The 448175-nt window shown below is 71.9% G+C and carries 428 protein-coding genes, 8 tRNA genes, 5 pseudogenes and 2 riboswitches (1 of these 443 running past the window's edge); of the genes and pseudogenes, 211 read left to right on the top strand and 230 right to left on the bottom strand.

Translation table 11 applies throughout. The features are described 5' to 3' along the window. From B0I28_RS28220 to B0I28_RS06635, 3 genes are all read right to left on the bottom strand, one after another. Positions 1-1244: the 5' portion of a hypothetical protein gene (locus B0I28_RS28220; RefSeq protein WP_181245666.1), read on the bottom strand. Its footprint begins 376 nt before the window's first position; only the first 1244 of its 1620 coding nucleotides appear in the window; the start codon lies at positions 1242-1244; the stop codon falls past the left edge of the window. Between the two features lie 5 nt (positions 1245-1249). Next, entirely contained in the window at positions 1250-1567 is a 318-nt protein-coding gene (locus B0I28_RS06640; protein WP_106363004.1) for a hypothetical protein, read from the bottom strand. Between the two features lie 345 nt (positions 1568-1912). Then, on the bottom strand, positions 1913-2635 hold the full coding sequence (locus B0I28_RS06635; protein WP_106363003.1) for a winged helix-turn-helix transcriptional regulator: 723 nt from the start codon (positions 2633-2635) through the stop codon (positions 1913-1915). 318 nt (positions 2636-2953) lie between these two features. Between B0I28_RS06635 and B0I28_RS06630 the strand changes: the two genes are divergently transcribed. The 4 genes from B0I28_RS06630 to B0I28_RS06615 all read left to right on the top strand — a co-directional run bounded on the left by B0I28_RS06630 (position 2954) and on the right by B0I28_RS06615 (position 6415). After that, the gene (locus B0I28_RS06630; RefSeq protein ID WP_146147989.1) at positions 2954-4012 is read left to right on the top strand and encodes a hypothetical protein; all 1059 of its coding nucleotides are present in this window, start codon (positions 2954-2956) and stop codon (positions 4010-4012) included. Positions 4013-4061: 49 nt separating this feature from the next. After that, positions 4062-4784 (top strand): LmeA family phospholipid-binding protein, encoded by a 723-nt coding sequence (locus B0I28_RS06625; protein ID WP_181245665.1) that lies wholly within the window; start codon positions 4062-4064, stop codon positions 4782-4784. A gap of 440 nt (positions 4785-5224) precedes the next feature. After that, complete coding sequence (locus B0I28_RS06620) at positions 5225-6076, top strand: sulfurtransferase (RefSeq protein ID WP_106363000.1); 852 nt, start codon at positions 5225-5227, stop codon at positions 6074-6076. Positions 6077-6103: 27 nt separating this feature from the next. Then, positions 6104-6415, top strand: coding sequence for a DUF1416 domain-containing protein (locus tag B0I28_RS06615; RefSeq protein WP_106362999.1), 312 nt, complete (start codon positions 6104-6106; stop codon positions 6413-6415). Positions 6416-6503: 88 nt separating this feature from the next. Here B0I28_RS06615 and B0I28_RS06610 read toward each other — a convergent pair whose 3' ends face one another. Together B0I28_RS06610 and B0I28_RS06605 are read right to left on the bottom strand one after the other, a co-directional pair. Further along, the gene (locus tag B0I28_RS06610; protein WP_219926600.1) at positions 6504-7004 is read right to left on the bottom strand and encodes a carboxymuconolactone decarboxylase family protein; all 501 of its coding nucleotides are present in this window, start codon (positions 7002-7004) and stop codon (positions 6504-6506) included. Between the two features lie 20 nt (positions 7005-7024). Then, positions 7025-7906 (bottom strand): sigma-70 family RNA polymerase sigma factor, encoded by an 882-nt coding sequence (locus B0I28_RS06605; RefSeq protein ID WP_106362998.1) that lies wholly within the window; start codon positions 7904-7906, stop codon positions 7025-7027. Between the two features lie 91 nt (positions 7907-7997). Between B0I28_RS06605 and B0I28_RS06600 the strand changes: the two genes are divergently transcribed. Then, positions 7998-8642 (top strand): hypothetical protein, encoded by a 645-nt coding sequence (locus tag B0I28_RS06600; RefSeq protein WP_106362997.1) that lies wholly within the window; start codon positions 7998-8000, stop codon positions 8640-8642. Positions 8643-8646: 4 nt separating this feature from the next. Here B0I28_RS06600 and B0I28_RS06595 read toward each other — a convergent pair whose 3' ends face one another. Then, positions 8647-9732, bottom strand: coding sequence for an NADH-quinone oxidoreductase subunit D-related protein (locus B0I28_RS06595; protein ID WP_106363424.1), 1086 nt, complete (start codon positions 9730-9732; stop codon positions 8647-8649). 205 nt (positions 9733-9937) lie between these two features. Between B0I28_RS06595 and B0I28_RS06590 the strand changes: the two genes are divergently transcribed. Together B0I28_RS06590 and B0I28_RS27135 are read left to right on the top strand one after the other, a co-directional pair. Next, entirely contained in the window at positions 9938-10381 is a 444-nt protein-coding gene (locus tag B0I28_RS06590; RefSeq protein WP_181245664.1) for a DUF1707 SHOCT-like domain-containing protein, read from the top strand. A gap of 134 nt (positions 10382-10515) precedes the next feature. Next, positions 10516-10668 (top strand): hypothetical protein, encoded by a 153-nt coding sequence (locus B0I28_RS27135; protein ID WP_181245663.1) that lies wholly within the window; start codon positions 10516-10518, stop codon positions 10666-10668. 78 nt (positions 10669-10746) lie between these two features. Here the strand turns inward: B0I28_RS27135 and B0I28_RS27615 are convergent, their stop codons facing one another. From B0I28_RS27615 to deoC, 8 genes are all read right to left on the bottom strand, one after another. Continuing rightward, positions 10747-11337 carry a DUF805 domain-containing protein gene (locus B0I28_RS27615; protein ID WP_219926599.1) on the bottom strand — a complete coding sequence of 197 codons (591 nt, stop codon included), beginning with the start codon at positions 11335-11337 and terminating at the stop codon, positions 10747-10749. A gap of 154 nt (positions 11338-11491) precedes the next feature. Further along, positions 11492-11914, bottom strand: a complete 423-nt coding sequence (locus B0I28_RS06580) for a hypothetical protein (protein WP_106362996.1) — start codon at positions 11912-11914, stop codon at positions 11492-11494. A gap of 14 nt (positions 11915-11928) precedes the next feature. Then, positions 11929-12426 (bottom strand): hypothetical protein, encoded by a 498-nt coding sequence (locus B0I28_RS06575; RefSeq protein ID WP_106362995.1) that lies wholly within the window; start codon positions 12424-12426, stop codon positions 11929-11931. A gap of 1 nt (position 12427) precedes the next feature. Next, complete coding sequence (locus B0I28_RS06570; protein WP_106362994.1) at positions 12428-12922, bottom strand: WXG100-like domain-containing protein; 495 nt, start codon at positions 12920-12922, stop codon at positions 12428-12430. 164 nt (positions 12923-13086) lie between these two features. After that, positions 13087-13413, bottom strand: coding sequence for a WXG100 family type VII secretion target (locus tag B0I28_RS06565; RefSeq protein WP_106362993.1), 327 nt, complete (start codon positions 13411-13413; stop codon positions 13087-13089). A 1-nt stretch (position 13414) separates the two neighbouring features. Continuing rightward, the gene (locus B0I28_RS06560) at positions 13415-13876 is read right to left on the bottom strand and encodes a hypothetical protein (RefSeq protein WP_146147988.1); all 462 of its coding nucleotides are present in this window, start codon (positions 13874-13876) and stop codon (positions 13415-13417) included. A gap of 115 nt (positions 13877-13991) precedes the next feature. Then, a complete protein-coding gene (locus B0I28_RS06555; protein ID WP_106362991.1) occupies positions 13992-14948 on the bottom strand; it encodes a family 43 glycosylhydrolase in 957 nt (318 codons plus the stop codon). A 185-nt stretch (positions 14949-15133) separates the two neighbouring features. Next, positions 15134-15889, bottom strand: a complete 756-nt coding sequence (deoC, locus tag B0I28_RS06550) for a deoxyribose-phosphate aldolase (RefSeq protein ID WP_106362990.1) — start codon at positions 15887-15889, stop codon at positions 15134-15136. Between the two features lie 124 nt (positions 15890-16013). Here deoC and B0I28_RS06545 point away from each other — a divergent pair, with 124 nt between their 5' ends. The 4 genes from B0I28_RS06545 (at position 16014) to B0I28_RS06530 (ending at position 19186) form a co-directional block, all read left to right on the top strand. Then, a complete protein-coding gene (locus tag B0I28_RS06545) occupies positions 16014-16745 on the top strand; it encodes a GntR family transcriptional regulator (protein WP_106362989.1) in 732 nt (243 codons plus the stop codon). Positions 16746-16911: 166 nt separating this feature from the next. Next, positions 16912-17655 (top strand): LamB/YcsF family protein, encoded by a 744-nt coding sequence (locus B0I28_RS06540; protein ID WP_106362988.1) that lies wholly within the window; start codon positions 16912-16914, stop codon positions 17653-17655. Then, positions 17652-18299: a 5-oxoprolinase subunit B family protein gene (locus tag B0I28_RS06535; protein ID WP_106362987.1), complete on the top strand. Its 648-nt coding sequence runs from the start codon at positions 17652-17654 to the stop codon at positions 18297-18299. The genes B0I28_RS06540 and B0I28_RS06535 overlap by 4 nt, the downstream gene beginning before the upstream one ends. After that, complete coding sequence (locus tag B0I28_RS06530; RefSeq protein WP_106362986.1) at positions 18296-19186, top strand: 5-oxoprolinase subunit C family protein; 891 nt, start codon at positions 18296-18298, stop codon at positions 19184-19186. The genes B0I28_RS06535 and B0I28_RS06530 overlap by 4 nt, the downstream gene beginning before the upstream one ends. Before the next feature lie 7 nt (positions 19187-19193). On the opposite strand, the gene B0I28_RS06525 is transcribed toward B0I28_RS06530, so the two are convergent. The 4 genes from B0I28_RS06525 to B0I28_RS06510 all read right to left on the bottom strand — a co-directional run bounded on the left by B0I28_RS06525 (position 19194) and on the right by B0I28_RS06510 (position 24413). After that, positions 19194-19958 carry an SDR family NAD(P)-dependent oxidoreductase gene (locus tag B0I28_RS06525; protein ID WP_106362985.1) on the bottom strand — a complete coding sequence of 255 codons (765 nt, stop codon included), beginning with the start codon at positions 19956-19958 and terminating at the stop codon, positions 19194-19196. 213 nt (positions 19959-20171) lie between these two features. Beyond that, positions 20172-20975 carry a class I SAM-dependent methyltransferase gene (locus tag B0I28_RS06520; protein ID WP_106362984.1) on the bottom strand — a complete coding sequence of 268 codons (804 nt, stop codon included), beginning with the start codon at positions 20973-20975 and terminating at the stop codon, positions 20172-20174. A gap of 105 nt (positions 20976-21080) precedes the next feature. After that, positions 21081-22253, bottom strand: a complete 1173-nt coding sequence (locus B0I28_RS06515; protein ID WP_106362983.1) for a trans-sulfuration enzyme family protein — start codon at positions 22251-22253, stop codon at positions 21081-21083. 102 nt (positions 22254-22355) lie between these two features. Then, complete coding sequence (locus tag B0I28_RS06510; RefSeq protein ID WP_146147987.1) at positions 22356-24413, bottom strand: bifunctional copper resistance protein CopD/cytochrome c oxidase assembly protein; 2058 nt, start codon at positions 24411-24413, stop codon at positions 22356-22358. A 227-nt stretch (positions 24414-24640) separates the two neighbouring features. On the opposite strand from B0I28_RS06510, the gene B0I28_RS06505 reads away from it, so the two are divergent. Beyond that, the gene (locus B0I28_RS06505) at positions 24641-25768 is read left to right on the top strand and encodes a DUF5925 domain-containing protein (protein WP_425433433.1); all 1128 of its coding nucleotides are present in this window, start codon (positions 24641-24643) and stop codon (positions 25766-25768) included. Here B0I28_RS06505 and B0I28_RS06500 read toward each other — a convergent pair. Beyond that, positions 25765-27258 (bottom strand): hypothetical protein, encoded by a 1494-nt coding sequence (locus B0I28_RS06500; RefSeq protein WP_106362981.1) that lies wholly within the window; start codon positions 27256-27258, stop codon positions 25765-25767. The genes B0I28_RS06505 and B0I28_RS06500 overlap by 4 nt on opposite strands. A gap of 86 nt (positions 27259-27344) precedes the next feature. On the opposite strand from B0I28_RS06500, the gene B0I28_RS06495 reads away from it, so the two are divergent. Beyond that, positions 27345-27854 carry a hypothetical protein gene (locus B0I28_RS06495; RefSeq protein ID WP_106362980.1) on the top strand — a complete coding sequence of 170 codons (510 nt, stop codon included), beginning with the start codon at positions 27345-27347 and terminating at the stop codon, positions 27852-27854. 44 nt (positions 27855-27898) lie between these two features. On the opposite strand, the gene B0I28_RS06490 is transcribed toward B0I28_RS06495, so the two are convergent. Continuing rightward, positions 27899-28279, bottom strand: coding sequence for a carboxymuconolactone decarboxylase family protein (locus B0I28_RS06490; protein WP_106362979.1), 381 nt, complete (start codon positions 28277-28279; stop codon positions 27899-27901). Between the two features lie 28 nt (positions 28280-28307). Then, a complete protein-coding gene (locus B0I28_RS06485) occupies positions 28308-29531 on the bottom strand; it encodes an MFS transporter (RefSeq protein ID WP_106362978.1) in 1224 nt (407 codons plus the stop codon). A gap of 74 nt (positions 29532-29605) precedes the next feature. On the opposite strand from B0I28_RS06485, the gene B0I28_RS06480 reads away from it, so the two are divergent. The 3 genes from B0I28_RS06480 (at position 29606) to B0I28_RS06470 (ending at position 32688) form a co-directional block, all read left to right on the top strand. Continuing rightward, positions 29606-30460 (top strand): TetR/AcrR family transcriptional regulator, encoded by an 855-nt coding sequence (locus B0I28_RS06480; protein ID WP_106362977.1) that lies wholly within the window; start codon positions 29606-29608, stop codon positions 30458-30460. A gap of 109 nt (positions 30461-30569) precedes the next feature. Then, complete coding sequence (locus tag B0I28_RS06475) at positions 30570-31976, top strand: choice-of-anchor A family protein (RefSeq protein ID WP_106362976.1); 1407 nt, start codon at positions 30570-30572, stop codon at positions 31974-31976. A gap of 46 nt (positions 31977-32022) precedes the next feature. Beyond that, positions 32023-32688 (top strand): YoaK family protein, encoded by a 666-nt coding sequence (locus tag B0I28_RS06470; protein WP_106362975.1) that lies wholly within the window; start codon positions 32023-32025, stop codon positions 32686-32688. Here B0I28_RS06470 and B0I28_RS06465 read toward each other — a convergent pair. Further along, the gene (locus B0I28_RS06465; protein ID WP_106362974.1) at positions 32685-33647 is read right to left on the bottom strand and encodes a TIGR01777 family oxidoreductase; all 963 of its coding nucleotides are present in this window, start codon (positions 33645-33647) and stop codon (positions 32685-32687) included. The genes B0I28_RS06470 and B0I28_RS06465 overlap by 4 nt on opposite strands. A 156-nt stretch (positions 33648-33803) precedes the next feature. On the opposite strand from B0I28_RS06465, the gene B0I28_RS06460 reads away from it, so the two are divergent. Next, positions 33804-34715 (top strand): lytic transglycosylase domain-containing protein, encoded by a 912-nt coding sequence (locus B0I28_RS06460; RefSeq protein WP_106362973.1) that lies wholly within the window; start codon positions 33804-33806, stop codon positions 34713-34715. A gap of 168 nt (positions 34716-34883) precedes the next feature. After that, positions 34884-35576, top strand: a complete 693-nt coding sequence (locus tag B0I28_RS06455; protein WP_106362972.1) for an EF-hand domain-containing protein — start codon at positions 34884-34886, stop codon at positions 35574-35576. A 197-nt stretch (positions 35577-35773) separates the two neighbouring features. Here the strand turns inward: B0I28_RS06455 and B0I28_RS06450 are convergent, their stop codons facing one another. Both B0I28_RS06450 and B0I28_RS06445 read right to left on the bottom strand, forming a co-directional pair. Next, positions 35774-36064, bottom strand: a complete 291-nt coding sequence (locus tag B0I28_RS06450; RefSeq protein WP_146147986.1) for a hypothetical protein — start codon at positions 36062-36064, stop codon at positions 35774-35776. After that, complete coding sequence (locus B0I28_RS06445; protein ID WP_106362970.1) at positions 36054-36362, bottom strand: hypothetical protein; 309 nt, start codon at positions 36360-36362, stop codon at positions 36054-36056. The genes B0I28_RS06450 and B0I28_RS06445 overlap by 11 nt, the downstream gene beginning before the upstream one ends. A 266-nt stretch (positions 36363-36628) precedes the next feature. On the opposite strand from B0I28_RS06445, the gene B0I28_RS06440 reads away from it, so the two are divergent. The 4 genes from B0I28_RS06440 to B0I28_RS06425 all read left to right on the top strand — a co-directional run bounded on the left by B0I28_RS06440 (position 36629) and on the right by B0I28_RS06425 (position 40276). After that, positions 36629-37429, top strand: a complete 801-nt coding sequence (locus B0I28_RS06440) for a Scr1 family TA system antitoxin-like transcriptional regulator (RefSeq protein ID WP_181245662.1) — start codon at positions 36629-36631, stop codon at positions 37427-37429. After that, a complete protein-coding gene (locus B0I28_RS06435) occupies positions 37392-37643 on the top strand; it encodes a DUF397 domain-containing protein (RefSeq protein ID WP_106362968.1) in 252 nt (83 codons plus the stop codon). Before B0I28_RS06440 ends, B0I28_RS06435 begins: the two co-directional genes overlap by 38 nt. A 594-nt stretch (positions 37644-38237) precedes the next feature. Further along, the gene (locus B0I28_RS06430; RefSeq protein WP_106362967.1) at positions 38238-39515 is read left to right on the top strand and encodes a hypothetical protein; all 1278 of its coding nucleotides are present in this window, start codon (positions 38238-38240) and stop codon (positions 39513-39515) included. 98 nt (positions 39516-39613) lie between these two features. After that, positions 39614-40276, top strand: a complete 663-nt coding sequence (locus B0I28_RS06425) for a pentapeptide repeat-containing protein (protein ID WP_106362966.1) — start codon at positions 39614-39616, stop codon at positions 40274-40276. On the opposite strand, the gene B0I28_RS06420 is transcribed toward B0I28_RS06425, so the two are convergent. The 5 genes from B0I28_RS06420 to B0I28_RS06400 form a co-directional block, all read right to left on the bottom strand. Next, positions 40263-40880 (bottom strand): GNAT family N-acetyltransferase, encoded by a 618-nt coding sequence (locus B0I28_RS06420; RefSeq protein WP_106362965.1) that lies wholly within the window; start codon positions 40878-40880, stop codon positions 40263-40265. The two genes, B0I28_RS06425 and B0I28_RS06420, sit on opposite strands and share 14 nt — an antisense overlap. 82 nt (positions 40881-40962) lie before the next feature. Next, positions 40963-41301, bottom strand: coding sequence for a hypothetical protein (locus B0I28_RS06415; RefSeq protein WP_106362964.1), 339 nt, complete (start codon positions 41299-41301; stop codon positions 40963-40965). Between the two features lie 47 nt (positions 41302-41348). Further along, positions 41349-41675 carry a MoaF-related domain-containing protein gene (locus B0I28_RS06410; protein ID WP_106362963.1) on the bottom strand — a complete coding sequence of 109 codons (327 nt, stop codon included), beginning with the start codon at positions 41673-41675 and terminating at the stop codon, positions 41349-41351. A gap of 138 nt (positions 41676-41813) precedes the next feature. Next, entirely contained in the window at positions 41814-42167 is a 354-nt protein-coding gene (locus tag B0I28_RS06405) for a hypothetical protein (RefSeq protein WP_106362962.1), read from the bottom strand. Between the two features lie 226 nt (positions 42168-42393). After that, positions 42394-43308 carry a hypothetical protein gene (locus B0I28_RS06400; RefSeq protein ID WP_146147985.1) on the bottom strand — a complete coding sequence of 305 codons (915 nt, stop codon included), beginning with the start codon at positions 43306-43308 and terminating at the stop codon, positions 42394-42396. Positions 43309-43527: 219 nt separating this feature from the next. On the opposite strand from B0I28_RS06400, the gene B0I28_RS06395 reads away from it, so the two are divergent. Then, the gene (locus B0I28_RS06395; RefSeq protein ID WP_181245661.1) at positions 43528-46575 is read left to right on the top strand and encodes an AfsR/SARP family transcriptional regulator; all 3048 of its coding nucleotides are present in this window, start codon (positions 43528-43530) and stop codon (positions 46573-46575) included. A 208-nt stretch (positions 46576-46783) separates the two neighbouring features. Here B0I28_RS06395 and B0I28_RS06390 read toward each other — a convergent pair whose 3' ends face one another. The 4 genes and pseudogenes from B0I28_RS06390 to B0I28_RS28430 all read right to left on the bottom strand — a co-directional run. Continuing rightward, entirely contained in the window at positions 46784-47590 is an 807-nt protein-coding gene (locus B0I28_RS06390) for a DUF4097 family beta strand repeat-containing protein (RefSeq protein WP_106362959.1), read from the bottom strand. Further along, a complete protein-coding gene (locus B0I28_RS06385) occupies positions 47587-48246 on the bottom strand; it encodes a response regulator transcription factor (RefSeq protein WP_106362958.1) in 660 nt (219 codons plus the stop codon). Before B0I28_RS06385 ends, B0I28_RS06390 begins: the two co-directional genes overlap by 4 nt. Further along, positions 48234-49493, bottom strand: a complete 1260-nt coding sequence (locus B0I28_RS06380) for a sensor histidine kinase (protein WP_219926597.1) — start codon at positions 49491-49493, stop codon at positions 48234-48236. The genes B0I28_RS06385 and B0I28_RS06380 overlap by 13 nt, the downstream gene beginning before the upstream one ends. A gap of 87 nt (positions 49494-49580) precedes the next feature. Next, positions 49581-49705 (bottom strand): annotated as a pseudogene (locus B0I28_RS28430) (excalibur calcium-binding domain-containing protein); the annotation flags it as partial. A gap of 704 nt (positions 49706-50409) precedes the next feature. On the opposite strand from B0I28_RS28430, the gene B0I28_RS06370 reads away from it, so the two are divergent. From B0I28_RS06370 to B0I28_RS06360, 3 genes are read left to right on the top strand one after another with little or no spacing between them, the layout of a single operon-like run. Continuing rightward, entirely contained in the window at positions 50410-52644 is a 2235-nt protein-coding gene (locus tag B0I28_RS06370; protein WP_106362956.1) for an MMPL family transporter, read from the top strand. A gap of 19 nt (positions 52645-52663) precedes the next feature. Next, complete coding sequence (locus tag B0I28_RS06365) at positions 52664-54013, top strand: sensor histidine kinase (RefSeq protein ID WP_106362955.1); 1350 nt, start codon at positions 52664-52666, stop codon at positions 54011-54013. Next, positions 54010-54681, top strand: a complete 672-nt coding sequence (locus B0I28_RS06360; RefSeq protein WP_106362954.1) for a response regulator — start codon at positions 54010-54012, stop codon at positions 54679-54681. The genes B0I28_RS06365 and B0I28_RS06360 overlap by 4 nt, the downstream gene beginning before the upstream one ends. A 114-nt stretch (positions 54682-54795) precedes the next feature. Here the strand turns inward: B0I28_RS06360 and B0I28_RS06355 are convergent. Further along, a tRNA-Pro gene (locus tag B0I28_RS06355) sits at positions 54796-54872 on the bottom strand. Between the two features lie 125 nt (positions 54873-54997). Continuing rightward, positions 54998-55894: a metallophosphoesterase gene (locus B0I28_RS06350; protein ID WP_106362953.1), complete on the bottom strand. Its 897-nt coding sequence runs from the start codon at positions 55892-55894 to the stop codon at positions 54998-55000. Positions 55895-55919: 25 nt separating this feature from the next. Here B0I28_RS06350 and B0I28_RS06345 point away from each other — a divergent pair, with 25 nt between their 5' ends. The 7 genes from B0I28_RS06345 to B0I28_RS06310 all read left to right on the top strand — a co-directional run bounded on the left by B0I28_RS06345 (position 55920) and on the right by B0I28_RS06310 (position 62065). Further along, positions 55920-56375, top strand: coding sequence for a GatB/YqeY domain-containing protein (locus B0I28_RS06345; RefSeq protein ID WP_106362952.1), 456 nt, complete (start codon positions 55920-55922; stop codon positions 56373-56375). 186 nt (positions 56376-56561) lie between these two features. After that, entirely contained in the window at positions 56562-58193 is a 1632-nt protein-coding gene (locus B0I28_RS06340) for a peptide chain release factor 3 (RefSeq protein ID WP_106362951.1), read from the top strand. Further along, positions 58193-59050: a 16S rRNA (adenine(1518)-N(6)/adenine(1519)-N(6))-dimethyltransferase RsmA gene (rsmA, locus tag B0I28_RS06335; protein WP_106362950.1), complete on the top strand. Its 858-nt coding sequence runs from the start codon at positions 58193-58195 to the stop codon at positions 59048-59050. The genes B0I28_RS06340 and rsmA overlap by 1 nt, the downstream gene beginning before the upstream one ends. Positions 59051-59060: 10 nt before the next feature. Further along, positions 59061-59993 carry a 4-(cytidine 5'-diphospho)-2-C-methyl-D-erythritol kinase gene (locus tag B0I28_RS06330; protein WP_106362949.1) on the top strand — a complete coding sequence of 311 codons (933 nt, stop codon included), beginning with the start codon at positions 59061-59063 and terminating at the stop codon, positions 59991-59993. Between the two features lie 247 nt (positions 59994-60240). Next, positions 60241-60588, top strand: a complete 348-nt coding sequence (locus B0I28_RS06320; protein WP_181245660.1) for a YbaB/EbfC family nucleoid-associated protein — start codon at positions 60241-60243, stop codon at positions 60586-60588. Between the two features lie 5 nt (positions 60589-60593). Further along, positions 60594-60926, top strand: coding sequence for a type VII secretion target (locus B0I28_RS06315; RefSeq protein ID WP_106362947.1), 333 nt, complete (start codon positions 60594-60596; stop codon positions 60924-60926). Further along, entirely contained in the window at positions 60923-62065 is a 1143-nt protein-coding gene (locus B0I28_RS06310) for a hypothetical protein (protein ID WP_106362946.1), read from the top strand. The genes B0I28_RS06315 and B0I28_RS06310 overlap by 4 nt, the downstream gene beginning before the upstream one ends. 27 nt (positions 62066-62092) lie before the next feature. Here B0I28_RS06310 and B0I28_RS06305 read toward each other — a convergent pair whose 3' ends face one another. From B0I28_RS06305 to B0I28_RS06275, 7 genes are all read right to left on the bottom strand, one after another. Next, a complete protein-coding gene (locus tag B0I28_RS06305; protein WP_106362945.1) occupies positions 62093-62854 on the bottom strand; it encodes a type III pantothenate kinase in 762 nt (253 codons plus the stop codon). A 2-nt stretch (positions 62855-62856) separates the two neighbouring features. Next, a complete protein-coding gene (nadC, locus tag B0I28_RS06300; RefSeq protein WP_106362944.1) occupies positions 62857-63756 on the bottom strand; it encodes a carboxylating nicotinate-nucleotide diphosphorylase in 900 nt (299 codons plus the stop codon). Continuing rightward, complete coding sequence (locus B0I28_RS27830; protein WP_245888901.1) at positions 63753-65546, bottom strand: L-aspartate oxidase; 1794 nt, start codon at positions 65544-65546, stop codon at positions 63753-63755. Before B0I28_RS27830 ends, nadC begins: the two co-directional genes overlap by 4 nt. 379 nt (positions 65547-65925) lie before the next feature. Beyond that, positions 65926-67410 carry a S10 family peptidase gene (locus tag B0I28_RS06290; protein ID WP_106362943.1) on the bottom strand — a complete coding sequence of 495 codons (1485 nt, stop codon included), beginning with the start codon at positions 67408-67410 and terminating at the stop codon, positions 65926-65928. 11 nt (positions 67411-67421) lie between these two features. Further along, positions 67422-67844 (bottom strand): aspartate 1-decarboxylase, encoded by a 423-nt coding sequence (gene panD, locus B0I28_RS06285; protein WP_106362942.1) that lies wholly within the window; start codon positions 67842-67844, stop codon positions 67422-67424. Continuing rightward, entirely contained in the window at positions 67841-68668 is an 828-nt protein-coding gene (gene panC, locus B0I28_RS06280; RefSeq protein ID WP_106362941.1) for a pantoate--beta-alanine ligase, read from the bottom strand. Before panC ends, panD begins: the two co-directional genes overlap by 4 nt. Beyond that, the gene (locus tag B0I28_RS06275; protein WP_106362940.1) at positions 68665-69567 is read right to left on the bottom strand and encodes a Rossmann-like and DUF2520 domain-containing protein; all 903 of its coding nucleotides are present in this window, start codon (positions 69565-69567) and stop codon (positions 68665-68667) included. Before B0I28_RS06275 ends, panC begins: the two co-directional genes overlap by 4 nt. A gap of 126 nt (positions 69568-69693) precedes the next feature. Here B0I28_RS06275 and B0I28_RS06270 point away from each other — a divergent pair, with 126 nt between their 5' ends. Further along, entirely contained in the window at positions 69694-70623 is a 930-nt protein-coding gene (locus B0I28_RS06270) for an SAM-dependent methyltransferase (RefSeq protein ID WP_106362939.1), read from the top strand. Positions 70624-70687: 64 nt separating this feature from the next. On the opposite strand, the gene B0I28_RS06265 is transcribed toward B0I28_RS06270, so the two are convergent. Then, positions 70688-71605 (bottom strand): AraC family transcriptional regulator, encoded by a 918-nt coding sequence (locus B0I28_RS06265; protein WP_106362938.1) that lies wholly within the window; start codon positions 71603-71605, stop codon positions 70688-70690. A gap of 30 nt (positions 71606-71635) precedes the next feature. After that, complete coding sequence (locus B0I28_RS27130; protein WP_181245659.1) at positions 71636-71791, bottom strand: hypothetical protein; 156 nt, start codon at positions 71789-71791, stop codon at positions 71636-71638. Between the two features lie 85 nt (positions 71792-71876). Here B0I28_RS27130 and B0I28_RS06260 point away from each other — a divergent pair, with 85 nt between their 5' ends. Beyond that, a complete protein-coding gene (locus B0I28_RS06260; RefSeq protein WP_106362937.1) occupies positions 71877-73514 on the top strand; it encodes an ABC-F family ATP-binding cassette domain-containing protein in 1638 nt (545 codons plus the stop codon). A gap of 87 nt (positions 73515-73601) precedes the next feature. On the opposite strand, the gene B0I28_RS06255 is transcribed toward B0I28_RS06260, so the two are convergent. From B0I28_RS06255 to B0I28_RS06245, 3 genes are all read right to left on the bottom strand, one after another. After that, positions 73602-74804, bottom strand: a complete 1203-nt coding sequence (locus tag B0I28_RS06255; protein WP_181245658.1) for a cytochrome P450 — start codon at positions 74802-74804, stop codon at positions 73602-73604. Positions 74805-74931: 127 nt separating this feature from the next. After that, positions 74932-75759: an HAD family hydrolase gene (locus tag B0I28_RS06250; RefSeq protein ID WP_106362936.1), complete on the bottom strand. Its 828-nt coding sequence runs from the start codon at positions 75757-75759 to the stop codon at positions 74932-74934. 64 nt (positions 75760-75823) lie between these two features. Then, the gene (locus B0I28_RS06245; protein WP_106362935.1) at positions 75824-76678 is read right to left on the bottom strand and encodes an HAD family hydrolase; all 855 of its coding nucleotides are present in this window, start codon (positions 76676-76678) and stop codon (positions 75824-75826) included. A gap of 129 nt (positions 76679-76807) precedes the next feature. On the opposite strand from B0I28_RS06245, the gene B0I28_RS06240 reads away from it, so the two are divergent. Continuing rightward, positions 76808-77173, top strand: a complete 366-nt coding sequence (locus B0I28_RS06240; RefSeq protein WP_106362934.1) for a DUF488 domain-containing protein — start codon at positions 76808-76810, stop codon at positions 77171-77173. Between the two features lie 185 nt (positions 77174-77358). Here the strand turns inward: B0I28_RS06240 and serS are convergent, their stop codons facing one another. After that, a complete protein-coding gene (serS, locus tag B0I28_RS06235) occupies positions 77359-78618 on the bottom strand; it encodes a serine--tRNA ligase (RefSeq protein WP_106363419.1) in 1260 nt (419 codons plus the stop codon). Between the two features lie 65 nt (positions 78619-78683). Between serS and B0I28_RS06230 the strand changes: the two genes are divergently transcribed. The 5 genes from B0I28_RS06230 (at position 78684) to B0I28_RS06210 (ending at position 82324) form a co-directional block, all read left to right on the top strand. Then, a complete protein-coding gene (locus B0I28_RS06230; protein ID WP_106362933.1) occupies positions 78684-79025 on the top strand; it encodes a metallopeptidase family protein in 342 nt (113 codons plus the stop codon). 219 nt (positions 79026-79244) lie between these two features. Next, a complete protein-coding gene (locus B0I28_RS06225; protein WP_106362932.1) occupies positions 79245-79628 on the top strand; it encodes a TOBE domain-containing protein in 384 nt (127 codons plus the stop codon). A gap of 27 nt (positions 79629-79655) precedes the next feature. Continuing rightward, a complete protein-coding gene (gene modA / locus B0I28_RS06220) occupies positions 79656-80429 on the top strand; it encodes a molybdate ABC transporter substrate-binding protein (RefSeq protein ID WP_106362931.1) in 774 nt (257 codons plus the stop codon). A gap of 24 nt (positions 80430-80453) precedes the next feature. Further along, positions 80454-81254 (top strand): ABC transporter permease, encoded by an 801-nt coding sequence (locus tag B0I28_RS06215; protein ID WP_106362930.1) that lies wholly within the window; start codon positions 80454-80456, stop codon positions 81252-81254. Next, the gene (locus B0I28_RS06210; RefSeq protein ID WP_106362929.1) at positions 81251-82324 is read left to right on the top strand and encodes an ABC transporter ATP-binding protein; all 1074 of its coding nucleotides are present in this window, start codon (positions 81251-81253) and stop codon (positions 82322-82324) included. The genes B0I28_RS06215 and B0I28_RS06210 overlap by 4 nt, the downstream gene beginning before the upstream one ends. 73 nt (positions 82325-82397) lie before the next feature. On the opposite strand, the gene B0I28_RS06205 is transcribed toward B0I28_RS06210, so the two are convergent. The 4 genes from B0I28_RS06205 to pheA all read right to left on the bottom strand — a co-directional run bounded on the left by B0I28_RS06205 (position 82398) and on the right by pheA (position 86226). After that, positions 82398-83699 carry an MFS transporter gene (locus B0I28_RS06205; RefSeq protein ID WP_106362928.1) on the bottom strand — a complete coding sequence of 434 codons (1302 nt, stop codon included), beginning with the start codon at positions 83697-83699 and terminating at the stop codon, positions 82398-82400. A 121-nt stretch (positions 83700-83820) separates the two neighbouring features. Further along, the gene (locus tag B0I28_RS06200; RefSeq protein ID WP_146147983.1) at positions 83821-84549 is read right to left on the bottom strand and encodes a winged helix-turn-helix domain-containing protein; all 729 of its coding nucleotides are present in this window, start codon (positions 84547-84549) and stop codon (positions 83821-83823) included. Between the two features lie 58 nt (positions 84550-84607). Next, on the bottom strand, positions 84608-85246 hold the full coding sequence (locus B0I28_RS06195) for a GOLPH3/VPS74 family protein (protein WP_106362927.1): 639 nt from the start codon (positions 85244-85246) through the stop codon (positions 84608-84610). A 62-nt stretch (positions 85247-85308) separates the two neighbouring features. Beyond that, positions 85309-86226 (bottom strand): prephenate dehydratase, encoded by a 918-nt coding sequence (gene pheA, locus B0I28_RS06190; protein ID WP_106362926.1) that lies wholly within the window; start codon positions 86224-86226, stop codon positions 85309-85311. A 225-nt stretch (positions 86227-86451) separates the two neighbouring features. Between pheA and B0I28_RS06185 the strand changes: the two genes are divergently transcribed. After that, positions 86452-86524: transfer RNA gene (locus tag B0I28_RS06185), tRNA-Glu, on the top strand. Between the two features lie 88 nt (positions 86525-86612). Further along, positions 86613-86687: transfer RNA gene (locus B0I28_RS06180), tRNA-Asp, on the top strand. Between the two features lie 56 nt (positions 86688-86743). Here the strand turns inward: B0I28_RS06180 and B0I28_RS06175 are convergent. Continuing rightward, entirely contained in the window at positions 86744-87010 is a 267-nt protein-coding gene (locus tag B0I28_RS06175; RefSeq protein ID WP_106362925.1) for a hypothetical protein, read from the bottom strand. A gap of 201 nt (positions 87011-87211) precedes the next feature. On the opposite strand from B0I28_RS06175, the gene B0I28_RS06170 reads away from it, so the two are divergent. Both B0I28_RS06170 and B0I28_RS06165 read left to right on the top strand, forming a co-directional pair. Continuing rightward, on the top strand, positions 87212-89260 hold the full coding sequence (locus B0I28_RS06170; protein ID WP_106362924.1) for an RNA degradosome polyphosphate kinase: 2049 nt from the start codon (positions 87212-87214) through the stop codon (positions 89258-89260). Further along, positions 89260-90144 carry an NUDIX hydrolase gene (locus B0I28_RS06165; protein WP_106362923.1) on the top strand — a complete coding sequence of 295 codons (885 nt, stop codon included), beginning with the start codon at positions 89260-89262 and terminating at the stop codon, positions 90142-90144. The genes B0I28_RS06170 and B0I28_RS06165 overlap by 1 nt, the downstream gene beginning before the upstream one ends. A 60-nt stretch (positions 90145-90204) precedes the next feature. Here the strand turns inward: B0I28_RS06165 and B0I28_RS06160 are convergent, their stop codons facing one another. Beyond that, positions 90205-93294: a glycoside hydrolase family 3 C-terminal domain-containing protein gene (locus tag B0I28_RS06160; RefSeq protein WP_106362922.1), complete on the bottom strand. Its 3090-nt coding sequence runs from the start codon at positions 93292-93294 to the stop codon at positions 90205-90207. Between the two features lie 231 nt (positions 93295-93525). Between B0I28_RS06160 and B0I28_RS27125 the strand changes: the two genes are divergently transcribed. Together B0I28_RS27125 and B0I28_RS06150 are read left to right on the top strand one after the other, a co-directional pair. After that, positions 93526-96021 (top strand): Hsp70 family protein, encoded by a 2496-nt coding sequence (locus B0I28_RS27125; protein WP_181245657.1) that lies wholly within the window; start codon positions 93526-93528, stop codon positions 96019-96021. Next, positions 96018-96527, top strand: coding sequence for an SRPBCC domain-containing protein (locus tag B0I28_RS06150; RefSeq protein ID WP_219926596.1), 510 nt, complete (start codon positions 96018-96020; stop codon positions 96525-96527). The genes B0I28_RS27125 and B0I28_RS06150 overlap by 4 nt, the downstream gene beginning before the upstream one ends. Before the next feature lie 115 nt (positions 96528-96642). On the opposite strand, the gene B0I28_RS06145 is transcribed toward B0I28_RS06150, so the two are convergent. The 3 genes from B0I28_RS06145 to B0I28_RS06135 all read right to left on the bottom strand — a co-directional run bounded on the left by B0I28_RS06145 (position 96643) and on the right by B0I28_RS06135 (position 99566). Then, the gene (locus tag B0I28_RS06145) at positions 96643-97638 is read right to left on the bottom strand and encodes a chaplin family protein (protein WP_106362921.1); all 996 of its coding nucleotides are present in this window, start codon (positions 97636-97638) and stop codon (positions 96643-96645) included. 315 nt (positions 97639-97953) lie between these two features. Further along, on the bottom strand, positions 97954-98376 hold the full coding sequence (locus B0I28_RS06140; protein WP_146147982.1) for a hypothetical protein: 423 nt from the start codon (positions 98374-98376) through the stop codon (positions 97954-97956). 440 nt (positions 98377-98816) lie between these two features. Further along, the gene (locus tag B0I28_RS06135; protein WP_181245710.1) at positions 98817-99566 is read right to left on the bottom strand and encodes a DedA family protein; all 750 of its coding nucleotides are present in this window, start codon (positions 99564-99566) and stop codon (positions 98817-98819) included. Positions 99567-99790: 224 nt separating this feature from the next. On the opposite strand from B0I28_RS06135, the gene B0I28_RS06130 reads away from it, so the two are divergent. Next, positions 99791-100936, top strand: a complete 1146-nt coding sequence (locus B0I28_RS06130; protein WP_106362919.1) for a flagellar basal body-associated FliL family protein — start codon at positions 99791-99793, stop codon at positions 100934-100936. Between the two features lie 19 nt (positions 100937-100955). Here the strand turns inward: B0I28_RS06130 and B0I28_RS06125 are convergent, their stop codons facing one another. The 4 genes from B0I28_RS06125 to B0I28_RS06110 all read right to left on the bottom strand — a co-directional run bounded on the left by B0I28_RS06125 (position 100956) and on the right by B0I28_RS06110 (position 104741). Further along, positions 100956-101798, bottom strand: a complete 843-nt coding sequence (locus B0I28_RS06125) for a hypothetical protein (RefSeq protein ID WP_146147981.1) — start codon at positions 101796-101798, stop codon at positions 100956-100958. 136 nt (positions 101799-101934) lie between these two features. Continuing rightward, on the bottom strand, positions 101935-102294 hold the full coding sequence (locus tag B0I28_RS06120) for an ArsR/SmtB family transcription factor (RefSeq protein WP_091033022.1): 360 nt from the start codon (positions 102292-102294) through the stop codon (positions 101935-101937). Positions 102295-102820: 526 nt separating this feature from the next. Further along, positions 102821-103840, bottom strand: a complete 1020-nt coding sequence (locus B0I28_RS06115) for a LacI family DNA-binding transcriptional regulator (RefSeq protein ID WP_106362917.1) — start codon at positions 103838-103840, stop codon at positions 102821-102823. Positions 103841-103874: 34 nt separating this feature from the next. Further along, positions 103875-104741 carry an HAD family hydrolase gene (locus B0I28_RS06110; RefSeq protein ID WP_106362916.1) on the bottom strand — a complete coding sequence of 289 codons (867 nt, stop codon included), beginning with the start codon at positions 104739-104741 and terminating at the stop codon, positions 103875-103877. A gap of 330 nt (positions 104742-105071) precedes the next feature. Between B0I28_RS06110 and radA the strand changes: the two genes are divergently transcribed. Beyond that, positions 105072-106472: a DNA repair protein RadA gene (radA, locus tag B0I28_RS06105; protein WP_106363415.1), complete on the top strand. Its 1401-nt coding sequence runs from the start codon at positions 105072-105074 to the stop codon at positions 106470-106472. Here radA and B0I28_RS06100 read toward each other — a convergent pair. Beyond that, positions 106469-106858 carry a MerR family transcriptional regulator gene (locus tag B0I28_RS06100; RefSeq protein ID WP_219926594.1) on the bottom strand — a complete coding sequence of 130 codons (390 nt, stop codon included), beginning with the start codon at positions 106856-106858 and terminating at the stop codon, positions 106469-106471. The genes radA and B0I28_RS06100 overlap by 4 nt on opposite strands. A gap of 39 nt (positions 106859-106897) precedes the next feature. Between B0I28_RS06100 and B0I28_RS06095 the strand changes: the two genes are divergently transcribed. Continuing rightward, positions 106898-107665 (top strand): alpha/beta fold hydrolase, encoded by a 768-nt coding sequence (locus B0I28_RS06095; RefSeq protein WP_106362915.1) that lies wholly within the window; start codon positions 106898-106900, stop codon positions 107663-107665. A gap of 10 nt (positions 107666-107675) precedes the next feature. Here B0I28_RS06095 and B0I28_RS06090 read toward each other — a convergent pair whose 3' ends face one another. Beyond that, positions 107676-110414, bottom strand: a complete 2739-nt coding sequence (locus B0I28_RS06090) for an ATP-binding protein (RefSeq protein ID WP_181245656.1) — start codon at positions 110412-110414, stop codon at positions 107676-107678. Positions 110415-110483: 69 nt separating this feature from the next. Further along, entirely contained in the window at positions 110484-111086 is a 603-nt protein-coding gene (locus tag B0I28_RS06085; RefSeq protein ID WP_106362913.1) for an NADPH-dependent FMN reductase, read from the bottom strand. A 237-nt stretch (positions 111087-111323) separates the two neighbouring features. Between B0I28_RS06085 and B0I28_RS06080 the strand changes: the two genes are divergently transcribed. Then, a complete protein-coding gene (locus B0I28_RS06080) occupies positions 111324-112694 on the top strand; it encodes an MFS transporter (protein ID WP_146147980.1) in 1371 nt (456 codons plus the stop codon). Here B0I28_RS06080 and B0I28_RS06075 read toward each other — a convergent pair. Then, the gene (locus B0I28_RS06075) at positions 112691-115498 is read right to left on the bottom strand and encodes a helix-turn-helix transcriptional regulator (RefSeq protein WP_181245655.1); all 2808 of its coding nucleotides are present in this window, start codon (positions 115496-115498) and stop codon (positions 112691-112693) included. The genes B0I28_RS06080 and B0I28_RS06075 overlap by 4 nt on opposite strands. Positions 115499-115676: 178 nt before the next feature. Here B0I28_RS06075 and B0I28_RS06070 point away from each other — a divergent pair, with 178 nt between their 5' ends. Beyond that, on the top strand, positions 115677-116276 hold the full coding sequence (locus B0I28_RS06070; protein WP_146147979.1) for a hypothetical protein: 600 nt from the start codon (positions 115677-115679) through the stop codon (positions 116274-116276). Positions 116277-116490: 214 nt separating this feature from the next. Here B0I28_RS06070 and B0I28_RS06065 read toward each other — a convergent pair whose 3' ends face one another. The 6 genes from B0I28_RS06065 to B0I28_RS06040 all read right to left on the bottom strand — a co-directional run bounded on the left by B0I28_RS06065 (position 116491) and on the right by B0I28_RS06040 (position 122433). Then, positions 116491-116916, bottom strand: coding sequence for a hypothetical protein (locus tag B0I28_RS06065; RefSeq protein WP_106362909.1), 426 nt, complete (start codon positions 116914-116916; stop codon positions 116491-116493). 112 nt (positions 116917-117028) lie between these two features. Further along, entirely contained in the window at positions 117029-117934 is a 906-nt protein-coding gene (locus tag B0I28_RS06060) for a hydroxymethylglutaryl-CoA lyase (RefSeq protein ID WP_106362908.1), read from the bottom strand. A 59-nt stretch (positions 117935-117993) separates the two neighbouring features. Continuing rightward, entirely contained in the window at positions 117994-118584 is a 591-nt protein-coding gene (locus B0I28_RS06055; RefSeq protein WP_106362907.1) for a TetR/AcrR family transcriptional regulator, read from the bottom strand. A 196-nt stretch (positions 118585-118780) separates the two neighbouring features. Beyond that, entirely contained in the window at positions 118781-119632 is an 852-nt protein-coding gene (locus B0I28_RS06050; RefSeq protein WP_106362906.1) for a mechanosensitive ion channel family protein, read from the bottom strand. Between the two features lie 75 nt (positions 119633-119707). After that, complete coding sequence (dcd, locus tag B0I28_RS06045) at positions 119708-120283, bottom strand: dCTP deaminase (protein WP_106362905.1); 576 nt, start codon at positions 120281-120283, stop codon at positions 119708-119710. 32 nt (positions 120284-120315) lie between these two features. Beyond that, complete coding sequence (locus B0I28_RS06040; RefSeq protein WP_106362904.1) at positions 120316-122433, bottom strand: hypothetical protein; 2118 nt, start codon at positions 122431-122433, stop codon at positions 120316-120318. Between the two features lie 98 nt (positions 122434-122531). Here B0I28_RS06040 and B0I28_RS06035 point away from each other — a divergent pair, with 98 nt between their 5' ends. After that, positions 122532-123242, top strand: a complete 711-nt coding sequence (locus B0I28_RS06035; RefSeq protein ID WP_106362903.1) for a glycosyltransferase family 2 protein — start codon at positions 122532-122534, stop codon at positions 123240-123242. Between the two features lie 24 nt (positions 123243-123266). Here B0I28_RS06035 and B0I28_RS06030 read toward each other — a convergent pair whose 3' ends face one another. The 4 genes from B0I28_RS06030 to B0I28_RS06015 form a co-directional block, all read right to left on the bottom strand. Beyond that, the gene (locus tag B0I28_RS06030; RefSeq protein ID WP_219926593.1) at positions 123267-123857 is read right to left on the bottom strand and encodes a LutC/YkgG family protein; all 591 of its coding nucleotides are present in this window, start codon (positions 123855-123857) and stop codon (positions 123267-123269) included. Further along, positions 123854-125272 carry a LutB/LldF family L-lactate oxidation iron-sulfur protein gene (locus B0I28_RS06025; protein ID WP_106362902.1) on the bottom strand — a complete coding sequence of 473 codons (1419 nt, stop codon included), beginning with the start codon at positions 125270-125272 and terminating at the stop codon, positions 123854-123856. The genes B0I28_RS06030 and B0I28_RS06025 overlap by 4 nt, the downstream gene beginning before the upstream one ends. Beyond that, positions 125269-126000 carry a (Fe-S)-binding protein gene (locus tag B0I28_RS06020; protein ID WP_106362901.1) on the bottom strand — a complete coding sequence of 244 codons (732 nt, stop codon included), beginning with the start codon at positions 125998-126000 and terminating at the stop codon, positions 125269-125271. The genes B0I28_RS06025 and B0I28_RS06020 overlap by 4 nt, the downstream gene beginning before the upstream one ends. 68 nt (positions 126001-126068) lie before the next feature. Further along, the gene (locus tag B0I28_RS06015) at positions 126069-126794 is read right to left on the bottom strand and encodes a GntR family transcriptional regulator (RefSeq protein ID WP_181245654.1); all 726 of its coding nucleotides are present in this window, start codon (positions 126792-126794) and stop codon (positions 126069-126071) included. Positions 126795-126898: 104 nt separating this feature from the next. Here B0I28_RS06015 and B0I28_RS06010 point away from each other — a divergent pair, with 104 nt between their 5' ends. The 7 genes from B0I28_RS06010 to B0I28_RS05980 all read left to right on the top strand — a co-directional run bounded on the left by B0I28_RS06010 (position 126899) and on the right by B0I28_RS05980 (position 132986). Further along, positions 126899-127885, top strand: coding sequence for an aldo/keto reductase (locus B0I28_RS06010; RefSeq protein ID WP_219926592.1), 987 nt, complete (start codon positions 126899-126901; stop codon positions 127883-127885). Further along, a complete protein-coding gene (locus B0I28_RS06005) occupies positions 127882-128733 on the top strand; it encodes an amidohydrolase family protein (RefSeq protein WP_106362898.1) in 852 nt (283 codons plus the stop codon). Before B0I28_RS06010 ends, B0I28_RS06005 begins: the two co-directional genes overlap by 4 nt. Further along, entirely contained in the window at positions 128730-129560 is an 831-nt protein-coding gene (locus tag B0I28_RS06000) for a fumarylacetoacetate hydrolase family protein (protein WP_106362897.1), read from the top strand. The genes B0I28_RS06005 and B0I28_RS06000 overlap by 4 nt, the downstream gene beginning before the upstream one ends. Further along, positions 129557-130846: an enolase C-terminal domain-like protein gene (locus tag B0I28_RS05995; protein ID WP_245888898.1), complete on the top strand. Its 1290-nt coding sequence runs from the start codon at positions 129557-129559 to the stop codon at positions 130844-130846. The genes B0I28_RS06000 and B0I28_RS05995 overlap by 4 nt, the downstream gene beginning before the upstream one ends. After that, positions 130843-131583, top strand: coding sequence for an SDR family NAD(P)-dependent oxidoreductase (locus B0I28_RS05990; protein ID WP_106362896.1), 741 nt, complete (start codon positions 130843-130845; stop codon positions 131581-131583). Before B0I28_RS05995 ends, B0I28_RS05990 begins: the two co-directional genes overlap by 4 nt. A 66-nt stretch (positions 131584-131649) precedes the next feature. After that, positions 131650-132213 carry an EF-hand domain-containing protein gene (locus B0I28_RS05985; RefSeq protein ID WP_106362895.1) on the top strand — a complete coding sequence of 188 codons (564 nt, stop codon included), beginning with the start codon at positions 131650-131652 and terminating at the stop codon, positions 132211-132213. Between the two features lie 50 nt (positions 132214-132263). Beyond that, complete coding sequence (locus tag B0I28_RS05980) at positions 132264-132986, top strand: maleylpyruvate isomerase family mycothiol-dependent enzyme (protein WP_106362894.1); 723 nt, start codon at positions 132264-132266, stop codon at positions 132984-132986. On the opposite strand, the gene B0I28_RS05975 is transcribed toward B0I28_RS05980, so the two are convergent. Continuing rightward, positions 132964-133545, bottom strand: a complete 582-nt coding sequence (locus B0I28_RS05975; RefSeq protein ID WP_106362893.1) for a TetR/AcrR family transcriptional regulator — start codon at positions 133543-133545, stop codon at positions 132964-132966. The two genes, B0I28_RS05980 and B0I28_RS05975, sit on opposite strands and share 23 nt — an antisense overlap. Before the next feature lie 116 nt (positions 133546-133661). Between B0I28_RS05975 and B0I28_RS05970 the strand changes: the two genes are divergently transcribed. Together B0I28_RS05970 and B0I28_RS05965 are read left to right on the top strand one after the other, a co-directional pair. Then, positions 133662-134576, top strand: coding sequence for an oxidoreductase (locus tag B0I28_RS05970; protein ID WP_106362892.1), 915 nt, complete (start codon positions 133662-133664; stop codon positions 134574-134576). Between the two features lie 165 nt (positions 134577-134741). Beyond that, entirely contained in the window at positions 134742-135842 is a 1101-nt protein-coding gene (locus tag B0I28_RS05965; protein WP_106362891.1) for a phosphatase PAP2 family protein, read from the top strand. Here the strand turns inward: B0I28_RS05965 and purM are convergent. The 3 genes from purM to B0I28_RS05950 all read right to left on the bottom strand — a co-directional run bounded on the left by purM (position 135808) and on the right by B0I28_RS05950 (position 140914). Then, positions 135808-136899 (bottom strand): phosphoribosylformylglycinamidine cyclo-ligase, encoded by a 1092-nt coding sequence (gene purM, locus B0I28_RS05960; protein WP_106362890.1) that lies wholly within the window; start codon positions 136897-136899, stop codon positions 135808-135810. The two genes, B0I28_RS05965 and purM, sit on opposite strands and share 35 nt — an antisense overlap. Continuing rightward, positions 136896-138431 (bottom strand): amidophosphoribosyltransferase, encoded by a 1536-nt coding sequence (gene purF / locus B0I28_RS05955; RefSeq protein WP_106362889.1) that lies wholly within the window; start codon positions 138429-138431, stop codon positions 136896-136898. The genes purM and purF overlap by 4 nt, the downstream gene beginning before the upstream one ends. A gap of 422 nt (positions 138432-138853) precedes the next feature. After that, complete coding sequence (locus tag B0I28_RS05950) at positions 138854-140914, bottom strand: carboxypeptidase-like regulatory domain-containing protein (RefSeq protein ID WP_106362888.1); 2061 nt, start codon at positions 140912-140914, stop codon at positions 138854-138856. Between the two features lie 233 nt (positions 140915-141147). Here B0I28_RS05950 and B0I28_RS05945 point away from each other — a divergent pair, with 233 nt between their 5' ends. Continuing rightward, entirely contained in the window at positions 141148-141522 is a 375-nt protein-coding gene (locus B0I28_RS05945) for a sterol carrier family protein (RefSeq protein WP_106362887.1), read from the top strand. Positions 141523-141567: 45 nt separating this feature from the next. Here the strand turns inward: B0I28_RS05945 and purL are convergent, their stop codons facing one another. From purL to purB, 4 genes are all read right to left on the bottom strand, one after another. After that, positions 141568-143841 (bottom strand): phosphoribosylformylglycinamidine synthase subunit PurL, encoded by a 2274-nt coding sequence (gene purL / locus B0I28_RS05940; RefSeq protein ID WP_106362886.1) that lies wholly within the window; start codon positions 143839-143841, stop codon positions 141568-141570. Further along, positions 143838-144521 carry a phosphoribosylformylglycinamidine synthase subunit PurQ gene (gene purQ / locus B0I28_RS05935; RefSeq protein WP_106362885.1) on the bottom strand — a complete coding sequence of 228 codons (684 nt, stop codon included), beginning with the start codon at positions 144519-144521 and terminating at the stop codon, positions 143838-143840. Before purQ ends, purL begins: the two co-directional genes overlap by 4 nt. After that, on the bottom strand, positions 144518-144763 hold the full coding sequence (purS, locus tag B0I28_RS05930; protein ID WP_106362884.1) for a phosphoribosylformylglycinamidine synthase subunit PurS: 246 nt from the start codon (positions 144761-144763) through the stop codon (positions 144518-144520). The genes purQ and purS overlap by 4 nt, the downstream gene beginning before the upstream one ends. Before the next feature lie 104 nt (positions 144764-144867). Next, positions 144868-146286, bottom strand: coding sequence for an adenylosuccinate lyase (gene purB / locus B0I28_RS05925; protein ID WP_106362883.1), 1419 nt, complete (start codon positions 146284-146286; stop codon positions 144868-144870). Between the two features lie 122 nt (positions 146287-146408). Between purB and purD the strand changes: the two genes are divergently transcribed. After that, entirely contained in the window at positions 146409-147629 is a 1221-nt protein-coding gene (purD, locus tag B0I28_RS05920; protein ID WP_106362882.1) for a phosphoribosylamine--glycine ligase, read from the top strand. Positions 147630-147780: 151 nt separating this feature from the next. On the opposite strand, the gene B0I28_RS05915 is transcribed toward purD, so the two are convergent. Further along, positions 147781-148995, bottom strand: a complete 1215-nt coding sequence (locus tag B0I28_RS05915) for an arginine deiminase (protein ID WP_106362881.1) — start codon at positions 148993-148995, stop codon at positions 147781-147783. Between the two features lie 91 nt (positions 148996-149086). On the opposite strand from B0I28_RS05915, the gene B0I28_RS05910 reads away from it, so the two are divergent. Next, complete coding sequence (locus B0I28_RS05910; RefSeq protein ID WP_106362880.1) at positions 149087-149548, top strand: hypothetical protein; 462 nt, start codon at positions 149087-149089, stop codon at positions 149546-149548. Positions 149549-149571: 23 nt separating this feature from the next. Here B0I28_RS05910 and B0I28_RS05905 read toward each other — a convergent pair whose 3' ends face one another. Next, the gene (locus tag B0I28_RS05905) at positions 149572-151455 is read right to left on the bottom strand and encodes a hypothetical protein (RefSeq protein WP_106362879.1); all 1884 of its coding nucleotides are present in this window, start codon (positions 151453-151455) and stop codon (positions 149572-149574) included. 212 nt (positions 151456-151667) lie between these two features. On the opposite strand from B0I28_RS05905, the gene B0I28_RS05900 reads away from it, so the two are divergent. The 3 genes from B0I28_RS05900 to B0I28_RS05890 all read left to right on the top strand — a co-directional run bounded on the left by B0I28_RS05900 (position 151668) and on the right by B0I28_RS05890 (position 155642). Continuing rightward, on the top strand, positions 151668-152576 hold the full coding sequence (locus B0I28_RS05900; RefSeq protein ID WP_106362878.1) for a hypothetical protein: 909 nt from the start codon (positions 151668-151670) through the stop codon (positions 152574-152576). Positions 152577-153228: 652 nt separating this feature from the next. Further along, positions 153229-154200, top strand: coding sequence for a serine hydrolase (locus B0I28_RS05895; RefSeq protein WP_106362877.1), 972 nt, complete (start codon positions 153229-153231; stop codon positions 154198-154200). Positions 154201-154283: 83 nt separating this feature from the next. Beyond that, complete coding sequence (locus tag B0I28_RS05890; protein WP_106362876.1) at positions 154284-155642, top strand: FAD-binding oxidoreductase; 1359 nt, start codon at positions 154284-154286, stop codon at positions 155640-155642. A 380-nt stretch (positions 155643-156022) separates the two neighbouring features. On the opposite strand, the gene B0I28_RS05885 is transcribed toward B0I28_RS05890, so the two are convergent. Next, on the bottom strand, positions 156023-156877 hold the full coding sequence (locus B0I28_RS05885) for an aminotransferase class IV (protein ID WP_181245653.1): 855 nt from the start codon (positions 156875-156877) through the stop codon (positions 156023-156025). A 63-nt stretch (positions 156878-156940) separates the two neighbouring features. Here B0I28_RS05885 and B0I28_RS05880 point away from each other — a divergent pair, with 63 nt between their 5' ends. The 6 genes from B0I28_RS05880 to B0I28_RS05855 all read left to right on the top strand — a co-directional run bounded on the left by B0I28_RS05880 (position 156941) and on the right by B0I28_RS05855 (position 161225). Beyond that, positions 156941-157381 (top strand): Fur family transcriptional regulator, encoded by a 441-nt coding sequence (locus B0I28_RS05880; protein WP_106362874.1) that lies wholly within the window; start codon positions 156941-156943, stop codon positions 157379-157381. Beyond that, a complete protein-coding gene (ygfZ, locus tag B0I28_RS05875; protein ID WP_106362873.1) occupies positions 157378-158433 on the top strand; it encodes a CAF17-like 4Fe-4S cluster assembly/insertion protein YgfZ in 1056 nt (351 codons plus the stop codon). Before B0I28_RS05880 ends, ygfZ begins: the two co-directional genes overlap by 4 nt. A gap of 21 nt (positions 158434-158454) precedes the next feature. Then, positions 158455-159435: an asparaginase gene (locus B0I28_RS05870; protein ID WP_106362872.1), complete on the top strand. Its 981-nt coding sequence runs from the start codon at positions 158455-158457 to the stop codon at positions 159433-159435. Between the two features lie 84 nt (positions 159436-159519). After that, positions 159520-159602, top strand: a tRNA-Leu gene (locus tag B0I28_RS05865). 150 nt (positions 159603-159752) lie between these two features. After that, the gene (locus B0I28_RS05860; protein ID WP_106362871.1) at positions 159753-160373 is read left to right on the top strand and encodes a bacterial proteasome activator family protein; all 621 of its coding nucleotides are present in this window, start codon (positions 159753-159755) and stop codon (positions 160371-160373) included. Positions 160374-160541: 168 nt separating this feature from the next. Continuing rightward, positions 160542-161225 (top strand): lysophospholipid acyltransferase family protein, encoded by a 684-nt coding sequence (locus B0I28_RS05855; RefSeq protein ID WP_219926590.1) that lies wholly within the window; start codon positions 160542-160544, stop codon positions 161223-161225. A gap of 6 nt (positions 161226-161231) precedes the next feature. Here the strand turns inward: B0I28_RS05855 and B0I28_RS05850 are convergent, their stop codons facing one another. The 4 genes from B0I28_RS05850 to B0I28_RS05835 form a co-directional block, all read right to left on the bottom strand. Continuing rightward, on the bottom strand, positions 161232-162158 hold the full coding sequence (locus B0I28_RS05850; RefSeq protein WP_106362870.1) for a peptidylprolyl isomerase: 927 nt from the start codon (positions 162156-162158) through the stop codon (positions 161232-161234). After that, positions 162107-163462 (bottom strand): MFS transporter, encoded by a 1356-nt coding sequence (locus B0I28_RS05845; RefSeq protein ID WP_106362869.1) that lies wholly within the window; start codon positions 163460-163462, stop codon positions 162107-162109. Before B0I28_RS05845 ends, B0I28_RS05850 begins: the two co-directional genes overlap by 52 nt. Before the next feature lie 141 nt (positions 163463-163603). Next, positions 163604-164674: an inositol-3-phosphate synthase gene (locus B0I28_RS05840; protein ID WP_106362868.1), complete on the bottom strand. Its 1071-nt coding sequence runs from the start codon at positions 164672-164674 to the stop codon at positions 163604-163606. After that, positions 164667-165380, bottom strand: a complete 714-nt coding sequence (locus tag B0I28_RS05835; RefSeq protein WP_106362867.1) for a PadR family transcriptional regulator — start codon at positions 165378-165380, stop codon at positions 164667-164669. The genes B0I28_RS05840 and B0I28_RS05835 overlap by 8 nt, the downstream gene beginning before the upstream one ends. 334 nt (positions 165381-165714) lie before the next feature. Here B0I28_RS05835 and B0I28_RS05830 point away from each other — a divergent pair, with 334 nt between their 5' ends. Then, positions 165715-168990, top strand: a complete 3276-nt coding sequence (locus tag B0I28_RS05830; RefSeq protein WP_106362866.1) for a transglycosylase domain-containing protein — start codon at positions 165715-165717, stop codon at positions 168988-168990. A gap of 65 nt (positions 168991-169055) precedes the next feature. Beyond that, positions 169056-170627 (top strand): glycosyltransferase family 87 protein, encoded by a 1572-nt coding sequence (locus B0I28_RS05825; RefSeq protein WP_106362865.1) that lies wholly within the window; start codon positions 169056-169058, stop codon positions 170625-170627. Here the strand turns inward: B0I28_RS05825 and B0I28_RS05820 are convergent. Further along, positions 170518-171951 carry a CCA tRNA nucleotidyltransferase gene (locus B0I28_RS05820; protein WP_106362864.1) on the bottom strand — a complete coding sequence of 478 codons (1434 nt, stop codon included), beginning with the start codon at positions 171949-171951 and terminating at the stop codon, positions 170518-170520. The two genes, B0I28_RS05825 and B0I28_RS05820, sit on opposite strands and share 110 nt — an antisense overlap. Before the next feature lie 30 nt (positions 171952-171981). On the opposite strand from B0I28_RS05820, the gene murJ reads away from it, so the two are divergent. From murJ to trxA, 6 genes are all read left to right on the top strand, one after another. Beyond that, the gene (murJ, locus tag B0I28_RS05815; protein ID WP_181245652.1) at positions 171982-173814 is read left to right on the top strand and encodes a murein biosynthesis integral membrane protein MurJ; all 1833 of its coding nucleotides are present in this window, start codon (positions 171982-171984) and stop codon (positions 173812-173814) included. A gap of 158 nt (positions 173815-173972) precedes the next feature. After that, a complete protein-coding gene (locus B0I28_RS05810) occupies positions 173973-175466 on the top strand; it encodes a protein kinase domain-containing protein (RefSeq protein WP_106362862.1) in 1494 nt (497 codons plus the stop codon). A 5-nt stretch (positions 175467-175471) separates the two neighbouring features. Continuing rightward, complete coding sequence (sigM, locus tag B0I28_RS05805) at positions 175472-176161, top strand: RNA polymerase sigma factor SigM (protein WP_245888897.1); 690 nt, start codon at positions 175472-175474, stop codon at positions 176159-176161. Continuing rightward, positions 176158-176964, top strand: a complete 807-nt coding sequence (locus tag B0I28_RS05800; RefSeq protein WP_106362861.1) for a hypothetical protein — start codon at positions 176158-176160, stop codon at positions 176962-176964. Before sigM ends, B0I28_RS05800 begins: the two co-directional genes overlap by 4 nt. Positions 176965-177180: 216 nt before the next feature. After that, the gene (gene trxB, locus B0I28_RS05795; RefSeq protein ID WP_106362860.1) at positions 177181-178128 is read left to right on the top strand and encodes a thioredoxin-disulfide reductase; all 948 of its coding nucleotides are present in this window, start codon (positions 177181-177183) and stop codon (positions 178126-178128) included. A gap of 41 nt (positions 178129-178169) precedes the next feature. Next, positions 178170-178484: a thioredoxin gene (trxA, locus tag B0I28_RS05790; protein WP_106362859.1), complete on the top strand. Its 315-nt coding sequence runs from the start codon at positions 178170-178172 to the stop codon at positions 178482-178484. A gap of 367 nt (positions 178485-178851) precedes the next feature. Here the strand turns inward: trxA and B0I28_RS05785 are convergent. After that, positions 178852-179409: pseudogene (locus B0I28_RS05785) on the bottom strand (N-acetyltransferase family protein); the annotation flags it as partial. A 201-nt stretch (positions 179410-179610) separates the two neighbouring features. Here B0I28_RS05785 and B0I28_RS05780 point away from each other — a divergent pair. Both B0I28_RS05780 and B0I28_RS05775 read left to right on the top strand, forming a co-directional pair. Then, a pseudogene (locus B0I28_RS05780) lies at positions 179611-180895 on the top strand (aminotransferase-like domain-containing protein); the annotation flags it as partial. Between the two features lie 13 nt (positions 180896-180908). Then, on the top strand, positions 180909-181820 hold the full coding sequence (locus tag B0I28_RS05775; protein ID WP_425433432.1) for a D-alanine--D-alanine ligase family protein: 912 nt from the start codon (positions 180909-180911) through the stop codon (positions 181818-181820). Positions 181821-181930: 110 nt separating this feature from the next. On the opposite strand, the gene B0I28_RS05770 is transcribed toward B0I28_RS05775, so the two are convergent. Further along, complete coding sequence (locus B0I28_RS05770; RefSeq protein ID WP_106362855.1) at positions 181931-182506, bottom strand: hypothetical protein; 576 nt, start codon at positions 182504-182506, stop codon at positions 181931-181933. A gap of 288 nt (positions 182507-182794) precedes the next feature. On the opposite strand from B0I28_RS05770, the gene B0I28_RS05765 reads away from it, so the two are divergent. Next, positions 182795-183358 (top strand): GNAT family N-acetyltransferase, encoded by a 564-nt coding sequence (locus B0I28_RS05765; protein ID WP_181245651.1) that lies wholly within the window; start codon positions 182795-182797, stop codon positions 183356-183358. A gap of 89 nt (positions 183359-183447) precedes the next feature. Here the strand turns inward: B0I28_RS05765 and B0I28_RS05760 are convergent, their stop codons facing one another. The 8 genes from B0I28_RS05760 to rpmH all read right to left on the bottom strand — a co-directional run bounded on the left by B0I28_RS05760 (position 183448) and on the right by rpmH (position 189371). After that, positions 183448-184296 carry a ParB/RepB/Spo0J family partition protein gene (locus B0I28_RS05760; protein WP_245888895.1) on the bottom strand — a complete coding sequence of 283 codons (849 nt, stop codon included), beginning with the start codon at positions 184294-184296 and terminating at the stop codon, positions 183448-183450. Positions 184297-184539: 243 nt separating this feature from the next. Beyond that, positions 184540-185565: a ParA family protein gene (locus B0I28_RS05755; RefSeq protein WP_106362852.1), complete on the bottom strand. Its 1026-nt coding sequence runs from the start codon at positions 185563-185565 to the stop codon at positions 184540-184542. Between the two features lie 466 nt (positions 185566-186031). Continuing rightward, entirely contained in the window at positions 186032-186619 is a 588-nt protein-coding gene (gene rsmG / locus B0I28_RS05750; RefSeq protein ID WP_245888894.1) for a 16S rRNA (guanine(527)-N(7))-methyltransferase RsmG, read from the bottom strand. 114 nt (positions 186620-186733) lie between these two features. Next, entirely contained in the window at positions 186734-187234 is a 501-nt protein-coding gene (locus tag B0I28_RS05745; RefSeq protein ID WP_106362850.1) for a Jag family protein, read from the bottom strand. Between the two features lie 89 nt (positions 187235-187323). Beyond that, positions 187324-188421, bottom strand: a complete 1098-nt coding sequence (gene yidC, locus B0I28_RS05740) for a membrane protein insertase YidC (protein ID WP_106362849.1) — start codon at positions 188419-188421, stop codon at positions 187324-187326. A gap of 42 nt (positions 188422-188463) precedes the next feature. Next, positions 188464-188676, bottom strand: coding sequence for a membrane protein insertion efficiency factor YidD (gene yidD / locus B0I28_RS05735; protein ID WP_342761196.1), 213 nt, complete (start codon positions 188674-188676; stop codon positions 188464-188466). Between the two features lie 80 nt (positions 188677-188756). After that, complete coding sequence (gene rnpA / locus B0I28_RS05730; protein WP_106363409.1) at positions 188757-189164, bottom strand: ribonuclease P protein component; 408 nt, start codon at positions 189162-189164, stop codon at positions 188757-188759. Between the two features lie 69 nt (positions 189165-189233). Further along, on the bottom strand, positions 189234-189371 hold the full coding sequence (gene rpmH, locus B0I28_RS05725; protein WP_106362847.1) for a 50S ribosomal protein L34: 138 nt from the start codon (positions 189369-189371) through the stop codon (positions 189234-189236). A 729-nt stretch (positions 189372-190100) separates the two neighbouring features. Between rpmH and dnaA the strand changes: the two genes are divergently transcribed. From dnaA to B0I28_RS05665, 13 genes are all read left to right on the top strand, one after another. Then, positions 190101-191957 carry a chromosomal replication initiator protein DnaA gene (gene dnaA, locus B0I28_RS05720; protein WP_106362846.1) on the top strand — a complete coding sequence of 619 codons (1857 nt, stop codon included), beginning with the start codon at positions 190101-190103 and terminating at the stop codon, positions 191955-191957. A 391-nt stretch (positions 191958-192348) separates the two neighbouring features. Continuing rightward, positions 192349-193497, top strand: coding sequence for a DNA polymerase III subunit beta (gene dnaN, locus B0I28_RS05715; RefSeq protein ID WP_106362845.1), 1149 nt, complete (start codon positions 192349-192351; stop codon positions 193495-193497). Positions 193498-193546: 49 nt separating this feature from the next. Next, the gene (gnd, locus tag B0I28_RS05710; RefSeq protein WP_281260916.1) at positions 193547-194443 is read left to right on the top strand and encodes a phosphogluconate dehydrogenase (NAD(+)-dependent, decarboxylating); all 897 of its coding nucleotides are present in this window, start codon (positions 193547-193549) and stop codon (positions 194441-194443) included. Positions 194444-194554: 111 nt separating this feature from the next. Continuing rightward, positions 194555-195634: a DNA replication/repair protein RecF gene (recF, locus tag B0I28_RS05705; RefSeq protein ID WP_425433431.1), complete on the top strand. Its 1080-nt coding sequence runs from the start codon at positions 194555-194557 to the stop codon at positions 195632-195634. Further along, a complete protein-coding gene (locus B0I28_RS05700; RefSeq protein ID WP_106362842.1) occupies positions 195624-196079 on the top strand; it encodes a DciA family protein in 456 nt (151 codons plus the stop codon). Before recF ends, B0I28_RS05700 begins: the two co-directional genes overlap by 11 nt. A 297-nt stretch (positions 196080-196376) precedes the next feature. Further along, the gene (gene gyrB / locus B0I28_RS05695) at positions 196377-198341 is read left to right on the top strand and encodes a DNA topoisomerase (ATP-hydrolyzing) subunit B (protein ID WP_106362841.1); all 1965 of its coding nucleotides are present in this window, start codon (positions 196377-196379) and stop codon (positions 198339-198341) included. 46 nt (positions 198342-198387) lie between these two features. Beyond that, positions 198388-200892 (top strand): DNA gyrase subunit A, encoded by a 2505-nt coding sequence (gene gyrA, locus B0I28_RS05690; protein WP_106362840.1) that lies wholly within the window; start codon positions 198388-198390, stop codon positions 200890-200892. Continuing rightward, positions 200893-201594 carry a DUF3566 domain-containing protein gene (locus tag B0I28_RS05685; RefSeq protein WP_106362839.1) on the top strand — a complete coding sequence of 234 codons (702 nt, stop codon included), beginning with the start codon at positions 200893-200895 and terminating at the stop codon, positions 201592-201594. Between the two features lie 157 nt (positions 201595-201751). Next, positions 201752-201825 (top strand) — tRNA-Ile (locus tag B0I28_RS05680). Positions 201826-201929: 104 nt separating this feature from the next. Then, on the top strand, positions 201930-202514 hold the full coding sequence (locus B0I28_RS05675; RefSeq protein ID WP_106362838.1) for a flavodoxin family protein: 585 nt from the start codon (positions 201930-201932) through the stop codon (positions 202512-202514). A 120-nt stretch (positions 202515-202634) separates the two neighbouring features. Continuing rightward, on the top strand, positions 202635-202766 hold the full coding sequence (locus B0I28_RS27600) for a DLW-39 family protein (protein WP_219926587.1): 132 nt from the start codon (positions 202635-202637) through the stop codon (positions 202764-202766). A gap of 100 nt (positions 202767-202866) precedes the next feature. Next, positions 202867-202939: transfer RNA gene (locus tag B0I28_RS05670), tRNA-Ala, on the top strand. Positions 202940-203029: 90 nt separating this feature from the next. Then, complete coding sequence (locus tag B0I28_RS05665; protein WP_106362837.1) at positions 203030-204049, top strand: phosphotransferase; 1020 nt, start codon at positions 203030-203032, stop codon at positions 204047-204049. On the opposite strand, the gene B0I28_RS05660 is transcribed toward B0I28_RS05665, so the two are convergent. After that, complete coding sequence (locus B0I28_RS05660; RefSeq protein WP_106362836.1) at positions 204034-204693, bottom strand: response regulator; 660 nt, start codon at positions 204691-204693, stop codon at positions 204034-204036. The genes B0I28_RS05665 and B0I28_RS05660 overlap by 16 nt on opposite strands. Continuing rightward, the gene (locus B0I28_RS05655; protein ID WP_219926586.1) at positions 204690-206369 is read right to left on the bottom strand and encodes a sensor histidine kinase; all 1680 of its coding nucleotides are present in this window, start codon (positions 206367-206369) and stop codon (positions 204690-204692) included. The genes B0I28_RS05660 and B0I28_RS05655 overlap by 4 nt, the downstream gene beginning before the upstream one ends. 100 nt (positions 206370-206469) lie before the next feature. Between B0I28_RS05655 and B0I28_RS05650 the strand changes: the two genes are divergently transcribed. The 3 genes from B0I28_RS05650 to B0I28_RS05640 are packed head-to-tail and all read left to right on the top strand — an operon-like array spanning position 206470 to position 209576. Then, a complete protein-coding gene (locus B0I28_RS05650) occupies positions 206470-207465 on the top strand; it encodes a Bug family tripartite tricarboxylate transporter substrate binding protein (RefSeq protein ID WP_106362835.1) in 996 nt (331 codons plus the stop codon). After that, positions 207462-208043 carry a tripartite tricarboxylate transporter TctB family protein gene (locus B0I28_RS05645; protein WP_106362834.1) on the top strand — a complete coding sequence of 194 codons (582 nt, stop codon included), beginning with the start codon at positions 207462-207464 and terminating at the stop codon, positions 208041-208043. Before B0I28_RS05650 ends, B0I28_RS05645 begins: the two co-directional genes overlap by 4 nt. A 12-nt stretch (positions 208044-208055) precedes the next feature. After that, entirely contained in the window at positions 208056-209576 is a 1521-nt protein-coding gene (locus B0I28_RS05640) for a tripartite tricarboxylate transporter permease (protein WP_106362833.1), read from the top strand. Positions 209577-209639: 63 nt separating this feature from the next. On the opposite strand, the gene B0I28_RS05635 is transcribed toward B0I28_RS05640, so the two are convergent. Both B0I28_RS05635 and B0I28_RS05630 read right to left on the bottom strand, forming a co-directional pair. Further along, on the bottom strand, positions 209640-210791 hold the full coding sequence (locus tag B0I28_RS05635; protein ID WP_106363407.1) for a DUF418 domain-containing protein: 1152 nt from the start codon (positions 210789-210791) through the stop codon (positions 209640-209642). A gap of 116 nt (positions 210792-210907) precedes the next feature. Beyond that, entirely contained in the window at positions 210908-211645 is a 738-nt protein-coding gene (locus B0I28_RS05630; RefSeq protein WP_106362832.1) for a DUF2306 domain-containing protein, read from the bottom strand. A gap of 142 nt (positions 211646-211787) precedes the next feature. On the opposite strand from B0I28_RS05630, the gene B0I28_RS05625 reads away from it, so the two are divergent. Beyond that, positions 211788-212474, top strand: a complete 687-nt coding sequence (locus B0I28_RS05625; RefSeq protein WP_106362831.1) for a TetR/AcrR family transcriptional regulator — start codon at positions 211788-211790, stop codon at positions 212472-212474. A gap of 69 nt (positions 212475-212543) precedes the next feature. On the opposite strand, the gene B0I28_RS05620 is transcribed toward B0I28_RS05625, so the two are convergent. Then, positions 212544-213920: a dicarboxylate/amino acid:cation symporter gene (locus B0I28_RS05620; protein WP_106362830.1), complete on the bottom strand. Its 1377-nt coding sequence runs from the start codon at positions 213918-213920 to the stop codon at positions 212544-212546. A gap of 314 nt (positions 213921-214234) precedes the next feature. Between B0I28_RS05620 and B0I28_RS05615 the strand changes: the two genes are divergently transcribed. The 3 genes from B0I28_RS05615 (at position 214235) to B0I28_RS05600 (ending at position 217713) form a co-directional block, all read left to right on the top strand. Continuing rightward, positions 214235-214675 (top strand): fluoride efflux transporter FluC, encoded by a 441-nt coding sequence (locus B0I28_RS05615; protein WP_245888892.1) that lies wholly within the window; start codon positions 214235-214237, stop codon positions 214673-214675. After that, entirely contained in the window at positions 214672-215034 is a 363-nt protein-coding gene (locus B0I28_RS05610) for a fluoride efflux transporter FluC (protein ID WP_106362829.1), read from the top strand. Before B0I28_RS05615 ends, B0I28_RS05610 begins: the two co-directional genes overlap by 4 nt. A gap of 159 nt (positions 215035-215193) precedes the next feature. After that, on the top strand, positions 215194-217713 hold the full coding sequence (locus tag B0I28_RS05600) for a S8 family serine peptidase (RefSeq protein WP_181245649.1): 2520 nt from the start codon (positions 215194-215196) through the stop codon (positions 217711-217713). A 272-nt stretch (positions 217714-217985) separates the two neighbouring features. Here B0I28_RS05600 and B0I28_RS05595 read toward each other — a convergent pair whose 3' ends face one another. Then, entirely contained in the window at positions 217986-218720 is a 735-nt protein-coding gene (locus B0I28_RS05595; RefSeq protein WP_106362827.1) for an SDR family NAD(P)-dependent oxidoreductase, read from the bottom strand. Between the two features lie 128 nt (positions 218721-218848). Further along, positions 218849-219058: riboswitch (cobalamin riboswitch) on the top strand. A 41-nt stretch (positions 219059-219099) separates the two neighbouring features. On the opposite strand from B0I28_RS05595, the gene metE reads away from it, so the two are divergent. The 11 genes from metE to B0I28_RS05540 all read left to right on the top strand — a co-directional run bounded on the left by metE (position 219100) and on the right by B0I28_RS05540 (position 229790). Then, positions 219100-221331: a 5-methyltetrahydropteroyltriglutamate--homocysteine S-methyltransferase gene (metE, locus tag B0I28_RS05590; protein ID WP_106362826.1), complete on the top strand. Its 2232-nt coding sequence runs from the start codon at positions 219100-219102 to the stop codon at positions 221329-221331. 113 nt (positions 221332-221444) lie between these two features. Next, positions 221445-222611 (top strand): alanine racemase, encoded by a 1167-nt coding sequence (gene alr, locus B0I28_RS05585; protein WP_106362825.1) that lies wholly within the window; start codon positions 221445-221447, stop codon positions 222609-222611. A 65-nt stretch (positions 222612-222676) separates the two neighbouring features. Next, complete coding sequence (locus B0I28_RS05580) at positions 222677-223876, top strand: alpha/beta fold hydrolase (protein WP_106362824.1); 1200 nt, start codon at positions 222677-222679, stop codon at positions 223874-223876. A 38-nt stretch (positions 223877-223914) separates the two neighbouring features. Next, positions 223915-224391, top strand: a complete 477-nt coding sequence (tsaE, locus tag B0I28_RS05575) for a tRNA (adenosine(37)-N6)-threonylcarbamoyltransferase complex ATPase subunit type 1 TsaE (protein ID WP_245888891.1) — start codon at positions 223915-223917, stop codon at positions 224389-224391. After that, positions 224388-225074, top strand: coding sequence for a tRNA (adenosine(37)-N6)-threonylcarbamoyltransferase complex dimerization subunit type 1 TsaB (tsaB, locus tag B0I28_RS05570; RefSeq protein ID WP_106362823.1), 687 nt, complete (start codon positions 224388-224390; stop codon positions 225072-225074). The genes tsaE and tsaB overlap by 4 nt, the downstream gene beginning before the upstream one ends. A 31-nt stretch (positions 225075-225105) precedes the next feature. Then, entirely contained in the window at positions 225106-225570 is a 465-nt protein-coding gene (gene rimI / locus B0I28_RS05565) for a ribosomal protein S18-alanine N-acetyltransferase (RefSeq protein ID WP_181245648.1), read from the top strand. After that, positions 225567-226625: a tRNA (adenosine(37)-N6)-threonylcarbamoyltransferase complex transferase subunit TsaD gene (gene tsaD / locus B0I28_RS05560; protein ID WP_106362822.1), complete on the top strand. Its 1059-nt coding sequence runs from the start codon at positions 225567-225569 to the stop codon at positions 226623-226625. Before rimI ends, tsaD begins: the two co-directional genes overlap by 4 nt. Positions 226626-226663: 38 nt before the next feature. After that, on the top strand, positions 226664-227227 hold the full coding sequence (locus B0I28_RS05555; protein WP_106362821.1) for a mycothiol transferase: 564 nt from the start codon (positions 226664-226666) through the stop codon (positions 227225-227227). A gap of 43 nt (positions 227228-227270) precedes the next feature. Beyond that, positions 227271-228035, top strand: a complete 765-nt coding sequence (locus B0I28_RS05550) for a hypothetical protein (RefSeq protein ID WP_106362820.1) — start codon at positions 227271-227273, stop codon at positions 228033-228035. 41 nt (positions 228036-228076) lie between these two features. After that, positions 228077-229099, top strand: coding sequence for an endonuclease/exonuclease/phosphatase family protein (locus tag B0I28_RS05545; RefSeq protein WP_106362819.1), 1023 nt, complete (start codon positions 228077-228079; stop codon positions 229097-229099). Between the two features lie 124 nt (positions 229100-229223). Beyond that, complete coding sequence (locus tag B0I28_RS05540) at positions 229224-229790, top strand: dihydrofolate reductase family protein (protein WP_106362818.1); 567 nt, start codon at positions 229224-229226, stop codon at positions 229788-229790. Between the two features lie 46 nt (positions 229791-229836). Here the strand turns inward: B0I28_RS05540 and B0I28_RS05535 are convergent, their stop codons facing one another. The 3 genes from B0I28_RS05535 to B0I28_RS05525 form a co-directional block, all read right to left on the bottom strand. Continuing rightward, positions 229837-230361 carry a GNAT family N-acetyltransferase gene (locus B0I28_RS05535; RefSeq protein ID WP_106362817.1) on the bottom strand — a complete coding sequence of 175 codons (525 nt, stop codon included), beginning with the start codon at positions 230359-230361 and terminating at the stop codon, positions 229837-229839. An 87-nt stretch (positions 230362-230448) separates the two neighbouring features. Next, entirely contained in the window at positions 230449-231429 is a 981-nt protein-coding gene (locus tag B0I28_RS05530) for a S66 peptidase family protein (protein ID WP_106362816.1), read from the bottom strand. Positions 231430-231512: 83 nt separating this feature from the next. Then, on the bottom strand, positions 231513-232550 hold the full coding sequence (locus B0I28_RS05525; RefSeq protein WP_219926585.1) for a hypothetical protein: 1038 nt from the start codon (positions 232548-232550) through the stop codon (positions 231513-231515). Between the two features lie 350 nt (positions 232551-232900). Here B0I28_RS05525 and B0I28_RS05520 point away from each other — a divergent pair, with 350 nt between their 5' ends. The 4 genes from B0I28_RS05520 to B0I28_RS05505 all read left to right on the top strand — a co-directional run bounded on the left by B0I28_RS05520 (position 232901) and on the right by B0I28_RS05505 (position 238111). After that, the gene (locus tag B0I28_RS05520; RefSeq protein ID WP_106362815.1) at positions 232901-235174 is read left to right on the top strand and encodes a glycoside hydrolase domain-containing protein; all 2274 of its coding nucleotides are present in this window, start codon (positions 232901-232903) and stop codon (positions 235172-235174) included. Next, entirely contained in the window at positions 235171-236454 is a 1284-nt protein-coding gene (locus B0I28_RS05515; RefSeq protein ID WP_106362814.1) for a glycosyltransferase, read from the top strand. Before B0I28_RS05520 ends, B0I28_RS05515 begins: the two co-directional genes overlap by 4 nt. Positions 236455-236798: 344 nt before the next feature. Beyond that, positions 236799-237344, top strand: a complete 546-nt coding sequence (locus tag B0I28_RS05510) for a SigE family RNA polymerase sigma factor (protein WP_106362813.1) — start codon at positions 236799-236801, stop codon at positions 237342-237344. Continuing rightward, complete coding sequence (locus tag B0I28_RS05505; protein WP_106362812.1) at positions 237341-238111, top strand: hypothetical protein; 771 nt, start codon at positions 237341-237343, stop codon at positions 238109-238111. Before B0I28_RS05510 ends, B0I28_RS05505 begins: the two co-directional genes overlap by 4 nt. A 119-nt stretch (positions 238112-238230) precedes the next feature. Here the strand turns inward: B0I28_RS05505 and B0I28_RS05500 are convergent, their stop codons facing one another. The 3 genes from B0I28_RS05500 to B0I28_RS05490 form a co-directional block, all read right to left on the bottom strand. After that, complete coding sequence (locus B0I28_RS05500) at positions 238231-238608, bottom strand: type II toxin-antitoxin system VapC family toxin (protein ID WP_106362811.1); 378 nt, start codon at positions 238606-238608, stop codon at positions 238231-238233. 3 nt (positions 238609-238611) lie between these two features. Next, entirely contained in the window at positions 238612-238860 is a 249-nt protein-coding gene (locus B0I28_RS05495) for a type II toxin-antitoxin system Phd/YefM family antitoxin (RefSeq protein ID WP_425433428.1), read from the bottom strand. Between the two features lie 64 nt (positions 238861-238924). After that, positions 238925-239395, bottom strand: a complete 471-nt coding sequence (locus tag B0I28_RS05490; protein ID WP_106362810.1) for a rhodanese-like domain-containing protein — start codon at positions 239393-239395, stop codon at positions 238925-238927. 163 nt (positions 239396-239558) lie between these two features. On the opposite strand from B0I28_RS05490, the gene B0I28_RS05485 reads away from it, so the two are divergent. Continuing rightward, a complete protein-coding gene (locus B0I28_RS05485; protein ID WP_106363401.1) occupies positions 239559-240350 on the top strand; it encodes an aldo/keto reductase in 792 nt (263 codons plus the stop codon). On the opposite strand, the gene B0I28_RS05480 is transcribed toward B0I28_RS05485, so the two are convergent. The 5 genes from B0I28_RS05480 to B0I28_RS05460 all read right to left on the bottom strand — a co-directional run bounded on the left by B0I28_RS05480 (position 240347) and on the right by B0I28_RS05460 (position 244885). Beyond that, positions 240347-240613 carry a helix-turn-helix domain-containing protein gene (locus B0I28_RS05480; RefSeq protein WP_106362809.1) on the bottom strand — a complete coding sequence of 89 codons (267 nt, stop codon included), beginning with the start codon at positions 240611-240613 and terminating at the stop codon, positions 240347-240349. The two genes, B0I28_RS05485 and B0I28_RS05480, sit on opposite strands and share 4 nt — an antisense overlap. Next, a complete protein-coding gene (locus B0I28_RS05475) occupies positions 240613-241101 on the bottom strand; it encodes a DUF2975 domain-containing protein (RefSeq protein ID WP_106362808.1) in 489 nt (162 codons plus the stop codon). The genes B0I28_RS05480 and B0I28_RS05475 overlap by 1 nt, the downstream gene beginning before the upstream one ends. Positions 241102-241191: 90 nt before the next feature. Next, entirely contained in the window at positions 241192-242073 is an 882-nt protein-coding gene (locus tag B0I28_RS05470) for a sigma-70 family RNA polymerase sigma factor (RefSeq protein WP_106362807.1), read from the bottom strand. Positions 242074-242176: 103 nt separating this feature from the next. Next, entirely contained in the window at positions 242177-243418 is a 1242-nt protein-coding gene (locus B0I28_RS05465; protein ID WP_106362806.1) for an arginine deiminase, read from the bottom strand. A gap of 12 nt (positions 243419-243430) precedes the next feature. Further along, on the bottom strand, positions 243431-244885 hold the full coding sequence (locus tag B0I28_RS05460; protein WP_106362805.1) for a basic amino acid/polyamine antiporter: 1455 nt from the start codon (positions 244883-244885) through the stop codon (positions 243431-243433). Positions 244886-245037: 152 nt separating this feature from the next. On the opposite strand from B0I28_RS05460, the gene B0I28_RS05455 reads away from it, so the two are divergent. After that, on the top strand, positions 245038-245496 hold the full coding sequence (locus B0I28_RS05455) for a universal stress protein (protein WP_106362804.1): 459 nt from the start codon (positions 245038-245040) through the stop codon (positions 245494-245496). A gap of 61 nt (positions 245497-245557) precedes the next feature. On the opposite strand, the gene B0I28_RS05450 is transcribed toward B0I28_RS05455, so the two are convergent. Both B0I28_RS05450 and B0I28_RS05445 read right to left on the bottom strand, forming a co-directional pair. Beyond that, on the bottom strand, positions 245558-247060 hold the full coding sequence (locus B0I28_RS05450; protein ID WP_106362803.1) for a glycoside hydrolase family 43 protein: 1503 nt from the start codon (positions 247058-247060) through the stop codon (positions 245558-245560). Between the two features lie 116 nt (positions 247061-247176). Beyond that, positions 247177-248928: an ABC transporter ATP-binding protein gene (locus B0I28_RS05445; protein ID WP_106362802.1), complete on the bottom strand. Its 1752-nt coding sequence runs from the start codon at positions 248926-248928 to the stop codon at positions 247177-247179. A 373-nt stretch (positions 248929-249301) separates the two neighbouring features. Between B0I28_RS05445 and B0I28_RS05440 the strand changes: the two genes are divergently transcribed. From B0I28_RS05440 to B0I28_RS05430, 3 genes are all read left to right on the top strand, one after another. Then, a complete protein-coding gene (locus B0I28_RS05440) occupies positions 249302-251266 on the top strand; it encodes a potassium transporter Kup (protein WP_106362801.1) in 1965 nt (654 codons plus the stop codon). Between the two features lie 80 nt (positions 251267-251346). Beyond that, positions 251347-251931: a TetR/AcrR family transcriptional regulator gene (locus tag B0I28_RS05435; RefSeq protein WP_181245647.1), complete on the top strand. Its 585-nt coding sequence runs from the start codon at positions 251347-251349 to the stop codon at positions 251929-251931. After that, positions 251921-253459, top strand: coding sequence for an MDR family MFS transporter (locus tag B0I28_RS05430; RefSeq protein ID WP_219926582.1), 1539 nt, complete (start codon positions 251921-251923; stop codon positions 253457-253459). The genes B0I28_RS05435 and B0I28_RS05430 overlap by 11 nt, the downstream gene beginning before the upstream one ends. On the opposite strand, the gene B0I28_RS05425 is transcribed toward B0I28_RS05430, so the two are convergent. After that, a complete protein-coding gene (locus B0I28_RS05425; protein ID WP_106363399.1) occupies positions 253456-254880 on the bottom strand; it encodes a short-chain fatty acyl-CoA regulator family protein in 1425 nt (474 codons plus the stop codon). The two genes, B0I28_RS05430 and B0I28_RS05425, sit on opposite strands and share 4 nt — an antisense overlap. Positions 254881-255022: 142 nt before the next feature. On the opposite strand from B0I28_RS05425, the gene B0I28_RS05420 reads away from it, so the two are divergent. From B0I28_RS05420 to B0I28_RS05410, 3 genes are read left to right on the top strand one after another with little or no spacing between them, the layout of a single operon-like run. Beyond that, a complete protein-coding gene (locus B0I28_RS05420; protein ID WP_106362799.1) occupies positions 255023-256522 on the top strand; it encodes an MmgE/PrpD family protein in 1500 nt (499 codons plus the stop codon). Beyond that, positions 256522-257418 carry a methylisocitrate lyase gene (prpB, locus tag B0I28_RS05415; protein WP_106362798.1) on the top strand — a complete coding sequence of 299 codons (897 nt, stop codon included), beginning with the start codon at positions 256522-256524 and terminating at the stop codon, positions 257416-257418. The genes B0I28_RS05420 and prpB overlap by 1 nt, the downstream gene beginning before the upstream one ends. Beyond that, complete coding sequence (locus tag B0I28_RS05410; RefSeq protein WP_106362797.1) at positions 257415-258545, top strand: bifunctional 2-methylcitrate synthase/citrate synthase; 1131 nt, start codon at positions 257415-257417, stop codon at positions 258543-258545. The genes prpB and B0I28_RS05410 overlap by 4 nt, the downstream gene beginning before the upstream one ends. Before the next feature lie 308 nt (positions 258546-258853). On the opposite strand, the gene B0I28_RS05405 is transcribed toward B0I28_RS05410, so the two are convergent. The 5 genes from B0I28_RS05405 to B0I28_RS05385 all read right to left on the bottom strand — a co-directional run bounded on the left by B0I28_RS05405 (position 258854) and on the right by B0I28_RS05385 (position 265877). Further along, complete coding sequence (locus B0I28_RS05405) at positions 258854-260455, bottom strand: HNH endonuclease signature motif containing protein (protein WP_106362796.1); 1602 nt, start codon at positions 260453-260455, stop codon at positions 258854-258856. A 364-nt stretch (positions 260456-260819) separates the two neighbouring features. Continuing rightward, on the bottom strand, positions 260820-262688 hold the full coding sequence (locus tag B0I28_RS05400; protein ID WP_106362795.1) for a glycogen debranching N-terminal domain-containing protein: 1869 nt from the start codon (positions 262686-262688) through the stop codon (positions 260820-260822). Continuing rightward, on the bottom strand, positions 262685-263539 hold the full coding sequence (locus B0I28_RS05395; protein ID WP_106362794.1) for a carbohydrate ABC transporter permease: 855 nt from the start codon (positions 263537-263539) through the stop codon (positions 262685-262687). Before B0I28_RS05395 ends, B0I28_RS05400 begins: the two co-directional genes overlap by 4 nt. Next, entirely contained in the window at positions 263536-264600 is a 1065-nt protein-coding gene (locus tag B0I28_RS05390) for a carbohydrate ABC transporter permease (protein WP_106362793.1), read from the bottom strand. Before B0I28_RS05390 ends, B0I28_RS05395 begins: the two co-directional genes overlap by 4 nt. A gap of 2 nt (positions 264601-264602) precedes the next feature. Then, on the bottom strand, positions 264603-265877 hold the full coding sequence (locus B0I28_RS05385) for a sugar ABC transporter substrate-binding protein (protein ID WP_106362792.1): 1275 nt from the start codon (positions 265875-265877) through the stop codon (positions 264603-264605). Positions 265878-265972: 95 nt separating this feature from the next. Between B0I28_RS05385 and B0I28_RS05380 the strand changes: the two genes are divergently transcribed. The 5 genes from B0I28_RS05380 to B0I28_RS05360 all read left to right on the top strand — a co-directional run bounded on the left by B0I28_RS05380 (position 265973) and on the right by B0I28_RS05360 (position 270471). Continuing rightward, positions 265973-266956 carry a LacI family DNA-binding transcriptional regulator gene (locus B0I28_RS05380; RefSeq protein WP_106362791.1) on the top strand — a complete coding sequence of 328 codons (984 nt, stop codon included), beginning with the start codon at positions 265973-265975 and terminating at the stop codon, positions 266954-266956. 53 nt (positions 266957-267009) lie between these two features. After that, a complete protein-coding gene (locus B0I28_RS05375) occupies positions 267010-267360 on the top strand; it encodes an ArsR/SmtB family transcription factor (RefSeq protein ID WP_106362790.1) in 351 nt (116 codons plus the stop codon). Beyond that, entirely contained in the window at positions 267357-267827 is a 471-nt protein-coding gene (locus B0I28_RS05370) for an SRPBCC domain-containing protein (protein WP_106362789.1), read from the top strand. The genes B0I28_RS05375 and B0I28_RS05370 overlap by 4 nt, the downstream gene beginning before the upstream one ends. Before the next feature lie 60 nt (positions 267828-267887). Continuing rightward, a complete protein-coding gene (ligD, locus tag B0I28_RS05365; RefSeq protein ID WP_219926578.1) occupies positions 267888-268799 on the top strand; it encodes a non-homologous end-joining DNA ligase in 912 nt (303 codons plus the stop codon). 133 nt (positions 268800-268932) lie between these two features. Beyond that, complete coding sequence (locus B0I28_RS05360; RefSeq protein WP_106362788.1) at positions 268933-270471, top strand: pectate lyase family protein; 1539 nt, start codon at positions 268933-268935, stop codon at positions 270469-270471. A 65-nt stretch (positions 270472-270536) separates the two neighbouring features. Here B0I28_RS05360 and B0I28_RS05355 read toward each other — a convergent pair whose 3' ends face one another. After that, positions 270537-271397, bottom strand: a complete 861-nt coding sequence (locus tag B0I28_RS05355) for an alpha/beta fold hydrolase (protein WP_106362787.1) — start codon at positions 271395-271397, stop codon at positions 270537-270539. Between the two features lie 12 nt (positions 271398-271409). Beyond that, on the bottom strand, positions 271410-271979 hold the full coding sequence (locus B0I28_RS05350; protein WP_106362786.1) for a GNAT family N-acetyltransferase: 570 nt from the start codon (positions 271977-271979) through the stop codon (positions 271410-271412). Between the two features lie 94 nt (positions 271980-272073). On the opposite strand from B0I28_RS05350, the gene B0I28_RS05345 reads away from it, so the two are divergent. After that, positions 272074-273015 (top strand): GntR family transcriptional regulator, encoded by a 942-nt coding sequence (locus B0I28_RS05345; protein WP_106362785.1) that lies wholly within the window; start codon positions 272074-272076, stop codon positions 273013-273015. 12 nt (positions 273016-273027) lie between these two features. On the opposite strand, the gene B0I28_RS05340 is transcribed toward B0I28_RS05345, so the two are convergent. Then, a complete protein-coding gene (locus B0I28_RS05340; RefSeq protein ID WP_106362784.1) occupies positions 273028-273483 on the bottom strand; it encodes a pyridoxamine 5'-phosphate oxidase family protein in 456 nt (151 codons plus the stop codon). 106 nt (positions 273484-273589) lie between these two features. Here B0I28_RS05340 and B0I28_RS05335 point away from each other — a divergent pair, with 106 nt between their 5' ends. Next, entirely contained in the window at positions 273590-274033 is a 444-nt protein-coding gene (locus B0I28_RS05335) for an Rrf2 family transcriptional regulator (RefSeq protein ID WP_106362783.1), read from the top strand. 86 nt (positions 274034-274119) lie between these two features. Next, on the top strand, positions 274120-275529 hold the full coding sequence (locus B0I28_RS05330; RefSeq protein WP_106362782.1) for an MFS transporter: 1410 nt from the start codon (positions 274120-274122) through the stop codon (positions 275527-275529). Between the two features lie 53 nt (positions 275530-275582). Here B0I28_RS05330 and B0I28_RS05325 read toward each other — a convergent pair whose 3' ends face one another. The 6 genes from B0I28_RS05325 to B0I28_RS05305 form a co-directional block, all read right to left on the bottom strand. Then, the gene (locus B0I28_RS05325) at positions 275583-275855 is read right to left on the bottom strand and encodes a hypothetical protein (RefSeq protein ID WP_146147976.1); all 273 of its coding nucleotides are present in this window, start codon (positions 275853-275855) and stop codon (positions 275583-275585) included. Continuing rightward, the gene (locus B0I28_RS05320; RefSeq protein ID WP_106362780.1) at positions 275842-276651 is read right to left on the bottom strand and encodes an ATP nucleotide 3'-pyrophosphokinase; all 810 of its coding nucleotides are present in this window, start codon (positions 276649-276651) and stop codon (positions 275842-275844) included. The genes B0I28_RS05325 and B0I28_RS05320 overlap by 14 nt, the downstream gene beginning before the upstream one ends. Positions 276652-276664: 13 nt before the next feature. Then, a complete protein-coding gene (locus B0I28_RS05315) occupies positions 276665-277159 on the bottom strand; it encodes a WXG100-like domain-containing protein (RefSeq protein ID WP_106362779.1) in 495 nt (164 codons plus the stop codon). 73 nt (positions 277160-277232) lie between these two features. Further along, positions 277233-277559 (bottom strand): WXG100 family type VII secretion target, encoded by a 327-nt coding sequence (locus tag B0I28_RS05310; protein WP_146147975.1) that lies wholly within the window; start codon positions 277557-277559, stop codon positions 277233-277235. 157 nt (positions 277560-277716) lie between these two features. Then, positions 277717-277857: a hypothetical protein gene (locus tag B0I28_RS27120; RefSeq protein ID WP_181245646.1), complete on the bottom strand. Its 141-nt coding sequence runs from the start codon at positions 277855-277857 to the stop codon at positions 277717-277719. A gap of 115 nt (positions 277858-277972) precedes the next feature. Further along, positions 277973-278827, bottom strand: a complete 855-nt coding sequence (locus tag B0I28_RS05305) for an oxidoreductase (protein ID WP_106362777.1) — start codon at positions 278825-278827, stop codon at positions 277973-277975. A gap of 104 nt (positions 278828-278931) precedes the next feature. On the opposite strand from B0I28_RS05305, the gene B0I28_RS05300 reads away from it, so the two are divergent. Continuing rightward, positions 278932-279795: a LysR family transcriptional regulator gene (locus B0I28_RS05300; protein WP_106362776.1), complete on the top strand. Its 864-nt coding sequence runs from the start codon at positions 278932-278934 to the stop codon at positions 279793-279795. Between the two features lie 116 nt (positions 279796-279911). On the opposite strand, the gene B0I28_RS05295 is transcribed toward B0I28_RS05300, so the two are convergent. Further along, positions 279912-280703, bottom strand: coding sequence for an SDR family NAD(P)-dependent oxidoreductase (locus B0I28_RS05295; RefSeq protein WP_106362775.1), 792 nt, complete (start codon positions 280701-280703; stop codon positions 279912-279914). Between the two features lie 79 nt (positions 280704-280782). On the opposite strand from B0I28_RS05295, the gene B0I28_RS05290 reads away from it, so the two are divergent. Together B0I28_RS05290 and B0I28_RS05285 are read left to right on the top strand one after the other, a co-directional pair. After that, complete coding sequence (locus tag B0I28_RS05290; protein ID WP_181245645.1) at positions 280783-281370, top strand: TetR/AcrR family transcriptional regulator; 588 nt, start codon at positions 280783-280785, stop codon at positions 281368-281370. A gap of 175 nt (positions 281371-281545) precedes the next feature. Then, complete coding sequence (locus tag B0I28_RS05285; protein ID WP_106362773.1) at positions 281546-282487, top strand: hypothetical protein; 942 nt, start codon at positions 281546-281548, stop codon at positions 282485-282487. Here B0I28_RS05285 and B0I28_RS05280 read toward each other — a convergent pair. Next, positions 282484-283047: a TetR/AcrR family transcriptional regulator gene (locus B0I28_RS05280; protein WP_106362772.1), complete on the bottom strand. Its 564-nt coding sequence runs from the start codon at positions 283045-283047 to the stop codon at positions 282484-282486. The genes B0I28_RS05285 and B0I28_RS05280 overlap by 4 nt on opposite strands. A 96-nt stretch (positions 283048-283143) precedes the next feature. Between B0I28_RS05280 and B0I28_RS05275 the strand changes: the two genes are divergently transcribed. Further along, positions 283144-284019 (top strand): SDR family NAD(P)-dependent oxidoreductase, encoded by an 876-nt coding sequence (locus B0I28_RS05275; RefSeq protein WP_106362771.1) that lies wholly within the window; start codon positions 283144-283146, stop codon positions 284017-284019. Between the two features lie 30 nt (positions 284020-284049). Here the strand turns inward: B0I28_RS05275 and B0I28_RS27115 are convergent, their stop codons facing one another. Continuing rightward, positions 284050-284208 (bottom strand): hypothetical protein, encoded by a 159-nt coding sequence (locus tag B0I28_RS27115; RefSeq protein ID WP_181245644.1) that lies wholly within the window; start codon positions 284206-284208, stop codon positions 284050-284052. Between the two features lie 122 nt (positions 284209-284330). Here B0I28_RS27115 and B0I28_RS05270 point away from each other — a divergent pair, with 122 nt between their 5' ends. Further along, positions 284331-284627: a hypothetical protein gene (locus B0I28_RS05270; protein WP_106362770.1), complete on the top strand. Its 297-nt coding sequence runs from the start codon at positions 284331-284333 to the stop codon at positions 284625-284627. A gap of 621 nt (positions 284628-285248) precedes the next feature. Here the strand turns inward: B0I28_RS05270 and B0I28_RS05265 are convergent. The 8 genes and pseudogenes from B0I28_RS05265 to B0I28_RS05230 all read right to left on the bottom strand — a co-directional run bounded on the left by B0I28_RS05265 (position 285249) and on the right by B0I28_RS05230 (position 290607). Continuing rightward, entirely contained in the window at positions 285249-285839 is a 591-nt protein-coding gene (locus tag B0I28_RS05265) for a hypothetical protein (protein WP_106362769.1), read from the bottom strand. Further along, the gene (locus B0I28_RS28605) at positions 285836-286165 is read right to left on the bottom strand and encodes a transposase (protein WP_425433427.1); all 330 of its coding nucleotides are present in this window, start codon (positions 286163-286165) and stop codon (positions 285836-285838) included. Before B0I28_RS28605 ends, B0I28_RS05265 begins: the two co-directional genes overlap by 4 nt. 58 nt (positions 286166-286223) lie before the next feature. Beyond that, positions 286224-286355, bottom strand: a pseudogene (locus tag B0I28_RS28600) (IS701 family transposase); the annotation flags it as partial. Positions 286356-286594: 239 nt separating this feature from the next. After that, complete coding sequence (locus B0I28_RS05255) at positions 286595-286981, bottom strand: DoxX family protein (RefSeq protein WP_106362768.1); 387 nt, start codon at positions 286979-286981, stop codon at positions 286595-286597. 85 nt (positions 286982-287066) lie between these two features. Beyond that, the gene (locus B0I28_RS05250; RefSeq protein WP_106362767.1) at positions 287067-287537 is read right to left on the bottom strand and encodes a carboxymuconolactone decarboxylase family protein; all 471 of its coding nucleotides are present in this window, start codon (positions 287535-287537) and stop codon (positions 287067-287069) included. Positions 287538-287617: 80 nt separating this feature from the next. Further along, positions 287618-288499 (bottom strand): sigma-70 family RNA polymerase sigma factor, encoded by an 882-nt coding sequence (locus B0I28_RS05245; protein WP_106362766.1) that lies wholly within the window; start codon positions 288497-288499, stop codon positions 287618-287620. A gap of 449 nt (positions 288500-288948) precedes the next feature. Beyond that, positions 288949-289024: transfer RNA gene (locus B0I28_RS05235), tRNA-Ala, on the bottom strand. A 113-nt stretch (positions 289025-289137) separates the two neighbouring features. Continuing rightward, the gene (locus B0I28_RS05230; RefSeq protein WP_106362764.1) at positions 289138-290607 is read right to left on the bottom strand and encodes an aldehyde dehydrogenase family protein; all 1470 of its coding nucleotides are present in this window, start codon (positions 290605-290607) and stop codon (positions 289138-289140) included. A gap of 215 nt (positions 290608-290822) precedes the next feature. Here B0I28_RS05230 and B0I28_RS05225 point away from each other — a divergent pair, with 215 nt between their 5' ends. From B0I28_RS05225 to B0I28_RS05190, 8 genes are read left to right on the top strand one after another with little or no spacing between them, the layout of a single operon-like run. Continuing rightward, complete coding sequence (locus tag B0I28_RS05225) at positions 290823-291632, top strand: CoA transferase subunit A (protein WP_106362763.1); 810 nt, start codon at positions 290823-290825, stop codon at positions 291630-291632. Positions 291633-291661: 29 nt separating this feature from the next. Beyond that, a complete protein-coding gene (locus B0I28_RS05220; RefSeq protein WP_106363397.1) occupies positions 291662-292381 on the top strand; it encodes a CoA-transferase in 720 nt (239 codons plus the stop codon). A gap of 20 nt (positions 292382-292401) precedes the next feature. Further along, positions 292402-293124: a protocatechuate 3,4-dioxygenase subunit beta gene (pcaH, locus tag B0I28_RS05215; RefSeq protein WP_106362762.1), complete on the top strand. Its 723-nt coding sequence runs from the start codon at positions 292402-292404 to the stop codon at positions 293122-293124. After that, positions 293124-293660 (top strand): protocatechuate 3,4-dioxygenase subunit alpha, encoded by a 537-nt coding sequence (gene pcaG, locus B0I28_RS05210; RefSeq protein WP_106362761.1) that lies wholly within the window; start codon positions 293124-293126, stop codon positions 293658-293660. The genes pcaH and pcaG overlap by 1 nt, the downstream gene beginning before the upstream one ends. Before the next feature lie 12 nt (positions 293661-293672). After that, a complete protein-coding gene (locus tag B0I28_RS05205; protein ID WP_106362760.1) occupies positions 293673-294746 on the top strand; it encodes a lyase family protein in 1074 nt (357 codons plus the stop codon). Beyond that, positions 294743-295603, top strand: a complete 861-nt coding sequence (pcaD, locus tag B0I28_RS05200) for a 3-oxoadipate enol-lactonase (protein WP_106362759.1) — start codon at positions 294743-294745, stop codon at positions 295601-295603. The genes B0I28_RS05205 and pcaD overlap by 4 nt, the downstream gene beginning before the upstream one ends. Next, positions 295600-296031 carry a 4-carboxymuconolactone decarboxylase gene (gene pcaC / locus B0I28_RS05195; protein WP_245888889.1) on the top strand — a complete coding sequence of 144 codons (432 nt, stop codon included), beginning with the start codon at positions 295600-295602 and terminating at the stop codon, positions 296029-296031. Before pcaD ends, pcaC begins: the two co-directional genes overlap by 4 nt. A gap of 34 nt (positions 296032-296065) precedes the next feature. Continuing rightward, complete coding sequence (locus B0I28_RS05190; RefSeq protein ID WP_106362757.1) at positions 296066-296875, top strand: IclR family transcriptional regulator; 810 nt, start codon at positions 296066-296068, stop codon at positions 296873-296875. Positions 296876-296894: 19 nt separating this feature from the next. On the opposite strand, the gene B0I28_RS05185 is transcribed toward B0I28_RS05190, so the two are convergent. From B0I28_RS05185 to B0I28_RS05175, 3 genes are all read right to left on the bottom strand, one after another. Beyond that, entirely contained in the window at positions 296895-298067 is a 1173-nt protein-coding gene (locus B0I28_RS05185; RefSeq protein WP_106362756.1) for a thiolase family protein, read from the bottom strand. Positions 298068-298226: 159 nt separating this feature from the next. Continuing rightward, a complete protein-coding gene (locus tag B0I28_RS05180; RefSeq protein WP_106362755.1) occupies positions 298227-299594 on the bottom strand; it encodes an amidase in 1368 nt (455 codons plus the stop codon). Positions 299595-299645: 51 nt separating this feature from the next. Next, the gene (locus B0I28_RS05175) at positions 299646-300791 is read right to left on the bottom strand and encodes a cystathionine gamma-synthase (RefSeq protein ID WP_106362754.1); all 1146 of its coding nucleotides are present in this window, start codon (positions 300789-300791) and stop codon (positions 299646-299648) included. A 94-nt stretch (positions 300792-300885) separates the two neighbouring features. Here B0I28_RS05175 and B0I28_RS05170 point away from each other — a divergent pair, with 94 nt between their 5' ends. Further along, positions 300886-301149, top strand: a complete 264-nt coding sequence (locus B0I28_RS05170; protein WP_106362753.1) for a hypothetical protein — start codon at positions 300886-300888, stop codon at positions 301147-301149. Positions 301150-301254: 105 nt separating this feature from the next. Here the strand turns inward: B0I28_RS05170 and B0I28_RS05165 are convergent, their stop codons facing one another. Beyond that, complete coding sequence (locus B0I28_RS05165; RefSeq protein ID WP_106362752.1) at positions 301255-301641, bottom strand: VOC family protein; 387 nt, start codon at positions 301639-301641, stop codon at positions 301255-301257. 65 nt (positions 301642-301706) lie between these two features. Here B0I28_RS05165 and msrA point away from each other — a divergent pair, with 65 nt between their 5' ends. Further along, complete coding sequence (gene msrA / locus B0I28_RS05160; protein WP_106362751.1) at positions 301707-302306, top strand: peptide-methionine (S)-S-oxide reductase MsrA; 600 nt, start codon at positions 301707-301709, stop codon at positions 302304-302306. 82 nt (positions 302307-302388) lie between these two features. After that, positions 302389-303567: a cryptochrome/photolyase family protein gene (locus B0I28_RS05155; RefSeq protein ID WP_106362750.1), complete on the top strand. Its 1179-nt coding sequence runs from the start codon at positions 302389-302391 to the stop codon at positions 303565-303567. Here B0I28_RS05155 and B0I28_RS05150 read toward each other — a convergent pair. Next, positions 303540-304043 carry a MarR family winged helix-turn-helix transcriptional regulator gene (locus B0I28_RS05150; RefSeq protein ID WP_106362749.1) on the bottom strand — a complete coding sequence of 168 codons (504 nt, stop codon included), beginning with the start codon at positions 304041-304043 and terminating at the stop codon, positions 303540-303542. The two genes, B0I28_RS05155 and B0I28_RS05150, sit on opposite strands and share 28 nt — an antisense overlap. A 108-nt stretch (positions 304044-304151) precedes the next feature. Between B0I28_RS05150 and B0I28_RS05145 the strand changes: the two genes are divergently transcribed. The 4 genes from B0I28_RS05145 (at position 304152) to B0I28_RS05130 (ending at position 311424) form a co-directional block, all read left to right on the top strand. After that, positions 304152-306233 carry an MMPL family transporter gene (locus tag B0I28_RS05145; protein WP_106362748.1) on the top strand — a complete coding sequence of 694 codons (2082 nt, stop codon included), beginning with the start codon at positions 304152-304154 and terminating at the stop codon, positions 306231-306233. A 140-nt stretch (positions 306234-306373) separates the two neighbouring features. Next, complete coding sequence (locus B0I28_RS05140) at positions 306374-306619, top strand: hypothetical protein (RefSeq protein ID WP_106362747.1); 246 nt, start codon at positions 306374-306376, stop codon at positions 306617-306619. A gap of 21 nt (positions 306620-306640) precedes the next feature. Beyond that, positions 306641-309772 carry an AAA family ATPase gene (locus B0I28_RS28210; RefSeq protein WP_181245643.1) on the top strand — a complete coding sequence of 1044 codons (3132 nt, stop codon included), beginning with the start codon at positions 306641-306643 and terminating at the stop codon, positions 309770-309772. A 122-nt stretch (positions 309773-309894) separates the two neighbouring features. Next, the gene (locus B0I28_RS05130; RefSeq protein ID WP_106362745.1) at positions 309895-311424 is read left to right on the top strand and encodes a multicopper oxidase family protein; all 1530 of its coding nucleotides are present in this window, start codon (positions 309895-309897) and stop codon (positions 311422-311424) included. A gap of 73 nt (positions 311425-311497) precedes the next feature. Here the strand turns inward: B0I28_RS05130 and B0I28_RS05125 are convergent, their stop codons facing one another. The 3 genes from B0I28_RS05125 to larB are packed head-to-tail and all read right to left on the bottom strand — an operon-like array spanning position 311498 to position 313936. Continuing rightward, a complete protein-coding gene (locus B0I28_RS05125; protein ID WP_106362744.1) occupies positions 311498-311872 on the bottom strand; it encodes a PH domain-containing protein in 375 nt (124 codons plus the stop codon). 34 nt (positions 311873-311906) lie between these two features. Beyond that, a complete protein-coding gene (gene larC / locus B0I28_RS05120; protein ID WP_106362743.1) occupies positions 311907-313250 on the bottom strand; it encodes a nickel pincer cofactor biosynthesis protein LarC in 1344 nt (447 codons plus the stop codon). Beyond that, on the bottom strand, positions 313247-313936 hold the full coding sequence (gene larB / locus B0I28_RS05115; RefSeq protein WP_245888888.1) for a nickel pincer cofactor biosynthesis protein LarB: 690 nt from the start codon (positions 313934-313936) through the stop codon (positions 313247-313249). The genes larC and larB overlap by 4 nt, the downstream gene beginning before the upstream one ends. Positions 313937-314134: 198 nt before the next feature. Between larB and B0I28_RS05110 the strand changes: the two genes are divergently transcribed. From B0I28_RS05110 to B0I28_RS05100, 3 genes are all read left to right on the top strand, one after another. Beyond that, positions 314135-314866: a glycerophosphodiester phosphodiesterase gene (locus tag B0I28_RS05110; protein ID WP_181245642.1), complete on the top strand. Its 732-nt coding sequence runs from the start codon at positions 314135-314137 to the stop codon at positions 314864-314866. Between the two features lie 115 nt (positions 314867-314981). Continuing rightward, positions 314982-315383 carry an ATP-binding protein gene (locus tag B0I28_RS05105; RefSeq protein WP_106362741.1) on the top strand — a complete coding sequence of 134 codons (402 nt, stop codon included), beginning with the start codon at positions 314982-314984 and terminating at the stop codon, positions 315381-315383. 128 nt (positions 315384-315511) lie between these two features. Beyond that, positions 315512-316819 (top strand): glycosyltransferase 87 family protein, encoded by a 1308-nt coding sequence (locus tag B0I28_RS05100; protein ID WP_106362740.1) that lies wholly within the window; start codon positions 315512-315514, stop codon positions 316817-316819. A gap of 28 nt (positions 316820-316847) precedes the next feature. Here B0I28_RS05100 and dnaB read toward each other — a convergent pair whose 3' ends face one another. Continuing rightward, positions 316848-318332 carry a replicative DNA helicase gene (dnaB, locus tag B0I28_RS05095; RefSeq protein ID WP_245888887.1) on the bottom strand — a complete coding sequence of 495 codons (1485 nt, stop codon included), beginning with the start codon at positions 318330-318332 and terminating at the stop codon, positions 316848-316850. Between the two features lie 301 nt (positions 318333-318633). On the opposite strand from dnaB, the gene B0I28_RS05090 reads away from it, so the two are divergent. Then, entirely contained in the window at positions 318634-319023 is a 390-nt protein-coding gene (locus B0I28_RS05090; protein ID WP_106362739.1) for a hypothetical protein, read from the top strand. A 130-nt stretch (positions 319024-319153) separates the two neighbouring features. Here B0I28_RS05090 and rplI read toward each other — a convergent pair whose 3' ends face one another. From rplI to rpsF, 4 genes are read right to left on the bottom strand one after another with little or no spacing between them, the layout of a single operon-like run. Then, positions 319154-319615 (bottom strand): 50S ribosomal protein L9, encoded by a 462-nt coding sequence (rplI, locus tag B0I28_RS05085; RefSeq protein ID WP_106362738.1) that lies wholly within the window; start codon positions 319613-319615, stop codon positions 319154-319156. 13 nt (positions 319616-319628) lie between these two features. Next, on the bottom strand, positions 319629-319874 hold the full coding sequence (rpsR, locus tag B0I28_RS05080; RefSeq protein ID WP_106362737.1) for a 30S ribosomal protein S18: 246 nt from the start codon (positions 319872-319874) through the stop codon (positions 319629-319631). Positions 319875-319922: 48 nt separating this feature from the next. Further along, positions 319923-320438 (bottom strand): single-stranded DNA-binding protein, encoded by a 516-nt coding sequence (locus B0I28_RS05075; RefSeq protein WP_106362736.1) that lies wholly within the window; start codon positions 320436-320438, stop codon positions 319923-319925. Positions 320439-320477: 39 nt separating this feature from the next. Then, on the bottom strand, positions 320478-320768 hold the full coding sequence (rpsF, locus tag B0I28_RS05070; RefSeq protein WP_106362735.1) for a 30S ribosomal protein S6: 291 nt from the start codon (positions 320766-320768) through the stop codon (positions 320478-320480). A gap of 270 nt (positions 320769-321038) precedes the next feature. On the opposite strand from rpsF, the gene B0I28_RS05065 reads away from it, so the two are divergent. Then, positions 321039-322700: a fumarate hydratase gene (locus tag B0I28_RS05065; protein ID WP_106362734.1), complete on the top strand. Its 1662-nt coding sequence runs from the start codon at positions 321039-321041 to the stop codon at positions 322698-322700. Between the two features lie 327 nt (positions 322701-323027). After that, positions 323028-323831 carry an MHYT domain-containing protein gene (locus B0I28_RS05060; RefSeq protein ID WP_106362733.1) on the top strand — a complete coding sequence of 268 codons (804 nt, stop codon included), beginning with the start codon at positions 323028-323030 and terminating at the stop codon, positions 323829-323831. Between the two features lie 65 nt (positions 323832-323896). Here the strand turns inward: B0I28_RS05060 and B0I28_RS05055 are convergent, their stop codons facing one another. The 5 genes from B0I28_RS05055 to B0I28_RS28205 all read right to left on the bottom strand — a co-directional run bounded on the left by B0I28_RS05055 (position 323897) and on the right by B0I28_RS28205 (position 329980). After that, positions 323897-325090: a glycosyl hydrolase family 18 protein gene (locus tag B0I28_RS05055; RefSeq protein WP_106362732.1), complete on the bottom strand. Its 1194-nt coding sequence runs from the start codon at positions 325088-325090 to the stop codon at positions 323897-323899. Between the two features lie 165 nt (positions 325091-325255). After that, entirely contained in the window at positions 325256-325627 is a 372-nt protein-coding gene (locus tag B0I28_RS05050) for an ArsR/SmtB family transcription factor (RefSeq protein WP_106362731.1), read from the bottom strand. 55 nt (positions 325628-325682) lie between these two features. Further along, positions 325683-326330: an SRPBCC family protein gene (locus B0I28_RS05045; protein ID WP_106362730.1), complete on the bottom strand. Its 648-nt coding sequence runs from the start codon at positions 326328-326330 to the stop codon at positions 325683-325685. A 71-nt stretch (positions 326331-326401) separates the two neighbouring features. Continuing rightward, complete coding sequence (locus tag B0I28_RS05040; protein ID WP_106363394.1) at positions 326402-327766, bottom strand: cystathionine beta-synthase; 1365 nt, start codon at positions 327764-327766, stop codon at positions 326402-326404. A gap of 9 nt (positions 327767-327775) precedes the next feature. After that, positions 327776-329980 carry an HNH endonuclease signature motif containing protein gene (locus B0I28_RS28205; protein ID WP_106362729.1) on the bottom strand — a complete coding sequence of 735 codons (2205 nt, stop codon included), beginning with the start codon at positions 329978-329980 and terminating at the stop codon, positions 327776-327778. Between the two features lie 403 nt (positions 329981-330383). Here B0I28_RS28205 and gndA point away from each other — a divergent pair, with 403 nt between their 5' ends. Then, entirely contained in the window at positions 330384-331814 is a 1431-nt protein-coding gene (gene gndA, locus B0I28_RS05030) for an NADP-dependent phosphogluconate dehydrogenase (protein WP_106362728.1), read from the top strand. Positions 331815-331863: 49 nt separating this feature from the next. On the opposite strand, the gene B0I28_RS05025 is transcribed toward gndA, so the two are convergent. The 5 genes from B0I28_RS05025 to B0I28_RS26825 all read right to left on the bottom strand — a co-directional run bounded on the left by B0I28_RS05025 (position 331864) and on the right by B0I28_RS26825 (position 334971). Continuing rightward, positions 331864-332382 (bottom strand): NUDIX domain-containing protein, encoded by a 519-nt coding sequence (locus B0I28_RS05025; RefSeq protein ID WP_106362727.1) that lies wholly within the window; start codon positions 332380-332382, stop codon positions 331864-331866. Further along, positions 332379-332909: an NUDIX hydrolase gene (locus B0I28_RS05020; protein ID WP_106362726.1), complete on the bottom strand. Its 531-nt coding sequence runs from the start codon at positions 332907-332909 to the stop codon at positions 332379-332381. Before B0I28_RS05020 ends, B0I28_RS05025 begins: the two co-directional genes overlap by 4 nt. Next, the gene (locus tag B0I28_RS05015; RefSeq protein WP_181245641.1) at positions 332906-333460 is read right to left on the bottom strand and encodes an NUDIX hydrolase; all 555 of its coding nucleotides are present in this window, start codon (positions 333458-333460) and stop codon (positions 332906-332908) included. The genes B0I28_RS05020 and B0I28_RS05015 overlap by 4 nt, the downstream gene beginning before the upstream one ends. An 88-nt stretch (positions 333461-333548) precedes the next feature. Next, positions 333549-333974 (bottom strand): DUF6220 domain-containing protein, encoded by a 426-nt coding sequence (locus tag B0I28_RS05010; protein WP_146147973.1) that lies wholly within the window; start codon positions 333972-333974, stop codon positions 333549-333551. Beyond that, the gene (locus tag B0I28_RS26825; protein WP_181245640.1) at positions 333967-334971 is read right to left on the bottom strand and encodes a carboxymuconolactone decarboxylase family protein; all 1005 of its coding nucleotides are present in this window, start codon (positions 334969-334971) and stop codon (positions 333967-333969) included. The genes B0I28_RS05010 and B0I28_RS26825 overlap by 8 nt, the downstream gene beginning before the upstream one ends. Positions 334972-335185: 214 nt before the next feature. Between B0I28_RS26825 and B0I28_RS05000 the strand changes: the two genes are divergently transcribed. Then, entirely contained in the window at positions 335186-336403 is a 1218-nt protein-coding gene (locus B0I28_RS05000) for a sensor histidine kinase (RefSeq protein WP_106362723.1), read from the top strand. Further along, on the top strand, positions 336400-337062 hold the full coding sequence (locus B0I28_RS04995; protein ID WP_106362722.1) for a response regulator: 663 nt from the start codon (positions 336400-336402) through the stop codon (positions 337060-337062). Before B0I28_RS05000 ends, B0I28_RS04995 begins: the two co-directional genes overlap by 4 nt. On the opposite strand, the gene B0I28_RS04990 is transcribed toward B0I28_RS04995, so the two are convergent. The 5 genes from B0I28_RS04990 to B0I28_RS28200 form a co-directional block, all read right to left on the bottom strand. Next, entirely contained in the window at positions 337059-337934 is an 876-nt protein-coding gene (locus tag B0I28_RS04990) for a YihY/virulence factor BrkB family protein (RefSeq protein WP_106362721.1), read from the bottom strand. The two genes, B0I28_RS04995 and B0I28_RS04990, sit on opposite strands and share 4 nt — an antisense overlap. 48 nt (positions 337935-337982) lie before the next feature. Further along, positions 337983-338408, bottom strand: coding sequence for a DUF7144 family membrane protein (locus B0I28_RS04985; protein WP_106362720.1), 426 nt, complete (start codon positions 338406-338408; stop codon positions 337983-337985). Between the two features lie 154 nt (positions 338409-338562). Then, on the bottom strand, positions 338563-339165 hold the full coding sequence (locus tag B0I28_RS04980) for an anthranilate synthase component II (protein WP_245888886.1): 603 nt from the start codon (positions 339163-339165) through the stop codon (positions 338563-338565). A 16-nt stretch (positions 339166-339181) separates the two neighbouring features. After that, positions 339182-339484, bottom strand: coding sequence for a hypothetical protein (locus B0I28_RS04975; protein WP_106362719.1), 303 nt, complete (start codon positions 339482-339484; stop codon positions 339182-339184). 1 nt (position 339485) lies between these two features. Further along, positions 339486-340643: a class E sortase gene (locus B0I28_RS28200; protein ID WP_106362718.1), complete on the bottom strand. Its 1158-nt coding sequence runs from the start codon at positions 340641-340643 to the stop codon at positions 339486-339488. Between the two features lie 313 nt (positions 340644-340956). On the opposite strand from B0I28_RS28200, the gene B0I28_RS04965 reads away from it, so the two are divergent. After that, a complete protein-coding gene (locus tag B0I28_RS04965) occupies positions 340957-341217 on the top strand; it encodes a cell division protein CrgA (protein ID WP_106362717.1) in 261 nt (86 codons plus the stop codon). A 166-nt stretch (positions 341218-341383) separates the two neighbouring features. On the opposite strand, the gene B0I28_RS04960 is transcribed toward B0I28_RS04965, so the two are convergent. Both B0I28_RS04960 and B0I28_RS04955 read right to left on the bottom strand, forming a co-directional pair. Next, positions 341384-342541 (bottom strand): thiolase family protein, encoded by a 1158-nt coding sequence (locus B0I28_RS04960; protein ID WP_106362716.1) that lies wholly within the window; start codon positions 342539-342541, stop codon positions 341384-341386. Then, positions 342534-343052, bottom strand: a complete 519-nt coding sequence (locus B0I28_RS04955; protein ID WP_106362715.1) for a YbhB/YbcL family Raf kinase inhibitor-like protein — start codon at positions 343050-343052, stop codon at positions 342534-342536. Before B0I28_RS04955 ends, B0I28_RS04960 begins: the two co-directional genes overlap by 8 nt. Positions 343053-343320: 268 nt before the next feature. On the opposite strand from B0I28_RS04955, the gene B0I28_RS04950 reads away from it, so the two are divergent. Next, positions 343321-344493, top strand: a complete 1173-nt coding sequence (locus tag B0I28_RS04950) for an aminotransferase-like domain-containing protein (RefSeq protein WP_483866757.1) — start codon at positions 343321-343323, stop codon at positions 344491-344493. A gap of 398 nt (positions 344494-344891) precedes the next feature. On the opposite strand, the gene B0I28_RS04945 is transcribed toward B0I28_RS04950, so the two are convergent. Continuing rightward, positions 344892-345191: a hypothetical protein gene (locus B0I28_RS04945; protein ID WP_106362713.1), complete on the bottom strand. Its 300-nt coding sequence runs from the start codon at positions 345189-345191 to the stop codon at positions 344892-344894. Between the two features lie 179 nt (positions 345192-345370). Between B0I28_RS04945 and B0I28_RS04940 the strand changes: the two genes are divergently transcribed. Both B0I28_RS04940 and B0I28_RS04935 read left to right on the top strand, forming a co-directional pair. Further along, the gene (locus B0I28_RS04940) at positions 345371-345883 is read left to right on the top strand and encodes a peptidylprolyl isomerase (RefSeq protein ID WP_106362712.1); all 513 of its coding nucleotides are present in this window, start codon (positions 345371-345373) and stop codon (positions 345881-345883) included. Positions 345884-345893: 10 nt separating this feature from the next. Next, positions 345894-346820: a rhomboid family intramembrane serine protease gene (locus B0I28_RS04935; RefSeq protein ID WP_106362711.1), complete on the top strand. Its 927-nt coding sequence runs from the start codon at positions 345894-345896 to the stop codon at positions 346818-346820. 327 nt (positions 346821-347147) lie between these two features. On the opposite strand, the gene mobA is transcribed toward B0I28_RS04935, so the two are convergent. The 3 genes from mobA to B0I28_RS04920 all read right to left on the bottom strand — a co-directional run bounded on the left by mobA (position 347148) and on the right by B0I28_RS04920 (position 349448). After that, positions 347148-347762 (bottom strand): molybdenum cofactor guanylyltransferase, encoded by a 615-nt coding sequence (gene mobA, locus B0I28_RS04930; protein WP_106362710.1) that lies wholly within the window; start codon positions 347760-347762, stop codon positions 347148-347150. Positions 347763-347912: 150 nt separating this feature from the next. Then, positions 347913-348893, bottom strand: coding sequence for a DUF4192 domain-containing protein (locus B0I28_RS04925; RefSeq protein ID WP_106362709.1), 981 nt, complete (start codon positions 348891-348893; stop codon positions 347913-347915). Positions 348894-349049: 156 nt separating this feature from the next. Continuing rightward, positions 349050-349448 carry a hypothetical protein gene (locus B0I28_RS04920; RefSeq protein ID WP_106362708.1) on the bottom strand — a complete coding sequence of 133 codons (399 nt, stop codon included), beginning with the start codon at positions 349446-349448 and terminating at the stop codon, positions 349050-349052. 126 nt (positions 349449-349574) lie between these two features. Between B0I28_RS04920 and B0I28_RS04915 the strand changes: the two genes are divergently transcribed. The 3 genes from B0I28_RS04915 to B0I28_RS04905 all read left to right on the top strand — a co-directional run bounded on the left by B0I28_RS04915 (position 349575) and on the right by B0I28_RS04905 (position 354524). Further along, positions 349575-350369, top strand: coding sequence for a helix-turn-helix domain-containing protein (locus B0I28_RS04915; RefSeq protein WP_219926576.1), 795 nt, complete (start codon positions 349575-349577; stop codon positions 350367-350369). Between the two features lie 149 nt (positions 350370-350518). Continuing rightward, the gene (dnaE, locus tag B0I28_RS04910; RefSeq protein WP_106362706.1) at positions 350519-354061 is read left to right on the top strand and encodes a DNA polymerase III subunit alpha; all 3543 of its coding nucleotides are present in this window, start codon (positions 350519-350521) and stop codon (positions 354059-354061) included. A gap of 82 nt (positions 354062-354143) precedes the next feature. Continuing rightward, complete coding sequence (locus tag B0I28_RS04905; protein ID WP_106362705.1) at positions 354144-354524, top strand: DUF2568 domain-containing protein; 381 nt, start codon at positions 354144-354146, stop codon at positions 354522-354524. On the opposite strand, the gene B0I28_RS04900 is transcribed toward B0I28_RS04905, so the two are convergent. Beyond that, complete coding sequence (locus B0I28_RS04900) at positions 354518-355369, bottom strand: oxidoreductase (protein WP_106362704.1); 852 nt, start codon at positions 355367-355369, stop codon at positions 354518-354520. The two genes, B0I28_RS04905 and B0I28_RS04900, sit on opposite strands and share 7 nt — an antisense overlap. A gap of 154 nt (positions 355370-355523) precedes the next feature. Here B0I28_RS04900 and B0I28_RS04895 point away from each other — a divergent pair, with 154 nt between their 5' ends. Continuing rightward, positions 355524-355994, top strand: coding sequence for a carboxymuconolactone decarboxylase family protein (locus B0I28_RS04895; protein ID WP_106362703.1), 471 nt, complete (start codon positions 355524-355526; stop codon positions 355992-355994). Positions 355995-356059: 65 nt separating this feature from the next. Here the strand turns inward: B0I28_RS04895 and B0I28_RS04890 are convergent, their stop codons facing one another. Further along, positions 356060-356407 (bottom strand): DoxX family protein, encoded by a 348-nt coding sequence (locus tag B0I28_RS04890; RefSeq protein ID WP_106362702.1) that lies wholly within the window; start codon positions 356405-356407, stop codon positions 356060-356062. A 124-nt stretch (positions 356408-356531) separates the two neighbouring features. Here B0I28_RS04890 and B0I28_RS04885 point away from each other — a divergent pair, with 124 nt between their 5' ends. Beyond that, positions 356532-357170, top strand: a complete 639-nt coding sequence (locus B0I28_RS04885) for a formylglycine-generating enzyme family protein (RefSeq protein ID WP_106362701.1) — start codon at positions 356532-356534, stop codon at positions 357168-357170. Positions 357171-357200: 30 nt separating this feature from the next. Here B0I28_RS04885 and B0I28_RS04880 read toward each other — a convergent pair whose 3' ends face one another. The 5 genes from B0I28_RS04880 to B0I28_RS04860 are packed head-to-tail and all read right to left on the bottom strand — an operon-like array spanning position 357201 to position 362877. Then, entirely contained in the window at positions 357201-357944 is a 744-nt protein-coding gene (locus B0I28_RS04880) for an ECF transporter S component family protein (RefSeq protein ID WP_245888885.1), read from the bottom strand. A gap of 55 nt (positions 357945-357999) precedes the next feature. Further along, complete coding sequence (locus B0I28_RS04875) at positions 358000-359664, bottom strand: ABC transporter ATP-binding protein (protein ID WP_106362700.1); 1665 nt, start codon at positions 359662-359664, stop codon at positions 358000-358002. Continuing rightward, the gene (locus B0I28_RS04870) at positions 359661-361007 is read right to left on the bottom strand and encodes a CbiQ family ECF transporter T component (protein ID WP_245888884.1); all 1347 of its coding nucleotides are present in this window, start codon (positions 361005-361007) and stop codon (positions 359661-359663) included. The genes B0I28_RS04875 and B0I28_RS04870 overlap by 4 nt, the downstream gene beginning before the upstream one ends. After that, positions 360980-361597 carry a hypothetical protein gene (locus tag B0I28_RS04865; protein WP_146147971.1) on the bottom strand — a complete coding sequence of 206 codons (618 nt, stop codon included), beginning with the start codon at positions 361595-361597 and terminating at the stop codon, positions 360980-360982. The genes B0I28_RS04870 and B0I28_RS04865 overlap by 28 nt, the downstream gene beginning before the upstream one ends. Positions 361598-361605: 8 nt before the next feature. Continuing rightward, complete coding sequence (locus B0I28_RS04860) at positions 361606-362877, bottom strand: prenyltransferase/squalene oxidase repeat-containing protein (protein WP_106362698.1); 1272 nt, start codon at positions 362875-362877, stop codon at positions 361606-361608. Between the two features lie 79 nt (positions 362878-362956). Then, positions 362957-363113, bottom strand: a riboswitch (cobalamin riboswitch). Positions 363114-363273: 160 nt separating this feature from the next. On the opposite strand from B0I28_RS04860, the gene B0I28_RS04855 reads away from it, so the two are divergent. After that, the gene (locus B0I28_RS04855; RefSeq protein ID WP_219926574.1) at positions 363274-363915 is read left to right on the top strand and encodes a TetR/AcrR family transcriptional regulator; all 642 of its coding nucleotides are present in this window, start codon (positions 363274-363276) and stop codon (positions 363913-363915) included. Here B0I28_RS04855 and B0I28_RS04850 read toward each other — a convergent pair. From B0I28_RS04850 to B0I28_RS04815, 8 genes and pseudogenes are all read right to left on the bottom strand, one after another. Continuing rightward, positions 363843-365117: pseudogene (locus tag B0I28_RS04850) on the bottom strand (MinD/ParA family ATP-binding protein); the annotation flags it as partial. The gene B0I28_RS04855 and the pseudogene B0I28_RS04850 sit on opposite strands and share 73 nt — an antisense overlap. A 71-nt stretch (positions 365118-365188) precedes the next feature. Further along, the gene (locus B0I28_RS27595) at positions 365189-366352 is read right to left on the bottom strand and encodes a UvrD-helicase domain-containing protein (RefSeq protein WP_219926572.1); all 1164 of its coding nucleotides are present in this window, start codon (positions 366350-366352) and stop codon (positions 365189-365191) included. Between the two features lie 268 nt (positions 366353-366620). Then, on the bottom strand, positions 366621-366851 hold the full coding sequence (locus tag B0I28_RS04840) for a MoaD/ThiS family protein (RefSeq protein WP_245888883.1): 231 nt from the start codon (positions 366849-366851) through the stop codon (positions 366621-366623). An 11-nt stretch (positions 366852-366862) separates the two neighbouring features. Next, positions 366863-367909, bottom strand: a complete 1047-nt coding sequence (gene moaA / locus B0I28_RS04835; RefSeq protein ID WP_106362696.1) for a GTP 3',8-cyclase MoaA — start codon at positions 367907-367909, stop codon at positions 366863-366865. 20 nt (positions 367910-367929) lie between these two features. Beyond that, positions 367930-368838 carry a fructosamine kinase family protein gene (locus tag B0I28_RS04830; RefSeq protein ID WP_219926571.1) on the bottom strand — a complete coding sequence of 303 codons (909 nt, stop codon included), beginning with the start codon at positions 368836-368838 and terminating at the stop codon, positions 367930-367932. Positions 368839-369048: 210 nt separating this feature from the next. Continuing rightward, the gene (gene serC, locus B0I28_RS04825) at positions 369049-370164 is read right to left on the bottom strand and encodes a phosphoserine transaminase (RefSeq protein ID WP_219926570.1); all 1116 of its coding nucleotides are present in this window, start codon (positions 370162-370164) and stop codon (positions 369049-369051) included. Positions 370165-370274: 110 nt separating this feature from the next. Continuing rightward, positions 370275-372296 carry a PIG-L family deacetylase gene (locus tag B0I28_RS28195; RefSeq protein WP_106362695.1) on the bottom strand — a complete coding sequence of 674 codons (2022 nt, stop codon included), beginning with the start codon at positions 372294-372296 and terminating at the stop codon, positions 370275-370277. 129 nt (positions 372297-372425) lie between these two features. After that, on the bottom strand, positions 372426-373514 hold the full coding sequence (locus tag B0I28_RS04815; protein ID WP_106362694.1) for a citrate synthase 2: 1089 nt from the start codon (positions 373512-373514) through the stop codon (positions 372426-372428). A gap of 341 nt (positions 373515-373855) precedes the next feature. Here B0I28_RS04815 and B0I28_RS04810 point away from each other — a divergent pair, with 341 nt between their 5' ends. The 9 genes from B0I28_RS04810 to ddaH all read left to right on the top strand — a co-directional run bounded on the left by B0I28_RS04810 (position 373856) and on the right by ddaH (position 381042). After that, the gene (locus B0I28_RS04810; RefSeq protein ID WP_245888882.1) at positions 373856-374767 is read left to right on the top strand and encodes an aldose 1-epimerase family protein; all 912 of its coding nucleotides are present in this window, start codon (positions 373856-373858) and stop codon (positions 374765-374767) included. A 210-nt stretch (positions 374768-374977) separates the two neighbouring features. Beyond that, a complete protein-coding gene (gene ssd, locus B0I28_RS04805; RefSeq protein ID WP_106362692.1) occupies positions 374978-376129 on the top strand; it encodes a septum site-determining protein Ssd in 1152 nt (383 codons plus the stop codon). Continuing rightward, positions 376126-377274, top strand: a complete 1149-nt coding sequence (locus B0I28_RS04800) for a TadA family conjugal transfer-associated ATPase (RefSeq protein ID WP_106362691.1) — start codon at positions 376126-376128, stop codon at positions 377272-377274. Before ssd ends, B0I28_RS04800 begins: the two co-directional genes overlap by 4 nt. Then, the gene (locus B0I28_RS04795; RefSeq protein WP_106362690.1) at positions 377271-377951 is read left to right on the top strand and encodes a type II secretion system F family protein; all 681 of its coding nucleotides are present in this window, start codon (positions 377271-377273) and stop codon (positions 377949-377951) included. The genes B0I28_RS04800 and B0I28_RS04795 overlap by 4 nt, the downstream gene beginning before the upstream one ends. Beyond that, positions 377948-378547: a type II secretion system F family protein gene (locus tag B0I28_RS04790; protein ID WP_106362689.1), complete on the top strand. Its 600-nt coding sequence runs from the start codon at positions 377948-377950 to the stop codon at positions 378545-378547. The genes B0I28_RS04795 and B0I28_RS04790 overlap by 4 nt, the downstream gene beginning before the upstream one ends. A 417-nt stretch (positions 378548-378964) precedes the next feature. After that, on the top strand, positions 378965-379111 hold the full coding sequence (locus tag B0I28_RS28420; protein WP_425433430.1) for a DUF4244 domain-containing protein: 147 nt from the start codon (positions 378965-378967) through the stop codon (positions 379109-379111). Next, entirely contained in the window at positions 379108-379512 is a 405-nt protein-coding gene (locus B0I28_RS04780; RefSeq protein ID WP_219926569.1) for a TadE family type IV pilus minor pilin, read from the top strand. Before B0I28_RS28420 ends, B0I28_RS04780 begins: the two co-directional genes overlap by 4 nt. After that, positions 379509-379922, top strand: coding sequence for an Rv3654c family TadE-like protein (locus tag B0I28_RS04775; protein WP_106362688.1), 414 nt, complete (start codon positions 379509-379511; stop codon positions 379920-379922). The genes B0I28_RS04780 and B0I28_RS04775 overlap by 4 nt, the downstream gene beginning before the upstream one ends. Positions 379923-380193: 271 nt before the next feature. Then, complete coding sequence (ddaH, locus tag B0I28_RS04770) at positions 380194-381042, top strand: dimethylargininase (protein ID WP_181245638.1); 849 nt, start codon at positions 380194-380196, stop codon at positions 381040-381042. 188 nt (positions 381043-381230) lie between these two features. Here ddaH and B0I28_RS27100 read toward each other — a convergent pair whose 3' ends face one another. Beyond that, entirely contained in the window at positions 381231-382019 is a 789-nt protein-coding gene (locus B0I28_RS27100; protein WP_181245637.1) for a hypothetical protein, read from the bottom strand. Between the two features lie 196 nt (positions 382020-382215). Further along, a complete protein-coding gene (locus B0I28_RS26820; RefSeq protein ID WP_146147970.1) occupies positions 382216-383022 on the bottom strand; it encodes a hypothetical protein in 807 nt (268 codons plus the stop codon). 192 nt (positions 383023-383214) lie between these two features. On the opposite strand from B0I28_RS26820, the gene B0I28_RS04755 reads away from it, so the two are divergent. From B0I28_RS04755 to pstB, 8 genes are all read left to right on the top strand, one after another. Further along, complete coding sequence (locus tag B0I28_RS04755) at positions 383215-384384, top strand: thiamine pyrophosphate-dependent dehydrogenase E1 component subunit alpha (protein ID WP_106362686.1); 1170 nt, start codon at positions 383215-383217, stop codon at positions 384382-384384. Continuing rightward, positions 384381-385355 (top strand): alpha-ketoacid dehydrogenase subunit beta, encoded by a 975-nt coding sequence (locus tag B0I28_RS04750; protein ID WP_106362685.1) that lies wholly within the window; start codon positions 384381-384383, stop codon positions 385353-385355. Before B0I28_RS04755 ends, B0I28_RS04750 begins: the two co-directional genes overlap by 4 nt. Before the next feature lie 10 nt (positions 385356-385365). Further along, positions 385366-386739, top strand: coding sequence for a dihydrolipoamide acetyltransferase family protein (locus B0I28_RS04745; RefSeq protein ID WP_106362684.1), 1374 nt, complete (start codon positions 385366-385368; stop codon positions 386737-386739). A 448-nt stretch (positions 386740-387187) separates the two neighbouring features. Beyond that, on the top strand, positions 387188-388570 hold the full coding sequence (locus B0I28_RS04740) for a hypothetical protein (RefSeq protein ID WP_106362683.1): 1383 nt from the start codon (positions 387188-387190) through the stop codon (positions 388568-388570). A 332-nt stretch (positions 388571-388902) separates the two neighbouring features. After that, complete coding sequence (locus B0I28_RS04735; protein WP_106362682.1) at positions 388903-390675, top strand: thioredoxin-like domain-containing protein; 1773 nt, start codon at positions 388903-388905, stop codon at positions 390673-390675. 127 nt (positions 390676-390802) lie between these two features. Next, on the top strand, positions 390803-390994 hold the full coding sequence (locus B0I28_RS04730) for a hypothetical protein (RefSeq protein WP_106362681.1): 192 nt from the start codon (positions 390803-390805) through the stop codon (positions 390992-390994). Between the two features lie 330 nt (positions 390995-391324). Continuing rightward, the gene (locus B0I28_RS04725; protein ID WP_106362680.1) at positions 391325-392176 is read left to right on the top strand and encodes a DUF6042 family protein; all 852 of its coding nucleotides are present in this window, start codon (positions 391325-391327) and stop codon (positions 392174-392176) included. Between the two features lie 151 nt (positions 392177-392327). After that, positions 392328-393188 (top strand): phosphate ABC transporter ATP-binding protein PstB, encoded by an 861-nt coding sequence (pstB, locus tag B0I28_RS04720; RefSeq protein WP_106362679.1) that lies wholly within the window; start codon positions 392328-392330, stop codon positions 393186-393188. A 147-nt stretch (positions 393189-393335) separates the two neighbouring features. On the opposite strand, the gene B0I28_RS04715 is transcribed toward pstB, so the two are convergent. Both B0I28_RS04715 and B0I28_RS04710 read right to left on the bottom strand, forming a co-directional pair. After that, positions 393336-394325 carry a resistance to Congo red protein gene (locus tag B0I28_RS04715; RefSeq protein WP_106362678.1) on the bottom strand — a complete coding sequence of 330 codons (990 nt, stop codon included), beginning with the start codon at positions 394323-394325 and terminating at the stop codon, positions 393336-393338. Positions 394326-394484: 159 nt separating this feature from the next. Beyond that, the gene (locus tag B0I28_RS04710) at positions 394485-395930 is read right to left on the bottom strand and encodes an aldehyde dehydrogenase family protein (RefSeq protein WP_106362677.1); all 1446 of its coding nucleotides are present in this window, start codon (positions 395928-395930) and stop codon (positions 394485-394487) included. A gap of 133 nt (positions 395931-396063) precedes the next feature. On the opposite strand from B0I28_RS04710, the gene B0I28_RS04705 reads away from it, so the two are divergent. Next, entirely contained in the window at positions 396064-396735 is a 672-nt protein-coding gene (locus tag B0I28_RS04705; RefSeq protein WP_106362676.1) for a hypothetical protein, read from the top strand. 244 nt (positions 396736-396979) lie between these two features. Here the strand turns inward: B0I28_RS04705 and B0I28_RS04700 are convergent, their stop codons facing one another. Together B0I28_RS04700 and B0I28_RS04695 are read right to left on the bottom strand one after the other, a co-directional pair. Further along, positions 396980-397279 carry a DUF3073 domain-containing protein gene (locus tag B0I28_RS04700; RefSeq protein ID WP_106362675.1) on the bottom strand — a complete coding sequence of 100 codons (300 nt, stop codon included), beginning with the start codon at positions 397277-397279 and terminating at the stop codon, positions 396980-396982. 298 nt (positions 397280-397577) lie between these two features. Beyond that, positions 397578-398648: a Glu/Leu/Phe/Val dehydrogenase dimerization domain-containing protein gene (locus B0I28_RS04695; RefSeq protein WP_106362674.1), complete on the bottom strand. Its 1071-nt coding sequence runs from the start codon at positions 398646-398648 to the stop codon at positions 397578-397580. Positions 398649-398857: 209 nt separating this feature from the next. Here B0I28_RS04695 and B0I28_RS04690 point away from each other — a divergent pair, with 209 nt between their 5' ends. The 5 genes from B0I28_RS04690 to B0I28_RS27090 all read left to right on the top strand — a co-directional run bounded on the left by B0I28_RS04690 (position 398858) and on the right by B0I28_RS27090 (position 403172). Continuing rightward, positions 398858-400063 carry an RNA-guided endonuclease InsQ/TnpB family protein gene (locus B0I28_RS04690; protein ID WP_219926566.1) on the top strand — a complete coding sequence of 402 codons (1206 nt, stop codon included), beginning with the start codon at positions 398858-398860 and terminating at the stop codon, positions 400061-400063. A gap of 106 nt (positions 400064-400169) precedes the next feature. After that, entirely contained in the window at positions 400170-401003 is an 834-nt protein-coding gene (locus tag B0I28_RS04685) for a DUF8083 family protein (RefSeq protein ID WP_106362673.1), read from the top strand. A 208-nt stretch (positions 401004-401211) separates the two neighbouring features. Beyond that, complete coding sequence (locus B0I28_RS04680) at positions 401212-401433, top strand: BldC family transcriptional regulator (protein ID WP_106362672.1); 222 nt, start codon at positions 401212-401214, stop codon at positions 401431-401433. 342 nt (positions 401434-401775) lie between these two features. Then, entirely contained in the window at positions 401776-402303 is a 528-nt protein-coding gene (locus B0I28_RS27095) for a hypothetical protein (protein ID WP_181245636.1), read from the top strand. After that, a complete protein-coding gene (locus B0I28_RS27090; RefSeq protein ID WP_181245635.1) occupies positions 402303-403172 on the top strand; it encodes a PrsW family glutamic-type intramembrane protease in 870 nt (289 codons plus the stop codon). The genes B0I28_RS27095 and B0I28_RS27090 overlap by 1 nt, the downstream gene beginning before the upstream one ends. A 357-nt stretch (positions 403173-403529) precedes the next feature. Here the strand turns inward: B0I28_RS27090 and B0I28_RS04670 are convergent, their stop codons facing one another. Further along, positions 403530-404441, bottom strand: coding sequence for an HhH-GPD family protein (locus B0I28_RS04670; RefSeq protein ID WP_106362671.1), 912 nt, complete (start codon positions 404439-404441; stop codon positions 403530-403532). 301 nt (positions 404442-404742) lie between these two features. Between B0I28_RS04670 and B0I28_RS04665 the strand changes: the two genes are divergently transcribed. Beyond that, a complete protein-coding gene (locus tag B0I28_RS04665; RefSeq protein ID WP_146147969.1) occupies positions 404743-405411 on the top strand; it encodes a hypothetical protein in 669 nt (222 codons plus the stop codon). A 6-nt stretch (positions 405412-405417) separates the two neighbouring features. On the opposite strand, the gene disA is transcribed toward B0I28_RS04665, so the two are convergent. From disA to B0I28_RS04605, 12 genes are all read right to left on the bottom strand, one after another. Then, positions 405418-406485, bottom strand: a complete 1068-nt coding sequence (disA, locus tag B0I28_RS04660) for a DNA integrity scanning diadenylate cyclase DisA (protein ID WP_245888879.1) — start codon at positions 406483-406485, stop codon at positions 405418-405420. Between the two features lie 259 nt (positions 406486-406744). Beyond that, entirely contained in the window at positions 406745-407338 is a 594-nt protein-coding gene (locus B0I28_RS04655; protein WP_106362669.1) for a hypothetical protein, read from the bottom strand. Between the two features lie 171 nt (positions 407339-407509). Continuing rightward, positions 407510-409147, bottom strand: a complete 1638-nt coding sequence (locus B0I28_RS04650) for a glycoside hydrolase family 13 protein (protein ID WP_245888878.1) — start codon at positions 409145-409147, stop codon at positions 407510-407512. Continuing rightward, positions 409144-410484, bottom strand: a complete 1341-nt coding sequence (locus B0I28_RS04645; RefSeq protein ID WP_106362667.1) for a Gfo/Idh/MocA family protein — start codon at positions 410482-410484, stop codon at positions 409144-409146. The genes B0I28_RS04650 and B0I28_RS04645 overlap by 4 nt, the downstream gene beginning before the upstream one ends. 5 nt (positions 410485-410489) lie before the next feature. Continuing rightward, on the bottom strand, positions 410490-411332 hold the full coding sequence (locus tag B0I28_RS04640; RefSeq protein ID WP_106362666.1) for a carbohydrate ABC transporter permease: 843 nt from the start codon (positions 411330-411332) through the stop codon (positions 410490-410492). Further along, positions 411329-412237, bottom strand: a complete 909-nt coding sequence (locus B0I28_RS04635; protein WP_106362665.1) for a carbohydrate ABC transporter permease — start codon at positions 412235-412237, stop codon at positions 411329-411331. The genes B0I28_RS04640 and B0I28_RS04635 overlap by 4 nt, the downstream gene beginning before the upstream one ends. A gap of 278 nt (positions 412238-412515) precedes the next feature. Continuing rightward, positions 412516-413889, bottom strand: a complete 1374-nt coding sequence (locus tag B0I28_RS04630; protein ID WP_106362664.1) for an ABC transporter substrate-binding protein — start codon at positions 413887-413889, stop codon at positions 412516-412518. Between the two features lie 224 nt (positions 413890-414113). Continuing rightward, a complete protein-coding gene (locus B0I28_RS04625) occupies positions 414114-414584 on the bottom strand; it encodes a hypothetical protein (protein ID WP_146147968.1) in 471 nt (156 codons plus the stop codon). 15 nt (positions 414585-414599) lie between these two features. Then, on the bottom strand, positions 414600-415340 hold the full coding sequence (locus tag B0I28_RS04620) for a YwqJ-related putative deaminase (protein ID WP_106362662.1): 741 nt from the start codon (positions 415338-415340) through the stop codon (positions 414600-414602). After that, a complete protein-coding gene (locus B0I28_RS04615; protein WP_106362661.1) occupies positions 415333-415827 on the bottom strand; it encodes a WXG100-like domain-containing protein in 495 nt (164 codons plus the stop codon). The genes B0I28_RS04620 and B0I28_RS04615 overlap by 8 nt, the downstream gene beginning before the upstream one ends. Positions 415828-415872: 45 nt before the next feature. Continuing rightward, on the bottom strand, positions 415873-416208 hold the full coding sequence (locus tag B0I28_RS04610) for a WXG100 family type VII secretion target (protein ID WP_106362660.1): 336 nt from the start codon (positions 416206-416208) through the stop codon (positions 415873-415875). A gap of 206 nt (positions 416209-416414) precedes the next feature. Continuing rightward, positions 416415-417434 carry a glycoside hydrolase family 43 protein gene (locus B0I28_RS04605; protein WP_106362659.1) on the bottom strand — a complete coding sequence of 340 codons (1020 nt, stop codon included), beginning with the start codon at positions 417432-417434 and terminating at the stop codon, positions 416415-416417. A 145-nt stretch (positions 417435-417579) separates the two neighbouring features. Between B0I28_RS04605 and B0I28_RS04600 the strand changes: the two genes are divergently transcribed. Beyond that, a complete protein-coding gene (locus B0I28_RS04600) occupies positions 417580-418314 on the top strand; it encodes an SDR family oxidoreductase (RefSeq protein ID WP_106362658.1) in 735 nt (244 codons plus the stop codon). 289 nt (positions 418315-418603) lie between these two features. Here B0I28_RS04600 and B0I28_RS04595 read toward each other — a convergent pair whose 3' ends face one another. Then, positions 418604-419446, bottom strand: coding sequence for an RNA polymerase sigma-70 factor (locus B0I28_RS04595; RefSeq protein WP_106362657.1), 843 nt, complete (start codon positions 419444-419446; stop codon positions 418604-418606). A 163-nt stretch (positions 419447-419609) separates the two neighbouring features. Next, entirely contained in the window at positions 419610-420536 is a 927-nt protein-coding gene (locus B0I28_RS04590; RefSeq protein WP_106362656.1) for an NADP-dependent oxidoreductase, read from the bottom strand. A 138-nt stretch (positions 420537-420674) separates the two neighbouring features. On the opposite strand from B0I28_RS04590, the gene B0I28_RS04585 reads away from it, so the two are divergent. Beyond that, positions 420675-421193 (top strand): MarR family winged helix-turn-helix transcriptional regulator, encoded by a 519-nt coding sequence (locus tag B0I28_RS04585; protein ID WP_219926565.1) that lies wholly within the window; start codon positions 420675-420677, stop codon positions 421191-421193. 6 nt (positions 421194-421199) lie between these two features. Here the strand turns inward: B0I28_RS04585 and B0I28_RS26815 are convergent, their stop codons facing one another. Both B0I28_RS26815 and B0I28_RS04575 read right to left on the bottom strand, forming a co-directional pair. After that, on the bottom strand, positions 421200-422642 hold the full coding sequence (locus tag B0I28_RS26815; RefSeq protein WP_146147967.1) for a DUF7779 domain-containing protein: 1443 nt from the start codon (positions 422640-422642) through the stop codon (positions 421200-421202). An 81-nt stretch (positions 422643-422723) separates the two neighbouring features. After that, positions 422724-424010 carry an adenylosuccinate synthase gene (locus B0I28_RS04575; protein ID WP_106362655.1) on the bottom strand — a complete coding sequence of 429 codons (1287 nt, stop codon included), beginning with the start codon at positions 424008-424010 and terminating at the stop codon, positions 422724-422726. 128 nt (positions 424011-424138) lie between these two features. Here B0I28_RS04575 and B0I28_RS04570 point away from each other — a divergent pair, with 128 nt between their 5' ends. The 3 genes from B0I28_RS04570 (at position 424139) to B0I28_RS04560 (ending at position 427254) form a co-directional block, all read left to right on the top strand. Continuing rightward, on the top strand, positions 424139-424966 hold the full coding sequence (locus B0I28_RS04570; RefSeq protein ID WP_106362654.1) for a diacylglycerol kinase family protein: 828 nt from the start codon (positions 424139-424141) through the stop codon (positions 424964-424966). Between the two features lie 227 nt (positions 424967-425193). Then, positions 425194-425931, top strand: a complete 738-nt coding sequence (locus B0I28_RS04565; RefSeq protein WP_106362653.1) for an SGNH/GDSL hydrolase family protein — start codon at positions 425194-425196, stop codon at positions 425929-425931. Between the two features lie 234 nt (positions 425932-426165). Beyond that, complete coding sequence (locus tag B0I28_RS04560; protein WP_106362652.1) at positions 426166-427254, top strand: DUF4253 domain-containing protein; 1089 nt, start codon at positions 426166-426168, stop codon at positions 427252-427254. Here the strand turns inward: B0I28_RS04560 and B0I28_RS04555 are convergent. Further along, the gene (locus tag B0I28_RS04555) at positions 427251-428024 is read right to left on the bottom strand and encodes a TetR/AcrR family transcriptional regulator C-terminal domain-containing protein (RefSeq protein WP_106362651.1); all 774 of its coding nucleotides are present in this window, start codon (positions 428022-428024) and stop codon (positions 427251-427253) included. The two genes, B0I28_RS04560 and B0I28_RS04555, sit on opposite strands and share 4 nt — an antisense overlap. Positions 428025-428110: 86 nt before the next feature. On the opposite strand from B0I28_RS04555, the gene B0I28_RS04550 reads away from it, so the two are divergent. The 3 genes from B0I28_RS04550 (at position 428111) to B0I28_RS04540 (ending at position 432073) form a co-directional block, all read left to right on the top strand. Further along, entirely contained in the window at positions 428111-429052 is a 942-nt protein-coding gene (locus B0I28_RS04550) for an ATP-binding cassette domain-containing protein (RefSeq protein ID WP_106362650.1), read from the top strand. Then, complete coding sequence (locus tag B0I28_RS04545; RefSeq protein WP_106362649.1) at positions 429049-429888, top strand: ABC transporter permease; 840 nt, start codon at positions 429049-429051, stop codon at positions 429886-429888. Before B0I28_RS04550 ends, B0I28_RS04545 begins: the two co-directional genes overlap by 4 nt. A 301-nt stretch (positions 429889-430189) precedes the next feature. Then, entirely contained in the window at positions 430190-432073 is a 1884-nt protein-coding gene (locus B0I28_RS04540; RefSeq protein ID WP_106362648.1) for an ABC transporter substrate-binding protein, read from the top strand. Here the strand turns inward: B0I28_RS04540 and B0I28_RS04535 are convergent. The 8 genes from B0I28_RS04535 to B0I28_RS04500 all read right to left on the bottom strand — a co-directional run bounded on the left by B0I28_RS04535 (position 431979) and on the right by B0I28_RS04500 (position 440055). Beyond that, positions 431979-433907: a beta-propeller domain-containing protein gene (locus B0I28_RS04535; protein ID WP_106362647.1), complete on the bottom strand. Its 1929-nt coding sequence runs from the start codon at positions 433905-433907 to the stop codon at positions 431979-431981. The two genes, B0I28_RS04540 and B0I28_RS04535, sit on opposite strands and share 95 nt — an antisense overlap. Before the next feature lie 97 nt (positions 433908-434004). Then, a complete protein-coding gene (locus B0I28_RS04530; RefSeq protein ID WP_106362646.1) occupies positions 434005-434847 on the bottom strand; it encodes a carbohydrate ABC transporter permease in 843 nt (280 codons plus the stop codon). After that, positions 434844-435824: a carbohydrate ABC transporter permease gene (locus tag B0I28_RS04525; RefSeq protein WP_106362645.1), complete on the bottom strand. Its 981-nt coding sequence runs from the start codon at positions 435822-435824 to the stop codon at positions 434844-434846. Before B0I28_RS04525 ends, B0I28_RS04530 begins: the two co-directional genes overlap by 4 nt. Next, complete coding sequence (locus tag B0I28_RS04520; protein WP_181245634.1) at positions 435821-437101, bottom strand: extracellular solute-binding protein; 1281 nt, start codon at positions 437099-437101, stop codon at positions 435821-435823. The genes B0I28_RS04525 and B0I28_RS04520 overlap by 4 nt, the downstream gene beginning before the upstream one ends. A gap of 321 nt (positions 437102-437422) precedes the next feature. After that, positions 437423-437493, bottom strand: a tRNA-Gly gene (locus B0I28_RS04515). A gap of 79 nt (positions 437494-437572) precedes the next feature. Beyond that, positions 437573-438385: a S1 family serine peptidase gene (locus B0I28_RS04510; protein ID WP_181245633.1), complete on the bottom strand. Its 813-nt coding sequence runs from the start codon at positions 438383-438385 to the stop codon at positions 437573-437575. A 238-nt stretch (positions 438386-438623) separates the two neighbouring features. Then, complete coding sequence (locus B0I28_RS04505) at positions 438624-439460, bottom strand: S1 family serine peptidase (protein WP_106362642.1); 837 nt, start codon at positions 439458-439460, stop codon at positions 438624-438626. A gap of 121 nt (positions 439461-439581) precedes the next feature. After that, positions 439582-440055 carry a GNAT family N-acetyltransferase gene (locus B0I28_RS04500; protein WP_219926563.1) on the bottom strand — a complete coding sequence of 158 codons (474 nt, stop codon included), beginning with the start codon at positions 440053-440055 and terminating at the stop codon, positions 439582-439584. Between the two features lie 482 nt (positions 440056-440537). Here B0I28_RS04500 and B0I28_RS04495 point away from each other — a divergent pair, with 482 nt between their 5' ends. Further along, entirely contained in the window at positions 440538-441641 is a 1104-nt protein-coding gene (locus B0I28_RS04495; RefSeq protein WP_219926562.1) for a PP2C family protein-serine/threonine phosphatase, read from the top strand. A gap of 79 nt (positions 441642-441720) precedes the next feature. Here the strand turns inward: B0I28_RS04495 and B0I28_RS27085 are convergent, their stop codons facing one another. Continuing rightward, complete coding sequence (locus tag B0I28_RS27085; RefSeq protein WP_181245632.1) at positions 441721-441867, bottom strand: hypothetical protein; 147 nt, start codon at positions 441865-441867, stop codon at positions 441721-441723. Positions 441868-442165: 298 nt separating this feature from the next. On the opposite strand from B0I28_RS27085, the gene B0I28_RS04490 reads away from it, so the two are divergent. Beyond that, positions 442166-444004 carry an acyl-CoA dehydrogenase gene (locus B0I28_RS04490; protein ID WP_106362641.1) on the top strand — a complete coding sequence of 613 codons (1839 nt, stop codon included), beginning with the start codon at positions 442166-442168 and terminating at the stop codon, positions 444002-444004. A gap of 81 nt (positions 444005-444085) precedes the next feature. Here the strand turns inward: B0I28_RS04490 and B0I28_RS27080 are convergent, their stop codons facing one another. Further along, complete coding sequence (locus B0I28_RS27080) at positions 444086-444382, bottom strand: hypothetical protein (protein WP_181245631.1); 297 nt, start codon at positions 444380-444382, stop codon at positions 444086-444088. A gap of 26 nt (positions 444383-444408) precedes the next feature. Then, a complete protein-coding gene (locus B0I28_RS04485; protein WP_106362640.1) occupies positions 444409-445920 on the bottom strand; it encodes a hypothetical protein in 1512 nt (503 codons plus the stop codon). A 199-nt stretch (positions 445921-446119) separates the two neighbouring features. Between B0I28_RS04485 and B0I28_RS04480 the strand changes: the two genes are divergently transcribed. Both B0I28_RS04480 and B0I28_RS04475 read left to right on the top strand, forming a co-directional pair. Further along, entirely contained in the window at positions 446120-446443 is a 324-nt protein-coding gene (locus tag B0I28_RS04480; RefSeq protein ID WP_106362639.1) for a hypothetical protein, read from the top strand. An 8-nt stretch (positions 446444-446451) separates the two neighbouring features. Next, positions 446452-447585 carry a hypothetical protein gene (locus tag B0I28_RS04475; RefSeq protein ID WP_106362638.1) on the top strand — a complete coding sequence of 378 codons (1134 nt, stop codon included), beginning with the start codon at positions 446452-446454 and terminating at the stop codon, positions 447583-447585. Positions 447586-448175: the final 590 nt, after the last annotated feature.

Raw genomic sequence — 448175 nt, 5'->3', positions numbered from 1 at the left:
CCGGCGTCGAGGCCCCCGTAGGAGTCGGCGAGCATGTCGGAGGAGTCGCGGAACGTCGAGGGGCTCGACGGGTACGCCTCGGGCTGGAAGGTCGACGCCGATTCCTCGGCGTTCTCCCAGCGGTTCACGACGTCCTCGTTGGCGATCTGCGAGCGCGAGTTGTAGTCGTCGATCCCGGCGTTGACGTCGGCGGTGATGTTGCTGTTCGCGTCGGCCTGCGCCCAGGAGCGCGCCTGCTCCTCGGTGATCGGCGGCTCGTCGTTCTTGTGCTTGCGCATGTAGTAGTCGGTCTGGTTCTCGACGTAGTCCTGGACTTCGGAGACGTAGTCCTTCTCGAATCCGCCGAGTTCCAGGAGCGCGCCGATGAGGCCGCCGTCGTTGTCGCATCCGGCGGTGACGTCGCACCATCCGGAGCGGAACGGCGGGCGCACGTGCACGAGCGGGTCGGTGAACATCGACTCCATGTCGGAGATCCAGTAGAGCGGCGCCGGGTACGGCAGCTCTCCGGAGTCGCCGCCCTGGAGGCCGAAGAACTCGTCGGCCTTCTGCTCCAGGAGCCCGACGGCGCCGGTGGTGGCGTCGCCGATGTCGTCGCACACCGAGGCGCAGTTGGCGAGCACGATCTCGACCTGCTCGGCGAACGCGTCGAAGTCGGTGCCCTTCCAGGTCTCCGAGAGCGTGCGCAGGGCGGACTTCAGGGTCGGGCCGATCCCGGTGGCCGGGTCGGTGTCGAAGTCGGTCTTGAACTGCTGCCAGTGCTCGCTGACGGAGCGGAGCGCGTACTTGTCGGGGTCGTCGGGGCGGACCTCGGCGACCAGGTTGCGGATGGACTGCTGGCTCGGCGCGGGCGTGCCCTTGGTCTCGACGGTCAGCATCTGGACCTGCCCGGCGATGGGGATGGCGGAGACGAGCTTGATCCAGGCGGCCTCGGCCTCGTTGTAGAGGTTCTGGCAGTTGGCGTAGCCGCACGGCTCGCCGGAGAGGAACAGCGCGTCGGCGTCGCGCCGCTGGTATTCGACGACGGTGGAGTCGTCGGGCGCGTTGTTCTCGTACTCCTCGCGGGGTCCGCGCGGGTGCTCGTCGCGGTCCCGGCTGGCGTGGTCGCCGTCGTCATCGTCGTCGCGGTCGTCGTCTTCACGGTCGTCGTCGCGGTCGTCCTGGTCGTCGTCGTCGCGCTCGTCGAACTCTTCGTCGGTGCGGTCGTCGTCGCGGCCGGTGTCGCCGCTGGTCTGGGTGTCTGGCATGGTGGTCAGTCCTCGCTTCGCGACAGGTCGGCGGCCGAGTTCGCGTCGGTGTCGGCGGCGCGCTCGGCGACGCCGTCGACGGTGGCGATGATGCCGGCCAGGTCGGATCGGAGGTCCTGCAGGTTGGACCAGGTCTGTCGGTGGAAGTCGCGGTACATCTCGCGGGCGGTCTGGCCGGAGTCGAGGAGCCCGAAGCCGGGCTCCACGCCGAGTTCGTTGCCGTGCCGCAGCCGTTCGATCAGTGTTTCGAGGAAATCCAAGCGGCCCTGCGCGGCCTCGCGGAACTCGGCGAGGGCGTCGGGGTCGACGGAGCGATCGGACACGGGGTCACACTCCAAGGGGGACGAGGGTTTGAGTCCAAAGCGAACTCAATTCTATCCACCGAGTGCCACGCCACGGGTACGCTCCGTTGCCGGAATTGTCCGTTAAGGACGGATCTCTGCCGGACTTTTCTTCAGTTAATATTCCTGTTTGGCACGACTCCGGGAGAGTGTTCACCCGGAAGGGGCGAATGCGCAACGCGGCAAGGAATTCCGGAAGCAACTCCTGGACCGGTGACAACTCCAGACCCACTGTCAACTGTGGAAACTAAAGCAAAAGGCGGCCCCGCGCTGCGGGGCCGCCCCTCCCGCCACCTGAGTGAACGGGGAACGAATGCCAAGCGGCTCTTAGGCGTCGACCCGCTCGGGGAGCGGCTCGGACTCGCGGAGGTTCTCCGGCGGCGGCGCCACGAACTTGTAGCCGACCTGCCGCACCGTGCCGATCATCGACTCGTACTCCGAGCCGAGCTTCGCGCGCAGGCGCCGCACGTGGACGTCGACGGTGCGGGTGCCGCCGAAGTAGTCGTAGCCCCACACCTCCCGCAGCAGCTGCTCGCGGGTGAACACGCGCCCGGGGTGCTGGGCGAGGAACCGCAGCAGCTCGAACTCCTTGTACGTCAGGTCGAGCGGGGCGCCCTTGAGCTTCGCGGCGTACGTGTCCGGGTCGACCGTGAGGTCCCCGGCGCGGATCACCGCGGGCCCGGCGGCCGTGGCCGCGTTGGGCTTCCCGGTGGTCAGCCGCAGGCGCGCCTCGACCTCCGCCGGGCCGGCCGAGGCGAGCAGGAAGTCGTCGACGCCCCAGTCGGCCTGGAGCGCGGCCAGGCCCGCCTCGGTGACGATCGCGAGGAGCGGCACGGTCAGGCCGGTGGCCTGGAGGACGCGGCAGGTGGCGCGGGCGTCGGCGAGGTCGGACCGGGCGTCGACCATGACGGCGTCGGGGCTCGGCCCGCTCAGCAGCGCCCGCACGTCCCGGCCCGCGTACCGCGCGCGGTGCGGCAGCAGCTCCAGGGACGGCAGGATGGACTCTGGGGACTCCGGCACGGGGTTGGAAGTGAGGATCAGGATTTCCAAGGCAGTCCTCCGCTGGTAGGTGAGCACACGCGAATATCGCTCTTCCCGGCTTCGGCGACGGGTGGGCTTACATGCGGTAGGTGGAGTCCTGTCCGAGTGTAAACGGTCACCGGCCGAATGACCAGCGTCACGACTGTGTGACTTCACTATTCGGGACGCATTGCGGCGAGGAGCCGGCAAACCGCCGTTCACCGCGCCGACACGCGCTGCTCACGGCCCGCCCCGCACCCGTCACCCGCGCGGGTGGCGCGCGGGACACCGGACGGACCGCCCATCGAAGGTGAACGGTGCACAAGGGCCTTGCCGTAGGCTGTGTCCGTGTCGTACAGCCGACCCGACGAGACCTGGGGCCACGAACCCCCCGAGGCGGCCCGGCCCGCCGAGGGCCCCGCCTGGGGCGAGACGTACCCCGAGGAGCCGCGGGCCCCCCGCGGGACGGGCTCGGGCCCCGCCGCGTCCCGCAAGGCGGCCTCCCGCCGCCCCGCGCCCCGCCGCTCCTCCGCGGACACCGGCGCCTACCGGGCCGCCGGGGCCGACGGCCGCGAGGACCACACGCTCCCGCCGCCCACCCCGCCGCTGCTGCACCGCCTCCCCGCGGTCGCCGTGGTCGTCGTCGTCGCGGCCGGGCTCGTCCTCGGCGCGCAGATGGAGCGGCCCGTCTACGCCGCCGGGATCGCGGTCCTCCAGATCGCCACCGTCGCCCTCGTCACGTGGGTCCGCAAGATCGACGGCGCGTGGGTGACGATCGCCGTCGCGTCGCTCCTCGCCGTGGCCGCCGACTGGGTCGCCGTCACCTGGACGCCCGTGTCGCTCCTGCCGGTCACCGTGCTCCTCGCGCTCGCGTTCGGCGCGGCCGTCGCCGGGCAGCTCGTGCGCCGCACCCACGAAGGGGTCACCGAGAGCCTCGGCTTCACGATGGTCCTGTGCGTCGCCGTCTGCGGGTACGCCTGCTACATCGCCCTGTCCCGCCTGGGCTCCGCGCCGCCCGCCATGTACTCCGCGGTCGTCGCCGCCGGGACCGCGGTCCTCGCCGCCCGCGCCGTCGACCTCGTCATGCCCGACCCGCGCATCAACCGCCAGGTCACCCGCGGCGCGTTCGGGATCGTCATCGGCACCATGTGCGGCACCGCCTCGGCCGCGTACGCCGGGCTCGTCATCGAGGGCCCCGACCCGAAGCACGCCGCGATCGGCGGGCTCCTCGTCGCGCTCATCGCGGTCCTGTCGGACCTCGCGTGCGGGTACCTGTCGGCGTCGCGGCGCATCGACGGCGCCGGGACCGCCCCGAACCCGGTGGTCAGCGCCGCGGGCCCGCTCCTGGCGTTCGCCGTCACGGGCCCCGTGGTGTACCTCCTCAGCGCCTACTACATGATCGACTGACGCACACCCCTCGCGCCGCACGCACCCCGAGACTCCCTGGAGCCCCCTGGTGAAGATCCTCCGCCGCCTCCTGATCACCCTCGTCATCGTCGCCGCGCTCGTCGCCCTCGGCGACCGGGTCGCGAACGCCGTCGCCGAACGCCGCATCGCCACCGAGGTCGCGGCCACCGCCGCCGACCACGGCGCCTACTCCGAGCAGCGCCCCGACGTGACGATCCACGGCTGGCCCTTCGCGACCCAGGCGTGGACCGGCGACTTCGAGCAGATCGACATCACCCTCAAGGACGTCGGCGCGAACGGGCTCATCTTCCCCGAGCTGGCGATGACCGCCCGCGACGTCGAGGCGGACTGGCGCGAGCTCGCCGACGGCGGCGACGCGGTCGCCGGGACCCTCGACGTCGACGGCACCATCTCCATCGACTCGATCGAGGCGCTCCTGGCCGAGCAGACCGGCTGGGACCTGGAGATCGACCGCGACGGCAACGCCACCCTCACTGCGACCGAGGAGCTCGGCGGCATGAGCGTCGACCTCCAGGCGACCGGCACCGTCGAAGTGAGCGACGACGCCATCTCCTTCACGCCCGACGCCGTGGAGTCGCTCACGCAGGGCCTCCCGCAGTCGGTGCAGCCGCTCGTCGACCAGTTCGCGTCCCAGCTCACCTCCACCGTCGAGCTCCCCGAGCTGCCGTACGGGATCACGCTCGCGGAGATCGCGTTCGAGGGCGACGCCGTCGCCATCGCCGCGTCCGCCGAGGACGTCGTCCTCACCTGACCGGTGACCGCCCGCTCGCTTTTCGTGCCGTCCGCGGTCCGCATCGCGAGAACGGCGGTGGATTCGGCCCGGCAAGTCTGCTAGCGTTCTGCCCATGCGCAAGCCGATGCTCACGAAGCGGCGCGCGATCGACTACTGCATGATCGCGGCCACGCTCTGTCGAATGCCTTAGGCGACTCGCCCGGCCCCGGAGGCCGACGGCAGTCGCCGCATTGCGGCCCAGCGTGCGTGACATCCAAGAGCAAGGCTTGCATCCCAAGGTTCCATGACCCGCGCCTTCCGCGCGGCCGGAACCGGTCTCGATCCCAGGACTGACGATCCCCTGGATCACCCTGCTCGCCGTCGCGAACGGCTTCTCAGCACCGCCCGCCGGGCCCTCTCGAACTCGGAAACAGTCGGATACCGAAACCATTCCTTTCTACGTTCAGGAGAGAACAGCCATGGCCCGTGAAGACGTGCTGGTGACCGCCGATTGGGCGGAAGCGAACCTCGACACCCCCGGAGTGGTGTTCGTCGAAGTCGACGAGGACACCTCCGCCTACGACAGCGGCCACATCAAGGGCGCCGTCAAGATCGACTGGAAGGACGACCTCCAGGACCCGGTCCGCCGCGACTTCGTCAACCAGGAGCAGTTCTCGCAGCTCCTCTCGGAGCGCGGCATCGCCAACGACGACACCGTCGTCCTCTACGGCGGCAACAACAACTGGTTCGCGGCCTACGCGTACTGGTACTTCAAGCTCTACGGCCACGAGTCCGTGAAGCTCCTCGACGGCGGCCGCAAGAAGTGGGAGCTCGACGCCCGCGACGTCGTCACCGAGGTGCCCAAGCGCGAGGCCACCGAGTACGTCGCCAAGCCGCTCGACTGGGGCCTGCGCGCCAAGCGCGACGAGGTCGAGGCCGCCATCGGCGTCAAGAACCTCATCGACGTCCGCTCCCCCGACGAGTACGCCGGCCGCCTCCTGGCCCCGGCCCACCTCCCGCAGGAGCAGTCCCAGCGCGCCGGCCACATCCCGACCGCACTGAGCGTCCCGTGGTCCAAGGCCGCGAACGAGGACGGCACCTTCAAGTCCGAGGACGAGCTCCGCGAGCTCTACGTCGGCGAGGCCGGCCTCGACGAGTCCAAGTCGACGATCGCCTACTGCCGCATCGGCGAGCGCTCCAGCCACACCTGGTTCGCGCTCCGCGAGCTCCTCGGCTACACCGACGTCAAGAACTACGACGGCTCCTGGACCGAGTACGGCTCCCTCGTGGGCGTCCCGATCGCGCTGGGCGACGAGCCCGGCACCAAGTAGCCGGCGACGGCACGGAAAGGAAGATCCATGTCTGACAGCTGCGCTGCACCCGACCAGGACCTGGCCCTGCCGGCGTCCGTGGACCTCGAAAAGGAGACCGTGCTCAGCGGCACGGTCGTGAACGACGAGGGCGAACTCGTCCAGGGCGCGTACGTGCGCCTCCTCGACGGCACCGGCGAGTTCACCGCCGAGGTCGTCACCGGCGAGGGCGGCCAGTTCCGCTTCTTCGCCGCCCCCGGCAAGTGGACGCTCCGCGCGCTCTCGCGCTACGGCGACGCCACCGGCGAGATCGAGGCCGCCCGCGGCGTCAACGAGACGAAGCTCGCCGTCAGCCGCTAGTACCGACCGGGGCGATTCAGCTCGTATCCCAGTCAGGAAGGGCCCGGACACGTTCGTGTCCGGGCCCTTTTCACGTCCCGGCGGGGCGCTACTTCTGGAGTTCCCTGTAGCGGGCGGTCTTCGTCGCCGGGTCGTAGAACCCGGCGGGGGTGCGGAGGATGACGTTGACGCGGTTCCAGGCGTTGATCTGCGCGCACATCGCGACGAGGGCCGCGATCTGCTCGTCGTCGTAGTGCTTGCGCACCGCCTCCCAGGTCTCGTCGCTGACGCCGTGCGGGTTGTCGGCGAGGCGCGCCGACTCCTCCGCGAGGGCCAGCGCGGCCCGCTCGGCGTCGTCGAAGGCGGGCGCTTCGCGCCAGACGGGGACGAGGTTGAGGCGCTCGGGGTCGTCTCCGGCGTGCACGGCGTCCTTGAAGTGCATGTCGGTGCAGAAGCCGCAGCCGTTGATCTGGCTGGCGCGCAGCTTCACGAGCTCCATGGTGCGGTGCGGGACGGTGGAGGCGGTGTGGAACAGCTTCTCGTTGGCGAGCATGTTCTTGTAGTAGGCCTTGGCGAACTCGGTGTCGGTGAAGGCGAGTCGGGCTTCCATGGTGTTCCTTCCTGCGGGGCCTATCGGGGCCGGTGGACTTCGTGGATTCCGGTGAGCTTGTCGGGGTTGCGGACCATGTCGACGGCGACGATGCGGCCGTCGGCGATGCCGAGGAGGGTGATGCCGCCGACTTCGCCGCCGACGACGGTGAGGAGGGCGGGGCCGCCGTTGACGGTGGTGACGCGATGGTGGAAGTCGTCGTAGCGCAGGGTGACGCCGGTGAGGAAGCGGGCGATCTTGTCGGCGCCGCGGACAGGGTTGCGGGCGGCGCGGACGACGCCGCCGCCGTCGGAGGTGAGGACCGCGTCGGGGTCGAGGAGGGCGGTGAGGCCCTCGATGTCGCCGGAGGTGACGGCGCGGGAGAACGCCTCGACGACGTGGCGGTGCTCGTCGGGGTCGACGTCGAAGCGGGGCTGGCGGCGCTCGACGTGCTCGCGGGCGCGGCTGGCGAGCTTGCGGCAGCCGGCGGGGGTGCGGCCGAGGGTCTCGGCGACCTCGTCGAAGGTGAGGCCGAAGACGTCGTGGAGGACGAATGCGGCGCGCTCGGCGGGGCTGAGCGTTTCGAGGACGACGAGCATCGCCCAGGACAGGGAGTCGGCGAGGCTGACGCTGTCGGCGGGGTCGGGGGCGGTCTCGACGGGTTCGGGCAGCCACGGGCCCACGTAGGCTTCGCGGCGGACGCGTGCGGAGCGCAGGACGTCGAGGGCGAGGCGGGAGGTGGTGGTGACGAGCCAGCCGGTGAGGTCGTCGATGGCGTCGGCGTCGGTGCGCTGCAATCGCATCCAGGCGTCCTGGACGACGTCCTCGGCTTCGCTGACGGAGCCGAGGAGTCCGTACGCGACGCCGACGAGGCGCGGTCGCAGTTCTTGGAAGATCGCTGCGGCGGATTCCGGTCGGTTCATGTCGGGAGGACGGGGCATGGTTCAAGAGTGTGACACCGGATCGCTGATTGTGACGGTTGTCTCGCGGATCGGGTAGGGCAGACTGTGTCCCGTGTTCTCGAACGTCTCGGCGCGCTGGCGCCGCCGCCTGCGCGTCGCGGTCATGGTGTGGGCGCTGCTGCTGTTCGCGGCCGCGTTCGCGGGGACTCGGGCGACGGTCCGCGAGCAGGTGGACGCCGCGCAGGCCCGCGCGGTCATGGACGCGGCCCTGGGCGAGGCGGCCGCTTCGGTGACGGGCGCGGCGGTCCTCGCGGCGGGGCCGCTGGGCGTGGAGGACTGCGAGGTGACGCCGGTGCGCCCGGGGGCGTCGCTGTCGCGGACGCTCCAGATCTCGGGGGCGACGGTCGACCAGGTCGAGGCGCTCGCCGACCGGTTCGGCCTCGAACCGTCCTCGGATTCGGATGCGGCCGTGTGGTTCGGCGACGCCGACGGCTACATCAGCCTCCGCGTGACCGCGGAGGTCCCCGACCCTCCGGGCGGCCGCTGGTCCGAGCCGGTCACCGTGCAGGCGACCACGGGCTGCCGCCCCCTCGACGGCGGCGTCCCGGACTTCACTCCGGACCCGCCCGCGAGCGCGACCCCCGAATGGGAGTACGGCGCGGTCCCCTGCCCGGGCGGCGGGGAGCTCGCCAGTTGGACCGAGGCGGTCGAGGCCGAGCCGCTCCGCGTCCACGAGACGACGGGCGGCTGCGCGTAGGCGGCTATTTGTCGATGTCGCCGACGACGAAGAACATGGAGCCGAGGATGGCGATCATGTCGGGGATGAGGCAGCCGGTCATGAGGGTGGCGAGGGCCTGCACGTTCGCGTAGGACGCGGTGCGGAGCTTGAGCCGGTAGGGGGTCTTCTCGCCGCGGCTGACGAGGTAGTAGCCGTTGGCGCCCAGCGGGTTCTCGGTCCACACGTAGGTCTCGCCCGCCGGGGGCTTGAAGATCTTCGGGAGCTTCGTGTTGACGGGCCCGGGCACGGCGGCGGCGCGGTCGAGGCAGGTCCGGGCGAGTTCGATCGAGGCGTACACCTGGTCCATGAGGCAGAGGAAGCGGGCGTGGCAGTCGCCTTCGGTGCGGGTCACGACGGGCACGTCGAGGTCGCCGTACGCGAGGTAGGGCTCGTCGCGGCGCAGGTCGAAGTCGAGGCCGGAGGCGCGGGCGACGGGCCCGGTGACGCCGAACGCGGCCGCGGCGGCGGCGTCGAGGACGCCGACGCCCTTGGTCCGGGCGGCGAAGATCTCGTTGTGGCGCAGGAGCTTGTCGAGTCGGGCCATGCCGGTCTCGACGTCGTCGACGGCGCGGCGGGCACGGTCCTCCCAGCCGTCGGGCACGTCCTGCTTGAGGCCGCCGACGCAGTTGTACATGTAGTGGATCCGGCCGCCGCTGGCCTCCTCCATGACCGCCTGGATGCGCTCGCGTTCGGTGAACGCGTAGAACATCGGGGTGATCGCGCCGATCTCCAGGGGGTAGGACCCGAGGAACATGAGGTGGTTGAGGATCCGGTTCATCTCCGCGAGCGCCATGCGCAGCCACACGGCGCGCTCGGGGACCTCGATCCCGGCGAGGCGCTCGGCGGCGAGGGCGACCCCGAGTTCGGAGGAGAACGCGGACAGCCAGTCGTGCCGGTTGGCGAGCAGCATGATCTGCCGGAAGTCGCGCACCTCGTAGAGCTTCTCGGCGCCGCGGTGCATGTAGCCGACGATCGGCTCGCATTCGGTGACGCGTTCGCCGTCCACCCGCAGCTTGAGCCGGAGCACCCCGTGCGTGGAGGGGTGCTGCGGGCCGATGTTGAGCACCATGTCGGCCGCTTCGGTCGATGCACCGACGCCGACGATCAGCTGTTCGCTCACCCCCTCATCGTCGCAGTTTCCTCCCGGTTCGGGAAGAGGAGCCGCGGCGTGGCCGCGATGCCATAGGTTGGCAGGGCGCCGCCACTCGGCGTGGCAGCGTGTTGCCGGGCCCTGGCATCCTAGACGGAGCATCCGACATTGGAGGTGTGGCCGAATGGACCGCGATCAGATGCGCGCCTCGGAGAGCGACCGGCAGGTCGTCATGGAGCGCCTGCGTCAGGCGGTGGAGGAGGGCCGCCTGGACGTACCGGAGTACCAGGACCGCGTCGACGCCGCGATGCGCGCCCGCGTCTACTCCGAGCTCGACGTCCTCATCTCCGACCTCCGCCAGCTCCCGCCCCCCGGGTTCGAGGAGGCGTCGATGGAGCCGACCCGCGTGATGCGCCCCGAGTCCCTCTCGAAGGCCAACCAGCAGCTCCGCGACGGCGCCGACGAGCGCTCCAGCAAGTGGAAGATCGCGGGCGTCGCCATCGCCATCGCCGCCGCGGCCTGCCTCGTGATCTTCATCATCTCCCCGGAGCTGTTCCTCTACATCGCGATCGGCGTCCTGGTCGTCCTCGTCCTCTTCGTCGTGGCGGCCTTCTCCGGCATGTTCTGACCCCCGCCTCCCCCGCGGGTCCGGAGCCATCCGGCCCCGCAGATCCCCTTGCGCCCCAAAGCAGCGCATCGGTCACCGCGCCGTACCCCGCCACGTCCGGAATCGCTCTATAGTCCGGAATGACCCGTCCTCCGATGCCGGCACCCCCGGCAGCCGCCGCAGCCCCCTCCCCGGACGCGGAGATCGGCGCGGACCTGGTCAAGGCGGCGCTGGCGGCCCTGTGGGAGCTCGACGGCGCCCTGCCCGCGAACGTCCGCTGGCAGCAGTGGACCGACACGGAGCACTGAGGGAGGCGCGCCCGCCGCGGACATGCAAGGCGCGCATGCGAAAGGGGCGGCCGGTGCGACCGGCCGCCCCTGCGTCGTCTAGACGCGGGGTCCGGGCGGCTGCTGCGGGGGCGGGTAGGCGCCGGGCTGCTGCGGGTGCGGCGCGGGCGGGTGGCCCGGCTGCTGGAACCCCTGCTGCGGGTACCCCGGCTGGGCCGGGGCGGGCTGCTGCGGCGGGTACCCGGGCTGCCCGTACGGCTGGTAGCCGTACGCGTAGCCGGGTTGGGGCGGCGGCATCTCCTGGCGGCCTTTGGGATCGGGGCCGAAGCGGTTCTGGAACGGGTTCCCGTCGGAGCACATGTAGATCATCATGAAGACCGCGCCGACCCCGAAGGGGATGAACGCCATGAAGAACCAGGCGCCCTCGCGGCCGGTGTCGTGGAGGCGCCGGATGGTCAGCGCGAGCGCGGGCACGAACGAGGCGAGGACGTAGAGGAAGAACGGGATGATGAGCGCCACGGCCACCGGGTCGGGGACCCTCCCGTCGAGGACGAATCCGGAGAACAGCCCCAGCCCGTACAGCACCAGGAAGGCGATGAAGTGGAAGAGCGCGAACATCCAGTACTCCTGGCGCCGGGCCCGCCCGGCGAACACGGCGTACTGCTTGAACGCGTTGAGGTAGTAGTGCAAGGGGTGCGGTCCTTCCGCGTTGCGGCGCATGCGTACTGCGCATACGCCGCGATTCAGTCGTTACCAGGTCATCATAGGCGCCGGCTGCTCCGAGCTGGGGACGCAGCAGGGGCGGAGGAACCGCAGTCCCTCCGCCCCTTCGCGATCCGGTCCGCTACAGCGGTTCGACGTCGCAGTTGTTCAGGGCGCCCTGGCGCAGCACGTCGAGGGCCCGCTGGGAGACCACGAGGCTGCCGTTCGAGGACGCCCCGAAGTCGTCGGCCCCGGCGGTGCCGGTGAGCTGGAGCCACTGCCACTTGGGCAGGTCGACGGGGCCGCCCGCGAGCTCCTCGGCGTCCTCGCCGAGGACCACTTCGGCGTCGGCGAGGCGGTACCCGGACAGGCCCGCCGCGCCGATGAGGCCGGCCAGGTGCTCCGTGACGACGAAGCAGGGGGTCGACTCCAGGATCTCGTCGCCGAGCCAGTCCTGGATCACGTACTGGAGCCTGGTCACGACGGGCGGCTGCGCGTCGAGGTCCATGACCGTGTCCTCGCCGAGTTCCCCGGCGACCTCGGGCTCCAGAAGGTAGTAGCTCATTGGCGCATCCTAACTTAGGGGACGGACGGATTGAAGTTCGTGCCGAGCTTGAGGTCGACCTTCGTCGCATGGTCGAGGATCTGCTGGCGGGTGGCGTTCGGGTAGTCCTTGTAGAACTGGTTCCATTCCTTGCGGATCTGGCTCAGGTGGACTCGGCTGTTCACCTGCCCCTTGGGAATGCCGCGCAGGTTCTGGAGCGAGTGCATTTCCGCGGCGCTGAACCGGCCGGGGTAGCGGCGCAGGACCTGCTGCTCGATGGCGTGGTGGACGACCACTTTGCCTTTGAGATTGGGGTGCTGCTTGAAGAACGTGCCCTTGTAGTCGTTGTTGAGCGCGTGCCCGACTTTCGCGCGCCAGCGCGACCGGGTCGTCTTCTTCGCGGCGCTGGAGACGGTCTTCTTGACCCAGCTGCCGCCGCCTTTCCCCGTGCGGAAGAAATGCGTGTTGCTGATGAGTCCGGAGATGATCTTGGCGCCTTTGGCGGTGGTCTTCCGCGCGGCGCGGGTGCGCATCCTAACCATTGAGCACCGACTCGATGGCCATGTCGATGAGCATGTCGATGAGCTTGGAGGTGATCATCTTGAAGATGGGGATCTCCAGCAGGGACGCCCCGAACGTCGCCACGGCGGTGGCGATGGCCTGCGCGATCTGGATCGCGAGCGTCACGAGCTGGACGATCATCTGCATCTTGAGGGCGAGCACGACGCCCGCGGCGATCATGATGCCGATGCTGATGATGTTGGACGGCTCGCCGATGTCCGCGATGTTGCGGACCGCGGACTCGCCGTCCTCCCATTCGGACTTGAACGCGGCGATGTCGTCGCTGACGTTGTTGTCGATGACGGTCTTCGCGGCGGCTTCGAGCTTGTCGATCGCGCCGCCGATCTGGTCGGCGAGGTCGGTCCAGGTGTTGCCGAGGTTGAAGAGCTTCTCCTCGTCTGGCTCGGGCCAGTCGTAGCCGAGCATGCTGAGGAGGCTTCTCAGCTCGGAGGGCAGTTGCAAACCCACTGAGGGCTCCTTCGAAGGGAGGGGACACTGCGCAGTGCCCGAGGTACGGAGCGTTATGAAGGAGTTGATGCGGGCCGGTGCGGCGGCCGTTGGGAGAGAAGGGAAGAGAGAGTGAAAGGGTCAGGGGGGGATAGAGGGAGCGGGTCGGGTCGCGGCCCGGGGGGTCAGCCCCGGCCGAGCTCGGCGAGGATCGCCCGGAACAGGCGCTCGATCTCCGCGTCGTTCTCCTCGTGGGTGTCGGCGATCTGCCGCAAGTTCTCGGCGTAGTCGCCGAGGTCCTCGATGTTCGTCGTGATGCACTCGGTGATGGCCTCCATGACGGCCTGGTGGGCCAGGTCGAGCAGGCTGCCGATCATGTCGCCGCCGAACGAGTCCGCCAGTCCGTCCACAGAGGATTTGAACTGGTCGAACAGGCCCTGCACGGCCTCGGTCGCGGAGTCGAGCTGCTGCGCGCCTTCGCGGATCGAGTCGAGGTTGAGCTTGACGGCCATGTCAGGCCCCTCCCTGGAGCTTCTGCATGACCGCGCTGATCTGCGCGGTCATCTCGCGCATCTGGCGCACGCCCTGCTCCTGGATCTGGGCGACGGCGTCGCCGATCGCCTCCAGGTCCGGGGGCGGGACGTCGGCCGTCAGGGCCTCCGCGCGGGCGTCGAGTGCGGCGTTGACGACCTTGGCGATCTCGACTTCGAGGAACTCGGTGCCCTCCTTGAGGACCCGCTCTTCCAGGAAGCGGAACTTCTCGACGCGGCCGTTCGCGCCGAGGGTCACTTGAATGCGCCCGGCAGCCGCCTCGGCGGTGACGGGCTGGACCGGTTGGCCCTGCTGCTGTCTGACTTCGTCGAGCGCCGAGCGGGCTTCCGCCAGCTGCTGGGCGATCGCGTCCTCACCGAACATGCCGCCTCCGGGGGTCTCAGTGGACTCGGTGTGGCCTTCAGCATAGACCGGGCGCGCCACAAACGGGTCCCCGAGAAGTGCCGCCCTACCAGGGGATTCGACAAGCTTGTTTGCCGTGTGTCAGGAGTTCGCTTCGCCCCTGTTAGGACGGTTTCGGGCGTCCCGCATGCCCCTTTCAGGACGCGCCGCCGCGCAGCGCGGCGGTCTTCGCGGGGTCGGGGAGGTAGTCGAAGTGCTCGTCGCGGTCGCAGCGCAGCCATCCCTCGCGCACGTGCAGCCGGGCGACCTGGACGGTGGAGCGGCGCCCGCCGCCGGGGTGCGTGAAGTAGTAGAGGAACGCCTCGTCGGGGCCCTGCGTCAGGGCCATCGCGTGGTGGCCGAGCGCCTCGTCGAACGCGCGGCGGCCGGGCCCGGCCAGGAGCGGCACGGGCTGGCGGTGCCAGTGCTCCAGGTCGGTGGAGCGGTGGACGAGGAGGCCCGACCAGCCGTCGGTGACCATCCAGTAGACGCCGCCGAGCGCGAACACCGTGGGGCCCTCCTGGGCCTGGCCGGTGACGGCGGGACCCGCTGGGGCCCAGGTGAAGAGGTCGTCGGAGTCGGCAGTGTAGACATGGCTCCCGCGCCGCTCGTCCTTGAACCACATGCGCCACCGCCCGTCGGGGAGCCGGTGGACCGTCGCGTCGATGACGCGCTCGGAGTCGAGGTCGAGCGTGGACTCGTACTTCCAGGTGTCCAGGTCCTCGGAGGTGTAGTGGCGGATCTCGGCGGGGCCGGTCCAGTCCTCGCGCACCCCTTCGAGGTAGGTGACGTACATGTGCCAGCGGCCCTCGTGGCGCAGGACCTCCGGGGCCCACCAGGTGTCGCGGTTGTCGCAGTCGGGCCCGGCGGCGGTGCCGACGTAGGTCCATTCGCGACCGTCGGGGCTCGTGGCGTGGCCGATGTCGGTGCCGTGGACCCAGGCCGCGCCCGCATCGGGCTGGTTGGCGCGGCGCTGGGTGTAGAACAGGTGCCACAGGCCGGTCGCGGGGTCGTGGACGACGGTGGGGTCGGTGGGCCCGTCGAAGACCGGGTCGGTGAACAGCGGCGCAGGGGCGCGCAGGTCGTCGGGGTTCGAGGCAGGACCGGTCGTCATGGTTCCTCCGGGAGAATCGGCGGCCGCTCGGCCGGACCTGGCTGACTGCTTGAAACATAGCCAGAGAAAGCGTTTGCCGCAACCCGCTTCCGCTGCGCGGCTTGCGGCTCGCGCCGGAGTCGCCGAATCGGCTCCGCGGACCGGCGGGCCGCCGGTCCGCGGCCCGCCGGTGGGGACGGCGGCGCTCAGTAGCCGTGGCCTGCGTCCGAGGAGGCGCGCGGTGCGGCGCCTTGCAGGCGGCCCGCGAGGTCGTCGAGGATGGCCGCGGTGGCGGTCGCGCCGAAGCGGGTGGCGCCCAGGCGGTGCAGGTGCAGGAGGGCGTCGAGGGTGCGCACGCCGCCGGCGGCCTTGACCTGTACGCCGGGGGCGACGGTGCGGCGCATGAGCGCGATGTCGTGAGCGGTGGCCCCGCCGGGCGCGAACCCGGTGCTGGTCTTCACGAACGCGGCCCCCGCGGCCTCGGCGGCGAGGCACCCGGCGGTCTTCTGCTCGTCGTCGAGGTAGGCGTTCTCGAAGATCACCTTCACTGCCCGACCCTGCGCGGCGGCGACGACCGCGGCGATCTCATCGCGGACGAAGGCGGTCTCCCCGGACCTGAGGCGGCCGATGTTGACGACCATGTCCACCTCCTGCGCCCCCGCGCCGATCGACTCGGTCGTCTCGAACACCTTCGCGGCGACCGTCGAGGAGCCGTGGGGGAACCCGACGACGGTCCCCACCAGGACCCCGCTCCCGGCCAGTGCCGCCGCGGCGGCGGGGACGTCGGCCGGGCGCACGCACGCCGACGCCGTTCGGTACGCCAGCGCGGTGTCCAGGCCCGCGTCGACCTCGGCCCGGGTCAGTTCCGGCCGCAGCAGCGAGTGGTCGATCATCTTCGCCACCGCCGCCAGCGCCGGCAGGGGCCCGGTCCAGGGCTCGGTGGCGGCCGTGTCGTTCGACATGGCGGTTCTCCTCTCAGATTCAAGCTGTCTAGACAGCCTATACAACTGAGACGCCGATGTCGACCGGCCGCCGACCGAGCATGATTGACCTTCCACACACGCCGTGATCCGGAGGACTGACGCCATGGCCGCCACGCAGCCGTTGTACGAGCGCATTGAACGGCAGCTGCGCCGCCGCCTGGCAGGCGCCGAAGCGGGCGCGCCCTTCCCCTCCGAACCGCAGCTGGCGACCGAGTTCGGCGTCTCCCGGATGACGGTCCGCGCCGCCCTCGCCGGACTGGAGCGCGACGGACTGATCGAGCGCATCCCCGGCAGAGGCAGCTTCGTCCGCCGCAGCACCGCCGCCCGCCCGGTCGGCATGCTCCTCAGTTTCCACGACCAGGCCCGCGCCGAAGGCCGAACGCCGCGCTCCAGGGTCCTCGATGCGGGGCTGCGCCCTGCGACCGCCGCTGAAGCCGAGGCGCTGCGCCTCCCCCTGGACGCGCCCGTGGTCGCGATCAGCCGCATCCGCATGTTCGACGACCTCCCGGTGGCGATCGAACACGCCGTGTTCCCCGAAGCGCTCGCGCCGCTGCTGTCGGCCGATCTGGAGACCGGATCGCTCCACAGCGCGCTGCGGGACCTGGGGCACGACCCGGTCGGAGGGTCCTCGGTCCTCACCGCCCAGGTCGCCGGCAAGGACGCGCCCGCCCTCGGCATCGACCCCGAGACGCCCCTGCTGACCGAGACCCGGACCATCACCGACCATCGCGGCGTCCCGCTCGAACACACGACGAGCGCATATGTCGCCGGACGCTACGCACTGCGCGTCGACTTCACCATCACCCGGCCCGGTCCGACCGGCCGCCGCGACTGACCCGGTTCATCCGGAACCCTTGCGGGGCAGCGCTTGGTCCCCGCCCGCGCAGCGGGGATCGCCGGTCTGCGGCCGATGATCGCCGAAGGGTCCGACAGCAATCGGCCCCGGAACCACCTGTGTGCGCAAAATGCGCCCGAAAGAGTGATCCGGTACCGTTGATCGCATGGACCTCAACGCGGACCTGGGGGAAGGTTTCGGCCGCTGGGAGCTCACCGACGACACCGCGCTGCTGCGGATCGTCACGAGCGCGAACGTCGCCTGCGGCTTCCACGCCGGCGACCCGGCCACGCTCCGGCGGGTCTGCGAGCTGGCCGCCGCCGCGGGCGTGCGGATCGGGGCGCAGGTCTCCTACCGCGACCTCGCCGGGTTCGGGCGCCGCGAGATGGACGTCCCGCCCACCGAGCTCGCCGCCGAGGTCGCCTACCAGATCGGGGCGCTGCGGGTCTTCGCCGAGGCCGCCGGGTCGCACGTCGCTTACGTCAAACCCCATGGGGCCCTGTACCACCGGGCCGGCCGCGACCCGGCCCAGGCCGCGGCCGTCGCCGAAGGCGCGCGCCTCGCCGGGATCGGGCTCGTCCTGACCCAGCGGGGCGGCGAACTCGACCGCGCCGCCGCCGCGGCGGGCCTGCGGGTCGCGGGCGAGGCGTTCGCCGACCGCGGCTACCTGAGCGACGGCCGCCTGGTCCCGCGCGGCGCGCCCGGCGCGCTCCTCGCCCCGGCCGCCGCCGTGCTCCAAGCGCTCGACCTGGCCGCGCACGGCGAGGTCACCGCGGTCGACGGGACCCGCACCCCCGTTGCGGCCGAATCGATCTGCGTGCACGGCGACGGTCCCGACGCGGTCGCGGTCGCCGCAGCAATCCGGGCCGCACTGGACGAACGAGGCATCGACGTGGAGGCATTCTCGTGAGCACACCGCCCGCCGCCCACCGGCTCAGGCCCCTCCCGGCCGGGCCGAGGGGCATCCTGATCGACTGCGGCACCACAGCCGCCGCCCGCGCCTGCTACCGCTCGCTCCAGAGCCGCCGCATGTCGGGCCTCCTGGAGGCCTCCGACCTCGTCCCGGGGGCGACCACCGTCCTCGTCGACGGCGTCGACGAACCCGAGCTCCTCGCCGCCGAACTCCCCGGCTGGCCGCTCGCCGACGAGCCCGACACCGCGGGCGAAGCCGTCGAGATCCCCGTCTGCTACGACGGCCCCGACCTCGAAGCCGTTGCGGCCCTGTGGGGGGTGCGCCCCGACGACGTCGCCGACATCCACTCCGGGATCGAGTACGAGGCGGCGTTCTGCGGCTTCTCCCCCGGCTTCGCCTACCTCGAAGGGCTCCCCGAGCGCTACCGCGTGCCGCGCCGCGACAGCCCGCGCACGCGCGTCCCCGCGGGCTCGCTCGGCATCGCCGGGCCCTACACGGGCGTCTACCCGCGCACCAGCCCCGGCGGCTGGCAGCTCATCGCGACCATGACGAACCCGGGCCGCCTGTGGAACGAGCACCGCGAACCCGCGGCGCTCCTGGTCCCCGGCACCCGCGTGCGATTCGCGGCGGTGCGGGTATGAGCCACATCGAGATCCTCCGCACCGGCGTCCTCACGACCTGCCAGGACGCGGGCAGGCCCGGCTGGGGCCACCTTGCGGTGCCGCCCTCCGGCGCCGCTGACCGTCCTTCCTGGAGGCTCGCGAACCAGCTGGCGGGCAACCCGACCGGGGCATGCGCCCTGGAGACGACCTTGAACGGCTGCACGGTGAGGGCCCACCGCGACGTCACCGTCGTCGTCGGCGGCGCCCCCTGCGCGGTCACGGTCGACGGCCGCCCCGAGTCCTGGGGCCAGCCCGTGAAGCTCCAGGCCGGGTCGGTCCTCGACGCCGGGCCCGCCGAGGTCGGCGTCCGGTCCTACCTCGCGTTCTCCGGTGGCCTGCACCCGAAGTCGAGCCTCGGCTCGCACTCCACGTGCCTGCTCTCCGGGCTCGGCCCGGCCCCCCTGAAGGACGGCGACACGATCCCCCTCGGCCCGGCACCGGCCCACCCGCCGCTGCCGACCCAGTGGCCCGCACCGTGGGCGGGCATCGGCGACGAGTTCGTCATGAAGCTCCACTTGGGACCGCGACTGGAGTGGTTCCGCCCCGAGGCGGTCGCGGAGCTGACCCGCGGCGTCTGGACGGTCTCGGAGCACTCCAACCGCATCGGCCTGCGCCTGGAGGGCCCGGCCCTCGCCCGCACCGACGCGTCCCTGGAGCTCCCGAGCGAGGGCATCGCCGCGGGCGCGCTCCAGGTCCCGCCGAACGGCCAGCCGATCCTCTTCGGCGCCGACCACCCCACGACCGGCGGCTACCCGGTCATCGGCGTCGTCGGCCCCGAAGCCCAGGCCGCGGCCGCCCAGGCCCGCCCGGGCTCCCGCATCCGGTTCGTCCCGATCCCCATGCCCCACTGGAGTAAACGGGCCTGAACGCCGGCTACCAGGGCAGCGGGCCGTCGGCGCTGGTGAACGCGCCGGTCGGCCCGTCCGCCTCCAGCAGCGCCAGGTCCGCCAGGTACTCGGCCGCCTGCGCCGGGGCGAGGAGGCCGGTGTTGCCGTTGATCTCGGTGTCCACATAGCCTGGTGCGGCGGCGTTCACCGGGATGCCCTCGGCCCGCAGCTCGTTGGCGTACTGGACAGTGATCGCGTTGAGCGCGGTCTTCGACGGCGAGTACGCCGCCGACGGCAGGGCGGTGAACGGGCCCTCGGGGTCCGCGTACAGCGCCAGCGACGCCGCATGGCTCGTGAGGTTCACGATGCGGGCCCGCGGCGAGCGGCGCAGCAGCGGCAGCATCGCGTTGGTCACCGCGATCACGCCGAACACGTTGACCTCGAACACCTCCCGCACCACCGCGAGGTCGACGGCGCTGGGGACGCGGTCCACCGCATCCTGCGGCGCCGCGTTCCCCGACCCGGAGATCCCGGCGTTGTTCACGAGCACGTCGAGGCGGCCGTACCGCTCCTCGATCTCCTTGGCGGCCCGGTCGATCGACGCCTGGTCGGTGACGTCGAGCGCGACCGCGCGGGCGTCCCCGCCGTCCGCCCGGATCGCCGCCGCGGCCTGCTCGCCGCGGCCCGGGTCCCGCGACCCGACGAGCACCGTCGCGCCCCTGGCGGCGAGCCGCGCGGCGGTCGCCCGCCCGATCCCCTTGTTCGCGCCGGTGACCAGCGCGATCGTGCGCGATGCGTTGTCCGTGTTCATATTCGGTCCTCCAGTGGTTCCGGTTCCTCGCACTCATGACGTACGGGCGCCGGAACATGTGACCCCCGGACGGCAGGATGCTTCAGGAGCGAGGACGCCACCGGACCGGCCTGACGGGACCGGACTCACCGCGGGCCGGACCCAGGTCCGCTCGGCGAGACCGGGCCCGACCCGGACTTCCGTCGGACCCGGGTTCATCCGACGGGACCGGACTCAGCCCTCGTCGGTCTCCGGAGTGCGGCGCAGCAGCAGCGTTCCCCGCTCGTGGGGAAGGTGCTCGGCGGTGAAGTCGGGGTGGGCGTCGGACCAGCGGGCGGCGATGGCGCGCTCGTCGGGGCGGTCGGCGTCGTCGAGGACGACGAGGGCGTCCTTGGCGAGGCGCTCGGCGAGGACCGGCAGGGCCGGGAAGCGGGCCTGCGGCCCGGTCGGGCCGGGAGGGCCGTCCACCAGGAGGATGTCGATCTCGCTGTGCGGCACGAGGTCCGGGTCGTACCAGCGCCAGCGCTCGCCGTCGAGGTCGACGTCGGTCAGGGGCGCGTCGACGACCTTGCCCCAGCCGCCGAGGTGGCGCGCGTCGAGTTCGGCCCGGGTCTGGGCGGCGTAGTGCGGGTCGTGTTCGAGCGCGGTGACCTGCCCGGTGCCGAGTGCGCGCGCGACGAGGGCGAGGACCACGGTGGTGGTGCCGGAGCCGCATTCGAGGACGCGGGCGCCGCCGCGGGCGGTGAACTCCTCGGCGAGGAACCGCGTCAGTTCGGGTCCGGCGGCCCAGCCGCGCATGCGCGGGAGCGGTCCGGCGGGCCCGGCGAGACGGTAGAGCGCCATGAGGTCCTCGACCTGGGCGTACGAGGTGCGCGCGCTCGCCTTGAGGGCCTTGCGGTTCGCGGCCGCTTCGGCTTCGAGGGCGTCGAGGCGCCGTTCGATGCCCGTTTGGGTCTCGCGGACGCCGTCGACGGCGCCGCCGAGGCGTTTGAGCCGTTCGGTGATCTCGACGAGCAGCATCCGGTCGGACGGTCCCATGGCACGGCCCCTTTCGCGGGCATTCGGCGCATTGGCCCCACCCTAATGAAGTTCTGTTCCCTGCGCCAGCGACCACCCCCTTCGTGTTCGTGCGGTTCCCCGGTGTCAGTCGCCGAGGGCGCGGCGGAAGTCGGCGATGAGGTCCTCGGCGGCTTCGATGCCGGTGGAGAAGCGGATGAGGTCGTCGTGGATGCCTTCGGCGGCGCGCTCCTCGGGGCTCATGCCGGCGTGGCTGGTGATCGCGGGCCGGGTGATGAGGGATTCGACGCCGCCGAGGCTGGGGGCGACGTAGGGGAGGCGCAGCGCTTTGAGGATCGCTTCGGCGGCCTCGACGCCGCCTGCGGGGCGGAAGGAGAGCACGGAGCCGTAGCCGTCGAAGAGCGCGGCGGCGCGGGCGTGGTCGGGGTGGGTGTCGAGGCCGGGGTAGTTGACTTCGGCGACGGCGTTGTGGCCGTTGAGGAACTGCGCGAGTGCGAGTGCGGTGGCGCCTTGCTGGCGCACGCGCAGGGCGAGGGTCTTGAGGCCGCGGGCGAGGAGGAATCCGGCGTGGGGGTCGAGGCTGCCGCCGTAGAGGTTGAGGACGTGGCGGACGACGGCGACCTGTTCGTGCGAGCCGGTGACGACTCCGGCGACGAGGTCGGAGTGGCCGTTGAGGGCTTTGGTCGCGGAGTGGCAGACGAGGTCGAATCCGATGGCGTGGGGCCGGAAGACGACGGGTGTGGCGAAGGTGTTGTCGATGATGCTGGTGAGGCGGTGCTCGCGGCTGAACGCGGCGATGCCTTCGAGGTCGGCGACGCGGGCGAGCGGGTTGCTGATGGTCTCGACGATGAACGCCTTGGTCTGGGGCCGGAGGGCTTCGGTCCAGGCGTCGTGGTCGTCGGGGTCGACGAAGTCCACGGTCCAGCCGAGGCGCGGGGCCTGCTCGGTGAGGAAGTGGTGGGTGCCGCCGTAGAAGGCGCCCGCGGCGATGAGGTGGTCTCCGGCGCCGAGCGTGGCGAGGAGGGTGGTGGTGATGGCGGCCATGCCGGAGGCGGTGGCGAGCGCGGTCTCGGCGCCTTCGAGGGCGGCGAGTTTGCGGTGGAGGTACTCCTGGGAGGGGTTGGTGTTGAGGCGGATGTACTGGAGGTCGTCGTAGGCCTGGCCGGGGACGGTCTCGAAGACGGTGCCCTGGTAGAGGGGGTGGACGACGGATCCGCCGTGTGCGGGCCGGGGTTCGGCGGCGTGGACGGCGAGGGTCTCGAAGGCGGCGGTCTCGCTGGTGTGGCTGGTGTCGCTCATGCCGCAACGGTATGGCGGCCAGGGGCGGGCCGCATCTGTCTTTCGACCGGAATCGGGGGCCGGAATCCCTGACGTCGGTCGGGGGTGGTTCCGGACGTTCGTCTAGCGCCGTTCCTGGTCGAGGCTGGCAAGGTAGGCGTTGTACACCTCGTGGGGGTCGTCCTCCGGATGGCCCGAGGCGGCGGCGCGTTCGGCCATCCGGTCGAGGCGGCGTCCCTCCCGCTCCTCCGAGCGGGCCCACTGTCCGATGAGGACCACGATGATGATGAGGGAGGGGATTTCTCCGAAGCCCCAGGCGATCCCGCCTCCGGCGCGCTGGTCGGCGAGGAGGTCGGCGACCCAGGGGACGGCGATCTGGGTGTACCAGCCGTCGGCGATGAGCGTGGTCCCCATCATGAGGGTCACGCCGAAGATGGCGTGGAAGACGATCGACACGAAGTAGAGGAGGACCTTGGCGGGGTAGGAGAGCGGCCGGGGCTTCGGGTCGGGGCCGATGACGACCCAGAAGAAGAGGCTTCCGGCGGCGAGGAAGTGCGCGGTCATGAACAGGTGCCCGAAGTGGGACCGCATGGCCCACTCGAACATCCCGGTGAAGTACATGAGGTAGAGGCTCGTCAAATAGATGAGGAGCGCGATGAGCGGCCGCGAGATGAAGCTCGACCACTTGCTGTGGAGCGCGGCGAGGAGCCATTCGCGCGGTCCCCCGGCGCGATCGGGCTTGAGGGCGCGCAGCGCGAGGGTCACGGGCGCGGCGAGGACGAGCAGGATCGGCGCGAGCATGTTGAGCGCCATGTGCTGCACCATGTGGGCGCTGAACAGGACCATGCCGTACTTGCCGAGGCCGGTGGAGGTGGTGAGCACGATGACCGCCCAGCCGCCGATCCACAGCGCGGTGCGGTACCAGGCCCAGGTGTCGCCGCGGCGGCGCAGGCGCACGACACCGGCGATGTAGAAGCCGGTCGCGGCGAGGGCCGCGGTGCAGAACAGGACCGACGGGTACCAGTCGGTGAGGAGGCGCGCGAGCGTGATCGGCTCGGGCGTGGGGAATCCGAGGAGGGCCGTGTTCGGGTCGGGGAGCTCCTCGGCCGGGGGCGGGGTGACCGACAGGGAGGAGGCGAGGCCGAACGCGACCGCCATGAGCGCGAGCTCGACGGCGGCGAGCTGGTTGAACGCGCGGCGGCTCCCGGCCGCGACGGCGGGGAGGGTGCGGCGCCGGTGCGCCCACCCGAGGACGCCGCCGACGGCGAGGACCGCGAGCTTCGCGAGGGCGATGCGCCCGTACGCGGACGCCCACAGGTCGCTGAACGCGACGTTCGCGACGAACACGATGAGCCCGGAGGCGGCCACGGCCGGGTACGCGAACGCGGCGGCCGCGGAGTACCGGCGGGCGGCGACCGCGGGGTCCTTGCGGGCGATGAACAGCGCGAACAGGCCCCCGGCCCAGAACGCGGCGGCCACGATGTGGATGAGGAGCCCGTCGACGGCGATCTGGTGGTTGCCGTTGGACGCCGAGTGCCCGGTGAACACCGGCGGCACCGCGGCCGCGAGTGCCAGGACCGCGGCGAGGGCCGCGCCCGGGATCGTGAACGCGCGCGCCGCAGCGACGGCGGCCGCGCCCGCGAGGAGCACCGTGAGCCCGAGCGCCCGGCCCTGCTCGTACTGCGCGATGTAGGACCACAGCCCCGGAAGGGTGACGCCCGAAAGGGGCCGCGCGAACGTGTTCGCGAAGTCCACCGGGAGGCTCACGAGCGCCACGGCCGCCCACAGTCCGGAGGCCGCGGCGCCCACGCGCAGCCACCGCCACGACTGGGCCGACAGGCGCACCCGCGCGTCAGCCCTCCCGGGCAGGAAGCACGCGGCCGCGATGGTGCAGCCGACGGCGGCGAGCATCGCCAGGTCGTACGCGTACTTGAGGAGCCCGGCGGCCCACGTGACCGCGGGGTCCGCGGCCGAGAGCCCGGGGACGGCCTCGACGTCGACGGCGCCGCCGAGGTCGAGGGCGATCACCGCGGCGAGCAGCCCGGCGAGCCCCGCGGCGGCGACGGCGAGGACGCGCAGCCCCCGGCCGCGCTTCGCCGCGCGCAGCCCGCTTCGGGGACCGCCGCCGCCAACAGGTATGGTGTCGGCGGTGTTTTGGCTGGTCTCGGTCGATGCGGTCACGTAACCCAGCATGGCTGATTGTTCCAGCTCACGCCCCACCGGGTGGGGTCAGATATCTCCGGCAACTCCCCCGGCCCAACCCCGCGGGCGCCGATCCGCGCTGTCGGGGTCATAAGGCACGATCACGGGGCGCCGTCCGAAGAGCATTGCCAGTCGCAGCGACGCGGGCGGAGCCGTATTTTCTATGGTGGATCGCGATGGGAATCATCGAAAGACGCGGTGAGATCATGAACCTGCTCCAGGGAGGCGGCGGCGTGCTGGGCAACATGCACTTCACGTTGGACGGCTCGGACGACCCGTCCAACGTGCTGAACCTCATGGCACTGGACGCGTACGTGACCGGCGCGCAGCCGCACGCGGTCGTCCGGGCGCTCGACATGGTCGCGGACGACGTCGACCTGATCCCCGAGGGCGGGTCCCTCATCCGGTCGATCTCGGGGACCTCGTTCCTCCAGCTCGTCACCGGCGACGGCTGGACGCTGCGCACGCAGCGCTGGCGCGACGGCTCCGGCCAGGCCGTGGTCACGGCCGTCACCCGCGAGCGGGCTGAGGAGATCGCCGCGTACATCACCGACCGGACCGGCTCGGTCGAGGAGGTCGGCGAGGACAAGGTCGACATGGGCTTCTGGTACCGCTCGGCCCGCGGCCCGTTCCGCTCGACCCGCTCGATCAGCGCCCCGCGCTGGCCGGAGATCGAGCGCAACTACTCCTCAAGCGCCGGTTCGGCGCTCGGGAAGCTCATGGCGACCCAGTCGTCGGACGTGACGGGCCGCCTCGTGCTCTTCCACGGCCCGCCCGGCACCGGCAAGACCACCGCGCTGCGGGCCCTCGCCCGCGAGTGGGCGCCGTGGTGCCAGGTCGACACGGTCCTCGACCCGGAGGCGTTCTTCGCGGACCCGTCCTACCTGATGGAGGTCATCATCGGGTCGGAGATGGACCTCGCGATCGAGACGGACCTCGCCCCGGGCGAGACGCGCCGCGAGCACTGGCGCCTCATGGTCCTGGAGGACTGCGACGAGCTCATCCGCGGCGAGGCGAAGGAGGCGTCGGGCCAGTCGCTCGCGCGCCTGCTGAACCTGACGGACGGCCTCCTCGGCCAGGGCCGCGAGATCATGGTGGCGATCACCACGAACGAGCGCCTCGACCGCCTCCACCCGGCCGTGGTCCGCCCCGGCCGCTGCCTCGCGCAGATCGAGGTCGGCGAGCTGTCGCCGCTCGAATCCAGCGACTGGCTCGGCGGCGCCCAGGTCCGCGAGCCCATGACGCTCGCGGAGCTGTACGCCCGCCGCGGCGGCACCGACCCGCACCGCACCGAGCGCCAGGTCCCCCACCAGCAGGTCGGACAGTACCTCTAGGCTCCGACAATTCCGGAGAACATGCCGCGGAACTCCGCGTCGGTGTACTCGGACGCGAGCGACATGAAGTCGCCGGAGTACGAGAAGTAGACCGTCGAGTACGTGTTGTCCATGGTGTCCGGGCAGGCTTTGCCGATCTGCCGGGAGTACGCGGCGACCTCTTCCCCCGTGCGCAGCTCGTACGCGGTGATGTCGAACCGGTGCGCGTAGAAGGTGGCCCACAGGGTGCTCCCGTCGGACCGCTGGTACCGGCACGAGTCCTGGTAGTCGCCGACCTCGGCGGTGACGCACACGACGAGCTCGGTCCCGGCCGCGTCCTCGCCGAGCCATTCGGCGGGGAAGCCGCGGTCCTCCGACGTGGTGCCCTGCAACCGCATCGGGTGCGGCCCGCGGCCGCTGTACGCGGGCGCCCCGGGGTACGCGACGGGGTCGGCGCAGTACGAGCCGGTGTCGAGCACCCCGTCCGCGGCCTCCGCGGCGAGCTCGTGCTCGGGATACTCGGTCAAGAACTCGCGGTAGAGGGCCGCGGCCGTCTCCAGGTCGCCGCCGTCGGCCCACTCCTGGCCGCAGCGGAGCGTCCGCACGGGCGCGTCCGCCGCCGCGGCGGCGGCGGGTTCGGCGAGTTCCGGTGCGTCCCAGTCCTGTTCGGCGAGCCATTGGTCGGCGGCGTACCCGTGGCAGGGCGGCATGTCGACGAGGCCGGCCGTGAACGCCTCCACGACGCCGCGCACCGCCCCCGCCTGCCCGGGGTGCTCGTCGAGCGTGGTCTCCAACTGCGCGAACGCGTTCTCGACGTCGGTCAGGTCGAGCGCCCCGCCTTCGGCGGCCGCTTCGAGCAGCAGCGCGGCCCGCTCGGGCCCCGCGCCGTCCCACAGCGCCCCGGGGTGCTCCAGGTACTCCCCGAGGCCCTCCGCGGCCTCCGACGGCGCTTCCTCAAGGGCCGCAAGGAGGATTCCACACGCCTCCCGCTCCTCGTCCCCGCGCGTCGTGACCGGCCCGAACGCGACCCGGTGCACGGCGTCGAGCGTGCCGAGCGCCGCCACCACGTCCTCGCAGTCCCCGGCGGCCTGCGCGGCCTCGGCGTCGTGCACGATCCACCACGCGTCGATCCTGAACCAGCCCAAGGAGAGCAGCACCAGGGCCGCGGCAGTGCCCGCGAAGAACCGGAGCCGCCGCACGGCCCCGGCCGGGTCCACCAGCACGGACGGAACGGTCCGCCGCGTCAGCCACCACGCGTGCAGGATCATCGCGAGCCCCCACGCCGGAAGCAGGAACCTCCACAAGGGATTCTCGACTTGCACGGCCGCCGACCAGGTCAGGAACCCGGTGCCGCACAGCGCCACCACGGCCAGGATCGGCCGCCGCAGCAGCATGTACCCGATCCCCAGCATCGTCGCGTTGCCGGCGACCGCCGCGATCGGATCGGCATCGCCGCGGAGCGGCTGCGGCTGCGGCGGGATGGCCTGCGGCGCTATCGGAAAGGGGTACATGGCGGCACTCCTCGGGCCCTCGGGAACCCCAGTGCAGCACGGCCCGCCCGGGACCGGTCCCGCCCGCGCGCGCCTACCGTCGGCGCATGCGCCACATCACTGCCCGCACCGCGCTCGCCCTCCTCGCCGCCGCAGCCCTGTCCGCCTGCGGCGCGGAGCCCGGCGCCGACCCGTCAGGGGACGCCGCGACCGAACCCGAGACCACCGCCGCCGAGACCTCGCAGGCCGAGCCCACCGAGGCCGAACCCACCGGCCCCCTCGCCGCCGACGGCACCGACTACGCCGCCTGCGAAGACGGCGCCTGCGAAGTGGCCGTTGCCGAACCGGTGGACATCGAGGTCGGCGACGCGCTCCCGTTCTCGGTCACCGCCGTCACCGACGAGGGCATCGAGTTCGCGATCGTCGACGGCGGCGCCTCCGTCGGCGGCTCGGTCAACGGGATCTGCGAGATCCGCGCCGTCGGCGCCTCGTTCCAGTCGCAGTGCCCTGGCGACGTCAGCGGGCTCGACGACGAGCCCGCCGCAGGCGAACTGCTCGTCCAGCTCCTCGGCATCGACGCCGACGGCGCCGCGGTTCTGCGCTTCACCCTCGGCTGACCCGGTGCGGGGCGGGCGGTGTGGGGTCGCCCGCCCCGCCCCGGTCAGTCCTCGGCGTCGCGCGCCGCGAACACTTCACGGGCGGCGGTCATCGCGTTGATCGCCGCGGGGAACCCGGCATAGACCGCGATCTGCGTGAGCGCCTCGACGACCTCCTCGCGGGTGCACCCCGCGTTGAGCGCGCCGTTGATGTGGAACCGCAGCTGCGGCGCCGCGTTGCCCAGCGCCGCAAGGGCCCCGAGCGTCACGAGCTGCCGGTCCCGCGGTTCGAGGACGGGATTGGAGTAGATCTCGCCGTACCCGAACTCGACGATGTGCCGACCGAGTTCGGGGGCGATGTCGGCGAGGGAGGTGACGACCGACGGTTCGGCTTCGCCCGAGACGAACTGAAGCGCCTTCAGTCCGCGCTCGTATTGCTGCTCCATCAGAGTTGGCCTCCTCTGTCTGAAATGTTCAGTCGCGTGAGGCTTTCCTCTTGCCCCACAAGGCCAATCCTGCTGCAACGAACAGCGCGGCCGCAAGCGTCCAAGCGAGGGCGGAGAACCCGTGCGGCGCGACGGCCCGCGCCGCCAGCGGCCCGACGGTGGCGCCCACGTAGAAGCTGAACATCGCCACCGACGTCGCGGCGGCCCGGTGCTCCCCGCCCGCCTCCGCGGCGGTCTGGTTCATGGCCGGGCCCACGATCCCGATGCCGAGCACGAGCACGGCCAGCAGGAACGCGAGCGCCACGACCTCCCCGCCCGCGAACGCCGCCCCGACCATCGCGACCCCGGCGACGCCCGTCCCGGCCAGCAGGTGCGTCGTCCGGTCCAGCCGCGCGAGCGGCACGGCGAGGAACGGCAGCGCGATCATCACCGGCAGGGCGCTGGCGCGCAGCGCGAGCAGCCCGGCACTGCCGGTGACGACGCCGGTCAGCTCGATCCCGGTGTACGCGGCGACCATGGAGCCCATGGCGAGTGCGGCCGCGGCGAACATCGGCACGAGCCGCCCGATCCGCAGCACCCGCGGGATCGCCGCGTAGCTGCGCGCGAGGTTCGCATCGGGTCGCACCTGGTCGGGCGCCATGATCCGCAGGGCCGCGAGCGCCGCGACCCCGAAGAGCACCGCGGACCCGCCGAACACCCACCGCCAGTCCGCGAAGCCGACGACGGCCTGCGCCGCGAGCTGGCCGATCACGGTGGCCGAGAGGAACGCGGTGACGATCGCGGTCACGGCGACCGCGCGCCGGGCCGGGTCGATCCTGGTGGTGGCGTAGGCGGTCATGGCCGGCGGGATCGCGCCGACGGCGAGGCCCTGGAGGACCCGCAGCGGGATCGCGACCGCCAGCGTCGGCGCCAGACCGGTCAAGAGTGTGACCACCCCGGCGGCGATCAATCCGGTGACCAGCACGCGGCGCTGCCCGAACCGGTCGGCCATGGGCCCGAAGAGCACGAACCCGCCGGCGTAGCCGAACGCGAAGGCGGAGATGATCCAGGTCATCGCGCCGATCCCGGCGTCCCATGACGCCTCCATCTGCGCGAACATGGGTATGGGGGTGTACATCTGGCCGGTCGCGAGGAGCGCGGCGAAGGCGAAGACCGGGACGGCGACGCGCGCCGGGGTGTACTCGGTCCTGGGTCGCCCGGCAGGTCCCGCGGACACATACCGGACGGATGACGCGGTGGTGGATGCTGTCATGCGGCCAAATGTAGGCCCGTCCGCGGCCCCATGTCAACCAAATAGTTGGTTGTGAATCTGGTAACCTGGGACTCATGCCGACCGCACCCGCCAAACCCGGGGCCGCCCGAGGGGCCGAGCCGGAGCCCAAGCACGAGGCCAAGCGCTCCGACGCCACCAGGACCGCCCTCCTGTGCGCCGCCCGCGAGGAGTTCGCCGAGCGCGGCCTGGCGGGCGCCCGCGTCGACCGCATCGCCGAGGCCGCGGGCGTCAACAAGGAGCGCATCTACGGGATCTTCGGCTCCAAGGACAAGCTCTTCGACGCCGTCCTCATCGACGCGCTCAAAGAGTTCACCGACATGGTCGACCCCCTCTGGAACGACGGCCGGGTCGGCCCGTTCGTCCTCCGCCTCTACGACTACCACCGCGAGCACCCGCAGCTCCTGCGCCTGCTCACTTGGGAGGGCCTGCACCGCGGCGAGGACGCCCACGACATCGACGGCTGGCGCCGCGCCCACTACGATCGCAAGCTCGACGCCGCGATGGACCGGTTCGCCACCGACGACGCCTTCCGCGCGGGCCTCATCACCCTCCTCATCTGCGGCATCCCCAACTGGCTCAACCTGGTCCCGCAGCTGCGCAGCCTCATGCTCGGCGACCGCATGAACGACGTCGACGCCATCAAGGCCCTCCTCGTGCCCTTCGCCGAGAACGCCGCGAACGCCTTCACCCCCGAGACCGCGCCCGCCCCGCCCGAGGACCCGGAGGACGAGGTCGCCGCCGCCGCCGAGCACCTGCGCCGCGCCCAGGCCGAGGCCGACGCCGCCCGCGACGAGCTCGGCGCCGCCCTCCGCCGCGCCAACGCCGCGGGCGCCAGCGCGAACCACCTCGCGAAACAGGTCGCGGGCACCGTGTCCCGCCCAGTGGTACTGCGTCTCCTGAACGAGTGAACATCCGCCGGGCCGCCGCGCGTTTCACTCGCCGCCCCGGCCCGCCCCCGCCGTTAGGCTCAGGCCCGGCTCCCCCGGCCGACGACCATCGAGCACCCAAGGGGGACACGTGCATTTGAAGACCCGGGGCCGCAGGGCCCGCCGCCTCTCACTCGCGGGGGCGGCGACGCTCACCGCGGCCGCCGCCGCGACAGCCATCGCCTTCAACGCCGCGGGCACCGCCCCGACCGCCCAGGCCGCGACGGTCACCTACGACCCGCTCGCGCCCGCCCTCGACTTCAACTCGTTCGTGGAGAACGAGACCACCCTCGTCTCGACCGAGTCGGAGGGCCCGGTCGCCACGGGCGGGAACCTGGTCGTCAAGGGCTCGTACAACGTGAACATCCACGAGGCCGGCACCTTCATCGCGCCCGGGGACGCCGAGCAGTCGGGCCTGGTCGTCGGCGGCCGCGTCGACTGGACGCAGGACCCGGCGACCTCGGTCGTGCAGGTCCACAACTATGTGAAGATCGGCGACCTCACCGGCTCCGACGCCCTGAACACCGACAGCAACAACGCCTCGGTGAACACGCACGTCGTCGCCGACGGCGCCGGGTACAACTCCACGCCGCGGATCGAACTCGACACGCAGGAGCCGCTCTCGTCGGTCGAGTCCTCGCCGATCGACTTCGCTGCGGCGTTCGCCCAACTCCGGGCCAACGCCAGCGATCTGTACGCCTGCGATGCGCACGAGGTCGAGATGAAGAACGACCGCATGACCGTGATCCCGAAGGGCGAGGTCCAGCCGGGCACGCAGATCCGCATCACACTCGAACCCGGTGTCACCAACGTCCTGAACGTGACGGGTGAGGATCTGAACAACATGACCGAGCTCGTCTTCGCGAACCAGCCCACCGCGGACACGCCCCTGCTCATCAACGTCGACACCTCCGGCACCGGCGGCGAGATGGACTGGTTCGTCAAGAACCAGCCGGGCGCGGGCGGCGGGAACGGCGCCCCCTACATGCTGTGGAACTTCAACGACACCTCGCACCTGACCCTCACCGGCGGCGACACGGTCGAGGGCAGCATCCTCGCCCCCGACGCCGACTACACGGACCTGAGCGCTTCGAACGTCGAGGGCCAGATCATCGCGAAGAACGCCGTCCACGGCGACATCGGCTTCAGCGGCGGCGAGATCCACCAGTTCCCGTTCGCGGCGGAGCTGGCCTGCGAGGACGACGTGCCGCCTTCGACGAACGCGACCACCGACGCGCCGACCACGGACACCCCGTCCAGCGACGCGCCCACCTCCGACGGGCCCACCAGCGGCGGCCCGACGACCGGCGACGCCACGAGCGACACCGGCTCCCCGTCCGGCGGCACGGACTCGACCACCAGCGGCGGCGGCTTCTCGCCGCTCGCGACGACCGGCTCCTCCTTGGGCCCCATCGCGTTCGGCGCGGCGGCGCTCATCCTCCTCGGCACGGGCGCGGTGGTCGCGGCGTCGATGCGCCGCAAGCGCAGGGAGAGCTGAGGGCCGTCGATCGCCATGCACCAGTGAGGAAGGCTGAGGAACACCGATGACGTCCGCCCCGATCGACCGCGCCGGAGCCCACGCGTGGACGGCGCTCGTGCTGACCGCGCTCGCCGGTGCGGTCGACGGGGCGGGGTTCCTCAGCCTCGGCCAGCAGTTCGTCGCGAACCAGACCGGGAACGCCGTGCTCCTGGCGGTCGCGGTCTCCGGGGAGCTGACCGGCCGCGGCGACTCCCTCTCCGCGATCGGCCCGCTGTGCTCGCTCGGCGGGTTCGCGGCCGGCACGGTGGCCGCGTCGCTCGCGACCCGCAGGCACGTCCTCACCAGCTTCGGCGTTCCGGCTCTTCTCGTCGCAGAGGTCGTGTTCCTCGCCCTGGCCGGGCTCTCCGGCAACTTCAACGTCGCGATCGCCTTGGCGGCGTTCGCGATGGGCGTGCAGAGCATTCACGCCGCGCGGATCGGCCTCGCCGGGGTGACGACCACGGTTCTCACCGGCACCCTGATCGCCTTGTCGGTCAACCTGTCCGGCACCCGCGACGACCTCCGCTCGGCCCGCCTCCAAGCGGGCGTGTGGGCGGTCTACCTCGTCGGCGCCGGGCTCGGCTCCGTGCTCGCCCACGCCGTCTCGTTCAGCGCCGTCTGCTGGACCGCCGCCGCGGTCGCCGCCCTCATGGCGGTCGCCGGGTTCATCGAGGACCGCCTCCAGGGCTAGGCGGCGAGCGTACGCTCCGTGACCGACACATTCCCCGACGCGAGGTTCCCGGCCGCGGCCTCCCAGGCCGGGTACTCGAACTGGAACCCGGCGGCCTCCAGCCGCGCGGGCACCACCCGGCGGCTCTTGAGGAGCAGCTCGGTGTCGGTGCGCAGCGCGAACACGCCCAGCTCGGCCATCCACCGCGTCGCCGGGATCCCGAACCGCACACCCTTTGCGCGCCGCAGGATCCGCATGAAGTCCTTGTGCCGCAGCGGATGCGGGGCGCACACGTTCACCGCGCCAGCGAGATCGCCGCGCTCCAGCAGGAACTCCACGGCCCGCACGAAGTCGGCTTCGTGAATCCACGACACGAACTGCCGCCCGCCCGCCACGGCCCCGCCGAGCCCGCACCGCACCATCCGCGACAGCACGTCGAACACCGACCCGCGGTCCGGGCTCATCACCATCGCCGTCCGCATCGCGACCTTCCGCGTCCCGGGCGTGTCTGCCTCGGCGAGGGCCGCTTCCCAGGCCCGTGCGATGGCGATGCTCTCGGCCCAGTACGCGGGCGCATCGGGCTCGCCGCCGCCGATGACCCCGGTCGCCTCGTCGTTGGGCCGCCCCTGGGTGTGCGCGTAGATCGTCGCGGTGCCGGCCTGGAGCCACACCGCGGGCGGACGCGCCGAGGCTGCGATCGCCTGCCCCACAACCCGGGTCGAGTCGACCCGCGAAGCGGTCATCTCGTCGAGGTGCTCGCGCGTGTACCGGCAGCTCACGCTGCGCCCGGCCAGGTTGATGACCGCGTCGGCGCCGTCGAGGGCGTCGGCCCAGGGCCCGAGCGTCCGCCCGTCCCAGTGCAGATGATTGGGCCGCATCGGGTTCCGGGTGAGGATCGTGATGCGGTGGCCTGCTGCGAGGAGGCCGCGTTCAAGGACGGCGCCGAGGTTGCCGGTGCCTCCGGGGATGACGATCTTCATGGGGGTTCCTCCTTATGGCACAACCATACCCCGATTCTTGAACACGTTCAATTATGATCTCGGCGCTAGCGTGATCCGCCCGTTCGGAGTACCCTGCCGCCCGCCCGTGGTCGGTACGCTTCATGGAGTAGTCACAAGTGCAGACAGGACCCCTCCATGAGCGACCCCTCCCCCGAGCCCGAGGAGATCGGCCTCGACCTCGAACCCGACTCCGACCCCGACCCGGGCCACGACCCCGACGGCGGCGCGGGCACCTGGCTCGTGGCCTTCGTCCTGCTCCTGGGCGCCGCGGCGGTCGCCGTGTTCCTGTTCCTCCCCGACGGCTCGGGGAACGACCCGGTCGCCGCCACCACGACCGACGACGCCGTCACCGAGTCCCCCACCCCCGCTTGGGAACCCCGCACCACCGACCCCGCGCCCACCACCGACCCCGAGCCGAACCCCCCGATCGGCACCGAGACCGAGGAGGAGGCCACCGAGCACGCCCTCCCGACCGTCCCGCCCTCCGAGCACCCGCCCTGCACCACCTACCTCGACGGCGGCCGCGACTCGGCCGCCGACGTCGAAGCCGCCCTCGCCGACGCCGCCGGCACCCAGTTCTGGACGAACTCCAGCGTCGACCTCTCCGCCGACCTGGTCAAAGCCATCGCCTGGATGGAGTCCGGCTGGCAGTCCGACATCGTCGCCTGCGACGGCGGCACCGGCCTCATGCAGATCCAGCCGGACACCGAGGAGTTCGTCAACACCCGCTTCGAGACCGACTTCGACCGCACCGATACTCACGACAACGCCATGCTCGGCAGCGCCCAGATCCAATGGCTCGCCAAGTACTTCGCGGTCAACTACTTCGACGCCCCCGACCCCGGCGCCTACTCCCTCGCCGACGACTGCTCCCGCGACGACGCGATCCCCGACCACCAGGAGACCTGCCTGCTCAACTCCGTCATCTCGGCCTACCAGGCCGGGTTCGGCACGGTCGAGACCGCGCTCGACTCGGGCTCGGGGTACACGAACCTCCAGTACATCGAGACCGTCCGCGCCCTGCTCGACCTGCGCCCCTGGGAATGACTCCGGCCGTACCGAATCACATATCCTATAGGATATAGGATCTACGATTTCCGGGCGCGCTCCGGCCGCCGCCCGGATCGGCCGTTTCAGTCCCCGGCCCCTCCCGCCATGGCACGATCCGACCTGGACAGGGAACGCGAAAGGGAACAGCAACGGGAGGCCGAATCCATGCCGCGAAACTCGAACACCAAGAAAGCACTGGTCGCGGGCGCCGTCGCCGCAGGCACGATCGCGGCAGGGGCCGCGGTCGTCGCCACGGTCAGGCGCCGCCGCCGCCCGATCGTAGGCAGCGTGAGCCGGAACAAGTTCGACCGCTGGTTCGACACCCTCGACGTCGACGGCAACGACTACATCGCCGAGGAGAACCTGCGCCAGGCCGCCGACCGCGTGCTCGGTGCGCGCGGCGTCCCGGTCGAGAGCCCGATGGGCCTGGAGCTGCGCGAGGCCACGCAGCGCCTGTGGACGGAGTTCATCGCCCCGGCCGCGGATGGCGATGACGCCCGCGTCACCCGTCGCCAGCTTCGCAACGCGCTCGCCGAGCACATGCTCGCTGACCGCATCACGGCTGCCGCCAAGCTCGCCTCTATCGCCGACGCTTATTTCGCGATCGCCGACGAGGACGGCGACGGCCTCATCAGCTCCGGCGAGTTCGTTCACCTCCTTCGCAATTGGAACGGGGTCGACTATATAGAGAGCCACCGACTCTTCGAGTTCCTCGACGCCGACCACGACAACCGCATCTCGCCCGACGAATGGCGCCGAACGATCTTCAGCTTCTTCCTCGGCAGCGAGCGCAACCACCCGACGAACGACCTGATGGGCAAGGTCGGCAGCCCGATCCTCGCCCCGGCCGACTTCTGACCGGCGATCCTACATCCTATAGGAAATAGGATGTAGGATTCGAGCAGAGGATCCTATTTCCTATAGGATGTAGGATTCGCGCAGACGAACGGGCCGGCCGATGCTCCACCAAGCATCGGCCGGCCCTTCTCATGCCCGAGTCAGGGGCCCTAGGGCTACTCCTGCACCTCGGGCGGCCTATGAAGCCGAACGGCCCCTTACCGGTTCCGCGGCCGCTTGATCAGGCCGAGGGCCTGCTTCAGGATCCACTCGCACCACTCGTCGCCCTCCCACGCGCCGAGCCATTCCGGCGCCGGATCGGAACCGTCGGGAATCCGACAGATCACCCGCGGCCCGGCCCCGTCGTTGCACTCGATCCGGTACTCCGGAGGCGACAGCGGATGCGCCGCCTCCATCTCCCGGTAGACCGCGAACACCGCTGGCCCCCTGGAGAAGTCGCCGAGCCAGCCGTCGTCGCCGGAGTGCACTTCCCCGGTCTCAGCCGTCACAGAACCGCACCCCGATCCCGCGCCCGGTGTAGAACACCTTGAACGCGGCGTCCTCCAGCCACACCTTCCATTCAGGCGTGGCGGCCCGCCACTTCGCACCCCAGGTCGCATGCAGGTGTCCGGTGTTCAGCCCCGAAACGATCAGCACGATATCGACCGGGTTCCCCTCCGTGTACACCTGAAACGATTCCGGCGCAACGGAACTCGACGCCCGGACCTTGAACTCCGTCCGGCCGTCGCTGAACTCCCCGCGCTCCAACGCCTCTCGCCCCGACTCATCGGGCTTCGGTCCACCCATCGCCATCCTCCATTTCGGACTCGGTTTCGATGCGCTCTTCCCACCACCAACATAAGCGCATCGCAAGCCCCTGAACAGGGCCTTCATTTGCCGAGTTCTGAGTGACGAAAACTGACCCAATCAGAATTCGTCATCGACCCCACTCTGACAGGGGATGACTCATCCACAACGCAATGTCATCATCGGAGGTTGGACAGTGCGAGCACTTCATGGAGAGGCAGCACCGCATGGCGCAATCACATCTCGCAAAGTGGTTCCCGGGCAGGGTGACCCACCACTACCGCGAGCTGCGCGGGAGAACGCAGGCGTACATCGGCGCTCTCCTGGGAGTCAACTACCAGACCGTCGCGCGATGGGAGAAGTCGAAGAAGTGCCCGGATGTGGGCGAGGTGCTAGGGCTTGCGAAGTACCTGAAGATCCCGCAAGAACTGAGCAACTACATGGAGGACATCGCCCGCAACGAGGCGCAGAAGAACTTCCAGGCCGACCGGCGGTTCAACGCCCTGTGCCTCCAGTTCGCCGAGATGTACAACGGCGTGATCTGCAAGTGGGACCCGTACCTGATCCCGGGCATCGCCCAAACCCGCGCCTACCATTTCGGCGTCGTGCCCATGACCCAGAACTACACCGCCGCGCAGCTCAAACGAGGCTGGAAGTTCAAGCTGGAGCGTTCCAGAGCACTCCTCGCCCGCACGGACGAACCCAAGGTCGTGCTCATCATCAGCGATGTGGCGCTCAGGAACCTGCGGTTCCTCAGCGAGCCCGATCGTCTCGCCCAACTCAAACGACTTCAGTATCTCGACTCGCTCCCGAATTGGGAGATCCGGATCGTGGCCACGCTGTACCCCGAAGGGGCCACCGCCTTCTCGATCTACCGCGCTGGCGAAGCAGAGCATGGCGGCCCTGACTTCGTGTACACCGAGGTATGGGACAACAGCTGGTGCATCGAGGAAGACACTCGCATCAAGCGATACGATGACCTCTGGAACATCCTCCTGGGTAAATCGATCGCGTTGAAGGAGTACCTCGATGACCGACGTGACGGCTTGGCGGAAGAGCACCCGTAGCGGCGGCGACAACAACTCCGACTGTGTCGAGCTCCGTCGGGCCTGGCGCAAGAGCTCGCACAGCGGCGGCGACAACAACTCCAGTTGCGTGGAACTGGCCGCCTGCAACGACTCTGACGGAATGCACGTGCGGGATTCCAAGCTGGGCAACGAGTCTCCGGTCTTCGACCTCGCGCTCGCCGACTTCAAGAGCCTCCTGCGGGCCGCGCGCTAACCCAGCCGCGCCAACAAAATCCATATAAGACTTCGCGACACACCGTCACATGGGGTTGACAATCCCGTGGGCGGTGTTCATTCTTTACACCGTCCATAAAAAACGCCGCCCAGTGGCTCGTAGCTACCAACTTTGACCACCGGGCGGCTTGCAACAAGAAAGGCAGAGCCTTCTATGTCGTGTTCGACGATACCGCAGCCGACTGCGCCCAAAAACCGTCCGACACAGCTCACGACCCACCCATCCGGGTACATTCTCCGCACCACCCCTTACGACGCCTTTGACCCCGGCCCCTGGCCCTGGCGCCCCGACAACACCTACCGCCGCGACCACCGCACCGGCCGCCACCGCCGCTACGAAGCTCCCGACTCCTTCCCCCACTTCCGAGAACTCGCCTGGGACCGCTTCCTCCAAGCCTCAGAACCCCTCGCAGAAGCCCACCACCCCCGCCCCCGCCCCCAACCCCGAGGCCCGATCACCGCAGCAATCCGCCGCCTCGCCGACCGCCTCCGCGGGTCTCGGTGATCCCCCGCTTCGCGCTCAGTCGCAGTATCATCTTTGGGCCCTGTCTCCCCCTCCAGGAGTGCCCTTCGCATGTACGCACTCGAATTCGCTGCGACCGTCCTCTTTGCCACTGTCAGCCTGTTCCTGCTGCAGCTGTTGCTGTTCGGATTCCTCGGCTGGATCTTCTGCATCCTGATCCGCGCGCTCGAAGAGCGATGGGCGCAGCTCCTCGGAGAGCGCGGGCCGCTCGTCGCGACCAAGTACATGTTCCGCGCGTACCGAATGCGTCAGACCAGAGGCGGGCGGTGGTTCAAGACCGCGATGGCGCTGATCGACGGCGTCTTCGGCATACCGTTCCTGTTCGCATTGTCGCTCGCGATCACCGCGGCGGGCGTGTACCTCATCCTGCTCGTGGTTCAGGCGTACACCGACACGTCGCCGCTCCAGGGCGACCTGGGCGTCTTCACGGTGCTCGTCTGCCTCTATTTCGCGTATCTGCTGAGCCCCTTGGGGTTCATGCGGCCGTTCAAGTGGATGTACTCAGACGGGAAGTCCTGGTACGTCTGGGCCCCGAAGCTCCCGCTGCCCGAAGCGCACACAGATGCGCAGAGCCGATTCGAGGCGGCGAAGGAGGTCTACCGCCTCCACCTCTTCTCACGGATCGGGCTGCTTTCCGCAGCCCTGACGGTCCTGCTCCTCTGGAGCCAGTTCGTGCTGTCTCCCGAACCGCGCGAAGAGAATCGGCACGCCTTCCTCATCGCTCTGCTCGGCACCGCGGCGGCCGCCGGTTGCCTCTGGGCGTTCGAACGGCTGCTCCGCTCGCGGCTGCGGCGCTGGCATGCGCTCGACCAGGTGTCGGAGTTCCTGGCGTCCCTGCCGGAGAAGCCGGCGAAGCGCCCCGTGGCCGACGCTTCCGGCAAGCGGCGCAGGGTATTGCAGGCCGTCGCCTTCGCAGCCGAACGTCAGGCCCGCCACCTCCGGGCCGGGGCGGGCCCGGGCGTCGAACACCCCACTGCACTCCTGCTCTCCTTGAGCGTGGCGCACCTGCGCGAGCACCTGTCCGGCCACGATTCAATGCTCGTCTCGGTGCCGCCCGAAGTCGAGGAGACCTTGTCCCGCATGGCGATCGTCCTTGCAGGCACGGCCGACACGGCGTACCTCGCCGAGACCGAACAGCGCCTCCACCGCTTCCAGGAAGACGCCCGCCCCGAAGACGCCCCGGCGCGCGTCCCCCGCCTCTCCGCCGGAATCGACCTCACCGAACGCGCCACCGGCCTATTCGTCAAGGTCGCCCTGGTCGCCCTCCTCCTGTGGCTCCTGGTCTCCCAGCAGGTCGCGGTCAAGGACCTGGTGCAGATGCTCCCTTGACCACCGCAAGCACAGGTAATGAAGCGGCCAGCTCTTCCCTCGCCGGGATTGTCGGTGGGGTGGCGTAGCCTGCCGGGGGTCGAGCGAGGAGGCACCGGGTGAAGTTCAGGAAGATCGACGACAAGCTGTCGATGCGGAGGCCGCTGGTCGAGGCGGAGCGGCTGCGTCCTCTGGAGGAGGGGCCGGACTACGACTTCGAGTGGAGCGAGCGGGTCGTCGAGGGCGCGGACTGGACTGAGGCCCAGGGGGACGGGAGCCTGGAGGGCTCGCTGATCCGCAACAGCGACCTGTCGGGGGCGGTGCTGTCGCCGTTCGAGGTGGTCGATGTGGCGGTGGACCACTCGGTGCTGTCCAATGCGCGCTGGGAGCAGGTGACTGCTCGCCGACTGGAGATCACCGAGAGCCAGCTCGTGGGCTGGCAGGCGCAGTTCTCGCTGGTGCAGGACCTCTACGTCGCGGACTCGCGGGCGGACTTCGCGGGCATCTCGATCGGCACGGCGAAGGGGCCGGTGGTGTTCGAGCGGTGCCGGTTCACGAACGCGACGTTCCTCGGGGACCTCTCCAAGGCGGTGTTCATCGAGTGCTCGTTCCCGGGGGCGGACTTCTCGCGGGTCGCGAACGCGAAGGGCTGCGACCTGCGCCGGTCCGAACTCGGCGGCATCACCGGTCTCATGAGTCTGAAGGGAGCGTTGATAACAGCGGATCAAGCAGTGGAGATCGCCGGGGAGCTGGCGACGGCGGCGGGTTTCAAACTCGCCTGAGCCTGGCCTGCAAACGGGACTTGGTCTCGGGCCACTCCGGCGCGATGATCGAGTACATGGCCGAGTCGCGCAGCCTGCCGTCCTCGCCGGGCGCCCAGGACTTCGACCAGTTGCGGAGCACGCCTTCGAACTGCGCGCCGGTCGCCTCGATCGCGGCCCGGGACCGGAGGTTCCGCGCGTCGGTCTTGAGGTCGACCCTTTCCACCTTCCACGTCTCGAACGCATGCGTGAACAGCAGCAGCTTCGCTTCGGCGTTGATCCCGGTCCCCTGCGCCGAGGCCGCGAGCCAGGTGAACCCGACTTCGATGGCGAACAGCTCGCCGCTGTCGGGATGCAGGCGCGGGTCCCAGAACGCGGTCGCTCCGACCGCCAGCCCGGTCTGGCGGGACACCTGGGCATACGGAGCGAGCCGCCCCGAATCGCGCCGCTCCAACTGGGCCTCGACGTAACCGGCGACCTCGGAGGTGCGGGGAACCCAGGTGTGCCCGTAAGACTCCCGGCCCTCCTCGGCGGCTACTGCCAGCTCGGCGGCATGCCGCTGCTCCAGCGGTTCGAGCCGCACCAGCGACCCGTCCAACGTCGGCCCGTCAAGCACGAATCCCATTGCGGCCCTCCTTGATCGACCAGGAGCATAAGCCGCCTCGGACCCGCCGGGCCGCCGCGATTCCACTATGCGAGCGCGGCGGTCAGTCCCCGGAGAGGGTGCTGTAGAGATCGTCGGGGTCGATCTGGGCCCGGTACTTGAACATGAGGGAGACCGGGCCGCCGAACGATCCGAGGGTGTCGGACGGGTCGACGGCGAACTTGGGCTCGGGCCACTGCTGCGCGATCACGGCCGCGGGCCTGCCGTTCACTTCGAGGAGCCAGGTGGCGCGCCCGCCCGCGATGGTCGGCAGGTACCCGCGCACGCGCAGGGAGGCGACGGCCTCGGCGATCGTGCTCGACTCGGACAGGTCGACTGCCTCGTCGTGGGGGTAGATGTCGTCGCCCATCGCGACGCTCGACCTGTCCACGTTCACGATCATGAGGTCCTCCTCGGTTCGGACTGATCTTCTCCCAGCTGCGGCTGCCGCTAGTCCAGGTCCTCGAAGGTCCCGGAGTGGACCTCGCCGGTCCGGCCGCCGTTCTCGTCGAAGGACCAGAAGCCGGTGATCGTGCGGTCGTGAAAGTTCATGACGTGAGTGACCGCGGTGCCGGTGACCTCGTTCCATCCGAGCAGGTAGACCTTCGGCGAGACCTCGGCGACGTGCAGGTCGACGGTCCCGGAGGCGCCCTCCGAGGCGCCGTCGATCTCGGCGTACTGGAGCTTGTTGCCCTCGGCTCCGAAGATGTTGTGCAGTACGACGCCGTTGTCCAGCCGGATCACGAACGTCTTGCCCGCGAACGCGAAATCACTCATCACGATCCCCCTTGTCGATTCCCCGCGAACCGACCTCCAACCTAAGATCCGGCCCGCCCTGAAACCTCCGTTTTCCCGATTCCCCCGCTCCCCAATCCCGCCGGGGCCTCGCGGCCCCGGCGGGGTCCGGGGCGGGTTCTACGGCTCCGCTTGGGCCGCGAATCCGCCGAAGATGTACAGCACCTGGTCGAGGAACTTGATGCCGGTCTCGGGGGTGTCGACGACTTCAGTGCACGCCATCGCATTGCCGCTCACCTCGCCGGGGAGGTCGGTGGTGGAGATGTTCCATGCGACGAGACCGAGCACGGCGCACACCAGGACGATGCCGACCCAGCGGGGGACCAGGTGCTTCCCGGCCAGGACGACCAGGAGGAAGGCCGTGACGACCATCAGCGTCCCGGAGGTGATCTTGCCGCCTCCGAGCAGCACGATGCCGCATGCGCCGATGAGGACGATTCCGGTCCACTTCGCGATCTTCTTGAGGGTGTTCATCAGGGGTTGCTCCTTGTGGACGACCGGATCGCGCGTGGATCCGGCCAGAGAAGGGGAGGATTTCTCTATTTAACTAGGATGTTAGCACTATAGGACTCACGGCATCGTGCCGTCAATCGCGCCGCGGCCGTGCGCCCGTCCCCTGGCTCTCCCTCGGCCCTCCCCGGTGATCGCGCCGCCGCCGACCGCTTGCGCCCTCGTCAGCAGGCAGCGGCGGCGCGAGCGCTCACATGGCGGGCCCCAGGGATTCGAGGAGAGTCGGTGGGACGAGGCTGTCCTTGATGGCCTGGTCGGCGAGTTCGAGGCGGGTGCGGAACTCCTGGTCCGGGGAGTCGGCCAGGGCCGCGAGGGTGGTCTGCCGCCGCTGGAGCGAGCGTTCGAGCCAGGCCCGCCATTTCGGGTCGGACTCGGCCTTGGCGACCGTGGCGGGCCGCCACACCGGCATCGGCGCGCCCGACACCGCGAACCGCGGATTCGGCTTCAGCGCTTCAGGACCCGGCAGGAAGTCGCGGATGGCCGACTCGGTCCACCCCCGCGCCCGCAGCATCGGCTTCGTCAGCCACACCGACTTGTCCCCCATCCGCACATACTGCGGCCGAGCCGAGGACGCCGATGCCTCGATCGACAGGTCGGTCGAGGCCGGAGCGGCGATCCGCGAGACGGTCAGGACGCCGACCGGCGAGTTGGCGAGGCCCGAAGCCGCGACCGGCGACTGGACCTGCGCCAGGTCGGCCGGAGGCGCCATACGCGCGGCGGACGTCGATTCGATCAGCGCGGCAGTCGGTGTGAATCGCGGCGATTCCGGCTGCTGTGGCGGGAGTGCTGCGTCGGTGAGCGGACCTTCGCGTTTTCGGGTCGGCGGGCGGTTCGCCGCCTTGGCGCGCTTCGGCTTCGGCTCTGTCGGGAAGTGAGCCTGGATGAGGGTTTCGATCAGCCATTTCGTGAAGTGCTCGCGGAGGAGCTCGATGGGGATCGTCTCGAAGCTGAGGGCCTCTGCGACCGCCGCCGGGCCGGGCGGCCCCGCCGCTGCCGGCGTCGCGGCCTCCGCAAGCCCCGCGGCCGGGCGGGCCGCCGGTTCCGGCGGGTAGGGGTCGAGGGTGGTCGCGGTGTGGATCTGGGAGCTGCTGGATGAAGTCGTCATGGTCATCTCACCGTCCGATCGTCTGTCGCACCGGGCCCGGAGATCCGATGCGGTATTCAGTTGCTCACCCGAAGTTATCGACGGGGTACGACGCTTTTCGACCCGTCGTCCCCGATCGGGTGATATGTGATGGCGTTCACGGGGGAGGCGTCAAGGGAGCGTCAAGACAGGCCGGGCCGAGTCCTGATGTGGTCAGTGGGGCAGGGCAGACTTGCCCGCATGCGCGTACTCCTTCTAGGTCCGTTCGACATCCGCGACGACAAGGACCAGCCCCTCGACCTCGCCGGAGCACGACTCCGCGCGCTCGTGGCGCGGCTCGCATTCGAAGCCGGACGGGAGGTCTCCGCCGACACGCTGATCGACGCGATCTGGGAGGACGACGCGACCTCCGCGAACGCCCTCCAGGCCCTCGTGTCGCGCGTGCGCCGCGCCATCGGCGCCGACAAGGTCGTGCGCGGCGCCGCCGGGTACAAGCTCGCCGTCGAACCCGGCGACGTCGACCTCGTCAGGTTCGAGCGGCTCGCCGAGACCGGAAGGCGCGGAGGCGATCTCACCGCGCTCCGCGAAGCCGACGGGCTCTGGCGCGGCCCCGCGCTCGCCGACCTCCTCGACTACCGGTTCGCCCAGAACGAAGCCCTCAGACTGGAGCGCCTGCGCACCGAGACCACCCGCGAGCGGCTCGCCCTCGAAGTCGCCACCGGCACCGACGTGCTCGCCGAACTCGAACCCCTCGCCGCCGCCCACGCCCTCGACGAGCGCTGGCAGGCCCTCCACATGCGCGCGCTCTACGCGACCGGCCGCCCCGCCGAGGCCCTCGACGTGTACGAGCAGACCCGCGAGCGCCTCGCCGACGAGCTCGGCGCCGACCCGTCCTCCGAGCTCGCCGACCTGCACCTCCAGATCCTGCGCCAGTCCTCCGCGCCCGCGCCGAAGCCCGCGCGGCGCTCGAACCTGAAGTCGCTGCTGACGAGCTTCGTCGGGCGCGAAGACGACCTCGCGTCGCTCGCCGACGCCGTCGCCGCCGCGCGGCTGGTCACCGTCACCGGGCCCGGCGGGGCCGGGAAGACCCGGCTGTCGGTCGAGACCGCCGCGGCCATCGCCGCGAAAGGCGGTGCGCCCGACGGGGTCTGGCTCGTGGAGCTCGCTTCGACCACCGACGGGTCCGACGTCGCCCCGGCCGTGCTCCGCGCCATCGGCGCCCGCGAGTCGGGCCTGCTGGAGCCCTCGGCGCACGGCGCCGCCGCCCGCCTGGAGGAGTACTTCGGCGGGCAGGACGCGCTGATCGTCCTCGACAACTGCGAGCACCAGCTCGACGCGGTCGCCGACCTCGCCTCGCGCCTCCTCGGCGCGTGCCCGCGGCTGCGCATCCTCGCGACCAGCCGCGAGGCGCTCGCGATCGGCGGGGAGCGGCTGTTCCCGATCCCGCCCCTGCCGCTGTCCACTGAAGACCCCGAGTCGAGTCCGGCCGTGCGGCTGTTCTGCGAGCGGGCCGCGGCCGTCAGGCCCGATTTCAAGCTCGACGACTCGAACATCGACGCGGTCGTGGAGATCTGCCGCCGACTCGACGGCCTGCCGCTCGCCGTCGAACTCGCCGCCGCGCGCATGCGGGCGCTCGACGCGGCGCAGATCGCGTCCAGACTGGACGACCGGTTCGCGCTCCTCGCCGGATCCGACCGGACCGCGCCCGCCAGGCACCGCACCCTCAGCGCGGTCATCGCCTGGAGCTGGGACCTGTTGTCCGAAACCGAACGGGCCCTTGCCATGCGGCTGTGCGTCTACCCCGCCGGGGTCGCGCTGGAGCGGGTCGACGACCTCGACGCGCTCGCCGGACTCGTCGAAAAATCCCTTGTGGACCGCGACGGCGAGCGGTACCGGATGCTGGAGACGATCCGCTCCTACGCCGTTGCGCGCCTGGAAGAGAGCGGCGACGCCGAAGCGATGGCCGACGAGATGGCCGAGCGCTGCATCGAACTCGCCGAGCGCTCCGACCAGGAGCTGCGCACCGCCGCCCAGATCACCGCCATGGCCCGCCTGACCGCCGAGCACGGCAACCTCGTCACCGTCATCGGCCGCGCCGCGGCCACCGCCGACGTCGAGACCGGGCTGCGGATGCTCGCGGCCCTGTTCTGGTACTGGCAGCTGCGCGGGAGCTACTCCGAGTTCCGGCACTGGGCCGAAGCGGTGCTCGCCGTCCCGGCCGAGATCCCCGAGCACCTCCAGTCGGCGGCGCTCATCGTCTCCGGCGTCGCCGCGACCGCGAAGGGCGGATTCCTTGCGGGACAAGACGACATCAGGGCGGGGATCGCGAAGGGCGAAGCGCTCGAACCGGGTGCGCCGGGCCAGTTCCTGGTGACGATGGCGCCCGCGTTCCTCCCGGACGCCGGGCCCGCCGACGGGCGCGGCCTGGAGGGCTGGGAGCTCGGCACCGCGCTGATCATCGAGGCCGCCGGGGAGAGCCAGACGCGCGGCCTCGAAGGCGCCGCGCCCGCCGACCGCGCCGAAGCCGTGTTCGCGGAGATCGGCGAGCGGTGGGGCCTCGCGTCCTCGCTGCGCATCAAGGCCGAGCGTCTCGGATGGGAAGGGCGCCTTGAAGAAGGAGTGCAGGCGGCCGACGAAGCGGCCCGGCTGCTCGACGAACTCGGCACCTACGGTGACGCCAGCGAGGCGTACGCGGAACTCGCGCTGTGGCGGGCCCGCAACGGCGACGTCGAGGGGTCTCACGAGGCGTTGGAACGGGCGATCGCGCTCGCCGACACGGTCCGGGAGCCCAACTCGATGGCGTACGCGCGGTGGTTCCAGCTGCCGGTGCTCATCAGCGAGGGCCGCTACCGCGACGCGATCGCCGTGATCCCCGACATCGAAGGGGCCCTTGACGGGGCGACCGGCCTCGGCGAGCGGATCAAAGTCCTCACCTCCTCGTTCAAGGACCTCGTGGTGCTGCTCCAGGGCGAGGGCCGCCCGGAGGCCGTCGCGGCCATCTCCGCCGCGAACATCGAGGGCGCGGCGGTCGCGGACCTCGCGATGGCCTGCCGCGTGTCCGCCGCGGCGGCGCTCTTGGACGACGACGCCGCCCGTGCCGCCCGCCTGCTGGGCTTCGCTCGGGCGCTGCTCGGGATCGACGACGGCCGCGGATACGACACGGAGCTGCGCACCGAGGAGCGGGCCCGTGAAGCGCTGGGCGACAAAGCGTTCGAGGAGGCGTACGACGCCGGAGCGAAGCTCGGGCGCGACAGCGCGGTCGCCGAGCTGACCGGCGCGGCGCAATAGCGGAGGGAGCGCCGTCGCCGCGCCTTGCGCGGCGCTGACGTGCCCTGCGGCCGGAGCGGCACGGCCGCGCCGGAGCGACCCGCGCTTTTCGCGGGACCGCCCGAGGCCGTCCCCGGCCGGAGCGGTCAAGCTTGAGCGGCCCCGCGCATCGCGCGGGGCCGCTCCGGTTTCCTGCTGCGGTCTCGCCTTTCGCTCCCGGTGGGGGCGTTCAGATCCCGTACTTCACGGTGACGGTGCCGACGCCGCTGGCCACCTCGATGACGTAGTCGGCGTCGGCGGTCGGGTCGGTCGCGACCCGGATGTCCTGGTCGCCGACGCCGCCGTCGACCCGCACGTCGTAGGTGGTGCCGTCGTCGGGGACGGTGATGACCACGTCTCCGGCTCCAGCGTCGACCGCGATGTCGCCGAGGACCGCGTCGAATTCGAGGTCCACGTCTCCGACGCCGCTCTCCACGGTCACGCCGGTCGTGCGCAGGTTCGTGCCGGTGATCGAGCCGATGCCGGTGATGACGTCGACGTCTCCGTCGAGGCCGTCGAGGCGGATGTCGCCCACCCCGGCGTCGCCCGAGGCGTCGGCGCCCGCGGGCAGGCCGAGGGTGTAGTTCGTCTGGCACTGGTCGATGTCGATGCCTAGGAGGCGGCCGTCGTCGCATTCGCCGCTGACGGAGAGCAGGTCGCCGCTCCATTCCTCCGAGGTCTCGGGTTCGCGTCCGCGCCAGGTCGATTCGAGGCGGAAGTCGAGGGCGGTGCCGCGGGCGGCGTCGAACTCGATGTCGCCGATGTCGGCGGTGACGTCGACGGCGCTCACGGCGCGGTCGAACTCCTCTGTGCGCGTGATGCTGTCGTCCTCGTTGGAGACGGCCCAGGCCCAGGCGCCGAAGATCGTGAAGCCGGTGACGAGGGCGGCGCCGGTGATGGAGCCGCCGACGATCCACCACACCTTGCGGGCGGGGTAGGCGGGCTGGCCGGGGGCGTCGGGCGAGTCGGCCGCGGGCTTGGTCGGGGTGTCGATCATGACCGGTCCTTTGCGTTGCCTTGCAGGAACTTGAGAATGGCGAGCACGCGGCGGTTGCCGCTGTCGGTGGGCGGGAGTCCGAGCTTCGAGAAGATCGAGTTGATGTGCTTGCTCACGGCCCCTTCGGAGAGGAACAGGACCGCCGCGATCCCGGCGTTCGAGCGGCCTTCCGCCATGTGCGACAGGACTTCCCGCTCGCGCGGCGTCAGGCGGTCGAGCTCGTCGCCGTCGCGGCGGACCAGGAGCTGCGAGATCACCTCCGGGTCGAGCGCGGTGCCGCCGTCGGCGACCCGGCGCAGCGAGTCCAGGAACTCCTCGACGTCGGCGACGCGGTCTTTCAACAGGTAGCCGATGCCGCGCATCTGCCCGGTGAGCAGCTCGACCGCGTACCGCTCCTCCACGTACTGGGAGAGCATGAGGATCGCCAGGTCGGGGTAGCTGCGGCGCAGGACCAGCGCGGCCCGCACGCCCTCGTCGCTCTGGTCGGGCGGCATCCGCACGTCGGCCACGACCAGGTCGGGGCAGTCGCGCTCGACCGAGCGGAGCAGGGCCTCGGCGTCGCCGACGGTGTCGATGACCTCCATCCCGCCGATCTCCAGGAGCCGGGCGAGGCCCTCCCGGAGGAGGACAGAGTCTTCGGCGATCACGACGCGCATGGCAGCTCCGCTTCGATGGTGGTGGGCCCGCCGAGCGGGCTGGTCAGCTTGAACGTCCCGTCGACGGACCTGACGCGATCGGACAGTCCCTTGAGGCCGGTGCCGTTCTCGGCGTCGGCGCCGCCGCGTCCGTCGTCGATCACCTTCAGCCGCAGCACGTCCCCGGTGAGGGTCACCTCGACGGCGGCGTGCTCGGCGCCCGCGTGGCGGGCGGTGTTCGTGAGCGCCTCGGAGACCACGAAGTACGCCACGGCCTCCACGTCGCGGGCGACGCGCCGGTCCATGTCGACCTTGAGCCGCACCGGGATCGGCGACCTCGCGGCGACCGCCGACAGCGCGGCGTCAAGGCCCCGGTCCTCCAGGACGGCGGGGTGCAGGCCGCGCACCAGGTCGCGCAGGTCGGTGAGGACCTGCTTCGACTCCTCGTGGGCTTCGGCGAGGGCGCGCTTGGCCTCCTCGGGGAGGTCGGTGAGGGTGGCGCGGGCGATGCCGAGGTTCATGGCGAGGGAGGTGAGGCGCTGCTGCGCGCCGTCGTGGAGGTTCCGCTCGATGCGGCGCCGCTCCGCGTCCGCGGCGTCGACTGTGGAGTGACGGCTCTCGGTGAGGTCCGTGACGCGCAGTTCGAGCTGCTGGGCGCGGGTGGTGCCCACGAGGAGCTGGCGGGCGAACAGCGCGTCGAGCTCCGAGAGGCCGCGCGTGATCCACGGGGCCGCGAGCAGGAGGACCACGCCGCCGAGGAACAGCACGAAGTGCCGGAGCCCGAGGCCCGAGCGGATGCCGAGGATCGGCGAGGCGATCATGGCGGGCGCGATCGTCCACGCGGTCAAGGCGATGAGCCCTGCGAAGAACCCGTACACGCCCGCGATCACGTGGTAGGCGAACTGGCGCCAGGTCTTCGCGGCCCGGACGACGCCGAGGAGGGAGCGGGGCGTGAACGTCACGGGCGCCGACTGGTCCTCGGGCCACTCCATCCCGAGATAGGCGGTGTGGCGGGCGCGCTGGACGATCGTGAGCGCGGCGCTGACGAGCAGGATCGCGGCCAGCGCGATCGCCGGGAGGACGAGGGTGACGAAACCCGCCGCGCCCATGGCGAACAGCACGCCGATGACGATCCCGCCGAGCGTGCCGATCACCGACCCGGCCACCAGGTGTACGAGGGCGAGCCAGGTCCGGCCGTCCCACAGCCCCCGCACGATCACGCGGGGCGCTCGACGCCACGGGAGCGCCTGCGGCATTGCTATGTCCATGCCTAGAACATTAAGCAGATCCGCAGCTCCCGCCATTGCCGCAGGCGCCCGACTTCGGGGTGAAGTTTCCTCTACCCCGCCCCGACCTCACTCGCAGCCGACGCCGTCCCCGTCCCGGTCGAGATGCGACGCGTAGCCGGGTCGCCGCGGTGGATGGGATCGGCGCCCGCGGCGCGGACGGCGTCGCAGTTCTCGTAGTAGACGGAACCGGAGTCGTCGCCGTCATCGCTGCCCTCGCCGGGGTCGCCTGGATCCGCCCGATTCGCCGACCCACTTCTACCTGCGGTTTCGTCGAGTTATCCACAAGTAGGTTCTTCGTGTTCGACAGTTCGATGCCGTACCTGTTGTAGTAGATGGCAAAAACGTCATCCGCTATCGGCGGGATGGCGGCGACAGAGGGGATTCGCGAACGTCGCCATACCGAGGCCCGAGCGCGGGAAGCCACCCGCGCCGGGTCCCCGCCGATAGCTCAGCTCCGCGGGGCACGCGGGCGGCCGACCTGACGAGGTCGGCCGCCCGCGATACACCGCGCTCGATCCCGCGCCCTCGCCCCGGACTCATCCGAGAACCAGGCCCTCAGAGACCGGTCGGAGCGGCGCCCGGCGTCGGGGATTGGGGCGGGGGTGGAGGGATGTAGGACATGTTGCCTCCCAGGGGATCGGAGGGTTGCCGGGGTAGGAAGAGGCTATGCCCGTTGATGCTCCGACAGAATCCGCTGAGCGGTTGAGCGACTACCAACCGTAAGGACTCCCTCGTTCGTGTGAGCGGGGCCCGGGCGGGGACTGGTACCTGGGGCCCACTGGGGGCGGGAAGACTCCACTGCGGGCCCAGTGGATCGGGCCCGGGCGCTCGTAGGTTCGGTCGCGGATGCCGCGGAAGGGGTGCGGCACCGTCTTCCGATTGGAGCAACCCGTCCATGGCCACCTTCCTCTACCGGCTCGGCAGGGGGTCCCTGCGGCTGCGATGGCTCGTCATCGCCGTGTGGGTCCTGATCGCCGCGGGCGTCGGCGCGGCCGCCGTCGCCTTTCAAGAAGAGACCGAAGCCGAGTTCGTCCTCCCGGGCACCGAGTCCCAGGAGGCGTTCGACCTGCTCGCAGAGCGCTTCCCGCAGATGAGCGCCGACGGCGCCTCCGCCAAGATCGTCTTCGCCTCCGAGGACGGGCGGCCGCTCACCGACGCGGACCACGCCGCCGTGGTCGACGGCCTGGCCGCGGTCATGGAGGAGTCGCCGCAGGTCGCGATGGTCGCCAGCCCGTTCGCTACCGGTCCGAACGGGGAACCGGTCGGCATGCTGTCGGCCGAGGACCAGACCATCGGGGTCCTCCAGGTGTCGTACACGGCCCCGCAGAAGGACCTCGACCAGGCGACGATCGACTACCTCGAAGACGCGATCGACGACGTCGAGGGGCAGGGCCTCCAGGTGGAGGTCGGCGGCGACGTGCTCGAAGAGTCCGGCGGGCCGCCCGCGACCGAGGCGATCGGCATCGGCGTCGCGCTGGTGGTCCTGGTCCTGACGTTCGGGGCGTTCCTGAGCGCCGGGCTGCCGATCCTCACCGCGCTCATCGGGATCGCGGTGACCACGTTCGGGATCACGGCCTCGACCGCGTTCCTGGAGGTCAACGACTCCACGAGCATCCTGGCGATCATGATCGGCCTCGCGGTAGGCATCGACTACGCGCTGTTCATCCTCTCGCGCTACCGGAGCGAGCTCGCCCAGGACGGCCGCGTCGACGACCCCGACGCCCGCGCCGAGGCGATGGGCCGCGCCGTCGGCACCGCCGGGTCCGCGGTGGTCTTCGCGGGCCTGACCGTGGTCATCGCGCTGCTCGGCCTCGCGGTCGTGGACATCCCGTTCCTGACGCAGATGGCCGCCGCCGCGGCCGTCGCCGTCTCGCTCGCGGTGGTCATCGCCGTGACGATGCTGCCGGCCCTCGGCGGCCTGCTCGGCGCGAAGGTGTTCTCGCGCCGCCAGCGCCGCCGCATCGCCGCGGGCTTCAAGGAGACGAAGCCGAACGGCGGGAGGCGCTGGGCCGGGTTCGTCACCCGCCGCCCCGTCCTCGTGGGCCTCATCGGGATCGCGGGCCTCGGCCTCATCTCGATTCCGGCCGCCGACCTCGAACTGAGCCTGACGACCGGGCCGTCCGCGGAGACCTCCGCGGGCCGCGCCTCCGCGCTCATCGCCGAGGGCTTCGGCGAGGGCTACAACGGGCAGCTCCTCGTCGTCGGCGACCTCGGCGACGGCACCGACCCGGCCGCGGCCGTCAAGGCCGTCACCGAGGAGCTCGGCGGCGTCGACGGGGTCGCGTCCATCGGCCGGTCCGTCCCCAACGAGGCGGGCGACACGGTCCTGATCTCGGTGATCCCCGAGACCGGGCCCTCCGACGCCGCGACCACCGACCTCGTCCACGCCATCCGCGACGCGCTCGCCGGGGACCCGGACGCGGCCTGGTCGGTCACCGGCCAGACCGCGATGAGCATCGACATCTCCGACACGCTCAGCGACGCGCTCGTCCCGTACCTGGCGCTCGTGGTCGTCCTCGCGGCGCTCATCCTCATGCTGGTGTTCCGCTCGATCCTGGTGCCGCTCATGGCGACCCTCGGGTTCGTGCTCAGCGTGTGCGCGGCGCTCGGCGCGCTCGTCGCGGTCTTCCAGTGGGGCTGGGGCGCAGGGCTGTTCGGCGTCGAGGAACCCGGCCCGATCATGTCGATGATGCCGATCCTCATGATCGGCCTCGTGTTCGGCCTCGCCATGGACTACCAGATCTTCCTGGTGACGCGCGTGCGCGAGGCGTATGTGAACGGCACGGACCCGAAGGAGGCGATCGTGGACGGCTACGGGCACTCCTCGCGCGTGGTGGTCGCCGCCGCGCTCATCATGATGAGCGTGTTCGCCGCGTTCATCCTCGCCGAGCAGTCGTTCATCGCCTCGATGGGCTTCGGCCTGACCATGGCCGTGGTGTTCGACGCGGTCGTCGTCCGGATGGCGGTCATCCCCGCGGTCATGGCCCTCATCGGCCGCGGCTCGTGGTGGATGCCGAAGGGGCTGGACCGGGTCCTCCCGAACGTCGACGTCGAGGGCGAGCGGCTCCACCAGCGCCTCGCCGAGGACGGCGCGGAGGAGAACGCGAAGCTCATCGACGCGGCGAAGTGAATCGCGGACAATGAGGGCCATGAGTTCAGCGCCCGCGGCCGGTCCCGGGGAGCGGGCGGCGCCGCTCCCCGGGGACGACCCGCTGCCGGCGCATCCGCCGCTGGACCGCGTCATGCGGCTGCGGCGGCGGATGCGCGGGTTCGACGAGCGGCACCCGCGGGTGCTGGACGCGGCCGTGGTGGCGTTCGTGGCCCTGGCCGCCCTGGCGGAGCTGCTGTTCGGCGAGGGCGGCTCGGTGCCGGGCTCCGACGCGGGCGACACCGTCCCGGCGGTCATGCCGTACGTGCTGTCGGCCGCGATGGCGGCGGCCCTGTGGTGGCGGCGGCGCCGTCCCGCGCTGGTGTTCTTCATCGTCTCGACGATCGTCGTCGCGCAGTCGGCGATCGGCCTGTGGCTGCCGCCGCGCGTCAGCGTCCTGTTCGCCCTCTGCGTCCTCTTCGCGCTCTATTCGCTCGCCTCGCGCGGCTCGCTGCGGCTGTTCACGTGGGCGGGCGTCGTCATCACCGTGGAGCTGCTGCTCATGGTGCTGGTGTTCGAGGACATCGACCGGCCGCTGCTGAGCCTGTTCTTCATCCTCCCCGCGGTGACCGCCGCGGGCGCGATCGGCCTGGCGGTGCGCATCCGCCGCATGTACACCGCGGCGCTGGAGGATCGCGCGAGGCGGCTCGAAATCGAACGCGACCAGCGCGAGCGGCTCATCGCCGCGGCCGAGCGCTCGCGCATCGCCCGGGAGATGCACGACATCCTCGGCCACAACCTGTCCGTGATGGTCACCCTGGCGGACGGGGCGGCGACCCTCGCCGACAAGCGCGGCGAGGAGGCGGCGGGGACGCTGCGGATGCTCGGCGAGACCGGCCGCGAGGCGATGGACGAGCTGCGGCGCGTCCTCGGCGTCCTGCACGCCGAAGACCGCGACGAGCGCCGGCTGAGTCCGCAGCCGGGAGTTGCCGACCTCGACGCGCTGTTCGACCGCGTGCGCGCAGCGGGCCTGATCGTCAACTGCCGCACGTCGGGGCGCCTCGACCTGCTCGGGTCCGGCGTCCAGCTCACGGTCTACCGGATCATCCAGGAGGCCTTGACGAACACGATCAAGCACGCGGGCGGCCCGGCGGCCGCCGCCGTGACGCTGTCGGTCGACCACAGCCGGGTCCACATCAGAGTGATGGACTCCGGGGGCGGGGCTGCGCGACCGCCGGCCGGGCGCAGCGAACCGGGGCGGGGCCTCATCGGCATCCGCGAGCGGGCCGCCCTCTACGGCGGCACGGTCATCATCGGCCCCAACGGCAGCGGCACCGGCTGGCTCGTCGACGTGGAGCTGGAGCAGACGGCCGCCAGCACCGTGCCCGAACCGGAGGAGGAGACCTCGTGATCACCGTGCTCGTCGCCGACGACCAGCCGATGCAGCGCCTCGGCCTGTCGATGCTCATGCAGGGCACCGAGGGGCTGGAGCTGGTCGGCGAGGCCGCGAACGGCGTCGAGGCCGTGCGCATGGCCGCGCACCTGCGGCCCGACGTGGCGCTCATGGACGTGCGCATGCCCGGCATGGACGGCCTCGAAGCGACCCGCCGCATCGTCGCCTCCGGCGGCCGCACCAGGGTCATCATCCTCACCACGTTCGACCTCGACGAGTACGCCCACGACGGCCTGCGCGCGGGCGCGAGCGGGTTCCTCCTCAAGGACGCCCGCCCCGACGAGCTCGTGTCGGGCATCCGCGCCGTCGCCTCCGGCGACGCCGTCGTCGCCCCGAGGCTCACCAGGCGCCTCCTCGACGCCTATGCGCACCAAGTGCTCTCGCCGCCAGCCGACTCCCCCGCCGCGGCCGACCCGCGCCTGCGGGACCTGAGCGACCGCGAGCTCGAAGTGCTCGTCCTCATCGGCCAGGGCCTGTCGAACACGGAGATCACCGAGCGGCTCGTGCTCACCGAGTCGACGGTGAAGAAGCACGTCGGCAAGGTCCTCGCGAAGCTCGGCGCCCGCGACCGCGTCCAGGCCGTCATCGCCGCCTACGACGCGGGCCTGGTGAAGCCGAAACCCTGACCTTGTTCGGAAAACAGGAGATGCTCCAGGCCGAGGGCTTCGCCCTTGGCCTGGAGTGTCGAGCGAGAAACCAGTCAGGCCCCGTCGAAGACGGGGCCTGAGCCGGACTTGCTGTGGTCGGGTTGACAGGATTTGAACCTGCGACCCCCTCGTCCCGAACGAGGTGCGCTACCAAGCTGCGCCACAACCCGATGTTCTGTTTTCGCGCACACGCTGGGCGGATGCGTCGTTGGGAAATGCTACCCGAACCCGGGCAGGCCCGTCGAACGGGGTCGGGGGCGCGGGGCCCGGTCACATCCGGGCCCCGGCGCCGCGACTAGAAGACCTTCGGGACGAACGTCAGGAGGCTCGCCTCCGGGGCGCACGCGAACCGCACGGGCGCGTACGGGCTGGTGCCCAGGCCCGCCGACACGTGCAGCCACATGTCCTCCCACGGGTGGAGGCCCTTGACGCGCTCGCGGTCGATGCCGCAGTTGGTGACGAGCGCCCCGTAGCCGGGTACGCAGACCTGCCCGCCGTGGGTGTGGCCGGCGGCCACGAAGTCGTAGCCGTCGGACTCGAAGGAGTCGAGGACGCGCGGCTCGGGCGAGTGCGTGAGGCCGATCGAGAGGTCGGCGCTGGAGGGGACGGGCCCGGCGACGAGCTCGTAGTCGTCGAGGTCGAAGTGCGGGTCGTCGACGCCCGCGAAGTGGACGTTCATGCCGGAGACGACCTTGTCGGCGGCGGCGTTGTTGAGGTCGAGCCACCCGCCGTCGACGAGGACCTTCCGCAGCTCCTCGGTGGGCAGCGGCTCGCCGTACCGGTGCTCGTGGTTCCTGTTGAAGTACTGGAGCGGGTTCTTGAACACCGGCGCGTAGTAGTCGTTCGAGCCGAACACGAACGCGCCCGGCGCCTTGAACAGCGGCCGGAGGGTCTTGGCGACCAGGTCGACCGCGTCCGGGTGGGCGAGGTTGTCGCCGGTGAGGAGCACCAGGTCCGGGTCGAGCGCGGACAGGGACGCGACCCAGTGGGCCTTGCGGACCTGCCCGGGCGTCATGTGGAGGTCGGAGATGTGCAGGACCCGGATAGGCTCGGCACCTTCGGGAAGCGCGGGCACCGCGAAGTGCCTGAGCGTGTACTGGACGCGTTCGTATAGGGACGCGTAGGCGAGCGCCAGCGCCCCCGCGCCGACCCCGATCCCGGCTGCTGCGGCAAGTCCACGGCTGATCTTCATACCCCCAACGGTAGATTGTCGAGTTATGAGCGAGCTAAAGACCCAGCTGGAAACGGATATGCGAGCCGCCCTCAAGGCCAAGGACAAGGTGACACTGGGCACGCTCCGCATGATCATCACGGCAATTCGGAACGAAGAGGTCGCCGGGAAGAGCAAGCGCGAACTCGACGACGCCGAGATCGTGAAAGTCCTGGTCAAGCAGGCGAAGCAGCGGCGTGAGGCGGCCGAGGCGTTCCGCGCCGGGGGCCGCGAGGAGTCCGCGGAGAACGAGCTCGCGGAGGAGGCCGTCATCAAGCGGTACCTGCCGACGGAGCTCACTGAGGCAGAAGTCACTGAACTGGTGCGGGCTGCGATCGCCGAGGGCGGGTTCTCCGGGCCGAAGGACATGGGCAAGGTCATGAAGGCGATCGGCCCGAAGACCGCGGGCCGCGCCGACGGGAAGGTCGTCGCCGGGATCGTCAAGGCCGAGCTCGCCGGTTAGTCGCGTGAAAAGCTGAAGGCAGTAGGCCGTCCCAAACCCCCACCCACCCGGAAGGGGAACGTAGCGTCCAGGTTTGCGCGGGGGTCCGACAGGAAACCGCCCCGCAGCGGGCTGCGCGGCCGTGTCGTTCACCACGGCTATCGTTGAGGGTCGGGCCCGCACGCAATTCAGAAGCTTGAGGAATCCATGTCCAGCCACATCTCGGCGGAGGCCGCGCGCCGCCGCACGTTCGCGGTGATCTCCCACCCCGACGCCGGCAAGTCGACGATCACCGAGGCCCTGGCGCTGCACGGCCGCGCCATCTCGACCGCGGGCGCCGTCCACGGCAAGGGCGACCGCAAGGGCGTGGTGTCCGACTGGATGTCGATGGAGCAGGACCGCGGCATCTCGATCACGTCGGCGGCCCTCCAGTTCGAGTACCGCGGCTGCGTCGTCAACCTCCTCGACACCCCCGGCCACGCCGACTTCTCCGAGGACACCTACCGGGTCCTCACCGCCGTCGACGCCGCGGTGATGCTCCTCGACGCCGCGAAGGGCCTCGAACCGCAGACGCTGAAGCTGTTCGAGGTGTGCCGGGCGCGGCGCATCCCCGTGATCACGTTCATCAACAAGTGGGACCGGCCCGCGAAGGACGCCCTCGAACTCATCGAGGAGATCGAGACGCGCATCGGCATCAAGCCCACGCCCGTGACCTGGCCCGTCGGCGTCGGCGGCGAGTTCCGCGGCGTCATCGAGCGGATCGGGTTCGGCGAATGGCGCGACGGCCGCCGCGAGGCCGGACCCCAGGTTCCCGGCATGGTCCGCTACGAGCGTTCCCCCGGCGGGGAGCGGTCGGCGATCGCCGAGCAGCTCGGCGCCGCCGAGGCGGCCGCGATGTTCGGAGCCGACTACGAACGCGCGCAAGAGGAGTCGGAGCTGCTGAGCGAGGTCGAGGCGGACTTCGACCAGAAGACGTTCGAGGCCGGGCAGACCACGCCGACGCTGTTCGGCGCCGCGCTCGTCCACTTCGGCGTCGGGCAGCTGCTCGACCTGCTCGTGGACATCGCGCCGTCGCCGTTCGCGCGCGACGACGCGAAGGGCGAGCCGCGGGAGCTGGAGACCGGGTTCTCCGGGTTCGTGTTCAAGTCGCAGGCGAACATGAACGCCTCGCACCGCGACCAGCTCGCGTTCATCCGCGTCTGCTCGGGCCGGTTCGAGCGCGGCATGCAGGTGACGCAGGCCCAGGGCGGGCGCACCATGTCCACGAAGTACGCGCAGACCCTGTTCGGGTCGGCGCGCGACACCGTCGACGAGGCGTGGCCCGGCGACATCGTGGGCCTCGTCAACGCCACCGGCCTGTCGGTGGGCGACACGATCTACCAGGGGAAGGCCGTCGAGTACCCGCCGCTGCCGGCGTTCGCGCCCGAGCACTTCGGGGCGCTCCAGATGCACGACACGTCGAAGGCCAAGCGGTTCCGGCGCGGCATCGCGCAGCTCGACGCCGAAGGGGTCGTGCAGGTCCTGTACTCCGAGCGGCGCGGCGAGGCCACGCCCGTGCTCGCCGCCGTCGGGCCCCTCCAGTTCGAGGTGACCACGGCGCGGCTCCAGGCCGAGTTCGACGTCCCCGCCACGATCAGCAACCTGCCGTACCAGCTCGCGCGGCTCACCGACGCCGAAGGCGCGGCGCGGCTGCGCACCGCACCGGGCGTCGAGGTGTTCTCGCGGCCCCGCGACGGCGCGTTCCTGGTGGCGCTGCCGAACAAGTACCGCATCCAGACCATCCAGAACGACTACCCGGGGATCGTCCTGGAGCCGCTCCTGGCCGGGGGCCAGGGCTGATGGCGCGCCTGCTGACCTCGGGCGACATCCGCACGCTCTCGCGCGGCCTGAACATCACCCCCACCAAGAAGTGGGGCCAGAACTTCGTCGTCGACGCGAACACGGTGCGGCGCATCGCCGCCGCCGCGAAGCTCGACGCCGATGACGTCGTCATGGAGGTCGGCCCCGGCCTCGGCTCGCTCACCTTGGCGCTCATCGAGATCGCCCGCAAGGTGATCGCCGTCGAGATCGACCCGAAGCTCGCGCTCGCGCTGCCCACGACGGTGGCGCACCGGGCGCCCGAGGAGCACGAGCGGCTCGCGGTCGTCGAGACCGACGCCGCCCGCGTCGCGCCCGAGCAGCTGCCGGAGCCGCCGACGGCGCTGGTCGCGAACCTGCCGTACAACGTCGCGGTGCCGGTGGTGCTGCACGCGCTGGAGACGTTCCCGACGCTGCGCAAGGGCCTCGTCATGGTCCAGGCGGAGGTCGGCGACCGGCTCACCGCGCAGCCCGGGTCGAAGATCTACGGCTCGCCGAGCGTGAAGATGGCCTGGTACGCCAAGGCGAAGCGGGCCGGGTCGGTGTCGGCGAACGTGTTCTGGCCGGTGCCGAACGTCGCGAGCGCGCTCGTCGCGTTCGAGCGCATCCAGAGCCCCGACGCGAACCGCGTCGAGGTGTTCGGCGCGGTCGACGCCGCGTTCGGGCAGCGGCGCAAGATGCTGCGCCAGTCCCTGAAGGCGTGGGCGGGCGAGGACGTGGACGCGGTGCTGGAGCGGTCCGGGATCGAACCCACCAGGCGGGGTGAATCGTTGGACATAGCGGAGTTCATCGCCCTCGCCGACGCCAAGGAGGCGCTGGGCGGGACCAGTCGGACCTGAGGAGGCCTGAATGACCGGACAGACCGCGCCGGCCGCACCGCCGGTCGGCGTTTCCGTCGACGTCCCCGCCAAGATCAACCCGCACTTGGGCGTCGGGGACGCCCGCGCCGACGGCTACCATGCACTGTCCACGGTGTACCAGGCGATCTCGCTGCACGACACCGTGACCGCGGAGCGGCGCGGCGAGCCGGGCATCGAGGTCACCATCTCCGGGGAGGGCGCCGGGGAGCTGCCCACCGGCGAGGCGAACCTCGCGCACAAGGCCGCGAAGCTCGTCGCCCTGTACGCCGGGATCGAACCTGACGTCAAGCTGCACTTGAACAAGCGCATCCCCGTCGCCGGGGGCCTCGCGGGGGGCTCCGCGGACGCGGCCGGCGCGCTCATCGCCTGCTCGCGGCTGTGGGACGTGGAGATCGGGGACGCCGAGCTGCACCGGCTCGCCGCGGGGCTCGGCTCCGACGTGCCGTTCTGCCTCAAGGGCGGCACCGCGATCGGCACCGGCCGCGGCGAGGAGCTGACCCCGGTGGACGCCAAGGGGACCTGGCACTGGGTCGTGGCGACCACGGACACGCAGATCTCGACCCCCGAGTGCTACAAGGAGGTCGACCGGCTCCGCGAGGACGGCATCGGCCGCTACTCCTCCGATGTGGACCAGATCGTGCGGGCCTTCGAGTCCGGCGCCGACGCCGACTCGCTCGCGCGCCTCCTCGTCAACGACATGGAGGCCGCGGCCGTGAGCTTGCGCCCGCAGCTCGCCTCGCTCATGCACGGCGGCCTCGAAGAGGGCGCCCTCACCGCGCACGTCTCCGGCTCGGGGCCGACGATCCTGTTCCTCGCCAACGACGTCAAGCACGCCGTGGCCCTCGCCCGGCGCATCCGGATGCGCGGCGGCGCCAGAAGCGTCCACCTCGCCCACGGCCCCGTCCCCGGCCCCGCCGCCTGAAACACGGCCGCCCGAGACCCGTTCCGCGCGTGCGGGGCCGCCCCGAAATCGGGGCGGCCCCGCACGCGCGTCAGCGGAGATTGCATTTCCATAAAGAAATCTTGCAGAAGCGTTCCAGGCCAACCCCGACCGCGCCCCGCCCTCGCCCGCCCGAAGCCCCGCGAAGCGCACCGGCCCGTAACCCGCGGCCGCTACGTTCACGCCGTCACCAGCCTGCTTCGAGAAAGGTGCGGGGAACATGCCCTCCGTGTTCGAAGACCCAGAAGGATTCCTGCGGGATTTCGAGGCCCGCATAACCGCCATGGCGCAGAAGGCGTCCAGCCTCGACGAGGCCCTTGAGGCCGCCACCGCCACCGCCAAGTCCGAGAACGGCGAAGTGCGCATCAAGGTCGGCGCGGGCGGCGCCCTCCAGGAGATCCACCTCAGCAGCCAAGCCTCCACCCTCACCCCCCGGACCCTCGCCGCCATGATCAAAGAGGTCTACGACCAGGCCGCGATCCAGGCCGGGGACAACTCCACCCGGGCTCTCGCCGATGTCTTCGGCGAGGACAGCGAGATCGTCAGCCAGGTCAGAGCGAACCGCCCCGAGGTGTAGCCGCCGTGCAGAACAGCAATCAGATCCCGTCGGCCGAGGCGTTCGAGAACCACGCCGCAGGCATCAAGTCCAAAGTGGTCGACCGGGTGGCGCAGGCCGCCGACGCCGCGCAGCAGAAGGGCTACGGCGACCTCCTCGACTTCGGCATCGTCAACCTGCCGTTCGCGGGCGGCGCCGCCGACCTCAAGAACAAGGCCGTCGAAGCCCTCGGCCTCGCCGTCGACGGCACCGAGGAACTCGCCGCGCAGATCAAGGAGACCGGCCAGGCGTACCACGACAACGACGACGCGGTCGCCCAGACGTTCAACGAGTTCACCAGCGAGACGGAGCAGCCATGAACGACCTCATCGTCAACCCCGACAAGTCCGTCCCCGGCGCCGGGACCTTCACCGGCGCGAAGGCCCTCCACAGCGCCCAGCTCCTCGCGAACTCCGAGACCGACCTCGAAAAGGGCCTCAACGGCACCGTGATGGCCCTCGACATCATCGGCATGGTCCTCAACCCGCTCATGGGGTTCGCGAAAGCGGGCGTCGGGTTCCTCATCGAGCACGTCGGGCCGCTGCGCGACTTCCTGGAGATCCTCGCGGGCGACCCCACGTCCATCAACGCCACCAAGGACACCTGGAAGAACATCGAGGCCGCCCTCGACCAGGCCGCCACCGACCTCGTCGGCGACGCGGGCACCGTCGCCGACTGGACCGGCGACGCCGCCGACGCCTACCGCGACCGCCTCGCCGACTTCGAGGCCGCGATCCGCGCCGCGGGCTCGGCCTCCGGGAGCATCGCGAAGTACATGGAGGTCATGGGGATCTGGACCGCGGTCACCCGCGCGATCATCCTGGAGGTCATCTGCGAGTTCGTGGCCCGCGCCGTCATGTACGCACTCGCGGCGCTGGCGGCCTCGTGGTTCACCTTCGGCGGGTCGTTCGCGGCCATGATCTCCGGCGTCATCGCCGACGCGCTCGTCCAGATCGCGAAGATCATGACGCACCTCGCGAAGCTCGGCAACGCGATGTCGAAGCTCGCGGGCCGCTTCCCGAAGGTCGCCGGGTCGCTCGACGACGCGGGCAAGGCCGTGTCGAACCTCGGCATGAAGGGGTACGTCAAGACCGGCTACAAGAACATCGCCTACAACCGCAAGGCCCTCGACCAGCAGGAGGCCGCGATCGCGGCCGGCAAGAACACCAAGGGCTTCGGCAAGATGACGGGGACGCAGGGCGACAACGGCGCCGAGATCTACAAGACGCTGCGCAGCCCGTGGGGCTCGGGCAACATCCCCGGCACCGGCGGCCTCAAGCCGATCTACGACAGCAAGGTCATCCCGCAGATGACCTTCAAGGGGCACGAGATCACCGAAGGCAAGAGCATCGCGAAGATCATCGGCGGCTACCCGATGACCGGCGCGAAGGGCGGCATGAAGGGCGCCCCCGCGGCGACCCAGGACCCCGCGCCGCCGGAGAGCCAGCAGCAGCAGTGACGCCCGGGACCGCAGCGCCCTTGGCGGTCAGGCGTTGCGGTCCCAGATCATCCTGAGCCCGTGCAGGGTCAGGTTCGGCTCGTAGTGGGTGATGGTCTCGCACTGCTCGATGACCACGGGCGCGAGGCCGCCGGTGGCGACGACCGCCCTGACCTCGCCGCCCAGCTCGGCGGTGATGCGGCGGACCAGGCCGTCCACTTGCGCCGCAGTGCCGTAGACCATGCCGGACTGGAGGCACTCCACGGTGTTCTTGCCGATGACGCTGCGCGGCTTCACGAGCGGGATCTTCAGCAGGTTCGCGGCCCGCGAGGCGAGCGCGTCGATGGAGATCTCGATGCCCGGAGCGAACGCGCCGCCGAGGAAGTCGCCCGCATCGGAGATCACGTCGATGTTCGTCGACGTTCCGAAGTCGACGGTGATGCACGGCCCGCCGTAGAGGTGGAACGCCGCGTATGTGTTCGCGATGCGGTCGGGCCCGGCCTCGCGCGGGTTGTCGATGCTCAGGCGCACACCGGTCTTCACGCCCGGCGCGATCTGGACGAGGCGCGCGTGCGGGTAGTACCGCTGCGCCATCTTCGCGACCTCGGCGCCCTGCTGCGGCACCGTGGACGACAGCGCTATCCCCGAGAGGTCGACGCCGTCGCCGTCGAGGAGGGCCCGGAACGTCAGGCCCAGCTCGTCGGCGGTGGCGTGCGGGTCGGTGCGGATCCGCCACGAGTGCTTGAGGGTCTCGCCGTCGAACACGGCCAGGACCGTGTTCGTGTTCCCGATGTCGACGCACAGCAGCACGGCTACTCCTCGAAGTCCAGGCCGATGTCCAGAATGGGCGAAGAGTGCGTCAGCGCGCCCACGGAGATGTAGTCGACGCCGGTGGCGGCGTAGTCGACCGCGCTGTCGAGGGTGATGGTGCCGGTGGCCTCCAGCTCGGCGCGCTCGCCGACCGCTTCGACGACCTCGGCGAGCTCCTTGGGGCTCATGTTGTCGCACAGGAGGAACACGGCTCCGGCGGCGACCGCTTCGAGGGCCTCCTCGATGGTCTCGACCTCGACCTGGACGTCCACATCGGGCTCGGCGGAGCGGACCGCGTTGAACGCCTCGGTGATCGAGCCCGCAGCCTCCTTGTGGTTGTCCTTGATCATGGCGACGTCGTACAGGCCCATGCGCTTGTTGTCGCCGCCTCCGGCGCGGACCGCGTACTTCTCGAAGGCGCGCAGGCCCGGCGTGGTCTTGCGGGTGTCGAGGACGGTGGTGTGCCAGTCGGCGAGGACGTCGGCGAAGCGGCGGGTGTGGGTGGCGACGCCGCTGATGCGGCACAGCAGGTTCAGGGCGGTGCGCTCGGCCGCGAGGAGCGAGCGGGTGGGGCCGGTGACGCGGGCGAGGACCTGCCCGGCGCGGATGCGCGCGCCTTCCTTTGCGAGGTAGGTGAACTCGACGTCCCCGGGCATGGCGTGGAAGACCGCGTGGGCGACCGGGAGGCCCGCGAGGAGCCCGTCGGCGCGGGCGGTGACGGCCACGGTGGAGGTGTGCTCGGGGCCGAAGATCGACTCTGAGGTCACGTCGCGGCGCGCGTGGGAGAGGTCCTCGTCCAGGTAGTCCTGGACGGCGACGTACACGTCCTCGGGGTCGAGGCGGCAGGCGAGCAGCCGCTCGTCCAGTCCGGCCCCGCCGGGGACTTCGGCGAATCTGCTCATCTGATGGGCTCCCAGGTGGTTTCGAGCTCCCCGTCGGAGCTGATGGACAGGCACAGGTGGCCGAGCCAGGCGTCGGCGGCGTCGGGGTGGTCCTCGCGCCAGTGGCTGCCTCGGGTCTCGCGGCGGCGGTGTGCCGCGGCAGTGACGGCGGCCGCCACGGTCAGCAGGTTGGTTGCCTCCCATGTGGCCGGTCGCGGACGTCCGGACACATTGTCCCCCAATGCCGTGAGCGATGCCGCGGTGGCCTCCAGTGACGATTCGGAGCGGAGCACGCCCGCGCCTTTCGTCATCGCCTCCTGGAGGGGCGCGCGGGAGGTCGTGGAGCAGACGGTGCCCTCGCCCTCGGGGAGCTCGGGGACGCCGGGGCTCGGCTTGCGCTCGGCGAGGTCGTCGGCGATGCGCTGCGCGAACACGAGCGCTTCGAGCAGCGAGTTGGAGGCGAGCCGGTTGGCGCCGTGCAGGCCGGTGCAGGCGGCCTCCCCGGCGGCGTAGAGGCCGGGGACGCTGGTGCGCCCGTGCAGGTCGGTGCGCACGCCGCCGGAGGAGTAGTGGGCGGCGGGGGCGACGGGGATCATGTCGCTCACGGGGTCGACGCCGATGGCGCGGCACGACGCGGTGATCGTCGGGAACCGGTGCTCCAGCATGTCGCGGCCGAGGTGGCGGGCGTCGAGCCACATGTGCGGCTTGCCTTCGGCGATCATGCGGTTGGTGATGGCCTTGGCGACGACGTCGCGGGGCGCGAGCTCGGCGAGCTCGTGGCGGCCGACCATGAACCGGTCGCCGGTGAAGTCGCGGAGGTACGCGCCTTCGCCGCGGAGCGCCTCGGAGATGAGCGGCTGCTGGTCGACGCGGACCGCGTGCGCGTCCTGGAAGTGTCGGTCCCCGGGGATACCGTCGGGACCGAGTTCGGGGCTTCCGGCCTTGGTGCCGCCGCCGGGGCCGGAGGCGCCGGGCCGACCGCGCAGGCCTTGGACGCCTGCGACGTACAGGGACGTCGGGTGGAACTGGACGAACTCCAGGTCGGTCACGGTCGCACCGGCCCGCAGCGCCAGCGCCACGCCGTCGCCGATGGACACGGAGGGGTTGGTGGTCGACTGGAAGATCTGACCGAGGCCGCCGGTGGCGAGCACGACCGCGCGGGCCTCGACGCCGCCGACGCCGTGCTCGACGCCCTCGCCGAGGACGTGGAGGCTCACCCCGGCCGCGTGGCCGCGGGCGTCGGTGAGCAGGTCGAGGACCATGGCGTTCTCGATGATGCGGATCCACGGGTCGCGCAGGACCGCGGCGTGGAGTGCGCGCTGGATCTCGGCGCCGGTGGCGTCGCCGCCGGCGTGGACGATCCTTCGGGCGCGGTGGCCGCCTTCGCGGGTGAGCTGGAGTGATCCGTCGGGGTCGCGGTCGAACTCGGTGCCGAGGTGGATGAGGTCGGCGATGCGTTCGGGGCCCTCGGTGACGGTGACGTCGACGGCCGCGGGGTCGCAGAGGCCGACGCCGGCGATCTGGGTGTCGCGGGCGTGCGCCTCGGGGGTGTCGTGCGGGTCGAGCACGGCGGCGACGCCGCCCTGCGCCCAGCGGGTGGAGCCGTCGTCGATGTGGACCTTGGTGACGACGGTGACGTGGAATCCGGCCTGCCGCAGGTTGAGCGCGCAGGTGAGCCCGGCGACGCCGGAGCCGATGACGCACACGTCGGTCGTCTCGGTCCATGACGGCGCGGCGGCGCGCAGCCGCCGCGGCAGGCGGGGCAGGTGCGGGAGCGCCCCGGCCTCCGGCCCAGTGAACACGGGTGGCACGTGCCGTCGCCCTTCTAGCCGGGTCGGCCCGGTCGCCCGGGGACCCGCTCGGTGTGCGCGCCGACGGGCGCGCGGTTCGGATCAACTGTGCCCTCACGGGGCGCCTCCGCGCCAGCGGACGTGACGATCGCGTCACACAGACGGGCGGGAATGCGAAGGATTCGCGGGTTCGCTGGCGCCCCCGCTTTCAAAGGTGCCTTGGGGGTGTGACAGCGGTGTTGTAGCCAGGCCCCGCAGTCGGGAATGTGAGTGATTCGCCGGTTCGCAGGCGCCCCCGCTTTCAAGCGTGCCCGAGGGGTGCGACAGGAGCGCCGGGCCCGGCCTGTGCCGCTGGTGGCGGTGCAGGCCGGGCCCGGGTTCGCGGTGGTCACGGGTGGGGTCAGCCTCGGACGGAGGCGCGCTGGACGAAGTCGGCGAGGTCCGCGGACTGGGCCAGGCGGGACGGCTCGTGGACGTACATCATGTGGCCGGCCGGGTAGGTCTTGGTCTCGATGCTGGCGCGCGCTTCGAGGGGGATCTCCAGGTGGTCGAGGGTGTACTCGATGGCCTCGACGGGGACGCCGCCGTCGTAGCGGCCCATGGCGACGTGGACCTTCATGTGCGGGTTGAGGCGCATGGCGTTGCCGAGCCTGCCGATGACGTCGACGGCCTCGCCCTCGAACTCCTTGTACGACCACGGGTGCACGGCGCGCGAGAGCCGCTCGTAGACGTGCTCGTTCTCGTATTCGAGCTCGGTGCGCACGTAGTGCTGGAGCGCGGCCGTGTACGGCCCGTCGGTGCCGATGAGGAACGGGTCGTACGGCATCCGCTCGTACGTGTAGTGGTCGGCGGGCCCGGTGAAGCGGGTGTCGAGGCGGCCGGTGACGAGTCGCTTGTGGCGCAGCAGCTCCGCGTAGAAGCGGGTGTGCTCCAGGCGCAGGTTCGCGGCGTCGACGTAGTCCTCGGAGACGCCGGTGAGGGAGGCGATCTTGGCGACGGCGGCGGCGCGCTCTTCGGGCGCGAGGTTCTGGCCCTTGGCGAGGACCGCGCGGTACTCGTCGGCGTAGGCGCGGGCCTCGGCGACGAGGTCGTCGAGGTCGCGGTCGGGATGGAGCCCGTGGTAGTGCGCGGTGGCCGCGTACATGGGGAGGAACAGCGGGCCGGGCAGGTCGGAGCGGCTGGTGTGGAACAGCGTCTCCATGTTGAACGCCGGGGCGATGAACATGACGCCGTTGAGGGCCAGGCCGAACCGGGTGAGGAGGTACTCGGCGATGCCGGCGCCGCGAGTGCCGCCGTAGGACTCGCCGATGAGGAACTTCGGCGACAGCCAGCGGTTGTTCCGCGTGGTCCACAGGCGGATGATCTCGCTGACGGACTCGATGTCCTTGGTGAACCCGTGGTAGTCGCGGGGGTTGCCGCCCTCGACGGCGCGCGACCAGCCGGTGGAGATCGGGTCGATGAACACCAGGTCGGTGTGGCGCAGGAGGGTCTCCTCGTTGTCGAGGAGGCCGTACGGGGGCGGGGTGAGGTTCCCGGCGTCGCCGGAGTCGACGCGGCGCGGGCCGAGCAGGCCCATGTGCAGCCAGATCGAGGACGAACCGGGGCCGCCGTTGAAGGCGAAGGTGACCGGCCGCTCGGTGACGTCGGCGTCGTCGAGGGTGTAGTACGTGATGGAGACCTCGGCCTTGGGCTTGCGGCCGTTGAACTTCTCGTCCTCGGTGACCTCCTCGTGGAACACGATGCGCCCGGTGGTGGCCGTGTACGCGAGGTCGCCCAGGGTGTGGCGGGTGGTCTTCAGGTCGTCGACGGGGTCGGGCTTGTCGGCCTTCTTGGCCTCGTCGGCGGTCGCTTTGTCGGCGGTCTCGTTCTTCGGTTCTTCGCTCATGAGTCTGTAACTTACCGCCCGGCTAGTGGCGACGCCACCACGTTGCCCGCCGTTCCGGGCGCGGGGTGCGCCTTGTCGGCGTTGACCTCGATGATCTCGTTGCGCTCGTTGACGTGAACGACGGTGGGCGTGAACGCCCGCGCCTCCGCGTCCTCCATCTGCGCGTACGAGATGAGGATCACAAGGTCCCCGGGGGCGACGAGGCGGGCGGCCGCGCCGTTGATGCCGATCACGCCCGTGCCGCGCTCCCCGGCGATCGTGTACGTCTCCAGGCGCGCGCCGTTGGTGATGTCGACGATGGCGACCATCTCGCCGTCGAGGATGTCGGCGGCGTCGAGCAGGTCCGCGTCCACGGTGACGGACCCGACGTAGTGCAGGTCGGCCTGGGTGACGGTGGCGCGGTGGATCTTCGACTTGAACATGGTGCGGATCATCGGGCGTCTCCTACTTTCACGGGGGCGTTGTCGATCAGGCGGGTCGTGCCCGCCTTCGCGGCGATGAGGATCCTCGCCGGACCCCGGTCGGGGGCCTCGCCGAGGTCGTTCGCCCGGACGGCGACGTAGTCGACGTCCAGGCCGGGCTCGGCCGCCAGGACCTTCTGGGCGGCGGCGAGCGGGTCGGGGGAGGCCTGGGCGGCCTCGATCGCGCGGGGGATCGCGAGCGCGGCGGCCCGCTCGGCCGCCGACAGGAACACGTTGCGGCTCGACCGGGCCAGGCCGTCGCCTTCGCGGTCGGTGGGGACGGCGACGATCTCGATCCCCATGTCGAGGTCGCGCACCATGCGCCGGACCATCGCGAGCTGCTGGAAGTCCTTCTCGCCGAACATCGCGACGTCAGGGCGGGTCAGGTGGAACAGCTTCGAGACGACGGTGAGCACTCCGGTGAAGAACCCGGGCCGCGACGCGCCTTCGAGGAGCTCCCCGTCCGGTCCCGCGTGCACCGTCGTCAGGCCCTCGCGCCCGTCCGGGTACATCTCGGCGACGCTCGGCGCGAACACGAGGTCCACGCCGTCGGCCTCGCAGATCGCCAGGTCCGCGTCGAGGGTCCGCGGGTACTTGTCGAGGTCCTCGTTCGGGCGGAACTGGAGCGGGTTCACGAACACCGTGACGATCACCGAATCGGCGACCTCCTTGGCGCGCTTGAAGTTCGCGCGGTGGCCCGCGTGGAGCGCCCCCATGGTCGGGACGACCGCGACGCGCCCGGGCAGGGCGGCGCGGGCCTTCGCCAGGTCGGCCTTGGTGTGAACGAGCGCCGTCATGGCGTCTCCTCCTTGTCGGGGCGGGCGAGCACGTCGAGCAGGCCCTCGGCGTCGGCGCTCCTCAGGCGCCCCGAGTCGAGGGCGCGCTCGGCGGTGCGCCGGGCCATGGCCCGGTAGGTCTCGGCGATGTCGGTGCCCGCGAGGGCCTCCAGGTGCCGGGCGACCGTGCCCGCGTCGCCGCGGGACACCGGCCCCGTCAGGGCCGCGTCGCCGTGCCGCAGGGCGTTGTCGAGCGACGCCGACACCAGCGGCGCCATGAGCCGCTCCGGTTTCGCGATGCCGATGGCGCGCAACTGGTCCGCGGCGTCGTTCACGAGCGTCATGAGGTGGTTCGCGGCGTACACGAGCGCCGCGTGGTACCGGGCCCGGTCGGCCTCGTCCACGTGCTCGGGCTCCCCGCCCATCTCCAGGACCAGCGCCTCCCCGACGAAGCGGGCCTCGGCCTCGCCGGTGACGGCCCACGAGATGCCGTTCAGGCGCTCCAGGTCCTCGTCGCGGCCCGTGAACGTCATCGCCGGAGCCAGCGCGATCGTCAGCGCCCCCGCGTCGCGCGCCGGGCGCAGCGCCTCGACGCCGAGCGCGCCGGAGGTGTGGACCCAGATCTGGCCGGGCCGCACGGGCAGCGAGGCCACGAGCGGGCCGATCGCGTCGTCGGGGACGGCCACGAGCACCAGGTCCGCGGCGGCGGCCACGTCAGGGGGAGGGAGGATCTCGGCGCCCGGGAGGTGCCGGGCGGCGCGCTTGCGGGAGTCGTCGGATACGGCGGAGGCGGCCACCACGCGGTGGCCGGCGCGGGTGAGAGCCGCCCCGACGACGGAGCCGACCCGGCCCGCGGAGACGACGCCGACCGCGAGCCGTGAGGCCGGTCGCTGCGACGCGCCGCTGCGCTGCTGATCCATGATGCTGATCCAGTCCTTCGGAAGGTACCGGTCATTGCTTACGCGTTAATTGTGCGTCTCCACCGCGGCAACGCCAGCCCGGGAGCCCCCGAGTGGCGATTCTCACTGCACGCCTAGGGTCGGTGCATGGCCGGATTCGAGCGGTGGGGCGAGGCGATGCGCCGCGCCCTCTACGGCCCCGGCGGGTTCTACCGGCGCGAACTCCCCGCGAACCACTTCGCGACCAGCGCCCAGACCAGGGCCTTCGCCGCCGCCGTCGCACGGCTCGCGGCCGAGACCGACGAGCGTCTCGGGCGGCCCGACGGATTCACCGTTGTCGACGTCGGCGCGGGCGGCGGCGACCTCCTCGCCCACCTCGCCGCGCTCCTGCCCGACCGCATCGCCCTCACCGCCGTCGAGCTCCGCCCCCGACCGAGAGGCCTCCCCGAGCGCGTCGCGTGGACTCCTGAGCCGCCCGAGCACTTCACCGGACTCCTGATCGCGTGCGAACTGCTCGACAACGTCCCCTGCGACGTCGCCGTGGTCGACGCCGAGGGCGTCCGCCGCTACGAGGAAGTCGACCCTCGCGGAGCGGTCCGGCCCGGCACGCGGATCGACGAAGCCGACGAACGCTGGCTCGACCGGTGGTGGCCGGTCAAGGCCCCGGGCGAGCGCGCCGAGATCGGCCGCCCGCGCGACGAGGCCTGGCGCGCCCTGACCGCCCGCCTCGACCGGGGCACGGCCCTCGCCGTCGACTACGGCCACACCGCCGACGCCCGGCCCGAAGGCGGCACCCTCACCGGCTTCAAGGACGGCCGCCTCGCCGCTCCGGTCCCGGACGGCACCTGCGACCTGACCGCCCACGTCGCCGTCGACGCGGTCGGCGCCGACCGCGTCGTGCGCCAGCGGGACGCCTTGCGGGCCTTGAGGATGCGCGGCGAGCGGCCGCCGCTCAGCCTGGCGCGCACGTCGCCCGTGGAGTACGCGCTGGCGCTCGCCGAGTCGGGCGAAGCGGCCCGGCTCGCCGACCCGGCGGGGCTGGGCGCGCACTGGTGGATGCGCACCGACAAGGACTGACGCGGCGCCGCGGCGTCCCGGGCGGCGCGTTCGGCCAGGTCCGCGGCATCGCATCAGGCTCGGCTCAGACGGCGGCCTTCGCTCGATACGCCGTGGGGCTCGTGCCTTTGCGGCGCTTGAACGCGTTGCTGAACCCGAACTGGTCGGCGTAGCCGACGGTGCGCGCGATCTGGGCGACAGTGAGGTCGGGGTCGGCGAGGAGCTCTTCGGCGAGCTCCATGCGCCGCGCCGTCAGGTACGTGAGCGGCGGTTCGCCCATGACCTCGGTGAAGCGCTTGGCGAGCAGCGCCCGGGACACGCCCGCCTGCAAGGCGAGCCCGGCGACGGTCCAGGGCGCGGCCGGGCGGGTGTGGATGGCCTCCAGGGCGGGCCCGGCGACGGGGTCGGCGAAACCGCGGTACCAGCTCGGGGCCGCCTCGGCCTGCTCGTCGAACCAGGTGCGGAGGGTGCAGACCAGGCCCCAGTCGAAGAGGCGGTCGATGTACGCCTGCGTGCCGGGCTTGCGCGAGGCGAGGTCGTCGGCGCACACGGCGAGGAGCGCGGAGGTCTCGGCGTCGTCGTCGACGACGACCACCGGCGGGAGGGCGCGCAGGAGCCGCTCGTGGCGGCGCCCGGTGGCCCGGTAGGCGCCCACGAACAGGTCCGTGGCGGGCCCGTCGCCGCCGGGCGGCGCGGCCTCGTAGGCGCATGCCTCGGGGTCGAAGCAGGTGAGCCAGTAGTCGAGGTGCGGGCGCTCCACGGACGCCGCGTCGTCGGCCATGCGGAACGGCTCGTGGCCGCGCACGACCGCGGTCTGGCCCTCCTTCACGGGGACGGCGGTGCCGTCGGCGAGGAGGATCACGCCGCCGCCGCGGGCGACGGTGACCATGGTGAGCGGGGCCCGGTCGTCGAACCGGACCACCCAGGGGGCCTTGAGGAGCGCGTCGCCGAGGATCGCGCCTTCGGCGCGGATGCCGCCGAGGAGTTCGCTGAGCGGGTCCATGCCGCAATGGTAAGGAGGGGTCCGGGGGGATCACACCCGCGCGAGCAGCCATCCGATCCCGGCGATGAGCGCGATCAGTCCGAACGCGACGTAGATGGCCAGCTCGACCCAGTCGCTGGCGGACAATCGCCGCCAGAAGCCCTTGGGGGTCCGCTCGGGACCGCTGGAGTCGGGGGTGTCGTTCATCGCTCCAGCGTATTCAGGTCCCCGGGGCCGCGGCCACCGCCGCAAACGCTTTGACGGGCGGAGCACGTCCGACCACAATCGCGGGATGGGATTCGCAGACCTCTCAGGCGTGGGGTACGTGCTCGGCGACGGGCGGACGCTGTTCTCGGACGTGTCGTTCCGTGTCGGCGAGGGCGCGAAGGTCGCGCTCGTCGGCGCGAACGGGACGGGCAAGACGACGCTGCTCCGGATCGTCACGGGGGACCTGAAAGCCGACTCCGGGACGGTCGCGCACGGCGGCGGCCTGGGCGTGATGCGCCAGCTCGTGGGCATGCGCGAGGGCGAGCGGCCGCTCGGGGACCTCGCCGCCGAACTGGGCCCGCCGCGGCTGCGCGACGTCTGGAAGCGCAGGCGGAAGGCCGAGGCGCGCATGGCTGGCGGGAACGAGCGCGACCAGCTCGCGTACGCGCAGGCGCTCGCCGACTGGGGCGAGGAGGGCGGGTACGAGTTCGAGGTCGTGTGCGACACGGTCGCGGTGTCGGTGCTGGGTCTGCCGTGGACGGAGGTCGAGTCGCGGCCGCTGCGCACGCTCTCGGGCGGCGAGCAGAAGCGGTTCGCGCTGCATCTGCTGCTCCGGGGCCGCGACGAGGTGCTCGTGCTCGACGAGCCGGACAACTTCCTCGACGTGCCCGCGAAACGCGAACTGGAGCAGGCGATCCGGGAGTCGGACAAGTCGATCCTGTTCGTCTCGCACGACCGGGAGGTCCTCGCGAACACCGCCGACCGGGTGGTGACGCTCGAAGCGGGCACGGCGTGGACGCACGGCGGCGGGTTCGCGACCTGGCACGAGGCGCGCACCAACCGCCACGAGCGGTTCGAGGAGCTGCGGCGCCGCTGGGACGAGGAGCACCACAAGCTGCGCGAGCTGATGCTCATGTACAAGAACAAGGCGGCGTTCAACTCCGACATGGCCTCCCGGTACCGGGCGGCGCAGACGCGGCTGCGGAAGTTCGAGGAGGCCGGGCCGCCGCCGGAGCCGCCGCGCGACCAGGACATCCGCGTGAGGCTCGAAGGCGGGCGCACCGGCAGGCGGGCGGTCGTGTGCGAGCAGCTGGAGCTGGAGGACCTGACGTTCCCGTTCGACCTGGAGGTCTGGTACGGCGACCGCGTCGCGGTCCTGGGCGCCAACGGGACCGGCAAGAGCCACTTCCTGCGCCTGCTCGCCCGCGGCGGCACCGACCCCGAGCAGGGCGTGGTCGCCGAGCTGGAGCCGGTGCGGCACACCGGGACCGCGCGCCTGGGCGCCCGCGTCCATCCGGGGCACTTCTCGCAGACGCACGAGCATCCGGAGTTCGCGGGCCGCACGCTGCGGGAGATCCTGTGGGACGGCGACCGGGACCGGCCGTCGCTGGAGCGGTCGAAGGCGATGAGCGCCCTGTCGCGCTACGAGCTCGCGCTCCAGTCCGAACAGGACTTCGGGACGCTCTCGGGCGGGCAGCAGGCCCGGTTCATGGTGCTGCTGCTGGAGCTGTCGGGCGCGACGTGCCTGCTCCTCGACGAGCCGACCGACAACCTCGACCTGGCGAGCGCCGAGGCGCTCGAAGAGGGCCTGAAGTCGTTCGAGGGCACCGTCATCGCGGTGACGCACGACCGCTGGTTCGCGCGCGGCTTCGACCGGTTCGTGGTGTTCCAGCGCGACGGCAAGGTCGTCGAGTCCGACGAACCGGTCTGGGACGTTCGCTGAACGCGTTGCGCCGCAAGGAGAAGGCGCGACCGGGATCGCCACTGGTGGACGACGGTCCCGGCCGCGCCGGTCAGGGGCGGCGGGCGCTCACCAGGCGACGGGCAGCGTGTGGACGCCGTAGACGTTCATCTCGCTGCGCATGGGGATGTCCGCGGAGGGCACGGCGAGGCGCAGGCCCGGGAATGCCGCGAAGAGCCTCGCGAAGCCGATGCGCATCTCGACGCGGGCGAGCTGCTGGCCCACGCACTGGTGGATGCCGTGGCCGAACGCGAGGTGCCCCTTGGCGTCCCGTTCGACGTCGAGGTCGCCGGGGCGCTCGTACCTGCCGGGGTCGCGGTTGGCGGCCTGGAGGGCGACGGTGACGTGGTCGCCCGCGCTGATGCGGCGCCCTTCGATCTCGGCGTCCTCCTTGGCGATGCGCATGACGCCGTTGTGGGCGACGGTGAGGTACCGCAGGAGCTCCTCGACGGCCGCGGACCACAGCCCGGGGTCGGCGGTGAGGCGGGCGAGCTGGGCCGGGTGCTCCAGGAGCGCGATCGTGCCCAGGCCCAGCATGTTCGCGGTGGTCTCATGGCCCGCGACGAGGAGGATGAGGCCGATCCCGGCGGTCTCGACGTCGTGGAGGTCCCCGTCGGCGGCGAGCACGGAGAGCATGTCGTCGCCGGGGTCGGCGCGCTTGGCGGGCACGAGCTGCACGAGGTACCCGAACAGCTCGGCCATGGCCTTGTTGCGGTCCTCCACTGACAGCGAGAGGTCGAGCATGTCGGTCGAGTTGCGCTGGAACGCGTCCCGGTCGGCGTAGGGGACGCCGAGCATCTCGCAGATCACCAGGGACGGGACGGGGAGCGCGAACTCGCGCACCAGGTCCGCGCCCGGCCCGGCGGCCCGGAGCGCGGCGAGGCACCCGTCGACGATGTCGGCGATGCGCGGCTCCAGGTCCTTCATGCGCTTGACGGTGAACACGCCGGTGACCTTGCGGCGCAGGCGGGTGTGCTCGGGCGGGTCGAAGAACAGGAAGAACCCGGGCGGCACCTGCTCCGATATGGACACGAACACGTGCGGGAGGTCGGTGGGCGAGTGCACGAACCGCTCGGCGGTGGAGAACCGCGGGTCGGCGAGGATCCGCCGCGACAGGGCGTGCCCGGTGGCGAGCCACCCTTCGGCGCCGTCGGGGTAGTACCTGATGCGCCGCAGCGGCTCGTCCTGGAGCTCCAGAAGGGCCGCGGGCGGGTCGTAGCGGGTCTCCCTGCGGTAGGGCATCCCGTGCGGCGGGTCGTCGGATGGGGGCATGCGGTGTCTCCCTGTGCGCGAACGTGCTCGGCCAGTGATCCCACCAGGGAGGAGCCTATGGCCGTTCGCGCCGGGGCGCAACGGATCTGCGCCGCCTGTCCTTGATCCGACAGTGCCGCGGGCGGGCCTACGGCAGTTCGAGGAGCGCCTCGACGTACTGGGCGACGCCGTCGTCGTTGTTGCCCGCGGGGGCGATCTCGCTGGCCGCGGCCTGCACCCACGGGTGCCCGTTGGGCATCGCGACCGAGTGCCCGGCGGCGCGCATCATCGACAGGTCGTTGGTGGCGTCGCCGAAGACGAGCACGTCGGACCAGTCGATGCCGAACTTGTCGAGCACGACCTGGATCCCGGCGGCCTTCGTCACCCCCACGGGGCACACTTCGAGCATCCCGACGCCCGATTCGGTGACGGTGACCAGGTTCTCGTCGATGACGTCCTGCGCGGCGACGAGCAGCTCGGGGCCCGAGTAGTTGTCGGACACGAAGTAGCCCTTGACCATCGGGCCGGTGAATGCGACGTCGCGGGGCGCGGTCTCCAAGCGCACCGCGGGCCACGGCCAGTCGGGCATCTCGTCGCCGGTGAGCGGCCGGTCCGGGTCGGCGGGCTCGGCGAGCGCGCGCACCGGGCCGACCTCGGCTTCGATGAGCCGCAACGCCTCGTGCAGGACCTCGCCGTCCACGGACCGGTCGGCGAGCTGCACGACCGTGTCGTCGTAGCGGCACTCGTACACGAACGCGCCCTGGCCGAGGACCAGGAAGTCCGCCGAGGGGACGTCGTTGCGGCACATGTCGAGCAGCCGCGGGCCGCGGCCGGTGGCGCCCACCAGGATCACCCCGGAGGCGGCGAGCCGCTTGAGCGCCGACATCGTTCTGGGGGAGACGGACTCGTCCGAGCGGACGACCGTCCCGTCGAGGTCCGTCGCGACGAGCTTCGGGAGCCGGGCCAGTTGGATCATGCGTCCTCCTCGGTAGTCTCGACCCGCTGCCGCGAATCGCTCGTTCGTCGAACCTCCGCCGGGATCAGGGGAACCAGCGGGCCAGCACCTTCGCGACGCCGTCCTCCCACACCGAGGGCGCGACCTCGTCCGCGGCGGCCCGCACGTCGGGGTCCGCCTGCGCCATCGCGACGGCGTGTCCGGCCCACGCGAACATGGTCAGGTCGTTGTGGGCGTCGCCGAAGACCACGGTGTCGGCCGATGATACGCCGTAGCGCTCGGCGATGCGGGCGATGCCGGTCGCCTTCGTCACCCCGGGCGGTCCGATGTCGACCCAGCCGTTATAGCCGACCTCCACGTGGTACGCGAGCGGGTCGAGGGCCGCGCCCTCGGCGAGCCGCATCGCGTGCGGGCAGCGCGTGGCGCTCCCGTACTTGTTGTCGGAGGCCACGCGCGCGACGATCCGGGCCGCCGGGCGGTCCAGGAGGTCGTCGAGGCCGATGACCCCGGCCCACTTCGCGTGGAAGTCCCGCTTGAAGCCCTTCGTGTGCCACCAGCCGTCGAGGCCGTGCGCGACGGCGAACTCCACGGCCCCGTCCGCCGCGAGGAACGCCTCGACCGCCGACCGCACGTCCACCACGGCCTCGTAGGAGACCTCGCCGCGGCCCAGGTCGAACTCGGCGGCGCCGTGGTTCGCCGACGCGAACCCCTCGTCGAGCCCCAGGTCGGTGGCGGTGCGGATCGTGCCCCACAGGGCCCGGCCGGTGACGACCGCGACCGGCACGCCCGCCTCCCTGACCCGCCCGATCGCGTCGATCACGGCGCGGCTGGGGGTCGTGAGCTGCTCGTCGTGGTAGTCGACGACCGTGCCGTCGAGGTCCACGGCGACGAGCTTCGGGGGCTGCTCTCTGCTCAACGGGGCCGGGGCGATGTCTGACACGCCTCAACGGTAGCCCGGCGCGGGTGAACGGCAGGGTGTCGAGCGGCTGAACTCACGTGGCCGGCCTCATGAAAGCTGCAATCACACCAAACACCCTCATCACTGGCCGAAGGGGCATACCGTGCGTACATGTCCGACATCACGATCGAACGCGTCTACGACTACCGCCGGGACCCGCAGCGGGCCGGGACGGTGTTCCTGGTCGACCGGCTGTGGCCGCGCGGGGTCAGCAAGGAGGACCTCGACGGCGTCGAGTGGGCCCAGGACGCGGCGCCCTCCCCGAACCTCCGCATCTGGTTCGGCCACATGGCCGACCGCTTCGAGGAGTTCACCGGCCGCTACCGCAGCGAACTCGACGGCCACCCCGAACGCGCCCAGCCGCTCCTCGACGCCGCCCGCCAGGGCCCCGTCACGCTCCTCTACGCCGCCAAGGACCCCGAGGTCAACCACGCCCTCGTCCTCAAAGCCTGGCTCGACGAGCAACTCTCGGATTAGCGCCGCCCACCGGAATGTCGGACCCCTGTGGCACGGTCTTTGAACCGGGGGCCCGCAGATTGGGCGGGACGCGCGACCGAACAGCGGCTTGGGCTGCCCGCGAAACGGACCGGCCCATCAGCGACGACAACGGCCCGCCGACCGGAAGGTCGGCGGGCCGCTCCATGCTCTGAAACGCGTCCGGGCTACTTCTTCGGCTCGATGACGTCCTTGCCCAGGAACGGGCGCAGCGCCTTCGGCACCGACACCGACCCGTCGGGCAGCTGGTGGTTCTCCAGGATCGCCACGATCCAGCGCGTCGTCGCGAGCGTCCCGTTCAGCGTCGCCGCGACCGCGTTGCGGCCCTGCTCGTCCCGGTACTTCACGTTCAAGCGCCGCGCCTGGAACGTCGTGCAGTTCGACGTCGACGTCAGCTCCCGGTAGCGCCCCTGCGTCGGCACCCACGCCTCGCAGTCGAACTTCCGCGACGCCGACGTCCCCAGGTCGCCCGCGGCCACGTCGATGACCCGGTACGGCAGCTCCATCTTCTGGAGCATCTGCTCCTCATAGGACAGAAGCTTCTCGTGCTCCGCCGCCGCGTCCTCGGGCCGGCAGTACGAGAACATCTCGACCTTGTCGAACTGGTGCACCCGGATGATCCCCCGCGTGTCCTTCCCGTACGAGCCCGCCTCGCGCCGGAAGCACGACGACCAGCCGGCGTACCGCACCGGCCGCGTCAGCTCGCCCAGGTTCTCCCCCGAGTGGTACGCCGCGAGCGGCACCTCAGAGGTCCCGACCAGGTACTGCTCGTCGCGCTCCAGGTAGTAGATCTCGTCGGAGTGCTCGCCGAGGAAACCCGTGCCCTCCATGGCGTCCGGGCGCACCAGCACCGGCGGGATCATCGGCGTGAAGCCCGTCTCCACCGCCTGCGCCATCGCCAGGTTCAGCATCGCCAGCTGGAGCAGCGCCCCGTCGCCGGTCAGGTAGTAGAACCGCGAGCCCGAGACCTTCGCGCCCCGCTCGGTGTCGAGCAGGCCCAGCGCGGTGCCGATCTCCAGGTGGTCCTTCGGGTCCTCGATCTCGGTGCGCTCGCCGACCTCGCGGAGCACCACGTAGTCGTCTTCGCCGCCGGGCGGCGCGGCCTCGGCGACCAGGTTCGGGATGGCCTTCCCGGCCGCGTCGAACGCCGCGGCCGTCTCGGTCACGCGCGCCTCGGCCTCCTTGACCTCGGCGGCCAGGGTCTTCGTGCGTTCGAGCAGCGCCTGCTTCTCGTCAGCCGCGGCGCCCGCGATCCGCTTCCCCAGGCCCTTCTGGTCGGCGCGGAGCGTCTCGAAGGCCTGGAGCGCACTGCGGTGCTCGGAGTCGGCGGAGAGCAGGGCGTCGACGGCGTCCGGGGACGCGCCCCGCTTGCGCTGGCTGTCGCGGTAGGCGTCAGGGTGCTCTCGCAGTGCTCGCAGATCAATCACGTCCACAGATTACCGGCCGGGCCGCGGGCCTCCCCAGCGCATATTGTGGGCGTGTGGCGGTAGATATGGACGAGGCGGACTTCGAGGCGGCGGTGTCGGACGCGCTCGACGCGGTGCCCGCCGAACTGATGGCGATGCTCGACAACGTGGTGATCCTGGTCGACGAGGAACCCGAGGGCGCCGACAAGGAGCTCCTGGGCCTCTACCAGGGCACGGCCCTCACCGACCGCGGCTGGGAGTACGGCGGGGTCCTCCCTGACACCATCACGATCTACCGCGGCCCGACCCTGCGCATGTGCTCCACGCCCGAGGAGGTCGTGGAGGAGGTCGCGGTCACGGTCGTCCACGAGATCGCCCACCACTTCGGTATCGAGGAGGAGCGGCTCCACGAACTCGGCTGGGGCTGACGGGGCCGCTTGCGGGCGGCGGGGCTGCGCTTCGAGGGCAGCACAAGCCGCTGTTCGGCCGCGCGTCCCGACCAACCAGCGGGCCCCCGGTTCAAAAACCGTGCCACAGGGGTCCGACATTCTGCCGGAGCCGCAAACACGAGGGTTTCACGCTAACGAGTTTGCAAATGCGAGCAGTTGCCAGCACTGGCGTCGCATCCGCGAGGTTATGCTCGTACGGTGACGACGTTTCGCATCGGGGAGGCCGCCGAGCTGCTCGGGGTCTCCGCCGACACCCTCCGCCGCTGGATCGACGCCGGGCGGCTCGACGCCGAGCGCGACGAGCACGGGCACCGGGCGATCACCGGCGCCGACCTGGCCGCGTTCGCCCGCGACCGGGCCGCCGCGCCCGACGGCAACGGGACCTCCTCGGCGCGCAACCGGCTGCGCGGCATCGTCACCGCGATCGTCAAGGACCAGGTCATGGCCCAGGTCGACCTCCAGGTCGGCCCCTTCCGGGTCGTGTCGCTCATGAGCCGGGAAGCCGTCGACGACCTCGGCCTCGAAGTCGGCTCGCTCGCGACCGCGGTCGTCAAGTCCACCAACGTCGTCGTCGAAGCCTGACGGCCAGCGCCGAACCGGGAGCCCCGCATGCGCCGCACCACACCCGCCCTCGCCCTCACCGCCGCCCTCGCGCTCGCCGCCCTCACCGCGTGCAGCGGCGGCGACGACCTCGACCAGACCGACCCCGACATCAAGCCGGCCACCCTCACCGTCCTCGCCGCCGCCTCCCTCACCGAGGCGTTCACCGAGATCGGCGACCAATTCGAAGCCGAGCACCCCGGCGTCACCGTCGAGTTCGGCTTCGCCGCCTCCTCCGACCTCGCCGCGCAGATCACCGAAGGCGCCCCCGCCGACGTGTTCGCCTCCGCCGACCAGAAGAACATGGACAAGGTGACCGACGCCGGCGCCGCGGTCGACCCGCAGGTGTTCGCCCTCAACCAGCTCGTCATCGCCGTCCCCGAAGGCAACCCCGACGGCGTCACCGGCCTCGCCGACCTCGCGGGCCTCGACTTCGCCGCCTGCGCCGCGGAAGTCCCCTGCGGCGCCGCCGCCGAGACCGCCGTCGCCGCCTCCGGTGCCGACCTCGCGCCCGTCACCTACGAGGCCGACGTCAAGTCCACCCTCCAGAAGCTCACCCTCGGCGAAGTGGACGCCGCGCTCGTCTACCGCACCGACGCCATCGCCGCGGACGACGAGGTCGACGCCGTCGAGTTCCCCGAGTCCGCCGAGGCCGTGAACGCCTACCCGATCTCCGCGCTCGCCGACGCCCGCGAAACCTACCTGGCCGCCGAGTTCACCGAGTACGTCCTCGGCGACGACGCCTGGTCGGTCCTCGAAGCCGCCGGATTCCAGCGGCCCTAACCGGAGACGGAGGAGGGGAACGCCATGCCCGCCAAGCGAACCCGGCGCCGCCGCGTCCCGGCCGCGCTGCTCGCGCCCGCCGCGGTCGGCCTGGCGTTCCTCATCCTCCCCCTCGCGGGCCTCCTCGCCCGCGCCCCGTGGACCGAGCTGCCCGCGCGCCTCGCCGAGCCCGCGATGCTCGACGCCCTGCGCCTGTCCCTCGTCACCGCCACGCTCGCCACCGCGCTGTCGCTCCTGTTCGGCGTCCCCATCGCGTGGCTCCTCGCCCGCGGCGACTTCCCCGGCCGCAGCCTCCTGCGCGCGCTCGTGACGGTGCCGCTGGTGCTCCCGCCCGTGGTCGGCGGCGTCGCGCTGCTCCTCGTGTTCGGGCGCAGCGGCTTCGTCGGCTCGTGGCTCCACGAGCGGTTCGACGTCACGATCCCGTTCTCCACCACCGCGGTCGTCCTCGCGATGACGTTCGTGTCGATGCCGTTCCTCGTCGTCTCCGTCGAAGGCGCGCTGCGCGGCGCCGACGTGCGCTTCGAGGAGGCCGCCGCGACCCTCGGCGCGGGCCGGTGGACCGTCTTCTCCCGCGTGACGCTCCCGATGATCGCCCCGGGCGTCCTCGCCGGGGCGGTCCTGTGCTGGGCGCGGGCGCTCGGCGAGTTCGGCGCGACCATCACGTTCGCCGGGAACTTCCCCGGCCGCACGCAGACCATGCCGCTCGCGGTCTACCTTGCGCTGCAATCGGACCTGGAGGCCGCGATCGTGCTCAGCCTGATCCTCCTCGCCGTCTCCGTGGCGGTGCTCGCGTCGCTGCGCGACCGCTGGACGGCCGTCGCATGAGCGGCCTCGACGCGCACCTGGTGGTGGACCGCGGGTCCTTCCGCCTCGACCTGCGCCTGACGGCCGCGCCCGGCGAGACCGTGGCCCTCCTGGGCCCCAACGGCGCCGGGAAGACCACCGCACTGCGGGCCCTCGCGGGCCTGGAGGCGCTCTCGGGCGGGCACATCGACCTCGACGGGACCCTCCTCGACGGTGCCGGTCTCGAACACCCCTCCGGGACCGCGCGCTGGGTGCCGCCCGAGCACCGCCGCATCGGCGTCGTCTTCCAGGACTACCTGCTGTTCCCGCACCTGAGCGCGGTCGACAACGTCGCGTTCGGGCCGCGGCGCCGCGGCCGAGGCCGCGCCGAGGCGCGGGCCCTCGCGGCCGACTGGCTGGGCCGGGTCGGCCTGGGGGACTTCGGGAAGCGCCGCCCCGGGCAGCTCTCGGGCGGGCAGGCGCAGCGCGTGGCGCTCGCGCGGGCGCTCGCCACCGACCCGGCGCTGCTGCTCCTCGACGAGCCGCTCGCGGCCCTCGACGCGCGCACCCGCCTCGACATGCGCGCCGAACTCCACCGGCACCTCGCCGGGCTCGCGGGCCCGGCGGTGCTCGTGACGCACGATCCGGTGGACGCGCTCATGCTCGCCGACCGCCTCGTGGTCGTCGAGGACGGCCGCGCGGTCCAGGAGGGCGACGCCGAGTCGATCACGGCCCGGCCGCGCACCGACTACATCGCGCGGCTCGTGGGCCTGAACCTGTACCGCGGCAACGCCTCCGGGCGGACCGTGGCGCTCGCCTCGGGCGAGTCGCTCGCGACCGCCGAGCCCCTGGAGGGCGACGCGTTCGCGGCGTTCCCGCCGAGCGCGGTGGCGCTGTTCCGGTCCCGGCCCGACGGGAGCCCGCGCAACACGTGGCGCGCGGTCGTCGCCGGGGTCCACCGCCACGGCGACCACCTGCGCGTCCAGCTCGACGGCCCCCTCCGCGCGGCGGCCGACATCACCCCGGCCGCCGCCGCCCAGCTCGGCCTCGAACCCGGCCAGGAGGTCTGGGCCGCGGTCAAGGCCGCGGAGATCCGCGCCTACCCGGCTTGACGTACAGCGAGGGCCGGAGGCACGCACTGCCTCCGGCCCTCTGTTCTCCTGTTTCCTGTCGGCGGGCCTGCTTTCACCATCCCCGCGGCGGGCGCGGGGCTAAGGCGGCGGCGCCCGCGAGGGCGCGCTCCGGGGCGGGCCGGGCGGCGGGGGTGCCGCCGGCGCCGTCCGCTCGGGCGGCGCGGCGGATGAGGGGGAGGCAGGCGAGGACGATCGCGATCGAGACGAGGCCGACCGCGATGAACGCGGCCTGCACGTCCATGACCGTGGACATCGCGCCGCCGAGGAGGAACCCGATGAGCTGGGCCGCGTTGACGCGGCCGTTCACCGCGGCGTTCGCGCGGCCCCGGAACGCCTCCGGCACGCGGCGGGCCACCGCGATGCCCAGCGCCGAGTTCTCGCCCGCGTTGAACATGCCGCCGATCAGGTTGAGCGGCACCATGAGCAGCACCGACGCGAGCGGCACGCCCTGCCCGATGCACACCAGGCCGACCCCGGCGAGGCACGCCATGAGCATCCACGCGAGCTGCACGTCCCGGTCGAGGCGGCGGATCAGCGCCGCGGCGAGCCACGCCCCCGCGACCATGCCCACGGTCCAGCAGGACTTGATGAGGCCGTACATCGACTCGGTCGCGTCGTAGACCTCGCGAACGAGGAACACGCTGAGGACGTTCACGGCGCACATCGCGGCGATGACGGCGCTGAGGCCGAAGACCATCGCGGTGAGCAGCCGGTCGCCGCCGAGCCGCCACGGGGCCGCGTCCGTCGCGGCCTGCGCGGCGGGGTCGCGGCGCACGCCGCCGCGGCGGGTGCGGATGTCGAGGCAGCACAGCACGCGCAGGAGCGCGAACCCGGCGGCGAGCATGAGGGCCGCGGCGGCGGAGTGGGCGCCGATGACGACCCCGGCGAGGGCCGGTCCGGCGGCGAGGCCGGTGAGGGTGCCGGTCTGGACCATCGCCACGGCGTGCGGGAGGTCCTTCGGCTCGGCCATGACCGGGACGAGCGCGCTCACGACCGGCATGTTGACCGCGGTGCCGCAGGCGTTCAGGATCACCAGCGCGTACAGGGCGATCAGGTTGTCGGTGAACGCCATCGCGACGATCGAGGCGGCCTGGAGGAGGCCCGAGCAGGCCATGAGGGTGCGGCTGTCGAAGCGGTCGGCGAGGCGGCCGGTGACCGGGGAGAGGACGACGAGGGGGAGGGTCGCGCAGATGATGAGCGCGGCGATGGCGATGCCGCCGTAGCCGTCGGTCTGGAGGCGGAGGGTGAGGGCGAAGTCGGCCGTGAACATGGCCGTGCCGGCGAGGAACGCGCAGGCCGCGGCGGTGTAGACGTCGGACCAGCGGGTCCCGTCGAGGAAGGATGTGAAAGACATATTTCGAAGATACGCTTTCACATCGGGTTGCGAAAGAGGTTTTTCAGATTTTTCCGAAGTAGTTCTTTCACGACTTTCCGTGAGGTCGGCGGAGCGGGCGGCGCGGGGCCGCCCGGCCCGCTCAGGACTGCGGGAAGACGCGGAAGAGGTAGTTGAAGACGACCGTGCCGTCCTCGTCGTCGGGCCCCTGCTCCGAGCGCCGCCGCGACCGCTCCGCGTACTCGCCTTCGAGGTCGTGGAACCGCTGGATGAACTCCTTCGACTCCTCGACGGTGAGCCGCAGCCGCCCCTGCGAGGCCACCGAGGCGTCGCGCAGCTCCCGGCTCGCGTCGAGGCGCCGGTCCAGCCAGCGCTCGTAGTTCTGCTCCTGCCGCTCGGTGAACATCTGGCCCATGGTCCGCTCGACGACGCGGTCGGCGGGCGAGGCGTCGTCCTCGGCGGAGATCGAGAAGCTGTCGAGCGCGAGCCGCCAGACGCGCTCGCGGGCGTCGCCGCGGCTGGGGGCCTCCTCGATGAACCCGGCCTTCGCGAGGGTCCGCAGGTGGTAGCTCATGGCGCTCGGGGTCATCCCGGCGACTTCGGCGATCTCGGTGGCGGTGGCGCCGTCGAAGCCCTGGACGCGGCGGGTGCCGAGGAAGTCGAACACGGCCATGCGGGCGGGGTGGGCGAGGGCCTTCATGCGCTCGGGGTCGCTGATCTTGACCTGGTTCGGGAACCGCTTCCCCCGCTCCGGGCCCGGTGGCGTCGGCGGCGCCGGCGGCACCGGGATCCCGGGCGGGACGGGGATCGCCGGAGGCGTCGGGACCAGCGGCGGCACTCCGTTCCGATGCGAAGGAGACGTTTCAGACATGCCTCAAGTCAACCACGCCGCGGCGGCGGCCGCACCCAGGACCGCTCACGGGTCCCGCTCAGGCGCCGCCGCCGGAGCTCGCGGCGGCCGCCGACGCGGCGTCCTTGTGGCTGACGGCCTTGCGCACGGCCTCGCCGACCCACGAGTCGCCGCCCATGGCCTTGAGCTCCTTGCGGGAGGGCCGGGACGCGCGGTCGGGGAACGCGACCGCGTCGATGCGGATGGCGCTGACCAGGGACAGGAGGGCCTTGGTGCGGTCGTCGAAGGCGCGGCCGGTGCGGGCGGCGGCGCTCAGGCGGGCGCGGGCGTCGGCCTTCGGGTCGGGGATCTGCGGGAGGTACCGGTTGAGGGGGAACAGGCCGAGGGCCTTGCCGCGCTCGTGGCGCAGGGCGCCGCGGGCGACGAGCGCGTCGAGGACGGTCCGCTTGAGGCCCTTGGCGGTCCGTTCGACCGCGACGCGGGCGATGCGGGGCTTGTCGGCGCCGATCGCGGCGAGCCCGGCGTCCACGACCGCGTCGCCCGTGGGGGCGGGGTCGAGGACGCGGACCTTCCCGGACTCGACGCCGACGCGTCCGGCGAGCGCGAGCTCGTAGAGGACCGCGCCGGCGAGTCCGAGTTCGAGGTGGCCGCCGGACCGGTCGCGGCCGGTGGTGTCGTCGTGGGCGAGGAGCGCGAGCTCCTCGGGCAGTGAGGCCATGGCCCCAGACTAGGCGGGGGAGGCGCGGCGCGGGGTCCGCGCGCCCGGGGACCCCGGGGCCGTCAGGCGGCGCCGCCGGTGCGCAGGCGCTCCAGCCAGGCCGCGGCGTCGGCGAAGTCGGCGTCGCTGAGGCCCTCGGGGTGCGGGACGGGCCGGTCGGAGTGGTCGCGCGGGTAGGACCCGAGGTACCTGACGTCGGCGCAGATGCGGCGCAGCCCGGTGAGGGCCTCGCCCATGCGGGCGTCGGCGAGGTGGCCGGTGCAGTCGAGGAGGAACGCGTACCGGCCCAGGCCCTCGCCGGTGGGGCGCGACTCGATGCGGGTGAGGTTGATCCCGCGGATCGCCAGCTCGGTGAGGACGGCCAGGAGCGCGCCGACCCGGTCGTGGTCGATGTAGACGACGAGGGAGGTGATGTCGTTGCCGGTGGGCTCGGGCGGGGCGGCGGGCCGCACGACGTGCACGAAGCGGGTCTCGGCCCCGGAGCTGTCGCCGATGTCGAAGGCCTGCACGGGGAGTCCGGCGGCCTCGGCGGTGAAGGGCGCGCACACGCAGGCGTCGAACTCGCCGTCGGCGACGCGCTGGGCGGCCTGGGCGGTCGAGAGCGCCTGGTGGACGGCGGCGTTCGGCAGCTCGCGGCGCAGGTACCCGCGGGTCTGCGCGATGGCGTGCGGGTGGGAGGCGACGGTGGCGATCTCGGCGAGGGGCTTCGCGGAGGCGAGCACGAACGTGACGGGGAGGACGACCTCCCCGGCGATGACGAGCGGATCGCCGCCGACGAGCTCGTCGACGGTGAGGGTGACGGTGCCCTCCTGGGAGTTCTCGATCGGCACGAACCCGGCGCCGACGTCGCCGCGGCGGACCGCGTCGAGGATCTCGGGGATCGAGGGCATCGGCACGGTGGCCGCGCCCTTGGCGGCGGGCAGCCGGCGGAGCGCGGCTTCGGTGAAGGTCCCGCGCGGTCCCAGATAGGCGAACTCCATGGACCAACGCTAGCAAGGCGGTCGGCGCGGGGCCGCGAGCAGCGCCTCCGGCGCCGCGGCGGGCCGCCTTGAGACCGTGCCTTGAGACCGCGGTCTCAACGGCCACCCTCCTTCGGAGGGCCCTCCGTGGTCACGTATGCTTGTCGAGCCCAAGCGGAATTCCGCGGTGGTGAGCCGGAGAAAACGGAATGCGACACTCGTTGCCGCGTGCCAGGATCAACGTGCGCCCCCATCGTCTAGTGGCCTAGGACGCCGCCCTTTCAAGGCGGTAACACGGGTTCGAATCCCGTTGGGGGTACAGCCCAGACGCGGCGCCGGTCACACGGACGCGGATGGTATAAATGAAGAGGTCTTGCGACCTTGAGGACTCGGCAGAGTTCAGTCAAGGTCCCGTAGAGCAGCTAGGAGTGCTCGCCACCCTGTCAAGGTGGAGGTCGCGGGTTCAAATCCCGTCGGGACCGCAGCAGGGAAAGGCCCGCTGGTTCGCCAGCGGGCCTTTTCCGTGTGTTCACTTCGCTCAATAGGACGGCGGGTCCTCCGGGAGGTACTCGTCCGGGACCGGGTCGCCGGGGCGCGGGCGGTCGTCGCCCACGGCCGTGTCGGGCTCCTCGGCGGCCAGCTCCTCGGCGAGCGGGGCGCCGCGGCGCTCCTCGTCGGCGGTCATGCCCCACCGGTCGGCCTCGCTGTAGTCGCGGGCGTCGAGGATGTCCTCCTCGACGTCCTCGCCCTCCTCCTCGCCGTCGTCGATGTAGCCGTACGGGTCGCCGTCGTTGTCGTCGCTCACGGCGCCTCCTCTCCGCTCTGGTTTCGGCTCCGGCGCCCAGTGTTCCCCGACCGGGCCGTCCCCGCACGCGTTCGCCGCAGACCGGCGCGGACGCGCTGCCAGCGGGACTCCCCTGTGGTCACGGAACGTGATCCGGCGATCATGAGCGGATTTCAAAGCGCGTTCACCACGAGTTCATTTTCTTCGTTAACCTTGTGATGTATGACGAATAGTGACCCTGTTCCCCTCGTTGACGCCGGTTTGCCACCCGACCGGTTCCTCGATCGCGAGGAGAGCTGGCTGCGGTTCAACGGGCGCGTCCTGCGCCTGGCGCAGTCGCCCGAGCTGCCCCTGCTCGAACGGGTCCGGTTCCTCTCGATCTTCTCCAACAACCTCGACGAGTTCTTCATGGTCCGCGTCGCCGGGCTCATGCGGCGCCTCGCCACCGGTCTGCCCGTGCGCACCTCCACGGGCCGCTCCCCGCACGCGCTGCTGGGCCGGATCGCCGGGCTCGCGCACCAGCTGAGCATCGAGCACGCCGAGTACTTCCGCGACGAGATCGCGCCGCTCCTCGCCAAGGAGGACATCGCGATCGTCCGCTGGGCCGACCTGGAGGACGTCGAGCGCGCCCGCATGCAGGAGCTGTTCCGCACCCGCGTGTACCCGGTGCTCACGCCCCTCGTCGTCGACCCCGCGCACCCGTTCCCGTACATCTCCGGGCAGTCCCTCAACCTCGCCGTGCAGGTCCGCGACCCCCGCAACGGCACCACCCGGTTCGCGCGCGTGAAGGTCCCGCCGCTGCTGCCGCGGTTCATCGCCGTCGCCCCCGGCCGGTTCACGCCCCTTGAGGACGTCATCGCCGCGAACCTCGCGCAGCTGTTCCCCGGCATGGACGTGCTCGCCCACCACACGTTCCGCGTCACCCGCAACCAGGACCTGGAGATCGACGAGGACATCACCGAGAACCTCCTCCAGACCCTGGAGCGGGAGCTGCTGCGCCGCCGCTTCGGGCCCGTCGTGCGCCTCGAAGTCGAGGACACCATCGACCCGCGCGTCCTCGACCGCCTCACCGCGGAGCTCGGCGTCGACGACGAGGTCGTCTACCGCCTCCCCGGGCCGCTCGACCTCGCCGGGCTCGACGCCATCGCGAACATCGACCGCGCCGACCTGAAGTACCCGCGGTTCCGGCCCTCCGAGCAGGTCCTGCCGCCCGAGTCGGACCTGTTCGCCGTCATGCGCGACCGCGACGTGCTCGTCCACCACCCCTACGACTCGTTCACCGCCTCGGTGGAGCGGCTCATCGAGGAGGCCGCCGCGGACCCGAAGGTCCTCGCGATCAAGCAGACCCTGTACCGCACCTCCGGCAAGTCCCCCATCGTCGACGCGCTCATCAACGCCGCCGACGCCGGGAAGCAGGTCGTGGTCGTCGTGGAGATCAAGGCCCGCTTCGACGAGCAGGCGAACATCGACTGGGCGCAGAAGCTGGAGCAGGCCGGCTGCCACGTCATGTACGGGATAGTGGGCCTCAAGACGCACTGCAAGCTCTCGCTCGTGGTGCGGCAGGAGGCCGACGGGACGCTCCTGCGGTACACGCACGTGGGCACCGGCAACTACCACCCCACGACCGCGCGCCTCTACGAGGACTTCGGGCTCCTCACCACCGACCCCGAGGTCGGCGAGGACGTCAACGCCGTGTTCAACCACCTCACCGGCTACTCCCGGGACGTCGACTACCACCGGCTCCTCGCCGCCCCGCACTCCCTGCGCCCCGGCCTCATCGAGCGCATCGAGCGCGAGATCGACAACCACAAGGCGGGCCTGCCCGCGCGGCTGCGGTTCAAGTGCAACTCGCTCACCGACGAGGGCATCGTGGACGCCCTGTACCGCGCCTCCCAGGCGGGCGTCCAGGTCGACCTGCTCCTGCGCGGCATCTGCGTGCTCCGGCCCGGCGTGCCCGGCTTGTCCGAGAACATCCGCGTCCGCAGCGTGCTCGGCCGTTTCCTCGAACACTCCCGGGTGTACGTGTTCGAGAACGGCGGCGACCCGGAAGTATGGTTGGGCAGCGCGGACCTCATGCACCGCAACCTCGACCGCCGGGTCGAGGTCCTGGTGCGGGTCCTCGGCGACGCCCATCGCGCGCAGCTGACCTCGCTTCTGGACCGCGGCATGGACGACGGCACGCGGACCTGGCGGCTCGGCCCGCTCGGGCTGTGGTCCCGCCCGAGGGGCGGCGCGGACCTCCAGGAACAACTCATGCAGGAGCACCGTTGATGCAACCCGAGATCCTCGCCGCAGGCGCCGTGCTCTGGCGCCCGGGCGAGGACGGCCGCCCCGAGCTGGCCCTCATCCACCGTCCCAAGTACGGCGACTGGACGTTCCCGAAGGGCAAGCTCAAGCGCGGCGAGCACCTCCTCGCCGCCGCCCAGCGCGAGGTCTTCGAGGAGACCGGCATCCGCCCCGTCCTCGGCCGCCCGCTCGCGCCCTCCTTCTACGACAAGGAGGGGAAGCTCAAGCGCGTCGACTACTGGTGCGCGACACCGGCAGCCGACGGCGAGGCCGTCGACGAGGCCGTGGACCCGCGCGAAGTGGACGACCTGGAGTGGATCCCGCTCGACCGGGTCGCCGACCGGCTCACCTACGAGCGCGACCAGCCCGTGCTGGAGGACTTCTCGCGCGAGATCGCCCGCGAGACCGTCCCGATCGTGTTCGTGCGCCACGCGATCGCGATGTCGAAGGCCGACTGGTTCGACCAGGACGAGCTGCGGCCCTTGAACCAGCGGGGCCGCGAGCGCGCCCAGCAGCTCGAAGTGCTGCTCGCCGCGTTCCCCGCGGGCGCCGCGTACTCCTCGTCGAGCGCCCGCTGCCTGGAGACGCTCCTGCCGTACTGCGCCGCCGAGGGCGTCGCCGTGACCGGCCTGCCCGAGTTTACCATCGGGACCCTCAAGCCCGCCAAGGCCACCGCGCGCCTCGACGAGATCATCGAGTCGGGGAGGCCCGCGGTCGTGTGCGGGCACGGCGAGCACATCGACGAGATGATCGCCTACACCAGCGGCCGCCTCGGCACCACGGTGCCGGTGGGGCCCTTGGAGAAGGGCGAGTTCGTGGTCTTCCACACCGCGGGCGGGCGGATCGTCGCCACCGAGCACCACGACTAGAGCGCAGCATGAAGGGGGCGGGACCGTTCGGTCCCGCCCCCTTGCTTCTATGCGATTCGCTTAGCGGGCCAGGCGGATCGTGTCGATGTAAACGCCCCCGGAGCGGAAGACCAGGTACAGGTCCTGGGTGCCCTCAGCGCCGGTGAGGGGCGCGCTGACCTCGGCGAAGGACTGGAGGCCCGCGGTCTTCGGGACCTCGACCTCGGCGAGGAGCGGTCCGTCGGGGGCCGCGGCGCGGACCTCGATGACCGGGTCGGAAAGGTCGGCCCAGTCGGCGGTGGTCGTGGCGGTGCGCAGCTCGATCGCCTTGGCGCCGTCCAGGACGGCCTTGGTGAAGCCGACGTGGCTGCCCGCCCGGCGCGAGCCGGTCGAGTGGTAGCCGCCCTCGCGCGCGAGGGTGTTCAGCTTCGCGACCTCCCAGTAGGTGAGGCCCTCGGCGATCGTGGCCTTCTCCCAGACGTTCGCGGTCTGGGAGAGGTCGAGCGGCGCGATCGTCTCGCCCTGGATGCGGACCTCGGCCTCCGGGCCCTCGCTGTCGGCGCCGATACCGAACAGGTAGTCGCCGGTCTCCACGATCCGCTTGCCGCTCACCACGTCCCACACGAACAGGTGCTGCGGGTCGACCTCGATCTCGACGCGGCGGGTCTCGCCGGGGGCGATGTCGCGGGCGCGGGTGAACCCGGCGAGCCGCGTCCCGGGGACGCGGTCGCCGTACGCCGACTCGCCGATGCTCGCGAACAGGAGCACGACCTCGTCGGAGGTCCGGTCGCCGGTGTTGGTGACGTCGACCGCCGCGGTGAACCGCTCGGCGGCGTCCACCGTGGACGGCGCCTGGAGGTCGCCGTACCGGAACGCGGTGTAGCTCAGGCCGTGCCCGAACCCGTAGACCGGCTCGGCCTTCGAGTACTGGTAGGTGAGCCCGGCGCTGATGACGTCGTATTCGAGCATGTCGACGTCGCCGACGCGGAAGGCCTCGGCGCGCGGGCCCGCCTTCGGGAGCGAGGACGTGTCGGCGAGCCAGGTCGAGGTGAGCCGCCCGGCCGGCGAGTAGTCGCCGCTGATCGCGTCGGCCAGTGCGGCGCCGAGGGCCTGCCCGGCGTGGGAGGTGTAGAGGATCGCGGCCACGTTCGGGTCGGCGGCGATGTCGCCGATCGCCAAGGGGTAGGCCGAGACCACGACCACGACGGTGCGGCCGGGCTTGGCGGCGGCGACCTCGCGGACGAGGTCGGCCTGGCGCGGCGCGAGGTCGAGGCCGGGGCGGTCGAAGCATTCGCGGGCGTTGACCATCGGGTGGTTCCCGACGAGCACGACGGCCCAGTCCGCTTCGGCCGCGACGGCCGCGGCGGCTCCGGGTCCGCTCTCGACGATCGTCTCGGTGAGGACCGGCTCGGCCGGGCCCTTCACGAGCGGCAGCGTGCCGTCCGCGGCGAGGCGCAGGTGGAAGGGGCCGTCGGCCTCGGCGGGCACGTGGTTGACGCCGAAGAGCTCGACCGCTCCTCCGTCCGCACCGCCGTCGCGGCGGTAGTGGAGGTTCTGGTGGGTGAACCAGGCGTCGCCGTCCTCCATGACGTCGGTGACGGCTTCGAGGCGCGGCCCGCCGCCGCCGGAGGCGCCGGCCTGGTTCTCGAAGGTGGCCGGGCCGTCGCTGCGCTGCAACAGGTTCGCCTGGACGAACTTGCCGGTGGCGTTGTGGCGGAACATGTGCTGCTCGTGCGCCCAGTCCCAGACCTCGAACGTCTCGGTCGCGCCGAGGTCGTCGGACCGGGCGGCGACGGCGCCGTCCTCGGCCACGGTGACGTACTTGCCGCCCGCCTGCCAGGCGACGGTGTCGTTGCCGCTGTGGTGGGTCACGTTTCTGAAGCGCTCGCGCAGGGCCTGGAGGGGGCTCGGGCGGCGGTCGGCGGGGACGGTGGGGCTGTAGAAGTCGCGGAGGTTGAGGTCGGCGAGGGGGCCGACGACGGCGATGCTCGCGGCCTCGGGGAGGGGCAGCGCGTGCTGCTCGTTCTTGAGGAGCACGAGCTGCTCGCGGGCGGCGCGGTGCGCGAGCGCGATGTGCTCGGGCCTGTCCTGCGGGTGCGGGTCGGCCGGGACGAGGTTGTACTCGCAGGCGTCGCCGTCGAGCTTTCCGGTGCGGACGAGGAAGCGGAGCCAGTCGCGCACTGCGCGGTCCACATGGGACATGTCGACGCCGAGGACGCCGCGCTCGACGGCCTCGCCCGCGTTCGGCACGAACGGGAGCTCGGAGCCGTCGGCGAAGTGGCTGACCCCGGCGAGGAGCATGAGCGCGGAGGCGTAGACGCCGTTCTCGTCAGCGTCGATCGCGAGGCCCTGCTCGGCCGCGAGGGCGGTCGGGTAGGGCACGTCGCCGCGCGGGTCGACCTGCCAGGTGTCCCACGGCTCGGCCTTGGTGGTGTGCAGGTTGACGCCGTCCCAGCCGTCGGGGAGGAAGAAGAACTCGCCGTCCGCGGCCCATTCGCCGCGGAGGGTCTGCATGAGCGGCGAGATGATCGAGGGCACGCCGTTGACGTTGTTGTAGGCGGTCATCGCGCCCATGACCGCGCCCGCCTCGACCGGCATCCGGTAGGGCACGGCCTGGTACTCGTGGAGGGCGCGCACGCTCATGGACGACGAGCTCTGCGAGCGGTGCCATTCGTGGTTGTAGCCGAGGAAGTGCTTCATCTGCGTGAAGGTCTTGACGTACACGGGGTGGCGCCCGCGCAGGCCCCACGCGTAGGCGGTGGCCATGGCGCCGACGTGGAGCGGGTCCTCGCCGAAGCCCTCCTCGAAGCGGCCGGCGAGCGGGTTGGAGCGGATGTCGGCGACGGGGCCGAAGGAGGCGTACACGTCGGTGTCGCGGGCGCGCACCTCGTGGGCGACGGCTTCGCCGACGGCCTCCAGCAGCTCGGTGTCCCAGGTCGCGCCGAGGCCGATGGCCTGCGGGAAGAACGTGGCGTCGGGCTTCTTGCCGGAGCTGTGCAGCACCTCGTTGAAGGCGTTGCCGAAAGCCGGGAGGGTGCTGCCGTCGGCGAGGACGGTCTCGGGGATGCCGTTGAGGCAGGCGAGCTTCTGCTCGTCGCTCATGAGGGCGAGCAGGGCTTCGACGCGCTCGGCGACGGGCCTGGTCGGGTCGAGGTGGGCGGGAGCGCTCATGCGGGTCCGATCGGTCGGCGTCAGTACCCCACGACATTACGACGGACGACCGAACAAATTCAAGCGGGTTAGGAGTGACGAACGTGAACGGAGCGCCCGGGGCAAACCGGACACGGGGTGGCCCCCCGTTTTCAACGATGCCACCGGGTGCCGACAGGGCCCGGGGGCGAGGACCGGGCGGCCGCCCGCGCGGGCCGTTCCGTGTTCGTTCGGTTCGTTACGATTCCTGTCATGAGCCCCGGCCCCCAAGGAACCTCGCTCGGCGTCGACTTCGGCACCTCGCACACGATCGCGGTCGTGCGCCGCGCCGACGGGAGCGTGCGGCCGCTGCTGTTCGACGGCGCCCCGCTGATGCCCTCGGCGGTGTGCGCCGACGGCGACGGCGGGCTGCTCGTCGGCAAGGACGCGGTCCACGCGGGCCGCAGGCACCCCGAGCGGTTCGAGCCGAACCCGAAGCGGCTCATCGACCTGCCCTCGACCCTCCTCGGCGAGCGCGAGTTCGCCGTGGCCGACCTCATCGCCGCCGTCCTCGACGCGGTCGCCGACGAGTGCCGCCGCGTCGTCGGCCGCCCCGCGCAGACGACCCTGACGTTCCCCGCCGAGTGGGGCCCGGCCCGCCGCCGCGTCCTGGAGGACGCCGCCGCGCGCTCCGGGCTCGGCGCGGTCCGCATGGTGCCCGAGCCGGTCGCCGCGGCGACCTACTACGCGGAGACCCTGAAGCACCGGGCCGCGGTCGGCTCCTCGATCGTCGTCTACGACCTCGGCGCGGGCACGTTCGACGCGAGCGTGGTGCGCCGCACCGAGACCGGATTCGAGACCGTCGCCCTCGACGGCCGCGGCGACCTCGGGGGCCTCGACATCGACGCGGCCCTCATCGAGCACCTCGGGTCCGTCTACGGCGACCGCGACGGCTGGAAGCGCCTGGTCAACCCCACCACGATCGAGGAGCGCCGCTCCTTCCGGGAGTTCCAGGAGGAGGTGCGCGGCGCGAAGGAGCGCCTCTCGCGCCACCAGCAGTCGGACATCGCGATCCCCCTCCTCGACGTCGAGGCGCACCTGACGCGCACCGAGCTGGAACAGCTCGCCCGCCCGCACCTGGAGCAGACGATCCGCGTCACCCAGGCCGTCATCCGCGCCGCGGACCTGAACCTCGCCGACTCCGCGGGCGTCTTCCTCGTCGGCGGCGCGAGCCGCATGCCCCTGGTCGCGACCCTGCTCCACCGCGAACTCGGCGTCGCCCCCACGGTCCTCGACCAGCCGGAGGTCGTCGTCGCCGAGGGCTCGGTCCTGTGGTCGGGCCCCGACACCTCGACCCTGTCGCTCCAGCGCCCCTACACGCCGCCCGCGCAGCCCGCCCCGTCGCCGCTGACGCCCCAGACCGCCGTCTCCCTCGCCCCGCACACCCCCCACGCCCCGCGCACCTCCTACCGCCAGGACAGCCCCCCGCGGACGGCCCCCCTCCCGCAGTCCCCGCCCGCGCCCTCGGCGCAGGCGCTCCCGCCGCGCACCGCCCAGCCCGTGACGCCCCCGATGTCGGTGTCCGGCAGCGACCCCGAGCCGCCCGAGACCGACGCGGACCGGCTGCGCCGCAAGAAGGTCGGCCGCCGCCTCCTCGCCGGGTTCATCGCCGTCGACCTGCTCATCATCGCCGGGCTCGCCTGGTACTTCAACCGCGACGAAGGCGAGGACGTCGACCCCTTCGACTCCGGCGTCATCGCCACCGCGTTCGAGCCGAACTGGACGACCGCCGAGGCCGGCACGCTCCTCTCCGAGATCACCGGCGCCCACACCGACCGGGTCCAGTCCCTCGCCGCCGCCGAGAACGAGGGCGGCACGACGCTGTTCTCCGCGGGCGACGACGGCGTGATCCGCCAGTGGGACATGGCCTCCGGCGAGATGGTCGACCAGTTCGACATCGGCACCGGCGTCCAGGCCCTGTGGCCCGTGCCCGCCTCGAACGGCGACGAACTCGTGGTCGCGCTGGGCACCGGCACCGTCCCCTACGTGTGGTCGCCCGAGACCGGGGACTTCACCGAGACCCTCCTCCCGGAGATGGTCGCCGAGGGCGCCGACAACCTGTACAACCGCGTCGGGACCGTCGAGTTCTACGCCACGCTCGGCATGCTCAACGACGACGAGTACGAGCTGTTCGACCTCCAGAACCAGATCACGCGCTCGCGCTTCGACCTGCCCGACGGGTACGGCTACCCGCGGTTCTACTCCACGATCGACGGCGCCTCGATGAACATCGTCGCGGTCACCGGCGACCAGACCGTCGACGTCATCGACGGCCGCACCGGCGAGCCCATGGGGCTCAACATGTCCGACGACCAGATGGACGGCGTCGTCACCGAGGCGTTCGGCGTCGTCTACGACTTCCACACCCCGTACGCGATGCTCTACGGCGACGACGGCCTCCTCCACTTCTGGGACCTCGAAGGCCAGACGCCCGCGCTCTCGCCGCTCGCGTACGAGAGCCTCGACGACGAGTTCCACTACGAGATGGTGGACATGTCGCTCGACGGGGACGTCGAGCAGTCGCTGCTCTACATCAACGAGCACGACGAGGCCCGCGCCGTGGCGATCGGCACCGGCGAGACCGTCGACTTCGCCTCCGACGGCGGCGGCTCGCCCCTCAAACTCGTGGACGTCACCGTCGACGGCGTGCAGTACGCCGTCACCGGCGACGACCAAGGCAATATTCGATTCTGGAGTCTGGGACAGTGATCATCCTGGTCGTCGCGGCCGTCATCGTCGCCGCCATCACCGCGTACGCCATCTGGGCCGGGGGCAAGGAGCACCGGATCGAGACGACCGCGCACCTCGAAGCCCGCGCGAACGAGGTGTGGGCGGTCCTGACCGACTTCCCCGCCTACGGCGAGTGGAACCCGTTCATCAGGGAGATCTCCGGTCTCCTCGCCGAGGACGAGCGGCTCGAAGCGATCTTCATGCAGGGCAACGGGAAGTCGGCGACGTTCCGACCGCGCGTGCTGCGCGTCTCGCCCGCCCGGCAGATCCGCTGGCTCGGGAAACTCGGCCCCGGCGGCCTGTTCGACGGCGAGCACTACTTCGTGCTCGAACCGCAGCAGGACGGGACCACGGTCCTCACCCACGGCGAGCGGTTCACCGGCATCCTCGTGCCGCTCATGGCGAGGACCCTCGGCGACACCGAGCGCGCCCTCGCGTCGATGAACGAGGCGCTCGCCGCCCGCCTCCACGAGAAGCCCGAATAGCTGACGCGACTTCGCGCCGCGGCCCGTCGGGCCGCGGCGCGATTCGTTGTTCTCCTGCGGGGCCGCTCCTGGCCGGTGCGGTCCCCTTGCCGTGCAGGTCGTTCGGAACGGGGTCCTAGAGGACGCCCGCGCCGGCCAGCTCGGTCACGCCGGAGACCGCGTCGGAGGCCGTGTCCGCAACACCTTCGGAGGTGGTGTTGCCGACCAGGCCGCCGGTGAGGCCGCCGACGACCGGGGCGCCGCTGACGACGCCGCCGACCGTGTCGAGACCGGGGACGGGCAGGGCCTCTTCGTTGAGATCCACGTCCGCGGCCTCCATGTCGCCCTGGTCCAGGCCCTTGTGGCTGTCGTGGCCCTCGTGGCCGCCGGGGATCTCCGCGTCGGAGCCGCCGTCGCAGGAGGCGGTGGCGACGCCGAGGATCGCGATGGCGTTGCCGCACACGTTGACCGGCGCCTGGATCGGCGCGAAGATCTGGTTCCCGTTGCCGAGGCCCACGTTGTCCTGGGTGGTCAGGTGGCCCGCGCCGGAGTAGTCGGCGTCGGCGCCGCCCTCGCAGCCCGCGTCGGACACCCCGCCGATGGCGATCGCGTTGCCGCAGGCGTTGATCGGGGCCTGGATGGGCGCGAGCAGCTGGTTGCCCGAGAGCGCGCCCCAGTTGCGCTGGGTCGTGGTGTTGCCCGACTCGGTCACGTGCCCCGACTCGGCGACGGTGGCGCTGGAGCCGCCGTCGGACCCGGCGCCCGAGTGCCCGCCGACCGCGGCGGCGATGCCGCTGACGTCGACCGGGACCTGGACGGGGGCGAACGCCTGGTTGCCGTTCGCCAGACCGGTGTTGTTCTGGGTGGTCAGGTGGCCGGCGCCGCCGAAGTCGGCGTCCGCGCCGCCCTCGCAGCCGGCGTCGGCGGTGCCGAGGACGGCCGCGGCGACGCCGCAGATGTTGACGGGCACCTGGATCGGGGCCACGACCTGGTTGCCGGAGACGGCCCCGACGTTGCCTTGCGTGGTCGTGTCAGGCCCGGTGGCGTGCGCGGTGCCGGCGCCGGCGACGAGGACCGCCCCGACGGCGACGAGTCCGGTCTGCGCGGTCTTGCGAGCCCATGAGTTAGTCACGAAGTCTCACCTTTCAGGGAAATGGTTGTTGCTGTTCCATCACGTCCCCCGTGAAGCTCCGTGGCTCCGATGGCTTGTGCGCGTTCGGAGGCGGGCTGGGTCCCACCTCGTCACAGGGTGCTATCGAAACCGGGAGAGTTGTGGTGCGCGGGCGGCGGGCCGTCCGGTGCGGCGGTTCGCGGGCAGGCTCGCGCGGCCTCGGCGGTGCACCGCCTCAGCGCGTTCGCTCGTCCTGCGGACCGCCGCGGGCCGGACGGGCCCGTCGTCCGTGTCGGGCCGGGCGCGGCGGGCGCCTGGCCGTCGTATGGGGCCGCCCTAGAAGGGCAGCGGGACCGGGAGGCCGCCGCCGAGGCCGCCGAGCAGGTCGTCGACCGGCAGGGCGTCGAGCGGGCCGCCCTGCGGCTCCTCGTCCTTCTGGTCCTGGCCGCCCTTGGCCGGGTTCTCGGCGGGCTTGTCGGTCTTCGCCTCGGCGTCGGGACCCGAGGGCACCAGCATGTTGAGGCCGGGGACCGCGGAGACCGCGTCGAGCCCGGGGACCTGCTGGGTCAGACCGCCGGCCATGCCGGTGACCTGGTCCGGAGCGACCGGGAGCCCCCCGAGGGCCTCCGGAGTCGCCGCGACGAGGTCGCCCGCGGACTCCTCGACGCCGTTGTCGGCGGCCTGAGCGGCCGTCCCCGCGAGCAGCAGAGCCCCCGTGGCGAGGCCCCCGACGAGGCCCGCCGTACGCACAGTGCGCATCTTCATCTGCTTGTTTTGCCTTTCTTCGTACCGTCCGGGTCCGGCGACTGGGGAAGCAGCACGGACGGACCGCGGAGCGGTGCAAGATCGCTGAATTGTCGGTTCACCAGCGGCTGATGGCGGCGGCGCCGGTTGCGGCGCCCGCTCATGCGACCCCCAGCCGCGACCGCACCGGCTGGATCGCCGGCGGATCGGGGACCGCGCTCGCTGTCCAAGGACCGGTGACACTCCGGTCCGGCCGCATCGCGTGCGGCCACCCTGACTAACTGGAGAGGCGGGGGCGCGGTTACGCCCAGACGCGAAGAAATTCGAAAATGATGCGACGTTGCGCACCCGAAATGTGAGGATGCCGCATATGCCCGAGTCGGGGGCGTTCGGGGGACGCGGAACGGCCCTTCACGCGAACGCGAAGGGCCGCAAAGAAAACGGAGTGATTCCGGCTACTGCACGCGGCGCAGGATCATCGTGTCCGAGTGCCCCGCACCGCCGTTCTGGTCCTCGCCGCCGCCGTTCCGCCTGTTGCGGATGATCTTCATAGTGCGCTGCACCACGAACCACAGGAACAGGACGCCGATGATGCCGACGACGATCTTGCTCAGCAGCCCCGAGTACTCGTTGAGGATCGGCTCGATCGCGGGGCCGAACGCGAAGCCCAGGCCGATCCAGATCCCGTTCCACACCACGGAGCCGACGAGGGTGTAGCCGGTGAACTTCCAGAACGGCATCTTCTCGATCCCCGCCGGGACGGAGATCGCGCTGCGCACCAGGGGAAGGCAGCGGCCCGCGAGCACCGCGACGCCGCCCCATCTGGCGAAGACCTTCTCCGAGCGCTCGAAGTCCTTGAGCTCCAGGAGGGGCAGCTTCTCGAACAGCCACCGCGTGCGCTCGCGCCCGAAGAAGTAGCCGACGTAGTAGAGGATGTACGCGCCGGCCATCGAGCCGAGCGCGGCGAAGAACATCGCGAGCCAGAAGTTCATGTGCCCCTGGTAGGACAGGAACCCCGCCACGGGCAGGATGAGCTCGGAGGGGATCGGGGGGAAGACGGACTCGATCGCGAGCGCGAGGCCCACGCCCACCTCACCGAATCTGGTGATCAGGTCGAGCACCCACCCGATGATGCCGTCGTATTCGTCGGCGTGGGTGACGTCTCCCGTGGAGGCGGCCGCCAGTGCCAGTGTTCCGCTGAGCATGTTGGTCACGCGGCCAGCGTAACCGGCTCGCGTTCGAGCCCGCCTCGGTCATCGGACCGACCCTCCGGGGCCGCGCGGCCGACCCTCGCGGCGCGCGGCGCGGGAGGCGTTCGGCCAGGTGTCGCGCGGCGTGCGGGGCCGGGCCATACTTAGTGGTAATTCCGCGCTTCTAACGGCTCGCACGGCCGAACAGCGCTCGGCTATCGCAGGTTGAGGGGGCTTCGATGAGTCGCACGGTCGGGCCGTACAACGATGTCGCGACCGCGCGCGTCGAAGGGGCCTACGAGCTGTGCGAGGGCAGCGACGAGGGCGGGCGCCCCGTCCAGATCCTCACCCTCGGCTCCACCTCCTCCAAGGACCCGGCCCGCCGCGGCCTCCTGTCCGACACCGTGGCCTGGGCGTACGCGACCGCCGGGCCCGAGGACGCCCCGATCCTCGTCGCCGACCTCGAAGCCGAGCAGCCGTACGTGGTGGTCCTGAAGGACCCGCGGCTGCGCGGCGCCGACCGGATCATGGACCGCCTCCTCGCGCTCGGGCCCGCCACCGGGCCGCTGCCCGTGGGGCCCGCGGCCGCGGCCCAGCGCGCCGCGCACCAGATGGCGGCCGCGCAGCGCTCCGCGGCCCCGGCCTCGCCGGTCGGGCCGCCGTCCCCGCCGCCGATCTCCCCGCCCGTGGTCATCATCGCGCCGCCGAAGAAGCGCTCGCAGCTCGTGCCGATCCTCGTGGGGATCGGCTCGGTCGTGGTGATCCTCGCGCTCGTCGTGGGCGTGTGGGTCCTCCTGTCGGGCGGCGACGACCCGGCCGGGTCGTCGGCCGAGCCCTCGGACACGACCGAGGCGGGCGCGACCACCGAGGCGCCGTCGGAGGCGGCCGAGGAGGGCGAGCCGGAGAACGAGGTGCCGCAGTGGGACGCCGACGCCCCGGAGGAGCGGGTCGGCGGGACGCTGTTCGCGGAGGGCGACGCGACCCGGACCGTGGCGTACGCGGGCTGGCCGTTCGCGTTCCGCGTGCCGGAGGCGTTCTCGTGCAGCGAGTCCGGGCAGACCGCGGTGTGCACCGCCGACGCCGGGGACTCGAAGATCACCGTCGGCTGGGAGCCGTGCGCGGGGCGCTGCTCGACCTCGGACCGGGACGCGATGCGCGGGGAGCTGCCGTACCAGCCGCTCCAGATCTTCCAGAACGGCGACATCGGGGTGTCCGAGCGGACGCAGGTGTCGGGCCGCTGGCGCGGGGCCTTGAGCGTGTTCACCGAGGCCGAGGACGGCGTGTTCCACGCGTGGTCGAGCGTCGACGTGGCGGACTTCCGGTCCGAGGAATGCTGGCAGGTCTTCAACGACGTGCTCAACCAGGCGATGGCGAAGGCCGTCTAGGTCCCCCGCAAGGGCCGGTCTAGCGCCGGTCCCAGGCGTCGAGGGCCGCGGTGATGATCTCCGTGGAGGACGGCGAGGGCTGCGGGATGCCGGGCGTGAGCCCGTGCTGCGCAAGGAGTTCGGAGTACTGGTCGCTGCCGTAGGACCGCAGGAGGTTCTGGGCGGCCTCGCGCTCGTCGTCGCCGATCCCGGCGGCCACGTACATGGGGTATTCGAACTGGGCGACCTGGGTCGCGCCCGTGGGGGCCTGGAGCTGCTCGGCGCCGCCCGCGTTGTGGGCGGCGACCTCGGGGGCGGACATGACGGCCGCGCCGTCGCCGCCTTCGGCGGTGTACTCGTCGACGCCGAAGATGACAATCCACATGAGGCTCGCGGCGTGCTGCCGCGGATCCTGAAGGGCCACTTCGGTCTCGTCGGGCAGGACCTGGTCGGTGCTCTCGCCTTCGGGGAGGGCGAGGCCGACCGCGCTGGCGGCGGTGGACTCCTGGAGGACCTCCCACTGCTCCGCGAGACCTGCATCGGGGAGGTTGCGCCACAGGCCGGTCTCGGGGATCCACACGTCGGCGCCGGTGTCGGCGACCGCGTTCCCCGCGACGGAGGTGACGGTGATGTCGGCGCACACGTCGGAGCCGCGCGAAGGGGCGCCGCCGCCCGCGGCGATGAAGTCGTCGAGGACCGCGGCGATCTCGGGCGCGGCCGCGACCTGGAGCTCCACCTCCGTCCCGCAGGACTGGACGTGGGCGATGGCGGCGTTGAGCGTGTAGGCGGTCACCGGCGCGAAGACGGCGAGCAGCGCCGCGCCTCCGAGGAGGCGGCGGCCCTCTTTCGAGAGGCGCCCTCGCTTGCGGTGCACACCTGCCATGTGACGAGTGTATGACCTGGGGCAAACGCCGTCGAGGTCACGTTTTTCAGTTATCCCAAGGGGACCGAGCGTTACCGCACGTCACCGGACGTCCTGGGCCGGGCCGAGAACGGCCCGGCCCCGGCGTCCGCTGGGGTCACCGGCGGCGCGGGCGCCGCTTCGGCGGCGTCAGCAGGTCGGCGACGATCCGCATCGTCTCGGGGACGAGGCGGAAGTAGGCCCACACCCCGCGCTTGTCGCGCTGGACGACCCCCGCCTCGGCGAGGATGCGCAGGTGGTGGGAGACGGTGGGCTGCGAGAGCCCGAGCGGTTCGGTCAGCTCGGCGACGCACGCCTCCTGCTCGGGAGCCGCTTGGATGAGGCTGATGAGCTGGAGGCGGTTCGGATCGGCGAGTGCTTTGAGGACACCCGCGATGCGCTCCGCGTCGGACTTGGAGAGCGTTTCGCCGCTGACCGGCGAGACTGGCGTCTCGGCCTCGACGGTGACTCGCACCATGATCGTGTTCCTTCCGGATTGGTTCCAGTCGGGACCGGATTCGGCCGCACTGCCATTAATCCAGTTCCAACCCTGAATATGCCTCCGCGGTGTGGCCGGGCGGTAACGACGACGCTTCCGGCTCGCAAAGGCTTTCGGTTCCGTTGGACCGCGAATCGGGCTGCACCAGGGCCCGGTCCGGATCCACCGCCGAGATTACGCCTGCACTGCCAGCGGGGCCACCGCCGACACTTGATCATTTCGCAGGCCGCAGGACCGGCTATTGAGTTGAAGCCGCACTACCAGGAGTTATATTGAAATCTCCCTATGTTTAAGCGGTTGCCGATTTCACGGTGAGAGCGGATTCACCCACGTCGATCGATCGACATCCCAACATATAGAACAGCTCTGATTCTTGATGTTAGCGCGCACCGGGCGGAAATGCGGCCCGCCTGCGTTTCCACTCGGTTACATCGACTTGAGAAAAACCACATTTTCGGACAAGACGAACGGCGGGGCCGCCCGGCCCCGCCCTGCTCGAAGCGATTCAGGCGCGCGGTGGCGCCGTCGAGTCGCGCTCGATGAGCTCGGCGTCGACCGACAGCTCCTCGGGGTAGTCCTCCTCGTCGACGAGCGCGGCCTCCAGGGCCCGCACACCCATGTCGTGGAGGGGCAGCGCCACGGTCGTCAGCGACGGCGTGAGGTCGCGCACGATCGGGATGTCGTCGAACCCGGCCACCGACACCTGCCCGGGGATGTCCACGCCGCCCTCGCGCAGGGCCGTGCACAGGCCCGTGGCCTGCACGTCGGAGGTCACGAACACCGCGGTGGGCAGCTGCGGGCCGTCGAGGAGCCGCCGCCCCGCCTGGTAGCCGCCGTCGCGGGTGAACTCGGCCGGGACGTGCACGACCTCGGCGTCCGCGGGCAGCGCCGACAGGAACCCCTCGCGCCGCTCGCGCACCACCTGGAGCTGCTCGGGCCCGGCGACGACCGCGAACCGGCGGTGGCCCAGCTCCGACAGGTGCCGCGCCAGGCCGGCCGCGCCCTCGCGGTTCGCGGGCCGCACGACCCGCCCCGGCAGGCCCGGCTGGCCCACCGACACCACGGTCGCGCCCAGTTCCAGCAGGTCCGACAGGTGCTCGGAGAGGCGCTGCTCAGCGGCCTTGTCGGTGGTCCGCGACCCGGCGACGATCACCGCGCGCGGGCGGTAGCCGCGCAGCGAGTCGAGGTGCTGCACCTCGGAGTCGGGGTCGATGCCGGTGTCGGCGATGAGGACGCGCACGTTCCGGCGGGCCGCCTCGGCGAGCACGCCGCCCGCGATTTGCCCGAAGTACGGGTCGGTGACGTCGTGGAGCAGCAGTGCCACCGTCTGCGAGGTGGCGCGGGCGAGCACCTGCGCGCCGACGTTGGGGGCGTAGCGCAACCGTCGCGCCGCCTCGCGGACCCGCTCGCTGAGCTGGTCGCTCACCCGGTGCGGGGAGCCGTTGAGCACGCGGGAGGCGGTGGCCACCGAGACGCCGGCGGCTCGGGCGACGTCGGCCAGACGGGCCGGTTGTTTGCGTTCCATCTCGCTGAGGCTACTCATCTGCGGAAAGCGCTGCTCAAGCGGTCCGGAGGCGCCGATCCCTCCACACTCGCCAGACCACGTACGCAACTGCGGCAACACCGAGGCCCGCGGCCGCGACCTTGAGCGGGCTGGGCCCGGACAGCTGCGGGCGCAGGGCCACGGGGCGCCGGAACGTCAGCTGCGGCCACCCCTCCTCCTGGGCGAGGCGCCGCAGCCCGCGGTCGGGGTTGACGGCGCGCGGGAAGCCGACGGCGCGGAGCATCGGCTCGTCGGTGATGGAGTCGGAGTACGCGAACGACGCGTCCAGGTCGATGCCGCGCTCGGCCGCGAACAGGCGCATGGCCTCGGCCTTCGCCGGGCCCGCGGCGTAGAAGTCGATCTCGCCGGTGTACCGGCCGTCGGGGCCGACGACCATGCGCGAGGCGATGACGTCGGTCGCGCCGAGCATCCGCCCGATCGGGGCGACCATCTCCTCGCCGGAGGCGCTGACGAGGACCACGGCGCGGCCCGCGGAGCGGTGCGCCTCGATGAGCGCGGCGGCCTCGGCATACACGGCGGGGGCGATGAGCTCGTCGAGCGTCTCCTCGACGATGGCCTTGACCTCCTCGGCGGGCCAGCCGCGGGAGAGCTCGGCGACGGAGTCGCGGGTGCGCGCCATCTGGACCTCGTCGGCGGAGCCGCCGAGGCGGAAGAGGAGGTGCGAGTAGGCGACCTTGAGGACGTCGCGGCGCGCGAGGAGCCCGCCCTGGTAGAGCGGGCGCGAGAACGCGAGGCTGCTCGCCTTCGCGATGATCGTCTTGTCGAGGTCGAAGAAGACCGCGCCGCCCTGCGACCGGGCCGGCGCCGGGGCCGCCTCCAGCGCGAGTGCCCGTGAGCCGTCGCGGTGCTCCGCTGCGTTCATGCCGCAAGTGTAAACAGCGCGGCAAACCCCTTTCGGCCACTTGTCGCACCGCGGAAGGGACGTGTCGGGGCAGGGACGAGGGCGCCCCGCCGCCGGGCACGGCGAGAGCCGCCGCGGCCCGCGGGGTGGGCCCCGGTTCGCAATGGTGCCCGAGGGGTCCGACATCGGCGCCGCTCCGATCGCGGCGCCCGGATTTCCGGGCACCCGAACGGCCCGATCAGGCCCTGGGGATGGGCCCCCGGTCGGCAATCGTGCCAGGCGGGTCCGACAATCCGCGCCGCCGGTGCTTCGAACAGCCGGTTGTCGGTCGCGGGCCGTAAGCTGGGCGCCATGTCGAAGAGCCAGCGGATCGCCTACGCCTGCGGGGCATGCGGGGCGCGCGTCCCGAAATGGGTCGGGCAGTGCCCCGAGTGCGGCGAGTGGGGGTCCATGGAGGAGTCCGCGGCGCCGCCGCGGCAGGCCTCCGGCCCGTCGGGGGGCGGGAGCGCGGTGCGGCGCCCGGCGATGCCCGCGCTGAAGATCGGCACCGTCTCCGCCGAGCAGGCCGCGAGCCTGCCGACCGGGGTCGGCGAGTTCGACCGCGTCATGGGCGGCGGGATCGTCCCCGGCGGCGTCACGCTCATCTCCGGGGAGCCGGGCGTCGGCAAGTCGACGCTGCTCCTCGAAGTAGCGCACCGCTTCGGCGAGGCCGGGTACGGGCGCGCGCTCGTCGCCACGGGCGAGGAGTCCGCGGCCCAGGTGCGCCGCCGCGCCGACCGCACCGGGTGCCTCTCCGAAGAGCTGTACCTGGCCGCCGAGACCGACCTCGGCGCGGTCCTCGGGCACATCGAGGACGTCAAGCCGGGGCTGCTCGTCCTCGACTCCGTGCAGACGGTCCTCGCGCCCGACACCGACGGCGTCCCCGGCGGCGTCACCCAGGTGAAGGCCGTCGCCACCGCGATCACGCAGGAGGCCAAGGCGCGCAACATGGCCGTGATCCTCGTCGGGCACGTGACGAAGGACGGCAACATCGCCGGGCCGCGCGCCCTGGAGCACCTGGTCGACACCGTCGTCCACTTCGAGGGCGACCGGCACTCGATGCTGCGGCTGCTGCGCGGCGTCAAGAACCGGTTCGGGCCCTCCGACGAGGTCGGCTGCTTCGAGATGACCGAGGACGGCATCGTCTCCCTCGCCGACCCCTCCGGGCTGTTCCTCGACGACGCGCCGAACGAGCCGACCCCCGGCACCTGCGTCACCGTCACGATGGAGGGCCGGCGTGCGGTGCCGGTGGAGGTGCAGGCGCTCGTGGGGAAGTCGGTGAAGGACGGCGCGATCCCGCGGCACACCGTGTCCGGGCTCGACCAGGCGCGGCTGAACATGATCCTCGCGGTGCTCACGCGCCGCGGCGGGATGCGGCTGCTCGACCGGGAGGTGTACGCGACGACGATCGGCGGCATCCGCGTCCGCGAGCCCGCCTCGGACCTCGCGCTGGCGCTGGCGCTGGTGAGCGCCGAGCAGGAGATCGCGGTGAGCGCCGACCTGGTCGCGATCGGCGAAGTGAGCCTCACGGGCCAGGTGCGCCGCACGGTGAACGCCGACCGGCGCGTCTCCGAGGCCGCCCGCCTCGGCTTCAAGACGGCGATCGTCCCGAAGGGCTCGGTCTCCGAGCGCCACCGCATCGAGGTCGTCGAGGTCGAGACCATCAACGACGCCAAGCAGGCGGCCGCCCGCACCTGGGCCCGCCGCGGCTAAGACGGGCCGGGGCGGAGGGGTTGGCTGGTGATGCCGTCGACCTGGTCGGCGAGGAGGGTGCGCTTCTCGGTGAGGGCGGCGATCTGCTGGTCGAGGCGGTCGAGGCCGTCGTCGAGGACCGCGCGGGAGTGGTCGCAGTGGCGCATGCCCTTCTCGCACAGGCACGGCATGAGCTCGCGGATCGCGCGCGTGGTCAGGCCCGCGTCGAGGAAGGCGCGGATCTGCTCGACCGCCGTGGGGGCGTCCTCGGCGTAGGACCGGTAGCCGTTCGAGTCGCGTTGCGGCACAAGGAGCTCCTGCTCCTCGTAGTAGCGCAGCAGCCGGGTGCTCACGCCGGTGCGGCGCGACAGCTCGCCGATCAGCATCGTGGCCTCCATCACGTTCATTGGACCTTCACACTGGTGTGAAGCCATAACGTCCGGGACATGACGAACATTTCCACTGCTCCGATCGCCCTGTCCACCACTGTCACCGGCTCCGGTCCCGGGATCGTCCTCGCCCACGGCGCGACCGGGGGCGTCGACCCGAACTTCGGTTCGCTCATCCCGCTCCTCGCCGAAGGCCACACGGTCACCGGCTCCGACTACCCGGCCGACGACACGCACCTCGAACTCGACGCCCTCGCCGACGCGCTCGTCGCCGACGCCGCCACCGAGCGGTTCACGCTCATCGGCTTCTCCCTCGGCACGGCCGTCGCCGTCCGCGCCGCCGTGCGCCACCCCGACCGCGTCGCCGGGCTCGTGCTCGCGGCCGGACTCGCCAAGGCCGACAACCGGACCCGGCTGGGGATCGACGTCTGGCAGACGTTCCTGGAGCGGGGCGACCGGGAGTCGTTCGCGCGGTTCGCGGTCCATGCGGCCTTCAGCCCCGGGTTCACCAACGCCCTCGCGCCGGAGGCCGTCGCCGAGGCCGTCGCGGGCATCGCCGGACGCGATGCGGGCGGCGCCGCCGCCCAGCTCGACCTGGTCCAGCGCGTCGACGTCACCGCCGACCTCGCCGCCGTCGCAGTGCCGACGCTGGTCGTCGCCGCGACCGGGGACCTCCTGGTGGACCCCGCCAACCACCGGCAGCTCGCCGCGGGCATCCCGGGCGCCGAGTACGCCGAGGTGGAGTCGGGCCATGTGATCATGGCCGAGCGGCCGGAGGAGTGGCACAGGCTCGTGCTCGACTTCCTCCAGCGCCACGGGCTGTAGCGCGCGAAGCCTAGAGGCCCAGCTTCGCGAGTTCCGTCCGCGACGCCACGCCGAGCTTCGGGTACGCCTTGTACAGGTGGTACCCGGCGGTGCGGGGGCTCAGGTACAGGTGCTCGCCGATCTCGCGGTTGCTCAGGCCCGCCGCAGCGAGGCGGACCACTTGCAGCTCTTGGGGAGTGAGCCGTGCGGCGAGGTCGGGCGCGGCCTCGACGGGGCCCGCGTCGCCCGCGGCGCGCAGTTCGCGGCGGACCCGCTCGGTCCACGGCTCGGCGCCGAGGCGCTCGAACACCGCTGCGGCCGAACGGAGCCGGGACTTGGCCTCGTTGACGCGGCGCGCGCGGCGCAGCCACTCGCCCAGGAGCAGGTCGGTGCGGGCGGCCTCGAACGGGAACGCGTTCCCGGCGAGCTCGGCGGCGCGGTGGAGGCCCGCGGCCTTCTCGTAGTGGGCGCCCGCGTCGGCTTCGGCGGCGAGCAGGCCCAGGCAGCGCTCCACGAGCGCGGCGGCATGGTCCTGGCCGCCCGCCGCGGCCCACTCGGCGAACCAGTCGAACGCCTTCTCGGTGCGGCCGGGCTCGCCCGCGCGCACGGCGGCCTCGACGGCGACGGGCACGTACCCGAGGGCGTCGCCGGGCGCGTGCGAGTCGAGGTGGGCGGCGAGGCGGTCGAGGGCCTCCTCGTTGCGGCCCAAGGAGAAGTCGAGGAGCGCGGTGGCGACGTCGATGGGGACGAGGTTGTTCCCGGGCGAGTCGCGCTCGGCGGCCTCCACAAGGGACCTTGTCAGGTCGGCGTCGCCGCGCAGGGCCGCGACGGGCGCGAGGACGTACGCGCGGGCCTTCACCGGCCCGATCCGCTGTCCCAGCTCCACGGAGAGCTCGACGGCGCGGGCGGCGAGCGCCTCGGCGTCCTGCCAGCGCCCGCGGTGGAACTCGGTGAGCGCGTTCAGGGTCAACAGGCGCGGGAGGGCCCCGGCGGCGCCGGATTCGCGGGCGACGCGGACGGCGCCCGCGGCGGTCTGCTCGGCGGCGGCGATGTCGCCGACGAGGGTCTGCCACCAGGCGATCATGGCGCGGTTCTCGGGGCTGACGGCGTCGCCGAAGCCGACGTGGATCGCGGTGAGCCGCCGCAGGGACTCGACGGCCTCGGTGACGGTGTACGCGCAGGACCGGTTGAACCCGGCGGTGGCGACGGCGAGGTCCTGGACCCACGCGGAGTGGTCGATGGCGAGGCGCTGGGCGTGCTCGGCGGCGACTTCGGCGCGGGAGAAGTCGCCTGCCTGCCAGGCGAGTTCGACGGCGCGGAACAGCGGGTACCCGGCGGCCTCGGGCTGCGCGGCCGTGTAGTGGTCGGCGGCCTCCATGTAGAGCCGGTAGGACTCGCGCACGTCGTTGTCCCAGGCGGCGACCATCGCGGCGGTGAGGGTGGCGCGGGCGAGGACGGCCCGGTCGTTCGTGGCCCTGGCGATCTGGAAGACGAGTTCGCGGGCTTTGGGGCCGTTGCCCGCGGCGGCGGCGGCTTCGGCGGCGCGCAGGAGGCGCCGTCCGCGTTCGGGCCCTTCGGGGGTGAAGGCGGCGGCGCGTTCGAACGTGGCGTACTCGACGCCGTGCCCGCCGCAGGTGGAGGCGCATTCGGCGGACGCTTCGAGGGCCGCGGCGATGGTCTCGTCGGGTCCGGTGGCGGCGGCGGCGAGGTGGAAGGGCCGCCGGTGGTCGTCGGGGTCCATGACGTCGGCCATGACCTGGTGCGCTTCGAGGCGCCGGTAGACGGGCGCGCCGCGGTAGGCGGCGGAGCGGATGAGCGGGTGCCCGAACGCGAACCGCCCGCCCTGGAACCGGACGAGGTCGTCGGCTTCGGCGGGGGCGAGGTCGGTGAGGCGCGCGCCGAGCTTCGCGGCGGCGTCGAGGACGAGCGCGGGGTCGGCGGTCTCGTCGGCGGCGATGAGCAGCAGGAGCGTGCGGGTGGCTTCGGGGAGCCGGTCGATGCGGTCGCCGAAGACCTGCGTGAGGCGGGTGGTGGTCGAGCGGGCGCCGGTCCAGTCGACGGCCGACCGGGTGTCGGGTTCGGCCGCGGGCAGTTCCAGGAGCGCGAGCGGGTTGCCTTCGGCGGTGCGCAGGACGCGGGCGCGCGCGTCGGCGGGCAGGCCCGCCAGGCGCGCGGAGACGAGGGCCCCGGCGGACGCGTCGTCCAAGGGCCCCAGGCGCATCTCGTCGAGGCCGGGCGTGGGGAAGTCGGGCGCGTAGCCGTCGCGGACGGCGAGGACCATCGCGACCGGTTCGGCGGCGAGGCGCTTGGCGATGAACAGGAGGACGGCCGCGGAGTCGGGGTCGAGCCAGTGCGCGTCGTCGACGACGCACAGCACGGGGCGGTCGGCCGCGGCGGCGGCGAGGAGGCTCAGTGCGGCGAGGCCGACGGTGAACCGCAGGTCGCCGGGGGGCGCGGCCTTGTCGGGGACCGCTTCGAGGCCGAGGGTCCGCGAGAGCACGCACGCGTGGTGCTCGGGGATCGATTCGAGGTGCCCGGTGAGCGGCAGCAGGAGCGCCTGGAGGCCCGCGAAGGACCAGGAGTGCTCGGATTCGACGCCGGTGCAGCGCAGCACGGTGAAGTCGGCGGCGGTCTCGGCGGCGGCGGCCGCGAGGCTGGACTTGCCGATCCCGGCCTCGCCGCGCACGACCAGCGCCGAGCCGTGTCCTTCGCGGGCCCGGGCGAGGCGGTCGGCGAGGGCGGCGGTCTCCGTGTCGCGTCCGTACAGCACGGTTCCAACGGTACCGCCGCCCGCCCGGTTCGCCCTTGGCGCGGCCACTGGGCGGGAATGTCCGGTCCGCTAGAACGGGGACGGCATGGGGGTCGCGGCGCGGGCGTTCGCGAGGGCGCGGGCCCACCAGTGGAGCTCGTCGAGGAGGGTCTTCGCGGCGGGTTCGGACTCGTCGAACTTGGTGAACTCGCCGCGCTCGTCGAAGTGCTGGTAGAACCGCGGGAACGCGATGGTGTTGCGGATCGTCATGGTGCGCAGCTCGGGGAAGATCTGCCGCAGGTGCTGGGCGGCGTTCTGGCCGCCGGTGACCTTGCCGCCGTAGGTGACCATGGCGACGGGCTTGGCGGCCCACTCGTTCATGTAGTAGTCGACGGCGTGCTTGAGGGCCGCGGGGATCGACATGTTGTACTCGCCGGAGACGACGACGAACGCGTCGGCGCGGTCGAGGCGCTCGGCGAGGGCGGCGACGTTCGCGGACGGGTCGCTCGGGGTGGACCACATGTCCTGTTCGGCGAGGTGCTGGGGCAGGTCGGCGTCGAGGAGGTCGATGAGGTCGACGTCGAACCCGCCGTGGCGCTCGGCGACGCCGGCGATCCAGTTGGCGGGGGCGGGGGCCCAGCGGCCCTCGCGGGTCGATCCGATGATGACGGCCAGGTTGAGCTTGTCGGTCATGGCGGTTCCTTCACTGTCGTGGTTCGGGACCGAAGCTACGGGCGGACCGACGTGGCCCACATCCGTCGACCGACTGGCCCGCGACTGGAACCGCACGTGACGGAAGGCGCGCGGCTGCTGAAGGACCGGGGGCATGCGGCCGGTCCGCGACCGGTGCGGGCCGGTCCGGGGTGACCGCGCCGTTTTCGGTCACGTGACGGATGCCCGGCCGGTCGGCCGGTCAATACGGTGGCCGCCATGACCACTGCAACGAAAGCGGCCCCGGAGGCCGCCGCCACCCGATGGGGGGCGATCCTCGCCGTCGGCTTCTCGCAGCTCGTCGTGGCGGGCGCCATGTCGAGCATCGCCGTCGCGCTGCCGCTCATCCGCACCGAGTTCGGGGTGTCCGAGGCCGCCACCGCTTGGGTGCTCCTCGCGTACGCGCTCCCGGTCGGGGCGGTCGCGATCGCCGCTGGCCGCCTCGCCGACCGCGCGGACCTGCGCGCGGTCGCCGTGTTCTCGATGGCCGCGCTCACCGTCGCATCCGTTGCGGCGGCGCTCGCGCCGTCGTTCGGGCTGCTGCTCGCGGCCCGCGCGGTCGGCGGGCTCCTCGGCGGGCTGCTGTTCGGGATGACCGGCCGGATCGTCGTCACCTCGTCCTCGCCGGAGCACCGCGGCCGGGCGATGTCGGCGATCGCGCTGATGATGACGGTGGGCGGCATGGGGATGGTCGGCGCGGGCGGGTTCGTCGTGGCCGCGTTCGACTGGCAGGGCCTGTTCTGGGTGTTCGCGGTCATGGGCGCGGCGGCGGTCGCCGCGGTCGCGGTCGCGGTGCCCTCCAACGGGACCGGCCTGCCGCGCCCGGACCGCGCGCTCCTGGTCGACACGGTGACTTCGGGCGGCGCGATCGCGTCGTTCCTGCTCGCGTTCGAGTACGTGGACACGGCGCCGTGGATCGCGCTGGGGGCCTTCGCGATCAGCGTCGTGCTCGCGGCGGCGTGGGTGCGCCAGCCGTCGTCGGCGGCGACGGTGGGGCTGCTGCGGTCGCCGCAGCTGGGCGGGGCGCTGCTGAGCCTCACGCTCCTGTCGGGTGTGACGGGCCTGCTCAACTTCAGCCTCCCGTACCTGCTCACCGACGTGCAGGGCGCGCGCCCGGAGCTCGTGTCGACGGTGATGCTCGCGTTCATCGGCGGGGTCGCCGCCATGACGCCCGTCGCCGGCTGGCTCGCCGACCGGTTCGGCCCCGGCCGGGTGTCCCTCGTCGGCGCGGTCCTCGTCGTGGCCGCGATCGTGCCGCTCATCCTCGTCGGCGAGGACTCCGGGCTCGTGGGCCTCGGCTCGCGGATCGGCCTGCTGGGCTTGGCGTACGGCGTGTTCAACAGCCCGATGAACACGTACCTGCTGGCGTCGGCCCCGCCCGAGCAGTCCGGGACGGCGGGCGCGTTCATGGCGACGACCCGCACGATCGGGTCCTCGCTCGGCCCGGTCCTGGCCGCCCTCGCCTGGGGCCTCGGCGCCACGGCCGTGGACGGCTACCGCCTCTCGGCGTGGGTGGTCGCGGCGATGCTCGTCGCGGGCGCCGCGCTCCAGGCCACCACGAAGCCGTGGCGGACCCCGAGGGCCGCTTAGAGGTCGAGCTTGGCGAGCTCCGTGCGCGAGGAGACGCCGAGCTTCGGGTACGCGTTGTACAGGTGGTAGCCCACCGTCCGGGGGCTGACGAACAGCTGCTCGCCGATCTGGCGGTTCGTCAGCCCGTCGGCGGCGAGGCGCACCACCTGGAGTTCCTGCGGCGTCAGCAGTTCGGCGAGGTCGGGCTTGGCCTCGACGGCGGTCGAGTCGCCCGCGGCGCGCAGCTCGCCCTGGGCCCGCTGGGTCCAGGGGGCGGCGCCGAGGCGCTCGAAGACCTCCGTGGCCTCGCGCAGGTGCGCCCTCGCCTCGTTGATCCGCCGGACCCGGCGCAGCCACTCGCCGTAGACGAGCTCGGTGCGGGCCCGCTCGAACGGGTCGATGTCGTCGGCGCGGTGCAGCTCCACGGCCCGCGCGAAGTGCGTCCCGGCCTCCGCCTCGGTCGCCATGAGCGCCCGGCAGCGCTCCACGAGCGCCTCCCAGTAGGAGCGGCCCGTCGCGTCGGCCCAGTCGGCGAACCAGTCGAACGCCTCCTTGACCTCGGCGAGCCGCCCGGCCCGGAACGCGGCCTCCACGAGCGTCGGGACCTGCGTGAGCACCTCCATGGGCGTGACGCCCTCGGCGATGCGCAGCAGCCGGTCGAACGCCGCCTCGTACCGGCCGAGCCCCAGCTCCATCAGGCCCAGCGCCGTGTCGGCGGGGACCACCGAGTCGTCCGGGGCGTCCTGGATCGCGGCGGCCACGAGCTCGCGGCAGCGCCGCTCCTCGCCGCGGATCGCGGCGATCGGCAGCAGCACCCAGATGCGGGCCTGCATGAGGACGCGGCGGTCGTTCTGCTCGTGCGCCAGCTCGATCGCGCTCGACGCGGCCGCCTGCGCGTCCGCATACCGCCCGTAGTGGAGCTGCGTCTGGGCCTGCACCAGCAGCGCGCACACCAGGGGGCTCAACGCGCCCCGCTCGCGGCAGTCGCGGACCTGCTCGGCGGCGGCCTGGTACGCGGCGTGCACGTCCCCGGCGAGGAGCCGCCAGCGCGCGGCGAGGACCTGGTCGTAGGCCTTGAAGTCCTCGTGCAGCGGCTGGTAGTAGTCGTAGAGGGACCGCAGCGCGTCGACCGCTTCGCCCGCCGTGTCGCCGGGCCGGCGGTTGAGTCCGGCGGCGGCGCGGGCGAGGCGCCTCGTCCAGGCGTTGTTGGTGCCGCCGTACTTCGACGCGAGGCCCGACGCGTACTTCACCTTCGCGAAGTCGCCTGTCTCCCAGGCGTTCCAGACGCCGCGCAGCAGCGGGTAGCCGGTGTTCTCGTGGCCGGTGGCCGCGTAGTGCTCGGCCGACTCCATCCACACGTCGAAGCCCTTGGAGTGGCCGGCCCAGGACAGGATCGTCGCGCGGATGAGGGCCGCGCGGGCGAGGAGCACGTGGTCGTCGGTGAGCCGCTCGGCGGCCTCGGCGAGCTCGACGGCCTTGCCGGTCATGCCCGCGGCGTAGGCGCACTGGGCGGCCTCGACGAGGCGCCGGCCCCGGCGGCACGGGTCGGGCGTGAAGCTCGCGGCCCGTTCGAGGGCGGCCATCTCGGCGACGCAGCCGCCGCGCTCGGCCTCGTACGACGCGATCGCTTCGAGGGCCGCGGCGGCCTTCTCGTCCAGACCCGTGGTCGCGGCGGCCAGGTGGCGGGCGGCGCGGATGTCGCCGTCGCCGAACGCCTCCGACAGGGCCCGGTGGGCCTCGATGCGGCGGGCCCGCGGCGCCGAGTGGTAGGCGGTGGAGCGGATCAGGGGGTGCACGAACTCGATGCGGCCCCGGTGGTACCGCAGCAGATCGTCCACTTCGGCCGGTTCGAGGTCGGCGAGGCTGGAGCCCATGCGGGCCGCGGCCTCGGCGATCACCGCGGTCTCGCCGGTCTCCTCGGCCGCCGCGAGCAGCATGATCGTGCGCGTGCGGTCCGGGAGCGCGATGATGCGCTCGGTGAACGCCTGCTTGATTCGCGAGGTGGTGGAGTACCGGCTGTTCGAGGTGTCGGCGCGCAGCAGCGACTCCTCGTTGTCGGCGGCCGGCAGCTCCAGGAGCGCCAGCGGGTTCCCCTCGGCCATCCGCAGGATCCAGTCGCGGCTGGTGAACGGGATCTCGTCGGCCCGCATGTCCAGGATCGCCTGCGACGCGGGCAGGTCGAGCGGCCCCAGCGTCAGCTCGGGGATGCCGGGCGCCGGGAAGTCCGGCGCGAACCCGTCCCGCACGACCAGGACCATCCCGATCGACTCGGTCGAGAGGCGCCGGGCGGCGAACAGGAGCGCGTTCGTGGAGTCGCGGTCCAGCCAGTGCGCGTCGTCGATGACCACGTACACCGGCTGCTTCGCGGAGGCGTCCACGAGGAGGTTCAGCAGCGCCAGCCCCACCTGCAGCGAGTGCGCCCGGCCCGCGCCGTCGGCCATGCCGAGGGCGGTGCGCAGCGCGTCGGCCTGCGCCGCGGGCAGCCGGTCGAGGCGGTGCAGCAGCGGGTGCAGCAGCATCTGGAGCCCCGCGTACGACCACGTGTGCTCGGCCTCCACGCCCAGGGTGCGCAGGACCGTGAAGCCCTCGGCGCGGGGGATGACGGCGTCGACGATCGCCGACTTGCCGATGCCCGGCTCGCCGCGGACGACGAGCGCGCCGCCGTGGCCCACCCGGGCGCCGTCCAGGAGCGCCTGGATCGAGTCGAGCTCCCGGTCGCGGCCGTACAGGACGGCGCGGAGCGCGGGCGCGGGCGATTCGCCGTACGCCTGGGCCGCAGGGCCCTCGCGCAGGGACTGCGGTGCGGGGCCGTATGCAGGCGACAAGGCGACTCCATCCTCAGGACGACCGGGGACGCTTCCAGCGTATCCGCGCCCGGGCCCCGGTCGCATCTGTCATTCGACTGGGGTGCCCGGTCGCCCGGGGGACCGGGTCCGCGGACCGGTCGCCGGGCCCGGTCGATCGACTGGGGCGCAATCATTCCCGCGCGCCTACGGTCGAGCCATGACCGCATCCATGGAGACCCGGAAGGCGCCTGCCGGCCGCCGCCCCGCACCCCGGCGCTGGGCGACCGCGCTGTGGGCGGCGTACGCGCAGACCGTCGCCTTCGGGTCGGGTGCGGTGACCGCGTTCCTCGCCGCCGACGCCGCCGCCGAGTTCCACGCTCCTTCGGGGACGCGGCTGTGGCCGCTGGGGGCGTTCGCGATCGGCTTCACGCTCACCGCGAGCGCGATCCCGCGGACCGGCCCGCTCGGCCGGGCCCGCGCGGCCGGCGGCATCGGCGCCGGCGCCCTCGCCCTGTTGGCACTGGCGGCGGCGCTGGCGCCGGGCTTCGCGTTCGCGGTGGCGGCGTGCGGCCTGCTGGGGGTCGCCTCGGGCGCGGTGGTCGCGGTGTCGGGGCGGGTCCTCGCGGCCGCGGAGGTCGGCGACGGCTCCGCGTCGGTGGGCCTGTCGGCGGCGGCGCTCCTGGCGGGGATCGCGGCGGGGGTCCTGTCCCTGGCGGCGCTGCCCCTGTACGGGTGGCGCGGGGTGTTCGGGCTGCTCGTGGTCGCGGCGGTGCTCGCGGCCTGGAAGTTCGCCGAACATGTGCCGAACGACACCTAGCGTTAGCGAAATGTGACGTGAGGTTCGCCCGAGTTGCGTGTTGGCTTTGAGGTTCGAATGTCACGATGATGACGTCCGGGTATTCGGAGGTTTTACCCGGCACGCGGGCACCGGCCGTCCTGTGGCGGTGTCCGGAAGAAGGCCCCGGGGAGGTTCGAGACCCCGGGGCCTTCGCACTGCCGCCGGGCGCACCTCCGGCGGCAGGGTCGGCTGCCTACGCGTTCGAGTAGACCTGGCGGCCCGAGGACTTCCAGCCGGACGAGGTGTCCCAGCTGATGTCCCAGACGATGGTGTCGCCTTCAGGCCAGTCGAAGTCGCACGCCGCCCAGCCCTTGTCGGCGCCGATGTTGTGGACGCACGACCCCGAGGTGCCGCGGGTCAGGTTCTGCCAGACCATGCGGCTGCTGTAGCCGTCGGCCTGCCGGTCGAGGACCCAGAGGATGTCGCCGTCCTCCTCGTAGCAGGCGTCGACCTTCGGCGAGTAGTAGCCGGTGACCGCCTGGTGGCACGTCTTCGGGTCCGAGTTCCAGTCCACGTCCTTGGCGTACGAGGTGCTCGCCGAGGCGGCCGTGCCGGTCATGAGGACGATCGCGGCGGACGCCGCCGCCGTCGCGAGTACTGCGCTGATGCGCTTGCGCATGTGCACTCCTTGTTCGGAGGGAAGGCGCCCGCCGGGTTCGGCGGGCACCGTCCTCAGACGCCGCCGGCAGCGCAGGAGGTTGCACGGAGTTCACAGAGAGTTCAAGCGGCCCTTACGGTTTCGGCGAGAGCCTGGTGCGCGGGCCGGCGCGGAGGACGCCGGATTCGAGGGGGCGGCCGACGATCTCCTGCGCGAGTTCGGCGGTGCCGATGAGGGCGTCGAGGTCGACGCCGGTGTCGACGCCCATGTCGTGGAGCATGTGGACGACCTCCTCGGTGGCGACGTTCCCGCTGGCGCCGGGCGCGAACGGGCAGCCGCCGATGCCGCCGACGCTCGCGTCGAACTCGGTGACGCCCCGGTCGAGGGCCGTCAGCAGGTTCGCGAGCGCGGTGCCGCGGGTGTCGTGGAAGTGCATGAGCATCGGCAGGCCGGTCGCGACGGCGTCGAGGAGGTCGGTGACGCGCCGCGGCGTGCCCATCCCGGTGGTGTCGCCGAACGCGATCCGCCCGGCGCCCGCGGCCTCGGCGGCCTCGACGATCCGGGCCACCTGGCCCGGGTCGATGTCGCCCTCGAAGGGGCAGCCGAAGCTCGTGGCGATGATGACCTCGACGGCCGCGAGGTGCTCCTTCGCGAGCGCGCAGATGTCCGGCAGCTCCGCGAGGGACTCGTCCACGGTGCGCCCGACGTTCGCGCGGTTGTGGGTCTCGGAGGCCGAGACGACGACCTCGACGGCGGTGAACCCGGCGTCCAGGGCCCGCTCGACGCCGCGCCGGTTCGGGGCGAGCGCGGAGTAGCGGATGCCGGGGTGCTTCTCGACCGCGGCCCACACGTCGGCGGCGTCGGCCATCTGCGGGACCGCCTTGGGGCTGACGAAGCTCACGGCCTCGATGCGGGAGAGGCCGGTGCGGGCGAGCGCGTCGATGAGGCGGATCTTGTCGGCGGTGGGCACCGGCGGCTCGTTCTGGAGGCCGTCGCGCGGGGCGACCTCCCTGAGCGTGACCCGTTCGGGCTGGTGCATGCCGCCTCCGTCCGTCGTTGGACCCGATACCCGCCCATGCTATCCCGCAGGGCGGGACGTCAGCCCGGGTCGAGCGCGCGCAGGGCCGCGGCGCGCAGGAGCGCGGCGGTCTCGTCGGCGGAGACCTCCTGGCCGAGCGAGAGGTACGGCGTGGAGTTCATCAGGCCGAACGCGCCGTGCGCGAGGACGCGCGCCTGCTCGGGCTTGAGGCCCTCGCGCAGGCGGCACAGGACCCCCACCCACTCCTCGACGTACACGCGCTGGAGCTTGCGGACTTCGCGCCGCGGCTCCTCGGGGAGCCGGTCGAGCTCGTGGAGGTGGAGGATGACGATCTCGGGCGAGTCGATGACGACTTCGAGGTGGAAGTCGACGAGCGCTTCGAGCGCGGCCTGCGGGTCCTCGGAGTGCACGGACGCCCAGTGGCGCCCGCCCGCGAGGAGCCGCTCGGAGACGGGGATGAGGGCGTCGGCGAGCATCTGCTCCTTGCCGCCCTTGAAGTGGTGGTACAGGGCCGGGCCGGTGATGGACGCGGCGGCGCCGATGTCGTCCATCGACACGCCGTGGTAGCCGTGCTTGGCCAGCAGCTTGACCGCGACGTCGAGGATCTCGCGGCGGCGCTTGGACCCGCCCCGTCCCCCTGCTGTTTGCATTTCCACCCAGATGAGGTTACTCGGGCGTAGTCCCGCGAGCACGGAGCAAAAGCCCACTTTCATCGGGAGGCGGGCCCCGGAACGCGGACCGGCCGCACCCCCCGTGCTCGGGATGCGGCCGATCGTGGAGCAGCGTGTCGAGCTGCGTTCATGTCGCGGTGCGGGAGACCGGACACATGGACTCCCGTCGCGGACGTCAGCGGGTGCTCGGGTCCGAGGGCCCGCCCTGGCCCGTCGCGCCGGGCTCGCCCATCGCGGGCGCCGCGGGCGCGCCGGTCGGCGGCATCGGCTCCTGCACCTGCGTGTTCGCCTCGGCGCCGTAGCGCTCCGAGGAGTACGTGGTCGACATGGAGGCGGTCGCGTCGTGCGTGCGCGGCGACTGCATGTCGTCCTTCATGCGCGAGGCCTCGGTCTCGGCGCTGGAGAGCATCCGCTCCCAGCGCTCGCGCATCGGCGCGATGAGGCCGCCGCCGACGCCGACGATGGTCACGCCCGCGACGATCGACAGGACGGTCCACAGGATCGGCGTGGTCACCGTCGTGGCGATGCCGACCTGGCCGAGCGCGGCCACGGCGCCGAAGAAGATGATGGCGACCTGGCAGATCCGCGCCACGGTCCGCCCGTAGCTGGTGTTCTCCAGGGTCCCGTCGACGAGCTTGAACACCGCGTTGGCGACCGCGAAGGCGACCACGACGATGACGAGCGCGACGAACAGCAGCGGCAGCCAGCCCACGATCTGGTTGAGCAGGGCCGACACCGGGTTGTTCCCGAACGCCCCGAACGCCAGTTGCAGCGTGAACAGCAGCAGCATGTAGTAGACGACCCGGCCGAGCAGGTCGCTCAGCTCGAACTTGCCGGTGAAGCGGCGCAGCCCCGAGCGTTCGCCGACCCTGTCGAGGCCGACCCGGTTGAGCAGTTTCCCGACGAGGCGGCCGATCCATTTCGAGATGAACCAGCCGACGACGAGGATGGCGATGAAGGCGAGCGCCCGCGGCAGGAACGCGATGACGCTGTCCATCATGTTCTGGAAGCTCTGCGTGAAGTTCATACCCCGACCGTAGGCCGGATAGCACCCGTATTCAGGAGTTTCGCTCGATTGGCACCCGGAGTGCGCGGTCAGGGCCTACGTGGGCCAGGTGCGCCAGTGCATCCACGACTTGGACGGGGTGGGGCCGCGCTGGTCCTGGTAGCGGGAGAAGTTCGCGCCCTGCCCGTAGGGCTTCTCGGCGGGGCTGGAGAGCCCGAACAGGCACAGCTGCCCGATCTTCATGCCCGGCCACAGCGTGATGGGCAGGTTCGCGACGTTCGAGAGCTCCAGGGTGACGTGCCCCGAGAAGCCCGGGTCGATGAACCCGGCGGTGGAGTGGGTGAGCAGGCCGAGGCGCCCGAGGCTGGACTTGCCTTCGAGGCGGGCGGCGAGGTCGTCGGGGAGGGAGATGACCTCCAGGGTCGAGGCGAGCACGAACTCGCTCGGGTGGAGCACGAACGGCTCGTCGTCGGCGACCTCCACGGGCGAGGTCAGCTCGTCCTGCTGCCGGGAGGGGTCGATGTGCGTGTACTTCTGGTTGTTGAACACCCGGAAGCGGCGGTCGAGGCGCACGTCGATGCTGGAGGGCTGCACGAGCACCTCGTCGAACGGGTCGATGCCGAGGCGGCCCGACTTGACGGCATCGAGGATGTCGCGATCGCTAAGCAGCATGCGACCAGGCTAGTGGCCGCACCCCCCGCAGGTCAGCCGCCCCCGCCGGGGATGGCGTACCCGACCGTGCCGAGGTCGGTGAACTCCCAGCCCTCGGGCACGAGGTCGGCGCACCGGTCGAGGTCCTCGGCGCACACGATCGCGTCCACCGAGTCCGGCTCGGGCGGGTCCTGGCCGGGGACGACCGATTCGAGCGCCACGATCTCGGTGCCTTCGGGCAGGAGGATCCACCACGGGTACTCCCACGAGTCGTTGCCCTGCACGATCCCCACGGTCTCGGGATCGCGGGCGGCGACCGCGTCGGCGGCGGCCTCGTACTGGGGGAGCCATTCGAGGCGGCGCACGAACCGCTCCTCCATGTCGGTGAGGCTGAAGACCGACCACGCGCCGGTGAGGCGCCGCGGGTACCCGTACGCCACCGTCAGCAGCCCGGCGACGGACGCGAGGGACGCGACGACGGCGATGAGGGCGACGGCGGCGCGGCGGCGGCGCCTGTCGCCGGCGGTGCGGGCCACGCCCTTGACCAGGGCGGCGGCGAGGAGCCCGGCCGCGGGCGCGGCGAGCACGATGAGGAAGACGACGAGGCGGTTGACCCACGGCTGCCAGGACACGGTGCAGGCGACGCCGATGAAGGCCACGGCGAGCGCGGCGGCGTAGGCGCGGCGCAGCCGCGGGCCCTTGACGGCGAACCACACGAGCCCGGCGAGGGACGCGAGGCCGGTGAGCGGGAACGCCGCGCGGTCCTCGTCCGGGTACCACGCGGGGACGGGGAACTCGCTGGTGCCGAACGTGATCCGCGGGTCGTTGGCGTCGACGCCCATGAGGTTCGCGAGGCCGTTGATCGCGCCCGCCGTCGCGTCGGAGAGGAAGAACAGCGGCGTGTCCAGGCCGGTCTGGGCGATCCGGAGCGCGTTGACGAGGAGCAGCCGCGGGTCGGCGGTCTGCACCCCGATGGACTCGCGGAGCATCGGCGGCCCGAGCGGGCTGCCGAACGCCTCCTGCATGCGCCACAGGAACGGCCCGGCGACGGCGAGCCCGAGCGCGATGACGGCGAGGGAGGCGAGGACGGTGCGGCCGCGGGAGGCCCACGCGCGGGACGCGTCGGCGCGCGAGCAGCGGCCGGGGCTGCGCCCGCACAGGCACGGGCGGCGCCGGTGCCCGTCGCGCACGAGCCGCCCGATCCCCCAGATGAGGAGGAGCGGCGCGGCGGCGAGGAGACCGGTGGTCTTGGTGACGGCGATGAGCCCGAGCGCGAGCCCCAGATACAGGGCGTCCGGGGCGGGCGCGGCGGCGCGCAGGGCGCTCCCGTCGGCGTCCCCGGGGCGCGTGAACTCGTCGAGGACCACGGTCGCCAGCGCCGCGACCCACGCGGCGGCGACCAGGTCGACCTGGGTGCTGGTGGCCTGGAGCAGCACCTCGGGGGTGGTGGCGAGGACGAACACGGTGGCGAGCTGCGCCGTCGGGCCGCCGCCGAGCTGCGCGGTGATGCGCGAGGCGGCGAGGACCGCGCCGACCCCGGCGAGGTACTGGAGGAGGTTGTACGCGCTGTCGCCGCCGGAGAGGAGCCGCAGGTGCGCGAGGAGGTACTCGGCGCCGGGACCGAGGTCCACTTGGCGGTGGATCCCGGTGGGGTACACGGCGACCGACGCGTTCTGCACCCAGTGCTCGATGCGCGGCAGGTGGTAGGTCTGCGAGTCGAAGTTGTTGGGGGAGGACGCGATCGCGAGGACCGCGGCGCTGATCGCCAGGATCGCGACGACGCAGCCGAGGGCCCACTGCCACGCGGGGGCCGCGGCGGCGGCGCGCTTGGTGCGGCGCCAGGTGCGGCGGGTGGCGCCGCGGCGGGACCGCAGCTCCTCCTTGAGGACGTCGAGGGACTGGCCCCGCCCGCCGTCGACGTCCCTGACGCAGCGGACCACGACCGCGGCGGCGATCGCCGCGGTCGCCCCGAGCCACGCGGCCAGCACCGTGGCCGGCGTGAGCGCGTGCCCCACGGATGCGGCCTCGACGACCGCGATCGCGAAGGCGCCCAGCAGGAGCGCCGCCCGGATCACCGCCAGGCGGGCCGGGGCGAGCACGGCCCCGTCGCGGGGGCGGAGGGCGTAGGCGAGCGCCGGAAGCAGGGCGAGGAGCCACAGGACGAGCAGCACCGCTCCATTCAACACGACCGGTCCGGCGGATGCCGCTCTGGCGGCAGCGCGTTATGGTTGTGCAATCGTGTTCGGACACGAGGGGATGGAGCAGCAAGATGCTGTTGTCGGTACTCGTCCCGGTTTTCAATGAGGAACGCCTCGCCGCCGGGACGCTGAAAGAGCTGCTCGCGGTGGACTTCCCCTGCGAGACCGAGATCGTCGTCGTCGACGACGGCTCCAGGGACCGCTCCTGGGAAGTGCTCCAGTCCTTCGAGGACAATGCGCGCGTGAAGCTGATCCGCCACGACCGCAACAAGGGCAAGGGCGCGGCCATCCGCACCGCCGCGAAGGCGGCCGCGGGCCGGAACATCGTGGTGTTCGACGCCGACGGCGAGTACGACGCGTCGGACCTCCCCCGCCTCCTCGCGCCGGTCCTCGAAGGCAGGGCCGAGGTCGTGTACGGTTCGCGGTCCTTCGGGTCCCATTCGGCGTATTCGTTCTGGTACGTCATGGGCAACAAGGGGATCACCCTCGCCGCGAACATCCTCTTCAACTCGTACATCTCGGACCTGGAGACCTGCTACAAGCTCCTGCCGCGCGAGATGTACCTGGACCTGAACATCCGCTCCGGCGGCTTCGGCATGGAGGCCGAGCTGACCGCGAAGCTCCTCAAGCGCGGCATCCGCCCCTACGAGGTGCCGATCTCGTACACGGCGCGCAGCCGCGAGGAGGGCAAGAAGATCACCTGGACCGACGGCGTCCAGGCCCTGTGGCTCCTCGGCCGCGAACGCGTCCGCCGCTCCGGCCGCCCCGGCATCGGCCGCTAGCTACTCCGGCGCTTGCCGGCCCTGCTAGTCCACGAGCACGACGTCCAGTCGGCGGGGACCGTGCACGCCCTCGACGCGCTGGAGCTCGATGTCGCTGGTCGCCGACGGCCCCGAGATCCACGTCTGCGGCGCGGTCGGGTCGAGCCGCGGCAGCGCCTCCGCGAGGTGCCCCCGGATCTGGTCCCGGCGCACCACGACCACGTGGTGGTCGGGCACGAGCGTGAGCGCCCGGCGGCCCTGGGCCGCCCCGGCGTCGAGCATGATCGTCCCCGAGACCGCAACGGCCGCAGCGCAACCGGTGAGCACGGCGTCGACGCCGTCGAGCTCCTCGACCGTCAGGCCGCGGTCCTCGACGAACTCGGCCGAGCCGCGCCGCCACTCCGCGGGCAGGTCCGCGGGCACGGCGACGCGCACGGCCCCGCCGAGCGCCTCGGGGATCGCGTCGAGACCGCGGTGCACGTTCGCCTTGTAGTCCACGAGCCGGTCGATGAGCATCGCGACCACGTCGACCTCGGCGTCCAGGCTGCGCCGGTACTCGCGCGGCACGGGCGGCGCCGCCGAAGCGCCCTCCAGCGCGCGGCGCATCCGCGCCAGGATCTCGTCTCTGGCGCTCACCGGTCGCGCTCCTTCCACCAGTCCCGGAAGGACTCCTTCGGCGGCACCGGCAGGTCCCGGCTCACCGTCCACTTCGATACGGGCCACGGCATCCGCCGCACGAACCCCTTGCGCCGCCACGGCATCGACCCGAGCCGGGCCGCCTTGAGCGCGGTCCGCCAGAGGCGCGGGCGGGCCATGACCGCTTCCGCGGCGCCCATCGCGGCCTTCTCGGCGGCCTGGTGCGGGCCCTGCTGGCGCAGGTGCACGAGCACTTCGGGGATGTTGATCTTCACGGGGCAGACCTCGTAGCAGGCCCCGCACAGGCTTGAGGCGTACGGCAGGTCGTCGTGCTTCCCCGGCTCCAGCTGCGGGGCGAGGATCGCGCCGATCGGGCCGGGGTAGACGTGCCCGTAGGCGTGGCCGCCGGTCCGCTCGTACACCGGGCACACGTTCAGGCAGGCCGAGCAGCGGATGCACGAGAGCGCCTGGCGGCCGACCTCGTCGGCGAGGACCCCGGTGCGGCCGTTGTCGAGCAGGATGACGTGCACGTCCTGCGGGCCGTCGCCCTCGCGGACCCCGGTCCACACCGAGGTGTACGGGTTCATGCGCTCCCCTGTGGACGAGCGCGGCAGCAGCTGCATGAACACTTCGAGGTCGCTGAAGCTCGGCAGCAGCTTCTCGACGCCGACGATGCTCACCAGCGTCCGCGGCATCGTCAGGCACATGCGGCCGTTGCCCTCCGACTCCACGACCACGAGCGACCCCGTCTCGGCCACCGCGAAGTTCGCGCCGGAGACGGCCACGGTGGAGGAGAGCAACCGGCGCCGCAAGTGCAGCCGGGCGGCCTCGGCCAGCGCCGCCGGGTCGTCGGTCAACCCGACCGGCGCGTCCCCCATCCTCTGTTCGAAGATGTCCCGGATCTGCGTGCGGTTGTAGTGGATCGCGGGCACGAGGATGTGGCTCGGCTTGTCCTCGGCGAGCTGCACGATGAGCTCGGCGAGGTCGGTCTCGAACGCCTTGAGCCCTTCGGCCTCGAAGTGCTCGTTGAGCTCGATCTCCTGCGTCGCCATGGACTTGACCTTGACGACCTCCTCGGCGCCCGCCTCGCGCACGATCCGCGCGGCGATCTCGTTGGCCTCCTTCGCGTCCCGCGCCCAGTGGACGGTGGCGCCCGCGGCGGTCGCGTTCTGCTCGAACTCGACGGCGAGTTCGGGGAGGCGCCGCTGCACGTCGGCCTTCACGGCGGACGCGGTGTCGCGCAGGCGCTCCCAGTCGTCGAGCTCCCCGGCGACCTTGGCGCGCTTGGCGCGGATGGTGCCGGTGGCGTGGGCGAGGTTGGCGCGCAGCTGCGGCATGCCGAGGGCGACCTTGGCGGCCTTGGGGAACGGCGCGTCGGCGGGGATGAGGGAGGCGGCGGGGACGATGTCGCTCATGCGGTGCTCGCGAGGATCTCGGCGTAGTGGATCGGCTTCGGGCCGCCACTCTTGGCGACGCCTGCGGAGCCATAAATTCGGCTCAGTCGGCTGATGCCGCCGCCGATGTGCGTCAGGCACGAGTTGTCCGCGGCCGCAAGGTATTCGGCGCCGGTGGCGGCCGCGTTGCGGCACTTGTCGGCGAGCATCGCGGAGGACACCTCCGAGTTCTTGAGGGCGAAGGTCCCGCCGAAGCCGCAGCACTGGTCGGCGGCGGGCAGGTCGACCAGGTCGATGCCGCCGACGGCCCGCAGGAGCCGCAGCGGCTTGTCGCCCAGGCCGAGCGCGCGGGTGCCGTGGCAGGTCGGGTGGTAGGTGACCGAGTGGGGGAAGTGCGCGCCGACGTCCTCGACTCCGGCGACGTCGACCAGGAACTCCGACAGCTCGTGGACGCGCTGCCCGATGTCCGAGCCGGTGAGGTGCGGGTACTGGTCGCGGGCCATGGCGGCGCAGGAGCCGGAGGGGGTGACGATCGCGTCGTATCCGCCGAAGACCTCGTCGAACGACCGGGCGAGCCTGGCCGCGTCGTTCTTGTAGCCGGAGTTGGCGTGCATCTGGCCGCAGCAGGTCTGCGCGGCGGGGAAGTCGACCTCGTAGCCGAGCCGCTCCAGGATGCGCACGACCGCTTTCGGGGCCTCGGGGAAGAGGGCGTCGTTGACGCAGGTGATGAACAGCGCTACGCGCTTCATCGCGCGGTCACCTCTTCTCTTCGGCGCCGGGCCCGGCTCTCACTCCGGGACCGGCTGGTCGGCAGTCGTCATCGGTTCGCTTTGGCGCGCTTCGGGTTCGGCGCGGCGTCGGCTTCCGCCGCGGTGAAGGCGGCGGCGTGCCGCACCCTGGATCGCTTCAGATGGCGGCGCATCGCCGCTTCAGCGGCAAGCGGTTGCTGAGCAATGATAGCCTCCGCGACCGCGAGGTGCTCGGCCTCGGTCTCACTGATCGACTCGGGCTCCATGTACGCCCGGTGGAGGTGCAGGTGCGCGTCGAGCCGCCGGATCGCCTTGGCGAGGACGGGGCTGCCGCTGCACTTCGCGACCGACGCGTGGAACTTCGCGTCCGCCTCGGTGAACGCCAGCTGGCTCAGCTTCGCGTCGGAGTGGTACTCGGGGGTGCGCGCCAGGGCGCGGAGCGCCTTTCCGTCGCCGACCATGTTGTGCGGGTTCGCGACGCGCTCCGCCGCCCGGCTCGCGGCGAGCGGCTCCATGAGCAGCCGCAGGTCGAACAGGTCGTTGAACTCCTCGGTCGTGAGCAGCGGCGTCACCGAGTACCCGCTCAGCGGCCGCCGCTCGACCAGCCCCTCGGCCTCCAGACGGGCCAGGGCCTCGCGGAGCGGGGTCTGCGAGATCGCCATCTGCCTTGCGAGACCGTCGATGCTGAGCTTCGCCCCCGGCGGCAGGACGCTCTGCATGATGCGCGAGTTCAACTCGTCGTAGGTCTTGTCGGCGAGCGTCTGCCGCTGCGGTCGCACCTGTACTTCTCCCATAACCGTAGATCCTATAGGATATAGGCGACACCTCGCGGATACGCGCCGCAGCATCACCCCGACGCGAATCCGATATCCTATAGGATATGCGATTTGGAGACCTCGTGAGCGCTCACCACTCCGCGCCGCCGGTTCGGCGGCTGGGTTCCACCGATGTCGCCGTCACCGCCGTCGGCCTGGGCTGCGCCCCGCTCGGCGGCCTGTTCGCCCCGGTCGACCCCGCGGTCGCGACCGCCACCGTCGACGCCGCCTGGGACGGCGGGATCCGCCACTTCGACACCGCGCCCCACTACGGGGCGGGCCTGTCCGAGCAGCGCGTGGGCGCCGCGCTCGCGCCCCGCGGCCGCGACGGGTACGCGCTCTCCACGAAGCTCGGCCGGGTCCTGGTCGACCACGAGGGCCAATGGGACCTGTGGGCCGAGCCGAACGGCAAGCGCGCCGAGTTCGACTTCTCCTATCGCGGCGCGTTCGCGTCCTACCACTCCTCGCTCGAACGACTCGGCTTGGGCCGCATCGACATCGGCCTCATCCACGACGCCGACGACCACCGCAAGGAGGCCGTCGAGGGCACCTACCGGGCGCTCGCCGAGCTGCGCGCGAGCGGCGAGGTCGGCGCGGTCGGCATCGGCATGAACTCGACCGACGCGGCCGCGGAGATCATCGAGGCGACCGAGCTCGACGTCGCGCTCATCGCCGGGCGGTACACGCTCCTCGACCAGTCGGCGCTCGACCGGCTCTACCCGCTGTGCCTCGACCGCGGCGTCTCCGTGATCGCCGCGGGGGTCTTCAACTCCGGCATCCTCGCCGACCCGAAGCCCGGCGCCACGTTCAACTACGCCGCGGCCGATCCGCGCATGGTCGCGAAGGCCCAGGCCGTCGCCGGGATCTGCGACCGCCACGGCGTCCCGCTGCGGGCCGCCGCGCTCCAGTTCACGGCCGCCCACCCCGCCGTCGCGTCGATCCTCGTCGGCGCGCGCAACCCCTCAGAGGTCGACGACGCCCTCGCCATGTACGCCCATCCGATCCCCGGCGCGCTGTGGCACGACCTCAAGGCCGCCGGGCTCCTGGCCGAGGAGGCACCCGTCCCATGACGGCCCCGCTCGTCATCGATGCGCACCACCACGTCTGGACCGCCGACTACCCGTGGCTCGCAAGCAAACCGGAATTCGCGCCGATCCGGCGCGACTACGGCGTCGCCGACCTGCGCGCCAACCTGAAGGCCGCCGGCGTCGACCGGACCGTCCTCGTCGAGGCCGGATGGGGGCACCCGTCCGAGACCGTCGAGTTCCTGCACCTCGCGGGCGCGGTGGAGGAGATCGCCGGCGTCGTCGGCCACATCGACCTGCTCGATCCCGCGTTGTCGAACACCCTGCTGCGGTACGACAACCACCCGCGCGCCCGGTACCTCGTCGGGCTCCGCGACCAGGTCCAGGAGCGCCCCGAAGCGGACTTCCTCGCGAGGCCCGAGGCGATCCAGGCGCTCAAGGCCGTCGCGCAGCACGTCCCCACCTTCGACCTCGTCGTCCGCGTCGACCAGCTCCCGGCCGCCGCCGAAGCCGCCGCGGCCGTCCCCGACCTGGTGTTCGTCCTCGACCACCTCGGCAAGCCGCAGGTGCGCGACGGCGACGCCGGGCTCCGCGCCTGGCGCGAGGCCGTGGCGCCGCTCGCCAAGCGCCCCAACGTGGCCGCGAAGCTCTCCGGCCTGGTCACCGAGGCCGACTGGCACCGGTGGACCCCCGCGGACCTGCGCCCGTTCGTGCAGACCGCGCTCGAACTGTTCGGCCCCGACCGGCTCATGTTCGGGTCCGACTGGCCCGTCTGCGAACTGGCCTCCACGTACACGCGGGTCAAGGACGCCCTCACCGAGGTCCTCGGCCGCACCGACCCCGACGTCTTCGGCGGCACCGCCGCCAAGGTCTACCAGCTAGGAGAGCAATGAAGTACCTGCGCATCGGACAGCCCGGCTACGAGACCCCCGTGGCGCTCCACGAGGGCAAGTACTACGACCTCTCCGGCCCCATCGGCGACATCGACGGCGAGTTCCTCGCCCGCGGCGGCATCTCCACCGTGGCCGGGTTCCCGGAGATCGACGTCGCGGGGCAGCGGATCGCGCCGCCGATCGCGAAGCCGAACGCGATCGTGTGCATCGGCATGAACTACGCCGCGCACTGCGCCGAGTCCGGCGCCGAGCCCCCGGCCGAGCCCGTCGTGTTCTACAAGCACCCCAACACCATCGTGGGCCCGAACGACGACGTGCAGATCCCCCGCAGCTCGGTGAAGACCGACTGGGAGGTGGAGCTCGGCGTCGTCATCGGCAAGTCCGCGTCCTATCTGGAGTCCGAGGAGGCGGCGCTCGACGTCATCGCCGGGTTCGTCGTCGCCAACGACCTGTCCGAGCGCGAGTTCCAGATCGAGCGCTCCGGCGGCCAGTTCTCGAAGGGCAAGGCCTGCCCGACGTTCACGCCGCTCGGCCCGTGGCTCGCCACCCCCGACGAGATCGCGGACGTGCAGGGACTCCGCCTGTGGTCCAAGGTGAACGGCGAGCCCCGCCAGGACTCCAGCTCGAAGGACATGATCTTCTCGGTCGCGAAGATCATCCACCACATGTCGCAGTTCATGGCCTTCGACGCCGGAGACCTCCTGCTCACCGGCACCCCCGAGGGCGTCGCGCTCTCCGGCCGCTTCCCCTACCTCAAGGCCGGGGACGTCGTCGAAGTCGGCATCGAAGGGCTCGGCTCCACGAAGAACCCCGCGGTGCAGGCGTGATCACGGCCGTGGACGTCGTGGACGTCCGCTTCCCCACGTCGCACCGCCTCGACGGCTCCGATGCGATGAACCCCGACCCGGACTACTCGGCCGCGTACGTGGTGCTCCACGCCGACGACGGCCGGGAGGGCCACGGGTTCACGTTCACGATCGGGCGCGGCAACGACCTGTGCTGCGCCGCGATCGAGACGCTCAGCGAGTACGTGGTGGGCACCGACGTCCACGGCCCCGCCGACCTCGGCGCCCTCTACCTGCGGCTCACCCGCGACTCGCAGATCCGCTGGCTCGGACCGGAGAAGGGCGTCATGCACCTCGCGGCCGCGGCCCTCGTGAACGCCGCCTGGGACCTCGCCTCCCGCCGCGCCGGGCTCCCCCTGTGGAAGTACCTGTCCTCCCTCACGCCGGAGGAGATCGTCGGGTGCGTCGACTGGCGGTACCTCTCCGACGCGCTCACCCCCGAAGCGGCCCTCGACCTCCTGCGCGCCGCCGAACCCGGCAAGGCCGAGCGGATCGCCGAGATCGAGGCGCGCGGCTACCCCGCCTACACCACCTCCCCGGGCTGGCTCGGCTACGACGACGAGAAGGTCGTGGCGCTAGCCCGCGAAGCGGTCGCCCAGGGCTACAAGCAGATCAAGCTGAAGGTCGGCGCCGACCTGGAGGACGACCGGCGCCGCTTCGCCGCGGCCCGCGCCGCCGTCGGGCCCGACATCCGCATCGCGGTCGACGCGAACCAGCGCTGGGACGTCGACCAGGCCGTGGACTGGACGAAGGCCCTCGCCGAGTTCGACCCGTGGTGGATCGAGGAGCCCACGAGCCCCGACGACGTCCTCGGCCACGCCGCGATCCGCGAACGCGTGGCGCCCATCAAGGTCGCCACCGGCGAGCACGTCCACAACCGGGTCATGTTCAAGCAGCTCCTCCAAGCGGGCGCGATCGACTTCCTCCAGATGGACGCCGCGCGCGTCGCCGGGGTCAACGAGAACCTCGCGATCCTCCTGCTCGCCAAGCACTTCGACGTGCCCGTGTGTCCGCACGCGGGCGGCGTGGGCCTGTGCGAGCTCGTCTGCCACCTCTCGATGTTCGACTACACCTCGGTGAGCGCCACCATGGAGGACCGGGTCATCGAGTACGTCGACCACCTCCACGAGCACTTCACCGCCCCCACGGTCATCCGGGACGGCCGCTACGCCGCCCCGGCCGCGCCGGGGTTCTCCGCAGAGATGAAATGGGAGAGCCTCCAGCGCTTCGCCTACCCGAACGGTCCTGAATGGAGAGAGCACGCATGAGCGGTTTCGAAGGACTCACCGTCGTGGTCACCGGCGGCGCCTCCGGCATCGGCGCGGCGGCCGCCGACGCCTTCGCCGAGCGCGGCGCGAACGTCGCCGTCCTCGACCTCAACGAGAGCCCGAAGCACTGGTCCCACCAGTGCGACGTCGCCGACGACAACCAGGTCCGCCTGGCCGTGGCCGCCGTCGCGGAGCGCTTCGGCCGCATCGACGTCCTCGTCAACAACGCCGGGATCGGCGCGGTCGGCACCGTCGAGGAGAACTCCGACAAGCAGTGGTTCCGCGTCCTCGACGTGAACCTCCTCGGCATGGTCCGCCTCTCGCGCGCCTGCCTCCCGCACCTGCGCGAGTCCCCCTCGCCCGCGATCGTGAACACCGCCTCGATCTGCGCCACCGCCGGACTCGTCAACCGCGCCCTCTACTCCGCGTCCAAGGGCGCCGTCCTGTCGCTCACCCTCGCGATGGCCGCCGACCATGTGGCCGAAGGCATCCGCGTCAACTGCGTCAACCCGGGCACCGCCGACACCCCGTGGGTCCAGCGCCTCCTCGACCAGGCGGACGACCCCGCAGGCGAGCGCGCCCGCCTCGAAGCCCGCCAGCCCACCGGCCGCCTCGTCTCCGCAGAAGAGGTCGCGAGCGCGATCGTCTACCTCGCCGACCCGGTCAACAAGGCCCTCACCGGCGCCAGCCTCGCCGTCGACGGCGGCACCCAGGGCCTGCGCATCGTCAAGGCCTGATACGACTTCACGGCGCCGCGGCGCGGGATACCCGCCGCGGCGCCCCGCTCCTGCGATGCTGCACGCATGACCGAGGACATGCTCACCGCGAAGATCGCCCACGGCTTCGACCACCTGGACGCCAACGGCGACGGACGCCTGGACAAGCACGACCACATCGAGCTCGGCCGCCGCACCGCCGCCGAGCTCGGCCACACCCCCGGCTCCCCCGAGGAGTCCTGGATCGTCTCGGCGTACATGGACATCTGGAACGGCCTCCACCGCCCCCACCTCGCCGACGGCGTCGAGGCCATCGACAAGGCCACGTTCATCGCCTCCACCCGCACCCTCGCCGACGACCCGGCCGCCGCCGACGCCACCGTCGGCCACCTCGCCCGCACCTTCCACGCCATCGCCGACGCCGACGCCAGCGGCGACGTCGGGCCCGGCGAGTTCGCGGCGTTCTCCCGCGCCCACTTCCCGAACCTCCCGGCCGACGAGGTCGACAAGGCGTTCGCGCACCTCGACCGCGACGGCGACGGCACCCTCTCCATCGACGAGTTCGTGCGCGCCGTCGTCGAGTACTGGTCCAGCACCGACCCCGACGCGCCCGGCAACTGGTTCATGGGCCGCCCGGTCTACGAGCGCTGACCGGACGCTCCCGTTCCGGCCCGCACCGGGGCCGCCGATAGGGTGGAGGTATGGACGGTGCTTCATATCTGCGGTGCTTCCGGCGCGAGATGGACGCGTTCCGCACCTGCGTCGCCGAGGGCGACCTCGGCGCGCCCATCGCCTACCGCGAGGAGTTCGCCGAACCGATCGACCTCGCCGGACTCGCACGCGCCGTAGGGCACTCGAACCTGTTCACCGCCGCGTGCGTGACCGAGTGGACCGGCGGCGACACGCCCCCCGACGGGGCGCCGCCGCTGGCCCCGCAGGACCGCGGCGAGCTCCTGCGGTGGCTCGAAGGCACCGCCGAACTCCTCGTCATGTCCCTCGACGTCGACCCCGCCACCCCCGCGTGGGGCCACTTCACGCCCCCGAACGCCGGGTACTGGCAGCGGTCCATCGCCGTCGAGACCATGCTCCACCGCTGGGACGCCCAGCAGACCGTCGACGTGCCCGCCCCCCTCGACCCGGCCCTGGCCGCCGCGGGCGTCTCCGAGGTCCTGGACGTCCTGGCGCCCAAGATGGTCGGCGTCGGCAAGGCCTGGCCGCCGGACGCGTGCGTCAAGTTCACCGCCTCCGACACCGGCGACTGGTGGATCTACGGCCCCGGCGACCCCGTCGCCGAGGTCACCGGCACCGCCGGGGAGCTCCTGCTCATGCTGTGGGGGCGCCTCACCAAGGACGACCCGGCCCTCGAATGGGACGGCGACCGTTCCGCGGCGCTCTCGGTCCTCAAGGGGCCGTTGACGTATTGACCGCCCCCGCGCGGAACCCGGCGAGCATCAGCTCGAACCAGCGGTCGCGCACCGCGGGCGGCTGGTCCACCGGCACGGTGATGAAGAACAGGTAGCAGTCCTCGATCCCCAGGTCGGGCCGCACGGTGCCCTCGGCCTTCGCCGCGTCCAGCAGCCGCGCCATCGCGGCCTCGCCGCGGCGGCGCTCCTCCGCCTCGTGGACGTCGGCGCCTAGCGAGCGCGCCGCGGCCTTCATGGCGAGGTTCCCCGCCGCGTCCTCCATGACGATCCGCGCGAACGCGGTGAACTCGGCGATGGCGCTGGCGCCCGCGTCGATCCGGTCGGCGGCGGCCTCCGCGGCGCTCGTCAACGCGCCGAAGCACTCCGCGAGGACGGCGACGACGAGGTCCTGCTTGGTGGGGTAGTGCCGGTAGAGGGTGCCGACGGCCACGCCGGCGTCCTCGGCGATGGCCTCCATCGGGACCTCGGGGCCGCGGGCCATGATCTGGCGCGTCGCGGCCTCCATGATCCTCGCGCGGTTCCGTGCGGCGTCGGCGCGCAGCGGCCGCTGGTCGGGCATGCGGTCTCCTCTCCCCGCCGAGCATCATAGTCGGTCCTGCGGATTTGCCATAACCTGAATCATGCTTCATTATATGATGAAGCAAGGTTCATCTTACCGGAGCGAAGGGCTGGACCATGACGCACGACTGGAGCACCGCCGACATCCCCGACCAGTCCGGACGGGTCTACCTCGTCACGGGCGCGAACTCAGGGCTCGGCCTGGAGACCGCGCGGGCCGTGGCCCGCCGCGGGGCGCGGGTCGTCATGACGGTGCGGAACACCGCCGCGGGCGAGGCCGCGGCCGGGGCGATCCGCGACGACGTGCCGGGCGCGGACCTGGAGGTGCGCCGCCTCGACCTCGCCGACCTCGACTCGGTGCGCGCGTTCGCGGACGGCTTCGACTCCCCGCTCGACGTCCTCGTCAACAACGCGGGCATCATGGCGCCGCCGTTCTCGCTCAGCCCGCAGGGCCACGAGATCCAGTTCGCCACCAACCACCTCGGGCACTTCGCGCTCACCGGGCTCCTGCTCGACCGGCTCCAGGGCCCGGACCCGCGCGTGGTCACCGTCTCCTCGCTCGCGCACGGCCACGGCCGCATCCACTTCGACGACCCGGTCGGCGAGCGCCGCCGCAGCCCCGTCGCCTACTACTCGCAGTCGAAGCTCGCGAACCTCCTCTTCGGACTCGAACTCGACCGCCGCCTGCGCGCCGCGGGCAGCCCGGTCAAGAGCCTCATGGCCCACCCGGGGTTCTCCTCGACCGGCCTGCTTCGCAGCATGAACGCGCAGTGGCGCTTCATCGCGAACCTGCTCGTGCCGTTCACGACGCAGCCCCCGGCCGCGGGCGCCCTCCCGCAGCTGCGCGCCGCCACGGCCCCGGACGCCGAAGGCGGCCAGTACTTCGGCCCCGACGGCAGGAAGGAGCGCACCGGCGCACCGGTCCTCGTCCGCGCCGCGAAGGAGGCGTACGACACAGCGACGGCCCGCCGCCTGTGGACGGTCTCGGAGGAGCTGACGGGGGTCCGCTTCGGCCTCCCGGCGCCCGCGTGAGGGCCCGCCGCTACGCTGTCGGAACGTGACCGGTATCGCTGAGTATCGGTGCAGCTCATCGGTGTTGCGTCGCAAACCACACCATATATACCGACCTGATAACAAATTCGGTCCAGTTCGGGTGTGGCGGCATCAAAATTCACTTTGACCGGCGAACATCCGTATATGTCTTCTGAATCGAACCGGTCGACTACCGCGCGCAGGAGCGACAACATCACCGACCGCGGCGTCACCGTCTCCGACGGCGCCCTGGTGCGGCAGATCATCACGCCCCTGCGCCGGTACATCCCCGTGGGCTGGTTCGACTGGGAACCGTACGGGAAGCGGCCGACGAGCTGGTGGCCCGACCTCCTCATGTTCCTGGCGTTCCTGGGCCTGGCGTTCTTCGTGTCGTACCCGTCGTGGCTGGTGCGCCTCGACTGGGAGGTGCGGCTGTGGGCGGTGGACGCGAACGACGTGCAGTGGCTGCGGGACCTCGCGAAGGCGGGCGCCGAGTTCGGCCAGGCCCGCACCGTCGCGACGGTGACGCTGCTCATCGCGATCTGGTGCGCGCTGCGGTCCCGGTCGATCCGGCCGCTGCTGATGTACGTGCTGTCGTTCATCACCCTGGCGAGCATCCTCGGCATGAAGCACCTGCTGGGGCGGCCGCTCTCGCAGCACCCGTTCGCGCTCCAGGAGGTCTCGCCAGAGGGGCCGCTGCTGTTCACCTACCACCCGGAGGGCGGCGGCGGCATCCCCGACGCGACCGCGTTCCCCTCGGGCCACGCGGTGAACTCGATCCTGCTGTTCGGGCTCATCGTGATGCTCGTCGGCGGGATCCTGCCGCGGTGGGCGCGGCTGGCGCTGCTCATCGCGCCGCCGGTGATCGTGTTCTCCTCGCAGGTGTTCCTGGGCCAGCACTGGCTCTCGGACGAGCCCGCCGGGTTCCTCTTGGGGCTCATCATCATCCGCTGCGCCAAGCGCGTCCCGTGGGCGACGATCCCGCTCGGCCCGGTCGCGGTGTTCGACCCGGCGACGCGGCGCACCATCCTCATCTCGGTGCTCTTGATCCTCGGGGTCATGCTGACGCCGACGCTGCACCTGATCCCGGCGCTCATCTCGGCGGCCGTGCTGCCGACGCTGGGCCTGCTGTGGCTGTGGCTGAGCATCAAGGCGAAGCAGCACCGCGAGGCGGTCGCCGCGGCGTCCGCGGACGCGGAGGAGCCGGGCCCCGACGGGGACCCGGAGATCCCTAGCCAGCCGTCAGATAGTCACCGGCGAGTCTGACGCCGGAGCCGCCGCCGGTGACCTCGCCGATCGTCCACGCCTCGACGTGGCGGGCGGTGAGGACGGCGAGCGACCGGTCGACCTGGTCGGGCGCGACGATGGCGACCATGCCGACGCCCATGTTGAAGGTGCGCTCCATCTCTTCGAGGGAGACGCCGCCGGTGCGCTGGACGACGTCGAACACGGGGTTCGGCGTCCAGGTGCCGCGGTCGACCTCGATCTGGAGGCCCTCGGGGAGCGACCGGACGAGGTTCCCGGCGAGCCCGCCGCCGGTGATGTGCGCGAACGCGTGGACGTCGCACTCCTTGGCGAGTTCGAGGCAGTCCTTCGCGTAGATGTGCGTGGGGGTGAGCAGCTCCTCGCCGAGGGTCCGCTGGTTGCGCTCGGCGGTGGCGAACTCGGGGATGACGGCGCCGAGGTCGAGGCCGCCGACGCCGAACAGGGCCTGGCGCACGAGCGAGAAGCCGTTGGAGTGGAGGCCGGAGGCGCGCATGGCGATCGCGACGTCGCCGGGCTTGACGCGCTCGGGGCCGAGCAGCTCGTCGGCCTCGACGACGCCGACGCCGGTGGCGGAGATGTCGTAGTCGTCGGGCTTCATGACCCCGGGGTGCTCGGCGATCTCGCCGCCGATGAGGGAGCAGCCCGCGTAGCGGCAGCCGTCGGCGATCCCGGCGCCGATGTCGGCGATCTTCTCGGGCACGACCTGCCCGGTCGCGATGTAGTCGAGGAGGAACAGCGGCTCGGCGCCGCACACGACGAGGTCGTCGACGACCATCGCGACGAGGTCGATGCCGACGGTGTCGTGGATGTCGAGCTTCTGCGCGATGACGAGCTTGGTGCCGACGCCGTCGGTGGAGGAGGCCAGCAGCGGCTTCTTGTACTTCTCGGTGTCGAGCGCGAACAGGCCGGCGAATCCGCCGATGCCGCCGACGACCTCGGGACGGGTGGTCTTGCGGATCGAGGGCTTGAGCGCCTCGACGGCCCGGTCCCCGGCGTCGATGTCGACGCCCGCGGACTGGTAGGAGATCGTCTTCTGAGTGGTGGTGCCGCTGCTCACGCTGTGGTCCCTTCCCGCACTTGCGTGCTCGCTTCGGTGGTTCGCTTGGTTTGGGCAGTGGGTGAATGAGACGCGGCGGACTGGGGCTGCGGTTCCATGAGGTGCTTGCCGATGAGGTCGGCGGCGGGCAGCTCGATCGGGTAGTTCCCGTCGAAGCAGGCCATGCAGAGGCGGGACGCGGGCTGCTCGGTGGCGCGGACCAGGCCGTCCATGGAGACGTACCCGAGGGAGTCGGCGCCGATCTGGGCGCGGATCCCGTCGACGTCGAGCGACCCGGCGATGAGCTCGGCGCGGGTGGCGAAGTCGATGCCGTAGAAGCACGGCCATTCGACCGGCGGCGCGGAGATGCGGATGTGGACCTCGACGGCGCCCGCCTCGCGGAGCATCCGCACGAGCGCGCGCTGGGTGTTGCCGCGCACGATCGTGTCGTCGACGATGACCAGGCGCTTGCCCTTGATCTGGTCGACGAGCGGGTTGAGCTTGAGGCGGATGCCGAGCTGGCGCAGGGACTGCGAGGGCTGGATGAAGGTGCGGCCCACGTACTGGTTCTTGGTGAAGCCCTGCCCGTAGGGGATGCCGGACTGCTCGGCGAAGCCGATCGCGGCCGGGATGCCCGACTCGGGGACGCCGATGACGAGGTCGGCGTCGACGGGGTGCTCCTTGGCGAGGGTGCGGCCGATCTCGACGCGGGTGGCGTAGACGTTGCGCCCGGCGAGCTTCGTGTCGGGGCGCGCGAGGTACACGTACTCGAACAGGCAGCCCTTGGGCTCGGGGTTCGCGAAGCGGGTGGAGCGCAGGCCGTGCTCGTCGACGGTGATGAGCTCGCCGGGCTCGACCTCGCGCACGAAGTGGGCGCCGATGGTGTCGAGGGCGGCGGTCTCGGAGGCGACGGCCCAGCCGGAGGCGAGGCGGCCGAGGACGAGCGGGTGGACGCCCTGCGGGTCGCGGGCGGCGTAGAGGGTGTTCTCGTCCATGAAGACGAGGCAGAACGCGCCGCGCAGCTGCGGGAGGACCCGCTCGGCGGCCGAGGCGACGGACTCGTCGGGGTGGGCGGCGAGGAGCGCGGTGATGAGGTGCGTGTCGGAGGTGGTGGTCCCCATGTCGATGCCGAGCCGGTCGACCTCCTTGAGGAGGTCGGCGGTGTTCACGAGGTTCCCGTTGTGCGCCAAGGCGATCGCGGTGCCCGTGGAGGTGGACCGGATCGTCGGCTGGGAGTTCTCCCAGGTGGGGGCGCCGGTGGTGGAGTACCGGGCGTGGCCGATGGCGAGGTGGCCCTGGAGGGGCGCGAGGGTGGACTCGTCGAAGACCTGGGCGACGAGCCCGAGGTCCTTGTAGACGACGGTGCGGGCGCCGTCGGAGACGGCGATGCCCGCGGCCTCCTGGCCGCGGTGCTGGAGCGCGTAGAGCCCGAAGTAGGTGAGTTTGGAGACCTCTTCCCCTGGGGCCCAGATGCCGACGACGCCGCAGGCGTCGCGGGGGCCGGGATTGTCGGGATCGAGTTCCGTGGTGAGTCGACCGTCACCTCGGGCCACTGCTAACTCCTCAGTCGGCTGGCAGAATCGCCGCCCGGTTCGCCCGAGCCGCAGGTGCCAGTCTATCGGACCTGCGGCGCGGCGCCACTGTCCAACGAGCGCGGGTGTGTGCCGTGCCCCTCCCGACTAGGTGAAACTCCGCGCATTTCCGCCCACCGGGGCCGGTTTCACCGCCGGGGCAGGCGAACGCGGGCGGTGGCCCGGCGCGGGCGGCCTCCGCGGCGGCGCGGGCGGCGGAGGGCACGGGGCACGGGGCGCGCTCCACCCGGAGGGTGGGTGGGTGGGGTAGTAGTAGTTCCATCCCTAGCCCCCACCCACCCCGGGGAAGATAGCGGCCAGCATTGCGCGGGGGTCTGACAGGAATCGGCCCCCGCGGCGCTCGTGTCACCCGATCGGGGCTGCGATCGTGACCGGGCTCTCGGCTACCAGGAGCGGGGCCGGTCGTCCCATTCGCCCCAGCTGCGGCGCTCGGTGCGGCGCGAGTCGGGGTCGTCGGGGTCGCGGTCCGCGTCGCTGCCGTAGGAGGGCGCCGAGGGCTGGGACTGGTTGCCGTACTGGGGCATCGGGCGGGTCCCGGCGGGCGGGGCCGAGGGCTCCGACGGGGCGTACGGGTCGCGGCGCATGGACTGGCCGTACCCGGTCGGCTCCTGCGGGGCGCTCGGAGCGCCGTGCGCGCCGTAGCCCTGCGGCTGGCTCGGGCCGCCTTGGCCGCCGCCGAAGCCCTGGCCGGGCTGCCCGTAGTTCTGGGACTGGCCGTAGCCCTGCGGCTGGCTCGGCTGGGCCGGGCCGCCGAAGTTCTGCGAGCCGGGCCCGTACTGGGGCGCGCTCGGGCCGCCGTGGCGGGGCTCGGACGGCGCGCCGGGCACCAGGCCCGGGTTCTGCGGCTCGAACATGCCGCCGCCGGACGGCGGCGGGGTCGGCGCCGAGTAGGGCCGCGTCGCACCGGGGTCGGAGAACGAGCCGGTCGGCGCCGCGCCCGGGTGCGGGCGGGTCGCGCCGGGGTCGGAGAACGCGCCCGTCGGGGACGGGTGGGGCCGGGTCGCGCCCGGGTCCGCGCCGAACGCCCCGGTGGGCGAGGGGTGCGGGCGGGTGGCCGCGTCGGCGCCGAACGACCCGTGCGGGGCCGCGGGCGGGTTCGACAGGTTCGCCTGCGGCATGATCTGCGTCGCGTCGGACGCGCCGGGGCCGCCGGGCTGCTTCACGACCGGGAGGATCGTCGTCCCGTCGGGGCCGACCGGGCCGGGCCCGGCGGGCGGGGCGCCGAAGCCGCCCTGCGGCATGACCTGCGTGGAGTCCGAGCCGCCGCCGTACGCGGGGCCGAACGCGGTCGGGGCCGAGGCCGCGCCGTCGACGAGGCCGCCGGGGTGGATCATCGTCGGCGCCTCGGAGCCGGGCGCGGGCCCGGCCTGGTAGACGCCGGGCGAGCCGACCTGGGCGGCGGTTGGCTTGTGCTCGGGCGGGCCGTCGGGGGCGAAGCTCTCGCCGTCGTCGTCGTCCTTGTCCTTGCCGCCGCGCAGCAGGAACACGATGCCGACGATGCCGCCGATCACCAGGAGCGCACCGATGATGATGAGGAACAGGAGCGTGCCGGAGATCCCGCCGCCCTCTTCGTCCTTGGTCTCGCTCGGCTCGGGGGACGGGGCGGCCTCGGTGGTCGGGGCCGCGGAGGTCGTCTCCTCCTCCTGCACCTGGGCGAGGGTCACGTTCCGGTTGAAGTCCCCGGACTCGACGGTGAACTCCTCGACCTTCTCCTCGAAGCCCTCCTTGGTGATGGTGAGGGTCATGTCGCCGGCCTTGATCGGGTTGCCGCCGCCGGTGAACTCGAAGCCGCCGTCGCCGCCGGTCTCGGTGTCGCGCTCGTTGCCCTCGCCGTCCTTGAGGACGACCTTCGCGCCCTCGACGGGCTCGCCGTTCGAGGTGACCTTGCCGCTGATCTTGTTGACCGCGTTCTGGGCGTGGCCCGTGACGGTGACGTTCGTGGAGGTGTCGCCGCCGTTGTACTTGACCTTGAACTGCCCCATCTCCTGCTGGCCCTCGGGGAGGTCCGAGTCCGGGTAGGGGTTGATCAGGAAGGTGATGTTGCGGGTCTGCCCCATCGGGACGTCCTCGCACTTGACCGAGGTGTCGCCGGTGATCGTGCACCCGCCGCCGTCCTGCACGGTGATGTACGCGTAGTCGCCGATCCCTTCGAGCTCCGCGGACACGTCCGCGTCCTTGCCCATCGGGTCGTTGTGCGCGGCGGACAGCGTCACCGACACCGAGGCGGGCGCGCCGCCGATGTCGATGAACGGGTTCTGGCTGTTGATCGTCGCCGTGAACTGCCCCTGGGCCATCGCGGCCTGCGGGAACGCGAGGACGCCGAGCAGCAGGACGCCGCCCGCCGCGGCGAGGCCGGCGAGGCGCGAGGCCAGAGCACCCCGTCGCCTGCGCGGGGACCGCGGGGCGCTACCCTGGGTCCCGCTCGGTGCGGCCGCTACGGTCATCTACATCCCCTCCTGGGCATGTGCTTTCGGGCCCGGCCCGCGGATCTCGCAGCGGGCAGGCACGACGAACCCACGGAAGCGGGCCGTCGTCGCCACTATGCCTGGTCTCATTTCGGTTACGGGACCGGGGTGCGGGCGGTGCCGCGGGCGACGGTCCAGCGGCGATCATCGCCGTTCGGCAACGTGCCGTAACGGGCAGTCTAACGTGACCGGGAGGTCTCTCCGTGGACGCTGTGGCCGACGCCATCGCCGCGATCGACAACGACGAGGCCCCCGACAAGGAGACCCTGAAAGCGGCGGTGCGGGAGCTGCTGCGCGCGCTCGCCGCCAAAGCCCCAGGACACTCCGTGGAAGTGCGGGTCCCGCCGTACGGCGCGGTGCAGTGCGTCGAGGGCCCCCGCCACCGGCGCGGCACGCCCCCCAACGTCGTCGAATGCCACCCGGTCGTGTTCGTCGAACTCGCCGCCGGCCGCCTCGCCTTCGCCGACGCCGTCGCCGCGGGCCGCGTCTCCGCCTCCGGCCAGCGCGCCGACCTCACCGAGGTCCTCCCCCTGACCGGCCCCCACGGCGAACCGCTCGACGCGCCAGAAGAGGACGCAGACGAGTAGGGCCCCCGGCGAACGCCGAGGGCCCTATTCCTTACTTCTGTGTCCTTACTCTCCCAGGCGGGCGCCGATGCGGCCCTTGAAGGCCGCGTCGATCTCGTCGCGGGAGAGGTCGAAGTGGTCGCGCAGGTGCAGGCCGTCGGTGTTCGCGTCGGCCACGCCCAGCGGCGTGATCGGCAGGCCGCGGGACTCGCACGCCGAGCGCACGGCGAGCTCCTGGCCCCGCGGGATCACCACGAGCACCCGCCCGGACGACTCCGAGAACAGGTACGTGAACGGGTCGGCGCCCTCCGGCAGGAGGATCTGCGCGCCCATGCCCGAGAACGAGATCGCCTCGACCAGCGCCTGCGCCAGCCCGCCCTCGGACAGGTCGTGCGCGGCCGCGAGCTGCTCGGTCTCGGCCAGGCGCGACAGCAGGTCCGCGAGCTTCATCTCGTGGTCCAGGTCGACCTTCGGCGGCACGCCGCCGAGGTGCCCGTGCTTGACCGCGGCCCACTCCGAGCCCGACAGCTCCTCCTCGGTGGTGCCGATGAGCGCGATCGTGTCGCCGGTGCGGCCCAGGCCGAGCGGGATCCGCCGGGCCACGTCCTCGATCACGCCGAGCACGCCGATGACGGGCGTCGGGTGGATCGCCTCGCGGCCGGTCTGGTTGTAGAACGAGACGTTGCCGCCGGTGACGGGGATGCCGAGCTTCTGGCATCCGTCGGCGATCCCGGTGACGGCCCGCTCGAACTGCCACATGACGTGCGGGTCCTCGGGGGACCCGAAGTTCAGGCAGTCGGAGACGGCGATCGGGGTCGCGCCGGTGACGGCGACGTTCCGGTACGCCTCGGCCAGCGCGAGCTGCGCCCCGTGGTACGGGTCGAGGCGCGCGAAGCGCCCGTTGCCGTCGAGGGAGATCGCGATGCCGACGCCGGTGCGCTCGTCGAGGCGGACGACGCCCGCGTCGTGCGGCGTGCCCAGGACCGTGTTCCCGAACACCGACGAGTCGTACTGCTCGGTGATCCAGGACTTGTCGCACAGGTTCGGGCTGGCGGCCATGTCGAGGACGGTCTGGCGGATCTCCTCGTCGGTGGCCGGGCGCGGCAGGGTCTCGGCGCGGTCGACCGCGATGAGCCCCAGGTCGTTCGGCTCGGCGAGGGGCCGATTGTAGACCGGGCCCTCGTCGGCGAGGGACTTCGGCGGGACGTCGACGACGGTCTGGCCGTGGAAGTCCACGACGAGGCGGCCGGTGTCGGTGACGGTGCCGATCGCGGTGGCGAGGAGCCCCCAGCGGTGGGCGCGCGCGAGCACTTCCTCGGCCTTGGCCGGGTCGACGATGAGGAGCATCCGCTCCTGCGACTCGGAGGCGAGGATGTCGTGCGGCTCCATGCCCTTGGCGCGCAAGGGGACGAGTTCGAGGTCGACGTGCATGCCGCCGTCGCCGGCGGCCGCGGTCTCGCTGAGCGCGCAGGTGAGCCCGGCGCCGCCGAGGTCCTGGACGCCGACGACGAGCTGCGCGTCGAACAGCTCCAGGCACACCTCGATGAGGAGCTTCTCGGTGAACGGGTCGCCGACCTGCACCGACGGCCGGGCGTCGTCCTCGCCGGACTCGGAGAACGTCGCGGAGGCGAGGACGGACACGCCGCCGATGCCGTCGCGGCCGGTCTTCGCGCCGAGGAGGATCACGACGTTCCCGGTGCCGGAGGCCTGCATCGACTGGAGGCGCGAGCGGGGCATGACGCCGACGCTGAGCGCGTTGACGAGCGGGTTGCCCTGGTAGCACGGGTCGAAGTAGGTCTCGCCGCCGATGTTCGGCAGGCCCACGCAGTTGCCGTAGTGGCCGATGCCGTCGACGACGCCCGGGAGGACCCGGGCGGTGTCGGGGTGGTCGATGGCGCCGAAGCGCAGCGAGTCCATGACGGCGATCGGGCGGGCGCCCATCGCGATGATGTCGCGGATGATGCCGCCGACGCCGGTGGCCGCGCCCTGCTTGGGCTCGACGTACGACGGGTGGTTGTGCGACTCGACCTTGAACGTGACGGCGATGTTCTCGTCGATGGCGACGACGCCGGCGTTCTCGCCGATCCCGGCCAGCAGGCGCGGGGTCCGCGGGTTCTTCTGCCCGAACTGGCGCAGGTGCACCTTGCTCGACTTGTACGAGCAGTGCTCGGACCACATGATCGAGTACATGGCGAGCTCGGACTGGGTGGGGCGGCGGCCCAGGATCTCGCGGATCCGCTGGTACTCGTCGTCCTTGAGGCCCAGTTCGGCCCACGGCTGCTTCTCGTCGGGCGTCGCCGAGGCGACCCCGACGGTGTCCACTGGCACGTAGCTGGTCATCGGCTCGCTCCCTCGCTGAGGTGGGCCAGGACGGAGGCGACGATGCCGAGGCCGTCGGTCGACGGCCCGGTCAGCGCCTCCACGGCGTGCTCGGGGTGGGGCATGAGGCCGACGACGTTCCCGGCCTCGTTCGCCACCCCGGCGATGTCGCGCATCGAGCCGTTCGGGTTGTCGAGGTACCGGAAGACGACCCTGCCGTCGCCCTCCAGCCGGTCCAGGACCGCCTCGTCGGCGACGTACCGGCCCTCGCCGTGCTTGGCGGGCAGGACGATCTCGGCCTCGGGCGCGAACGCGTTCGTCCACGCGGTCCGGGTCGTCTCCACGCGCAGGCGCGCGGGCCGGTTGCGGTAGCGCAGGTGGGCGTTGCGCACCAGCGCGCCGGGCAGCAGGTGCGACTCGCACAGGACCTGGAAGCCGTTGCAGACGCCGAGGACGGGCATCCCCTGGGCGGCCGCGGCCTTCACGGTGTCCATCACCTGGCTGAAGCGGGCGATCGCGCCGCAGCGCAGCGCGTCGCCGTAGGAGAACCCGCCGGGCAGGAACACGGCGTCGACGCCGTGGATCTGGGCGTCGTCGTGCCACAGCGCGACCGGCTCGCCCCCGGCCAGGTACACCGCGCGGGCGGCGTCCCGGTCGTCGAGGGAGCCGGGGAAGGTGACGACCCCGACGCGCGCGCTCATGCGCCCTCGATGGAGATGGCGAACGACTCGATCACGGGGTTGGCCAGGAGCTGGTCGGCGATGACGCGCGACTGCTCCTCGACGTTCCGGGCGTTCTCGTCGAACTCGATCTCGACGCGCTTGCCGATCCGCACCGACGACACGTCGGTGACGCCGAGGCGGGGCAGCGCCCCGAGGACGGCCTCGCCCTGGGGGTCGAGGATTTCGGACTTCAGCATCACGTCGACCACTACACGGGCCACGGTCGCACTCCTGTCGGTCACATGGACGGAACAGGACCAGCATATTCACGGGCACTGACCTGGGCCAGCGCCGCGCTGCGGGACCGGGGCCAGGTCACAGCCCGTCAGAGGATCGAGCCGGGCCGGTACGCGGCCGCCTCGGGGTGCGCTTTCGCCGCTTCGGCCACCCTTTCGGCGACACGGTCGACCTGATCGCCTGCGGCGCCGGTGAATTCACCCGTATTCGCGACGAGCGCGGCGAGCCCGTCCCGGTCGAGCGGGAGGCGCGGGTCGGCGGCGAGGCGGTCGAAGAGGTCGTTCTCGCGCTGGCCGTCCTCGCGCATGGCGCGGGCGACGGCGACGGCGTGCTCCTTGATGGCCCCGTGGGCGTCCTCGCGGCCGGCGCCCTGCCTGAGGGCCTCCATGAGGACCTTTGTGGAGGTCAGGAAGGGGAGGTAGCGGTCGAGTTCGGCGCCGATGACGGCGGGGTAGGCCCCGAAGTTGTCGAGGACCGTGAGGAACGTCTCATAGAGTCCGTCGACGGCGAAGAACAGGTCGGGGAGGGCGACGCGGCGGACGACCGAGCAGGAGACGTCCCCTTCGTTCCACTGGTCCCCGGCGAGTTCGCCGAGCATGGCGGCGTAGCCGCGGGCGACGACGGCGAGGCCGTTGACGCGCTCGGAGGAGCGGGTGTTCATCTTGTGCGGCATGGCGGAGGACCCGACCTGGCCGGGCATGAAGCCCTCGGTGGCGAGCTCGGCGCCGGCCATGAGCCGGATGGTGAGCGCGGCGGAGGAGGGGGCGGCGACGGCCTGGACGAGCGCGGTGCCGACCTCGTAGTCGAGGGACCTGGGGTAGACCTGGCCGACGGAGTCCATGACGCGCTCGAACCCGAGGTGGGCGGCGACGCGCCGTTCGAGCTCGGCGAGCTTCGCGGTGTCGCCGCCGAACAGGTCGAGCATGTCCTGGGCGGTGCCGACGGGGCCTTTGATCCCGCGCAGCGGGTACCGCTTGAGCAGGTCCTCGATGCGGTCGTGGGCGGCGAGGAGCTCCTCGGCCCAGGTCGCGAACCGCTTCCCGAGGGTGGTGGCCTGGGCGGGGACGTTGTGGCTGCGTCCGGCCATGACGAGGTCGCGGTACTGCTGCGCGCGGGCTGCGAGGCGCACGAGCGCGGCGACGATGCGGCCCTGCACGAGTTCGAGGGACTCGCGGACCTGCATCTGCTCGACGTTCTCGGTGAGGTCGCGGCTGGTCATTCCCTTGTGGATGTGCTGGTGGCCGGCGAGGTCGGAGAACTCCTCGATGCGGGCCTTGACGTCGTGCTTGGTGACGCGCTCGCGCTCGGCGATCGAGGCGAGGTCGACCTGGTCGAGGACGCGCTCGTAGTCGGCGATCACGCCGTCGGGGACGGTGACGCCGAGGTCGTGCTGGGCCTGGAGCACGGCGATCCACAGGCGCCGCTCGGCCTTGATCTTCCCGACGGGGTCCCAGATGTCGCGCATCGGCGCGGAGGCATAACGCTCGGCGAGCACATTCGCAGTCACGGGGCAATGATGTCACTTTCCGGCGGCGCTGCGCCTGGTGCGCACCCGTCCGGAGGGCGGGTGTCACGTTCGCCACCGGCGTGGCGGTTAACCAGCACGTATCCACCCCGTAAACTGGCCGTGTGCGAGTACTCCTGATCGGCTCCGGCGGCCGCGAGCACGCCCTCGCGGCGGCCCTGGCCGCGGACGAATCCGTCACCAAGCTCATCTGCGCTCCGGGGAACCCCGGCATGGCCGCGCTCGGCGAGTGCGTGCCGGTGAACCAGACCGACCCCGCCGCGGTGGCGTCCCTGGCGGTGACCTGCGCGGCCGACCTCGTGATCGTGGGCCCGGAGGCCCCGCTCGTCGCGGGCGTCGCCGACGCGGTCCGCGCGAAGGGCATCCCCGTGTACGGACCGGGCGGCGAGGCCGCCCGCATCGAGGGCTCGAAGGCGTTCGCGAAGGAGGTCATGGCCGCCGCGGGCGTCCCGACCGCCGCCGCGCGCGCCTGCCGCACCCGCGAGGAGGCCGAGGCGGCGCTCGACGAGTTCGGCGCGCCGTACGTCGTCAAGGACGACGGCCTCGCCGCCGGGAAGGGCGTCGTCGTCACCGAGGACCGCGAGCAGGCGCTCGCGCACGCCATGGACTGCGAGCGCGTGGTCATCGAGGAGTACCTCGACGGCCCGGAGGTGTCGCTGTTCGTCATCGCCGACGGCACGACCGCGAAGCCGATGCTGCCCGCGCAGGACTTCAAGCGCATCGGCGACGGCGGCACGGGCCCGAACACCGGCGGCATGGGCGCGTACACGCCGCTGCCGTGGGCCCCGGACGACCTGGTCGCCGAGGTCATGGAGCGCGTCGCCGAGCCGACCCTCGCCGAGCTCGCCGGGCGCGGCATCCCGTTCGTCGGGACCCTGTACTGCGGCCTCGCGCTGACGTCCAAGGGCCTCAAGGTCGTCGAGTTCAACGCCCGCTTCGGCGACCCGGAGATCCAGGCGGTCCTGGCGCTGCTGGAGACCCCGCTCGGGGAGCTCCTGTACGCGGCCGCGACCGGCAAGCTCGCCGACTTCGGCTCCCTGTGGTGGCGCGAGGGCGCCGCCGTGTGCGTCGTCGTCGCCAACGAGGGCTACCCGGGCACCACGGTCACCGGCCGCCCCCTCTTCGGCGCCGACGCCGACGGCATCCTCCACGCCGGCACCGCCCTCGACGCCTCCGGCCAGCTCATCGCCACCGGCGGCCGCGTCCTCGGCTGCGTCGGCACCGGCCGCTCCGTCGCCGAAGCCCGCCAGGAGGCCTACGCCCTCACCGAAGGCGTCAAACTCGAAGGCGGCTACTACCGCAAGGACATCGCCGCGAACATCTAACGCGTACTTCCCTCACCTGCGCCTCCGTGTCGGAGACGGGTGATACAGGTTCTTGAGAAGGGGGCCTCGGTCAGGGACAAATCCGTTATTTCGGAAATGTCCCTGATCGAGGCCCCCTTTCGAGCCAACGTATCCCGGGCCTCCGACAGCGTCAGGCTGCGAGCGGGGCTCGGGTCGTGGGGCAGGACATGCAGCGGGGGCCTCCTCGGCCGGAGCCGAGTTCGGAGCCGGGGATGGTGAGGACCTTGACGCCGGCGCGTTCGAGGCGGGCGTTGGTGACGGTGTTGCGCTCGTAGGCGACCGCGACGCCGGGGGCGAGGGCGAGGGTGTTGTTGCCGTCGTCCCACTGCTCGCGCTCGGCGGTGACGACGTCGCGCTCGCCGGTGTGGATGGTCTCGATGGCGTCGACGCCGATGGCCTCGGCGGCGGCGTCGAGGAAGCGGCGGGGGCCCTGGATGGCGATGCGGTCGCCGTCGGGGGTGATCGTGTACGACTCCAGGCGCTGCGCGGCGGGCGCGTAGATGACCATGCGGTCGCGGTCGACCATGGTGCACACGGTGTCGAGGTGCATGGTGGCGCGGCGCTGGGCGATCGGGACGGCCAGGACCGTGCCGATGGTGCCGCGTTCGAAGACCTTGCGCGCCAGGCGCTCCACGCCCGCGGGGGTGGTGCGCTCGCCGACGCCGACGGCGAGGACGCCGGGGGCGAGGGCGAGGACGTCGCCGCCTTCGAGGTGCTCCAGGGACGGGTCGTAGAGCTTCGGCACGTCGGCGAAGCGCGGGTGGTGGTGGTAGACGATCCCGGTCAGCGTGGTCTCGCGGCGGCGCGCGGGCATCGCGAGGCTGGTGACGGCGACGGCGTCGCCGATCCATACCGCCGAGTCGCGGGTGAACATCGTGTTCGGGAGCGGGTCGACGACGAACTCGACGGCGCGCATCATCCGGTGCCGCAGGCTGCTTGAGGGCCCGAACTCCTCTTTCGTCAAGCCCTCCACGAGGACCGCGGCGAGGCGCTCGGGGTCGAGGCCCGACAGGAACGCGGCGAGCTCGCGGCCGAGGGTCTGCCCCAGGCGCGGGTCGGCGGCGACGCCGACGGTGACGGCCTCGCGGGCCTCGTCGAGCGCGAGGCACTCGCGCAGCAGGTCGGCCAGGTACAGGACCTCGACGCCGTGCTCGGTGAGGACCCCGGCGAACCGGTCGTGCTCCTCCTGGGCGCGCTCGACCCACGGGACCCCGTCGAATAGGAGCGCGCCGTTGTTGCGCGGCGTCAGGCGCCGCAGCTCTCCCCCGGGCCGGTGGAGCACGACGCTGCGCAGGCGCCCCACTTCCGAGTCGACTCCGTACGCGGGCGCGGCATCTGCACTCATGACCCGAGGGTAGACGCGCCGGGGACGAAGATCAACTTTTCTCAGTTAACATGGACAGACTGAGCGTAACCACTACCCCCGGGACGCCCAATTGACGCAACTCGAACTGGTCATCCCGCTCCGCGGCTCCGCGCCCGGACGCGATGGCAGGAGACTCGACGCGGCGCTGTCCACGTGGCGCACCGCGGTCGCGGCGAGCGCCGACGCGTGCCTGCTGCTCGCCGCCGACACGCGCGTCGTCGCGACCTCGCGCCCCGCCAGGCAGATCCTCGGGCTCGGCCCCGACATCGACATCGTCATGCCGCGCTTCCTCGATGCGGGCCTGCGGTTCCTGGACTTCACGGCCGGGGCGCACCCGCTCGTGGACGCCGAACTCGCCCGGCTCGCGCCCGTGCAGGCGCTCCAGACCGACGCCCTCGAACGCAGCCTCATGCGCATCGAGCGCCGCGGCGTCCACCGCACGTTCGACGTGACCGCCTCGCCCCTGCACTCCCCGCCGCGGCTCGACGCGATCGGGGCGCTCGCGTTCCTCACCCCGATCGGCCCGTCCTGAAGTAGCAGAGCCTGAAGCGGCCCTTACGGGTTGAGGTCGTAGACCACCGCGGTGCCGGTGCGCTCGACGTCGACGCCGAACGGCTCGGCCTCGGTGTCCAAGCCCGAGCCGGGGAGGACCACGACGGTCTCGATCCCCGCGTCCCGCAGGGCCGCAATCGAGTCGTCGCTGGGGAAGGCCTCGGCCATCGACTTGATCCCGGCCTGCTCGTCGGGGGTGAACGCGGCGACGCCGTTGGCGGTCTCCACGAACCCGTCGAGGGTCCAGTACTGGACCTTCGTGTCGCCGCCGCCCGCGGGCAGGAACAGCACCGGGCCCTCCAGCGAGGACATGTCGACGGGCGCGTCGGGAACCTCCACATAGGGCGCGGCCGTGAGGCCCTCCCACAGGACCAGCGCGACGGGTGCGAACAGCAGCGCGTGAACCCGCCTGGGGGCCTTGACCTTCAGGCGCTTGTCGACCCGGGCGCGGTGCGCCACGTCGTCGGCCTCGTCGGCGATCCGGGTGATCGTGCCCGCGGCGAGGACCGCGAGGATCAGCGTCAGGTAGATGACCAGGCGCCCCGGCGTGCGGATCGCCTCCCAGCCCGGCGCGTACTCGTACAGCAGCGCCCACGCCCACGAGCCGTGGTCGAGGAAGTTGGGGCCCATGGCGAACGCAAAGACCGCGAAGCCGCCGAGGGCCAGCCAGAACCGCTGCCAGCCCGTCCAGCACGACCAGATCAGGCCCGCGATCGCCAAGGCCGCCAACGTGAAGCCGACGAGGAGCGCCTGCTCGGGCGCCCACGTCAGGTCCGCGCGCGCCGCCTCGTGCGCCGCGCCCCACAGGCGCGACTCCTCCGGGGAGATGATGAACGACTGCCAGGTCGGGCTGAACCACGAGATGTAGTCGACGTCGCGGATCGACTCGGGGTAGGCGCGGGCGACCACCGCGTGCTTGTCGGCGATCCACAGCACCCCGAGGCTGAACACGACGCCGCCGGCGCCGTCCGCGGCGAGCGTCTGCCACTTCAGGCGCGGGCGCATGATGAGCCAGTTCAGGCCCACGACCACGCCGATGCCGAGCAGCAGGTACACGAACGGGATGCCGAGCCCGGCGCCGATCGAGAACTGCCACAGGGCCGTCAGCCACCCGGCGACGATCCACCCGGGCCGCTGCTTCTCCGCTTTGAAGCCGTGCCGCAGCGACCAGCCGTGCCCGCGCGCGAGCATCGCGAGGGCGAGCGCGATCCCGCCGCACGACAGGACCTGGAGGTGCCCGGCCTGGCCGAGCTTCCACGGCGCGTAGGCGAATGCGGCCGCGGCGACGGCCGACCCGGCGACGCGGGCGCCGAGCTGGCGCAGGAGCGCGTACGCGCCGAGGAACGCGAGCGCGAACGACGCGATGTAGAGGACGTTGTACACCACGAGCGCGCTCGTCGGCCCGGTGATGAACAGCGCGAACGGCGCGTAGCCCATGAGCGTGTCGGTGAACAGGTACGCGTCGTGGAGCGGCCAGAAGCTGTTGGTGTCCCAGATCCCGGCGGGGTTGTCGCGCAGGGCGTGGCCGACCCAGCCGAGGATGTAGGTGAGGAGCAGCGGGTCCCCGGTGTCGTGGGGGACGACGTCGTCGAGGTCCTTGGCGAGCGGCCAGGTCATGGCGACGGCGAGGAGGGCGCTGCACAGCGCGGCGAGGGTCCATTCGCTGCGGGCGGCGCGCGCGGCGAGGCGCCCGGCGGCGCGCAGGCGCCCGGGGGGCGGGCCGGGCGCGGCGGCGGGGGTCTCGCCGGAGGCGAAGCGCTGCCAGCGCTCGTGCTCGCCGGTGTTCGCGTCCTCGGCCTTCGGCTCGGCCGCGGCCACGGCTGCTGCGCCGTCGTCGGGCTCGCGCCCGGGGTCCGAATCGGTGGAGTCGGGCTCGGTGATCACCATGGGGTTCCCGCGGTCTCGCTCGGTGCTGTCTCGGCACATCCTACGGACGGTCGCGGCGCAGTAATCGGGCGCATGAGGACCGTCCGCGAATCGGGTGCGGCCGGGGCCGTCACCTTTCCGCCGCCCGGTCGTTGAACGGGGTTGAGACCTGATTCCCGCGGTGGATCCGGGTCCGCACACCCAGACGGAATCGCGGTTGGAGAGACGCAGGCATGGGAAGACACAAGACGAAGCTCGGTCAGCAGTCCCGGGCCCAGACGCGTCCTCCGCTGCCGTACCCGGTGAACGACGGGCGGGTCAACCCGGTGGTCCAGGCGGCGATGGACCGGCGCTCGCAGCGGCGGCGCTCGCGCCTCGCCGCGCTGTCGGCGGCCGCGGTGATCGCCGCGGGCGGTGCGGCCGGGGTGAGCATGGCGACGGCCGAGGAGCCGGAGGCGGGCACGGGCAGCGAGATCGTCTTCAGCGGCGACTGCGGCACGCTGGGCCTGCTGTCGGCGTCGTCGATCCCCGACGCGTCTGAACTGACGGTGGAGCAGGGCTCGCAGGTGCGGTACACGAACGAGCTGGGCGCCGACGCCGAGCTGTACGTGGGCGACGAGGTCTACGACATCGCGAACGGCTCGACGCAGGTGTTCGAGATGAACCGGTCGGCCGAGGTCGCGATGGTCCCCTCGTGCCACGGCCTGTTCGCCGAGTACGACTCCGCGCAGGTGCATGTCGTCGAAGCCCAGTCGGATGAGAACGACGAGTCGGGCACCGAGACGGAGGAGCCCGACGAGCACGCCCTCCCGGCCCCCGACGCCGAGGACGGCTCCGAGGAGGACGCCGGGGGCGAGGCGCCCGCGGGCGACGACGCCGCGGCGCAGCAGGGCCCGGAGGACGAGGCGCCCGCGCAGGACGAGTCGCCGGCCCCCGTCGAGGACGAGGTGAACGCGTTCGGCGACCCGGGTTCCGACGACGGGGCGTTCGACCCGGCCGCTGAGGACGAGGTCGTCGCGGTCGACCCGAAGGCGGTGGCGGACGGCGCGAACGGCCTGCTGGCCCTGGTCGCGATCATCTGCCTGGTGGGGGTGGCCGCCGCGGTGGCGCGCACCCTCCTGAAGCAGCGGGCGGCGGTATGAGCACCGCCGTCCTGTTGAAGGCCCCGGCGCCGCAGTCGGCCGCCGCGGCGGGCCCCGTGCACGGCTCTCCGGCTTGGACCGGGGGCCGGGTGCGGAACCGCCGCGAGCGGCAGCGGGCGGCCCGGTGTTTCACCGGCCCCGAACCGGCCCGCCGCACGCGGCGGCCGGAGCTGTCGAAGACGGGCGCGGCGGCGAGCCGCCAGAGCGCGCCGTCTTCGATCGCGCCGCCCTCCGGGCGGCCGGGGCACGGCACGGTGGAGTCTCCGTGAGGCACTGCGGCTCGGGCTCTCGATGATGGTCATTTCCTCCCCAGGTCCCACACCGATCGCCCGGACCAGTGCCTCACGGCCCCGCCGGTCCGCGGACAACTGAGACTCGCACGAAGCGCCCGCCGGTTTCCGGCGGGCGCTTCGTCGTGCGGTGTCCGTTTCTGTTGGTGCCGATGCGTTCCCAGTGACGAGGGACGCTGGTCGTTGCGGGTGCGGCGAGAGACAATCGGAGGTCAGGCCCCCTGCGGCCGGGCGCACGCACCGATGCGCAACCGTTACGGAACTCGGGATCGGCCCCGCTTGTGTGCGCGTCGGTCGCTGCTTTAGCGTGGGCCGCAGCAATTCGTCCGCATCCCCCGCTTTCCGAAGTCAGGTTCCCAGCTGTGACCTCCAAACACGCCTCATCGCGGCGGCTCTGGCCCTACCTCGCCGTCCCTGGGCTCGCCGTGCTCGTCGCCGCAGTGGTGTTCATCGTCGGATCCGGCCGCGACGACGGCGGGTCCGGCGGCTCCTCCGACGAGAGCCTGCCCGGCTCGCAGGCCGACGACCTGTCGAGCTCCTCGCTCCAGCCGTCGGACGAGGAGCTGCGCGAGGCCGCGCAGGAGCAGCTCCAGACGCAGCTCGACGACGCCGTCGCCGCGTACCTCGCGGAGGAGGACGACGAGAACTTCTACGCCGCGGTCGCCGTGGACGACGGCGAGTTCCGCCTCGACTACGACGGCGAGACCCAGTACGACACGGCGTCGGTGGTGAAGGTCGAGATCCTCACGATGATGCTCAAGGAGTACGGGACGCTCGACCAAGTCCCGGGCTGGCTGCTGGACCGCGCGGAGCTGATGATCCGCGAGTCCGACAACGACGCGACGAACGACGTCCTCTACGGCGGGACGTTCGACGACGGGCACGCGGCGATCGCCCAGGCGCACATCGACTTCGGCCTGGAGCACACGAACCCGAACGAGACCGAGCAGTGGGGGAAGACCCAGACGACCGCGCTCGACCAGCTGCGGGTCCTGGAGATCGCGCTGTACGAGGACGCGGGCGTCCTCGACGCCGAGCAGACCGAGTACGCGCGCTCGCTCATGGGCGACCTCGCGGACTTCCAGCAGTGGGGCGTCTCCGCGGCCGCCGCGGACGGCGAGACCGTGTGGATGAAGAACGGCTGGGACACCCGCGACGCCATGGGCGGGGAGTGGGTCGTCAACTCCATCGGCGTCGTCGCCGGGGACACCGAGCACCCCATCGAGATCGCGATCCTCACCGGCGGCTCGTCCTCCCAGGAGGAGGGCATCGAGCGGGTCGAGGCGCTCGCCGAGATCGTGCGCACGGTCGTCGACACCGACCCGTACGCCTAGCCCGGCATCGTAGATCCTATTTCCTATAGGATCTACGATCCGTCGCGGATCGGCGCGACCGCGCGGTGCGCGACAATCGGGGCATGAGCGATCTGATCCCCCTTCTGGAAGCCGCGGGCCTGGAGCCCGTCACCGACCCCGACGTGCTGGCCGCCCACTCGGTGGACCACGCCGGGCTCGTCCCGGCCGGGCGGGCGGCCGCGCTCGTGCGGGCCCGCTCGACCGAGGAGGTGAGCGCGGCGGTGCGCGTCTGCGCGGAGCTCGCCGTTCCCGTGGTGCCGCAAGGGGCCCGGACCGGGCTCGCGGGCGCGGCGACGGCGGTCGACGGGGCGCTGCTGCTCGACGTCTCGGGCATGGACCGGATCATCGAGATCGACCCGGTGGACCGCCTCGCGGTCGTCCAGCCCGGGGTCCTCAACGCGGCGATCTCCACGGCCGCAAAGGAGTTCGGGCTGCGGTACAGCCCCGACCCGGGGTCGTGGCAGATCTCCACGATCGGCGGGAACATCGCGACAGCCGCGGGCGGCATGTGCTGCGTCAAGTACGGGACGACCCCGGAGTACGTGCTGGGCCTGGAGGTCGTGCTCGCCTCCGGCGAGGTGATGCGGTGCGGGCGGCGCACCGCGAAGGGCGTCGCCGGGTACGACCTGGTGCGCCTGTTCTGCGGCTCCGAGGGGACCCTCGGGATCGTCACCGAGGCGACGGTGAAGCTCGCACCCGTTCCGGCGCAGCGGCTCACGCTCGCCGCGGTGTTCGCCACGACCGCCGACGCGGGCCGCGCGGTCACCGCGATCATGGCCGCCGGGAAGCAGCCGAGCCTCCTGGAGCTCATCGACAACGTCCACCTGCGGGCCCTCGAAGCGCTGCGCCCCATGGGACTGCCGACGGAGGCCGCGGCGCTGCTGCTCGTCGCCGCCGACGCCGACCCCGACGCGGAGCTCGCCGCGATCGAGGCGCTGTGCACCGAGTCCGGGGCGACCGAGGTGTACCGGGCCACCGACGCCGAGGAGGCGGACGCGCTCCTCGAATCGCGGCGCAGCGCCTACCACGCCATGGAGAAGCTGGGCACGGTCCTGGTCGACGACGTCGCGGTCCCGCGGGCGCGGCTCGCCGACGCCCTCGACGGCGTGCAGGCCGCGGCCGAGCGGCACGGCGTCGTCATCGGCGTCATCGCCCATGCGGGCGACGGGAACCTGCACCCGAACATCATCGTCCACCCCGAGGAGCCGGGGTCGCTCGAAGCGGGGCGGGCGGCGTTCGACGACATCCTGGAGATGGCGCTCGCCATGGGCGGCACCGTGACCGGCGAGCACGGGGTGGGAATGCTCAAGCGCGAGTGGCTGGAACGGGAGGTCGACCCGGTGAACCTGGCGGTGCAGCGGCGGCTGAAAGCGGCGCTCGACCCGCTCGGCATCCTCAATCCCGGGAAGGTCCTCGGCTGAAGCGGCGGCAGTGCCGCGGATGGCGCCGGGACGAATGCGGGCGGCGTTCCCGCAGGCGGCACCGCGTTCGGTGCGAGTGTGTTTGGCGCCGATGCGGTTTCGTGTCGGTCCTGTGACACGGTAATGGGGCCGCAGCGCTTGCCCATTCGCTGCGGCCCCGATAAAGTGGAGGAGCTCCACTTTTCATTGGCACCGGTAGGGCTGTGCCCGATTGCCCTTACCGGCTTAGTGCCCCCGGATTGTTCCGTGCCTCCCGGAAGACTGCCCATGTCCCTCCGATTGGCTTGTCGGCGTGACCGGAACACTCATTACTATGAGGACCGTCTCTGAACGGGACCTGTGGCGAGCCTGGGAAGAACCTGGGAAACGATGCCGAACCGTTACGAAGGCACCTCGAAACCCGCGAGTTTGTCCAGCTCAGCGGTGATGTCCGGGCGTTGCGCGACCGGTTCCCCGTCGATCTGAGTGATGAAGGCCACACCTCGGACCGAGGAGGAGAGCCACGCGGCCTCCGCGTTCTTCAAGTCCCCCAACGAGATCAGCTTCTCGCCGGTCTTCAGGCCCGCCTTCGGGGCCTGCTCCAGCAGGTACGCGCTCGTGGTCCCCGGGAGGATCCCCGCCGACGTCGGCGTCGTGAAGAGCGTGTCCCCTTCGAGCCACAGCAGCGAGGAGGTGGGGCCTTCGAGCGCGGTCCCGTCGGCCGACACCCACAGGGCGTCGTCCGCGCCCTGGGCCTTCGCCCAGCGGGTCACGGCCATCATCGACGCGTACGACAGCGCCTTCACCCCGCCTAGAAGCCACGGGGCGTCGCCCCGCGCATCGGCATTCACCCCCAGGGTCGCCGAGACGATCCGCAGGCCGTCGCGCCGCGGCAGGATCCGCTCCCGCGGCACCGGGTCGACCGTGGCGTAGACCGTGGGCGGGCCGCCGGCCTCGCGGCCGCGCGTCGCGACCAGGCGCAGCGCGCCCTCCCCCTCGGCCCGCTCGCGCCACGCGACCAGGGCCTGCTCGGCCAGCTCGGCGAGCTCGGCCTTCGCGGGCAGCTCGAACTCCATGCGGCGCGCGGAGTTCGCCATCCGGTCGAGGTGCTCGGAGAGGAGGAACGCGGCGCCGCCGCGGACGTTGATCGTCTCGAAGACGCCGTCGCCCCGGAGGACCCCGAGGTCGTCGGCGCACAGGAGCGGCGCGTCGGAGTCGACGACGCCGCGGTGCAGTACTGCGGTTACTAGTGCCATCCGCTCATTGTGCTCCCCGCCGGGGAGCGATCCGGCGAGCGCCCGGCGCAGTACCATGCAGTCATGCCCACCGAAGCCGAGGCCGAGACCGAACTGGCGGCGGTGCTGCGCTCCAAGGGCCTGCGCATGACCGCGCAGCGCCAGCTCGTCCTGGAGGCGGTCCGCGCGCTCGGGCACGCGACCCCCGAGCGGATCCACGAGCGCATCCGCGGCCAGGTCGAAGGCGTGAACATCACCACCGTCTACCGCACCCTGGACCTCCTCGAAGAGCTCCAGCTGGTCTCGCACACCCACCTCTCCCACGGCGCCCCCACCTACCACCTGTCCGGCGACCGCGGCCACGCCCACCTGGTGTGCCACCGCTGCGGCCGGATCACCGAAGTCGACCCGTCGAAGTTCGCTGGAGTCCGCAGGGAGGTCGCCGACGCCACCGGGTTCGTCATGGACGTCGGCCACGTCGCCCTGTTCGGCACCTGCGCCGACTGCCTGGAGAAGCACGCATGAGCACCATCGGACCGTCCCCGCTCCTCACCCTCCCCGGCGCCGTCGCCACCGCCGACGGCCGCACCGCCTGGCACTACGGCGGGCCGCTCAAGGAGCAGAAGGCGGCCATGGAGACCGGCGCGCTCTTCGACCGCTCCGACCGCGACGTCATCAGCGTCACCGGCGAGGCCCGCCTCACCTGGCTCCACTCCCTCTCCACCCAGCACCTCACCGGCCTCAAGCCGCACGAGGGCACCGAGACGCTCATCCTCTCCCCGACCGGCCGCGTCGAGCACCACGCGAACGTCTACGACGACGGCGCCACCACCTGGCTCGACACCGAGCCCGGGTACGGCGAACCGCTCCTGAAGTACCTGGAGCTCATGAAGTTCCGCACCGAGGTCGACATCAGGGACGAGTCCGCCGACTGGGCCCTGTTCACCTTCACCGGCATCGCCCGCGCCGAAGACGACGCCCCCGTCGTCCAGCCCGTCCCCATCGCCAAGTTCGCCTCCAAGGACCTCCTCGCCGTCCCCACCTCCGTGTACCCCGGCGGCCCCTTCCAGGAGACCGACGGGTGGACCCGCCGCACCGACGCACTCGGCGTCCCCACCTTCGACGTGCTCGTCCGCCGCGGCCGGCTCGCCGAAGCCGCCGAAGCCGCCGGAACATTCGCCGGCACCTGGGCCTGGAACGCCCTCCGCGTCGCCGCGAAGCTCCCCGCGTTCGGCACCGACACCGACGAGAAGACCGTCCCCCACGAGGTCCCGCACTGGCTCGCCGCCGCCGTCCACCTCGACAAGGGCTGCTACCGCGGCCAGGAGACCGTCGCGAAGGTCCACCACCTCGGTCAGCCGCCGCGGCGCCTCGTCATGCTCCACCTCGACGGCACCGACGAGCACCCGCCCGCCCACGGCACCCCGATCACCCTGGACGGCAAGGAAGTCGGCACCATCGGCACCGCCGTCCAGCACTACGAGCTCGGCCAGATCGCGCTCGCCGAGGTGAAACGGTCGGCCGTCGCGAACGAGGACGTGCGCCTCATCACGGGCGATCAGGCCGCGAGCCTCTAGCCGCCCGGCTAGCCTCGCAGTATGAGTGCTTCGTACCGAGGCGGCGAACCCGTCGCCCAAGTCGTCAGGTCCGGATTCGCCGAGAGCTTCCACCGGGGCAGCGTGGCCGTGACCGACCCCGCGGGAAGCCTCGCCGCCGCCATCGGCGACGCCGCCTCCCCCGTGTTCCCCCGCTCCTCCAACAAGCCCATGCAGGCCCTCGCGATGCTCCGCGCCGGCTGGGAGCCCCGCTCCGAGGCCGACCTCGCCATCGCCTCCGCCAGCCACCGCGGCGAGCCGTTCCACATCGAACGCGTCCGCTCCGTCCTCGCCGCGGCCGGGCTCACCGAGGACCACCTCCAGTGCCCGCCCGACCTGCCCGGCAACCTCGACGCCCGCAACGCCGTCGTCGCCCTCGAAGGCCCCGAACCCAAACGCGTGTACATGAACTGCTCCGGCAAGCACGCCGGGATGCTCGCCGCCTGCGCCGCCGCCGGATGGGACACCGCCACCTACCGCGACCCCGAGCACCCCCTCCAGCGGCTCATCGTCGAGACGGTCGAAGACCTCACCGGCGAGACCGTCGACCACATCGGCGTCGACGGCTGCGGCGCGCCCGTCCTCGCCGTCTCCCTCCACGGCATCGCCCGCGCCTTCGCCCGCTTCGTCGAAGCCCCCGAAGGCACCAGCGAGCGCCGCGTCGCCGACGCCATGCGCGCCCACCCCCACCTCATCGACGGCACCCGCGGACCCGACCAGCGGTCCATGGCCGCCGTCCCCGGCCTCCTCGCCAAAGGCGGCGCCGAAGGCTTCCACGTCGTCGCCGCCCCCGGCGTCGGCGCCGTCGCGGTCAAGATCGACGACGGCGGCGGACGCGCCTCCATGCCCGTCGCCCTCCGCGCCCTCACCACCATCGCCGGGCTCGACGTCCCGCAGGCCGCCAAACCCGAGATCGACGCCCTCACCGGGCCCGAGATCCTCGGCGGCGGTCAGCCCGTCGGCCGCGTCCGCACACTCCTGTAGTGGCCCCGGCCTCAACGGAGCCAATACCCCGTTGAGCGGGACTCCTCGCGCAAGGTACTATCGTCGCGTTGCAAGTCCCGACACGCGCGAGTGGCGGAATGGCAGACGCGCTGGCTTCAGGTGCCAGTGTCCGCAAGGACGTGGGGGTTCAAGTCCCCCCTCGCGCACAGGCAAAGGCCCGATGGTTTCGACCAGAGGGCCTTTTCGCTTATCCCCGAGCCGGGACGGCGAGCGGGAACACCCCCAGGGGCTTCCGCGTTAGGCTCGAAGCAAGGGAACGGAACCACCATCGACACGACTGTGGGGTCAATGCGACCATGAGCGACGCAAACACCGAGCCGGACCGGGACGAGCAGGAGAACGAGGACGACCTCCTCATCGTCGACGCCGAAGGCAACCCGGTCGCCACCGCGAAATCCGCCGCGCCCGCCGACGGCGAGGACGCCGACGGCGACCCCTACGAGTCCGACCCGACCCGGCTCGTCCACGAGCCCGCCAAGGTCATGCGCGTCGGCTCCATGATCAAGCAGCTCCTCGAAGAGGTCCGCGCGGCCGAGCTCGACGAGAAGGGCCGCCAGCGCCTGCGCGACATCCACGCCCGGTCCATCGCCGAGCTGGAGACCGGGCTCGCGCCCGAGCTGCGCGACGAGCTCGAACGCCTGTCGCTGCCGTTCGGGCAGGACGAGATCCCCACCGAGGCGGAGCTGCGCATCGCGCAGGCCCAGCTCGTGGGCTGGCTCGAAGGGCTGTTCCACGGCATCCAGGCGGCGCTGGTCGCGCAGCAGATGGCCGCGCGGCTCCAGCTCGACCAGATGCGCGGCGGGGAGCTGAAGGCGCTGCCCGCGGGCAGCGACCTTCCGCCGCAGCTGAGGGCGGTCATGGCGGAGCGGGCCGCGCGCGGTGACGACCGCGACCACCCGCCCGGCCAGTACCTCTGAGTACGGGGAATGCCTTAGACTCGGCCCTGCCTTCCTGGCGGGGCCGTCGGCGTCTTCGGGCGCGGTCTTCTGGGGATGCGGCGGCTCGCGGGTTTCGCCTTCGGCGGTTCGCGAGCCATAATTGTGCCGACCCGTCCCAAGGGTGAGACCACTGGAGAGCTGAACACGGTGCTGTACAGGACGCTGCAATGGACGGCCGCCCCGGCCGTCAAACTGATCTACAGGCCATGGATCGACGGGAAAGAGAACATCCCCGAGACCGGGCCGGTGATCCTGGCGTCGAACCACCTCTCCGTGGCCGACCACTACTTCCTGGGCCTGACCACCAAGCGGCACATCGCGACCATGGCGAAGATCGAGTACTTCACGGGCGCGGGCCTCAAGGGCAAGATCATCTCCTCCACGGTGAAGGCCCTCGGGCAGGTGGCGGTGGACCGCTCGGGCGGGCGCAAGAGCGCCTCGGCCCTGGAGCCGTCCCTGGAAGTGCTCGAAGAGGGCCGCGTGTTCGCGATCTTCCCGGAGGGGACGCGCTCGCCCGACGGCCGCCTGTACCGCGGCAAGCCCGGGGTGGCGCGGCTCGCGCTCGCCTCGGGGGCGCCGGTGGTGCCGGTCGGGCTGATCGGGACGGAGAAGGTGCTGCCGATCGGCGAGTCGCGGCCGCGGGTCGCGCCGGTCGGGGTGCGGGTGGGCAAGCCGCTCGACTTCACCCGCTACAAGGGCATGGAGAACGACCGCGTCGTGATCCGCGCGGTGACCGACGAGGTCATGGACGCGATCCGGCGGCTCACCGGCCAGGAGTACGTGGACAAGTACGCGAAGCGCAACAGCCCCGGCAAGGAGAACGACGACTAGGCGCCGCTAGGGCGTCGTCGCGGCGTCGGTCGGAGTCGCGGTCCCGCTCGGCGTGGCCGTCCCCGAGGGGGTGCCGGTGCCCGGCGGGGTGGTGAGCTCGCCCACGGTGTCGGGGCCGCTCGGGAGGTCCGACAGCTCGGTGACGGTGATCGACCAGATCTCGACCGGGAGGGGCGGGGGCCCGTCGGATTCGACGGTCTCGGAGAGCGCCGCGATCTCGTCGAGGACTTCGAAGCCGTCGACGATCCCGCCGATGACGCTCACGCCCGCGGTCGGCACGGCCGCGCCGCGGATGAGCGCGAACGCCGAGCCCGCGCGGCCGCGGTCGTCGGTGACGAGCGCGAGGACGTCGGCGACGTCGTTGCCCGCCATGCCGGTCTCGGCCTGGAAGCGCCAGCCCGGTCCGTACGAGTCGTCACTGTCTTCAGAGGCACTGCCGGGGTCGGCGCCGGGGGAGCCGCAGCGCAGGATCGCGGTCGGGTCGACCGCCTGCGTGGTGAGCCGGTCGCATTCGTGGTTCGCGTAGAAGCCGGTCTCGGCGAGGTAGGAGAACGCGTCGACGCCGCACGGCGCGAGGTCGCCCCAGAGCATGACCGCGATCTCCCCGTAGTTGGTCTGGACGACCGCAAGGGACCGCTCCGGCGGGGCCGACGCCTCCAGCGGGTCGGCGCCGCTCCCGGCGTCGTCGGCCTCGGTCACCTTGCAGCGCTCCGAGATCACCTCGCCAGTGTCGCCGCCTTCGCCGCCGCCGTCGCGGAACGCGAGCCATGCGACCGCGGCGATCGACCCGGCGGTGAGGAGCACCGCGCCCAGCCCGGCGAGGCCGCGCTTCCACCCCGACCCGCGCTCCCAGGGGGGCGTGGACTTGAAGGGGCTGGAGGCTACCGGCTCGTGCTCGGTCGCGGCTGGGTCTGCGGGGCGGCTGGGCTCCATGACTCAGCATCGTACGGGGCGTCGTCTCGCGCGAGGTAGGCGTATCCGACGCAGATCAGACCGTAGGAGACGGCGACGCCGACGAGCGTTCCGGGCGCGTAGCCGTCGGTCGGGACGACGAGCGCGGCGGCGAAGAGCCCGGCGAGGTACCCGACGTTGTAGACGGTGTCGTTGACGCTGAACACGCGGCCGCGGTAGGCGTCCTCGATGCCGCGCTGGATGCTCGTGTCCACGGTGATCTTCACGCCCTGCGACGCGATGTTGATGAGCAGCACCGCGACCGCGAACATGACCGGGCGCATCGTCCCGGCGAGGGCCGCGGCGACGACCGCGCACAGGGCCATGAGGACGACGACCCAGTTCTTCGGCCCCCACACGCGGGTCGCGCGCGGGGTGACGATCGCGGCGGCGAGGACGCCGACGTTCCCGAGGACCGCGAGGACCAGCAGCCACGAGATCGTGGTGGTGCGGGCCGGGTCGGACTCGACGTCCCAGAAGAAGCCCATGAACAGGGCGATCGCGATGATGAACACGATGCCGTACAGGAACCGGTGCAGCCCTTGGACGGCCATCGCCAGCGCGGGGCCGCGGCGGGTGCCGAGGTGCCTGAATCCGGCGACCATCCCGGCGGTGGTAGCGGCGAGGCCGCGCCACAGGCCGCCCGCGGGGGCCTCGTCCTCGGTCGGGCCGAGCCCTTCGCGTCTGAACGCGGCCCACACGATGCACGCGGACACGAGGTACCCGGCCCCGGCGGCGAGCGCGAGCATCGAGTAGGAGACGCCGGAGTCGATGAGCTTCGCGATGCCGGTGGTCGCCAGGCCGAGGCCGTAGGCGAGGGCGCCGAGCGTGGAGGCGACGGAGTTCGCGGTGACGAGGTCCTGGGGCGGGACGACCTGCGGGTGGGCGGCGCCGAGCCCGGCGAGCACGAACCGGTTGGCGGCCAGGACGACCATGGCGCACAGGACCCACGACCAGTTGAAGCCGCCGGGGAGGGTCAGGCAGATGACGATCATGAGGGCGGCGCGCACGAGGTTCGCGCCGCCGATGAGGTTGCGGCGGCTGAACCGGTCGAGGACCGTGCCGACGTAGGGGCCGAGCAGGGAGTACGGGCCGAGGAGGAGTGCGACGGCGGCGGCGTACCTGAACGGGTCGCCGGCCTCGCCGAGCGCGGGGTTGAAGAACACCGAGAGCGCCAGGGACGCCTGGAACATGCCGTCGGCGGCCTGGGAGGTGAGGCGCACGGCCAGCAGGTGCCGGAAACGGCGGTTGCCTGCGAGGTTGCGGACGTGCCGGTCGGTGCGCATTAGCCGAGGATAGCTCCGGGGTATGCCAAGGGGGACCTCGTTTCGGCGAAGCTTGCGAGCCGAACAGCGGCTCAGCTTGGAATCGGGGTCCCCCTTGGGGCGCGCGTCAGCGCGGCGCTGAAAGCGCGGCGTTCGCAGTGCTTACAGGCCTGCGATGAAGTTCTCGACGGAGATGCGGGCCTCTTCGTCGGAGAACTGCTTGGCCGGGGACTTCATGAAGTACGAGGAGGCCGACTCCACGGGGCCGCCGTGGCCGCGGTCCATCGCGATCTTCGCGGCGCGCACCGCGTCGATGATGACGCCCGCGGAGTTCGGGGAGTCCCACACTTCGAGCTTCAGCTCCGCGTTCAGCGGCACGTCGCCGAAGGTGGTGCCCTCCAGGCGGATGTACGCCCACTTGCGGTCGGTCAGCCACGGCACGTGGTCCGACGGGCCGATGTGGACGTCGGCGCCGAGCATCTCGTGCGGGATCTGCGAGGTCACCGACTGCGTCTTCGAGATCTTCTTCGACTTCAGGCGGGTCCGCTCCAGCATGTTCATGAAGTCCATGTTGCCGCCGAAGTTCAGCTGGTAGGTGCGGTCCAGGCGCACGCCGCGGTCCTCGAACAGCTTCGCGAGCACGCGGTGCACGATGGTCGCGCCCACCTGCGACTTGATGTCGTCGCCGACGATGGGGATCCCGGCGTCGGTGAACTTCTGGGCCCATTCGGGGTCGGAGGCGATGAACACGGGGAGGGCGTTCACGAACGCGCAGCCCGCGTCGATCGAGGCCTGCGCGTAGAACTTCGCGGCGGTCTCGGAGCCGACCGGCAGGTAGCAGACCACGACGTCCGCCTTGGCGTCCTTGAGCGCCTTGACCACGTCGACCGGCGCCTCGGAGGACTCGGTGACCATCTCCGTGTAGTACTGGCCCAGGCCGTCGTGCGTCGGACCGCGCAGGACCTGGACGCCGGTCGGGGGCACCTCGGCGAACTGGATGGTGTTGTTCTCCGAGGCGTTGATCGCGCTGGAGAGGTCCTGGCCGACCTTCTTCGCGTCGACGTCGAACGCGGCGACGAACTCGATGTCGTTCACGTGGTAGTCGCCGAACTGGACGTGCATGAGGCCGGGCACCCGGTCCTCGGGAGCGGCGTCGCGGTAGTACTCGACGCCTTGGACCAGCGAAGAGGCGCAGTTGCCCACGCCGACAATGGCTACGCGCAGCTTACCCATCGCGCATGCCTCCTTTGTCTTGTTTATTTGGGTCTCCGGCGCTCGCAGCCGGATCGGGTGTTCCCTGTTCCGGGAGGGCGCTGGGCCCTCCCGTCCCGGCGACGGGATCGCCGAAGTCGTTGCGCCGCCGCGGGCCGCGGCCCTCCTCGGTGGCGATGAGCTCGTTGAGCCACCGCACCTCGCGCTCGGCCGTCTCCAGGCCGTGGCGCTGGAGTTCGAGCCCGTAGGCGTCGAGCCGCTCGGCGGTGCGGGCGAGCGCCTCGCGGATCCGCTCGCGGCGCTCCTCGACGCGGCGCCGGCGCGCTTCGAGGATGCGCAGGCGGGTGGCCGGGTCGGTGCGGGAGAAGAACGCGAAGTGGACCCCGAACAGGGCCTCGTCCGCGGACTCGGGGCCCGCGTCGGCCATGAGCTGGGCGAAGTGCTCCTTGCCCTCGGGTGTGAGCCGGTAGACCTTTCGGGCCCTGCGGCCGCTGAGCAGGGGTTTCTCTGCTCCGGTGCGGGTCGCGGCGGTCTTCTCGGATGTGACGCCCGCCGGCGCCTCCTCGACGATGAGCCCGCGCAGGCGCATTCTTTTGAGGGTCGGGTAGAGCGACCCGTAGCTGAACGCCGCCCGGATGGCCCCCAGCAGGGCCAGCAGCCGTTTGCGCAGCTCATAGCCGTGCATCGGGGATTCATGCAAGAGCCCCAGAATGGCCAGCTCCAACATCTCGTCCCTCCTCTCACACGGCGATCTAACTGCTCGATGTATCGGGCCGATACATCAGGATAACCATAGCGGCAGGTGCAAATCACGTCAAGCTACGGGTCCGCGCCCTGTTCAGGGGCACTTCGATCCGATAAGCTCGTGCGCACGACGCGGTCTAGCAGAGTCTTCTCAGATTCGGTGTGCGAGACTGCGAGACGACCGGCCACCCCCCATGCCGGAAGTAGACCTTTGCGAACGCCGGTCCGCCGGAGCGCCCCCGGGCGCCACCCTTCCGGCGCGCACCGGGCCGACCGGCAAGCCCCGCTGGGGTTACACAGCACGTGGATGGTTGAGCATGAGCGACAACGGTTACCGCCCCGCCCCGCCGCCCGAGGAGGGGCGGCCGCAGGGCCGGGCCTCCGGGCAGGCGCGCGGCTACGGCGCCGCCCCCGGGGGCGGTTCCCGCGAACCCGACTACGGGTGGGGCGGCGGACGCCGGCAAGGCGCCCCGCAAGGCCAGGGCCAGCCGCCGCGGCGCCCGCAGCAGGGCTACGGCACCCCGCCCGGGGGCCAGGCGCCCGTCGGCCGCGGCTCCGCGTCCGTCGGAGGCGCGCGCCCGACCGGCTCCGCTTCCGTCGGCTCCGCCCGCCCGACCGGCTCGGCGTCGGTCGGCGGCGCCGGACGCGCCTCGGTCGGCTCCGCCTCCGTGGGCGGCGCGGGCCGCGCGTCCGTCGGCTCCGCTTCCGTCGGATCCGCCTCGGTGGGCTCGGCGTCCGTGGGCGCCGCCCGCGTCAACCTCGACGAGGCCGACGCCCGCGCCGGCCGCGCCGGGAACGGCGGCCGCCGCCGCGCCGGCAACGGCCCCCTGAACAAGGACGACCTCGAAGGCGCCAAGAAGAAGCGCAAACGCCTCGGCCGCAAGATGCTCGCGGCCATGATCGCGATGGGCATCCTGTTCGTCGCGAGCGTCACCGTCATCGCCACCTACTTCTTCCAGAACACCCCGGACCTCGAAAACGTCTTCCGCAAGGGCGAGTCCTCCGCGTTCTTCTACGCCGACGGCACCCAGGCGGGCGCCTACGGCGACACGCTCCGCCTCCAGATCGACCCGGGCCAGGCCCCCGAGACCGTCACCGACGCGCTGGTCGCCCTTGAGGACCGCAAGTTCTGGGAGCACGGCGGCGTCGACTACATCCGCACCATGGGCGCGCTGGTCAACAACCTCACCGGCGGCGACACCCAAGGCGCCTCGACGATCACCCAGCAGTACGCCGGCATGTACATGGACGCGCGCGACGAGATCTCGTACGACCGCAAGGCCCGCGAAGCCGCACTGGCGATCAAGATGGAGTCCGAGTACGACAAGGACGAGATCATCACCGCCTACCTGAACACGGCCTACTTCGGCCGGGGGGCGTACGGCATCAAGGCCGCCGCGAAGAACTACTTCAACGTCGAGCTCGACCAGCTGACCTACGGCCAGGCCGCGTACATCGTCATGCAGGTCAAGTCGCCCAACGGCTACTACGACCCGTACTACACCGACGCCTACGACGAGGGCGCCGCGAAGGCCCGCTGGGAGTTCACCATGGACGCCCTGCTGGAGACCGGCCAGATCAGCCAGGCCGACCGCGACGCGGAGACGTACGAGGCCGTCATCGAGACCGCGGCCACCGACTTCAACGCCTCCGGGTCCTGGGGCGGCAACACCGACGTCGGCTTCATCATCAACGAGCTCGACGGGTACGTCTTCGACGAGCTCGAAGCGCGCTACGGCATCACCAAGGACCAGCTCAAGGGCGTCGAGGGCAGCGGCAAGGACGGCGGCTACTCGATCACGCTCACCATCGACCCGGCGATCCAGTCCTCGCTCAAGAGCACCGGCTCGCGCGGCGCCATCGCGGTGAAGAAGAACGAGGACGGCCAGCCGGTCGACGAGAACGGCCAGGTCGTCACCGACGTCAACCAGGCCGAGCGCGATCTCACCGACGAGGGGTACGCGCAGTTCGAGAACAGCAACGAAGACGCGGCGCTGGTCGACTACGACCCGTACATGATGTCGGCGATGGTCGCGATCGACCCGGAGACCGGCGCGATCCTCGGCTACTACGGCGGCGACGACGGCTTCGGCGTCGACAAGGCCGGCGCGGAGTCCCCGCACCCGCCCTCGTCGACGTTCAAGATGGTCACCGCCGCCACCGCCATGGAGGAGGGCGACTCCGTCGACTCCTGGTTCAACGCCTCCTCGCCGCGCGAGTTCGAGTCGCTGACGCTCGACGACCTCGAAGAGTGCATCGGCGGCGGCACCTACCCGGACTGCACCCTGCGCAACGGCAGCCAGAACTCGAAGGTCGAGATGACGCTGACCGACTCGGTCCGCGAATCGAAGAACACCCCGATGTACTCGATCGCCGAGGAGTACGGCGCCAGCACCATCCTCGACTACGCCGACCAGATGGGCCTGTCGGTCATGAACCAGGCCCGGACGATCGAGGACGAGAACGGCAAGGCCTGGGACGTCAGCATCAACTACCACATGACCGACAACGGCACCTACACCCAGCACGGGACCGCCGTCGACAGCGTGGGCGACCCCATCGTCGACGCCTCCGGCAACTGGGACGTCAACGCGGGCATCCAGGTCGACGCCGACTGCAACCCGATCGTGAACACCGACGGGAAGTTCATCTACGAAGAGAACCCGACCGAGTGCACCATCGGCGGCAAGGGCAACACCGACCCGTTCTACAACCACATCGCGTTCGGCCAGTACCCGACGAGCGTGCGCGACATGGCCTCGATCTACGCGACCATCGCCAACAACGGCGTCTACAACGAGTCGCACTTCGTCGCCAAGGTCGAGTACAAGGGCGAAGAGGTCCAGCCGGTCAACGAGCTCAAGTCCGGGCAGGCCATCGACGAGGCGGTCGCCCGCAACCTCCAGTGGATCGGCTCCGAGATCGGCGGCTCCTCCTCGGTCGACCAGCTCGACCGCGACTACTTCGGCAAGACCGGTACCTGGGAGGCCGGCGGCAAGGACAAGGACGGGAACGACTACCCGGACTCGTACAACGCGCACGCGTGGTACGTCGGGGCGATCCCGCAGCTGTCCATCGCCGCGTGGGTCGGCAACGTGACCTCCGAGTCGGACCCGATCGCCGACGTCGACGGCAACAAGAACAACGTGTTCGGCTCCAACACCGCGTACCCGGTGTGGTTCACCGCGATGAACCGCATCCTCGATGCGACGGACTGGGAGGCGGTCGACTGGGACGGCAAGGTCGACGACCAGGGCAACGACCAGAGCTGGGACATCGAGAAGGCCGGCGGCCCGCTCGAAGGCGGCGCGTTCTGCGCTGAGAACGCGGACGACCCGCTGTGCGCGGGCCAGCAGGAGGACGAAGCGCAGGAGGAGTGCGAGGCCGACGGCGGCACCTGGGACGGGCAGGCCTGCCAGCCCGGCGAGGACGACGGCGATCCGGGCACGGACGATCCGACGACCGACCCGACCGGCGAGGAGTCGACGGACGAGGAGTGCCCGATCTTCCAGCCTGACTGCAACGAGACCACCGACGAGCCGACGACCGAAGGGGCGACGACGGAGGAGCCGGGTGGCAACGGCAGAGACTGAGTGAGGCCGGGGGGCGACCCTCGGCCCGTAGCACCACCGCGGCGGCATGGGCCACAATAAGGCCCATGCCGCCGTCTGCATCCGCACCGAACCCCGCGCCGAACGACGCGCCGACCCTCGCGAAGGCCGAGCGCCCCGCCGGGGACCCCCCGGCCGCGCCCACCCTCACCGACCGCGCCGCCCGGCTCGCGTCGGGCCTCATCGGCGGACCGTTCGGCGACCACGCCGCCGACCCGCCCCGCCGCCGGTTCTGGATCCCGATCCGGGTCATCCTCCTCACCGGCCTGATCGCGTTCGCGGTCAACTGGATCCAGAAGTACCCGTGCTCGGCGGGCGGCTGGGTGGACTGGCAGCAGTACACGAACGCCTGCTACACCGACATCCGCGCGCTGTGGGGCGCGGAGAAGCTCAACGAGGGCGCCGTCCCCTACCGTGACCACCCGGTCGAATACCCGGTACTGACCGGATGGTTCATGGGCGTGCTCGGGCAGATCGCCTACCGGATCGGCTCCGTCGCCGGGACCGACGGCGGCCCGGTCTTCTGGCACCTCAACGCGATCGTGCTGTTCATCTGCGGCGCCGCCGCCATCGCGGTCCTCCACGCCATCCGCCGCGACAACCGCCGCACCGACATCCCCGGCCCCAACCCCGATCCGGCGCTCGTCCACTCCCGGCCCTCGCGGCCGTGGGACGCGATGATGCTCGCCGCCGCGCCGGTCATCCTCGTGACCGCCACCGTCAACTGGGACCTGTTCGCCGTCGCCCTGTCGATGCCGTTCTTCCTGTACTGGCAGCGCGGCAGGCCCGTCATGGCCGGGCTGTTCCTCGGCCTCGCGGTGGCCGCGAAGTTCTACGCGCTCCTGTTCCTCGGCCCGCTCCTGATCCTGGCGCTGCGGCAGAAGAAGCTCCTGCCCGCGCTCCAGGCGACCGCCACCGCCGCGATCACGTGGGCCGTCATCAACGGGCCCGTCGCGTACCTGTGGCCCGACTCGTGGATGCGGTTCTTCGAGCTGAACTCCGAGCGGCCCGTCGACTGGGGCACCGGCTGGTACGTGCTCCGCGGGCTCACCGGCTGGGAGCGCCTGTGGGACTCCGAGTTCGTCAACGACCTGTACCTGGTGCTGTTCGCCCTGTCCTGCCTGGGGATCGCCGCGCTCGGGTACTTCGCGCAGCGGCGCACCGCGGGCGGCGGGTACGGGCTCAAGACGCCGTCCACTGAGGACGTGGTGCCGCGCCTGGCGCAGCTGTGCTTCCTCGTGGTCGCGACGTTCCTGCTGTTCGGGAAGGTCTGGTCGCAGCAGTACGTGCTGTGGCTGCTGCCGCTGGTCGTGCTCGCCCGCCCCAAGTGGGGCTTCTTCCTGGTGTGGCAGGCCGCGGAGCTGTTCTACTTCTTCTCGTTCTACGGCAAGATGCTCCAGGTGTCCGCCGAGGACGGCCGGGGCATCCCCGAGGGCCTGTTCCTCGCCGCCGCGGCGTCGCGGTGGCTCGCGGTGGCGGTCATGTGCGCCCTGGTGGTGCAGGAGATCCTCATCCCGCGTCTGGACGCGGTGCGATCCCTTCCGAAGCGGCCCAGTCGAGGAGCGCCGCCTCGGCCTCCTCGCGGGGCAGCGGACCCCGCTCCAGCCGAAGCTCTTTGAGGAACGCCCAGGCCCGGCCCACCTCGGGGCCGGGCTTGAGGCCCAGCAGCTCCATGATCGCGTTCCCGTCGAGGTCGGGGCGGACCGCGCGCAGGTCCTCCTCGGCCCGGATGCGGGCGATGCGGTCCTCGAACGCGTCGTAGTCGCGGCGCAGCCGCTCCGCCTTGCGGCGGTTGCGGGTCGTGCAGTCCGAGCGGACCATGACGTGGAGCCGGTCGAGCTGGTCGCCCGCGTCGGTCACGTACCGGCGCACCGCCGAATCGGTCCAGCCGCCCTCCTCGCCGTCCGCGTAGCCGTAGAACCGCAGGTGCAGCGAGATGAGCAGCGACACGGCCTGCACGTCGGCCTTCGGGAACTTCAGCTCGCGCATCCGCCTGCGCGCCAGGCGGGCCCCGGCCACGTCGTGGTGGTGGAAGGTGACGCCGCCGCCTGGGGCGACGTCCTTCGTCTCGGGCTTGCCGATGTCGTGGAGCAGCGCGGCGAGCCGCATGAGCAGGTCCGGGCCGTCGGTCTCCAGCGCAATGGCGTTGCGCAGCACCTGGAGCGAGTGCTCGTAGACGTCCTTGTGCTGGGCGTGCTCGTCGATCTCCATGCGCAGCGCGGGCAGCTCCGGCAGGAAGTACTCGGCGAGGCCGGTGTCGACGAGGATGCGCAGGCCCACCACCGGATCGGGCGCGAGCATGAGCTTCACGAACTCGTCGCGGACGCGCTCGGCGGTGATGCGCGAGAGCTCCCCCGCCATGCGGCGCATGGCGTCGAGGGTGCCCGCCTCGATGTCGAAGCCGAGCTGCGCGGCGAAGCGCGCGGCGCGGAGCATCCGCAGCGGGTCGTCGGCGAACGACGACTCCGGGGACGCGGGCGTGCGGATCGTGCGGCGCGCGATGTCCGCGATGCCGCCGAACGGGTCGGCGAACACGTGCCCCGGCACCGAGACGGCCATGGCGTTCACGGTGAAGTCGCGCCGCTCCAGGTCGTCTTCGAGGCGGTCGCCGTAGCGCACGATCGGATTGCGGCCGACGCGGTCGTAGGCGTCGGCGCGGAAGGTCGTCACCTCGACCTGCTCGCCGCGGAACATGCCGCCGACGGTCCCGAAGTCGGCGCCGGTGGTCCACACCGTCGAGCAGTGCGCGCGCAGGATCGCCTCGGTCGCCTCCGGGCGGGCGTCGGTGGTGAAGTCGAGGTCGCTCACAGGCCGGCGCAGCACCGCGTCGCGGACCGGGCCGCCGACCAGGTGCAGCTCATGGCCGCCCCGCTCGAACAGCCGACCCAGTTCATCGGCTATCGGCGGGACCGTGATTTCCTTACCGCTACTGTTGTCAGACATCGCCGGGCAAGCTTAGCGGAGAGTGCGAGAATGGCCGAACCTAGCGCGAGACCGGGACCTGGCCCCGACTACTCGCCGTCTGGCCCCGCCCCGGGCCGCCACCCCCACGCGAACCAGCAGTTCGCCCGGCCCGTCGGCCCGCTCACCGGCAACGGCTACACCCCCGCGGGACCGCCCCCGCCCGCCCCGGCCTCCGCGCCGCAGCAGCCGGTCCAGGAGCCGCAGCCGAAGGGCCGGAACGTGGTCCGCTCCAGCCTCCTCATGGGCGCGGGGTCCCTCGTCTCGCGCATCACCGGGTTCGGGCGCACCGTCGTCATCTCCGCGGCGATCGGCGCCGGGCTCCTCGGCAACTCGTACACGACCGCCCAGTACTTCCCGCAGATGATCTACGAGCTCGTCCTCGGCGGCGTGTTCGCGAGCATCATCATGCCCCTGTTCGTCAAGGCCCACAAGAACGACCCCGACGGCGGCGACGCGTTCGCGCAGCGCCTGCTCACCCTCGCGGCCCTCGTCCTCGGCGCCGCCGCGCTCGTCGTCACCCTCTGCGCCCCGCTCATCGCCCGCGCCATGGCCGAGCCCTCCCAGTACGACCTCGTCACCGAGTTCTCGTACCTCATGCTCCCGGCGCTGCTCCTCTACGGCCTGTTCGCGGTCCTCTCCGGGGTCCTCAACTCCCGCGAGCACTTCGGCGCCCCCATGTGGGTGCCGATCATCAACAACCTCGTCGTCATCACCGTCGGCGCGGTGTTCTTCCTCGTCTTCACCCGCGACGCCGTCCCCGGCCCCGGCGGCGAGCTGTTCGCCACCGCAGACCAGGTCACGAACGGGATGATCCTGCTCCTCGGCGGCGGGACCACCGCGGGCGTGCTCATCCAGGTCCTGTGCCTCGCCCCCGCGCTCCGCAAGGCCGGGTTCCGGTGGCGCCTGCGGTTCGACTTCTCGGCGCTGCCGCTGCGCGACATCCGCCGCATGGCCGCGTGGACGCTCCTGTTCGTCGTCGCCAACCAGCTCGCCGTCATGGCCGTGATCAAGGTCGCGAACGCCGCGTCCGGGAACGCCGCCGACGACCAGTTCGTGCCCGGCACCACCGTCTACAACAACGCGTACCTGATGATGATGATGGCGCACGGGATCGTCGCGGTCTCCGTCATCACCGCGCTCATGCCGCGCATGACCCGCGCCGCCGACGACCGCCGCTGGTCCGAGCTCACCGAGCACCTCTCCTCCGGGATCCGCCTCGCGTCGTTCCTGCTCGTGCCCATCGCCGCCGCGTTCATCGCCCTCCACGAGCCGATCGCCCTCGCCATCTTCCAGTGGGGCGCCTACGACCACACCATGGCGGTCGCCACCGGGCAGGCGCTGCTCATGGTCGGCGTCGTCCTCATGCCGTTCTCGGTGTCCCAGTTGCAGATCTACGCGTTCTACGCGCAGACCGACACCAAGACGGTGGGACTGTTCAACCTGCCGGTCATCGCGATCCGCATCGGCGGGTACCTCCTCGCGTTCGCGCTCCTGCCCCTCGAATGGGTCGTCGTCGGCCTCCTCGCCGCCAACGGCGTGTCCTACCTGGTCTCGCTCCTGCTGTCGATGAGCCTGCTGCGCAAGCGGGTCGGGCTCCTCGGCATGCGCAAGACCCTGAACGGCCTGGTGCGAACCGGTGCGGCCGCACTGATCGCGGGCGGCGCCGCGTACGCCGGGTGGCTCGCGTGGCCCGACGTGTCCGGTTCCAAACTCGGGCAGCTCGGTGCGTCGATCGTCCTCGGGATCGCCCTGCTGGGCGTGTATCTCGCCGCCTGCCTGGTATTCCGCGTCACTGAAATGGCGTCGCTCCAGGCAACGGTGCGCGCAAGGCTGCGACGATGAGGCAAGTACGATCCATACGTGCACTCTGGCCTGAGGACCAGCGGCCTCGGATCACCGGAAGACCCTGCACCACCGCGCTGCACCCGCATTCCTGAAAGACCCGACCGGCCGGCACGGCCCCTCCGCGGGGCCGGTCTGAGAGGGGAGGACCCCGCACCATGAGTTCTGCCGAAGTGCCGTCCGTAGGCGACCTGCTCGCGGAGCGGTACCGCCTCGAAGAGCACGTCGGAGGCGCGAACGGCCACCGCCAGCTGTGGCGGGGCGTCGACGTCCTCCTGCACCGCTCCGTCGCGGTCGTCCTGCGCTCCCCCGGGGGCGAGGACGCGGCGCCGACGATGACGGCCGCGGTGGCGGCCTCCCGCACCCACGTCGACTCCATGGTCGACGTCTACGACGCGGTCGACGAGGGCCGCTTCGCCTACGTGGTGCGCGAATGGGTCAACGGCTCCTCGCTGCGCGGCGTCCTGGAGCAGCAGCCCCTCGAAAGCGGGCACGCCCTCGAACTCGTCGCGTCCGTCGCCGACGCGGTCGCCGCCCTCCACGACGGCGGCGTCACCCACGCCGACCTCCAGCCCGGCTCGATCCTCCTCTCCGAGGACGACCGCGTCATGGTCACCGAGCCCCGCAACGAGCCCGGGAACACGCAGGTCGAGGACGTGCGCGCCCTCGGCGCGACCCTCTACGCGTGCCTCACCGGCGCCTGGCCGCGCGTCGTCCCCGCCGAGAACACCGGCCTCCCCGACGCCGCGACCGACGAGTGGGGCCGCGTCCTCGACGCCGACAAGGTCGTCCCGGGCCTGCCCCGCCGCCTCGCCTCGCTCACCGCGGACCTCCTCGACCACTCCCAGACCCCGCCCTCGGCCGCGGAGCTCGCGGTCGAACTGCGCGGCCTCGCCGAGACCGGCGGCGCTGAACCCGCCCCGGCCCAGGCCACGAGCGTCCTCGGCGCGATCAGCCTCGGCCGGCGCGGCGCCGCCGACGCGTCCACGCCGCCCGTCGGCATGAAGCGCCTCGCCGTCATCGCCGCGGTCGCGGCCGCCGTCATCTTCGCGGGCGTCGTCGGCTCGGCCATCATGTTCGGCGGCGGCGACGACCCCGCGGGCGCCGACGACCAGATCGCGGGCGAGGACACCGGCGCCGACCCGACCTCCGAGGACGACACCGAGATCGCCGCCCCCACCGAGGCGGAGATCACCGCCGACGACATCCGCGTCGTCGACCCGCCCGACGGCGACCGCAACCAGGGCGAGGGCGTCGAGGCCGCGTTCGACGGCAACGCCTCCACCGGCTGGTCCACGAACACCTACCGCAACGACCCCGCCTTCGGGAACCTCAAGCCCGGCATGGGCATCCTCATCGACCTCGGCGAGGCCCAGGAGGTCGCCTCCGTGCGGGTCCAGATGACCAGCGCGGGCGCCACCGTGGGCCTGCTCGCGGGCGACGAGGACCCCGGCGACTCCTCCGAGGGCGACCAGGCGATCGTCGACGGCTTCACCGAACTCGCCCCCGCAGTCGAGGACGCCGACACGAACATCGAGATCCAGGCGGGCGGTCAGGCCACCCGGTACATCGTGGTGTGGGTGACCGAGCTGCCCCCGTCGTCCGGCGGATACAAGCTCACGATCTCCGACATCAACGTGTTCGTCCGGTAGGCACCGTGCCCGGCCCCCTCCGCCCCCTGCCCGCCGACGGACCCGCTTCGGACGGCCCGTTCGGCGGTCCGCTGGACGGAGTGGGCGACGCCGAGCTGCTGCGACGCCACGTCGGCGGCGACCGGGACGCGTTCGGGGAGCTGTTCCGCCGCCACCGGGGCCGCCTATGGGCGGTCGCGGTCCGGACCCTCGCCGACCCCGAGGACGCCGCCGAGGCCCTCCAGGACGCCATGATCAAGGCGTACCAGGCGGCCGGGTCGTTCCGGGGCGGCTCCGCGGTCACCACCTGGCTGCACCGCATCGTCGTGAACGCGTGCCTCGACCGCATCCGCGCGGCCGGGCGCCGGCCCACGGTCCCGCTGCCCGAGGACGGGCGCGAACCGGTCCCGGCCTCGCCGCGCTCCGACGACCCGCAGCAGGCGGCCCTGCGCCTGAGCGTCCACCGGGCGCTCGCGGACCTGCCGTTCGAGCAGCGCGCCGTCCTCGTCTACATCGACATGCTCGGCTACCCGGTCGAGGAGGTCGCCGCGATCCTGAAGGTCCGCCCCGGCACCGTGAAGTCGCGCGCGTCGCGGGCCCGCAAGCGGCTCGCCGAGCGCCTGCCGGAGTTCGACCCGGCCGGGAACCCGCCCGCCCAGCGCGGCGTCGAACCCGGAGAGGGCAGTCCCATGAGCCGAGAGGAGGGAAGCCGATGATCGGGCAGCCGCCCGGGGAGACCGGGGCCGAGGCCGGAACCGAGGCCGCGGTCGCGCGTGCGCTGCGGCAGGCCTCCGACGGCTACGGGGACCTCCCGGAGCAGGTCGCGCACCGCCTCGACCGCGTCCTGGACTCCCTCCCGTCCGCCGACACGCTCCGCAGCACCGCCCGCGAACCCGAACGCGAGGGCTTCTTCGCCTCGCTCGCCGAACGCCTGCGCCCCAAGCGGGTCCGGTACGCGATCGCCTCCGGCGCGGCCGCGGTCCTGGTCACCGTCGGCGCGGTCGCCGTGGGCCTCCAGGCGCTCACCGCCGACTCCGGGGAGAGCCCCAGCTCGGACCAGGTCTACGCCGAGGACGGCCCCCGGTCGGGCGACGACGACGCCGCGGGTGAGGCGGCGCCCGAGTCCTCCAGCGAGGACTCCCTCAGCGAGGAGGGCGGCGACTCGGCCGATTCCGATGCGGAGATGGGCGTCCTCGACGTCGAGTCGTTCGCCTCCGGCACCGACTACTCCGCCTCGACCGACCTGCTCGCGGCCCTGCGCGGCCTCGGCGACCACACCGCCGACGGGGAGGTCCCGGCCGAGCTGGCCGACCTCGCCGCGGGCGGCGAGTTCTGGCGCGCCTGCGAGGACGCGATCGCCGAGGAGTACCAGAGCCTCCTCGTCGCCGTCGACTTCGCGCGGTACGAGTCGTCCCCGGCGATCATGGCGCTCCTGGTGTCCGACGAAGGCGAGACCGCGGTCGCGCTCACCCCGGCCTGCGCGGACGGCGTCATCGAGGCGCTCGCGATCCAGCCGTAGGGACGGCGCCCACCGCGGCTGCGCTGTTCGCACTGCGCTTCTTGCACTGCGCTTTTGACGAAAGCCGCGGTGACGTTCCCCACGATCGGGGAATGCGCCTGTCACACGGCCGCCACGGGTCCGCCCGCTGGAATTTCGGGTCAATAGGATTGGTTGAAGCTGTCAGCACCAGGGGAGCCGTCCCTGGCGCGCCGAACGACCACAGGAGCGACACCGGTGAGCGAAATCCGCGACGTCATCATCATCGGCTCGGGCCCGGCCGGGTACACCGCCGCGCTGTACACCGCGCGCGCCAACATGCGCCCGCTCGTGTTCGAGGGCTTCCAGTTCGGCGGCGCCCTCATGCAGACCACCGAGGTCGAGAACTTCCCGGGCTTCCCCGAGGGCATCATGGGCCCCGAGCTCATGGACCAGTGGCGCAAGCAGGCCGAGCGCTTCGGCGCCGAGCTCGTCTCCGACGACGTCACCCGCGTCGACCTCACCGGCGAGATCAAGAAGGTCTGGGTCGGCGACGAGGAGCACCAGGCGAAGGCCGTGATCCTCGCGACCGGCTCGGCGTACCGGCCGCTGAACGTCCCCGGCGAGAACGAGCTCATGGGCCGCGGCGTGTCCGCGTGCGCCACCTGCGACGGCTTCTTCTTCCGCGACCAGGAGATCGCGGTGGTCGGCGGCGGCGACTCGGCGATGGAGGAGGCCACGTTCCTCACCAAGTTCGCCTCGAAGGTCACCATCGTGCACCGCCGCGACGAGTTCCGCGCCTCGAAGATCATGGCCGAGCGGGCGCTCGCCAACCCGAAGATCGAGGTCGCGTGGAACTCCGCGGTCGAGAAGATCAACGGCGAGGGCGGCAAGGTCGCCAGCGTCGACCTGGTCGACACCGTCACCGGTGCGACCCGGACCCTCCCGGCGACCGGCCTGTTCATCGCGATCGGCCACGACCCGCGCTCCGAGCTGTTCAAGGGCCAGGTCGAGCTCGACGAGTCCGGCTACGTCAAGGTCGCGGCCCCGTCGACGAAGACGAACCTGGAGGGCGTGTTCGCCGCGGGCGACCTCGTCGACCACACCTACCAGCAGGCGGTCACGGCCGCCGGCACCGGCTGCTCCGCCGCGCTCGACGCCGAGCGCTACATCGCGGCGCTCGAAGACGCCGCGGTCGCGGCCTGACACCGACTTCTCCCTTCTTCACATCACACAGGAGGATGCCCATGGGCGCCATCAAAGCCGTCAACGACGAGCAGTTCCAGGCCGAGGTGCTGGAAGCCGACAAGCCCGTGCTGGTCGACTTCTGGGCCGAATGGTGCGGCCCCTGCAAGAAGGTCGCGCCGGTCCTCGAAGAGCTCGCGACGGAGATCGACTCGATCGAGATCCGCAAGCTCGACACCGACGCGAACCCGGAGACCACCCGCAAGTTCGGCGTCATGAGCGTGCCGACGATGATCCTGTTCAAGGACGGCCAGCCCGCCCAGCAGCTCATCGGCGCCCAGCCCAAGGCCGCGATCCGCAAGTTCCTGGGCCAGTAGCGAACGCGAGGAATTCTTCACCGATCAGGGGATCGAGCCGGAGGCTCGGTCCCCTGATCTTGTCGTACCCCCGCGATATTTTTGATACCAGGGGTCCCTTAAGGGGACATTTCGGGAATATCCGCTTTCATGTTCTGCGCCAAGGCGAAAGCCCAGGTCAGATGTCGCGGTCGGACGGATTGCGATCGCGTGGGCCGCAGTCCGGAGCGCCACTGTCGAAGAGGGAGCTGTCGAAGAGGCCGCCGTCGCGTTGGAAGCCGGGGCGGTCGATGCGGTTCCTGCCGGTGGTCGCCTCGCCGAAGAACTTGTCGAGCTCGACGTCGTCGAGTTTGAACCACTCCACCGAGTCGCCGGGCGCCCAGTGCTCCTCGGCCTCCACGCTCCGGTCGATCGCGGAGCGCAGCTCCAGGCGCAGGCGCGGGTAGCGGGGGTCGAAGCGGACGGTCTTGAAGCCCACGGAGCGGTAGAAGTCCGCGGGCACCAGGCACGCCCCGGCCTCGCCGCGGGCGTCGCCGAAGGTCTCCAGGGCGTAGATGCCGCGGCGGGCCACGTCGGCGGCGACGGTCTGCACGAGCTGGCGCCCCAGGCCCGTCCCCGCGTACGCCGGGTTGACGTAGGCGGTCATGAGGAGCGCCGCGTCGGGCGAGACCGGGCCCGAGGGGAACTCCATGGAGCGGGGCACGAATTTCGGGGACGCGTAGGTGACGAACCCGGCGACCGCGTCGCCCTCGTAGGCGATCCGGCCGCAGCCGCCCCATTCGAGGAGCGTGTGGGACAGCCACGCCTCCTTCTCGGCGGCGGGCTCGCCGACGTCGCGCGCCGCCTCGGCGCACAGGGGCGAGAGCTCCCAGAAGACGCAGGCGCGGCAACGCCTCGGAACTTCGTCCAAGGAGTCGAGTGTGAGGTTGACCATGCGCCGATGCACCCGTCCAGCCTACGTCGGCGAGGGGTCCACATGACGGAAAACACGCGCGGTGTGCGGTCCCTGTGCTAGTAGAGTGGTTCGATCACTGTGCGCGAGCTGCGACGCTGTCGCGCCGCTTCCGGCGGGGCCCGTAGGCTGGCGTCACACAGGACCCGCGACCACGGTTCGCGGGCGACGAGGACCATCAGAGGAGGTCTCCGCGTGTCCGGTACAACACTCGACGATTACACCGGTCGCTACGCATCCCGGGTTCACGGGATGGCACAGTCGGAGATCCGCGCACTGTTCTCGGTCGCCGCGCGCCCGGAGGTCGTCTCCCTCGCCGGAGGGAACCCGTACACCGCGGCCCTGCCCATGGACGAGCTCGGCGAGATGTTCACCCGCCTGCTCTCGCAGGTCGGCGCCGAAGCGCTCGGCTACTGCCCCGGCCAGGGGAGCGTCGCGCTCCGCGAGGCGCTCTGCGGGGTCCTCCAGCTGTCGGGCATCCGCGCCTCCGCCGACGACCTCGTCCTCACCACCGGCGCGCAGCAGGGACTCGACCTGCTCGCCCGCACGTTCCTCGACCCGGGCGACATCGTGCTCGCCGAGGGCCCGACCTATGTGGGCGCGCTCGGCGCGTTCCAGGCGGCGCAGGCCGACGTCCGGCACCTGCCGATGGACGACGACGGGCTGATCCCCGCGGGCCTGGAGGAGTCGCTCGCCGCGCTCGAACGCGAAGGGCGCCGCGCGAAGTTCCTGTACACGATCCCGACGTACCAGAACCCGGCCGGCGTCACGATGACCGAGGAGCGGCGCGAGGAGATCCTCGCGATCGCCGAGCGGCACGGCCTCCTCGTCATCGAGGACGACCCGTACTCGATGATCGCCTTCGACGGCACGCCGCCCGCGCCGCTGCGCGCCCGCGCCGAGCGGGGCGTCATCTACCTCGGCACGGTCTCGAAGATATTCGCCGCGGGCCTGCGCCTCGGCTGGGTCCTCGCGCCGCCCGCGGTGCGCGACAAGCTGCTCCTGGCGATCGAGGCGTCGATCCTGTGCCCCTCGGGGCTCACGCAGGAGGCGACGCTCCGCTTCCTCACGGAGATGGAGTGGCGCCAGCAGGTGAAGGTCTTCAACACGCTGTACCGGGACCGCCGGGACGCGCTCCTGACGGCGCTCGGCGACTACATGCCCGAGGGGATGACGTGGACCGTCCCCGGCGGCGGCCTGTTCATCTGGGCGACGCTGCCGGAGGGGCTCGACTCGAAGGCGATGCTCCCCCGCGCGCTCCAGGAGCGCGTCGCGTACGTCCCGGGCACCGGTTTCTACGCCGACGGCAACGGCCGCAGGGAGATGCGCTTGAACTTCTCGACCCAGACCGCGGAGGTCATCCGCGAGGGCGTGCGCCGGCTGGCGGGCGTCGTCGCGAGCGACATCGAACTGCGCGACACGTTCGCGGGGGGCGGGGCATGAAGGAGGGCGCCGCAGCCGCGGACATCCGGGTCCTGATCCTCGCCGGGGGCATGTCCTACGAGCACGAGGTGTCCCTGAAGTCGGGGCGCCGGGCCGCCGACGCGCTCCAGCGGCTCGGGTACGTCTGCGATGTCCGGGACCTCGACGGCGACCTGCTGCCCGCGCTCCAGGAGTACCCGCCCGACGTGGTGCTGCCGCTCGTGCACGGCCAGCCCGGCGAGGACGGCTCGCTCCAGGCGGTGCTCGAACTCAGCGACATCCCGATCGTGGGCACCGGCTCGACGGGCGCGCGCCGCGCGTGGAACAAGATCACGGCGAAGGACCTGCTCCGCTCGGCCGGGATCCCCACGCCCGACTGGACGTCGATGCCGCGCCAGGCGTTCTCGGACTTCGGAGCGCGCAAGCTCCTCGACCGGATCGCCGCGAAGATGGGCCTGCCGCTCGTCGTCAAGCCGAACTCGGGCGGGTCGGGCCTCGGCGTGCACGCCGTGCACAAGGAGGACGACTTCCCGTCGGCGATGATGGGCTGCTTCTCCTACAGCGACACCGCGCTCATCGAGTCCTTCGTCGAGGGCCGCGACATCGCGGTCGGCGTGCTCGACCTCGGCGACGGGCCCGTGGCCCTGCCGCCGGTGGAGATCGCGCCGCTCCACGGAGACTACGACTACGCGGCCCGGTACAACCCCGGGGCGACCCGCTGGACGGTCCCCGCGACCCTCAGCGAGCCCGTGGCGGCCCGCACGGCCGAACTGGCACTGGAGGTCCACCGGACCCTCGGACTCGGCGACATGTCCCGCGTGGACCTCATGGTCGACGACGCGGGCGGCATCCAGGTCCTGGAGGCCAACGTCGCCCCCGGGACCACCGAGACCTCCTTGCTGCCCATGGCGATCGAGGCGGCGGGCCTCGACTTCGGCGAGGTCCTCGCGACCATGGTCCACCGGGCGCTCGCCCGCGGCTAGCCGAGCGGCGACGAGACGAGAGGGCGTCGATGTTTCACGTGAAACATCGACGCCCTTCTGCATGGCGTTGCGGGGTGTCGGAGCCCCGGATGGCAAGGGGCCGTTGAGGTTCAGTCGTCGCTGAGCCAGGCGGCGATGTATTCGAGGTTCATCTTCCACTCGTGCTCCTCGACCGGCGGGAGGATCTCGTCCCACATGGTCATGAACGGGCCGCGGAGCTGGAGGTAGCCGTGGGGGCGGGCCAGGAACCACTGCTGGAGGTGCGCGGTGCCGTCGCCCCAGCGGTTGACGTGGACCTGGGCGACCGATTCGAGCGAGCGGATCGCGCGTTCGAGGCGCACGGTGAGGACGCCGAGCTCGGCGGCGTGCATCGTCGACAGGTCCCCCAGATCGAGGTGCGCCCGCGGTTCGAGGATCACCACCACCGGGAGGCCGCTCGGCGCGGGCGGCGACTTCAGGCGCCAGCGTTCGTTGGACCAGAGGTACACCGAGTCGGGCGTATGGCAGGCCGCGCACTGCTCCTGGCGGTCGCCGCGGCGGGGCGGCTCGGCCGGGACCGGCTCCTGGAGCGGCTTGATGCGGAGGTCCCCCTCGAAGGGGAAGGCCGGCCAGTCGACGAACGCGGGCAGGGCGGGGCGAACGCCGCTCGCGCGTGGTGTCGGGGGTCGGGTGCTCTGATTCGCCAAGTCGGGCTTGGAATTCGGGCCGGGGGTACTCGCAGCTGCCACCATCGAAAAATACCCCATGAACGCGAGCGTGGAAACCACCGGAATCCACCTTTTGGCAGATTTCAAATGGGTTAACTCACGGTCCACTCGCTCGACCCCCGACTGTGGAGGGATCATGGCCCGCGAACCAGGAGAATCAGCCCGGAAAATGGTATTCGAGGGCACAAGTGACGTGCGCCCATATGGCGGGAAGCCCCTGTCGGGAGGGCCGGTCCGTAGGGCAAGCTGGAAGGCGTGCAAGCAACAGTGACTGATAGTTCCACGCCGGAGGCGACGCCCGTTTCGGGCGACGACATCGCCGTCCTGGTGGACCCGCCGGTCACCGCCGCGCTCGTTGACGAACTCAGCCATCTCTGGGTGAGAGTGACGAACGCCGGCGGTTCCGTCGGGTTCGTCCCGCCGGTCAACATCGACGAGGTCCGCCCTCACACCGTCTCCATTCTCGCGCGAGTGATCGACCGGACTGACACGCTGGTCGCTCTAAAGGAAGGAGCCGCCATTGTCGCTTGGTGTGTTCTCACATCAAACGACAGCCCGCCGCGACACGGGTGGCGGACCATGCGCCACGTCCAAGTCGACCCCGCCCGGCAGGGCGGCGGACTCGGGGGCAAGCTGCTGGCGGCCGTCGACCACGTTGCCCGCGAAGAGCTGAAGCTGGAGGCGCTCAGCCTCAAGGTCCGCTCGGGCACCGGCGCCGACGCCTTCTACCGCCGACACGGATTCACTGAGGTGGGCCGTCTGCCGCGCGCCGTGCGCATGGCCGATGACGACTACCGGGACGACATCATCATGTGGCGGGAACTCTCCTAGCCGCGCAGAGCGAATAGAACAGGGGGCGGGATGTTTCACGTGAAACATCCCGCCCCCTGTTCGTGCCTTGGAACTACTCCTCCGTGCGGCTACTCCACACCGATCTGCTCGACGATCCGGTCGAGGTCGGAGAGCGAGCCGAACTCGATGACGATCTTGCCCTTCTTGCGGCCCCAGGAGATCGACACCTGCGTCTCGAAGTGGTCGGAGAGGCGCTCCTTCAGCTCCTCCAGACCGGGGGCCTTGATGCGGTCCTTCGCGGCGCGCGAGTCGCGCGGGCGGGGCTCGTCGAGCTCCGGCTTCTCCTCCAGGCGGTTGGCCGTCACGAGCTCCTCGGTGCTGCGCACCGACAGGCCCTCGCTGATGATCCGCTCGGCGATGTGCTCCTGCGAGTCGGCGCTGTCGAGGCCGAGGAGCGCGCGGGCGTGGCCCGCGGTGAGGACGCCCGCGGCGACCTTCGTCTGCACGGTCGGCGGGAGGCCGAGGAGGCGGATCATGTTGGAGATCTGCGGGCGGCTGCGGCCGATCTTCTTCGACAGCTCCTCCTGCGTCACGTTGAACTCTTCGAGGAGCTGCGCGTAGGCCGCGCCCTCTTCGAGCGGGTTCAGCTGGACGCGGTGGATGTTCTCCAGGAGCGCCTCGCGGAGCATCTCGTCGTCGGCCGTGCGGCGCACGATCGCCGGGACGGTCTCCCAGCCGAGGGCGGTGGCGGCGCGGAGGCGCCGCTCCCCCATGACGAGTTCGAAGCGGGCGCCGTCCTCGCGCGGCTCGTCCGGGGTCCGCTCGCGGACCGCGATCGGCTGGAGCATCCCGACTTCCGTCAGGGAGGTCTGGAGTTCGAGGAGGTGCTCGTCGTCGAAGAACTGCCGCGGCTGCTTCGGGTTGGTGCCGATGTCGGCGATCGGGATCAGCTGGAAGCTCGCCCCCGGGACCGGCACGAGATCCGGGCCGTCCGATGTTTCACGTGAAACATCGGGTTCGGGGGACGCCTCGGGCGCGGGTTCGGGGGTCGATGTTTCACGTGAAACATCGCGCTCGATCGGAGCAGCCTGACGGGGTGCCGCCACCGGAGCGGGCGACGGGTCCTCGTCGGACTCCGTCGTCGTGCTCTCGGCCAGACCGGTCGGGATGAGCGCGCCCAGTCCGCGACCGAGCCCTCCGCGCTTCGCCGCAGCCATCGACTAGTTCCCGCCTTTCTGGTTCTTCCCGCGCCGGGAGAGCTTCGCACCGCGCAGGGCGATCTCCTCGGCCGCTTCGAAATAGCTCGTCGCACCCCGCGAGCCGGGGTCGTACGTCATGATCGACTGCCCGTAGCCGGGGGCCTCGGAGACGCGCACGCTTCGCGGGACGACCGCGTCGAGGACGATCTCGCTGAAGTGCCCGCGCACCTCCTGCTCCACCTGGTCGGCGAGCTTGGTCCGCTTGTCGTACATCGTCAGCAGGATCGTCGAGACCCGCAGGCGCGCATTGAGGTGCGCCTTGATGAGCTCGATGTTCCGCAGCAGCTGGCCCAGCCCTTCGAGCGCGTAGTACTCGCACTGGATCGGGATGAGCACCTCCTCCGCGGCGACGAGCGCGTTCACGGTGAGGAGGCCCAGGGACGGCGGGCAGTCGATGAAGATGTAGTCGAGCTCCCCGCTGAAGGTCTCGATGCTCTTCTCAAGGCGCCCTTCGCGAGCGACCACGTTGACGAGTTCCACTTCGGCGCCGGCGAGGTCGATCGTCGCCGGGATGCAGTAGAGCGAGGGGATGCCGTCGACGGTCTTCGCGATCTCGTCGAGCGGCTGGCCCTCGACGAGCGCCTCGTAGACGCTCGGAGTGCCCGCGCCGTGCTCGACGCCGAGACCGGTGGAGGCGTTCCCCTGCGGGTCGAGGTCGATGACCATGACGCGGTTCCCGTGCAGCGCCAAGGCGACCGCGAGGTTCACGGTGCTCGTGGTCTTGCCGACGCCGCCCTTCTGGTTGGCGACGGCGAAGACGCGGCGGCGGGTCGGGCGCGGCATCGTCACGGCCCCGGAGGGGTTGAGGACCCGCACCGCGCGCTGGGCCTCGCGGGCCAGCGGGAGGTCGTCGTCCAGCGGCCCGCCTTCCTTGATCGACGTCGCCTGCTGCGGCACCGTCTTCGCGGCGGCCTTCCGCCCGTTGTTCGCCTGTGCCTCGTCCGGCGCCAGATGCCGTCCGGTCTTGCCGCGCGATGCTCTCGCCATGCCGTCCCCCCGTTCCCCGCTGGTGTCAGACCGGTCGGACGTGCCGACGCCCGCGCCGGACTGCCTCGCAACCGATTCTGACCCAGTCTGCCCGTAGGCCGGGGCTGCGCCACCCGATTCGGGGGAGGTTTCTCGATAGCGGTGGCGGCGGGAGGGGGGCGCCTCCTCGCTCACGGCGGCATCGAGGAGGTTCCGGATGCGCCGCTCGGCCGGGGTATCGCCGCCAAGGGAGCTGTGTTCACGATCTTCGGAGGGAAGGGGGTCGCGCACGTTCACCGCCACAGACTACGGGCCGAATGTTTCACGTGAAACATCGCCCTGCTCGGAGTAGCTTACTCGGGATAGGTTATCCGAACCCGGAGCGCACTGCCGAATACGCAGTGCCGCGATGCGGGTCTCATCGCGGCACTCGTTGCAGCCCTTGGGCTTTCGCTGTATGAATTTTCCGGTCGGGTTGGCTGGGCGGCTATTTCACCCGCTCGATCTCCACAACCGTTGCGGGGACGGGGAACACGGGGTCGCTCAGTTTCGACTCGCCGCACACGATGATCCTGGCGGGCCCGCCGCCGAGGCGCCTGACGGCCCGCGCGTCGCGCTCGATCTCCTCCGCCGCGCTCTGCCCCTTGATCGCGAGCATGACGCCGCCGACCCGGGCCAGCGGCAGGCACCAGCCGGCGAGCTTCCCCAGGGGCGCCACGGCGCGCGAGACGACCACGTCGGCCTTGCCCCGCGGGTCCACCTCTTCGGCGCGGGCGCGGAGCACCTCCACGTTCTCCAGGCCGAGCGCGGCGATCACCTCGTCGAGGAAGTCCACGCGCCGCTGCATCGGCTCCACGAGGGTCACCCAGAGGTCCGGCCGCGCGATGGCGAGCGGGATGCCGGGGAGGCCGCCGCCGGAGCCGACGTCGATGACGTCGGACTCGCGGGGGATCGCCTCCTCGACCACGGCGCTGCCGAGCACGTGCCGCCCCCACAGCCGCGGCACCTCGCGCGGCCCGATGAGGCCGCGCTCGATCCCGATGGTCGACAGGAGGCCGACATAGCCTTCCGCCAAGGCGATCCGATCCTCGTCCGCTCCGAACACAGAGGCCAATGTTTCACGTGAAACATTGGCCTCGGCGGGTTCAGAGCCTTCCGGCTCGTCGTTCATGCGTTCTCGGGCTCCGTACTACTCGGCCGGCTTCACGACGACCCGGCGGCGCGGTTCGGCGCCCTCGGACTCGCTCTGCACGCCGTCGGTGGCGTTGATGACGTCGTGGACGCACTTGCGCTCGAAGGCGCTCATCGGGTCGAGCTTCACCACGCTGCCGGTCTCGATCACGCGCTTGGCGGTCTTCTCGGCCAGCTCGGCGAGCTTCTTGCGACGCCCCGCGCGGTACCCGCCGATGTCGAGCATCAGGCGCGAGTGGTCCCCGGTCTTGCGGTACACCGCGAGCCGGCACAGTTCCTGGAGGGCTTCGAGGGTCTGGCCCTTGGGGCCGACGAGCCCGCCGAGGTCTTCGCCGACGATCTCGACCTGGGGGCGGTCGCCGACGACGAGTTCGTCGATGTCCCCGTCGAGGTCGAGGATGTCCAGCAGGCCCTCCATGTAGTCGGCCGCCACTTCGCTCTGCTCGAAGAGGTCGTCTTCGGAGGCCACCTCGTCCTCCCGCACCTCAGTTGCTCCCATAATTGCCAACTCGTCCTATCGCTCGTTATAAGCCTAGTTTGCACCATTGTGGCTGATCCGCGGCGCCTGCGTCGCCGCCGACCGTCCCCCTAGCCTTTTTTCTTCTTGGAGGCCTGCTGCGCGCCGCTGACCTTCTTGGCCCGGGCGATCCGCTCCGCCCGCGAGAGGTTCTTGCCCGCGCCCGGCCCGCTCTTGGCGGCACCGGAGCCGTTGACGTTCGCGCCGTTCACGCCCGAGCCGGAGGCCGGCTTCGCGGCGCCGCCGGTCTGCTTCGGCTTCTGGCCCGGCTTGGGGGCCAGGTCCTTGCGGCGCTGCTCGGTCTCGCGCTGCTCTTCGAGCATCTTCTCGTGGGCCTTCGTGCCGGGCTTCGGCGGCTTCGCGTTCGCGGTGTTCTGCTGGGGCGGCGGGTACTTGCGGAGCACGTACTGCTGCTGCGCCAGCGAGAACAGGTTGTTGATGGTCCAGTAGATGACCACGCCGATCGGGAACGCGCCCGCGGAGAAGACCATGATGACCGGGATGCCGTAGAGCATCACCTTCTGGATCATCCGCTGGTTCGGGTCCTCGTTCCAGCCGGTCTTGAGGATCATCTGCCGGGTGGTGAGGAACGTCGTGAGGATCATCAGCGCGCCGAGGATGCCCGCGACGAGCTTGACGTTCAGCGAGGAGGAGTCCACCGGGATGAGATCGTCGGCCGGCGTGAGGAAGGTGCTCCAGAACGGCGCGCCGAAGAGCTTGGCGTGGACGTACGTGGACCAGTCGTTGTCGGTCCAGCCGTACAGGTTGATGTTCATCGTCTGCGCGGGGTCGGGGCGGCGCAGGATGTGGAAGAGCGCCAGGAAGACCGGCATCTGAATCAGGATGGGAAGGCAGCCCATGAGCGGGTTCGCCTTCTCCTTCCGATACAGCTCCATCATCTCTTTCTGGAGCGTCTCGCGGTCGTTCTTGTAGCGCTCCTGGAGCGCCTTGATCTCGGGCGCGAGCTTCTGCATGGCCCGCTGCGACTGGATCTGCTTGACGAAGAGCGGGAACAGGATGATGCGGAGGGTGATGACGACGCCGACGATGGCGAGGACCCAGGCCCAGTCGCTCTGCAGGAACCCGTTGTCGTCGCCGCCGAAGACGTTCGACCAGAGGTCGTGCCACCGCAGCAGCACCCACGACACGCCGTTGTAGGCCCACTCCATCACTTGCGGACTCCAGTCATCTCGCTCGAATTCATCACGTGCTCACTCATGCCGAGGGGGCACGGGGTCGAAACCCCCCGGATGAAAGGGGTGGCACCGTCCCAGCCGTCGCAGGCTCAACCATATGCCACGGGCTGCACCGTGCCGGGACAGCGCCTCAAGGGTATATGCGCTGCAACTGGGGTAGAAGCGGCAGCGTGCCGGAAGCGCCGGGCTTATCCACCGACGGTACGCGATCACGGGGGCGGCCACCACTCGGACCAGGCGTGATTCCGCCTTGGGGTCAAAGGCTTTCGCCCTGGGCGAACAGCCTTCGTGGGGCGGCGCCGCGGCGGTCACGACCGGCCCCGGTGCTGGCGGCCGCTCTTCCCGGTGCGGGCCGCCTGGACGGCCTCGGTGAGGTCGCGGCGCAGTTCGGCGAAGTCCCGCTCGGCGGCTTTCGGGGTGGCCCGGACGACGACGTCGGTCCCGGCGGGCCAGTGGGGGAGCTCCGCGGCGGCGGCGTGGCGGAGGCGGCGCTTGACCTTGTTGCGCACCACGGCGTTGCCTACTGCCTTGGAGACGACGAAACCCGCCCGCGCCGTGCGGTCCGCATCGGCTTCGGACGGTGTCGCCGGCTCGTCGGCCGGTTGGAGCGCTGGTGCCCAGTGCACGACGACGCCGCCGCGGGCGGCGCGGCGGCCGCGCTTGAGCGCGGCACCGAAGTCCCGGCTGCTGCGGATGCGCGCGTCGGCTGGTAGCACCTGGATCACGTCCTCATCCCCCGCGGGCGGGCCTTCGCCCGCCTCGCGCAGGGGACCTGAGGCAAGCGCTCAGACGGTCAGCTGCTTGCGACCCTTGTTGCGGCGCGCGTTGATGATGGCGCGGCCCGCACGGGTGCGCATGCGCAGCCGGAAGCCGTGGGTGCGCTTGCGACGGCGGTTGTTCGGCTGGTAGGTGCGCTTGCTCACGACGGATGTCTCCCATTACAGATCAAAAGGCTTTGCGCCCTGAGCCGGATCAGAGTGTTTCGGCCCGGGTCTACGGGGCGCTGAACAACTCTAGCAGTGTGTTCACGTCGCGCCCATGACCCGGGCCGTGCATGTGGCATGACCCTCTAAGAGACGGGCAACCACCTCATTTGGCATCCTCCCCCAGCCGTTGGCTGGGGAACTTCCGGCTCGCGGACCGCAGTCCGGCTACGGGTGGGTTTCTGCTTCCTTCCCTCACGGGCGTTCCGCCTATAGCCGCCATAGGCGGTCTTACATGGGCTCCACAGACTTGACGTTCCGCATGCCCTGCGGTAGGGCCTTCTCGGCTTGGTTCTTGCCTTTGGCCGTTTTCGAGTATACACAGCGCTCTTGTTCCGCCTGTCCAAGCTCGCGAGCAGCCTGTGGATAACTTCTCCCGGACTGTGGGCGACTTCCGCGGCGCCGGAACGGCATCGTCAGGGACGTTGCGAGAAATACCAGGTCATGACCGTGATTCAGGAAACATTGTCACAAGCGGCGCATGTGCACAGGGCACCTGAAGGCCTGTGGATAACCTGTGGAAAACTTGCTGGGACGCGGCGAGGGCGCCGCCGCGGGAAGCGGGTCCGGCAGTGCGGACCGACTGGATCCGAGCCTACCGTCCGCGGCCGCGGAACTTCGCGAAACCGGCCGTTCGGGACAAGAGCACACCGACGATGAACACGAGGGATGGCGAACGTGACCGACCAGGATCTGTCGGCAGTCTGGTCGGCGGTGTCCGCCGAGCTGGCCGAGGCGTCGTCGCTCACCCGCCAGCAGGCGGCGTGGATGCGCCTGTCGCAGCCGGTGCTGTCGATGCCGGGCACGTTCATCGTCGCCGCCCCCGATAAGTTCGCCCGTTCGGCGTTCGAGTCGAAGCTCCGCGTCCCCATCAGCGAGGCCCTCTCCCGGCACCTGGGCCAGCCGACGCAGATCGCGGTCACCTTGCAGGAGAAGCAGGCCGAGGCCGCCCCCGCTCCGGCTCCCGAGGCGCCGGCCGTGCCCGAGCAGCAGCCGGCGAACGGGACGCCCGCACCCGGCGCCGCCGACGCGACGATCGTGTTCGAGCGGCCGAAGTTCGACGACCCCGAGCCCCCGGCCGCGCCGCGCGGGCCGGTGCCCGCGCAGAACCCGCCGAGCCTGTTCGACACCGCGGCGTTCCGCCCCGGCGAGCCCGCCGCCGCGCCTGAGCGCCCGGCGCCCGAGCGGCCCGCGACTCCCGTCGAGCGCGTCCCCGAGCCGGAGCCCGAGCGGCCCGCGCCGATCCCGCACCAGCCGGCGCGCCCGGCCGAGGCCGAGACGCCCCGCTGGGAGGAGCGCACCCCCGAGCCGCCCGCCGACGGCGCCGAGCTCGAACGGGTGCTCTCCGAGACCGCGGCCCGCCGCGCCGACGGCCACAAGGACCAGGCCGCGCCGCCGGTCGCCCCGCCGCCGTCGGACGACCCGGACCCCGAGCGGCGCGGCGGCATCACCAAGGCCCACCAGGCCGCGCCCGCGAAGGCCGTCGACGGCGTCGGCCGCCTGAACCCGCGCTACAACTTCGACACGTTCGTCATCGGCTCGTCCAATCGGTTCGCGCACGCGGCCGCGTTCGCCGTCGCCGAGGCGCCCGCGAAGGCCTACAACCCGCTGTTCATCTACGGCGGCTCCGGGCTCGGCAAGACGCACCTGCTCCACGCGGTCGGCCACTACGCGCACGACCTGGGCACCGCCCAGTCCGTCAGGTACGTGACCACCGAGGAGTTCACGAACGACTTCATCAACTCGCTGTCGGACCGCCGCCAGCAGGCGTTCCAGCGCCGCTACCGGGACGTCGACATCCTCCTCATCGACGACATCCAGTTCCTCATGGACCGCGAGCGCACGCAGGAGGAGTTCTTCCACACCTTCAACGCGCTCCACAACGCCAACAAGCAGCTGGTGATCTCCTCCGACCGCTCGCCGAAGCAGCTCCAGACCCTGGAGGACCGCCTGCGGACCCGCTTCGAGTGGGGCCTGCTCGCGGACATCCAGCCGCCGGACCTGGAGACGCGCATCGCGATCCTTCGCAAGAAGGCCGTGCAGGACGAGCTGAACGTCCCCACCGACGCGGTCGAGTTCATCGCGACGCAGATCCACCACTCCATCCGCGAGCTCGAAGGCGCGCTCATCCGGGTGACGGCGTACGCGAGCCTGAACAAGAAGCCGGTGGACCTGGGCCTCGCCGAGGAGGTGCTGCACGACTTCATCCCCGAGGGCGGCAACACCGCCGAGGTGACGGTGGACCAGATCATGCAGGCGACCGCCGACTACTTCGGGGTGGCCTCGGCCGACCTGAAGGGGAACTCGCGGTCCCGGATCCTCGTGAACGCCCGGCAGGTCGCCATGTACCTGTGCCGGGAGCTGACGGACATGTCGCTGCCGCGGATCGGGCAGGCGTTCGGCGGCCGCGACCACACGACGGTGATGCACGCGAACAAGAAGATCCGGAAGCAGATGGCGGAGCGCCGGGCCCTCTACAACCAGATCGCGGAATTGACGAACCGTTTGAAACACACCGACGAATGAGCGGCCTGTGGACAACTCTGTGGAAAAGCTGTGGATAAGCCCCGGAATCTGTGGAAAGCCTGTGGACGACGTGTGGAAAACAGGCGGAAGCGCGATTCTCATTCGCTTTGCGGCTGTGGAGAACCCTGTGCATAACCTGTGGAAAAGCTGTGGACAGACCTGTGGATGAGATGTGGAAAACTCGGCGGGTGTCGGAGGCTGTGGATAAGCTCCTGATTCATCCACAGGTTCTCCACAGGCCGTCCACAGGCCGGTAGCCGGAACACGCTGCGGAAAGGCGGGTTTTCCACAGTTTCCACAGCACCGACGACTACGACGACAGTTATATCTATAGAGAAACCATTAGTAATAGCGCTGTGAACAACCGAGCTTCATCGAGAAGGAGCGACCCATGAAGTTCCAAGTCGAACGCGACACCTTCGCGGACGCGGTCTCCTGGACCGCGAAGAGCCTCCCGGCCCGCCCGTCGGTGCCCGTCCTCGCGGGCGCCCGCCTGTCGGTCGACGAGGGCACCCTGACGATCTCCGGTTTCGACTACGAGATCTCCACCCGGGTCACCGTCGAGGTCACCGGCGAGAGCGCCGGGACCGCGCTGGTCTCCGGCAAGCTCCTCGCCGAGATCGTCAAGGCCCTCCCCAACAAGCCCGTCGACTTCGTCGTCGACGGCCCCCACGCCGAGCTCACCTGCGGGTCGGCCCGGTTCACCCTGCCGACCATGCCCCTGGAGGACTACCCCTCGCTGCCGCAGATGCCCGAGGCGATCGGCACGATCGACGCCGAGGAGTTCGCGAAGGCCGTCGCCCAGACCGCCGTCGCCGCGGGCAAGGACGAGACCCTGCCGACGATGACCGGCGTCCAGGTCGAGATGACCGGCGGCGGCATCGGCATGCTCGCCACCGACCGCTACCGCATGGCCATCCGCGACTCGTCGTGGGAGCCGGGCGACTCCAGCGTCTCGGTCACGGTCCTGGTGCCCGCCAAGGCCCTCGCCGACACGGCCCGCACCTTCGGCTCCCTGTCGGGCCCGGTGACCATCGCCGTCCCCACCGGGACCGACGGCGCCCCCGGCATGATCGGCTTCACCGCGGGCGGCCGCCAGACGACCTCCCGCGTCCTCGACGGCCAGCTGCCGCCGCTGCGGAGCCTCCTGGCGACCTCGTACGCGACCACGCTGAAGGTCAAGACCTCCGAGCTCATCGAGGTGGCCCGCCGCGTCGCGCTCGTCGGCGACCGCAACTCGCCGATCCGCCTCTCGTTCGACGAGGACGGCCTCGTGGTCGAGGCCGGCGGCGCCGAGGACGCGAAGGCGTCGGAGGCCATGGACTGCGCGCTCGACGGCGAGCCCGGCAAGATCGCGTTCAACCCGACGTACCTCCTCGACGGCCTCGCCGCCATGGACGCCCCCTACACGGCGTTCAAGATGAACGAGCTGGGGAAGCCGGTCGTGATGACCGGGCAGCCCGCGCCCGAAGATGAGGATTCGGACACAAACCACGACGTGTACCTGTACATGCTGCAACCATTGCGTTGGGACGCCTGACCGCACAACGACGTGAACGACCCTGGCGCGAACACCGCGGAACGCTTTCGTGTTTGAAAGGGGGCGCGACATGCAACTCGGCATGATCGGGCTCGGCAAGATGGGCGGCAACATGAAGTTGCGGCTCGAAAAGGCTGGACACCGGGTCGTCGGCTACGACCGCAACCCGGACGTCGCCGACGTGGACTCGCTCGCCGCGCTCGTGGAGGCGCTCGACGCCCCGCGCGCCGTGTGGGTCATGGTCCCCGCCGGCGAGGCCACCAGGTCCACCGTGGAGGAGCTGGCCGGGCTGCTGTCCGAGGGCGACATCGTCGTCGACGGCGGCAACTCCCGCTTCACCGACGACGCGGTCAACGCGAAGACCCTTGCCGCGGGCGGCATCGGCTACGTCGACGCGGGCGTCTCCGGCGGCGTGTGGGGCCTGACCGAGGGCTACGCGCTCATGGTCGGCGGCGCCGAGGCCGACGTGCGGCGGCTCCAGCCGGTGTTCGACGCGCTCAAGCCCGAGGGCGAGCACGGCTTCGTCCACGCGGGCGGCGTCGGCGCCGGGCACTACGCCAAGATGGTGCACAACGGCATCGAGTACGCCATGATGCAGGCGTACGCCGAGGGCTACGAGCTTCTGGAGGCCAGCGAGTACGTCGACAACGTGCCCGAGGTCTTCAAGTCGTGGCGCGAGGGCACCGTCATCCGCTCCTGGCTGCTCGACCTCATGGACCGGGCGCTCGACTCCGATCCGAAGCTCGACCACGTCAAGGGCTACGTCGAGGACTCCGGCGAGGGCCGCTGGACCGTGGACGAGGGCATCCGCCTGCGCGTCCCGCTCCCGGCCATCACCGAGTCGCTGTTCGCCCGCTTCACCTCGCGCCAGGAGGACTCCCCGGCGATGAAGGCCGTCGCGGCGCTGCGCAACCAGTTCGGCGGACACGCCGTGAAGTCCGACTGAACATTTGCCGGGGCTCGCAAGCAGCGCCCCGGACCGAGACGGCAAGATAGAGGCGTGCGTGTACGACAGCTGCAATTGACGGACTTCAGGTCCTACGCGCACGCCCAAGTCATGTTCGACGAGGGGCCCTCGATCCTGGTGGGCCCCAACGGACACGGCAAAACCAACCTGGTGGAGTCCCTCGTCTACCTGGCGAACCTCCGCTCCCACCGCGTCTCCTCCGACGCGCCCCTGGTCCGCCAGGGCTGCGAGCAGGCCGTCGTCAGGGCAGAGATCCTCCACGACTCCCGGCGCCTCCTCGCCGAGCTGGCGATCGTCCCCGGCAAGTCGAACAAGGCCCGCCTCAACCGGACCGACCTCAAGCGCCCCCGCGAGATCATCGGCGCCCTCAAGGCCATCGCGTTCGCCCCTGAAGACCTCGCGCTCGTGCGCGGCGAGCCCTCTGCCCGCCGCCGCTACCTCGACGAGCTGCTGTGCGCCCGCTACCCGCGCTTCGCGGGCGTGCGCGCCGACTACGAGCGAGTCCTCAAGCAGCGCAACACCCTCCTGCGCACCGCGTACCTCGCGAAGAAGACCGGCGGCCGCGGCCCCGGCGGCGCCGAGATGGCGACCCTCGACGCGTGGGACGCGCACCTCGCCGCCCACGGCGCCGAGCTCATGGCCGGGCGACTCGCGCTCCTCGACGACCTCGCCGAACCCGTCGCGAAGGCCCACTCGCGCATCGCCGACGGCCGCGCCGAAGTGACCCTCACGTACGAGTCCGAGCTCGGCGACGGCCTCACCGCCGACCGCGACGTCCTCGAAGCGCGCCTCACCGCCGCGCTCGCCGCCGCCCGCTCCAAGGAGGTCGAGCGCGGCTCGACCCTCGTCGGCCCGCACCGCGACGACCTCGACCTGGTCCTGGGAAGCCTCCCCGTCAAGGGCTACGCGTCCCACGGCGAGACCTGGTCGGTCGCGCTCGCACTGCGGCTGGGCGCCTTCGAGCTCCTGCGCGCCGACGGCACCGCCCCGATCCTCATCCTCGACGACGTCTTCGCCGAGCTCGACGCCACGCGGCGCGAGCGCCTCGCCGAGTACGCCGAGGCCGCCCCGCAGACGCTCATCACCTGCGCGGTCGCCGGAGACGTGCCCGACCGGCTGACCGGCGCCCGCTACGACGTGTGGGAAGGGGAAGTGAAGCGTGTCCTCTAACGGCGGCTACGACTACCGCCCGCGCCCGCGCCGGCGCGGCAAGTCCGACGACCCGCGCTTCCGCAAGGAGTGGTCGGGCCCCGGGCCCGACAAGCGCGACCCCGAGCTGCTCGGGAGCCTCCTCCCCCAGATCGTGCGCAAGAACGGCTGGACGCGCAAAGTGGCCGACGCGTCGGTGTTCGGCCGCTGGGAGGCCATCGTCGGCCCCGACATCGCGGGCCACTGCCGCCCCGAGCAGCTGGAGAACGGCGAGCTCCTCGTCGTCGCCGAGTCCACCGCCTGGGCCACGCAGCTGCGCCTGTTCTCGCGCCAGATCCACGCCAAGATCGCCGCGGCCCTGGGCCCGAGCGTCGTCAAACGGCTGAAGATCGTCGGACCGAGGCAGCCGACTCGCTCCTACGGCCCCAGGCGGGTGCGGTTTAATGGCTCTCGTGACACGTTCTGAAGCCGTCCACCCCTAGGTCCGTAGGGGGGTTCATGTCCGCGGCTCCCAGTGCGACTGTGACGACAATGAGGCGCACAGACACCGGATCGCGAGCTGAATCGCAGTAGACTTGACGCATGCAGTCCGGCCGGCGCTCCCAGCGTCCGGCCGCCTCCATGGCCGACCCGCCGCCGCGGGGCCCGCGCCCTCCCACCCGGACCAGACAATCCGGCAGGGCCGAGGCCAGACGGCTGAAAAGTGTCACAACCATGGACTAGCTTTCTCACTACGATGCGTGAACGACAGAAGGAGTTGCCGGTGGCGGCGAAGCAGCAGGACGAGTACAGCGCCAGTTCGCTTCAGGTGCTCGAAGGCCTTGAGGCCGTCCGGAAGCGCCCGGGCATGTACATCGGCTCGACCGGCGAGCGCGGCCTGCACCACCTCATCCAGGAGGTCGTCGACAACGCGGTCGACGAGGCCATGGCGGGATTCGCCACGGACATCCTGGTGACGCTCACCGACGACGGCGGCGTCAGCGTCCGCGACGACGGCCGCGGCTTCCCCGTCGACCTCCACCCGAAGCTGAAGAAGCCCGGCGTCGAGGTCGCCCTCACGGTCCTCCACGCGGGCGGCAAGTTCGACTCCCAGACCTACGCCGTCTCCGGCGGTCTGCACGGCGTCGGCGTCTCGGTCGTGAACGCGCTCTCCACCCGCGTCACCGTCGAGATCAAGCGCGACGGCTACAACTGGCGCCAGGACTACAAGCACGCCCAGCCCGGCCCGCTCGAAAAGGGCGAGCCCACCGACGAGACCGGCACGATCGTCAGCTTCTGGCCCGACGGCGACATCTTCGAGACCCTCGAATTCGACTACAAGACGATCTACCGCCGCCTCCAGGAGATGGCCTTCCTCAACAAGGGACTGGCCATCACCCTCCGCGACGAGCGCCCCGAGCAGGTCGACGAGGACGGCAACGTCCGCGAGGTCAAGTTCCAGTACGACGAGGGCATCGCCGACTTCGTGCGCCACCTGAACGCCTCCAAGAACCCGATCCACCCCACGGTGGTCCAGTTCACCGCGGAGGACGAGAAGGAGTTCCACACCGTCGAGATCGCGATGCAGTGGAACGAGTCCTACGGCGAGTCGGTCTACACGTTCGCGAACACGATCAACACGCACGAGGGCGGCACCCACGAGGAGGGCTTCCGCGCGGCGCTCACCAACGCGGTGAACAAGTACGGGCTCGAGAAGAAGATCATCAAGTCCGAGAAGGACCGCCTCTCCGGCGAGGACATCCGCGAGGGCCTGGCCGCGATCATCTCCGTGAAGCTCCGCGAGCCGCAGTTCGAGGGCCAGACGAAGACGAAGCTCGGCAACACCGAGATCAAGGGCTTCGTGCAGCGCGTCTGCAACGAGTGGCTGCCCGACTGGCTCGACCGCCACCCGAAGGAAGCGCGGATCATCGTCCAGAAGGCCTCCAGCGCGGCGAACGCCCGCAAGGCCGCGGCGCAGGCCCGCAAGCTCGCCCGCCGCAAGAGCCTCCTGGAGACCTCCTCGATGCCCGGCAAGCTCGCCGACTGCCAGTCGACGAACCCGGAGGAGTGCGAGATCTTCGTGGTCGAGGGCGACTCGGCCGGCGGCTCCGCGAAGCAGGGCCGCAACCCGCGCACGCAGGCGATCATGCCGATCCGCGGCAAGATCCTCAACGTGGAGAAGGCCCGGCTCGACAAGATCCTCAAGAACAACGAGGTCCAGGGCATGATCACCGCCCTGGGCACCGGCATCCACGAGGAGTTCGACGCCGAGAAGCTCCGCTACCACAAGGTCATCCTGATGTCGGACGCCGACGTCGACGGCCACCACATCAACACCCTGCTGCTGACGCTCCTGTTCCGCTTCATGCGCCCGCTCATCGAGCTGGGCCACGTGTACATGAGCCAGCCGCCGCTCTACAAGATCAAGTGGAACAAGAAGGGCGACCTGGTCGACTACGCGTACTCCGACGCCGAGCGCGACCGCATCGTCGAGGCGGGCGTCGCGTCCGGCAAGGCCGACCCGCGCAAGTCCGACGGGATCCAGCGCTACAAGGGCCTCGGTGAGATGAACTACACCGAGCTGTGGGAGACGACCATGGACCCCTCGCAGCGCAACCTGCTCCAGGTTCAGCTCGACGACGCGGCAACCGCCGACGAGCTCTTCAGCGTCCTGATGGGTGAGGACGTGGAGAGCCGCCGCCGCTTCATCCAGGAGAACGCCAAGGACGTCCGGTTCCTGGACATCTAAGGCTTCGGCCCGATACGACTTCGTCTGACACAGCAAGGAAGCACTGGTGCCTGAGAACAACCAAGACCAGCTGGAGATCCCCGAGGGCCACGGCCGCATCGAACCGGTCGGCATCGAAGTGGAGATGTCGCGCTCGTACCTCGACTACGCGATGAGCGTCATCGTCGGGCGCGCGCTGCCCGACGTGCGGGACGGCCTCAAGCCGGTCCACCGCAAGATCCTCTACGCGATGTACGACGGCGGCTACCGCCCCGACCGCGGGTACGTCAAGTGCTCGCGCGTCATCGGCGACGTGATGGGGCAGTTCCACCCGCACGGCGACGGCGCGATCTACGACTCGCTGGTGCGCATGGCCCAGCCGTGGAGCCTGCGCTACCCGCTCATCGACGGGCAGGGCAACTTCGGGTCCCCCGGCAACGACCCGGCGGCCGCGCACCGGTACACCGAGTCGCGCCTCGAACCGCTCGCCATGGAGATGCTGCGGGACATCGACGAGGAGTCGGTCGACTTCGAGCCGAACTACGACGGCAAGACCACCGAGCCGACGATCCTCCCCAGCCGCATCCCGAACCTCCTCGTGAACGGCTCCGAGGGCATCGCGGTCGGCATGGCCACGAAGATCCCGCCGCACAACCTGCGCGAGGTCGCCAAGGCCGTCGACTGGTGCCTGGAGCACCCGGAGGCCACCGAGGAGGAGGCCCTGGAGGCGATCCTCGGAATCATCACCGGCCCCGACTTCCCGACCGGCGCGACCATCCTCGGCCGCGCCGCCATCGAGGACGCCTACCGGACCGGCCGCGGCTCGATCAAGATGCGCGCCGTCATCGAGGTCGAGGAGGACACCAAGGGCCGCCCGTGCCTGGTCGTCACCGAGCTCCCGTACCAGGTGAACCCCGACAACCTGGCCGAGCGGATCGCCGACCTCGTCAAGGAGGGCAAGCTCGGCGGCATCGCCGACATCCGCGACGAGTCCTCGGGCCGCACCGGCATGCGGATCGTGGTCGTGCTCAAGCGCGACGCGGTCCCGAAGGTCGTGCTCAACAACCTGTACAAGCACACGCAGCTCCAGGACACGTTCGGCGCGAACATGCTCGCGCTGGTCGACGGGGTGCCGCGCACGCTGAACATCGCGCAGATGGTCCGCTACTACGTGGCGCACCAGATCGACGTGATCGTCCGCCGCACCCGGTACCGGATGCGCAAGGCCGAGGAGCGCGCCCACATCCTGCGCGGCCTCGCGAAGGCCCTCGACCTGCTCGACGAGACGATCGCGCTCATCCGCCGCTCGCCGTCGGCCGAGGAGTCGAAGCAGGGCCTGATGGAGCTGCTGGAGGTCGACGAGGTCCAGGCCGTCGCGATCCTCGACATGCAGCTGCGGCGCCTCGCGGCCCTGGAGCGGCAGCGGATCATCGACGAGCTCGCCGAGATCGAGGCGAAGATCGCCGACCTCGCGGACATCCTCGCCAAGCCCGAGCGGCAGCGCGAGATCATCCGCGAGGAGCTCGGCGCGGTCGTGGCCCGCTGGGGCGACGACCGGCGCACGCAGATCCTCCCCGACGCCGGCGAGGTGTCCATGGAGGACCTCATCGCCCGCGAGGACATCGTGGTGACGATCACCCGCGGCGGCTACGTCAAGCGCACCACCACCGACTCGTTCCGCTCGCAGAAGCGCGGCGGGAAGGGCGTCCAGGGCGCGCAGCTCAAGCAGGACGACATCGTCAGCCACTTCTTCGTGACGACCACGCACGACTGGATCCTGTTCTTCACGAACAAGGGCCGCGTGTACCGCGCGAAGGCGTACGAGCTGCCGGAGGCGTCCCGCACGGCCCGCGGCCAGCATGTGGCGAACATCCTCGCGTTCGGTCCCGATGAGACGATCGCGCAGGTCATCCAGCTGCCCCACTACGAGGTCACGCCGTACCTGGTGCTCGCCACCCGCAACGGCCTGGTCAAGAAGTCCAAGCTCACCGACTTCGACTCCCCGCGCACCGGCGGCATCGTCGGCATCAACCTGCGCGACGGCGACGAGCTGGTCGGGGCGGCGCTCATCCAGCAGGAGGACGACCTGCTGCTGGTCTCGCGCAAGGCCCAGTCGATCCGCTTCCAGGCCACCGACGAGGCGCTGCGCCCGATGGGCCGGGCCACCAGCGGCGTCATCGGCATGCGGTTCGTCGGGGACGACGAATTGCTCACGATGATCGTGCTCCGCGATAATATGGACATCCTCGTCGCGACCAGCCGCGGCTACGCGAAGCGGACTCCGGTCGACGCGTATCCGCAGCAGGGCCGCGGCGGCAAGGGCGTCCTGACGGCTAAGATCACGGAACGGCGCGGCGACCTGGTTGGGGCGCTGTCGGTGACGCCCGACGACGAGCTGTTCGCGATCACCTCGGAGGGAGGGGTCATCAGGACTCCTGTGAAGCCGGTCCGCCAGACTTCGGACCGCAACACCCAGGGCGTCAAGCTGATCGACCTGCCCGAGGAAGTGTCGCTGCTCGCCATCACCAGGAGCGCCGAGGAACCGGAACCCGATGAGGGGCAGGACGAGTAGATGACCGACGCGAAGGCCACCGCAGCGGAGACCGAGCGCGAGGACGACGTGCCGGAGCTGCCCTCCGAGTCGCCCGCCGACACCGAGCCGACCGCCGACGACAAGCCGTCGCCGGAGCCGGCCCCGGCGCAGGACCAGACGCTGACGCTGCGTCGCCCCCCGGGGATGACGCCGCCGCCGGTGACGCCCGAGGCCGTCCCGATCGCGCAGTCGACCGGGCCGACCGGCAACACCGCGGCCCAGCAGGCCGCGGGGGTCGCCTCCTCGGCGCGCGTCGCCGACGCGGTCCGTGCCGCCCGCGCGGCGGTCAGCCAGGCCGCGGCCCGCGGCCCGCGCCGGGCCCGCCTGCGGCTCAAGCGGATCGACCCGTGGTCGGTCATGAAGTTCGCGTTCGCCGTGTCGATCGTGCTGTTCATCGTCATGGTCGTGGCGACCACCGTCCTGTACATCGCGCTCGACGCGATGGGCGTGTTCGACACCGTCAACGACATGCTCCAGATGCTCATGGGCGGCAGCGGCGACTCGGCCGCGGCGGCCGAGGACTTCAGGATCACCGCGAAGGGCGTCATCGGGGCCGCGGCCCTGCTCGGCGTGGTGAACATGGTCCTCTTCACGGCCCTGGCGACCCTCGGGTCGTTCATCTACAACGTCTGCGCCGACCTCGTCGGCGGCGTCGAGGTCACGCTCGCCGAGCGCGACTAGCAGGACTCTGACGGAGCGCCCGCGGCCGGGAAAAGGCCGCGGGCGCTCCGCCGTTCCGTCCCAGTGATGCCCGTCCCTCCAGGGAGGGCCCCTGATTCGCGCACGGGACGAACGTGGGGTAATCTTTCTCAGCGCCGCCGATGAGCGGCCGAAGCAAGGGCGTATAGCTCAGGTGGTTAGAGCGTCGAGCTGATAACTCGAAGGTCCCAAGTTCGAGTCTTGGTACGCCCACAGACACCCGCCGGTCACCGGCGGGTTTTTTCTTGCCCGGAATACCGGGACCGGCCCGCGGCCTTGAACGGGGAGACCCATGTCCCCCGCTCGAAGGTGCCCCCATGGACTCCCCGCGCTCGTTCCTGTTCGTCCTCGGCAGCTCCCGCACCGGCGGGAACACCGAGACCCTCGCCCGCGCCGCCGCCGAGCACCTCGAACCGGAGGCGGCCCAGGAGTGGCTGCGCCTGTCCGACCTCGGCCTGCCGCCCTTCCGGGACCGCCGCCACATCGGCGACGGGAAGACCCCGTTCGCCGAGGGGCCCGAGAAGACCCTCCAGGACGCGACGCTCGCCGCCACGGACATCGTCATCGCGTCGCCGCTGTACTGGTACTCCGTGAGCGGCTCGGTGAAGAACTACCTCGACTACTGGTCGGGCTGGCTCCGCGTCCCCGGCCTCGACTTCAAGGCCCGCATGGGCGGGCGGCGCCTGTGGGGCGTCACCGTCCAGGGCGACGAGGAGCCCGACGTCTCGGCCCCGCTCGCCGGGACCCTGCGCCTGTCCGCCGAGTACCTGCGCATGGAGTGGAAGGGCGTCCTCCTCGGCTACGGCTCGCGGCCCGGCCAGGTCCTGCGCGACGAGGCCGCCCTCGCCGCCGCCAAGACCTTCCTCGACCCGGCCCGCGACACGCCCGGCATCAGGTACTGAGCCTGCGGGCCGCGGCCCGGCGGCCCGCCGCGCCGCAGTTTCGCTATGCTGAGGCGCATCGCGCGATGCCGACCGCGGCATTGCTGTACGCGGCAATCTCTGATATGGGGGCCTGGGTCCATGTGGAAGAAGATCTTGATCGTCGCCGGCGTGGCGACGGTCGCGTTCGTGGTCGCCAAGAAGGTCAAGTCGATCAACGACGACCGCACCCTGTGGCACGAGGCCACCACCTCCGCGGAGGACGTGCACTAGCGAATCGCGTTAGCCACCTCACTGCACCGCGGGTATCCTCGCTGTTGCCCCGCGCGCAGCGGGGATACTCGAACGGACCGGCCTCACCGCCGGCCCGCGAGGGGTCTTAGCTCAATTGGCAGAGCACCGCCTTTGCAAGGCGGGGGTTAGGGGTTCGATTCCCCTAGACTCCACTGTGAAAGCCCTGATGACAGGGCTTTTTTCGTGTCCAGGGGGCGGAAACGGCCGTGCGGGGTCCGGGGCGGGGCCGGTAGCCTGCTGCGGTGGATGCTTCTGAGGGGCCCGGGGCCGGGATCGATGCGGTCGCCGCGGTGTACGGGCTCGGGGCGGTGCGCCGGGTCCGGTACCTGGCCGACGGGCTGCTGAACCGGAACTGGCGGGTCGAGGCGGATGCGGGGGTGTTCGCGCTCAAGGAGCTCGCTTCGACCGAGCCGGAGGCGGCTCGGCGGAGTCTTGCGGTGATGGGGGCCGCCGGGGAGGCCGGGGTGCCCGTCGTCCCGGTGGTTCCGGGGCCCCGCGGTGAGCTGGTCACTGAGGTCGGCGACCACTGCTACTACTTGGCGCGGTGGGTCGACGGGGATCATCGGCGGGGTGCCGAGATGACGCCGACCGCGTCGTTTCACATGGGCGAGATGCTCGGGCGGGTGCGGGTCGCGTTGGCGCGGCCCGGGTTGCTTCCCGATGAGGCGCCTCGGGTGGAGGCTCCGCCTTCTGTCGGAACGGCGAAGGAGCGGATCGGGGATTATCTCGGGCTCATCGGGGCGAAGGGAAGGCTTGACGAGTTCGACTCGGCGGCATTGCCTCTGCTGGAGAGCCGGATCGAACTGGTTGCGGCCCATGAGCATCTGCGGCCCGAGGGGCCGGTGGTCGGGCCGGTGGGGTGGATCCACGGGGACTGCCAGAACTGGAATCTGATCTGGCAGGGGGAGCGGATCGCGGCGGTGCTGGACTGGGACCGGTTGCGGGTCAACGCGTACGGGGAGGAGGTCGTGCGGGCCTCCATGTACCAGTGCGCGCTTCCGGACGGGAGCGTCGACCTGGAGTGCATCGCGGCGATCCTGGACGGGTACCGGTCGGTGGCGCCGATTTCCGGTGCGGCGCTTGCGGATGCGGCGCGGCGGCGGTGGTGGCGGCTCATCACCAGCGTGTGGCACTTGAAGTACCACTACTACCTGGGCGAGCCGGCGAGCGACCGGGTGTTCTTCTCGGACGAGCGGCTGCTGCGGTGGTGGACGGCGAATCTCGATGCGGTGGAGGCGGTGTTCGGTCAGCGCCAGCGGTAGCGGCGTTCGGGGCGGCCGCGGCCGGCGTATTTCAGGGCGACTTCGGCGCGGCCGCGTTCGGTGAGCTGTTCGAGGTAGCGGCGGGCGCTCACTCGGGAGACGCCGATGCGTTCGGCGCATTCCGCGGCGGAGAGGGAGCCTTCGGCGTCGCGGAGCGTCGACTCGACCAGTTGGGCCGTCTCGGTGCTGAATCCCTTGGGCATCAAGGTGGCCGAGCCGGTGCGTTCGAAGGCCCGGTCGATGTCCGCCTGGTCGTGGACGGCCATCGCCAGGCCGGCGCGGGTGTTGGCGTACTGCTCCAGGCGTTCTTGGAAGTCGTTGAAGCTGAAGGGCTTCAGGAGGTACGAGACGACGCCGAGGCGGACGGCGGCCCTGACGGCTTCGGACTCGCGGGCCGCGGAGATGACCATGACGTCGGTCTCGTGGCCTTCGGCCCGCATGCGGCGCACCAGGTCGAGGCCGAAGACGTCGGGCAGGTAGAGGTCGAGGAGGACGAGGTCGGGGCGGTGCTCGTCGAGGGCGGCGAGGGTCTCCTCGCCGGTGCGGGCCGAGGCGACGGCCTGGAAGCCCGGGGTGCGTTCGACGAATCCGCGGTGGATGTTGACGAGGCGGAAGTCGTCGTCGACTACCAGCACATCGATCATGTCGGTTCCTCAGCCGTTGCAGCGATGGACGTTGAAGGGACAGGCGTTGCCGGGACGGGTCGGTCGGGCAGCGGCAGCTGCGCGGTGAAGCGGGCGCCGTCGCCGGTGTTCTCCACGCGGACGCCGCCGCCGTGATGCTCGCACACGAGCCTGGTGAGCGCCAGTCCGATCCCGCGCTCGGCGGTGGTGCCGGTGTTCGCGGACTTCGTGGTGAAGCCGTGCTCGAAGACCTCTTCCGCGGTTTCCTGCGGGACGCCGGGGCCGTTGTCCTCCACCGTGATCGTCACGGCGCCTTGGGCTTCGCGGATGTCGACCCTGACCCAGGCCTCGGCCGCGAGGGGGAGGGGCGATCCTGCGGCGGCGTCGACGGCGTTGTCGATGAGGTTGCCCAGGACGGTGCCGACGTCGGCCGAGTCCTCGGCGGAGAGCGGACCGAGGGCGGTGCCTTCGGCGATGTCGAGGCGCACCTGCCGTTCGGAGGCCTGCGCGGACTTCGCCATGAGGAGCGCGGCGATGGCCTTGTCGCGGATGGGGCCGCCGATCGACAGGTCGAGGGACTGGCGGTGGCGGTTGAGGGCGTCGATGTAGCGGACGACCTCGTCCTGCTCGCCGATCTGGATGAGCCCGGAGATGGTGTGGAGCTTGTTGTCGAACTCGTGGGCCTGCGCGCGGAGGGCCTCGGCGGTGGAGCGGAACGAGCCGAGGTCGCGTTCGAGCTGGGCGAGTTCGGTGCGGTCGCGGAGGGTGGCGACGGCGCCGAGGGCGCGGCCGTCCTTCTCGACGGGCATGCGGTTGACGACGAGGACCCGGTTGCCCTGGAGGACGACCTGGTCGGAGCCGGTGACGGTGCCGGTGAGCACGTCGCGGAGGCGCGCGGTGAGGTCGAGGTCGTCGAGGGTGCGGCCGACGGCGCCGTCGGGGAGGTCGAGGAGGCGGCGGCCGACGTCGTTGACGAGGGTGACGCGGTGCTGGTCGTCGACGGCGATGACGCCCTCGGCGATGCCGTAGAGCATGGCCTCGCGGTGCTCGGCGAGGCCCGCGATCTCCCTGGGCTCCATGCCGAACGTCTGCCGTTTGATGCGGCGGGCGAGCAGCCACGACCCGGCGACGCCGAGGACGCTCGCGACCCCGAGGTAGAGCAGGAGCGTCGGCACGGCCTGGACGAGGAGCCGCGCGAGCGTGGGCGCCTCCTGGCCGACGACGGCGACGCCGAGCTGGACGCCGAGGTTCTCCGGTTCGGCGCCGATGACCGGGGCCTGGCCGACGAGTTCGGTGCGGCCGCCGAGCTCGATCTCGCCGCGCCAGCCGCGGCCGTCGAGGACGCCGTCGCCGAGGGGGAGCTGCGTGCCGATGAGCAGCGGGTTCGTGGAGGCGACGATCCTGCCGCCGGGGTCGGCGAGGGTCACCGAGGAGACCTGCCAGCGTTCGAGGTCGGCCTGGATCTGCGGGGCGAGCGTCTGGGAGGGCGCGGGTTCGGGGAGGCGGCCGCGGACCAGGTCGGAGGCGGCGAGGGACTCGGCGAGCTGGGTGACGCGGCGGCCCTGCTCGGCGTTGAAGACCGCCGCGGACTGGGCGAGGGAGAGACCGGCGACGGCGGCGAGCACCAGCAGGATCACCGTGAGCTGGAAGAGGAGGAGCTGGCCGGCGAGGGTCGGGCGGGTCAGGGGCCTGAACACAATGAACTCAATGATCGATACGGACACAAGGCTGACGCGGGGGCGGCGCCGGGGTGACCATCGTCTCTCACCCCGACCCCGAAATGAAAGAGCAACGACGATGAAATTTCACCGGAGGGCCCTCCTCAGCGCTGCGGCGGCCGTCCCGGCCCTGGCGGCGGCCTCGGCGTGCGGCCTGACCGCCGAGGGCGAATCGGGCGACGGACCCCTGACCGGCCTGCGGATCATGGTCCCCAACAGCCCCGGCGGCGGCTACGACACGACCGCGCGCTCCATCGCCCGGATCATGGAGGACGAGGGCATCGCCAAGGCCGTCGAGGTGTTCAACCTCGAAGGCGCCGGCGGCACCGTGGGCCTCCAGCGGACCGTCAGCGAGGAGGGGAACGGCGACCTCGCGATGCAGATGGGCCTGGGCGTCGTGGGCGCCTCCTACACCCAGAACTCCGAGGCGAAGCTCACCGGCACGACGCCGATCGCGAAGCTCGTGGAGGAGTCCGGGGCCATCGTCGTGCCCGTCGGCTCCCCGTACCAGACGATCGAGGACCTGGTGGCGGCCTGGTCCGCGGACCTGGACGGCGTCACCGCGGGCGGCGGCTCCTCCCCCGGCGGCCCCGACCACCTGCTGCCGATGCGCCTCGCGAAGGCCGTCGGCATCGACCCGGTGCAGGTCAACTACGTGTCCTACGACGGCGGCGGCGAGCTGCTGCCCGCGCTGCTCGGCGAGAAGGTGTCGTTCGGCGCGAGCGGCGTCGGCGAGTTCATCGACCAGATCGAGGCCGGCCAGCTGCGGGTCCTCGCGACCTCCGGCGCCGAGCGGGTCGACGTCGTGCCCGACGCGCCGACGTTCCGCGAGTCCGGGATCGACCTGGAGTTCACGAACTGGCGCGGCTGGGTCACCCCGCCCGGGATCTCCGACGAGGACGTCCAGAAGTGGACCGACGCGCTCACCGCGATGTACGAGTCGACGGCGTGGCAGGACGAGCTGGAGAAGCAGGGCTGGACCGACGCGTTCATGACGGGGAACGACTTCGCGGACTTCCTCACCGACCAGGACTACACGGTCGCCGCGACGCTCCAGGAACTGGGCCTCGCATGACCGCTGCCGACCGCGGCGACGCCGCCGAGGCCGTGGAGACGGAGGCGGACGAGGCCGCCGCGACCGAGGCCGTCGATGCTGAGCCCGAGGCCGCGGCGCCGCCGAAGCGGGACCTCGCGCAGCTGTGGGTGTGCGGGTTCCTCGCCGTCCTCGGCGTCCTGGTCATCGTCGACGCCTCCCGCCTCGGCGGGTTCTCCGCCTCGAACGACCCGATCGGCCCGAAGCCGATCCCGATCATCCTCGGGGTGCTCCTGTTCGCCGTCGCCGCGTTCTACGCGCTGAACGTGCTGCGCGGCGGGCACGGCGAGGACGGGGGCTCAGGCGCGAACGAGAAGTTCGACCTGAAGACCGTGGGCCTGCTGTGCGCCGTGTTCATCGCGAACGCGCTGCTCATCGACTGGCTCGGGTGGGTCATCTCCGGGTCGCTCCTGTTCTGGGGCGCCGCGATCGTGCTGGGCTCGCGCCGGTACTTCCTGACGCTCGCCGCGGCGGTCGTGCTCGGCCTGGCCACGTTCTACGGGTTCGCGATCGGGCTGGGCCTCGGCCTGCCCGCGGGCGTCCTCCAGGGAATCCTGTAGGGGGCAGCGGACATGGACAACCTGAATTCGCTCCTCGACGGCTTCGCCGCGATCCTCACCCCGGGGAACCTGCTCATCGCGCTCCTGGGCGTCACCATCGGCACGGCCGTGGGGATGCTGCCGGGCCTCGGCACGGCCATGGCGATCGCGCTGCTCCTGCCGATCACGTACGGGATGGAGCCGACGCAGGCGTTCATCATGTTCGGCGGGATCTTCTACGGCGGCATGTACGGCGGCTCCACGACGGCGATCCTGCTGAACACGCCGGGCCAGTCGTCGTCGGTGGTCACGGTCCTCGAAGGCTTCAAGATGGCCCGCAACGGACGCGGCGGGCAGGCCCTCGCGACCGCGGCCATCGGCTCGTTCGTGGCCGGGACGATCGCGACGATCGCGCTCGTGTTCGTCACCCCGATCACCGTGCAGTTCGCGATCGGCCTCGGCGCGCCCGAGTACTTCGCGATCATGGTGCTCGCGCTGGTCGCGACCGCGTCGGTCCTGGGCTCGTCGCGCATCCGCGGGTTTGCGTCGCTCCTGGCGGGCCTGGTGATCGGGACGATCGGCATCGACGCGGTGACCGGGCAGCAGCGCCTCACGTACGGCGTGCCGGAGCTGGCGAGCGGCATCGACATCGTCATCGTCGCGGTCGGCGCGTTCGCCGTCGGCGAGGCGCTGTGGACGGCGGCGCGCCGCAAGAACGGCAAGGACGAGATCATCCCGGTCGGCCGGGTGTGGATGGGTCGCAGCGACTGGCGCCGCTCGTGGGGGCCGTGGCTGCGCGGGTCCGCGCTCGGGTTCCCGTTCGGCGCGGTCCCCGCCGGGGGCGCGGAGGTGCCGACGTTCCTGTCGTACGTGACGGAGCGGCGGCTCTCGAAGCACAAGCAGGAGTTCGGGAACGGCGCGATCGAGGGCGTCGCGGGCCCGGAGGCGGCGAACAACGCCTCCGCGGCGGGCACGCTCGTGCCGATGCTCGCGCTCGGCCTGCCGTGCAACGCGACCGCGGCGGTCATGCTCGCGGCGTTCCAGACCTACGGCATCCAGCCGGGCCCGCTCCTGTTCGAGAAGGAGTCGGCGCTGGTGTGGACGCTCATCGCGGGCCTGTTCGTGGGCAACGCGATGCTGCTGGTGCTCAACATGCCGCTGATCCCGGTGTGGGTGAAGCTGCTGCGCATCCCCAAGCCGTACCTGTTCGCGGGGATCCTGTTCTTCGCGACGATGGGCGCGTACGCGACGAGCGGGCAGTCGTTCGAGCTGTTCGTGCTGCTCGCGCTGGGCCTGATCGGGCTCGCGATGCGGCGCTTCGGGATTCCGATGCTGCCGATGATCGTGGGCGTGATCCTCGGCCCGATGGCGGAGCGGCAGGCGCGCATGGCGCTTCAGCTGTCCGGCGGCGAGCCGTCGGGCCTGGTCGGCGGGCCGGTCGCGTGGACCGTGTACGGGATCATCGCGCTGATCGCCTTGTGGCCCTTGGTCTCGCTCGCGCGGCGGCGCCTGACCCGCGACCGCGCCGGCGACCGTGAGGCGGTCGCCGCCTGACCTTCCGGGTGAGTGGGAGGTGCGGGCCGGTCGTTCCCCGGCCCGCACCTCTGTTCCTGTCTCCTAGCGGAGGACGGCTTTCTGCAGCGCCTCGGCGGGGCCGTTCTTGAAGCGGCGCAGCCACAGCCGGGACCCGATGAGGAGGAACGCGCTGATGCCGAGCCACAGGGCCGGGGCGAACCAGGCCTGCGTCCCGTACTGCGCGGCGAGCCCGAGGCCCCAGCCGTAGCAGACGACCGATGCCAGGAGGTTCTGGAGGATGTACCCGCTGAGCGCGGTGCGCCCCAAGGACTCCAGTGCGGTCATGACGGGGCCGCGGCGCAGCCGCTCCACGAGGAGCCCGGTCAGGCCGATGTACCCGAGCATGACGACGGGCGCGACGAGGTACCGCTCCGCGTAGAGGAAGTCGTCGGGCGCGAACTGCACGGCGATGTTCAGCGGCAGGCCCAGGCCGAGGCCCCATGCCATGAGGCGCTTCCTGATCCGGCGTCCCGCGTCCTCGGCGCCGAAGGCCCCGGCGCGGAACAGCTTGACGCCCAACAGGAACAGGAAGACGAGCATCGGGAACGTGATGATCGGCTCGATGCGGAAGACCAGGGCGTGGTCGAGGCGGAACCGGACCTGGTCGAGCCAGGAGCCGTCGGCGTACAGCGCCGCGACCTCGGCGTCCCGGGACGGGTCGTTGCCGGGGCCGAGCGCCGTCGCGGCCGTGATGAGCGCGATGATCGCGAGGTGGAGGCTCAGCGCGGTCCACATGACGGCGCGCTGGGCGCGTTCGGAGCGCTTCAGCAGCCAGGCGACGGTGATCGCGGTGACCGCGTACCCCATGAGCACGTCCCACGCGAACAGCAGGACGAAGTGGACGGTGCCTTCGGCGAAGAGGAACAGGGCCCGCCAGTGGTAGCGGCCGGGCCAGCGCCGCCCCTTCTTCTCGGCGGACCGGTACTGGATGGCGAGGCCGACGCCGAAGAGGACGGTGAGCATGGAGAGGAACTTGCCGTTGGCGAGCAGTTCGAAGACCTCGCCGAAGGGGCCGCCGCCGGTGATGCCGTAGCCGAGGAGCGGCCCGGCCTCGCCGTGGGCGGAGGTGAAGATCCAGACGTTGGTGCCGAGGGTGCCGAGGATCGCGACGCCGCGGAGGACGTCGAGCAGCGGGAGCCGCTTCGCTGCGGGGGCCGCGGCCCGCTCGGGCGCGGTGGCGGTGGTGGTGTCCATGCTCTTCAGCATCGCGCCGGGGCGGGGCCCGCGAATCCTTCCGCGGCATGGACTTTCACGTGAGAAAGGGGCGACCGGGGGTGGAGCCCCGGCCGCCCCGAAGGTGGCACGGGCCGTTACGCGGCTGCGACTTTCGTCGCAGGGGTGTTCCGCGCGCGGCGCTTGGGCCTGCGGTCGAGCCACCACTGGGCGATCATCAGGTTGACGATCCAGCTGAGCCAGATGGAGGCGACGGCGACGTCGGCGACGAGCGCGTCCGTGTCGCCGCCGTAGTAGGAGTCCTTGAACGGCAGGAGGATGACGAGGAGCAGGACGATCCACACGCGGTTGACGACGATGGACCAGCACAGGGCGAAGCTGCGGATCATCCAGCGGCGGTGGGCCTGGAAGTCGTGGCGGCGGGCGGCGAGGAATCCGGCGAACGTCGTGGCGAACCACAGGAGCGAGAGCAGGACGTTGCCGATCTTCCCGTCGGGGCCGACGGTCGACATGATGGAGACGACGAGCGCGAAGATCCCGGAGGGGACGACGCCGAGGAACACGTAGAGGCGCCCGGAGACCCGGTGGACCTTGGGGTGCTTCTGGCGCAGCCAGGTCCACACCTGCATGGAGCAGGTGATGAGGGCGACCGAGCCGAACAGGATGTGCGCCGAGAGCATCAGGTAGTGGGTCTCGGGGTTCGCGGGCTGGAGTTCGACGAGGGAGTCGCCGGTGTCGAAGGTGAGGTAGAAGGGGAGCCGGGCGGCGACGAACAGCCCGGCGACCGCGAAGAGCGGGACGATCCAGGGGCGTCGGTACCACTTGGGCCTGGCGGGCGCGGGGGTGCTGTCGGGGCGGTCGAGGGTCTGGGTCACCGGTTTCTCCGATCGATGGTGGGGTCCGATCGATGCGTATGGGATACGCTATTTAGCGTACATCATACGCACGCCCGGTGGGTGCACGCGAGTCCGCCACGGGCCCTAGGCTGCGGAGCAAAACAAGGGGGGGTGCGGCGCTGTGGGACAGGGCGAGTACGAGCTGCTGTGGGAAGGGGCCGCGAGCGCGGCCCCCCGGCCCGGGCGCGGGCGGCCCTCCGGCCTCACCCGCGAGCGCATCGTCGCGGAGGCCGTCGCCATCGCCGACGCCGAAGGGCTCCAGAAGGTCTCGATGAAGCACCTCGCCGACCGCCTCGGCTCCGGCGTCATGTCCCTCTACCGGCACGTCCCCGGCAAGGACGAACTCGTCGTCCTCATGTACGACTCCCTCATGTCCGCCCCCGCGCCCCTCCCCGACGCCGACACCTGGCGCGACGTCCTCGCCGGATGGGGCCGGTGCGTGCGCGACCTGTTCCTCGCCCACCCGTGGGCACTCCCCGTCGCCACCGGCGACCGCCCCATGGGCCCCGGCGAAGCCGGCTGGGTCGACCAGGTCCTCGGCCGCCTCGCCGCCGTCGGCATGCCCGAAGGGACCGGGCTCCTCGCCGTCCTCACCGTCGACTGCTTCGCGCTCGGCGCCGTCCGCCCCGAGATCGGCGGCGGCGAATCCACCGGCGCGTTCTTCCGGTTCCTCCAGGACCCCGCCGTCGCCTCCCGCTTCCCCCACCTCGCCGCGCTCGCCGTCGCCGGACCCGCCACGAACCTCGGCCACTTCGAATTCGGCCTCCAGCGCGTCCTCGACGGCCTCGAACAGCACTACGGCGCATAGCGCTGGGCCGCTACGAACGAGGGGCCGGCCCACCCGGGCCGGCCCCCCGCTACTCAGGAGAGAACAAAGCTATGCAGGCTGGAGCGCCGCCTCGCCCTTCTGCTGCGAGGGGACGTCGCCCCCGAACGCGGCCGCCTCGTCGAGCGGCTGCGGCGCCGCGTCGTACACGCCGCGGTCGAGCAGCTGCTCCGACTTCGCGACGATCACCGGGACCACCATCTGCCCCGCCACGTTCGTGGCCGTGCGGATCATGTCCATGATCGGGTCGATCGCCAGCAGCAGGCCCACGCCTTCGAGCGGCAGGCCCAGCGTCGACAGGGTCAGCGTCAGCATCACCGTCGCGCCCGTGAGGCCCGCCGTCGCCGCCGAGCCGATCACCGACACGAACGCGATCAGGAAGTAGTCCTGCACCGCCAGGTCCACGCCGTACACCTGCGCCACGAAGATCGCGGCGATCGCCGGGTAGATCGCGGCGCAGCCGTCCATCTTCGTCGTCGCCCCGAACGGCGACGCGAACGACGCGTAGTCGCGGTCCACGCCGAGCCGGTCCGTCACGGTCTTCTGCGCCAGCGGCAGCGTCCCCACCGACGAGCGCGACACGAACGCGAACTGGATCGCCGGCCACGTCTTGCGGTAGAACTGCACCGGCGAGACCTTCGCGAACACGCGCAGCAGCACCGGGTAGACGATGAGCAGGATGATCAGCGCACCCGCGTAGATGTCGATGCTGAACACCGCGAGCGGCTCCAGCAGGTCCCACCCGTACGCGTACACCGACTTGCCGATGAGCGCCGCGGTCCCGATGGGCGCCAAGCGGATCACCCACCACAGCGTCTTCTGGATCAGCGCCAGCGCCGACGCGTTGAACTTCAGGAACGGCTCGGCCCTGTCACCGAGCTTCGCCGCCGCCGCGCCGACCACGATCGCCACGAACACGATCTGGAGCACGTTGACGTTCACGAACGCGTCGACGAGGTTCGTCGGGATGATGCCGGTGAGGAAGTCCGTCCACGAGCCCTGCGTCTCCGGGGCGGCCGCGGCGCTGGAGAGCTCCACGCCCGAACCCGGGTTCGTCGCCAGGCCGATCGCGATGCCGATGACCACGGCGATCAGCGACGTGATCGCGAACCAGCCGAGGGTCTTGGCGACCAGGCGGCCCGCGTTCGCGAGGTTGCGGAGGTTCGCGATCGACGCGACGATCGCGGTGAACACCAGGAACGGGACGATCAGGAACAGCAGCTGCACGAACAGCGTGCCGACCGTCTCCAACGCGGTGCCGAGCCACGCGACGGACCACTCGCGGGCGACGTAGCCCAAGGCGAGGCCGAGCACGAGGCCGATGAGCAACTGCGCGGCGAACGGAATGCGCTTGCGGCGCTTGGGCTTCGAAGAATCAGAATTTTCCACCACGGCCTGGTCGGCCGTGCTGTCGGAAGCACTGGACATGAATACCTCTGGTGAAGGCGGGCGCACCGCGAACGGGCGCGCGGTCGCGCGCCTCAAGCGGTGTCAGGAGTGCGGGTCGGGCTCGGACCCAGCGGGAGAAGCAACGAGTACGTCGGCGAGCCGGCCGGTGGGAGCGGCGCTAGCGACGACAGAGCACGGTCGACACGCGGCAGAAGTCGAGGTGACGCCTGCGTGTCAGGTACTGGTTCGTGACGGTGTAACTCATCGCCTGCCAACGGTAGCGCCTTTCGCATTTCGGGCGCAAGAGGCGTGAGGGATCGCATACGGCCCGCGCCGGGGACTAGATTCGAGCCGTGCCCGGAACCAACCGACCCACCCTGCGCGACGCGCTCCGCACCGTCCCGCCCATCGTGCTCGGCGCCGTCGCCCTCGGCGGCGTCATCGGCTCCCTCGCCAGGTACGGCCTCCTCGTCGCCTTCCCGCCCCAGCCCGGCCGCTTCGAGACCGCCACGTTCCTCGCCAACGCGATCGGCGGCCTCCTCATCGGCGCCCTCATGGTCGTCGTCACCGACATCGCCCCCGACCGCCGCCTCCTGCGCCCCTTCCTCGGCGCCGGCGTCCTCGGCGGATTCACCACCTTCTCCACGTTCATCGTCGGCGTCGGCCGCGCCGTCGACGCCGGCGCCGCCCTCCTCGCCCTCGCCTACGCCACCGCCACCATCGCCGCCGCCCTCGCCGCCGCCGCGACCGGCATGTGGGCCACCCGCCGCCTCACCGCCCGGCGGCGCCGATGACCCTCCTCCTCGTCGCCGCGGGCGCCGCCCTCGGCGCCCCCGCCCGCTTCCTCACCGACCTCGTCGTCGCCCACTACCTCGGCCGCCACCTCCCCTGGGGGACCCTCACCGTCAACGTCCTCGGCTCCGCGCTCGCGGTGTTCCTCGCCGTCGCGGTCGCCGACCCGACCTGGTCCGCGGTCCTGTCGATCGGCTTCTGCGGCGCGCTCACCACGTACTCGACGCTCTCCTACGAGACCCTCGTCCTCGTCGAAGCGGGCCGCTGGCCCCACGCCGCCCTCAACATCGCGATGAACCTCGCCGGGGGCCTCGCGGCCGGGCTCGGCGGGTTCGCGCTGGCGCGCGCCCTCGGGTACTGACGCCTGCGGCGGCGGCCCGACACGCGCGCGGGCCGCGCGGCAAATGCGCGGTTCCGCGCGGTCGATGCCCGACGATCGAGGTCCTGCCATAGCCGCCCGCCGGGGGTTCCGGGCGCCTCCGCGAACCCCCGGCGGGCGCCCCACCCGAAGGGACTCCCGATGCCGGGCTCGCGCACGCTCCCCTCCGTCCCGCCCGCCTGGCGGCGGCCGCTCGCCGCCGCGGTGGCACTGCCGCTGCTGGCCCTCGCCGCGCCCGCCGCGCACGCGGAGCCCGACGGGCCCGCGCAGGTGTGGCTGATCGAGTTCGCCGAGGGCGCCGACGCGTCCGTGCTCGACGCCGCGCGGGGCCTCGACTTCGAAGTGCGCCACGACTTCGAGCGGATCTGGAACGGCGTCTCCGTGGAGGCCGACCCGGCGACCGCGCGGCGCCTCGGGCAGCTCGGCATGGTCGAGCGCGTCTGGTCGGACGTCGTCTTCGGCGGCCCCGCGACCCGGTCCGATGCGGTCACCGAGTCGGACGCGGCCGCTGAGTCCGGACCGGTTCCCGAACTCGCGCAGGCGATCCAGACGACCCGCGCCGATGTGGCGCACGACCGCGGGATCACCGGCGAGGGCGTCAAGGTCGGCGTCATCGACACCGGCATCGACTACACCCACCCCGACCTCGGCGGCTGCTTCGGCGACGGCTGCCGCGTCGCCTTCGGCACCGACTTCGTGGGCGACGACTTCGACTCCGACGACCCCGAGCGCTCCGACCCGGCCCCGGACGACGACCCCGCCGACTGCGCCGGGCACGGCACCCATGTCGCGGGGATCGTCGGCGCCGACGGCGAGGTCACCGGCGTCGCGCCCGACGTCGAGTTCGGCGCGTACCGGGTCTTCGGCTGTGAGGGCTCCACGAGCGCCGAGGTCATCATGCAGGCGCTGGAGGCCGCGCTCGACGACGGCATGGACGTCGTGAACCTCTCGCTCGGCCAGTCGTTCCAGTGGCCCGGCTACCCGACCGCGAAGGCCGCCGACCGGCTCACCGAGGAGGGCGCGGTCGTCGTCGCGTCGATGGGCAACGACGGCGAGTCCGGGATCTACTCGGGCTCGGCGCCGGGGGTCGGCGAGGACGTGATCGCCGTGGCCTCCACCGACAACCCCGCCGAGCGGATGGACGCCGCCTTCGTAGCGGCCCTCGACCGCCCGGTCGGCTACAAGACCCTGTCGGACTCCCCTGAACCGGAAGGGAAGACCGACGGCCTCGTCTGGCTCGGCCGCGCCTGCAAGGACGACCCGTCCGAAGGCGACGTGAACGGCAAGGCGGCCCTCATAGTCCGAGGCACCTGCACCTTCAAGGAGAAGTACGAACGAGCCGTCGAGGAAGGCGCCACGGCGGTCGTCATCTACAACGACAGGCCCGGCCCCTTCGGCGGCTCCGGCATCGAAGACCTCGGCGTCCCCGCGCTCTCCGTCACCGACGCCGACGGCAAGGACCTCCACGACCTCGCCGCGATCGGCGAGGCCCCGGTCCTGGAGTTCACCGGCGACACCGTCCTCGTCGACCTGCCGCGCGGGGGCCTCGCGTCGAGCTTCTCCGCGTACGGCCCCGCCCCGGACCTCGCGTTCAAGCCCGACGTGGCCGCGCCCGGCGGCGGCATCTGGTCCACCGTGCCCGTCGCCGACGGGTCCTACGAGTCGCTCTCGGGCACCTCGATGTCCTCCCCGCACGTCGCGGGCGCCGCGGCGCTCCTGCTGGACGCGGAACCGCGCCTCGACCCGCGCGACGTGCGCACCCGCCTCGCGAACTCCGCGAAGCCCGTCCCGTGGGGCGACAACCCGGGCCTCGGCGAACTCGAAGCGGCGCACCGGCAGGGGACCGGCGTGATCGACGTGGTCGACGCCCTCGACGCCGAGGCGTGCCTCTACCCGACCGGCGTGAACACCGGCGACGGCACCGGGCCGCGCACCTTCGAGCTCACGCTCACCTCCCGCGACCACCACGTGCGCGACTACACGATGACCCACCAGGCGACCATCGCGACCACCGGCGACGACCGCGACCCCGGTTTCAGCGCCGCCGCGCCCGAGGTGGACTTCTCCCCGAAGGAACTGCGCCTCTACCCGGGCCAGTCCGCCACGATCGAGGTCACCGTGACGCCGAGCGCCGACCTCCCCGAAGGCAGCGTCTTCGGCGGCCGCATCACCGCCCGCCCCGAGGGCGGCGGCGAGTCCCTGACGGCCGCGTACTCCGGCTACCAGGGCGACTACCTCGCGATCCCGGTCCTGGAGCACCCGGACTTCCCCAAGCTCGCGGCCGTCGTCGCCCAGGACCCAGAGACCCGCGAGTACGAATACCGCGACGTCGAGGAAGGCGAGACCTTCAGCCTCGCCGACGGGCCCGCCCTCGCGGCCCTGGTCTATCTCGGACACCAGCCCGCGGCGATGGCCGTCAGCGCCGCGAACGCCGACACCGGGGAGGTGGTCGAATGGGACCAGGAGGCGTTCCTCCCGCGCTCCCCCGGGCCCGACGACGCGATGGGGGTCCACCTGGAGGACCTCGTGGCCCAGCGCCCGGGGGCCCTGGAGCCCGGGCGGTGGACGCTCACGGTGAAGGTGCTCAAGGCCCTCGGGGACGAGGACGACCCCGAGGACTGGGAGCAGTGGACCTCGCCCGAGTTCAGTTTGAGCGAGTAGCGCTGGAGGTCTTGATCTGTGGTTCGTCGCGGGCGGCCGGCTGTACTGGCCGGCCGCCCGCGGTCTCCGCGGAGGAGGTGGCACCTGCGGCGGTTCCGCGCGGGGAGCTCCCCGCACGAGACCTGGCGACGTTCGCGAATTCCCCTATGTCGCCGCCATCCCGCAGGTGCCGGATGGCCTGTTTTTGCTATCTACTACAACAGGTGGGGTTGGGAAGTGTCGAATGTGAAGAACGTACTTGTGGATAACTTTGTGTAGTGCCTGGTCAGAGCTTATTGGCGGCGGTGGACCAGTTGGGCGCCCGCCTGGTCCCGCGGGGTAATGGTGAGCTGGTCGATGTTGACGTGGGCGGGCCGGGTCGCGACCCAGGCGATGGCGTCGGCGATGTCGGCGGCGACGAGCGGGGTCATCCCGGCGTAGACGGCGTCGGCGCGGTCCTGGTCGCCCTCGAAGCGGACGAGGCTGAACTCCGTCTCAACCATCCCCGGGTCGATCTCGCACACCCGCACCGGCTGGCCGAGCAGCTCCATGCGCAGGACCCGCGTGATCGCGGCCTCGGCGTGCTTGGCGGCGTTGTATCCGCCGCCGCCCGGGTACGGCTGGTGGCCCGCGATGGAGCCGATGACGACGACCTGGCCGTCGCCGGATTCGACGAGTTTCGGCAGGAGCGCCTTGGTGATCCGGGCGGTGCCGAGGACGTTCACGTCGTACATGCGCTGCCACAGGTCGAGGTCGGCGCCCGCGATCGAGTCGAGGCCGAAGGCGCCCCCCGCGTTGTTGACGAGAATGTCGCACCGGTCGATCTTCGCGGCGAAGTCGGCCACTGACTGCTCGTCGGTGACGTCCAGCGGGCGCGCGGTCCCGCCGAACTCCGCCGCGACCTCGGCGAGCCGGTCGGCCCGGCGCGCGCCGAGGACCACGTCGAATCCGGCTTCGGCGAGTGCCCGGGCGGTGGCCGCCCCGATGCCGCTGCTCGCTCCCGTAACGACTGCGGTCTTCCTGCTCATCGAATCCTCCTCGGGCGTGTACCGGGCCGCGGTCCCGGCCCGGCTCGGACCTTACTCGGCGGCCCGCAGGGCCCCGCGCCGGTTCTCACACTCTGGCCGGGACGCACGGCGCGCCCGGCCGCGGCCGTACCATCGCAGTCGACGCTGGTTCCGCAGCGCCGCAAGGCGCCGCGGCCAAGAGGGAATCTGGTGCGAATCCAGGACTGCCCCGCAGCGGTGAGGGGGAACGAAACCCGCCATGAGCACTGGGCCCGCGAGGGCCTGGGAAGCGGCGGGGAGTAGGTGCCGGCGACGGCGCGCCTCCGAGTCCGAATACCTGCCCGCGTACCGCGCGCGACCGCGCGCGGTCCCGCTGTCGCAAGTTCGAGGGAACTGACACATGAACCATCGCACTGCCGTGCGCTCGACCGCTCTGGGCTACCCGCGCATCGGGTCCGACCGGGAGCTCAAGCGCGCGCTCGAAGCCCACTGGGCCGGACGCCTCGACGCCGCCGGGCTCGAACGGGCCGCCGCGGCCGTCCGCGCCGAGATGCTCGACGACCTGTCCGTGCTCGACCAGGTCCCCACGGGCGTCTTCTCCTACTACGACCACGTGCTGGACGCGGCGTTCGCCGTCGACGCGGTTGCGCCTCGTCATCGCCGCAGCGACCGGCTCGCGTCGTATTTCGCCGCCGCCCGCGGGGACGATGCCGCTGCCCCTTTGGAGATGACCAAGTGGTTCGACACCAATTACCACTACCTGGTGCCTGAAATCGGGCCTGCCACTGCCTTCGCTCCCCGGCCTGAGAAGGCCGTCGCGGAGTTTCTTGAGGCTCGTGAGCGCGGGCTGGACGCCCGGCCGGTGCTGGTCGGGCCCGCCTCGCTGCTCCTGCTCGCCAAGGCCGCCGAGGGGGCGCCCGCGGATTTCCGGCCCTTCGACCGGCTCGGGGATCTGGTGGAGGTGTACGTCGAGATGCTCGCCGCGCTCGCTCAAGCCGGGGCCGGGCTCATCCAGCTCGACGAGCCCGCGCTCTGCGCCGACCGCACGCCCGCGGAGCTGGAGGCCGTCGCCGCCGCGTACCGGCGGCTCGTCGCCGAAGCGGAGATCCTCGTCGCCGGGGGCTACGGGCCGTTCGGCGAGTCGCTGCCGGTGCTCCTGGAGTCGGGCGTCGAAGGCATCGCGCTCGACCTGGTCCGCGGCCGGTCCGACCTGGAAGCACTTGCGTCGCTGGATGTTTCACGTGAAACATTCATCGTCGCCGGGGTCGTGGACGGCCGCAACATCTGGCGCACCGACCTCGCCGACGCCGCGGCCGACATCGAGGCCGTCAAGGCCCTCACCGACCGCGTCGGCGTCGCCTCGTCGTCCTCGCTCCTGCACGTCCCCGTGGACCTCGCGCCCGAGACCGGCCTGCCGCCGCTCCTTGCCGAGCGGCTCGCGTTCGCACGCCAGAAGCTCATCGAGCTCACGGTCCTGGCCGATCCGGACGGCGCCCGCGACGCCCGGCCCGCGAGTCCCGCCGCCTGGCGCGACGCCGCCGTCCGCGACCGCCTCGCCGCCCTCGGCGACGGCGCCGACCGGCGCGCGCCCTACGCCGACCGCCAAGCCTCCCAAGCGAAGCGCGTCCCGCTGCCGCCGCTGCCGACCACCACGATCGGCTCGTTCCCGCAGACCGCCGAGCTCCGCAAGGCCCGCGCGGCGCACCGGCAGGGCCTCATGATCGACGCCGACTACCAGGCCCGCATGAAGGCCGAGGTCGCCGCCGTCATCGCAGAGCAGGAGCGGCTCGGCATCGACGTGCTCGTGCACGGCGAGCCCGAGCGCAACGACATGGTCCAGTACTTCGCCGAACTCCTCACCGGCTTCGCGACCACGGCCGCCGGATGGGTCCAGTCGTACGGCTCGCGCTGCGTGCGCCCGCCGATCCTCTACGGGGACGTCGCGCGCACCGCGCCCATGACCGTCCCGTGGACCTCCTACGCGCAGTCGCTCACCGCGAAGCCCGTCAAGGGCATGCTCACCGGGCCCGTGACGATCCTCGCGTGGTCGTTCGTGCGCGACGACCAGCCGCTGGCCGACACCGCCGACCAGGTCGCCCTGGCCTTGCGCGACGAGGTCGCCGACCTCGAAGCGGCCGGGACCGCGATCATCCAGGTCGACGAGCCCGCGCTCCGCGAGCTCCTGCCCGTGCGGGAAGCGCCCCGCGCGGCCTACCGCGAGTGGTCGACGCGGTCGTTCCGGCTCGCGACCTCCGGGGTGCGGCCGGACACCGCGATCCACACGCACCTGTGCTACTCCGAGTTCGGCGTGGTCATCGACGCGATCGCCGCGCTCGACGCCGACGTCACCTCCATCGAGGCCTCGCGCTCGAAGATGGAAGTCGTCGCCGACCTCGGCCGCGCCGGGTACCGCAGCGGCATCGGCCCCGGCGTATGGGACATCCACTCCCCGCGCGTGCCCGCCGCCGCCGAGATGGCCGAGGCCCTGCGCCTCGCCGTCGCCGCGCTCGGCCCCGACCGGGTCTGGGCCAACCCCGACTGCGGCCTGAAGACCAGGCGCTACGAGGAGGTCGTGCCCGCGCTCGAAGGGCTCGTGGAGGCCGCGCGGACCGTCCGCGCCGAGGCCGCCTAGCGGCCGCCGGGCGCCGCGGCGGTTCCGGACCGTGCCTCCTGTTTCGCCCGGGATGCACGGTCCGGTCGCTGCGACCGGGCCGCCGCGGCGCCACGTACCCTTGACCCGTGGCGATGGACAACTACCGCATCCTGACCGAGCCGGTGAACGGCGGCATGTCCGGCCTGGCGAAGGCCAGCGCGGACTGGCGGCGGCTCGCGCACAACGTCGAGTCGCTCGCGCGCACCGCGGGCGTGCCGATGATGGCGATGGTCAAGGCCGACGCGTACGGGCACGGCATGGTCCCGGCGGCGCGCGTGGCCGCCGAGGCCGGGGCCGACCGGCTCGGAGTCGTGACCCTCAAGGAGGCGTGGCAGCTCCGGCAGTCGGCGGGTCTGGAAGCCGTGCCGGTGATGGCGTTCTTCTTCGCTCCCGAGCAGCCCGGCCTCGCCGAGGTCGTGGGCGCCGGGATCGATCTGGGCGTCTCGTCGCTCGCGCAGCTCGAAGCGGCCGCCGCGGCCGGGGACAGGGCGGGGACGCCCGCGCGGATCCATCTCAAGGGCGACACGGGCATGTCGCGGGGCGGTGTCGCCGAGCACGAGTGGGAGCTCGCGGCGGAGGCGGCGGCGAAGCACCAGGCCGCGGGGTCCGTGGTGGTCGCGGGGGCGTGGAGCCATCTGGCGTGCGCCGACGAGATCGGGCATCCGGCGAATGCGGCGCAGAAGGCGGCGTTCGAGCGGTTCCTGTCGGCGGTGTCCGCGGCGGGCCTGGCGCCGGAGGTGCGGCACCTCGCGAATTCGGCGGCGCTCATCAGCGACCCGGAGACGCGGTACGACCTGGTGCGGCCGGGGATCGCGCTGTACGGCTACAACCCGGTGCCGCAGTTCCCGGTGGACCTCCAGCCGGTGGTGGAGGTGCGCAGCCAGGTGATGAGTGTGAAGCGGCTGCCGGCCGGGTCGGGGATCTCCTACGGTCACACGCACATCCTGGAGCGGGACACGAATGTGGCGCTGGTGCCGCTGGGGTACGCGGACGGGATTCCGCGGGCCGCGTCGAACAAGGCGGAGGTGTACCTGGCGGGGAAGCGCCGCCGCGTGCTCGGGCGGATCTGCATGGACCAGTTCACGGTGGACTGCGGTGACGACCCGGTGAAGCCGGGGGAGCCGGTGGTGCTCATCGGCGCGGGCGAGCAGCACCCCGACGCGGACGACTGGGCGGCGTGGGCGGGGACGATCCCGAACGATGTGCTCACGGGCCTGGGTGCCCGGATTCCCCGGTTGTGGAACCGGGGCCTCGACTAGACGTACCATCTTCCTTTCCCTTCCTTTGGACCCCTTGGGCCCGTTGAGTTGTGCAGTGAGGTCGCATGAGCGAGAGGCAATCGGGCCGGGGCGGCCGGCGGGCGCGCGGCTGGGCGATCGCCGGGGGCGTGACCGGCGGGATCGCGGTGGGCGCGGCGCTGGCGTACGGGGTGCCGCGGTATCTGGCGCGGCGGACGCGGGCGTCGTCGGCGGACCCGTACGCGCACGAGCCGTTCGAGATGCCGCCGGTGAACTCGGTGCGGACGGTGGAGGCGCGGGGCGGGGCGTCGGTGCACGTGGAGACGGCGGGGCCGGAGGACGCGGGCCTGACGGTGGTGCTGATCCACGGCTACATGCAGGACATGGGGACGTTCTATTTCCAGCGGAAGGCGATCGCGGATGCGGTGCGGGGCGGGGTGCGGTTGCGGGCGGTGCTGTACGACCAGCCGGGGCACGGCCGGTCGGGTGGTCTGACGCGCACGGAGTACTCGATCGAGGATCTGGCGGAGATCCTGCACGACGTGCTGGAGGAGGCGGCGCCGGAGGGGCCGCTGGTGCTGGTGGGCCATTCGATGGGCGGGATGACGATCATGCAGTACGCCCGCTTGTACCCGGAGGAGTTCCGGGAGCGGGTGAAGGGCGTGGCGTTCCTGTCGACGTCGGCGGCGGGCCTGGACACGGTGGAGACGAAGCCGATGCGGGCGTTGCGGCGGCTGCGGCGGACGGTGCTGCCGATGCTGCAGCAGGTCGCGGGGTGGACGCCGGATCTGATCGACCGGTCGCGGCTGCTGGCGGGGGACCTGGGGTGGCTGCTGACGCGGAAGGCGGCGTTCCGGTCGCCGAATCCGCCGGGGTCGATCGTGACGCTGGTGGAGCGGATGAACCGGCGCACGTCGATCCAGTCGATCGTGGGGTATGCGCGCGCTATCCTCGACCACGATGCGACGGCGGTCCTGCCGCAGTTCAAGGGCCTGCCGATCCTGGTCGCGGTGGGGGACGGGGACCCGTTGACGCCGCCGGGGCATTCGCGGCGGCTCGCGGAGGCGCTGCCGGGGTCGCGATTGGAGCTCATAGCCGAGGCGGGGCATTCGCCGCAGCTGGAGTATCCTGGTGAGATCTCACAACTGTTGTTGGAGATGATCGACAAAGTCGCGGCGGAGATCGGTGACGGTCCGCCGTCTCGGGCGGCGCAGCCGCTTGAGGGCGACCGGGGGCGGCACCGCCGCTGGGCGCCGTTCTCCCACGGGCACCACCGGGATTCCTGACCCGGCATCGATACGGCATTGACATTGAGGAGTGAGACGTGAGGCTGACGCTCCAGACGGCCGGAGACACCCACGAGTTCGGGCTGCGGCTCGCCGCGGTCCTGCGACCGGGCGACCTCGTGATCCTCACCGGCCCGCTCGGGGCCGGGAAGACCGCGCTGACGCAGGGCGTCGGCGCGGGGCTCGGCGTGGAGGGGCGGATCACCAGCCCCACGTTCGTGATCGCGCGGTCGCACCGCGCGGGTGCGGCGGGCGTGCCGCTGGTGCACGTCGACGCGTACCGGCTGGAGACCCTCGACGAGCTCGACGACCTGGACCTGGACACCGATGTGGACGCGGCGGTGACCGTGGTCGAGTGGGGCGCGGGCCTGGCCGAGCGCCTCGCCGACTCGTACCTGGAGGTCGCGATCGAGCGCCGCGCGGACGAGGTGCGCGAGGCGGTCCTGCACGCGCACGGCGGCGACTGGGCCGAGCGGCTCGCGTCGCTGGGCCTGCCGGTCGGCGCGGCCGCATGAGAGTCCTCGCCCTCGACACCTCGACGAGCGCGGTGCAGGCCGCGCTGGTGGACCTCGACGGTCCCGCGTTCGAGCCGGAGCTGTTCCTGACGGCGTTCCGCCGTGAGGTCGACGGTCGCGGGCACGTGGAGAAGCTCGGCCCGTTCATCGAGGCGTGCCTCGCGGACGCGGGGCGCACCGTGAAGGATGTGGACGCGGTGGTCGCGGGCGTCGGCCCGGGGCCGTTCACGGGCCTGCGGGTCGGGATGGTCACGGCGGCGGCGTTCGCCGACGGCGCGGGCATCCCGGTGTACGGGGTGTGCTCGCTCGACGGGATCGGCGGGAACACGCGGGGCCGGGCGCTCGCGGCGACCGATGCGCGCCGCAAGGAGATCTACTGGGCCGTGTACGAGGACGGTGTGCGCGAAGGCGAACCGCAGGTCGGCAAGCCCGCGGACCTGCCGGAGACGCGCGCGGACTACGCGGTCGGGGAGGGCGCGGCGAAGTACGCGGCCGAGCTGCCGGTGCCGGCCGAGGCCGGCGCGGTGTACCCGGACCTGGTGAAGCTCGTGGAGCTGGCCGCGCCGCGGCTGCTGTCGGGCGCGCCGTCGGAGCAGTTGACGCCTTTGTACCTGCGGCGTCCGGACGCGCAGCCCGCGAAGGGCGCGGTGGCGCCGCCCGCTCGGCCCGCGAGCGGGGCGTGACCGGCCGGCGCGGCGTGGTACTCCTTGACTGATGAACGGTGAACTGCTGATCGGCCGGGTCCGCTGGTGGCACCTGGCCGAGATGGCCCGCATGGAGACGGCGATCTTCGGGCCCGAGGCGTGGAGCGAGGGCCTGCTGTGGTCCGAGCTCGCGGCCGGGCACGACTACCGGGCCGTGTTCGACCGGTCCGCGGGCGGCCCCGAGGGCCGGATCGCGGGGTACGCGGGGACGGCGTTCAGCGACACCGAGGCGTGGATCAACAACATCGCCGTCGACGCCGGGTACCGGCGCCGGGGGGTGGCGACGATGCTCATGGACGACCTGGTCGCGCGCGCCCGCGCGGGCGGCGCGAAGTCGGTGTTCCTGGAGGTCGCGGTCGACAACGTCCCGGCGCAGCGCCTGTACGACCGGTACGGCTTCTACGGCATCGGCGTGCGCAAGAACTACTACCAGCACACCGGCACCGACGCCGCCGTGATGAGGATGGATTTGTGAAGACCGAACCTGTGGTGATGGGCATCGAGACGTCGTGCGACGAGACCGGTGTGGGGATCGTGCGCGGCCACGAGCTGCTGGCCGACGCGGTCGCGTCGTCGGTGGACGAGCACGCGCGCTTCGGCGGGGTCGTGCCGGAGGTGGCGTCCCGCGCGCACCTGGAGGCCATGGTGCCGACGGTGCAGCGGGCCCTCGACGACGCCGGGCTCGCGCTCGGCGACCTCGACGGGATCGCCGTCACGGCGGGGCCGGGCCTGGCCGGGGCGCTCATGGTCGGCGTCGGCGCCGCGAAGGCGTACTCGATCGCCACGGGCGTCCCGCTGTACGGCGTCAACCACCTGTCGGCGCACATCGCCGTCGACACCCTGGAGAACGGGCCGATCCCCGAGCCCGCGATCGGGCTGCTCGTCTCGGGCGGGCACTCGACGATCATGATGGTCGAGGACCTCGCCGGGAAGGTCACGCAGCTCGGCGCGAGCATCGACGACGCCGCGGGCGAGGCGTTCGACAAGGTCGCGCGCCTGCTGGGCCTGCCGTTCCCCGGCGGCCCGTACATCGACCGGGCCGCGAAGGACGGCGACCGGGCGTTCGTGGAGTTCCCGCGCGGCCTGTCCGCGCCGAAGGACCAGGAGCGGCACCGCTACGACTTCTCGTTCTCCGGTTTGAAGACCGCGGTGGCGCGGTGGATCGAGGCGCGCCGCGCCGACGGCGAGGACGTGCCCGTCAACGACGTGGCGGCCGCGTTCCAGGAGGCCGTCTGCGACGTCCTCACCCGCAAGGCGATCCTGGCCGCGAAGGAGCACGGCGTCGAGACGATCCTCCTCGGCGGCGGGGTCGCCGCGAACTCGCGCCTGCGCGGCCTCGCGGCCGAGCGCGCCGAGGCCGCGGGCCTGACGCTGCGGTACCCGCGCCCGAAGCTGTGCACCGACAACGGCGCGATGGTCGCCGCGCTCGGCTCGCACCTCGTCGCCGCGGGCGTCGCGCCCTCCCGCATCGACTTCCCCGCGAACTCGTCGATGGACGTCGAGGTCGTCAGCCTCGCCAACACGCTGTAAGGGCCCGCCTGTCGGTCCCCGCCGCTACCGTAACCGGCATGACCGACAACGTCCCTTCCTGGGAGCCGCCGCTCGCCGGCACCGAGTCCGAGCACCTGCTCGCCATGCTCGAACGGCTCCGCACCACCTTCCGCTGGAAGGCCGACGGCCTCGACGCCGCGGGCCTCGCCCAGCGCATCGGCGCCTCCGACCTCACCATCGGCGGGCTGCTGAAGCACCTCGCGCGCGTCGAGGACATCACGTTCGCGTGGAAGATGCGCGGCGAGTCCCCCGGCGAGCCGTGGGTGTCCGCGCCGCTCGACGACTCCGACGCGTGGGAGTTCGGCTCCGCCGCCGACGACAGCCCCGAGTACCTGTACGGGCTGTACGACGCCGCGGTCGCCCGCTCCCGCGAGCGTCTCGCCGCGATCACCGCCGACGGCGGCCTCGACCAGGACGCGCACTGGGAGTGGCCCGGCCGCGGGCACTTCAGCGTCCGCCGCATCGTCTGCGACCTCGTCGAGGAGTACGGCCGCCACACCGGCCACGCCGACCTCCTGCGCGAAGCCGTCGACGGCCGCGTCGGCGAGGACCCGCCCGAGGACTGGACGCCCGTGTCCTGACCCTCCGGTAGCGTTGCGGGTCAACCGCACCGAGGAGGCACCGATGGCACCCGACCCGCACGCGATCGTCGCGGCCCTGCGCGCCTGGGCCGAAGCCGCCGACTGGGTCGAGTGGGTCGAACTCGGCGGGTCGCTCGGCCGCGGCGCGGGCGACGCGTACTCCGACGTCGACGCCGGGATCGGCGTCACCGCACTCGCCGACGACGACCCGCGCATCGCCGCCGCGCTCGACGCCGCCACCGGGTTCGCGCCGACCGCCGCGACCCTCCGCCAGCGCCTCGGCGACGTCACACACCTCGTCTGCGTCTACCGCGACGGCCGCCAGCTGTCCCTCGTCGTCTTCGACGCCGCCGCCCGCACCGGCCTCGCCCCGCAGTCGACCGCGGTCGTGGACAAGGCCGGCCGCCTCGCCGAGCCCGTCGACCCGGGCCGGTGGACCCCCGACGCGGCCGCGCGCCGCGAGTGGGCGTTCCTGGCGTGGATCGCGCTCGGCGACGCCGCCCGGCACGCGGCCCGCGGGCGCCCCTGGCGGGCGCTCGGGTCCCTCACCGAGGCGCGGAACCAGGTGTGGAGCCTCCATGCCGCGGACCTCGGGCTCACCTACCCGCAGTTCGGGGCCGTCACCGTCGAGAACGCCGACGCCCCTGCCCCGCAAGGGATCGCGGCCACGCACCCCGCCGACCTCACCGGCCCCGCGGTGCTCGGCGCGATCGAAGCCGTTGCGGCCCTGCTCGACCCGTACACCGGCGCGGACCTGAAGGCCCTCGCCGATGCGGTCCGGCCCCGGTTCGACCTGCTCAGGGACTGACCGCGGGGGCGTGTGGACGGTGCAGGTTAGGCTCCGGTCCCATGACCGACACCGAGGTGACCGAAGCGGACGGGGAGCCCGAGGCGGCCGAGCGGCCCTGGTGGCGCTCCCGGTGGCTGCGGGTCCTGTCGTGGACCGGCACTGCGGGGGTCGTCGCGTACACGCTGATCCGGGTGCTCGGGCTGGAGACCGGGTGGGTCCTGGTCACCACGGTCGCGTTCGTGCCGTACTTCGTGCTCGCGGCCGTCGTCGCCGCGGGGGTGCAGGCGGCCGTGCGGCACTGGGCCGCGCTCGCGGTCACGGGTGCGGCCGTCATCGCGCTCGCCGTGGTGCTCGTGCCGCGGATGAGCGCCGACGAGCAGCCTGCGGCGGGCGGCGCGGAGTTCACCGTCATGTCCGTGAACCTGTACGTGGGCCAGACGGACCTGGGGAAGGTCGTCGACCTCGTCGCCGAGCACCGGCCCGACCTGCTCAGCGTCCAGGAGCTCACCCCCGGCGCCGCCGAGGGCCTCGCCGAGCTCGGGCTGGAGGAGCTGCTCCCCTACTCGATCCTCGAACCCGACGGGCTCGCCGTCGGCACCGGCCTGTACGCCGCGCACCCCCTGGAGCGCATCGAGACCGTGGGCCGCGACGGGATCTTCTACCAGATCGGCGCCGAAGTCGACCTCGGCGGCGAGGCCGTCAGGTTCATGGCCGTGCACACCGCCGCGCCCGCCACGCCGGAGCGGATCCCGTTGTGGGAGGACGACTTCGAGCAGATGCCGCGGCCCGACGGCGGCGCGCCGTGGGTCCTCGCGGGGGACTTCAACGCCACGCTCGACCACGACAACCTGCGCGGCCTCCTCGCCGACGGGTACACCGACGCCGCCGACGCCACCGGTGAGGGCCTGACCCCGACGTGGCGGCCGATCGAGGGCGGCTACCTGAACGGGATCGTGCGCCCGCCCGCCGTGACCCTCGACCACGTCCTGGCCGAGGACGGCCTCGCCGTCCTCGACTACGCGGTGCTCGGCAAGGACGGCAGCGACCACGCGCCCGTCCTCGCGACGCTGCGCCTGCCCTGACCGGGTTCCCTGGCATGCCTCCTGCCATGCTTCCTGAACTGGATTTCAGGTTCGCGATGAATCCTGTCAGGGGCGCTCGTCATAGTGGGAGAGCGAGCATCCACCGAGCGAAAGGGCCCGCATCATGCGCCAGATCATCGTCACCGCGTTCGTCTCCCTCGACGGCGTCATGGAGGCCCCCGGCGGGGAGCCCGGCTACCGCAACAGCGGCTGGACCTTCAAGGACGTCGAGTTCCTCCCCGAGGCCTACGAGATCAAGGGCCGCGAGCAGGAGGAGGCCGGGGCGCTCCTGCTCGGCCGGACCTCATATGAGGCGTTCGCGCCCGTGTGGCCGACCATGACCGAGGAGTTCGCCGGGTACAACGCCAAGCCCCGGTACGTCGTGTCCACCACCCTCAAGGAGGACGACGAGCGCTGGCCCGCCACGATCCTCCGCTCGATCGACGAGGTCGCCGCGCTCAAGGAGACCGACGGCGGGCCGCTGTCGGTGCAGGGCAGCGCCACTCTCGGGAAGAGCCTCGCGGACGCCGGGCTCGTCGACCGCTACCACCTGCTGGTGTTCCCGCTGCTCCTGGGCGCGGGGAAGCGGCTGTTCAGCGACGCCGACCAGGACGCCGTGAAGCTCGACCTCGTCGAGCACGAGGTGTACGGCAACGGCATCCAGAAGCAGGTCTTCGACGTCGTCCGGTAGTGCGGGTTCGGTAGTGCTGGTCCGGCAGTGCGGGCGCGGGCCGCGGTCAGGATTCTTTGAGCGTCAACCGTTCACAAGGGATGGTCGCGCCGCTGAGTTCCATGGTCTTGCGGGCGCCGTCGGACTCGAAGCCGTACCGCTCGTAGAAGCGGCGGCTGATCTCGCTGCCCTCCATGATCCACACCCGGACGGGCGCGAACCCCTGCTCGGCGAGCCAGCGCACGCCCTGGTTCATGAGGGCCCGGCCCGCGCCGCGGCTCCAATGGTCGGGGTGCACGTAGATCGACTGGACCAGCCCGGGGGTGCCGGGGCCGGCGCCGTCCTCGTCGGTCTCGTCGCGGTCCCAGGTGAACGAGGCGAAGCCGATCACGTAGGGGCCCTTCTCGGCCACGAACTCGGTTTCGAGGGGGCGCCTGCGCGCGAGGTAGCGCACGTAGCGTTCGGACGCCTCGTCGGGGAGCCCGGCGAGCACGTCGGCGTCGACCAGGCCTTCGTAGGCCGCGCGCCAGGATGCGGTGCGGACCTGAACCATCTCGTCTGCGTCGGCGGGGGTGGCCGTTCGGATCCTCATGTCTACCAACCGTGCCCGAAGGTCCACAAGAAAGCAACCGCTTAGGGTCCGGGAATTGCGAACGCAACCCGTTCGTGCAAGAAGCGTCTAGTCGACGGGCGACTCCAGGAGCCGCAGCTCTTGGGCGGTGGCGTCCACGGAGGCCAACGCGCCGATGGGCATCGGCAGGTTCGGGCCGGTATGTCCGAAGTCGACTCCGGCGAGGACCGGGAACGAGTAGTCGGCGAGGACGTCGAGCACGACGTCCTCGACGCCGGCGAGGGTCCCGTCGGGGAGGTCGCGGTCGGAGATCCCGGCGGGGATGCCGACGACCATCGCGGCGGTGCGGTCGAAGACGCCCTGCATGCGCAGCACGTGGAGCTGGTTCCACACGTGGCCGAGGTTGCGGCCCACGTCCTCCCAGAAGAACACGGCGCCGTCCCAGGTCTCGGGCGCGAGCGCGTACGGGGAGGCCTGGACGTTGATGAGCCGGTCGAGCAGGCCGCCGACGAGGCGGCCGGTCGCCTTCCCGGGTTTCCATGTCTCCCAGGGCTGGTCGGCGGGAAGGGCGGTCTCGGTGATCTCGCCGGTGAGGAGCCCGAAGAGGAGGTCGCGGATCTGGGCGTGCCGCTCGGGGGAGGCGTCGGCCCAGAACCGGCCGCTGAGGCCGGGCGCGAAGTCGGCGTGCATGCCGACCAGGCCGGTCCGCGAGTGCAGGGCGAGGTGGAGCGCGGTGATGTCGCTGAAGCCGAGGAGCGGCTTGGGGTCGCGGCGGACCGCGTCGTAGTCGATGCGGTCGAGGTACGCGGTGGTCGCGTTGCCTCCCGCGAACGGGATGATCGCCCGCACCTCCGGGTCGTTGAGGAGCGTGTTCAGTTCGGCGGCCTGCTCGGCGGGGGCGGCGGAGCGCCAGAACCGGTGGCCGCCCGCCTCGACGAGGGGCGTGAGGCGGACGCGGAACCCGGCGTCTTCGAGGACGGCGACCGCGCCGTCGAGCTCCTCGGCGCGGTGGGCGCTGCGCGGGCCGGACAGGGCCGCGATCGCGACGGTGTCGCCGGGGCGGAGCCGTTTGGGCCGCAAGGGTTCCATGTCTGCTGCCTCCTGTGGGACGGGTCGGGGCCGGGACCAGCCTAACGGCGGTCCCGGCCCGATGCAATGCCTGGAAGCAAGCGTTATCTCAGTTCGAGCGCGCGGTCCTCGGCGTCGACGGTGCGGCGGGCGCGGGCGACGGTGAGGGCGATCCCGGCGGCCGCGACGAGGACGGCCGCGCCGTAGGCGGCGAGCGAGGCCGCGTCGGGCGAGGTGAACGACTGGCCGCGCACGGCCTGCCACGCGGCGGTCGCGAACACCCCGAGGTACCCGGCGGCGCTCCAGCGGACGACCGCGGCGCGGACCCGGTCGTCGCGCAGCCACGCCCGGCGGACCGCCAGGAAGCTCAGGAGCATCCCGAGGCCGATGAGCACCTGGATGCCGTGCAGGCCGATGAAGTGGGCGACGCGCATGTCGCCGCCGGTGGTGGACCAGCCGGTGAGGACCATGCCGTTGCCGTCGAGGTCGCCGACGCCGTGCCCGGCGTTGAGCGGGACCTCGGTCCCGTTGGCGTCGACCTGGGTGCGCTGGCCCTGGCCGCCGACGGTGACGATGAAGAACGCCGCGAACATGCCGAGGCTCGACAGGAGCAGGCCCCACCGGATCACGGCCGTGACGGCCCGGTCGCCGATGCGCTGGAACAGGACCAGGACGGCGATGACGACGTTCGCGAGGAACATGACCGGCACGAACTGGAACGCCATCTGGACGACCTGGTTGAACGCGTCGTCGGAGGCGTTGAAGTGGCTGAACGTGCCCATCGCGGCCGCGGCGGTGATCACGCCGACCTCGGCGGCGCTGATGACGGCGAACAGGGTCCCGAAGGCCCAGCCGGTGCGCCGCAGCTTCGTCATGTGGGAGAGGAGCCAGGCGAGCGACAGGCAGTAGGCGAAGAACGAGAACCCGAACTTGAAGGACTTGACCCAGACGGACTCGCCCAGGATCGTGCGGTCGTCGAAGGGCATCGCGGCGAGCGACGCGAGCGCGACGACCCCGCACGCGATCCCGAGGACGAGGAGGGGGCGGTGCCAGCGGCGGCCCCCGCGGGTGAGGGCGATCCCGGCATCTGAGGCGCGGTCGGCGGCGGTGGGGCGGCGGTGGGCGGCGAGGGTGGTGCTCATGCCTACGACGGTATTTCCGATCGCGTTGCCGCACACTGACGTGCACTGGCGGAACGGTGGTGGGGTCTGCCTTACCGGCCGGGCGGCGATCGGGAGCGTCTCGGCGGTTCTGCGCAATTCGGGCGTCGCGAGCGCCCCCCGATTCCATAGTGCCCGGAGGGTCCGACAGCGGACGAGGGGCGGATGGCGGTCCGGGCGCGGCGGCGGGCGGCGCGAAAGCTCCGGTTGCGCGGGCGGGCGCGGCGGGCGGCGCGGGCGAATGGTGCATTGCGGGTGTCGCAGCGGGGGATCTTAGACGAAGTGCGCATGAACGCTTGCGCGTTCATCGCGGCGTAACGAGGATGTGACGAATGAGCTCTAATCTCAGTCGCATCTTGGACAGCGTGGACCCCTTCATCGGTACAGCGGCTACTGATCTGCCCGCGGCGCAGGGGCTGGCCGCCGCTTGGTGGTGGCCGAAGGCCCAAGTGGGGAACACCCACCCCGGGGCGTGCTACCCGCTGGGGATGGTCTCGGCGTGCGCGTGCTCGGGCGCGTACCCGACCGGGTACGGCCTGTACGGCATCTCCAAGGAGGGCGCGCCCGAGGCGATGTACGACGAGTACCTCGCCAGCGGCTTCACCCACTTCCAGCAGTCCGGGACCGGTGCGATCCGCAAGTACTACAACTACTTCCGCGTCACCCCGATGGTCGAGCCGCTCGACTCGCTCGGGAACCGGTGGCGCCTCGCCGACGAGGAGGCCTCGCCCGGGTACTACGCCGCGACCCTGGCGAACGGGATCCGCTGCGAGCTGACCGTGGGCGCCAAGACCGCCGTCCACCGGTACACGTTCCCCGAGTCGTCGTCCTCGCGCGTCGTCATCGACTTCTCCTACGGCGGCCTCGCGATCGAGCACGGCACCACCGTGCCCCTCCGTGCCGGCATCGAGAGCCTCGGGCAGGGGTGCGCGCAGGGCACCGTCGTCATGGAGGGCATCCCGCTGTCGGTCTACATCGACACCGACGCGCCCGGCTGGCGCCAGCTCGTCTGGTACGACCGCCGCCGCGTCGACGGCGGCACCCGCCTCGACTTCGACTACATCCGCCGCACCACGCTGCGCCCGTTCGGCCTCATGTTCATGGGCCCCACCAGGGCCGGGCAGGTCGTGGAGATCCGCATGGGCTTCTCCATGCGCGGCACCGAGCAGGCGAAGCGGAACCTGGAGCAGGCCCTCCCCGGGCAGGCCGGGTTCGACGCGGCCCTGGCCGACACCCGCGACGCCTGGTCCGACTACTTCTCCCAGGTCGAGGTCCAGGGCGGCACGCCCGAGCGCCGGACCGTGTTCGCGACGAGCCTGTACCACTCGCTCATCAAGCCGTGCTTCGCGCAGGACGAGAGCCCGTTCTGGCCCTCCAAGGGCCCGTTCGTGTTCGACATCGCCACGATGTGGGACATGTACAAGACCCAGTTCCCGCTGCTCACGGCCCTGAACCCGGCCAAGGGCGCGGACATGCTGGAGGCGATCGTGCGCATCGCCGAGGAGGAGGGGAACCTCCCCATCGGGTACCGGATGGCCCGCGGCTCCGACCGGTTCTTCCGGCAGGCCTCCGCGCTCGCGCACACCGTGCTCGCCGACGGGTTCCAGCTCGGACTCGAAGGCCCCGAATGGGACTGGGCGCTCGTCCACATGCAGGACGACCTGCGGCGCGGCTACGGCGAGGACTACACCGAGCGCGGCGTCGTCCACCCGATCAGCCACACCCTCGACCTCGCCACCGGATACTGGTGCACCGCGATCCTCGCCCGCGGCCTCGGGGACCTCAAGCTCGCCGACGAGCTGGAGGCCAGGGCGAAGGGCTGGGTGAACGCGTTCGGCCCCGACGGGCTCCTGCGCGATTCGAGCTTCTACGAGGGCGGGCGCTGGAACTACTCGTTCCGGCTCCTCCACGACATGGCCTCCCGCATCACCCTCGCCGGGGGCGATCAGGAGTTCACGTCGATCCTCGACCGGTTCTTCGGGTTCGGGGCCGACCCGGTCGTGCAGCTCGGGGTGCCGCCGTTCGGCAGCGAGTTCGCGATGGGCCTGGACCTCGACCGGTTCGAGGGCCTGAACAACGAGCCCGACATGGAGGCCCCCTGGGCCTACCACTACGCCGGGCGGCCCGACCGGACCGCGGAGGTCGTGCACGCGGCCCTGTCGTACCAGTTCGGGACCGGCCGCGGCGGCCTCGTCGGCAACGACGACTCCGGGGCCCTGTCCTCGTGGTACGTGTGGGCCTCGCTCGGCCTGTTCCCCGTCGCCGGGCAGAACCTGTTCCTCGTCAACGCGCCCGCGTTCGCCGAAGCGCAGCTGCGCTTCGGCGGCAACGACTTCGAGCTGGTCACCACCGGGCACGCCGAGACCGGCATCGGCGAGGACGCGCACGGGACGGCCCCGCGGTACGTCCAGTCCGCGCGCTTCAACGGCAAGCCCCTCGACCAGAGCTTCATCACCGGCAACCAGCTGCACGGCGGCGGGCGCCTGGAGATCGAGCTCGGGCCCGAACCCTCCGACTGGGCGACGAAGACGCGCCCGCCGTCCGCCTCCGACCGTGCCGACCATGCTCGGGACGCCGGAGCCCGCTTCCAGGAGTTCCTACCGTGACCGAGCAGTCCCGCGGCCCGCAGCGCCGCCTCGTCATCGTCGTCCGCGCCGACCCGGTCGTGTGCGGCCACGCCACCGAGGCCCGCGGCCTCGCCGAAGTCGCCCTCACCCGCGGCTTCGACGACGTGCGGATCGTGACCTGGCCGATCGAGACGCTCAAGGCCGCGGGACTGCCGCTCAAACCGCTCGACGAACTCCTCCCCTACTCGGAGGGCATCACCGTCGAGCGGCCCGGACCCGTCGGGGACTACCGCGTCCCCGACGGGCGCCACCTCCTCGGCATGACCGGCCGCCTCGTCGAGCTGTTCACCGACGGCGTGCCGACCGTGTGCATGTCGATGTACCTGTCCCCCCACGCGAACGCCGTCGTCGACGCGCTCCGGTCGGTGCGCGCCGCAGGGCTCGAAGCGGACGTCACCACCATCGCCGAAGCGGTCGGCTCCGACATCACGAACGTCGTGCGCGGCTGCCTCGAACGCGGCGAGCTCGGCGCCGCCGCCGCCCTGTTCACCACCTACCTCGCCAACGACCGGTGCGTCGCGGTCTCCCAGTACACGAAGGACCTCATCGAAGCAGAAGCGGCGCAGGTCGACCTCGCCCTCGGCACCCGGTTCGCCGAGGAGGTCGCCGCGCGCGTCCAGGTCTCCTACCCGGCCGTCGACGCCGCCGCCTACACCGACCTCGACCCGGCGGCCGTCGACGCGGCGCTCGCCGCGCGCGGCCTCGCCCGCGACGGGTACGTGCTGTTCCTCTCCCGCGTCGCCGCCGCGAAAGGCGCCGACGACCTCATCGCCGCCTACCGCGACTCCGCCGCGGCGCAGACGCACCGGCTCGTCATCGCCGGGACCGGCCCGGCCCTCGCGGACACGAAGGCCCTCGCCACCGGGGACGACCGCATCGTGTTCCTCACCGACGTGAGCGACGAGGAGAAGCCGCTGCTCATGAACGGCTGCGCCGCCTACGCGCTGCCGTCGAAGCCGCGCCCCGAGTTCGTCGAGACCTTCGGCATCGCCCTCGTCGAGAAGCTGCTCGCCGGCGGCGGCCCCGTCATCACCACCGCCACCGGCGGCATCCCCGAAGCCGTGGGCGACCACGCCATCGAGGTCCCCGCCGCCGACCCGAAGGCCCTCGCCGCCGCGATCGACCTCGCCGTCTCGATGGACCCCGCCGAACGGGCCGACCGGGCCGAGCGCGCCCGCGCCCACGCGATGCGCTTCGACCGCACCGCCGTCTTCGACAACCTCTTCACCGGACTCACCGCCCCCGCCCGCATCGGCTGACCTGCACCGGCGCTTCACTGCGAAAAAACTTCGGGAAAATCCCGGACCGGCGGCAACCTTCGGGGCGTCCGCGGCGACTGTGAGACGGTGCGGCAACCCGGCTCCGCCGCACCGCACAGCTACCGGAGGGACGGGCCGCGATGTCCGCAACGACGTTCACCACCACCCCCGCCATGGCGCGCCGCCCGTAACGACTCCGCTGGTTCCACGGATGGGCTTCCTGCCATGGGAGATCGACAGGCGCGGGCACCGGGGGTGCCTGCGCCTGTCGTGCAACGGAACGTGAGGGGGTCACGGTCCTGCTGCTAGAATCGCCTCCCCGCATCGCGACCGGAAGGCCCCCGTTGGACGTCCCCGCTGCACTCGACGAGGACGCCTTCCGCGCCTTCTTCGAGCGGCACCACGCCGAGCTCGCGCGCTTCGCGTGGATGCTCGTCGGCGAGCGCACCGCCGCGGAGGACATCGCCGCCGACGCCATGCTCGCCGTGTGGCGCCAATGGGACCAGGCCCGCCGGGCCCGCTCGCAGATCGCCTACGCGCGCGGCATCGTCGCGAACCTCGCCAAGACCCGCATCCGCGCCGCCGTGCGCGAACGCCGCCGCAACACCCTCTTCTGGCAGAAGCCGACCGAAGCCGCCGAAGGCCCCGACACCGCCGCCGTCGTCGACGTGCGCGCCGCCCTCGACCGGCTCCCCATGCGCCGCCGCGCCTGCGTGGTCCTGCGCCACTCCCTCGGCCTGTCCGAGCGCGAGACCGCCGACGCCCTCGGCATCTCCGTCGGCACCGTCAAATCCCAGACCTCCAAAGGGCTCGCCGACCTGCGCCGCCTCCTCGGGCCCTCGCAGGACGGCCCCGCGTGGGCGCCCATCAGGAACGGGGTGGTGTCGTGAGCGAGGAACTGCCCGACAGGCTCCGCGTCCACGCCGAGGACTTCGAACCCGACACGGACCGCATGTGGAGCCGCGTCGCCGAAGGCATGCGCGCGCCCCGCGGCGCCGCCGCCGCACCCGAACGCGCGCGCTGGCGCGTCCCGCACCTGGCGCTGGCCACCGGCGCCGCCGTCGTCCTCATCGGCGGCGTCGTCCTGTTCGGACTCACCCAGGGGGTGCCGTCCGCGGACCCCGACCCGGCCCCGCCCGCCGCGGGCCCCGGCGCCCAGACCTCCGAAAGCGAAGCGGCGGAAGAGGACACGGGCGGCGAGACCACCCCCGAAGGGCCCTCCGGGTCCGGCAGCAGCGCCGAAGGCGACGACGGCACGCAGGAGCCCGAGGCCCCCGACTGGCTGCACTGCGAAGGGTCCCTCGACCCGAACAACTCCGACTACTGGACCCAGTCGGTCGTGAAGTTCCGCTCCGAGGAGGCCCTCACGGGCCTCGAAGTGGAGCTGCGCCTCGCCGAAGGCGAGGGCCTCGCCTACCTCGACTCGTGGACCACCGACGACAACCTCTTCACTGAAGCCGTCTACACCAGCGAGGACGGCTACGCGGTCCTGCGCTGGACGTTGAAGGACGGCGCGGTCGTCCCCGCCGGGAACGAGTACACGCTCGCGGGCCAGTTCGACCCCAACGGGGGTCCGCGCAGCGCCGACGGCGACGGCTTCACCGTCACCGCGACCGGCGAGGACGGCGAGACCGGCGTCCTCGAAGGCGGCTTCTAGGCGTTCCGGCAACCCCAGAGCGGTGCGGGGGCCGGGCGACCCGGCCCCCGCACCAGCCCCGGAAGGCCACGAGCTCGAACGTCGTCGCGTACGCGGTGCCGATCTGCACGCCGACGGGTTCAGACCGCGAGCACCTCGACGTCGTACTTGGGGATCACCGCGTCGCGCGTCACGAGCGCGGCGTTGTCGCACCGGGCCTGCGCGATGAGGAACCGGTCGAACGGATCGCGATGGATGTCGGGGAGGCGGCCTGCCGCGATCGCGTGGTTGTGCCGGACGGGGAGCTCCCGGAAGTCGCTGGATCGGACGGCCTCGGTGAAGTCGTCGGGCACCGGCAGCTTGCCGCGGGCGCGCTTCAGCTCGATTTCCAGCAGGCTGATCGGGCTGATGAACACTTCGAGCTCGTTGCGGAGCAGTTCCCGCATGTTCTCGGTGAACTGGTCGGTGTCGCCCCGGAACCACCAGAGCACTACGTGCGTGTCGAGGAGCAGGCGCACCGGTCAGACTTCCCAGTCTTCGGCGATGGACCGGTTCGTCTCCTCGGAGTCCCAGTCGCCGGGCAGCTCGAACCGGTCCTTGAACATCCCGAAGCTCGTCCGCTGCACGTGCTGTACCAGCGGCACGATCTTCGCGACCGGCTTCCCGGCCCGGTCGATGATGATCTCCTCGCCGCGTTCGACCCGTTCCACGATCTTCGACAGGTGGGTCTTCGCTTCGTGGATGTTGTATTCGTGAGCGAGCATGTCCACAGCAACCTCCTGGACTAAGTTAGTCCAGTCTAGCATCGGTCGAGGTGTCCGTGTCGGCATCACCTCAGCAGTCGCAGGAGACGCCGCTCGACGGGGCGGTCAGCGGGTCGGGGCGGCCGCGTTCGACGCCGGCGTCGGTGGCGACCGGGAGGCCCTCGCGCACCCAGTACTCGTAGCCGCCCATCATGTACTTCACCCGGTAGCCGAGCTTCGCGAACTCGACGGCCGCGCGGTAGGCGCCGTTGCAGCCGGGGCCCCAGCAGTACACGACCACGGGCTTGGAGGCGTCGACGAGTCCGCTTGCGCGCGCGGCGATCTCGTCGGTCGGCAGGTGCACGGCCCCGGGGACGCGGCCCTGGAACCAGGCGGCTGCGCCGCGGGTGTCGACGAGCGTGAAGCCGGGGTCCTCCAGGTCGGCGGCGGCGAACACGTCGGAGACGTCGGTGCTGAAGGTCAGCAGGCCGGTGAAGTGGGCGAGCGCGTCGGCGGGGGAGGCCGGGGGCACGCGCAGCGCGGCGTTCTCATTCGTTCCCATGCATCGAATGTACATGCCAATACAAAGATTTCTTTGCACTGGTACAAAGCGCGCCACCTGTCGGGGCGGGAGGTAGCGTTAGACGCCGAACCGCAACCGATGAGAGAGGGACGCAATCGTGGCTCCCACCGCACCCACGGTCGACCTCGTCCACGGCGCCGCCATGCCGCGCCTGGGCCTGGGCACCTGGCCCATGGACGACGCCGAGGCCGAGCGGGTGGTCGCCGAGGCGATCGGACTCGGCTACCGCCTCGTCGACACCGCCGAGAACTACCGCAACGAGCGCGGCGTCGGCCTGGGCCTCAAGGCCTCCGGCGTCGCCCGCGAGGACCTGTTCGTCACCACCAAGTTCAACCGCGAATGGCACGGCGTGGACCTCGCCGCCGAGGCCGCCGAGCGCGCGCTCGACCGCCTCGGCCTCGACTACCTCGACCTGCTGCTCATCCACTGGCCCAACCCGGACCACGGCAAATACGTCGAGGCCTGGCAGGGCCTCGCGCAGCTGCTCGAATCGGGCCGCGTCAAGGCGATCGGCACCTCGAACTTCAAGCCCGCGCACCTCGACCGGATCATCGACGCCACCGGGGTCGTGCCCGACGTCAACCAGATCCAGTTGAGCCCCTTCACGACCCGCGACGCCTCGCGCGAGTACGACGCCGCGAAGGGCATCGTCACCCAGTCCTGGTCCCCGATCGGCGGCGCGGGCGGCGAGGTCCGCAAGGACCCGCTCGTGACCGCGCTCGCCGAGAAGTACGGCAGGACGCCGGGGCAGATCGTGCTGCGCTGGCACCTGGAGCTCGGCCTGGCGGTGGCCGTGAAGTCCTCGAACGCCGAGCGCCTGGAGCAGAACCTCGACGTGTTCGGCTTCGAGCTGGACCCGGCCGACGTCGAGGCCCTGTCGGGCCTGGACCGCGGCGAGGCCGCGGCGGCCGACTCGGACCAGTTCGGGCACTAGGGAAGACGGAGACGGCGGCACCGGTCTCCGGTGCCGCCGTTCGCTGTTCCTAACTCCGGTTCGGGGACGAAGCGGAGCACGTCCCCGGGCTGGCAGTCGAGGACCCGGCAGATCGCTTCGAGCGTGGAGAACCGCACGGCCTTCGCGCGCCCGTTCTTGAGGACCGCGACGTTCGCGGGGCTGATCCCCACCGCCTCGGCGAACTCGCCCACGGACATGCCGCGCTTGGCGAGCAGCAGGTCGATGTCCACCGCGATGGCCATCAGATGACCTCGGCCATCTCGGTCTTCAGCTCGGTGGCCTTGCGCAGGAGCCCCCGCATGATGACCATGAGCATGGCGAACGAGCACCCGGCCCCGATGCACGAGGCCAGGCCGAGCATCGCGCCGAAGAAGACCATCTCGTCGATCCCGGGGTCGAGGGCGAAGAAGCACGCGGTCACCGCGAGCGAGAGGAGCACGCCCGCGAGCGCGGCGCCGATGATGACGTCGATCCAGCGGAACGCCTTGCGGCTGAAGATCGCGTCGCGGTCGATCATGCCGAGGAGCATCCAGCCCGCGACGAGCATGACCTGGACGCAGGCGACGCCGATGATCGAGGCGGCGGCGAGGATCGGAGCGAGGTCGTGGCCGTAGTCGCGCTGGAACTCCAGCATGCCCGAATTGGGGACGATCATGATCTGGCCGAAGAGGGAGGCGAGGAGGGCGGCGGCGATCGCGAGCCGCAGGATGAGGGTGAAGAACTGGTTCATGCATCGATTCTCGATCGGTATCTATCGAAAGTCAATAGATACCGATCGAGGAACGATGGATGACACGATTCCGGGAGTCCCGGCGCCGTCTCAGTCGTCGAGGAGCGTCAGGTCCATGCCGCGGATCCTCGCCGCGTCGGTGACGCCCTCCATGGCGGTGATCCGGCCGTCCTCGACGGTGAACACGAGGACCCGCGTGGGCAGGCCGGGGATCGAGGAGACCGCGCCGACCTTGCCGTCGACGAACACGAGCTGCGCCTGGGAGGCCATGGCCGCGAACGTCATCGCGCCGCCCGCGATGGTGGCCGCGCCGCGCAGGATGGTGCCGACCTCGGCCGCGTCGGTCCGGAGCGTCACGTCGGGGTCGAGCACCGACACGAGCGCGTCGAAGTCCCCCTCCTTCGCGGCGGACATGAACGCCTCCACGACCTGGCGCTGCCGGGCCGCGTCGCGGCGCTCCGGCTCGCCGAGGCCCCGCACCCGGTTGCGGGCCCGGCTTGCGAGCTTCCTTGCGGCCGTTGGTGTCCGGTCGACGATCTGGGCGATGTCGGTGAACGGGACGCCGAACATGTCGTGGAGGACGAACGCGAGCCGCTCGGCCGGTTCGAGGGTCTCCAGGACCACCAGCAGCGCCAGGCCCACCGAGTCGGCCATGACCGCCGCCGACTCCGGGTCGTCCGGCGCGGGGGCGAGGCCCGGCAGCGGGGCCGGCTCGGGCCCGGCCTCGGGGATGGGCTGCTCGGCGCGGGACTTCCTGCGCCGCAGCTGGTCCAGGCACACGCGCCCGACCACCGTGGTCAGCCACCCGGACAGGTTCTCGATGCGGTCGGCGTCGGAGGCGGCCAGGCGGAACCAGGCCTCCTGCACGGCGTCCTCGGCCTCGCCGGAGGAGCCGAGCATCCGGAACGCCACGGCCTCCAGCCGCGGGCGGTCCTCGTCGAAGCGGCGTGCGAGCCACTGGTCGTCGGTCATGTCCGGTCCCTTCCCCGAAGTGCGGTCACCGGTATGACGCAATCGTCGGCCCGGATGTGACCGCAGCACCGCCCGAGTGGCGGCGGTCACTATCGGCGGCCGGTCAGAAGTCCACGGGGTCGCGCACGATCGGGCAGGTCATGCAGTGCCCGCCGCCGCGCCCGCGGCCGAGTTCGGCGCCGACGATCGTGACGACCTCGATCCCGGCCTTGCGCAGCAGCGTGTTCGTCTGCGTGTTCCGGTCGTACGTCATGACCACGCCCGGCTCCAGCGCGACCGCGTTGTTCCCCGAGTCCCACTGCTGCCGTTCGGAGGCGTACACGTCGCCGCCGGTCTCGATGACGTGCAGGCCCGACAGGCCCAGCGCCGCCGCCACGATGTCGGTGAACGCGGCCGTGCCGTGGTCGACCAGCTCCAGGCCCGGCTCCCGGTCGGCCGGGTACAGCGAGAACGCGTGCACCGAGTCCATGATCTTCGGGTACAGGGTGACCACGTCGCGGTCGGCGAACGTGAACACCGTGTCCAGGTGCATCGCCGACCGCAGCTTCGGCATGCCCGCCACCACGACCCGCTGCGCCGCGCCGCGCGCGAACAGCGCCCGCGCCACCTGCGTGATCGCCTGCCGGGAGGTGCGCTCGCTCATGCCCATGAGCACCACGCCGTTCCCCACGGGCATGATGTCACCGCCCTCGAACGTCGCCTGCCCCCACTGCTCGTCCGGGTCGCCCCACCACACCGTCGAGCCCGTGAACTCCGGGTGGAACGTGTACACGGCCTTCATCAGCAGCGTCTCGTCGCGCCGCGCGGGCCAGTACAGCGGGTTCAGCGTGAGCCCGCCGAACAGCCAGCACGTGGTGTCCCGCGTGTAGAGCGTGTTCGGCAGCGGCGGCATCAGGTACTCGCGCACGCCCGTCGATTCGCGGGCGAGCGCGATGTACGGCGGCCGCAGGTCCTCGGGCAGGTCCGCGGTCGAGAGGCCGCCGATGAGGAACTCCGCGAGCGACGCGGGCGTCAGCGACTCCAGGTACGCGCGGGTCGGCTCGACCAGGCCGAGGCCCACCTCGTTCGGGGTGATCTTCCGGTCGAGGAGCCACGACCGGGCCGCGGGGTCGGCGACGGTGGCCGCGAGGAGGTCGTGCAGCTCCACGACCTCGACGCCCCTGGCCTGCATCTTGTTCACGAAGTCGAGGTGGTCGCGCTGGGCGTTCTCCACCCACATGACGTCGTCGAACAGCAGCCCGTCCGCGTTCGTCGGCGTCAGCCGCCGGTGCGCGAGGCCCGGCCGGCACACGAGGACCTTCCGCAGCCTGCCCACTTCGGAGTGGACGCCGTATCCGTTGGCCATGTGCTTCCCCTTTTAGATCGAGATCCAGCTGAGCGCGAGCGCGAGGACGCCGAGCGCGGCGCCCGCCACGGACACCGCGAGCAGCACCGCCTCACCCGGACTGAAGACGCGCCGCCCCTGCTCGCGGCGGGTCATGACGAACAGGATCGTCGCCGGGGCGTACACGATGAACGACACCAGCACGAACTTCAGGCCCGCCGCGAACAGCAGGAACGCCGTGTAGACGACCGCGAGCAGCGCGATCGGCACCGCCCCGCCGGTTCGCGAGCCCACGGCGCCGCGGTCCCGTCCCGTCGCCACCTTCACGGCGAACAGGGCCGCGAGCAGGAACGGGATGAGCGTCAACGCGCTCGTGAGGTCGAGCGCGAAGTTGAACGCGTCCTCCGAGAAGTACGTGACGACCAGGACCACCTGGCTCAGCGCCGTCGACAGCGCGAGCGCCGGGACCGGCACGTCCGCGGGCGTCGACCGCGCGAGGAACCGCGGCATGTCCTTGTCCTTCGCGGCGACGAACAGGACCTCGGCGGCCATGAGCGTCCACGCCAGGTACGCGCCGAGCACGGACACGATGAGCCCGATCGAGACGAACACCAGGCCCCACGTGCCGACCGCGTGCTCCAGGACGCCCGCCATGGACGGCTGGCGCAGCTCGGCGATCTCGTCCATCGGCATGATCCCGTAGGACACGATCGTGACCGACGCGAACACCGCGAACACCGACAGGAAGCCGGTGACGGTGGCGCGGCCGACGTCCTCGCGGCGCTTCGCGTGCCGCGAGTACACGCTCGCGCCCTCCACGCCGAGGAACACGAACACCGTCGCCAGCATCGTGCCTTTCACCTGGGAGAACAGGGAGCCGGCGTAGTCGGCGCCGCCCCAGTTCTCGGCGAGCGCGCGCGGGTCGAGGAAGAACAGCGCGAGGACCACGAACACCGCGATGGGGATGAGCTTCGCGACCGTCACGACCCGGTTGATGGCCGCGGCCTCCTTGACGCCGCGCTTGATGAGCAGGAAGAACCCCCACAGGCCCGCCGAGGAGAGGACGACTGCGAGGACCGTGTCGCCTTCGCCGAGGGCCGGGACGACCGCGCCCACCGTCGACATGATGAGGACCCAGTAGGTGACGTTGCCGACGCAGGCGCTGGCCCAGTACCCGAACGCGGAGAAGAAGCCGGGGTACTCGCCGAACCCGGCTTTGGCGTACGCGTAGACCCCGGCGTCGAGGTCGGGGCGGCGGACGGCGAGGTGCTGGAACACGAACGCGAGCATGAGCATGCCGGTCCCGGCGACGGCCCAGGAGATGAGCGCCCCGGCGATGCCGGTCTGCTGCGCGAAGCGGGCGGGGAGGGAGAAGACGCCGGCGCCGACCATGGAGCCGACGACCATCGCGGTCATGGTCCAGAACGTGAACTTCGCTGCGGGGCGGGCTTCGGCGGTGGCGGAGCTGGCGGCGGTGTCGTGCGCCATGGCGTCCTCGCTGCTCGGTCGGTCCGTGACGCCTGAATATAACTCCCGAATGGAGCGGGAAGCGGCGATTCGCACCGATCCCGGGTTGGCGCGGGCCCCGTTCGGGTACCCGGACGGTCCCCCCAAGAAGGGGCCAGACGGAAGGAGCGGACATGGACGTCTCAGAGCACAAGCCGGACCGCATCGTCGTCGGCGTCGACGGCTCGGCCCCGTCGCAGCGCGCGCTCGAATGGGCGCTGCGCGAGGCCGCGCTCACAGGCGCGGAGCTGGAGGCGGTGCACGCGTGGGAGGTGCCCGCCGCGTACGGCACGGGCATGGTGATGACGCTCCCCAGCAACGAGGAGTTCGAGTCCGCCGCGAAGCAGGTCCTCAGCCGCGCGGTCGACCAGGCCGCGGGCGCCGACCCGGGCGTGGTGATCGTGCAGAACTCGGTCGCCGGGCACCCGGCGCGGGTCCTCATGGACGCCGCCGAGGGCGCGTCGCTGCTCGTCGTGGGCTCGCGCGGGCACGGCGGGTTCGTGGGGACGCTCGTCGGCTCGGTCAGCCAGTACTGCGTCTCGCACGCGCCGTGCCCGGTCGTCGTGGTGCGCGACCTGTCCGAGAAGGACTAGGTCTGCTCAAGGTCAGGGCCGAGTGCGGCCCTGACCTTGACCGTTTACGACTGTGCACCATTTACGACTGTGTGCCGTCGGCAGGCCTGTAGGCGAACCGCCGCAGAACCGAGCCGGTCCCGGCGGCGCCGACGCCGAGCATCCGGCCGGTGAAGCCGGTCGCGACCTCGGTCGACAGGTAGCGGCCGTCGAGGCGCGCGAGCTCGGCGCCGTCGGCGGTGAGCACGAGGTCGTCGGGGCCGTACGCGGTCATCGTCTCGGCCTCGCACTCGACCGCCGCGATCCGCAGGACCGCCTCGGGACCGGCCGCGACCGACCCGAGCTCGGCGGTGACCCCGCCGATCCGGGCCTCCGCAGTGACGCGGCCCTCGGCGTAGACCAGGCCGTACCGGTGCCGGTCGTCGATGCGGACCTCGAACCGGCCCGAGCCGGCGAACGCCGCTTCGGCCTCCCAGCGGAGGTCCTTGACGCGCACGCACAGCAGCCCGGGTGAGCCGTCGGCCGGGTCGCGCAGGTCGAGGCCGCCGCCGTCGCGGACCGTCGCGATCTTGCCCGGCTCGCTCGCGGGCGCGACCCAGCGCAGGCCGAGCCTGCCGGCCGTGAACTCGTCGGTGAAACCGGTCGGGTCGGGCGCGAACTCGTAGCGGTCCTCGTCGAACACCGGCCAGCCGTCGACCCAGTCGACCCCCGCGAGGAACGTCTCGCGGCCGAGCACGTGGAACGAGGGCGTGAACCCGCCGGGGCGAACCGCCAGGTACACGGCGGCCCAGTCGCCGTCGGCGGTCTCGACGAGGTCGGCGTGGCCGGTGTTCTGCACCGGGTGCGGAGTGGAGCGGTGGGTGAGGACCGGGTTGCGCGGGCACGGCTCGTACGGGCCCTCGGGGCGGTCGGCGCGCGCGATCGTCACGGAGTGGCCGCGCTCGGTCCCGCCCTCGGCGAGCAGCAGGTACCAGCGGTCGCCGATGCGGTACAGGTGCGGCGCTTCGGGATACGCGAGGCCCGAGCCCTCCCACACCCGGTACGGGGGCTCCTCGAACCCGCCGGTCTTCATGTCGAGGCGGCCCTGCCAGATGCCGTTCGCGCTGCGGCCGCCGTCGTCGGTGCGGACGGCGCCGGTCCAGGTGAGGTAGCAGGTGCCGTCCTCGTCCCAGGCCAGATCGGGGTCGATCCCGGCGGCCTGCGGCACGAACACCGGGTCGCTCCACACCAGGTTCGCATGGTCGGTATCGGACACGAGCTCGGCCGAGACGATGGTCTGCCCCATGTCGTGGCCGACGTTCGTGGTCACGAAGTACAGGCGGCCGTCGTGGTGGCGCAGCGTCGACCCGTAGATCCCGCCCGACGGGCGGCCGTCCCCGCGCAGGAACTGGCCCCGCCGGTCGAGGATGTTCCCGATCTGCCGCCACGACACGAGGTCCCGGCTGTGGAACAGCGGCGCCCCCGGGAAGTACTCGAAGCTCGAATGCGCCAGGTAGTAGTCCTCGCCCACCCGGCACACCGTCGGGTCGGGGTGGAAACCGGAGACGATCGGATGCACGGCTGCGGACACGCGGGGAGTGCTCATGCGACTAAGTTTAGTCGATAAACTTTCTGATCCCGCTTCAGCTCCCCTTCAGGTACCCCCGGCTAAGTTTGAAACCGGGGGCCCTCCCCAAGGCGTCAAGCCGCGGCATGCCCTGCTCAGGCCGCGGCGTGCTGGACGCCCCACTGGGCCGCGTAGCGGCCCGAGGCGGCGAGGAGTTCGGCGTGGGTGCCCTGCTCGGCGATGCGGCCGTGCTCCAGGACCACGATCACGTCCGCCGAGCGGATCGTGCTCAGCCGGTGCGCGACCACCAGGGTCGTGCGGTCCCGCATGAGCGTCTCCAGCGCGCCCTGGATGTGCCGCTCCGACTCCGAGTCGAGCGCGCTCGTCGCCTCGTCGAGGAACAGGATGCGCGGGTCGCGGATGAGGGCCCGCGCGATCGACAGGCGCTGGCGCTGCCCGCCCGAGAGGCGCGCGCCCCGCTCGCCGACGACCGTGTCCCAGCCGTGCGGCAGGGCCTCCACGAATTCGAGCGCGTTCGCGTCGCGCAGCGCCGCCCGCACGCGTTCATCTTCGATCGGGCCGAGCCCGTACGTGATGTTGTCGCGCACCGACCCCTCGAACAGGACCGAGTCCTGCGGCACTACCGACACGTGCCGCCGCACCGACCGCATGTCGAGGCCCTCCATGTCCGCGCCGTCGACGAGCACCGCGCCCGCCTCCGGCCGGATCAGGCCGAGCACCGTGTTCATGAGCGTCGACTTCCCCGACCCCGACGGCCCCACGAACGCCACCGTATTCCCCGGCTCGACCACCAGGTCCACGCCGTCCAGCGCCGGGCGCCCCGAATCGGGGTAGCGCACCGAGACGCCGCGCAGCTCTACCCGGCCCTCGACCGCGTCCACGGACCGGCCTTCGTTGCGCTCGATGTCGGGGTCCTGGAGGACCTCCGCGATCGACCGCACCGACTCCGTGCCGCGCGCCGTCACCGGCACCAGGTTCAGGACCGAGCCCACCGACCCGGTCAGCATCGAGAAGTACGTGCCGAGCAGCACGACCTGCCCGGCCGAGATCGGCGCCCACCCCAGCAGTGCGACCGCCGCGGCCAGCAGCAGGCACCCGACCGACAGCAGCTGCATGGTCACCCAGCTCGCGGCGCCGAAGCGGCCGTTGACGACGTCGAGGCGCAGCCCGCGGTGCCGCACCTCGTCGGCGACCCGCGAGACCCGCTCGGCCGCGATGTGCTCCAGGCCGTGCGCGCGGGTGATCGGCATGAGCGCCGCCATCTCCCCGACGCGCGCCGAGAACACCTCCATCTCCTTGCGGAACTCCTGGTTGCGCTCCTGCGTGCGGCGGCGCGTGAACCACCAGACGCCGAACCCGCACGGCAGCGACAGCGCGAACACCGGCAGGAACTGCGGCACCGACAGCGCCGTCATCGTGATCGCGCCCGCGAACACGAACACCGCCTGGAGGAACGGCCCGCCCGACTGGGAGAGCATGAGCTCGACGTTCTCGACGTCGCGCACGACCTTGCTCTGGATGATCGACGCGTTCGACCGGGAGTGGAACCCGATCGACAACAGCTGGAGCCGCGCCGCGAGCGCGTTGCGCAGGTCGGCGCCGAGCGAGCGCACGACGCCCATGTACAGGCCCGTGAACCACACGTGCGTGAACACGTTCTGGAACACGAGGACGGCCGCGCCGAGCGCGAGCCAGCCGAGGTCCGAGACCGGCCCGCCGCCGACGACCGCGTCGACCGCGGCGCCGGTGATGACCGGCAGCAGCCACACCGGGCTGTCCTTGACGATGAAGACGGCGACGGCCGCGGCGAGGCGCCCCCGCCGCGGCTTGAGGGTCCGCGCGAGCGACGCGATCGGGTGCTTGCCGTCGAGGGTGATGGAGTCCATCAGGAATGCCCCGGATTCGGTTCGAGGGAAAGGGTCTGCGCCGGTTCGGTTGCGCCGCAGCAGGGCTCGGGGACTGGATGGGGAAGGGGGCCGCGGACGCCCCCGCGGCCGTCCGGCCCCGGGGGATCACCGCCGACCATCGTAGCCCCGCCGCGGGCCCGGACGCCCCGGCATTTTTAGTGGCACAGCGGCCGGAACGGGACGACAATCGAGGTGTGATCTGCGGCAACGCCGTCCACCGGCAGGCGTCCCCCGTTCGCGGCTCCAGGTCGGCGGGGCCGCTCAGCGGGGTATCGTGCATCGGTCGGACACGACCGCGGACGCCCGCCCGCGCGTGCCCGCCGACCGACCGCCCGACAGGAAGTGACCGCAAGTGACCGCCGCCGGCAGCGCGGGTCAGCCCGGACCCGCAACCGACACCGCGCCCCAGCCCGGGCACGGCGTCCGGGACGCCACGCGCCTCGCGCTCGTCGTCGGCGCCCTCGGCGTCGTCTTCGGCGACATCGGCACCAGCCCGATCTACGCGCTCCAGACCGTGTTCAACCCCGCCGACCCGCACCCGGTGCCCGTGGCCCCCGAGAGCATCTACGGCGTCGTGTCCCTCATGTTCTGGTCCATGGTCATCATCGTCACGGTGACGTACGTGCTCCTGGCGATGCGCATCGACAACGACGGCGAGGGCGGCATCATGGCCCTCATCACCCTGCTCCACAAGTGGAAGCAGGGGCGCGGGCGCCGCGCCGCGCTCACCCTCGCCGCGCTCGGCATCTTCGGGGCGTCCCTGTTCCTCGGCGACTCGATGATCACGCCCGCGATCTCCGTGCTCTCCGCCATCGAGGGCATCGAAGTCGTCGAACCGCGCCTCGACAGCCTCGTCATCCCCCTCACCGCGCTCATCATCGTGGTGCTGTTCCTCGTGCAGCGCAAGGGCACCGCCGTCGTCGGCCGGGCCTTCGGACCGGTCATGATCGTGTGGTTCGGCGTGCTCGCCGTCCTCGGCATCCGCGGGATCGGCGGGCACCCCGAGATCCTCAAGGCCCTCTCGCCCTACTACGCGGCGCACTTCCTGTTCGACCACTTCCACATCGCGTTCTTCGCGCTCGCCGCGATCGTGCTGTGCGTGACCGGCGCCGAAGCGCTGTACGCCGACATGGGCCACTTCGGCCGCCCCGCGATCACCAAGGCGTGGCTCATCCTCGTCTTCCCCGCGCTCCTGCTCAACTACATGGGCCAGGGCGCGATGATCCTGGAGGACGGCGCCGCCGTCTCCGGCCCGTTCTTCCTCCTCGCCCCCGGCTGGGCCCGCCTGCCGCTGCTGCTCCTCGCCACGGCGGCCACGATCATCGCCGCGCAGGCGGTCATCACCGGCGCCTACTCCGTCGCCGCCCAGGCGTCGCGCCTCGGGTACCTGCCGCGCCTGCGCATCGACCACACCTCCGCGGAGCAGTACGGCCAGATCTACGTGCCGTGGATCAACTGGCTGCTCATGGTCTCGGTGCTCACCCTCGTGTTCGCGTTCCGGTCCTCCCACGCGCTCGCGTACGCGTACGGCATGGCCGTCATGGGGACGATCACGATCATGACGCTCCTGTTCCTGTACATCGCGAAGTCGCGCTGGCAGCTGCCGCTGTGGCTGGTCGTCGGCGGCGGGGCGGTCCTCATCGGGTTCGACCTGCTGTTCCTGGCCGCGAACTTCACGAAGCTCGTCCACGGCGCGTGGCTGCCGCTGCTCATCGGGCTCGCCGCGTTCACCGTCATGGTCACGTGGCAGAAGGGCCGCGCGATCGTCACCGCCGAGCGCGAGCGCCGCGAGGGCCCGCTGCGGGCGTGCGTCAAGCAGCTGCGCGCCGAGCTGCCGAAGACGAACTGCGTGAGCGGCACGGCCGTGTTCCTCAACCGCGGGAAGCTCACCACGCCGCTGGCGCTGCGCGCCAACATGGAGCACAACCACGTGCGGCACAAGCAGATCGTCATCGCCTCGATCGAGACGCAGCCGGTCCCGCGCGTCGGCGACGAAGACCGCGTCAAGGAGGACTTCCTCGGCTTCGCCGACGACGGCATCGTCTACGTGCAGATCCGCTTCGGGTACATGGAGGTCCAGGACGTGCCGCGCGCGCTCGCGCAGCTCGACCGCGCCGGGCACGGCGGGCGGCTGCACATCGGGGACGCCTCGTACTTCCTGTCGACGATCCACCTGCACGCGAGCGAGCAGCCGACGATGGCGCAGTGGCGCAAGCACCTGTTCATCGCCACCTCGCGGATCACCGCCGACGCCGCCGACCACTTCCGGCTCCCGCGCGAGCGCACGATCATCATGGGGTCCCAGATCGAAGTCTGATCCGCCACACGCGTGGACGCGGCGTCCGCGGCGTGTTTATGATCGAAACGAAAACACTTCGTTTCGATAGGAGCAGGCGGATGGAACGACGCTCACGGCTCACGCCCGAGCGCGAGGCCGAGATCTACGAATGCGTCGAGCGCCTGGTCCGCGAGCACGGCTACGAGAACGTGACCATGCAGCAGATCGCCGCCGAGGCGCACACCAGCACCGCCACGCTCTACCGCCACTGGAACGGCAAGCCGCGCCTCGTCGTCGAGGCCGTCCGCAACCGCAAGCCGCACCCGCTCGAAGCCGTCGACACCGGGAGCCTCCGCGGCGACCTCGTCGCCGGCGTCGGCCCCATGGAGCACGCCGCGCCCGGCGACCACGAGCTCATGGCCGGCATCCACAACGCCGCCCGCTCCGACGCCGACCTCGCCGCCGCCGTCCGCGAGGTCATGGCCGCCCCGATCGAGCGGGCCGTCGAGACCGTCATCGACCGCGCGATCGCACGCGGCGAGATCCCGCCCGACCCGCCCGGGCGGCGCTTCGTCCACGAACTGCTCCTGGCGCCCATCGCCGTGCGCCCCATGATGACCGGGAAGCACCCGGACTCGGAGTACCTGACCGCCTACATCGACGCCGTCATCCTTCCCGCGCTAGGAGTCCGCCGTGACCACTGAGACCCTCGAACCGCCCGCGGAGCGCGCGGGCGCCAAGCTCCCCTCCCACTTCGGGTGGATCTACGCCGCGCTCATGGTCACCATGCTCCTGTCGGCGCTCGACCAGACCATCGTCTCCACCGCGCTCCCCACGATCGTCGGCGAACTCGACGGCCTCTCCCACATGGCCTGGGTGACGACCGCGTACATCCTCGCCGCCACCATCGGCATGCCCGTCTACGGCAAGCTCGGCGACCTCATCGGCCGCCGCCAGCTCTTCCTCGCCGGACTCGCGGTCTTCGTCGTCGGCTCCGGCCTCGCCGGATTCGCGCAGGACATGCCGCAGCTCATCGCCTTCCGCGCCCTGCAGGGCCTCGGCGGCGGCGGGCTCATGATCGTCTCCCAGGCGATCATCGCCGACCTCGTCCCCGTCCGCCAGCGGGCGAAGTTCATGGGCCCCATGGGCGCCGTGTTCGGCCTCGCCGCCGTCGCGGGCCCGCTCCTCGGCGGCTGGATCACCGACAACGCCGACTGGCGCTGGGCGTTCTGGATCAACCTGCCGCTCGGCGTCGCCGCGCTCCTCATCTCCGCGCTCGCGATCAAGCTGCCGCGCAAGCAGGTCAAGGTCGCCTTCGACTATCTCGGGACGGCGCTCATGGCCGTGGCCGTGACCTCGCTGATCCTGGTGTGCACGTGGGGCGGCACCGAGTACGACTGGACGTCGCCGACCATCCTGTGGCTCGGCGCGGTCACGATCGCCGCCGCGGTCCTGTTCGCGGTCGTGGAGCAGCGCGCGAAGGAGCCGCTCATCCCGCTGCGCATGGTGAAGAACCCGGTGTTCTCCATCGCCACGCTCATCGGCATGATCGCGATCGGCCTGGGCATGTTCGCGGTCATCTCGTACATGCCGACGTACCTCCAGATGGTGTACGGCTACTCGGCGACCGAGTCGGGCCTGCTGCTCATCCCGATGGTCGCAGGGATGATGCTCACCGCGGTCACCTCGGGGTCGCTCGTGTCGAAGCTGGGGCGGTACAAGGGGTTCGTGGTCGCGGGCATGCTCGTGATGCCCGTCGGCATCTGGCTCATGTCCACACTCGACCCGTCGTCGCCGGTGTGGGTCCTGTGCGCCTACATCGCGGTCCTCGGCGCGGGGATGGGCCTGGTCATGCAGAACCTGGTGCTCGCCGTGCAGAACGCGTTCCCGCAGAGCGAGGTCGGCACCGCGACCTCCTCGAACAACTTCTTCCGCGAGATCGGCGCCACGGTGGGCGTCGCGGTGGTCGGGGCGATCTTCACGAACCGGCTCACCGACCACCTCGCCGGGATCGGCACGGACTTCGGCGGCGCCGGGGCCGAGTCGATCACGCCCGCGATCGTCCGCTCGCTCCCTGACGCCTTGCGCGACCAGGTGATCAACGCGTACTCGGACGCGCTGCTGCCGATCTTCCTCGGGCTGGTCCCGGTGATCCTGGTCGGCACGGTGCTCGCGTTCTTCCTGCCGAACCGGAAGCTCCGGGACGACGCGGAGCACGCGCCCTCGCATTAACTCGCCGACGGGTAGGGGGTGAACCGGCTCTGGCGGTCGGTCACCTCCAGCGGCGCGCCGATCGCGGGGAACGCCCGCTGCGGGCAGCCCTTGCGGTCGCACACCTTGCAGCCGGGGCCGATCGGGGTGAGCATCGCCGGGTTGGCGAGGTCGAGCCCGTCGGCGTAGACGAGCCGGTGCGCATGGTGGAGGTCGCAGCCGAGGCCGATCGCGAACGTCTTCGCGGGTGTCCCGAACCCGCCGTAGCGGCGCGTCACGGTGCGCGCGACCCACAGGTAGGAGCGGCCGTCGGGCATCTGCGCGAGCTGCGTGCGGATCTGCCCGGGGCTCGCGAACGCCTCGTAGACGTCCCACAGCGGGCAGGTGCCGCCGACCCGCGAGAAGTGGAAGTCGGTGGCGGACTGGCGCTTCGAGATGTTCCCGGCCCGGTCGACGCGCACGAAGAAGAACGGCACGCCGCGCGCGCCGGGCCGCTGGAGCGTCGACAACCGGTGCGCCACGGTCTCGAACCCGACGCGGAAGCGCCGCCCGAGCAGGTCGATGTCGTAGCGAAGTTCCTCTGCGGCCCTGAGGAACGGACCGTACGGGAGGATGAGCGCGCCCGCGAAGTAGTTCGCGAGCCCGATCCGCGCGAGGCCGCGGGCCTCGTCCCCCGACAGGTCCGCGGCCTCCACTTCGGATCTGATGAGGTCGTCGCACGCGACGAGCGCGAGGTGCGTGGCGAGCTGGAACGCCCGCTGCCCGGGGCTCAGCAGCGGCGAGACCCGCAGCACCCGGGCGTCGGGGTCGAAGCGGCGTTTCACGCGGTTCGCCTCGCCCGCTTCGAGATCGACGACGACGGTGCCGTAGCGATCGTGGAGCAGGCGGGCCAGGCCCTCGGCGAGGCTGCCGGGATCGAGCGCGGCCTCCTCGTACATCCGCTCCGCGGCCTCGTCGAGCGCGGCCACATGGTTCCGCTTGGCGTAGAACAGGTCCCGCACCTCCTCGTGCGCCGTCGGCGAACCTGCGCCGTCCCGGCCCGAAGAGGCACTGTCGAGTTCCGCGCTCATCGCCGCGTTGCGCTCCACCATGTGCTGGTAGCGGCGGTGCAGGTCCACCACGTACTGCGCGAGGCCCGGCATCGACTCGGCGAGCTCGCGGGCCTCGCCGTCCGAGACGCGGTCGGCGTGGGCGGTGTCGGCGAGCGCGTCGCGCAGCTGCGCGGTGAGCCGGTCGCTCTCCGAGGCGGAGAACCGCTGCACGTCCACGTCGTAGACCTCGGCGAGGCGCAGCAGCACCGGCCCGGTGATGGGCCGCTGGTTCGACTCCATCTGGTTGACGTAGCTCGTGGAGATCCCCAGCGCGGTCGCGAGCGCGGCCTGCGTGAGCCCCTGCTCCTCGCGGAACCGGCGCAGCCGCAGCCCCACCTTCGCCTTGCGCAGCGCCATGGCCTCGTCCTTTCACAGATTCCACAAACCGGCCCGGAATTTTCCACAAGAAACCACATTTACAGCGGTTTCAAGGGCATCCGGGTGTGTGCATACTGTGAAATGTACCCGCCGCCGCAGCGCTAGGAGCCGCCGAGTGATCACCCACCGCGTCCGCACCCACGCCTCCCGCGAGGACCTGCCCCGGGAGGGCCAGCTGGCCTGGAAGCTCGCCGCGGCCGCGGTCGACCCGGTCCCGGTGGAGCGGGAGGTCGCCGAGATGATCGGGAACAGGGTCATCGACAACGCCGCGGTCGCCGCCGCGTCGCTCGCGCGCCGTCCCGTGGCGAGCGCCCGCGCGCAGGCCCGCGCGCACCCGTACGCGCCGGGTGCGGCCGTGTTCGGCCTCCCGGCGGCGTTCCGGTCCTCCCCGGAGTGGGCCGCCTGGGCGAACGGGGTCGCCGTGCGGGAGCTGGACTTCCACGACACGTTCCTGGCCGCGGACTACTCGCACCCCGGCGACAACATCCCGCCCGTGCTCGCGGTCGCGCAGCACCGGGGCCTCGACGGGCGCGCGCTCGTGCGCGGCATCGCCGCCGGATACGAGGTCCAGGTGGACCTGGTGCGCGGGATCTGCCTGCACGAGCACCGGATCGACCACATCGCGCACCTCGGCCCCTCGGCCGCCGCCGGGATCGGCGCGCTCCTCGACCTGCCCGTGGAGACCGTCTACCAGGCGATCGGGCAGGCGCTGCACACGACGACCGCGACCCGGCAGTCCCGCAAGGGCGCGATCTCCTCGTGGAAGGCGTACGCGCCCGCGTTCGCGGGCAAGGCCGCCGTCGAGGCCGTGGACCGGGCGATGCGCGGCGAGGGCGCCCCGTCGCCGATCTACGAAGGCGAGGACGCGGTGATCGCGCGGCTCCTCAGCGGGCCGGAAGCCGTGTATGAGGTGCCGCTTCCCGCTGCGGGCGAGGCGAAGCGGGCCATCCTCGACACGTACACGAAGGAGCATTCGGCGGAGTACCAGTCCCAGGCGCTCATCGACCTGGCCCGCCGCATGGCCCCGCGCGTCGACCTCGACCGCATCCGCGAGGTCGTGATCCACACGAGCCACCACACGCACTACGTGATCGGCACGGGCGCGGAGGACCCGCAGAAGACCGACCCCGACGCGAGCCGCGAGACCCTCGACCACTCGATCATGTACATCTTCGCGGTGGCCCTCGAAGACCGCGCGTGGCACCACGAGCGGTCCTACACCCCCGAACGCGCGCACCGGGAATCGACCGTGCGCCTGTGGCGGAGGGTCCGCACCGTGGAGGACCCGGAGTGGACCGCGCGGTACCACGACCCGGACCCGGGCAAGCGCGCGTTCGGCGGGCGCGTCGTCATCACGCTCGACGACGGCACGCTCATCGAAGACGAACTGGCCGTCGCCGACGCGCACCCGGCGGGGGCGCGGCCGTTCGGGCGCGAGCAGTACATCGCGAAGTTCCGCACCCTCACTGAAGGGGTCATCGACGAGGCCGAGCAGGACCGGTTCCTCGACCTCGCGTGCCGCATCGACGCGCTCGACGCGAACGGCGTCCGGGCCCTCAACCTGGCTGCGCCGCCCGGCGCGCTGACCGAACCGACCGCGAAGGGGCTCTTCTGATGCCGACTCCGTCCGAGAAGCGCCGCCGCCTGCGCGAGGGCCTCGCGTCGGGCCGCCTCCAGCGCCTCCCCGGGGCGTTCTCGCCCCTGGTCGCGAAGGCCGCCGCCGACCACGGCTTCGACGGTGTGTACGTCTCAGGCGCGGCCCTCGCCGCCGACCTGGGCCTGCCCGACATCGGGCTGACCACGCTCACCGAGGTCGCGACCCGCGGCGGCCAGATCGCCCGCGCCACCGACCTCCCCACCTTGATCGACGCGGACACCGGCTTCGGCGAGGTCGGGAACGTCGCCCGCACGATCCGGTCCTTGGAGGACGCCGGGCTCGCGGGCTGCCACCTCGAAGACCAGGTGAACCCCAAGCGCTGCGGGCACCTCGACGGCAAGGCCGTGGTCCCCGCCGATGAGATGGTCCGCCGCGTCGCCGCCGCCGTCAAGGCCCGCACCGACCCGGACTTCGTCGTCTGCGCCCGCACCGACGCCCGCGCCATCGAGGGCCTCGACGCCGCGATCGACCGCGCGAAAGCCTATGTGGACGCCGGGGCGGACCTGGTGTTCCCCGAAGCGCTGCGCGACGAGGCCGAGTTCGCGGCCTTCCGCAAGGCGATCGACGTTCCGCTGCTCGCCAACATGACCGAGTTCGGGACCTCCCCTAATTTGACCGCGGCGCAGTTGGAGGACCTCGGCTACAACCTCGTCATCTGGCCCGTCTCCAGCCTCCGCGCCGCCATGGGCGCCGTCGACGAGCTGTTCGCGACGCTGAAGACCGAAGGCACGCAGGCGTCCCTGGTGGAGCGCATGCAGACCCGCGCCCGCCTCTACGACCTGGTCGACTACGCCTCCTACAACGAGTTCGACCAGGAGCTGTTCAACTTCGAGGTCCCCGGGAGGGAATCGTGAGCACCGCACCGCTGGACGTCCACAAGGGCCTTGCCGGAGTCGTCGCCGACACGACCGCGATCTCCGAGGTCGTGCCCGAGACGCTGTCCCTGACGTACCGCGGCTACCCGGTGCAGCAGCTCGCCGCGTCCCGCTCGTTCGAGGAGGTCGCGCACCTCATCTGGTACGGCGAGCTCCCCGATGCGGCCCAGCTCGCGGCCTTCGTCAATCGTGAACGCGCCCAACGGGAAGTGACGCGTTCGACCATCGGGGTCGTCGACCGCGTCCCCGACGGCTGCCACCCGATGGACCTGCTGCGCACCGCCGTCTCCAGCCTCGGCGCCGAGGACCCCGCCGAGGACGACAACCGGCGTGAATCCAACCAGGCCAAGGCCGAAGCGCTGTTCGCGAAGCTCCCCACGGTGATCGCCCACGCGCACCGCCGCCGCCGCGGCCTCGACCGGATCGCCCCCGACGCGTCCCTGGGCTGGTCCGCCAACTTCTTCCACATGTGTTTCGGCGAGGTCCCGGCCCCGGAAGTGCTGCGCTGCTTCGAGGTCTCGATGATCCTCTACGCCGAGCACTCCTTCAACGCCTCCACGTTCACCGCCCGCGTCGTCGCCTCCACGCTCTCCGACATGTACTCGGCCGTGACCGCCGCGATCGGCGCCCTCAAGGGCCCGCTCCACGGCGGCGCGAACGAAGCGGTCATGAAGATGATGCTGGAGATCGGCGAGCCCGAGCGCGCCGCCGACTGGCTGCGGAACCGCTTGGCCGCCAAGGAGAAGGTGATGGGCTTCGGGCACCGCGTCTACAAGGACGCCGACTCGCGCGTCCCCACCATGAAGGCCGCACTGGACGACATGGCGGCCCTGACGGGCGGGGAGCGGTGGGTGCGGATGTACGAGGAGCTGGAGTCGGCCATGCTGGCGGCCAAGGGCATCCACCCGAACCTCGACTTCCCGGCCGGGCCCGCCTACTACCTCATGGGCTTCGACATCCCGATGTTCACACCGCTGTTCGTCATGGCCCGCATCACCGGCTGGACCGCGCACATCATCGAGCAGCTCGACGCGAACGCCCTCATCCGCCCTCTGAGCGCTTACACCGGCCCGCACGAGCGCCCGGTCCCGGCGGCCGCCGCCTGATCGGCGCATCGTGGTCGTGTGTCCGCTCAGTGCGGGCGGCGACAACGGGGTGGGTGGTGGGGTGGGGTCGGGTGCTGTGGCTTTCGGGGTGTGTTGGGGCGCGGGTCTTTCTCGGCGGCGACAGCGGGGTGTGTGGTGGGGCGGGGCTGGGTTTTGCGGCTTGGGGTGTGTTGGGGTGCGGGTCTTTTGGCGGCGACGGGGATATGTGGGAGGCGGCCGGGCTTGAATGCTGGGCCTGGGGTCTTGGTGTGTGCCGTGCCTTCGCTTTCCTTCTCCCGCCCTGGTTGGCTGGCCTGGGGCGGGCGGGTTCAGAAGGGCGGGGCTCCTGGGCTGCCGGCCGGGATCGGTTCCCGATGGGTGGCTGCTGGCGGGGGCGGTGGTGGTGAGGTCGGTCCGCTCGCCTCGGCCGGTGCAGGCTCTTTGGCGTGGGGTGTGAACCTTGTTCGGCATTTGGCTCTTGCCTGTCGGATGGCGGCGAGGGCTCTTTGCCGTTCGGCCTCTTCGGCTCGCGAGTCCAGTTCGAGTTTGAGGGTGTCGGACCATTCGGCTCGGTAGAGCCCGGTCGGGAACACATCCCAGTCGCTGCCCTGGTTTTCGGTGTCCATGTCGGCATCGGTGCGCCAGTCGGGGCATCCGCACTCCCAGGCCTGCCCGGCCTGCCCGGCCCCGGTGCCATCACCGGTGGCGGTGTGGTCGTGGTGGGTGATGAGGGCTTGGCCGGGGCCGGTCTTCTCAACCGACCAGCCTGCCGTGTGGATGCGGCCGTGGTGGAAGCGGCACAGGAGGATCAGGTTGTCCGCGTTCGTGTCGCCCCCGTCGGCCCAATGCTGGATGTGGTGGGCTTCGGTCCAGGCGACCGGCCGGGAGCACCCGTGCCAGGCGCACCCTTCGCGCTGCTCCAGTTCGAGCTTGCGGCGCAGCGCGGCATTGGGGAGGCGGGCGGCTCTGCCGAGTTCGATCGCCTCGCCGGTCTCGTAGTCGAAGACGCCGGGGATGACCTGGGCTTCGCACGCCATCAGGCGGGCTTTGGCGACTGAGATGGGCTGGCCTTCGAGGAGCGGGGTGCGGCCGGTGTCTTCGCCCTGCAAGGTGTCGATGTCGACGGTGAGGTCGAGGGTGGCGGTGTGGCCGTGCCGCTTGACTGCGTCGGGGCTGGTGCCGTAGCCGGCGAGGAGCTGGTGGAGGGCTTCGGCGTGCCGGTTCGGCTGGGCCGGGAGCACGCCGTCGAGGTCTTGTTCGTCTTGGCGGGGTGGGGGGCAGGCGGTCTTGAGGTACTTGTCGAGGAGTCTGCCGGTGTCGCCTGAGAGTTCGCCGGAGAGGGCCCACATGCCGTTGTCGGTCTCGGCGAGTTCGATCCATTGGAGGGACTGCTGGCCGAGGCTGTCGAGGAGTTCGGACTCTTCGGCGAGGTGGGCGGCGAGTTCGTCAAGGTGGCGCTGGAGGTCTTTGAAGGGGGCGTGGGTGCAGTACTGGGCGATCAGGTGTTCGGGTGTCGCGCACAGCACCGCAGGGTCGAAGGGGGAGGGGACTGGGGTGCGGAAGGGGGTGAGTGCGAACAGCCGCATCGCAGGGGTGCGGTCCAACTGCCTGACCGCGTAGGCGACTTGGTCGATCCTGGCCTGGCCTGTCACGGCTGCTTCGACGAGTGCCCGGAATTTGGTGGAGAGGCGGGCGATGGCGGCGATGTCCGAGGCAGTGCGGTGGGTGAAGTCGAAGGTGGAGACGAGCCAGTCGCGCAGGGCGGAGAAGCCGAAGGCGGTGCGGTGGAGGTTCGCCTGCTTGGCGTCGATGACCGCGGCGAGGACCCGGGCGTACTGGGTGTTGACTACCGTGGCGGCGGTGTCGAGGAGGGCCCGGATGGTCTGGGCCTGGTCGCTGCCGCTGCGGGCTTCGATCGTGTTGGTCGCCATCGGGATCACCTCCTTGTTGTGTTGTGCCCTGCGTGTTCGCTGGTGTGTTTCAATTGTGACGCTGTGTTCGATAGGGTGCCAACACCCAGAAGGGTGATCTTTGGTGAGGAAGTCTCATCCAGCCCCGCCCGCACCACCCTCAGACCCCATGGCCGCCAACCAACCCCAGCAACAACTCGACCTCTTCGTCGCTGCCCGCTCTAACCCCAACCCAAGATCACCCGCAAGCCGAAAGCTAGTTCCCATAAGGAGATTGCCTCCGGCCCTTCCGGCCCTTCCGGCCCTTCCGGCCCTTCCGGCCCTTCCGGTCCTCCCGGTGCTTCCCGTGTTTCCGGGGCCCGCCCCCTCTGCGGGCCCCGGAAGCCTAAGCGCCCCTGGCGATCTGGAGGCAGGTGATCGCGGCGGTCGCCGACCACGCCTGCGGGCGGCACGCCGCCGGGTAGGGGACCGGGCGGTCGCGTTCGGCGCGCGAGAAGCCGGCGTGCAGCTCCGGCATCCGGAACCCGAAGCCCTCCGCGGCGTGCAGGAGCCCCTCGACCACGACCGCGGCCTCCTCGCGGAGCCCGGCGCGGGCCATGCCGTGCGCGATGATCGCCGAGTCGTGGGCCCACACGGCCCCGCCGTGGTAGCTCAGCGGCCAGAATCCGGCCGCGCCGCTCGACATCGTGCGGACCCCGTAGCCCGAGCTCATCGACTCGCCCACAAGCAGTCTCGCGATGGCCGCCTCGTCCGCGGCGTCCACGATCCCGGTGCCGAGCAGGTGCCCGATGTTGCTGGTGAGCGTGTCCACGGCCTGCCCGTCGCGGTCGAGCGCGATGGCCGGGTAGCGGCCTTCGGGGGTCTCGACCCAGAACCGCTCGTTGAAGCGCTCGCGCAGCCGCGCCGCCCACCCGCGCCACTGGTCGCCGTCGTCGCCGAACGCGTCGAGGAGGTCCGCGGCGCCCGCGGCGGCCTCGTGCGCGTAGCCCTGGGCCTCGCAGAGGGCGATGGGGCCCTTCGCGAGTCGCCCGTCGCGCCACTGGATCGAGTCGCCGGAGTCCTTCCAGCCCTGGTTCGACAGGCCCTTGCCGTTGCGGTCGAAGTACGACAGGAACCCGTCCTTCGCCGCCGCCACGGCGATCCACTGGAGGGCCGCCCGCAGGTTCGGGACCAGCTCGGCGACCTCCTCGCGCGGCATCCCGGCCCGCCAGGCGTCCACGAGCAGGCACACCCACAGCGCCGTCGCGTCCACCGTGCCGTAGTAGAGCGGCGGGAGCGTGATGTCCTCACCGGGCATCCGGAACGCGGTGGCGCGCAGCTCGTGCGCGATCTTCCCCGGCTCCTCCTCGGTCTCGGCGTTGTCCGCCTTCCCTTGCAGGCGTGCGAGGACGCGGAGCGTCGAGGCCGCGATGTTGACATCGACCGGGAGCATCATCCGTGCGGCCCACAGGGAATCGCGCCCGAACAGGGTGAAGAACCAGGGCGCCCCGGCCGCGAGGAAGTCGTCCTCCGGGTGCTCGGGGAACGCCAGGCGCAGCGCGTCCAGGTCGTCGAGCGCCGTCGCGGCCCAGCGGGCCAGGCGGCCGTCGACCCCCGTGGTGTCGACGGCCCAGCCCGCGCGATGCGCGGCGGCCTGCACGACCAGGCCCGGGTCGCTCACCCGCATGCCCCAGTGCAGCACCGCGGTCTCGCCCGGTCCGACAGTGAAGGGCCACTCCAGGACCAGCGATCCGTTCTCAATGGACCAGGTTCCGGCGTCGGTGCTCAGCGCGAACGACGCGTCGCCCGAGGCGACGACCGCCGAGGCGCCGTCGACGTCCGCGGTCCACGCCGCGGCCCTCCCGTGCCCCGACTTGACCTCCTGCAACGGCGCGAAGTCCGGTTCCACGACGAGCCGGAGCACCGCCGCCACCTCCCGGTCCACCACCGACGCCACGGTCAGCGCCTCCGCGAGGGTCCCGTCCCCGACGGTCCGCTCCCGGCCGAGGCGCAGGTGCGGGTCCGGCGACGGGTCGTCCACGCCCCGCAGGACCGCGTCGAACCCGACGGTGCGCGCGCCGCGCCCGGAGGTCGCGATCGCTTCGGGCGCTTCGTCCTCGACCTCGATCCGGAGGCCGCGCGCGAACCGGCGGTCGCCGTGGAACAGGCCGTCGATCGGGGCGGTCATCGCGCCGTCGGGCCGCGACCACGCCTGGGTGGGCGCGTGCAGCGCGATGACGGCGTCGTGCAGGAAAGGCTGGCGGCCGGGGGTCATCCCTTGACGGCTCCTTCACTCGTGTTCATGATGTGCTTCTGGAAGACGAAGAACAGCACCGCGACCGGGATCGTCATGATCGCGGCGGCCGCGAGCTTGACCGGGTACTGCGTGCCCTGGCTGAGCTGCCCGGACGCGAGCGAGGCCACGCCCTTCGTGAGCGTCGTCAGCTCGGGCGACTGGGTCGAGACGATGAAGTGGCTCAGTTCGTTCCACGACCCCTGGAACGACAGGATCACGATCGTGACCAGCGCCGGGCGCGCCATCGGCAGCACCACGGACCAGAACACCCGGAACGTCCCGGCCCCGTCGATGCGCGCCTGCTCCTCCACCGACACCGGGACCGACTCGAAGAAGCCCTTCATGATGAAGACCCCCGCCGCGTCCACCAGGAGCGGCAGGATCATGCCCGCATAGGAGTCGTAGATGCCGAGCTGGTTGAGCACCAGGAACTTCGGGATCAGCAGGACCACCGACGGGACGGCCATCACCGCGACGATGAGCGCGAAGACGAGCCCCCGGCCGCGGAACTTCAGCCGCGCGAGCGCGTAGCCCGCGAGCGACGCGAAGAACACCCGCCCCGCGGTGACCGCGACCGTGACGACCGCGGAGTTCGCGAACCACAGCGGGAAGTCCGAGCGCGTGAACAGCCGCTCGTACGCGGCGAACGTCCACGTCTGCGGCCACAGCGACACCGCGTTCGCGGCGGCCTCCGCGTCCGGTTTGAACGAGGTCGCGATCTGCACCAGGAACGGGAAGACGTACACGACCGCGAGGGACACGAGCACCGCGTACAGCACCGCCTGCCCGATGCGGGGCCTGCGCTTGCGCGCCATGGAAGTAGTCGTCATGCCCTCGCCTCCTTCGCGAGGCGTCGCGCGACCCGCTTCGACGTGTCCCGCTCGCGCAGGGCCCACCGCTGGAAGACCGTGAAGACGACGATGATCGCGAACAGCACGAACGAGATCGCCGCGCCCTGCCCCCACGCCTGGTCGGTGAACGCCGCCTCGTACGAGAGGTACGCGGGCGTCACCGTGGTCTTGCCGGGCCCGCCCTGCGTGCCCGTGTAGATCTGGTCGAACACCTGCCAGCACCCGATGAGCCCCAGCGTGAGCACCGTGAACAGCGCGGGCCGCAGCTGCGGGAGCGTGATCCTCCAGAACCGCTGCCAGGCCGTGGCGCCGTCCATGCGGCCCGCCTCGTCGAGCTCCGGCCCGATGTTCTGGAGCGCCGCGAGGAACAGGAGCATGAACGTGCCGCTCGTGGTGAACACCGCCATGAGGACGAGCGCGCTCATCGCCACCGACGGCCCCGACAGCCAGTCCCACCACGTCACGCCCAGGAAGTCCGAACCGGTGAGGAACGCGGGCCCGTTCCCGCCGCCGAGCGCGACGTGGACGATCCCGCGCGGGTCGTTGAACCAGTTGGGGCCGTTGAGGCCGATCCACCCGAGCACCTGGTTGACCGCGCCGGAGGTGGAGAACAGGAACAGCCACAGCACCGTGATCGCCACCGAGCTGGTCACCGACGGGAAGTAGAACGCGGTGCGGAAGAGCCCGCGCCCGCGCAGCACCGCGCGGTTCACCAGGACCGCCAGCAGGAGTGACAGGCCCGTCTGGAGCGGCACCACGAGGAGCACGTACCAGGCGTTGTTGCGCAGGGCGATCCCGAAGTTCCGCTCCGCGAGCCCGCCGCCCGAGGTGATCGCCGCGTAGTTGTCGAAGCCGACGAACCCGACGCCGGGCGCGAGCGGCGACCCGCGCCCGGTCCAGTCGGAGAAGCTCACCCACAGGGCCATGAGCACCGGCACGAGCAGGAACAGCCCGAGCACGGCGATCACCGGGAGCGTGAACAGCCACCCGGCGCGCGCGTCCTCGCGCCGGGCGCGTCTGCCGGGTGCCTTGAGGGCCATGGTCAGCCGACCACGGCTTCGAGGTTGCCCTGCACGGTCGCGAGGATCTGCGCCGGGTCGCCGGCCGCGAGCGATTCGAGCTGCGCGTTGAAGTCGGCGATCACCTCGGCGGAGCCGGCCGCGGTCGGCACGCCCGTCGCGTAGTCGGCGCCCGCGAGGAACGCCGCGAGCTCCGGGTTGTCGGTGCTCCACGTGTCGGCCGCGGACTGCACGGACGGCATGGGGCCGAAGGCCTCCGAGAACGCGAGCTGCTGGTCGGCGCTCGTCAGGTACTCCACGAGGTCGAGCGCGGCCTCCTGGTTCGGCGAGTCGGCGGCCATGCCCCAGCAGTTCGTGAACTGGAGGGTGCCCTGCCCGGCCGGGCCCGCGGGCATCTCCACGACCTTGTAGTCGACGTCGGGGAAGTCGGCGGACAGGCCGCCGGTGATCCAGTTGCCCTCGATGGTCATCGCCGCGAGCCCCTTGCCGAACGCCTCGCCGCCCCAACCGGCGCCGAGGTCCGCAGCATAGGCGAACGTGCCGTCCTCCAAGTGGCCCTTGACGTATTCGAGCGCCTCGGTGTTCTCCGCGGAGTCGGCGACCGCGGTCGTCCCGTCCTCGGAGACCAGGCGCCCGCCCGCGCCCGCCATGAACGCCCCCACCCGCTGGTACTCGGCGCCGAACGCGAGCCCGACCGTGTCGCCGGAGGTCAGCGCCGCGGCGGCCGCGTCGAGCTGGTCCCAGGTCGTCGGGATGTCGGCGTCGGTGAGGCCCGCCTCGGCCCACAGGTCGGTGTTGATGACCAGCGCGAGCGTGGAGGAGTCCTTGGGGGCGCAGTAGAACTCGCCGTCGAGCGTGAAGTTCTGGACGAGCCCGGGGTAGAAGTCGTCCTTGTTCGCGAGCAGGTCGCCGTACGGTTCGAGGGAGCCGTTCGCGGCGTACCCGGCGAGCTTCTCGGGGGCCAGGTAGAACAGGTCGGGCGGGGAGCCCGCCGCGAAGCCCTGCGACAGCTCCTGGTCCATGTTCGTGGCGGCGACCGCGGTCGCCTCGATGCCGGACTCCTCGGACCAGGCCGCGAGCGCGGCCTCGATCGCCTGCGTCTCGGCCTCGCCGCTGGCGCCGTAGAGGATCGTCAGCGCGTCGTCGGAGGAGGTCAGGCCCTCCGCGTCGTCGTTGCCGCTGTCGTCGAAGCCCTGGCCTCCGCACCCGGCGAGGGCCAGCGCGGCGGCGACGGCCGCGCTCCCTGCCGCGAGGGCGGTGCGTCTCCTGCTGCTCACGGTGAATCTCCTTTGATCCATCGACCGACCGTTTTTGGATCGATCAATTTTTATTGGAACGATCATACGATAGGCTCGTCCGCGAGCGAACGTCAAGTGCGAGGGGACAGGGCCGAATGGCGGAACGGAAGGCCGCGACAATCGGGGACGTCGCGCGCGAAGCGGGCGTCTCGCGCCAGACCGTGAGCAACGTCGTCAACTCCCCCTCGATCGTGAAGGAGTCGACGCGCCTCAAGGTCCAGGCCGCGATCGAGGCCCTCGGCTACTCCCCGAACGCCCTCGCCCGGCGCCTGCGCACCCAGCGCACCTCCACGATCGCCGTCAAGCTCGACCCCTACTCCGGGGGCGTCTCCGGCGTCGTCCTCGACCGCTTCGTCCACGCCTTGACCGAGAGTGCCGCGGCCCGCGGCCTCCGCGTCCTCCTCTACGCCGCAAGGACACTGGAGGAGGAGCTGCGGCACCTCGACGAGCTCGCCGACGCCGGGGAAGTGGACGCGATCGTCCTCACCGGCACCTCCCGCGGCGACCGCCGCGCCGCCCGCCTCCTCGAACGCGGCGTCCCCTTCGCGGCCTTCGGCCGCCCCTGGGGGACCGACACCGCCGCCCACCCGTGGGTCGACATCGACGGCGCCGCCGGGACCCGCAGCGCCACCAGGCATCTCCTCGACCGGGCCGGGGACCGCATCGCGTTCCTCGGCTGGCCCGAGGGCTCGGAGAGCGGCAGCGACCGCGAGCGCGGCTGGCGCGAGGCCATGGGGGAGCGGACCGCCCCGCGGCTCACCGCCGAGGACGGCGTCGCCGAAGGCCAGGAGGCCGTGAAGGCCCTGCTGCCGAACGGGATCGACGGCCTCGTGTGCGTCAGCGACGCCCTCGCGATCGGCGCGCACCTCGCCGCCGTCCAGGCCGGGCGGCCCGAGCTGCCGATCGTCGGCTTCGACAACACCGCCGCCGCCGAGGCGCTCGGGATCTCCAGCGTCGAGCAGCTCCCCGAGCGCGTCGCCGCCGGCATCCTGGAGATGCTCATGGGTCCCGAGGGGAACAAGGTCGTGGCGCAGGAGCCGAAGGGCCTGCTCGTGGAGCCGCGGCTCATCATCCGCTAGCAAAAAACACTTAGCCCTTGCGCTAAGTGTTTCAGTGAGTAATACTTAGCCTTATGGCACAGTATTCGGAGACGCTGGTCGGCACCGCTCTCGACGGTGTGTTCACCGCGCTCGCCGACCCCACCCGCCGCGAGGTGGTCCGCCGCCTCGGGCGCGGCCCGATGAGCGTCGGCGACCTCGCCCGCGAGTTCCCGATGACCCTCCCCTCCTTCATGAAGCACGTGCGGACCCTGGAGGCGAACGGCCTCATCCGCACCGCCAAGACCGGCCGGGTCCGCACCTGCGCGCTCCGGCGCGAGCGGCTCGCGCTCGTCGACGACTGGCTCGCCGAGCAGCGGCGGGTCTGGGAGTCGCGCACCGACCGGCTGGAGCAGTTCGTCACCGATCCCGAGGAGCACCAATGAACACCGAACTCGACCTCGTCATCGAGCGCGTCATCCGCGCGCCCCGCGACAGCGTCTGGCGGGCCTGGACCGACCCGGCCCGCTTCGAGCAGTGGTGGCTCCCGGCCCCGTACGCGTGCCGCGTCGAGCGCTTCGACGCCGTGCCCGGCGGCCCGATGGTCACCAGCATGAGCGAGGACGGCGATGCATTCCGGCCGCACATGGACGCCGCGTTCCTCGTCGTCGAGGACGGCGAGCGCATCGTCTTCACCAACGCGATCGACAGCGCCTGGCGCCCGGCCGAGCCCGAGCCGGTCGCCATGACCGCCGAGATCACCTTCGCCGACGCCCCCGAGGGCACCGCGTACCGCGCGTTGGTGCGCCACGGCAGCGCCGCGTCCCGCAAGCGCCACGAGGAGCTCGGCTTCCACGAGGGCTGGGGCACGGTCATCGGGCAGCTCGCCGCGCTCGCCGAACGGGAGGCATAGGACGCTCGTTTACGGCCGCGACCTGCGGGTACACCTCCGCATCAAGGAGGTGTACCCCGCATGGCGCCAGGCAAAGCCGCAACAGTGGCAGTCGCGGGCCGCGACATCAAGGTCTCGCGGCTCGACAAGGTCCTGTTCCCCGACGACGGCCTCACCAAGGGCGACCTGATCGACCACTGCGAGTCGGTCGCCGAGGCGATGGTCCCCCACCTCGCGGGCCGCCCGCTCACGCTGCGCCGCTTCCCCGACGGCATCGGCGGGAGCGGGTTCTTCCAGAAGGACGCCTCCGACCACTTCCCCGACTGGATCCGCACCGAGGCGGTGCGGTCGCGCACCGACGGGGGCACCGTCCACTACGTCGTCTGCGACGACCCGGCGACGCTCGTCTACCTCGCGAACCAGGCCGCGATCGAGTTCCACGTCTGGCCCTCCACCGTCGACGACCTCGAACGGCCCGACCGGCTCGTCATCGACATCGACCCGCCCGACGGCACCGACCACACGGTGCTCCACACGGTCGCCCGGCGCCTGCGCGACGTCTACACCGAGATCGGCCTGACCCCGTTCGTGCAGGCCACCGGCGGGCGCGGCTACCACGTCGCGGCCCCGCTCGACCGCTCCACCGGCTTCGACGCCGTCCGCGAGCTCGCCCTCGCGGTCGCCGACCGCCTCGCCGCCGAGGACCCGGACCTGCTCACCACCGCGCAGCGCAAGAACAAACGCGGGGACCGGATCTTCCTGGACGTCAACCGGAACGCCTTCGGCCAGACCTTCATCGCCCCGTACTCGCTGCGGGCCCGCCCCGGCGCGGCCGTCGCCACCCCGCTCGACTGGGACGAGCTCGGCCGCTCGCGCCCCGCGAAGTACACCACCGAGAAGGTCCGCCGCCGCCTCATGCGCAAACCGGACCCGTGGTCGGCGATGGACGCGCACGCCGCGTCGGCCGAAGAGGCCCTGGAGAACCTGGGCTGACGCCCGCTCGGACCGCCCGCACCGCCGCCGCGAAAAACTTGTGCAATCGGTTGCCCAAAACCCTTGATTTCCGGAAAGGGCTTTCCTTAGACTCATTGAAACATGTCAATCCCTAACCCCTAGGAGCTCGGCGATGAGACGATCGCTAGCACTCAAGGTCGGCACGGTGGCCGCCGCGATGGCCGTGGCCGTCGCGGGCATCGCGTTCTCGACCACCGGCGCCTCGGCGCAGTCCAACGCGGCCACCGGCTACGCCACGCAGAACGGCGGCACCACCGGCGGCGCCGGCGGCGCGGTCGTGCGCGCCACCACCGGCACGCAGATCCATGCGGCCCTGTGCAACCGGGCCTCGACCAGCACCCCGATCATCATCCAGGTCGAGGGCACCATCAACCACGGGAACACCACGGCGGTCGACGGCGACAGCTGCGACACCGCCGCGGACCGCATCGAGCTCAAGGGGATCAGCAACGTCACGATCCTCGGCGTCGGCTCGGGCGCCACGTTCGACCAGCTCGGCATCCACATCCGCGACTCCAGCAACATCATCATCCAGAACGTCACGGTCAAGAACGTGAAGAAGTCCGGCTCCCCGACCTCCAACGGCGGCGACGCCATCGGCATGGAGAGCACGGTCCGCAACGTGTGGGTCGACCACACCACCCTCGAAGCCTCCGGCGGCGAGTCCGAGGGCTACGACGGCCTGTTCGACCTGAAGAACGACACCAAGTACGTGACGCTCTCCTACTCGATCCTGCGCAACTCCGAGCGCGGCGGCCTCGTCGGCTCCAGCGACAGCGACACCGCGAGCAGCTTCATCACCTACCACCACAACCTGTACCAGAACCTGAACTCGCGCATGCCGCTCCTGCGCGGCGGGACCGCGCACACCTACAACAACTACTTCACCGGGATCGTCGAGTCGGGCATCAACCCCCGCGTCGGCGCGAAGATCAAGGTGGACAACAACTACTTCGAGGACTCGAAGGACCCGCTCGGGACCTTCTACACCGACCTCATGGGTTACTGGCAGGTCAGCGGGAACACCTTCGACAACGTGACCTGGTCGTCCCCCGGCACCGACAACCACCCGGCGGGCCCGAACCCGACCTCCACGACCACGGTCTCCATCCCGTACTCGTACAGCCTCGACAACGCGAGCTGCGTCCCGTCGATCGTGACCGCGACCGCGGGCGCGAACAAGGGCCTGAAGACCTCCGACGGCTCCTGCTCGGTGACCTCGCCGACCGCGGGCCCGACCACGACCACGCCGACCACCGACGCGCCGACCACCGGGAACCCGCCCACGGGCGCGAACCTGAGCATCGGCGCGGGCGCCGACGGCACCTCGAAGGCCTCCGGCACCAGCTACGGCAACGTCATCGACGGCTCCACCTCGACCTACTGGTCCCCGAGCGGCACCACCGGGCGCGTCTCGGTCAAGTGGAGCTCCGCGAAGACGATCGACACGGTCGTCATCAAGGAGGCCTCCGACGCGACCGGCCGTATCGGCTCGTGGCAGCTGGTCAACAACGACACCGGGGCGGTCCTCGCCTCCGGCACCGGGGCGGGCACGATCTCCTTCACCGCCACGTCCCTCACCAAGGTCAACTTCGTGATCACCTCGGCCTCCGGCACGCCGAAGATCACCGAGTTCGAGACCTACGCATAACTCCGGCAACGGGATCCGGAACGAGGACGCCCGGGGGGCATGACCCCGGGCGTCCTCACTGCTCCTTACTCCCTTGCGCGCGAGGCGATCCCGGCGATGAGCTCCACGACCTCCGGCCGCGAGAACGGCCCGACGTGCGGCAGCGGCAGCGAATGCACCTCGGTCGGGTTGCCCGGCGTCAGCCGGTCGGCCTCGGCGATGAACCGGTCCTGGAGCGCGGGCGGGATGAGCCGGTCCTCGGTGAACCGCACGTACGTCCGCGGGATGCGCCCCCACCGGTCCGCCTCGACCCTGGTCTCCGCCAGGGGGACCGCCACGGGCTCGTCGGGCTGGAACAGGTTGAGCGCCCGCAGCAGCTCCTCGTCGCCGAAACCGCCCGCGAGGCACTCGCGGATGCCGTCCAGCAGCACCGGATCGGCGGTCCGCCAGTTCACCCGCGCCACCCCGAGCTCGGCCGGGTCCCCGGCGACGGCCGCGGTGACCTTGGCGATGAGGCTCTCCGCGTTCTCCGGCTCCGCGAGGTACGCGGCCATGCTCGGCAGCTCGACCGGGCAGTACGCCGCCACGTAGACGAGGCGGTCGACCAGCTCGGGCACGGCGTTCCCGACCCGGCCCAACGTGACCCCGCCCTGGCTGGAGCCGACGAGCACGACCGGCCCGTTCCGGCGGGCCCGCCGCACGACCTCGACGGTGTGTTCCGCATAGTCGTCGAGCGTGAGCCCCGCGAGGGGCGACGGCTCCTTGGCAAGGGCCGCAAGGTCCTGCGGCGCCTGGTACGACCGCGGGTAGAACCCGTCGACCCCGTGCCCGGGCAGATCCACTGCGACCGTGGGGAACCCGCGGAGGGTGAGCTCGGAGGTGAGCCCGACCCAGCTGAACGACGAGACGTGCGTGCCGTGCACCAGCACGACGGTGGGATTGGACATGGCTTGTGCTCCTTACGAATCGGTAGCGGCGGGTTCCCGCCGCATCGGTTGGACGGGCGGCGCGCCCTCGACCCGGACCGGCCCGCCGAGGTCGGCGAACCCGTGCCGCAGGTACAGGGCCCGGCTGCCCGGTGAACTCGCCTCCAGGTACGCGGGCAGCCCGTCCCGGTCCGCGAGCGCCAGCCCGTGCCGCAGCAGCGCCGACCCGATCCCGCGGCCCTGCGACGCGGGGACCACGCCCATGACCGCGAGGTACAGGTGCGGCCGGTCGACCGGATGCCGCTCGCCGAGCGCGGCGCCGAGCGAGAACAACCGGGCGAGGGGCCCGCCGGGAGGCGCGCTGCCGGCGTCGAGCCGTTCGCCCCGGTCGAGCCGCAGCCAGAGCGCAGCGCCCTCGGCCCCGGCGACGTGGGCTTCGGCCCGCGGACGGCCGAGCAGCGACCGGTAGAACCCCTCCTGGTATGCCGCCCGGCGGCCCTCGTCGGGGAACAGCCATGCGGCGAGCGGATCGGCGGCGAACGCCGAGGAGAGCACGCCGACGAGTCCGCCGGCATCGGATGCGTACACTGTATCGATGTCCACGGAACCCAGGCTCACACGGGAAACGGTGCAGTGAAAGGCACGGCTGGGGGAAAGTGTGCTAGTCCGGCGATGAATGACCTAGTACACTGGTGGGATGGAACCGCCGTACCGCCAGATCGCCGCGGAACTCCGAGCGGGCATCGCCGCGGGCGACCTGCGCCCGGGGGACCGGGTGCCGTCCGTCAGGCAGATCGCACAGCGCTGGGGCGTCGCGACCGCGACGGCGAACCGGGTGATGGCGGTGCTGCGCGACGAGGGCCTGGTGGTCACCAAGGTCGGTGCCGGAACGGTCGTGAGCGACCGGGCGAAGCCGGTGCCCGCCAAGAGTCCCGCCCCGAAGGTGCGGCCCGCCCGCAAAGGGTCCCTCCCCCCTCCCCTCACCCTCCCGCGCATCCGCAGGCAAGCCGTCGACATCGCCGACCGGGAAGGGCTGCAAGCGGTCACGATGCGCCGTGTCGCCGCCGACCTGAACGTCGGCCCGATGTCCCTGTACCGCCACGTCGCCACCAAGGAGGACCTCCTCCTCGCGATGATCGAGGAGATCGCCGCCGAACGCCCCCTCCCCGAGCCCGCCGCCGACTGGCGCCGCGGCCTCGACGCGATCGCCCGCCTCCAATGGGACCTCTACCGCCGCCACCTCTGGGCCGCCCGCGCGGTCTCCTTCACCAGGCCCCTCCTCGTCCCGGCGCTCGCCGCCTACACCGAATGGACCCTCCGCGCCCTCGACGGCCTCGGCCTCTCGCCCCGCACCTGCGCCCGCGAAGCCCTCGCCCTCCACGCCCTCGTCAACACCGCCGCCCTCGCGCTCGCCGCCGAAGCCGACGCCGAGATCGAGACCGGCGTCTCCCTCGACCACTGGCACCGGTCCCAGCGCCCTCAGACGGACACGCTCCTGTCCGCCGAGGACTTCCCCCTCCTCGCCGCCGCGCCCCAAGACGCCTTCACCGACCTCGAAGCCCTCTTCGACTACACCCTCGCCCGCCACCTCGACGGCTTCGCCGCCCTCCTCCACGACCGCCGCCGCCCGCGCGGGTAGGCGCGAGCCGGCTCACTCCGCGGCGAGGTCCACCGGGACGCGTTCGTCCTCGGGGGACAGCACGAACGCCTCGACCACCTGCGCGCGGTAGAGCCGCAGGTGCGCCGCGCCCGTCACGTCGTCCGGGCCCCAGGCGCGGCCGCCCTCGGCCTCCGAGCACCGCGAGTACACCGCGAGCCCGCGCGCGAGATCCTCGCCGGGGGCCTCCCCCGCGACCGCTTCGACGTACACGCCCTGGCCCGTGCTGATGGGGACCGTCGAGTCGAAGACCGCGATCCCGGCCTGCGGCCGCACCGCGAGGTTCAGCGAGTGCCGCGAGCCCGGCCGCGAGACCCACCACAACTCCTCGTACCCGTGGTGCGCGAACCACACCGGCGTCGCCCACGGCCGCCCGTTCGCACTGGCCGTCGCCAGCGTCATGTACCGAATGCCGTCGAGGATGCGCCGCCCTGTGCTGCTGTAGTCCATCCCCTATTCCTAGAGTTTCGCGGCGCGAAGCGCAACCGGCGGCCGACTTGACGGCGCAATAAACCGCAACTACTCTGGTGCCAGTCTAAGCGACGAGGGGGACCGAGTGAGCATCAGCAGCAGGAGCGCGGTCGCGATCCACGCCCTCACCATGCTGGCGCGCTGGGAGGAGCGGACCCTGACGTCCGGCGAGATCGCGGACAGCCTGGAGAGCAACCCCGTGCTCGTGCGCCGCATCCTCGGCTCCCTGCGCGACGCGGACCTGGCGCACTCGACCGAGGGCCGCGGCGGCGGCTGGCGGCTGGCCCGGCCCCCGCGGTCGATCACGCTCTACGACGCGTACGCCGCCGTCGAGACCGGCCCGGTGCTCGCCGGGCACCCCCACCCGCCGAGCCGCGAGTGCGAGGTCGGGCGCAACATCCAGGCGCTGCTCGAAGACGAGTTCCGCGAGGCTCAGCGGGCCATGGAGGAGCGCCTGGGCCGCACCACGATCGCCGACCTCGTCAACCGGGTCCTGGAGAAGGAGCGCGAGCTCAACCTGCAGCGCTGACCGCCGAAGGCCGGGGACGTCCCCGGCCTTCGCTTCAACCCAAACTGCAACCCTTTCAGTATCAGTTCAACCGGAGGAACCGAGGCATGACCGCCACCGCAACCGCACCCGAACGCGCCCCCGCCGCGGCGCCCCTGCTCGCACTGCTCATGCCCGCCGTCCTCGCCACCGTCGTCGCCAGCGACATGGTCAACCTCATGCTGCCGTCGATCGGGGAGCAGTTCGGCGCCTCCGAGGCCGAACTCGCCTGGGTCGTCACCGGCTTCCTGCTCATGTTCTCGATCGGCGTCCCCGTCTACGGCCGCGTCTCCGACCGGGCGAGCCTCAAGCGCCTCTTCGCGTTCGCGCTCGCGCTCTACGCGGCGGGCAGCCTCGTCTGCGCGCTCGCCCCGAACCTCCCGGTGCTCGTCGCGGGCCGGATCGTGACCGGCGCGGGCGCCGCGGCGATCCCGGTGCTCGCGATGATCGCGATCACCCGCCTGCTGCCGGAAGGCAAGCGCGGCATGGGCATCGGCGTCGTCTCCGCCGCCGCGGGCGTCGGCACCGCCGCCGGACCCGCGCTCGGCGGCGGGATCGGCCAGTACCTCGGCTGGTCCGCGCTGTTCTGGATCATGCTCGCCGCCGCACTGCTCCTGCTCCCCGCGGCGCTGCGCCTCCTCCCGGACGGGCGCCCGGCGGGCGCCGACCGGTTCGACCTCCTCGGCGGGGCCTTGCTCGGCGCCGGCGCCGGACTGGCCCTGTTCGGCCTCACCCGGATGCAGGCCGACGGCCCCGCGGCCCCGGCGTCCTGGGGCAGCCTCGCCGCGGCGGCCCTGGCGCTCGCGCTCTTCGCCTGGCGCACCGCCCGATCGGCGCACCCGTTCGCCCCGCCCGCGCTGTTCGCCGACCCGCACTACCGCGCCTCGGTCCTCACCGCGTTCCTCGCCATGGCCGTGAACCTCGGCGCCCTGGTGTACGTGCCGCTGCTGCTCATCGACGTCAACGGCCTCGAACCGGGCGCGGGCGCCCTCGTCATGGTTCCCGCGGGCCTCGCCGTCGCCGGACTCTCGCCCCTGATCGGCCGCCTCGCCGACCGCACGGGGTCCCGGCCCCTCGTCCTGGCGGGCCTCGCCGCGGTCATCGCCGCCGCGCTCTTCCTGTCCGCCTTCGCCGGGAGCGTCTCCGTGGTCCCGGCGGGCGTCGGCATCCTCGTCCTCAGCGTCGGCTTCATCCTCGTGATGACCCCGATCCTCAGCAGCGCCGCGGGCGCCCTCCCCGCATCGCAGGTCGGCGTGGGCCTCGGGCTCCTCCAAGGCGCGCAGTTCCTCGGCGCGGGCGCCGGACCTGCGGTCTTCGGCGTCCTCGTCACCGCCGTCCGCCAGAGCGGACGCGACGCGGTCAACCCGCTCCATGCGGCCGCCGGCGGCGCCGCCTACTCCGACGCCTTCCTCGCCATGGCCGCGGTCGCGGCGGCGGCCGCGCTCATCGCGCTCCGCATGCGCCGCGGGGCCGCCTAGGCGCCGACCGGTTCACCGGGGCGGGCCGCCGCGCGGTCCGCCCCGGCGGCGGCTCAGGCGCCCTGGAGGCGGTCGCGCTCGGCCTTGCGGCGGCGCTTCTCCTCCATGAGGGCCTCGGCCTCCGCGGCGGGCACTTCCTCGTAGTCGTAGTCGATGTGGCCGCGGTCGTGGTCCAGGAAGAACGTGGTGCGCACCCAGCCGGGCTTCGCGAAGTCGTACTCCTCGCTCCAGCCCTTCCCGCCCTCGCGGTACTTGCGCAGGAACCCCGCGGGATTGGACCTCGGCCAGCGGTGGCTCACCATCACGAAGTACCTAAGATCCTCCACCGAAACTCCCATCGAACGTCTTCAGGTCCTGCACGTTGCTCGGATGCGGCACCTCGTTGAAGATCTTCTTCTGCTCCGCGTCGAGCGCCGCCTTGCGCGGGTCGGCGTCGTCGAGGACCTTCATCTGATCGTACAGATCGTGCGTGCCCTCGTCCTTGGCCCAGAAGCTCTGGTCGGTGTGGTGCTGCACCTCGAACTGGGTGCCGGTCTCGGGATCGCGCCAGGTCGTGTTGATGCCCTGGTACTTGCCGTCCTGGTTCCACTTGAACTTGTACTGCTTCGGGTCGGGCTCGAACCCGGCGTCCTTGAGGGTCTGCTGGGCGTTCTTGACGCCGTCGGTGTACTTGTCGTCGGCGTGCCCGAGGGTGTACCTGACGGAGTCGTTGATCTCGGCGATCGCGTCGTCCGCGGTCGCGTCCGGGTTGCGCCGCTGGATCCTCGCGACCTTTTCCTTCAGCGAGTCCTCGGTCTTGAGCCGGTGGTCGCGCCCGATGAGCTTCGAGTCGTTGGCGGCGGCGATCTCGTCCATCTTGGGGGTGATCCGCGACTCGGCGTCCCGCGAACGGGCCAGGAACCGGTCCACGGCCGCGTTGTCCTCGGGGCTCAGCTTCACCTCGGGGTGCTTCGGGTGCGTCCAGCCCTTCGGGGCGTCCGGCGTCGGCGCGGTCGTCCTCGGGTCCGGCGCCGCGCTCGTGTCGCCCGGCTTCTTCTTGCGGCTCACGGCCTTCCGGAACGATTTCGGGAGTTTCGCGGCCTTGTTGATGATGGTCCCGACGGCTTTGCCTGCGCCGCTCATCTTGGAACTGGAGCTACCCATTGAGCACCGCGCTCAGCGCCCGGTCCATGAGCTGGTCGATGATGAGCCCGGTGATCTTCTTGAAGATCGGGATCTGCGCCAGCGACGCCCCGAACGTGACCGCCGCGAACGCGATGGCCTGCGCGATCTGGAACGCCAGGATCGCCAGCTGCACGATCACGCTGATCTTCAGCGCCAGGATGATCCCCGCGGTGACCATCAGCCCGATGGTGATCTCGTTCGTCGGGTCGGCGACGTCGGCGATGTTCCGCAGCGCCGACTCCTCGTGCTCCCAGTCGGCTCGGAACGCGTCGATGTCGGCGCCCGAGTTCCCCTCGATGAGCGACCGCGCCGCCGCGTCCAGCGACTCGACCCGCCCGGCGACCTGGTCGGCCATGGCGGTCCACTCGCCCGCGAGGTTGAAGATCTTCTCCTCGTCCGACTCGGGCCACTCGTAGCCGAGCACCCCCAGCAGGGTGATGAGTTCGGAGGGCAGCTGCATGCCCATATGGCGACTCCTCTCCGCATGGGGAGCAAGGGGGTTGGGGGTGGGAAGGGGCCAGGGGCCGGGGTGGAAGGGCTCAGGGTTTGAGTCCGCCGTGGATGGTCGTGAAGCTCTTGGCGACCTCGGCGTCGTTGGCCTCGTGCTCGTCGGCCATCTCGCGGAGGTCCTGCGAGTACGCTTCCAGCGCTTCGATGTTCGACGTGAAGCACTCTGTCGCGACCGCGACGCACTCCTCGTGCGCGGGCCCGGCGATCGACCCGACCATGTCCCCGCCGAACGCGTCGGCGTACTGCGCCAGCGCCGCCGTGAACTGGTCCAGCAGCGCCTGGACCTCGTCCTTCGCGGCGTCCAGCCCGTCGGCGGACCGCCGCATCCCCTCGGGATCGATCTGAAGTCCGGCCACGGTCATCTCCTCGGGGCGCGCCAGGTGAACGCTAAAGATCCCTCACCGTATCGCATTCCCGCCCGCGCCACCAGACGGCCAGTTTCCTTTAACCGCAACGACATCTACACAACGTCCTGGAAACCGGGACCGTGCTCCGCGGCAGCGCAGGCGTCGTTCACTGCCAGTCGCGGATCGCGACTTGGCAGGCGATGAACGCGATGACGCCGATGGTGAGGATCGTCCCGAGGATGAAGGTGAGTCGCTTGTTCTTGCGCTCCTCTTCACGGGGGTTGAACGGGAGGGGATCGGAGTGCACGCGCGGCTGCTGCGGCGAGCCCGGCGGGACGAGCCGCTCGAGACCGGCCGGCTGCGGGACCGCGAGCTGCCGTCCGCGGCACCGCGTCGTCCTGCGCGGGATCGCCGACCGTCCGCTAGTCGAAGTCGGTGGCGCGGGCGACCGGCTCCCACTCGCTGAACTCGGCCTGCTGCTCCTTGAGTTCGGCGCCGATCGCGTCGGCCGCGTCCGCGCCCAGGACCAGCCGGAGCGGGACGGTGTCGGCCGCGAGCGCGGCGAGGATCGCGGCCGCGGCCTTCGCGGGGTCGCCCGGCTGCTTCCCGGCCGCGTCCGGGAACGCGGACCGGAACGGGCCCACGGTCGCCTCGTACGCGTCGAGCGGCGCCGACTGAACGTGCCCGGCCCCGTTCAAGCCGGTGCGGAACGCGCCCGGTTCGACCACGAGCACGTCGATGCCGTGCGGGCGGACCTCCGCGGCGAGGGCCGCGCTCAGCCCCTCCAGGGCGTGCTTGGTCGCCGAGTACGCGCCCACGCCGGGGAACGACATGCGCCCGCCCATGCTGGAGAGCTGCACGATCGTGCCGCTTCCGTTGGCGCGCATGTGCGGCAGCACGGCCCGGACCAGGTCCGCGGGTCCGAAGAAATGCAGGTCCATGAGGGACCGCAGCTCGGCGTCGGTGGTCTCCTCGACCGCGCCGATGTGGCCGCGGCCGGCGTTGTTGACCAGGACGTCGATGCGGCCGTACCAGAGGACCGCCTCGGCGACGACCGCGCGCACGCGGGCGGGGTCGGTCACGTCCAGGGCCACGGGCACGGCCCGGCCCGGATGGGCGGCGGCGAGGTCGTCGAGGTCCTCGGGGCGGCGGGCCGTCGCGATCACGGTGTCGCCCGCGGCGAGCGCGGCCTCGGCGATCGCCCGGCCGAAGCCGGAGGAGGTGCCGGTGACTAGCCAGACGCGGCCCTCGGCGGTGCGGGTGGGTTCGGTGTCCACGGGGTTTCCTTCCGTCGGTGTGCCGGTCCTTTATCCCCCTGGGGCCCTTGGGGCGTCCAATACCGGTTTCCGACCGGGCCATAAAGGCGGCTTATGATCGCTGCATGGAGCTGCGGCAGTTGCGGTATCTGGCGGCCATCGCCGAGCACGGGAACCTCGGGAGGGCCGCGAAGGCGCTGTACGTCAGCCAGCCCGCGCTCTCCTACGCCCTCAAGGGGCTTGAGGCCGAGCTGGGGGTGCGGCTGTTCGACCGCACCCCCGCCGGCGTCGAGCCGACCGCCGCGGGCGCCGACGTCCTGGACGCCGCCGCGGCGGCCCTCGCCGCAGCCGACGAGGTGGCCGCGGCAGCCGAGCGGCACCGCACGGGCGGGGTCCTGCGGGTCGGGTTCGAGGCCAGCGGCGCCGGTGAGCTGACCACGCGCGCCCGCGCCGAGTTCGCGCGCCGCCGCCCCGGGGTCCGGGTGGTGCCCAAGCGGTTCGACTGGGGCGGCGAGGCCGCGGCCCTGCGCGAGGGCGCGGTCGACGCCGCGTTCGTGTGGCTCCCGGCCGACCTGACCGGCTGCGAGAGCGTCCTCGTCCGCACCGAGCCGCGCGTGCTCGGCGTCCCCGCGGGCCACCGCCTCGCGCGCCGCGACGCGGTGTCCGTCCTGGAGACGAACGCGGAGCCGCTCATGTGGACGGACAAGGCGCCGCGCGAGTGGGTCGACTGGTGGGCCGTGAACCCCCGCCCCGACGGCAGCGAGCCCCGGTGGGGTCCGAAGAACGACAACGTCGAGGAGATGCTCGAACAGGTCGCCGAGGGCGCGGCGGTGTGCTTCGCGCCCGAGTCGATGGCCGCCTACTACGCCCGCCCCGACCTCGTGTGGGTCCCGCTCGCCGACGCCGAACCGCTGCGCGTCGCCCTCGCCTGGCGGGCCGGGAACCCGCTCGCGGAGGACTTCGCCGCCGTCGTCCGCTCGCTCCTCTAGGACGCACCACGTCGGCTGTCGGCCACGTCGGCCGTTCCCGCGAGCTGCACGGGACCGAACTCCGAACCTTTGGGTCGCAGGATCTCAGGGAACTGGTCGCCGGCTCCCTCACGGTGTCACGCGGCGGGCTTCGCGGAGGTGAAGCCGCCGGCGATCGCGATCCCGGCCCGCCGGGGCAGGAACCTGACGGCGGTCGCCTGGGCGGCGGTGAGCCGGCCGGAGACGATGCTGGGCGGGGCGTGCCTGCGGGCGAGGGCCCGGAGCGCCGTGCGCACGACCTGCTCGGGCGTCTGGCAGGTCCCGGCCGGGTCGTTCATCGTCGCGACCACATCGAAGAACTCGGTGCGCGTCGGCCCCGGAGAGAGCGCGAGAACGCGCACGCCGGTCCGCCGGGTCTCCCGCCAGAGCGCCTCGGTGAAGGACAGCACGAACGCCTTGCTGGCCGCGTAGGCGGCCATGCCCGGGACCGGTTGGTATCCGGCGCTGCTGGCGACGTTGACCAGCGCGCCCCTCCCGTGCTCAAGGAGTCCCGGCAGGAAGGCCCGCGTGATGTCCACCAGGCCTTCGACGTTGAGGCGGAGCATGGCGGCGAGGCGGTCGCTGTCGGCGTGCGCGAGGTCGCCGTGCATCCCGAACCCGGCGTTGTTGATCAGCGAGGTCGGCCGCAGCCCCCGCGCCCGGCACTCGGCCTCCAGGCGCCCGCCGGCCCCGGGTTCGCTCAAGTCCGCCGCGACCACGTCGACCCGGCGGCCGTGGCGGCCCCGGATCGTCTCGGCGAGGTCTTCCAGCCGGTCGCGCCGCCGCGCCACGAGCACGAGATCGCTGCCGCGGGAGGCCAGTTCGCGGGCGAACGCCGCGCCGATCCCCGCGCTGGCCCCGGTCACCACTGTGACCGCGTTGTGGAACATGGCTACCGTCCTCGATATAAGTGAACAGGTGTTCAGTGAGTTAGACTGTACAGGTGTTCACTTACAGATGCAATCGGCCATGAGCAGGACCGGCAACCAGCGGGGCCAGGGGGCCCGACTGCGGGAGGAGCTGATCGCCGCGGCCAGGGCGCTGATCGTCCGGCCCCAGACGCTCGAACTGCCGTCACTGCGCGCCGTGGCGCGCGACGTCGGCGTCGCCCCCTCCGCGGTGTACCTGCATTTCGCGTCCGGGGAGGACCTGGTCGACGCGGTCATCGACGAGCAGTTCGGCGAACTGCGGCACGCGCTGGAGTCCTGCGGCGACGATCTCGCCGCGCGCGCGGCCACGTATGTCCGATGGGGACTGTCGAACCCGGGGGCGTACCAGCTGCTGTTCGAGAGCGCCGACCGGCTCCCCGCCCTCGCCGACGGTCGCCGTCCCGGATGGGACCTGGTGCAGCGCCTCCAGGAACTCATCGCCGCCCGGACCGGCCGCAGCGAGGCGGCCGCCTTCCCGATCGCCCTGCGCCTGTGGACGGGCCTGCACGGCATCGTGTCGCTGCGTCTGCACAAGCCCGACCTCGCCTGGCCCACCACGCCCGAGGACGAAGCGGCCGACGCCGCCGCGAACGCCCTCCGCCCGCCGTCCGGGGGCATGCCCGAATGAGCGAGCCGCATCACGCCGGCCCTCGCGGTGACCGGCGACGCCACGATCATCCGCGGCGTCCTCCTCCCCGCGGTCATGCGCCTCACCGGCCGGTGCAACCGGTGGTCCCACCGCCCCTGAAACGCCTCCACACCCGCATCGGCCTCCGCGAAACCTGAACGGGGAGAATGTCCGCATGTCCGATGACCGCACCGACGCGCCCGCCGACCTCGCCCAATGGGGCCTCCACGCGTTCGCGCTCGGCGCCCGCAGCACCCCGCACTCGGTGGTCGCCATGGACGACAACGGCGTCCTGCTCTACCACGCCCGCAACGGAATCACCATGTCCGAGCTGCACGCCCGGGGAGTCAGCGCCTCGCAGAGCCAGCTCGCGCTGCTGCGCGCCTACGAGCTGATCACCATCGACGGCGAAGTCGTCACCACCGCCTTCCCGGTGATCGGCCCCGACCTCCTCAGTGCGCTCCGCCCCCGAATCCGGGCATTCGCCGACACCCTCGCACCCCGCCTCACCGGCGGCGTCAAGGCGATCACCACCGAGCTGCGCCGCCGCGGCCACACCGCACACGACTACACCGTCGTCTTCGGCCACGCCGTCGACGGCCTCCTCTGGGACCGCCTCCGCGCACACGGCCTCGTCCCCACCACCGAACTCAGCGTCGAACGCCCTTACTGGAACGGCGCCTTCTGGGCCCTCCACCCGCCCCGCAAGAACACCGCCGGCGTCAACGAGGTCCCCGGATCCGCCGCAACCCTGGTCATGGTCTGGACCGACGCCACCTCCAACGCCCTATGGGAACTCGCCCGCTCAGACGCCGGCCAGTCCCTGCTCTCCGACCCGCACTCCCAAAGAGCCGTCCCGGTGCTGACCGGGGAAGACGAACTCCACCACCACAGCCTCGCCATCGCCGACACCATCGCCCGAGCACTCCAATCCGACCCCGAAGCCCGAGCCCTCGCCGCCGCGCTCCCCGACACCGGCCGTCACGAACCCATCCTTGTGCTCGCCCATGAACTCATCTGGGACCTCATGACCGCCCTCGTCAAGACCGGCCACCTCCACCCCCAGCCGGGCCCCCGAACCCTCACCGACCACCTGCTCCTCCGCGTGCCCCGCTAACGCGATCTGAGATAGCCGAGCAGATCTTCGACCAGGTCTCCGGGCTCGACAGCGCCCTTGCGCTCCCCGGCGAGGTGCCCCGCGAGCGCGAGGTCGGCGGCCCCGTGCGCGAGCGCGCGGATCAACGCCGCCAACCGAACCGCATCCCCCGCCGGAAGCTCCCCGTCGCGCTGCGCGGCGGCGACGAGGTCGACGAAGGCGGCGTTGGCCGCAGTCGCGGCCTCGGCGAGCTCATCGGATTCGATGCTCCAGCGCCCGAACACGAGTTTGAACCGCGCCGGGTACCGCAGCGCCCAAGCCGCGTAGTCGACGAGCACGGTCCGCAGGGCGTCCCCGGGCCGCTGCCTCTCGGCCGCCCGCTCCATCGCCGTGCGCAGTCCTTGCAGCTCGCGCGCGGCGACCGCCGCCAGGAGCGCCTCCTTGCCCGCGAAGTGCTTGTAGGGCGCGTTATGGGACACGCCGGCACCGTGCCCGACCTGCCGCAGTGTCACCGCGTCGGTCCCGCCCTCGTCGAGCAGTCGGGCGGCCACATCGATCAGCGCCTCGCGGGTGCGGTTCACCGAACCTCCTCGGGTTGACAACGTCAACCATTCGATCTAGGTTGACGTTGTCAACCTACCATGCGGCGCCGCCGCGAACGGAAAGGACCGAATCCCATGTCCGACACCATGAACGCCGTGGTCACCGGCGCCACCTCCGGCATCGGCGAAGCGATCGCCCGCAATCTCGCCGCCGCAGGAATGCGGGTCGTCCTCGTCGGCCGCAGCACGCGCCGCCTCGACGAGGCGGGCGCCCGCATCCGCGCGGCCGTCCCCGATGCCGATCTGCTTGCAGAGCAGGCGGATCTAGCGCTGCTCGGCGAGGTGCGCGCCCTCGCCGGCCGCCTCGCCGAGGCGCCGCCCGACATCGTGGTCAGCAACGCCGCAGTGGTCGCCGACCCCGACGACCGGACTCCCGAAGGCCATCAGCGCACGCTCGCGGTCAACCACCTCGCGCCCTACGTCCTCCTGCGCTCGCTGATCGAGCCGATCGGGGACCGCCCCGCGCGCTTCGTGATCGTCGGTGCCTCCCCGCGCGCCTTGGCCCCCATGCCGGTCGACCTCGACGACCTCGAATGCCGCGACCTCCGCGCCCTGGGCCGCCTGCCCAGCCTCCGCCCGGCCACCGCATACGCCCGCACCAAGAACATGAACGCCATGCTCGTCTACGCCCTCGCCCGAAGGCTCAAGCACACCCGCATCACCGTCAACGGCGCGCACCCGGGCATCATCCGCGGCACCCGCCTCGGCGAAGGCACCATGCGCGGCGCCCTCCGCGCGTTCGCCGCAGCCTCGGCCCTGGTCTCCCCCGGCGGCCCCGACGTCGGCGCCGACACCCCCACCTGGCTCGCAACCGATCCGGCACTGGCATCGACCACCGGACGCTTCTACGTCAAACGCACACCCGTCCCCACCGCGCCCCACACCACCGACCCCGAACGCTGCGACCGCCTCTGGGAACGGACTGCACAGTTGACAGGCATGCCGGAGTGAGACGGAGCGTCCTCCTTGCACGGCATTCGCTCACCGCCCGACGTCGTCGCACGCGATGGCGTAGTCGTCCAGGGCGGCGACGAGCGCGAGCGACTCGGTGGTGCCGGGGTAGTACAGGTCCTGGTTGTCGACGGCGCGGAGGAGCAGGCCGGCGACGTCCCGGGCGGTGAGCGCGAGTGCTTCGTCCACGGCGTCGCCGCTGAGGGTCGTCTCGATGCCGGAGGGGGTTCCCGGCGGCGGTGACGGGGCCGCGCTCGATCCGGCCGGTCCGGAACTCCGGCTTGACGCCGTACCGCTTGAGGAAGGTCTCGATGAACGGCTGCAAGGACTTCCGGCGGGACTCCCCGCTCCAGATCACCACCTCGGAGGCGATCTTCGAGACCGTGCCCTCCCGGTTGCGCAGCCACCAGTCCGTCGACGCGTCCCTGAACAGCGCCTCGACCTCGCACGACTGCGGCTTCGGCACCTCCATGTCGATCGGCACGAAGCCGGGCTCGGAGTTCGGCGGCATGATCGGCAGCGGGAACCGCACCTCGATGTTCGGGTCGTCGGGGGAGTGCACCGAGAGGCTGACCTTGTGGACCGGGACCTTGGAGGCGTTCAGGTAGAAGATCCCGAACTGCCCGGACCGCTCGGCCCACCACGCCGAGACCAGGTCCGCCTGCGAACGCTCCTGCGCCTTCTCCCGCTCCAGGTCGCGCCGCACTTCCAGCCGGTACGTCCGGTAGGCCATGTACGCCGCGACCAGCCCGCCGGTCAGCCCGACGACGGTCGCGACGGTGGTCAGGAGGTCGAAGACGAATCTCCACGTGTCCCTTCCGCAACCGTAGGGCCGCAGGGCAACCCGCGGACAGGCGTGCGTCGCGAAGACGACACGCCCCGGTCGGGCGGTGGCCGCGTGCGGCTACGCGGTCCGGGTCGCGAGCCGGGTGCGCCCTGCGGTCCTCGCGAGGACCTCGATCACGGTGACGGGCACCGGGCCGAGCGGGAGCCCGGTGCGCGCCAGGCCCTCGGCGATCAGGTCGAGTGCCTTGGACGCGGCCCGCCGGACCGCGGTCGCCGCGATGCCGGGGCCGGCGAACCGGGCGTTCCTTCGGGTCGGGCTGCGGCCTGTGCCGCGCGGGCCTCGTTGCGGCCCAGCGGCACGGCCGATCCGTCCGCTGGAGCCTCGACGTGCCGGCCTGCCAGGTCTGGGAGAGCCGGCCCGCTGGCGCCGTCGTGCGCTGATGTCAGTGCCCGGCGTAGTTCACGTAGTCGGCGAACAGCGCCCACACCTCGCGGGACTCGGCGACGGCGCTCTCGACCTCGGTGGTGCCGCCGACGAACGCGTTGGTCGTGTCGACCTCCTCCGGGCACTCGGTGGAGGCCTCGACGGTCCGCTCTTCGAGGAGGGCCCCGGTGCGGGCCTCGTAGATCCGCGCCGCCACATGGTGGGACTGCAGCGTGACGTAGACCCACCCGCCCTGGAGCGGGTCCGTGCCGACCTCGCCGTATGCGCCGCAGTCGGTCTCCTCGGGCGGTTCGACGTACTCGGAGCAGACCACGAGCGCGGGGTCCTGTTCGGTCCAGACCCCCGGGTACGGGTACTCGGGAGGATCGACCTCGGGCCCGAAGCTGTTCCCCCAGGCGGTCTCGCCGAGGAGGAACTGCGTGACGTTCTCGCCGCCCGGGACGTACTCCGGAGCGGCCTCGACCGCCGCGGGGGCCGCGCAGAAGGCCAGGATGTCGAACGGCGGCCCGGCCGCCTCCTCGGCCGCCGGGACCTCCGGCTCGTCCGAGGTGCAGGCGGCCAGAGCGAGCACGGCTGCCAACGCCGTCATGACCGAGGTGAGATGCCGCAAGAGGTGCTCCAAAGGGGTGGGTCGGCTTCCAGCGTATCGGAGCCGACCCGCAACGGCCCCTGCAGAACCGCCGATCGGCACGCCCCCACCTGGACTGGCGGCAACCCGGGCGCCTCGCCCTCCTCGCCGTCCTCACGGCGCTCGCTGCAGTCGTGACCTTGGTTGAGCGAACCATGAAGCGGCCCTGCCCAGGTCGAGACCTGCGAGTTCTCCACCCGGCCCGCGGTCCCGGTGTACTGCCGGGCCACACCCAGCGACCAGCGGCCCTTCTTGAGATCGCCAGTCTCGTCGAAGAACGAGCACACCTTCGCCGCCGAGGCGCTCGACGGCGAGGGCCCCGATCCTGGCACGCAGCTCCCGCTCGTCCCAGACCGCGCGTTCAAGCAGGTAGTGCAACCGGTCGGGGCTGGAATGCCCGGCCCACTCGGCGATCGTCACGCAGTTCTTCCGCTCCAGACTCGCCAGCAGCCCGGTGACATAGTCACCAGCGCTCATCCGGCAAGGCCGGGAGCCGAACAGGTCCGCCATCGCGTCGAACACCGCCTGCCCGGCGGCCGCGAATGCTCCCTCAAATATCCTGGCCTCAGCGGCCGCACTCGTCTCTTCTTGCCGCGCAACACGAATCATACGAGAGCAGCTCTTCCTGTCTGCGCCCGAATTCCATCTGCCGCAGTAGTCATCACGGATGGGTGAGAAGGAGACCGCGCGGGCTCGCCCGCGCGGTGGGAAGCAGGTCAGCCGGTGAAGGGCTCAAGAGCGAAGCGACCGATCGCTATGAAGGCGGTCGCGGCGAGGTAGGCCCCGTCCCCGAGCGCGGCCTTGGTCTCGCCGCGGCGGGTCCGCACGATGACGGCGCCGATCATGATGATCGCCAGGCCGCTCGCCGCCAGGGGCACCAGGATCGGCGCGATGTCGAGCAGGGCGGGCAGGATCAGGCCCGTGGCGCCGAGGATTTCGAGCGCTCCGATGGCCTTGAGAGTGTTGGGCCGGAAGTCGAGGACCCAGCGCGAGGCGGCGCCCATCGCGGCCATCTTCTCCCTGGGGACGAACAGCTTCCCGAAGCCGGAGAGCAGGTAGACGGCGGCCATCAGGCCGGCGGTGATCCACAGTGCGATGTTCATGGTTTCCTCCTGAGCAAGATGTCTGAGGGGCCGCGGGCGGACCTGATTACCCGGTCCGCCCGCGAACCTGGGGGGAGTGCGGGCGTCAGGCGTACTGGCCGGGCTGGTACGCGCCGCCAGGGGTCTTGGTGATCACGTTCAGCCGGTTGAAGGCGTTGATCACGCAGATCAGGGCGACCAGGGCCATCAGCTCGTCCTCGTCGAAGTGCTTCGCCGCGTTCGCCCACGCCTCGTCGGTGACGCCGCTGGAGTCGGCCAGGCGGGTGCCCTGGTCGGTCAGTTCCAGCGCCGCCCGCTCCGCGTCGGTGTAGACGGTCGTCTCCCGCCATGCGCCGACCAGGTTGATCCGCACCGCGCTCTCACCGGCGGCCGCGGCGTCCTTGGTGTGCATGTCCAGGCAGCCGCCGCAGCCGTTGATCTGGCTGGCGCGGATCTTCACCAGCTCCTGCAACCCCTTCGGCAGCGACGAATCGGCGATGACCTTGTTGGACGAGATGATGTACTTCGCCCACTTCGCGCCGAGCTCGTTGCCCATCGGGTTGATCCGCTGTTCCATGTCGGGTCTCCTTCGTCTTCGGATGCTTGCACCACTACGACGAAGCAAACCGCCGAGACGTAACAACCCCGGCGAGCGGCCTATTCGGGCCGGGCGGGCAGCCCCATGGCGTCCAGGCGCCTGCGGTCGCTCACGGTCAGCAGCTCCACGATCCGGCCCTCGACCACCGTGCACGCCGCAACGCCGAGGACCTTCCCGTTCGCGCCCCAGGCCACGAACCCGGGCTCGCCGTTGAGCATGACCGCCAGCGACGAAGTCATCGACTTCATGCCGCGCACGACCGAGTCGGCCGCCTCGGCCGCCCCGACCGTGGTCAGCACGCCCTGCGGGTGCAGCGTGCGCCAGGTGACCTGCGGGTCCATGAGCTGGACGAGCGCTTCGAAGTCCCCGGCGCGGCCGGCGGCGATGAACGCGTCGACCACGTCGCGCTGCCGCCGCCGCTCCTCGGTCGGCAGCGACGCGCCCCGCACCTTCCGGCGGGCCCGGCTGGCGAGCATCTTGGACGCGTCGGCCGACCGGCTGATGATCTCCCCGATCTCGGCGAACGTCACCCCGAACATGTCGTGCAGGACGAACGCCAGCCGCTCGGTGGGCGTGAGCGTTTCGAGCACCACCAGCAGCGCCATCCCGACCGATTCGGCGAGCATCGCGTCGTCCTCGGGCGTCGGCCCGCCGTCCACGGTCACCACCAGCTCCGGCAGCCGATCGTCGTACGACAGCTCGGCCCGGGCTGTGCGCGAGCGGAGGGCGTCGATGCAGACCCGGCCGACCACGGTGGTCAGCCATCCGGCCAGATTGTCGATCGAGGCATGCTCCTGCCGCGCCAGCCGGATCCAGGCCTCCTGCACGGCGTCCTCGGCATCCGCCCGCGACCCCAGCATCCGGTAGGCGACTGCCACCAAGCGCTCGCGCTGCTCTTCGAACGCCCCCGCCAGCGCTTCGGGCGTACCTGATTCGGTCATGTCGTTACCTTCCCTGTGCGGACTCCGTCATAGAGATGACGAGTTCCGCGCCGCCAAGGTAACCGACCATCATGCGACGCGCCAGAATCTGCTTCCGACGCCAGAACCATGAACCTCGCGAATCACGGATGGAGTGCTAGCACGACAGCCGTATTTCGTTGTGCCGCTTGAGATCTAGCATGGCCACGTAGTGAATGATCCGGCGGCAGAGCTCAGACCTCAAGAACCTTGGCATCGATGGCGCACCCACCTCCACCGCAAGCAGTCGAGATTCCCTGCCGAGCAGCGGCAACGACTGCGCGTCCGAGAGAAAGACCAGGCAGCCCACCGCTCCAACGAAGAAGCGGCCATCGATTCGATGGCCGCTTTCGACTGCGCTGTCGGAATTTTGGTCCCGAACCTCAAAATCCGAACTTGTTTCACCTGGTCAGAAGTGGTATGCCTCAAAATGGTGGAGCTTAGGGGATTCGAACCCCTGACCTTTTCCATGCCATGGAAACGCGCTACCAACTGCGCCAAAGCCCCTTGATTGGCGTTCCAGAGGTCGTAGACCTTGGAACCGGGACTAGTTTACACAGGGTTCGGGGGCGGGGCCGGGGAGGGGTTCGAGATGCGGGTCACGTTGGTGAGCTGGGGGTTTACCAGAGGTAGGGGCCCGGTCGGGACTGGGCGGTGATCCAGCGGGTCTCGGTGAAGGCCTCGGTGTTGGCGGTGCGGCCGCCGAAGCGGGCGCCGGTGCCGGAGGCGCGGACGCCGCCGAAGGGGGCGTGGGCCTCGTCGCCGACGGTCTGGTCGTTGATGTGGACGATGCCGGTGGGGATGCGCTCGGCGAGGTCCAGGGCCTTCATGACGTCCCGGGTGATGATGCCGAGGGACAGGCCGTAGTCCGATGCCGCGGCGAGGTGCACGGCTTCCTGCTCGGAGGTGAACGTGCGGACCGGCGCCACCGGGCCGAACACTTCTTCGCGCCAGACCGGAGTCGCGTCGTCGGCGGCGCGTACGACGGTGGGGCGGTAGAACAGATCCTCGTAGCTGCCTCCCGTCGTGACCTGGCCGCCCGCGTGGACCAGGGCGTGGATCTTCTCGCGCTGGCCCGCGTCGATGACCGGGCCCAGGTCGACCTTGTCGGTGAACGGGTCGCCGACGGTCATCGCCGCGGCCTTCGCGGTGAGGGCGTCGACGAAGGCGTCGTGGAGGCGCTCGTGGACGAGGTGGCGGCCCGCGGTCATGCAGATCTGGCCCTGGTGGAAGAACGAGCCGAAGGCCGCGGCGCTCGCGGCGGCCTCGACGTCGGCGTCGTCGAGGACCAGGAGCGCGGAGTTGCCGCCGAGCTCCAGGTGGACGCGCTTGAGCAGGCGCCCGCCCGCCGCGGCGACCGCGCGCCCGGCGCGCGTGGAGCCGGTGAAGGAGATGACGCGGATGTTCGGGTCGGTGACGATCGCCTCGCCGACGTCGGGCCCGCCGGGGACCAGGTGGAGGAGCCCCGCGGGCAGGCCCGCCTCCTCGAAGACGCGGGCCATGGCGACGCCGCCGCAGACGGCGGTGCGCGGGTCCGGTTTGAGGACGACCGCGTTGCCGAGCGCGAGGGCCGCGGCGACCGAGCGGATGCCGAGGATCAAGGGGGCGTTGAACGGGGCGATGACGCCGACGACGCCGACCGGGACGCGGCGCGCCATCGACAGGCGCGGCGACTCCGACGGGAGGAGCTCGCCGATCGGCGCGGACGCGAGCGCCGCCGCCTCGTGGCATTCGGCCGCGGCCACATGGGTCTCGAAGCCCGCCTTCATCGGGACGGCCCCGGACTCGCGCATGAGCCACTCGTGGATCTCGGCCGCGTGGGCCTCGAAGAGGTCGCCGGCGCGGCGCAGGACCGCGGCGCGGACGTGGAACGGCGTTGCCGCCCAATCGGGTTGCGCTGCCGCGGCGGCGCTCGCGGCGGCCGCGATGTCCGCCGGGGACGCGACGGCGGCGTGCGCGAGGACCGCGCCCGTGGCCGGTTCCACCACGGGCCGAACGGTGTCGGCGGGGCGCCAGGCGCCGTCGAAGCGGCGCGAGTCCCAGACCGCGGGGTCGAGGAGGGAAGCGGGGGAAGGGAGTTCGGTTGACATCGTCGTCGCTCCTGTCGGCGTGGGGGAGGCAGTGCGGGGGCCGAGAGGGTACCGGGGAGTGTTCGTCTTGCGGATCAATGTTCGACATGTGAACGCAAGCATCCTATCGGGATCGGGCATGCGAGGCAAGGGGAGCGGCTGCGCGGCCGTTGGAAAACGATAGATGTTCGTGTATGCTTCGTTCGTTCGCATACCGAACTCCCTGGAGGAGGCCCATGGCGCGGCTGACCGCCCTCCCCGAAGCCCTCGCCGCCGCCGTCCGGGACGGCGACGCCGTCGCCATGGAGGGCTTCACGCACCTGATCCCGCACGCGGCCGCGCACGAGCTGATCCGGCAGGGCAGGCGGGACCTGACCTTGATCCGGATGACTCCCGACGTCATCTACGACCAGCTCATCGGCGCGGGGTGCGCTGCGAAGCTGGTGTTCTCGTGGGGCGGCAACCCCGGGGTGGGGTCGCTGCACCGGCTGCGGGACGCCGTCGAGCACGGCTGGCCGCGCGATCTGGCGATCGAGGAGCACTCCCATGCGGGGCTGGTGAACCGCTACGTCGCGGGTGCGTCGGGGCTGCCGTTCGCGGTGCTGCGCGGGTACGCGGGGACGGACCTCGTCGACGTCACCGACTCCATCGCCCCCATCACCTGCCCCTTCACAGGCGAGCGCCTCACGGCCGTCTCCGCGCTGAACCCCGACGTCGCGGTGATCCACGCCCAGCGCGCCGACCGCGAAGGGAACGTGCAGCTCTGGGGCATCGTCGGCGCCCAGAAGGAGGCCGTGCTCGCCGCCCGCCGCAGCGTCGTCACCGTCGAGGAGGTCGTGGACGTCCTCGCACCCGTGCCCGGCGCTGTCTTCTTGCCCCACTGGGTGATCGACTGGGTCTGCGAGGTCCCCGGCGGCGCCGCGCCTTCCTATGCGGCCGGGTACACCGAGCGCGACAACGACTTCTACCGGGACTGGGACGCCGTCAGCCGCGACCGCGACGCGTTCCGGGCCTGGATCGACGCGAACGTCCTGGAGGCCGAGTGAACGACCGCTCCGGGCCGAGTGCCGAGGACATGATGACCGTCGCGGCCGCCCGCGCGCTCGCCGGGAAGCGGACCTGCTTCGTCGGCATCGGCCTGCCCTCGCTCGCGGCGAACCTCGCCCGCGCGACCTGCGCACCCGGCATCGTCCTCATCTACGAGTCCGGGACGATCGGCTCCAAGCCGCCCCGCCCGCCCCTGTCGATCGGCGACGGCTCGCTCGCCGAGACCGCCGACACCGTCGTCTCCAGCGCCGAGATCTTCAACTACTGGCTCCAGCCCGGACGCATCGACACCGGCTTCCTCGGTGCGGCCCAACTCGACCGGTACGCGAACCTGAACACCACCGTCATCGGCGACTACGCCCGCCCGAAGGTCCGCCTCCCCGGCGCCGGCGGCGCCCCCGAGATCGCCGCGTCCTGCAAGGAGACGATCGTGGTCGTCCGCCACACGCCGCGGATCCTCGTCGACCGGCTCGACTTCACCACCTCCGTCGGCCACGGCGACGGCCCCGGCGCCCGCGAGCGCCTCGGCCTGCGCGGCGCCGGGCCCGTCAAGGTCATCACCGACCTGGGTGTGCTCGAACCGGATCCGGGCACCCGGGAACTGGTGCTCGTCAGCGTCCACCCGGGCGTCGACCCCGCCGAGGCCCGCACCCGCACCGGCTGGCCCCTGCGCGTCGCACCGGACCTGACCGCGACCGAGCCGCCCACGCGCGCCGAGCTCGACGCCTTGCGCGCCTTGACCTCCTGACCCACGAAAGGAGCGCCGACATGGCGGAGCCCCTGCGCCGCGACGGCCGCGGCGCCCACCCCGACCGCGACTTCCCCGCCTACAGGTCGACGGCCCTGCGCCACCCGAAGCTGCCGCTCGTCCCGCTCCATGACCCCGAGACCGAGCTGACCGCGCCGTTCCTCGGCACCGGCCCCATCGGCCCGATCGACGCCGACCTCACCGCCCAGCACGACGGGACCCCGCTGGGGGAGCGCATCGTCGTCACCGGGCAGGTCCGCGACGGCAACGGCACGCCGCTCGCCGGGCAACTCGTCGAGGTCTGGCAGGCCAACGCCTCCGGCCGGTACGCGCAGGCCGAGGACGCCCACGACGCGCCCCTCGACCCGAACTTCACCGGCGTGGGCCGCTGCCTCACCGACGAGCACGGGACCTACCGGTTCACCACCGTCAAACCCGGCCCGTACCCGTGGCGCAACCACGACAAGGCCTGGCGCCCCGCCCACATCCACTTCTCGCTCTTCGGCACCGCGTTCGCCGCGCGCCTGATCACCCAGATGTACTTCCCCGGCGACCCGCTCTTCCCCTACGATCCGGTGATGCAGTCGGTGACCGACCCGGCCGCGCGCGAACGCATGGTCGCGGCCTTCGACCTCGACGCCACGGTCGACCAGTGGGCCACCGGGTACCGCTGGGACATCGTCCTGCGCGGCCCCGACCGCACGGTCTTCGAACACGACCTCCCCGGAGACGGCGGGGCCTGATGGCGGAACGGAACGCTGAGGAGGTCCGGGAGCAGCCGCTCACCCCGGCCCAGACCATCGGGCCGTTCTACGGCTTCGCACTCCCCTACCCGGGCGGGCCCGTCATCGTCCCGGACGGGGACCTCCGCGTGCACGGAACGGTCCGCGACGGCGCGGGCGAGGCCGTCCCCGACGCGCTCGTCGAAGTGCTGCAAGCCGATCCGCACGGCCGCGTCGGCGGCCTCTTCGGCCGCTGCTCCACCGCCCCCGCCGGGCGCTTCGCGTTCACCACCGTCCGCCCCGGCGCCACCGGCGACGGCTGCGCGCCCCACCTCGCGTTCCTCGTCCACGCCCGCGGCCTGCTCCTCCACCTCCACACCCGCATGTACTTCCCCGACGAGCCCCTCAACGCCTACGACCCGGTCCTCGCGAAAGTCCCGAACGACCGGCGGCACACCCTCATCGCCGTCCCCGACCGCGACGGCCTCCGCCTCGACATCCGCCTCCAAGGCTCTGGTGAGACAGGCGGGGACGAGACGGTGTTCTTCGATGTGTGAGGGGATAGCGCGGTGACCGGACTCTTCGACGCAGTGTTCTCCCGCGGCCGGGCCGCGGAGGCGGTCTCGGGCCGGGCATGGCTGGACGCGCTGCTCCGCTTCGAAGGCGCGCTGGCGGAAGCGGCCGCTGACGTCGGGGCGCTCGATCCCGAGGCGGCCCGCGCGGTCGCTGCCGCGATCGAGGGGGGCGGATTCGATCTCGGCGCGGCGGCGGACTCGGCGGCGGCGATCGGGAATCCGGTGGCGGGCGTGGTCGACGCGCTCCGCGAGCGCGTTCCCGCGCGGCACCGCCACGCGGTCCATTTCGGCGCGACCAGCCAGGACGCCATGGACACGGCGATGATGCTGGTCGCCAAGGAGGCGATCCGGCGCCTGCACCATGACTACCGGCGCTGCATCAGCGCCGCCGGCTCCTTCAAGGACCGGTATCCGGACCTGGAGATGAACGGCCGGACGCTGCTCCAGCAGGCGGAGCCGGTGTCCTTCGGCGGCGCCGCGGAGACCTGGGCGGTGATCCTGGCGAACGCCCGCAAGTCGAAGGCGCACTTGGAGTACCGGCTCTCGTACTCCGGGCCGGGCGGGGTCGGCGCGACCCGGGACCCGCTCGCCGGGGACCGCTACCGGATCGCCGCCCGGTTGGGGGAGCTGCTGGGACTCGACGCGGCGTGGGCCTGGATCCACACCGACCGCACCCCGGTCGTGCAGATCGGATCGGTCGCGGCCGCGATGGCGGGGGCGTGCGGGAAGGTCGCGGTCGACGTGATCCTGTTGAGCCAGAACGAGATCGGCGAGGTGAGCGAGGGCCGTCCCGGCGGCTCCACGTCGATGCCGCACAAGCGCAACCCGGTCGCGGCGACGTGCGCCCGCGCGTGCGCCGCGCGCACGCCGGGCCTGGTGGCGACGCTGTTCGCGGCGATGCCGCAGGAGCTCCAGCGCTCGCCGGGGCTGTGGCACAGCGAGTGGGAGACGCTCTCGGACCTGCTGCGGCTCACCGGGTCCGCCGCGGCGTGGCTGCGCGAGTCGTTGCAGGGCCTCCAGGTCCACCCCGACGTCATGGAACGCAACCTGCGGGAGGCCGAAGGATGATCCCCCACTACGAGACCGACGGCGCGGGGCCGCCGCTGGTGCTCGTCAACTCGCTCGGGACTTCGATGGAGATGTGGCGGCCGCAGGTGACGCCGCTCGGCGCGCGGTTCCGCCTGGTGCGCTTCGACGCCCGCGGGCACGGCGGCACGCCGTTCGAGCCCGGGCCCGGCGGTTCGCTCACGGTGGACGACCTTGCGGGCGACATCGCCGACCTCCTCGACCATCTGGGGATCGAGCGCGCGCACGTCGCGGGCGTCTCGCTCGGCGGCGCGGTCGCGCTGCGGCTCGCCGCGACCCGTCCCGAGCGCATCGACCGGCTCGTCCTCGTCTCGACCGCAGCGAAGATCGGCACGCCGGAGGGCTGGCGCGAACGCGCCGAGCAGGTGCGGGCCGAGGGGTGCGCGTCGATCAGCGGCGCGGCGATGGGCCGCTGGTTCTCCCCGGCGTTCGGCGAGGACCAGCCGGAGACCGTGGCCGCGTTCCGGCGCCGCTTCGACGCCTGCGACGCCGAGGGCTACGCCGCCTGCTGCGAAGCCTTGGGCGCCATGGACCAGCGCGCCGACCTGGCCCGGATCGCCGCGCCCGCGCTCATCGTCGCGGGGACCGCCGACGAGGTCACGACCCCCGCCGACGCGGCGTTCCTCGACGAGCACCTCCCCGACTCGCGGACGCTCCTCGCCGAGGGCGCGAAGCACCTGCTCACCGCGGAGCGGCCCGACTGGTTCAACCGCGCTGTCATCGGCTTCCTCGGTGAGGGACAAGGACTTAGCGAGCTGCACGGGCCCCGTGAGGGGCATGGCCGCAGCGAGGGGCGCCGCCCGGAGCGCGGCCCGGGACCGCGGGGAGGCCGATCGTGACGGATTCTGACGGCGAGCGGGTGCGCCGGGCCGTGCTCGGCGACGCCCACGTGGACCGCTCGAACGCGTCCCGCACGGACTTCGACCGCGACTTCGGGGCGTTCCTCACCGAGTTCGCCTGGGGCGGCGTCTGGTCGCGGCCCGGCCTCGACACGCGCACCAGGCGCCTGCTCACCATCGCGGTCCTGTGCGCGACGGGCTGCGAGGACGAGCTCGTGATGCACGTCCGCGCCGCGCTCGGCGACGGCGTCAGCGCCGACGACGTGAAGGAGGTCCTGCTCCACACCGCGGTCTACGCCGGGCTGCCCCGCGCGAACCGGGCGTTCCGCCTCGCGGGCGGCGTCGTCGCCGAGCACGCCGCCGCGGACTGCGGTACCGGACCGGAGCCGGATCAGGAACCGGATGCGCGCCCTGCCGAGCGCGGCTGAGGCCGCCGCGGCCGACCACGGATAGGGTGATTCCATGCAGGAGACCCCGGGCAGCGACGAGGCGGCGACGAGCGCGCCCCGCAACTCCGACTACGTGCAGACCCTCGCGCGCGGGCTCGCCGTCATCCGCTCGTTCTCGGCCGAACGCGAGGCGATGACCCTCAGCGAGGTCGCCAAGGAGACCGGCCTGACCCGCGCGACCGCGCGGCGGTTCCTCCTGACGCTCACCGAACTCGGGTACGTGCGCTTCGACGGCCGCTACTTCGCGCTCACCCCGCGGGTCCTGGAGCTCGGGTTCGCGTACCTGTCGAGCCTCACGCTGCCCGAGATCGCGCAGCCGCACCTGGAGCGGCTCGTCGCCGAGGTGCAGGAGTCGGCGTCCGTCGCGGTCCTCGACGAGACCGACATCGTCTACGTCTCCCGCGTCGCGACCCAGCGGATCATGCGCGTCTCGATCAACATCGGCACCCGCTTCCCGGCCGCGAGCACCTCGATGGGGCGGGTGCTGCTCGCGGACCTGCCGGGGTACCGGCTGGACGAGATGCTGGAGTCGATGGAGCTGACGGCGTTCACGCCGCACACGATCACCGACGTCGAGCAGCTCCGCGAGGAGCTCGACCGGGTGAAGGCGCAGGGGTGGGCGTTCGTCGACCAGGAGCTGGAGGAGGGGCTGCGGTCGATCGCGGTGCCGATCCGCGACCAGTGGGGGAAGGCCGTCGCGGCCGTGAACGTCTCCTCGCACGCCAGCCGCACCGACCTCGACAAGGCCCGCCGCGACCTGCTGCCGCCGCTGCTGGTGACGGCCGCGCGCATCCTCGCCGACATGGCGATCCAGTGGGGCTGACCCGCGGTCCCCTTGCGTCCTAGGCCGCTTCGAGGACGACCGCGATCCCCTGCCCGACGCCGATGCACAGCGCGGCCATCCCGTACCGCCCGCCGTCGCGGCGCAGCCGCCACGCGAGGGTCGCGAGGAGCCGCGCGCCGGAGCAGCCGAGCGGGTGGCCGATCGCGATGGCGCCGCCCTGCGGGTTGACGATCGCGGGGTCGAGGCCGGGCCACGACGCGAGGCACGCGAGCGACTGCGCCGCATAGGCCTCGTTGAGCTCCACGGTGTCGAGGTCGCCCCAGCCGATCCCGGCGCGTGCGAGCGCGCGTTCGGCGGCGGCGACCGGGCCGATGCCGTACCGGTGCGGCTCGACGGCGGTGATCGCGCGGGAGACGATGCGCGCCAGGGGCTTGCCGTGGTCGGCGGCGGCCCGCTCGCCGCCGAGGAGCAGCGCGGCGGCGCCGTCGCTGAGGGGGCTGGCGTTCCCGGCGGTGACGGTGCCGTCGGCGCGGAACGCGGTCCGCAGTCCCGCGAGGATCTCGGGGGTGGTCGCGGGCCGGATCGCCTCGTCGCGGTCGAGCTCGGGGAGGGGCAGGATCTCGTCGGCGAAGGCCCCCGATTCCCATGCGGCGTGGGCGAGCCGGTGGCTGCGGGCGGCGAAGGCGTCCTGTGCCTCGCGGGTGATGCCGAACTCGTCGGCGAGGATCTCGGCCCCCTCGCCGAGGCTCACGGTCCACTGCGGGGCCATGGCGGGGTTGACGAGGCGCCAGCCGAGGGCGGTGTCGGCGAGTTCGAGCCCGCCGCGCGGGAAGGGCCGCTCGGTCTTCGGGAGGACCCACGGGGCGCGGCTCATCGACTCGACGCCTCCGGCGACGACGAGGTCGGCGTCGCCGCACTCGACCGCGCGGGCCGCGGCGACGACGGCCTCGGCGCCGGAGCCGCAGAGGCGGTTGACGGTGGTGCCGGGGACGCTCGCCGGGAGCCCGGCGAGGAGGACGGCCATGCGGGCGACGTTGCGGTTGTCCTCGCCCGCGCCGTTGGCGTTGCCGAGGACGACGTCGCCGATCGCGGCCGGGTCGAGAGCGGGCTGGCGCGAGACGAGGCCGCCGATCGCCTTGGCGGCCAGGTCGTCGGGGCGGACCTTCGCGAGCGCGCCGCCGTGGCGGCCGATCGGGGTGCGGACGGCGTCGAGGATGAAGGCGGTGCTCACGGCGGCCCCAGGGTTCGCGGAGGAGGGTCGATTTGAGTGTGCGCATGATGAAACTGTGTGCACATCGCGAACATTAGTGAACCCGAGGAGGGTTCGCAAGAGGGCCGGACCAGCCGCGGAGCGGCTGGTCCGGCCCGGGCAGGTCGGTGCGGGTCCCGGCTAGTCCCAGCTCAGGCCCGGCGCGTAGCGGCGCGGGCGGAGCTTGGCGATCAGCTGGGCGGCGACGTCGAAGAGGCGGCCGGTGGAGCCGGGCGGGCCGACGAGCTGCACGGTCGCGGGGGCGCCGTCGGAGCGCATGCCGACCGGGACGACCAGGGCGGGCAGCCCGGCGAGGCTGAACGGGGCGGTGAAGGCCGCGGCCGAGGCGAGGTGGGTGACGTTGGAGCGCAAGGGCTCCAGGGACCACTCCTTGGCGGCGGGCGGGGCCGCGGGCAGGCCGGGGGTGATGAGGACGTCGTAGTCCTCCAGGTCGAACCAGTCCTCCAGGTGGCGGCGGACGCGGTTGCCGTCGCCGAGGACGCCGCCGAACAGGCCGCCGAGGTACGTCCGCTCGCCCACGGCCACAAGGCGCTTGGTGCGCCGCTGGAGCCCGTCGGGCCCGCACTTGAGGCTGCGGAGGTACGCGGCGCAGGTCCACGCGCCCGACGACGCGGGGGTGAGGCGCGCGCCGAAGCGGGGCTTGGCGCGGAAGGTGTCGTGGCCGAGGTCGGTCAGCGACCGGACGGCCTTGAGCAGCCACTTGGTGGCGTCGTCGTCGACGCGGGCGGGCAGCGGGGCGGAGTTCGTGGCGGCGATGCGCAGGCGCCCCGGATCGCCGGTGGAGCGCGGGGAGCGGTGCGTCAGGGCCGCATAGGCCAGCGCCGCGTCGTCCACTGTGGTCGCCATGACGCCGACGTGGCCGCCGAGCCAGTGCTCGGGGTCGGCGTTGATGTCGGCGGGCACGTGCTCGGGGCTGTAGGCGACGATGCCGCAGGCCGCGGCGGCGGTGCGGACGCCGCCCGCGGAGCCGGGGCCGTCGAGGCCGATGCCGATGGGGGCGGCGCCGGTGGCGACCGCGAGGGCGGTGCCGCCGGAGGGGCCGCCGATGCCGCGGTCGGGGCGCCAGGGGTTGGCGGGGACGTTGCCGTCGTCGTCGGTGGCGGGCCACAGCCCCAGCTCGGAGGAGCGCCCGAAGGCCACGACGACCGCGCCCGCGCCGCGGATGCGCTGCACCGCACGGTGGTCGGTGTCGGCGATGGGCAGGACCGCGGCGTTGGACCCGAGCCGCGGGGCGTGCCCGGTGACCGGGAGCTGCTCGCAGACCGCGACGGGGACGCCCGCGGCGGGGAGGGCGTCGCGGTTCTCGATGTCGTCGACGGCCGCGGCCTCGGCGAGCGATTCGATCTTGCGGACGCTGGTGAGGGCGGCGTCGGCCTCGCGGTGGTCCTCGATGCGGCGCAGATGGTGGTCGACGACGACCGAGGCGTCCGCGTCGCCGCGCCGGACCGCCTTCGCTATCTGCTGCGCAGTGGTTCCCGACCAGCTCACTGATCGTCCTTTCTCGCGGGGGACTGGGGCTCTACCGGGGGGAGGCGGCGGTCAGCCGAGCGCCTGGCGCAGGTCGGCCAGGAGGTCGTCGGCGTCCTCGATGCCGACCGACAGGCGCACCAGGTCCGCGGGGACCTCCAGGGCGCTGCCGGCGACCGAGGCGTGGGTCATGCGCCCCGGGTGCTCGATGAGGGACTCCACGCCGCCGAGGGACTCGCCGAGCGTGAACACCTCGGTGCGGGCGCAGACGTCGACCGCGGCCTGCTCGCCGTCCTTGTGGCGGAAGGAGATCATGCCGCCGTAGCGCTTCATCTGCTTGCCCGCGACGTCGTGCCCGGGGTGCTCGGCGAGGCCGGGGTAGCGGACCTCGGCGATCTTCGGGTGGCCCGCGAGGAACTCGGCGACGCGCTCGGCGTTGTCGCAGTGGCGGTCCATGCGCACCCCGAGGGTCTTGACGCCGCGGAGGGTCAGGAACGCGTCGAACGGCCCGGCGACGGCGCCCATCGCGTTGTGGTGGAACGCGATCGCGTCGGCGATCTCATCGTCGCGGACGATCGCGGCGCCGCCGACGACGTCGGAGTGGCCGCCGATGTACTTGGTGGTGGAGTGGACGACGACGTCGGCGCCGAGCGCGAGCGGCTGCTGGAGGTACGGGCTCGCGAACGTGTTGTCCACGACCAGGATCGCGCCGTGGCGGTGGGCGATGTCGGCGATCTGCTCGATGTCGGCGATGTTGAGCAGCGGGTTGGTGGGCGTCTCGACCCACACCATCTTCGTGCCCTCGCTCATGCACGCGGTGAGCGCGGACAGGTCGGTGATCGGGGCGGCGGTGTACCGCAGGCCCCAGCGGACGGCGACCTTGTCGAACAGGCGGAACGTGCCGCCGTAGGCGTCGTCGGGGATGACGACGTGGTCGCCGGGGGACAGGAGCGCCCGCAGGATCGCGTCCTCTGCGGCGAGGCCGGAGGCGAACGCGAACGCGCGCGTGCCGCCCTCGATCGCGGCCAGGCAGGTCTCCAGCGCGGTCCGGGTCGGGTTGCCCGACCGGGAGTACTCGTAGCCGCCGCGGAGGCCCCCGACCCCGTCCTGCTTGTAGGTGGAGGTCGCGTAGATCGGCGGCACTACCGCGCCCGTCAGCGGATCCGGCTCCTGACCGGCGTGGATGGCGCGTGTGGAAAACCCGTGACCGTCATGCATGTCCCTAAGCTAGCCGACGCGAGTACCACTGGCTATGGATAGGCGCGCTATCGTGCAGACGACACTTACCACTTCCTTGCTTAGGAGATGCCTCATGGGCTTCGACGAAGTACACAAGATGGACATCACCGGCGACGGTGTCGACGAGACGGTCGGCGTGCGCCGCAACGGAGACGGGTCGGTCGAGTACCACGTGGACGTCGACGGCGACGGCACCGCGGACCTCCTCGCGGTCGACAAGGACGGCGACGGGGTCATCGACCACGTGCTCATCGACCACGACGGGGACGGCAAGTACGACACCGCCGCCGTCGACGCGGACGGCGACGGCCAGCTCGACGCCGTCGCGGAGAAGTAGCTTCGAGCAAAGGCCCCCGACGGGCCTCTTCGGCAGGAGACGCCACCGGACTTCGCACCGCGGGCCGCCCGTGACGGGCGGCCCGCGGTCGCGTTCAGGGTCGTCCTAGCGGCCGCGCTCGGCGTCGGAGCGCTCGACGCAGAACTCGTTGCCCTCCGGGTCGCGCATGGTGACCCAGCCGGTGCCGTCGGGCTCGCGGTGGTCCTCGTAGAGGGTGGCGCCGAGGGCGAGGAGCCGCTCGACCTCCTCGTCGCGGGTGCCGTGCTCCGGCGCGATGTCGAGGTGGAGCCGGTTCTTCACGGTCTTGCCCTCGGGGACGTTGATGAACAGGAGCCCCGGGTGCGCGCCGCCGGGGCCGATGAAGTTCTCCTCCTCCTCGGGCTTGTTGGGGTAGTCGGGATGCTCGGTGTAGCCGGTGACCGCTTTCCAGAATTTCGCGAGCTCGTAGCCGTCGCGGGCGTCGAACGTGAACTGGTTGAGTTTCGAGACCATCGGTCCACGGTAGCGGCCCGGTCGGACGCCTGGCACCTGTAATTCGCGCGTGCCAGACTTGCCGGATGAGCACCGTGCACCCGGTCCTGAAGCACCCCGTCGAAGGCGTTCCCGGTCCCGATGCGGCCGTCGCCTACTTCGGCATGGGCTGCTTCTGGGGGGCCGAGCGCCTGTTCTGGCGCGTGCCGGGGGTGTGGACGACCTCCGTGGGCTACATGGGCGGCAACACTGAGAAGCCCTCCTACGAGGAGGTCTGCACCGGCCTGACCGGCCACGCCGAGGCCGTGCGGGTCGTCTACGACCCCGCCGAGGTCGACTACGAGGACCTCCTCAAGGTCTTCTGGGAGCACCACGACCCGACGCAGGGCATGCGGCAGGGCAACGACATCGGCAGCCAGTACCGGTCGGTCGTCTACACGACGACCCCTGGGCAGCAGGCCGCGGCAGAGGCGAGCCGGACCGCGTTCGCGCCGGTCGTCGCCGCCGCCGGGCTCGGCGCGATCACCACCGCGATCCGCCCCGCGGGCCCTTACTGGCTCGCCGAGGAGGACCACCAGCAGTACCTGCACAAGCACCCGAACGGCTACTGCGACCACGGCCCCAACGGCCTCTCGTGCCCCGTCGGCGTCGTCAAGGCCCGGACCGGGGTCGAGCCGCCCCGCTGACGCGCCTCCCGTGGCGGGGCGGGCGCGGCGGTTACGCTGCGCGGGCCGCCCGGCCCGGTCGGCGCCGACGTCTGGAGCCGCCATGACCCGCACCGCCGTCCTGCTGTTCACGCGCGACCTGCGGGTCCACGACAACCCGGCGCTCGCCGCGGCCGGCCGGGACGCCGACCGGGTCGTCCCGCTGTACGTCGACGACCCCGCCCGCGCGGCGAACCCGAACCAGCGGCAGTTCCTCCTCGAATCCCTCGACGACCTGCGGGAGTCCTTGCGCGCCTTGGGAGGCGGCCTCGTCGTCCGCCGCGGCGACACGGTCGCCCAGGTGAAGGACGTGCTCGCCGCGACCGGCGCCGACCTCGTCGTGTGCGCCTCCGACGCCGGGCGCTTCGCGGAAGGGATGCTCGCGGGCCTCGCCGCGGCGGCGGAACTCCAGGTCGTCCCCGGTCCTGCCGCGGTCGAGCCCGGCCGACTCCTCCCCAGCGGCGGCGGCGACCACTACAAGGTCTTCACTCCGTACTGGCGGGCCTGGTCGCAGGCGCCGCGGCGTCCGATCGCCCCCGAACCGGACCGGCTCGACGTCCCCGACCTGCCCGGCTCCCACGACCTCCCGCCCGCAGAGCCGACCGCGACCTGCCTCCCGCCCGGCGGCGAGCGCGCCGCCCTCGCCCGCCTCGACGCCTGGGCCCCGGGCTCCGGCGACTACGGCGAGCGCCACGACGACCTCGCCGGGGACCGCACCTCCCGCCTCAGCCCCTACCTCGCGCTCGGCTGCCTCTCGGCCCGAGCGGCCGCCGACGACCCGCGCCTGCCCGAGGCGATGGTCCGGCAGCTGTGCTGGAGGGACTTCCACCTCCAGGTCCTCGCCGCGTTCCCCGCGCTCACCGACACCCCGTACCGCAAGGGCGCGAGCGACACCTGGGACGCGGACCTGACAGCCCTCGAAGCGTGGCGGACCGCCTCCACCGGGGTCGACATCGTCGACGCCGGGATGCGCCAGCTCCACGCCGAGGGCTGGATGCACAACCGCGCCCGCCTCATCACCGCCGGATACCTCGTCAAGACCCTCGGCCTCGACTGGCGCGACGGCGCCGCCCACTTCGCCGCGCACCTCGTGGACCTCGACGAGGCGAACAACTGGGGCAACTGGCAGTGGACGGCCGGGACCGGGAACGACACCCGCCCGAACCGCGGATTCAACCACGAGCGGCAGACCGCCCGGTTCGACCCCGAAGGGGCCTACCGGGACCGGTGGTCGCGGGCCTGATCGTGCGCCTCGGCGCTGACGGCCTTCATCGTCTCGGTGCTCACCTTGAGGAACCGGGCCACGACCTCCCGCTCCTCCGCGCTGAACCCGGTCCACGCCTGCGCGAACGCGATCGCGAGCGGCGTGAAAAGGTGCCGGTTGGCCTCCACGGCCGCCTCCGGGACCTCCAGGGCCACGCGGCGGCGGTCGCCGGCGGGCCGCGTGCGCTCGACGTGACCGAGGGCTTCGAGCCGATCGATGAGCGCCGTCGTCGCCGACGGGGACAGGCCCAGCTCCCTCGCGAGCGTCGACGGCGACAGCGGGTCGCCGAGGCGGGCCGCCTCCATGACGAGCGCGAGGGCGTTGACGTCGGTGCGGTGCAGCCCGTGCTTGGCGCCGAAGCGCTCCGCGTACCGGTCCGACTCGACGGTGAGGTTCTGGAGCAGCCGCGACAGGTCCCTGTCGGTGGGTCCGCCACCCTCGGTGCCGTGGGTCATACGCGCCGTCCTATCCGAGTCGGTGGTCAGCATGCAGTCTACTATTTCGACCATCGAAATATCCGTCCATGGAATCACTGCTGCACCGCGACGCGAGGAGACTCCCACATGGCCCCTGAACGACCGCGGCCCGTCCGGCGCCTGCGCTGGCTGGTCCCCGCGCTGCTCGCGCTCGCCTGGCTCGCCCTCGGCTCCTTCGCGGGCCCTTACGCCGGGAAGCTCAGCGAGGTCGCCAGCAACGACGGCTCCGCGTTCCTCCCGTCGTCGGCCGAGTCCACCGAGGTCATGGAGCTGCGCAAGGCATTCGACGACACCGGGGCCGTCCCCGCGATCGTCGTCGCCGAGCGATCCGGCGGCCTCACCGACGCCGACGTCGCCTACCTCGACGCCGCGGCCGCCGGCCTCGCCGCGCTCCCCTTCAACGCCGGGCCGTCGATCCCGCCGCAGCTCTCGGCCGAGGACCCGCCCGAAGCCGCGCAGCTCGTCGTCCTCATCGACAGCGGCGCCGACGACGCGGACGCCGTCGCCGACATCCGCGACCTCCTCGCCGAGGACCGCCCCGACGGACTCGACGTCCTCGTCACCGGCCAGGCCGCGCTCGGCGCCGACCTCGGCGCGGCGTTCGGCGGCGTCGACGGCCTCCTCCTGCTCGTGGCCGCCGCCGTCGTGGCCGTGATCCTCGCGCTCGTCTACCGCTCCCCGCTCCTGCCCGTCCTGGTGCTCCTGTCCTGCGGGTTCGCGCTCGCGGTCGCCAGCGCCGCCGTCTACTGGCTCGCCGACGCGGGCGCCGTGGACCTGAACGGCCAGAGCCAGGGCATCCTGTCGATCCTCGTGTTCGGGGCCGCCACGGACTACGCGCTGCTGCTGGTGGCGCGCTTCAAGGAGGAGCTCGACGGCGGCGCCGACCGGTTCGCCGCGGTGCGCCGGGCGCTGCGCGGCACGATCGAGCCGATCGCGGCCTCGGCAGGGACCGTGGTCCTCGGCGTGCTGTGCCTGCTGTTCAGCCAGCTGGAGTCGAACCGGGGCCTCGGGCCGGTCGCGGCGATCGGCATCGGCGGGTCGTTCCTCGCCGCGGTGACGTTCCTGCCCGCGGTGCTGGCCCTGTTCGGGCGGGCCGCGTTCTGGCCGCGCCGGGTCGGCGCCGGGCGCGCCCGGCCCTCGCGGCTGTGGGCGGGCGTCGCGGCGCTCGTCGCCCGCCGGCCCCGCGTCGTGTGGGCGGTGACGGCCGCGGGGCTCGCGGTCGCGGCAGCGTTCACGGTGCAGCTCAAGGCGGACGGGACGTCGCAGACCGAGGTGTTCCTCACCGACGTGGACTCGGTGGCGGGCCAGGAGGTCCTCGCCGCGCACTTCGCGGCCGGCGCGGGCGCCCCCGCGGTGATCGTCGCGGACGAGTCGTCCCTCGACGAGGTCCTCGCGGCCGCGCAGGTCGACGGGGTCGCCTCCGCCGCGCCCGCGGTCGACGAGACCGGGCGGGTCCGCACCGCGGACGGCCTCGTGGAGATCGAAGCGGTCCTTGAGGACGCGCCCGACTCCGACGCCGCTTTGGACACTGTGGAGCGTTTGCGGGACGCGGTCCACGCCGTCGACGGCGCCTTGGTAGGCGGCCCGACCGCGATCCAGCTCGACACGCTCACGACGTCCGAACGGGACCGCGCGGTCATCATCCCGATCGTCCTGGCCGTGATCCTCCTGGTGCTCATGGCCCTCCTGCGGTCGATCGTCGCCCCGCTGCTGCTGACGGCCACCGTGGTCCTGTCCTTCGGCGCGACCATGGGCGTCTCGGCCCTGGTGTTCAACCACCTCTTCGGGTTCCCCGGCGCCGACCCGACGGTCGTCCTCTTCGGATTCGTGTTCCTCGTGGCCCTCGGCATCGACTACAACATCTTCCTGATGACGCGGGTCCGCGAGGAGTCCGCGCGCCTGGGCACCCGCGCCGGGACTGTCCGGGGACTGGTCGCCACCGGCGGGGTCATCACCTCGGCCGGGGTGGTCCTCGCGGCGACGTTCTCGGCGCTCGCGGTCCTGCCGATCCTGTTCCTCGCGCAGATCGCGTTCGTCGTCGCCTTCGGGGTGCTCCTCGACACCGTCGTCGTCCGGTCCCTGCTCGTCCCGGCGCTCACGATCGACATCGGTAAGGCCGTCTGGCGGCCCTCCACGCTCGCGAAAGTAAGGCCTCCGGCCCGCGGGTAAGGGACCTGAGGGTGCTGAGGCCCGGAAGTAAGGGGTCTGCGGCGGTCTTCGACGCGGACGCCTGATGCCCGGGGCCGGGCCTCAGCACGAGTATTGGTGTCAGGCCGGAAACGCCGGCCACTGACACCGAAGGAACGAAGATGAACGACTTCGACCTGCACTACCTCCACTACGCCCGCTCCGAGGAGCTCCGCCAGGAGGCCGAGAACGAGCGCCAGGCCCGCCGCCTCATCAAGGCCGCCAAGGAGACCCGCCGCGGCGGCACCCACGTCCGCCACAGCGGCGTCGCCGACCGCGTCGTGCGGGCCCTGGGCCTGCGCCACGGCGCCGAGCACACCGAGGAGGGCGCCGCCGCCGCCGAAACCGACCGGGCCGCCGTGTCCTAAGGGCGTGTCATGATTGCAGACATGCCGCGCCTAGGTTCCGACCTCCCGCTCTTCGCACGCGACGCCGAGCTCGCGTCGCTGCGCGACGCGCTCGACGCCGCGAAGCACGGCAGGCCCGCCACGGTCCTGGTCTCGGGGGACGCGGGGGTCGGCAAGACCCGGCTCCTCCACGAGTTCAACGACAGCGCCGGTGACGGTGTCCTCACCGTCACCGGCCACTGCCTCGACACGGCCGACTCCGCACTCCCCTACCTCCCCTTCGCCGAGATCACCGGCACCCTCGCCCGCGACCAGCCCGACCTCGTCGCCGCCCACCCCGGCCTGCGCCCCCTCCTCCCCGGCCACCCCGCCTCCGACGGCGACCTCGGCCGCCTCGGCCTGTTCGAGGCGTTCCACGCCGCGCTCGCCGACCTCGCCGCCGACCGCACCGTCGTCATCACCCTCGAAGACCTCCACTGGGCCGACCGCTCCAGCCGCGACCTCCTCGCGTTCCTCACCTCCCGCCTCACCGGCCAGCGCCTCCTCATCCTCGGCTCCTACCGCGCCGACGCCGTCCACCGCGGCCACCCCCTCCGCCCGCTCCTGGCCGAGCTCGTGCGCCTCCCCGCCGTCCAGCGCCTCCAGATCGACCCGTTCGACTCCCAGCACGCCGCCGACTTCGTGCGCGAGCTGAACACCGGGCTCGACGAGGTCTCCGTCTCCAAGATCGCCGCCGCCTCCGAGGGGAACGCGTTCCTCGCCGAGGAACTCGCGGCCGCTGAGACCCACACCGTCACGTTCGAGCTCGCGGAGGTCCTCCTGGCCCGCCTCGAACGCCTCCCCGACGCGTCGCGGCAGGTCGTGCGCCTCGCCTCCGTCCTGGGCCGCCGCTTCACGTACGCGCGGCTGAACGCCGCCGCCTGGTCGCTGCTCGACGAGACGGGCCTGCGCCACGAGCGCGAACTCGACGAGGCCCTGCGCGCGGCCATCTCGCACGGCATCATCGTGCAGAAGAGCGCCGACACGTACGCGTTCCGCCACGCCCTCCTCGGCGAGGCCGTCTACTCCGACCTCCTTCCGGGCGAGCGGATCCGGTACCACCAGAAGATCGCCGAGTCCCTCGCCGGCGACAACGGCAAGGGCGCCGAGGCCGAACTCGCCCACCACGCCTACGAGTCCGGGGACCTGCGCTGCGCGCTCGCCGCGTCGGTGCGCGCCGCCGACGAGGCCGTGGAGCTCGCCGCGCCCGCCGAGGCGCTCCTGCACCTGGAGCGGGCCCTGGCCCTGTTCGAGCGGGTCCCGGCCGCGCAGCGGCCCGTCGGCATCACGGAGCTGCGGCTGACCACCCGCGCCGCCGCGAACGCGGAGGCGTCGGGCGAGATCAAACGCGCCCAGTCGTTCTCGGCCGCCGCGGTGCGCCTCGCGGACGCCTCCGGGGACCCGATCCTCGGCGCCTCCACGCGCCGCAAGTACGCCAAGCACCTCCTCACCATCGAGGGCGACGAGGACCAGGCGCACCGGGTCGCCTGGGAGGCATGGGAACTGGTCAAGGACGAGGAGCCCCGCGCGGTGAAGGCGTGGGCGCAGGGCGTCGTCGGCCGCACCATCTACGCCAACCGCCGCCACGAGGACGCGAGGGCGTGGACGGCCGCGGCGATCGCCACCGCCGACGCGGTCCTCGCCGCGTCCGACGACCCCGAGGAGACGTCCGCGGCCCGCGCCGCGAAGGCCGACGCGACCCTCACCGACAGCCTCGCCGCGTTCCGCCGCGGCGAGCAGACCGTCGAGCAGTCGATCGCCCGCAACACCGAGGCCCTCGACCTGGTCCGCGGCCTCGAATGGCACGAGGTGGAGCTGCGCGGCCACTTCAACAACGGCCTGGTCCTCGTCGAGGCCGCGCGCCTGCGCGAGGCGCTCGTGCACTTCGACCGCGGCATGGAGCGCGGCCGCTGCACCGGCGACAAGTGGAGCGGCTTCGGCGTGGAGATCGCCGTCCGCCAGGTCATCTGCAACTACATGCTGGGCCGCTGGGGCGACGTCGACGCGAACGGCGAGATGGCCTCCAGCGTCCTGCCCGGCGTCGTCCTCACCCGCCTCGCCGCCGCGGTCCTCCTCGTCGACGTCGCGCGCGGCCGCTTCGAGACCGCCGACCGCCGCCTCGACTACCTCGCCGACCGGTGGCAGATCGACGGCCAGGTGCTCGCGCTCGCGACCCTGTGCGGCGCCGAGCTCGACCGCTGGCGCCACCGGCCCGCCGACGCGCTGCGCCGCGTCGAGCGCGCCACGGAGCTCATGACCCGCATGCGGGGCTACTACCTCGCCGGGGTGTCGGTGTGCGCCACCGGCATCGGCGCCGCCGCCGACCTCGCGCACCAGTTGCGCCGGGACGGCGACACCGCGGGCGCGAAGGACGCGGTCGCCGCGGGCGAGCGGCTCGCCGAGCGCGGCCGGTTCTTCCTGGAGCACGGCCAGCCGATGTCCGGGACCCTCGGCCCCGAGGGGATCGCGTGGGCCGCGCAGCTCGAAGCGGAGGCGACCCGCCTGTACGGCGAGGGCGACCCCGAGCGGTGGCGCACGGCCGCCGACGCGTTCGACTACCGGACCGCCCTCGCCGCCCAGGCCCCTGCGCCCGCGGGCGGGCCCGCGGCCGACCCGGTGCCGCGCCTGACCGACCAGGAGCGCCTGGACCTGGCCCTGACCGACCCGCTCGCGTCCGAGACCCTCGCGATGCTCGAAGACGGCGCCGCGCCCGCGCCGGCGCAGGACTGGGCCGAGCCGTACCGGCAGGCGTACGCCCGCTGGCGCCTCGCCGAGGCGCTCCTCGCGTCCCCGGGCGCCGACGCCCGCCTGAAGGCCGCGGAGGCGCTCGTCGCCGCGAAGCGCACCGCGATCGAGCTGGGCGCCGAGCCGCTGCGCAAGGAGCTGTGCGCGCTCGCCGAGCGGGCCCGCCTCGACACGGCCATGCCGACGTCGACCCCGTTGACCCCCAGGGAGCTCGGGGTCCTGTGCCTGGTCGCGCGGGGCCTGACGAACCGCCAGATCGGCGCCGAGCTGTTCATCTCCGAGAAGACCGTGAGCGTCCACCTCTCGCGGGCCATGGCGAAGCTCGAAGTCGCCGGCCGCGCCGCAGCGGTGAACGCCGCCCACCTCCGCGGCTACCTCGCCGAGGAATAGGGCCCGCGTCCCGAGGCGATACCCGGGGTTGACTCGCGGGTGCCGCGTAGTCCCCACGGTGTACGGGCATTGCCTCCCTCGGCCCGATGCATCGGGCGGGTCGCGCCGCGACCATTGCGTTCATGAAGCGGCGTAATGCACTGAAGTGGACCCTCATCGGTGTCGGCGGCGGCGTGGGCGTGATCGCGCTCGGCGGGGCCGGGACCGTCGCGTACCTGTGGAGCAGCGCGAAGCTCGACACCGCCGGGAAGGTCGACTTCGACAACCCCCTCGCGATCCCCCCGCTCGCGGAGTCCGCCGACGACCCCTCCGGCGCCCGCGTGTTCCACCTCGACATCAAAGCCGGCACCACCGCGCTCAAGGACGGCGCCGAGACCGCCACCTGGGGGATCAACGGGAACTTCCTCGGCCCCACCATCCGCGCCAAGCGCGGCGAGGAGATCGCGTTCTCCGTGTACAACGGCCTCGACGAAGGCACCTCGATCCACTGGCACGGCATGCACCTGCCCGCCGTCATGGACGGCGGCCCCCACCAGGAGATGGAGCCCGGCGGCGACTGGACCCCCCAGTGGACGCTGAACCAGCCCGCCGCGACCCTCTGGTACCACCCGCACCCGCACGGCCGCACCGCACACCACGTCTACAAGGGACTCGCGGGGATGTTCATCATCGACGACGAGGAGTCCGAGGCCCTGCCGCTGCCGTCCACGTACGGCGTCGACGACGTCCCGCTCATCGTCCAGGACCGCAACTTCAACGGCGACAACCAGTTCGAGGACGGCGGCTCGTTCATGAGCATGCAGGGCATCCTCGGCGACGAGATCATGGTCAACGGGACCCTCGGCCCCTACTTCGACGTGACCACCCGCCTCGTGCGCCTGCGCCTGCTCAACGGCTCGGTCTCGCGCCTCTACAACTTCGGGTTCGGCGACGACCGCCCGTTCCAGCTCATCTCCACCGACGGCGGCCTCCTCCCCGAGGCGTGGGAGACCGACCGGCTCCAGCTCTCACCGGGCGAGCGCGCCGAGATCGTCGTCGCCTTCGAACCCGGCGAGACCGCTGTGCTCAGGTCCCACCCGGCCGCCGAGGGCTACACGGGCCCGCTCGCCCGCGTCAACGGCGCCGAGGACCTCCTCGACGTCTGCCAGTTCCGGGCCGCCGACGCGCTCGCCGACGAGACCTCGGTGCCGGAGGCCATGGGCGCGGCCCCCGACGTCGACCCCGCCGAGGCCGCCGAGGAGCGCTCGTTCTCCCTCTCCGGGTTCAGCCAGATCAACGGCGAGGCGATGGACCTGGCGCGCATCGACTTCGGCGTCCGGGAGGGCACCGTCGAGGTGTGGGAGGTGACCAATGCCGACGGGTACATGCACAGCTTCCACGTCCACGACGTCCAGTTCCGGGTCCTCGACGTCGACGGCGCCGAGCCGCCCCCGCAGCTGCTCGGCTGGAAGGACACCGTGCAGCTCGTCCCGCAGCGCAAGTACCGGCTGGCCATGCGGTTCGCCGACTACACCGACCCGAACCTGCCGTACATGTTCCACTGCCACATCCTCGCCCACGAGGACTCGGGGATGATGGGCCAGTTCGTGGTCCTCGGCGAAGGCGAGGAGATCGGCGAGGTCCCCGCGCCCGCACACGCGACGCACGGCTGACAGGACAGCGGCGCCGGGCCCCGGTCCGTAGGCACCACGGGGGGCCCGGCGCCGCTCTAAGTCGTTGCGGGGCTTAGAGGGAGCAGGCGGCGATGTGCTTGGCGACCGCGGGCAGGTCGACGTTCTCCTTGAACTCGAAGCGGACCTTGCCGAGCCCGGAGAACCACAGGTCCAGTTCGCCGTCGTTGTCCATGAGACCGTCGGTCTCCACCGAGTACGCCTGGACCTTGCTGAAGGGGAGGGTCGTGTAGTCCTTCTTGCGGCCGGTGATGCCCTGGACGTTCACGGCGATGATGCGCTTGTTCGTGAAGACGATGAAGTCGCGCACGCCCTCGAACGTCAGCGCCACCTCCTCGCCGTCGACCAGCAGCGGGGCGACCTCGTCGCGGAAGCCGGGGTCGTCGGTGAGCTTGAGCTTGAAAACCGAACCATTCTCGAAATCGATCATGCGGGCAGGATACCGACTCCCACCCACGCCCCGGTCAGTGCGGATACTCCTGCGCCGCAAGGGCCGTCGCCTGCGCTACGACCACTTTCAGCGGGCGCCCGAGCGCGGCCGCCGCGGCCGCCGCGTCCTCGTACTCGACCGACGCGTTGACGACCTCGCCGTGCTCCAGCGCGGTCTTCACCCCGATCGACTGACCGTCCACATCGACGACCGTGTAGCGGCGCTCCAGCGCGTACTTGTCGATCTCGTACGAGCGCATGCCGATCGTCGTCGTGTGCCGCACCAGCGCCGACCGCACCGCGGCCACCGCCTCCGCCCGGCACAGCACGTGCACTGTGTGCGCGGGACGGCCCTTCTTCATGAGGATCGGCGTCAGCCACGCGTCCGACGCGCCCGCCTCCAGCAGCGCCGCGAGGGCCGAGGGCCACAGCCGCGGGTCGAGGTCGTCGACGTTCGTCTCGATGACCACCGGCTTCGCTCCGACGCTGCCGACGCCGTGGTCGTGCGGATCGCGGACCGCCTGCGGCCCATGGGCATGGCCGTGATCGTGCCCTGCCGCAGCATCCATGTGACGACCGTGCTCATGCGGTTGCGCCTGCTTTTGGGACGCGGCCCCGACCCGGTGGACGTGCGCATGCGCCGCCCGCCGCGCCGTCTCCACCTCGCGGCCGATCACGATGCGCAGCAGGTTCGCCCGCTCCTGCGGATCGCGCCCGCCCGCGCCGACGCCCACCCGCTCCACGACCATCTCCGGCAGCGGCCCGTACCCCGAGGCCGCGGCCGCGACGATCGCCGCGCCCGTCGGCGTGCACGCCTCGTACGGCACCGCGCCCACCACGGGCGCGCCCGCGTCGGCGAGGACCCGCAGCACCGCCGGGGCAGGCAGCGGGATCGACCCGTGCGACCCGCGCGTCGTGCCGCCCCCGAGCGTCACCGTCGACGCGGTGACCTTCGCGAGCCCGAGCGACGCGAGCCCCGCGGCCGCGCCCACGATGTCCGCGATCGAGTCGAGCGCCCCCACTTCGTGGAAGTGCACGTCCTCCTCGTCGATCCCGTGCGCCGCGGCCTCCGCCGCCGCCAGGCGCGCGAACGCCCCCAGCGCCAGCTTCCGGGCCGCCTCGTCGAGGTCCGCGCCTTCGAGCATCGCCCGGATCGACCGCCAGCGCCGGTCGTTCGCGGCCTCCGGGACCTCCACGTCCACCTTCGTGCCCGCGAGCCCGTGCCGGGCGACCCGCTTGGCGTGCAACCGGATCGGCTCGGTCCCGAGCGAGTCCACCGCCGCCTGCATGAGTTCGAGCGGCACCCCCGCGTCGACCAGCGCCCCCAGGAACATGTCGCCGGAGGCGCCCGCCGAGCAGTCGAGCCACGCGACCGTCATCGCTCCGCCTTCACGTTCAGGATCCGGGCCGCGGCCATCGCCGCCCCGAACCCGTTGTCGATGTTCACCACCGTCACGCCAGGCGAGCACGAGTTGAGCATCGTCAGCAGCGGCGCGAGCCCGCCGAACGCGGCCCCGTACCCGACCGACGTGGGCACCGCGACGACCGGCGCGGACACGAGCCCCGCCACGACCGACGGCAGCGCCCCGTCCATGCCCGCCACCACGATCACGCACACCGCTTCGCGCAGCTCCGGGAGCTTGTCGAGGAGCCGGTGCAGCCCGGCCACGCCCACGTCGGGGATCAGGCGCGCGTCGAGGCCGTTCGCGCGGGCCGTGACCACGGCCTCCTGCGCCACCGGCAGGTCCGAGGTCCCCGCGCACACCACCGCGAGCGGCCCGGACTCGGGCACCGGGAACTCGCCGACGGCGCACACGCCCGCCTCCACGAGCACCGGCTCGCCCGCGAACCGCTCCCGCACGGCCGCCGCGCACGCCTCGTCGCAGCGGGTCGCCACCGCGACCCGCCCCGGGTGGGCCTCGCGCAGCGCCGCGAGCGCACCCGCGACCTGCGCCGGGGTCTTGCCCGCCGCGTACACGGCCTCGGCCGTGCCCGTCCGGGCCGGCCGCCCGACGTCGATCTTCGCCCACCCCAGGTCCCGGTAGGCCCCTTCCTCGTAACGCACGCCCACTATCCTCCCACCCGTCACCCGCCACCGCCCAAAACCGTCGCCGCGGCCGACTGCCCGCCCCTCGCCCGAGCCGCCGCGCGTCGGCGACCGGCCATCCGACGTTCACCCGAAGCGGACGTGTTCACCGCCACAACGCGAACCGGACACCGCGGAGCGACCACGCCGTCGCCCCCACCGTCTATCGTTCAAAGGGTGTCCCACCCGCTGATCGCCGCCCACAGAGGCGCGAACGAGTTCCTGCCGGAGCACTCCCTCGCCGCGTTCCGCCAGGCCATCGTCGAGGGCGCGGACGGGTTCGAGTTCGACATCCGCCTCACCGCCGACGGGCACCTCGTCCTCCACCACGACCGCACCGTCAAGCGCACCTCCGACGGCAAAGGCGCCGTGGCCGACCTCACACTCGCCCAGTTGCGGGAGTTCAACTTCGCGCACCAGTACCCCGACTGCGCGGGCAATCCCGAGGCCGAGCGCATCCCCACCCTCGAAGACGTCTTCGGGCTCGTCGTCGACTCCGGCAAGGACCTCAAGCTCCTCATCGAGGCCAAGCACCCCTCGAAGTTCGGGCCCCGCCTCGAACTGCGGCTGTGGGAGACCCTGAAGCGCTGGCCCGGGCTCGACGTCACGGTCATGTCCTTCTCGCGGGCCGCGCTCAAGACCTGGCGCGGCCTCGACGCCGACACGCCGCTGGTGTGGATCTTCGAGTACCCGTTCCGGCGCCCGCCCGAGGGGGTGCAGATCCTCTCCTCGCGGGTCGACTACATCGATTCGACCCCCGATTTCGTCGAACGCAGCCACGAGGCGGGGTACGAGGTGTACACCTGGACCGTCAACGACGCCGACACGGCGCACCGCATGGCGGGCCTCGAAGTCGACCTCATCATCTCCGACCGGCCCGCCGCGATCCGCCAGACCCTCACCGGCTGATCCCGGCGCCTCAAGACGGACTCAGGGTCCGACGGTAATGCTGGCGTCGCGCCGATGTTAAAGGTAGGTTGCTGTATAGCCTCCCCAGGGCACGTCGGAAGGAAGGGAGAACGCGATGCCAGCTGCGATACCGGCGCCGGAGCGGCTGCGCGTCCCCCACCAGTCCGGGGCGCCCGGCCAGGTCCGCCGGTGGCTGCGCGACGCGCTCCCCGACCTCCCCGACGAGGCCCGCGACGACCTCCTGGTGTGCGCGACCGAGCTCGTCTCGAACGCCGTCCGCCACGCCCGGCCGCTCCCGGGGAACGAAGTGTGCGTCGCCTACGTCCTCGGCCCCGCCGACGTCGAGGTCCGCGTCATCGACGGCGGCTCCCGCACCCACCCCCACGTGTGCTCCGTGAACCTCGACTCCGCGCACGGCCGCGGCATGTTCATCGTGTCCAAACTGTCCACCGACTGGGGCGCCCGCACCCTCGGCGACGGCACCCAGGAAGTCTGGGCGAGGATCCCCTTCCACTAACCGGTCCCGGCGGCGCCCGCTTGTCGGACCCCGGTGTCACCCTTGTGATCGGGGCCCGCGATCCGCGCCTTCCCGGGGCTCGCGGCCGCCGTCCTGCGGGGCGGGTCCGGTCACCGTACGATGTCCGGGTGTCGCACCGTCCGCTCTCCATCGACCTCGCCCTGTACGCCGCCGCCGCGATCTTCGCGGGCGCGACGGCGCTGTGGACCACCCTTGTCCCGCACGAGGTCTGGGGCGCCGTCGCCATCGGCGGGTACCTCCCGGCGGCGGTCTGCACCGCGGTCCTGCTGACTCAGACCGGGGCGGTCTGGCGCGGCCGGGCCGTCGTCGCGGGCGGGGCCGCGGTCGCCGTCACCGCGTTCCCGCTGGTGTTCATGGCGGTCGAGCGCGCGATCGGCGTCGGCGAGCGCCGCGCCCAGTCCGAGGTCGAGGTCGTCGAGGAGTCCGGCGCGCGCCTGCTCGACACCGGCAGCCCCTACCTCCACGCCGACGTCATCACCACCCTCCCGAACCCCGTCCACGGCTACAACCCGTACCAGCCGGGCATGGCGGTCTTCGGGTTCCCGGCCGCGCTGTTCGGCCAGCACTGGTGGACCGACGCCCGCATCTACTTCCTCCTCGCCGCCGCGGCCTGCGCGTACGGCGCGTTCCGGCTGCTGCGCACCCGCCCCGGGGTGCTCGGCGCCGGGAAGGGCCCGCTGCTGCGGGCGTTCCAGGCGATGTTCGTGTTCCCGGTGTGCGCGTTGACGTTCGCGACCGGCGGCGACGACATGCCGGTGGTCGCGCTCCTGGTCCTCGCGCTCGCGTTCGCGCACCGCGAGCGGTCCCTCGCCGCGGGCCTGGCGGTCGGCGCGGCGGCGGCGCTGAAGCTGTTCGCGTGGCCCGTCGCGGTCGTCATGGCGTTCCTGATGTGGCGCCAGGGCGGCCTGCGCCGCTTCGCCGCGGGCTTCGCCGTCCCGGTCGTGGCCACGATGGCGCCGGTGCTCGCGGTGGACGCGCGCGGGTTCTTCGACAACGTGATCGCGTTCGGCTTCGGGCACGGCGTGGTCGAGTCCCCGGCGCAGTCGCCGTTCATCGGCTACCTCGTCGTCAACTACCTGCCCGCCGGGGACCTCATCGCGAAGGGCCTGCTGGGGCTCGCGGCGGTCGTGATCGCGTGGCTGCTGTGGACGCGGCCGCCGTCGACGGCCGCGGCGGCGGCGATGTGGTGCGCAGCCGGTCTGACGACCGCGTTCCTGCTCATGCCCGCGAGCCGCTTCGGGTACATGCTGTACCCGGTGGTGCTGCTCGGCTGGTGGCTGCCGCTGCGCGACGCGGTCGCCGGGGCCGCGCACGGGACGCTGTTCGCGGGCGTCGACGTCGGGGACGAGGCGGTCGACGAACTGGAGCACGAGACGGGCCCGGGCCCGTCGATGGCGGTCGAATGGTGGCGCTGACGAGTGGTGGCGCTGGGGAACGGGGGTCCTAGACCGCCATGTCGACGAAGCGCGACAGGTGGAGCTGGGCCGCCACGGTGATCGTGTCCGTGGCGCCGTTGCGGTGCTTGGCGACGATGAAGTCGGCCTCGCCCGCGCGCGGCGACTCCTTGTCGTAGTAGTCCTCGCGGTGCAGGAGGATGACGACGTCGGCGTCCTGCTCCAGCGAGCCGGACTCGCGGAGGTCGGACAGCTGCGGGCGCTTGTCGGTGCGCTGCTCGGGACCGCGGTTCAGCTGCGCGACCGCGATGACCGGGCACTGCACCTCCTTGGCGAGGAGCTTGAGGCCGCGGGAGATCTCGGAGACCTCCTGCTGGCGCGACTCCACTTTCTTCGGCGAGGTCATGAGCTGGAGGTAGTCGACGACGATGAGCTTGAGGTCGTGGCGCTGCTTGAGGCGCCGGGCCTTCGCCCGGATCTCCATCATGGTCATCGACGCGGTGTCGTCGACGAACAGCGGCGCCTCGGAGATGTCGCCCATGCGCTTGGCCAGGCGCGTCCAGTCGTCGTCGGAGAGGTCGCCCGAGCGCAGGACGTGCATGGGGACGCGCGTCTCGGCGCTCAGCAGGCGCATCACGATTTCGAGCTTGCTCATTTCGAGGGAGAACAGGGCCGCGGCGTGGCGGTGGTGGAGGGACGCGTGCCGCATGAAGTCCATTGCGGCCGTGGACTTCCCGGCGCCGGGGCGGCCGGCGACGATGATGAGCTGCCCGGCCTGGAGGCCGGAGAGGAGCCGGTCGAGGTCGGCGAAGCCGGTGGGGATGCCGGTCATGACGCCCTGGTTGGCGCCGATCGCCTCGATCTCGTCCATGGCGGGCTGGAGGAGGTCGGAGAGGACCGCGAAGTCCTCGCTCTGGCGGTTGTCGGTGACCTCGTAGACGGCCTGCTGGGCGAGGTCGACGAGGTCGTCGATGTCGCGGCCGCCCTGGCCGCCGCCGTACCCGTACTGGACGACCTTCGTGCCGGCCTCGATGAGGCGGCGCAGGATCGCCTTCTCCTTGACGATCTTCGCGTAGTACCCGGCGTTCGCGGCCGTGGGCACGGTGTTGAGGAGGTCGTGGAGGTAGGGGCCGCCGCCGATCTTGGCGAGGTCGCCGGTGTCGGCGAGGGCCGCGGCGATGGTGACGGCGTCGGCGGGCTCGCCGTTGCCGAACTTGTCGATGACGGCGTCGAAGATCATGCCGTGGGACGGCTTGTAGAAGTCGCCGGGGCCGAGGACCTCGATGACGTCGGCGATGGCGTCCTTGCTCATGAGCATGCCGCCGAGGACCGACATCTCGGCCTGGAGGTCCTGGGGCGGGGTGCGCTCGAAGGTGCGGGCGCCGCCGCCCCCGTGGCCGTTGCCGCCGCCTCCGCCGCCCGCGAAGGGGTCCTCCGGGGGCGTGTCGAAATAGGACCCGTTCGCTCCGTTGGCGCCTCGCGAGAAGACGCCGTCCGTCGACACGTCGGCCATGCCGTCCACCCCCTCGGTCACCGTGCGTTCATGGAGACAGTACCGCCCGCATACGACAGAAGGGCGGCGTCAATGACGCTATGTCGCGCCGGGCACGGTTGCAAACGACCCTGTGGACAACCTGTGGACAAGGTTGTGGATAACCTGTGGATAACCCGGCCCGGGCCTGTGGACAACCTGTGGACAACAACGCGACCGGGCCTCGGATGCGGGTCGGGAGCTGCGGGGACGCCGTCCACTGCCTGTGGACGGAAATCCGTTCGTGCCAACTTGCCGATAGCATGGGGGCGACCCCGGCACGGATCAGAAGAGAGACCGGCTCATGACCGCTCCGCAGCGCCCCGAACGCAGGCCCCGGCTCGACCCCGAAGGCGACGACCGGCCGGGGGAGCGCGCGTTCACCCCGACGCTGCTCGTGACGCTCGCCTGGTACGCGGTGCCGGCGGTGGTCTACCTGACGTGGGTGGTGTCGCAGCCGCCGGTGGACGCGAACTGCGCGGCGTCGGGGTGCACGGTGGCGGGCCGGGTCGGCGCGGCCGTCGCGGGCGGCTGGGCGTGGACGCTCTCGTCGCTCACCGCGAGCCTCCTCGTCGCGGTCCTGCTGCGCCTCCCGCGCGCCGGATGGCGTGCGGGCGTAGCGGGCTCGGCGGCGGCGATCCTCGGTGCGGGGCTCGTGACGGTGGTCCTGCGGACCGCGGGCTGGGTGATCTGACGCCGTACGGGCGGCCCCGGGTACCCACCCGAACCCACCTTCACCACACCAAACTGAAAAAGACCACCCTTTCATGGGGGTACGACAAAGGCCCGCGACCGGATGGTCGCGGGCCTTCGACGTGCTTTGCCTACTTCTTGCGGCGCTTGGCCGGGGTGACCTGGAGCTTGAACTTCGCGGTCACCTCCGGGTGCAGCTTGACCGTGACGTCGTAGGTGCCGACCGACTTGATGGTCGAGGCCAGCTCGACGCGGCGGCGGTCGATCTTCGGGCCGCCGGCCTCGTCGACGGCCTTGACGATGTCGGCCGCGGTGATGGAGCCGAAGAGGCGGTCGCCGTCGCCGGTGCGGGCGACGATGTGGGCGTCCGTCTGCTTCAGCTGGTCCGCCACCGAGCGGGCCTTGTCCAGGTCGTGGATCTGGCGGGAGGCGCGAGCGCGCTGGATCGCGTCGACCTCCTTCTGGCCGCCCTTGGTCCAGGCGATCGCAAGGCCCTGCGGCAGCAGGTAGTTGCGGCCGTAACCGGGCTTGACCTCGACCACGTCGCCGGCCGAGCCGAGGTTGGGCACCTCATGAGTCAGGATGATCTTCATGTTGCGCTCCTTCCTAGCGGGTCTGGCTGGTGTACGGGAGCAGGGCCATCTCGCGGGCGTTCTTGACGGCCGCGGCGATCTGGCGCTGCTGCTGGGTGGTCACGCCGGTCACACGGCGGGCACGGATCTTGCCGCGGTCGGAGATGAACTTCCGCAGCAGCGCCGTGTCCTTGTAGTCGACGTAGGTGATGCCCTCTTTTTCAAGCGGGTTGGGCTTCTTCTTCGGCTTCCGCAGGGGAGCCGATTTCGGGTTGGCCATGTCTCTGTCTTGCCTCTTACTCGAGATCGTTCCGGGCTGGGCGCCCGGTTAGAACGGCGGGTCCTCGTCGAAGCCGCCGGAGCCGGCGGCGCTGGCGCCGCCCGCGGGGGCGGCCGAGGCCCAGGGGTCGTCGGGCATCGAACCGCCGCCGGAGCCGCTGCCGCCCCCGAAGGAACGGCCGCCGCCTCCGCCGCCGGACGCGCCGGACCGGTTGAGCTTCGCGGTGGAAAAACGCAGGGCCGGGCCCACTTCGTCGACGTCGAGCTCGTACACAGTGCGCTTCTCGCCCTCGCGGGTCTCGTAGCTGCGCTGCTTGAGCCTGCCCTGCACGATCACGCGGGTACCGCGCGAAAGCGACTCGGCGACGTTCTCGGCGTACTGGCGCCAGACGCTGCAGGTGAGGAACAGGGCCTCACCGTCCTTCCACTGGTTCGACTCGCGGTCGAACGTGCGCGGGGTCGATGCGATGCGGAACTTCGCGACGGCGGCACCGGACGGCGTGTAACGCAGCTCGGGGTCGTCGACGAGGTTGCCGATAACCGTGATGACTGTCTCTCCTGCCATGACCTATCTCCTTGACGGTCTCGCAGTTGCAGGGTCGGGTTACCGAAGCTCCGGTCGCAGCACCTTGGTCCGCAGCACCGACTCGTTGAGCCGCAGCTGACGGTCCATCTCAGCGACGGGACCGGGCTCGGACTGCAGGTCGACGACGGCGTAGACGCCCTCGTTGCTCTTGTTGATCTCGTATGCCAGACGGCGACGGCCCCAGACGTCGATCTTGTCGACGGCCCCTCCGGCGTCCTTGACGCCCTTGAGGAACTTCTCCAGCGTCGGGCCGACCTGTGCCTCCTCGATGTTCGGTTCGAGGATCACCATGAGTTCATAGTGACGCAAGATCGATCCACCTCCTTCGGTCTCAATCGGCTGCGGTCTCTCCGCAGCAGGAGGAATCACTTGCGCGCTGCCGCGCCTCGCGGCGGGCAACCTGGCAATCGTACCTGCTTACAGGCGGTGCGGCCGGGGCCGCTCCGCCTGGGTGTGACGGTACCCGCCGGGTCCGACAGGACCGGGCGCGACACCGCCCCGAAACGGCCGCGGCGTCCGGTTCGGACCGAAGCCGCGCCGCGCCCGGCCCGCGCGGGGAGCCGCGCTAAGTTCGATGTCATGACATCGGAGTTCCACTACACCGACCTGCTTCCCACCGGCCCGGACACCACCGAGTACCGCCTGCTCACCACGGACGGGGTGAGCACCGTCGAGGCCGCCGGGCGGCGCTTCCTCACCGTGGAGCCCGAGGTCCTCACGCAGCTCGCCGCGGAGGCCGTCAAGGACATCTCCCACTTCCTGCGGCCCGCGCACCTCGCGCAGCTGCGGTCCATCCTCGACGACCCCGAGGCCAGCGGCAACGACCGCTTCGTCGCCATGGACCTGCTCAAGAACGCGAACATCGCCTCCGGCATGGTCCTGCCCATGTGCCAGGACACCGGCACCGCGATCGTCATGGGCAAGCGCGGGCGCCACGTCCTCACCGACGGCCGCGACGCCGAGCACCTCTCCCGCGGCGTCTGGCAGGCCTACCGCGACCTCAACCTCCGCTACAGCCAGATGGCCCCGCTGACCATGTGGGACGAGAAGAACACCGGCTCGAACCTGCCCGCGCAGATCGACCTGTACGCCGAGGGCGACGACGCCTACAAGTTCCAGTTCATCGCCAAGGGCGGCGGCTCCGCGAACAAGTCGTTCCTGTTCCAGGAGACGAAGGCGATCCTCAACCCGGACGCGATGATGCGGTTCCTGGAGGAGAAGCTCCGCCAGATCGGCACCGCCGCGTGCCCGCCGTACCACCTCGCGATCGTCATCGGCGGCACCAGCGCCGAGTACACCCTCAAGACCGCGAAGTACGCGTCCACGAAGTACCTCGACTCGATGCCCACCGAGGGGTCCCCCTCCGGGCACGGCTTCCGCGACACCGCCCTGGAGCAGGAGGTCCTGGAGCTCACCCGCCAGTTCGGGATCGGCGCCCAGTTCGGCGGCAAGTACTTCTGCCACGACGTGCGCGTCGTCCGCCTGCCCAGGCACGGCGCGTCCCTGCCCGTCGCCATCGCCGTCTCCTGCTCGGCCGACCGCCAGGCCATGGCCAAGATCACCGCCGAGGGCGTGTTCCTGGAGCAGCTGGAGCGCGACCCGAGCCGGTACGTGCCCGAGGTCTCCGAGGACGACCTCGACGACGACGCGGTCCGCATCGACCTGAACCGGCCCATGTCCGAGATCCGCGCCGAGCTGTCGAAGTACCCGGTCAAGACCCGCGTGTCCCTCACCGGGACGCTCGTGGTCGCCCGCGACATCGCCCACGCGAAGATCAAGGAGCGCCTCGACGCGGGCGAGGAGCTGCCGCAGTACCTCAAGGACCACGCCGTCTACTACGCTGGCCCCGCGAAGACCCCCGAGGGCTACGCCTCCGGGTCATTCGGGCCCACCACGGCCGGGCGCATGGACTCCTACGTCGACCAGTTCCAGGCCGCGGGCGGCTCGTTCGTCATGCTCGCCAAGGGGAACCGCTCGCAGCGCGTCACCGACGCGTGCAACGCGCACGGCGGCTTCTACCTCGGGTCCATCGGCGGCCCCGCCGCGAAGCTCGCCCAGGAGAACATCAAGTCGATGGAGGTCCTGGAGTACCCCGAGCTCGGCATGGAGGCCGTCTGGAAGATCGAGGTCGAGGACTTCCCGGCGTTCATCGTCGTCGACGACAAAGGCAACGACTTCTACGAGGCGACCCGCCAGCCCGTCCTCACCGTCGGGCGCCGCCGCCACATCACCGTCACGTAGTCGCGGATGCACATAGGACGCTGAGACGTCCGGCCGCCGGCCCCGGTGTCGGCGGCCTTTTTCGTTGTGCCCCTTGGCTACTCGGGTGAGATGTGAGGCGGCGCACAACGCTTGTCCGGATCAGTGCGAACGGCCAGAACCGATTCACCCGGTCGGGGGAATTCTCGGGCCGCGACTGTCGCCCCTGTGCCCTTCCGAGCGGTTTCATCGGTGTGCAAACCATCGCACAATCCGCATTCCGAATAAACGCGCGGCACGCGGAACCCCCTCTCCGCGATTACGATCCGATCATCCTTACTGCTCAGTACCCACCCCTCGGAATCCGCGATGATCGAACACTTCTCCCACGGGTACGCCACCCTCCCCGTGGCCTTCCTGGTCTCCATGACCGGCTCCGCCCTCGGGCTGCTCCTCGCCCGCCACGCCCGCCGCCACAAGGGCGCGGGGCGGCGCGCCCTGTGGCTCACCGTCGCCGCGTTCGCCATCGGCGGCACCGGGATCTGGGTCATGCACTTCGTTGCCATGCTCGGCTTCGCCGTCCGCGACGCCCGCATCCTCTACGAGCCGTGGACGACCGCGCTCAGCGCCCTCATCGCCGTCGCCGTCGTCGCCTGCGGCCTCTACGCCATCGGCCTCGGCCGCTACACGCCCCTCAAACTCGCCGCCGCCGGGACCCTCACCGGCATCGGCGTCGCCGCCATGCACTACACCGGCATGGCCGCCGTCAGCGCCGACGTCGAACTCGACTACCGCCTCGGCTACGTCATCGCCTCCGTCGCCATCGCGATCGGCGCCGCCACCACCGCCCTGTGGCTCTCCTGGCGCCTCCAAAGGGCCTCCTCCATGTGGCTCGCCGCCGCCGTCATGGCCCTCGCCGTCAACCTCATGCACTACACCGGGATGCTCGGCCTGGTCGCAGGCGGCGAGGCCGACGAGGCCCCGCACGGCGTCGACGCCGTCGACCTCGTCTTCCCCATGGCCACCCTCACCGCGATCGTCCTCCTCTTCCTCGTCTTCACCGTCGTCATGGTCCCCACCGACGAGGAGCTCAAAGCCGACGAGCACCTCTCCTCCCTCCAGCGCCGCACCACCGACCGCCCCGTCGCCGGCCGCAAGCCCCCGCGCTACTGAACGCGCGGACCGGCCCCGCCCTACGAGGGCGGGGCCGGTCCTCTTTGCGAGAGAGGGTGAAGCGGTTATCCGACGGTGTTGGCGAAGTTGTAGCCGTTCGTCTTGTCCCAGTTGATCGACCAGGTCATCGCGCCGCCCATGCCCGGGTAGGACTGGGAGGGCACGAAGTCGCCGCAGCGCTGGCGGGTCTCCAGGCAGGTCAGGGCGTCGTTGACCATCGTCGGGTTGACGTAGCCCGAGCCCGCGGCGCTCTGGACGGCCGGGAGGCCCAGGCCCACCTGGGACGGGGCGAGCCCGGCCTGGAGCTGGATGCAGGCCTGCGCGGTGAGGAAGTCGATGTCGCCCTGGGCGTACACCTGGCCGTTGCAGCCGAGCATGGAGCCGGAGTTGTAGTACTGCATGTTGACGATCGTGAGGAGGTCCTTGGTGTTCACCGCGAGCTGGTAGTACCCGGCCGAGGTGGACTGGAAGTCGATCGTCTGCGGCGCCATCGTGTACGTGAAGCCGGGCTTGGCGCCGGCGACCTGGCGCAGCGCGGTCTCGATCGCGCCCGCGTTGATGCCGTGCTCCAGGTCGATGTCGACGCCGTCGAAGCCGTACTCGTTCATGAGCGACACCACGGAGTTCGCGAACGCCGCGGCCGTGGCGGCGTCGTTGATCGTGACGTTGCCGCGCTCGCCGCCCACGGAGATGACGACGTCGCGGCCCTGGGCCTGGATCGCGTCGATGTCGGCCTTGAACTCGGCCTCGGTGTACCCGGCGCCGGTGAGGCTGGAGTCGAGGGCGAAGTCGATCTGGCCGGGCGTGGTGGTGGACTCGGCGAAGGCCACGGCGATGATGTCGTACGCGGCGGGGACGGCGTTGAGCTCCATGACCCCTGAGCCGTTGTCGAAGTTGTGCCAGTAGCCGGTGAGGAGGCGGTCGCCCTGGCCGGGGCCGCCGGTGGGCTCCTCGGTCGGCTCCTCGGTGGTGGGCGGGTCGGTCGGGCCCGCGCCGTCGCAGGCGCCGAGGTCCTCCCAGACGCCCCACTGGCCGGTGGTGCCGGGGGTCTCGCCGGTGGTCCACCACTTGGCGCGGTACTCGCGGTCCTGGTGGCTGACGCGGTCGCCGCCGACGTAGACGGCGCTCGACTGCCAGGGCGCGCCTTCGCAGGCGGCCTCGGCGAACGCGCCGTTCGCGAAGGCGACCGGCAGGGCGACGGCGCCTGCCGCGGCGAGAGTGGCGGCGGCGATGACGGCCGCGGATCGTAGGCGTCGCAAGGGACCTCCATATATTTAAAGATTCCTAAATGTATGTCTCCAATCGTGTCGGTCATCACGGCGCTTGTCAAGGCCCCAGGGCGCAGAAAAATCCGACTCGCCCGGTTTGCGGGCCGCCTTGCGAAGACCCGCAACCGAACGAGTCGGATACTTTACTGTTCGTGTCTATGCGGCGCCGCGCCGCTCCCGGCGGCCCTCCCCGCGCAGCCGCCGCTCGCGCTTCCCCCGCGCGAGCTCGGTCTCTAGTGCGTCCAAGGGACCCGCGAACGCGTCCTCGAACCGCGCGAGCCACGCCCGCACCCGGTCCAGCCCCGCGTCGTCGACGCCGTAGATCCGGCGCGTCCCCTCCGCCCGCACCGTCACCAGGCCCGCCTCGCGCAGGACCTTGAGGTGCTGGGAGACCGCGGGCTGGGAGATGCCGAGGCCCTCGCGCATGACGGCCGCGACGTCCCCGGCCGGGCGCTCGCCCGCGCCGAGCAGCTCCATGATGCGGCGCCGCACCGGGTCGCCGAGCGCGTCGAATACCAAGTCCGACATCGGGCCTCACTCTCAACGACTTCGCGGCAGGGACCGCGCAATTATGCCGAGCCCCTCACGCCTCCTCGGGCGGCACCGTGAAGAACTTGATCGCGTTGGCCGCGGCGGCCTTCGCGGCCTGCGGCGCGTCGCCGTCGGCGATCGCGGCCTCGCCCCAGGACTCGCCCGCGATCGTGGAGAACCGGACGCCGACGGGGCTGACCGCCCACTTCTCGGCCTCGGCCTGGTCGACGTCCTCCCCGCCCGCGAGGTGCAGGTCGAGGCCGAACAGGGCCGAGTCCCAGCCGATGCCGACCGCGCCCGGACCGAACTGGCCCCAGAACTCGGGGTCGACGAGCGCCTCGTGGACGAGTTCGAGGACCGTGCCGTCCGCGGCCTCGCTCAGGTGGACTTCGAGCCAGGAGACGCCGCCCATGAACTCCCACGTGACGGCGAGTGAGGCGGGCGCGTCGCAGCGCTCGATGAGGCCCCCGGCGTTCCCTTCGAGCTGGTACCGGCCGCCTTCGCGCAGGTCGCCGCTGAGCGGCAGGAACCAGCGGGGGATGCGGTCGGGACTGGTGACGGCGTCCCAGACGTCCGCGCGGTCGGCGCGGTAGGTGCGGCGCGCGACGACCAGGCGCGTCGGCTTCCCGTCGCGCTCGCCGGTGCGGACCTCCCGCGCGACCGCCTCGACGGCCGCGATCGGGTCTACGGCATCGAACATGTGCCCCTCCTAATATAAGTTGAGACTTATACTAGGAGGGTGCGGGGCCTTCCGTCAACGGAACCGGGAAATCAGCCCTCCACGTACCCGAGCAGGTCCTGCCGGGTGAGCACGCCCACCGGCTTGCCCTCGGCGAACACCATGAGCGCGTCCCGGTCCTGGAGCGCCGCCACGGCCCGCTCGACCTGCTCGCCCGATCCGATCGTCGGCAGGGCCTCCCCGATGTGCCGCTCGATCGGGTCGTGCAGCGTCGCCTTCCCGCCGAACAGCGCGTCCATGAGGTCCCGCTCCGCGACCGCGCCCGCGACCTCGCCGGACGTCACCGGCGGCTCGGCCTTGAGCACCGGCATCTGGCTCACCCCGAACTGGCGCATGATGTCGATCGCCTCGCGCACCGTGTCCTGCGGGTGCACGTGGACGAGCTCGGGGATGTCGCCGTTCTTGCCCGCCAGGACCTCGCCGACCGTGGTCTCCCCGGAGGCGCTGAGGAACCCGAACTCGGTCATCCACGAGTCGTTGAAGATCTTCGACAGGTAGCCGCGGCCGCCGTCGGGGAGGATCACCACGATCACGTCGTCGGGGCCCGCGTCCCGCGCGACCGCGACCGCCCCGACCACCGCCATCCCCGCGGACCCGCCCACGAGCAGGCCCTCCTCGCGGGCGAGGCGCCGCGTCATCGCGAACGACTCCGCGTCGGTGACCTCCACGATCCGGTCGGCCAGGTCCCGGTCGTAGTTCGCGGGCCAGAAGTCCTCGCCAACGCCCTCGACCAGGTACGGCCGGCCCGTGCCGCCGGAGTACACCGAGCCCTCCGGGTCGGCGCCCACGACCTGCACCTTCCCGCCGGAGACCTCCTTGAGGTACTTGCCGATCCCGGTGATCGTGCCGCCCGTGCCGACGCCCGCGACCAGGTGGGTGATCCTCCCCTCGGTCTGCTCCCAGATCTCCGGGCCGGTCTGCGCGTAGTGCGACGCCGGGTTCGCCGGGTTCGAGTACTGGTCGGGCTTCCACGCGCCGTCGATCTCGCTGATGAGCCGGTCCGACACCTTGTAGTAGGAGCGCGGGTCCTCCGGGTCGACGGCCGTGGGGCACACCACGACCTCCGCGCCGTACGCCTTCAGGACGTTCCGCTTGTCCTCCGAGACCTTGTCGGGGCACACGAACACGCACTTGTACCCGCGCTGCTGCGCCACCATCGCCAGCCCGACGCCGGTGTTCCCGCTGGTCGGCTCGACGATCGTCCCGCCCGGCCTGAGCGCCCCGGACGCCTCCGCCTCGTCGATCATGCGCTGGGCGATGCGGTCCTTGATGGACCCGCCCGGGTTGAGGTACTCGACCTTCGCGAGGACGGTCGCCGAAGCGCCGCCGGTGACGGCCCCGAGCCTCACCAGCGGGGTGTTGCCGATCAGGCCGAGCACGGAATCGTGATACTGCATGGTCACAGCCTAGGCGGGGCCCTGCTGGTCGGCGACGTCGAACTCGCCGTCTTCGGCCCCGGCGAAGACGGCGGCCCGCTCGGCGCGGGTGCACGCCGCCGACTGCCTGCGACTCGGCGAAGCGCGCCCCTCCGGGCGGTGCCGCTGGGCTGTGCCGCGGGGCGGCCTCGGGATCCGATCCGGGGCGGTGCCGCGGGGCGGCCTCGGGATCCGATCCGCGCGGGGTTCGAGCGTCGCCGATGAACAGGCGCGGGATGAGTCAGGCGGGCGCGCAGGCCTCCCGCGCCGACTGCCCGCAGGTCCGCGGGCCGTCGGTTCCGCGGACGGCAGGGCGGCGCGGGGCTGCGGGGCGGCCCGAACCGGTGACGGAGCCGCAAGGCGGTCGAGCGACCCGGCAGCCGACCGGCCCGGCGGGGTGACCGCCTGCCCGTGAACCGGGCGGGCATCTGCGGTCGCGCACGGGGTCTCGATCGCTTCCACTGGGGGGCAATGCGAATGCCCGCACCCTGGATCAGGGGCAGGCACATGCAGCTGCCTTGGAGGAGGAGGCCATTCCGGCCCGGCGTGCTGCGTTCGCGTCCCCGCCGGGGTCCGCGGCCCCGGCAGGCGGGGTAAGAAGGGGATCAGATCCTCGGCGGACCGGCCCTCCCCGAAGACCCGGGGCGGATCGGTGACCGGGACCCGGCAGACCTCCGACTCGGTCGGGGTCCGGCCCTCCTCCCGGCCAAGGCCGCTGCCCAGGCCCCGGGCGTCGAACCGGGCGGCGCTGCCGCCTTCGAAGTACTCACGGGCCGCTTGGACCTGGGCGGCCATCGAACCGAGGTCGGACGCCAGCGCCGAGGACCATTCGAACGGGTACAGCCCGGTCGGGAAGAGGTACTTCGCGTCGTCGGCGACTGACGCGTCCATGTCCACGTCGGTCCGCCAGTCCAGGCACTCGCACCCTTCGGCCTCCCCGTTCCCGGCCGCGCCTGCAAGGACCGCGGTGCCGGAGGCGGCGGGGTGGTCGTGGTGGGTGATGACCGCCCTGCCCGGCCCGGTCTTCTCCACGGTCCAGCCCGCAGTATGGATGCGGCCGTGGTGGAACCTGCACAGCAGGATCAGGTTGTCGGCGTTCGTCTCGCCGCCGTCCGCCCAGTGCACCAGGTGGTGTGCTTCGGTCCAGGCGACCGGCCGGTCGCAGCCGGTCCAGGCGCAGCCCTCCGGTTGCTCAAGCTCCAGCTTCCTGCGCAGCGACGTGTTGGGAAGCCGGGCGGCCCTGCCGAGTTCGACGGCTTCACCGGTGGCGTAGTCGAAGACCGAGGGGATCACCCCGGCCTCGCAGGCCAGCAGGCGGGCCTTGGCGACACTGACCGGCTGGCCCTCCAGAAGCGCCGCCCGGTCGGTGTCCTTGCCCTGGAGGGTCTCGATGTCGACCATGAGGTCGAGAGTGGCGGTGTGGCCGTGCCGCTTGACTGCGTCGGGGGAGGCGCCGTAGCCGGCGAGGAGCTGGTGGAGGGCTTCGGCGTTCCGATTGGCCTGCGGGGGGAGCACACCGTGCTGGTCGGTCTCGTCCTGGCGCGGCGGCGGCACGGCCGTGTTCAAGTACTTGTCCATGAGGCGGCCGGTGTCGGCCGACAGGAGACCGCTGAGGACCCACATGCCGCCCTCGCCGAGTTCCTGGAGTTCGAGCCGCTGCAGCGACTCCTCGCCGAGCCCGTCCAAGAGCTCGGCTTCCTCCGCGAGGTTGGCGTGCAGTTCGGCCAGGTGGCGCTTGAGGACCTTGAACGGGGCGTGCGCGGCGTACTCGGCGACCAGGGCCTCCGGTGTGGCACAAGCCGTGTTGGGATCGAAGGGGGAGGCCACCGGGGTCCGGAACGGGATGCGGGCGAACAGGGCGCTGGCGGCGGTCTTGGCGAGGGACCGGACGGCGTAGGCGACCTGGTCGATTCGGGCGTACCCGGACAGGGCCGCTTCGGCGAGGACGGTGAACCGCGGGGCGTGCTTGGCGATCGCGGCGATGTCTCCGGCCGCCGAGTGGGTGAAGTCGAACTGGGCGATCATCCAGTCCCGCTGGGCTGAGAACCCGTCGCCGTCGCGGTGCACCTGGTGTGCGAACGCGTCGATCGCGACCCGCAGTGCGGTGGCGTAGGCGCCGTTGATGAGTGCGGCGGTGTCGTCGAGGCAGGCGCGGACCGACTGGGCCTTGGTGCTCGGGGACCTGTTGGCGCTCATCGGTTCTCACCTCCTCGGCTGATGCTCGAATACCTGTTGGGTTTTCGGCTTCTTGTGCTAATCCAATAATGACAGGGTGGCGGTCGGGCGTCATCACTGAAACGGGTAGAGAAGATTCATGTTTCCGGCAGTTATGTTGTGCTGCAGAAGGATTCGTCTCAACTAGGCCCACACGAGCGGATCCACCGCGCCCCGGTCGACCCGACTGCCGCAATCGGGCCCCAGCCGCATCGGGCCTCTCGTCGCCGCCCGCTCGAACCCGAACCACCGCAGACCCGGCCCTTGCGACAACGGGAGGCGCACGTCCCGCCGTGTGGATACGATCGGCGGTGGTGCGCCCCGCGCCGGGCCGACCGGCGAGAATCGGGGCGGACACCTCTTCACGCAACGTAGGGAGACAGGCATGAGCACCGCCGACATCGGCGTGGTCGGGCTGGCCGTCATGGGCTCCAACCTGGCACGCAACTTCGCCCGGCACGGCTTCACCGTCGCCGTCTACAACCGCACGTACGCCAAGACCACCGAGCTGATCGACGCGCACGGCGACGAGGGCGACTTCGTGCCCTCCGAGGAGCTCGCCGACTTCGTGGCCTCCCTCAAGCGGCCCCGCAAGGCCATGATCATGGTCCAGGCCGGGCCCGCCACCGACGCCGTCATCGACCAGCTCGCCGCCCTCATGGAGCCCGGCGACATGGTCATCGACGGCGGCAACGCCCACTTCGAGAACACCCGCCGCCGCGAAGCGGCCCTGCGCGAGAAGGGCCTCCACTTCGTCGGCACCGGCGTCTCCGGCGGCGAGGAGGGCGCCCTCCTCGGCCCCGCGATCATGCCCGGCGGCTCCGAGGAGTCCTACGAGTCCCTCGGCCCGATCCTCGAAGCCATCGCCGCCAAGGCCCCCGACGGCACCCCGTGCTGCACCCGCCTCGGCCCCGACGGCGCCGGGCACTTCGTCAAGATGGTGCACAACGGCATCGAGTACTCCGACATGCAGCTCATCGGCGAGGCCTACGACCTGCTGCGCCGCGGCGTCGGCATCGAGCCCGCCGACCTCGCGAAGACCTTCGCCGAATGGAACGCCGGCGAGCTCGACTCCTACCTCATCGAGGTCACCGCCGAAGTCCTCGGCCACGTCGACGCCGCCACCGGCAAGCCCCTCGTCGACGTCATCGTCGACCAGGCCGGCCAGAAGGGCACCGGCCGCTGGACCGTCCAGAACGCCCTCGACCTGGGCGTCCCCGTCACCGGCATCGCCGAGGCCACCTTCGCCCGCGCCCTCTCCTCCGGCACGAAGCAGCGCGAAGGCGCCGTCGACCTCCTCACCGGGCCGACCGCGAAGACCGACTTCCCGGAGACGTTCGTCGAGGACGTCCGCCAGGCGCTCTACGCCTCCAAGATCGTCGCGTACGCGCAGGGATTCGACCAGATCGCCGCCGCCTCCGCCGAGTACGACTGGGGCATCGACCTCGGCTCCTGCTCGGCCCTGTGGCGCGCCGGGTGCATCATCCGCGCCCGCTTCCTCGACCGCATCACCGACGCCTGGCGCTCGGACCCCGAGCTGCCGACGCTCCTGGCCGCGCCCGAGTTCACCAAGATCGTCACCGACGCGCAGGACGCGTGGCGCCGCGTCGTCGCCACCGCCGCCCTTGCGGGCATCCCCACGCCGGGCTTCTCCTCGGCGCTCGCCTACTACGACGGGCTGCGCTCGCGCCGCCTCCCGGCCGCGCTCATCCAGGGCCAGCGGGACTTCTTCGGCGCGCACACGTACAAGCGCGTCGACCGCGACGGGACCTTCCACACCGACTGGTCGGGCGACCGCACCGAGCACGAGGTCTAAGGGCCGCAACACGACGCGCCCCCGCCCGATGGGCGGGGGCGTGCTGCGTTCAGTCGCCGAAGCGCGGGCCGTAGGACCCGCCGAGGTCGACCGGCTCGGCGGGCCGGTCGCCGTCCCTGAGCCGCTTGACGAGCTCGACGAGCCGCCACGGGTCGAGCATCCCGTCGGTCGACCCGCACTCCTCGACCGGCAGCCACCGGAAGGTCAGGTGCTTCTCGTAGTCGATGTCGCTGAGCATGCGCGGCGCGAACCGCTCGACGGGCAGGTGGAAGTACCAGTTCTGCTGCACCATCAGGCGGCCGCGCAGGAACCACACGTAGGTCCCGTGCCCGACCGGTTCGCCCAGCGCCTCGGCCGAGACCCTCAGCGCGGTCTCCTCGTACAGCTCGCGGGCGGCCGCGGCCGCGGGGGCCTCGCCGTCCTCGACGCCGCCGCCGGGCGTGAACCAGCGCTCGACGCCTTCGCGGCACCGGTCGCCTCCGACGTGGAGGACGGTGCCGTCGGGGGCCGTGAGGATGACGCGCGTCGAGACGCGGAACCCGGCGCCGGTCGCCGACTCGATGCTCATCGGACGGAGGTGTCGGCGGTGCGGCTGCCGGCGGGTTCGAGGCGGAGCGGCTCAGCCGGGACGTCGCCGGAGACGAGCCGCTTGATGAGGTGCAGGAGCGGGTCGAACGGGGCGTCGTGGCCCTCGGCGGCGGCGAGCTCGTCGACGCCGATCCACTTGAACTCAAGGTCCTGCTCGTAGGCGTCGCCGCCGGACACGCGCGCCTGGAAGCGCGGGACACGCGTGAAGAACAGGTAGTTGTCCTGCGTGAACACCTCCCCGTCGCGGGAGCGGCTGAAGGACCGCCGGGCGACCGGCCCGGTGACGTCGGCGGGCGGCACGCGCAGGCCCGTCTCCTCGAACAGCTCGCGCACGGCGGCGTCGAGGGGGGTCTCGCCGGGGTCGATGCCGCCGCCGGGCAGGAACCAGCGGGCGGGGCGGTCCGCGGTGGCCGACCGGCCGATGAACAGCACTGCGTCCTGTTCGTCGATCACGATGCACCGCGCGCCGTACCGGTCGATTCGGGTGGGTTCGTTCGTCGCGCTCACCGGTCAAGTATGGGGGCACGCTCGGTAGTCGTCCAGCCCCTATCGGTGTCCCAAGTCCATGCGCCCCACGGGATGCGAAGGGGCGCAGCGGGAATCGCACCGTCCAGGAGGGCGGTGAGCAGGGACGCGATCCGCGCGGGGAACACCAGCGCATCGATCTGCGTCACTTCCGGAATCGTGAGCCACACCGCTTCGGTGAACTCCCGCTGCTCGATCGCCTCCAAGCCGTCGCGGACCGGGTCGAAGTGCGGGACGCGCACGAAGAAGTACGCGTCCTCCGATTCGACCGCCAGGTCCGGGCCGTCGGACCAGACGCCCGCCGTCTCGGCGGCCACCGGCCCCAGCGGCCCGTCGAGCCGCAGGCCCGTCTCCTCGAACACCTCGCGGACCGCGCCCGCCTCCAGCGACTCGCCCGCGTCGAGGCCGCCGCCGGGCGTCACGTAGTACTCCACGCCCGGGCCCATGTAGTCGACGCTGCGGAACAGCAGCACCCGGTCCTCCTCGTCGACCAGCAGGACCCTTGCGCACCGGCGCCGCACCAGCTCACCCATCCCCCGAGCATCCCACCGCCCGCCCCCGGGACGCGGGCGGGCCCGCGGCGCATCGCGCCGCGGGCCCCTGGTTCCCCTCATGCAGGTCTCATGCCGCGGCCGGGAGGGCCTCCGCACTCTCCGCGCGCTCCTTGCGCTCGGCGATGAGGCGCTTCGCGAGCCTCGCCGACGCCTCCGCGACGCCCATGATCATGAGCGCGTTGATCGCGTGGAACCCGAAGATGATCTGCCCCGGCGTCGTCCCCGCCACGCTCACCAGCGCGATCAGCGACTGGAGGACGACCAGGCCGAGGACGCCCGCCGCGAGCCCGACGAGCTTCCCGCCCGCCCGCGACAGCGCCGCGAACAGGATGCCCAGCAGCGCCACCGCCGCGATGAGCCGCCCGTTCATGATGTGCAGGGAGAACGACTCGTCGGGGGAACCGGTCCCCAGCGCCCCGTACCCGGCCAGGAAGAACTGGATCCCGATCAGCGCGTGGAGCACGCCGATCCACACCCGATAGAACCTAAGCATCGACATTCCTCGTTTCGATCTCGTCTTGGACGGCGTCGACGGCGGTCATCGCGCCGAACGCCAGCAGATGGACCACGCAGTGGTCGGTGAACACCTCGCCCCGCCACGACGCCACGTCGGCGTCCGCGACCGCGCCCGGCGCGAGCGCCGCGCCCACGGCCAGCCGCGCCCCCAGGGCCGCCTCCCGCGGCAGGCCGGCCGCGCCCGCGAGCTCCGGCACCCGGTCGACCAGGTCCGTGCCCTGCGCGCCCACGGTGCGAGCCACGGCCTCGACCGCCGCGTCGGACAGGAGCATCGACCCGTACGCGGCCATCGACCGGACCGCGCCGTACGCGCGCCCCACCGGCGACCCTGCGGCCCAAGCGGGTTCGCGGACCACGGTGCCCCGCGCCCACTGCGGCCGCTCCTCCAGCAGCGGCAGCGACGCGCCCGGCTCCAGCTCCGCGGCCACCAGCTGGCGGACGATCCGCGACCCGACCGACCGGCCCAGCCGCGTCGTCAGGACCGGGCTCGGCGCCTCGTTCTCCGCGAGCACCTTCAACAGCCGCGTGAGCAGCTCGAACACCAGGGCCGTCCCGATGAACCGCGGCGCGGCCTCCGGAGCGAACGGCCCGTCCACCACGGGGTCGGCCGCCCAGTCGGCGAGCGCCGCCCACTCCGGCGGCGCCACCCCGGCGCGCAGGCCCTCGGCGAGCTCCGGCTCGCCCGCGGCGTGGAGCATCGTGACGTGCGCGTCGGTGCAGAACCGGCACCCGTTGCGCACCGCGACCACCGTCGCGACGACCTCCTTCGCCTTCCGCTCCTCGGGGCCGCCGACGAGCAGCGACTCGCGCAGCAGCGACCACACCGGCGCCAGCAGCTCCGGCGCGGGCGAGAACATCGTGAGCGCCGGGCCCAGGACGCCCAGCTCCGACTTGACCTGCCGGTACACCTCGGCCACAAGGCCTTCGGCGTGCTTCGGATCGACAGGGACGACATGCCTGACCGCAGGGGACACGGGGGGACTCCCTCCTCGTTGGGCTACCGGCGGCACCGCGGCCGCCGCATGGCTCCAGCCTCCCCGCCGCGCGCCGCCGCGTCGTCCGCCCCGAGGCGGCGATAACGGCCTCGCCGAGCGCAGCAGCACCCCGCCGGTCGTACACCCAGCGGCGTACCCGCGGCCTGCACCGCGGGCCGACGACGCCGCCCGCCTGCGGCGATACCATCGGGGCATGCCCAGTCCCCCCGAGCCCAGCGCCACAGGCAGCCGACTCGCCGACCGCCGCGCGCGCGTCCTCGCGGGCAGGCGCCTCGACCTCGTCGTCACCGCCGTCATGCTCGCCGACACCCTCACCGCGGGCCTCATCAAGGACGTCCGGGACGGCATGCCGACGTGGGGCTGGCTCCCGCTCATGCTCGGGCCCCTGGTGTTCCCGCTGTGGCGGCGCCGCCCGCGGCTCGTCCTGGCCGTCTCGGTCGGCGCGGTCCTCGCCAGCGGGCCCCTCGGGGTCGGGCCGCTCGCGGTCGTCCCCGCGCTGGTCGCCATCGCCGTCGCCATGTACACCGGCTACCGGGCGCTCTCGGTGTGGACGGTCCTGGCGCTGTCGGCGATGACCGCGCTCGGGAACCTCCGCACCGCGGGCTGGGAGTTCGACGCGGGCGTCGTCGAGCGCACCCTCCTGGTCGTCGGCTGGCTGCACGTGGCCCTCATCTCGGGCCTGTCGCGGCGCCAGCGCGACGCCTACATGGCCGAGGCCGAGCACGTCCGCGAAGAGGCCGTCAAACGCAAGGCCGCGGACGAACGCGTGCGGATCGCCCGCGAGCTCCACGACTCCCTCACCCACTCGATCTCCGTCATCCGCGTCCAGGCCGGGGTCGCGATCCACTTGGCGCGCAAGCGGGGCGAGGACCCGCCCACGGCCCTGGTCGCCGTGGAGGCCGCCGCGAAGGACGCCACGCGGGAGCTGCGCGAGACCCTGACGATGCTCCGCGACGACGACGGGCACCGCCTCGACCGCGTCGAGGACCTCGCCGACCGCTACCGGGGCCTCGGGTTCACCGTGGACGTCGACTGCGAGATCGGCTGCGACCTGCCCGTGGACCCCGAGACCGACCACGCCGCGTACCGGATCGTCCAGGAGGCGCTCACGAACGCGGTCCGCCACTCCACGGGCGACCGGGTCCGGGTGCGGGTGCGCCGCGAGGACGGCGCGGTCGTCGTCGAGGTCGCCGACAACGGCGACGCCGCCGCGGTCGTCCCCGGCAACGGGATCACCGGCATGCGCGAACGCGTCGACGACCTCGGCGGGACCCTCGATGTCGGACCCGGCGAGTACGGTTTCACCGTCCGGGCGCGGCTCCCCGATCTTGTCTCCAACGACACTGCCGCACCTCCTGCCGCCAGCACTGCGGCCGCGGGGGCCGCGCCCGAACTGGAGGAGTCGCGGTGATCCGGGTCCTGCTCGCCGACGACCAGCCGCTCATGCGCGGCGGGTTCCGGGCGCTCATCGACGCCGAGGACGACATGACCGTCGTCGCCGAGGCCGCCGACGGGCCGACCGCGGTGCGCCTCGCGGCCGAGGCGCTGCCCGACGTCGCCCTCCTCGACGTCGAGATGCCCGGCGGCGACGGCATCGGCGCGGTGCGCGCCATCGCCGCCGACGACCGGCTCGGCGACGTGCGCGTCGTCATGCTCACCAACTACTCCTTCGACGCGTACGTGTTCGACGCGCTCCGCGCCGGCGCCGCCGGGTACCTCGTGAAGGACACCGAGCCGGAGGAGCTGCTGCGCTGCATCCGGGCCGCGGCGGGCGGGGAGACGCTCCTGTCGCCGCAGATCGCCGCGAAGCTCGTCGCCGAGTACGTCGCGCACCCGCCCTCGCGCCTCGCCGGGCAGGTCGAGGGGCTCACGACCCGCGAGACGGAGATCGTCGCGCTGGTGGCCCGCGGGCTGACGAACGCGGAGATCGCCGAGCGGCTGTTCATCAGCCCGGCGACGGCGAAGACGCACGTGCACCGGGCGATGATGAAGCTCGCGGTCCGCGACCGGGCGGGCCTGGTGGTGTTCGCGTACGAGTCGGGCCTGGTGCAGGCCAAGGGGACCGGCTAGGTCGCGTCTTCGGCGGCGCTCGGCTCGGAGGCCTCGCCCGCGGCCGTCCCGGCCGTGTCGGCCTCGGGTTCGGCGGTCGCGTTGTACTCGTACCCGAACAGCAGGGCGGCGTTGGTGATCCACAGCCACACGAGGAACACGATGACGCCGCCGAGCGCGCCGTACGTCTTGTCGTAGCTGCCGAAGCTCGCGGCGTAGAGCCCGAACCCGGCGGAGGCGGCGAGCCACAGGACGACGGCGAGGGCCGCGCCGGGCGCGCGGCGGCGCAGCCGGGACCGCTTCGCGGGCGCGAGCCAGTACAGGAGCGCGACGATCACGATGACGAGCACCGTGATCGCGGGCCATTTCACCCAGCCCCACACGGCGACCGCCGCGTCCCCGGCGTGCAGCGCGCGCCCGACGGCGCGGGCCACGGAGCCGCCGGTGGCGGCGACGACCGCGCACACGGCGGTCAGGGCGCCGACGACGAGGGTGAGCACGACCCGCACGACGAGCACGGTCCACCATTTGCGGGACTCGTCCACGTCGTCGACGGCGTTGAGGGCGCGGGAGAACGCGGCCACGTAGTTGGAGGCGGCCCACAGGGCCGTGGCGAGGCCGAGGAGCGCGAGGAGCCCGGCGGTGCGCGGGTCCATTTGGAGGCGCGCCACCGCGTCCTCGATGATCGACATGGAGTCGCCGGGGACGAGCGTCCCGGCGCCGTCGAGGAGCGACGCGGTCGCGTCGGCGTCGAGGAGCCCGATGAGGGAGGTGCCGACGAGGATCGCGGGGAACAGCGACAGCACCGAGTAGTAGGTGAGGGCGGCCGCGGCGTCGCCGCGGCTCGCGGCGCCGTATCGCTTGGCGGCTTTGACGATCGACCGTCCACCCATCCCTCCACCGTGCCAGGCCCGCGGGACTCACGTGGCGGTTCGGGAGATCTAGTCCCGTTCTCCGTGCTCGGGACCGGTGGTGAGCGCCCAGATGACGAACACGTCGACGGCGATGACGAGGGTCGCCCACAGCGGGTACTGCGGGGCGAGGAAGAACTGGTTCATGGCCGAGACGACCGCGACGAGCAGCCCGGCGTACCCGGTGCCGCGCAGCCGCTCCAGCCGCCGCGACTGCACCCGGCCGAGCTGCACGAAGCCGATCGCGATGGCGGCCAGGCCGATCGCGAGGTTGACCCAGCCCCAGCCGGCGTTGTCGGCCCGGTACCAGTAGCCGCCGCCGGTGAACACGTACGCGTCGCCGGAGGCCACGGCGTAGCCGATGAACACCTGCCAGGCGCCCACGAGCAGGAGCAGGACCCCCGCGAACCGGGAGCCGCCGCCCCTGCGGCGCGGAGCCCAGTCCTTGTCGGTCATGCGCGGTCCCCCCGGGAGCAGGCGGCGTTGTCGCCGCATCCGCACAGCCTAGGCGACCGCGGTGCGGGGCCGCGGCATCCACACTCGACTGCACTGTCAGTGCCGCGCGTCATGCCGCCGTCCCGAACCGCACGGTTCCCGGCGCCCGGGCGTCTCACGCGCCCCCGGCGCCAGGCCCGGTCCCGGTGCGGCGCAGCCAGTTCGCGAGGAGGGCGCTGCCGTCGTCGGTGAGGATCGACTCGGGGTGGAACTGGACGCCCTCGACGTCGACGCCGCGGTGCCGCAGCCCCATGACCGTGCCGTCCTCGCTGGTCGCGGTCACGCGCAGCGGGTCGCGGACGCTGCCGGGCTCGACGGCGAGCGAGTGGTACCTGGTGGCGGTGAACGGGTTCGCGAGCCCGGCGAACACGCCCGTGCCGTCGTGGAGGATCGGGGAGGTCTCGCCATGGCGCAGCTCGGCGGCGCGCGAGACGACCGCGCCCCAGTGCTCGGCGATCACCTGGTGCCCCAGGCACACCCCGAGGATCGGCACGTCCCCGGCGAACCGGTCGAGCAGGTCGTGGCCGAGGCGGGCCTCGTCGGGGCGGCCGGGCCCGGGGGAGAGCAGCACCCCGGCGGGGCGCAGCCGCACCGCTTCATCCACATCGGTCCGGTCGGAGCGGCGCACGTCGACGCGGGCCCCGAGGGCCCGCAGGTAGGAGACGATGGTGTGGACGAACGAGTCGCGGAAGTCCACCACCAGCACGCTCCCGGTCACGGCCCGCTCCGGGCGGTCACCCGTCGCCCTCGCTCGTCTCCCCGGTGGGGGACTCGGCGGTGTGCCAGTCCTCGGGGTCGAACTGGGTGTCCTGGCAGTCGAGGCCGGGCGTGCACGTCGGCGACGCGTCGCCGCCCCCTTCGGGCTGGTCGACGTTCACGCCGCCCGCCGGGTCGACGTTGCTCCACGGCATGTGGGGCCGGATCGCGGGGAACAGCACGAACCACAGCAGCGCGAGCGTCCCGGCGCCGAGGGCGACCGAGCCGATGATCTTGCCGGGCAGACCGAACGGGAGCTTGCGCCAGATCCACGAGTACACGTCAGGCCTCCGCGTCCACGGCCGCGTCGGGCAGGTCGCCCTCGGCGTCGCGATCGATGGTGTCGACGAGCTGGCTGTACACGACGTACCGCTCGTAGTTGTCCCACAGGGGGTGGCAGGTGAACAGGGTCAGCCAGTAGTCCTCGTCGCCGGGCTCGGCGCCGGGGTCGCCGGGGACGGGCGCGGTGATGTCGACCTGCGTCTCGTCGACGACGACGTGCTCCTGGACCTCGTAGACGTAGAAGTAGTCCTTGGTCTCGATGACGACCTTGTCGCCCGGTTCGAGGTCGCGGATCTTCTGGAAGATCGCGGGCACGTTGTGCCCGGCGAGCGTGAAGTTCCCCTGCTCCCCGGGCATGGCGCCGTCGAGGTAGCGGCCGGGCGCGTACTCGATGTCGGCGGGCTCGGTGCCCTCCACGAGGGTCCACGACTCGGGGCGGATGTCGGGCGCCCACATGCGCGCGAACGCGTCGCCGAGCTCGGGGACCGGGGAGCCCTCGTCGCCCTCCTCCTCGGCCTGCCACATGGTGTCGAGGTCGGTGGAGAGGGTGTCCTGCTCGTTGTTGATCTCCCCGGAGACGCCGAAGACCTCGTAGGCGGCGTACAGGAGGACGATCGCGCCGAGGCTGATGAGGACCTCGCCGAGGCCGCGCACGGTGGAGCGGGCGCCGCCTTCGCCCCTGTGGCGCTTGACGGTCCGCTTCTTGCGGGCGGCGGACTCGGCGCCGGGCGGGGCGGGGACGTCCTCGGCGGGGATGACCGGGAGGATCGCGGTGCCGTCGGGCTCGGGGACGAGCGGGGCCTTCGCGAGCTTCGGCGGGCGCAGCGCGGTCGTGGTGTCGTGGTCGGGCTCGGCGGGCGGCGTGCGCGGGCCGGGGCTCGGCCTCGCCCCGGGCGGGCGCTCCCCGGGCGGCTGCGCGCCGGGGACGCTGGCGCGGCCGGGCGTCGTCGGCGGACCCGCTTGGGGCGCAGGCGAAGACGCCCGCGGAGGGCTCGGCTGCCGCGGCCCGTTCGGCGGTGTCTGCTGCGGCCCTTGCCTTTGCGGCGCGCGCGGCGGGCTCGCCGGCTGCTGGGGCGCCGGTCCGGGAGCGGCCCCCTGGGGACCCTGCGGACGAGGGGGAGGCTCGCTCGCGAAGGGGGACCAGTCCTGATCGCTCACCTGGAAATTCCCCTCAGTCGTGCCCGTGTGCTGCGGGCGCTGTCGTAACCATAACGCGCGAGGCAATCCTAGGGTTGTCCCGCGAGGCCGAGTATCGCCCGAACGGGCAGCCCACCGGCGCGGCCGGGACCTCGCGGCCCGGGCGCGCCGGGCGGGCCGCCCGGCGGTCCCGCCATACTCCTTACACGCGTTCGCCGCCCGGAACCGGGCAGGTCGCCGCCGGGGTGTGAGCTACGCGATGCCGCGCGGACGCCGCGTCACCGGCGGGCGGTACCCTGGACGCCGGACATGTCCCTCAGTTGGAGAGTCGTCGATGCCGAAGTCACGCGTGCGCAAGAAGAAGGTCTACTCAAGCTCTGCTGGCACGAGCACCAGCTCGGGCGAGAGCTACGAGCCGAGCCCCACCTGGGTCCCGATCACCGCCGTCGCCCTCATCGTGATCGGCATCGGCTGGCTGACCCTGTTCTACCTCTCCGGCATGGCCTTCCCCGTCGAGGCCTGGGGCTACTGGAACCTCGCGGTCGGCTTCTCCTGCATGGTCGCGGCCCTGCTCGTCCTCTCGAAGTGGCGCTGACCGGGCCCGTCTCAGGCAGGCCCCGGCACCCCGCCCCGAACCCGAGTCCTCCTCGCGTGGACTCGGCCCCGAACATGTCGGACCCCCGGCGTACTCTTGTGCCAGGGGTCCCTTAAGGGCGGATTTATCGCGTTATTTCGTGATCTGCCGGGTTGCTCCGGTTTCGTTACAGCAGTTCGAAGACCGTCGCGTTCGCCATGCCGCCGCCCTCGCACATGACCTGGAGGCCGCGGTGCAACCCGTCGGCCTGCATGTGATGGAGCATGGTCGCGGCGAGCCGCGCGCCCGAGGCGCCGAGCGGGTGGCCGAGGGCGATCGCGCCGCCGTTCGGGTTCATCCGCTCCTCGTCCGCGCCGGTCTCCGCCAGCCACGCGAGCGGGATCGCCGAGAACGCCTCGTTCACCTCGAACACGTCGATCTCGTCGAGGTCGAGTCCGGTGCGCCGCAGGATCTTCGCGGTCGCCGGGATCGGCCCGTCCAGCATGAGCACCGGGTCTGAGCCCACCGCGCACGCCGCCGCGATCCGCGCGAGCGGCCGCACCCCGAGCCGCCGGGCGTGCTCGTCGGTGGTGACGACCAGCGCCGCCGCCCCGTCCGAGATCTGCGACGACGACCCCGCCGTCACGGTCCCGTCCGCGGTGAACGCGGGGCGCAGCCCCGCGAGCCGCTCCAGGCTCGTGTCCCGCCGGATGCCCTCGTCGGCCTCGACGCCCGCGATCGGCGCGATCTCGGCCTTGAAGCGGCCCTTGTCGGTCGCCGCGGCGGCCTTCTCGTGGCTGGCGAGCGCGAACGCGTCCATCGCCTCCCGGCCGATCCCGTACTTCGCGGCGACCCGCTGCGCGGCCACGCCCTGGTTGAACGGCATCGCCTCGGTCGCGTCGACCTGCGCCGCATAGCGTTCGCGCACGGCGGGCCCGTACGGCTCCCCCGCGCCCGCGCCGAGGCTCGACCCCATCGGCACCCGCGACATCGACTCGACGCCGCCCGCGACGACGACGTCGGCGTGCCCGGCGAGCACCGCCGCGGCCGCGAACGCGACCGCCTGCTGGCTCGACCCGCACTGCCGGTCCACCGTGGTCCCGGGGATCGCGTCGGGCCAGCCCGCGGCGAGGACCGCGTTCCGGGCGATGTTCCACGACTGCTCCCCGACCTGCGAGACGCACCCGAGGACCACGTCGTCGACGGCGTCCGGGCCGAGGCCCGACCGCTCCAGGGCCGCGTTCATCGCGTGCGCGGCCAGGTCCACGGCGTGGACGCCGGAGAGCACGCCGCCGCGCCGTCCCAGCGGGGTGCGGGCGGCGGCGAGGACTACGGCCTCAGCCATTGCGGTACACCGGCGCGATGACCGCGCGCGCGATCGTGTTGAACGTCAAGTGGAACGCCCCGACCGCCATCGACGAGGTCGGCTCGACGTCGACCTGGTCCTGCAAGGCGTGCACGGCGAACAGGTACCGGTGGTCGGGGTCGCCGGGCGGCGGCGCGGCGCCCGCGAAGCCGACGGTCCCGGAGTCGTTGCGCAGCTGCACGATCCCCGGCGGCGGCGAGGCCGCGGCGCCGGTCGGCAGCTCGGTCACGGAGGCGTCGAGGCCCAGGAGCATCCAGTGCCACCAGCCGGACCCGGTGGGCGCGTCGGGGTCGTAGCAGGTCACGGCGAACGCCGCGGTCTCGTCGGGGAACCCGGACCATGCCAGGTGCGGGGACACGTCCTCCCCGGCGACCTGCGCCTGCGGGAGCACCTCGCCGTCGGCGACGTCGTCGGAGACGACGGTGAACGACGGGACGGGGGGAAGGAAATCGTAGGGCCACGGGGCCCTCGTGCGGTCGAGCGACGTCATCGTCCTCCTCCTTCCGGGCCCTCGGCGCGGAACCGGTCCGCCCGCGGGGCCGCGGGATCTGTGCTTCTGCGAACGGTTTCTCCTGCACCGTATCGCGCCCGGCGCTCCCGCCGGAGCGGACCGCGCGTCGGGCCCGCCGCGCCGTGCCCGATGAGGGTCCCGTCCGGGGTGCGAACCGGTCCCGTCCCCCTCTCGATCCGGGACCCGCCCCGGGCCCGTCCCCGGCCCGTGCCGGGCGCTGACCGGCGCTGCCCCGCGCTCCCTCCCGGTGCCGCCGCGTGAGCTGCGCCGCGGCGCGCCCGCATACCGCTCGACGCCCGCCCTATGGGCCGCTTACGCTGGTGTCATGCCGAACACCGACGTCATCTCTTTCTCCCGGGGCGCCCCGTCGCTCGACATCGTCGACACCGAGGGCATCAAGGCCGCGGCCACGGCCGCCCTCGACGCCGACCCGGCCGGGACCACCGGCTACGGCACGTCCGTGGGCTACCCCGCGCTGCGCGAGTGGATCGCCGCGAAGCACGGCGTGAACCCCGAGAACGTGCTGGTCACCAACGGCTCGATGCAGGCCGACGCGTTCCTGTTCGACGCGCTCGTCAAGCCCGACTCGCCGGTGATCGTCGAACGGCCCACCTACGACCGCACCCTGCTCGGCCTGCGCGAGCGCCGCGGCCGCCTCCACCCGGTCCGCGTCCAGGCCGACGGCCTCGACATCGAGGAGCTGGAGGTGCTGCTCAAGGGCGGCGTGCGCCCGTCCCTGGCGCACATCATCCCGAACTTCCAGAACCCGGCCGGCGTCACGCTCTCCGGCGAGAAGCGCGTCCGCCTCCTCCAGCTCGCGAACGAGTACGACTTCACGATCTTCGAGGACGACCCGTACCTCGACATCCGCTTCCGCGGCGAGCAGTTCCCGACCATGCTGGAGCAGGACCGCGACCAGCGCGTCGTGTACGCGTCCTCGTTCTCCAAGACCGTCTGCCCCGGCCTGCGCACCGGCTACCTCGTCGGCCCCGCCGACCTGATCGCGCAGATCGCGGCCGCCGCCACGAACACGTACATCGCGCCGAACATGTTCGCGCAGTCCACGATCTACCAGTTCGCGGCCTCCGGCGCGCTCGACCGGTCGATCGAGACGGTGAAGGCCGCCCTGGAGGAGCGCGTCGACCAGCTCGCCGCGTCGCTGCGCGCGCACCTGCCGAACGCCGAGTTCGTCGTCCCCGACGGCGGCTACTTCCTGTGGGTCGACCTCGGCGAGGGCGTCGACTGCGCGAAGGTCGCGGCCGCGGCCGCCGAGGAGGGCGTCCAGGTCGTCAAGGGCACCGACTTCGTGCTCGAAGGCGGCGAGTCCTGCCTGCGCCTGGCGTACTCGGCCGTGAAGGCCGACCGCATCGACGAGGGCGTGCGCCGCCTCGCGAAGGCCGTGGAGAGCTCCCGCGCCTGACCGCGGCACCGTCCGTCACGACACGTATCGTGACGGCACGGGAACACTCGGTCGAGTATGGATGGCGGTTATGCGACATGGCGTATAACCGCCACCGCACCGCCCTTCCCCGCGAGCGAGCGGGGCGACACAATCGGTTGCGTGGCCGCGGCCCAGCCGCGGCAGCAGCCGTTATCCCGCCCCCTGACGCCGGATCGGTGGACTCGCCCACTCCCCCCCGGGACGAGACACCGGTCCGGCGTTGCCCTTTCCCGCGTCCCGCGCTCTTCTTGCCCCGGAACGATTCCGGGGACCCGTGCCCCCACGGATCCCCGATAGCCCGGCCCCGGGCCGGGCGGTGTTCCTTCTCTTGTGGCGCGGCGGCGGCATCCCCCCGGATTGCCGAGCCGCCGGTGCCGCTACCGGCTCGCGCTGTCGACGAGCTCCTCGTGGAGCGCCCGGTCGTCCAGCTCCGTGTCGTCGAGGAGCTCGTCGGCGAGGAGCTGCTCCCCGATCGACTCGGTGCGCCGGCGGTACCACAGGTACGCGACGGCCCCGCCGACCGCCAGGCCCGCCCCGATGGCGCCGGCGACCCACGGCCACTTGGGCGCCGGGGGCTTGCGCAGCCCCACCTTGGTGAGGACGACGTTGACCTTCGGCGCCGCGGCGTCGCGCGTGCCGCGCGCGGCCGCGAACCCCGCGTCCTTGAACGAGGTCACACCGTGCTTGAAATGGTCCACTGCCTCCCGGGTGGGAGTCGCGGAACGTCGGCTGAAGCCCATCGTGAATGCCTCCTCTAGGTGCATGTACAACTCATCGTGCACCGGCCTGTGACACCCGTCGAGGGAAACGGGGGAGAAAGTTGGACGAACCTCGGCCGTCTGGCACCATTGACGCCATGACGAAGGCGACGCTCAAGACCAATGCCGGGGACATCCGGATCGAACTGCTCGACAACCACGCGCCCAAGACCGTGGCGAACTTCGTGGGGCTCGCGGAGGGCACCAAGGAGTACAAGGACCCGGAGACCGGCCAGCCCGGCTCGGGCCCGTACTACGACGGTGTGATCTTCCACCGCGTCATCGACGGCTTCATGATCCAGGGCGGCGACCCGACCGGCACCGGCCGCGGCGGCCCCGGCTACCAGTTCGCCGACGAGTTCCACCCGGACCTCCACTTCGGCAAGCCGTACCTCCTCGCCATGGCGAACGCCGGGCCCGGCACCAACGGCTCCCAGTTCTTCATCACGCTGGGCCCGACCCCGCACCTGAACTTCAAGCACACCATCTTCGGCGAGGTCACCGACCCCGAGTCGCAGTCGGTCGTCGACCGCATCGGCAAGACCCCGACCGGCCCGATGGACCGCCCGGTCAACGAGATCGTCATCGAGTCCGTCGTCATCGAGAAGTAGCAAGGCCTCGATGAGCGAAGAGCAGTCGGCCCCGGTCTGCTATCGCCACCGGAACCGCCAGACGTATCTGCGCTGCGTGCGCTGCGACAAGCCGATCTGCGCCGACTGCCGGATCGACGCCCCCGTGGGCTTCCAATGCCCCGACTGCGTGGCCGAGGGCCGCCGGACGATGCGCAAGACGCGTTCGTCGTTCGGCGGCGGCTCGCGCGCGGGCGCCGCCGGGACCGCCACGAAGATCCTCATCGGCGCGAACGTCGCGGTGTTCGTCCTGGCGATCGTCGCGGGCGGCAGCCTCGCGGCGGTCACGACCTCGACGATGACCCCGCTGCACATGCTCGGCGCCGAGATCGGGTACGTGCCCGGCTACAACACCGACGTGCCGGTAGCGCTCTTCGGCAGCACGTTCACCGCGCCGGTCGTGGCCGCGGGCGGGTACTACCGCATGGTCACGGCCATGTTCCTGCACTTCGGCGCCATCCACCTGCTGTTCAACATGGTGGTGCTGTGGATGCTCGGGCGGATCCTCGAACGCGACCTCGGGCCCGCGCGGTTCACCGCGGCCTACTTCCTCTCGGGCCTGGCCGGCTCGGTCGCGGTCTACCTGTTCTCGTACGACACGTTCACGGCCGGCGCCTCCGGCGCCGTCTACGGCCTGTTCGGGCTCCTCATCATGGTCAACCGCAAGCTCCGGCGCGACAACCAGGGCATTTACGTGCTCCTGGGCCTCAACCTGGTGCTGACCATCTTCATGGGCTTCAGCCTCGCGGGCCATGTCGGCGGCCTCATCGGCGGCCTGATCTGCGGCGCGATCCTCACCTTCACGCCGCGCGAGCGGCGCCAGCTGCACTGGGTCGGCTTCGCGCTGTTCCTGATCGCGCTCGCCGCGGTCACGTTCTTCCAGACCGGCGCCCTCGACAACCGCTTCGACGTCGTCTGACCCCGGGCCGCCGCAAGGCGGCCCCGGGGCCCGGCGGGTCCGGCCGGGGTTCATGCGCGACGCGAGCGCTCCGCGCGACCACCCTTGGGGGCCGGAGCTGACAGCGCTTGCCCTGCACTACTCACGATCGCTTCGGCGGCCCCTCCCCCCCGCCCCCACCCCGCCCCTCGCCCACCCGCCCGATGTCGTTTGCCTGCATGGTGTCGGAGGCCGTCGCCTCGGCGGCGGCCGGCGGTCGTCGTTGACCGCCCTTGCGGCAGGGCGACCGGGGCCGTGCGATGCCGGGGAGGCCGGTGGTCGCGGTGGCGTCGGTCGTGGTCGGTGCCGCTATTTGAGGTCGGCGGCCCAGGTCCGGGCCTGGTCGAGGTCCTCCGGGGTGTCGCAGTCGAACCACGGGGGCGGACTGGCGTCCTCCCAGACCACGGTCTCGATGTCGATCCCGGTGAACAGGAGCCTCGCGGGGGCTCCCGGTTCGACCCCTGCCGCGTTGCGGCGGAGGCGGTCCGCGGGCCATACGCCGCACAGCCACTGCCTGCGTCCCGCGTTGTCGCAGAAGACCGCTCCGGTCTCCGGGCCCGCCGCGTCCGCCGTGCCCAGGAGGAGCCGCAGCGCCTCGGGCGTCAGGAACGGGAGGTCCCCGGGGAGGACCGCCACCCGCGTGCAGTGGTCGGGGACGTGCCCCAGGCCGGTCCGGACCGACCTCGCCGGGCCCGAACCCGGCGGGTCCTCCAGGACCTGGACCACCCCTTCGGGGAGGGGCGCGGCATCGGAGGGCCGCGCGCCCACCACGACCCGGGCGGCCGCCCCGGCGCAGGCGGCCAGCATGCGTTCGAGGATCGTGGCGCCGTCGACGACCAGTTCGCTCTTCGCGCATCCGGCGAATCGCCGGGCCCTGCCGCCGACCAGGAGGATCGCGGCGAAATCGCTCGGGAGTTCACCCATGCCCCCAGACTAGCCATCCCCGGCGGGGCGCGGTGGCCTGTGGAAGGTGCGGCTCCGGTGCGTGTCTGCTCCGATCGATGAAGTTTCGATTCCGGTGGCATTACTGCTCTTCTCTCTTGGTGGGTTTCCGGGGGAGGCCGGGTCTTCGGGTCAGTCCTCTTTCTCCGCGGCTTCGATGTCGCCGGTGCCGATGCTGCCGAGGGCGCTCGGCGGGTAGCCCGCCTGAAGCGCGGCCATGAGCATCTGCGCGAGCCGGTAGTGCGGGCTCGCCTTCAGCGCCGTCTCGAACGCTTCGAGGGCGAGGACGCCGTTCCCGAAGCGGTAGGCGGCGAAGCCCGCGACCGTCGCGGCCGGAGCGAGGAGGTCGTCCGCCATGTGGCGGGCGACCCACAGCCACAGGTCGATCCGGTTGCCTTCGAGCCGGCCGCTGGAGATGCGGCGGAGCGCGTAGTCGCGGATGTCCAGGTCGCCCAAGGCGAGGCCGATCGAGGCGATGTCGTCAGGGCCCGGGAGGGCGCTCGTGCTCAGCCAGTGGTCGATCGCGTTGAGGTCCGCGGAGCGCTGGCCCGCCCAGTCGAGGTCCGCTTCGGCGGCGAGCGACTTCGCCACCGCCCGTTCGACCGCGGCGCGGCGGCCCGGCGGGGCCGGGGCCAGCTGCTCGGCGATCGCGGCGCGGTCGGCCGCCGCGTGGCAGCCCGCGACCGCGACCTCGCAGGACGCCGGTGTGGACTCGGGGAGGAGCATGCCCTCGGCCGGGCAGCAGGGCTGGTCGCAGGTCAGGCTGAACCAGCGGCCGTCGGTCACGCGGAGCTGGTCAAGCGGACGGATGCCCGCGTGGTCGAAGCGGAGGGCCGCGCGGGCGATCGAGGCCTCGGCGACCTCCTTGTCGCCGTAGGCGACGACCACGCACTCGTCGCAGTTGTTGCGGCTGAGCTGCGCCGTCAGGTCGACCAGGTGCTCCAGGTGGTCGGCGGAGCCGGGGAGGTCCACCCGGAAGGTGCACTGGAGTTTCCGGGCGATGAGGCCCACCGCGACGAGGCTGTGCTCGGGATGGAAACCGAGCAGGTGGGGGATTGTAGAAAGAAGGTCAGTGGGGCCCTTGATGCTGATTCTTGCCTGTGTGGTGTGCATGGGTCAACTGTCCGTCAGGGGTCGACTACTGGCAAGAATTCCTTTTCATCCTGTGGATAACTGTTTTCGACTTGAAAAGTGGTTGTGGATTGTTTGGCGTGTTGCGCAGCGGCGTGGTAGCCGCGGGCGGCGCGGACGCGCCGCCCGCGGCCCGGGTCAGGCGAGGCGCTTCGCGCCCGTGCCTTCGAGCACCGCGAACAGCGCCACCAGGGCGGCCCCGCCGAGCAGCACGATCGTGCCCAGGACCGTCAGGTCCACCAGGCCCGTGAACGGCAGCGCCGCCAGGGCCGCCGCGGCCGCGGCATTGTTCGCCACCACGCCGATCACCTGTCCCCGCACCAGCGCCGGGTACCCGGCGACCAGCGCCAGGGCGGCCGCGCAGCCGAGCAGGTACACGCCGAGCGGCACCGACCAGGCCGGGCCGAGGCCCAGCAGCCGGTCGACCAGGGCGAACCCGGCGGTCATGAGGAGGCCGAAGGCCGCGCAGGCGGCGGCGTCCTGGCGCAGGACCGAGCGCAGGCGGGCCTCGGAAGCGGAGCGGGTGGTCGTCGTCATGAGATCCTCCGAAAGGGCGGGACCCGGGCGGTCGCCGCATGCCGACCATCGTCGGCGCGCCCGGTCCGGCCCGCAATGACCTCGGAGGTCATGGCCCCCGGTCCGGGCCGCGGATACGGTTGCGCCGTGACCGTCCAGACCCTCCCCGCGTTCGGTGCGCTCCTGCGGCAGTGGCGCGAGCGGCGCCGCCTGAGCCAGTTCGAGCTGTCCGTGCAGACCGGCGTCTCCGCGAGGCACCTCTCCCGCGTCGAGACCGGCCGCGCCGAGCCCAGCCGCCGCATGGTCCTGCGCCTCGCCGAGGCGCTCGGCGTGCCGCTGCGCGAACGCAACGCGCTGCTCGTGGCCGCGCGCTTCGCGCCCGAATGGGACGAGACCGACTACTGGGACGACCGGCTCGCCGTGGCCCGGCAGGCCGTCGGGATGATCCTGGAGCACCACGACCCGCTCCCGGCGGTCGTCGTCGACCGGTTCGGGAACCTCCTCGACTTCAACGGCGGCGCCGCCCGGCTCATGGAGGGCGTCGACCCGGCACTGCTCTCGGGCCGCGCCAACCTCGCCCGCGCGGCCCTGCACCCCGGCGGGCTCGCGCCGCGGCTGCTGAACTTCCGCGAAGTGCAGCAGTACTTCCTGGACCGGCTGCGCGAGCAGTTCGCCGTCGACGAGCACCCGGCGGTGGCCGCGCTCGTCGAGGAGGTCCGCTCCTACCAGCCCGTCGGCGAGGAAGACGGCCGGTGGGACGGGGCCGCCCCGAGCCCGATCGCGCTGCCCCTGCGGGTGCGCACCCCGCGCGGCGACCTGTCGATGTTCACGACGATCGCGACGTTCGGCGCGCCCCGCGACGTCACGGTCTCCGAACTCGCCGTGGAGCTGTTCTTCCCGCTCGACGACGCCACCCGCGAGGCGTTCGCCGAGCGCCCCTGAGCGACCGTGGCGGCGCCCATCGGGGCCGCGGAGGCCGCGCGGCCGGGCCCGCCGGGGGGCTAGGCTAGAGGGTCTGGAGCGGGCCGTCCGCGGGGGCGCGGCCGGGGGCCCAGCGAGGACAAAACCACAGGTCAAAGCGGGAGCGAAGCGTGTCGAACCAGTACGTCCACCTGCACGTGCACACCGAGTACTCGATGCTCGACGGAGCCGCGAAACTCAAACCCCTGTTCGCAGAGGCGCAGCGGCTCGGCCAGCCCGCGATCGCCATGACCGACCACGGCAACATGTACGGCGGGTACGCCTTCTACCAGGAGGCGAAGAAGACCGGGATCAAGCCGATCCTCGGCATCGAGGCGTACATCGCGCCGCAGGACCGGTTCCACAAGAAGCCCGTCTTCTGGGGCGAGCCGAGCCAGCGCGGCGACGACCTCTCCGGCGGCGGCTCCTACACGCACATGACGATGGTCGCGAAGAACTCGACCGGCCTGCGGAACCTCTTCAAGCTCTCCAGCATCGCGTCCTTCGAGGGCTACTACTACAAGCCGCGCATGGACCGCGAGCTCATCGCCCAGCACGCCGAGGGGATCGTCGCGACCACCGGCTGCCCCTCCGGGGAGGTGCAGACCCGGTTCCGGCTCGGCCAGCACGAGGCCGCGTACCAGGCGGCCTCCGACTACCGGGACATCTTCGGGCCGGAGAACTTCTTCCTGGAGATCATGGACCACGACAACCAGATCGACATGCGCGTCAAGAACGAGCTGTACGAGATGGCGCAGAAGATGAAGCTGCGGCCGCTGGTCACCAACGACTCCCACTTCGTGACCGAGGACCAGAAGTCGACGCACGCGGCGCTGCTGTGCGTCCAGTCGGGGACGACGCTCGACGACCCGAAGCGGTTCAAATTCGACGGCGAGGGCTACTTCCTGCGCTCGGCCGAGCAGATGTACGGGATCAAGAACGACGACCTGTGGCAGGAGGGCTGCGCGAACACGCTGCTCGTCGCCGACATGGTCGAGTCCTACGAGGACGTGTTCGCCGTGCAGGACCGGATGCCGGTCATCGACGTGCCCGAGGGGCACGACCAGGGGACGTGGCTGCGCGAGCAGGTGCGGGTCGGCCTGGCGGAGCGGTTCCCGGGCCGGGACGTGCCCGCGGAGTACCTGGAGCGGGCCGAGCTCGAACTGAACGTCATCATCAACGCGGGGTACCCGTCGTACTTCCTGGTGGTCGCCGACCTCATCTCCCACGCCCGCTCGGTGGGGATCTACGTGGGACCGGGCCGCGGGTCCGCGGCCGGTTCGCTCGTCGCGTACGCGATGAAGATCACGAACATCGACCCGATCGAGCACGGGCTGCTGTTCGAGCGGTTCCTCAACCCCGAGCGCGTGTCGATGCCCGACATCGACATCGACTTCGACGACCGGCGGCGCGGCGAGATGATCACGTACGCGACGGAGAAGTACGGGAAGGAGTTCGTCGCCCAGGTCATCACGTTCGGCACCATCAAGACCAAGGCCGCGATCAAGGACTCCGCGCGCGTCCACCACGGGCAGCCGGGGTTCTCGATCGCCGAGCGGATCACGAAGGCCCTGCCGCCGCCCGTGGCCGCCACGGACATCCCGCTGTCGGGGATCATGGACCCGGGCCACGAGCGGTACAAGGAGGCGCAGGAGGTCCGCAGCCTCATCGAGTCGGACGGCGAGGTCCGCACGATCTTCGACACGGCGCTGGGCCTGGAGGGGCTGATCCGCAACGCGGGCGTCCACGCGTGCGCGGTCATCCTGTCGTCGCAGCCGCTCGTGGACTGCATCCCCATGTGGGCCAGGCCGGACGGGTCGATCATCACCGGGTGGGACTACCCGTCGTGCGAGGACATCGGCCTGCTGAAGATGGACTTCCTGGGGCTGCGGAACCTCACGGTCATCGGCGACGCGATCGAGGCGATCAAGCTGAACCGGGGGATCGAGCTGGACCTGGACACGCTCGCGACGGACGACCCGAAGGCGTACGAGCTGCTGGCGCGCGGCGACAGCCTCGGGGTGTTCCAGCTCGACGGCGGGGCCATGCGCGAGCTGCTGAAGCGGATGCAGCCCACCGAGTTCAACGACATCATCGCCGTGAACGCCCTGTACCGGCCGGGCCCGATGGCCGCGAACTCGCACAACAACTACGCCGACCGCAAGAACAAGCGGCAGGAGGTCACGCCGCTGCACCCGGAGCTGGCGGACGCCCTGGAGGAGATCCTCGCCGAGACGTACGGCCTGATCGTCTACCAGGAGCAGATCATGCGCATCGCGCAGAAGCTCGCCGGGTTCACGATGGGGCAGGCGGACGTGCTCCGCAAGGCCATGGGCAAGAAGAAGCTCGACGTCCTGGAGAAGCAGTTCGCGGCGTTCGAGGCGGGCATGCAGTCGAACGGGTACTCCAAGGACTCGATCAAGACCCTGTGGGACATCATGCTCCCGTTCGCCGGGTACGCGTTCAACAAGTCGCACGCGGCCGGGTACGCGCTCGTCGGGTACTGGACCGCCTACCTGAAGGCGAACTACCCGGCGGAGTACATGGCGGCGCTGCTGACGTCGGTGGGCGACTCGAAGGACAAGGCCGCGGTGTACCTGTCGGAGTGCCGGCGCATGGGGATCACGGTGATGCCGCCGGACGTGAACGAGTCGCGGCACATGTTCCACCCGGTCGGCAAGGACATCAGGTACGGGCTCGGCGCGGTGCGCAACGTCGGCGCGAACGTCGTCGCCGGGATCATCGAGGCGCGCGAGGAGAAGGGCGCGTACGCGGACTTCAAGGACTTCCTCCAGAAGGTCCCGGCGGCGGTGTGCAACAAGCGGACCGTCGAGTCGCTCATCAAGGCGGGCGCGTTCGACTCGCTCGGGCACGCGCGGCGGGGCCTCGCCGAGGTGCACGAGAAGGCGATCGACGCGATGGTGTCGATCAAGAAGGAGGAGGCGCGGGGCCAGTTCGACCTGTTCGGCGGGATGATGGAGGAGACCACCGACACGCTCGGCGTGGACCTGACCATCGCCGACGACGAGTGGGACCGGCGCGACAAGCTCGGGTTCGAGCGGGAGATGCTCGGCCTGTACGTCTCCGACCACCCGCTCAACGGGTTCGAGCGGCTCCTGTCGTCGAACGCGGACCGGCCGGTCGCGGCCCTGCACGGCGAGGAGCTGCCCGACGGCGCGAACGTGCGGGTCGCGGGGATCCTCCAGAACGTCGCGAAGCGGGTCACCAAGCAGGGCAAGCTGTGGGCGTCCGCGACCCTGGAGGACCTGGCCGGCTCGATCGAGGTGCGGTTCTTCCCGAACACGTACGAGCTGGTGTCGGAGTCGCTCGCCGACGACCTCATCTGCTGCGTCAAGGGCAAGCTCGACCGGCGGGACGGCACCGCGCAGCTCATCGCGCAGGACCTCGCCGTCCTCGACACGACCTCGGGCCCGGAGTCGAACTCGGCGCCGATCACGCTCGCGCTGCGGGCCGCGTCGGTCAACCCGGACCTGATCGAGAAGCTCTCCGACACGTTCCGGACCCACCGCGGCGAGGCGCAGGTCCGCGTCCAGATCGCCAACGGGCCCAAGACGACCCTGCTGGCGCTCGGCGACGCGTGGCGGGTTCGGCCGTCCGTGGAGCTGTCCGCGGACCTGAAGGCGCTCCTCGGCGCCGGGGCCCTCATGGGCTGACCGCGTTTCGGGGACGGGCCCGCCGGGGACGGCGGGCCCGTCCGCGTTTGCGGCGCAGCGCTTCGCGGAGGATCATCGGACCGTGACCCAGACCCCCGTCCACGACCTCGGCGCGGCCTCGCCGAAGCGGCGCACCGCCGCGGCCCTGCGGTTCCTCACCGAGATCGCCGCGTGGGCCGCGCTCGGCACCGCCGCCGCCCAGGTCAACCTCGCCCTCGGGATCGCCGCGGTCGTCGTCGCGATCGCCATCCCGACCGTGTTCGCCACGCCCGGCGACAAGCCCTCCGCGATCGTCCCCGTCCCCGGACCGGTCACGGTCCTCATCCTCGCGGCGACCATGGCCGCCGGGGTCGTCTGCGCCTGGATCGCCTGGCCCGCATGGGCCGCGATCGCGTTGAGCGCCCTGACGGCGGCGTCGCTGGCCGCGGAGCTGCCGCGCTGGCGGTGGCTGCTCGCTCAGTAGCCCATCGCGCGGGACACGTGCTCCCATGCGTCCAGTTCCGCGGCCTGCGCGGCGAGGTCCCTGCGGATCGCGTCGACCGCCGTGTCCCCCAGGACGAGGCGCAGCGGCACCTCCTCGGCGCCGAGCGCCGCGACGATCGCCGCCGCGGCCTTCGCCGGGTCGCCCGGCTGGCTGCCGTCCGATGCCGGGAACGACTCCCGGAACCGCCCCACCGTGTCCTCGTAGCCCTCCACAGGCGCCGACTCGGTGTGCCCGCCGCTCGCGAACGACGTGCGGAACGCGCTCGGCTCCACCACCATCACGTCGATCCCGTGCGGCCGGACCTCCGCCGCGAGCGCGACGCTGAGCCCTTCGAGCGCGAACTTCGTCGCCGAGTAGGCGCCCACGCCGGGGAACGACGTGCGCCCGCCCATGCTGGAGAGCTGCACGATCGCGCCCGAACGGCGCAGCCGCATGTGCGGCAGGACCTCCCGGACCAGGTTCGCGGGCCCGAACACGTGCAGATCCATGAGGGACCGCAGCTCCGCGTCCGTGGTCTCCTCGACCGCGCCGAGGTGCCCGCGGCCCGCATTGTTGACCAGCACGTCGATGCGGCCGTACCAGAGCATGGTCTCGGCGACGACCGCGCGGATCCGCTCCGGGTCGGTCACGTCCAGGCGGACCGGGACGACCCGGCCCGGGTGCGCCGCGGCCAGGTCGCCGAGCGCCTCCGGGGTGCGGGCGGTCGCGACCACCGTGTCGCCCGCGGCGACCGCGGCCTCGGTGATCGCCCGGCCGAACCCGGCGGCGGCGCCGGTGACCAGCCAGACGCGGCCCTCGGCAGATCGCGTGGGAGGAGTGCTCATGGGGGTCCCTTCGTCGGTGCGCCTTTCAACGCCGGGCCCGCGCCGACCCCTCCCGCAATCTCATGTGACGCGCATCGCACGAAGGGCGGTCACATCGGCGTCCAGGCATCCGTCATGGAGGCAGAACCGCGAACACCGAGAAGGGAACACCGCCATGATCGTCCTGCCCCGCATCGAGAACCCCGCCCAGTACCTGCCCGTCGTCAACGAGATCGCCGCCGCCGTCAACAAGGTGAACGCCGACGGCGCCCTCCCCGCGAAGACCGCGTCGCTCGTGCACCTGCGCGTCGGGCAGCTCCTCGGCTCCAGCTACTTCACCGCCCGGCAGCTCGAAGCCGCCGACGACACCCCCGAGCGGCTCGGCGCCGTCGCCACCTGGCGCACCTCGCCGCTGTTCACCGACGCCGAGCGGGCCGCGCTGGCCCTCGCCGAGGCCGTCCACACCCCGAACCCGACCGGCGAGCGCGTCTCCGACGAGCTCGTCGACGAGGCCCGCAAGCACCTCACCGAGGAGCAGATCGTCGTCCTCATCGGGGTCCTCGGGCAGATCGGGTTCTTCACGCCGCTCGCGCTCATCGGCAGTCCCAAGGTCGGCGTCTCCTTCGCCGAGCAGTGGCAGCGTTAAGGGAACAGGAGGAAGGGCCCGCGCACCGCGCGGGCCCTTTTCCTTTGCGGCCGTAATGGAAAGGCTCAGACGAGGATGCCGAGGGTGAGCGTGGCGGCCGCCGGGACGAGGTACATGAGCGGGGCGACGAGCATCCCGTACGCGCGGGCCCGCGCCACGGTGACGACCGCGCCGAGGAAGTACAGGACCAGGCCGGCGCCCGCGGCGATGCCGATCCACGGGACGGCCAGGCCGACGAGGAGGCCGGCCGACCCGGCGGCCTTCGCGAGGCCCAGCCGGAACCACCACGACTGCGGGACGCCGTAGTGCCGCAGGGGCTCGACCACGTACGGGGCCTTCGCCCAGATCGAGTAGGCCGAGAACCCGGTCCAGAGGGCCGCGGCGACGGTGACGATGGTGTAGGCGATGCTCATCGGACTGCTCCGGTTCTGTAGGACGCTGTTGCCCGTGTGAACCGGCCGGGCCCGGCGATGTGACCGGCCGTGACCGGCGTCACCTGTCGGTGGCGGGCTCTAGTATTCGTCGGTGACACCGCAGATGCTGCCGATCCCCGCGGGGACCGCGACGCTCCACGACCGGCGGACCGAGCGCTCCTGGACCGCCGAGGTCGCGCCGTTCCGCCTGGCCGCCGTCCCGGTCACGCGCGGGCTGTACGCCGAGGTGCTCGGCGGTGCGGGCGCCGGGGACCTTCCGGCCGTCGAGGTGTCCTGGCTCGACGCCGTCCGCTGGTGCAACGCGCTGTCGGAACGCGAAGGGCTGCAACCGGTCTACGCGGGAGCCGAGACCGGCGAGAGCGATGCCGTCGTGTGGGACCGCGCCGCGGACGGCTACCGGCTGCCCGCCGAGGCCGAATGGGAGCACGCCTGCCGGGCCGGGACCGCCGGGCCGCGCTACGGCGGCCTCGACGCGATCGCCTGGCACCGCGGGAACTCCGGCGAGCGCCTCCACGAGGTCGCCGGGCGCGAGCCGAACCCGTGGGGCCTGTACGACATGCTCGGCAACGCCTGGGAGTGGTGCTTCGACGTGTACGACCGGGAGGTCTACCGCGACTACCGGGTCATCAAGGGCGGCGGCTGGTTCGACGAGCACTGGTCGTGCCGGGCCGGGGTGCGCCGCCGCACCATGCCGGTGCTGCACATCGACGACCTCGGCTTCCGCCTCGCCCGCAACGCCTGAACGCCTGGGGTCCCGCCGGGCTCGTCGCCGCTAGGACCAGTTCGCGCGCCGGGCCGCCCGCCGCAGCACCCGCAGCAGCAGGGGGCCCGTGAGCACGAGCAGCACCGCGGTCGTCGCCGCCCGTCCCACGTCCCAGCCCAGCGACGTCGCCAGGGAGTACGCCAGCAGCCGCGGCAGGTTCTCGCCGAGCCCGCCGCCCGGCACGTACGCCAGCTCCCCCTGCGTGATCGCGAACGGCCAGAACGACAGGTTCATCAGCAGCCCGTACGCCAGCGACGCCGCCACCCCGTAGACGACGAGCAGCGCCAGCTCCCCGGCCCGGCCCGGCCGCGTGTCCGGCGTGCGCGGCAGCAGGCCCGCGCCCAGGCCCACGAACGCCGCCGCGAACATCTGGTACGGCATCCACGGCCCCACCCCGCCCGTGAGCAGCGCCGACGCGAACAGGCCCGTGCACCCCAGCAGGAACCCGAACCCGGCCCCGAACACCCTGCCCGCCAACACGATCAGGAAGAACACCGTCTCCACCCCGGCCGCCCCGGCCCCGAACGGCCGCACCGCCGCCACCACCGCCGAGAGCACGCCCAGCAGCGCCACGGCCCGCGCGTCCAGGCCGCCGCCGGCCAGCTGCACCACCACCGTCGCCGTCACGAGCGGCAGCAGCAGTGCGAACAGCCAAGGGCCCGACGTGGTCTCCGTCAGCGCCCCGCCCGGCGCCGCCAGCAGCGGCCACGACATCGCCACCAGCCCGAACCCCGCCGCGAGCGCCAAAGCCACCGCCGCTCGCCGATGCACGGCGGGCCGCGCGGCCGGGCGCGCCGCGGGCCGGACCTCACTCACCGTCGCGCCCCAGGGCCGCGGCGACCTCGGCGACGGTCTGCCAGCCGGGCAGGATCTTCTCCACCTGCGGCGCGAACATCGGCGACGCGGCGGTGATCTGCCGGGCCGGGCCGTCGGCGACGACCTCGCCGTCCGACAGGACCACCACGCGGGAGGCGAACTCGGCGCAGAACTCGACGTCGTGCGTGGACACGACCACGCAGTGCCCGGCCTGCGCGAGGGCTTTCAGGCGCGCGGCGAGCGCGGCCTTCCCCGGGTAGTCGAGGCCGCGGGTCGGCTCGTCGAGGAGCAGCAGGGGCGGTGCGGCCGTGAGGGTCACGGCGAGCGCGAGCGCGAGGCGCTGCCCTTCGGACAGGTCGCGGGGGTGGGTCTCGGGGTCGACGCCGTCGACGAGGTCGTCGAGGATCTTCGCGCAGGCGCCCTTGGGGGCGCCGCCGTCGGCGTCGGCTCCGGCGCATTCGGCGGCGACGGTCTCGGCGTACAGCAGGTCGGCGGCCTCGGCGGGCACGAGCCCGGCGAGGCGGCGCCGCTCCCCGGGCCTGCGCGACGCGGGGTCGGCGCCCGCGATGGCGACGGTCCCGCCGGAGCGCTTCCCGGTGCCCTGGAGCGCCCACATGAGGCTGGACTTCCCGGACCCGTTGCGGCCCATGAGGGCGATGCGCTCGCCGCGGCGCGCGACGAGGTCGATCCCGGCGACCGCGCGCACCCCCGGGTAGTCGACCGTGACGCCCCGGGCCTCCAGCAGCGGCGGTTCCAGCGATGCGGACGGGACGGAAGTGTCGGTGTGTCGCGCTACGGTTCGGGCACGTTCAGTGATGGTCGCGCGGAGTCCGGCGGCGTGGCGCCGGGCCTCGCGGATCGTCACCGGCGGGCCGGGCCATCCGGCCAGCCGCCCCAGGCCGACCACCGGGGGAGCGACAGGGGACTCGGCGAGCACCTCGCCGAGCGGACCGGCGGCGACCTTGCCGCCGTCGAGAAGGAGGGCGGAATCTGCATATTGGACGACCCGTTCGAGCCGGTGCTCCGCCAGCAGCACCGTGACGCCGAGGTCGTGGACGAGCCGGTGCAGCACTGACAGCACCTCGTCGGCCGCGGCCGGATCGAGCGCCGACGTCGGCTCGTCGAGCACGAGCGCGGCCGGGCCCGCGACCAGGGCCGCGCCGATCGCGACCCGCTGGCGCTGACCCGACGACAGCTGCGCGAGCGCGCGGTCCCGCACGTCGGCGAGGCCCAGCAGATCGACGATCTCGGTGACCCGCTTGCGCATCGCCGCGGGCGCGATCCCGAGCTGCTCGGCGGTGTAGGCGAGTTCGAGCTCGACCTCGTCGGTGACGAACCCCGCGAGCGGGTCCTGGCCGACGTAGCCGACGACGTCGGCGAGGTCGGCCGGGGTCGCGGTGCGCACCTCGCGCCCGGCGACGGCGATGCGGCCGTGCATGTCGCCGCCGGTGAAGCGGGGCACGAGCCCGTTGACGGCCTTGAGGAGCGTGGACTTCCCGGCGCCCGTCGGGCCGACGAGCAGGCAGAACTCGCCCTCGGGGAGCGCGAACGACACGTCGTCGAGGACGGGCGCCGCCGGGACGGTCCGGCCCGCGCCGGTCGGGGCTGCCTCGTAGGCGAAGGTGACGTGCTCGAACACGATGGCGTCGACGGTCATCGGGTGCCTTCCGTTGCCGAGGTGTCGGTGCCCGAGCCGCCTCGCGGCGCCGCGGATTCGGCGTCCGCGGCGGGACGCCGCCCGCCTTGTGGTGCGCCGGTGCCGACGCTCGAAGCGGGCTGCCGGTCGCCGCCCGGTGTTCCATCGCCGTTGCTTGCCGGAGCCGCGGCAGCGGCCTCCGCGCGGGCCGGGGTCGGGGTGCGCTCGTGCGCTTGCCGGGCGGCGCTCTCGGGCGTCGACGGCACGAGGAATGCGGGCGCGGCGGCGAGGAGGACTCCGGCCGCGGCGTACAGGGGGAGCGGGGGTACATGGAGCGGCGCGGTCGCGGGCCACAGGGCCGCGGGTTCGAGGGCGAGGCTCGCCACCGAACCGGCGACGGCGGCCGCGCCGGAGGCGGCGACCGCCCAGTCCTTGAGGCCGAAGCGGTCCGGGCGGTACCTGGTGTGCGGCACGCGCCGGGACGCGAACGCGATCCCGAAGACCGCGGCGGCCGCGCCGACCGCGAGGACCGCCCACGCGAGGGGCGCTGGAGTAGCGGTGCCGAGGAGCGCGTACGCGCCCGCGCACAGGCCGAGGAGCCCGGTGAGGAGCGCGGCGCCGGTGGCGCGGCGGGCCGGGGCGGGCACGCCCGCGGCGCGCCCGTACCCGCGGGACGCCATGGCCGCGGCCAGGTGCAGCGACCGGTCGAGCGCCTCGTGCAGCACCGGCGCGACGACCGTCCGCATGAGGTTCGCCGGACTCCGGCTCGTGTTGCCGCGCAAGGCCCTCGCCCGCCGGACCCGCCCGACCGACGCGACCAGCTGCGGCGCCACCGACAGCGCCACGACGACCGCGACGCTGACCTCGTACAGCGCGGCCGGAACCGACCGCAGCAGCCGCCGCGGACTCGCGAGCGCGTTCGCCGCGCCCACGCACACGAGCAGCACCGCGAGCCGCATCCCGTCGTACAGGGCGGCGAGCGCGCCCTCGGCGGTGACGTCGCCGCCGAGCCGGAACCCGGCCGCCCACTCCGGGAGCGTCGCCGACGGCAGCGTGAACAGGACCGTCGGCCCGTCGGAGCCGCCGAAGACCACATAGAACGCCATGCGGACCGCGACCGCGCTCAACCCGATGTAGAGGAACACCCGGTACGCGCCCGACCAGGGCTCGTCGCCCCGGCAGAACGCCACCACGAGCCCGGCGACCGCGGCGATGAGGAGCAGCAGCCACGGGTTCGCGGTGCGCCCCGCGGCGGTCGCGAGCAGCAGCGCCCACGCCCACCAGGCGACGGGGTGGGCGGTGCGGCGGCGCATCGGGCCGGGTCCGGTCGGCACGGTCAGGCGCGCCGCTGCCGGAGCCGCCACGCCGCGAGCACGCCGATGACGGCGAGCACGGCCACGGCGATGATCCACGTGTACGACGACCCGCCGGACTCCGGCTCCGACCCGGCCTCCGATGCGACGGCGTCGCCGGGCGCGAGCGCGGGCGGCGCGGAGCCGTCCCCGAACGCCCAGCCTTCGACGTCGCCCGCGTCAGGAGTCGCGTCGGCGCCGCCGACCATCGAGTACGTCCACTCCTCGTCCCCGGCGTTCGCGTGCCAGTACGACCAGTACGCGTCCGCGGGAGGTGAAGCACCGCAATCGGTCGCGGGCAGCGCGTCGATGCTGCACACCATGCCGCGGATCGCCGCGACCTCCGTCACCGCGAACCCGGCCTGCGCGAGCGCGTCGAGCCCGTCCGCCGGATCGGCGGCGCACCCGGTCCGCAGGTCGTCGAGCTCGCCGAAGTCGACGACCACGGTCACGCCTGCGCAGGCGTCCTGCGCCGCAGCGGGGGCCGCGGGCGCCACCGGCGCGGCGGCCGCGAACAGCGCCGCGAGCGCCACCGCGCGCACGCGCAGCCAGCGCCCGCCTGAGTGGCGGGCGCTGGCTGCGCGTCGTTCGCGAAGGGACACGGGAGGGACTACTTGTCCTTGCCCTCGTCGGTGTCCTCGCCGGCCGCTTCGTCCGAAGCGGACCCGCCGGAAGCCGCGCCGTCGGCGTTCGGCCCGGCGGGCGCCGCGGCGCCCGCCCCGCCCGAGCCGCCGCCGCGGCGCGAGCGCAGCGCGAAGACGACGATGAGCGCGGCGATGACGACGACCGCGGCGATGATCGCCCAGGGCAGCCAGGAGGCCGAACCGGACTCCTCGTCGTCGGCGGCCGTGGTGGCGCCGTCGCCCGCGTCCGCGGACTCGCAGTCCACGGCGGGGACGTCGGCGGCCGAGCCGGAGGCGTCGAGCGTTGTAAGGTCCTGGCCCGAGACCGGGACGATCGCCTGCGCGGTCGCCAGCAGGCGCGTCGCCTCGCCGAAGTCGGCGTCCTCGGGGTTCGTGTACATGAACGCGCCGGGGGCGGCGCCGTCGCAGCCGAACTGGAGCGTCAGCAGGAACGCGACGGCCCGCTCGGCCGCCTCGGGCCGGTCGGCCGCGAGGAGCGCCTGCGCGGCCATGGCCGTCGAGTTCGCGTTCTCGCCGAACCCGCCGTCGAACCCGCCGTCCTCGGCCTGCGCCGCCTCCAGCCAGGCCACGGCCGGCTCCAGGGACGCCGCGGCCGGGTCGCCGAGGGTCGTGAGCGCCGAGACGGCCAGGCCGGTCGTGTCCGGGTCGGAGACGCAGTCGTCGCCGCCGTCGACGTCGCCGAAGCTGAAGCCGCCGTCGGGGCACTGGACCGCCGCGAACCCGGTCGCCGCGGCCTCGCCCGCGGGCGTGTCGGTGCGCGAGAGGCCGAGGACCGCCCACGCGGTCGACAGGGCGGTGCCGTCGCCGTAGGTGCCGTTCGCGGCCTGCGCGGCGGCCGTCTCCTCGGCGAGCTTGATGCCGCCGAAGTCCGTCGGGTCGCCCCCGGCGGTCGCGACGGTGTACATGACCTTCCCGGCCGACCCGGCGTTGAACCCGGCGCCGCCCGCGGCGGTCGTGTTCACGTACGGGTCGAGGACCGCGGTGTCGTTGAGCCATTCGAGCGCGGTCTGCACCTGGTCGCCGCCGACGCGGGCGGCCTGGAGGCCGATGACCGCGTCGAGCGTCGTCGCCGGGTCCTGGTTCCAGGCGGTCCCGTCGGACTGGGCGGCCAGCCAGGACGCGGCGGCCGCGGCGGGCTCGGCGAACGGCTGCGACGACTGGGCGTGCGCGGGCGACGCCGCGAGCAGGGTGACGGGCAGGGCCGCTGCGATGAGCACGCGGCCGGCAAGGTGGCGCATTGCCTGACCTTTCCTAGAGCGAGTGGGTCTTCGGGCAGGCGGCTGCGCCGCAAGCGCCTGTAGACCACGACAGGCGTTGACATTTCCGTTGGGCGCGGCGGGTATTCGGGCTCACGCGGGTGGACCGGGCAGGAGCAGAAGGGTGCCCGGTTGTCGCATTTCGCGACCGCGACTACCGTTGCGGGTCAGCGCCGGCCTTTCACCGGACTTCCCCCGCCAGACGCCTGTTCAGTTTGCGCTCATTCTCGCCGCTGCCCCTGGGGGTGTCAAGCCGGGCGCCTGCGCAGTGCGACCGTTCACTCGCGCCTCGTGAGTCAACTCCCGCCTTGCGGTTATTGACCCGTAGCACCGGGTGTCGATACGGTGCTCAACGTGAGCAGAAATAAGAACCCCGATTTGGACAGAGTCCTTCGCGCTGCGACACGGGTGTTCCTGGACCGCGGGTTCTCCGCGACCTCCATGTCGGACCTGGTCGCCGCCACCGGCATGAACCGCGCCGGGCTCTACGCCGCGTTCGGGTCCAAGCACCAGCTCTACATCACAGCGCTGCAACGATATAGGGACGACACCGAGCCGGAGCTGCGCGCGATAGCCCGCCGCGCGACAGCTCGCGAAGCCGCCGACGACGACCCTGCGGACGCGCTGCGGGCCGTCGCCGAGATCCTCGACGTCGTCGTCAGGCACTCGAAGGAGGGCGGGTTCGTCGTCCGCGCGGCCGTCGAGCTCGCCGACGACCCGGCCACGATGCGCCGCGTCCAGGACGCCTGGACCGACCTCGAACGCGACCTCGCCGCGATCCTCGCCCGCGCCGTCGAGCGCGGCGAGCTCGACCCCGCCGCCGACCCCGGGCGGCTCGCGCGCACCGCCCTCGTGTTCGTCCAGGGCGCGCTCGTCACCGGCCACGCCGACGAGGACGACTCCCGCCTCGCCGACGCCGCCGCGGGCCTCGTCGACCTCCTGGCCTCCTACAGGCCCTCGGCCACCGCCGCGCCGATCCGCAGCCAGGCCGCGGACGACGCCTTGCTCAACGAGTCGTAGCGGATCGGCTCGCCCGAGTCGAGCAGCTTCTCGTACGGCGCCAGCAGCACCGCCCGGGTCCGGGCCGCGAAATGCCGCTGCACCGCGGGCAGGTCCACGTCCTTGCGGTGGGCGGGCATCGACACCACCGACACCGCGCCCCGCACCAGGTCCCGCCGGCCCGTCTGCTCCAGGTGGTCGAGCATCCTCGCGGCGGTCTCCGCCGAGTCGTTCCGCGCCGACATCGTCACCACCAGCTGGTCGGTCGCGTCGATCGCCGCCTGCCAGTTCTGGGCCCGCACGTTGTTCCCGGTGTCGACGACGATGAGCTTGTAGAACCGCGACACCGCCTCCCGCAGGTCCCCGAACGACTGCGCGGTGAGCATCTCCCCGGCCGTCGCCGACTCGTCGGAGGCGAGCACGTCGAACATCGCGCCGCCCTGGGCGCGCACGTACTGCGACAGGTCGCCGATCCGCCCCGTGGGCCCCTTGAAGTGGTCGAGGTCCCGCAGCAGGTCGCGGACGGTGCGGACGTGGAAGTCCTGCTGGGCGCGCATGCCCAGCGTCCCCTGCGTCTCGTTGTTGTCCCACGCGAGCACGTACCCGCCGCGGTGGCGCCCGAACGTCATCGCGAGCATGAGGACCGCGACGGTCTTCCCCGCCCCGCCCTTCGGGTTCACGACGGTGATCTGGCGCAGGCCCCCGAAGTTGCGGCGCACCGTCTCGACCGCCCGCTGCCGGGCGCGCTCGCGCGGGCCGGGCGGCAGCGCGACGGCGCCGAAGCTCAACCGGTGCAGCGCCCCGCGCAGGCCCGTCTCGGCGACCGGCGGGCGCGGCGGCACGACCCGCCGCGACGCGAAGTCGTCGGCGGTGACGCCGACGCGCTCCAGCGCACCGGCGTGGTCGGGGAACACCGGCACCGGGACGTGCGGCGACACCGGCGGCACGCCCTGGGACGGCGGCGACGGCCAGCCGTCCGGCGCGGCCTGCTGCGGCTGCGACGGGGTCGGCGACTGCGGCTCCGCGGGCATCGGCATCGCGGGGGGCGGCGGCGCGCTCGGCACGTGGTCGGTGGTGCGCGGATTGTGGACGGCCTCCGGGCCGGCCGCGTACTGCGCGTTCACTTCCGGCGGTGCGAACGGAGACCAGGCGGGAGCATCCGGCCGGTGCAGAGGAACGGTGTCCTCTTCGGTGTGCTCCATCGGGACTCCCAGCGTGAGACGGCGGTTACCCGCCTATTGTGTCCCATCCGTTCGTGTCCGCGTGGGAACTCCACGTGGTCGGACCGCGCGTGCTACAGCAGTCGCGGCTGCTCAGGGCCCGAGCGCAGTTGCGGGACCATCCCGAAAGGACTGAACAATCCCTGGTCCACATCGGCCAGGAGCGGCGATCCGGCACCGGTGTGGGAGACGTAGGCGAGGTCGCGGGTCCGGCCGAGCGCCACGTACAGCTCGCGGCGGGCCGCGGCCGTGTTCGGCCAGTCCTCGGCGGTCACTCCCGTGAGGCACACCACGCGGTACTCGCCGTCGGCCGCCTCGGCGACCGACAGGCCGTCCGGCCCGATGACCGCGAGCTCGCCCTCGGCGACCCCGAGGTCGGCGAGCCGCTCGGTCAGGGCCTCCACGAACCGCTTCTCGTCGTCGGCGTCGACCGCGAAGTACCGGCCGATCCCCGAGCCCTCCAGGGCGGGTCGCTCGGGCTGCACGAGGCGCCCCGGGACGCGGCTGATCGGCTCGACCACCTGCGAGGCGGCCACGAGGACCGCGGCGGGGCTGCGGTGGTTGCGCGACAGGCGCATCACGTGCGCCTGCGGGAACTGCTCGCCGAACGCCGCGAACGCGGCCGGTTCGCCCGCGCACAGCGCCGAGTCCGGGTCGCCCGTGGCGGTCACGTCCGCCTCCGGCCCGCGGTGCTCGGTCAGCTGCCGGAACAGCCGCATCGGCATCCGCGGCAGGTCGTCGATGAACAGGTGCCCGAGCTCGGGCGGGGAGGCGGCGGTGAAGTCGTCGAACTCGGCGACGGTGATCGCGGCGGCCTCGCGCCCCAGCAGCGTCCTCAGCTCCCGCCTGATCCGCGCCGCGCCCGCCGTCGAGGCGGCCAGCACCAGGCACTGCCTGGCGGGCACGCCCAGCTCCTGCACCAGGTACGCGGTGCGGCGGATGAGCAGGTGGGTCTTCCCGGTCCCGGGCGAGGCGTTGATGAGCAGCGGGCCGCGCCCGGCGGACGCGGCGACGCGCTGCATCGCGTCGAGGGAGTCGAGCAGGCCCGCCCCCACTTCGTCCATGCCGGTGAGCAGCGGGGCGGACTCCAGCCACGGGTCGGGCGTCCGCGTCGTCAACGCCGGCTCCGGCATCGGCACGGACTCGCGGACGTACCGCGAATGGGGCCGGTGCGAGCGGCGCCGCCGCTCGCCGGTGGTCCGCATGTCGGCCGAGAGCTCGAACAGCGGGGACGCCACCTGCGGCTGCTTTCGTTCATCAGGACGGCGCACACATGCATCCTCGCAGACACGCACCGCCCCCGAGCCAGCGGCTCCCGCCCCCGACCCGGACGCGCACCCCCGCACGGCTTGCGATCCCCGCCCGAACCGGCCCGGAACCGGGCCGCACCTGCGAACGCGCACCGTGTCGGACCCGGAGCGTACGGTCATGGAAAGGGGCCGCGGCGCGGGACAAATCCGGAAAATCCGCTTTCACGTTCCGGCCCGCACCCGGACCGGGCCCGCCTCACCCGCCCGCGAACGGCGGCAGCACCTCGACCACGACCCCCGCGGGCAGCACCGTCCCCGGGTCCCGCGCGGCCAGTCCGTCCACCAGCAGCGTCGACGCCGACAGGACCTTCCCCAGGACCGGCCCGTGCCGGCCCTCCAGGACCGACTTCAGCTCCGCGACGTCGGCGGCGCTGACCTGCTCCTCGCCGCGCCCCGCGGCCGCCTTCGCGCCCGCGAAGTACCGCACCGTGACCACCCTCAGCCCCCGATCGCCGACATGGGCCGGGACGGCTGGAGGAACGACGGGTCGTCGATGCCGTGCCCGGGCAGCTTGCCCCACATGGCCTCCCGCCAGCGCCCCGCGACCTCCGCGTCCGAGGCGCCCTCGCGCAGGAGCCCGCGCAGGTCCGTCTCGCCCTGCGCGAACAGGCAGTTGCGGACCTGCCCGTCGGCGGTGAGGCGGGTGCGGTCGCAGTCGCCGCAGAACGGCCGCGTCACCGAGCCGATGACGCCGACCTTCGCGGGCCCGCCGTCGACCAGCCACGTCTCGGCCGGGGCCGACCCGCGGTGCGCGGGGTCGGGCACGAGGTCGAACTCGGCGCGCAGCGCATCGAGGATCTCGGCGGCGGTGACCATCTCGTCGCGGCGCCACACGCCCGCCGCGTCGAGGGGCATCTGCTCGATGAACCGCAGCTCGTAGCCGTGTTCGAGCGCGAACCGCAGCAGCGCGGGCGCCTCGGTGTCGTTGACGCCGCGCATGAGCACGGTGTTGATCTTGACGGGCGCGAGCCCGGCGGCGGCCGCGCCCGCGATCCCGGCGAGGGTCGCGTCGAGCCGGTCGCGCTTGGCGAGGGCCTTGAAGGTGTCGCGGTCGAGCGTGTCGAGGGAGACGTTGACGCGGTCGAGCCCGGCGGCGACGAGCGTCGGCGCGAGCTTGTCGAGGCCGATCGCGTTGGTGGTCAAGGAGATCTCGGGGCGCGGGTCCAGGGCGGCGGCCTCGGTGACGATGCCGGCGAGGCCGGGGCGCAGGAGCGGCTCGCCGCCGGTGAAGCGCACTTCGCGCACGCCGAGGTCGCGCACGGCGATCCGGACGAGCCGGGACACCTCGTCGTCGGTGAGCAGGGTCGGCTTCGGCAGCCACGGGAGTCCGGCTTCGGGCATGCAGTAGGCGCAGCGCAGGTTGCAGCGGTCGGTGAGGGACACGCGCAGGTCGGTGGCGACGCGTCCGTGCCGGTCCCGCAGGGCGCCGGGGCCCTGGGCGCTCGCGGGGGCCGCGGAGCCGGGTGCGGGGATCGGTGCAGGCATGGTTCGAGCGTAGTCCCCCACTATGACAGTTTCGTAAAGTGAGACACGAGTCCCATCAATTGGGAGCGGTAGGCGCGGCCGAAGAGCGTGGTGTGGACCAGGAGCGGGAACAGCTGGTGCAGCGGGGTCCGCTCCTCCCAGCCGTCGGCGAGCGGCGCGGCCTCGGCGTACGAGGCGAGGATCGTCTCCAGCAGCGGGGTCCCGCCCCACAGGCGCAGGTTCGCGAGGTCGGTCTCGCGGTGGCCGCCGTGCGCTGCCGGGTCGATGAGCCAGGCCCGCTCGGCGCCCCACAGGACGTTGCCCCACCACAGGTCGCCGTGGACGCGGGCGGGCGGCTCCTCGGGCCCGGCGAGGCCGCCGAGCCGGGACGCGAGCCGCTCCACGGCCTCGACGTCGGCCGCGTCGAGGGCGCCGTTGTCGCGGGAGGGCTTCAGGTACGGGGCGATCCGCTTGGCGGCGTACCACTCGGCCCACGTCGCACCGGCCGGGTCGTTGTCCATGAAGGTCTCGCCGATGTAGCCGCGCCAGGGCGCGCCGAACCGGTCGGCGCCCGCGGCGTGCATCCGCGCGAGGTCGCGGCCGAGCGCGGCGGCGTGCCCGGGGGTCGGGGCGGCCGGTTCGATCCACGGCTCGACGAGCATCCCGTCGTCGGCGTGTAGGACCGGCACGACCGCCTCAGTGGCTTCGCCGAGCCAGCGGAGCCCGTTGGATTCGGCGGCGAGGTAGCCGGGGGCGCGGCCCTCGGCGAACTTCGCGAACAGGTGGGTGCCGTCGTCGAAGGTGAGGCGCTGCGCGGAGGCCGATCCGGCGCTCGGGGTCTCCAGGGGCATCGAGAAGTCGTTGGCCTTCACCGGGGTCGTGCGCACCCGCTGGTGCTCGATGAGCTGCGGCAGCAGGCGGAGGTCGCGGCGGTCGGGGGCTTCTCTCACCGTTTCAATGTAACCGAGTCCGGTGCGCGCCGAACGGAACCGGGCCGGACCGCGAAGCGGTCCGGCCCGTCGGGTGTCCGGGTGTGGCTCCTGAAGCGAACGTCCAGTTCAGAGGCGTTGTCGGTGGCAGCCGGTACGGTCGTGTCGGTCGGACGGCCCGGCATGCGGGTGCCGGGCCGCCCGACCGGCCGAGGAACCGTTGCGGCCGCTCTAGCCGAGCTTCGCGGCCACGTAGTCGATCGCCTCGGTGAGCTTGGCGGTGTCCGCCGGGTCCACCGCGGGGTAGGTGGCGATGCGCAGCTGGTTGCGGCCGAGCTTGCGGTACGGCTCGGTGTCGACGATCCCGTTGGCGCGCAGCACCTTCGCGATCTCAGCGGCGTCGACGCCCTCGAAGTCGACCGTGGCGACCACGTTGGAGCGGAGGGAGGGGTCGGTCACGAACGGAGTCGCGAACGTGCTCGCGTCGGCCCACGAGTAGATCGCGCCGGCCGACTCGGCGCAGCGCTTGGTCGCGGCGTCGAGCCCGCCCGCGGCGTTGAGCGCGTCGACCTGCTCGGCGGCGAGCACCACGGTGGCCACGGCCGGGGTGTTGTAGGTCTGCTCCTTGCGGGAGTTGTCGATCGCGGTCTTCAGGTCGAGGAACGCGGGGATGTACCGGCCGGACGCGGCGATGCGCTCGGCGCGCTCGATCGCGGCGGGGCTGAGGACCGCGATCCACAGGCCGCCGTCCGAGGCGAGGCCCTTCTGCGGCGCGAAGTAATAGCAGTCGGTCTCGGTGAGGTCGACCGGCAGGCCCGCGGCGGCGGAGGTCGCGTCGTGGAGCATGAGCGCGCCCGGGTGCGCGACGCGCTTGACGTCGACGGCCACGCCGGTGGAGGTCTCGTTGTGCGGGGTGGCGTAGACGTCCACGTCCTCCTCGTAGGAGAGGTACGCGGCGGTGCCGGGCTCGGCGGTGACGATCGTCGGGTCGCCGAGGTGCGGGGCGATCTTGATGGCCTTCGCGAACTTCGACCCGAACTCGCCGAAGCTGGCGGCCTGGGCGCGGTCGTCGACGAGGCCGAACACGGCGACCTCCCAGAACGCGGTCGCGCCGCCGACGCCGAGGACGACCTCGTACCCGTCGGGGAGGCCGAAGAAGTCGGCGAGGCCCGCGCGCAGGCGCCCGACCTGCGACTTGACGGCCTTCTGGCGGTGGGAGGTGCCCATGACGGACCTGCCGAGACCGGACAGCGCGCTCATGGCCTCGGACGGGACCTTGGAGGGTCCGGATCCGAAGCGCCCGTCGGCGGGCAGCAGCGCTGCGGGGATGGTGATCTGGTCGGTCACGGTAAGGCTCCCATCTGGGTCGGTCCTGGGCCTCACTGTAAACCCGGGCCTGCGGGGCGTGATCGCGCGGGCCCGGCCCGGCCGCAGGCTGGGACGGGCGGACCGGCAGGTCAGGCGGCGCTCTCCCACCCGACGGGCGGCGGCGCGCCGGGCCCGGCCTGCGCCGTCCACAGTTCACCGTCGGCGGCGACGGCCCACAGCCGCAGCGACCCGTCGGAGCCGAACGCCGCCGCGGGGCGCTTGAGGACGGTGACGTCGCCGCGGGTCCACGGCCGCGACAGGAGCGCGAGCTCCCCTGCGGCGCCGTCGAGGTCGTCGAGGTCGAGGACGAGGGCCGCGGGGGCGCCGCTGCCGTCGTCGCAGACGACGGCGATCGCCCCGTCGGGGCCGAGCGCGACGGTGGGCGCGAGGATGCCGCCTTCGAGGGGGACGCGCACGCCCGTCCACGCCGTGCCCTGCCCGAGGTGGAGGACGACGTCGCTGCCGCCGGCGGCGCGGGAGGCGATCAGGAGGCGCCCGTCGGGGGCCTGCTCGGCGGTGACGGCCCCGGCGGGGATGTGGGCGGCGCCGTCGGCGCCGGGCAGGTCGAGGCCGCGCTGGGTCCAGGCCGTGCCGTCGCCTTCCCAGGCGGCGATGTTGTCGGGGGTGGCGGCGACGATGGTGAAGGCCCCGGCGGCGCCGACCGCGGCGGGCGCCTCGTGCACGGCGGGCCCGGGAAGGTGCGCCCAGTCGCTCCAGCCGTGCGCGGTGCGGGTGCGCACGGCGAGCCCGCCGTCGGGGTGGCGCAGGCACGCGACCGCGGTGGTCCCGTCGTCGGCGGCGGCGGGCTGCCCGACGGTGCGCGCGGCCGGGCCGGTCCCGGCGGGGTTGCCGAGGTTCGCCCACTCGCCGGTGTCCCGGTCGAGGCAGTACAGGTCCCGCACGTGCGCGGTTGGGTCCTCCGTCAGTTCGGGGCCGATCCCGTAGAGGCGGGTCCCGGCGGCCGCGAGGGACGGGAGGAGGACGGGCCCGCCGAGGCCGTCCCAGCCGCGGTCCCCGCGCAGGACGGCGGCGCGCCCGCCGCGCACGACCGCCGGCGCGATGCCCGCGGCGGTCTCGACGGGGACGAGCGCCTGCGTGTACCGCGGGTGGGTGGCGTGCCCGTAGGTGGTCCCCGCGCCGGGGCCGACGATGAGCCGGTCGCCGCAGCCGGGGGCATGGCCGCAGTCGCCGCCGTCGGCCCACGCGTACGCGTCCAGCGCCGCGCCCTTGGCGTCCAGGTCCGCGGGCCCGAGGTTCCCGGGCCAGCGCCGGTTGTAGTAGCCGCGCCAGGACTCGACGGTCGCACCGGTCCCCAATGCGGCTTCCCATGCGAAGAGGGCGGCGGCGGTGTGGTCGATGTGGTCGGAGTAGCCGGTCTGCTCGGCGCCGAGCCGCTCCCCGGCGACGGGGTCCGGGTCGAGGTCGAGGGTGTTCACGGCGACGGGCCGGTACCGGTCGAGCAGCTCGGCGAGGCTCGCCCGCACCGTGGCGCGGTCCACGGTCGACCCGGCGCCGAGCGGCGATCCGGCGGGCGGCAGGACCGCGGAGGCGTCGAGGCGGCCCTCCCACAGGGCGAGGAGGCGCGTGAAGTCGCCGGTGACGCGCCCGAGGTTCGTCCACAGGGAGCAGAACACGAGGTGCACGCCGGGCCGGTCGCGCAGGACGCACAGCTCGACGTCCTGCCCGGAGCCGAGGGTCGCCCGCGACCGGTCCCAGGGCGCGTCGGCGTCGCCGAGGGCCATGAGCGCATAGGCGCGGCGCAGCCCGTTGTTGCGGGAGGCGGCGTACCCGGCGTAGTCGACGGGGGCGGCGGTGTTCCACGTGTTGCGCCCGTCGGCCTCGCCCGCGGTGAGGACCACGGTGCACAGGTCCGCGCCGTCCTCGACGACGCGGGCGACGCGCGGGTTCACGAAGTACAGGCAGTCGTCGGGGTGCGCGCCGATCATCAGGTGGACGGGGCCGGTGCGGGGCGGCTCGGGGAACGGGGTGCCGGACGCGGCGTCCCACACCGACCTGGTGCTCTCGGCCGCCGCGGCGGTCACGGCCAGCCCGGCGAGGCCGCCGACCAGGAGGTCGCGGCGGCGCAGGTGCGGCGTCCGGGGGGAGGGCATGCGTCGTCCCGTTCGGGTGGTGGGGTTTCGGGGACGATCCTATCCCGACCGCGCATACCGGGTATCGCCGAGGGAATGTGAAAGCGGCCCGCGCCCCTCGGGGTGCGGGCCGCTTCGCAGGCGTTTCGGCTAGTTCCAGCCCTCGACCTCGTCGAGGCCGCGCGGGCCCGGGCCGACGTAGGTCGCGGACGGGCGCACGATGCGGCCGAGCTTCTTCTGCTCCAGGATGTGGGCGCTCCAGCCGCCCACGCGGGCGCATGTGAAGATCGGCGTGAACAGCTCCGCGGGGACCTCCGCGAAGTCGAGGAGCACCGCGGACCAGAACTCGACGTTCGTGGCGAGCACGCGGTCGGGCTTGCGGGCGCGCAGCTCGGCGAGGGCCGCGGACTCCAGGGCCTCGGCGACCTCGTAGCGGGGGGCGCCGAGTTCCTTCGCGGCGGCGCGGAGCACGCGCGAGCGCGGGTCCTCGGCGCGGTAGACGCGGTGGCCGAAGCCCATGAGGCGCTCGCCGGAGTCGAGGAGGTTCTTCACGTAGCCCTCGGCGTCGCCGGACTTCTCGACGCCCTCGATCATGTGGAGGACGCGCGAGGGGGCGCCGCCGTGCAGCGGGCCGGACAGGGCGCCGATGCCCGAGGAGATCGCGGCGGCCGCGTCGGCGCCGGTGGAGGCGACCACGCGGGAGGTGAAGGTGGAGGCGTTCATGCCGTGCTCGGCGGCGGACATGAGATAGGTGTCGACGGCCTTGACGTGCGCGGGGTCGGGCTCGCCGCGCCAGCGGCGCATGAACCGCTCGGTGATGGTCTCGGCCTTGTCGATCTCCGACTGGGGCACGGCCGGGCGGCCGGAGCCGCGCGCGGACTGGGCGATGAACGACAGCGTGGTGACGGACACTCGGGCGAGATCGTCCCGGGCGGTCTCGTCGTCGATGTCGAGCAGCGGCTTCAGACCCCAGTAGGGGGCGAGCATGGCGACCGCGGCCTGGGCGTCGACGCGGGTGTCGCCGGAGGAGACCGGGACGGGCACGGGCTCCGCGGCGGGCAGGCCGCTTCCGAACTTCCCGTCGACGAGGAGGCCCCATACGTCGCCGTAGGTGCTCTGCGCTACCAGGTCCTGGATGTCCACCCCGCGGTAGCGGAGCGAACCACCCTCTTTGTCAGGCTCGGCGATCTCGGTTTCGAAGGCGATGACGCCTTCGAGGCCGGGCTTGAACTCAGACATCGTTGTACTCCTGAGTGTGTTGTCCCTGTGGTTGCCGACCGGGGGCTTCCGGGAGGCGACGGTTCGTAGTTATCTGGAAATGGTGCCTCACGGCCGTCCCCGACGGAAGTGCCCGCGGGGCGGGGGTGATCCTCGACGGCGGTACGGAAGTGGCGCAAAATATGAGACAAGCATCGTGAGCTTAGTTATTTGCCCAATTTTGCCCGGTTTGATGGGAGGGTTTCAATAATGGGTCTTGTTGGTTTCAACGGTTTCCTGCGATCTCGCCCACATCGACACGCGTGCCGCAGGTCATCCGACATGAGCTAACGTCAAAGCACATCCAGCCCATCGATAACGACATGGAGGTAACCCCTATGGCGCTGTCCGGCGAGCAATGGGTGATCGCCTACAACGACCACGAGGCCACCATCGTCGCTGTCGGCGGCGGCGTGCGCTCGTACTCCTACCGCGGCCGACCGGTCGTCATGAGCTACGGCGACGAGGAGCTCGCCCCCGGCTGGTCCGGCCACGTCCTGGCCCCCTGGCCCAACCGCATCCGCGACGGCAAGTACACCTTCGACGGCACCGAGTACCAGCTCCCGGTCAACGAGATCGAGACCAACACCGCCCTCCACGGGTTCGTCGCCTGGGCCGAATGGTCCGCCGTCGAGGTCACCGACACCTCCGTCACCCTCGAATGCCGCCTCCCCGCCCGCCTCGGCTACCCGTGGACGCTGCAACTGCGCACCCGCTGGTCCGTCGGCCCCGGGGGCCTGCGCGCCGCCCACACCGTCTCCAACCCCGGCACGAAGACCGCGCCGTTCGGCATGGGCACCCACTCCTATCTCATCCCCGGCTCCCTGGAGCGGATCGACGAGGCCACCCTCCACGTCCCGGCCGCCAAGAAGCTGAAACTCGACAAGCAGAGCATCCCCGTCGGCTCCGGCCCCGCCGACTTCGACGAGCCCACGGTGCTGAAGGACCTCGTCATCGACGACGCCTACGGCGACCTCAAGCGCGGCTCCGACGGCAAGGCCGAAGTCCGCCTCGCCGATCCCGTCTCCGGCCAGGCCGTCACCGTCTGGATGGACGAGTCCTTCGGCTGGGTCCACATCTACACCTCCGACGGCCTCGAAGGCGACCGCAAGCGCGCCTCCGTCGCCATCGAGCCGACCACCTGCCCGCCGAACGCCCTCGCCACCGGAGAGGACCTCATCGAGCTCTCCCCCAGCGAAGCCTGGTTCGGCGTCTGGGGCATCCGCCCCGAATAGGAACCGCCGACCTCCACGAGGGACCGTCCCGCCGGGACGGTCCCTCGCCGCATATCCGAACCCGACTCACCTCCGCGAAGTTATCCACAGGGCCGCGACCTGCGGCTCCGCGAGTTATCCACAGCCCCAAAACTTTTCCTTGCCGGTTCCGGCCCCCACCCGTCAAGGTTGCTCCACGTCACGCGAACACCACTGAGCGTAGGAGCAACCATGGCCGCGATCCTCGACCGCACCACCGCCACCGCCGCACCCGCGGCCGAATCCATCCTCGTCACCGCCGACGACCGCCTCGCCGAAGCCGTCCTCCCCCTCGCCGCCGCCGCAGGCCACCCCGTACGCCGCATCGACCACGCCCCCGACGCCGCCGCGACCTGGCAGCGCGCCCCCATCGTCCTCGTCGGACCCGACCTCGGCGCCGCCTGCATCGAACTCGGCTTCCCCGCCCGCGAACACCTCGTCTTCTGCACCACCGTCGCCTGGCTCGGCAACGACCCCGCCGACGAGTCCATCCTGTGGCCCATGGCCTTCCAGCTCCAGGCCACCAGCGTCATCGCCCTCCCCGCCGCCGACAAATGGCTCTCCGACCTGTTCACCCGCACCGCCCGCGACACCGAACCCGCACCCGTCATCGCCGCCGTCGCCGGACACGGCGGCGCCGGCGCCTCCACCATCGCCCTCGCCGCGGCCGGCAGCGCCGCCCGCGACGGCCGCCGCACCGTCCTCATCGACCTCGACCCCACCGGCGGCGGCATCGACGCCGCCACCGGACTCGCCTCCCAACCCGGCTGGCGCTGGCCCTCCCTCGCCGAGGGCTCCGGCCTCCTCGAACCCGAACGACTCCTCGACGGCCTGCCCCGCCGCGGCGGCCTCCACCTCATCGGTCCCGACCCGCGCAACCCCGCCGACGTCCCCGCCGACGTGTTCGACCAGGTCCTGCGCGCCGCGCGCCTCGCCGCCGACCTCGTCGTCGTCGACCTGCCCCGCGCCAGAACCGAAGCCGCCGCCCACGCCGCCACCGCCGCCCGCTCGGTCGCCGTCGTCATCGGACCCGGCGAACGGTCCTGGGAGGCCGCCCGCAGCGTCACCGCCGCCTACGGCCTCTACAACGCCCACCTCGGTGCGGTCCTGCGCGGCGACGCCCGTCCCCGCCCCGCGGGCGTCTCCTGGGACGGCCCGCGCGAAGCGGACTGGGCCGAACCCCCGGTGTGGGGCGCGATCCCCACCGACCGGCGCCTCCCCGTGCTGCTGCGCCAAGGCCGCCTCCCGCGCGGGCGCCTCGCCCGCGCCGTCCACGACCTCACCGCCGAACTCAGCCGCGAACGCCCGCGCAGCGGCCTCGCCCGCACCGGTGCGGTCCGATGAGCCTCGAACTGCTGGACCGGGTCCGGCGCCAGCTCGCCGCGCAGTCCCGGCCCGGCGGCCGCGACTCCGCCACCGCCGAGATCGTCCGGGCCCTGCGCGCCTCCGGGGCCGCCCCGCCCGACCAGGACTCGCTCCTGCGGCTCACCGCGTCGCTCAGCGGCGACCTCATCGGCGCCGGGCCCCTGCAACCGCTCCTCGACGACCCAGCCGTCACCGACGTCGTCGTCAACGGCACCGGCGGCGTCTGGGCCGACCGCGGCGACGGCCTGCGGCCCACCGAGGTCCGCCTCGGCCGCGCCGACGCGGTCCGCTCCCTCGCCTGCCGCCTCGCCGCCGCGGCGGGCAGGCGCCTCGACGCGGGCAGCCCGTACGCCGACGTGCGGCTCCCCGACGGCACCCGCTTCCACGCCGTCCTCCCGCCGATCGCCGCCACCGGCCCGTACCTGTCGTTCCGCACCCACCGGTCGAAGGCGTTCACGCTGACGCAGCTCGTCGAGGCCGACACGCTCACCGCCGACATGGCCGACCTCCTGCTCCGCATCGTCGAAGCGCGGCTCCCGTTCCTGGTGACCGGCGGCACCGGCAGCGGCAAGACCACGCTGCTCGCGAGTCTCCTGTCTACCGCGGCCCGCACGGAGCGGATCGTGATCGTCGAGGACGCCGCCGAACTCGCCCTCGACCACCCGCACGCGCTCACGCTCGAATCCCGCCCGGCGAACGTCGAAGGCGCCGGAGCGGTCGACCTCGCGGCCCTGGTCCGCCAGGCCCTGCGGATGCGGCCCGACCGGATCGTCGTCGGCGAATGCCGCGGTGCCGAGGTCGTGGAACTCCTGGGCGCCTTGAACACCGGCCACGAAGGCGGCGCCGGGACGCTCCACTGCAACACCGCCGCCGACGTGCCCGCCCGCCTGGAGGCCCTCGCCCTCCCGCACGGCCTCCCGCGGGCCGGACTCCACGCCCAGCTCGTCGCCGCCCTGCGCGTCGTCGTCCACCTGCGGCGCACCGGCACCGGCCGCCAGGCCGCCGAGATCGCCGTCATCGAAACCGGGCCCGCCGGGCTCGCCGTCACCACCGCCTGGACCCGACACGGGCCGGGCGAATCCGCCGGAATCCTCGAACGACTGCTGAGGGAGCGAACCGCATGACCGCCATCGCCAACGCCCTGATCATCCATCGGCCCAAGACCACCGCCGCCTGCATCGCCCTGACCGCGGCACTGCTCGCCGCCTGGCTCGCCGGATACCGCCACCAAGGCGGCCTCGGCCCGCTCGCGGCCGCCAACGCCGCACTCGCCGCCGCCGTCTACGCCGCGGCGGCCGCCATCAGCTGGCACCGCGCGCTCCTGCGGAAACGACGGCGCGACGCCGACCGGGCCGCGGCCGACACGGTCGCCTACCTCGCGGCCGACCTCACCGCGGGCACCGATCCGGCCCGCGCCCTCGCCTCGGCCGAACCCGACTGGCCCGCCGAGGCCACCGCCGCCGCGTCCCGCCTCCGCGCCGCGCTCGCGATCGCCGCGGAACTCGGCGCACCCGCCGCGGACCTGTGCCGCCGCCTCGCCGAGCACCTCCGCGAGACCGAGCAGTCGACCGCCCGCGCCTACGCCCAGACCGCGTCGATCCGCGCCACCGCCGCACTCCTCATCGCGCTCCCCGCGGTCGGAGTCGCCTTCGGCGAACTCCTCGGCGCCCAGGCGCTCGCGTTCCTCCTCGCGAACCCGCTCGGCATGGCCGCCGCCGCGACCGCCATGGGCCTGCAAGCCGCAGGACTCGCCTGGACCGGCGCGCTCATCAACTCCGTCGGACCGGGGGGCGCGTCATGATCCGCCGCCTCATCGGACCGCTCCTCGGGGTCGTCGCCGCCGTCGCCGTCGGCGGGCCGACCGGCATCCTCGCGGGCTTCGCCGCGTGGTGGCTCGCCGCCCGGCTCCTGCGCCGCGACCCCGACCGCGCCGAACGGGCCGCCGCCGACCGGCTCGCCCCGGCCTGGCCGTGGACCCTCGACCTCATCGCGGCGGGCCTGCGCTCCGGCGCCCCGTTCCCGCAGGTCGCCTTCGCGGTCGCCGACACCGAGGACCCGCTGATCGGCGAGCGCCTCAACCGGTTCGCCGGAGCGATCCACCTCGGCGCCACCGCAGCCGAGGCGCTCCCCGAACTCGGCAGGCTCCCCGGCGCCGCCCGGCTCGCCCGCCAGCTCGACCGCTCCGGCGACACCGGCGCCGCCGTCGCCGGAGGACTCGAACAGCTCGCCGCGTCGCTGCGCGCCGAGCAGCGCACCAGGACCGACGAACGCGCCGGACGCGCCGCAGTGGCCCTCGTGGGCCCGCTGTGCCTGTGCTTCCTGCCCGCGTTCGTCATCGCCGGCATCGGCCCCGTGGTCCTCGGCGTCGTCGCCGAGACCCTGGCCCCCGGCCTCTGACCCGACCGCAACCGAAGAGAGGACACCGCAATGCGCGCCGACACCCGAACCGCCGACCACCGACCGTCCCCCGCCATGCAGGCCGCCTGCCGGCCCGACTCGATCCGCTGGCCCACCTGCCGCACCGCGACCTGCGACGCCCCCAGGTGCAAGGCGTTCCGCGACGACCGCGAGCCCGGGCACGACGACCTCGACGAGCCCACCGTCCGCCTCACCGCGGCGCCCGTGGACGCACCGGCCTGGTCCCCCGGGGCCAACCGCGCCCGCACGCCCATCACTGCCGAGGACCCGCAGGTCCCCGACGACCGCCCGGCCTCCCGCTACCGCCGCCCCGGCCCCGGCGAACCCGACGAATGGCGGCCCGGCCGCATGCGCGGCACCGCGAAACCCAGCTGGGGCGGCAAGTTCGCGTCCCGAATGCGCGGCGAGAGCGGCATGAGCACCGCCGAGTACGCGCTCGGCACGCTCGCCGCGGTCGCCTTCGCGGGCATCCTCATGAAGGTCCTCACCTCCGGCCCGGTCGAGGCCGCCCTCCAGGCCCTGATCGAACGGGCCCTCCAGTGAACGCGCCGCACCGGTCCCGGCCCCGCGCGAGCCGGCCGCCCGACCGGCGGGCCCGCGACGACCCGCGCCAGCGCGGCTACGTCACCGCCGAGACGGCGGCGGCGCTCCCGGCGGTGGTCGCGGTCCTGGCACTGGGGCTGTGGGCGGTGTCGGCGGTCGGCCTGAAGGTCCGGGCGATCGACGCGGCCAACAGCGCCGCGATCGCCGCCGCCCGAGGCGAGGACGCGCACGCCGTCGCCGACGCGTACCTGCCCGACGGCGCCTCGGTCGCGGTCTCCGAGGACGGCGACCTCGCCCGGGCCGTGGTCACCGCGCCGACGCGGCCGCTCGGCCCGCTGACGCCGCCGATGACGATCACCGCGACCGCCGTCGCACCGCTCGAACCGGGGCCGGTCCGATGAGGCGGACCCGTATCCGCTCCGGTCTGAGCGCCCGGGTGCGTCTGATCCGGCGCACCCGGGGCGCTAGCGAGCAGGGCTCGGCGACGGTCCTGGCGGCGGGAGTGGCCGCGGCACTGGTCGCGATGGCGGTGGCCTATACCGCGATCGGCCAGGCCGGGGCCGCCCGCCACCGCGCCCAGGGAGCGGCCGACGCCGCCGCGCTCGAAGGCGCCTCCCGGGTCCTCCTCGGCGAAGGGGAGGCCTGCGGGGCGGCGAGGGCGATGGTCGAGCGGACGTCGACGGAGTTCGTCCGCTGCGACGTCAACGGCCTCGAAGTGACGGTCCTCGTCACCGAGACCCCCACCGGCCTCCCGCAGCTCCTCGGCCCTGCCAGGGCCGTCTCCCGCGCGGGCCCGGTGGCCTTCCAATAACCGAACCGACGACGAACGATCCGCCCCCCGGCGGCCGAGGCCAGGCCGCCGGGGGACCCGGAGAAGACACAGGCTTGACGAGTAATTGGTGTGCTGGTCGGCGGAGGGTGGGCACGGGGAGGGGGAGGGGCCCCGGAATCAGTCCGCCCGCGCCCGGCCGGGAAGGATGAAAGCGCTGACAGCGTAGGGAATGAGGTGGTTTGGTCACACTCCCGAGTGTCGAGGGGCTGGAGGGTCGCTACGCAGGCCGCGGGCTGTCTACACTCGCGCAATGGAGAAACACCGTTCTTCACCTGACCAGGTGACCGCGACCCGGTCGCCCGGCCGCCGCACGTACCTCATGTGCCGCCCCGCCTACTACGCGGTGGAGTACGCCATCAACCCCTGGATGGACACCACCGCCCCCGTCGACGCCGCCCTCGCCTGCGCCCAGTGGGAAGAGCTCGCCGACATCTACACCTCTCTCGGCCACGACGTGCTCCGCCTCGAACCCGAGCCGGGCCTGCCCGACATGGTCTACGCCGCCAACGGCGCGTTCGTCGTCGACGGCATCGCCTACGGCGCGAGCTTCCGCCACCCCGAGCGCCGCCCCGAGGCCGACGCCCATGAGAAGTGGTACCGCACCTCCGGCTGGACCTTCGCCGAGCCCGAGCACATCAACGAAGGCGAAGGCGACTTCACCTACCTGCCCGGCCGCGAACTCGTCCTCGCCGGCTGGGGCTTCCGCACCGACGCCCGCGCCCACGCCGAGGCCGCCGACGTGTTCGGCCGCCAAGTCGTCTCCCTGCGCCTCGTCGACCCCCGCTACTACCACCTCGACACCGCCCTCGCCCCCCTCGACGACCACAACATCGCCTACTTCCCCGACGCCTTCGCCCCCGGCAGCCGCCTCCTCCTCGAACGGCTCTTCCCCGACGCCGTCATCGCCGACGCCGAGGACGCCGCCGGATTCGGCCTCAACTTCGTCTCCGACGGCCGCAACGTCGTCATCAACGCCGAAGCCGAAGCCATGGCCCGCAAGGTCGAGGACGCCGGGTACACGCCGGTCCCCGTCGACCTCTCCGAGCTCAAGAAGGGCGGCGGCTCAGTCAAGTGCTGCACCGCCGAACTCCGCCGCTAGAGCGCGGGCGGTAAGGGACAGCAAGCAGCGCAAGGGGGCCGGTGCGACAGCGAGTCGCACCGGCCCCCTTCGTCAACCGCTGCATGGATTTCGAGGATGCGGGCCGCGTCCTGCCGCGGCAGGCGTCCAACCGCCGCCGCGGCCCGCACCCTGGTCTCAAGCCGGGCCGAGAAGGCCCGGTGAAGAGGTCAGGCCGCCGCCAGCGTCGGCGCCGGACCCACCGGGCTGGCCCCCACCGGGCCGGCCTCGACAGGACCTTGCACCGCTGCATCCTGCGCCGCCGGGCCGGGGGACGGCCGCCCCGCGTTGAGCGGCGACGACGGCGGGCGCGGTGACGGCACCGCGGCGTGCGGCGGCTCGATCGCCGCCACTGCCGGACGCACCAGCCGCTCCAGGCGGACCGTGTCGCTCATCGGGAGCGGGCTCGTCGGATGCCCGCCGTCCCCCGGGAAGAGCGCGCCCGCGAGCGGCGCGGGGACGACCGGGAAGACGCCGCTGGGGGACAGGAGCGGGTTCGGCCGCTGCTGCCGCGGCCGCCCGGCGGGGCGGGCCGTGACCTTGGGGCGGCGGAACGCCCGCGCGAGCAGCGCGTCCACCCGCCACACCCGCTTGGCGTGGCTCGCGGGAAGCCAGAAGTGCCAGCGGTGCGGCTCGCTCGCGCCCGGGCCCTCCAGGACCGTGAAGTTGAGTTCGACGCCTGGACCGGCCGGGTCGGCCGACCAGCGGAGGTTCTCGATCGCCGCGACCGGCGCGTCGAGGCACAGGCGCACGCGGCCGAGCAGCCGCGACTGCCGGGTCACCACCAGGCGCTCGCCTGTGAGCATGAGGACGTGGTCGCCGCTGCCGAGACCGTCGGAGCCGACGCAGCGGCTCAGCAGCGACACCTGGTCGCCGGCCCGGATGTTGCGGCGAAGGAGCGGAACGTGCCGTGACAGCGCCGTCGTGGTCAGGCCCGCTTCGGCCGAACACGCCAGCATGCTGCGAGAGAAGAGATCCATTTGCTTGTACCCCACCTAGATCCGTGCGCGCCTCGATCGCTCGGGGACGCGCCCTCGAAGGGGGTAACGGCAATCCGCATATGCAGGTTACGGCTGCGGGGTGGCCTTCCCCACATCTCACCCCTTCGGGCGAGCAGGTTCGGCAGGGCGCGGGGCGTCGCGGTAGGGGACGGGATCAATCCTCGTCTTCGGTCGGAAGCGGTTCGGGCGCTTGGAGATCGAGGTCGACTTCGAGTTCGGCGTCGAGCTCGGCTTCGAGTTCGAGGCTGGATTCGGAACCGGGTTCGGTGTTGAGGTCGGCATCGGCATCGACCCCGGCATCGGCTTCGACTTCCGGATCTGCGGCGGGGTCGGAGGCTTCGTCGTCGCTGCTGGACTCGCTCCAGGCGTCGTCCCAGCTCTCGCCCCAGTCGTCCCGGCCGCCGTCATCCCACTCGCCGTGGTCCCAGTCGTCCCACCCGTCGTCCCAGCCGCCATTGTCCCAGTCGCCGTGGTCCCAGCCGTTCCCGTCGTCCTCGCCGTCGTCTTCTTCGCCGTTCTCGCCCGACTCCTCGGGCCCGCACGGGTCCTCGCCGATCGGGACGAGCCGCGGCGGCTCGGACTCCTCGCCGCCCTCCTCCACGGGAGGACCGGGGGCGTCGTCGGGCTCGCCGCGGTCGCGCTGCGGGACGAGTTCGGCCTGCGGTTCGGCTGCGACGGGCTCGACGCCCTCGCCGGGCTCGGCCAGGCCGCCCGGGACGGGCTCGGCACCCGCGAGCCCCGCGATCTCGCCGGGCGTCGCGGGGGGCTCCTCGCCCTCGATGATCACCGTGCCGGACTCGATCTCCATCGGCTCGGTCCCGTCGGCGCCCGTGTAGAGCCCGCGCGTGAAGGTCCACCCGACCATCGCGAAGGACGCCACCGTGCCGGCGCTGATCCCCACGAGGGCGAACCAGATCCCCACCGGCCAGCGTCCCCCCTGGTCGCTGCCTCTGCCGTGCACTGCGTGCTCCTTCCCGCCACCCCCGTGCGACGAAACGGCCGTTCAGGGCCGATGATGTCGATGATCGACAGCCCTCGGCTACTCAGTGTCAGACTTCAGTCCCGAATAGTAATCGGGTGAAGGGTGTGACGCGCACCGCCCAGGGCTTTGGGATGCTTGGATGTACCGGAATACGAATATGAGGAGGCATCAATGGGCGACACACAGCGTCCAGCCAAGAAGACGGTCAAGAGCCGTCCGAAACCCGCCTCGACGAACGAACCACAGTTCGTGCAGCTGCTCTCACCCGAGGGACGGCGCGTCAAGCATCCCGACTACGACATCGACCTGAGCGACGAGGAGTACCGCGGCCTCTACCGCGACCTCGTCATCACCCGCGAACTGGACGCGCAGGGCACCGCCCTCCAGCGCCAGGGCCAGCTCGGCCTGTGGCCGAGCCTCCTCGGCCAGGAGGCCGCCCAGGTCGGCTCCGGCCGGGCCCTGCGGCCCCAGGACACCGTCTTCCCCGCCTACCGCGAGCTCGGCGTCCAGTGGTGCCGCGGCATCGACCTGATCTCGTCGTTCGCGCTGTTCCGCGGCGTCGACCTCGGCGGCCGCGACACGGTCGCCGACCGGTTCAACATGTACGCGATCGTCATCGCCTCGCAGACCCTCCACGCCGCCGGGTACGCCATGGGCGTCGCCATGGACGGCGCGGTCGGCACCGAGGACGGCGAGGCCGTCATCGTCTACCACGGCGACGGCGCGACCAGCGAGGGCGACTTCAACGAGGCGCTCGTGTGGGCCGGGGTGTTCAACTCCCCGCTGGTGTTCTTCTGCCAGAACAACCAGTACGCGATCTCCGAGACGAACGCCCGCCAGTTCCGGCTCCCGCCGTACCGCCGCGCCGAGGGCTTCGGCGTCCCCGGCATCTTCGTGGACGGCAACGACGTCCTCGCGACCTACGCGGTCACCCGCGGCGCGCTCGACCGCGCCCGCGGCGGCGAGGGCCCCAGCCTCGTCGAGGCCTACACGTACCGCATGCAGCCCCACACCACGTCCGACGACGCCACCCGCTACCGCGACGAGGCCGAGCTGGACTTCTGGCGCGCGAAGGACCCGGTGGTCCGCTACCGCAAGTGGCTGGCGGCCGAAGGGCTCGCCGACGAGTCGTACTTCGCCGCCATCGACACCGAGGCCGGCGAGCAGGTCCGGGCGCTGCGCGCCCGGGTCATGGCCCTGACCGACCCGGAGGTGTCCGAGATGTTCGACAACGTGTACGCCCAGATGCCCGCGGGCATCGCGGCCCAGCGCGCCGAGGCCGTCGAGTTCCAGGCCTCGCTCGCTGAGCCTTCCACCGGAGCGGGGAGCGACGTCCGATGACGACCATGTCCATGATCAAGGGCCTCAACGAGGGCCTCCGCCGCGTGCTCGAAGACCAGCCGAAGTCGCTGGTGATGGGCGAGGACGTGGGCCGCCTCGGCGGCGTGTTCCGCGTGACCGACGGCCTCCAGAAGGACTTCGGCTCCGACCGCATCATCGACACCCCGCTCGCCGAGTCGGGGATCATCGGCACCGCGATCGGCCTCGCCATGCGCGGCTACCGGCCGATCTGCGAGATCCAGTTCGACGGCTTCGTCTACCCCGCGTTCGACCAGCTCGTCTCGCAGCTCGCGAAGATCCCCAACCGCTCCGGGGGCCGCATCCGCCTCCCCGTCGTCGTCCGCATCCCCTACGGCGGCGGCATCGGCGCGATCGAGCACCACTCCGAGTCCCCCGAGGCGTACTTCGCGCACACCGCGGGCCTGAAGGTCGTCACCTGCTCCAACCCCGCCGACGCGTACTGGATGATCCAGCAGGCCGCCGCCGGGGACGACCCGGTGATCTTCTTCGAGCCGAAGCGCCGCTACCACGGCAAGGGCGAGGTCGACACCGAGAAGCCAGGCCTCGACCTGCACCGGGCGCGCACCGTCCGCGAGGGCCGCACCGCGACGCTCATCGCCTACGGCCCCACCGTGGACGTCGCCGAGAACGCCGCGAAGGCCGCCGCCGAGGAGGGCCTCGACCTGGAGGTCGTCGACCTGCGGTCGCTGTCTCCGATCGACTGGGAGCCGCTGTTCGCGTCGGTCCGCAAGACCGGCCGGGCCGTGGTCGTCCACGAGGCCCCCGGGAACGTCGGCATCGGCGCGGAGGTCGCCGCCCGCCTCACCGAGGAGTGCTTCTACTCCCTGGAGGCGCCCGTGCTGCGGGTGACCGGCTACGACGTGCCTTATCCCGCGAGCCGCCTCGAAGACGACTACCTTCCGAACCTGGACCGCGTCCTCGACGCCGTCGACCGGTCCCTGGAGCACTGAGGAGGCGAACATGGGACAGAAGATCACGTTCAACCTGCCCGACCTCGGTGAGGGCCTCACCGAGGGCGAGGTCGCCGCGTGGCTCGTGGAGCCCGGCGGCGAGGTCAAGCTCAACCAGCCGTTCGTCGAGGTCGAAACCGCGAAGGCGCTCGTCGAGGTGCCCAGCCCCTACGACGGGGTGCTCGCGCAGCACCACGCCGAAGCCGGGGAGACCGTCGACGTCGGCAAGCCCCTCGCCACCTTCGAGGTCGAGGGGGCCGACGCGCCGCCCGAGGCCGCGAAGCAGGAGGAGCGCACCCCGAACCTCGTGGGCTACGGCGCCCGCGAGGCGGGGTCCAAGCGCCGCAAGCGCAAGGGCGCCGCGCCCGCCGCGGAGACGCCGGCGCCGCCCGCGCCGCAGTCGCTCGCCCCGGTGACGCCGCCGTCGGTGATCACGCCGTCGTTCACGCCGCCCCCGGTGGAGGCCGCCCCGCCGGTCCCCGCCGTCCCGGCGCCGAACGGCGCGGCGCCCGGCGGCCCGGTGCTCGCCAAGCCGCCGGTCCGCAAGCTCGCCAAGGACCTCGGCGTCGACCTCGCGTCGGTCGTGCCGACCGGCCCGAACGGGACGGTCTCGCGCGCCGACGTCGAGGCGGCCGTCGCGGCCCCGGCCCCCGCCGCGCCGCAGCGGGCCGCCGTCGCCGCGGAGGACCAGCGCATCCCCATCAAGGGCGTGCGGAAGCTGACCGCGCAGAACATGGTCGCGTCGGCGTTCACCGCCCCGCACGTCACGGTGTTCCTCACCTGCGACGTCACCGGCATGATGGACACGGTCAAGGAGTTCAAGGCGCGCAAGGAGTTCGCGGACGTCAAGGTCACGCCGCTCCTGTTCGTGGCCAAGGCGGTCCTGCTGGCCGCGCGCCGCCACCCGATGATCAACGCCCGCTGGGACGAGGCCGCCCAGGAGATCGTCGTCAAGCACGACGTGAACCTCGGCATCGCCGCCGCCACCCCGCGCGGCCTGGTCGTCCCGAACATCAAGGCCGCCCAGGACCTGAGCCTGGTCGGTCTGGCCGACGCCATCGGCTCGCTCGCCCGCACCGCGCGCGAGGGGCGGACCACTCCGGCCGACATGATGGGCGGGACGATCTCGATCTCCAACGTCGGCGTCTTCGGCGTCGACACGGGCACCCCGATCCTGCCGCCCGGCGAGTCGGCGATCCTCGTGTTCGGCGCGGTCCGGCCGCAGCCGTGGGTCCACGAGGGCGAGATCGCCGTGCGCCAGGTGACGACGCTCGGGCTGTCGTTCGACCACCGCCTCATCGACGGGGAGCTCGGCTCGCAGTTCCTCGCCGACGTGGGCGCGTTCCTATCGCACCCTGGGGAAACGCTGCTCGCCTGGACGTGACCAAGCGCACCAGCGATTCGTTGGCGGATCTTACCGTTCGGTGTTGTAATTGAGGCACGGAAACAACGAGGAAACATAACTTCGAAGTTTCCGCGTCTCAGTTCCGACGGAGCTCGCAAGCCGGGCGCCGAAGGGGCACAGGGACCGCGAACTTTATCTCCTCCCATTGGTGTGGATGACAGCGCCGAGTCGCCACACCGCGGAGACCCTCTCCAGGGGGTTCTCACACCGGCCGGGCGCCGCTATTGCCATGAGGGGTGGGCAACAGCTGGCGCCCGGCCTTTTCTCTGCCCTCCGGGCGCTTTCCCTTTCCTCCCGTTCTGCCGCACGGCCGCGTTTCCCGTGCCCGCTTAACCCTGTCGAGTGATCGTTGGCGCCGCTGCGGTACCGTGTTGCCGTCTGGCGTGCCCCCAAGACGCCAGGCCGGAAGCAGCATTGAGGAGCAGCCGTGACCTCCGAGCAAGGCAACCCGCCAGCAAAGGGCCCCGACGACGAGGGCGCTGTCGATAAGGACGCTGTCGAAACGGGCGCCGCAGAGCAGAGCGCTGCCGAGGGCGGCGCCGCAGCGAGCAGCGCGGCCGAGAGCAGTCCCGCCGAGGGCGACGCTCCTGCGAGCGCCGCCGACGCGGGCCCGGCCGACCCGGCGCCCGCCGAACCGGAGAGTCCCGCGGCCGAGGCCGCTCCGGCTCCCGCTCCCGAGTCCGCGTCCGAGGCCCCCGCCGAGGCGCCGGCGGCCGAGGCCGCACCGGAACCCGAAGCGCCGCAGGCGGCCCCCGGGGCCCCTTCGGTCGACGAGGGCGCGACCCAGACGATCCCGGCGTCCCCTGAAGCGGACGTCCCGCCCGCGCCGGCGGCCGACGCCCCCGCGCAGGTCCCGCCGCCCGCGTACGAGGCCCCCGCGTCCCAGTCGCCGCCTCCGGGCCCGCAGTTCGACGAGGACGGCACGCAGATCCTGCGCCTGGGCCCGTCGCAGCCGCAGCAGCCGGTCACCGACCCGGTCGAGGAGAGCACCCAGGTGCTGCCGCCGCAGGGCATCTCGGGCTTCAACGCCCCGGCCCCGTACGGCGAGCAGGCCGCGCCGAGCCCCTCGCCCGCGGCCCAGCCTCCTGCGAATCCGGCGGCGTGGCCCTCGCCCCCGCCGAACCCGCTCGCGAACCAGGCCCAGCAGCCGGGCCCGGCGGCCGTCCCGCCGCCGCCCCCGGTGCAGCAGCCCTACCAGCAGCCGCAGCAGCCGTACCAGCAGCAGCCCCCGTCGGCGTACCAGCCGCCGGCCGGCCCGCCGCCGACCCAGTCGGACGACACGCAGAAGCTCATCATCGGCGCGCACAACCCGTACAGCGAGCCGCCGGCCCCGCCGTCGGCGTACGGCTCGCCCGCGCAGCCCTCGCAGCCGCAGGCGGCCCCGCAGTACTCGCAGCCGGGCACCGGCGCCGTGCCGCCGGCCGGCCAGTACCCGCCCGCGCCCGCCGCCGCCAGCGGCGGCGGAGGCCGCAAGAAGGGCCTGGTGCCGATCCTCGCCGCCGTGGGCGCGCTGGTCGTGATCGCGGCCGCCGTGGGCGTCTACTTCCTGCTGTTCGCGGCCCCGAAGTTCGAGGAGGGCGGCTGCGTCCGCCACACCTCCGGCGACCAGGCCGAGGCCGTCGACTGCGCCGACGCCGTGGACGGCGAGGACTACGAGATCGTCGACAAGGTCGGCGACGGCCAGGAATGCGCCGACGCGGGCCGCGAGACCCTCACCGTCGGCGACGACGTCTACTGCCTGAGCCTCCTCGGCGGCACCGACGAAGGCGACGGCGGCGGCGAGGCCACCGAGTCTCCGGCCGACGAATAACACCCCGGCAAACCGGCTGATATCCCGCTTTATGGCGATAAATCCGGTCTAAGGGACCCCTGGTGCAAAAATACCGCGGGGATATGACATCACGGCGAGGGCCGGTGGGAATCCACCGGCCCTCGCCGCTGTATGTGAGTCTCGTTCGGGAACAGGCCGAGCAGGGGAGCTGGGACGTGCGCGCGAGCTAGGCTCGGGCCGTGACCGAGTCCTCCAGTGCTCAGCCCTCCGCCGCCGCGACCCCGGACGGCGCGTCCCCGCAGGCCGCCGCCACGAAGCCCGCTCCGAAGGCGGCGGCTTCGAAGGCATCGGTTCCGAATGCGCAGTCGCGCGTGCGCGCGGCTCGGCTCGAAGGCCGCGGCTGGCTCAACACCGGCGGTGCGGCGCTCGACCTCGACAGCCTCAAGGGCAAGATCGTCGTCCTCGACTTCTGGACGTTCTGCTGCATCAACTGCCTCCACGTCCTCGACGAGCTGCGCCCCCTCGAAGCGAAGTACGGCGACGCGGTGGTCGTCGTCGGCGTCCACTCCCCGAAGTTCGAGCACGAGCGCGACCCGCAGGCCCTCGCCGCCGCCGTCGAGCGGTACGGCGTCGAGCATCCCGTCCTCGACGACCCCGACTTGAAGACCTGGGACGCCTACGCCGCGCGCGCCTGGCCGACCCTCGTCGTCGTCGACCCCGAGGGCTACGTCGTCTCCACCATGGCCGGTGAGGGCCACGCCGAAGCCCTCGACCGCATCATCGGCGGCCTCGTCGAGACCCACGCCGCCAAGGGCACCCTCGACCCCGAGGGCAGCCCCTACGTGGCCGCCCCGCCCGCCGAGACCGCACTCCGCTTCCCCGGCAAGGCGATCGCCCTCCCCGGCGGCGACGTGCTCGTCAGCGACACTGCCCGCCACCGCCTCGTGCGCCTCGCCCCCGATCTTTCCACCGTCAAGACGGTGATCGGGACCGGCGAGCGGGGCCGCGCCGACGGCGCCGCCCCCGAGTTCAACGAGCCGCAGGGCCTCGTGCTCCTCCCCGCCGACGTCGCCGCCGCGGCCGGGTACGACCTCGTCGTCGCCGACACCGTCAACCACCTCCTGCGCGGCGTCGACCTCGCCACCGGCTTCACCACCACCGTCGCGGGCACGGGAAGCCAGTGGCGCATGGACAACGGCACCGACGCCGCACTCGACGTCGACCTGTCCTCCCCTTGGGACCTCGCCTGGTACGACGGCAAAGTCGTCGTCGCCATGGCCGGGATCCACCAGCTGTGGGTCTTCGACCCGGTCGCCTGCACCGTCGCCCCCTACGCCGGGACCACCGTCGAGTCCCTCAAGGACGGCCCGCTCGACCAGGTGTGGATGGCCCAGCCCTCCGGGCTCGCCGCCGACGGCGCCCGCCTGTGGGTCGCCGACTCCGAGACCTCGGCGCTCCGGTACGTCGAGGACGGCGCCATGCACACCGTCGTCGGCCAGGGCCTGTTCGACTTCGGGCACGTCGACGGCCCCGCCGCCGACGCCCTCATGCAGCACCCCCTCGGCGTCGCCGTCCTCCCCGACGGCCGCGTCGCCGTCGCCGACACCTACAACGGCGCCCTGCGCGCCTACGACCCGCGCACCGGGGAGGTCGCGACCCTCGCGTCCGGCCTCGCCGAGCCCAGCGACGTGCTCGCCTCGGGGGGCAAGGTGGTCGTGGTCGAGTCCGCGGCGCACCGCCTCGCCGTGCCCGACCTCTCCGAAGCCGCCGTCTCCGGGCAGCACCACCGCGTCACCCGCAAGCGCACCAGGGTCGCGCCCGGCAGGCTCCGCCTCGACGTGCTCTTCGAGCCCGCCCAGGGGCAGAAGCTCGACTACACGTACGGCTCGCCCGTCCAGGTGACCGTGTCCGCCGACCCGCCGCAGCTCCTCGCCGAAGGCGCGGGCCGCACGGAGGACCTCACGCGCGAGCTCGTCCTCGCCGACGGCATCGAGAAGGGCGTCCTCCAGGTCGTCGCGCAGGCCGCGACCTGCGACGCCGAGGCCGAGCACCCCGCGTGCCACCTCACCCGCCAGGACTGGGGCGTGCCCGTGGAGATCACGGGGGACGGGGTGTCGACGCTGAAACTCGTGCTGCGATCCTGAACAGGGCGGTCCGGGGACGCCGCTATTTCCGCCGCCGCGGGTGTGTCATGAATCCGCGGACGGCTCGCGGCGCAATAGGTTGTTCCGGATCGCACCATCCACAGGGCACATCAGGGAGGACTGTTCAGTGATCGCCGACGTCGAGGAGCGCTACGCCGAATACGAGCACTGGCTGGTGCTGAACGCCGCCGACCAGATCGTCACCGTGGGCCGCATGCTGGAGCAGCAGGTCCGCACCCTCGAATACCTCACCCCCGACCACGTCGCCTCGCTCGCCGCCTTCGAACCGGACCTCTCCGGTATTCGATCGAACGGATAGCCGGACCCGGCCGATCGGTCGATATCCACCCGTATCGATCGGAGTAACGTCGGCCCGGACGCGGCAGGCGGCGTCCCTCCGGCAGCGGGCATGGCCCGCACCGGAGCCGGCAAGCCCGACGCGCGAGGGCCGTCCCGGCGCCGGCGCGCCCCCGGGTCCGCCCGCGAGGGCGAACCGAGCGGGGGCGGGCCGTCGAACGGGCACTCAACGGGCACTGAGCAACACCTGGCATCACCGCGCCGGGACGGCCCCTGAACCCGCCGCTACGCTGAAAGCGAAGTCGCGTCCCGGAGGTTCAGCGCCGTCGCCCTGCGCTGATACGGTCGATGCGTGGAATCTTTCGAGCGGCCCTTCGGCGACGAGTCCGGCCCGGTCCAAGCCCCGATGCACCCCGCGTGGATCCGCATCATGCCGTGCAGCATCGAGCTGTTCCGCACCGTCCCCTCCCTCAACCCGTTCCCCGCCGGATGGTGGGCCGACGCCTTCCCCGAGGACGACATCTGGAACGAGCCCGTCTGGTGCGACCCGGGCGACGTCGACGACTGGATCGCCGAGGCCTCCGAGCACCACCTGGGCGCCTCCCCCGAGGTCGTCGAGAAGGAGGCCCGCGAGGAGTACGACCGGGCCACCGCCGAGCGCAGCGAGCGCATCGACACGTTCACCACCCACTGCCGCCGCGCCGGACTGCCCGTCCCCCACACCGTGCGCGACCTCCTCGAATTCCTCCTCGCCCTGGGCCTGTACCGGTCCGAGCAGCGCGACGGCGGCCTGTACGTCGCCCCGCAGCTGTACATCAACCCGTTCGACGTGCTCTCCTTCGACAAGCTCGAAGCGATCGAGGAGGCCGCCGACCAGCGCGGCGACCTCGAAGAGCTCACGGCGATCGCGATCAGGCGCGTCGGCGGCGTCGACTACGAGTTCGACGACGAGGGCCGGTTCGTGCTGCCCGGGAACGCGAAGTCCGCCACGGTGGACGTGTCGCTCGCGGCGCTCGCCGAGGACGCGGGCGTCCCGGCGCCGGTGATCCGCGGGATGCTCATGGAGCTCGCCGAGGACGGCGACGTCGCGGGCTCGGTCGACCTGGGCGCCGTCCCGGTCGGCGACACGTTCACGCTCACCGCCTCCGACGACCTGCTCGGCGGGTACCCGAACGACGAGCTGCTGCCGCCCGAGCACGCCTGAGCCGCGCCTGCGCCGAGCGTCGGCGGAGTGACCGCCGACGCAGTCCCGTTCACTGCCAGTTCACCTGTTGGCCCCCCGTCGTGCACCTCGATGGCGAACCATGAGGGCAGGACACGTTAACGGCGGTTGACGATCGGTGATAGGAGCACGCGTGACCGTGAACGAGACTGGCACCAGGGCCAAGGCCCCCATCGCGGGCCTCGCCGCCCAGGGCCGGGCGGCCTCCCCGGTCGCCACCGAGACCGTCATCGAGCTCAAGGGCGTGGGCGTGCACTACGGGAAGGCGCACGCGGTCCGCGACGTCTCCCTGCCGGTCGCCCGCAACCAGATCACCGCGATGATCGGCCCGTCGGGCTGCGGCAAGTCCACGGTCCTGCGGTCGATCAACCGCATGAACGACCTCATCCCCGGCGCGAAGGTCTCCGGCGAGATCACCTTCCACGGCACGAACGTGTACGGCTCGGGGGTCGACCCGATCGCGGTGCGCCGCCACATCGGCATGGTGTTCCAGAAGGCCAACCCGTTCCCGAAGTCGATCTTCGACAACGTCGCGTACGGCCTGCGCATCAACGGCATGAAGGACGGCCTGGCCGACCGGGTCGAGCAGGCGCTGCGGGGCGCGGCCCTGTGGGACGAGGTCAAGGACAACCTGAAGAAGTCCGCGCTGGCGCTCTCGGGCGGTCAGCAGCAGCGCCTGTGCATCGCGCGCGCGATCGCCGTGCAGCCGGAGGTCCTGCTCATGGACGAGCCGTGCTCGGCGCTCGACCCGATCGCGACGGCCCGCATCGAGGAGCTCATGAACGAGCTCGTCAAGGACTACACGATCGTCATCGTCACGCACAACATGCAGCAGGCGGCGCGCGTCTCCGACGCGACGGCGTTCTACTCCGCGGACGTCGACGAGGCGGGCGAGCGGTTCGGCTTCCTCGTCGAGTTCGACGAGACGCAGCGGCTGTTCTCCAACCCGGCGGACCCGCGCACCGAGGACTACATCACCGGCCGCTTCGGCTAGTCCCCATCGACGCCGACGGCGGCGCGACCGGAAACGGTCGCGCCGCCGTCGTTCCATGTCTGGGAAGCGGAGCCGGGAAGCGGAGCGGGGGCGGCCCGCAGGCCGCCCCCGTCCGTCTTGCCAGTGCCTAGATCATCTTGACGGCGTCTAGACGTCGTCGCCGCAGAGGATCGCGGACGTGCGGCCCTCCGGGTCGGTGACCTGCCAGTACCAGGAGCCGCCGCAGGTCGCCTGGTCGGCGGCCTCGTCGGTGGTCATCGCGACGGGCTCGTCGATGTTGACGACGCCGACGACCACGTACTGCGCCAGCGACGAGGAGCAGTCCACGGTCCACCACGAGTCGGCGTCGTAGAAGCAGTCGCCCTCGGCGGGCACGTACGGCGTGTTCTCGGGCTCGCTCGGGTCGGCCGCGCCGGTCGCCTTGATGCAGTACAGCGAGTCGAGCGTCCCCGACGAGTACACGTAGTGCCAGTTCGTCCACAGCTCGCCGGGGTGGAGCACGGCCCAGTCGTCGCCGCACAGCGCCTTCGCGGCCGTGAAGTCCGTCAGGTTCCCCTCGTCGTCGACCGGCACGTCGGTGACGTCGTACGACTGGGCGGTGATCTCCCAGAACGCCGTCGCGTCGGAGCAGTCGACCAGCTCCAGGCCGTCGCCGTACCCGCCGTCGGCGATCACCGGCTCGTACGGCAGGCACATCCCGACCTCGGAGTCGGTCTGCTCCTCCTCGGTCGTGGCCTCCTCGCTGGGGCTCGCGTCGTCCGACGGCGACTCCTCCTGCGTGGTCTCGTCGCCGCCCGCCACCGGGTCGTCGTCCTTGTTCAGGTTCATCACGACCAGCAGCGCCCCGCCCAGGATCAGCACGAGCGCCCCGACGATGACGCCGCCGATGAGCGCGTAGTTGCGCTTCGGCGGCTCGGGCGGCGGCAGCGGCGGCCCGAACGACGTCGGCGGCTCGTACGGCGGCTGCCCGCCCCCGCCCGCCTGCCCGGCGCTGAACTGCGGTGCGGAGCCGTACTGCGGAGGCTGCTGCGGCTGGCCCCCGTACGGGCTCTGGCCGCCGTTGTACGGCGACTGGTAGCCGTACCCGGGCGTCTGCGGCTGGTCAGGCGGTGGGCCGTAATTGGGAGGGACCGTCATGCAAGCCACGCTATAGCGCTTTGTCAACAGCCGTCGCGCGGAGGGCCAAACCTGTGAAGGAAACTCGCAGCGCAGGCGGTGGAACCGCACCGGACGGCCCGGCCCGTCACCGGTGCGAGGTGACGCACCTCGCGGGCGCTTGCCGCCCCCGCACCCGGATCAGAGCACGTCCGGCAGCACCAGCACCCGCTCGACCGTGTAGTCCAGCATCGCCGACCGCACGCCCTCCCGGCCCGTCCCCGAGGCCTTCGCGCCCCCGTACGGCATCTGGTCGGCCCGGAACGACGGCACGTCCCCGATCACCACGCCCCCCACGTCCAGGGTCCGGTGCGCGAGCATCGCCTGCGGCAGCCGGTCGGTGAACACGCCCGCCTGGAGCCCGAACCGCGAGTCGTTCACCGCCGCCAGCCCCACCTCGAAGCTGTCGACGCTCGCCAGCACGAGCACCGGCCCGAACACCTCCTCGCGCAGCACCTTCGCGTCCGCGCGCACATCGGCGAGCACCGTCGGCTCGACCAGCGCGCCCCGCCGCGGCCCACCCCCGCACAGGACCTTCGCGCCCTCGTCCACGGCCTCCTCGATCCACGACTGGACGCGCTCGGCCGCCTCCGCGGAGATCAGCGGCCCCACCTTGCACGACGGGTCGTTCGGGTCCCCCGACGGCAGCGCCTTCACCTGCTCGACGATCCGCGCCGCCATGTCCGCATAAGCGGGCGCCTCGATGAACACCCGCTGCACCGCGATGCACGACTGCCCGGCCTGGTAGTTCCCGAACACCGCGATCCGCTCGGCCGCCCAGTCCCGCTTCGGGTAGTCGGCGGCGACCAGGGCCGCCCCGTTCCCGCCGAGTTCGAGCGTCACGTGCTTCCCGGGGACCTTCTGCCGGATCTGGTGCCCCACCGGCCCCGAGCCGGTGAACGACACGACCGGCAGCCGCGGGTCCTCCACGAGCTGGTCGGCCCGGTGGTTCGGCACCGGCAGCACCGACAGCATCGCCGGGGGCAGGTCCGTCTCCGAGAACAGGGCCCCCAGGTGGAGCGAGGACAGCGGCGTCGCGGGCGCCGGCTTGAGGACGATCGGGCAGCCCGCCGCCACGGCCGGGGCCACCTTGTGCGCCACCAGGTTCAGCGGGAAGTTGAACGGCGTGATCCCCAGGACCGGGCCGCGCGGGAACCGCCGCACCAGGGCCATGCGGCCCTCCGCGGACGCGTCCGTGTCGAGGCGCTGGACCTCGCCGCCGAACCGCCGCGCTTCTTCTGCGGCCCACCGGAACACCGACACGGCCCGGCGCACCTCGATGCGCGCCCACGCGATCGGCTTCCCCGACTCCGCGGTGATGAGCTCCGCGCACGTCTCCGCCTCCTCGTCGAGGCGCCGCCGCACGTGGTCCAGGGCCTCGGCCCGCACGTGCGCGGGCAGCGCCGCGCACTCAGCCGCGGCTCCCGAGGCGGCGGCCACGGCCGCCTCCACCTGCCCGGCGGTCGCCCATGAGGTGGCGCCCACCGGGGAATCGTCGAAGGGGTGGGTGACGAAGAACTCCTCCTCGCCGTGCTGGGGACGTCCCGCCACCCAGATGGGCGAAACGGGACGGAGACGCTGCGACATGGCTCCAGCCTACGGGTTCCGCCGCGGCGGCCGCTGCCGTTGGGGCCCGCGAATCCGCGCCGGACCCGCCCCGGACCTTCCGGGCTCCGCAACCCGGGTGCGCCCATTTGCCCGCTCAGGGCATGATGAGGGCATGAGTGAACAGCAATCAGGTGCGGGGTACCCGCAGCAGCCCGTCTCCGGCCAGCCCGGCCAGCCGCAGCAGCCCTACCCCCAGGCCCCCTACGCCTCGCCCCAGGCGCAGTACCAGGCCCAGCAGCAGTACGCGGCCTACGCCCCGCCGGCCCCGTCGCTGTTCGACAAGCTCGGCGTCCCCTCGGTCCCCGCGATCCTCGGCCTCTCCGGCCTGGGCGCCCTGGCCCTGTCCGGCCTCATCACCGGCACCAGCGACGGCACCGACCTCCAGGTCGACGTCGCCGCGAGCCTGTTCGGGCTCCCGTCGGTCCTGACCGCGGTGATCGTCATGTTCGCGCTGGCCCTGTTCGGCGGCGAGAAGCTGCGCTCCCTGTGGAAGTCGTTGACGGTGGCCGGGACGGGCGTGTTCCTCGCCGGGTTCCTGTACGACCTGCTGTCGCTGCCCGACGGCTCGTCCGGTTCGGACGCGTCCGCGTGGATCGGCGCGCTCCTGCTGGTCGGCGCGTACGCCTTGTTCACCGCCGGTGCGCTGCTGGTCCCCGGGAAGGCCGTCCCCGCCGCGGCGCCCGCCGCGCCCCCGGCGTACCCGACCGGTCAGCAGCCCGCGGTCCCGCCGGCCGCCGCGCCGCAGACCCAGCAGAACCAGTGGCCCCAGGCGCCGCAGCAGTAGCGGCCCCCGGGCAGCCGAAGAGGCGGCGCGACCGGATCTCCTACAAGATCGCGGTCGCGCCGCCTCTCTTCGTGCATATTGGATATCGCGTCGTCCGCGCCGACATCCGAGTCTTTGCTCCAGGGCCGCCCCCTGCCCTGGCCTCGCGGCGGGTGCGGGAGCCGGGCGGGCGCAGTGGAGGCGCCTGCCCGTTCTGGATATGGAGATTGCGGAGATCGGTCGGGCGGGCCCGCCTTGCCCTGGTTCAGCGCCTCGTCGTGCTCGCACGATCCGGCGGCGTCCCCGTGGGCCGCAGCGCTAACTGCTTCTTCGGCGGGAGCCAGTCATCCTCGCGGAGATCGTCTTCGTCTCCGTCGTACCGATCGTCGGCATAAGCGGCATAAGGGTCCGGCTCCTCCTCTTCAGAAGGAGGCTCAATGTCGACCTCGTCCTCACGACCGCTCCCTAGCTCGCGCTCCAGCGCGCGCAGGTCGGTGTTCGGAGCATGGTACTTGAGCTTCCGGGCCACTTTGGTCTGCTTTGCCTTAGCTCGGCCGCGCCCCATATGGCTCGACCCCCTCGCACAGAAATCATCGGGGCAGCCATTGCGGCGCCCCGGAATGCTTGCAATCTCTTCGTGGCTCCTACGGTACAGGCTCGCAGCGCCCGACTGCATCCCGGGCCGTGAGTTGGATGCCACAGATTACCGGCGATGACCACCAGACGGGGACGAACATCCGCCCGAATCGCGAGATTCGTTCTCACTGTCCGGATGGACGCGATGACGCTGTGCGCGCACCGCGAAGGCGGATCCTATAGGATATTTCCTATATCCTATAGGATCCGTGCGGCGGGGGCGCGGGTCAGCGGAACAGGCGCAGCCGCTGGAGCCGCCCGACGGCGGCCATGCGCTCCTCGGCCAGGGCGTTCGCCGCGGCCACGGGCGTGGTGCCCTCGCCCTTGGCGCGGTCGAGGATGCGGCCGGTGGTCTCGAAGATCCCGGCGGTGCGCCGCTCGGCCCGCTTGAAGTCGAACGCGCCGTCGTACTCGTCGGCGACCTGGATGACCCCGCCGGAGTTGACGACGTAGTCGGGGCAGTAGAGGATTCCGGCGCGCTCCAGCTCGTCGGCGATGTGCGGCGCGGCCAGCTGGTTGTTCGCGGCGCCGCAGACGATCTCGGCGTCGAGGGTCTTCAGCGCGTCCTCGTCGAGGACCCCGCCGAGCGCGCACGGGGCGTACACGTGGATGCCCGACGCGATGAGCTCGTCGGCGTCGGCGACGATCCGCACCTGCGGGAAGTGCTCCTGGGTCCAGCGGATCGCCGCGTCGTTCACGTCGCACGCGACGACCTGCGCCCCGGCCTCCACGAGGTGGGGGACGAGGTGGCGCCCGACCTTGCCGAGCCCGGCCACGCCCACGGTGCGGCCGGTCAGGTCCACGGCGCCCCACCGGTGCTGCGCCGCCGAGCGCATCGCCTGGAACACCCCGAACGCGGTGAGGATCGAGGAGTCGCCGGCGCCGCCGGCCTCGGGGCTGCGGCCCGACACGTGCCGCGTCTCGCGCGCGATGTGGTCCATGTCCTCGACGTACGTGCCGACGTCGCACGCGGTCACGTACCGCCCGCCGAGCGACTCGACGAACCGGCCGTACGCCCGCAGCAGCGCCTCGCTCTTCAGGGTCGCGGGGTCGCCCCAGATGACGGCCTTGCCGCCGCCGTGGTCGAGCCCGGCGATCGCGTTCTTGTACGCCATGCCCTCCGACAGGTGCAGCACGTCGGTGAGGGCCTCCTCCTCGGAGGCGTAGGGGTAGAAGCGGGTGCCGCCCAGGGCCGGGCCCAGCGCGGTGGAGTACACCGCGATGATCGCCCGGAGCCCGGTGTCCGGGTCGTGGCAGAACACGACCTGTTCGTGGCCGGTCGCGTCGAAGATGCTCATGGCTTGCTCTCCAGTTCTTCTCTAGGGGTTCGGGCCCCGGAGCGCGGTGCGCGCCGGGCGGCGCCCCAGGGGCGCGGCCGGGTCGCGGCCGCTTCCTCGTCGTAGCGCGGGTATGCCTACGCCACCAGCATATGACCGGCGGCCCGCGGGCCAGGCCCGGCTCCGCGAGCGGCGGCCAGATGTCGCACCCCTCCCGTAGCCTTCGCCCGGTGCAACTCCGCTACCGGTTCCGGCTGTATCCGACCGCCCCGCAGCGCTCCGCGCTTGCGCGGCTGTTCGGATGCGTCCGTGTGGTGTACAACGACGCGGTCGCCGCGAGGAAGCGCGCGCACGAGACCGGCGAACCGTACCCCACCGGCTCCCTGCTCCAGCGGCAGCTCATCACCGAGGCGAAGCGCACCGAACGGCGAGCCTGGCTGACCGAGGTCTCCAACATCCCGCTCCAGCAGGCGGTCCGGGACTGCGACCGGGCATACCGGAACTTCTTCGACTCGCTCAAGGGAACGCGCGCGGGTGCGCGGACGGGGCCGCCGAGGTTCAAGCGCCGGTCGAACCGGCAGGCGGCCCGTTTCACCCGCAATGGGTTCGTGCTGCGCGACACCGGGCGGCTCTACCTCGCCAAAATCGGCGAGATCCGGGTCGCCTGGTCGCGGGAGCTTCCCGCCGAGCCCAGCTCGGTGACGATCGTCAAGACGGCCGCCGGCAGGTACTTTGCGAGCTTCGTCGTAGCGGTCGACGACGGCGCCGAACTCCTCGATCCGGTCGACCAGGAGACCGGCATCGATCTCGGGTTGAAGGACTTCGCGGTCCTCCGCGGCGGCAGGGCCGTCGAGAATCCGCGGTTCTTCAGAGCGATGGAGCGCAGGCTCAAGAAGGCGCAGCGCACGCTCGCCCGCAAGCAGAAGGGAAGCCGCAACGCAGAGAAGGCCCGTATCGCCGTGGCACGGGTGCATGAGGCGATCGGGAACCGACGGGACGACTGGCTGCACAAGCAGGTCATCGGCATCCTCCGCGAGAACCAAGCGGTGTACGTCGAAGACCTGCCGGTGCACGGCCTCGCCCGCGGCCGGGCGGCGAAGTCGGTCTTCGACGCCGCGCTCGGCAGGTTCCTCGTCCTGCTCGAATCGAAGGCCCGGCGCACGGGAAGGACGTTCGTGCGGGTCGACCGCTGGTTCCCCTCGACTCAGCTGTGCTCCGCCTGCGGGGCGCTCACCGGCCCGCGAGGGCAGGCGGGCCTGCCGGTGCGGCGGTGGGCGTGCGGGTGCGGTGCGGTCCATGACCGCGACAGGAACGCCGAGGCCAACATCAGGAACGAAGGAAGACGACTGGTCGCCGCAAGGCATGCGGAGACCCGAAACGCCTCCGGAGGGCCGGTGAGACCGGGCGTGCCCGGCGCGGCCCGGAACCCGCGATAGCGGAGGAACGAGGAACCCGTCCGTGAGCGGTAGGCGCCGTCCGACCGTGAGCCGGGAGCCCTGCCCTTCAAGGCAGGCAGGATGCCGATATGGAAGTATCTGGCTCGTGTACGCACCGAGCGCGTCCTATCTGCGCGTCTACGAGCCCGCCGCGGCGTTCGCCGACGCCGGGTACTGGCGCGCGTACGCCGCGTCGGGGCGCGCGGTCGACCCGCTCGACGGCCCGAGGGTCCGACGGGAAGCACTGTACGAGCGCATCGGATGGCCCTGGCGGGGCGTCCCCTCCTTCGGGCGCGACGCCTACGTCATCGACCGGGGCGACGCCGATCCGCTCGTGTGCCCGTGGAACCTGCGCTACCGGATCGCCTCGGCCGCACTGGAGGTGCGGCGCCTGACCCCCGAGGCCGTCGCCGAGGCCCTGTTCCCCGCGGAGTTCCTCGCCTCCGCCGCCGAGGTCGTCGCGCTCGACGAGGGCGCCGACCGCCGCGAGGCCCCCGCCGACGCCCACGAGCACGTCGCGACCTGGTCGGTCCCGCTGCGCTGGTTCGCGTGCGTGCGCCCCGAGGACCGCGAGCTGGTCATCCAGCCGGGCCTCGTGCAGCTGCGCTACCGCACCCCGATCGCGAAGTCCCGCAGCGGCCTCGCCGTCGCCCGCAACCTGGTGCGCGCCGAGTTCGGCGACGGCGCCGAGCTCGCCGAGGCCCTCGCCGAGACCGGGCACTGGCTCGACGGGTTCCACCGCGACTCCGTCGTCGAGCTCGACTACGGCGGGATCGCCTCCAGGATGGACGCGGACGAGCTCCGCGACGAGGACTCCGTCGACCTCACCTGGCAGGCCCTCGACCACCTGGGCGCCTCCGAGCCCGAGGACGCGCAGGAATGCTATGCGCGCCTTGTCGACCGATGGCGTGATCGTCGTCTCGCGGAACGCCTGAACTGACCTCGCGTCCCGCGCGGCCGCCGGCCCCGCGACCAGGTCGTTCGCTTGTGGAGTGATCACTCGGATGAGCGGACCGAGCGGAAAGTCCAAGCAAAATCGGCCGTTCGGCCTATGTCGGACATCTACGACAGGCCGGACGATTGCAGAAGGAACGAATCAAGGCTCGGCAGCCGGTGATTCGCAGCCCGTGTGTGGAGGAGAACGAACGATGACGACAGAGCTGAACCTTCCGGTGGAATCCGAGGCCCTGCTCACCCCTTCTGAGGTCGCCGCGATGTTCCGCGTCGACCCCAAGACCGTGACGCGCTGGGCCAAGGCCGGCAAGATCTCCGCGATCCGCACCCTCGGCGGCCACCGCCGCTACCGCGAGTCCGAGATCCGCGCGCTCATCAACGGGGACATCCCCGTGCAGCGCGAAGCCGCGGAGTAGCCGCAGCACCGAGTACGACCGCCTCCCGCCACCGACCGGGCGACGAGGCATGAGGAACCAGTCCGAGGCCGGACCACCCTTCCGGCCGCCGCCCCATCGAAGCCGCAGTCGCCGGCTCGCCGGCCCTCAGCCGGTCGGGAAGCGGGCCCTCCCTCAGGGCCCGCGCCCGCGCGACCGCACCGCGGAGACGCCGGCCGCAGGACCCCTGAACCAGGTCCCGGCCGGCAGGTCCCCGCCCGTCTCGCGCCCGCCCCGGCGTTCGCTGCTTTCGCTCCGGCCCCGCCCGTGTCTTCCCCGGGCATTACGGATGCATTCGCCTGGATCACATGGGACGCTTGCGGTGTGTCCCGTTTGAGGAGCCTCGCCGTCGCCGCTGCCGTCGCCGCCGCGGTCCTGGTGTTCGCACTCGGGGTCCCCCTGCTCAACAAGGCCGTCTCACCCACCGTCGACGTCGGCGGGGAGCAGTTCGCGCTCGCGGGCGTCACCCTCACCGCCCCCGAGGACACCCGGATGCGCCCCGGCTACTACCGGCCCGAGTCCGGCCGCGCCGAGTTCATCGTCGGCGACGCGGAGGTCGACATCGCCGTCGCCGGTCCCTACGGCTTCGACGCCGAGTACCTGGCCGCCGAGATGGCCCGCCTCCTCGAAGTCCAGCCGGGCGTGCGCCTCACCGAGCCGCGCGACTGCGCCGCCGACGGCGTCGAGGGCGCCGGGCGCTCCTTCACCACCGAGACCGGTGCCGGGTTCGCGTGCGCGTTCGTCCACGGGGACACCAGGGCCGAGGTCACCGCCCGCGGCGCGTCCCTCGACGCGCACACCGTCGAGCGCATCGACGCGCTCATCGCACAGCTCTCCTTCGGGGCCGCCTGATGCCGCGCCCCGACCCCGCCTCCCCCGTGCAGTGGACGGCCGCGCTCCTCATCGGCGCGGCCGCGATCCTGCTGCTGTACAACACGCTCCCCGTCGCCCTGGCCTATCCGCGCGCCGGGACGACCGCGCTCGTCCTGTTCTCGCTGTTCGCCGTCCCGTTCCTGGTGATGCGCCGCCGCCTCGCCGGGCACCTCGCCCTGCCGGGCGCGGGCCTGGCGATCGGCCTCGCCTGGGGCGCCACCGTCGCGGTCATGACGTCCCTGTTCGGGTCCCGCGCCCTCCACGGCCTGTTCGCGACCGCGTGGGGCCCGGCGTGGGCCGAGCGGTGGGCTCCGGTCCTGGCCGCGCCGGTCGTCGAGGAGGTCGTCAAGACCGCAGGCGTGGTCCTGGTCGTCGCGATCTTCTGGGGCCGCCTCCACGGGGTCCTCGACGGGATCGTCCTGGGCGCGTTCTGCGGCGTGGGCTTCCAGATCGTCGAGGGCTACGCGTTCGCGATGTCGAACACGGTCATCAACCGGGCCGGGGACGTCGTCGAACCGGTCGTCGCCGTCTTCATCGTCCGCGGCGTCCTCGCGGGGCTGTGGAGCCACGCGATCTTCACCGCCATCGCCGGGGCGGGCATCGCCTACGCCGCGACCCGCCGCACCGCCCGGTCGGCGTGGATCGCCGCGGCCGCGGTCGGCGCCGTCATCGTCCTGCACGCGGTGTGGAACTCGCCGCTGCTGCGCGACGGGCTGGGGCTCGGGTCGCTCGGGGTGCTCGGCGGGATCATGCTCAAGGGCCTGCCCGCGGTGCTCGTCGTGTGGTGGCTGGTCCGCTGGGCGAAGCGGGCCGAGGCGCCCGTGGCGGCCGCGGTCCCCGATGCGTAGCAATGCCGCCCGGGTCTGAGCGCGCGGTACCCCGACGGCATTGCATCCGCTCGGTCGCGTCCGCCGCTGGAGGCGTCCGCTCCTGCGCGGCCCGCTTGACGTGCGGCCGGTCCGCGGTCGACGCGACGGTAGATGGCGCGAGCCGCGTCGTCGTGTTCCTGGCCGGCCGCTCGGGGGCGGCCGCGCGGTAGGCGATCGGTCCCGGCACCGGTGGTGAGCCGGACCCGGAGGTCCGTCCGGTGCCCCGCCGCGGTGACCGGCGGGGTTGGACCCGGGGCCGCCGATCCTGCGGATCGGTGCCGACCGAGCATCGTGAAGTTCTCTCAACTCCCACGCTAGCAGCGGCCCGCCCGTTTGTCACCGACTCGGGAGTTCGAATCGCCCCGCCTCGTCGGTGCCGATCAGGCCGTCCTCGATCAGCTGCGCCACGGCCTCGTTGACCATGCGCGCATCGTGCCAGACCGCGTCGATCCGGGCCCGCTCGACGGGACCGTCGGCGTCCCGCAGCAGCGCCATGACCTCGCCGCGCACGTGCCGGTTCGTGCCCTTGTAGCGCTGGCGCTTGCGGCTGGGCCCGGCCGGGACCTCCTGGCCGGAGAACCCGCACGCGTCGCTGAGCGGGCAGGCGGCGCACTCGGTCTTGCGGGCGGTGCACACGAGCGCGCCGAGTTCCATGAGCGCCAAGGACACCCGGGCCGCGGTGGGGGCGTCCTCGGGCAGGAGCGACGCGGTCGCGGCGAGGTCGGCGCGGGTGGTGGCCGTCCCGGCGTCGGCGCGGCCGCCGAGGCGGGCGACGACGCGGCGCACGTTCGTGTCGACGACGGCGTGGCGGCCCCCGTAGTGGAACACGGCGACCGCGGCGGCGGTGTAGTTGCCGATGCCGGGGAGCTTTTCGAGCTCGGCCGGGTCGGCGGGGACGGTCCCGCCGTGGTCCTCGGCGATGGCGCGCGCGCACTCCTGGAGGCGCAGGGCCCGCCGCGGGTAGCCCATGCGGCCCCATTCGCGGAGCACGTCGGCGGTCGGCGCGGCGGCGAGGTCAGCGGGCGTCGGCCACCGCTCCATCCACGCCTCCCACACGGGTGCGACCCGCGCGACCTGCGTCTGCTGGCTCATCACCTCGGAGACGAGCACGCCCCACGCGGTGGTCCCGGGGCGGCGCCACGGCAGCTCGGTGCGGTTGTTGGCGTCGAACCACGGCAGCAGCCGCTCGGCGAGCAGCTCGGGGGAGGGCAGGGCCGGTTCGGTCGGGGTCTCGCTCGCGGCACGCATCCCCCCATTGTCGGCGCGGGGTCCGACAACGGGCGAGGCGGGTCGGGGCGCGGCGCCGCCCGGCGGGCACCCGCAGAGCCGGGCACCGGCGGATCGCGGGCCCCCGGTTCAACACCCTGACACGAAGGTCCGACATCCGGGTGCGGCCGGGAGTTTCCGGGCAGGGGCGGAGCCTAAGGAGGCGGTCTTGCGGGCCCCCGGTTCAAAACCCTGACATGGGGGTCCGACAATCGCCGGACCGCGGCGGCCGGGGCGCGTGTAATTCCGCTCTCGTGGGGCCGGGCTGCGTTAGCGTCCCCGCGTGCAGGGATTCAAAGGCAGGTTCGTGAAGGGCTCGGAGCCGGAGTCGGTCTACTGGAAACGGCGGGGGATCGTGGCCGGGGTCGTGCTCGTCCTCGTCGTCCTCGCCATCGTGGGCCTGAGCGCGCTCGGCGGCGGCGGTGAGCCCGACGCGAGCGGCGAAGCCGATGCGGCCCAGCAGGAGTGGACCGCCCCGCAGCCCTCCGGGAGCGCCCAGCGGCCCTACATCCCCGAGCCGTCGTCCGAGGCCCCCTCGCCGAGCGCGTCGCCGTCCCCGTCCGTGCCTCCTGTCGAGGCGTGCACCGCCGAGGACCTCATGCTCCAGGTCGTCGCCGCGTTCGACGAGGTCCGGTCCGGCGCCGAGGTGCCCGTGAGCGTCCTCGTCGCCTCCGGCGCCGACACGCCCTGCACCGTCGACCTCCGCGAGGTCGCCGTGGAGCTCGCCGCCGAGTCCGACGTCGTCTACTCGACCGCCCACTGCGAGACACCCAAAGGCGAAGAGGTCGAGCTGAGCGACGGCGCGGGCCAGACCGTCGAGTTCACCGTCGACGGCCTCGCCTCCGAAGAGGGCTGCCGCGGCGCCCGCCGGGAGCTCCCCGCGGGCGACTACGAGCTGCGCGCCGTCCTCGGCGACGCCGCCTCGTCCCCCGCGAAGCTCCGCCTCACCTAGGGTCGACTACAGGTACCGGTCGAGGATCGACACCTCCGCGAGCCGCGTCAGCGACTCGCGGATGGACTGCGCCCGACCGGGACCGACCCCGTCGACGTCCTGAAGCTCCTCCACCGTGACCCCGAGCAGCTCCGGGAGCGCCCCGAACCGGTCCACGACCCGCTCGATGACCGCCTCCGGCAGCCGCGGCACCTTCGCGAGCATCCGGTACCCGCGCGGCGACACCCGCCGGTCGAGCACGTCGGGCGAGTTCGGGTAGCCCAGCGACCGCGCGACCGCGATGAGGTCGAGCAGCTCCGGGGAGCTCATCTGGTCGACCGCGTGCAGGGCCTTGCGGTAGTCGACGTCGTCGGGCAGGTAGTCGCGCACGACCAGCTCCCTGTCGGCGTCCACCCCGGCCATGAGCTCGTCGAGCTGGAGGGCGAGCAGCCGCCCGTCCGTGCCCAGCTCGATCACGTGGCCCTCGACCTCATCGGCGATGTGGCGCGCCATCTCCAGGCGCTGGAGGACGGTGACGGCGTCGCGCACCGTCACGAGGTCCTCGATCTCCAGGCTGGAGAGGCTCGCGGCGACCTCGTCGAGGCGCTGCTTGTACCGCTCCAGGGTGGCGAGCGCCTGGTTGGCGCGGGAGAGGATCTGCGTCGACGGCTCCACCAAGTGGTGGATGTCGCCCATGTACAGGCCGATCGTGTGCATCGACTGGCTGACGGAGATCACCGGGAACCCGGTCTGGATGGCGACGCGCTCGGCGGTGCGGTGCCGCGTCCCCGACTCGTTGGAGTGTATGGACGGGTCGGGCATGAGGTGGACGCCCGCGCGCACGATCCGGGACCCGTCGGTGGTGAGGACCACCGCGCCGTCCATCTTGCACAGCTCGCGCAGTCGGGTCGCGGAGAACTCGATGTCGATCTCGAAGCCGCCGGTGCAGATCCGCTCGACGACGCCGTCGCAGCCGACGACGATGAGCGCGCCGGTGCGGCCGCGGAGGATGCGTTCGAGGCCGTCGCGCAGCGCGGTGCCGGGCGCCATGGTGGCCAGGGTCGCGCGCAGGCCCTCGTCCGGGATCGACGCCACGGGTACCTCCGATGCTGACGGACCGGCACGCCGGTCGGGTGAGGCGACCGCGCGGCCGAGCCGGTTCACGGCCTGCTCGGGTGGCCGGAGCGGTCGGGTCGCCTCCAGTGTACGGATCGGCCGCGCGAGGCAGGGACCGGCATTTGGGGCAAGCCTCGCATCACGGCTGGTGGAACGGGCCACTCCCGGCCGGTTCCGGTGGCGCCGACGGGGTTTCGCCGGCGGCGAACACCCCGCGCGGGCCCGGGGGCGGCGTGTCTCAGAGGCGGTCGACGACCTGCACGTGCCCGGGCGCGAACGATGCGAGCCGTGCGAGCAGCTGCTGCGGCTCGGTCGCGAAGTCCTTGCACCGCACGGCCAGGTCGAACCCGGCGACGAGGCCTTCAGTTGCCCGGTTCGCCTCCCGCAGCACCGACCGGCCGAGGAACCCGGGCCGGTCCGAGCCGCCGCGCCCCAGGTACACGTCGGCGGCGAACAGGAGGTACGAGGTGCCGCGCCGCTTCGACCCGACGTGGATCGCGGCCAGCTCCTCGACGTTGCTCCAGGGGATGAGCAGCGCCTTCCCGAAGCTCGGGCGGACCCGCAGCCCGAAGTGGTTGACCATGAGCTTCGGGGGCCGCACGAGCGGCACGAGGAAGCACGCGGCGCCGAGGAGCGCCATCACGGTGAAGAACCCCGGCAGGGCCGCGACGGGGTTCGGCTCCCCGGAGTCGAGGATCGACGGCTCGGTGCGCACCAGCCCGACGAGCGCGCCGATGCCCGCCGCGCACGCGGCGGCGTACAGCGCCAGCGACGAGATCCGGCGGGTGGGTGAGCTGCGCTCGACGACGACCCATTCCGAGCTCCTGCCCACGCCTCACCTCCGACCCGCCTGCGCCACTCCGGTCCGCCGCAACTCTAACCAGACCCGTCGAACCGCGCCACGGCCGAACGGGCGAAGCGGTTCGCGGGCACGCGGATGCGGACGGACCCGCTGGGCCCCCGGTGCCTATGGTGCCCGGCGGGTACGACAGGGCGAGGCGGGTCAGGTGCGGAGCCAGGCCGCCGCGTCGGGCGGGAGGGCGGGGGCGCCGCCGCTGTCCGGGGCGGGTTCGAGCGGGGCGCTGGCGATGAGGGGTTTGCCTGCGGGGAGCGGGATCGGGCGGTCGGTGAGGTTGACGGTGCAGGTGAAGCGGGGGCCGCGGGTGAAGGCGAGGACGCCGTCGGGGGCGTCGAGCCACTGCATGGGGCCGTCGCCGAGGGCGGGGTCGTCGCGGCGCAGGCGCAGGGCGAGGCGGTAGAGGGAGAGCATGGAGGCGGGGTCGGCGAGCTGGCGGGCGGCGGTGCGGTCGCGCCATTCCGGGGGCTGGGGGAGCCAGGCGCCGCCGTCGCCGAACTCGAACGGCGGGGCGTCGCCGCCCCAGGGGAGGGGCACGCGGCAGCCGTCGCGGCCGAGGTCCGCGCCGCCGGTGCGCCGGAACACGGGGTCCTCCCGGGACTCGTCGGGCAGGTCGAACACTTCGGGGAGGCCGAGTTCGTCGCCCTGGTAGACGTACACGCTGCCGGGCAGGGCCATCGACAGCAGCGCCGCGGCGCGGGCCCGCCGCAGCCCCAGCTGCGGGTCGCTCGGGACGTCGTGCACGCGCTTCGTGAAGCGGGTGTCCGCGCGGCCGTACCTGGTGGCGTGGCGGGTGACGTCGTGGTTGGAGAGCACCCAGGTCGGGGCGGCGCCGACGGGCGCGTGCGCGGCGAGGGTGCGGTCGATGACGCCGCGGAGTGCCCTAGCCTCCCACGCGCACTTGAGGAACGCGAAGTTGAACGCGGTGTGGAGCTCGTCGGGCCGCAGGTACATGGCGAACCGCTCGGGGTCGGGGACCCAGATCTCGCCGACGAACGCCCGGTCGGGGTACTCGTCGAGGACGCGCCGCCATTCGCGGTAGATCCCGTGGACTTCGGGCTGGTCCTTGTCCGGTTGCGGCCCTTCGCCCGCGAAGGTGGGGACGCTCGCCTCGGCGGCACCGGGCTCAGAGGCGACGGCGTCGGGCGCGGCGCGGGTCGGGGCGACGCGGTCGGGCAGGCCCGCCTGCTTGGCGAGGCGGTCGGCGACGTCGATGCGGAAGCCGTCGACGCCGCGGTCGAGCCAGAACCGCAGGATCGAGAGGAACTCCGCGCGCACGTCCGCGTTGTCCCAGTTGAGGTCCGGCTGCGCGGTGTCGAACAGGTGCAGGTAGTACTGGCCGTCGTCGACGCGGGTCCAGGCGGGGCCGCCGAAGCGGGACCGCCAGTTGTTCGGGGCGTCGCGGAAGTGGTAGCGGGCCCGCTCGGGCGAGCTCGGGGCGGCGGCGAGGGCCGCCTGGAACCACGGGTGCCGGTCGGAGGTGTGGTTGGGGACGATGTCGATGATGACCTTGAGGCCGTGGGCGTGCGCGGCGGCGATGAGCCGCTCGGCGTCCCAGAGGGTCCCGAAGCGCGGGTCGATCGCCCGGTAGTCGGCGACGTCGTAGCCGCCGTCGGCCATGGGCGAGGCGTACCAGGGGCTGATCCACACCGCGTCGACGCCGAGGTCGCGCAGGTACGGCAGGCGCGACTCGATCCCGGCGAGGTCCCCGACGCCGTCGCCGTCCGCGTCGGCGAAGCTGCGCGGGTACACCTGGTAGACGGCCGCGCCCCGCCACCAGGTCACGACCGACCCCAGTGGACGACGGCCGCGCCGTGCCGGGAGCGCTCGGCGGCGAACGCCATGCGGTGGCTGTCGATCGACGCCTCCAGGTCGGGTGCGGCGTCGCCGCCGTCGCCGTCCTCAAGGGAGGAGATGAACGCGTCGATGAGCGCCTCGTCGCCCCCGGAGTGCCCGCGGTGGTCCGGTTCCCCCGTGGCGGTCACGGGCCCGGCGTGCAGCTCGAACACCCTGTGCCCCATGGGCTCCCGCGTGAACGCCTGCACCTGCCGGGCCTCCGGCAGGTCGGGGAGTGCGGCGGCCGGGGAGAACAGGTCGACTTCGAGGGACCCGGTGCGCAGGTTCCCGGCGATCTCGCCCGCGGTCCCGGTGAGGCGCGCGGTCCGGGTGTTCTGGCCGGTGAACGCCGAGGTCGACAGGACGGCGGTGAGGCCGCCGGGGAACTCGGCGACGGTCTGCTGGTGGTCGACGACGTCGTTGTCGCAGTGGAAGACGCAGCGCCCGTACGGCCCGTCGCGCAGGGCGGCGAGGCGGCCCTCCGGGGACAGGTCGTCGCCGAGGAGCGCCACGGGCCAGCCGTCCCGGTCGGCGAGGGCCTCCGCGTAGTACCTGGGGGCGTAGAACGGGCAGGAATCGGCCACCGGGCACCCGTCGAGGCAGTGCCCGGGCGCGCCTTCGGGGGCGTTCTCGGCCTTGAAGTACGAGAGCGACCCGATCGAGGACACAGCGGACGGCGCTTCGCCCGCGAACCAGCGGATGATGTCGAGGTCGTGGCAGGTCTTCGCGAGGACCATCGGGCTCGACGTGGCGAGGTTCCGCCAGTTCCCGCGCACGTACGAGTGCGCGTAGTGCCAGAACCCGATGTTCTCCTCGATGCGGATGGTCACGAGGCGGCCGACGGCGCCGGAGTCGACGACGCGGCGGATCGTCCGCCAGAACGGCTGGTAGCGCATGACGTGCCCGATCCATATGCGCGCCTTGCGCTCCCGAGCCGCCGCCGCGAGCCGGTCGAGGTCGTCCTCGGTGGTCGCGGCGGGCTTCTCCAGCAGGATCGGCAGCCCCGTGCCCGCCGCCGCGAGGGCGGCCTCGACGTGGAGCCGGTCGGGGAGGGCGATCACGATCGCGTCCAGGCCGTTCGCGTCGGCGTCGGCGACGAGGCCGCGCCAGTCCGCGTACCGCCGCGCGGGGTCGACGCCCGCGGCGTCCCCGAACCGGTCCCGCCGGTGCGCGTCCGGGTCGGCGACGGCCGCCACCCGCGCCCGGCCGGGCCGCTCGATCGCCCACCGCCCGTATGTGTCCGAGCCCCTCGCCCCGGCCCCCATGATCCCCAACCGGACCGCCATGCCCCTCACCCCTTCTCCGCCCCCGACGTCAGCCCCGTCACCAGGAGCCGCTGCGCCAGGAAGAAACCGGCGACCACCGGGACGGTGATCGCGATCGAGCCCGCCATGAGCACCGTCGTGGACACCGAGAACTCGGTGAGCTGCGCGATGCCGAGCGACACCGTCCACCGGTCCCGGTCGGCGACGAGGAACAGCAGCGCGAACAGGTACTCGTTCCAGGCGATCATGAACACGTACAGGGCGGTCGCCGCGACGCCCGGGAGCGCCATCGGCAGGACCACCCGCCGGATCACCCCGATCCGCCCGCACCCGTCGATCATCGCAGCTTCCTCCACTGAGGACGGCACGGCGGCGAGGTAGGTGCGGAGCATGTACAGCGCCACCGGGACCGTCTGCGCCGTGTACACGAACACGAGGCCGACCAGGCTCCCGGTGAGCCCGATCCGGCTGAGCAGCACGAACAGCGGCACGGCGAGCACGATCCCCGGGAGCAGGTACACGCCCAGGAACACGACGTTCACCGTGTCGCGCCCGAAGAACCGCAGCCGCACCGCCGCGTACGCGCCGAGGATGCTCAGGACGATCGCCAGGCCCGCCGTGACGAGCGCGACCTGGAGCGAGTTCCACATGTTCCCGCCGAGCCCGAACTCGCCCATCGCCGTCGGATACGAGTCCACAGTGAACTCGCTCGGCGCGGGGAGCAGGTCGAGCGGCTCGGACACCACGGACTGGTACGGCCGCACCGACAGGAGCATGCCGTACAGCAGCGGTCCCGCCGTCATGACCACCGCCACGGCGATGACGGCCCAGCGCAGCACGCCGAGCACGCGGTCCTCTGCGCTCCTCATGCCTTCCCCCGCTTCAGCATCCACGCGTACACGGCCACGACGACCAGAAGCATCCCGGTCATGAGCAGGCCCGTCGCCGAAGCCGTGCCGATGTTCGCGCGCACCACGAGCTCGGTGTAGACGCGCACGGCGAGGACCTCGGTGCCTCCGGCGCCGCCGGTGAGCAGGTAGATGTCGTTGAAGTTCTGGAACGACCACAGGAACCGCAGGACCGCCAGGAGCGCCATGACCCCGGCGAGCTCGGGGAGGAGCAGGTGGCGGAAGATCCGGGTCTTCCCGGCGCCGTCGATCTGCGCGGCCTCCTCGATGTCGCCGGGGATCACCTGGAGGCGCGCGGTGATGAACAGGAACGCGAGCGGCGCGGTCTTCCACACCTCGAACGCGATCACGGTGCACAGGGCGACGGGCACGGTGAACGGGCCGACGTCGCGGCTGGTCGTGGTGAGGAACGCGACCGGCCCGGCCCAGCCGAGCCATTCGGTGCCGACGGCGTTGACCAGGCCGTACCCGGGGTTGAGGAGCGTCTTCCAGATCGTGGTCGCCGCGACCACGGGCAGGATGTAGGGGACGAGCACGAGCGCGCGGATCAGCCCGCGGCCCCGGAAGGGGCGGCGCAGCGCGAGCGCGACGACGAGGCCGGCGACGATCGCCCCGGCCGACGACGCGGCGGCGTACACCACCGTTGTAGTTGCGGCGGACCAGAACCGCGGCGAGGCCCAGACGCCCGCGAGGTTCTCGCCGGTGAAGTCGAGCTCGTCGAGGTACAGGCGCGGGATGTCGACCAGGCGGACGTCGAGGAACGCGAACAGCACGACCGCGAGGAACGGCAGCACCGCGAACGCGAGCACCACGAGCATCGTGGGAGCGACGAGGAGCCGCCCGTCGCGGTCCTCGCGGCGGGACATCGTGAGCGGCCTGCGGGGCCCACGGTGCCCGGGCACACCAGGGGCCTTTGGATGCCTCGGGGTTGGGCCCCCGGTCGCAAGCGTGCCACGGGGGTCTGACACTGCTCGGGCGCCGGTGTTCGAACGCGGGCTTGGCGGCGAGTGGTTTTCGGGCGCGCTCGCGGCCCGGCCCGGCGCTGGGGAAGGCCCCCCGGTTTCAACGGTGACACCGGGGTCCGACACCGGATCGGAGCCGGTGTTCGAACGCGGCGGGTCGCCAGTCGGGTCGGGCGATGCCATCAGCCCAGGTCCTGCTGCGCCGCCTCGACCGCGGCCGCCATCGCGGCGGCGACCTCGGCGGGGTCGCCGCCTTCGAAGAGGGCTTCGGCCTCGGTGGCGAGGATCGTCTGGGAGAACACGATCCCGGCCAGCTCGGCGTCGTCGGTGCCCCAGCCCCAGCGGGTGAACTCCTCGGCGCCCGCGGCCATCCGGTCGACCAGCTCGGGCCCGTAGACCTGCGCGATCGACACCTCCTGCGTCTGGTCGTTCCCGAACGGCAGCTCCGCCCACGCGTCCAGGTACTCCGTGGACCCGGCCTCGGGGCCGGGGCGCACCGGGATGCGGCCCTCCGTGGCCGAGGCGAGGTTCTCCACGTACCCGTCGGTGAGCATGTACTCGATGAACGCCTTCGCGTCGGCGGTGTTCGCGCCCGCCGGAATCCCGTAGTTCGTGGTCTGCCCGTACACGGCCGGGGTCTCGGACCCGTTGCCGGTGAACGTAGTCAGGTACGCGGTGTGCTCGGCGAGGAACCGCGGGTCCTCCGCGCACTCGGCGCACGTCACCGGGTTGTCGACGTCGAGCCCGGCCGCCTCGTCCACGAAGTGCGAGGAGAACAGCACCATCGCCGCAGACCCCGACAGGTACGCCGCCCGCGCGGCCTCCACGTCCATCTGCGCGGGCCCGGCCGCCGCCGCGAGCCGCTGGTAGTTCGCGAGGCCCTCGACGCACTCGGGCGAGTCGATCGCGACCTCACCGTCCTCCGCGAGCCGGCACCCGAACGGCAGGAGCATCGACTCGATGCCCTCCTGCGTGTACACGTCGCCCGGGGTGGTGCCGATCGCGATGCCCGCCAAGCCGTCCGACTGGAGCGCCTCCGCGGCGGCCACGAGGTCGGCGACCGACTCGGGCGGCTCCAGCCCGGCGTCGGCGAACAGGTCGGTGCGGAACGCGATCATGTGCCCCCACCCGTCCGACGGCACCGCGTTCAGCGCCCCGCCGACGGTCACCATGTCGAGCGCGGCCTGCGAGAACGTGTCGGCGCCGAGTTCGTCCACGACCTCCTGCGGCGCCTCGTCGTCGAGCAGGCCCTGCGCGGCCCACGCGGCCGTGCTCGACGGGTTGTGCGCGATCACGTCCGGTACTTCGCCCGAGGCCGCGCCGGTGACGAGCGTCTGCCCCATCTGGTCGGGCTCCAACGGGACCATCTCGACGTCGATCCCGGTCTCCTCTGTGAACGCGTCGATCACGGGCTGCTGCGCGGCGATCCGCTCCGGCGTCGTGTACGGCGTCCAGAAGGTGATCGACCCGTCGCCCTCCTCAGACTCCTCCGGGCTGCAAGCGGATCCGGCGAGCAGCAGCACCGCCGCCGCCATGCAGGTCGTCATTGTCCTCATAGCCGCTCCTAAGGGGCGAATCGGCGCTAACAGCATCCAATCCGCACTATAGCGGCCGGGTGTGGTCGAACGGTACCCCTGCGTGCGTGCCAACCCGGTGTCATCGCAAAGGAATGCGCGACACGGCGTGTTGAAGAACGTTTTCGTCGGAGTCTCATGTAACGCTTGGGGCGGTGGCGGTGGCGGTGGCGGTGACACCACCGCCCTGGCGGTCGTTTCGGGGATCAGTGCTTCTGGAGGTCGCCCGCGTACTCGGGGCCGGGCACCGGGGGCATCGGCAGCTCGCGGCGGAACATGCCGAGGGTCTTCATCTGCGTCTCATCGAACTCCGCGAGCTCGGTCGACGTGACGGAACTCCCGTCGAAGTCGAACTTCACCGTCCAGACGACGAATCCGTACTCGTACCCGATCGCCGTGGCCAGTGTCCCGTCCTGCCGGAACTTCCTGGTGATCCCGTACAGGAAGTTCCCCCGGTACCACTCCTCGACGACCAGATCGCCCTCAGGTGTGATCTCCCCGCTGGGTCCGTCGAGCAAGCCGTCCTTGAAGCTCTGGAACTCGTAGTTGCCGCCGTACCTCGTCCGGCCGGTGAATCCCGTGAACCGCTCGGAGCCGCGCCGGTACACCAGTTCGTCGTCGATCTCGACTTCGTCATCGGGCACCGTCAAGGCGACGGGATCGTAATTTGGTTTCACGCGGCCACCTTACCGTTAGAAGTTTCCATCCCAGCCTTTGTCTTCGCTGCGCTTGCCGCCATGAATGTTCCAGCCGCTCGAACTGCCGTCGACGCCGTCGACCATCTGCGTGCACTGAATGCAGCACTTCATCGGCTTCTTGGTCTTGGCGTTGGCGTTCTCGACCCAGAAGTCGTCCATGCTCGGGTCGCGCCCTTCTGCGCGGGCGTCCTTGAGCGCGTTGTTGGTCGCTCGGGACTCGGAGTGCTGACCGGGGACGCCGTAGTTCGTGATCATGCCGGGCTTGAGCCCCCGCTCGTCCCATTCGCCCCTCCCGAACCTGTCCATCCGCTCCTGGAGGATCGGATCGAAGTCGTCCCGGTTGGGTTGTTCCTTGACGTTGTGGTCGTAGTAGACCCGACCGGACTTGCGGTCCCACACGGCGCTCACGCACGGCTCGCCGCCCTTGGGGTACTGGTTGGGGTTGTTCGGGTTCCGCACGTCGTCGATCTTGTCGTGGAGGGCCTGCCGCAGTCTCTGCCGGTCCGCCACCTTGTCATCGCTCGGCTCCAGGTGTTCCGGGGCCTTCGGCTTGAACTCGTTGGAGGGGCCGGGCGTGGGGGTGGTGTCGGGATTGGGCTGGTCGCCCCCGCCTCCGCCTTTGCCGCGGCGTCGGTTCCGCCTCCTGGCCGGCTTGAACTCCTGAGCGACTTCCTTGAATATCTTGGCGGCGTTGCCATCGGCGCTGACGGATGGTCCCTTGCCCTTGTCAACCATTGAGCAGTCTCCCGATCGCCATGTCCATCAGCTGGTCGATGATCATCCCGGTGATCTTCTTGAAGATGGGGATCTGCACGAGGGAGGCGCCGAAGGTCACCGCGGCGGTCGCGAGGGCCCAGGCGATCTGGACGGCCAGGATCGCCAGTTGGATGATCACCTGGATCTTCAATGCCAGCACCAGGCCGGCCACGATGGTCAGCGAGATGTTGACCTTGTTGTTCGGGTCCACGGCGTCGCTGATGCTCGCGACCGCGGAATCGGAGCCTTCCCACTCGTCCCTGAACGAGTCGATCTGGCGGCCGGAGTTGTTGTCCAGCAGGGTCCTCGCGGCCGCGTTGAGTGCTTCGACCCGGCCGTCGATCCGGTCCGCCAGGCCGGTCCATTCACCGGCGAGGTTGAAGATCTTCTCCTCGTCGGACTCGGGCCACTCGAAGCCGAGCATGCCCAGCAGAGTGATGAGTTCCGAGGGTAGTTGCATGCCCATGGGGGTGTTCTCCTCGTCGAGTCGATAGTGGAGCCGGACGGGCGGTCAGGCGGGGCCGAGGTCCTTGCCGAGGGTGGTGAAGGAGGCGGCGATCTCGCCGTCGACCGTCTCGTGGTCGTCGGCCATCTCGCGGACGGCCGCGGCCAGGCCGGTCAGCTCCTCGACGTCGAGGGTCAGGGTCTCGGTGAGCGCGTCCACGCAGATCTGGTGCCCGACCCCCGCGAGCGAGCCGATCATGTCGCCCCCGAAAGCGTCGGCGAACTGCTCGACGGCCGCCGTGAACTCGTCCAGCAGTGACTGCACTTCGGTGGTGGCCGCGTCGAGTTCGTCGGCGGAGCGCCGCATCGATTCGGGATCGACGTTGAATCCGGGCATGGTCATCGACTCCCGCGGGGTTCGTTCGGCGCGGCCGACAACTCCGCGATCTGGTCTTCTCCGAGCATGCAGACCTTCCTCATCCAGACAGGACTGGTGTCGTCGGGGTCGGAAACGGGCGCTTCGGTGCGGCGCTGCACGGGAAGGACCGATGTACGCAGGGTACACCGATCGTCCACGCGCGCAGGTAGTCTGCGCGCGGCCGATGTCGGCTACCGGTCGCCGTCGAGGTCGGTGCGGTGGCGGACGATCTTGAGTTCGTCGCCGTCCCATGCCATCTCGTAGAGCTTGCCGCGGGCGTTGGTGAAGGGGCGGTGGAGGATGAGCATGAGGGTGCCGTCGAAGGCGGTGAAGAGCATGCCGTGGCCGGAGTCGGCGCGCACGAGCGGTTCGCGCTGCTCCCAAGGGCCTTCGAGGCGGCCGGAAGGGGAGACGGCCCAGGTCTGGACGTAGTCGCCGTCGATGCCGCCCGCGGTGAGGCGGTTCTTCTCGTACGTGGACCACAGGCAGACGAGGGCGCCGCCGGGGGCGCGGTAGAGCTGCGGGCCGTCGGTGACGTAGGGCGCGATCTGGTGGGGGACTCCGGCGGGGAGTTCGCGGGTGAGCCAGGAGGCGTCGGAGCCGCGGAAGAGGACGACGGGGTCGCCCGCGACCGCGTCGAGGGTGTCGGTGAGGGGGAACGCCTCGATGGTGCCGTCGATGCGCTGGAGCCATTCGTTGGCGTACACCATCCACGGCTTCCCGGCGTCGTCCGTGTAGAGCGTCCCGTCGAGGGTCATGAGCTCGGCGGGGAGGATCGGCTCGCCGGGGCGCAGCATCCGGTAGGGGCCGGTGAGGTCGTCGGCGGCGGCGACGATCGTGGAGCGGCGGTAGTTCGCGACGGGGAACGGCGTGCCGTACTCGCCGGGCTGCGGGACCGGCAGGGGCGCGTCGGCGTTGTGGAGCGTGGTGAACAGGTACCAGCGGCCGTTCCAGCGGTGGACCTCGGGGGCCCAGGCGCCGTGGCGCGCCCACGGCTGCTCCTCGTCGGCGACGAGGAAGACCGGGACGGGCTCGGCCCAGTCGCGGAGGTTGCGCGAGCGGTAGGCCATGGTGCCGGTGCCGGGGGTGCCTGAAAGGTCGAGGTTCGAGGTGAAGAGGTGGTACAGGCCGGTCGCGGCGTCGGCGACGACGTACGGGTCGTGCAGGGGCATGTCCGGCAGTCGCAGCGGGAAGGCGGTCGGCTCGCTCATGGCGCAAACGCTATCAAGCGGCGGGCGGGGCCGGAACGGGCGTTTTCGGCGGGCGGGCGCGGGAGGATGTCACAGATCCGGGGCGCGTCTTGTCTGAGCTGTCGACGGGGCGGCAGGGGCCGTCCCGCGGAACCGGAGGTGTGCAATGAAGATCGCTGTCATCGGCGGTACCGGGCTCATCGGATCGCAGGTCGTCAGGATCCTGAACGAGGGCGGGCACGAGGCGGTGCCGCACTCGCCGTCCACGGGCGTGGACCTGCTCAGCGGCGCGGGGATCGCGGAGGCGCTCGCGGGGGCGGGGGCGGTCGTCAACCTGACGAACTCGCCGACGTTCGACGAGCAGTCGCCCGCGTTCTTCCAGACGAGCATGGACAACCTGCTCGCCGGGGCGCGCGACGCGGAGGTCGGGCACGCGGTGATCCTGTCGATCGTCGGGGTCGACCAGGTGCCGGAGCTGGACTACTACCGGGCGAAGACGCTCCAGGAGGACGTGCTGAAGGCCGGGCCGGTGCCTTACTCGATCGTGCGGTCGACGCAGTTCTTCGAGTTCATGGACGCGGTCCTCTCGTGGACTTCGGACGAGCACACGGTGCGGCTGCCCGCGACTCGCGTGCAGCCGATCGCCTCGGCGGACATCGCGCGGGCGGTCGCGGACGTCGCGGCCGGGGCGCCGCTGGGCGGGACGCGCAATGTCGCCGGGCCCGAGGTGTTCACGCTCGACGAGCTCGGCCGGATCACGCTCGAAGCGAAGGGCGACAAGCGGACCGTGCTCGTCGACGACACGGCCGGCATGTTCCCGGCGGTGAAGGGCGACGCCCTCATCGCCGGAGACGACGCCGTCCTGTCGACCACCACGTACCGGGAGTGGCTGGCGCGCTAGTGCACCGGGCCGCCGGGCTCCGGGCGGCTGCGCCGCCCGGGGCCCGGCGCGCGGAGGGGCATAGTTGCGGCATGACCGCCTTTGCGCCCATGGAATGCCATCTCGCGACCGACCGGCTGGTCATGCGGCCGTGGATCGAGAACGACGCGGCCTGGCTCCGCGACCTGCATGCAGAGCGCGGCGACGGGAGGCCGACTCTCGCGGAGACCCGCGGGATCATCGAGGCATCGCTGGCCCGCACGAAGGCCACGGGCATCGCCCTGCTGCCGATCCGCCGCCGGATCGCGCATCAGGGCTGGAAGGCGCCTAGTTTTTCGGGGGCTACCAGCCATAGGACCTGGTCGATGCCGGTGCTGTTCGCGTCGACGGTGAGGGCCGCGTAGACGCCGCCGTTCTGGTGCAGGACCGCCCAGGTCCGGCCGCCGAGGTCCTTCCATTCGATCGTGACGTCGTCCCAGAGCCAGGTGATGGAGTTGAGGAACTTCGCCACGCGGGTGGCGCCGACGAGCGGTTTGCGGGCCACCTTGACGGCGCCGTTGCCGTCGGAGATGTTCACGACGTCGGCTGCGAAGAGCCGTTCCAGGCCCTGCATGTCGCCGGAGCGGGCCGCCGTCATGAACGCCTCCAGGAGCTCGCGCTGCCCGTGCGGTGCCGGTCGGGAGCGCCGGCCGTCGGCGATGTGGCGCCGGGCCCGGCTCGCCAGCTGGCGAGCCGCCGCCGGGGTCGTGCCGAGGACCTCCGCGATCTGACCGTACGGGTAGTCGAACGCCTCGCGGAGCACGTACGCGGCCCGTTCGTTGGGCGACAGCCGCTCCATCAGCAGCAGCGTCGCGTACTCCAGGGCCTCGCCCCGCTCAGCGCCCAGGTGCGGGTCGGCCGCGGTGTCGACCGGCTCGGGGAGCCACGGACCGATGTAGGTCTCGCGGCGCACCCGCGCCGACTGCAGCACGTTGATCGACAGCCGGGTCGCGATCGTCGCCAGGAACGCCCCGGGTTCGGCCACCGACGCCCGGTCGTACGCCTGCCAGCGCAGCCACACTTCCTGGACGAGGTCCTCGGCTTCGCTCGCGCTGCCGAGCATCCGGTAGGCGATCCCGAACAGTCGCGGCCTCACTGCGGTGAATTCGGCCATGGCCGCTTCGAGCCCGGGGTCGTCACCGGGTACCGGTGACGGTTCCGGTGCCGGCCGGTCCGGGGTGTCCCGGGCCGGTCGTTCCGGTGCCGGTGCGTCCTGACCCGACGGTCCTTCAACGGTTGCCACCCGGCAATCTAAGCGCACCCGGGCGGGTCGGCGGTCACGGTGTGAGGACCGTCTTGCCGAGGAGCCTCCCTTCGACGGCGCGGTCGTGGACGGAGGGGAGGTCGGCGAGCGGGAGGCGCTCGGCGACGTCGATGCGGAGTTCGCCCGCGTCGACGAGGGCGACCAGGTCGGCGAGGCGGGCGGGGTCGTTCGCCACGTAGACGTGCTCGACCCTGATCCGGGCGGTCTGCGGCCCCGGGATGGTGGTGCTGGTGAAGGCGCCGCCGTCGGCGGCGAGGTCGGCGAGGGCCGCGGTCTCCTCGGGGGTGTCGCGGACCAGTTGCAGGACCGCGTCGAAGTGCTCACCGGCGAGGGTCTTCACCACCGGTTCCGCCGTGTAGTCGACGATCCGGTCGGCGCCCGCGGCCTTGACGCGGTCGAGGCTGCGCGGGCTGGCGGTCGCGGTGACGTGTGCTCCCGCGCGCTTGGCGAGCTGGATCGCGTAGCCGCCGACGGCGCCTCCGGCGCCGTTGATGAGGAGGCGCTGGCCGGGTTTGAGGTCGAGGTGGTCGAAGAGGGCCTGGCGGGCGGTGAGGCCGACCGTGGGCAGGGCCGCGGCGTCGGGGAGCGGGACCGTGGCGGGGGCGGCGGCGAGGAGGTCGGCCGGGACGGCGACGTACTCGGCGGCGGCGCCGGGCGCGGTGGGCGGGAGGAAGGCGATCACGGGGTCGCCGGTGCTCCAGCCGGTGACGCCTTCGCCGGTCTCGGCGATGGTGCCGGAGACGTCGACGCCGGGCGTGTGCGGGAAGTCGATCGGCATGGCTTCCTGCATGATCCCGACGCGGATGGCCGCGTCGAGGAGGTTGAACGAGGTGCCGGCGACCTTGACGACGACCTGGCCGGGGCCCGCGGTGGGGCGGTCGGTCTCTTCGAGGGCGAGGACGCGGCTGTCACCGTAGGAGTGGTAGCGGATGGCTTTCATATTGCGACTCCTTCAGATTGTGCTTCGAGTTCGAAGCATCTGTGTTCGAGCTTAGACTGCTTTGAATTCGAAGCACAAGGGTCGGGGTGCGTGATGGTCGGCACATTGCTTTGAATTCGAAGCAGGTAGGATTCGGGGGTGACCGGTCCCGACATCGACCTCGGCGGCGTCCGGCTGCCCGAGCCGCGGCAGCTGGAGGCCTACTTCGCGCTGACCGAGGCCGTGAGCCTCCTCCAGCACCACGTGGAGCAGCAGCTCCGCGCCGAAGGCGGCATCAGCACGGTCCAGTTCCAGATCCTCATGGCCCTCAACGGGGTCGAGCAGCTCACCATGACCCAGATCGCCGACGGCGTCGTCTACAGCCGCTCCGGACTCACCTACCAGGCCGCGCAGCTGGAGAAGGCCGGACTCGTCACCCGCCGCCCCAGCCCCGACGACGAGCGCGCCACCCTCGTCGCCATCACCGACCGCGGCCGAGCGACCGTCGGGAAGGTCCTCCCCGGGCACATCGAGGTCACCCGGCGCCTGTTGTACGAAGCGGTCTCCGCCGACGACCTCGACCGGCTCGGCGACACCATGGCCCGCGTCCGCGACCACATCCGCGAGGAGCCCCCGCGGTCGGCCGCGCCCCGCCGCAAGCCGTCTTCGAAGCGCTAGACGGCGCTACTCGTCCTCGGCGAAGGTCTCTCCGGTCCTCGCGCGCCAGTGGTCGACCCACGCCAGCGCGTCCATCGTGTCGGCGTGGTCGGCGCCGAGATGGGTCTCGCACGCGGCCGCGAACCGCTCGGCGTAGGCGACGGCGTCGCCGATCGGCCGGGTCGTGCCGATGTGCCGGACCGCGTCGAACAGGACCTTGGCCGCGAACCCGTCGGCGAACAGCGATCCGTCCGTGTTCGCAAGCATCCGTTCGACATTGGCGATGAAGAGCGGCATGCGCGGGTCGTCTTCCCCCGGCCAGATGTCGTGGAAGATGTACCCCGCGATGCGGATCGTCGCTTCCCGGCCCCTCGCCTCCAGGATCTCCCCTGCCGCGCGCTGCACGAGCGGGTGGACGCTGACCGCGTCGCCGTCGATGTCGACGAGCGACAGCCGGTGCAGGGCCGCGAGCGCGTCCTCGACGTCGGCGCGGGTCGGCGGCGTGTCGGAGCGGCCGCTGGAGACGTCCGCGAACGTCCGGAGGGCGCGATCGGAGGTGAACAGCGCGAGGGGGATGCCCGCGGGGTCGAGGCGGCACGCCAGCTCCAGGACCGAGGACGCGAGCCTGGGCAGGTCGTCGCTGGCGGCCGCGGCGATCACCGGATGGATCGCGGCCGTGACGGGCGCGCCGGCGTCGGGGAGGGACGCGAGGTAGCCGCGGCAGGTCGTTCCGGGCCGGTCGAGGAGGTGCGCGGCGGCGAGAGCGAGCGCGCGCGGCAGGTGCCCGAGCGCGGCGGCCAGTTCGGCCGCGCCGTCCAGGGCGCGCGAGCCGGCGCCGAGGCGCCACTCCAGGTACGTCGCGGACCAATCGGAAGTGAAGGGGCCGAGGTGAACGCGGTGTCCGTCGATCGCAGTGCTGCGAATCTGGGTGGTCAGGATCGTCTGTCCGCGGGAGGTCTCAGGGGGCCATAGCCCCGCGAGATGGCCGGGATCGGTCACGCCGTCGAGGACGACGAGCCACCGCGGCGCGTTGGGCCGGTCGAGCCAGGTGAGGAAGCGGACGGCCGCGGCCTCCTCATCAGCCGGGTCGTCGCCGCGCACCGCCGCCGCGGCTGCCGCGAACGCCGCCGCGATGCCCTCGCGGGTGGCCGCGTCCGCCCAGACGAGGAGGTCGAGTTCGCCTGCGTTCCACTGCCTCCGGGCGTGCTCCGCCGCGACCTCTGTCTTGCCTGCGCCCGTCAGGCCCGTGAGAACAGTCGGGCCCTCCGCGGCGATCAGGCCGTACCGGGCGATCCGCGCGGGGGCGGCGTTCGGGATGCGGCCCACCAGGAGCGGCCCGTCGGCGAACGAGTGCACCGCCGCCTGGACCGGCTGGTGCATGTGAAGCTGCACCTCCTGCCCCTGGATGAGGTTGTGGACCCGCGGGTCGTTGACCGTGAAACCCGGTTCGGGGGCGGCGTGCTCGGGCATGAGGGCAGGGTACTCCGTCCCGGCGCGGCCCCCGGGGACGCCGAAAGGGGGCGCCCGCGGGCGCCCCCTCCAGACGAAACGCTAGATCATGGGGTGGCGGATGATGTTCTCCTCGCGGCCCGGGCCGACGCCGACCACGGACACCCGTGCGCCGCACAGCTCTTCGAGGCGCTCGATGTACGTCTGGGCGTTGCGGGGCAGCTCGTCGAACTTGCGGCACGCGGAGATGTCCTCGAACCAGCCGTCGTGGTACTCGTACACCGGCTTCGCGTGGTGGACCCCGGTCTGCGTCATCGGCATCTCGTCGACCCGCTCGCCGTCGACCTCGTACGCCACGCAGATCGGGACGCGTTCGAGCTCGGAGAGCACGTCGAGCTTCGTCACGAACAGGTCGGTGATCCCGTTGACGCGCACCGCGTACCGGCCCAGCACCGCGTCGAACCAGCCGCAGCGGCGCCGCCGCCCCGTGGTGACGCCGTACTCGCCGCCCTTCTTGAGCAGGAACTCCCCGAACTCGTCGAACAGCTCCGTCGGGAACGGCCCCGAGCCCACGCGGGTCGTGTACGCCTTGATGATGCCGATCGACGTCGTGATCTTGTTCGGCGCGATGCCGGTGCCCACGCACGCGCCGCCCGTCGTCGGGTTCGAGGACGTCACGAACGGGTAGGTGCCGTGGTCGACGTCGAGCATCGTCGCCTGGGCGCCTTCGAGGAGGACGTTCTTGCCCGCCTCCAGGGCCTTGTTGAGCAGCAGCCGCGTGTCGGCGATGTACGGCTTCAGGCGCTCGGCGTACCCGAGGTACTCCTCGACCACGGCCTGCGGGTCGATCGCCTTGCGGTTGTAGACCTTCACGAGGATCTGGTTCTTCTCGCGGAGGATCTGCTCCAGCTTGATGGAGAGGATCTTCGGGTCCAGGAGGTCCTGCACGCGGATGCCCTGGCGGGCCACCTTGTCGGCGTACGCCGGGCCGATGCCGCGCCCGGTCGTGCCGATCCGCGCCCCGCCCAGGTACCGCTCGACGACCCGGTCGAGCGCCCGGTGGTGCGGCATGATGAGGTGCGCGTCCGCGGAGAGCTTCAGGTTCGAGACGTCGACGCCGCCGGCGGTCAGCTCGTCGAGCTCGGAGATGAGGAACTTCGGGTCCACGACCACGCCGTTGCCGATGACCGGGACGACGCCGGGGGTGAGGATGCCGACCGGGACCAGGTGGATGGCGTACTTCGTGCCGTCGGGGGTCACCACCGTGTGTCCGGCGTTGTTGCCGCCCTGGTAGCGGACGACGTAGTCCATCTCGGCGCCGAGCAGGTCGGTGACCTTGCCCTTGCCTTCGTCGCCCCACTGCGTTCCTACGACCGCGATCGCCGGCATCTGCCCACATCCTCCCGGGAAGTTGATCACCCGATTACTTGGTAAGCCTACTGGCATTCGTTTATCTGGGGTAACAGCAGGCCCGAGCACTATGAAGCGGGTCCCCGTCACACCGTAGAGTCGGCCGGGTGAACGTCGTCGTGTTGACACTCGTGGAGTCCGACTGCTCCAACCCCGGGCCGCGCACCCAGGCGCTGCACCTGGCCGACGAGCTGAAGGCCCGCGGGGCCGCCGTGCGCACCGTCGAGGCCCGCACCCCCGAGGACATCGACCAGGCCGCGCAGGACCCCGACGAGCGGATCGTCCTCGCCGCCGACACCGACGAGCAGGTCAACGCCGTCGTCGCCCGGCTCACCCGCCTCGCGATGCCCGCGCCCTCCATGCGCCCCGAGGGCCTGCCCGACGGCCGCACGATCCCCGACCTGCCCGCGCTCGCGGTCCTGCCGCTCGGCACGGTCCCCGGGATCGTCGTGCGCCTCGGCCTGCCCGAGAAGCCCGCCGACGTCGCCGAGGCCGTGGTCTCCGGCGCGGTGAAGCGCACCGACCTCATGCGCCACGACGGCGGCGGCGTCGCCGTCGACGGCGTGCGTCTCGGCGGCGGCGACCGCCCCTGGCGGGGCGTCGTCAACCTCGACGACGTGGTCCTCGCCGACGGCTCCGAGCAGATCCTCGCGTGCGTCGTCGCCAACGCCGACGGGTACGCCGCCGCCGACGACATGGTCCTCGCCGAGCCCGACCCCGCCGACGGGAAGATCGACGTCGCGGTCGCCGTCCCCGTCATGGCCGGGCGCTTCCGCAAGCGCCTGCGCATCGAGGTGCGCCGCGCGAAGGGACGCGCCGTCGCCGTCCACCCCGCCGACACCGTCACCTACATCCAGGACGGCCTCGCCGGGCAGCTCGGCCGCAAGCGCACCTGGTGGATCGAGCCCGGCGCCGCCGGGTGGTACACCGCCTGAACCCCAAGCGGCCGAACGGGAACGCTCCGTGAGCGGTGCGGCCTCCTGCGTCGTATCGACCGCTGTGCCCGACCTCGCCACCTGATCGAAATCCGATCGTTATCTAGGTGAGGCATGCTGGTCAGCGCCCACAAGGCAGCGTTCTTGCGAGAGCAGCGCGGGGTGCGAGACCCGGCGCACGGCGAACATGGAGGTGGCGGGCAGTGGCGGCGGCGTATACGAGTTTCGTGGCCATCGGCGACAGTTTCACCGAAGGGGTCGGCGATCCGGACCCCCGAGGCGGCCGCGACCGCGGCTGGGCCGACCTCTTCGCAGAACGGGCCGCCGAGGAGTGGCCCGGGTTCGCCTACGCGAACCTCGCCGTCCGCGGCAGGCTCTTCGACCGCATCGTCGACGAGCAGGTCGTCCCCGCGATCCGGCAGCGCCCCGACCTCGTGTCGTTCGCGGCCGGCGCCAACGACGCCCTCCGCCCCGGCTACAACCACGTGCCCCTCGCGACCCGCGCGCACGAGGTCGTCCGGCTCCTCAAGGCCTCCGGCGCCCAGGTCGTCCTCTTCACCTGCGCCGACGTCACCCCCCACATCCCCGGGATGCGCATGCTCCGCAAGCGCTTCACCGACATGAACGAGGCCTACCGCAAAGTCGCGAAGCGGCACGACGCCGTCCTGGTCGACCTGTGGGAGGACCGCGCGTTCGACGACCCGCGCCTGTGGGCCGTCGACCGCCTCCACATGAACACCCTCGGCCACCGCCGCGTCGCCGCCGACGTGTGCCAGGCCCTGGGCATCGAGCCCGACCCGGCATGGCTCGACCCCCTCCCCGACCTCCCGCGGCCCCGCCGCGAGATGAACGGCGTCCAGTGGGCCGGCAGGCACCTGGCCCCCTGGGTCAAGCGCCGCCTCACCGGCAAGTCCTCAGGGGACGCCGTCACCCCCAAGCGCCCCGACCTCACCAAGGTGAAGTGACCGCCATGGCCATCATGTTCAAACTCCTCGCGATCATGGTCGTGATCCTGACCTGCGCGTTCTTCTTCGGGCTGCTGTTCAAGAAGGGCCGGGACCGCTGACGCGAGCCCTGCTCGGCCGATTCGCCTGCCCCTCTTCGGGGGTGGGCGTGGCGCTTCCGGCGGAGACAGGGCATCATGGTTCATTGTGGGACTCCTCCAGCGTCTGTTGGGGCGCCGGGACACACCTGATTCAGTGCCAGATCCCGCCGCCCAACCCGAACCTGCCTCCGAGCCCGAGAGCGCGCCAGAGCCCGGCGCGTCCTCCGGCGCGCTCGGCGATGCCGCCCCCGAGACCGGCCCGGACCCCTCCCCGGCCGCCCAGGAGGAGGACAGCATCACCGCCGCAACGTCCGTGACCGCACTCCGGCTCGTGCCCGACCTCGCGCCCGAACCCGATCCCGAGCCCGTGACCGACGCCGCGGAGCCGCACGCGGCCCCCGCGCCCGACTCCTCCGATGAGATCTTCGTGCCCGAACGGCCCCGCCGCGAACTGCTCACACTGGACAAGCCCGAGCCGCCCCGGCAGGGCACCGGCCGCGACGAGATGATGCCGCGCATCGACTCCGAGGACCTCGACATCGCCGGGTCCCCGCGCGCCGACCTGCGCGCCGCCGGGCTCGCCGTCCCCAAGATGCACCAGCTCGTGCGCCGTGGCGACACCGCCATGTGGGCGTTCGGGGTCCGCGCCTCCGAGGCCCTGCGCTGGTGGCTCGACATCCGCCAGTCCGCCGAGCAGACCGGGTGGATGCCCGTGCTCCTCGGCGCGCCCGGCGAATGGCGCGACAACGGCGAGGCGATCGTCCACGAAGGCGACGACGAGCTCGCCCGCGCCGACGAGATCGACGCCGCCGAACTGCTCCACGAGAAGGGCGCCGAGGCCGGGGAGCCCGCCCGCGGCGTCCCGATCCTGCCCCGGCGCGGCGACTCCGACTTCGCCACTCCGCAGTCGGAGGGCCTGCTCGGCCTCGTGCGCACCGACGCGGGCTGGAAGATCCCCGCCATGTTCCCGTGGAAGGGCTCCACGAACTGGGAGCTGTACGGCGCCGAGCACGCAGCGGTCCTGCGCAGCTGGAACCGCCGCTTCGAGGCCGAACTCGTCGCCATGACCTACGACGTGATCGAGCTGTACGTGCCCCGCCCGCCCGCACCCGAGGAGGCCATTGCCGTCGCCGGGGAGGCCTACGCGTACTGCCCCGACCTCCTCGACTCCGGCGTGCCCACCCTGGAGGACCTCGCCGAGCACATGATCCGGTCGAAGGCGTGGTACTTCCGCTGGGCCTAAGCCTCTGAGCCCTTGCGGCGCACCGCCTCCATGCGGGGCGCCAGGCCGTCGAGGAACCGCTCCAGGGCGTAGCGCATCGCCTGGTGGGCCGTCGCGTCCCACGCGGACTCGTCGGAGAACCGCTGGACGTGCCGGAACCTGCCGGATTCGAAGGCGCGCTTGAGGTACGGCTCCTGGATCGCCCACCACTCGCGCTCGTCGGCGAGCGGCGCTTCTTCCGCGCTGTCGCGCATCAGGTACTGGCGGGCCGTGCCGGTGACGAGGTTCATGATCGACGTGATGACGAGGTTGATCTCCCGGTCGGGCAGGTCGTGGCCCTCGAACGCGCTGATCGCGAAGTCGTAGCCCGCCATCGAGTCCGGGCCGAACACCGGCCGCCGCTGGTTGATCTCCAGCAGCCACGGGTGCGCGTCGTACACCTCCCACGTGCCCTCCGCGAGCAGCTCCAGCCGGGCCCGCCAGTCCAGGCCCTCCAGGAGCGACTCGTCGCCGTCGTTGCGGCCGACCCGGTCCACCATGAGGTCGATGAGCTCCCGCTTGCCCGGGACGTACCGGTAGATCGTCATGGCGCCCACGCCCAGCTCGGCCGAGACGCTGCGCATCCCGAAGCACGAGCCCTCGCGGTCGGCGACCGCGATCGCGGCCTCCACGATCCGGTCCACCGTGAGCCGCGGCTTGGGCCCGGGCTTGCTCTGCGCAGGGCTCAGGTCGCGCCAGAGCAGCTCCAGGCTTCGTGTGGGGTCGCCCGCCCCCGTCTGTGGTGTCGCCATAGGGGCCTCATGATATCGCGCTTGCTAACCGGGTACATCGTATGCTATTACTGGGTACAACGTACCCGATTCAGGGAGACCAGGCAATGACCACCACGACCGTCGAGGCATCGGGCCTCGGCAAACGATTCAAGGACACCGCCGCGCTCGACGGCTTCGACCTCGCCGCCGAGTCCGGCACCGTCCTCGGCCTCCTCGGCCCCAACGGCGCCGGGAAGACCACCACCGTCCGCATCCTCACCACCCTGCTGCGCTTCGACACCGGGCGCGCGGCCGTCGCCGGGTTCGACGTCGCGAAGGACGCCCGCCAGGTGCGCCGCCGCATCGGCCTCACCGGACAGCAGACCGCCGTCGACGACCTCCTCACCGCCCGCCAGAACCTCGTCCTCTTCGGGAAGCTGTACCGGCTGAGCAAGACCCGCGCCCGCGAGCGCGCCGGGCAGCTGCTCGACCAGTTCGGGCTCGGCGAGGCCGCCGACCGCCAGGCCAAGCACTTCTCCGGCGGCATGAAGCGCCGCCTCGACCTCGCCGCGAGCATGATCCTCGCCCCGCAGGTCCTGTTCCTCGACGAGCCGACGACGGGCCTCGACCCCGGCGGGCGCCGCGAGGTCTGGGACGCCGTCTCCGGCCTCGCCGCCGACGGCACCACCGTCGTCCTCACCACCCACTACCTCGACGAGGCCGACCGCCTCTGCGACCGGATCGCCGTCATCGACCACGGCCGCAACCTCGTCGACGACACCCCCGCCGGGCTCAAGCGGCGCATGGGCGCCGACCGCCTGGAGATCGCCGCCACCGACCCGGCCGACCTGCCCGCGCTGCAGGCGATCGCCGAGCAGGTCGCCGACGGGGACGTCGCCGTCGGCGCCGCGGGCGTCTCCGCCGCCGTCAAAGACCCCGTCGCGGCCCTCACCGCCGCCGCCACCGCCGTGCAGGAGCGGGCGATCACCGTCGCCGACATCGGCCTGCGCCGCCCCACCCTCGACGAGGCCTTCCTCGACCTCATCGGCGACAAGGAGAACCAGTGACCACCTCGACCGCACCGCTCCCCGGCGAGACCCTCGCCGGGCGGATCAAGTGGACGCTCCACGACTACCGCGCCATCGTCGGCCAGGAGTTCACCCACGTGCTGCGCCAGCCCGCGAACTTCGCGTGGGCCCTCGGCTTCCCGATCGTCATGGTCCTGCTGTTCGTGTACGTCTTCGGGTCCGCCATGGACGTCACCGGCCAGGGCGCCGGCGTCGACTACGTCGCCTACGCCATGCCCGGCATGTTCGCCATGACCATGGCCTTCGGGTTCATGAACACCGCCACCGCCGTCGCCTACGCCAAGGAGAAGGGCTTCATCGACCGCGTCAGGTCCATGCCCATGGCCTCCTCCGCGGTCGTGGTGGGCCGCAACATCGCCGACACCGTGCAGGCCGCCGTCGACCTGCTCGTGCTCAGCCTCATCGCCCTCGCCATCGGCTGGCGCTCAGGGGGAACGATGTGGGAGACGCTCGGCGCGTTCGCGCTCCTGCTGTGGCTGCGCTTCGCGCTCATCTGGATCGGCGTCTGGCTCGGCCTCCTCGTCAAGAACGTCGAGCAGGCCGGGACCCTCTTCGCCCTCGCCTTCCCCTTCGGCATGGTCTCCTCCGTGTTCACCCCGCCCGAGCTCATGCCCGGCTGGCTCGGCGCCATCGCCGCCTGGAACCCCGTGTCCGCCACCGCGACCGCCATCCGCGAGCTCTTCGGCAACCCCGTCGCCGCCGGGACGGCCTGGCCCGAGCAGCACGCCCTCCTCGCCGCGATCGCGTGGCCGCTCGTCATCACCGCGGTGTTCCTCCCGCTCGGCGTGCGCCGCTTCAGCAACCTCGGCCGCTAGCACCCGGCCGACGACCTGAAGGGAACCAGGAAGGGCCCGCGCCGCACCCGGCGCGGGCCCGCCGAATGTTTCGAGTTCGATCGGTATCGATTTCGCACCGATATCGCGCAATTCCATGGGAGCGTTTGCGAAGACGGTTGCGCAATCGCTGTATTTATCCGTGCAATTCCGGCGAATCAGCGAATCGCCCGGACTGACAGCGCTTCCAGTCTGCGCTAACGTTCTTCCACCGCGAGGCTTCCCTCACCTCGGCCTCGCGCACCCGGCGCCCGGTCATCCCTCGACGGAAAGCAGAACCGACATGACCAAGAGGAGACACCTCCCCGCGCTCGCCGCCACCGCGGTGCTGGCGACCGCCGCGTGCAGCGACGACGAGCCCCCCGCCGAGACGGACGCGGACGGCCTCGTGATCGACGAGTTCCCCCGCGGCGAGACCCTGTACACGACCGGCACGGCGTGGGGACCGCCCGGCGACTTCAACCCGGTCACCGCGGGCGGCGTCACCGGCCTCAACGGGCTCGGCTACGAGTACCTCTTCCTCTACGACGTCGAGGAGCAGGCCCTCACCCCCTGGCTCGCCGAGTCCGGGACGTGGACCGGCGAGCGCGAGTTCGAGCTCAAGCTGCGCGCCGGGATCGACTGGAGCGACGGCGAGTCGTTCACCGCCGACGACGTCGCGTACACGTTCGAGCTCGGCAAGACCGACGGCGTCCCCTTCGCCGGGGTCTGGGACTGGCTCGAAGCCGTGGAGGTCGTCGACGAGCTCACCCTCCGGTTCACCTTCACCGAAGCGCGCCACCAGGAATGGGACAACTTCCTGTACACCAACGAGATCGTGCCCAAGCACGTCTTCGAAGCGTACGCGCCCGAGGAGGTCCTCACCGGCGCCCTCGGCCCGGACCCGGTCGTCACCGGTCCCTACCGCGTCCACTCCTTCGACGAGACGCGCATCGCCTGGGTCAAGCGCGACGGCTGGTGGGCCACCGAGGCGCTCGGCCTCGACGTGCGGCCCCGCTTCATCGTCGACCTCGTGACGCCCTCGAACGCCGACATCCTCAACATGCTCATCGAGGGCCGCCTGGACCTGGCGAACAACTTCATGCCCGGCGTCGCCGACTTCATCTCCGGGGACCCCGCGCTCACCACGTACTACGACAAGCCGCCGTTCATGGCGCCCGCGAACACCGCGATGCTCATCCCCAACACCACCCGCAAGCCCCTCGACGACCCGGAGTTCCGGCGCGCCATGGCCTTCGCGGTCAGCCCCGGGCAGATCGTCGACGCCGTCTACGGCGGCATGGTCACCGAGGCCCACCCGACCGGGCTCCTGCCGGTCTGGGAGCGCTACTACGACGCCGGGATCGTCGAGGAGGACGGGTTCGTCTTCGAGCCGTCCCAGGCCGTGGCCCTCCTCGGCGCCGCCGGGTACAAGGACGAGGACGGCGACGGGTTCGTGGAGAACCTGGACGGCGAGCCGTTCTCCCTGCGGCTCATCGTCCCCACCGGCTGGACCGACTGGGAGGACGCCGCCCGCTCCATCGCCTCCGACCTCGTGGACGCCGGCATCAACGTCACCGCCGAGTCGGTGGACGCCGCCGACGTCGACGCCGCCCGCGCCGGCGGCGACTTCGACCTGCTCGTCAACAACGACAGCCGCCTCACCAACTCGCCGTGGAGCCACTTCCGGTACCTCTTCCAGCTGCCCGTCGCCGACGCGCAGCTCACCGGCAACTACTCCCGCTGGGAGAACGAGGACGCCTGGGAGCTCACCCAAGAACTCTCCACTGTGGCCTCCGACGACCCCCGCTACATGGAGATCATCGCCGAGCTGGAGCGCTTCGCGCTCCGCGACCTCCCCGCGATCCCCGTCTGGTACAACGGCGCCTGGTCCCAGGCCAGCAACGCCGTCTGGACCGGCTGGCCCACCGCCGACGACGGCGCGGTCTACGCCAGCGCCTGGGACGAGATGTGGGGCTTCGGCGCCGTCCGCATGCTCACCGGCATCACCCCGGTCGAGTTACGGCGCAAGGAAACGGGCCCGCGCCGCCACCCGAAAGGCGGCGCGGGCCCTCTTTCATCCCCCCGGTCCCTTAGAACCCGATCCAGGCGGTCTGGGCGTAGCCGCCGCCGAGTTCGTTGGACTGCAGGCCCGCTGCGGAGAGGGTCCAGAGCTGGTCGCCGATGACGAGGGTGCGGAGGATGCCCTCGCTGTACGGGTCGGAGGCCTCCTGCTCGATCCAGGCGGCCTGGTCGACCGTGTCGGCGCCGATCGCGAGGACGACCGCGCCGGAGCGGTAGTTGGAGTAGTCGGGGCCCCAGTCGGTGACGGGCAGGACGGCGATCCCGGCGTCGTCCCAGTACAGGAACGCGTGCGGGTCCCACTGGACGGCGGAGTCCGAGTTCTCGCGGAAGTACTGGTCGAGGACCGCGGCCTCCGGTGCGGCCGTGTCGAACAGGCTCGCCTGGAGGCCGGTGGTGACGCCGTCCTCGGTGGCCTCCTGGCCGATGCCCAGGAGCCGGTCGGCCCCCACGGGGTGGAGGTAGCCGGAGTAGCCGGTGATCTTCAGCTCGCCGGTGACGGCGAGGTTCGCCGGGTCAGAGAGGTCCACTGTGTACAGCGGGTCGGTCTGGCGGAACGTGACGATGTACGCGGTGTCGGCGATGAAGCGGACGGCGTAGATCTGCTCGGTGACGCCGAGGTCGGTGACCGAGCCGGTCTCGGTGAGGGCGTCGTCCCCGACGGCGAACACCGTCACCGTGGACTTCGAGGGCTCCGGTTCGGCGGGCGCGACTTCGGCGCCCTCCCAAGCGCAGTCGTCGGCCGGGCCGCAGCCGCCGCCCCACCAGCCCCACACCGAGTCGTTCTCGGTGGTGGCGACCCGCAGGTGCCCGTCGTACTCGCTGAGCGAGTACTGGTTGAGCAGCGACCCGGGGACGGTGGCCTCGCCCGCGAGGCGCGGCTCGCCGTCCTCGAAGTGGAACCGGTACAGCTCGGTCTCCGACTGCGGCTGCTCGTCTTCGGCCGCGCCCCAGCCGTAGTCGTAGTGCGCGAGGTAGAGGCTCTCGGTGGTGCCGTGGACGGTGTCGCCGTCGGCCATGACCGTGTGCGGCTCCACGTCCTCCCAGCCGCCGTCGGCGGCGAGCCCGAACACGGTCACGGCGGAGCCGGAGAACCGGTCGGGGTGGGCGATGTCGCGGCAGTCGATCTCGCCGTCCTCGCCGTTGACGCTGAAGCCCGGCACCCAGTCCTCAAGCTCGGTGGCAGCGATGGCGGCCTTGAGGTCCTCCAGGTCGGCGTCGGCGTCGTACAGGACGTCCTGCACCGGTTGGATGCTCGGCTGCGAGGACACCGCGAGGCGCACCTCGCCGCCGACCATCCGCGCGTCCACCATGGACCCGTCCATGGAGAACGTGTCGAGCACGTCGAGGCTCGCCGGGTCGAGCCGGTCGATCGTGAACTCGCTGTAGTAGGTCTCGCCGTCCTGGCGGTCCTGCGTGTACATGACGAGGAGTTCGTCGTCGCCGAGGAACAGCTCGTGGTCCCACGACATGTCGTCGTAGCGGTGCTCGGCCACGACCTCGCCGGAGCGGGTGTCGACGACGCGCAGTTCGTTCTGGACGACGCTGTAGACGAACGCGCCGTCGGTCTTGACGATGTCGGGCTCGTCGACCCCGGCGACCGCGTTGTTGGTCTGGGAGTAGGCGTCCGAGGCCGCGGCGGTCGGCGCCTCGGCGCTGTCGGACCCGGCGGCCATGTCGCCTTCCTCGCGGGCCACGCCGTCCTCGGCGAAGCCGTTCGCGAAGTACCCGCCGGACTGCCACTGGGCCATCATCGCGGCGGCCGCGTCCTGGATGCCTTCGAGCGCTTCGTCGCAGCCGCCGTAGGAGGCGAGCTGCGCGGAGGCGGGCACCCACGGGACGGCCTCGACGTCGGGGTCGCCCCCGTCTGAGGAGGAGGTGCACCCGGCGGCGGCGAGGGCGGCCGCGCCCGCGAGTGCGGTGAGGAGTTTCGCTTTCATGCCGGTGGGACGCCGCCCGCGGCCCGGCGGTTCCCGTGGAGCAGAAAAAGGGCCCGGGCGCTTCGAAAGCTCCCGGGCCCGGCTCGGACGGGCCGTCTCAACCCTTCGTGCCGCCCGAGGTCAGCCCGCTGATGAGGTGCCGCTCGGCGAACGCGTAGAACACGAGCGCCGGGAGCATCGCGAGCATGACGAACGCGAGGACCTTCGCCGTGTCGGACGCGTACTGGCCGCTGAACTGGGTGACGCCCAGCGGGAGCGTCCACCACGTCGACTTCTGGAGCACCACCAGCGGCAGCAGGAACGAGTTCCACGACCCGACGAGCGCGAGCACCGACACGGTCGCGAGCACCGGCCGCGCCATCGGCAGGAGGATGCGCGAGAAGAACAGCCACGGCCCGGCGCCGTCGATCGTCGCGGCCTCCTCGACCTCGGCGGGGATCGAGCGGAAGAACGTGCGCAGGATGATGATCGTCAGCGGCAGGCCGAACGCGGCCTGCGGGAGGATCACCCCGAGCGGGCTGTTGAGCAGCTCGAACGTGCGCAGGATGATGAACAGCGGCAGCACCGCCACCGCGAACGGGAACATCATGCCCGCCGCGAACAGCGTGAACAGGCCCTCGCGGCCGCGGAACGCGTAGCGCGCGAACACGAACGCGACCATCGCCGAGCACGCGACGACGATGAACGTGGTGATGAGCGCGATGAACACCGAGGAGAAGACCTGCTGCCAGAACGCGCCCGAGGCGAGCACGTCGGTGTAGTTCTGGGTGTTCCACGGGCTCGGCAGGCCCAGGGCGTTCTCGCGCAGCTGCTGGTTGTCCTTGAAGCCGCCCAGGAGCGCGAACAGGATCGGCGTCGCCACGAACGCGGTGGTGACGAACGCGGCGATGTAGAACCCGGTGTGCCGCAGCAGGCGCGCGCGGCGCGTCGTGACCTTCATGAGCGGTTCCCGGCGGTGGTGATCGACCCCTGGAGGTCGCGGTTGAGGACGAAGCGCTGGTAGAACAGCGCGAACACGAGGCTGATGAGGAACATCGCGATGGACAGCGCCGACGCGTACCCGATCTGGTTGCGCTGGAAGCCCTGCTCGTACATGGTGATCGCGAGGGTCTCGGAGGCGTGGAACGGCCCGCCGCCGGTGAGCACGTACACCAGGTCGAACAGCTGGACCGTGCCGATCACGGACAGGAACACGATCATGCGGACCGTGGGGCCCATGAGCGGCAGCGTGATCGAGCGGAACGCCTGCGCGCCGGTGGCGCCGTCGATGGCGGCGGCCTCGTACAGCTCGTCGGGGATGTTCTGGCGCCCGGCGAGGAACAGGATCATGTGGAAGCCGAAGAACTTCCAGGTGAGGATCCCGAAGATGACGAACATGACGATCTCGCGGTCGGAGAGCCACCCGACCTGCGAGTCGACGCCGAGGTTCGCCAGGAGCGAGTCGGCGAAGCCGCGCCGCGGCGAGAACACGAGCCGGAACAGGACCGCGGTGACGGCCTCGGTGAGCACGTAGGGCACGAAGAACAGGAGCCGGAACGCGGTGCGCCCGGGGAACCGCTGGTGCAGGAGCATAGCCAGGCCGAAGGAGATCGGCAGCTGCACCAGCAGCGAGAGGACCACGATGAGCCCCAGGCGCCACAGGTCCCCGAGGAACACCTCGTCCTGGAGGAGGTTGCGGAAGTTCTCCAGGCCCACGAAGTCGGTGGGGACGCCGCCGAGCCCGTTCCAGCGGAAGAACGCGACGTACGCGGCGAACAGGACCGGCAGGATCACGAAGAGCAGGAACAGGACCAGGCCGGGCGCGATGAACGTCGCGAGGGTCCCCGCGCCGGGGCGCCCGGACCGCTTGCGGGGGCTCTTGCCCTCGCGGCGGTCCGGGCGCCCCGGGGAGACCCGGGGGGACTCCGTGGTCGTCACTCCTCGGCCGCCCACGCCTCGTTGACCATCGACACGAAGTCGTCGGGGGTCAGCTGGCCCAGGATGAGCCCTTCGGTGGCCTCGTTGATGACGCCGCCGATGGCCGGCGGGTACGCCTGGTCGAGGTACAGCTGCGTGCCGGTGGCGGTGGCGAGCGCGTCGACGACCTTCTGGGTGTCCTCGTTCAGGTCCGGCGCGACGGCCGCGGTGTCGACGGCGACCGGGGTGAGGTTGCCCTCGGTGATCGCGCGCGAGTAGTTCTCGGGCTCCATGAAGTAGCACAGGAAGTCGAGGGCCTCGTCGGGCGCGTCCGCGGCGACCGCGTAGCCGTTGCCGCCGCCGAGCCACTCGGTGGTGGTCCCGACGCCGCCTTCGACCGTGGGGAATGGGAAGAACCCGAGGTTCTCGGGCCCGTCGGTGCCGGAGTTGTCGCGCTGGGCCTGCGGAGCCCACTGGCCCATCAGCTCCATGGCGGCGAGCCCTTCGCCCATGACCGCGGACTGGCCGTCGGCCTCGCCGTAGGTCGCGGACTCGAAGCCGGGCTGGAACGGCTCCAGGGCGGCGAGGTCGGCGACCATCTGACCGGCCTGGACGAAGCCGTCGCCGGAGAAGTCCCCGGCCTCGGCCGCCGCTTCGAGGCCGTCGAGGCCGACGGTGCGCATGGCGAGGTAGGTCCAGTAGTAGTGGCCGGGCCACTGGTCGGCGCCCGCGAGGGCGATCGGCGCGATCCCGGCGTCCTTGAGGGCCTGGACGTCGGCGAGGAACTCGTCCCAGGTGGCGGGCGGCGCGTCGATGCCGGCCTCGGCGAACAGGTCCATGTTGTACCAGAACCCGACGACCCCGGCGTCGAACGGCATGCCGTAGAGCTTGCCGTCGATCGTATAGGGCTCCAAGGCGATCGGGTTGATCTGGTCGATGCAGTCGAGCTTGCCGGTGAGGTCCTGCACGAGGCCGGCCTCGACCTGCTCGGCGAGCACGCCGCCGCCCCAGGTGTGGAAGATGTCGGGGACGTCGCCCGACTGCGAGGCGGTGCCCATGCGGTCCTTGAACGCCTGGTTCTCGATGGGCTGCACGTCGAAGGTGACGTCGTGCTCGGCCCCGAAGTCGTCGGCGAACTCCTGCCACGTGGACATGAGCGGGTCCTGGTTCTGGATGTGCCACCAGGTGATGTCGGCGTCGCTCTCGCCGCTGTCGCCGCACGCGGCGGCGGTCAGCGCGAGCGCGGCGGCCGCACCGGCCGCCACGAGCGCGCGGGGCCGGAGAAGGGGATTTCGCATCGGGCGCGTTCCTTTCGAGGGATGAGGGTTCGTCCGTCCGAAAGTTTCAGAAGAAGTATCGGAAACTTTCGATGCGATCATGGTACCTGCGCCCACCCGGAAAGTGAAGGGGGTCTCTATTCGTCATCATGCGCCCCAAGAGAGACCGATAACATCGCAGTTCACAGGCGTAATACGGTCAACCGGTGTCGGAATCGGAGGCCCGGAACAGCTCAATCGAACGAAATCGAACACGTGCCCGCGGCGCGCACGGCTGAGCACACGGCTGGGCACATGAAAACGGCCGCCCGGTGGAACCGGACGGCCGTGAAATCCTCGCGGAGCGGGTGACGAGAATCGAACTCGCCTCTCAACCTTGGGAAGGTCGCATTCTACCAATGAACTACACCCGCGAACTCCGCCTGAACGGAGCCGCACCGAGTATACAAAAGCCCGCGGAGGGCCGCACGGTGCCCCGGAGGAGGTGTGCCGCTACAGGGTCGCGAGGGCGGCGGTGATGTCGTCGTAGAGGAGGCCGACGTTGGCGTACACGCCGGGGTTGCCCGCCTCGGCGCAGCCGTAGCCCCAGCTCACGATGCCGACGAGGACGCCGTCCTCGGAGATCAGCGGGCCGCCGGAGTCGCCCTGGCAGGAGTCCACGCCGCCGTTCTCCAGGTCGCCCGCGCAGATCATCGTGGCGGCGTCGAACTCGGAGCCGTAGGCGCCGGAGCAGTCGCCGTCGCTGATGTAGGGGACGTCGACGTACAGGAGGTCCTGCGACATCGAGCCGGACTCGGTGGTGCCCCAGCCGATCACGGTGAGGGTGCCCCAGTCCTTGGTGTCCTCCTCGGTGAGCGGGAGGGTCTCGGCGCCGCTGATCGGCTCGGCGAGCTTGATGAGCGACCAGTCGTTGACCATGGTCGAGCCGTTGAAGCCGTCGGCGACGACGATCTCGCTGACGTCGTAGACGTCGGTCTGGGTGATGTCGGTGTCGCCGTGGCGGACCACGATGTCCCCGGCGGCGGAGCCCTCGGTGCAGTGGGCGGCGGTGAGGACGACGTCCTCGGCGATGAGGGAGCCGCCGCAGAAGTTGAACGACGGGTCGCCCGCGTCGGCGAGGGCGACGGTCCAGGGGAACTGGCCGTCGGCGGCGGGCTGGCCGCCGATGATCTGGGCGTCGAAGTCGCCGTCGGTGGTGGCTTCGTCCGCGTTGGCGCCGACGGTGCCGACCGCGAACGCGGCGGCGCCGAGTCCGGCGGCGACGACCGCGCCGATCTTGACGAGGGTCTTTCGGTTGTGCTTCACGCGAGAAATCCTTTCGGGTGAGGGTGGATCCAGGCGTTCACCTGCCGCAAGCAGCATACGGGAATATCGCTCATATCTGAGTAATCCACATCTAAGCTGTTTTTCAGTGAATAGCGGCGTATACACGCCTGTATTCAGCAATAGGGACGGACGCCTGCGAATAGTCCATTCCGGACTGCATCCGGAATGCGGAAGGCCGGGAGGGCCCGCCCCTCCCGGCCTTCACGGATCAAGGGGTCTACTCGACGGACCAGCCCGCGAGGACCTCGTCGATGGCGTCGTCGAAGTCCGCGACCTCGCCGTACACGCCCGGGTTGCCGGCCTCGGCGCAGCCGTAGCCCCAGCTCACGATGCCGACGAGCGTCAGGCCCTCGTTGTCGGCCATGATCGGGCCGCCCGAGTCGCCCTGGCACGAGTCGACCCCGCCGTTCTCCAGGTCGCCCGCGCACAGCATCGAGGCCGCGTCGACCTCACCCGGGTAGGCCGCCTCGCAGTCGGCGTCGCTCACGAACGGCACCTCGACCCACTCGGCCACCGTCGGGTACTCCTCGCCCGTGTTGCCCCAGCCCGCGGTCTCCAGGACCTCGAACTCGGCCGCCGGGTCGGTGTTGAGCGGGATCGGCTCCTGGTCGACCTCCTCGGCGAGCTTGAGCAGCGCCCAGTCGTTCGCCATCGCGATGGGGTCGTTGTAGTCCTCCGCGATGTGGAAGTCCGTCACCGCGGTCTCCACGATCTCGTCGGACTCCAGGTCCACCGAGCCGGAGAAGACGACGAGCTCCGAGGCGTCCTCGGTGCCCTCGACGCAGTGCGCCGCGGTGAGGACGACGTCGTGGGCGATGAGCGAGCCGCCGCAGAACTGGCGCTCCCAGGGGGTCCCCTCGCCCGCGGAGCCCAGGCCCACGAGCCAGGGGTACTGGCCCTCCTCGGCGGGCTGGCCGCCGATGATCTGCGCCTCGAAGTCGTTGTCCGCGGCGTTGTCCTGCGCGTTGGCGGCGACGCCGGCCCAGGCGATGGCCGCGGCGCCGAGCCCGGCGGCGACGCCCGCGCCGAGGCGGACCAGCTGCTTCCTCTTCATGTCCACTTTGATCCTTTCGGGGTGGAGGTGAGGATCAGGCCGTTTGGCCTTCCTGACCCGAAAGGCGCGATGAGCGGCTTTGGTGGTTGCGTGCCGCTTCTGATCGCAATTCAGTGAATTACTATGGAAGGTCGGTTCCGAGCTCCTTGCCGAGGTGGATCGAGCCGTCCTCGGCGCTGTAGTAGCCGAACGTGTCGACCGGGGTGTACCCGAGCAGGCCGTACATCGCGACGGCCTCGGGCTGGCGCGGACCGGTCTCCAGGATCACGCGCTTGCGGCCCGCGGCCGCGGCGGACTCCTCGACGGCGGCCACGATGCGCTTCGCGAGGCCCTGGCGGCGGGCGGCGGCGCGCACGTAGACGCGCTTCATCTCCGCATCGCCGTCGCCGTGGGCGCGCCAGCCCCCGCAGCCGACGGGCTCGCCGGACTCGTCGAAGACGACGAGGAACTCGCCGTTCGGCGGCTCGAAGTCGGCGTCGCTCATCTCGGTCATGTCGCCGGAGCCGTAGCGCACGACGTACTCGGCCTGGACCTCCTCGCACAGGAGGCGCGCGGCGGGGCTGGAGTAGGGGGTCTTCGCGATCGTGAACTGCACGCGTTCCAGATTCGCACGACGCGCGGTCACCGTGCCAGCGCTTTTCGTCACGTTTGCGACGGGCCTTCCGAATCGGCGCCGGGCGTCCCTGCGGCGTATCGCACATGAAGCGGCGTCCCAGTTCAGAAGCCTGAAACCCTGTCCGAACGGATGAGTCGCGAAGGCCCGTTCGTCGGTTTCGTCCGCCCGAACGCACAGACTTCGCCGTCTCGGAAGCGGCGGCGTCCTCCACGCCCGGTAGCGCTGCGCCGACCATTACGATCTTCACATCGGCGATGGTCGAAACGGGTCCGGCGCTCCGGGCTTCCCACCGCCGCCGGCCGGGGCCGGTGCTGACGACACCCCCGGCCGGTGCGAGGGCGCGACCCCTCCGGCCCGGTCCGGGGCCGAGGGCCCGCTGCGCCCGGAACCGGGGACCCCGAGCGGAGTCCCGAGCGTGCGGGACGCGCCCGCGATCCGGTGGGAAGGAGGCATGCCACCACATGCGCACTACGCAGCGCCGCAGTCCGGCCCAGGCCCGAGGGGACCTGTGGAAGGGCTGGGCCGCGCCGTCCGTGCGGTCGGCGTTCACGGCCGCGTTCGCGGTGGTGGTCGTCCTGGTCGGGCTGCGCCTGACCGCCCGCGGCGACTCGCACGCCGTGTCGTGGCTGGCGCTGCCGCCGCTGGCGGCGTCGGCGTTCCTGCCGTGGCGCTGGGTCGCCGGGGTCGGCGCGGCGAGCATGGCCGCGGCCTTCGGGTTCCTGTGGACCCTCCGGGACTTCTCGATCTCGGCGGTCTCGCAGCACGGCGTGGACTTCCTGGTGGTGGCCGTGGCCGTGGTGATCGCCGCGGCCGTGGCGGTCGTGCGCGAGCGGGACGACGAGCGGATGCGGCGGCTCACGCAGCTCGCCTCGGTGGTGCAGCAGGCGATCCTGCGGCCGATCGGGGAGCGCCTGGGGCCCTTCGACATCGCGGCCCGGTACGTGTCGGCCCGGTCGGGCGCGGAGATCGGCGGGGACCTGTACGAGGCCCTCGACACCGAGTACGGGGTGCGGATCGTCATCGGCGACGTGCGCGGCAAGGGCCTGGACGCGGTGCGGCTGTCGTCCACGGTGCTCGGCTCGTTCCGGCACGTGGCGTTCGAGCGGCCGGACCAGCGGTGCATGATCGACGACCTCGACCACGCGGTGGCGCGCAACGGCGGCGACGAGGACTTCGTGACGGCGATCCTGCTCCAGGAGCGCGGCGGGACCCTGGAGATCCTCAACTGCGGGCACCCGCCGCCGATGCTGGTGCGCGACGGCGTGGCGACCTACCTGGAGCCCGAGTCGATGGCGCCGCCGCTGGGCCTGAGCCCGTCGGCGCAGGAGCTGACGGTGCGGCTCCAGCCGGGGGACCGGATCCTGCTGTACACCGACGGCCTGGCGGAGGCCCGCCGGGACGGCGAGTTCTTCCCGATCCGCGAGCGCGCGTGGAGCCTCATCGGGCACGGCAACACCGGCGACGGGCTGGCGTCGCTGGAGACGGCGCTGCGGCGCTGGGTCGGCGGCCCGCTGACCGACGACATCGCGCTGCTGCTCCTGGACTACCGCCCGGAGGCGGATTGACCGATCCGGCAGCGCCGCAGGGCGGTCAGGCGCGGACGCTTGCGGCGGCGCTTGGTGAGGCGGACGGGGAGGCGGCGGCTCATCGCACGGCCTCCTCAAGGGTGGCCTCGGGCGCGGCGCTGACGAGCCGCAGGACCCGGTGCAGGACGGGCCGGGCGCGGCGGTGGCGCCCGACGTAGACGGGCCCGACGCGGGCGGCGATCTGGTTGGCGACGGCACGGATCATCTGGGGTGCTCCTGGTGGATGCGGCGCAGCGGTGCGGCGGGTCGGTCCTCGGCGGCGGAACCGGCCTCTGCGCTTCGGCGGGAATCGCACAGGCGGTCTGATGCACGGTTCAACGAGGCACGAGTGCGCCGGTTACGGCACCCGGCCGGAGACCTCCACGATCACCCGATCGAACGACGCCGCTGTCGGGTATCCGACCGCGACACGCGGGCGGACCTGCGGCGGACCGCGGGATCCTTGTAGAGATTACTGACGGGTAATATGATGGTGGTTACCACCGAGTAATGGAGGACCAGCAATGACGCACTTCCGCCACAACCTCCGGGACCTGGAGTTCAATCTCTTCGAGGTCTTCGGAGCGGACAAGATCCTCGACCACCAGGCCTATCCCGACCTGGACGAGGCCACCGCCCGAGAGATCCTGGCGGAGCTGGCCCGGCTCGCCGAGAACGAGCTGGCCTCCAGCTACGTCGAGGGCGACCGCAACCCGCCCGTGTTCGACGCCGCGAACCACTCGGTGACGCTGCCCGAGTCGTTCAAGAAGTCGTACCGCGCGTTCATCGACGCCGAGTACTGGCGCCTGGACCTGCCCGAGGTCCTCGGCGGCACCTCCGCGCCGCGCATGCTCTGGTGGTCCCTGGCCGAACTCGTGCTCGGCTCCAACCCGGCCCTGTGGATGTACGCCGCCGGCTCCTCGTTCGCGCACTCCGCGTACCGCGAGGGCACGCCCGAGCAGCAGGAGTGGGCGAAGCTGTTCGTCGAGAAGGGCTGGGGCGCGACGATGGTCCTGACCGAGCCCGACGCGGGCTCCGACGTCGGCGCGGGCCTCACCAAGGCGTACAAGCAGCCCGACGGCTCCTGGCACATCGAGGGCGTCAAGCGCTTCATCACCTCGGGCGACCAGGACATGACCGAGAACATCATCCACTACGTCCTCGCCCGCCCGGTCGGCGAAGAGGGCGCGGGCGGCCCCGGCACGAAGGGCCTGAGCCTGTTCATCGTGCCGAAGTACCTGTTCGACCCGGCCACCGGCGAGCTCGGCGAGCGCAACGGCGTGAACGTCACCAACATCGAGCACAAGATGGGCCTGAAGGTCTCGGCGACCGCCGAGCTCACCTTCGGCGACAAGGCCCCCGCGAAGGGCTGGCTCCTCGGCGACAAGCACGAGGGCATCCGCCAGATGTTCCTCATCATCGAGTACGCGCGGATGATGGTGGGCACCAAGGCCATCGCGACGCTCTCCACCGGCTACCTGAACGCGCTCGACTACGCCAAGAGCCGCATCCAGGGCGCCGACCTGCTCCAGTCGACCGACAAGACCGCGCCGCGCGTGCCGATCATCAAGCACCCGGACGTGCGCCGCTCGCTCCTGCTCCAGAAGTCCTACGCCGAGGGCCTGCGCGCGCTCGTCTCGTACACCGCTTCGTGGCAGGACAAGGCCATCATCGCCGAGGCCGACGGCGACGCGGACGCGGCCGAGACCGCGAAGAAGATCAACGACCTGCTCCTGCCGCTCGTCAAGGGCTGCGGCTCCGAGCGCGCCTACGACCTGCTGTCCTCGGAGTCCCTCCAGACGTTCGGCGGCTCCGGGTACCTCCAGGACTACCCGCTGGAGCAGTACGTGCGCGACGCGAAGATCGACACGCTCTACGAGGGCACCACCGCCATCCAGAGCCTCGACTTCCTGTTCCGCAAGATCATCAAGGACAACGGCGAGTCGCTCATGGCCGTCGCGAGCGAGATCATGGAGTCCACCCAGGACGGCCACGCGGAGCTGGAGGAGGTGCGCGGCCGCGTGCTGCGCGCCCTCGGCGACGTGCAGGGCATCCTGGAGGCGCTCCAGCCCGCGCTCATGGCCGCGATGGGCGACGAGCCCCGCGAGCTGTACAAGGCCGGGCTGCACTCGCGGCGCCTGCTGCTGGCCGTCGGCGACCTCATGGTCGGCTGGCTCCTGCTGCGCCAGGCCGAGGTCGCCCAGGCCAAGCTCGACGGCGGCGCGGACGACGACTTCTACCGCGGCAAGGTCGCGGCCGCGAAGTTCTTCGCCCACGAGGTGCTCCCGCGCATCACCGCCGACCGCAAGATCGTCGAGGCCGCGGACCTGGTCCCGATGGACCTCCCCGACGGGGCCTTCTAAGAGCGGCACGTTCCAGCCCGCCGCGACGGCTCGCGCCGCGCACCTGCTCCCGGGTGCGCGGCGCGAGCCGCTCCCGTTCCCTCACACGGTGAACGTGAAGTGGAAGCCCGCATCGCCGCCCTCGGACCCGGCGAGCGCCGCCTCCAGGCCGTGCAGGGTCCCGCGCAGGTACTGGAGGTTCCGCCACAGCGCCGCATGGGACTCCAGGTAGCGGGACGCGGCGTCGGCCGCGCCCGGCGCGGTCCCGAACGCGGGCGCCCGGCTCAGCGTCCCCTGCGCCAGCACCGGAATGACGCCGCCCTCCAGTTCGCCGATCAGCTCCAGCAGGAACAGCCGGTACTCCTCGACCGCCGCCGGGTCGTACACGCGCTCGCCCATGGGTCTCGCTCCTTCGCTCTCGGTGCTCAGTTGTAGGGGTCCTCGGTGGGCCTGACGTAGCCCCACACGTTCCCGGTCTCGCGCCGCGACAGCTGCGGCGCTTCGTCCTCGGAGCCCTCGCCGTCCTCGGTCTCCTTGTCGCCCTTGCCCTTCCGGTCCGGGTCCTTCGGCGCCGCAACCTGCTGCCCCGCGGGCGAGTGGAACAGGCCCCCGCCGCGCGGACTGCTCGCGGTCGCGGTGGTCGGCGTCGTCACCGCCGGACCGAACAGCCCCTGCGGGGCCCCGCCCGGCCCGCCCGCGACCGCGACGGCCGCGCCCCGGCCCCCGAACCCGGAGCCCTGCGTGCCGCCGGGCCCGAGCCCGCCGCCTCCTCCGGTGCCGCCCGCGAGGCCGCCGGACACCGGCTCGTCGTCTTCCGGCGCCTCCCAAGGGCTTTCCTGCTCCCGCACCGACCCGTCGCCGCCGGGCGGGACCGGGCTCGGGTCCTGCACGGTCTGCGGCGCGACCGGCGCCGCGGGCCGCTCCGCCTCCGGCGCGGCGAGATCCATGTACGACGCGTCCGCGGTACCGGGGAACGGCCGGTCCTCACCGGTCGCCCGCACCGCCGCGAGCTCCTCGCTCTGGCCGTCGCGCTTCGCCGCGATGGCCTCGTCGATCGCCGCCTGCCGCTCCTCGTACGCCGCGAACTCGGCCGCCACCCGCTCCCCGAAGACGTCCTTCGCCTCCAGGCCCGCGGTCGACCGCACGTCGGCCACCAGCGCGCCCAGGCCCGACAGGCCCTCGCCCACCCGCTCCTCGATGAACTCCCGCACCTCCGTCGCCAGCGCCGCGTCCGCACCCGCGATCTCCATGGCCCGCTCGGCCTCCTCGCAGGTCATGCGGATGCAGTCGCCCTGCCACCACGCGGGCCGGACGTGCAGCGCCGCCAGCTCCGACCACTCGCCCTCGACCCCCACCAGCGGCGCGGGGTACGGGATCTCGCCGGAATCGCCGCCCTGGAGCGCGTAGATCGCCGACTCGCGCCGCTCCAGCTCCGCGGCCGCCGCCTCCACGTCGTCGAGCACGCCCTCGACGAGCGCCCGCGCCGCGTCGGCCTGCTCGGCGAGCGCGTCGAAGTCGTCCCCCGCCCAGCCTTCGGCGAGCGACGCGAGCTTCGAGCGCATCCGGTCGGGCCACGACGCGATCCGCTCCCCGACCTCCTCGGTCCAGCCGCTGCGCAGACGCTGCAACGAGAACGCGTCGGGGTCCTCCGGCCTGACGGCGTTCACGGCCGCCCTGAAATCGTCCTCGGTCGGATAGGCCATGCCCTCGCAGCGCGGCTTCAACCTCGCCGACTGGCCCTCCACGGGGACCGCGGAGGCGAGCTGCACCCAGTCCTCCTCCGCCGGATGCGCCACCGGGTGCGGGCAGTCCCCCGCCGAGCACCCGGCCCGCTCACCGCCGGTCGCGGCGTCCCCGAACGCGATCGCGAACTCGAACGACGGCAGCTCGACCGACCAGGCGGCCCCCTCGCCGGTCGCGGACAGGTCGTCGGTCATCGCAGCGCACCTCCTCTGGCGGACCCGGGCCCCGGCGGGCCCGGTCTCGGATCCATGCGGCCCATGGAAGACCGGGCGGTCACACATCCGTCATCGGACCATTCGGGCGCAGCGGTGACCGATCGGTGGCCCCTGGCGGGAGAGTGCTCGGAACGCCGCCGGGCGCCCGTCCGGGAGTGCGGATTCGAAGGAGGAACCCATGACCGTGCACATGGACGTCGAAGGCGTGCGAACGGGCGGCACCGGCCTGCGCGCAATGGCCTCGCACAGCCAGGCCGCGCCCAGGCGGGTGGAGCGCCCGGCGGCGTCGGCCGCGGACCGCAACCGCGGCTTCGCGACCGGCGACGCGGGCCGGCGCTGGCAGACCTCGCTCCATGCCGTCGCGAGCGCCGTCGAGCGGCGCCTCACATGGCAGGGCGACCAGGTCGTCGGCAGCGCCGACGACGCGGAGGCGAACGACCAGGAGACGGGGAACCGCTTCGCCGCCATCCAGAACCAGCTCCCGACCGGCCCGCGGCGATAGGAGAGGACATGCCCAGCTACCAGGACGCCCTTGCGGCGCAGCCCACCGAGTTCATCACGTACGCCTCCGAGATGGCCGCGGCCGCAAGCGATCTCGCCGCGCAGCAGACCGAGTACGGCCAGAACGTCGCCGGGATCAACCAGCACTGGCGCGACACCGCGAACGACGCCTTCAACGGGGAGGTCGGCACCGTCACCGCCCACCTGGGCCAGGTCATCGGCGAGATCACCACGACCGCGGGGAGCCTCGCCGCGGCCGGGTCGCAGATGCTCACCGAGTGCACGCTCCTGCGGGCCGCCGACACCGCGTTGAAGGCCGTGGGCTTCGACATCCAGCCCGCGCCCCTCGTGACCCTCGGTGCGGCGCAGCGGGCCGCGATCGCGGCGGCCGGACCCTTCGGCGGCATCATCGAGGCCGCGCTCCAGGCCCAGGCCCTCGCCGGGACCCTCGGCCTCCAGACGCTCACGACCCTCGTCAACGCCGCCGACGCGACTGCGGGCGCCGCGCTGACAGCCGCGGCGGACCTGCTGAAGCCCTTGGAGGACAGGACGTCCGGCGGAGACGACCACAGCATGAACGAGATGGCGGAGGACCACTCCGGCACCGGCGGCGACGGCTCCTCCGGAGGCGAGGGCGAGGAGTCCGAGGAGGAGCAGACCGACGAGGAGAAGCAGGAGGAGGAGCAGCCCGGCCAGGAGGACCAGGCCGGGGAGCCGGGCGCGGAGCAGCCGACCACGCCTGAGACCCCTTCGGGCATGGAGGACCTCGCGCAGCCGGAGACCCCCGACCTTGAGAACCCTTGGGACGCCTCCGAACTCGACCCGGAGGACTACTCCGGCGGCCTCGCCTCCGGCGCGGGCCTCGGCGGCGGTGCGGGCGGCGGTCTCGGCGGCGGGCTTTCGACGGGTGCTGCGGGCGTCTCGGCCGGCTCCTCGGTTCCCGTCGGCGCGACCGGTGCTCCGGGCGGCGTGCCCGCGGCGGCCGCTTCTGGCGCGGGTGGGGCGGGCGGCATGATGGGCGGCGGCCGCGGGGGTGGCGGCGGGCGGCCCGAGGATGAGAACGCGCGCGAGTCGACGCTCATCGAGGACCCCGACGAGGACGTCTGGGGCATCGGCAAGGCGGCCGACGACCTGTACGAGTAGGCGTCGGCGAAGGCCCGGTCCCGGCAGGGGGACCGGGCCTTTCTGCGCTGGCGCAACTGGTGGTCGAATCGGCCGCAGCCGCAGAGGAATCGGCGGTGCCGGTGTTGGTGTCGACGCGAGGAGCCGGATTGTCGTTTCGAGGGGCGCGGTCGATTTCGTTCAAGGTTCGAGCACTTGGTTAGGGAGGGCGGGGACGGGAGAAGAGAAAGGGGGAGGGGAATGCGGGCTTGCGTTGCCGGGGCCGGGTCGCTGTCGGGTCGGGGTTCGTGCGGGCAGCGACGGCGGAGCGCGGGATTGGTTGGGGGTGCGTCGCCGGGCTGGGGCGGCGTTCGGGTCGGGGTTCGGGCGATCAGCGACGGCGGAGCGCAGAGTTGGTTCGGCGTGCACTGCCGGGGCGGGGCGGGTTCGGGTGCCGGTGGCGCTGGCCTGCTTGCGGGGGCGCGGCGCCGATAGCGGGCGCGGGTGTGGTGTGGTCGTGGTGCGCATGGTGTGTCGCCTCCCTTCGCGGTGCGGCCGTGTCGGCCCTCCTGGCGTTCTCGGCTCCCTTGGCCTTCGACCCCTGGCTGCGGTTCGTCTGCGGGCGCCGAACC

It is taken from the genome of Glycomyces artemisiae (assembly GCF_003002955.1).
Classification (GTDB): Bacteria; Actinomycetota; Actinomycetes; order Mycobacteriales; family Micromonosporaceae; genus Glycomyces; species Glycomyces artemisiae.
The sequence above is the reverse complement of the archived record's forward strand: the minus strand, read 5'-3'. Positions and strand labels throughout refer to the sequence as shown.

Excerpts from the sequence above, each read along its gene's own strand:
- B0I28_RS06100 (WP_219926594.1), bottom strand. The coding sequence starts at position 106,858 with ATGAACGTGATGGAGGCCACGATGCTGATCGGCGAGCTGTCGCGCCGC.
- B0I28_RS05490 (WP_106362810.1), bottom strand. The coding sequence starts at position 239,395 with ATGGGAACGAATGAGAACGCCGCGCTGCGCGTGCCCCCGGCCTCCCCC.
- B0I28_RS04635 (WP_106362665.1), bottom strand. The coding sequence starts at position 412,237 with ATGTCCCGCCGCGAGGACCGCGACGGGCGGCTCCTCGTCGCTCCCACG.
- B0I28_RS06345 (WP_106362952.1), top strand. The coding sequence starts at position 55,920 with ATGAGCGAGCTAAAGACCCAGCTGGAAACGGATATGCGAGCCGCCCTC.
- B0I28_RS05450 (WP_106362803.1), bottom strand. The coding sequence starts at position 247,060 with ATGAGCACTCCCCGCGTGTCCGCAGCCGTGCATCCGATCGTCTCCGGT.
- B0I28_RS06060 (WP_106362908.1), bottom strand. The coding sequence starts at position 117,934 with ATGCACCAGCCCGAACGGGTCACGCTCAGGGAGGTCGCCCCGCGCGAC.
- B0I28_RS06210 (WP_106362929.1), top strand. The coding sequence starts at position 81,251 with ATGAGCGGCCTCGACGCGCACCTGGTGGTGGACCGCGGGTCCTTCCGC.
- B0I28_RS05775 (WP_425433432.1), top strand. The coding sequence starts at position 180,909 with ATGTCCTACGAGCACGAGGTGTCCCTGAAGTCGGGGCGCCGGGCCGCC.
- B0I28_RS04530 (WP_106362646.1), bottom strand. The coding sequence starts at position 434,847 with ATGAAGGTCACGACGCGCCGCGCGCGCCTGCTGCGGCACACCGGGTTC.
- B0I28_RS05025 (WP_106362727.1), bottom strand. The coding sequence starts at position 332,382 with ATGAGCATCGAGTCGGCGACCGGCGCCGGGTTCCGCGTCTCGACGCGC.
- B0I28_RS05465 (WP_106362806.1), bottom strand. The coding sequence starts at position 243,418 with ATGGCCAACGGATACGGCGTCCACTCCGAAGTGGGCAGGCTGCGGAAG.
- B0I28_RS05915 (WP_106362881.1), bottom strand. The coding sequence starts at position 148,995 with ATGAGTGCAGATGCCGCGCCCGCGTACGGAGTCGACTCGGAAGTGGGG.
- B0I28_RS04965 (WP_106362717.1), top strand. The coding sequence starts at position 340,957 with ATGCCGAAGTCACGCGTGCGCAAGAAGAAGGTCTACTCAAGCTCTGCT.
- murJ (WP_181245652.1), top strand. The coding sequence starts at position 171,982 with ATGGCCGAACCTAGCGCGAGACCGGGACCTGGCCCCGACTACTCGCCG.
- B0I28_RS06065 (WP_106362909.1), bottom strand. The coding sequence starts at position 116,916 with ATGCGCAAGCGCATCAGCGCAGTACTCGCGACGGCGGCGGCGTCCGCC.
- B0I28_RS04590 (WP_106362656.1), bottom strand. The coding sequence starts at position 420,536 with ATGAAAGCCATCCGCTACCACTCCTACGGTGACAGCCGCGTCCTCGCC.
- B0I28_RS06080 (WP_146147980.1), top strand. The coding sequence starts at position 111,324 with ATGACCACTGCAACGAAAGCGGCCCCGGAGGCCGCCGCCACCCGATGG.
- B0I28_RS05320 (WP_106362780.1), bottom strand. The coding sequence starts at position 276,651 with ATGAGCGGCGCAGGCAAAGCCGTCGGGACCATCATCAACAAGGCCGCG.
- B0I28_RS05370 (WP_106362789.1), top strand. The coding sequence starts at position 267,357 with ATGAACACCGAACTCGACCTCGTCATCGAGCGCGTCATCCGCGCGCCC.
- B0I28_RS05850 (WP_106362870.1), bottom strand. The coding sequence starts at position 162,158 with ATGGAGCCCAGCCGCCCCGCAGACCCAGCCGCGACCGAGCACGAGCCG.
- B0I28_RS04520 (WP_181245634.1), bottom strand. The coding sequence starts at position 437,101 with ATGCGAAATCCCCTTCTCCGGCCCCGCGCGCTCGTGGCGGCCGGTGCG.
- B0I28_RS06340 (WP_106362951.1), top strand. The coding sequence starts at position 56,562 with ATGTCCAGCCACATCTCGGCGGAGGCCGCGCGCCGCCGCACGTTCGCG.
- B0I28_RS05650 (WP_106362835.1), top strand. The coding sequence starts at position 206,470 with ATGAAATTTCACCGGAGGGCCCTCCTCAGCGCTGCGGCGGCCGTCCCG.
- B0I28_RS05225 (WP_106362763.1), top strand. The coding sequence starts at position 290,823 with ATGGCGCGGCTGACCGCCCTCCCCGAAGCCCTCGCCGCCGCCGTCCGG.
- B0I28_RS06505 (WP_425433433.1), top strand. The coding sequence starts at position 24,641 with ATGAACCTGCTCCAGGGAGGCGGCGGCGTGCTGGGCAACATGCACTTC.
- B0I28_RS05315 (WP_106362779.1), bottom strand. The coding sequence starts at position 277,159 with ATGGGCATGCAGCTGCCCTCCGAACTCATCACCCTGCTGGGGGTGCTC.
- B0I28_RS06110 (WP_106362916.1), bottom strand. The coding sequence starts at position 104,741 with ATGAACGCAGCGGAGCACCGCGACGGCTCACGGGCACTCGCGCTGGAG.
- B0I28_RS28210 (WP_181245643.1), top strand. The coding sequence starts at position 306,641 with ATGCCGCGCCTAGGTTCCGACCTCCCGCTCTTCGCACGCGACGCCGAG.
- rplI (WP_106362738.1), bottom strand. The coding sequence starts at position 319,615 with ATGAAGATCATCCTGACTCATGAGGTGCCCAACCTCGGCTCGGCCGGC.
- B0I28_RS05190 (WP_106362757.1), top strand. The coding sequence starts at position 296,066 with ATGCAGGAGACCCCGGGCAGCGACGAGGCGGCGACGAGCGCGCCCCGC.
- B0I28_RS06460 (WP_106362973.1), top strand. The coding sequence starts at position 33,804 with ATGAGCGACCCCTCCCCCGAGCCCGAGGAGATCGGCCTCGACCTCGAA.
- pcaH (WP_106362762.1), top strand. The coding sequence starts at position 292,402 with ATGGCGGAGCCCCTGCGCCGCGACGGCCGCGGCGCCCACCCCGACCGC.
- B0I28_RS06590 (WP_181245664.1), top strand. The coding sequence starts at position 9,938 with ATGGACCGCGATCAGATGCGCGCCTCGGAGAGCGACCGGCAGGTCGTC.
- B0I28_RS06395 (WP_181245661.1), top strand. The coding sequence starts at position 43,528 with ATGCGCGTACTCCTTCTAGGTCCGTTCGACATCCGCGACGACAAGGAC.
- recF (WP_425433431.1), top strand. The coding sequence starts at position 194,555 with ATGTTCGACGAGGGGCCCTCGATCCTGGTGGGCCCCAACGGACACGGC.
- yidC (WP_106362849.1), bottom strand. The coding sequence starts at position 188,421 with ATGGAGTGGGCCTACAACGGCGTGTCGTGGGTGCTGCTGCGGTGGCAC.
- B0I28_RS05130 (WP_106362745.1), top strand. The coding sequence starts at position 309,895 with ATGAAGCGGCGTAATGCACTGAAGTGGACCCTCATCGGTGTCGGCGGC.
- B0I28_RS06260 (WP_106362937.1), top strand. The coding sequence starts at position 71,877 with ATGGGATTCGCAGACCTCTCAGGCGTGGGGTACGTGCTCGGCGACGGG.
- B0I28_RS05475 (WP_106362808.1), bottom strand. The coding sequence starts at position 241,101 with ATGAACCAGTTCTTCACCCTCATCCTGCGGCTCGCGATCGCCGCCGCC.
- B0I28_RS04490 (WP_106362641.1), top strand. The coding sequence starts at position 442,166 with ATGACGCACTTCCGCCACAACCTCCGGGACCTGGAGTTCAATCTCTTC.
- alr (WP_106362825.1), top strand. The coding sequence starts at position 221,445 with ATGGACAACTACCGCATCCTGACCGAGCCGGTGAACGGCGGCATGTCC.
- B0I28_RS04985 (WP_106362720.1), bottom strand. The coding sequence starts at position 338,408 with ATGACCGACAAGGACTGGGCTCCGCGCCGCAGGGGCGGCGGCTCCCGG.
- ligD (WP_219926578.1), top strand. The coding sequence starts at position 267,888 with ATGGCGCCAGGCAAAGCCGCAACAGTGGCAGTCGCGGGCCGCGACATC.
- tsaB (WP_106362823.1), top strand. The coding sequence starts at position 224,388 with ATGAGAGTCCTCGCCCTCGACACCTCGACGAGCGCGGTGCAGGCCGCG.
- B0I28_RS05285 (WP_106362773.1), top strand. The coding sequence starts at position 281,546 with ATGTCCGATGACCGCACCGACGCGCCCGCCGACCTCGCCCAATGGGGC.
- B0I28_RS05525 (WP_219926585.1), bottom strand. The coding sequence starts at position 232,550 with ATGAGCACCACCCTCGCCGCCCACCGCCGCCCCACCGCCGCCGACCGC.
- B0I28_RS06195 (WP_106362927.1), bottom strand. The coding sequence starts at position 85,246 with ATGGCCTCACTGCCCGAGGAGCTCGCGCTCCTCGCCCACGACGACACC.
- B0I28_RS04990 (WP_106362721.1), bottom strand. The coding sequence starts at position 337,934 with ATGGGTGGACGGTCGATCGTCAAAGCCGCCAAGCGATACGGCGCCGCG.
- B0I28_RS06050 (WP_106362906.1), bottom strand. The coding sequence starts at position 119,632 with ATGAACTTCACGCAGAGCTTCCAGAACATGATGGACAGCGTCATCGCG.
- B0I28_RS05255 (WP_106362768.1), bottom strand. The coding sequence starts at position 286,981 with ATGAACATCGCACTGTGGATCACCGCCGGCCTGATGGCCGCCGTCTAC.
- B0I28_RS06385 (WP_106362958.1), bottom strand. The coding sequence starts at position 48,246 with ATGCGCGTCGTGATCGCCGAAGACTCTGTCCTCCTCCGGGAGGGCCTC.
- B0I28_RS27135 (WP_181245663.1), top strand. The coding sequence starts at position 10,516 with ATGCCGGCACCCCCGGCAGCCGCCGCAGCCCCCTCCCCGGACGCGGAG.
- B0I28_RS05375 (WP_106362790.1), top strand. The coding sequence starts at position 267,010 with ATGGCACAGTATTCGGAGACGCTGGTCGGCACCGCTCTCGACGGTGTG.
- metE (WP_106362826.1), top strand. The coding sequence starts at position 219,100 with ATGAACCATCGCACTGCCGTGCGCTCGACCGCTCTGGGCTACCCGCGC.
- ygfZ (WP_106362873.1), top strand. The coding sequence starts at position 157,378 with ATGAGCACCATCGGACCGTCCCCGCTCCTCACCCTCCCCGGCGCCGTC.
- B0I28_RS05825 (WP_106362865.1), top strand. The coding sequence starts at position 169,056 with ATGCCGCCGTCTGCATCCGCACCGAACCCCGCGCCGAACGACGCGCCG.
- B0I28_RS27125 (WP_181245657.1), top strand. The coding sequence starts at position 93,526 with ATGAGCCCCGGCCCCCAAGGAACCTCGCTCGGCGTCGACTTCGGCACC.
- panC (WP_106362941.1), bottom strand. The coding sequence starts at position 68,668 with ATGACGGCGCTCGTTCACACCAAGGCCGACCTGGCGAAGGCCCGCGCC.
- B0I28_RS04715 (WP_106362678.1), bottom strand. The coding sequence starts at position 394,325 with ATGACGGTCCCTCCCAATTACGGCCCACCGCCTGACCAGCCGCAGACG.
- B0I28_RS05045 (WP_106362730.1), bottom strand. The coding sequence starts at position 326,330 with ATGTTCGATGCCGTAGACCCGATCGCGGCCGTCGAGGCGGTCGCGCGG.
- B0I28_RS05145 (WP_106362748.1), top strand. The coding sequence starts at position 304,152 with ATGGCCCCTGAACGACCGCGGCCCGTCCGGCGCCTGCGCTGGCTGGTC.
- rimI (WP_181245648.1), top strand. The coding sequence starts at position 225,106 with ATGAACGGTGAACTGCTGATCGGCCGGGTCCGCTGGTGGCACCTGGCC.
- B0I28_RS05245 (WP_106362766.1), bottom strand. The coding sequence starts at position 288,499 with ATGACCGAATCAGGTACGCCCGAAGCGCTGGCGGGGGCGTTCGAAGAG.
- B0I28_RS05040 (WP_106363394.1), bottom strand. The coding sequence starts at position 327,766 with ATGCAGTATCACGATTCCGTGCTCGGCCTGATCGGCAACACCCCGCTG.
- B0I28_RS04955 (WP_106362715.1), bottom strand. The coding sequence starts at position 343,052 with ATGACGTCGCTCGACCGCACGAGGGCCCCGTGGCCCTACGATTTCCTT.
- B0I28_RS05535 (WP_106362817.1), bottom strand. The coding sequence starts at position 230,361 with ATGAGGATCCGAACGGCCACCCCCGCCGACGCAGACGAGATGGTTCAG.
- B0I28_RS05900 (WP_106362878.1), top strand. The coding sequence starts at position 151,668 with ATGGGAAGACACAAGACGAAGCTCGGTCAGCAGTCCCGGGCCCAGACG.
- B0I28_RS06495 (WP_106362980.1), top strand. The coding sequence starts at position 27,345 with ATGCGCCACATCACTGCCCGCACCGCGCTCGCCCTCCTCGCCGCCGCA.
- B0I28_RS05950 (WP_106362888.1), bottom strand. The coding sequence starts at position 140,914 with ATGACCGTAGCGGCCGCACCGAGCGGGACCCAGGGTAGCGCCCCGCGG.
- B0I28_RS06470 (WP_106362975.1), top strand. The coding sequence starts at position 32,023 with ATGACGTCCGCCCCGATCGACCGCGCCGGAGCCCACGCGTGGACGGCG.
- B0I28_RS04890 (WP_106362702.1), bottom strand. The coding sequence starts at position 356,407 with ATGAGCATCGCCTACACCATCGTCACCGTCGCCGCGGCCCTCTGGACC.
- B0I28_RS06250 (WP_106362936.1), bottom strand. The coding sequence starts at position 75,759 with ATGATCCAACTGGCCCGGCTCCCGAAGCTCGTCGCGACGGACCTCGAC.
- B0I28_RS05970 (WP_106362892.1), top strand. The coding sequence starts at position 133,662 with ATGACGCACGACTGGAGCACCGCCGACATCCCCGACCAGTCCGGACGG.
- B0I28_RS06465 (WP_106362974.1), bottom strand. The coding sequence starts at position 33,647 with ATGAAGATCGTCATCCCCGGAGGCACCGGCAACCTCGGCGCCGTCCTT.
- B0I28_RS05010 (WP_146147973.1), bottom strand. The coding sequence starts at position 333,974 with ATGCTTAGGTTCTATCGGGTGTGGATCGGCGTGCTCCACGCGCTGATC.
- B0I28_RS27600 (WP_219926587.1), top strand. The coding sequence starts at position 202,635 with ATGTGGAAGAAGATCTTGATCGTCGCCGGCGTGGCGACGGTCGCGTTC.
- B0I28_RS06555 (WP_106362991.1), bottom strand. The coding sequence starts at position 14,948 with ATGACGACCGGTCCTGCCTCGAACCCCGACGACCTGCGCGCCCCTGCG.
- B0I28_RS06160 (WP_106362922.1), bottom strand. The coding sequence starts at position 93,294 with ATGAGCGCTCCCGCCCACCTCGACCCGACCAGGCCCGTCGCCGAGCGC.
- B0I28_RS06595 (WP_106363424.1), bottom strand. The coding sequence starts at position 9,732 with ATGGTGCTCAACATCGGCCCGCAGCACCCCTCCACGCACGGGGTGCTC.
- B0I28_RS05380 (WP_106362791.1), top strand. The coding sequence starts at position 265,973 with ATGGCGGAACGGAAGGCCGCGACAATCGGGGACGTCGCGCGCGAAGCG.
- B0I28_RS05460 (WP_106362805.1), bottom strand. The coding sequence starts at position 244,885 with ATGGCGCACGACACCGCCGCCAGCTCCGCCACCGCCGAAGCCCGCCCC.
- B0I28_RS04485 (WP_106362640.1), bottom strand. The coding sequence starts at position 445,920 with ATGACCGACGACCTGTCCGCGACCGGCGAGGGGGCCGCCTGGTCGGTC.
- B0I28_RS06580 (WP_106362996.1), bottom strand. The coding sequence starts at position 11,914 with ATGAGCTACTACCTTCTGGAGCCCGAGGTCGCCGGGGAACTCGGCGAG.
- B0I28_RS04750 (WP_106362685.1), top strand. The coding sequence starts at position 384,381 with ATGACGACCATGTCCATGATCAAGGGCCTCAACGAGGGCCTCCGCCGC.
- B0I28_RS04885 (WP_106362701.1), top strand. The coding sequence starts at position 356,532 with ATGCTGCCGATCCCCGCGGGGACCGCGACGCTCCACGACCGGCGGACC.
- B0I28_RS06330 (WP_106362949.1), top strand. The coding sequence starts at position 59,061 with ATGACCGGACAGACCGCGCCGGCCGCACCGCCGGTCGGCGTTTCCGTC.
- B0I28_RS27085 (WP_181245632.1), bottom strand. The coding sequence starts at position 441,867 with ATGATCCGTGCCGTCGCCAACCAGATCGCCGCCCGCGTCGGGCCCGTC.
- B0I28_RS06270 (WP_106362939.1), top strand. The coding sequence starts at position 69,694 with ATGGCCGGATTCGAGCGGTGGGGCGAGGCGATGCGCCGCGCCCTCTAC.
- B0I28_RS05530 (WP_106362816.1), bottom strand. The coding sequence starts at position 231,429 with ATGGAACCCTTGCGGCCCAAACGGCTCCGCCCCGGCGACACCGTCGCG.
- B0I28_RS04550 (WP_106362650.1), top strand. The coding sequence starts at position 428,111 with ATGACCACCACGACCGTCGAGGCATCGGGCCTCGGCAAACGATTCAAG.
- B0I28_RS05835 (WP_106362867.1), bottom strand. The coding sequence starts at position 165,380 with ATGTTGGAGCTGGCCATTCTGGGGCTCTTGCATGAATCCCCGATGCAC.
- B0I28_RS06215 (WP_106362930.1), top strand. The coding sequence starts at position 80,454 with ATGCCCGCCAAGCGAACCCGGCGCCGCCGCGTCCCGGCCGCGCTGCTC.
- B0I28_RS05400 (WP_106362795.1), bottom strand. The coding sequence starts at position 262,688 with ATGACCCCCGGCCGCCAGCCTTTCCTGCACGACGCCGTCATCGCGCTG.
- B0I28_RS06135 (WP_181245710.1), bottom strand. The coding sequence starts at position 99,566 with ATGCTCAGCGGAACACTGGCACTGGCGGCCGCCTCCACGGGAGACGTC.
- B0I28_RS06565 (WP_106362993.1), bottom strand. The coding sequence starts at position 13,413 with ATGGCCGTCAAGCTCAACCTCGACTCGATCCGCGAAGGCGCGCAGCAG.
- B0I28_RS06405 (WP_106362962.1), bottom strand. The coding sequence starts at position 42,167 with ATGAACACCCTCAAGAAGATCGCGAAGTGGACCGGAATCGTCCTCATC.
- B0I28_RS05265 (WP_106362769.1), bottom strand. The coding sequence starts at position 285,839 with ATGACGGCGTTGGCAGCCGTGCTCGCTCTGGCCGCCTGCACCTCGGAC.
- B0I28_RS06430 (WP_106362967.1), top strand. The coding sequence starts at position 38,238 with ATGTACGCACTCGAATTCGCTGCGACCGTCCTCTTTGCCACTGTCAGC.
- B0I28_RS27130 (WP_181245659.1), bottom strand. The coding sequence starts at position 71,791 with ATGAACGACACCCCCGACTCCAGCGGTCCCGAGCGGACCCCCAAGGGC.
- B0I28_RS05405 (WP_106362796.1), bottom strand. The coding sequence starts at position 260,455 with ATGGCGACCAACACGATCGAAGCCCGCAGCGGCAGCGACCAGGCCCAG.
- B0I28_RS06605 (WP_106362998.1), bottom strand. The coding sequence starts at position 7,906 with ATGAACCGACCGGAATCCGCCGCAGCGATCTTCCAAGAACTGCGACCG.
- B0I28_RS06275 (WP_106362940.1), bottom strand. The coding sequence starts at position 69,567 with ATGGATCAGCAGCGCAGCGGCGCGTCGCAGCGACCGGCCTCACGGCTC.
- B0I28_RS05345 (WP_106362785.1), top strand. The coding sequence starts at position 272,074 with ATGGAACCGCCGTACCGCCAGATCGCCGCGGAACTCCGAGCGGGCATC.
- B0I28_RS05540 (WP_106362818.1), top strand. The coding sequence starts at position 229,224 with ATGCGCCAGATCATCGTCACCGCGTTCGTCTCCCTCGACGGCGTCATG.
- B0I28_RS05435 (WP_181245647.1), top strand. The coding sequence starts at position 251,347 with ATGGAACGACGCTCACGGCTCACGCCCGAGCGCGAGGCCGAGATCTAC.
- B0I28_RS06485 (WP_106362978.1), bottom strand. The coding sequence starts at position 29,531 with ATGACAGCATCCACCACCGCGTCATCCGTCCGGTATGTGTCCGCGGGA.
- B0I28_RS04810 (WP_245888882.1), top strand. The coding sequence starts at position 373,856 with ATGGAGGTAACCCCTATGGCGCTGTCCGGCGAGCAATGGGTGATCGCC.
- B0I28_RS06310 (WP_106362946.1), top strand. The coding sequence starts at position 60,923 with ATGAACGACCTCATCGTCAACCCCGACAAGTCCGTCCCCGGCGCCGGG.
- B0I28_RS04745 (WP_106362684.1), top strand. The coding sequence starts at position 385,366 with ATGGGACAGAAGATCACGTTCAACCTGCCCGACCTCGGTGAGGGCCTC.
- B0I28_RS06500 (WP_106362981.1), bottom strand. The coding sequence starts at position 27,258 with ATGTACCCCTTTCCGATAGCGCCGCAGGCCATCCCGCCGCAGCCGCAG.
- B0I28_RS06545 (WP_106362989.1), top strand. The coding sequence starts at position 16,014 with ATGGCCGCCACGCAGCCGTTGTACGAGCGCATTGAACGGCAGCTGCGC.
- B0I28_RS05800 (WP_106362861.1), top strand. The coding sequence starts at position 176,158 with ATGATCGGGCAGCCGCCCGGGGAGACCGGGGCCGAGGCCGGAACCGAG.
- B0I28_RS06265 (WP_106362938.1), bottom strand. The coding sequence starts at position 71,605 with ATGGACCCGCTCAGCGAACTCCTCGGCGGCATCCGCGCCGAAGGCGCG.
- rsmA (WP_106362950.1), top strand. The coding sequence starts at position 58,193 with ATGGCGCGCCTGCTGACCTCGGGCGACATCCGCACGCTCTCGCGCGGC.
- B0I28_RS04600 (WP_106362658.1), top strand. The coding sequence starts at position 417,580 with ATGAAGATCGCTGTCATCGGCGGTACCGGGCTCATCGGATCGCAGGTC.
- B0I28_RS05230 (WP_106362764.1), bottom strand. The coding sequence starts at position 290,607 with ATGTCAACCGAACTCCCTTCCCCCGCTTCCCTCCTCGACCCCGCGGTC.
- B0I28_RS05390 (WP_106362793.1), bottom strand. The coding sequence starts at position 264,600 with ATGGCCCTCAAGGCACCCGGCAGACGCGCCCGGCGCGAGGACGCGCGC.
- B0I28_RS05140 (WP_106362747.1), top strand. The coding sequence starts at position 306,374 with ATGAACGACTTCGACCTGCACTACCTCCACTACGCCCGCTCCGAGGAG.
- B0I28_RS06415 (WP_106362964.1), bottom strand. The coding sequence starts at position 41,301 with ATGATCGTGAACGTGGACAGGTCGAGCGTCGCGATGGGCGACGACATC.
- B0I28_RS05330 (WP_106362782.1), top strand. The coding sequence starts at position 274,120 with ATGACCGCCACCGCAACCGCACCCGAACGCGCCCCCGCCGCGGCGCCC.
- B0I28_RS06455 (WP_106362972.1), top strand. The coding sequence starts at position 34,884 with ATGCCGCGAAACTCGAACACCAAGAAAGCACTGGTCGCGGGCGCCGTC.
- B0I28_RS27090 (WP_181245635.1), top strand. The coding sequence starts at position 402,303 with ATGCCGCGCCCCGACCCCGCCTCCCCCGTGCAGTGGACGGCCGCGCTC.
- B0I28_RS27100 (WP_181245637.1), bottom strand. The coding sequence starts at position 382,019 with ATGCTGGCGTGTTCGGCCGAAGCGGGCCTGACCACGACGGCGCTGTCA.
- B0I28_RS04595 (WP_106362657.1), bottom strand. The coding sequence starts at position 419,446 with ATGGCCGAATTCACCGCAGTGAGGCCGCGACTGTTCGGGATCGCCTAC.
- B0I28_RS05545 (WP_106362819.1), top strand. The coding sequence starts at position 228,077 with ATGACCGACACCGAGGTGACCGAAGCGGACGGGGAGCCCGAGGCGGCC.
- B0I28_RS04630 (WP_106362664.1), bottom strand. The coding sequence starts at position 413,889 with ATGAGGACAATGACGACCTGCATGGCGGCGGCGGTGCTGCTGCTCGCC.
- B0I28_RS06015 (WP_181245654.1), bottom strand. The coding sequence starts at position 126,794 with ATGGGAGAAGTACAGGTGCGACCGCAGCGGCAGACGCTCGCCGACAAG.
- B0I28_RS06515 (WP_106362983.1), bottom strand. The coding sequence starts at position 22,253 with ATGAGCGACACCAGCCACACCAGCGAGACCGCCGCCTTCGAGACCCTC.
- B0I28_RS05060 (WP_106362733.1), top strand. The coding sequence starts at position 323,028 with ATGATCGAACACTTCTCCCACGGGTACGCCACCCTCCCCGTGGCCTTC.
- B0I28_RS06070 (WP_146147979.1), top strand. The coding sequence starts at position 115,677 with ATGACCGCATCCATGGAGACCCGGAAGGCGCCTGCCGGCCGCCGCCCC.
- B0I28_RS05385 (WP_106362792.1), bottom strand. The coding sequence starts at position 265,877 with ATGGATCAAAGGAGATTCACCGTGAGCAGCAGGAGACGCACCGCCCTC.
- B0I28_RS05485 (WP_106363401.1), top strand. The coding sequence starts at position 239,559 with ATGCCGCGCCTGGGCCTGGGCACCTGGCCCATGGACGACGCCGAGGCC.
- B0I28_RS05295 (WP_106362775.1), bottom strand. The coding sequence starts at position 280,703 with ATGTTCCACAACGCGGTCACAGTGGTGACCGGGGCCAGCGCGGGGATC.
- B0I28_RS05175 (WP_106362754.1), bottom strand. The coding sequence starts at position 300,791 with ATGCATGACGGTCACGGGTTTTCCACACGCGCCATCCACGCCGGTCAG.
- prpB (WP_106362798.1), top strand. The coding sequence starts at position 256,522 with ATGCCGACTCCGTCCGAGAAGCGCCGCCGCCTGCGCGAGGGCCTCGCG.
- B0I28_RS05990 (WP_106362896.1), top strand. The coding sequence starts at position 130,843 with ATGAGCGGTTTCGAAGGACTCACCGTCGTGGTCACCGGCGGCGCCTCC.
- B0I28_RS05745 (WP_106362850.1), bottom strand. The coding sequence starts at position 187,234 with ATGGGAGCAACTGAGGTGCGGGAGGACGAGGTGGCCTCCGAAGACGAC.
- B0I28_RS05340 (WP_106362784.1), bottom strand. The coding sequence starts at position 273,483 with ATGGACTACAGCAGCACAGGGCGGCGCATCCTCGACGGCATTCGGTAC.
- B0I28_RS05090 (WP_106362739.1), top strand. The coding sequence starts at position 318,634 with ATGACCGCTCCGCAGCGCCCCGAACGCAGGCCCCGGCTCGACCCCGAA.
- B0I28_RS05355 (WP_106362787.1), bottom strand. The coding sequence starts at position 271,397 with ATGTCCAATCCCACCGTCGTGCTGGTGCACGGCACGCACGTCTCGTCG.
- B0I28_RS06085 (WP_106362913.1), bottom strand. The coding sequence starts at position 111,086 with ATGACCGACAAGCTCAACCTGGCCGTCATCATCGGATCGACCCGCGAG.
- B0I28_RS05270 (WP_106362770.1), top strand. The coding sequence starts at position 284,331 with ATGAACGGCTGCAAGGACTTCCGGCGGGACTCCCCGCTCCAGATCACC.
- B0I28_RS04935 (WP_106362711.1), top strand. The coding sequence starts at position 345,894 with ATGAGCGAAGAGCAGTCGGCCCCGGTCTGCTATCGCCACCGGAACCGC.
- B0I28_RS04775 (WP_106362688.1), top strand. The coding sequence starts at position 379,509 with ATGAGGCGGACCCGTATCCGCTCCGGTCTGAGCGCCCGGGTGCGTCTG.
- B0I28_RS04695 (WP_106362674.1), bottom strand. The coding sequence starts at position 398,648 with ATGAGCATCTTCGACGCGACCGGCCACGAACAGGTCGTGTTCTGCCAC.
- B0I28_RS05480 (WP_106362809.1), bottom strand. The coding sequence starts at position 240,613 with ATGGCCATCGCGGTGGACATCGACCTGCTGCTCGCCAAGCGCGGCATG.
- B0I28_RS06055 (WP_106362907.1), bottom strand. The coding sequence starts at position 118,584 with ATGCAAACAGCAGGGGGACGGGGCGGGTCCAAGCGCCGCCGCGAGATC.
- B0I28_RS05845 (WP_106362869.1), bottom strand. The coding sequence starts at position 163,462 with ATGCGCACCGACCGGCACGTCCGCAACCTCGCAGGCAACCGCCGTTTC.
- B0I28_RS06020 (WP_106362901.1), bottom strand. The coding sequence starts at position 126,000 with ATGAAGCGCGTAGCGCTGTTCATCACCTGCGTCAACGACGCCCTCTTC.
- B0I28_RS05595 (WP_106362827.1), bottom strand. The coding sequence starts at position 218,720 with ATGAGCAGGAAGACCGCAGTCGTTACGGGAGCGAGCAGCGGCATCGGG.
- B0I28_RS04960 (WP_106362716.1), bottom strand. The coding sequence starts at position 342,541 with ATGGCTGAGGCCGTAGTCCTCGCCGCCGCCCGCACCCCGCTGGGACGG.
- B0I28_RS06490 (WP_106362979.1), bottom strand. The coding sequence starts at position 28,279 with ATGGAGCAGCAATACGAGCGCGGACTGAAGGCGCTTCAGTTCGTCTCG.
- B0I28_RS05250 (WP_106362767.1), bottom strand. The coding sequence starts at position 287,537 with ATGGAACAGCGGATCAACCCGATGGGCAACGAGCTCGGCGCGAAGTGG.
- B0I28_RS04680 (WP_106362672.1), top strand. The coding sequence starts at position 401,212 with ATGACGACAGAGCTGAACCTTCCGGTGGAATCCGAGGCCCTGCTCACC.
- B0I28_RS05395 (WP_106362794.1), bottom strand. The coding sequence starts at position 263,539 with ATGACGACTACTTCCATGGCGCGCAAGCGCAGGCCCCGCATCGGGCAG.
- B0I28_RS04755 (WP_106362686.1), top strand. The coding sequence starts at position 383,215 with ATGGGCGACACACAGCGTCCAGCCAAGAAGACGGTCAAGAGCCGTCCG.
- B0I28_RS05610 (WP_106362829.1), top strand. The coding sequence starts at position 214,672 with ATGACCCTCCTCCTCGTCGCCGCGGGCGCCGCCCTCGGCGCCCCCGCC.
- B0I28_RS05885 (WP_181245653.1), bottom strand. The coding sequence starts at position 156,877 with ATGGCACTAGTAACCGCAGTACTGCACCGCGGCGTCGTCGACTCCGAC.
- B0I28_RS05620 (WP_106362830.1), bottom strand. The coding sequence starts at position 213,920 with ATGTCCAGTGCTTCCGACAGCACGGCCGACCAGGCCGTGGTGGAAAAT.
- B0I28_RS04705 (WP_106362676.1), top strand. The coding sequence starts at position 396,064 with ATGAGTGAACAGCAATCAGGTGCGGGGTACCCGCAGCAGCCCGTCTCC.
- B0I28_RS04495 (WP_219926562.1), top strand. The coding sequence starts at position 440,538 with ATGCGCACTACGCAGCGCCGCAGTCCGGCCCAGGCCCGAGGGGACCTG.
- ssd (WP_106362692.1), top strand. The coding sequence starts at position 374,978 with ATGGCCGCGATCCTCGACCGCACCACCGCCACCGCCGCACCCGCGGCC.
- B0I28_RS28195 (WP_106362695.1), bottom strand. The coding sequence starts at position 372,296 with ATGCCCTCCCCCCGGACGCCGCACCTGCGCCGCCGCGACCTCCTGGTC.
- msrA (WP_106362751.1), top strand. The coding sequence starts at position 301,707 with ATGAGCACCGTGCACCCGGTCCTGAAGCACCCCGTCGAAGGCGTTCCC.
- B0I28_RS05290 (WP_181245645.1), top strand. The coding sequence starts at position 280,783 with ATGAGCAGGACCGGCAACCAGCGGGGCCAGGGGGCCCGACTGCGGGAG.
- B0I28_RS05300 (WP_106362776.1), top strand. The coding sequence starts at position 278,932 with ATGGAGCTGCGGCAGTTGCGGTATCTGGCGGCCATCGCCGAGCACGGG.
- B0I28_RS05165 (WP_106362752.1), bottom strand. The coding sequence starts at position 301,641 with ATGGTCTCGAAACTCAACCAGTTCACGTTCGACGCCCGCGACGGCTAC.
- B0I28_RS05050 (WP_106362731.1), bottom strand. The coding sequence starts at position 325,627 with ATGTCGGACTTGGTATTCGACGCGCTCGGCGACCCGGTGCGGCGCCGC.
- B0I28_RS06000 (WP_106362897.1), top strand. The coding sequence starts at position 128,730 with ATGAAGTACCTGCGCATCGGACAGCCCGGCTACGAGACCCCCGTGGCG.
- pcaG (WP_106362761.1), top strand. The coding sequence starts at position 293,124 with ATGGCGGAACGGAACGCTGAGGAGGTCCGGGAGCAGCCGCTCACCCCG.
- B0I28_RS06170 (WP_106362924.1), top strand. The coding sequence starts at position 87,212 with ATGACGAATAGTGACCCTGTTCCCCTCGTTGACGCCGGTTTGCCACCC.
- B0I28_RS05810 (WP_106362862.1), top strand. The coding sequence starts at position 173,973 with ATGAGTTCTGCCGAAGTGCCGTCCGTAGGCGACCTGCTCGCGGAGCGG.
- B0I28_RS05000 (WP_106362723.1), top strand. The coding sequence starts at position 335,186 with ATGCCCAGTCCCCCCGAGCCCAGCGCCACAGGCAGCCGACTCGCCGAC.
- B0I28_RS28205 (WP_106362729.1), bottom strand. The coding sequence starts at position 329,980 with ATGAGCGCCAACAGGTCCCCGAGCACCAAGGCCCAGTCGGTCCGCGCC.
- B0I28_RS04640 (WP_106362666.1), bottom strand. The coding sequence starts at position 411,332 with ATGAGGAGCGCAGAGGACCGCGTGCTCGGCGTGCTGCGCTGGGCCGTC.
- B0I28_RS06435 (WP_106362968.1), top strand. The coding sequence starts at position 37,392 with ATGACCGACGTGACGGCTTGGCGGAAGAGCACCCGTAGCGGCGGCGAC.
- panD (WP_106362942.1), bottom strand. The coding sequence starts at position 67,844 with ATGATCCGCACCATGTTCAAGTCGAAGATCCACCGCGCCACCGTCACC.
- B0I28_RS06540 (WP_106362988.1), top strand. The coding sequence starts at position 16,912 with ATGGACCTCAACGCGGACCTGGGGGAAGGTTTCGGCCGCTGGGAGCTC.
- B0I28_RS04605 (WP_106362659.1), bottom strand. The coding sequence starts at position 417,434 with ATGAGCGAGCCGACCGCCTTCCCGCTGCGACTGCCGGACATGCCCCTG.
- B0I28_RS04555 (WP_106362651.1), bottom strand. The coding sequence starts at position 428,024 with ATGGCGACACCACAGACGGGGGCGGGCGACCCCACACGAAGCCTGGAG.
- dcd (WP_106362905.1), bottom strand. The coding sequence starts at position 120,283 with ATGCTGCTTAGCGATCGCGACATCCTCGATGCCGTCAAGTCGGGCCGC.
- B0I28_RS04940 (WP_106362712.1), top strand. The coding sequence starts at position 345,371 with ATGACGAAGGCGACGCTCAAGACCAATGCCGGGGACATCCGGATCGAA.
- B0I28_RS06525 (WP_106362985.1), bottom strand. The coding sequence starts at position 19,958 with ATGAACACGGACAACGCATCGCGCACGATCGCGCTGGTCACCGGCGCG.
- B0I28_RS05170 (WP_106362753.1), top strand. The coding sequence starts at position 300,886 with ATGGGCTTCGACGAAGTACACAAGATGGACATCACCGGCGACGGTGTC.
- B0I28_RS04645 (WP_106362667.1), bottom strand. The coding sequence starts at position 410,484 with ATGGCGGTCCGGTTGGGGATCATGGGGGCCGGGGCGAGGGGCTCGGAC.
- B0I28_RS05980 (WP_106362894.1), top strand. The coding sequence starts at position 132,264 with ATGGACGGTGCTTCATATCTGCGGTGCTTCCGGCGCGAGATGGACGCG.
- B0I28_RS06125 (WP_146147981.1), bottom strand. The coding sequence starts at position 101,798 with ATGGCAGGTGTGCACCGCAAGCGAGGGCGCCTCTCGAAAGAGGGCCGC.
- B0I28_RS04535 (WP_106362647.1), bottom strand. The coding sequence starts at position 433,907 with ATGAAAGCGAAACTCCTCACCGCACTCGCGGGCGCGGCCGCCCTCGCC.
- B0I28_RS06615 (WP_106362999.1), top strand. The coding sequence starts at position 6,104 with ATGTCTGACAGCTGCGCTGCACCCGACCAGGACCTGGCCCTGCCGGCG.
- B0I28_RS26815 (WP_146147967.1), bottom strand. The coding sequence starts at position 422,642 with ATGCCCGAGCACGCCGCCCCCGAACCGGGTTTCACGGTCAACGACCCG.
- B0I28_RS06530 (WP_106362986.1), top strand. The coding sequence starts at position 18,296 with ATGAGCCACATCGAGATCCTCCGCACCGGCGTCCTCACGACCTGCCAG.
- purL (WP_106362886.1), bottom strand. The coding sequence starts at position 143,841 with ATGACCAGCTACGTGCCAGTGGACACCGTCGGGGTCGCCTCGGCGACG.
- B0I28_RS05645 (WP_106362834.1), top strand. The coding sequence starts at position 207,462 with ATGACCGCTGCCGACCGCGGCGACGCCGCCGAGGCCGTGGAGACGGAG.
- B0I28_RS28420 (WP_425433430.1), top strand. The coding sequence starts at position 378,965 with ATGCGCGGCGAGAGCGGCATGAGCACCGCCGAGTACGCGCTCGGCACG.
- moaA (WP_106362696.1), bottom strand. The coding sequence starts at position 367,909 with ATGCCTGCACCGATCCCCGCACCCGGCTCCGCGGCCCCCGCGAGCGCC.
- mobA (WP_106362710.1), bottom strand. The coding sequence starts at position 347,762 with ATGGGTGAACTCCCGAGCGATTTCGCCGCGATCCTCCTGGTCGGCGGC.
- B0I28_RS06120 (WP_091033022.1), bottom strand. The coding sequence starts at position 102,294 with ATGGTGCGAGTCACCGTCGAGGCCGAGACGCCAGTCTCGCCGGTCAGC.
- B0I28_RS05965 (WP_106362891.1), top strand. The coding sequence starts at position 134,742 with ATGTCTTCTGAATCGAACCGGTCGACTACCGCGCGCAGGAGCGACAAC.
- B0I28_RS06130 (WP_106362919.1), top strand. The coding sequence starts at position 99,791 with ATGAGTCGCACGGTCGGGCCGTACAACGATGTCGCGACCGCGCGCGTC.
- B0I28_RS04710 (WP_106362677.1), bottom strand. The coding sequence starts at position 395,930 with ATGTCGCAGCGTCTCCGTCCCGTTTCGCCCATCTGGGTGGCGGGACGT.
- B0I28_RS06620 (WP_106363000.1), top strand. The coding sequence starts at position 5,225 with ATGGCCCGTGAAGACGTGCTGGTGACCGCCGATTGGGCGGAAGCGAAC.
- purQ (WP_106362885.1), bottom strand. The coding sequence starts at position 144,521 with ATGAGCGCGCGCGTCGGGGTCGTCACCTTCCCCGGCTCCCTCGACGAC.
- B0I28_RS06290 (WP_106362943.1), bottom strand. The coding sequence starts at position 67,410 with ATGAGCGAAGAACCGAAGAACGAGACCGCCGACAAAGCGACCGCCGAC.
- B0I28_RS05580 (WP_106362824.1), top strand. The coding sequence starts at position 222,677 with ATGAGCGAGAGGCAATCGGGCCGGGGCGGCCGGCGGGCGCGCGGCTGG.
- B0I28_RS05685 (WP_106362839.1), top strand. The coding sequence starts at position 200,893 with ATGACCGACGCGAAGGCCACCGCAGCGGAGACCGAGCGCGAGGACGAC.
- B0I28_RS06005 (WP_106362898.1), top strand. The coding sequence starts at position 127,882 with ATGACGGCCCCGCTCGTCATCGATGCGCACCACCACGTCTGGACCGCC.
- ddaH (WP_181245638.1), top strand. The coding sequence starts at position 380,194 with ATGGAGAAACACCGTTCTTCACCTGACCAGGTGACCGCGACCCGGTCG.
- B0I28_RS06610 (WP_219926600.1), bottom strand. The coding sequence starts at position 7,004 with ATGGAAGCCCGACTCGCCTTCACCGACACCGAGTTCGCCAAGGCCTAC.
- deoC (WP_106362990.1), bottom strand. The coding sequence starts at position 15,889 with ATGTCGAACGACACGGCCGCCACCGAGCCCTGGACCGGGCCCCTGCCG.
- B0I28_RS05975 (WP_106362893.1), bottom strand. The coding sequence starts at position 133,545 with ATGCCCGACCAGCGGCCGCTGCGCGCCGACGCCGCACGGAACCGCGCG.
- B0I28_RS05660 (WP_106362836.1), bottom strand. The coding sequence starts at position 204,693 with ATGATCGATGTGCTGGTAGTCGACGACGACTTCCGCCTCGTCAACATC.
- B0I28_RS06095 (WP_106362915.1), top strand. The coding sequence starts at position 106,898 with ATGACGAACATTTCCACTGCTCCGATCGCCCTGTCCACCACTGTCACC.
- B0I28_RS06025 (WP_106362902.1), bottom strand. The coding sequence starts at position 125,272 with ATGAGCGACATCGTCCCCGCCGCCTCCCTCATCCCCGCCGACGCGCCG.
- B0I28_RS04505 (WP_106362642.1), bottom strand. The coding sequence starts at position 439,460 with ATGAAGAGGAAGCAGCTGGTCCGCCTCGGCGCGGGCGTCGCCGCCGGG.
- rpsR (WP_106362737.1), bottom strand. The coding sequence starts at position 319,874 with ATGGCCAACCCGAAATCGGCTCCCCTGCGGAAGCCGAAGAAGAAGCCC.
- B0I28_RS05075 (WP_106362736.1), bottom strand. The coding sequence starts at position 320,438 with ATGGCAGGAGAGACAGTCATCACGGTTATCGGCAACCTCGTCGACGAC.
- B0I28_RS05155 (WP_106362750.1), top strand. The coding sequence starts at position 302,389 with ATGACCCGCACCGCCGTCCTGCTGTTCACGCGCGACCTGCGGGTCCAC.
- B0I28_RS05755 (WP_106362852.1), bottom strand. The coding sequence starts at position 185,565 with ATGGCGAGAGCATCGCGCGGCAAGACCGGACGGCATCTGGCGCCGGAC.
- B0I28_RS05275 (WP_106362771.1), top strand. The coding sequence starts at position 283,144 with ATGTCCGACACCATGAACGCCGTGGTCACCGGCGCCACCTCCGGCATC.
- B0I28_RS06420 (WP_106362965.1), bottom strand. The coding sequence starts at position 40,880 with ATGGGATTCGTGCTTGACGGGCCGACGTTGGACGGGTCGCTGGTGCGG.
- B0I28_RS04925 (WP_106362709.1), bottom strand. The coding sequence starts at position 348,893 with ATGCACACCACACAGGCAAGAATCAGCATCAAGGGCCCCACTGACCTT.
- B0I28_RS05150 (WP_106362749.1), bottom strand. The coding sequence starts at position 304,043 with ATGACCCACGGCACCGAGGGTGGCGGACCCACCGACAGGGACCTGTCG.
- B0I28_RS06445 (WP_106362970.1), bottom strand. The coding sequence starts at position 36,362 with ATGGGTGGACCGAAGCCCGATGAGTCGGGGCGAGAGGCGTTGGAGCGC.
- B0I28_RS05015 (WP_181245641.1), bottom strand. The coding sequence starts at position 333,460 with ATGGGTGAGCTGGTGCGGCGCCGGTGCGCAAGGGTCCTGCTGGTCGAC.
- B0I28_RS06400 (WP_146147985.1), bottom strand. The coding sequence starts at position 43,308 with ATGACGACTTCATCCAGCAGCTCCCAGATCCACACCGCGACCACCCTC.
- B0I28_RS05905 (WP_106362879.1), bottom strand. The coding sequence starts at position 151,455 with ATGGTGATCACCGAGCCCGACTCCACCGATTCGGACCCCGGGCGCGAG.
- dnaA (WP_106362846.1), top strand. The coding sequence starts at position 190,101 with ATGGCGAACGTGACCGACCAGGATCTGTCGGCAGTCTGGTCGGCGGTG.
- B0I28_RS06390 (WP_106362959.1), bottom strand. The coding sequence starts at position 47,590 with ATGATCGACACCCCGACCAAGCCCGCGGCCGACTCGCCCGACGCCCCC.
- B0I28_RS27080 (WP_181245631.1), bottom strand. The coding sequence starts at position 444,382 with ATGGGCGAGCGCGTGTACGACCCGGCGGCGGTCGAGGAGTACCGGCTG.
- radA (WP_106363415.1), top strand. The coding sequence starts at position 105,072 with ATGTCGAAGAGCCAGCGGATCGCCTACGCCTGCGGGGCATGCGGGGCG.
- B0I28_RS05105 (WP_106362741.1), top strand. The coding sequence starts at position 314,982 with ATGCCAGCTGCGATACCGGCGCCGGAGCGGCTGCGCGTCCCCCACCAG.
- B0I28_RS06240 (WP_106362934.1), top strand. The coding sequence starts at position 76,808 with ATGTCCGACATCACGATCGAACGCGTCTACGACTACCGCCGGGACCCG.
- B0I28_RS04575 (WP_106362655.1), bottom strand. The coding sequence starts at position 424,010 with ATGCCGGCGATCGCGGTCGTAGGAACGCAGTGGGGCGACGAAGGCAAG.
- B0I28_RS06140 (WP_146147982.1), bottom strand. The coding sequence starts at position 98,376 with ATGCGCACTGTGCGTACGGCGGGCCTCGTCGGGGGCCTCGCCACGGGG.
- B0I28_RS05520 (WP_106362815.1), top strand. The coding sequence starts at position 232,901 with ATGAGCTCTAATCTCAGTCGCATCTTGGACAGCGTGGACCCCTTCATC.
- dnaN (WP_106362845.1), top strand. The coding sequence starts at position 192,349 with ATGAAGTTCCAAGTCGAACGCGACACCTTCGCGGACGCGGTCTCCTGG.
- B0I28_RS06365 (WP_106362955.1), top strand. The coding sequence starts at position 52,664 with ATGAGTTCAGCGCCCGCGGCCGGTCCCGGGGAGCGGGCGGCGCCGCTC.
- B0I28_RS06380 (WP_219926597.1), bottom strand. The coding sequence starts at position 49,493 with ATGGACATAGCAATGCCGCAGGCGCTCCCGTGGCGTCGAGCGCCCCGC.
- B0I28_RS05125 (WP_106362744.1), bottom strand. The coding sequence starts at position 311,872 with ATGATCGATTTCGAGAATGGTTCGGTTTTCAAGCTCAAGCTCACCGAC.
- B0I28_RS04900 (WP_106362704.1), bottom strand. The coding sequence starts at position 355,369 with ATGAGCACTCCTCCCACGCGATCTGCCGAGGGCCGCGTCTGGCTGGTC.
- B0I28_RS05360 (WP_106362788.1), top strand. The coding sequence starts at position 268,933 with ATGAGACGATCGCTAGCACTCAAGGTCGGCACGGTGGCCGCCGCGATG.
- B0I28_RS04540 (WP_106362648.1), top strand. The coding sequence starts at position 430,190 with ATGACCAAGAGGAGACACCTCCCCGCGCTCGCCGCCACCGCGGTGCTG.
- B0I28_RS04670 (WP_106362671.1), bottom strand. The coding sequence starts at position 404,441 with ATGCGTGCCGCGAGCGAGACCCCGACCGAACCGGCCCTGCCCTCCCCC.
- B0I28_RS06575 (WP_106362995.1), bottom strand. The coding sequence starts at position 12,426 with ATGCGCACCCGCGCCGCGCGGAAGACCACCGCCAAAGGCGCCAAGATC.
- B0I28_RS05840 (WP_106362868.1), bottom strand. The coding sequence starts at position 164,674 with ATGGGTAAGCTGCGCGTAGCCATTGTCGGCGTGGGCAACTGCGCCTCT.
- B0I28_RS04815 (WP_106362694.1), bottom strand. The coding sequence starts at position 373,514 with ATGTCTGAGTTCAAGCCCGGCCTCGAAGGCGTCATCGCCTTCGAAACC.
- B0I28_RS05880 (WP_106362874.1), top strand. The coding sequence starts at position 156,941 with ATGCCCACCGAAGCCGAGGCCGAGACCGAACTGGCGGCGGTGCTGCGC.
- B0I28_RS05890 (WP_106362876.1), top strand. The coding sequence starts at position 154,284 with ATGAGCGATCTGATCCCCCTTCTGGAAGCCGCGGGCCTGGAGCCCGTC.
- B0I28_RS06520 (WP_106362984.1), bottom strand. The coding sequence starts at position 20,975 with ATGGGACCGTCCGACCGGATGCTGCTCGTCGAGATCACCGAACGGCTC.
- gndA (WP_106362728.1), top strand. The coding sequence starts at position 330,384 with ATGAGCACCGCCGACATCGGCGTGGTCGGGCTGGCCGTCATGGGCTCC.
- B0I28_RS06115 (WP_106362917.1), bottom strand. The coding sequence starts at position 103,840 with ATGGAACGCAAACAACCGGCCCGTCTGGCCGACGTCGCCCGAGCCGCC.
- B0I28_RS05675 (WP_106362838.1), top strand. The coding sequence starts at position 201,930 with ATGGACTCCCCGCGCTCGTTCCTGTTCGTCCTCGGCAGCTCCCGCACC.
- nadC (WP_106362944.1), bottom strand. The coding sequence starts at position 63,756 with ATGAGCAGATTCGCCGAAGTCCCCGGCGGGGCCGGACTGGACGAGCGG.
- B0I28_RS05550 (WP_106362820.1), top strand. The coding sequence starts at position 227,271 with ATGGCACCCGACCCGCACGCGATCGTCGCGGCCCTGCGCGCCTGGGCC.
- B0I28_RS04790 (WP_106362689.1), top strand. The coding sequence starts at position 377,948 with ATGATCCGCCGCCTCATCGGACCGCTCCTCGGGGTCGTCGCCGCCGTC.
- B0I28_RS05820 (WP_106362864.1), bottom strand. The coding sequence starts at position 171,951 with ATGTCTGACAACAGTAGCGGTAAGGAAATCACGGTCCCGCCGATAGCC.
- B0I28_RS05220 (WP_106363397.1), top strand. The coding sequence starts at position 291,662 with ATGATGACCGTCGCGGCCGCCCGCGCGCTCGCCGGGAAGCGGACCTGC.
- B0I28_RS06480 (WP_106362977.1), top strand. The coding sequence starts at position 29,606 with ATGCCGACCGCACCCGCCAAACCCGGGGCCGCCCGAGGGGCCGAGCCG.
- pcaD (WP_106362759.1), top strand. The coding sequence starts at position 294,743 with ATGATCCCCCACTACGAGACCGACGGCGCGGGGCCGCCGCTGGTGCTC.
- B0I28_RS05065 (WP_106362734.1), top strand. The coding sequence starts at position 321,039 with ATGACATCGGAGTTCCACTACACCGACCTGCTTCCCACCGGCCCGGAC.
- B0I28_RS06350 (WP_106362953.1), bottom strand. The coding sequence starts at position 55,894 with ATGAAGATCAGCCGTGGACTTGCCGCAGCAGCCGGGATCGGGGTCGGC.
- B0I28_RS05985 (WP_106362895.1), top strand. The coding sequence starts at position 131,650 with ATGACCGAGGACATGCTCACCGCGAAGATCGCCCACGGCTTCGACCAC.
- B0I28_RS06255 (WP_181245658.1), bottom strand. The coding sequence starts at position 74,804 with ATGCCCCCATCCGACGACCCGCCGCACGGGATGCCCTACCGCAGGGAG.
- B0I28_RS06370 (WP_106362956.1), top strand. The coding sequence starts at position 50,410 with ATGGCCACCTTCCTCTACCGGCTCGGCAGGGGGTCCCTGCGGCTGCGA.
- B0I28_RS06165 (WP_106362923.1), top strand. The coding sequence starts at position 89,260 with ATGCAACCCGAGATCCTCGCCGCAGGCGCCGTGCTCTGGCGCCCGGGC.
- B0I28_RS06410 (WP_106362963.1), bottom strand. The coding sequence starts at position 41,675 with ATGAGTGATTTCGCGTTCGCGGGCAAGACGTTCGTGATCCGGCTGGAC.
- B0I28_RS05635 (WP_106363407.1), bottom strand. The coding sequence starts at position 210,791 with ATGGACACCACCACCGCCACCGCGCCCGAGCGGGCCGCGGCCCCCGCA.
- B0I28_RS05600 (WP_181245649.1), top strand. The coding sequence starts at position 215,194 with ATGCCGGGCTCGCGCACGCTCCCCTCCGTCCCGCCCGCCTGGCGGCGG.
- B0I28_RS04700 (WP_106362675.1), bottom strand. The coding sequence starts at position 397,279 with ATGGGGCGCGGCCGAGCTAAGGCAAAGCAGACCAAAGTGGCCCGGAAG.
- B0I28_RS05455 (WP_106362804.1), top strand. The coding sequence starts at position 245,038 with ATGGACGTCTCAGAGCACAAGCCGGACCGCATCGTCGTCGGCGTCGAC.
- B0I28_RS05640 (WP_106362833.1), top strand. The coding sequence starts at position 208,056 with ATGGACAACCTGAATTCGCTCCTCGACGGCTTCGCCGCGATCCTCACC.
- B0I28_RS04800 (WP_106362691.1), top strand. The coding sequence starts at position 376,126 with ATGAGCCTCGAACTGCTGGACCGGGTCCGGCGCCAGCTCGCCGCGCAG.
- B0I28_RS04610 (WP_106362660.1), bottom strand. The coding sequence starts at position 416,208 with ATGACCATGCCCGGATTCAACGTCGATCCCGAATCGATGCGGCGCTCC.
- B0I28_RS05830 (WP_106362866.1), top strand. The coding sequence starts at position 165,715 with ATGAGCGACAACGGTTACCGCCCCGCCCCGCCGCCCGAGGAGGGGCGG.
- pheA (WP_106362926.1), bottom strand. The coding sequence starts at position 86,226 with ATGGAGTTCGCCTATCTGGGACCGCGCGGGACCTTCACCGAAGCCGCG.
- B0I28_RS04615 (WP_106362661.1), bottom strand. The coding sequence starts at position 415,827 with ATGGGCATGCAACTACCCTCGGAACTCATCACTCTGCTGGGCATGCTC.
- modA (WP_106362931.1), top strand. The coding sequence starts at position 79,656 with ATGCGCCGCACCACACCCGCCCTCGCCCTCACCGCCGCCCTCGCGCTC.
- B0I28_RS04795 (WP_106362690.1), top strand. The coding sequence starts at position 377,271 with ATGACCGCCATCGCCAACGCCCTGATCATCCATCGGCCCAAGACCACC.
- B0I28_RS04860 (WP_106362698.1), bottom strand. The coding sequence starts at position 362,877 with ATGCGCCACCTTGCCGGCCGCGTGCTCATCGCAGCGGCCCTGCCCGTC.
- B0I28_RS06200 (WP_146147983.1), bottom strand. The coding sequence starts at position 84,549 with ATGTCTGAAACGTCTCCTTCGCATCGGAACGGAGTGCCGCCGCTGGTC.
- B0I28_RS06035 (WP_106362903.1), top strand. The coding sequence starts at position 122,532 with ATGCTGTTGTCGGTACTCGTCCCGGTTTTCAATGAGGAACGCCTCGCC.
- B0I28_RS06205 (WP_106362928.1), bottom strand. The coding sequence starts at position 83,699 with ATGTCTTTCACATCCTTCCTCGACGGGACCCGCTGGTCCGACGTCTAC.
- larC (WP_106362743.1), bottom strand. The coding sequence starts at position 313,250 with ATGACGGTCGCGTGGCTCGACTGCTCGGCGGGCGCCTCCGGCGACATG.
- B0I28_RS05470 (WP_106362807.1), bottom strand. The coding sequence starts at position 242,073 with ATGACCGACGACCAGTGGCTCGCACGCCGCTTCGACGAGGACCGCCCG.
- B0I28_RS05860 (WP_106362871.1), top strand. The coding sequence starts at position 159,753 with ATGAGCGACGCAAACACCGAGCCGGACCGGGACGAGCAGGAGAACGAG.
- B0I28_RS05555 (WP_106362821.1), top strand. The coding sequence starts at position 226,664 with ATGACCGACAACGTCCCTTCCTGGGAGCCGCCGCTCGCCGGCACCGAG.
- B0I28_RS04920 (WP_106362708.1), bottom strand. The coding sequence starts at position 349,448 with ATGACGACGACCACCCGCTCCGCTTCCGAGGCCCGCCTGCGCTCGGTC.
- B0I28_RS05445 (WP_106362802.1), bottom strand. The coding sequence starts at position 248,928 with ATGGACTCCATCACCCTCGACGGCAAGCACCCGATCGCGTCGCTCGCG.
- B0I28_RS04875 (WP_106362700.1), bottom strand. The coding sequence starts at position 359,664 with ATGACCGTCGACGCCATCGTGTTCGAGCACGTCACCTTCGCCTACGAG.
- B0I28_RS04895 (WP_106362703.1), top strand. The coding sequence starts at position 355,524 with ATGATCGTCCTGCCCCGCATCGAGAACCCCGCCCAGTACCTGCCCGTC.
- B0I28_RS04620 (WP_106362662.1), bottom strand. The coding sequence starts at position 415,340 with ATGGTTGACAAGGGCAAGGGACCATCCGTCAGCGCCGATGGCAACGCC.
- B0I28_RS05870 (WP_106362872.1), top strand. The coding sequence starts at position 158,455 with ATGAGTGCTTCGTACCGAGGCGGCGAACCCGTCGCCCAAGTCGTCAGG.
- B0I28_RS04475 (WP_106362638.1), top strand. The coding sequence starts at position 446,452 with ATGCCCAGCTACCAGGACGCCCTTGCGGCGCAGCCCACCGAGTTCATC.
- B0I28_RS06230 (WP_106362933.1), top strand. The coding sequence starts at position 78,684 with ATGGACGAGGCGGACTTCGAGGCGGCGGTGTCGGACGCGCTCGACGCG.
- B0I28_RS04480 (WP_106362639.1), top strand. The coding sequence starts at position 446,120 with ATGACCGTGCACATGGACGTCGAAGGCGTGCGAACGGGCGGCACCGGC.
- trxA (WP_106362859.1), top strand. The coding sequence starts at position 178,170 with ATGGGCGCCATCAAAGCCGTCAACGACGAGCAGTTCCAGGCCGAGGTG.